Origin of the sequence: Candidatus Flexicrinis affinis (assembly GCA_016716525.1) — a bacterium.
Classification (GTDB): Bacteria; Chloroflexota; Anaerolineae; order Aggregatilineales; family Phototrophicaceae; genus Flexicrinis; species Flexicrinis affinis.
The window spans coordinates 1-461,373 of the sequence record JADJWE010000004.1 but is presented as its reverse complement, the minus strand read 5'-3'; the positions used below and the strand labels follow the sequence as shown (position 1 = coordinate 461,373).

General features: G+C 63.8%; 396 protein-coding genes, 1 tRNA gene and 7 pseudogenes (1 of these 404 only partly in view). 214 read left to right on the top strand and 190 right to left on the bottom strand.

Annotated features, from left to right (window positions below; all coding sequences use genetic code 11):
• The 6 genes from IPM16_14400 to IPM16_14375 form a co-directional block, all read left to right on the top strand.
• Positions 1 to 201, top strand: partial view of a hypothetical protein gene (locus IPM16_14400; protein MBK9124292.1) — the 3' end only. It extends 522 nt beyond the left edge of the window; the window shows 201 of its 723 coding nt (coding positions 523-723); its start codon lies off the left edge, out of view; its stop codon occupies positions 199 to 201.
• Positions 198 to 662 carry a hypothetical protein gene (locus IPM16_14395; protein MBK9124291.1) on the top strand — a complete coding sequence of 155 codons (465 nt, stop codon included), beginning with the start codon at positions 198 to 200 and terminating at the stop codon, positions 660 to 662. The genes IPM16_14400 and IPM16_14395 overlap by 4 nt, the downstream gene beginning before the upstream one ends.
• A gap of 129 nt (positions 663 to 791) precedes the next feature.
• Positions 792 to 956 carry a pilus assembly protein gene (locus IPM16_14390; protein MBK9124290.1) on the top strand — a complete coding sequence of 55 codons (165 nt, stop codon included), beginning with the start codon at positions 792 to 794 and terminating at the stop codon, positions 954 to 956.
• Positions 957 to 1,088: 132 nt separating this feature from the next.
• Positions 1,089 to 2,132: a hypothetical protein gene (locus IPM16_14385; GenBank protein MBK9124289.1), complete on the top strand. Its 1,044-nt coding sequence runs from the start codon at positions 1,089 to 1,091 to the stop codon at positions 2,130 to 2,132.
• 10 nt (positions 2,133 to 2,142) lie between these two features.
• Positions 2,143 to 3,468, top strand: a complete 1,326-nt coding sequence (locus IPM16_14380; GenBank protein ID MBK9124288.1) for a site-2 protease family protein — start codon at positions 2,143 to 2,145, stop codon at positions 3,466 to 3,468.
• A gap of 59 nt (positions 3,469 to 3,527) precedes the next feature.
• On the top strand, positions 3,528 to 4,271 hold the full coding sequence (locus IPM16_14375; GenBank protein ID MBK9124287.1) for a hypothetical protein: 744 nt from the start codon (positions 3,528 to 3,530) through the stop codon (positions 4,269 to 4,271).
• A gap of 137 nt (positions 4,272 to 4,408) precedes the next feature.
• On the opposite strand, the gene IPM16_14370 is transcribed toward IPM16_14375, so the two are convergent.
• The 4 genes from IPM16_14370 to IPM16_14355 all read right to left on the bottom strand — a co-directional run bounded on the left by IPM16_14370 (position 4,409) and on the right by IPM16_14355 (position 9,116).
• On the bottom strand, positions 4,409 to 5,380 hold the full coding sequence (locus IPM16_14370) for an ABC transporter permease (GenBank protein MBK9124286.1): 972 nt from the start codon (positions 5,378 to 5,380) through the stop codon (positions 4,409 to 4,411).
• A gap of 80 nt (positions 5,381 to 5,460) precedes the next feature.
• Positions 5,461 to 6,477: an ABC transporter permease gene (locus tag IPM16_14365; protein ID MBK9124285.1), complete on the bottom strand. Its 1,017-nt coding sequence runs from the start codon at positions 6,475 to 6,477 to the stop codon at positions 5,461 to 5,463.
• 103 nt (positions 6,478 to 6,580) lie between these two features.
• Positions 6,581 to 8,275 (bottom strand): peptide ABC transporter substrate-binding protein, encoded by a 1,695-nt coding sequence (locus IPM16_14360; protein ID MBK9124284.1) that lies wholly within the window; start codon positions 8,273 to 8,275, stop codon positions 6,581 to 6,583.
• A 364-nt stretch (positions 8,276 to 8,639) separates the two neighbouring features.
• Positions 8,640 to 9,116 carry a hypothetical protein gene (locus IPM16_14355; GenBank protein MBK9124283.1) on the bottom strand — a complete coding sequence of 159 codons (477 nt, stop codon included), beginning with the start codon at positions 9,114 to 9,116 and terminating at the stop codon, positions 8,640 to 8,642.
• A gap of 298 nt (positions 9,117 to 9,414) precedes the next feature.
• On the opposite strand from IPM16_14355, the gene IPM16_14350 reads away from it, so the two are divergent.
• From IPM16_14350 to IPM16_14330, 5 genes are all read left to right on the top strand, one after another.
• Positions 9,415 to 10,167: an SDR family oxidoreductase gene (locus tag IPM16_14350; protein ID MBK9124282.1), complete on the top strand. Its 753-nt coding sequence runs from the start codon at positions 9,415 to 9,417 to the stop codon at positions 10,165 to 10,167.
• A 91-nt stretch (positions 10,168 to 10,258) separates the two neighbouring features.
• Positions 10,259 to 10,900, top strand: a complete 642-nt coding sequence (locus IPM16_14345; protein ID MBK9124281.1) for a sigma-70 family RNA polymerase sigma factor — start codon at positions 10,259 to 10,261, stop codon at positions 10,898 to 10,900.
• Between the two features lie 5 nt (positions 10,901 to 10,905).
• Positions 10,906 to 12,561, top strand: a complete 1,656-nt coding sequence (locus IPM16_14340; protein MBK9124280.1) for a pentapeptide repeat-containing protein — start codon at positions 10,906 to 10,908, stop codon at positions 12,559 to 12,561.
• Positions 12,562 to 12,748: 187 nt separating this feature from the next.
• On the top strand, positions 12,749 to 13,777 hold the full coding sequence (locus tag IPM16_14335; GenBank protein ID MBK9124279.1) for a hypothetical protein: 1,029 nt from the start codon (positions 12,749 to 12,751) through the stop codon (positions 13,775 to 13,777).
• A gap of 94 nt (positions 13,778 to 13,871) precedes the next feature.
• Positions 13,872 to 14,756 carry a hypothetical protein gene (locus tag IPM16_14330; GenBank protein ID MBK9124278.1) on the top strand — a complete coding sequence of 295 codons (885 nt, stop codon included), beginning with the start codon at positions 13,872 to 13,874 and terminating at the stop codon, positions 14,754 to 14,756.
• A 137-nt stretch (positions 14,757 to 14,893) separates the two neighbouring features.
• Here the strand turns inward: IPM16_14330 and IPM16_14325 are convergent, their stop codons facing one another.
• Positions 14,894 to 16,471 carry a hypothetical protein gene (locus tag IPM16_14325; GenBank protein ID MBK9124277.1) on the bottom strand — a complete coding sequence of 526 codons (1,578 nt, stop codon included), beginning with the start codon at positions 16,469 to 16,471 and terminating at the stop codon, positions 14,894 to 14,896.
• Positions 16,472 to 16,618: 147 nt separating this feature from the next.
• On the opposite strand from IPM16_14325, the gene IPM16_14320 reads away from it, so the two are divergent.
• The 4 genes from IPM16_14320 to IPM16_14305 all read left to right on the top strand — a co-directional run bounded on the left by IPM16_14320 (position 16,619) and on the right by IPM16_14305 (position 23,255).
• Positions 16,619 to 17,506, top strand: coding sequence for a hypothetical protein (locus IPM16_14320; protein MBK9124276.1), 888 nt, complete (start codon positions 16,619 to 16,621; stop codon positions 17,504 to 17,506).
• A gap of 177 nt (positions 17,507 to 17,683) precedes the next feature.
• Positions 17,684 to 19,276, top strand: coding sequence for an ester cyclase (locus IPM16_14315; GenBank protein ID MBK9124275.1), 1,593 nt, complete (start codon positions 17,684 to 17,686; stop codon positions 19,274 to 19,276).
• 201 nt (positions 19,277 to 19,477) lie between these two features.
• Positions 19,478 to 20,647: an IS4 family transposase gene (locus IPM16_14310; GenBank protein MBK9124274.1), complete on the top strand. Its 1,170-nt coding sequence runs from the start codon at positions 19,478 to 19,480 to the stop codon at positions 20,645 to 20,647.
• Positions 20,648 to 21,383: 736 nt separating this feature from the next.
• Entirely contained in the window at positions 21,384 to 23,255 is a 1,872-nt protein-coding gene (locus IPM16_14305; GenBank protein MBK9124273.1) for a hypothetical protein, read from the top strand.
• 27 nt (positions 23,256 to 23,282) lie between these two features.
• Here the strand turns inward: IPM16_14305 and IPM16_14300 are convergent, their stop codons facing one another.
• From IPM16_14300 to IPM16_14275, 6 genes are all read right to left on the bottom strand, one after another.
• Positions 23,283 to 23,525 carry a toxin-antitoxin system HicB family antitoxin gene (locus IPM16_14300; GenBank protein ID MBK9124272.1) on the bottom strand — a complete coding sequence of 81 codons (243 nt, stop codon included), beginning with the start codon at positions 23,523 to 23,525 and terminating at the stop codon, positions 23,283 to 23,285.
• Entirely contained in the window at positions 23,522 to 23,947 is a 426-nt protein-coding gene (locus tag IPM16_14295) for a putative toxin-antitoxin system toxin component, PIN family (GenBank protein MBK9124271.1), read from the bottom strand. Before IPM16_14295 ends, IPM16_14300 begins: the two co-directional genes overlap by 4 nt.
• A 56-nt stretch (positions 23,948 to 24,003) precedes the next feature.
• Positions 24,004 to 24,396, bottom strand: coding sequence for a hypothetical protein (locus IPM16_14290; protein MBK9124270.1), 393 nt, complete (start codon positions 24,394 to 24,396; stop codon positions 24,004 to 24,006).
• A gap of 42 nt (positions 24,397 to 24,438) precedes the next feature.
• Positions 24,439 to 25,539 (bottom strand): threonylcarbamoyl-AMP synthase, encoded by a 1,101-nt coding sequence (locus tag IPM16_14285; GenBank protein MBK9124269.1) that lies wholly within the window; start codon positions 25,537 to 25,539, stop codon positions 24,439 to 24,441.
• Between the two features lie 14 nt (positions 25,540 to 25,553).
• The gene (locus tag IPM16_14280; GenBank protein ID MBK9124268.1) at positions 25,554 to 25,868 is read right to left on the bottom strand and encodes a hypothetical protein; all 315 of its coding nucleotides are present in this window, start codon (positions 25,866 to 25,868) and stop codon (positions 25,554 to 25,556) included.
• 133 nt (positions 25,869 to 26,001) lie between these two features.
• On the bottom strand, positions 26,002 to 26,256 hold the full coding sequence (locus tag IPM16_14275; GenBank protein ID MBK9124267.1) for a hypothetical protein: 255 nt from the start codon (positions 26,254 to 26,256) through the stop codon (positions 26,002 to 26,004).
• Between the two features lie 174 nt (positions 26,257 to 26,430).
• On the opposite strand from IPM16_14275, the gene IPM16_14270 reads away from it, so the two are divergent.
• Positions 26,431 to 27,951 (top strand): hypothetical protein, encoded by a 1,521-nt coding sequence (locus tag IPM16_14270; protein MBK9124266.1) that lies wholly within the window; start codon positions 26,431 to 26,433, stop codon positions 27,949 to 27,951.
• A 23-nt stretch (positions 27,952 to 27,974) separates the two neighbouring features.
• Positions 27,975 to 28,220, top strand: coding sequence for a hypothetical protein (locus tag IPM16_14265; protein MBK9124265.1), 246 nt, complete (start codon positions 27,975 to 27,977; stop codon positions 28,218 to 28,220).
• On the opposite strand, the gene IPM16_14260 is transcribed toward IPM16_14265, so the two are convergent.
• Positions 28,217 to 28,459, bottom strand: a complete 243-nt coding sequence (locus tag IPM16_14260; GenBank protein ID MBK9124264.1) for a hypothetical protein — start codon at positions 28,457 to 28,459, stop codon at positions 28,217 to 28,219. The two genes, IPM16_14265 and IPM16_14260, sit on opposite strands and share 4 nt — an antisense overlap.
• A 450-nt stretch (positions 28,460 to 28,909) precedes the next feature.
• A complete protein-coding gene (locus IPM16_14255; GenBank protein ID MBK9124263.1) occupies positions 28,910 to 29,158 on the bottom strand; it encodes a hypothetical protein in 249 nt (82 codons plus the stop codon).
• A 139-nt stretch (positions 29,159 to 29,297) separates the two neighbouring features.
• On the opposite strand from IPM16_14255, the gene IPM16_14250 reads away from it, so the two are divergent.
• The 8 genes from IPM16_14250 to IPM16_14215 all read left to right on the top strand — a co-directional run bounded on the left by IPM16_14250 (position 29,298) and on the right by IPM16_14215 (position 38,606).
• A complete protein-coding gene (locus IPM16_14250) occupies positions 29,298 to 29,549 on the top strand; it encodes a hypothetical protein (protein MBK9124262.1) in 252 nt (83 codons plus the stop codon).
• A gap of 210 nt (positions 29,550 to 29,759) precedes the next feature.
• Positions 29,760 to 31,604: a S9 family peptidase gene (locus IPM16_14245; protein ID MBK9124261.1), complete on the top strand. Its 1,845-nt coding sequence runs from the start codon at positions 29,760 to 29,762 to the stop codon at positions 31,602 to 31,604.
• A gap of 578 nt (positions 31,605 to 32,182) precedes the next feature.
• The gene (locus IPM16_14240) at positions 32,183 to 33,097 is read left to right on the top strand and encodes a PD40 domain-containing protein (GenBank protein MBK9124260.1); all 915 of its coding nucleotides are present in this window, start codon (positions 32,183 to 32,185) and stop codon (positions 33,095 to 33,097) included.
• Between the two features lie 164 nt (positions 33,098 to 33,261).
• The gene (locus IPM16_14235; protein ID MBK9124259.1) at positions 33,262 to 34,404 is read left to right on the top strand and encodes a multidrug effflux MFS transporter; all 1,143 of its coding nucleotides are present in this window, start codon (positions 33,262 to 33,264) and stop codon (positions 34,402 to 34,404) included.
• Positions 34,405 to 34,534: 130 nt separating this feature from the next.
• Entirely contained in the window at positions 34,535 to 35,596 is a 1,062-nt protein-coding gene (locus tag IPM16_14230) for a hypothetical protein (GenBank protein MBK9124258.1), read from the top strand.
• A 72-nt stretch (positions 35,597 to 35,668) separates the two neighbouring features.
• Entirely contained in the window at positions 35,669 to 36,514 is an 846-nt protein-coding gene (locus tag IPM16_14225) for a GNAT family N-acetyltransferase (GenBank protein ID MBK9124257.1), read from the top strand.
• A gap of 99 nt (positions 36,515 to 36,613) precedes the next feature.
• Complete coding sequence (locus IPM16_14220) at positions 36,614 to 37,135, top strand: hypothetical protein (GenBank protein MBK9124256.1); 522 nt, start codon at positions 36,614 to 36,616, stop codon at positions 37,133 to 37,135.
• A 37-nt stretch (positions 37,136 to 37,172) separates the two neighbouring features.
• Complete coding sequence (locus IPM16_14215; GenBank protein MBK9124255.1) at positions 37,173 to 38,606, top strand: DUF4139 domain-containing protein; 1,434 nt, start codon at positions 37,173 to 37,175, stop codon at positions 38,604 to 38,606.
• A gap of 78 nt (positions 38,607 to 38,684) precedes the next feature.
• Here IPM16_14215 and IPM16_14210 read toward each other — a convergent pair whose 3' ends face one another.
• The 4 genes from IPM16_14210 to IPM16_14195 form a co-directional block, all read right to left on the bottom strand.
• Positions 38,685 to 38,948 carry a cupin gene (locus tag IPM16_14210; protein MBK9124254.1) on the bottom strand — a complete coding sequence of 88 codons (264 nt, stop codon included), beginning with the start codon at positions 38,946 to 38,948 and terminating at the stop codon, positions 38,685 to 38,687.
• A gap of 129 nt (positions 38,949 to 39,077) precedes the next feature.
• Positions 39,078 to 39,638 carry a GNAT family N-acetyltransferase gene (locus tag IPM16_14205; protein MBK9124253.1) on the bottom strand — a complete coding sequence of 187 codons (561 nt, stop codon included), beginning with the start codon at positions 39,636 to 39,638 and terminating at the stop codon, positions 39,078 to 39,080.
• Positions 39,625 to 40,929: a CCA tRNA nucleotidyltransferase gene (locus tag IPM16_14200; protein ID MBK9124252.1), complete on the bottom strand. Its 1,305-nt coding sequence runs from the start codon at positions 40,927 to 40,929 to the stop codon at positions 39,625 to 39,627. The genes IPM16_14205 and IPM16_14200 overlap by 14 nt, the downstream gene beginning before the upstream one ends.
• A 152-nt stretch (positions 40,930 to 41,081) precedes the next feature.
• The gene (locus IPM16_14195; protein ID MBK9124251.1) at positions 41,082 to 41,471 is read right to left on the bottom strand and encodes a hypothetical protein; all 390 of its coding nucleotides are present in this window, start codon (positions 41,469 to 41,471) and stop codon (positions 41,082 to 41,084) included.
• A 172-nt stretch (positions 41,472 to 41,643) separates the two neighbouring features.
• Between IPM16_14195 and IPM16_14190 the strand changes: the two genes are divergently transcribed.
• Positions 41,644 to 42,519, top strand: coding sequence for an alpha/beta hydrolase (locus IPM16_14190; protein MBK9124250.1), 876 nt, complete (start codon positions 41,644 to 41,646; stop codon positions 42,517 to 42,519).
• Between the two features lie 173 nt (positions 42,520 to 42,692).
• Positions 42,693 to 44,378 (top strand): hypothetical protein, encoded by a 1,686-nt coding sequence (locus IPM16_14185; protein MBK9124249.1) that lies wholly within the window; start codon positions 42,693 to 42,695, stop codon positions 44,376 to 44,378.
• A gap of 156 nt (positions 44,379 to 44,534) precedes the next feature.
• Here the strand turns inward: IPM16_14185 and IPM16_14180 are convergent, their stop codons facing one another.
• The 7 genes from IPM16_14180 to IPM16_14150 all read right to left on the bottom strand — a co-directional run bounded on the left by IPM16_14180 (position 44,535) and on the right by IPM16_14150 (position 54,767).
• A complete protein-coding gene (locus tag IPM16_14180) occupies positions 44,535 to 45,914 on the bottom strand; it encodes a putative DNA binding domain-containing protein (protein MBK9124248.1) in 1,380 nt (459 codons plus the stop codon).
• A gap of 422 nt (positions 45,915 to 46,336) precedes the next feature.
• On the bottom strand, positions 46,337 to 47,506 hold the full coding sequence (locus IPM16_14175; GenBank protein ID MBK9124247.1) for a transposase: 1,170 nt from the start codon (positions 47,504 to 47,506) through the stop codon (positions 46,337 to 46,339).
• A gap of 205 nt (positions 47,507 to 47,711) precedes the next feature.
• Positions 47,712 to 48,044, bottom strand: coding sequence for a transposase (locus tag IPM16_14170; protein MBK9124246.1), 333 nt, complete (start codon positions 48,042 to 48,044; stop codon positions 47,712 to 47,714).
• A gap of 421 nt (positions 48,045 to 48,465) precedes the next feature.
• Positions 48,466 to 49,848, bottom strand: a complete 1,383-nt coding sequence (radA, locus tag IPM16_14165) for a DNA repair protein RadA (GenBank protein ID MBK9124245.1) — start codon at positions 49,846 to 49,848, stop codon at positions 48,466 to 48,468.
• Between the two features lie 209 nt (positions 49,849 to 50,057).
• The gene (locus tag IPM16_14160) at positions 50,058 to 50,870 is read right to left on the bottom strand and encodes an AAC(3) family N-acetyltransferase (GenBank protein MBK9124244.1); all 813 of its coding nucleotides are present in this window, start codon (positions 50,868 to 50,870) and stop codon (positions 50,058 to 50,060) included.
• Between the two features lie 113 nt (positions 50,871 to 50,983).
• Positions 50,984 to 52,129, bottom strand: a complete 1,146-nt coding sequence (locus IPM16_14155) for a sigma-70 family RNA polymerase sigma factor (protein MBK9124243.1) — start codon at positions 52,127 to 52,129, stop codon at positions 50,984 to 50,986.
• A 361-nt stretch (positions 52,130 to 52,490) separates the two neighbouring features.
• Complete coding sequence (locus IPM16_14150; protein ID MBK9124242.1) at positions 52,491 to 54,767, bottom strand: O-antigen ligase family protein; 2,277 nt, start codon at positions 54,765 to 54,767, stop codon at positions 52,491 to 52,493.
• 363 nt (positions 54,768 to 55,130) lie between these two features.
• On the opposite strand from IPM16_14150, the gene IPM16_14145 reads away from it, so the two are divergent.
• From IPM16_14145 to IPM16_14130, 4 genes and pseudogenes are all read left to right on the top strand, one after another.
• Positions 55,131 to 58,070 carry a transglycosylase domain-containing protein gene (locus IPM16_14145; protein MBK9124241.1) on the top strand — a complete coding sequence of 980 codons (2,940 nt, stop codon included), beginning with the start codon at positions 55,131 to 55,133 and terminating at the stop codon, positions 58,068 to 58,070.
• The gene (locus tag IPM16_14140) at positions 58,070 to 58,429 is read left to right on the top strand and encodes a nucleotidyltransferase domain-containing protein (protein MBK9124240.1); all 360 of its coding nucleotides are present in this window, start codon (positions 58,070 to 58,072) and stop codon (positions 58,427 to 58,429) included. The genes IPM16_14145 and IPM16_14140 overlap by 1 nt, the downstream gene beginning before the upstream one ends.
• Positions 58,413 to 58,751 carry a DUF86 domain-containing protein gene (locus IPM16_14135; protein MBK9124239.1) on the top strand — a complete coding sequence of 113 codons (339 nt, stop codon included), beginning with the start codon at positions 58,413 to 58,415 and terminating at the stop codon, positions 58,749 to 58,751. The genes IPM16_14140 and IPM16_14135 overlap by 17 nt, the downstream gene beginning before the upstream one ends.
• Before the next feature lie 29 nt (positions 58,752 to 58,780).
• A pseudogene (locus IPM16_14130) lies at positions 58,781 to 60,722 on the top strand (hydantoinase/oxoprolinase family protein).
• A 16-nt stretch (positions 60,723 to 60,738) separates the two neighbouring features.
• Here the strand turns inward: IPM16_14130 and IPM16_14125 are convergent.
• The 3 genes from IPM16_14125 to IPM16_14115 all read right to left on the bottom strand — a co-directional run bounded on the left by IPM16_14125 (position 60,739) and on the right by IPM16_14115 (position 63,905).
• Positions 60,739 to 61,233: a WD40 repeat domain-containing protein gene (locus tag IPM16_14125; protein MBK9124238.1), complete on the bottom strand. Its 495-nt coding sequence runs from the start codon at positions 61,231 to 61,233 to the stop codon at positions 60,739 to 60,741.
• A gap of 1,308 nt (positions 61,234 to 62,541) precedes the next feature.
• Positions 62,542 to 63,363 (bottom strand): sugar phosphate isomerase/epimerase, encoded by an 822-nt coding sequence (locus tag IPM16_14120; GenBank protein ID MBK9124237.1) that lies wholly within the window; start codon positions 63,361 to 63,363, stop codon positions 62,542 to 62,544.
• Between the two features lie 98 nt (positions 63,364 to 63,461).
• The gene (locus tag IPM16_14115) at positions 63,462 to 63,905 is read right to left on the bottom strand and encodes a hypothetical protein (protein MBK9124236.1); all 444 of its coding nucleotides are present in this window, start codon (positions 63,903 to 63,905) and stop codon (positions 63,462 to 63,464) included.
• Between the two features lie 134 nt (positions 63,906 to 64,039).
• Between IPM16_14115 and IPM16_14110 the strand changes: the two genes are divergently transcribed.
• Entirely contained in the window at positions 64,040 to 64,999 is a 960-nt protein-coding gene (locus tag IPM16_14110; protein ID MBK9124235.1) for a glycosyltransferase family 2 protein, read from the top strand.
• The gene (locus tag IPM16_14105) at positions 64,996 to 66,495 is read left to right on the top strand and encodes an undecaprenyl-phosphate glucose phosphotransferase (protein MBK9124234.1); all 1,500 of its coding nucleotides are present in this window, start codon (positions 64,996 to 64,998) and stop codon (positions 66,493 to 66,495) included. The genes IPM16_14110 and IPM16_14105 overlap by 4 nt, the downstream gene beginning before the upstream one ends.
• 191 nt (positions 66,496 to 66,686) lie before the next feature.
• On the opposite strand, the gene IPM16_14100 is transcribed toward IPM16_14105, so the two are convergent.
• Together IPM16_14100 and IPM16_14095 are read right to left on the bottom strand one after the other, a co-directional pair.
• A complete protein-coding gene (locus IPM16_14100) occupies positions 66,687 to 67,157 on the bottom strand; it encodes a cytochrome c (GenBank protein ID MBK9124233.1) in 471 nt (156 codons plus the stop codon).
• Positions 67,147 to 67,617 carry a disulfide bond formation protein B gene (locus IPM16_14095; GenBank protein ID MBK9124232.1) on the bottom strand — a complete coding sequence of 157 codons (471 nt, stop codon included), beginning with the start codon at positions 67,615 to 67,617 and terminating at the stop codon, positions 67,147 to 67,149. The genes IPM16_14100 and IPM16_14095 overlap by 11 nt, the downstream gene beginning before the upstream one ends.
• A gap of 187 nt (positions 67,618 to 67,804) precedes the next feature.
• Between IPM16_14095 and IPM16_14090 the strand changes: the two genes are divergently transcribed.
• The 8 genes from IPM16_14090 to IPM16_14055 all read left to right on the top strand — a co-directional run bounded on the left by IPM16_14090 (position 67,805) and on the right by IPM16_14055 (position 77,030).
• Positions 67,805 to 68,785, top strand: coding sequence for an AAA family ATPase (locus IPM16_14090; GenBank protein MBK9124231.1), 981 nt, complete (start codon positions 67,805 to 67,807; stop codon positions 68,783 to 68,785).
• 123 nt (positions 68,786 to 68,908) lie between these two features.
• Complete coding sequence (locus IPM16_14085; GenBank protein ID MBK9124230.1) at positions 68,909 to 70,312, top strand: hypothetical protein; 1,404 nt, start codon at positions 68,909 to 68,911, stop codon at positions 70,310 to 70,312.
• 52 nt (positions 70,313 to 70,364) lie between these two features.
• A complete protein-coding gene (locus IPM16_14080; GenBank protein ID MBK9124229.1) occupies positions 70,365 to 71,558 on the top strand; it encodes an AAA family ATPase in 1,194 nt (397 codons plus the stop codon).
• A complete protein-coding gene (locus tag IPM16_14075) occupies positions 71,467 to 72,888 on the top strand; it encodes a hypothetical protein (GenBank protein MBK9124228.1) in 1,422 nt (473 codons plus the stop codon). Before IPM16_14080 ends, IPM16_14075 begins: the two co-directional genes overlap by 92 nt.
• Before the next feature lie 67 nt (positions 72,889 to 72,955).
• On the top strand, positions 72,956 to 73,240 hold the full coding sequence (locus IPM16_14070) for a hypothetical protein (GenBank protein MBK9124227.1): 285 nt from the start codon (positions 72,956 to 72,958) through the stop codon (positions 73,238 to 73,240).
• Between the two features lie 111 nt (positions 73,241 to 73,351).
• A complete protein-coding gene (locus IPM16_14065) occupies positions 73,352 to 73,978 on the top strand; it encodes an ester cyclase (protein MBK9124226.1) in 627 nt (208 codons plus the stop codon).
• Positions 73,979 to 74,141: 163 nt separating this feature from the next.
• Positions 74,142 to 76,676, top strand: a complete 2,535-nt coding sequence (locus IPM16_14060) for a hypothetical protein (protein ID MBK9124225.1) — start codon at positions 74,142 to 74,144, stop codon at positions 76,674 to 76,676.
• A 57-nt stretch (positions 76,677 to 76,733) separates the two neighbouring features.
• Positions 76,734 to 77,030, top strand: coding sequence for a nucleotide pyrophosphohydrolase (locus IPM16_14055; protein ID MBK9124224.1), 297 nt, complete (start codon positions 76,734 to 76,736; stop codon positions 77,028 to 77,030).
• A gap of 11 nt (positions 77,031 to 77,041) precedes the next feature.
• On the opposite strand, the gene IPM16_14050 is transcribed toward IPM16_14055, so the two are convergent.
• A complete protein-coding gene (locus tag IPM16_14050; protein ID MBK9124223.1) occupies positions 77,042 to 78,442 on the bottom strand; it encodes a hypothetical protein in 1,401 nt (466 codons plus the stop codon).
• Between the two features lie 13 nt (positions 78,443 to 78,455).
• Positions 78,456 to 78,950: a hypothetical protein gene (locus IPM16_14045; protein ID MBK9124222.1), complete on the bottom strand. Its 495-nt coding sequence runs from the start codon at positions 78,948 to 78,950 to the stop codon at positions 78,456 to 78,458.
• Positions 78,951 to 79,042: 92 nt separating this feature from the next.
• On the opposite strand from IPM16_14045, the gene gyrA reads away from it, so the two are divergent.
• Together gyrA and IPM16_14035 are read left to right on the top strand one after the other, a co-directional pair.
• Positions 79,043 to 81,658, top strand: a complete 2,616-nt coding sequence (gyrA, locus tag IPM16_14040) for a DNA gyrase subunit A (GenBank protein MBK9124221.1) — start codon at positions 79,043 to 79,045, stop codon at positions 81,656 to 81,658.
• Positions 81,659 to 82,040: 382 nt separating this feature from the next.
• Entirely contained in the window at positions 82,041 to 82,514 is a 474-nt protein-coding gene (locus IPM16_14035; protein MBK9124220.1) for a DUF1905 domain-containing protein, read from the top strand.
• A 584-nt stretch (positions 82,515 to 83,098) separates the two neighbouring features.
• Here the strand turns inward: IPM16_14035 and IPM16_14030 are convergent.
• The gene (locus IPM16_14030; GenBank protein MBK9124219.1) at positions 83,099 to 84,214 is read right to left on the bottom strand and encodes an LLM class flavin-dependent oxidoreductase; all 1,116 of its coding nucleotides are present in this window, start codon (positions 84,212 to 84,214) and stop codon (positions 83,099 to 83,101) included.
• A gap of 142 nt (positions 84,215 to 84,356) precedes the next feature.
• Between IPM16_14030 and IPM16_14025 the strand changes: the two genes are divergently transcribed.
• Positions 84,357 to 85,607, top strand: a complete 1,251-nt coding sequence (locus tag IPM16_14025) for an MFS transporter (protein ID MBK9124218.1) — start codon at positions 84,357 to 84,359, stop codon at positions 85,605 to 85,607.
• Here IPM16_14025 and IPM16_14020 read toward each other — a convergent pair.
• Positions 85,576 to 86,373 (bottom strand): ZIP family metal transporter, encoded by a 798-nt coding sequence (locus IPM16_14020; protein ID MBK9124217.1) that lies wholly within the window; start codon positions 86,371 to 86,373, stop codon positions 85,576 to 85,578. The two genes, IPM16_14025 and IPM16_14020, sit on opposite strands and share 32 nt — an antisense overlap.
• A 297-nt stretch (positions 86,374 to 86,670) precedes the next feature.
• Here IPM16_14020 and IPM16_14015 point away from each other — a divergent pair, with 297 nt between their 5' ends.
• The gene (locus tag IPM16_14015; GenBank protein MBK9124216.1) at positions 86,671 to 87,819 is read left to right on the top strand and encodes a citrate/2-methylcitrate synthase; all 1,149 of its coding nucleotides are present in this window, start codon (positions 86,671 to 86,673) and stop codon (positions 87,817 to 87,819) included.
• A 655-nt stretch (positions 87,820 to 88,474) separates the two neighbouring features.
• Here the strand turns inward: IPM16_14015 and IPM16_14010 are convergent.
• From IPM16_14010 to IPM16_13990, 5 genes are all read right to left on the bottom strand, one after another.
• On the bottom strand, positions 88,475 to 89,140 hold the full coding sequence (locus tag IPM16_14010) for a hypothetical protein (protein MBK9124215.1): 666 nt from the start codon (positions 89,138 to 89,140) through the stop codon (positions 88,475 to 88,477).
• Between the two features lie 321 nt (positions 89,141 to 89,461).
• Positions 89,462 to 90,760 carry a hypothetical protein gene (locus IPM16_14005; protein MBK9124214.1) on the bottom strand — a complete coding sequence of 433 codons (1,299 nt, stop codon included), beginning with the start codon at positions 90,758 to 90,760 and terminating at the stop codon, positions 89,462 to 89,464.
• A 90-nt stretch (positions 90,761 to 90,850) separates the two neighbouring features.
• The gene (locus tag IPM16_14000; GenBank protein MBK9124213.1) at positions 90,851 to 91,627 is read right to left on the bottom strand and encodes a class I SAM-dependent methyltransferase; all 777 of its coding nucleotides are present in this window, start codon (positions 91,625 to 91,627) and stop codon (positions 90,851 to 90,853) included.
• 4 nt (positions 91,628 to 91,631) lie between these two features.
• Complete coding sequence (locus IPM16_13995; protein ID MBK9124212.1) at positions 91,632 to 92,006, bottom strand: DUF5615 family PIN-like protein; 375 nt, start codon at positions 92,004 to 92,006, stop codon at positions 91,632 to 91,634.
• The gene (locus IPM16_13990) at positions 91,969 to 92,256 is read right to left on the bottom strand and encodes a DUF433 domain-containing protein (GenBank protein ID MBK9124211.1); all 288 of its coding nucleotides are present in this window, start codon (positions 92,254 to 92,256) and stop codon (positions 91,969 to 91,971) included. The genes IPM16_13995 and IPM16_13990 overlap by 38 nt, the downstream gene beginning before the upstream one ends.
• Before the next feature lie 155 nt (positions 92,257 to 92,411).
• Here IPM16_13990 and sat point away from each other — a divergent pair, with 155 nt between their 5' ends.
• A complete protein-coding gene (gene sat, locus IPM16_13985; protein ID MBK9124210.1) occupies positions 92,412 to 93,587 on the top strand; it encodes a sulfate adenylyltransferase in 1,176 nt (391 codons plus the stop codon).
• A 110-nt stretch (positions 93,588 to 93,697) separates the two neighbouring features.
• Here sat and IPM16_13980 read toward each other — a convergent pair whose 3' ends face one another.
• Both IPM16_13980 and IPM16_13975 read right to left on the bottom strand, forming a co-directional pair.
• Positions 93,698 to 94,816, bottom strand: a complete 1,119-nt coding sequence (locus IPM16_13980) for a GNAT family N-acetyltransferase (protein MBK9124209.1) — start codon at positions 94,814 to 94,816, stop codon at positions 93,698 to 93,700.
• Between the two features lie 249 nt (positions 94,817 to 95,065).
• A complete protein-coding gene (locus IPM16_13975) occupies positions 95,066 to 95,359 on the bottom strand; it encodes a hypothetical protein (protein MBK9124208.1) in 294 nt (97 codons plus the stop codon).
• Between the two features lie 155 nt (positions 95,360 to 95,514).
• Between IPM16_13975 and IPM16_13970 the strand changes: the two genes are divergently transcribed.
• Complete coding sequence (locus IPM16_13970) at positions 95,515 to 95,784, top strand: hypothetical protein (protein MBK9124207.1); 270 nt, start codon at positions 95,515 to 95,517, stop codon at positions 95,782 to 95,784.
• 41 nt (positions 95,785 to 95,825) lie between these two features.
• Here the strand turns inward: IPM16_13970 and IPM16_13965 are convergent, their stop codons facing one another.
• Positions 95,826 to 96,482 (bottom strand): hypothetical protein, encoded by a 657-nt coding sequence (locus tag IPM16_13965; GenBank protein MBK9124206.1) that lies wholly within the window; start codon positions 96,480 to 96,482, stop codon positions 95,826 to 95,828.
• Positions 96,483 to 96,601: 119 nt separating this feature from the next.
• Positions 96,602 to 101,098 carry a TIR domain-containing protein gene (locus IPM16_13960; protein ID MBK9124205.1) on the bottom strand — a complete coding sequence of 1,499 codons (4,497 nt, stop codon included), beginning with the start codon at positions 101,096 to 101,098 and terminating at the stop codon, positions 96,602 to 96,604.
• Positions 101,099 to 101,334: 236 nt separating this feature from the next.
• On the opposite strand from IPM16_13960, the gene IPM16_13955 reads away from it, so the two are divergent.
• Positions 101,335 to 101,955, top strand: a complete 621-nt coding sequence (locus IPM16_13955) for a hypothetical protein (GenBank protein MBK9124204.1) — start codon at positions 101,335 to 101,337, stop codon at positions 101,953 to 101,955.
• A gap of 65 nt (positions 101,956 to 102,020) precedes the next feature.
• The gene (locus IPM16_13950) at positions 102,021 to 102,647 is read left to right on the top strand and encodes a hypothetical protein (protein ID MBK9124203.1); all 627 of its coding nucleotides are present in this window, start codon (positions 102,021 to 102,023) and stop codon (positions 102,645 to 102,647) included.
• Between the two features lie 22 nt (positions 102,648 to 102,669).
• Here the strand turns inward: IPM16_13950 and IPM16_13945 are convergent, their stop codons facing one another.
• Both IPM16_13945 and IPM16_13940 read right to left on the bottom strand, forming a co-directional pair.
• On the bottom strand, positions 102,670 to 103,476 hold the full coding sequence (locus IPM16_13945) for a M48 family metalloprotease (GenBank protein ID MBK9124202.1): 807 nt from the start codon (positions 103,474 to 103,476) through the stop codon (positions 102,670 to 102,672).
• Between the two features lie 14 nt (positions 103,477 to 103,490).
• Positions 103,491 to 103,967 carry a hypothetical protein gene (locus IPM16_13940; GenBank protein MBK9124201.1) on the bottom strand — a complete coding sequence of 159 codons (477 nt, stop codon included), beginning with the start codon at positions 103,965 to 103,967 and terminating at the stop codon, positions 103,491 to 103,493.
• 248 nt (positions 103,968 to 104,215) lie between these two features.
• On the opposite strand from IPM16_13940, the gene IPM16_13935 reads away from it, so the two are divergent.
• On the top strand, positions 104,216 to 105,604 hold the full coding sequence (locus IPM16_13935) for an FAD-dependent oxidoreductase (GenBank protein MBK9124200.1): 1,389 nt from the start codon (positions 104,216 to 104,218) through the stop codon (positions 105,602 to 105,604).
• A gap of 146 nt (positions 105,605 to 105,750) precedes the next feature.
• Positions 105,751 to 106,119, top strand: a complete 369-nt coding sequence (locus tag IPM16_13930; protein MBK9124199.1) for a response regulator — start codon at positions 105,751 to 105,753, stop codon at positions 106,117 to 106,119.
• A gap of 167 nt (positions 106,120 to 106,286) precedes the next feature.
• Here the strand turns inward: IPM16_13930 and mutY are convergent, their stop codons facing one another.
• Positions 106,287 to 107,372, bottom strand: coding sequence for an A/G-specific adenine glycosylase (gene mutY / locus IPM16_13925; protein ID MBK9124198.1), 1,086 nt, complete (start codon positions 107,370 to 107,372; stop codon positions 106,287 to 106,289).
• A 94-nt stretch (positions 107,373 to 107,466) separates the two neighbouring features.
• On the opposite strand from mutY, the gene IPM16_13920 reads away from it, so the two are divergent.
• The 4 genes from IPM16_13920 (at position 107,467) to rffA (ending at position 111,482) form a co-directional block, all read left to right on the top strand.
• On the top strand, positions 107,467 to 108,315 hold the full coding sequence (locus IPM16_13920) for a hypothetical protein (GenBank protein ID MBK9124197.1): 849 nt from the start codon (positions 107,467 to 107,469) through the stop codon (positions 108,313 to 108,315).
• 109 nt (positions 108,316 to 108,424) lie between these two features.
• Positions 108,425 to 109,558 (top strand): DNA polymerase III subunit beta, encoded by a 1,134-nt coding sequence (gene dnaN / locus IPM16_13915; GenBank protein ID MBK9124196.1) that lies wholly within the window; start codon positions 108,425 to 108,427, stop codon positions 109,556 to 109,558.
• Between the two features lie 110 nt (positions 109,559 to 109,668).
• Positions 109,669 to 110,334, top strand: coding sequence for a metallophosphoesterase family protein (locus IPM16_13910; protein MBK9124195.1), 666 nt, complete (start codon positions 109,669 to 109,671; stop codon positions 110,332 to 110,334).
• On the top strand, positions 110,334 to 111,482 hold the full coding sequence (rffA, locus tag IPM16_13905; protein ID MBK9124194.1) for a dTDP-4-amino-4,6-dideoxygalactose transaminase: 1,149 nt from the start codon (positions 110,334 to 110,336) through the stop codon (positions 111,480 to 111,482). The genes IPM16_13910 and rffA overlap by 1 nt, the downstream gene beginning before the upstream one ends.
• 75 nt (positions 111,483 to 111,557) lie before the next feature.
• On the opposite strand, the gene IPM16_13900 is transcribed toward rffA, so the two are convergent.
• Positions 111,558 to 112,586: a hypothetical protein gene (locus IPM16_13900; protein MBK9124193.1), complete on the bottom strand. Its 1,029-nt coding sequence runs from the start codon at positions 112,584 to 112,586 to the stop codon at positions 111,558 to 111,560.
• A gap of 357 nt (positions 112,587 to 112,943) precedes the next feature.
• On the opposite strand from IPM16_13900, the gene IPM16_13895 reads away from it, so the two are divergent.
• From IPM16_13895 to IPM16_13885, 3 genes are all read left to right on the top strand, one after another.
• Positions 112,944 to 113,885, top strand: coding sequence for a CHAD domain-containing protein (locus IPM16_13895; GenBank protein MBK9124192.1), 942 nt, complete (start codon positions 112,944 to 112,946; stop codon positions 113,883 to 113,885).
• A 4-nt stretch (positions 113,886 to 113,889) separates the two neighbouring features.
• Positions 113,890 to 114,537: a hypothetical protein gene (locus IPM16_13890; GenBank protein MBK9124191.1), complete on the top strand. Its 648-nt coding sequence runs from the start codon at positions 113,890 to 113,892 to the stop codon at positions 114,535 to 114,537.
• A gap of 207 nt (positions 114,538 to 114,744) precedes the next feature.
• Complete coding sequence (locus IPM16_13885; protein ID MBK9124190.1) at positions 114,745 to 116,019, top strand: alkaline phosphatase family protein; 1,275 nt, start codon at positions 114,745 to 114,747, stop codon at positions 116,017 to 116,019.
• A gap of 326 nt (positions 116,020 to 116,345) precedes the next feature.
• On the opposite strand, the gene IPM16_13880 is transcribed toward IPM16_13885, so the two are convergent.
• Complete coding sequence (locus IPM16_13880) at positions 116,346 to 117,452, bottom strand: IS481 family transposase (protein MBK9124189.1); 1,107 nt, start codon at positions 117,450 to 117,452, stop codon at positions 116,346 to 116,348.
• A 141-nt stretch (positions 117,453 to 117,593) separates the two neighbouring features.
• Positions 117,594 to 118,149, bottom strand: a pseudogene (msrA, locus tag IPM16_13875) (peptide-methionine (S)-S-oxide reductase MsrA).
• A gap of 194 nt (positions 118,150 to 118,343) precedes the next feature.
• Between msrA and IPM16_13870 the strand changes: the two are divergent.
• The 10 genes from IPM16_13870 to IPM16_13825 all read left to right on the top strand — a co-directional run bounded on the left by IPM16_13870 (position 118,344) and on the right by IPM16_13825 (position 126,746).
• Positions 118,344 to 118,697, top strand: a complete 354-nt coding sequence (locus IPM16_13870) for a YciI family protein (protein MBK9124188.1) — start codon at positions 118,344 to 118,346, stop codon at positions 118,695 to 118,697.
• Positions 118,698 to 118,806: 109 nt separating this feature from the next.
• Positions 118,807 to 119,058, top strand: coding sequence for a hypothetical protein (locus IPM16_13865; protein ID MBK9124187.1), 252 nt, complete (start codon positions 118,807 to 118,809; stop codon positions 119,056 to 119,058).
• Positions 119,055 to 119,495: an HNH endonuclease gene (locus IPM16_13860; GenBank protein ID MBK9124186.1), complete on the top strand. Its 441-nt coding sequence runs from the start codon at positions 119,055 to 119,057 to the stop codon at positions 119,493 to 119,495. The genes IPM16_13865 and IPM16_13860 overlap by 4 nt, the downstream gene beginning before the upstream one ends.
• 232 nt (positions 119,496 to 119,727) lie before the next feature.
• The gene (locus IPM16_13855) at positions 119,728 to 121,098 is read left to right on the top strand and encodes a VWA domain-containing protein (protein MBK9124185.1); all 1,371 of its coding nucleotides are present in this window, start codon (positions 119,728 to 119,730) and stop codon (positions 121,096 to 121,098) included.
• 197 nt (positions 121,099 to 121,295) lie between these two features.
• Entirely contained in the window at positions 121,296 to 122,075 is a 780-nt protein-coding gene (locus IPM16_13850) for an alpha/beta hydrolase (GenBank protein MBK9124184.1), read from the top strand.
• On the top strand, positions 122,072 to 122,638 hold the full coding sequence (locus IPM16_13845; protein MBK9124183.1) for a GNAT family N-acetyltransferase: 567 nt from the start codon (positions 122,072 to 122,074) through the stop codon (positions 122,636 to 122,638). Before IPM16_13850 ends, IPM16_13845 begins: the two co-directional genes overlap by 4 nt.
• Positions 122,639 to 122,784: 146 nt before the next feature.
• The gene (locus tag IPM16_13840; GenBank protein MBK9124182.1) at positions 122,785 to 124,359 is read left to right on the top strand and encodes an amidase; all 1,575 of its coding nucleotides are present in this window, start codon (positions 122,785 to 122,787) and stop codon (positions 124,357 to 124,359) included.
• Complete coding sequence (locus IPM16_13835) at positions 124,356 to 124,841, top strand: hypothetical protein (protein MBK9124181.1); 486 nt, start codon at positions 124,356 to 124,358, stop codon at positions 124,839 to 124,841. The genes IPM16_13840 and IPM16_13835 overlap by 4 nt, the downstream gene beginning before the upstream one ends.
• Positions 124,842 to 124,931: 90 nt before the next feature.
• Positions 124,932 to 125,417 (top strand): hypothetical protein, encoded by a 486-nt coding sequence (locus tag IPM16_13830; GenBank protein MBK9124180.1) that lies wholly within the window; start codon positions 124,932 to 124,934, stop codon positions 125,415 to 125,417.
• A 138-nt stretch (positions 125,418 to 125,555) separates the two neighbouring features.
• Entirely contained in the window at positions 125,556 to 126,746 is a 1,191-nt protein-coding gene (locus IPM16_13825) for an aminotransferase class I/II-fold pyridoxal phosphate-dependent enzyme (GenBank protein MBK9124179.1), read from the top strand.
• On the opposite strand, the gene IPM16_13820 is transcribed toward IPM16_13825, so the two are convergent.
• Positions 126,743 to 127,081, bottom strand: a complete 339-nt coding sequence (locus IPM16_13820; protein MBK9124178.1) for a stage V sporulation protein S — start codon at positions 127,079 to 127,081, stop codon at positions 126,743 to 126,745. The genes IPM16_13825 and IPM16_13820 overlap by 4 nt on opposite strands.
• 767 nt (positions 127,082 to 127,848) lie before the next feature.
• On the opposite strand from IPM16_13820, the gene dnaA reads away from it, so the two are divergent.
• Positions 127,849 to 129,285 (top strand): chromosomal replication initiator protein DnaA, encoded by a 1,437-nt coding sequence (dnaA, locus tag IPM16_13815; protein ID MBK9124177.1) that lies wholly within the window; start codon positions 127,849 to 127,851, stop codon positions 129,283 to 129,285.
• A 76-nt stretch (positions 129,286 to 129,361) separates the two neighbouring features.
• Here dnaA and trxA read toward each other — a convergent pair whose 3' ends face one another.
• A complete protein-coding gene (gene trxA, locus IPM16_13810) occupies positions 129,362 to 130,150 on the bottom strand; it encodes a thioredoxin (GenBank protein MBK9124176.1) in 789 nt (262 codons plus the stop codon).
• Positions 130,151 to 130,344: 194 nt separating this feature from the next.
• Here trxA and IPM16_13805 point away from each other — a divergent pair, with 194 nt between their 5' ends.
• Positions 130,345 to 131,061: a response regulator transcription factor gene (locus tag IPM16_13805; GenBank protein ID MBK9124175.1), complete on the top strand. Its 717-nt coding sequence runs from the start codon at positions 130,345 to 130,347 to the stop codon at positions 131,059 to 131,061.
• Here IPM16_13805 and IPM16_13800 read toward each other — a convergent pair whose 3' ends face one another.
• Genes IPM16_13800 through sixA form a run of 3 tightly spaced genes read right to left on the bottom strand, consistent with a single transcriptional unit; the run spans position 131,062 to position 132,477 of the window.
• The gene (locus tag IPM16_13800; protein ID MBK9124174.1) at positions 131,062 to 131,466 is read right to left on the bottom strand and encodes a hypothetical protein; all 405 of its coding nucleotides are present in this window, start codon (positions 131,464 to 131,466) and stop codon (positions 131,062 to 131,064) included.
• A 16-nt stretch (positions 131,467 to 131,482) separates the two neighbouring features.
• Positions 131,483 to 131,995: a hypothetical protein gene (locus IPM16_13795; protein MBK9124173.1), complete on the bottom strand. Its 513-nt coding sequence runs from the start codon at positions 131,993 to 131,995 to the stop codon at positions 131,483 to 131,485.
• A gap of 5 nt (positions 131,996 to 132,000) precedes the next feature.
• Positions 132,001 to 132,477: a phosphohistidine phosphatase SixA gene (sixA, locus tag IPM16_13790; GenBank protein MBK9124172.1), complete on the bottom strand. Its 477-nt coding sequence runs from the start codon at positions 132,475 to 132,477 to the stop codon at positions 132,001 to 132,003.
• A gap of 177 nt (positions 132,478 to 132,654) precedes the next feature.
• Between sixA and IPM16_13785 the strand changes: the two genes are divergently transcribed.
• The 4 genes from IPM16_13785 to IPM16_13770 all read left to right on the top strand — a co-directional run bounded on the left by IPM16_13785 (position 132,655) and on the right by IPM16_13770 (position 137,236).
• Positions 132,655 to 133,239: a sigma-70 family RNA polymerase sigma factor gene (locus tag IPM16_13785; protein MBK9124171.1), complete on the top strand. Its 585-nt coding sequence runs from the start codon at positions 132,655 to 132,657 to the stop codon at positions 133,237 to 133,239.
• Positions 133,240 to 133,242: 3 nt separating this feature from the next.
• Positions 133,243 to 133,794, top strand: coding sequence for a hypothetical protein (locus IPM16_13780; protein ID MBK9124170.1), 552 nt, complete (start codon positions 133,243 to 133,245; stop codon positions 133,792 to 133,794).
• A gap of 149 nt (positions 133,795 to 133,943) precedes the next feature.
• Positions 133,944 to 136,475, top strand: a complete 2,532-nt coding sequence (gene lon / locus IPM16_13775) for an endopeptidase La (GenBank protein MBK9124169.1) — start codon at positions 133,944 to 133,946, stop codon at positions 136,473 to 136,475.
• A gap of 458 nt (positions 136,476 to 136,933) precedes the next feature.
• Entirely contained in the window at positions 136,934 to 137,236 is a 303-nt protein-coding gene (locus tag IPM16_13770; GenBank protein MBK9124168.1) for an acylphosphatase, read from the top strand.
• A gap of 192 nt (positions 137,237 to 137,428) precedes the next feature.
• On the opposite strand, the gene IPM16_13765 is transcribed toward IPM16_13770, so the two are convergent.
• Entirely contained in the window at positions 137,429 to 139,318 is a 1,890-nt protein-coding gene (locus tag IPM16_13765; GenBank protein ID MBK9124167.1) for a WD40 repeat domain-containing protein, read from the bottom strand.
• Positions 139,319 to 139,516: 198 nt separating this feature from the next.
• Between IPM16_13765 and IPM16_13760 the strand changes: the two genes are divergently transcribed.
• Positions 139,517 to 140,464, top strand: coding sequence for a hypothetical protein (locus tag IPM16_13760; GenBank protein MBK9124166.1), 948 nt, complete (start codon positions 139,517 to 139,519; stop codon positions 140,462 to 140,464).
• Between the two features lie 61 nt (positions 140,465 to 140,525).
• On the opposite strand, the gene IPM16_13755 is transcribed toward IPM16_13760, so the two are convergent.
• Together IPM16_13755 and IPM16_13750 are read right to left on the bottom strand one after the other, a co-directional pair.
• Positions 140,526 to 141,149: an NADPH-dependent F420 reductase gene (locus IPM16_13755; protein MBK9124165.1), complete on the bottom strand. Its 624-nt coding sequence runs from the start codon at positions 141,147 to 141,149 to the stop codon at positions 140,526 to 140,528.
• 223 nt (positions 141,150 to 141,372) lie between these two features.
• Entirely contained in the window at positions 141,373 to 142,011 is a 639-nt protein-coding gene (locus tag IPM16_13750) for a hypothetical protein (protein MBK9124164.1), read from the bottom strand.
• A gap of 114 nt (positions 142,012 to 142,125) precedes the next feature.
• Between IPM16_13750 and IPM16_13745 the strand changes: the two genes are divergently transcribed.
• Genes IPM16_13745 through IPM16_13735 form a run of 3 tightly spaced genes read left to right on the top strand, consistent with a single transcriptional unit; the run spans position 142,126 to position 144,824 of the window.
• Positions 142,126 to 142,677: a hypothetical protein gene (locus IPM16_13745; GenBank protein MBK9124163.1), complete on the top strand. Its 552-nt coding sequence runs from the start codon at positions 142,126 to 142,128 to the stop codon at positions 142,675 to 142,677.
• 16 nt (positions 142,678 to 142,693) lie between these two features.
• Complete coding sequence (locus IPM16_13740; GenBank protein MBK9124162.1) at positions 142,694 to 143,746, top strand: M20/M25/M40 family metallo-hydrolase; 1,053 nt, start codon at positions 142,694 to 142,696, stop codon at positions 143,744 to 143,746.
• Positions 143,747 to 143,762: 16 nt separating this feature from the next.
• Positions 143,763 to 144,824 (top strand): M42 family metallopeptidase, encoded by a 1,062-nt coding sequence (locus IPM16_13735; protein ID MBK9124161.1) that lies wholly within the window; start codon positions 143,763 to 143,765, stop codon positions 144,822 to 144,824.
• Between the two features lie 384 nt (positions 144,825 to 145,208).
• Here IPM16_13735 and IPM16_13730 read toward each other — a convergent pair whose 3' ends face one another.
• The 3 genes from IPM16_13730 to IPM16_13720 all read right to left on the bottom strand — a co-directional run bounded on the left by IPM16_13730 (position 145,209) and on the right by IPM16_13720 (position 148,564).
• On the bottom strand, positions 145,209 to 145,760 hold the full coding sequence (locus IPM16_13730; GenBank protein MBK9124160.1) for a hypothetical protein: 552 nt from the start codon (positions 145,758 to 145,760) through the stop codon (positions 145,209 to 145,211).
• A 249-nt stretch (positions 145,761 to 146,009) separates the two neighbouring features.
• Positions 146,010 to 147,338: an MFS transporter gene (locus IPM16_13725; protein ID MBK9124159.1), complete on the bottom strand. Its 1,329-nt coding sequence runs from the start codon at positions 147,336 to 147,338 to the stop codon at positions 146,010 to 146,012.
• Between the two features lie 149 nt (positions 147,339 to 147,487).
• Complete coding sequence (locus tag IPM16_13720; GenBank protein ID MBK9124158.1) at positions 147,488 to 148,564, bottom strand: hypothetical protein; 1,077 nt, start codon at positions 148,562 to 148,564, stop codon at positions 147,488 to 147,490.
• A gap of 193 nt (positions 148,565 to 148,757) precedes the next feature.
• On the opposite strand from IPM16_13720, the gene lexA reads away from it, so the two are divergent.
• From lexA to IPM16_13695, 5 genes are all read left to right on the top strand, one after another.
• On the top strand, positions 148,758 to 149,426 hold the full coding sequence (gene lexA / locus IPM16_13715) for a repressor LexA (protein MBK9124157.1): 669 nt from the start codon (positions 148,758 to 148,760) through the stop codon (positions 149,424 to 149,426).
• A gap of 329 nt (positions 149,427 to 149,755) precedes the next feature.
• The gene (locus IPM16_13710) at positions 149,756 to 151,036 is read left to right on the top strand and encodes a PQQ-dependent sugar dehydrogenase (GenBank protein MBK9124156.1); all 1,281 of its coding nucleotides are present in this window, start codon (positions 149,756 to 149,758) and stop codon (positions 151,034 to 151,036) included.
• 111 nt (positions 151,037 to 151,147) lie between these two features.
• Complete coding sequence (locus IPM16_13705) at positions 151,148 to 152,431, top strand: MFS transporter (GenBank protein MBK9124155.1); 1,284 nt, start codon at positions 151,148 to 151,150, stop codon at positions 152,429 to 152,431.
• Between the two features lie 48 nt (positions 152,432 to 152,479).
• Entirely contained in the window at positions 152,480 to 152,998 is a 519-nt protein-coding gene (locus IPM16_13700; protein ID MBK9124154.1) for a hypothetical protein, read from the top strand.
• A gap of 277 nt (positions 152,999 to 153,275) precedes the next feature.
• Complete coding sequence (locus IPM16_13695) at positions 153,276 to 154,439, top strand: homogentisate 1,2-dioxygenase (protein MBK9124153.1); 1,164 nt, start codon at positions 153,276 to 153,278, stop codon at positions 154,437 to 154,439.
• A gap of 212 nt (positions 154,440 to 154,651) precedes the next feature.
• On the opposite strand, the gene IPM16_13690 is transcribed toward IPM16_13695, so the two are convergent.
• The 9 genes from IPM16_13690 to IPM16_13650 form a co-directional block, all read right to left on the bottom strand.
• Positions 154,652 to 155,281: a flavin reductase family protein gene (locus tag IPM16_13690; protein ID MBK9124152.1), complete on the bottom strand. Its 630-nt coding sequence runs from the start codon at positions 155,279 to 155,281 to the stop codon at positions 154,652 to 154,654.
• 3 nt (positions 155,282 to 155,284) lie between these two features.
• Positions 155,285 to 156,253: a D-glycerate dehydrogenase gene (locus IPM16_13685; GenBank protein ID MBK9124151.1), complete on the bottom strand. Its 969-nt coding sequence runs from the start codon at positions 156,251 to 156,253 to the stop codon at positions 155,285 to 155,287.
• The gene (locus IPM16_13680; protein MBK9124150.1) at positions 156,250 to 157,035 is read right to left on the bottom strand and encodes a glutaminyl-peptide cyclotransferase; all 786 of its coding nucleotides are present in this window, start codon (positions 157,033 to 157,035) and stop codon (positions 156,250 to 156,252) included. The genes IPM16_13685 and IPM16_13680 overlap by 4 nt, the downstream gene beginning before the upstream one ends.
• 45 nt (positions 157,036 to 157,080) lie before the next feature.
• Positions 157,081 to 157,818: a dienelactone hydrolase family protein gene (locus IPM16_13675; GenBank protein MBK9124149.1), complete on the bottom strand. Its 738-nt coding sequence runs from the start codon at positions 157,816 to 157,818 to the stop codon at positions 157,081 to 157,083.
• Between the two features lie 36 nt (positions 157,819 to 157,854).
• Complete coding sequence (locus tag IPM16_13670; GenBank protein ID MBK9124148.1) at positions 157,855 to 158,493, bottom strand: hypothetical protein; 639 nt, start codon at positions 158,491 to 158,493, stop codon at positions 157,855 to 157,857.
• A complete protein-coding gene (locus IPM16_13665) occupies positions 158,490 to 160,118 on the bottom strand; it encodes an rRNA pseudouridine synthase (GenBank protein MBK9124147.1) in 1,629 nt (542 codons plus the stop codon). Before IPM16_13665 ends, IPM16_13670 begins: the two co-directional genes overlap by 4 nt.
• 123 nt (positions 160,119 to 160,241) lie before the next feature.
• Positions 160,242 to 161,819: a glycosyltransferase family 2 protein gene (locus IPM16_13660; protein ID MBK9124146.1), complete on the bottom strand. Its 1,578-nt coding sequence runs from the start codon at positions 161,817 to 161,819 to the stop codon at positions 160,242 to 160,244.
• A gap of 147 nt (positions 161,820 to 161,966) precedes the next feature.
• Positions 161,967 to 162,185 carry a cold shock domain-containing protein gene (locus IPM16_13655; GenBank protein MBK9124145.1) on the bottom strand — a complete coding sequence of 73 codons (219 nt, stop codon included), beginning with the start codon at positions 162,183 to 162,185 and terminating at the stop codon, positions 161,967 to 161,969.
• 102 nt (positions 162,186 to 162,287) lie between these two features.
• The gene (locus tag IPM16_13650; protein MBK9124144.1) at positions 162,288 to 163,226 is read right to left on the bottom strand and encodes a threonine/serine dehydratase; all 939 of its coding nucleotides are present in this window, start codon (positions 163,224 to 163,226) and stop codon (positions 162,288 to 162,290) included.
• A gap of 151 nt (positions 163,227 to 163,377) precedes the next feature.
• Between IPM16_13650 and IPM16_13645 the strand changes: the two genes are divergently transcribed.
• The 4 genes from IPM16_13645 (at position 163,378) to IPM16_13630 (ending at position 166,389) form a co-directional block, all read left to right on the top strand.
• Positions 163,378 to 164,007: an MSMEG_4193 family putative phosphomutase gene (locus IPM16_13645; GenBank protein ID MBK9124143.1), complete on the top strand. Its 630-nt coding sequence runs from the start codon at positions 163,378 to 163,380 to the stop codon at positions 164,005 to 164,007.
• Positions 164,008 to 164,015: 8 nt separating this feature from the next.
• Complete coding sequence (locus IPM16_13640; protein ID MBK9124142.1) at positions 164,016 to 164,603, top strand: DUF3090 family protein; 588 nt, start codon at positions 164,016 to 164,018, stop codon at positions 164,601 to 164,603.
• 131 nt (positions 164,604 to 164,734) lie between these two features.
• Positions 164,735 to 165,394, top strand: coding sequence for an SCO1664 family protein (locus tag IPM16_13635; protein MBK9124141.1), 660 nt, complete (start codon positions 164,735 to 164,737; stop codon positions 165,392 to 165,394).
• Between the two features lie 230 nt (positions 165,395 to 165,624).
• Positions 165,625 to 166,389, top strand: coding sequence for a hypothetical protein (locus IPM16_13630; protein ID MBK9124140.1), 765 nt, complete (start codon positions 165,625 to 165,627; stop codon positions 166,387 to 166,389).
• Positions 166,390 to 166,648: 259 nt separating this feature from the next.
• Here the strand turns inward: IPM16_13630 and IPM16_13625 are convergent, their stop codons facing one another.
• Together IPM16_13625 and IPM16_13620 are read right to left on the bottom strand one after the other, a co-directional pair.
• Entirely contained in the window at positions 166,649 to 167,557 is a 909-nt protein-coding gene (locus IPM16_13625) for a sugar phosphate isomerase/epimerase (protein MBK9124139.1), read from the bottom strand.
• A 165-nt stretch (positions 167,558 to 167,722) separates the two neighbouring features.
• A complete protein-coding gene (locus IPM16_13620) occupies positions 167,723 to 168,868 on the bottom strand; it encodes a Gfo/Idh/MocA family oxidoreductase (protein MBK9124138.1) in 1,146 nt (381 codons plus the stop codon).
• Between the two features lie 137 nt (positions 168,869 to 169,005).
• Between IPM16_13620 and IPM16_13615 the strand changes: the two genes are divergently transcribed.
• From IPM16_13615 to IPM16_13595, 5 genes are all read left to right on the top strand, one after another.
• The gene (locus IPM16_13615) at positions 169,006 to 170,034 is read left to right on the top strand and encodes a zinc-binding dehydrogenase (protein ID MBK9124137.1); all 1,029 of its coding nucleotides are present in this window, start codon (positions 169,006 to 169,008) and stop codon (positions 170,032 to 170,034) included.
• A gap of 102 nt (positions 170,035 to 170,136) precedes the next feature.
• Positions 170,137 to 170,352: a hypothetical protein gene (locus tag IPM16_13610; protein ID MBK9124136.1), complete on the top strand. Its 216-nt coding sequence runs from the start codon at positions 170,137 to 170,139 to the stop codon at positions 170,350 to 170,352.
• Positions 170,349 to 170,876: a PIN domain-containing protein gene (locus IPM16_13605; protein ID MBK9124135.1), complete on the top strand. Its 528-nt coding sequence runs from the start codon at positions 170,349 to 170,351 to the stop codon at positions 170,874 to 170,876. The genes IPM16_13610 and IPM16_13605 overlap by 4 nt, the downstream gene beginning before the upstream one ends.
• Before the next feature lie 90 nt (positions 170,877 to 170,966).
• The gene (locus IPM16_13600; GenBank protein ID MBK9124134.1) at positions 170,967 to 171,755 is read left to right on the top strand and encodes an SDR family oxidoreductase; all 789 of its coding nucleotides are present in this window, start codon (positions 170,967 to 170,969) and stop codon (positions 171,753 to 171,755) included.
• Positions 171,756 to 171,765: 10 nt separating this feature from the next.
• Positions 171,766 to 172,479 carry an SDR family oxidoreductase gene (locus tag IPM16_13595; GenBank protein ID MBK9124133.1) on the top strand — a complete coding sequence of 238 codons (714 nt, stop codon included), beginning with the start codon at positions 171,766 to 171,768 and terminating at the stop codon, positions 172,477 to 172,479.
• A 206-nt stretch (positions 172,480 to 172,685) separates the two neighbouring features.
• On the opposite strand, the gene IPM16_13590 is transcribed toward IPM16_13595, so the two are convergent.
• The gene (locus IPM16_13590) at positions 172,686 to 173,399 is read right to left on the bottom strand and encodes an SIMPL domain-containing protein (protein ID MBK9124132.1); all 714 of its coding nucleotides are present in this window, start codon (positions 173,397 to 173,399) and stop codon (positions 172,686 to 172,688) included.
• A 222-nt stretch (positions 173,400 to 173,621) separates the two neighbouring features.
• Here IPM16_13590 and IPM16_13585 point away from each other — a divergent pair, with 222 nt between their 5' ends.
• Together IPM16_13585 and IPM16_13580 are read left to right on the top strand one after the other, a co-directional pair.
• Positions 173,622 to 173,972, top strand: coding sequence for an EthD family reductase (locus tag IPM16_13585; protein ID MBK9124131.1), 351 nt, complete (start codon positions 173,622 to 173,624; stop codon positions 173,970 to 173,972).
• Entirely contained in the window at positions 173,959 to 174,534 is a 576-nt protein-coding gene (locus tag IPM16_13580) for a xanthine phosphoribosyltransferase (GenBank protein MBK9124130.1), read from the top strand. The genes IPM16_13585 and IPM16_13580 overlap by 14 nt, the downstream gene beginning before the upstream one ends.
• Before the next feature lie 293 nt (positions 174,535 to 174,827).
• Here the strand turns inward: IPM16_13580 and IPM16_13575 are convergent, their stop codons facing one another.
• From IPM16_13575 to IPM16_13545, 7 genes and pseudogenes are all read right to left on the bottom strand, one after another.
• Positions 174,828 to 175,067 carry a DUF2249 domain-containing protein gene (locus IPM16_13575; protein ID MBK9124129.1) on the bottom strand — a complete coding sequence of 80 codons (240 nt, stop codon included), beginning with the start codon at positions 175,065 to 175,067 and terminating at the stop codon, positions 174,828 to 174,830.
• 75 nt (positions 175,068 to 175,142) lie between these two features.
• Positions 175,143 to 175,358 (bottom strand): annotated as a pseudogene (locus IPM16_13570) (DUF2249 domain-containing protein).
• A 21-nt stretch (positions 175,359 to 175,379) separates the two neighbouring features.
• Positions 175,380 to 175,811, bottom strand: a complete 432-nt coding sequence (locus IPM16_13565) for a nuclear transport factor 2 family protein (GenBank protein MBK9124128.1) — start codon at positions 175,809 to 175,811, stop codon at positions 175,380 to 175,382.
• Between the two features lie 123 nt (positions 175,812 to 175,934).
• Entirely contained in the window at positions 175,935 to 177,806 is a 1,872-nt protein-coding gene (locus IPM16_13560) for a WD40 repeat domain-containing protein (protein MBK9124127.1), read from the bottom strand.
• Positions 177,807 to 177,946: 140 nt separating this feature from the next.
• On the bottom strand, positions 177,947 to 178,603 hold the full coding sequence (locus tag IPM16_13555) for a YfcE family phosphodiesterase (protein MBK9124126.1): 657 nt from the start codon (positions 178,601 to 178,603) through the stop codon (positions 177,947 to 177,949).
• Positions 178,603 to 178,944 carry a hypothetical protein gene (locus tag IPM16_13550; GenBank protein MBK9124125.1) on the bottom strand — a complete coding sequence of 114 codons (342 nt, stop codon included), beginning with the start codon at positions 178,942 to 178,944 and terminating at the stop codon, positions 178,603 to 178,605. Before IPM16_13550 ends, IPM16_13555 begins: the two co-directional genes overlap by 1 nt.
• 7 nt (positions 178,945 to 178,951) lie before the next feature.
• The gene (locus IPM16_13545; GenBank protein ID MBK9124124.1) at positions 178,952 to 180,079 is read right to left on the bottom strand and encodes a hypothetical protein; all 1,128 of its coding nucleotides are present in this window, start codon (positions 180,077 to 180,079) and stop codon (positions 178,952 to 178,954) included.
• Between the two features lie 213 nt (positions 180,080 to 180,292).
• On the opposite strand from IPM16_13545, the gene IPM16_13540 reads away from it, so the two are divergent.
• Positions 180,293 to 181,546, top strand: a complete 1,254-nt coding sequence (locus IPM16_13540) for a hypothetical protein (GenBank protein ID MBK9124123.1) — start codon at positions 180,293 to 180,295, stop codon at positions 181,544 to 181,546.
• A gap of 62 nt (positions 181,547 to 181,608) precedes the next feature.
• Complete coding sequence (locus tag IPM16_13535) at positions 181,609 to 182,520, top strand: GNAT family N-acetyltransferase (GenBank protein ID MBK9124122.1); 912 nt, start codon at positions 181,609 to 181,611, stop codon at positions 182,518 to 182,520.
• A 267-nt stretch (positions 182,521 to 182,787) separates the two neighbouring features.
• On the opposite strand, the gene IPM16_13530 is transcribed toward IPM16_13535, so the two are convergent.
• The 3 genes from IPM16_13530 to IPM16_13520 are packed head-to-tail and all read right to left on the bottom strand — an operon-like array spanning position 182,788 to position 186,706.
• Positions 182,788 to 184,113, bottom strand: coding sequence for a tetratricopeptide repeat protein (locus tag IPM16_13530; protein MBK9124121.1), 1,326 nt, complete (start codon positions 184,111 to 184,113; stop codon positions 182,788 to 182,790).
• Positions 184,114 to 184,115: 2 nt separating this feature from the next.
• Positions 184,116 to 185,420, bottom strand: coding sequence for a tetratricopeptide repeat protein (locus IPM16_13525; GenBank protein ID MBK9124120.1), 1,305 nt, complete (start codon positions 185,418 to 185,420; stop codon positions 184,116 to 184,118).
• A 32-nt stretch (positions 185,421 to 185,452) separates the two neighbouring features.
• Positions 185,453 to 186,706 carry a tetratricopeptide repeat protein gene (locus IPM16_13520; protein MBK9124119.1) on the bottom strand — a complete coding sequence of 418 codons (1,254 nt, stop codon included), beginning with the start codon at positions 186,704 to 186,706 and terminating at the stop codon, positions 185,453 to 185,455.
• A 175-nt stretch (positions 186,707 to 186,881) separates the two neighbouring features.
• Between IPM16_13520 and IPM16_13515 the strand changes: the two genes are divergently transcribed.
• A complete protein-coding gene (locus IPM16_13515) occupies positions 186,882 to 187,760 on the top strand; it encodes a rhomboid family intramembrane serine protease (GenBank protein MBK9124118.1) in 879 nt (292 codons plus the stop codon).
• A 248-nt stretch (positions 187,761 to 188,008) separates the two neighbouring features.
• On the opposite strand, the gene IPM16_13510 is transcribed toward IPM16_13515, so the two are convergent.
• Positions 188,009 to 189,661, bottom strand: coding sequence for a molybdopterin-dependent oxidoreductase (locus IPM16_13510; protein MBK9124117.1), 1,653 nt, complete (start codon positions 189,659 to 189,661; stop codon positions 188,009 to 188,011).
• 159 nt (positions 189,662 to 189,820) lie between these two features.
• Here IPM16_13510 and IPM16_13505 point away from each other — a divergent pair, with 159 nt between their 5' ends.
• A complete protein-coding gene (locus tag IPM16_13505) occupies positions 189,821 to 190,885 on the top strand; it encodes a membrane dipeptidase (GenBank protein MBK9124116.1) in 1,065 nt (354 codons plus the stop codon).
• Between the two features lie 211 nt (positions 190,886 to 191,096).
• Complete coding sequence (locus IPM16_13500) at positions 191,097 to 191,882, top strand: RNA methyltransferase (protein MBK9124115.1); 786 nt, start codon at positions 191,097 to 191,099, stop codon at positions 191,880 to 191,882.
• Positions 191,883 to 191,941: 59 nt separating this feature from the next.
• On the opposite strand, the gene IPM16_13495 is transcribed toward IPM16_13500, so the two are convergent.
• The 3 genes from IPM16_13495 to IPM16_13485 all read right to left on the bottom strand — a co-directional run bounded on the left by IPM16_13495 (position 191,942) and on the right by IPM16_13485 (position 195,380).
• Entirely contained in the window at positions 191,942 to 193,006 is a 1,065-nt protein-coding gene (locus IPM16_13495) for a DMT family transporter (GenBank protein ID MBK9124114.1), read from the bottom strand.
• A gap of 292 nt (positions 193,007 to 193,298) precedes the next feature.
• Positions 193,299 to 194,420 (bottom strand): hypothetical protein, encoded by a 1,122-nt coding sequence (locus IPM16_13490; protein MBK9124113.1) that lies wholly within the window; start codon positions 194,418 to 194,420, stop codon positions 193,299 to 193,301.
• Between the two features lie 24 nt (positions 194,421 to 194,444).
• A complete protein-coding gene (locus tag IPM16_13485) occupies positions 194,445 to 195,380 on the bottom strand; it encodes a hypothetical protein (protein MBK9124112.1) in 936 nt (311 codons plus the stop codon).
• A 77-nt stretch (positions 195,381 to 195,457) separates the two neighbouring features.
• On the opposite strand from IPM16_13485, the gene IPM16_13480 reads away from it, so the two are divergent.
• Entirely contained in the window at positions 195,458 to 196,180 is a 723-nt protein-coding gene (locus IPM16_13480; GenBank protein MBK9124111.1) for an alpha/beta fold hydrolase, read from the top strand.
• Positions 196,181 to 196,193: 13 nt separating this feature from the next.
• On the opposite strand, the gene IPM16_13475 is transcribed toward IPM16_13480, so the two are convergent.
• Genes IPM16_13475 through IPM16_13450 form a run of 6 tightly spaced genes read right to left on the bottom strand, consistent with a single transcriptional unit; the run spans position 196,194 to position 202,038 of the window.
• Complete coding sequence (locus IPM16_13475) at positions 196,194 to 196,520, bottom strand: monovalent cation/H(+) antiporter subunit G (GenBank protein MBK9124110.1); 327 nt, start codon at positions 196,518 to 196,520, stop codon at positions 196,194 to 196,196.
• Complete coding sequence (locus IPM16_13470) at positions 196,520 to 196,792, bottom strand: hypothetical protein (GenBank protein MBK9124109.1); 273 nt, start codon at positions 196,790 to 196,792, stop codon at positions 196,520 to 196,522. Before IPM16_13470 ends, IPM16_13475 begins: the two co-directional genes overlap by 1 nt.
• Positions 196,785 to 197,300, bottom strand: coding sequence for a Na+/H+ antiporter subunit E (locus IPM16_13465; protein ID MBK9124108.1), 516 nt, complete (start codon positions 197,298 to 197,300; stop codon positions 196,785 to 196,787). Before IPM16_13465 ends, IPM16_13470 begins: the two co-directional genes overlap by 8 nt.
• A gap of 21 nt (positions 197,301 to 197,321) precedes the next feature.
• The gene (locus IPM16_13460; GenBank protein MBK9124107.1) at positions 197,322 to 198,839 is read right to left on the bottom strand and encodes a hypothetical protein; all 1,518 of its coding nucleotides are present in this window, start codon (positions 198,837 to 198,839) and stop codon (positions 197,322 to 197,324) included.
• A gap of 2 nt (positions 198,840 to 198,841) precedes the next feature.
• Positions 198,842 to 199,207: an NADH-quinone oxidoreductase subunit K gene (locus IPM16_13455; protein ID MBK9124106.1), complete on the bottom strand. Its 366-nt coding sequence runs from the start codon at positions 199,205 to 199,207 to the stop codon at positions 198,842 to 198,844.
• Complete coding sequence (locus tag IPM16_13450; protein ID MBK9124105.1) at positions 199,204 to 202,038, bottom strand: DUF4040 domain-containing protein; 2,835 nt, start codon at positions 202,036 to 202,038, stop codon at positions 199,204 to 199,206. The genes IPM16_13455 and IPM16_13450 overlap by 4 nt, the downstream gene beginning before the upstream one ends.
• Before the next feature lie 383 nt (positions 202,039 to 202,421).
• Here IPM16_13450 and IPM16_13445 point away from each other — a divergent pair, with 383 nt between their 5' ends.
• The 6 genes from IPM16_13445 to IPM16_13420 all read left to right on the top strand — a co-directional run bounded on the left by IPM16_13445 (position 202,422) and on the right by IPM16_13420 (position 210,219).
• Positions 202,422 to 203,555, top strand: coding sequence for a peptidoglycan bridge formation glycyltransferase FemA/FemB family protein (locus IPM16_13445; protein MBK9124104.1), 1,134 nt, complete (start codon positions 202,422 to 202,424; stop codon positions 203,553 to 203,555).
• A gap of 196 nt (positions 203,556 to 203,751) precedes the next feature.
• The gene (locus IPM16_13440; protein ID MBK9124103.1) at positions 203,752 to 204,666 is read left to right on the top strand and encodes a hypothetical protein; all 915 of its coding nucleotides are present in this window, start codon (positions 203,752 to 203,754) and stop codon (positions 204,664 to 204,666) included.
• Between the two features lie 160 nt (positions 204,667 to 204,826).
• Entirely contained in the window at positions 204,827 to 206,248 is a 1,422-nt protein-coding gene (locus IPM16_13435; GenBank protein ID MBK9124102.1) for a hypothetical protein, read from the top strand.
• Positions 206,249 to 206,341: 93 nt separating this feature from the next.
• On the top strand, positions 206,342 to 207,190 hold the full coding sequence (locus IPM16_13430) for a SurA N-terminal domain-containing protein (GenBank protein ID MBK9124101.1): 849 nt from the start codon (positions 206,342 to 206,344) through the stop codon (positions 207,188 to 207,190).
• A 71-nt stretch (positions 207,191 to 207,261) separates the two neighbouring features.
• Positions 207,262 to 207,798 (top strand): tetratricopeptide repeat protein, encoded by a 537-nt coding sequence (locus tag IPM16_13425; protein MBK9124100.1) that lies wholly within the window; start codon positions 207,262 to 207,264, stop codon positions 207,796 to 207,798.
• 3 nt (positions 207,799 to 207,801) lie between these two features.
• The gene (locus IPM16_13420) at positions 207,802 to 210,219 is read left to right on the top strand and encodes a hypothetical protein (protein ID MBK9124099.1); all 2,418 of its coding nucleotides are present in this window, start codon (positions 207,802 to 207,804) and stop codon (positions 210,217 to 210,219) included.
• Positions 210,220 to 210,238: 19 nt separating this feature from the next.
• Here IPM16_13420 and IPM16_13415 read toward each other — a convergent pair whose 3' ends face one another.
• Both IPM16_13415 and IPM16_13410 read right to left on the bottom strand, forming a co-directional pair.
• On the bottom strand, positions 210,239 to 211,177 hold the full coding sequence (locus IPM16_13415; protein MBK9124098.1) for a DMT family transporter: 939 nt from the start codon (positions 211,175 to 211,177) through the stop codon (positions 210,239 to 210,241).
• 93 nt (positions 211,178 to 211,270) lie between these two features.
• Positions 211,271 to 211,729, bottom strand: coding sequence for an NUDIX hydrolase (locus IPM16_13410; GenBank protein MBK9124097.1), 459 nt, complete (start codon positions 211,727 to 211,729; stop codon positions 211,271 to 211,273).
• 126 nt (positions 211,730 to 211,855) lie between these two features.
• Between IPM16_13410 and IPM16_13405 the strand changes: the two genes are divergently transcribed.
• The 3 genes from IPM16_13405 (at position 211,856) to IPM16_13395 (ending at position 213,958) form a co-directional block, all read left to right on the top strand.
• A complete protein-coding gene (locus tag IPM16_13405; GenBank protein MBK9124096.1) occupies positions 211,856 to 212,482 on the top strand; it encodes a hypothetical protein in 627 nt (208 codons plus the stop codon).
• Between the two features lie 199 nt (positions 212,483 to 212,681).
• Positions 212,682 to 213,272 (top strand): dihydrofolate reductase family protein, encoded by a 591-nt coding sequence (locus tag IPM16_13400; GenBank protein MBK9124095.1) that lies wholly within the window; start codon positions 212,682 to 212,684, stop codon positions 213,270 to 213,272.
• Positions 213,273 to 213,313: 41 nt separating this feature from the next.
• A complete protein-coding gene (locus tag IPM16_13395) occupies positions 213,314 to 213,958 on the top strand; it encodes an alpha/beta fold hydrolase (GenBank protein ID MBK9124094.1) in 645 nt (214 codons plus the stop codon).
• Positions 213,959 to 213,969: 11 nt separating this feature from the next.
• Here IPM16_13395 and IPM16_13390 read toward each other — a convergent pair whose 3' ends face one another.
• Positions 213,970 to 214,536 carry a TetR family transcriptional regulator gene (locus IPM16_13390; GenBank protein ID MBK9124093.1) on the bottom strand — a complete coding sequence of 189 codons (567 nt, stop codon included), beginning with the start codon at positions 214,534 to 214,536 and terminating at the stop codon, positions 213,970 to 213,972.
• A gap of 596 nt (positions 214,537 to 215,132) precedes the next feature.
• On the opposite strand from IPM16_13390, the gene IPM16_13385 reads away from it, so the two are divergent.
• A complete protein-coding gene (locus tag IPM16_13385) occupies positions 215,133 to 216,500 on the top strand; it encodes a hypothetical protein (protein ID MBK9124092.1) in 1,368 nt (455 codons plus the stop codon).
• A gap of 60 nt (positions 216,501 to 216,560) precedes the next feature.
• Here IPM16_13385 and IPM16_13380 read toward each other — a convergent pair whose 3' ends face one another.
• The 5 genes from IPM16_13380 to IPM16_13360 form a co-directional block, all read right to left on the bottom strand.
• Positions 216,561 to 218,033, bottom strand: a complete 1,473-nt coding sequence (locus tag IPM16_13380; GenBank protein ID MBK9124091.1) for an SDR family oxidoreductase — start codon at positions 218,031 to 218,033, stop codon at positions 216,561 to 216,563.
• 81 nt (positions 218,034 to 218,114) lie between these two features.
• Positions 218,115 to 218,345 carry a hypothetical protein gene (locus tag IPM16_13375; GenBank protein ID MBK9124090.1) on the bottom strand — a complete coding sequence of 77 codons (231 nt, stop codon included), beginning with the start codon at positions 218,343 to 218,345 and terminating at the stop codon, positions 218,115 to 218,117.
• Positions 218,346 to 219,701: 1,356 nt separating this feature from the next.
• The gene (locus tag IPM16_13370) at positions 219,702 to 220,058 is read right to left on the bottom strand and encodes a hypothetical protein (protein ID MBK9124089.1); all 357 of its coding nucleotides are present in this window, start codon (positions 220,056 to 220,058) and stop codon (positions 219,702 to 219,704) included.
• A complete protein-coding gene (locus IPM16_13365; GenBank protein MBK9124088.1) occupies positions 220,055 to 220,276 on the bottom strand; it encodes a type II toxin-antitoxin system HicB family antitoxin in 222 nt (73 codons plus the stop codon). The genes IPM16_13370 and IPM16_13365 overlap by 4 nt, the downstream gene beginning before the upstream one ends.
• Entirely contained in the window at positions 220,273 to 220,530 is a 258-nt protein-coding gene (locus IPM16_13360; GenBank protein MBK9124087.1) for a type II toxin-antitoxin system HicA family toxin, read from the bottom strand. Before IPM16_13360 ends, IPM16_13365 begins: the two co-directional genes overlap by 4 nt.
• A 104-nt stretch (positions 220,531 to 220,634) precedes the next feature.
• Between IPM16_13360 and IPM16_13355 the strand changes: the two genes are divergently transcribed.
• Complete coding sequence (locus IPM16_13355; GenBank protein ID MBK9124086.1) at positions 220,635 to 222,662, top strand: 4Fe-4S dicluster domain-containing protein; 2,028 nt, start codon at positions 220,635 to 220,637, stop codon at positions 222,660 to 222,662.
• Positions 222,663 to 222,809: 147 nt separating this feature from the next.
• Here IPM16_13355 and IPM16_13350 read toward each other — a convergent pair whose 3' ends face one another.
• The 6 genes from IPM16_13350 to IPM16_13325 all read right to left on the bottom strand — a co-directional run bounded on the left by IPM16_13350 (position 222,810) and on the right by IPM16_13325 (position 231,106).
• Complete coding sequence (locus tag IPM16_13350) at positions 222,810 to 223,097, bottom strand: MoaD/ThiS family protein (GenBank protein ID MBK9124085.1); 288 nt, start codon at positions 223,095 to 223,097, stop codon at positions 222,810 to 222,812.
• Positions 223,079 to 225,355, bottom strand: coding sequence for a xanthine dehydrogenase family protein molybdopterin-binding subunit (locus IPM16_13345; protein ID MBK9124084.1), 2,277 nt, complete (start codon positions 225,353 to 225,355; stop codon positions 223,079 to 223,081). Before IPM16_13345 ends, IPM16_13350 begins: the two co-directional genes overlap by 19 nt.
• Positions 225,352 to 225,834, bottom strand: coding sequence for a (2Fe-2S)-binding protein (locus tag IPM16_13340; GenBank protein ID MBK9124083.1), 483 nt, complete (start codon positions 225,832 to 225,834; stop codon positions 225,352 to 225,354). Before IPM16_13340 ends, IPM16_13345 begins: the two co-directional genes overlap by 4 nt.
• A 2-nt stretch (positions 225,835 to 225,836) precedes the next feature.
• The gene (locus IPM16_13335; protein MBK9124082.1) at positions 225,837 to 226,724 is read right to left on the bottom strand and encodes a xanthine dehydrogenase family protein subunit M; all 888 of its coding nucleotides are present in this window, start codon (positions 226,722 to 226,724) and stop codon (positions 225,837 to 225,839) included.
• Between the two features lie 129 nt (positions 226,725 to 226,853).
• Positions 226,854 to 227,600 (bottom strand): lysoplasmalogenase, encoded by a 747-nt coding sequence (locus IPM16_13330; protein MBK9124081.1) that lies wholly within the window; start codon positions 227,598 to 227,600, stop codon positions 226,854 to 226,856.
• 353 nt (positions 227,601 to 227,953) lie between these two features.
• Positions 227,954 to 231,106: a class I SAM-dependent DNA methyltransferase gene (locus IPM16_13325; GenBank protein ID MBK9124080.1), complete on the bottom strand. Its 3,153-nt coding sequence runs from the start codon at positions 231,104 to 231,106 to the stop codon at positions 227,954 to 227,956.
• Between the two features lie 2,007 nt (positions 231,107 to 233,113).
• Here IPM16_13325 and IPM16_13320 point away from each other — a divergent pair.
• The 21 genes from IPM16_13320 (at position 233,114) to IPM16_13220 (ending at position 265,091) form a co-directional block, all read left to right on the top strand.
• On the top strand, positions 233,114 to 233,926 hold the full coding sequence (locus tag IPM16_13320; GenBank protein ID MBK9124079.1) for a phage tail sheath family protein: 813 nt from the start codon (positions 233,114 to 233,116) through the stop codon (positions 233,924 to 233,926).
• A 14-nt stretch (positions 233,927 to 233,940) separates the two neighbouring features.
• Positions 233,941 to 234,441: a phage tail protein gene (locus tag IPM16_13315; protein ID MBK9124078.1), complete on the top strand. Its 501-nt coding sequence runs from the start codon at positions 233,941 to 233,943 to the stop codon at positions 234,439 to 234,441.
• 28 nt (positions 234,442 to 234,469) lie between these two features.
• Positions 234,470 to 235,249, top strand: a complete 780-nt coding sequence (locus tag IPM16_13310) for a hypothetical protein (protein ID MBK9124077.1) — start codon at positions 234,470 to 234,472, stop codon at positions 235,247 to 235,249.
• Entirely contained in the window at positions 235,246 to 236,040 is a 795-nt protein-coding gene (locus IPM16_13305) for a hypothetical protein (protein MBK9124076.1), read from the top strand. Before IPM16_13310 ends, IPM16_13305 begins: the two co-directional genes overlap by 4 nt.
• A gap of 13 nt (positions 236,041 to 236,053) precedes the next feature.
• Positions 236,054 to 237,328: a DUF4255 domain-containing protein gene (locus IPM16_13300; GenBank protein ID MBK9124075.1), complete on the top strand. Its 1,275-nt coding sequence runs from the start codon at positions 236,054 to 236,056 to the stop codon at positions 237,326 to 237,328.
• On the top strand, positions 237,325 to 239,391 hold the full coding sequence (locus IPM16_13295) for an AAA family ATPase (GenBank protein ID MBK9124074.1): 2,067 nt from the start codon (positions 237,325 to 237,327) through the stop codon (positions 239,389 to 239,391). The genes IPM16_13300 and IPM16_13295 overlap by 4 nt, the downstream gene beginning before the upstream one ends.
• Positions 239,392 to 239,401: 10 nt before the next feature.
• Positions 239,402 to 239,635, top strand: coding sequence for a hypothetical protein (locus tag IPM16_13290; protein ID MBK9124073.1), 234 nt, complete (start codon positions 239,402 to 239,404; stop codon positions 239,633 to 239,635).
• Positions 239,632 to 246,201, top strand: coding sequence for a DUF4157 domain-containing protein (locus IPM16_13285; GenBank protein ID MBK9124072.1), 6,570 nt, complete (start codon positions 239,632 to 239,634; stop codon positions 246,199 to 246,201). Before IPM16_13290 ends, IPM16_13285 begins: the two co-directional genes overlap by 4 nt.
• 18 nt (positions 246,202 to 246,219) lie before the next feature.
• A complete protein-coding gene (locus tag IPM16_13280; protein MBK9124071.1) occupies positions 246,220 to 247,032 on the top strand; it encodes a hypothetical protein in 813 nt (270 codons plus the stop codon).
• Positions 247,033 to 247,047: 15 nt separating this feature from the next.
• Positions 247,048 to 247,326, top strand: a complete 279-nt coding sequence (locus IPM16_13275) for a hypothetical protein (protein ID MBK9124070.1) — start codon at positions 247,048 to 247,050, stop codon at positions 247,324 to 247,326.
• 4 nt (positions 247,327 to 247,330) lie between these two features.
• Positions 247,331 to 248,392, top strand: coding sequence for a hypothetical protein (locus tag IPM16_13270; GenBank protein MBK9124069.1), 1,062 nt, complete (start codon positions 247,331 to 247,333; stop codon positions 248,390 to 248,392).
• 214 nt (positions 248,393 to 248,606) lie between these two features.
• Positions 248,607 to 249,140, top strand: coding sequence for a baseplate assembly protein (locus tag IPM16_13265; protein MBK9124068.1), 534 nt, complete (start codon positions 248,607 to 248,609; stop codon positions 249,138 to 249,140).
• A 2-nt stretch (positions 249,141 to 249,142) separates the two neighbouring features.
• Positions 249,143 to 249,490, top strand: coding sequence for a hypothetical protein (locus tag IPM16_13260; GenBank protein MBK9124067.1), 348 nt, complete (start codon positions 249,143 to 249,145; stop codon positions 249,488 to 249,490).
• Positions 249,491 to 249,506: 16 nt separating this feature from the next.
• Positions 249,507 to 249,884 carry a GPW/gp25 family protein gene (locus IPM16_13255; GenBank protein ID MBK9124066.1) on the top strand — a complete coding sequence of 126 codons (378 nt, stop codon included), beginning with the start codon at positions 249,507 to 249,509 and terminating at the stop codon, positions 249,882 to 249,884.
• A complete protein-coding gene (locus tag IPM16_13250; protein MBK9124065.1) occupies positions 249,881 to 252,262 on the top strand; it encodes a hypothetical protein in 2,382 nt (793 codons plus the stop codon). Before IPM16_13255 ends, IPM16_13250 begins: the two co-directional genes overlap by 4 nt.
• The gene (locus IPM16_13245) at positions 252,259 to 254,649 is read left to right on the top strand and encodes a baseplate J/gp47 family protein (protein ID MBK9124064.1); all 2,391 of its coding nucleotides are present in this window, start codon (positions 252,259 to 252,261) and stop codon (positions 254,647 to 254,649) included. The genes IPM16_13250 and IPM16_13245 overlap by 4 nt, the downstream gene beginning before the upstream one ends.
• Before the next feature lie 16 nt (positions 254,650 to 254,665).
• Positions 254,666 to 256,888, top strand: a complete 2,223-nt coding sequence (locus tag IPM16_13240) for a hypothetical protein (GenBank protein MBK9124063.1) — start codon at positions 254,666 to 254,668, stop codon at positions 256,886 to 256,888.
• Between the two features lie 48 nt (positions 256,889 to 256,936).
• The gene (locus tag IPM16_13235; protein ID MBK9124062.1) at positions 256,937 to 261,016 is read left to right on the top strand and encodes a right-handed parallel beta-helix repeat-containing protein; all 4,080 of its coding nucleotides are present in this window, start codon (positions 256,937 to 256,939) and stop codon (positions 261,014 to 261,016) included.
• Between the two features lie 212 nt (positions 261,017 to 261,228).
• Positions 261,229 to 262,116 carry a hypothetical protein gene (locus tag IPM16_13230; protein ID MBK9124061.1) on the top strand — a complete coding sequence of 296 codons (888 nt, stop codon included), beginning with the start codon at positions 261,229 to 261,231 and terminating at the stop codon, positions 262,114 to 262,116.
• A 387-nt stretch (positions 262,117 to 262,503) separates the two neighbouring features.
• Entirely contained in the window at positions 262,504 to 263,895 is a 1,392-nt protein-coding gene (locus IPM16_13225; protein MBK9124060.1) for a hypothetical protein, read from the top strand.
• Between the two features lie 233 nt (positions 263,896 to 264,128).
• Entirely contained in the window at positions 264,129 to 265,091 is a 963-nt protein-coding gene (locus tag IPM16_13220; protein ID MBK9124059.1) for an ROK family protein, read from the top strand.
• Positions 265,092 to 266,041: 950 nt separating this feature from the next.
• Here the strand turns inward: IPM16_13220 and IPM16_13215 are convergent.
• The 3 genes from IPM16_13215 to IPM16_13205 form a co-directional block, all read right to left on the bottom strand.
• Entirely contained in the window at positions 266,042 to 267,931 is a 1,890-nt protein-coding gene (locus tag IPM16_13215) for a family 20 glycosylhydrolase (GenBank protein ID MBK9124058.1), read from the bottom strand.
• Between the two features lie 162 nt (positions 267,932 to 268,093).
• The gene (locus IPM16_13210; protein MBK9124057.1) at positions 268,094 to 268,324 is read right to left on the bottom strand and encodes a DUF4926 domain-containing protein; all 231 of its coding nucleotides are present in this window, start codon (positions 268,322 to 268,324) and stop codon (positions 268,094 to 268,096) included.
• A gap of 405 nt (positions 268,325 to 268,729) precedes the next feature.
• A complete protein-coding gene (locus IPM16_13205; protein ID MBK9124056.1) occupies positions 268,730 to 269,656 on the bottom strand; it encodes a DUF1016 family protein in 927 nt (308 codons plus the stop codon).
• Between the two features lie 414 nt (positions 269,657 to 270,070).
• On the opposite strand from IPM16_13205, the pseudogene IPM16_13200 reads away from it, so the two are divergent.
• Positions 270,071 to 270,480, top strand: a pseudogene (locus IPM16_13200) (DUF559 domain-containing protein).
• A 180-nt stretch (positions 270,481 to 270,660) separates the two neighbouring features.
• Here the strand turns inward: IPM16_13200 and IPM16_13195 are convergent.
• The 3 genes from IPM16_13195 to IPM16_13185 are packed head-to-tail and all read right to left on the bottom strand — an operon-like array spanning position 270,661 to position 274,672.
• Positions 270,661 to 271,674 carry a c-type cytochrome gene (locus IPM16_13195; GenBank protein ID MBK9124055.1) on the bottom strand — a complete coding sequence of 338 codons (1,014 nt, stop codon included), beginning with the start codon at positions 271,672 to 271,674 and terminating at the stop codon, positions 270,661 to 270,663.
• A gap of 1 nt (position 271,675) precedes the next feature.
• Positions 271,676 to 272,812, bottom strand: a complete 1,137-nt coding sequence (locus tag IPM16_13190) for a cytochrome c3 family protein (protein MBK9124054.1) — start codon at positions 272,810 to 272,812, stop codon at positions 271,676 to 271,678.
• A 3-nt stretch (positions 272,813 to 272,815) separates the two neighbouring features.
• On the bottom strand, positions 272,816 to 274,672 hold the full coding sequence (locus tag IPM16_13185) for an ammonia-forming cytochrome c nitrite reductase subunit c552 (protein MBK9124053.1): 1,857 nt from the start codon (positions 274,670 to 274,672) through the stop codon (positions 272,816 to 272,818).
• A gap of 242 nt (positions 274,673 to 274,914) precedes the next feature.
• Here IPM16_13185 and IPM16_13180 point away from each other — a divergent pair, with 242 nt between their 5' ends.
• Positions 274,915 to 276,570, top strand: coding sequence for a NapC/NirT family cytochrome c (locus tag IPM16_13180; protein MBK9124052.1), 1,656 nt, complete (start codon positions 274,915 to 274,917; stop codon positions 276,568 to 276,570).
• A gap of 364 nt (positions 276,571 to 276,934) precedes the next feature.
• Here IPM16_13180 and IPM16_13175 read toward each other — a convergent pair whose 3' ends face one another.
• The 6 genes from IPM16_13175 to IPM16_13150 all read right to left on the bottom strand — a co-directional run bounded on the left by IPM16_13175 (position 276,935) and on the right by IPM16_13150 (position 282,304).
• Complete coding sequence (locus IPM16_13175) at positions 276,935 to 278,041, bottom strand: hypothetical protein (GenBank protein MBK9124051.1); 1,107 nt, start codon at positions 278,039 to 278,041, stop codon at positions 276,935 to 276,937.
• On the bottom strand, positions 278,034 to 278,603 hold the full coding sequence (locus tag IPM16_13170; GenBank protein ID MBK9124050.1) for a sigma-70 family RNA polymerase sigma factor: 570 nt from the start codon (positions 278,601 to 278,603) through the stop codon (positions 278,034 to 278,036). The genes IPM16_13175 and IPM16_13170 overlap by 8 nt, the downstream gene beginning before the upstream one ends.
• A gap of 180 nt (positions 278,604 to 278,783) precedes the next feature.
• Positions 278,784 to 279,395: a DoxX family membrane protein gene (locus IPM16_13165; GenBank protein ID MBK9124049.1), complete on the bottom strand. Its 612-nt coding sequence runs from the start codon at positions 279,393 to 279,395 to the stop codon at positions 278,784 to 278,786.
• 123 nt (positions 279,396 to 279,518) lie between these two features.
• Positions 279,519 to 280,169, bottom strand: a complete 651-nt coding sequence (locus IPM16_13160; GenBank protein MBK9124048.1) for a response regulator transcription factor — start codon at positions 280,167 to 280,169, stop codon at positions 279,519 to 279,521.
• Positions 280,169 to 281,614, bottom strand: coding sequence for a HAMP domain-containing protein (locus IPM16_13155; protein ID MBK9124047.1), 1,446 nt, complete (start codon positions 281,612 to 281,614; stop codon positions 280,169 to 280,171). Before IPM16_13155 ends, IPM16_13160 begins: the two co-directional genes overlap by 1 nt.
• Positions 281,615 to 281,899: 285 nt before the next feature.
• Positions 281,900 to 282,304, bottom strand: coding sequence for a hypothetical protein (locus IPM16_13150; protein MBK9124046.1), 405 nt, complete (start codon positions 282,302 to 282,304; stop codon positions 281,900 to 281,902).
• Between the two features lie 353 nt (positions 282,305 to 282,657).
• On the opposite strand from IPM16_13150, the gene IPM16_13145 reads away from it, so the two are divergent.
• The 7 genes from IPM16_13145 (at position 282,658) to IPM16_13115 (ending at position 288,883) form a co-directional block, all read left to right on the top strand.
• Entirely contained in the window at positions 282,658 to 283,608 is a 951-nt protein-coding gene (locus IPM16_13145) for a substrate-binding domain-containing protein (protein MBK9124045.1), read from the top strand.
• Between the two features lie 121 nt (positions 283,609 to 283,729).
• Positions 283,730 to 284,764, top strand: coding sequence for an ABC transporter permease (locus IPM16_13140; GenBank protein MBK9124044.1), 1,035 nt, complete (start codon positions 283,730 to 283,732; stop codon positions 284,762 to 284,764).
• Between the two features lies 1 nt (position 284,765).
• The gene (locus IPM16_13135) at positions 284,766 to 285,542 is read left to right on the top strand and encodes a sugar ABC transporter ATP-binding protein (GenBank protein MBK9124043.1); all 777 of its coding nucleotides are present in this window, start codon (positions 284,766 to 284,768) and stop codon (positions 285,540 to 285,542) included.
• 52 nt (positions 285,543 to 285,594) lie between these two features.
• On the top strand, positions 285,595 to 286,512 hold the full coding sequence (locus IPM16_13130; protein MBK9124042.1) for a GNAT family N-acetyltransferase: 918 nt from the start codon (positions 285,595 to 285,597) through the stop codon (positions 286,510 to 286,512).
• Positions 286,513 to 286,615: 103 nt separating this feature from the next.
• Positions 286,616 to 287,080 carry a pyridoxamine 5'-phosphate oxidase family protein gene (locus tag IPM16_13125; protein MBK9124041.1) on the top strand — a complete coding sequence of 155 codons (465 nt, stop codon included), beginning with the start codon at positions 286,616 to 286,618 and terminating at the stop codon, positions 287,078 to 287,080.
• Positions 287,081 to 287,147: 67 nt separating this feature from the next.
• On the top strand, positions 287,148 to 287,873 hold the full coding sequence (locus IPM16_13120) for a hypothetical protein (GenBank protein ID MBK9124040.1): 726 nt from the start codon (positions 287,148 to 287,150) through the stop codon (positions 287,871 to 287,873).
• 113 nt (positions 287,874 to 287,986) lie between these two features.
• Positions 287,987 to 288,883 (top strand): SDR family oxidoreductase, encoded by an 897-nt coding sequence (locus IPM16_13115; GenBank protein ID MBK9124039.1) that lies wholly within the window; start codon positions 287,987 to 287,989, stop codon positions 288,881 to 288,883.
• 154 nt (positions 288,884 to 289,037) lie between these two features.
• On the opposite strand, the gene IPM16_13110 is transcribed toward IPM16_13115, so the two are convergent.
• On the bottom strand, positions 289,038 to 290,477 hold the full coding sequence (locus IPM16_13110; GenBank protein ID MBK9124038.1) for an aminotransferase class V-fold PLP-dependent enzyme: 1,440 nt from the start codon (positions 290,475 to 290,477) through the stop codon (positions 289,038 to 289,040).
• 165 nt (positions 290,478 to 290,642) lie between these two features.
• On the opposite strand from IPM16_13110, the gene IPM16_13105 reads away from it, so the two are divergent.
• Positions 290,643 to 291,500 (top strand): aldo/keto reductase, encoded by an 858-nt coding sequence (locus tag IPM16_13105; GenBank protein MBK9124037.1) that lies wholly within the window; start codon positions 290,643 to 290,645, stop codon positions 291,498 to 291,500.
• Positions 291,501 to 291,730: 230 nt separating this feature from the next.
• Entirely contained in the window at positions 291,731 to 292,150 is a 420-nt protein-coding gene (locus IPM16_13100; protein ID MBK9124036.1) for a DUF1801 domain-containing protein, read from the top strand.
• 171 nt (positions 292,151 to 292,321) lie between these two features.
• Here the strand turns inward: IPM16_13100 and IPM16_13095 are convergent, their stop codons facing one another.
• From IPM16_13095 to IPM16_13085, 3 genes are all read right to left on the bottom strand, one after another.
• Positions 292,322 to 295,381, bottom strand: a complete 3,060-nt coding sequence (locus IPM16_13095) for a hypothetical protein (GenBank protein MBK9124035.1) — start codon at positions 295,379 to 295,381, stop codon at positions 292,322 to 292,324.
• Positions 295,382 to 295,678: 297 nt separating this feature from the next.
• Complete coding sequence (locus IPM16_13090) at positions 295,679 to 296,032, bottom strand: hypothetical protein (protein MBK9124034.1); 354 nt, start codon at positions 296,030 to 296,032, stop codon at positions 295,679 to 295,681.
• 20 nt (positions 296,033 to 296,052) lie between these two features.
• Positions 296,053 to 298,692, bottom strand: coding sequence for a GMC family oxidoreductase N-terminal domain-containing protein (locus IPM16_13085; GenBank protein ID MBK9124033.1), 2,640 nt, complete (start codon positions 298,690 to 298,692; stop codon positions 296,053 to 296,055).
• A 183-nt stretch (positions 298,693 to 298,875) separates the two neighbouring features.
• Between IPM16_13085 and IPM16_13080 the strand changes: the two genes are divergently transcribed.
• Together IPM16_13080 and IPM16_13075 are read left to right on the top strand one after the other, a co-directional pair.
• Positions 298,876 to 299,403: a hypothetical protein gene (locus IPM16_13080; protein MBK9124032.1), complete on the top strand. Its 528-nt coding sequence runs from the start codon at positions 298,876 to 298,878 to the stop codon at positions 299,401 to 299,403.
• Positions 299,404 to 299,565: 162 nt separating this feature from the next.
• Positions 299,566 to 302,289, top strand: coding sequence for a hypothetical protein (locus tag IPM16_13075; protein MBK9124031.1), 2,724 nt, complete (start codon positions 299,566 to 299,568; stop codon positions 302,287 to 302,289).
• A gap of 73 nt (positions 302,290 to 302,362) precedes the next feature.
• Here the strand turns inward: IPM16_13075 and IPM16_13070 are convergent, their stop codons facing one another.
• From IPM16_13070 to IPM16_13045, 6 genes are all read right to left on the bottom strand, one after another.
• A complete protein-coding gene (locus IPM16_13070) occupies positions 302,363 to 303,334 on the bottom strand; it encodes an NAD(P)-dependent alcohol dehydrogenase (GenBank protein ID MBK9124030.1) in 972 nt (323 codons plus the stop codon).
• A 49-nt stretch (positions 303,335 to 303,383) separates the two neighbouring features.
• Positions 303,384 to 304,379 carry an NAD(P)-dependent alcohol dehydrogenase gene (locus IPM16_13065; protein MBK9124029.1) on the bottom strand — a complete coding sequence of 332 codons (996 nt, stop codon included), beginning with the start codon at positions 304,377 to 304,379 and terminating at the stop codon, positions 303,384 to 303,386.
• A gap of 19 nt (positions 304,380 to 304,398) precedes the next feature.
• On the bottom strand, positions 304,399 to 304,659 hold the full coding sequence (locus IPM16_13060; GenBank protein ID MBK9124028.1) for a hypothetical protein: 261 nt from the start codon (positions 304,657 to 304,659) through the stop codon (positions 304,399 to 304,401).
• A gap of 277 nt (positions 304,660 to 304,936) precedes the next feature.
• Entirely contained in the window at positions 304,937 to 307,663 is a 2,727-nt protein-coding gene (locus IPM16_13055) for an AAA family ATPase (GenBank protein MBK9124027.1), read from the bottom strand.
• 209 nt (positions 307,664 to 307,872) lie between these two features.
• A complete protein-coding gene (locus IPM16_13050; protein MBK9124026.1) occupies positions 307,873 to 308,151 on the bottom strand; it encodes a hypothetical protein in 279 nt (92 codons plus the stop codon).
• Positions 308,152 to 308,425: 274 nt separating this feature from the next.
• Positions 308,426 to 309,553 carry a hypothetical protein gene (locus IPM16_13045; GenBank protein MBK9124025.1) on the bottom strand — a complete coding sequence of 376 codons (1,128 nt, stop codon included), beginning with the start codon at positions 309,551 to 309,553 and terminating at the stop codon, positions 308,426 to 308,428.
• Between the two features lie 193 nt (positions 309,554 to 309,746).
• Here IPM16_13045 and IPM16_13040 point away from each other — a divergent pair, with 193 nt between their 5' ends.
• From IPM16_13040 to IPM16_13030, 3 genes are all read left to right on the top strand, one after another.
• Complete coding sequence (locus IPM16_13040; GenBank protein MBK9124024.1) at positions 309,747 to 311,033, top strand: DUF2029 domain-containing protein; 1,287 nt, start codon at positions 309,747 to 309,749, stop codon at positions 311,031 to 311,033.
• A gap of 150 nt (positions 311,034 to 311,183) precedes the next feature.
• Entirely contained in the window at positions 311,184 to 312,419 is a 1,236-nt protein-coding gene (locus tag IPM16_13035) for a M24 family peptidase (GenBank protein ID MBK9124023.1), read from the top strand.
• Positions 312,420 to 312,488: 69 nt separating this feature from the next.
• Complete coding sequence (locus IPM16_13030; protein MBK9124022.1) at positions 312,489 to 313,436, top strand: DUF1385 domain-containing protein; 948 nt, start codon at positions 312,489 to 312,491, stop codon at positions 313,434 to 313,436.
• Between the two features lie 94 nt (positions 313,437 to 313,530).
• Here the strand turns inward: IPM16_13030 and IPM16_13025 are convergent, their stop codons facing one another.
• Both IPM16_13025 and IPM16_13020 read right to left on the bottom strand, forming a co-directional pair.
• A complete protein-coding gene (locus IPM16_13025) occupies positions 313,531 to 313,881 on the bottom strand; it encodes a DUF5615 family PIN-like protein (protein MBK9124021.1) in 351 nt (116 codons plus the stop codon).
• Positions 313,878 to 314,219, bottom strand: coding sequence for a DUF433 domain-containing protein (locus IPM16_13020; protein ID MBK9124020.1), 342 nt, complete (start codon positions 314,217 to 314,219; stop codon positions 313,878 to 313,880). The genes IPM16_13025 and IPM16_13020 overlap by 4 nt, the downstream gene beginning before the upstream one ends.
• Positions 314,220 to 314,326: 107 nt before the next feature.
• Between IPM16_13020 and IPM16_13015 the strand changes: the two genes are divergently transcribed.
• The 6 genes from IPM16_13015 (at position 314,327) to IPM16_12990 (ending at position 322,923) form a co-directional block, all read left to right on the top strand.
• Positions 314,327 to 314,680: a type II toxin-antitoxin system PemK/MazF family toxin gene (locus tag IPM16_13015; GenBank protein ID MBK9124019.1), complete on the top strand. Its 354-nt coding sequence runs from the start codon at positions 314,327 to 314,329 to the stop codon at positions 314,678 to 314,680.
• A 361-nt stretch (positions 314,681 to 315,041) separates the two neighbouring features.
• Positions 315,042 to 316,052 (top strand): permease, encoded by a 1,011-nt coding sequence (locus IPM16_13010; protein ID MBK9124018.1) that lies wholly within the window; start codon positions 315,042 to 315,044, stop codon positions 316,050 to 316,052.
• Between the two features lie 6 nt (positions 316,053 to 316,058).
• The gene (locus IPM16_13005) at positions 316,059 to 316,817 is read left to right on the top strand and encodes a TIGR03943 family protein (protein MBK9124017.1); all 759 of its coding nucleotides are present in this window, start codon (positions 316,059 to 316,061) and stop codon (positions 316,815 to 316,817) included.
• A 10-nt stretch (positions 316,818 to 316,827) separates the two neighbouring features.
• Positions 316,828 to 317,958, top strand: a complete 1,131-nt coding sequence (locus IPM16_13000) for a hypothetical protein (protein MBK9124016.1) — start codon at positions 316,828 to 316,830, stop codon at positions 317,956 to 317,958.
• A 570-nt stretch (positions 317,959 to 318,528) separates the two neighbouring features.
• The gene (locus IPM16_12995) at positions 318,529 to 319,902 is read left to right on the top strand and encodes a S1 RNA-binding domain-containing protein (protein MBK9124015.1); all 1,374 of its coding nucleotides are present in this window, start codon (positions 318,529 to 318,531) and stop codon (positions 319,900 to 319,902) included.
• 138 nt (positions 319,903 to 320,040) lie between these two features.
• Positions 320,041 to 322,923: a hypothetical protein gene (locus IPM16_12990; protein ID MBK9124014.1), complete on the top strand. Its 2,883-nt coding sequence runs from the start codon at positions 320,041 to 320,043 to the stop codon at positions 322,921 to 322,923.
• Between the two features lie 185 nt (positions 322,924 to 323,108).
• Here IPM16_12990 and IPM16_12985 read toward each other — a convergent pair whose 3' ends face one another.
• The 5 genes from IPM16_12985 to IPM16_12965 all read right to left on the bottom strand — a co-directional run bounded on the left by IPM16_12985 (position 323,109) and on the right by IPM16_12965 (position 330,267).
• The gene (locus tag IPM16_12985) at positions 323,109 to 325,106 is read right to left on the bottom strand and encodes an ABC transporter ATP-binding protein (protein ID MBK9124013.1); all 1,998 of its coding nucleotides are present in this window, start codon (positions 325,104 to 325,106) and stop codon (positions 323,109 to 323,111) included.
• Between the two features lie 125 nt (positions 325,107 to 325,231).
• Entirely contained in the window at positions 325,232 to 327,148 is a 1,917-nt protein-coding gene (locus tag IPM16_12980; GenBank protein ID MBK9124012.1) for an ABC transporter ATP-binding protein, read from the bottom strand.
• Between the two features lie 35 nt (positions 327,149 to 327,183).
• Positions 327,184 to 327,711, bottom strand: a complete 528-nt coding sequence (locus IPM16_12975; protein MBK9124011.1) for a MarR family transcriptional regulator — start codon at positions 327,709 to 327,711, stop codon at positions 327,184 to 327,186.
• A 161-nt stretch (positions 327,712 to 327,872) separates the two neighbouring features.
• Positions 327,873 to 328,496, bottom strand: coding sequence for a GNAT family N-acetyltransferase (locus tag IPM16_12970; GenBank protein ID MBK9124010.1), 624 nt, complete (start codon positions 328,494 to 328,496; stop codon positions 327,873 to 327,875).
• Between the two features lie 388 nt (positions 328,497 to 328,884).
• Complete coding sequence (locus IPM16_12965) at positions 328,885 to 330,267, bottom strand: FAD-binding oxidoreductase (GenBank protein ID MBK9124009.1); 1,383 nt, start codon at positions 330,265 to 330,267, stop codon at positions 328,885 to 328,887.
• Between the two features lie 175 nt (positions 330,268 to 330,442).
• Between IPM16_12965 and IPM16_12960 the strand changes: the two genes are divergently transcribed.
• Positions 330,443 to 331,093: a response regulator transcription factor gene (locus IPM16_12960; GenBank protein ID MBK9124008.1), complete on the top strand. Its 651-nt coding sequence runs from the start codon at positions 330,443 to 330,445 to the stop codon at positions 331,091 to 331,093.
• 144 nt (positions 331,094 to 331,237) lie between these two features.
• Here the strand turns inward: IPM16_12960 and IPM16_12955 are convergent, their stop codons facing one another.
• The 3 genes from IPM16_12955 to IPM16_12945 all read right to left on the bottom strand — a co-directional run bounded on the left by IPM16_12955 (position 331,238) and on the right by IPM16_12945 (position 336,149).
• Positions 331,238 to 332,968: a hypothetical protein gene (locus tag IPM16_12955; protein ID MBK9124007.1), complete on the bottom strand. Its 1,731-nt coding sequence runs from the start codon at positions 332,966 to 332,968 to the stop codon at positions 331,238 to 331,240.
• A gap of 351 nt (positions 332,969 to 333,319) precedes the next feature.
• Entirely contained in the window at positions 333,320 to 335,173 is a 1,854-nt protein-coding gene (locus IPM16_12950) for a glycosyltransferase family 39 protein (protein MBK9124006.1), read from the bottom strand.
• Positions 335,151 to 336,149, bottom strand: a complete 999-nt coding sequence (locus IPM16_12945; protein ID MBK9124005.1) for an SGNH/GDSL hydrolase family protein — start codon at positions 336,147 to 336,149, stop codon at positions 335,151 to 335,153. The genes IPM16_12950 and IPM16_12945 overlap by 23 nt, the downstream gene beginning before the upstream one ends.
• Before the next feature lie 391 nt (positions 336,150 to 336,540).
• On the opposite strand from IPM16_12945, the gene IPM16_12940 reads away from it, so the two are divergent.
• On the top strand, positions 336,541 to 337,059 hold the full coding sequence (locus IPM16_12940) for a redoxin domain-containing protein (protein ID MBK9124004.1): 519 nt from the start codon (positions 336,541 to 336,543) through the stop codon (positions 337,057 to 337,059).
• Positions 337,060 to 337,136: 77 nt separating this feature from the next.
• Here the strand turns inward: IPM16_12940 and IPM16_12935 are convergent, their stop codons facing one another.
• Both IPM16_12935 and IPM16_12930 read right to left on the bottom strand, forming a co-directional pair.
• Positions 337,137 to 337,694, bottom strand: a complete 558-nt coding sequence (locus tag IPM16_12935; protein ID MBK9124003.1) for a DinB family protein — start codon at positions 337,692 to 337,694, stop codon at positions 337,137 to 337,139.
• Entirely contained in the window at positions 337,694 to 337,852 is a 159-nt protein-coding gene (locus IPM16_12930; protein MBK9124002.1) for a hypothetical protein, read from the bottom strand. The genes IPM16_12935 and IPM16_12930 overlap by 1 nt, the downstream gene beginning before the upstream one ends.
• A gap of 224 nt (positions 337,853 to 338,076) precedes the next feature.
• Here IPM16_12930 and IPM16_12925 point away from each other — a divergent pair, with 224 nt between their 5' ends.
• From IPM16_12925 to IPM16_12910, 4 genes are all read left to right on the top strand, one after another.
• Entirely contained in the window at positions 338,077 to 338,232 is a 156-nt protein-coding gene (locus IPM16_12925; GenBank protein MBK9124001.1) for a hypothetical protein, read from the top strand.
• Between the two features lie 41 nt (positions 338,233 to 338,273).
• On the top strand, positions 338,274 to 339,860 hold the full coding sequence (locus tag IPM16_12920; protein ID MBK9124000.1) for an aldehyde dehydrogenase (NADP(+)): 1,587 nt from the start codon (positions 338,274 to 338,276) through the stop codon (positions 339,858 to 339,860).
• 42 nt (positions 339,861 to 339,902) lie between these two features.
• Complete coding sequence (locus tag IPM16_12915) at positions 339,903 to 340,796, top strand: fumarylacetoacetate hydrolase family protein (protein ID MBK9123999.1); 894 nt, start codon at positions 339,903 to 339,905, stop codon at positions 340,794 to 340,796.
• A 192-nt stretch (positions 340,797 to 340,988) separates the two neighbouring features.
• On the top strand, positions 340,989 to 341,390 hold the full coding sequence (locus IPM16_12910; protein ID MBK9123998.1) for a GNAT family N-acetyltransferase: 402 nt from the start codon (positions 340,989 to 340,991) through the stop codon (positions 341,388 to 341,390).
• Between the two features lie 47 nt (positions 341,391 to 341,437).
• Here the strand turns inward: IPM16_12910 and IPM16_12905 are convergent, their stop codons facing one another.
• A complete protein-coding gene (locus IPM16_12905; GenBank protein MBK9123997.1) occupies positions 341,438 to 342,088 on the bottom strand; it encodes an ROK family protein in 651 nt (216 codons plus the stop codon).
• Positions 342,089 to 342,292: 204 nt separating this feature from the next.
• Here IPM16_12905 and IPM16_12900 point away from each other — a divergent pair, with 204 nt between their 5' ends.
• Positions 342,293 to 351,304 carry a carboxypeptidase regulatory-like domain-containing protein gene (locus IPM16_12900; protein ID MBK9123996.1) on the top strand — a complete coding sequence of 3,004 codons (9,012 nt, stop codon included), beginning with the start codon at positions 342,293 to 342,295 and terminating at the stop codon, positions 351,302 to 351,304.
• A gap of 130 nt (positions 351,305 to 351,434) precedes the next feature.
• Here the strand turns inward: IPM16_12900 and IPM16_12895 are convergent, their stop codons facing one another.
• The 9 genes from IPM16_12895 to IPM16_12855 form a co-directional block, all read right to left on the bottom strand.
• Positions 351,435 to 354,212: an FtsX-like permease family protein gene (locus IPM16_12895; protein ID MBK9123995.1), complete on the bottom strand. Its 2,778-nt coding sequence runs from the start codon at positions 354,210 to 354,212 to the stop codon at positions 351,435 to 351,437.
• Positions 354,213 to 354,214: 2 nt separating this feature from the next.
• A complete protein-coding gene (locus tag IPM16_12890) occupies positions 354,215 to 355,000 on the bottom strand; it encodes an ABC transporter ATP-binding protein (GenBank protein ID MBK9123994.1) in 786 nt (261 codons plus the stop codon).
• 360 nt (positions 355,001 to 355,360) lie between these two features.
• The gene (gene pgmB / locus IPM16_12885; protein ID MBK9123993.1) at positions 355,361 to 356,005 is read right to left on the bottom strand and encodes a beta-phosphoglucomutase; all 645 of its coding nucleotides are present in this window, start codon (positions 356,003 to 356,005) and stop codon (positions 355,361 to 355,363) included.
• Positions 356,005 to 358,221, bottom strand: coding sequence for a glycoside hydrolase family 65 protein (locus IPM16_12880; GenBank protein MBK9123992.1), 2,217 nt, complete (start codon positions 358,219 to 358,221; stop codon positions 356,005 to 356,007). Before IPM16_12880 ends, pgmB begins: the two co-directional genes overlap by 1 nt.
• A gap of 138 nt (positions 358,222 to 358,359) precedes the next feature.
• Positions 358,360 to 359,355, bottom strand: coding sequence for a LacI family DNA-binding transcriptional regulator (locus IPM16_12875; protein MBK9123991.1), 996 nt, complete (start codon positions 359,353 to 359,355; stop codon positions 358,360 to 358,362).
• Positions 359,339 to 359,974: a DUF624 domain-containing protein gene (locus IPM16_12870; protein MBK9123990.1), complete on the bottom strand. Its 636-nt coding sequence runs from the start codon at positions 359,972 to 359,974 to the stop codon at positions 359,339 to 359,341. The genes IPM16_12875 and IPM16_12870 overlap by 17 nt, the downstream gene beginning before the upstream one ends.
• 31 nt (positions 359,975 to 360,005) lie before the next feature.
• Entirely contained in the window at positions 360,006 to 360,977 is a 972-nt protein-coding gene (locus IPM16_12865) for a carbohydrate ABC transporter permease (protein MBK9123989.1), read from the bottom strand.
• 12 nt (positions 360,978 to 360,989) lie between these two features.
• Positions 360,990 to 362,357, bottom strand: a complete 1,368-nt coding sequence (locus tag IPM16_12860) for an ABC transporter permease subunit (GenBank protein MBK9123988.1) — start codon at positions 362,355 to 362,357, stop codon at positions 360,990 to 360,992.
• A 178-nt stretch (positions 362,358 to 362,535) separates the two neighbouring features.
• Positions 362,536 to 363,792 carry an ABC transporter substrate-binding protein gene (locus tag IPM16_12855; GenBank protein MBK9123987.1) on the bottom strand — a complete coding sequence of 419 codons (1,257 nt, stop codon included), beginning with the start codon at positions 363,790 to 363,792 and terminating at the stop codon, positions 362,536 to 362,538.
• A gap of 541 nt (positions 363,793 to 364,333) precedes the next feature.
• Between IPM16_12855 and IPM16_12850 the strand changes: the two genes are divergently transcribed.
• The 8 genes from IPM16_12850 to IPM16_12815 all read left to right on the top strand — a co-directional run bounded on the left by IPM16_12850 (position 364,334) and on the right by IPM16_12815 (position 378,758).
• On the top strand, positions 364,334 to 365,677 hold the full coding sequence (locus IPM16_12850) for a sugar ABC transporter substrate-binding protein (GenBank protein MBK9123986.1): 1,344 nt from the start codon (positions 364,334 to 364,336) through the stop codon (positions 365,675 to 365,677).
• Positions 365,678 to 365,887: 210 nt separating this feature from the next.
• The gene (locus IPM16_12845) at positions 365,888 to 366,811 is read left to right on the top strand and encodes a sugar ABC transporter permease (protein MBK9123985.1); all 924 of its coding nucleotides are present in this window, start codon (positions 365,888 to 365,890) and stop codon (positions 366,809 to 366,811) included.
• A complete protein-coding gene (locus IPM16_12840) occupies positions 366,808 to 368,763 on the top strand; it encodes an ABC transporter permease subunit (GenBank protein ID MBK9123984.1) in 1,956 nt (651 codons plus the stop codon). Before IPM16_12845 ends, IPM16_12840 begins: the two co-directional genes overlap by 4 nt.
• Before the next feature lies 1 nt (position 368,764).
• A complete protein-coding gene (locus IPM16_12835) occupies positions 368,765 to 371,113 on the top strand; it encodes a hypothetical protein (GenBank protein MBK9123983.1) in 2,349 nt (782 codons plus the stop codon).
• Entirely contained in the window at positions 371,110 to 372,447 is a 1,338-nt protein-coding gene (locus tag IPM16_12830) for a right-handed parallel beta-helix repeat-containing protein (protein ID MBK9123982.1), read from the top strand. Before IPM16_12835 ends, IPM16_12830 begins: the two co-directional genes overlap by 4 nt.
• 9 nt (positions 372,448 to 372,456) lie before the next feature.
• Positions 372,457 to 375,117: a hypothetical protein gene (locus tag IPM16_12825; GenBank protein ID MBK9123981.1), complete on the top strand. Its 2,661-nt coding sequence runs from the start codon at positions 372,457 to 372,459 to the stop codon at positions 375,115 to 375,117.
• 45 nt (positions 375,118 to 375,162) lie between these two features.
• Positions 375,163 to 377,640, top strand: a complete 2,478-nt coding sequence (locus tag IPM16_12820) for a hypothetical protein (protein MBK9123980.1) — start codon at positions 375,163 to 375,165, stop codon at positions 377,638 to 377,640.
• Positions 377,637 to 378,758: a Gfo/Idh/MocA family oxidoreductase gene (locus IPM16_12815; GenBank protein ID MBK9123979.1), complete on the top strand. Its 1,122-nt coding sequence runs from the start codon at positions 377,637 to 377,639 to the stop codon at positions 378,756 to 378,758. The genes IPM16_12820 and IPM16_12815 overlap by 4 nt, the downstream gene beginning before the upstream one ends.
• 150 nt (positions 378,759 to 378,908) lie before the next feature.
• Here IPM16_12815 and IPM16_12810 read toward each other — a convergent pair whose 3' ends face one another.
• Together IPM16_12810 and IPM16_12805 are read right to left on the bottom strand one after the other, a co-directional pair.
• Positions 378,909 to 379,988, bottom strand: coding sequence for a DUF2961 domain-containing protein (locus tag IPM16_12810; GenBank protein ID MBK9123978.1), 1,080 nt, complete (start codon positions 379,986 to 379,988; stop codon positions 378,909 to 378,911).
• A gap of 217 nt (positions 379,989 to 380,205) precedes the next feature.
• Positions 380,206 to 380,655, bottom strand: coding sequence for a GNAT family N-acetyltransferase (locus IPM16_12805; protein ID MBK9123977.1), 450 nt, complete (start codon positions 380,653 to 380,655; stop codon positions 380,206 to 380,208).
• A 331-nt stretch (positions 380,656 to 380,986) separates the two neighbouring features.
• On the opposite strand from IPM16_12805, the gene IPM16_12800 reads away from it, so the two are divergent.
• The 5 genes from IPM16_12800 (at position 380,987) to IPM16_12780 (ending at position 387,163) form a co-directional block, all read left to right on the top strand.
• Positions 380,987 to 381,517 carry a dihydrofolate reductase family protein gene (locus tag IPM16_12800; GenBank protein MBK9123976.1) on the top strand — a complete coding sequence of 177 codons (531 nt, stop codon included), beginning with the start codon at positions 380,987 to 380,989 and terminating at the stop codon, positions 381,515 to 381,517.
• 790 nt (positions 381,518 to 382,307) lie between these two features.
• Positions 382,308 to 383,129 (top strand): MerR family transcriptional regulator, encoded by an 822-nt coding sequence (locus tag IPM16_12795; GenBank protein MBK9123975.1) that lies wholly within the window; start codon positions 382,308 to 382,310, stop codon positions 383,127 to 383,129.
• 546 nt (positions 383,130 to 383,675) lie between these two features.
• Positions 383,676 to 384,500, top strand: coding sequence for a ParA family protein (locus IPM16_12790; GenBank protein MBK9123974.1), 825 nt, complete (start codon positions 383,676 to 383,678; stop codon positions 384,498 to 384,500).
• Positions 384,497 to 385,690, top strand: a complete 1,194-nt coding sequence (locus tag IPM16_12785; protein MBK9123973.1) for a ParB N-terminal domain-containing protein — start codon at positions 384,497 to 384,499, stop codon at positions 385,688 to 385,690. The genes IPM16_12790 and IPM16_12785 overlap by 4 nt, the downstream gene beginning before the upstream one ends.
• Before the next feature lie 372 nt (positions 385,691 to 386,062).
• Entirely contained in the window at positions 386,063 to 387,163 is a 1,101-nt protein-coding gene (locus IPM16_12780; protein MBK9123972.1) for a DnaD domain protein, read from the top strand.
• A gap of 371 nt (positions 387,164 to 387,534) precedes the next feature.
• Here the strand turns inward: IPM16_12780 and IPM16_12775 are convergent, their stop codons facing one another.
• On the bottom strand, positions 387,535 to 388,272 hold the full coding sequence (locus IPM16_12775) for an NAD(P)H-hydrate epimerase (GenBank protein MBK9123971.1): 738 nt from the start codon (positions 388,270 to 388,272) through the stop codon (positions 387,535 to 387,537).
• 354 nt (positions 388,273 to 388,626) lie between these two features.
• On the opposite strand from IPM16_12775, the gene IPM16_12770 reads away from it, so the two are divergent.
• The 7 genes from IPM16_12770 to IPM16_12740 all read left to right on the top strand — a co-directional run bounded on the left by IPM16_12770 (position 388,627) and on the right by IPM16_12740 (position 393,367).
• A complete protein-coding gene (locus tag IPM16_12770) occupies positions 388,627 to 389,055 on the top strand; it encodes a sulfite exporter TauE/SafE family protein (protein MBK9123970.1) in 429 nt (142 codons plus the stop codon).
• Complete coding sequence (locus tag IPM16_12765) at positions 389,052 to 389,483, top strand: sulfite exporter TauE/SafE family protein (protein MBK9123969.1); 432 nt, start codon at positions 389,052 to 389,054, stop codon at positions 389,481 to 389,483. The genes IPM16_12770 and IPM16_12765 overlap by 4 nt, the downstream gene beginning before the upstream one ends.
• Before the next feature lie 2 nt (positions 389,484 to 389,485).
• On the top strand, positions 389,486 to 389,899 hold the full coding sequence (locus tag IPM16_12760; protein ID MBK9123968.1) for a hypothetical protein: 414 nt from the start codon (positions 389,486 to 389,488) through the stop codon (positions 389,897 to 389,899).
• 38 nt (positions 389,900 to 389,937) lie between these two features.
• Positions 389,938 to 390,399 carry a hypothetical protein gene (locus IPM16_12755; protein MBK9123967.1) on the top strand — a complete coding sequence of 154 codons (462 nt, stop codon included), beginning with the start codon at positions 389,938 to 389,940 and terminating at the stop codon, positions 390,397 to 390,399.
• Between the two features lie 91 nt (positions 390,400 to 390,490).
• Positions 390,491 to 391,180, top strand: coding sequence for a Crp/Fnr family transcriptional regulator (locus tag IPM16_12750; protein ID MBK9123966.1), 690 nt, complete (start codon positions 390,491 to 390,493; stop codon positions 391,178 to 391,180).
• Positions 391,181 to 391,257: 77 nt separating this feature from the next.
• Positions 391,258 to 392,685: a mercuric reductase gene (locus IPM16_12745; GenBank protein ID MBK9123965.1), complete on the top strand. Its 1,428-nt coding sequence runs from the start codon at positions 391,258 to 391,260 to the stop codon at positions 392,683 to 392,685.
• A 64-nt stretch (positions 392,686 to 392,749) separates the two neighbouring features.
• A complete protein-coding gene (locus tag IPM16_12740; protein ID MBK9123964.1) occupies positions 392,750 to 393,367 on the top strand; it encodes a DUF1684 domain-containing protein in 618 nt (205 codons plus the stop codon).
• On the opposite strand, the gene IPM16_12735 is transcribed toward IPM16_12740, so the two are convergent.
• Both IPM16_12735 and IPM16_12730 read right to left on the bottom strand, forming a co-directional pair.
• Positions 393,361 to 395,997, bottom strand: a complete 2,637-nt coding sequence (locus IPM16_12735) for a glucosidase (GenBank protein MBK9123963.1) — start codon at positions 395,995 to 395,997, stop codon at positions 393,361 to 393,363. The genes IPM16_12740 and IPM16_12735 overlap by 7 nt on opposite strands.
• 108 nt (positions 395,998 to 396,105) lie before the next feature.
• Complete coding sequence (locus IPM16_12730; GenBank protein ID MBK9123962.1) at positions 396,106 to 396,441, bottom strand: isoamylase early set domain-containing protein; 336 nt, start codon at positions 396,439 to 396,441, stop codon at positions 396,106 to 396,108.
• A 161-nt stretch (positions 396,442 to 396,602) separates the two neighbouring features.
• On the opposite strand from IPM16_12730, the gene IPM16_12725 reads away from it, so the two are divergent.
• The 8 genes from IPM16_12725 to IPM16_12690 all read left to right on the top strand — a co-directional run bounded on the left by IPM16_12725 (position 396,603) and on the right by IPM16_12690 (position 405,930).
• A complete protein-coding gene (locus IPM16_12725) occupies positions 396,603 to 396,863 on the top strand; it encodes a hypothetical protein (GenBank protein ID MBK9123961.1) in 261 nt (86 codons plus the stop codon).
• Between the two features lie 635 nt (positions 396,864 to 397,498).
• Complete coding sequence (locus IPM16_12720) at positions 397,499 to 398,314, top strand: class I SAM-dependent methyltransferase (GenBank protein MBK9123960.1); 816 nt, start codon at positions 397,499 to 397,501, stop codon at positions 398,312 to 398,314.
• A gap of 60 nt (positions 398,315 to 398,374) precedes the next feature.
• Complete coding sequence (locus IPM16_12715; GenBank protein ID MBK9123959.1) at positions 398,375 to 398,779, top strand: sulfurtransferase; 405 nt, start codon at positions 398,375 to 398,377, stop codon at positions 398,777 to 398,779.
• Between the two features lie 11 nt (positions 398,780 to 398,790).
• Positions 398,791 to 399,654, top strand: coding sequence for a sulfurtransferase (locus tag IPM16_12710; GenBank protein ID MBK9123958.1), 864 nt, complete (start codon positions 398,791 to 398,793; stop codon positions 399,652 to 399,654).
• 325 nt (positions 399,655 to 399,979) lie between these two features.
• A complete protein-coding gene (locus tag IPM16_12705) occupies positions 399,980 to 401,392 on the top strand; it encodes a cobalamin-dependent protein (protein MBK9123957.1) in 1,413 nt (470 codons plus the stop codon).
• A gap of 50 nt (positions 401,393 to 401,442) precedes the next feature.
• Complete coding sequence (locus tag IPM16_12700) at positions 401,443 to 402,690, top strand: saccharopine dehydrogenase NADP-binding domain-containing protein (GenBank protein ID MBK9123956.1); 1,248 nt, start codon at positions 401,443 to 401,445, stop codon at positions 402,688 to 402,690.
• A gap of 5 nt (positions 402,691 to 402,695) precedes the next feature.
• The gene (locus IPM16_12695; protein MBK9123955.1) at positions 402,696 to 403,517 is read left to right on the top strand and encodes an MBL fold metallo-hydrolase; all 822 of its coding nucleotides are present in this window, start codon (positions 402,696 to 402,698) and stop codon (positions 403,515 to 403,517) included.
• A 145-nt stretch (positions 403,518 to 403,662) separates the two neighbouring features.
• Positions 403,663 to 405,930: a hypothetical protein gene (locus IPM16_12690; GenBank protein MBK9123954.1), complete on the top strand. Its 2,268-nt coding sequence runs from the start codon at positions 403,663 to 403,665 to the stop codon at positions 405,928 to 405,930.
• Positions 405,931 to 406,432: 502 nt separating this feature from the next.
• Here IPM16_12690 and IPM16_12685 read toward each other — a convergent pair.
• The 3 genes from IPM16_12685 to IPM16_12675 are packed head-to-tail and all read right to left on the bottom strand — an operon-like array spanning position 406,433 to position 408,589.
• Complete coding sequence (locus tag IPM16_12685) at positions 406,433 to 407,656, bottom strand: hypothetical protein (GenBank protein ID MBK9123953.1); 1,224 nt, start codon at positions 407,654 to 407,656, stop codon at positions 406,433 to 406,435.
• Positions 407,657 to 407,707: 51 nt separating this feature from the next.
• Positions 407,708 to 407,953, bottom strand: a complete 246-nt coding sequence (locus IPM16_12680; protein ID MBK9123952.1) for a DUF2892 domain-containing protein — start codon at positions 407,951 to 407,953, stop codon at positions 407,708 to 407,710.
• Between the two features lie 45 nt (positions 407,954 to 407,998).
• Complete coding sequence (locus IPM16_12675; GenBank protein ID MBK9123951.1) at positions 407,999 to 408,589, bottom strand: 4Fe-4S binding protein; 591 nt, start codon at positions 408,587 to 408,589, stop codon at positions 407,999 to 408,001.
• 193 nt (positions 408,590 to 408,782) lie between these two features.
• Between IPM16_12675 and IPM16_12670 the strand changes: the two genes are divergently transcribed.
• The gene (locus IPM16_12670) at positions 408,783 to 409,478 is read left to right on the top strand and encodes a Crp/Fnr family transcriptional regulator (GenBank protein ID MBK9123950.1); all 696 of its coding nucleotides are present in this window, start codon (positions 408,783 to 408,785) and stop codon (positions 409,476 to 409,478) included.
• 722 nt (positions 409,479 to 410,200) lie between these two features.
• Here IPM16_12670 and IPM16_12665 read toward each other — a convergent pair.
• The 3 genes from IPM16_12665 to IPM16_12655 form a co-directional block, all read right to left on the bottom strand.
• The gene (locus IPM16_12665) at positions 410,201 to 411,703 is read right to left on the bottom strand and encodes a hypothetical protein (GenBank protein ID MBK9123949.1); all 1,503 of its coding nucleotides are present in this window, start codon (positions 411,701 to 411,703) and stop codon (positions 410,201 to 410,203) included.
• Positions 411,700 to 414,876, bottom strand: coding sequence for a protein kinase (locus IPM16_12660; GenBank protein MBK9123948.1), 3,177 nt, complete (start codon positions 414,874 to 414,876; stop codon positions 411,700 to 411,702). Before IPM16_12660 ends, IPM16_12665 begins: the two co-directional genes overlap by 4 nt.
• 155 nt (positions 414,877 to 415,031) lie before the next feature.
• Entirely contained in the window at positions 415,032 to 419,372 is a 4,341-nt protein-coding gene (locus IPM16_12655) for a hypothetical protein (protein ID MBK9123947.1), read from the bottom strand.
• 351 nt (positions 419,373 to 419,723) lie between these two features.
• Between IPM16_12655 and IPM16_12650 the strand changes: the two genes are divergently transcribed.
• From IPM16_12650 to IPM16_12640, 3 genes are read left to right on the top strand one after another with little or no spacing between them, the layout of a single operon-like run.
• Entirely contained in the window at positions 419,724 to 422,453 is a 2,730-nt protein-coding gene (locus tag IPM16_12650; GenBank protein ID MBK9123946.1) for a hypothetical protein, read from the top strand.
• On the top strand, positions 422,395 to 423,009 hold the full coding sequence (locus IPM16_12645; GenBank protein ID MBK9123945.1) for a carboxypeptidase regulatory-like domain-containing protein: 615 nt from the start codon (positions 422,395 to 422,397) through the stop codon (positions 423,007 to 423,009). The genes IPM16_12650 and IPM16_12645 overlap by 59 nt, the downstream gene beginning before the upstream one ends.
• Positions 423,010 to 423,013: 4 nt before the next feature.
• Positions 423,014 to 424,222 (top strand): hypothetical protein, encoded by a 1,209-nt coding sequence (locus IPM16_12640; GenBank protein MBK9123944.1) that lies wholly within the window; start codon positions 423,014 to 423,016, stop codon positions 424,220 to 424,222.
• Positions 424,223 to 424,250: 28 nt separating this feature from the next.
• Here IPM16_12640 and IPM16_12635 read toward each other — a convergent pair whose 3' ends face one another.
• Together IPM16_12635 and IPM16_12630 are read right to left on the bottom strand one after the other, a co-directional pair.
• Complete coding sequence (locus tag IPM16_12635; GenBank protein ID MBK9123943.1) at positions 424,251 to 424,691, bottom strand: hypothetical protein; 441 nt, start codon at positions 424,689 to 424,691, stop codon at positions 424,251 to 424,253.
• A 73-nt stretch (positions 424,692 to 424,764) separates the two neighbouring features.
• Positions 424,765 to 425,844, bottom strand: a complete 1,080-nt coding sequence (locus IPM16_12630; GenBank protein MBK9123942.1) for a hypothetical protein — start codon at positions 425,842 to 425,844, stop codon at positions 424,765 to 424,767.
• A gap of 509 nt (positions 425,845 to 426,353) precedes the next feature.
• Here IPM16_12630 and IPM16_12625 point away from each other — a divergent pair.
• Positions 426,354 to 426,506 carry a transposase gene (locus IPM16_12625; GenBank protein ID MBK9123941.1) on the top strand — a complete coding sequence of 51 codons (153 nt, stop codon included), beginning with the start codon at positions 426,354 to 426,356 and terminating at the stop codon, positions 426,504 to 426,506.
• 134 nt (positions 426,507 to 426,640) lie between these two features.
• On the opposite strand, the gene IPM16_12620 is transcribed toward IPM16_12625, so the two are convergent.
• Together IPM16_12620 and IPM16_12615 are read right to left on the bottom strand one after the other, a co-directional pair.
• A tRNA-Asn gene (locus tag IPM16_12620) sits at positions 426,641 to 426,712 on the bottom strand.
• 79 nt (positions 426,713 to 426,791) lie between these two features.
• Positions 426,792 to 427,199 (bottom strand): OsmC family protein, encoded by a 408-nt coding sequence (locus IPM16_12615; GenBank protein MBK9123940.1) that lies wholly within the window; start codon positions 427,197 to 427,199, stop codon positions 426,792 to 426,794.
• 170 nt (positions 427,200 to 427,369) lie between these two features.
• On the opposite strand from IPM16_12615, the gene IPM16_12610 reads away from it, so the two are divergent.
• The 4 genes from IPM16_12610 to IPM16_12595 all read left to right on the top strand — a co-directional run bounded on the left by IPM16_12610 (position 427,370) and on the right by IPM16_12595 (position 430,163).
• Positions 427,370 to 427,561 (top strand): hypothetical protein, encoded by a 192-nt coding sequence (locus tag IPM16_12610; protein ID MBK9123939.1) that lies wholly within the window; start codon positions 427,370 to 427,372, stop codon positions 427,559 to 427,561.
• 130 nt (positions 427,562 to 427,691) lie between these two features.
• Positions 427,692 to 428,618, top strand: coding sequence for a hypothetical protein (locus IPM16_12605; GenBank protein ID MBK9123938.1), 927 nt, complete (start codon positions 427,692 to 427,694; stop codon positions 428,616 to 428,618).
• 403 nt (positions 428,619 to 429,021) lie between these two features.
• Positions 429,022 to 429,582 carry a ferric reductase-like transmembrane domain-containing protein gene (locus IPM16_12600; protein MBK9123937.1) on the top strand — a complete coding sequence of 187 codons (561 nt, stop codon included), beginning with the start codon at positions 429,022 to 429,024 and terminating at the stop codon, positions 429,580 to 429,582.
• An 83-nt stretch (positions 429,583 to 429,665) separates the two neighbouring features.
• Positions 429,666 to 430,163 carry a sigma-70 family RNA polymerase sigma factor gene (locus IPM16_12595; GenBank protein ID MBK9123936.1) on the top strand — a complete coding sequence of 166 codons (498 nt, stop codon included), beginning with the start codon at positions 429,666 to 429,668 and terminating at the stop codon, positions 430,161 to 430,163.
• A gap of 43 nt (positions 430,164 to 430,206) precedes the next feature.
• Here the strand turns inward: IPM16_12595 and IPM16_12590 are convergent, their stop codons facing one another.
• Positions 430,207 to 430,416 carry a hypothetical protein gene (locus IPM16_12590; GenBank protein MBK9123935.1) on the bottom strand — a complete coding sequence of 70 codons (210 nt, stop codon included), beginning with the start codon at positions 430,414 to 430,416 and terminating at the stop codon, positions 430,207 to 430,209.
• Positions 430,417 to 430,436: 20 nt separating this feature from the next.
• Between IPM16_12590 and IPM16_12585 the strand changes: the two genes are divergently transcribed.
• From IPM16_12585 to IPM16_12570, 4 genes are all read left to right on the top strand, one after another.
• Positions 430,437 to 430,835 carry a hypothetical protein gene (locus IPM16_12585; protein ID MBK9123934.1) on the top strand — a complete coding sequence of 133 codons (399 nt, stop codon included), beginning with the start codon at positions 430,437 to 430,439 and terminating at the stop codon, positions 430,833 to 430,835.
• 41 nt (positions 430,836 to 430,876) lie between these two features.
• Positions 430,877 to 431,506, top strand: a complete 630-nt coding sequence (locus tag IPM16_12580) for a methyltransferase domain-containing protein (protein ID MBK9123933.1) — start codon at positions 430,877 to 430,879, stop codon at positions 431,504 to 431,506.
• Positions 431,475 to 432,131: a hypothetical protein gene (locus tag IPM16_12575; GenBank protein ID MBK9123932.1), complete on the top strand. Its 657-nt coding sequence runs from the start codon at positions 431,475 to 431,477 to the stop codon at positions 432,129 to 432,131. Before IPM16_12580 ends, IPM16_12575 begins: the two co-directional genes overlap by 32 nt.
• Positions 432,132 to 432,340: 209 nt before the next feature.
• A complete protein-coding gene (locus IPM16_12570; protein MBK9123931.1) occupies positions 432,341 to 432,967 on the top strand; it encodes a hypothetical protein in 627 nt (208 codons plus the stop codon).
• Positions 432,968 to 433,709: 742 nt separating this feature from the next.
• Here IPM16_12570 and IPM16_12565 read toward each other — a convergent pair.
• The 7 genes and pseudogenes from IPM16_12565 to argF form a co-directional block, all read right to left on the bottom strand.
• Positions 433,710 to 434,939, bottom strand: coding sequence for a hypothetical protein (locus IPM16_12565; GenBank protein ID MBK9123930.1), 1,230 nt, complete (start codon positions 434,937 to 434,939; stop codon positions 433,710 to 433,712).
• Complete coding sequence (locus IPM16_12560) at positions 434,936 to 435,799, bottom strand: TIGR00159 family protein (GenBank protein MBK9123929.1); 864 nt, start codon at positions 435,797 to 435,799, stop codon at positions 434,936 to 434,938. The genes IPM16_12565 and IPM16_12560 overlap by 4 nt, the downstream gene beginning before the upstream one ends.
• Positions 435,800 to 435,807: 8 nt before the next feature.
• Positions 435,808 to 435,993, bottom strand: a complete 186-nt coding sequence (locus IPM16_12555) for a hypothetical protein (protein MBK9123928.1) — start codon at positions 435,991 to 435,993, stop codon at positions 435,808 to 435,810.
• A gap of 22 nt (positions 435,994 to 436,015) precedes the next feature.
• Entirely contained in the window at positions 436,016 to 436,528 is a 513-nt protein-coding gene (locus IPM16_12550; protein ID MBK9123927.1) for a tetratricopeptide repeat protein, read from the bottom strand.
• The gene (locus IPM16_12545; protein MBK9123926.1) at positions 436,438 to 437,664 is read right to left on the bottom strand and encodes a hypothetical protein; all 1,227 of its coding nucleotides are present in this window, start codon (positions 437,662 to 437,664) and stop codon (positions 436,438 to 436,440) included. Before IPM16_12545 ends, IPM16_12550 begins: the two co-directional genes overlap by 91 nt.
• 17 nt (positions 437,665 to 437,681) lie before the next feature.
• Positions 437,682 to 438,056 (bottom strand): tetratricopeptide repeat protein, encoded by a 375-nt coding sequence (locus tag IPM16_12540; GenBank protein ID MBK9123925.1) that lies wholly within the window; start codon positions 438,054 to 438,056, stop codon positions 437,682 to 437,684.
• Between the two features lie 61 nt (positions 438,057 to 438,117).
• Positions 438,118 to 439,039: pseudogene (argF, locus tag IPM16_12535) on the bottom strand (ornithine carbamoyltransferase).
• Between the two features lie 310 nt (positions 439,040 to 439,349).
• Between argF and IPM16_12530 the strand changes: the two are divergent.
• Together IPM16_12530 and cysC are read left to right on the top strand one after the other, a co-directional pair.
• On the top strand, positions 439,350 to 439,649 hold the full coding sequence (locus tag IPM16_12530; GenBank protein MBK9123924.1) for a 4a-hydroxytetrahydrobiopterin dehydratase: 300 nt from the start codon (positions 439,350 to 439,352) through the stop codon (positions 439,647 to 439,649).
• 80 nt (positions 439,650 to 439,729) lie between these two features.
• Positions 439,730 to 440,279: pseudogene (cysC, locus tag IPM16_12525) on the top strand (adenylyl-sulfate kinase).
• Here the strand turns inward: cysC and IPM16_12520 are convergent.
• A complete protein-coding gene (locus tag IPM16_12520) occupies positions 440,269 to 441,876 on the bottom strand; it encodes a hypothetical protein (GenBank protein ID MBK9123923.1) in 1,608 nt (535 codons plus the stop codon). The pseudogene cysC and the gene IPM16_12520 overlap by 11 nt on opposite strands.
• Before the next feature lie 90 nt (positions 441,877 to 441,966).
• Positions 441,967 to 442,881 (bottom strand): UDP-N-acetylmuramate dehydrogenase, encoded by a 915-nt coding sequence (gene murB / locus IPM16_12515; protein ID MBK9123922.1) that lies wholly within the window; start codon positions 442,879 to 442,881, stop codon positions 441,967 to 441,969.
• Positions 442,882 to 443,271: 390 nt separating this feature from the next.
• Here murB and IPM16_12510 point away from each other — a divergent pair, with 390 nt between their 5' ends.
• On the top strand, positions 443,272 to 444,156 hold the full coding sequence (locus IPM16_12510; protein ID MBK9123921.1) for a GNAT family N-acetyltransferase: 885 nt from the start codon (positions 443,272 to 443,274) through the stop codon (positions 444,154 to 444,156).
• A 44-nt stretch (positions 444,157 to 444,200) separates the two neighbouring features.
• Here IPM16_12510 and IPM16_12505 read toward each other — a convergent pair whose 3' ends face one another.
• Positions 444,201 to 444,902 (bottom strand): hypothetical protein, encoded by a 702-nt coding sequence (locus IPM16_12505; GenBank protein MBK9123920.1) that lies wholly within the window; start codon positions 444,900 to 444,902, stop codon positions 444,201 to 444,203.
• Positions 444,903 to 445,198: 296 nt separating this feature from the next.
• Between IPM16_12505 and IPM16_12500 the strand changes: the two genes are divergently transcribed.
• Together IPM16_12500 and IPM16_12495 are read left to right on the top strand one after the other, a co-directional pair.
• Positions 445,199 to 445,561, top strand: coding sequence for a hypothetical protein (locus tag IPM16_12500; protein ID MBK9123919.1), 363 nt, complete (start codon positions 445,199 to 445,201; stop codon positions 445,559 to 445,561).
• 17 nt (positions 445,562 to 445,578) lie between these two features.
• Positions 445,579 to 446,418: a DUF2236 domain-containing protein gene (locus tag IPM16_12495; protein MBK9123918.1), complete on the top strand. Its 840-nt coding sequence runs from the start codon at positions 445,579 to 445,581 to the stop codon at positions 446,416 to 446,418.
• A 192-nt stretch (positions 446,419 to 446,610) separates the two neighbouring features.
• Here the strand turns inward: IPM16_12495 and IPM16_12490 are convergent, their stop codons facing one another.
• Positions 446,611 to 447,144, bottom strand: coding sequence for a dihydrofolate reductase (locus tag IPM16_12490; GenBank protein ID MBK9123917.1), 534 nt, complete (start codon positions 447,142 to 447,144; stop codon positions 446,611 to 446,613).
• 233 nt (positions 447,145 to 447,377) lie between these two features.
• On the opposite strand from IPM16_12490, the gene IPM16_12485 reads away from it, so the two are divergent.
• Positions 447,378 to 447,560: a hypothetical protein gene (locus IPM16_12485; GenBank protein ID MBK9123916.1), complete on the top strand. Its 183-nt coding sequence runs from the start codon at positions 447,378 to 447,380 to the stop codon at positions 447,558 to 447,560.
• On the top strand, positions 447,541 to 448,725 hold the full coding sequence (locus tag IPM16_12480) for a glycosyltransferase family 39 protein (protein ID MBK9123915.1): 1,185 nt from the start codon (positions 447,541 to 447,543) through the stop codon (positions 448,723 to 448,725). The genes IPM16_12485 and IPM16_12480 overlap by 20 nt, the downstream gene beginning before the upstream one ends.
• 33 nt (positions 448,726 to 448,758) lie before the next feature.
• Here IPM16_12480 and IPM16_12475 read toward each other — a convergent pair whose 3' ends face one another.
• From IPM16_12475 to IPM16_12440, 8 genes and pseudogenes are all read right to left on the bottom strand, one after another.
• Positions 448,759 to 449,445: an S-adenosylmethionine-binding protein gene (locus tag IPM16_12475; GenBank protein ID MBK9123914.1), complete on the bottom strand. Its 687-nt coding sequence runs from the start codon at positions 449,443 to 449,445 to the stop codon at positions 448,759 to 448,761.
• A 2-nt stretch (positions 449,446 to 449,447) separates the two neighbouring features.
• Positions 449,448 to 450,040: pseudogene (locus IPM16_12470) on the bottom strand (restriction endonuclease).
• Between the two features lie 76 nt (positions 450,041 to 450,116).
• Positions 450,117 to 450,338, bottom strand: coding sequence for a DUF4926 domain-containing protein (locus IPM16_12465; GenBank protein MBK9123913.1), 222 nt, complete (start codon positions 450,336 to 450,338; stop codon positions 450,117 to 450,119).
• Positions 450,339 to 450,356: 18 nt separating this feature from the next.
• Complete coding sequence (locus IPM16_12460; GenBank protein ID MBK9123912.1) at positions 450,357 to 451,856, bottom strand: LCP family protein; 1,500 nt, start codon at positions 451,854 to 451,856, stop codon at positions 450,357 to 450,359.
• Between the two features lie 40 nt (positions 451,857 to 451,896).
• Entirely contained in the window at positions 451,897 to 452,298 is a 402-nt protein-coding gene (locus tag IPM16_12455) for a phosphotransferase (protein ID MBK9123911.1), read from the bottom strand.
• Positions 452,189 to 452,878, bottom strand: coding sequence for a phosphotransferase (locus tag IPM16_12450; protein ID MBK9123910.1), 690 nt, complete (start codon positions 452,876 to 452,878; stop codon positions 452,189 to 452,191). The genes IPM16_12455 and IPM16_12450 overlap by 110 nt, the downstream gene beginning before the upstream one ends.
• A gap of 136 nt (positions 452,879 to 453,014) precedes the next feature.
• The gene (locus IPM16_12445; protein ID MBK9123909.1) at positions 453,015 to 453,425 is read right to left on the bottom strand and encodes a L,D-transpeptidase; all 411 of its coding nucleotides are present in this window, start codon (positions 453,423 to 453,425) and stop codon (positions 453,015 to 453,017) included.
• Positions 453,412 to 454,113 carry a hypothetical protein gene (locus IPM16_12440; protein MBK9123908.1) on the bottom strand — a complete coding sequence of 234 codons (702 nt, stop codon included), beginning with the start codon at positions 454,111 to 454,113 and terminating at the stop codon, positions 453,412 to 453,414. Before IPM16_12440 ends, IPM16_12445 begins: the two co-directional genes overlap by 14 nt.
• A gap of 117 nt (positions 454,114 to 454,230) precedes the next feature.
• Here IPM16_12440 and rsmI point away from each other — a divergent pair, with 117 nt between their 5' ends.
• Positions 454,231 to 455,043, top strand: coding sequence for a 16S rRNA (cytidine(1402)-2'-O)-methyltransferase (gene rsmI, locus IPM16_12435; GenBank protein MBK9123907.1), 813 nt, complete (start codon positions 454,231 to 454,233; stop codon positions 455,041 to 455,043).
• A 147-nt stretch (positions 455,044 to 455,190) separates the two neighbouring features.
• Here rsmI and IPM16_12430 read toward each other — a convergent pair whose 3' ends face one another.
• On the bottom strand, positions 455,191 to 456,021 hold the full coding sequence (locus IPM16_12430) for an SDR family oxidoreductase (protein ID MBK9123906.1): 831 nt from the start codon (positions 456,019 to 456,021) through the stop codon (positions 455,191 to 455,193).
• Between the two features lie 70 nt (positions 456,022 to 456,091).
• On the bottom strand, positions 456,092 to 457,153 hold the full coding sequence (locus IPM16_12425; GenBank protein MBK9123905.1) for a hypothetical protein: 1,062 nt from the start codon (positions 457,151 to 457,153) through the stop codon (positions 456,092 to 456,094).
• On the opposite strand from IPM16_12425, the gene IPM16_12420 reads away from it, so the two are divergent.
• Entirely contained in the window at positions 457,146 to 457,388 is a 243-nt protein-coding gene (locus tag IPM16_12420; GenBank protein ID MBK9123904.1) for a hypothetical protein, read from the top strand. The genes IPM16_12425 and IPM16_12420 overlap by 8 nt on opposite strands.
• Positions 457,389 to 457,503: 115 nt before the next feature.
• Here IPM16_12420 and IPM16_12415 read toward each other — a convergent pair whose 3' ends face one another.
• Positions 457,504 to 457,911, bottom strand: a complete 408-nt coding sequence (locus tag IPM16_12415; protein ID MBK9123903.1) for a hypothetical protein — start codon at positions 457,909 to 457,911, stop codon at positions 457,504 to 457,506.
• Between the two features lie 244 nt (positions 457,912 to 458,155).
• Between IPM16_12415 and IPM16_12410 the strand changes: the two genes are divergently transcribed.
• The 3 genes from IPM16_12410 to IPM16_12400 all read left to right on the top strand — a co-directional run bounded on the left by IPM16_12410 (position 458,156) and on the right by IPM16_12400 (position 459,245).
• Positions 458,156 to 458,329: a hypothetical protein gene (locus IPM16_12410; protein MBK9123902.1), complete on the top strand. Its 174-nt coding sequence runs from the start codon at positions 458,156 to 458,158 to the stop codon at positions 458,327 to 458,329.
• Between the two features lie 490 nt (positions 458,330 to 458,819).
• A complete protein-coding gene (locus IPM16_12405; GenBank protein ID MBK9123901.1) occupies positions 458,820 to 459,089 on the top strand; it encodes a hypothetical protein in 270 nt (89 codons plus the stop codon).
• Positions 459,090 to 459,101: 12 nt separating this feature from the next.
• A complete protein-coding gene (locus tag IPM16_12400; protein ID MBK9123900.1) occupies positions 459,102 to 459,245 on the top strand; it encodes a hypothetical protein in 144 nt (47 codons plus the stop codon).
• On the opposite strand, the gene IPM16_12395 is transcribed toward IPM16_12400, so the two are convergent.
• The 3 genes from IPM16_12395 to IPM16_12385 form a co-directional block, all read right to left on the bottom strand.
• Positions 459,223 to 459,735, bottom strand: a complete 513-nt coding sequence (locus IPM16_12395) for a methyltransferase (GenBank protein ID MBK9123899.1) — start codon at positions 459,733 to 459,735, stop codon at positions 459,223 to 459,225. The two genes, IPM16_12400 and IPM16_12395, sit on opposite strands and share 23 nt — an antisense overlap.
• Complete coding sequence (locus IPM16_12390) at positions 459,732 to 459,872, bottom strand: hypothetical protein (GenBank protein ID MBK9123898.1); 141 nt, start codon at positions 459,870 to 459,872, stop codon at positions 459,732 to 459,734. The genes IPM16_12395 and IPM16_12390 overlap by 4 nt, the downstream gene beginning before the upstream one ends.
• A 205-nt stretch (positions 459,873 to 460,077) precedes the next feature.
• Positions 460,078 to 460,920, bottom strand: a complete 843-nt coding sequence (locus IPM16_12385) for a hypothetical protein (protein MBK9123897.1) — start codon at positions 460,918 to 460,920, stop codon at positions 460,078 to 460,080.
• Between the last annotated feature and the right edge of the window lie 453 nt (positions 460,921 to 461,373).

Genomic DNA, 461,373 nt, shown 5'->3' with positions numbered 1-461,373 from the left:
GGCAGCAACTCGTTTTACGGCGAACGGACGGGCTGGGAGGTTCAAACAGCCGTGCGTGCGCGGGATGAGATCGTCTACGCCCGTCTTGAGAACGACGCCGGCACACCGCAGTCGCCAGACGTGTTGGTGCAGTTTCCCGGCACGTGCGAACAGAACCTCGCTGAAGTGGTGTTCACGGTCAATACGGCGCTCCAGCCATGAACGCGATTTGGCGCGTCGTCCGCGCGTTCTTCGAGGCACTCCGGCTCACCATCACGGGTCAGCGGGCAAAGCCATCGCCATTGGTCACGCTGCGGGCGTGGGCGGCGACATCAGCGGAGTTGGCGCGCAAGGCGCTAGAAGCAGGCGACGCTTCCGGCTTTGATGGCAAAGCGCGGACCGCGCTCACCCTCTCGGTTGAAGGACGGCGCGTGTCGATCGAGACCGTGCTGCAGACCGTGCGCTTCCACGCCGAACAGGAGTATCCGCATATCCTCGACTTGAACAATCGCGACGACCTGGCGGCGATCTACGCGGCCAACGTCAACGATCGTTTCTTGACAAGTCGGGCGTTCGACGCGCTAGAAGCGGGCGCTTTTCGCGAAGCCGTCGGCCAATTGTTCTCTCACCTTGAGAATATTCCCGCGCTCGAAGCACAAGACAAAAGCATTGAGAATTCTTGACAATATCCATACAGCGTTAATGCTTCATCTCAATTGACAGTTCTGCCGTTGTGATGCTACATTGATGACAAGTCGCATGAAGCGACAGACCGATATGGTCGCAGGTTTATCCGCTGAGGAGAAATCATCATGATGTACAACCCCCGTGAAGAGGGCCAGGGCCTGGTAGAGTACGCACTCATCCTCGTGCTGGTCGCCGTAGTCGTGATCGTCGTTCTGGCCGTCCTTGGGCCGTTGGTCGCCAACGTGTTCGCGCAGATCAACACTGCGCTCGTCAACGCGAACGCCGGCTAGTTTCCGATCCGAACCTCAGCAAACGCAGCGACCCCGCCCCAGTGGCGGGGTCGTTGTTTTTCCGGACATGACCGACCGGCCGCGCCGTGCTAGAATCGCCGGGTTGCTCCGACCACGAAGGGCCATGTCAGGGTGAAGACCGCCGCGGGACTGCTGAGGACATTGACAGTTGGTGCACTGCTGTTGGCCGGCCTCGCCGCGTGCGAGCCTGCCGCCGCTCCGGTCATCCCGACCGACCGGCCCAGCCCAACCCCGACGATCGAACCTTCAGCCACACACACGCCCGATGCATCGCCCACCGCCACCGAAACACCGACTGCGGCTGTCACCGGCGGGCCAACGCCCACGTCCCTGCTCGGGCCGACGCGCACACCCGACCCGCTCGGCCAGCTTCAGGTCACGCGGCCGGCCAACCCCAACGCGCCCTACATCGAGTTCTTCCGCGCCTCGCCGCAGGTCGCCAACCCGGGCGGGGACTTCACGCTGTTTTGGTCGACGCGCAACGTGCCCCAAGCCGTCATCTACCGTCTCGACAGCACCGGCCAGCGCACGCTCGTCTACAACGTCGAGCCGTTCGGCCGCCAGACAATCACACTGAGCGCGCGCGAACGTGTGCAGGTCGACTACGAGCTGGTGATCGGCGAGGGCGCGCAAGCCGTATCACAGCGCCTGACAATCCCGCTGGCCTGCCCGATCGCGTGGTTCTTCACCCCCGCGCCCGACAGTTGCCCGATCTCCGACGCCGACCCGACCGTGGTCGTCGAACAGCTTTTCGAGCGAGGCCGGATGATCTACGTCGAGTCCGAGAACCGCATCTACGTGTTGTTCAACGACGGCACCACCCCGGCATGGTCGAGCTACGAGAACACCTACCGGCCCGGCATCGACGCCGAACGCGACGAGAACTTCGACCGCGCATTTGCCGGCACCAACTTCGTGCAGCCCGTTGGACGGCTTGGGTTGGTGTGGCGGCGTGTGGACAGTGTCCGCAACCGGCTCGGGAGCGGTACCGTCCCTGAGCGCAGCTTCGACGGCTTCTATCAAGAAGCCCCGACCCGCCTCGCTGAACAGGCAGGGCGCAGCGACTTCTTCGTCACTGCTGGCGACGGCACCGTCCTACAACTGCTCCCGGGCGGCGGCCAGTGGCAAATCTTGACCCCATCAAGCGGGTCGTAACGGAGCCTTCATGCTGAACGAACCCGCGTCGAGCATCCACGATCGCCGGCCGCAGCCCGCGGCTGATGAGTCGCTGGCTCACATCATCGGCGGCAACCCGGAGCTGGACGCTGTCCGCGTCGCAGTCATGCAGGTCATGGCAATCGAGGCGGAACGGACGCCTGAATCCCTGCGGCCGGGAGAGGCCGGCGGCGGCACGATCGTCCTGATGATGCCCGAGCCTAAGCTGCTCGTCCGCTTCGACGGCCGATTGACAGTCGAGAGCGAGGCCGCCTACGCGATGCTTGACGCGACCTGCAAGCCGTTGGAGATGACTCCAGTCATGCGCGAGGTTGGCGGGCGGCAGCACGTCTACATCGTTAGCGGACGCACCAAGCCCGAACCGCGCGGCGTGACCTGGAACGTCGTCCTGTTCATCGCCACGCTGATCAGCGTGCTCTATGTCGGCACGCTGATGGCGATCAACGAGATCGGCTTCGAGAACCCGTTCCGTGCGTTGGTGCTGGCTCAAGACCCGTGGAGCGAGATCTTGCGCGGTATCCCGTACGCGGCGAGCATCCTGCTCATCCTTGGCGCGCATGAACTCGGCCACTACTTCGCCGCACGACGGCGGCACGTCGCGGTGACGCTGCCGTACTTCCTGCCGTTCCCGTGGGGCATGTTCGGCACGTTCGGGGCGTTCATCCAACTGCGCGAGCCGATGCGCAACCGCAAGGTGCTGTTCGAGATCGGCGCGGCGGGTCCGTTGGCGGGCCTAGTTTTCGCCATCCCGATCCTGCTGATCGGCCTCGCAACGTCGCCGACCGGGCCGATCGCACCGGGCCTGATCGAAGGCAATTCGCTGGTGTATGCCATCTCCAAACGCCTGATCTTCGGCGAATGGCTGCCGAGCGCACGCATCGACGTTTATCTCAATTCACTGGCATGGGCGGGATGGACGGGGCTGTTCGTCACCGGCCTGAACCTCATGCCGATCGGTCAGCTTGACGGCGGACACGTGCTGTATTCGCTGATCGGCGAGCGTGCCAAGCAGTTCTATCTGCCGGTGATCGCCCTGCTGGCAGCCCTGACCATCTTTACCAACGGTGGCATGCTGCTGATCCTCGTGCTGCTCGTGCTGTTCGGGCGCGCGCACGCCGTCCCGCTTGACAATGTGACGCAGCTCGACCCGCGCCGTCGATTATTCGCCATTGCGACGCTGGTGATCTTTGCGCTGGTATTCGTGCCGGTGCCGCTGACCGTGCGCGAGTCGGCCGGCCTGTTCGACTTCTCGCCGTCGGCGTGGTCGGGCGCGGTGGCTGTCGGGTTGGTGCTGCTCCGCCGCTTGCGCCGATAATTCCAAATCGCTGTACACTGGTCAATAGCATCTGACTGACACTCGAATACGGGGGAAACATGCGGGATTTGACCGACTCCGCCGCGGCTATTTATACGCCTCGCAAGCGCCGGACAGGCGCGGGCCTGCTGGGCTGTGTGATCGTGCTGGTAGTCGCAGCGGCGATCATCATACCAGTCGGCTTGTTCGTGGTCGCGCCGCTGCTCGGGGTAAACGTGTTTGGTGAAGATACGCGCGAAGTCCCCGGCGATGCGTCCAACTTTGACCCGATCGCCACTTACGGTGAGCTGGCGGCCTATGCGCAGGGCGATGCCGAAACAGTCGGGTTGATCGAGATCGAAGCCTACTACGTCCGGCGCGACGGCACGCTCGACTTGACCGCCGAGAACTACATGCCGCGCGTAGACCTGGAGTTCGTAATTCCGGTACCGCGCCCAGCAGATGCGCCACCGGTCGGCGCGGGAGGCTCGGCCGACGATCGCTACGAACAACGGGTGACAATCGCGGCGTGGCGTCCCGGCCAGATTCGCTCCGTCACGCGAACAGGTGGCGGTGTATCGACCAGCTACACGTACAAGCACCTCGGCCTCGAACGCGACGTGGACGACCCGCGCAAAGCGACGGCCGAGACGATCCCGGCCCCGACATGTACCTTCAAACAGTTGTGGGACGTGGCTGTCGAGCGCGGCGCGCCGGCCGAGGCCGTTGCGATCATCACGTATGACGAGGACGGCTACGAGTTCAACATCAGCGACGTCGGCGTGTTCCTACGCTTCGATACCGACTGTCGCGAACGGCAGTAGAACGCAAGGTAATGACTGTCCCCCCTCGCGAAATGCGCCGCGAACCACAGTACGAGCGGGCAACCTACTGGCCTGCGGCGCAGGCGATCTGAAAGTTCCCCTCTCCCTGAGGGAGAGGACCAAGGGGTGAGGGTTGATTACTTCTCCGATCCACGCATGCGCGGGTCGAGCGCGTCGCGCAGGCCGTCACCGAGGAAGTTGAACGCGAAGATGAAGAAGAACAGGAACACCGCCGGGAAGACCGCCTGACTCGGATAGGTCGAGATCACGGCGGAACCTTCGCTGATCATCGAGCCCCAGCTCGGCGTCGGCGGGTTGACGCCCAGACCGATGAAGCTGAGAAACGCTTCAGTCGATACATACGCCGGGATGGTCAGCGTCTCCGCCACAATGATCGGGCCAAGGATGTTGGGCAGCACATGGCGCAGCATGATCGCGCGATCCTTCACGCCCAACGCGCGCGCTGCCACGACGTATTCCTGCTCGCGCACGCTCAACACCTGACCGCGCGTCAGGCGCGCCATCTGCGTCCAGCTCGTGATGCCGATACCGACGAAGATGAAGAACATGCCGCCGGTACTGGCGTCGAACCGGTTGAGCGAATAGGCGAACGTCCCCGGCTCGAGCTGACCGGTACTAGGCCGGAAAAACGCCATCAGCAGGATGATGAACAACAGCGTGGGGAACGCATACATGATGTCGGTCAGGCGCATAATGACGTTGTCGACCCTGCCACCGACATAGCCGGAGATCAGGCCTAGCGTCAGGCCCACGCTGAGCGCGACGATCGGCCCGACAATCGCCACCAGCAGCGACACCCGAGAGCCGTAAATCAGCCGGCTCAAGATGTCGCGCCCCAGATGATCAGCACCCAGTGGATAGTCCTCGTTGACCTTGACGAACCCACGCTCCTCCCCGACCGGAACCATACTTGGGAAGACGCGCGTCACCCACAGCGGGGCAGAGTTGGCCGCGGTCAAGGTCTGCTTTGCGTAGTCATGCGGGGCGATGAAATCAGCGAACAGGGCCACCAACAGAAACAGGATAATCAGGATCAACCCCAAGACCGCCATTCGGTTTTGCGCCAAGCGGCGCAGCGACGAGCGCATCAGGCTTTCGCCCTGGGCGCGCTCACCCAACCGAATCACGTTGCCTTCGCTGGTCTGAGTTTGGCGAGCCATGATTGCTCCTAGTCGTAGCGGATGCGCGGGTCGAGGGCGGCGTACGCGATATCGACCAGCAGGTTGCCGATCACCACGAACGACGCATACAACAGCACCGTGCCCATAATCAGCGGATAGTCGCGGTTGCCGATCGACGCGACAAACGAGCGCCCGAGGCCGGGAATGCCGAAAATTGTCTCAACAACGAACGTCCCGGTCAGCAGCGCGGCGGCCAACGGGCCGATCACGGTCACAACCGGAATCAACGAGTTCTTGAGCGCGTGGATGCTGATCACGACCCGCTCGCTCAGGCCCTTGGCGCGGGCCGTGCGAATGTAATCCTCACGCAGCACTTGCAGCAAGCTGGCGCGCGTTAGCCGCGCAATCAGCGCGGACTGGATAAAGCCGAGCGCAAACGCCGGCAGGATGACGTATTCGATCCCGCCCCACCCATTCGGCGGCAGCACTTTGAGCTGCACGGCAAAGATATATTTGAGAATCGGCGCTGAAATAATCGACGGGATCGACACCCCGGTGACGGCGATCGCCATGCTCATATAGTCGACGACGGTGTTTTGCCGCAGCGCCGCGATCGTCCCGACCGGAATGCCGATGATCAACGCGATAAGCAGCGCCGCCACCCCGAGCTGGAATGAAATAGGCAAGCTGTCTTCGATGATTGACGTCACGGTACGGTTCGGCGAATTGAGCGACGGGCCAAAGTTCATCCAGCGGATGGCCGTCCCTTCACCGAATAGCGGCGTCTCAATGTTGATTAAGTAGTGTTCCTGCTGCGACTGCTTCCACTCGCCATCGGTCATGCGCGGGAAGATCAGCCCGCCCATATAGTCGGCATACTGCTCGACGATCGGGGCGTCCATGTTGTAGCGGCGCTCAAGGTTGCGCTTAACGGCCTCGGGAATGCCGCGTTCGGTGTTGAATGGGCCGCCCGGGACGAGACGCATCAAGGCAAATGTCACCACAGAGATCGCAAATAAGACGACGATCATCCAAAGTAGCCGTCTGACGATAAAGCGTCCCATGAGACCGTTCCTTCCTGAATACGACAGCGTAGGTTGACGCTGTAAGGGAAGGAGAGCCGCGTTGGCGGCTCTCCCCGTTGTAAATCGGTTGCGATCAGCCGTTCTAGCCGGCCAGATCCCACTTCTCGTAGTACTCGCGGCCGATCACGCTGTTGGTGCGTTCGACACCGTCAGCCGTGATGTCGTCGGTCACATAGTAGTAGATCGGGATGATCGACGCCGCCGTGTTGGTCAGAATGGCATCAGCCTGCGCGTACAGCGCTGTGCGCTCCTCAACCGTCTCCGCGACACCCGCCGCTTCAACCAACGCGTCGTACTCGGCGTTGCTGAAGTGGTTGTCGGGATCCACCGAGCTGTGGAAGACATCGAAGTACCAGTTGTTGGAATCCGGATAGTCGAAGCACCAGCCAGCGCGGTACACGTCCGCGTCACGGCGCTGATCGAGGTAGACACCGAACTCCTGCGCGCTGATCTGGATGTTGACGCCGAGGGTCTCGGACCACATCTGCTGAGCAACCTGCGCGATCGAGGCGTGCAGCGCGCTGGTGTTGTGCAGCAGCGTGCCGGTGATGTCGGCCGCCGTGATGCCCTTCTCGTCAAGGTATTCTTGCAGTTGGGCCTTGGCGTAGTCGGGATCGTAGGTCACGAGCTGATCCGGATAGTCTTCCTGCTTCGGCGCAGCGGTCATGCTGGGCAGCACAAACATGTACGCCGGGAGCTCGCCGGCCTGAGTCACGGCGTCGATGATCGCCTGGCGGTCGATCGAGGCGCTGAGGGCGCGCACGACGCGTGGGTCGTTGAACGGCTCGCGGGTCTGGTTCACACCGTAGTAGTACGTGCACGTACCCGGCGCCACGTTGTAACGTGAGGCCAAGTCCGGGTCGGCCAGAATGCGCGGGATAACCGTACCGTCGACCTCGGAGACCTGCAGCGTGCCCGCCTGGAAGGCGTCGAACTGCGGGGCCGTGTCAAGAATCTGGAAGACAACCTCGTCAAGGTTGGCCGCCGGGATGGCGCCCACGCCGGCGAAGAACGGGTTCTTGATCAGGGTCAGGTCGGCGCCGTGATTCCACGACTTCACCGCAAACGGCCCGTAGCTGACGATGTTTTCCGGCTCGATCCACACGTCGCCGAGTTCGTCGATCAGCCAGCCCGGGGTCGCGGTGGTGATCCACATCGCGAAAACGGATTCGATCGCGGCCGATGCCTTGGTGACGGTGACTTCGAGGGTGTACTCATCGACAACGTTGATGCCGAGTGCATCGATCGCGGCTTGACGATCGGCTTCGTACGTCTCACCTTCGCTGTCGAGACCGTTCAATTCGGAACCGCCGACCACCCACGGGGCCAGCACGTAGCCGTAGTCCGAGGCCACGTTCGGGTCCAGCGTGCGGACCATCGTATAGGCAAAGTCCTGAGCCTGCACATAGCGCGGCGCGCCGTCGACCATGACCTGCTCGACCGCACCGCTGTCGGCGTTGTACTTTACCCACGGCACTTCCGGTTGGATGTTGAACGTATAGACGAGACCATCGTCACTGACGGTCCACGTCGCCAAACCCGGTTCGGTGATCACCGTCTCTTCGTTGAGCCGGATGAGTTCCGGAAAGATCTCAACGATGATCTGAACCGATGGCACGTCCGATGCCTGTGACGGGTCGAGGGTCGGGATATCGCTCGGCCCCATCTGACGGCCGGTGTACAGGATTTTACCTTCCTGCGCCGCGACCGCACCCAGCGACACCATAAGGGCCGCAAGGGTCAGTAAAAGGACAAAGAAACGCATGTTGACTCGCATACAACTGCTCCCTGTTGAAAGGCGAACATCGTGCGCGCACGCCGAGAGCCCGCGGAACTTGACGCAGGCTCAACGTGACGCATGCGTGAGCATAACACCGGAGTCGGAAATACGGCAAAGGATGGTCCTAAAACCAAACGAGAGTCTAACATGACATGAATCCGGGATGAGTTCCCCGTGTCGGTCTGACCCTCCCGGCCCCTCTCAGCATTGGCGAGTGGGAGCGTGCGACGCTCGCACAGAAGCCCCTGAACCCCGGCGGGGAGACGGGTTTGGGGTCAGGTCTACCAACCGCGAATCACAACGGGCGACCAATCTGGCCGCCCGCTCTGACACCTGAAGACTGACTACTGGTTACTGATTACTATCTACTTCCGAAAGCGCTCACCTGCCGCCGCCAGCGGCGCTCGCGCACGGCGCGCACGCGCCAATCTGCTGCGCTCAACGCCGCGCCGATCACCAGATACACGAGGCCGCCGATCCACGCCGCGACACGCAGCTGATTCGAATCGATGGTGGCGATCTCCTCGGCGCGTTTGGGGTCCGAACGCCGGTCCGGATCGTAGATGACGGGGATGGTCGCACCGGTTGCGATCCGCTCGTAGTCGTCGGCGGTGAGGTCGAAGCGGAACGGTTGATCGACGGTGCCGCCCGAAAGCGTCTCGGCGGGGAAGGTGCCGGTCACCCAGTAGCCGGGCAATCCGCCGCCCAAACGCGCCATACCCTTGTCCGTCACGATACCCGGGGTAGTGACGCCGCTTTCGCGCATACGCTCGACGTAACGCGCCTCGGCTTCGGCCGTGACGATCACCAGCACGGCGATCAGCGCGCTGACGATCATATATGCCGCGATCCGGGTATAAGGACGCTGCGGGCTGCGGTGGATGGAATAACGCTGTGACTGAACAGAACTATACGGCGCGGCCATAATTGCAGATGCCCTCGTAGAACCTGCAAAACAAACCTTGCGATGAAGTATACGGTCTTTTGTGCCACTTCAACATAAATTGAAGCCGTCTTTATGTGAGTTGTCAACAACAACTGACAATCTGTGCAGCATAGGCGGGCCACCCCGCGCGCCACAGACACGATACAATCAGCGCCTTCCATGGGGTATGCCGGACGCGGAAGGTCAGACCATGCTGGAGAACAGAGTTATCCTGATTACCGGGGCCGCGGCCGGGTTGGGCCGCGCGACCGCGCTCGCCGCCGCGGGTTACGGCGCCAAACTCGCCCTGTGCGACCTCAACCACGCCGGCGTCGACGAGACCGCCGAGATGGTGCGCGCGCTGGGATCCGAGGCGATCAGCGCGCCGGTCGATGTCGCGGCGGCCCACGAGGTCGAGGCGTTTGTGAAGCACACGGCGGATACCTTCGGCATGCTCGACGGCGCACTGAACAACGCCGGTGTCGGCGGGACGCTCTCGCGCACGCACATGCTGACCGAGGAGCAGTGGGATCAGACGATGGCCGTCAACCTCAAGGGCGTGTGGCTGTGTATGAAGTACGAGTACCCGTACATGCGGCGCGAAGGCGGCGGCGCAATCGTCAACATGGCGTCGGTCGCCGGCTTGATCGGCTTCCCGATGAATTCGGTGTATGCGGCCAGCAAGCACGGCGTGATCGGCCTGACCAAGTCGGCCGCGGCGGAATACGCGCGCTACAACATCCGGGTCAACGCCGTCTGCCCCGGCTACACCGACACGCAGATGGTCGCGGCCATCGAGGATATCCGGCCCGGCATGGTTGATAAGACGCTCGAATCGGTGCCGATGCGCCGCCTCGGCAAGCCGGAAGAAGTGGCCGAGACGGTGTGCTTCCTGCTCAGCGACCGCGCCCAATTCCTCACCGGGCAGGCGATCGCCATCGACGGCGGGCTGATCAACGTGTAACGCGTCGGCCGGCGCGCGGATTTTGAACCGTTGGGCGCCGCCGTGCGTATCACCCATCAGACCCGGTTGAACAGGGGTGGATGGAAACAGCGTGGACTTGTCGCCAGAGCAAACCGAACTTCTGATGGCCGCCCAAGCGGGCGACCCGCAGGCCTTCGAGTCGCTGTATCTGGCGCTTGAGCCCGACGTCAGCCGCTTCGTGCGTCGCCTTCTGCGCGACGATCCGATCTGCGACGACGTCGTGCAAGAGACGATGTTGGCGCTGTACATCCATCTGGGCGAGATCGATCCGCCGGCCAAGCTGCGGCCCTACGTCTTCCGCGTGGCGCGCAACGCGTGCTACGACGTGATGCGGCAGTGGGGACGCCGGCCCGGCGTATCGATCGACGACGACGGGGCCGCCGAGCGGGTCGCGTATGAACTGCGCGACGACGGCAGCGGCCCAGAGGAGATCGCCCATTGGCTGCTGCTCGGGCTGGAAGTTCGCGAAGCGATCGACCGCCTGCCCGAACTGCAGCGCCAGACCCTGATCCTGTTCTGCGAGGAAGAGATGAGCCAAGGGGAGATTGCCGAGATCATGCAGACCAGCGTCGGAACCGTGAAGTCGCGTTTGTTCCACGCCAAGCGCAGCTTGCGCGGCATGGTCCGGCCGGACGTGCTGCTCGCCCTCTCCGCCGACTCGCAACCTCAACCGGTTGATGAACACCTAGAGCCGATGCTCGCAGGAGGATAACCGCCATGGAACCCGCCCAGACCCAACAACTTGCCCAACTGCTGCAAGCCGTCCGCGCCTTGCAGCGCTCCACCGAACGCGCGATCCAGACCAGCTCGTATGAGGGGGTCGCCGCCATGACCGTCAGTCAATATCAGGCGCTGCACGGGCGCATCAGTGAACTGCTGCCTGACGACTTCTTCATCCAAACCCTCAAAATCAACCCGAATACCGAGGGCGAGGGCGCAGAGCGCAAGGCCGTCACGATCGTCGGGACTGCCGCCACACAGCTTGAGTCGTATCTCGAGTCGATGCTTCCCTTCCCGCAGCGCCCGCAGCGTAGTTCGGTCCCGCACGTCCCGCCTGTGCCTCCCGTGCCCCCACGTCCCGCTCGCCCGCCACGCCCGCCGCGCCCGCCACGGCCCGCTCGCCCGCCGCGCCCGCACGGCTTCAGCATTCGCGTCGAACGGCCCGACGAAGTCGAAGACGATAACGGCAGCGCGGAGACGACCGAGATCAAGCGCCGTCTCGACGCCCGCTTCGCCGAGGAGCGCGCCAAGCGCAAAGGCGACGATGGTGGTGAAGCCGGTGACGATTTCGAGTTCAGCTTCGATTTCGACCGCGAAGAATGGGCCGCCGCGACTGAGGAGTTCCGCCGCGAGATGCGCGAACGGGCGCGCGAGCTGCGCTCGATGGGCCGCGACCTGCAAGAGCAGATCATGAACATGACGCGCTCAACCCTCCACCGCGCGTTGAGTTCGATCGACTTCGGTCAGATGCGCGAGGCCCGCATGCGCGGCGCCGACCTGTCCGGTCAGGAAATGGCTAACGCCAACTTCGAGGACGCCGACCTGAGCGGCGCGAACCTGTCCGATGTCGACGCCAACCATGGCAACTTCCGCGACGCCAAGCTGCGCGGGGCGGTCCTGCAAAACGCCAACTTGAGCTACGCCGTCTTCAGCGATGCCGTGCTCGACAGCGCCAACATGCACGGCGCAAACATCAGCCGCGCCAGCTTCGACAGCGCGGTCATGCACAGCGTCAACGCCGGTGACGTCGACGCCGAATACGCCAGCTTCGAGGATGCTACGCTGGACAACGCCAACTTCGGCAACGCAGTGCTCAACGGCGCAATCTTCACCGACGCGGCGCTGCGCAGTGCCAACTTCGGCGCGGTGCGGGCCGGCAACTCGAACTTCGAAGATGCCGATGCGACCGCGGTCAACTTCGGCGGCGCCGATCTGTCGAACAGCATCTTCCAGAACGCCAAACTGCGCAGCGCCAACCTGTCCGGCGCGAATCTCGTCAACACGTCGTTTGAAGACGCCGAGGCGACCGGCGCCAATTTCAAAGGCGCGCAGCTTTCCAACGCCGTGTTCCAAAGTGCATCCCTCAGCGGCGCGAACTTTCAGGGCGCGTCGATGGATGGAAGTTCGTTCGAGGACGCGAACGCCACTGGCGCCAACTTCGCCAATGCCGGACTGGAGCGCGCGGTGTTCCTTAACGCCGACCTGCGCGACACCAACCTTACCGACGCCGACCTGCGCAGCGCGACGTTCGAGGACGCCAACCTGCGCGGCACGGTCCTGAGCGGCGCCAACGTCGACGGCGCCACCCTGCCCGACGGCGAGCGGTGCAGCAGCTTGGAAGATTTCCGCCGCTTCGGTGCCCGCGTCGGTTAGCTCACGTCAGAGGATAGAACAACGCCCCTCATCGGATGCCGATGAGGGGCGTTGTTCTTAGCGCATTCGCTCTGTCCTTGCGAAAATCCCGCCCGCCGATTCGAGTACGGGTATATAACCATACTATGCGCCGCAATCCCGCACAGCGCTGATTACGTTACAGCCAGTCCGGAAAGGAACCCAGCTCATGGCCCGGCGTTCTACTCTCGCACTCTTCCTCTCCCTGCTGCTTACACTCGCCTCCGCCCCTGCCGTACAGGCGCAGTCCGCGCCGTCTTATGACAACTTCAATTCGGCCCTGCCGATTGCGCTCAATGCGAAGTACACCACCCCCGATGTGCATCTGGCAACCACGCAGACGCAAGACCAGACGATCTGCGGTCTGCCCAGCTACCACAGCGTGTGGTTCTCATTTGTATCGCCACTGACCGGCACCATCGCCATCTCGACATCCGGCAGCACGATCAATGTCCGCCCTTATCTTTCAGGGCCAAATACGGCCCTGTCCATCCATACCGGAACGCTCGCGAGCTTAGTGGACGTTGCGTGCGCGCCGTCCACGATGGGGAACGCGACCATCACAGGGGCGTCCATAACCGCCGGCACAACGTATTTCATCCGCGTCGCGTCGGAGTTCAATAACATTCTCCCCGGCTCGGTCTACAAGATGAAGACCCAGGTCATTGCCGCTAGCTCTTACGATCCAGGCATCGTTGATGGCAGCTTCGAGGCGGGTTCATCGGCCTGGGTCGTCAAGAACGGGCTCAACGGCGACGCGCGGGTTTGCGGCACTGGCGAAGCGGTGGCCGGAAACTGCCTCTTCAAGTTCTTCGGAGGTCCCGCCGAATCTACCAAGCTCCAGCAAACCCTCAATTGGCCCACCACCTCGCTGCTTGGCCACAAGGGCCACACGATCTTTCTCAACGCCAACTTCAAGACAACCGGCACCAGCTTCAACTTCAAAGCGACGTTGAAAGTCAGCTACTCCGACGGTACGCCAACGTCCAAAGCGTCACGAACGGTGGGTGAGCTTATTGGTACCTATACCAATCTGAACGTGCCTGTCGAGATGGCAAGTGCCAACGTCTCGAAAGTGAAAGTGCAGTTCAAGAACGGAGCGGCCGATGGCACTGTCCTTCTCGACCTTGTCGGGGTGTATTACGTGGGCGGCCTTACGCGAGACGCGCCGCTGGCCATGCCGCTGCCCGCGCAGTAGGTCGGTGCATTCCCCATCCGCTGGGGGTTGAGCCTCACGTTACGTCAGGCTGTAGCGTTGGACGTATCGACACGACACCCAGCGGAGGGGACTCATGAACATCACCATCCTCGACATCGAAACGACCTATCGACAGCTGTTCGACGCACCCGACGCCGAAACGCGTGCCGCGATCTTCGAGCGCGAAATCGCCGCCCCGTTCGCCGGCCTTGCGCAGAGGTTCGGCGGGGCCGGAGTGTTCGCCCAGTGGGGCATGTCGCCGGAGCAGTTCGCCGGCGGCGATGCCGCGCTGCAAGCGAAACCGTTCGCGACGTTGGTTGAGTACGACGCGTGGCGCAAGGCGGCGCAGGCGGTCGAGGACGCCCGTGCCGCCTTCGAGAAGTACACCGACCTGAGCGCCGTCGGCGACATCACGTTCGCGCTGCTGCTCACACAGCCGTTCAGTTACGGCGGGATCGACATCGGATATTCCGGCTTCGGCGCGATCCCCGGCTCGGTGATGGTCACGTACAGTGCGCCGACGCCCGAGAACGTCAGGGCCGTGCAGGCCGCGACAGCCCACGAGATGCACCACCAGTTCGTGGGCTGGCTGTCCGGTCAAGGCGCGATCATCTCGTCGCTGGCGTCGTATATGATCAACGAGGGGCTGGCCGAGTCGTTCGGCGCGGAGCTGTACGGCGCGGACAAGGTCGGCCCGTGGGTCACGGCGTTCGACATGAGCCGTCTGGACGAGACGAAAGCGCGCTTCCGCGATGCCTTCGACCTCAGCGATTTCAACACCGTGCGCCAATACATCTTCGGCGACCCGATCAGCGGCGGCTTCAGCGGCACCGATCCGATCGGCATTCCGGCCTACGCCGGTTATGCGCTCGGCTACCACACCGTGCAGGCGTACATGAAGCGCACCGGCAAATCGGTGGTGGAAGCGACGCTCGTCCCGCCGCTGGAGATCATCGCGGAGTCGCACTTCTTCGCGTAGAGAATCGCCCCCTCAGCTCCTGCCCCTCTCTAGCCGGCATGCCCCTCCGGGCACCAGCTAGAGTCGAAACCTCGAACCTCCGGTTTCCCCTCTCCCCTCGTACGAGGGAGAGGGGTCAGGGGTGAGGGGTTATTCAGCTACCGCCAACCTGCGCTCGGCGCTGCCGGTACCGGCAGCACATCCGCGCCGCCCGGAGCCGACCACGCATCGGGGAGTTCGAGCTTGAGGCCGGACAGCACCGGCGTGAAGCGGCCGACGAATTCGCCAACACGCACGGTACCGGCAGCAAAGCTGTCCAGCCGAACCGTATCGCCAAAGTCCGTGTCGTTGTTCTTGAATTTGACGACTGCCTTCACCGGTTTTAGAGAGGCCGTTGCAAACGCTGTGTACTGGACGAAGTCCGTGACGTCGGTGTCATAATCGGTACCGAACTTGAGTTTGGCTCCGCTTGCATCGACCAATTTCACCGATATGGCGAGGTCTGGATCGCCGACAAGCTCGACAGAGGCGTTCATCGTCAAAATGTCGCCCTTCTTGATTTTGTTGTCAACGAGGTTGAGCTTGGACTTCAACTGCGTTGACTCCAGCGCGCCGCTGCTGGTAAAGACAAAGTAGCAGTTGTACGGCGCGATCGGGTCGCACACAGCCGTCTCTCCGACATCACCGTTCTTGACCGACCACCCGTTCAGATCGGCTACCGGTAGTCCGGATGTATTGGTGTTCTCGTAGCGGTCCACGCTGAACTCGAAATTGTTCGGCATCAGGTACCCAAGCGTAATGAACGACTCCGTGAGAGACACAATACCTTCAGGTTCGGAGGTCTGACCGACACGCAGATAGTAGGTTCCGGGCGAGAGAAATGCAGCCACGTAGCCGTCAGACTGATCGAGGTCTGGCGCGATCGCGAGCCCGGCACCCGTATCCGTGTAGATCGAAAACCACAGGGTTGGCGCGCCAGTCGCGGAGTTGAGCTGCTGGAACACGGTCGGGGATTCGTCCACTTTCGTGAACGTGAACCACACGGTGTTGTACAACGGATCTGCCAGCGCGGGATCGGCAGGCTCGTTCAAGTCGACCGTGGCAAAGCCCATGTTCGACAGCGAGACATTCGCCGGGAATTTGATCGACTTGGCACCGCCCGGCTCGTTGTTCGACGCCGGGTCGTCCGGCACATGCGTTACGACAAGATTGACTTGCGAGGCCGCAGTGACCGTGATGGCAGTGCTTGCGGAGACCTGAATCAGGTAGTTCCCGTTCACCGGGATCGGCACGTTGGTCAGGACAGCGGCCCCGCTCCCGTTGTCGTTGCACGCGACTGGCACTAAATTGCCAAACGTTGTGAAGTTGCTGCCGAAGTAGATCGACATCACCGAGTCGGGCGAGTTGCCGCCGCCGGTGCCATAGCTGGTGCCGGCCGTGCTGAGCGTGACCAGCCCTTCGACCAGAAACACCTCGAACCAGACCGACTTGCTGCCCGCAGAGGCGGCGGGCAGGCAAGAGTGCTGCGATTCACCCCCCTCTATGGTCGCGTTCTCAACGCCCGTCACAGTCATCTCGGCATTGGGGCTGAATTGGAAGGCGGACGACTTGTTGTTGTTGGCCGCGTTTAGGATGACTTGAACGGCCCGTGGCGCGGACTGGGCCGCGGCGGGCAGTAGACTGATTGCCCCCAATAGGCATACGATCAATACCCATACTCGTCGATTGGATGTCATTAAGTTCTTCTCCATGTGACCCTCGGTAGTTGAACTCTATCACAACTTGTTACATTGCGCTGACAGCAAGCATGTCGGTGTTCGCGACCCGATCCGGTCGCCGCGCTATAATCCGAACCCGATCTGATAGAGGAAGGACACCGCCGCATGGAACTCGATCGCGATCAACTGCAGAAGGACATCATCGCGCTGTACACCCGCGAGCACGCCGAACTGGGCGTGGCCGGCACGCTCGACCATCTGGAACGCGGAAGGCAGTGGGACCTCTCCGGCACACTGCGCGACGGGGGTGTATTGGTCTTCCCACACGCGGGCGTGAAGGACTGCGGCTATCAGATCGCAGCGTGCGTCCATGCGGTGCTCGACAGCGGCGCGGACAAGGTCGTCGTGATCAGCGTGCTGCACGCCTTTACGGCCGACATGGAAGCAGCCCGCCGCGCCGTGGCCGCCGGCGGAAAGCCATCGGACTGGCCGTACTGGGGTATTCAGGGGACGGGCATCGACGGCCCGCGGCAGGAGTGGCGCGGCGACCACGCGTTGATGAGCTGGCGGCATTTCTGGAACGCCGAGGTCAAGCGGCGCGGTCTGCCGCCGGAGCGGACGCCGCAGATGATCGAACGCTACCCCTACCTCGCTGGCGGCAAACCTGAGGAACTACCGGGCATCGACGCGCTGGCGGATCTGGTCAAGGACGCCGTGATCGTCTCGACCGCCGACCCGTTCCACCACGGCATCGGCTACGGCGACACGCCTGAGAACTCGTTCGACCACGACGAGGCCGGTCTCAAGCGCGCGCAAACGGTCATCGAGGAGGGCATCCGCATCCTCGGTGAAGGCGACTATTGGGGTTACAACCAGCACTGCGTCACCGCCAAGTCCGATCACCGCGACGCCGGGCAGGTGTTCCGCTATCTACGGGGGCCGATGACCGGGCGCGTGGTCGACATGACGTACAGCGTGGCCGATGAGCTGTACAAGGCCCCGCCGCCGACGTGGGTCGCCGCCCCGCTGGTGGAGTGGACGCTGGTGCGGTAGGGGCAGACACGAGTCAGGCTTACATTGTCAGGCTTCTGGTACGGGAGGACAGTGCAGTCCTCCCGTTGTTGTATGTCCCACCCATAAACACCATCCTTTTTCCATCCTTCAAGAAGGGTGACTCGTTGAAATCAGTGGGTGTAACGTTGCGGTGTCCGCAGCTAGAGGAGGCCCACAATGGTACGCCATGCAGTCCGTTCCGCTTTCTTCTGTGCACTCTTGATCCTCACCTTGATGCCGCTGGTTGTCTCCGCACAATCCGAGAATCCGCTGCCAGCCCCAACCGGGCCGTACGATGTCGGAGTCGTATGGCGACACTGGGTCGACGAGTCGCGCGACGAGCCTTATGTCCACGACACCGACGACAAGCGAGAGGTGATCGTCCAGTTTTTGTACCCGGCAGTGGTCGAGGCCGGCGCTGTACCCCAGCCTTACTTCGACAATGCCGACCTATTCATGCCGGTGTTTACAGGTCTCCTCGCGCCGGCTGTTAATCTCACGATGCAGACTCAGGCCGGTGACCTCAGCGTATTCCAGTCACATGCCTATCCTGATGCACCGCTGTCCGACGCGCTCGAACAGTATCCCGTGCTGATCTTCTCGCACGGGGGCGGCGCCGACGTGCGCATGTATACGGCACAGATCGAAGAAATGGCAAGCCATGGATACGTGGTGGCAGCAATCAACCATGTTTACGGCGCATCGTATACGACCCTGCTCGACGGTCGCCCGGCTATCCCGACCTACGAAGGGGGCTTCGAACCGGCGGCCAACCACTGGTCGGCCGATCAGATCTTCGTGATGGACCAACTCGAGCGGTTGAACGAAAACGATCCAGACGGCGTGTTCACCGGCCGGCTCGACCTCGACCGTCTTGGCGTGTTCGGTCAATCACTCGGCGGAACGACAACAACGATCACGTGCTTCGTCGACCCGCGCTGCAAGGCGGGCGCAGCCGGTGATGGCCCGGTTTACGGCGGGGTCATCGAACAAGGGCTTGATCAGCCATTCATGTACCTGTTGAGCGAAGACCGGCTGTTTTCGGACCCGGCATTCTACGGCGAGTCGCGTGGGCCGCATTTCGATGTTGCCGTCGAAGGTTACGAGCACCTCGACTACGGCGACTTCACACTTTGGCCAAATATCGAAACGGTGATTGAAGCACGGTGGCTTGGCGGGGTTGACGGCCAAAGGGCTGTTGAGATTACCCGTGCCGCGCTCGTGGCATTCTTCGACACCTATGTCAAAGGCGATCCGGCGGCGTCGATGGATGTGTTGGGGCAGTATCCCGAAGTCACCGTTTCGGCGCGCAACGTTGACGGCATGAGTGAGGCAGCGGATCCCAGCGGACTGACGGCCGAGCTGGCGGAAGAGTTCGTCGGCCGTTTCGACGCCGTCATCAACGAAGACACCGCGCTGGCCCGCGAGCTGTTCCACGAGGACTTCGAGGCCCACCTGCCCTTCGCACAACAGATGGACCGCGAGGGCTGGATCGCCTACGCCGATATGTTCAAAGCGTCGTTCCCGGACATCGTCCAGACGACCAACTTCATGTTCCATCAGGGCGATAAGCTGGTTATCCACGTCACGTACCACGCGACGTTCAGCGGCGTACCGTTCTTCGGCGCCGAGCCGAACGGACAGCCGATCGTGATGAACGGCATCGGCATCTTCCGCTACGAAGACGGCAAACCGATCGAGAACTCCGCCGTGCTGGACGTCGGCGAGCTGTTCGTCCAGATCGGACTCGTTACGCCGCCGGGTCCGTAATCGCTCTTCGCAGTTCATGGGTTGGGATGGACGGGCACGCCGTCCATCCCATATGCACCAAGATAAGGAAAAAGGGTAATCTTTTCGCCTCTCACCGCAGAAAAGAGACCCTTCTTCCATGACAACCATAACGGAACTGAGCGAAACGCTGCAAGGTCTGTTGAGTACAACAGCCAATGAGTTGGCAAAAAAACGGGATTCATCCGTCGGCAGCGAAAAGTCACGGGAGCAGGGTTTGCCCAGACGCTGGTGCTTGGCGGGCTGATGGCCCCGGCAGCGACGCGGCGCGAACAGCAGCACCATGCTGTGCAGGTTGGAATGCCGATCAGTACGCAAGGACTGGAACAGCGTTTCACAGCGACCGCGGTGACGTTCATGCGGCAGTTACTCGAGGAAGGGCTGCGGCAGACCATTCGAAGCGAGCAGCAAGGGACGGTGTTGCCGTCATTCAACGGCGTCTACATCAGCGACTGCAGTCGGGTCGAGTGGTTGGCAACGGGCGTGAAACTGGCGGTACGCTGGGAGTTACAGCGCGGGCAGTTGGAGATTCAACTGCGGGAACTACGAGAGAACGACCAGAAGAGCGCGGTGGTAGACGCGGCGCTGCCCGAAGGTGCGCTGCATCTGAACGATCTGGGTTTCTTCAAGCTGACCCGCTTCCAGCGCTGGAATGAGCAGGGTGTGTTCTGGCTCACCCGCTTCAAAGTCGGCACGACCGTGTTCACCACAGAGGGAGAACCGCTCGATCTGCTGCAGCATTTGAAACAACTGCCCGGACCGCAGTGTCTGCCTGTTCAAGTCGGGAACCAAGCGCGTCTGTCTGCTTACTTGATAGCGGCCCCCATCCCGCGCCAAGCGCTGCAAACGCGGATGGCGCGGCTAAAAGAACAAGCACGGCTGGACCAACGCCCGACCTCCCCCCGTCAAACCGCCTTCGCGCGCTGGACGATCTATCTGACCAACATCCCCGACTTGACCTTCGACCAAGCTCACACCCTCGCGCGCACGCGCTGGCAAATTGAGCTGCTGTTCAAGCTCTGGAAGTCTCATGGTCAGATCTTGCGCTCACGCACGGCCGATCCCTGTCGACAACTCTGTCAGGGCTACGCCAAGCTCTTGGCGGTTTTGGTCGCCCACTGGATGCTGTTGGTCGCTGGCTGGTCCCTTGACAACCTCGGCTCTCTCGATGCGCTTCGCCTCGTCCGCACGCATACACCTCTGCTCATGCGCGCCTTCACATGCCCACCCCTCTGGCGTGTCCTCTGGCTCTGGCTCACCGCCGATCTGCGTCTCGCCGCACGCCGTTCCAAACGGGCCAAAGTCCCTCTCGCTTTCCAACTCTGGCAGGTTTTCGACTTCTCATGGTCTTAACTTGGTGCATATGGGACGCGATACATCGCGTCCAGACTGCCGGGTGCTACCACGGACGCCATGGTTGTCGTCCCTACCACACCGCCGCGATGACTGACGGTAGATGTGCGGAACAAACGTGTCTGGTAGGGATGCGATATATTGCGTCCGGAATTCTGGTCCACTGGGATGACCGACGGCGCAATTGGGAGGACGTCGGATGTTGAACAGCGAAATATCCTGAGGAGCTGCAGCGGGAGGGGGTATCACATGATCTATCAGGCAGTCATGGGCACCTTCGTGCTTCTGTTCGGATTCTTATGCGTCTTGATGGCATCGTGGACGGTGGTCCGAGCGCCCCGAACAGGACGTTACATGATGCGGGAAGGCAAGTGGCCGGCCGGGGAGCGTTTCTTCTGGCTCGTCGATTACAGTAAGAGGGCGGAGCTTGTCGAGATCGACTACTCAAGATACTTCAAACTATACGGAGCATTCTTGCTTTTTCTCGGATGGTACACTCGCATTTTCCTTGGGATCGTCGCGGTAGTCGGGATATGCGCTGTGCTGATTCGGCTTACTGTTCCTTCCATATTCTGAGGACAGCATACATCGCGCCTCGGACAGCAGGCGGCGTCACCCCGCGTATCGCGTCGAAATCGGTGGGCGCATATAATCCGGTCATGTCAACCACCCACGGACACCCCGCCCCCTGACCACCCGACCCGCAATCACGCCTGAGTCTCGCGCTGCCCGCCTCGTGCCGGCCGTGCTGATCGCGATTCTGGCCGTCGCGGCGGTGCTGCGGTTCGCCGATTTGCCTGCCGCGCGCCTCAACATCGACCACGCCTATCCGGTCGCGCAGGCGCTCGACACGCTCGACCACGGCGCGCTCCCGCTGATCGGCCAGCCCACGTCGGTGTTTGCCGCCAATCCGCCGCTGACCGGCTACCTGTTCGTGCCGGTGCTGGCGCTCACGCGGTCGGTGCTGGCGGTGTACGTGTTCGTCGTGCTGCTCAACACGGCCGCGGTGTATTTCTGCTACCGCGCCACAGCCGTTCTGCTCGACAACCCGTGGCTGGGGCTGGCGGCGGCGTGGCTGATGGCGGTCAACCCGTGGATGATCGAGTTCAGCCGGACGACGTGGGTGCAGTGCCTGCTGCCATTCCAGACGACCGTGATCCTTTGGCTGTTGATCCCCGTGCTGCGCGGGCGGGCGGCCCGGCCCGTCCTCCGGCTTGGCGCGGCGCTGATCGCGCTCACGCTGTCGTCGCTGACGTTCCTGTTGACGTTCTTCCTCGCGCTGCCGGTGGCGCTGCTGCTCGTGATCTTCCGCCGGCATGTCCCGAAGCGCGGCCTGCTGATCGGCGGGGCGGTATTGGTCGCGGCGACTGGCGCGTTCGTACTGGCGCTGCTGGCGAACCCTGAGGCCGGGTTCGCGCGTATCGGCAACTTCGCGTCCGAACCGGCACGCGTCAAGCCGGAGGCGGCGCTGCACGCGATCCGACTGGTGACCGGCGATCAGTACGGCGTGTCCCGCGCGCCTGATTTGCCCGACGCGGCGGCGTGGCAGTCGGCCGAGGCGTCGGCGCATTTCGCGCTGCAAATCGTGCTGGGCGTCGGCATTGCGGCGGCCATCGGCGCGCTGCGGCGCCCCGGTGGGCGGCGTCCCGCGGCGATCGTCGCGCTGGTGTGGTTCGCGCTGCCGGTCGCGGCCATGAGCTACAACGGCAGTCCGGTGCATCCGCATTATCTGCTGCTGTCGCTGCCGGCAGGATTCGCGCTGGCGGCATGGGGCGCGGGAGTCGTCGCGCGGCCCCCGCTGGCGCGCGTGCTGGTCGTCGGCGGGCTGGCTGCCGCGGGGCTGGTGTCGGCAGGCAGCAGCGTGCGCCTCGCACAGGAGACCCGTCTCGGCCTCAACGCCGGCCTCGATAGCATCCCGCTGTACGACGGCGAACGCATAGGCGCGGCGATCAACGCAGCCGTGCCTGACGGCGGGTTGGTGTATGCCAACACCCTGCCGTGGATTCTGAGCAGTTTCGCGGGGCGCTCGCTGAACGTCGTGAACGAAGTGCGCATGGCCGGTGTCACCATCATTCCGGTGTCTGGCGGACTGGTCGTAACGCTAAGTGCCGAACCGATCGATCCGCCGCCGCTTGCATCCGATTCGCAGGTTATCCCGATCACCGGCGGGATGGCATCGATAAGTAGGTTTGTGCCGGGCGGCATCGACCTTGATGCGTTGCCCAACGCGATGAACGTCCCGACGGCGCAGGGGCTGTCGCTGCGCGGCTACGACCTGACATCCAACCGGCGCGGTACCCGCTGGACGCTCACGACGTACTGGCACGTGGTCATGGCAAATCCCGACGCAAGCCGTGACGCCTTTGGCTCGTTCACGCACGTCTACGATGCGGACGGTGCGCAGATTCTCAACGTCGATGGGCATATCGTGCCGGGGTATCTGTGGAACACGGGTGACCTGCACGTGCATCAGCAGCGCTTCGAGCTGGCGCCGGATATCCCGTTCACGGTCGGAATCGGTCAGTACGACGCGGACGCGGGGCAAAATCTCGCGTTCATCCTCCCCACCGGCGAGTGGGTGGTAGAGGTTGTCATCACGCCGGAGTAAGTCGCCCGGCGTGACGGACGGTGGGCGCTAGTCGTCGATCTTATCCCATTCCTCAGGCTCGACATCCGGAACCTTTGCCAAGACAGCCTCGAACTTGGCGCGGTCGGCTCTGGCAGCGCGGGACTTGAGGTAGTCCTCTGTTTTTAGTGCAGCGACTTTCTCGGCCACGGCCTGTGAAATGAGCTGATTTATCGATATCCCTTCTTCCGCGGCAAGTGCCCTTACAGCCGCGTGCAAGGATTTTGGCAGTCTTACATTCACTGCACTCATGGCTGCACCTCCAGCAGCTTCAGGAACTCTTTCGGTGTGATCGACTGAATCCCGAACCTCTCGACTCCGCGAAAGTCGCGTATGTTGTGAGTGACGATGAAGTCGCAGCGCGCATTGACAGCCAGTTCCAGAATCATGTCGTCGTTGGCATCACGAAGAAAAGGCCGCCACAGAAAGTCAATGACGTGCGGCACGCCTACCTTACACATGTAGTCCACGAGGCCTTCAATATCATCTCTTGATACCGAATGGGTCGATCCAACAAGTCGCATTGCCACTGCCTCATACTCGATCACGACCGGAACTGACAAGCACGTTACAAACTCATCAGAGTCCAAACGCGACATGACGGCGAACGACGCGCCGTTTCGCGAACGTAGCGCGGCCACGACGACATTAGTGTCCAACACGATGCGATGCATGATACCAGATATGATACCACGGCAAGGACGATTTCGCTTGTCTCAACTGCTGATTGCTAGCGATTGCCCGCCCGTTCGCGACGGATCAACTCGCGCGCCTTGTCGATTGTCGAGGCGGTGTGGACACGCCCGCCGATCTTGGGCTCGATCCGGCGCGCGGCGGCCAGCAGCATCCCGGCCAGCGGCGGCACGACCAGCACGATTAGGCCGACGTTGTCGGGCAGACCGGCCAGTGCCGACAAGGCACGCTGCACCGCGCTTAGGCCATGCGTCTCTGCCGACGCCTTGCCGAGGTTGGCGATGATGTCGCAGCGGTGCGATTGGGCCGCGACCAAGTCACTCACATGCGCGACGCCGGCGTCAAACTCTGGCCACGTGTAGTCGCGCTGAACGTCAAGCCGGACGACTGTCTGCGACTCGTCGTCCCATGTCACAACAAGCGGTGTCACCGCAGACTCTCCTGATTCGGTTCTGGATGGGGTATGGCGCGGCTACGCCTCGTGCGGCGCGGGGTGTTCGTCGGGCTGACCGACGTGGAACACCTTGCCCTCGGCCGCGCGCAGCAGCCGGTCGCGGATCGCCGCTCCAAGCCCTTCGGCATCAAGTAGCGGCGCAAGGATGACGTCGACGCCCTGCCCGTCGAGCGCACGCAAGGCGCCGAACAGCACGCGGCCGATAGCGGCGTGATCGTGCTGCTCGCCGAGCGCGATGATCCGCGCGCCGAGCTGTGTATAGTGCGCGGCATCCTCGTTGACAGTCAGGATACCCACACGCCGACCATTGGCGATATAGCGCGCGGCCGTATCGCTGATCGCCGTGCGCACGGCGGTGGCCGGCCCTTCGTACAGCATCAACCGCGCACGCGGCGCGTAATGGCGCAGCAGCTGCCCCGGCGACGGCGATGCTTCGTCCTCATCGCCGAGATATTGCGAGACGACACGGATTTCGGGGATCAGCCGGCGCAGGTCTTCGATCACGACGCCGCCCGGGCGCAGCACCACCGGCGGGTCCTGCGTGAGGTCCAGCACCGTCGACTCGAGGCCGAGCGTCGTCGGGCCGCCGTCGATCACCACGTCGACACGACCGTACAGGTCTTCGAGGACGTGCGCGGCGGTGGTGGCGCTGGGGCGGGTGAAGGTGTTGGCGCTCGGGGCCGCGATCGGCGTTTTCGACGCTTCGATCAGCGCCCGTGCGACAGGATGGATCGGCATGCGTACTGCGACGGTCGGTAAGCCTGCCGCGAGGTTAGCGGGCACGTGGCCAGCTCGCCTGAGGACCAGCGTCAGCGGCCCGGGCCAGAAGGCCTGCACAAGCGGCTCGACCCACGCCGGAATGTGCTCGGCGAGCCGGTACAAGTCGGTCGGTTGTGCGATGTGCGTGATAAGCGGGTCGTTGGCCGGGCGCCGTTTGGCCCGGTAAATACGCTCAACGGCCTCGGGGTCGAGTGCGTTCGCCCCAAGGCCGTAAACGGTTTCGGTCGGGAAGGCGACCAGCCTTCCAGCGCGGATGTACTCGGCGGCTTTGGCGATCACATCCGGCTCTGGCGCGGCCGGATCGACGTGCAAGATGATGGTCTTCGCCGAGTAGTCCATGGTGTGCGGGAGGGTTACTCCACCTGTACTTTGACTTTGGTCGTGCCGGTCGTGCTCGGCGGGCTGTCATTCCCGCTCGACTCACCGTCGGCCTGCTGGTGTTTCTCTGCAGCCTTCTTGACTTCTTCGACGGCGGCTTCCATCAGCACGCGCAGTCCCTTGGTGAACTCACGCGTGGCCTGTGCGCCGTGCTCGCGGAAACCCTCAGGCAGCAGCGCCTCAAGCGCCTTGCCGGTCTCTTCCAGCGCGCGCCGCTGGTGGTAAAGGAACGACTCGAACGGGCTGCGCGGGTTGCTCTCGTCCGTGTTGGGCGTTGTGTTCTCGGTCATCTCGATACTCCTTCTCTGGTTCCTGCCCCTTAGCCTTGACCTGCTGCTCAATCGTGCAGGGGTGCGTTGCGGGGTTGACTTACTGTAATGTACGCACGCGCCGGGCTAAAGTTTCGCGGCGGCCACCTGACGCCTACTCTACGGGCGGAGGCGGCGGAACCGGCAGGTCGGCAACCGGCGTATCACGCCAGCGCTGGCCTTCCTTGATAATGAGGTACGGGATGCCGTTGTGAATCGGGTACTTGTTGCCGCTGTCCGCACAGGCCAGCCAATGCGGGTTGACCAGTTCGAGCCGGCCCGGGTCGTCCCCTTTGTCCTTGAAATGCACGGCCTCGGGACAGCGCAGAAACTCAAGATGCTCAGCCTGAAACGTGGGGGCGTCGGACATGCCGTAAAGATCCTCTATCAGTGGGGATATCCAGCAGTATACCACAGGCACCGCAGCGACAGAATACAACCCCTTCTAGGAACGCATGTGCACATGGTTGAAAGCGGGCGATGGTCCACCTACGCAGCAGGGCTTGGCGGTACAATAGAATTATTGACTGTTGAGGAGTACCGTATGGCCCCCGCCGCACCACCGCGCATCCCTGCCGACGTCGAATCCCCCGCCAAGCTCCTCGATACAATGCTCGCCCTACGCGGCCAGGTCGTCGAGGAGGCGCGCACGATCTACGACTCGTGGCGGCCGCGCATCACACGCCGGCGCTTCATGATCAGTGGGACAAATTTCGCGCATTATCTGGCGCTGCGCCGGCGCGACCTGCGTGACGTGCAGGCCAGCCTGTCACCGTGGGGGTTGTCGTCGCTGGGGCGGATCGAAGCCCATGTACTGCCCAACATCGACGCCGTGATCGCCTCGCTGGCCGCCATCTCACGCGCGTCATCCAACAACATTCCGCGCCGGCCGCGCGCCGGCCAGTTCGCACGCGGCGACCGCCTGTTGGGGCTGAACACCGAGGAGGTGTTCGGGCCGCCGGTGGATGGCCGGCGGGTGCGCATCATGGTCACGCTGCCGAGCGAGGCGGCGGTGAGCTATCGCTTTGTCAAGGATTTGGTCGACCACGGCATGAGCTGTGCGCGGATCAACTGTGCCCACGACACCTACGACGACTGGGAGTCGATGATCGCGCATGTGCGGCGCGCAGGCCGTGATGTCGGCCGGCCAGTCAAAGTGGCGATGGACCTCGGCGGACCGAAATCGCGCACGGCCGATCTGCGCAAACCGGATGCCGGCATCGTGTTCCGCGGCGATACGATCCTGCTCACCCGCGAAGCCCCGCCCAAGAAGCACGGCTGTACTGCCGCGGTGCGCTGCACATTGGAAGGTGCACTCGACCAGCTCAAGATCGGCGAGTCGGTGTTCTTCGACGATGGGCGTATCGGCACGCTGGTCGAGCACATCCGCCCCGAAGGCATCGTTGTCCGCGTGATCCGCGCGCGCGACGGCGGCGAGAAGCTCAAGAACGACAAGGGTGTCAATTTCCCTGACACCGACCTGCATCTTAATCCGCTGACCGAGAAGGACCTCGAAGACCTCGATTTTGTGGCCACGCATGCCGACATCGTCAGCTACAGTTTCGTGCAGAGCAGCGACGACATGGCGCGCTTGCAGTCCGAACTCGATGCACGTTCGGAGATGCGCCTCAAGGAAGGGCTGCCGCGCACGGTGGTGATCGCCAAGATCGAGACGGCGGCGGCGGTGCGCAACCTGCCGGAGATCATCGTCGAGGCTGCCGGCAAGCGCCCACTGGGCGTGATGATCGCGCGTGGCGATCTGGCCGTGGAGATCGGCTGGGATCGGCTCGCGGAGATCCAAGAGGAAATCCTGTGGTTGTGCGAAGCGGCCCACGTGCCGGTCGTGTGGGCCACTCAGGTGTTGGAGAGTCTCGCCAAGCACGGGCTGCCGTCGCGTGCGGAAATCTCGGACGCCGCGATGGCCGAACGTGCCGAGTGCGTGATGCTCAATAAGGGGCCGTACATCCTCGATGCGCTCGATATCCTCGACGGCGTACTGCGCCGCATGCAGGCGCATCAATCGAAGAAGTCGCCGCAGCTGCGCGCTCTCACGTCGTGGCGCTAGCGGCAAAGACGAAGGAGACCACCATGCCTGCCAAGAAATCGCCCGCCAAGAACGCGCGCCTGACCGTTCCTGCCGATGTCGCTGACCGCCTGCGCGCCGAGGCCGAGCGTCAGGATATCGATCTCAAGACGCTGCTGACCGATGTCATCGAGTCGTATCTCGAACAGGTCGGGCGGCGTGAATGGCCGGACCTGTCAGGCAGCATGGCCGATGCGCTGGCCTCGGTCGGCAGCAACGATCCGCGCCCGCGCGTCGTGCCCAAGCGTTAGGTGGACGCCGGTTCGTCCAAGTATCTGAGCTGCCGTATACGGACGTCTCCGCAAGCGGGGCAGCGAATCACCGTACGCTTGTCGCCGGTGGCCTTCCAGCGAATGCCGCCGATGTCCCAGAACGAGCTCTGGGTGTCGCAGTTTTCGCAGGTGAAGACCCACCGCTTTGATTCCGTTTCCATGTTCGCGGCCCACTTGGCCGGCAGAATACGCTTGAAAAACCGTTGAATGGCGGACATACGGACCTCCTCGCGTCTTCGCGGACTACCGTTCGGTCAAACTATTGGATCATAAAACAGGTTGCAGGGCACCATGTCGAATTGTCATGTCGACGAGCCGACATATCATGAGTCGCCTAGAGACAACTCCAATGGACGATATGTGAAATGATCGACCTCGTCGACTCACCCCGGCTATCTCGGGCACTTGACTGCTCCGGGCCCGCACCACCGCGCGGCTGAACACCCGCACATTCTCCCGAAGATGCCGGATGACGCCCTCCCACTCCATGCTTATCGTGCCGACCCCCTGATAGAGTCTCCGTAGGTTCATCTGGTTCTGCCTCTTGGTCCGACAACCGAAAGCATTTCAGATGAACCTCTTCCTTCTCTAGTGTCGCCCCCTCAGGCTCCAGACTGGCGAGGGGGTTGGGGGTGAGATTCGAGTCGGGGTTCCGGGCAGCGCCCCGGCTAAGTCTCCCCGGGCGGCGGTGATTCGAGGTGCGTGAGCGTCCGCATGCCGATTTCGCCGCAGGCCGGGCAGCGCGTCATGGCGCGCTTATTGCCCGTGGCCTTCCAGCGGATGCCCCCGATGTCCCAGATCGAGCTTTGCGTGCCGCAGTTGTCGCACGTGAACACCCACCGCTTTGAATCGGATTCCATGTGTGCGGCCCATTTGGCCGGCAGAATGCGCTTGAATAACCGTTGAATGGCGGACATACGGACCTCCCCGCGGTACCGCGGCCTACCTTTCGGTCACACTATTGGACCATAGATGATGGATTCATGGCCAACACACGGCTAACTCGTTGTCCACGCGGTATAATTCGACGTGATGAGTGGGCGAGGCCATTGGATCGTGAACGCGATTCTCACCACGACATTTCGGAGTTTGATGGAGTATCTCGCCAAGCGAGCTACCCCTCAGCATGTCCTCGCGTACGATTCTTCCCCTGAGCAGCAGATGCAGTTGGGCGACATGCTCGATCGAAATGCCGACGCCACCCTGAGCGCCGTGGAACGCTTGGAACTTGCGCAGATCGTTTTCTGCAACGATGCACTGACTCAACCCAAGGAACGGGCACAGGCGTCGCTCTATCGCAGGTATTGACTGCGGATTCTCACATTCACCGCTGAGACGACACCCTGACGCTGACCGTCGTGTGACTCGCGCCGGAGCCTGAATCTTCCGGCCGGGTCCTGACCCATTCAACGCGTTTATCAGCCAGTCGGACAGCCCCAGCAGCGGGCTGATTCTCGCCTTGGGCGTTTGCCTTAGGCCGCGTGATACCAATGACTCGTCAACACTAGGAACAATCTCGTGAGCAACCCTAACCTTCTCGACGCATTGATTAACCTGCCCCGCATTTGGGGATCGCAAGTCTCGCCAGACGGCAAATGGGTGGCGTGGAGTTGGATCGGCGTTGGCCCGGCCATCGATGTGTGGGCCGCGCCGACCGACGCCAGTCAGCCGCCGATGCAGCTCACCGACAACCATGAGGAGACCGTGCTGGTTAGTTGGCTGCCTGATTCGTCCGGCATGATCGTGGCGCAGGACACCGGCGGCGACGAACGCAAAGGGCTGTATCGCGTGCGGCTGGATCAGCCGTGCGTGATGATCCCGCTGACCGATCCGCAGCCGAACTACTTCGTGCGCGGGGGCGAGGTCACGCCCGACGGGCGGTACCTCAAATACGCGGCAAACCTCGACATCACCACCGGCGAGGAGATTGAGCAGATCGCCCTGATCCGGCACGATCTCGAGACCGACGAGCAGGTCGAACTGGCGCGCACGGTCCGCAACGCCTACGTCATCCCGCAGCTCAGCCCCGACGGCCAGCTGATTCTGTACAACCGCAAGGATCGTCACGCGGCCGGGACGCAGCTTTGGGTGTGCGCGTCGGATGGCAGCAGCGACCGCGAGGTCATCAATGTGGGCGACGACAAGAAGGCGTGGGGCGGATGGCTGCCGGACAGCCACCGTATCCTGATCACCGCTGAGGCGGGTGCCCACGTGCGTGTCGGGGTGTACGACACCGTGACCGGCAGCTTGCGCTGGCTGATCGACGATCCCGAGCGCAGTATCGCGACGGCGTTTATCCACGACGTGCCGGGGGCGAAATACGCGACCGTCATCGAGGATCACGGCGCGCGCTCGATTCCCTCGCTGCTCGACCTCGATACCGGGGCCGAACTGCGCCTGCCGTCCGTGCCCGGCGCGTTGATCCCGCAGGCGCCGGTCGGCGAGGGGTTGTGGCTGGCGACCTACTACAGCAGCTCCCAGCCCACCGACCTCGTGCTGTGCGATCCGTTCCATCCCGACCCGGACGCGTTCATCAGCGTGGCGCGGGTGTGGGACAAGGTGCAGCTCACGCGCGACGACCTGACGCCGGCCGAGGACTTCCGCTGGACGAGCGTCGATGGCCTCGAGATTCAGGGTTGGTTGTACCGGACCCCTACAGCACCGGCGCGTGGCACGATCCTGTACGTTCACGGCGGACCGACCGCGCACGCCACCGACATCGTGATGGCCGAGGTGCAGTTCTACGCCTCGCAAGGATTCAACGTGCTGGTGCCGAACTATCGCGGCAGCACCGGGTTCACGCTGAAGTACCGCGAGTCGATCAAAGAGGATGGCTGGGGCGGGCGCGAGCAGGACGACATCGCCTATGGCGCGAAGGCATTGATCGAAGCCGGCATCGCCGAGCCGGGCAAGATCGGCGTGACCGGCACGAGCTACGGCGGCTACTCGGCGTGGCATCAGATCGTGCACACGCCGGTCGAGTGGATCGCCGCGTCGGCGCCGGTGTGCGGTATGACCGATCTGGTCGTGGACTACGAGACGACGCGCCCCGACCTGCGCCCCTACAGCGAGGAGATGATGGGCGGCCGGCCCGATCAGGTGCCGGAGAAGTACCACAAGGCGTCGCCGGCCAACTTCGTACAGAACATCAAGGGACGGCTTCTCATCGTACAGGGGCTGAACGACCCGAACGTGACGCCCGACAACGTCCACGCCGTGCGGGTGGCGCTGGATCAGCACGGGATCGAATACGGTGTGCTGGCGTTCGACGACGAGGGCCACGGCATCCTGCGCCCGCACAACCTCAAGCGGTTGTATCCGGCGTTGGCGGACTTCTTCGCCGGGGCGTTCGGCGGGGTGTAGGTGGAGCGATGCTGGGGCGGACTTGGGTACGTACGGTACTGTGCGTCGCGACCTTCGCATTCGGTCTTGCGGGTTCGAGTCTTGCTATCGGTTCGCCGCCGTCGCCTCTCGTAACGACGGTAGGACGGCTCGTATACAGCCGTATGCCTCCGTCGGGAGCGATCACCGTCGTCGTTCAGACACCTTATGCCCAGTATGAGCAGCAGTTCCCCTCAGCATGTTTTGAAGTCTCGCCATCCGGGAGATATGTTGCAACAAATCCTGCTGATCGAATCCGGGTCAATCGGCTGTCGACCGGAGCGCTGCTAAGGGAATATGAGCGACAGGACGGGTGGGCCGATTGTAGTTTGCATTGGCGTTCAGATTCGGTTGTACGGATCGCAAAAGTTTACGAGGAAGGTGAACCCCAAGTATTCGTATACCTTGATGTGAGTTCCGGCACGATTACGGAAGAGGTCTATGTCAATCCAACTCCGCCGGACTACCCACTTTTGACGGACCGTACACAGAACCAACCGGTACTTCCGGCACCGGATCCCACTATTGTCTTGTACGAACGGTGTCTCGGAACGGACACAGTGACCACAGAAGCCGGCGAAGTCCTGTGTCGGTCAGGCACGGACTGGGTGGTTTATGATGTAGATACTCAGCAGATCGTTGTCACCGGTATAGAACCGGGACACGTCTATCTCGACGCTGCACCTTACCGCAGTGACAGGTACGCATTCTTTGAAGGAGTATCATGGTCACCGGACAGCCGCTACCTCGCCGTAGTTGCAAGATTTCGGGACGACTTCCCACTCGAGCTCATCGATTTATCAACCGGGCAAGTGGATCGCCTCAGATTCGTTGTGGTTGACGTGGAAGTAAGAAAGAATCGTCTTTCCTGGTCGCCTGATAGTCGTCGGCTTGCGTTCTGGGTTACGGGGAGTCTAAATGAGGAAGTTCAAGGGAAGGCGCTTGTCTTTTACGACACCGCAACGGATGAGTTCACGGTAATCGATCAGACGATCAATCCATTGGGCACGGTTGGGAATGGATATTGGTCTCCCGATGGGACAAGATTCGCCTTCATCGACGAAACGCGCCGGCTCGTGCTCGTTGACGCGACGACGGGCGCATTTACGATCCTGGATTCGGACGTCGTGGCCGTCGATGCGTGGGCCAGCATCGTTCCACCTGACGCCGATGCAGGTACGGACAAAATGCTTACAGACGGTGACGGCGACGGGTCGGAGATTGTGTTGTTGGATGCATCTGCGAGTGTCGATCCGGATGGCGTGATCCTCTCGTACAAATGGGATTCCGATGGTATTGAAATTGGGTCTGGAGCCACTGTAGAGGTCAACTTATCGGTGGGCACACATCTAGTGGAACTTACTGTCACAGACGACGACGGCGGTATGGATACCGATGTGCTTACGGTGACGATAATGCCACTGACGCCCAAGTTACCCGCGCCTGATCCTACGTTAACCGAGGGCAGCGGATAGAGCGCACGCGGGGGGTGGCAACTTGCCGCTACTCGTCCGCACCCCACTTTTCGCATTCGGCGGACGATTGCCGTTACCATCAGCCCTGCACACAGGGAGCCAATGTGGACGCTGCAAAAAGCAGGGCGTCGTCGTCCTTCATAGAGTTCGTCGTCGTCATCTCGATGATGATGGCGCTGACCGCGCTGTCGATCGACGCCATGCTGCCGGCGCTTCCGGAGATTGGCAGCGACCTCGGCGTAGCCAACCCCAACGACCGGCAGCAGATCATCGTGGTCATTTTGGCCGGTCAGGCCATCGGACAGTTGTTCTTCGGGCCGCTCTCCGACAAGCTGGGGCGCAAACGTGCGATCTTCGGCGGGTATGCGCTGTTTCTCGCCGGCTCGCTGGTGTCGGCGCTGTCGGTGAACTTCCCGATGATGCTGCTCGGGCGCGCCATGCAAGGGGTTGGCACGGCCGCGCCGCGGGCGATTTCGATGGCGATCGTGCGCGACCGGTTCGAGGGCCAGCGCATGGCCCGCGTGATGTCGTTCACGATGGCGGTCTTCATCCTGGTGCCGATGATCGCGCCGTCGCTGGGTCAGGTGCTGCTCTCGATTGCGGGATGGCGCAGCATCTTCGGCTTCTTCCTCGCCTTCGCGCTGTTCACCGTGCTGTGGTTCGCCATGCGCATTCCTGAGACGCTGGCCGTCGAACGCCGCAAGCCCATGTCTATCCGGCGCATTGGCGAGTCCGTGGTTGAAATCGTCAAGATTCGCCCCGCGATCGGGTTCACGCTCACCGCCGGCATGACGTACGGCATCCTGGTCTCTTACCTCAACTCCTCGCAGCAGATCTTTCAGGAGCAGTACGGGCTCGGGGAAGCCTTTCCGCTGTACTTCGCGGCCATCTCGCTGTCGATCGGGTTTGCGGCGCTCGTCAATGCGCGGCTGGTCATGCGCTTCGGGATGACCACGCTGGTGACGTGGGCGCTGGCGCTCATTTTTGGGCTGGCGACGACGTTTCTAGTGATCGCCGCTGCGTCCAACGGTCAGCCGCCGCTGTGGTCGCTGATGGCGTTCATGATGCTGGCGTTCTTCTGCATCGGCATTCTGTTCGGCAACCTCAACACGCTCGCGATGAGTCCGTTGGGACACATGGCCGGGGTTGGCGCGGCGGTCGTCGGTTCGATGACCACGCTCGTCTCGATGATGCTCGGCGCGGTGATCGGGGGAGCCTACAACGGGACGGTGCTGCCGCTGGTGATCGGTATGGTGGTGCTGTCTGGCGGCGCGAGCGTTGTTGCGCGCTGGGCGCGGGCAGGGTGATCGCGCGCGCATCAGGGCGACAGATAGTCTATTGGTCCTAGTCGCGTCCGCGGATGCCAGCGGACGATTCGAATTGGTTGTATAACGCCTCTTATTCACGAATTCGGTGGCTTAGGGAGGACGACGGCCCATGATTCGCAATCGATGGCCAGCTCTGGCACTTCTCGTTTTCACCGCAATCTCTGTAATGTCCACGGCGGCACAGCCGGTTCCTCGTGCCGCGCCACCGAACGACTTTTTCAGTCTCGCCCAATCGATCGCGCTCAACACCAAGGTCAAGATCACCGATGTCGAGCAAGCCACGCTCGAACTCAACGAAAGCGTGTCATGTGCGCTGAATTCGGACTTCAGCGTTTGGTTCACGTTCACTGCGCCGTTCGATGCGACTATCAGTATTTCGACGGTTGGCAGCCAAACGATTTTGAACTCTCAAATCACGAACCCCGACACGGTGCTCAGCGTTCACACCGGTAACGCCGCCGCACTCGTCGAGGAGGCGTGCAACATCCAGCCCGCTGCCGTGATCGGCGCGCAGCTGCCCGCTTTCAATATCGACTCGGGGGTAACCTACTACGTGCGGGTCGCGTCGGTATCCAACCCGATCAGCGCCGGCTCGTTCTACAAGCTGACCACCCGCGTCATCGTCGTCAATGACGACTACAACCCGGGCCTGATCGACGGCGGGTTCGAAGACGGCGATCCGGCGTGGGTGCTCAAGAACCCGTCGTTTGGGGACAGCCGGGTGTGCGGCACGGCCGAGGCGCAGTTCGGCCTATGCGCGTACAAATTGATCGGCGGGCCGGGCGAGGTATCGAAGCTGCAGCAAACGGTCGATTGGCCGGTATCCGACCTGCTCGGATTGGTCGATCAGCCGCTGCGCACGAGCGCATTCATCAGCCGCAGTACCGTCGACGTCGTGCTGAAGTACTCGCTCAAGATCGCCTATTCGGACGGCACGCCGTCCAGCAAGGGCAAAGTGACCCTGTCCGGATCATGCGGCGGCATCTGCGGTGGGTACGGACTGGTCGCGTATTTGACGATGTTCGAGTCGCCCAATGTCGAGTCGGTCAAGATCACGTTCAAGCACACCTCGCCAAGCGGATCGGCCCTGATCGACGGTGTGACGCTCGAGTATTGGGGAGGCGTGACGCGCAGTCTATCCGGGTTGCTGCCTGTGCCGGCCGGAGGTTAACCACGACCGAGCAGATGCTCAGGTGGTACACTTGCGGCAGTTGCGCAGGGCATCCCCGGAGGCTAACCCGCCATGCTCACGCTGTCGTCCGCGTCCAATTTCTCGCTCACCGATCTGGCCGAACTTGTCAACCGCGCGTTCAAGGGCTACATCGGCGGAGAGGTGCATTTCAGCGAGGCGCTGATGGCCTCTATGCTCGTCTCCGCGGGTGTCGACCTCGCGCTCAGTCAGGTCGCATCGTTCGATGACGAACCGGTGGCCGTCGCGCTGATTTCGCGCCGTGCGACGGCGTACCGGCTCGCGCTCATGGGCGTAGCCGGTGGGTCGCAGGAGCGCGGGTTCGGCTCGCAGTTCATGAACGAACTGATCGATCAGGCCCGCGCGGCCGGCGTGCAGACCTACGAACTCGAAGTGATCATCGGCAACCTGCGCGGCGAACGGCTGTACAAACGCTGCGGGTTCCAGATCGTGCAGCGCCTCGCCAGCTTCAAGAGCAGCGAGGGGACGGTAGCCGTGCAAGGCGATCCGTCGCGCCTTGAGCATGTGCCGCTGATGGACGTCGCGCGGCTGATGGTCGCCAACGCCGACGCGGACTCGCCGTGGCAGGTCGACGGGTGGGGCCTGCCGCATGCGCACCCGATCGCCGGGCTATCGGTGCGGTATCGGGACGACGACGGCGACGCTTACATCGCCGCGGGTCTCACCGACGCCACGCCGATCCCGATCCGCGCGCTGGTCGTGACCGGCAAACGCCGCGCCGGGCTGGCGACTCGCGCCGTCGCGTCTCTCATGGCCACGTATCCGGGCAAACAGTGGGGCGTGCCGGCCATCTGCCCGGAGAAGTACGCGCCGATCTTCAATGCGTGCGGCATGACCGAAGGCGCTATCGCGCAGTTCCAGATGCGGTTGGCGCTGTAGCAGACGTGTGACAGCTGGCCCAACGCGCGCATTGGAACAAACACGGGTACGATAACGTCATAGCTATTGACCGCACCGTTCACTTCCGGGAGCGCAACGATGACTTTTGATCCCAGCCAATCCAGCCCGTTCGGATGCGTCATTATGTTGGCGATGGTCTTCCTCTTTGGCTTCTTCGGCATCGCGGCCGTCGAGCAGGGGCCGGCCGCGATGCCGCTTCCGGAGACGTCCGGCGTGCCAGCGCAGGCCCAACCTGAGGTGGCTAAGCCGACGATTCCTGATGTCAGCAAAGGTCCGCTGCCTGAAGGCGCGACGCTGCTCGGCGTCGAATCGGCAGTGCTGGAAGTTCGCGAGCCGGGGCAGGTTGTCGTGCAGGTCAGCGGCACGTGGCCCGATGGCTGCGATTACCCGGTCGAGGTCAGCACCATCGTCACCCCCGAACTGGTCAGCGTGGTGGTGTATCGCGTTGTGCCGCCGGGGGTGTTCTGCACGATGATGCTGCAACCCTACAGCGGCGAGATCGACATCACTCCGGCGTATGCGTCTGCCGGCAGTGCGATCGAACCCGCCCGCGTGCCGGTCACCGTGAACGGTGTGACGGCCAATCCTTTGACGAAATGACATGGAGTAACGACTGATGATTAGGGGAGCAAGGCTCATGTTTGGCGCGATGCTGCTAGCCGGTCTGGCGTTCGGGAGCGTTCAGGCGCAAGACACACCGCCTGAGCCGACCGCCGACGGCGTGAGCATCACCGTTTACAATCAAGGCACCGCGCTGGTGCGCGACCGCCGCACGTTCACCTTGACGCAAGGCGATTCGGTGCTGAACTTCACCGACGTCGCTGCCACCATCGACGCCACGTCGGTCAACATCAAGTCGCTGACCGATCCCGACGGCACGCGTGTGCTGGAGCAGAATTACGTGTTCGATCTGGTCGACACGTCGGCGCTGCTTAAGCGCTACATCGACCAGCAGATTCAAGTCACGATGTCGGACGGCACGACCTATTCGGGCATCCTGCTCAGCGGCGCGTACGGCGACATCATCCTGCGCGAGGACAGCGGGCAGGTCGTCGTGCTGCACTCGGCCGAGGCGCGTGACGTGCGCTTCCCCGCGCTGCCCGATGGCTTGATCACGCGGCCGACGCTGCGCTGGTTCCTCGAAAGCGCGTTGGGCGGCGAGCAGCAGATGGAGTTGACGTACCTCGCCGGCGGCATGACGTGGACGGCCGATTACAACCTCGTCGTAGCGCGCGACAACAGCAGCCTCGACGCGACGGGATGGGTGACCGTCACCAATACCAGCGGCGCGACCTATCCCGACGCCCAGCTCAAGCTGGTCGCCGGCGACGTCAACCGCATCGTCGAGCAGGTCATGTACGACGACGTCATGATGGAAACGCGTGCGATGGCCGTGCCGACACAGGCGGTCGAACAGCGCGAGTTCTTCGAGTACCAGCTATATGAAGTTGCGCGCCGCGTGACACTGGGCGCAAACGAGACCAAGCAGGTCGAGTTCATCGCCAAGACCGGTGTGCCCGCGTCGACCTTCTACGTCTATGACGGAAGTACGCCGTTTTACGGCTACGGCAGCCCGATCTACGATCAGGGATATGGCAGCACCGGCGTAACCACCGTCGGCACGTACCTGACGTTCACCACGGCCGAGGACGGCGGGTTGGGCGCCGACCTGCCAGCGGGCCGCGTGCGCGTGTATCAACTCGATACCGACGGCGCGGCGCTACTTATCGGCGAGAACCGAGTCAATCACACGCCAGAGGGCGAAGACGTCGAGCTGTACCTGGGCAACGCGTTCGATCTGGTGGGCGAGCGCAAACAGACCGAATACAACCAGCTCACTCGCGACGTGGTGCAGGAGACTTACGAGATTCGGCTGCGTAACCGCAAGGACAGCGAGACGGTCGAGATCCGCGTGCCGGAGCGGCTATTCCGCTGGCGCAACTGGCAGGTCTTGAACAGCTCGCATCCGTACGAGCAGCTGGACTCGGCGACGATCGAGTTCCGCGTCGAGGTGCCGCCTCAGGGCGAGACGGTCATCACCTACACCGTGCAATACGCGTTCAATCAGTAACGCGGCGCGGGTATCGAAACAAAAACAGGGCGGTCCAATCGGGCCGCCCTGCGTGTGTCGGTATGCGTTTGTGGGCGCCTAGCGCCGCGCGAGCTTGCCGCTTTGGCTGGCTTCGTAGCAAGTTACCCCAGCTTGGCTGACCTTGATGCCGTGCCGGACCCCGGCGGGGATATCGGCGCGGTCGCCCGAACGAAGGACGTACACACGGTTTTCATCGGGTACGCTCAGTTCCAACGTGCCCGAGACCACCCACAGCACCTTGTCGTAGCCATGGCTGCGGACGTTAAACACACGATTCGGATTGTTCTGCCACGTGAACGGCCGCATCCCTTCGTCCGCCATAAGCCGGTTGATACTGGAGGCGGAGGGAGGAGAGGGGTAGGTCCAGCGCCGAACATGGATCGTACGATTTTGAAGGGGCATAACACTCAATCAGTGCGGACAGGATAACCTTGTAACAGCATACACACCTTAAAGGGATGGTGCAAGCCGTTTTTCCATAACAAATGTCGGGTCGTTCACGTGGCGCTCCATACCATTGTGATCAACAAAGGACCATTGTCCGGGGTCCTCATCAATCACTAAGTAGCCCTCGCGGTGGTACAACCGCCGCGCCGCTTCGTTGCGTTTGCTGACCTGAAGCACGGCGTAGCGGAACCCGCGCCGCGCCAATTCGATCTCGGCGGTGCGCAGCAGGCGCGTGCCGATCCCCAGCCCTTGCAGATGCCCGATGACGCGGAACGAGTAAATGTAGCCGCGCGCTTTGCCATCGGCGTGCTGCTTGTTCTTGCTGTCGAACTGCACGTAGATTTGCCCGATGGGAAACCCGTTGAGGTCGGCCACCAGCATGAGCTGCCGGCCCTTGGTCATGTCGACGTAGGCGCGCTCGATATACCGCCGCGTGTGGCTGTGCGACCCGTACCACTCCAGCTTGCGCACGTCACTGCGGACGGCGGCGCGAATGCAGTACTGAACCGCCAGCGGAAATTGGGGCGGGGTGTTCTCCGTGGCTGGCCGTTCACGCAGGATCATCGGCGGGCAATCGATCGATCAGAATTTGAAGCAGAACTGCTTCGTCTGAGGGGGTACGGATGTGACCATCCAATCGGGCATCGAGCAGATGCTGAAGGATGTATTTATACCGCGGGCCCGGGGGAATTCCAAGCTCCTTGAGCGTTTGGCCGGTCGTCACGGTGCGCGTCCGGCGCCATTCGTTGAGGTACGCCTCTGAGTTTTCGTACGCTCGGCCGCCCAGGACACGTCCAGCGGTTGCAATGGCAATGTCGGGCAGGCCATGGAAGCGGCGGTACGCGACGCTCGGGGTATCGCTGTGGGCGGCTTCGCTGTCGCGCACCAGCGCGGCCGTTGCGTTGACAGCTCCGGCCATCGACGCGCTGAACGCCAGCCGCACGGCAATTTGCTTGAGGTCGTCGGGCTCAAGCCGGCACAGCCACGCGCACCACGCCGCCGTCTCGAGGTCGGCAGGGGGATCGTCGTGGACGGCCAGCAGGTCGTCGTCCAGCGTACGCGTTACGCCAAGCGCCGGATGAATGGCGGACAATGCGCCGAGTTCGTCCAGCAGGGTCAGCGCATCCGGCGCCGACGACTCGACCAGTATGAGGCGCAGTTCGGTACGCAGGCGCTCGCCGCTGACGTAGTCGATCACCGGCAGTGCCGCGGGGATCAACACTTCTGTTTCCGGCGCGAACGTAAATCCGAGCCGCGCCGACAGCCGCGCGCCGCGGTAGATGCGCGTCGGGTCGTCATTGAAGCTGGCCGGATGCATCACGCGCAAAATGCTAGCGTCGAGGTCGAGCAGGCCGTCGTGGCGGTCGATCACGATGCCGTATTCAGGGCGCGGCGCCAACATCAACGCCAGCGCATTGACGGCGTAGTCGCGCCGGCGCAGGTCGTCCTCGAGCGTGGTTGCCGCCGGGATCGGCAGCGCACCGGGGCGTTCGTAGTGTTCGGCGCGGGCGGACGCGAAGTCGAAGTGTTCCGGCACGAGCCCGTCGTCGATGAAGAACGCGTCCGGGGCCGTCCACGTCGCCGTGCCGAAGGCTTCATGCGCCTTGACCACGCCGCCAAACTGCGTCCGCAGCGCGCCGGCCAGCTCTGCCGCTGCCGAGAGGCCCATGTCGCCGCCGTCGACCAGAAAGTCGTAGTCGGTGGTCGGCATGCCCAGCATCACGTCGCGCACCACGCCGCCGACCAACGCGAATCGCACACCGATCGTCTCAGCGACTTCGGCGATGCGATGGACGTGCTCGGCGGATTGTTCCCCCAGCACGCTCGCAAGCTGTGCATACGTGATGCGAACCATCGTGCTCCGTTCCTACCTCACCCCCTAGCCCCCTCTCCATGGCCATGGAGAGGGGGAGTCGAGCGCATCGAGGCGGGGGTGAGGTTGTGTAGTCCCACCATCACATACCGAACTTTCAAACACGCTCTCAGTACTCATCACCCGGCATTTCTTTACACCCACGGCCCGATGATCTGGCGTTGGGCCATGCTCAGCGACACGCCGGCGTTGAAGAACGCCAACATGGCAAACGCCAGTGCCGCGCTGCGGTCGTCGCGCCCGCGCAGCATGCTGAACAGCCCCGGCATGATGACGACCAGCCACGCCATGTACAGGAAGTACAGTTCCAAGCGGCCATCGACCGGGCGCGCGCCGGTGGCGGTGAGGATCACGCCGAACACGACGATGATCCCGGCGAGGACCGACTGCACGATCACCGCGCCCCAATAGCCGCCGGGGACGGGCTGACTGCGCCCGGCGATCACCGCCGCCCACACCCCCAGTGCAAACGAGAACAGAATGTGCGCGTTGAACAGGATTCCGTGAATGTCACTGAGCGGCATGAGTCGGCCTCTGGCAGCGCCAGTCAAGCGAACACAACCCTCGAATTATAGGCCAGATGAGCGCAGAGTACAGCACCAGCCCATGCCGCGGTACGGCGCTGCGGTCTACGCGCATGCTGGATCGGCGTTTAGAATAGCCAGAGCGAAGCACAACGAGAGCGAGCAGGAGCCGATGTCGACTCACCTGCCTGTCACGATCCCCGGCGATTCACCTGAACTGCGGCGGACCCTCGAGCAGATTCACTGGGGGCTGGAACATGAGCCGGCGACAGCCGCGCAGATCGCCGCCGATCTGTTCTGCACCGTCAACCGATCGAGCCCCGGCGGGCGCGAACAGACTGTCCTGCGCGAAGCAGACACGATCGCGCTCGAGACCTGGCGCGGCAAGCCGATCGTCGTGCATCAATGGGGCGATGCCGGTCCGCTGGTCGTGATGATGCACGGTTGGGAGATGCAAGCCGGGCGCTGGTCGGCGTTCGTCGGCCCGCTGGTCGAGGCGGGATACCGCGTCGCAGCGATTGACGCTGTCGCGCACGGTCAATCTCCCGGCGAGCGCGCCGCCATGGTCGATTTCATGGAGTCGATCAAAGCGACCGTCGATCACCTCGGCGCGCCGCACGCGCTGGTCGGGCACTCGCTTGGCGGCGCAGCCGTTTACTACGGCATGGCGACGCTCGGCATCCCGACCACGCGCGCCGTCCTGATGAGCACCTTCGACCGCGTCGTTTACATCATGGAGGTGTGGGTCGACGCGATGGGCCTGCCGCGCGAGATGCTTTCGCTGATGTATACCCATTTCGAGAAGACGTACGGCGTGTGGTCGCCGGATTACGTCGCAGACTCCGCCGTACCAAAGGTCGCGCACATCCCCGCGCTGATCGTGCACGACCGCGACGACGAAGTGATCCCGTACGCGCTGGGCGAGCGGGTCGCGCAGTTGTGGACGAACGCGCGCTTCATGACGACCGAGCGTCTGCGCCACTTCATGCCGCTGCGCAGCCCGGAGGTCGTGAGCGCGGTGGTGGACTTCATCACTGAGGGGCAGTGACGAGAGGGCAGTTGTCAGGCATCAGTTGTCAGGAGCCAGTCATCAGGATCGCGGGACGTGTTGCGTTCGCTTGCCTTGGTGCCAATACCATCGTGCTGTCGTAGGGATGGCATAGATGCGTATGGTGGAGGTTGTGGCGTAGACTGGACAGTAGGTTGAACCGGACTACTGCCATGCCGCTACTACGATTGACAGCGTGGTCGATCTTGATTGTCTCACTTGCGGTCATCGCCCAGCCGGCCGCAGCGTGCACCGGGCCATACCCCTTTACGGTCAACCAACTCTCACAGGCCGACGTGATCGTCAGTGCGACCGTTATCGATGCAGATGAACGGGGACACAGCGCGATCCTGCTCGTGGACGCATATTTCAAGGGAATGGGTGCGCCCTATCTGGCCGTCGTGCGTGTGCCTGTCGCGATGCACATCGCCACCATGAAGCGGAACTATGATGTCGGTTGCGCCGAGACCGGCGCAGGTGTGCTGCTCAAACCCGGGATGACCGGATACTTTGCACTGGCCAATAATGGTGATGGGACTTACACCGACAAGCCTGTAGCGAACACGACGACTGCGACTTTTAGCGTCGAGGCGGGACACGTCGAATTCTCCGAGCAGTTGGACGGCATGACCCGCGTTCGCGCGGTTGATACGGTGCAGTTCGAGGAGCTTCTGCTAGAAGCCGGCGGTCGGCTAGAATCTGTGGCGCCGGACTTCTCGGATGCACGCATGCCGCTGCCGCGCTTCTTGCTTGTTACATCAGAGTCGGGGCAGCAGTATCGGGTCAATCCGGATCGGACAGTGACCCGGATGACCGAGCATGACCCGATCGCGATTTCGCCCGACGGAATCCATGTCGCATTCCGCGTCGATGGACAGCATGTCGGGCTTCAGTATGTGTTTCTCGATCCAGCTCCTGAGGAGTCGGTGGTCAATCCGCTGATCCGGGTTCCCGGGCATGGCGTCTTATTCTCGCCCGATAGTGACTTTGCGGCAGTATTCGAACCTACACGCCTCACGGTCTATCTGCTGGAGAACCGTGAGGTATCGCTTCGCGGGCAGCGCCTCACGCTGCAGAAAGTCGCAGAGACTGCACTTGAATCGGAGTCGGCGGCTCCGCTCGTCATGTGGAGCGCCGACAGCAGTACGATCGCGTTTCAGGATGCGCGTGGGGTTTGGGTGTGGGACCTTTTCGATTCGGGTGCTCCGACAGCCCTGGTGGTTACGGGTGACGGCGAACAAGCGTTGTCGGACATTTCACGCACAGGGCGCTTCGTCCGTGTGGGAGGCGCAGATTCGTGGCGACTCTACGACATCTCGGCCGGCACGCACTATGAAAGGGCCGTCGCGACGCCGGATGAGAACAACATCGTCTACGTCGTACCCGGTGACCCGTCGGCCGATCGGTTCGCCGATCCTCAGCGTGCGTGCACGGCCCCGCTCGCCGAGACATGCCCGATCTTCATTGAGACGTTCGACAATCCGCTGATCTTTCCGTATCGCAATGACCATTTCGGCGTTGTGAGCTGTTCCGATTCGCAATGCTGGGCATCGAGCCATTCATGGAAGTTGGGCCGGGGGCATGAACCGAGTGTCGGTGGCGTGCTCAACATGCCGGTGCTGCCCGTCCGCGCACTGGCCTACGACCGGTGGAACGAACGCGCGGCATTAGCTACAGGCGAATATCGAGTAGAGCTCGGGTTCTTCCCAGCATGGTATGACCGGGCAGACTCAGCCCTGCTGCCCGACGTCCTTGACCTCGTCGATCTCTCACCGGTCCTCGACAGCCCGATTGCGACACTGGAGTGGGGACAGCCGATCTTCTACGACGACTGGATTCTGTTGCCGGATCCCCGATAGCACAACGTCGTGTATGTGGCATCCACGGTTACAGTGGCCGCGCATCACAGGCCGGACGCGGCATTTGCCGTGTCCCTACGAATTTCGGGTTGAGGGATGCTGCCAACTGACGACTGACAATTGGTTCCTTAACCCGTTTCCCCTTAATCTCTCCCCTTATTTCCCCACCTTCAGGATGTAGTGGGTGCCTTTCTTACTGCCGATCTTGAGCAGGATGCCCTTCTCGACAAGGTCGGCAAGATCAAGGCGCAGGGTCTCGGCGCTCACGCCGGGGCACAGGTCGCGGAACTCGCGGTTGGTGATCTGCTCGTGCTCTTTGATGTACTGGAGCGCGCGCGCCTGCCGGTAGTTGGTGTTGCGCGACCATTCCGGGGGCTGCTGCTTGACGCGCTCGTTGTACAGCGTCACGGCGAAGCTGTAGGGGCGGGCGTCGAAATCGGGCGGTTTGCGGCCGTTCTGCTCCATGACCTCGATCATGCGGTCGATGCCGAGGCCGAGCTCTTCGATGTAACCCCACTGGAACAGCCCGTTGACGATGCGCGGGTTGCGGCTGAAGTGCTCATCCTTGATGTTCTCGATGGTGATGAATCCCGGCAGTCCGCCCGGCGAGATGACCTCCAACCGGTCGCTGTACATGCGGATCTCGATGCGGCGGCCCTTGAGCCGGTAGTCGCGGTGGCACACGGCGTTGACGATCGCCTCGCGGACAGCGAACTGGGGGTACTCGAGCGTGTCCTCGCGCTCCAAGCCCTTGACGACGCCGCCGACGGCCATCTCGCTCCACACGATATTCCACGCGCTTTCGATCAGGCGCGGCAGCGGGCCGTTGAGCTCCTCGCGGCGGATATACCCGGCGAGGCCGTTCTCGCCGCGCGGGGTGCGGCCGAGGAACTTGATGAAGACGACGCTGGCTTGCGGCAGCCACTCTTGCGGATAGTCGGTAAACAACATCAGTCCCGCGACGGTCGGCTTGCCGGTTTGGTCGACTGCGCCGATCTCCTTTAGCAGGTCGTCCTGTGTGCCGGTGAACGGGCGCTTGGTGCGCTCCGCGCGCTTGGCCATGTATTCGTCGAGGATCTTCTTGCTGAAGTCGTCTTTGGTCGCGCCGGTGAGCGAGGTCGCCTCGAAGTCGCCGGTGGTCTTGGCGCTGGCAAGTCGCAGCAGTTCTTGACCGCCGACAGGACGATTCTGTGCATCGCCTCGGATCAGCACGCGCCCGTCGATCAGCGAGTGGAGTTCGATCGAGCGCGGCACGCGCAGGCTGTACGCCCTGCTGCCGTCGATCATCAACTCTTCCCAACTGCCGGTGACGACGGTGGGACTGCACAGCGCATCTGCGGCTTTGAGCGCGTCTTCGAGCGCCTCGGATTCGAGCGTCCCTTCGATCGGCTTGCCGTCGTCCGAGACCCCAACCACCAGTAGGCCGCCCTCGGCATTGGCGAATGCGACCAGCGTCTCTGCGATGTTCTGCGCGTTGGCGCCTTCGATCATGGCGAGGCGCGGGCCGGGGCCTTGCTTGAGTAAATCAGGGTTCATGGCGGCTGCGATAAATGCGATATATCCCAAACTGTGCGCGATTGTAACAAGTCTGTCGCGCAATTTGGGATATCGGGAATCGGTTGGGATAAGCAATCCCCGCCAAACCGGACGTGTTACGGCGGGATTTTAATCGAAACTTAACATAAAGCCTCCGGTGTTAAACAACACAGGGTGCGCGAATTTGCGATATTTTGGGATAAGGTGGTATATCCCAACCTTGTCGCAACTTCTGCTTGATTCTCAATACTCGAGGGGACGCGGCACCCTGTCAGATCGGGATATCCCAAATCGTGCGATCAGAATTCCGCGGCCGAAATCCGGCTGCCAACTGAAACCTGATTCCTGGGCGCCGGCGGCGTCACCGCTGATCCGTTGTAGGAGGTTGGGATGGACGGCGTGCCCGTCCCATATGCACCAAGTTAAGACCATGAGAAGTCGAAAACCTGCCAGAGTTGGAAAGCGAGAGGGACTTTGGCCCGTTTGGAACGGCGTGCGGCGAGACGCAGATCGGCGGTGAGCCAGAGCCAGAGGACACGCCAGAGGGGTGGGCATGTGAAGGCGCGCATGAGCAGAGGTGTATGCGTGCGGACGAGGCGAAGCGCATCGAGAGAGCCGAGGTTGTCAAGGGACCAGCCAGCGACCAACAGCATCCAGTGGGCGACCAAAACCGCCAAGAGCTTGGCGTAGCCCTGACAGAGTTGTCGACAGGGATCGGCCGTGCGTGAGCGCAAGATCTGACCATGAGACTTCCAGAGCTTGAACAGCAGCTCAATTTGCCAGCGCGTGCGCGCGAGGGTGTGAGCTTGGTCGAAGGTCAAGTCGGGGATGTTGGTCAGATAGATCGTCCAGCGCGCGAAGGCGGTTTGACGGGGGAGGTCGGGCGTTGGTCCAGCCGTGCTTGTTCTTTTAGCCGCGCCATCCGCGTTTGCAGCGCTTGGCGCGGGATGGGGGGCCGCTATCAAGTAAGCAGACAGACGCGCTTGGTTCCCGACTTGAACAGGCAGACACTGCGGTCCGGGCAGTTGTTTCAAATGCTGCAGCAGATCGAGCGGTTCTCCCTCTGTGGTGAACACGGTCGTGCCGACTTTGAAGCGGGTGAGCCAGAACACACCCTGCTCATTCCAGCGCTGGAAGCGGGTCAGCTTGAAGAAACCCAGATCGTTCAGATGCAGCGCACCTTCGGGCAGCGCCGCGTCTACCACCGCGCTCTTCTGGTCGTTCTCTCGTAGTTCCCGCAGTTGAATCTCCAACTGCCCGCGCTGTAACTCCCAGCGTACCGCCAGTTTCACGCCCGTTGCCAACCACTCGACCCGACTGCAGTCGCTGATGTAGACGCCGTTGAATGACGGCAACACCGTCCCTTGCTGCTCGCTTCGAATGGTCTGCCGCAGCCCTTCCTCGAGTAACTGCCGCATGAACGTCACCGCGGTCGCTGTGAAACGCTGTTCCAGTCCTTGCGTACTGATCGGCATTCCAACCTGCACAGCATGGTGCTGCTGTTCGCGCCGCGTCGCTGCCGGGGCCATCAGCCCGCCAAGCACCAGCGTCTGGGCAAACCCTGCTCCCGTGACTTTTCGCTGCCGACGGATGAATCCCGTTTTTTTGCCAACTCATTGGCTGTTGTACTCAACAGACCTTGCAGCGTTTCGCTCAGTTCCGTTATGGTTGTCATGGAAGAAGGGTCTCTTTTCTGCGGTGAGAGGCGAAAAGATTACCCTTTTTCCTTATCTTGGTGCATATGGGACGCGATACATCGCGTCCCTACTAGTGGCGCATTTCTCGCCGGCCGCGACGTCATGTGTAGTCGACAAAGAACGTATCATCTTGCCAGTTTACCGGGTTGAAACGGATATAGGCGCGAATTCGTTCGAGTTCGTCGGGTGAACGCACGATGTGATCGTGATAACGGGATTGCCAGATCCTGCCGAAAGCGGAATCGATCCGGTTCACCTCGCGCGTTACCTGTGCCTTGAACGTCCCAATGACGACGCCAAGCGGGGCGACATTGGCATCAGGTCTTTCATAAAGCGAGAGAAGCAAATGGATGTGGTTCGGCATCACGATATGGCAATCCAGCGCCACGTGGTTATAGTGGTCAGGGATTGATTTGGCGGCTGTGTCGACCACTGCCCCTGCGGTAGATAGGCTCACATGCATGTCGTAGACGGAACCGAATATCAGTTCGCGCTGGTGCGTACACACTGTTACGAAGTAGGTTGCGGTTCGGCTGTAACCATGCCCTCTCAAGCGAGGCGACCGGCGATTTCGTGACATCCTTCCTCCGGCGTACAAGCACGAACGATTTTACGTCTACAATTGACCGCAATTCTAGCTCCGCTCAGTCATCGCCGCGGCGTGGTAGGGACGGCAACCATGACGTCCCGGCGTCATTCATCAGCGTTCTGGGCGCGGTACATCGCGTCCCTACCAGACACGTTTGTTCCGCGCATCCACCGTCAGTCATCGCCGCGGCGTGGTAGGGACGGCAACTATGGCGTCCCGTTTTCGGCGCGATGCGCGGCGTCCCTCTCCCCGTTCCCCTTACACCCTACCCCTTCACCCCCGACGCCTTGAGCGCGTCGCCGAGCGAGCGGACGGGCAGCAGTTCGAGGCCCTTGGGCAGTCCGTCCACGGCGCGGCGCATCTTCGGCACGACCGCCTTGCGGAAGCCGATCTTGGCCGCCTCGTTCAAGCGCACGCCGAGCTGGCTCACCGCGCGCACCTCGCCGCTCAGGCCGATCTCGCCCATGATCACCATATCGGCCGGCACCGGCACGTCGAAGTAGCTCGACGCCATCGATACCGCCATCGCCAGATCGGAGGCCGGTTCGCTGATCTTCATGCCGCCGACGACGTTGACGAAGATGTCCTGCTCGTGCAGGCGCAGCCCGTAGCGTTTGCTCAACACGGCGCTGATCAGCAGCAGGCGGTTGATGTCGACCCCGTTGGGCGTCCGGCGCGGATTGCCGAAGCTGGTCGGGCTGGTCAGCGCCTGCATCTCGACCAACAGCGGGCGCGTGCCTTCCAGCGTCACGGCGATGCACGACCCCGGCGCATTCACGACGCGCTCGGCCAGAAACGCCTCGGACGGATTAGGTACCTCGACCATCCCCGCGCCCTGCATCTCGAACACACCGACTTCACTGGTCGCGCCAAAGCGGTTCTTCACGCTGCGCAGCAGGCGGAACGCCTGAAACGGGTCGCCTTCCAGATACAGCACGGTATCGACGATGTGCTCCAGCACGCGCGGCCCGGCGATCTGGCCCTCTTTGGTGACGTGCCCGACGAGGAACACGCTCACGCCAGACGATTTCGCCAGTCCTTGCAGTCGGCTCGCGCACTCGCGCACCTGCCCGACCAGCCCCGGCGAGCCTTCAAGTGACTCGGTATACGTGGTTTGAATCGAGTCGATCACCAGCACGGCAGGGTTGAGCCGGGCGACATGCTCGAAGATGTTCTCCAGCACGGTCTCGGTCAGCAGGTACAGGCTGTCGGACGTGACGTTCAGGCGCTCGGCGCGCATCTTGATCTGTTGCGCCGACTCCTCACCGCTGACGTACAGCACCGTGCCGATCGTATCGGCAAGGAGGCCGGCAAGATTCGTGAGCAGGGTCGACTTTCCAATCCCCGGTTCCCCGCCGATCAGGGTTATGCTCCCCGGCACGAGGCCTCCGCCAAGCACACGGTTGACTTCGCCCATGGGCACAAAATAGCGTTCGCCCTGATCGCCGCTGATCTGCCGCAAGGTCTGTGGTTCGGCGCGCATCGCCCCCGGTGCTTTGCGCTGCGGCGCGTTGGCGGCCTGCTTGCGCACTTCTTCGACCACTTCCTGATAGGTGTTGAATTCCCCGCACTGCGGGCAGCGGCCAAGATACGCGGCGCTCTTGCGGCCGCAGTTGGTGCATACGTAGGACGTGCGTGACTTTGCCATGATCCCTGCGCTGTGTATGTGAAGTCAAATGACCTCCAAAGGGCTTACGCCCTCTGGACTCCCCGATCTGCGGATGGATGCCGCATGCGGCATCCATCCGCGAGAAGCGAGGTGCAGGAGTGCAAACTCCTGCCGGGGCTTGGGGCAGCGCCCCGAACCACTCCCGACTATGGAACATCCGTGCGACGATTATAGCATATCTGGACGGGTCAGCGGCGGTGTTGTTCCATCCATGTCACGGCAAAGTCGACCAGCGGCCGCTGCCGGGTGAAGTGCGCCTCGCCGCGCCCAACTCGTCCCGGCACGATCGCATGCGCCGCTTCGTAGTCTGCGCCGAGCTGGGAAAAGTCGCTGTCGTCCAGATTGAAGAAATCGTAGGAAACCCACTGACGCACGCCGTCCACGTACATCGCCACGCCCTCTTTGCGAAACTTGTGCGGGAGGTCCGCGCGATATTCCGCCATATGCAGCGACGTGTTCTTGCTGTGATCGAGCCCAAGCATTAGGACATGACCATCGAGTTCGTACAGCCGTGCGGGCGGAGACTCCGAGTCGAAAATGTACGTCAGCGACGGCTTGCCCCCCAGCAGATACGCCGCGTTCGGACCGACTGCCGCGAACGACGCCTCAGGATGCGCGCTTCGCAATGTCCCCGGCCAGCGCCTGAACAACTCGGCAACGATACCCACGTTGAAGGTCGGCGTGATGGCCGGATCGAATGCCGGGGTGTGCTGCCGGATGATCGGCACCCAATGCGGCGGAACCGGCGGGTTGACCCAGTTGGCCGGCTCGGTCGTGTCCGGCGAGAAGGCTGGCATCATCAACGTGCCAGACGGTCCGAGTACGCGCAGCAGCGCCTGTATGACGGCCACCGGCCCGCCTGCAATCCACCCGAGCGCGCTCATGCGAGTATGCACCAGTACCGTCTGTCCGGCCGATAGCCCGCTCGCGGCAAGCTGTTCGGTGAGCGAGTCCACAGTGAGCGGAAGGCTGTTCGGGTCGATCGTATCGGCTTCGGACATTGCGGCCTCAGGGATGGCGCCAATCTGAGCGCAGTGTAGCACGCATCCGTCTTTCGGTTTGCGAATCAAAAGCCCCGCGCGGAGGCGGGGCTTGGGGTGAATAGATCCGGTGTCTAGCCGAGATAATCGCGCAGGGCGACCGAGAGGCGCGGCGACTTCAAGCGGCGCAGCGCTTCCTTCTCGAGCTGACGGATACGTTCCCGGCTCAGGCCGAACTTGTTGGCGATCTCCTCGAGCGTGTGCGGTTCCCCGCCGCCGAGGCCGAAACGCAAGCGCAAGATGCTGCTCTGGCGGTTCGTCAGTTCGCCGAGCACCTGCTCGATCGTCTCCTCCAGCAAGTGCTGGATGGCGGCGTCGACCGGGCTGAGCGTGTCCTGATCTTCGATGAAGTCGCCAAATTCGGTGTCGCCGTCGTCGCCGACCGGGCGTTCGAGCGCGACCGCGTGCTGGCTGGCGTCCATCATGCCGCGGATCGTCTCAAGCGGGACGTCCATCTCGGCGGCGATTTCCTCGGCCGTCGGGCGGCGGCCCAGCACCTGCTCCAGCTGCTGCGCCGTGCGGTACATCTGGCGGATGCGCTCGGTCATGTGCAGCGGGATGCGGATCGTGCGGGTCTTCTGTGCCAGCGCGCGGGTGATCGCCTGACGGATCCACCATGTCGCGTACGTGCTGAAGCGGTTGCCGCGCTTGTAATCGTACTTATCGACCGCGCGCATCAGGCCGACGTTGCCTTCCTGAATCAAATCGGGGAAGGGAAGCCCCTGCGACATATAGCGCTTCGCGATGCTGACGACGAGGCGGGTGTTGGCACGTCCCAAATGCTCACGGGCGGCCTGCCCTTCGAGCACGAGTGCCTCATAGCGGGCGATACGCTCGGCGTCGAGCGTGTGACCGCGGCGAGCCATCACTTCGGCGGCGATTTTTCCGTATTCGATTCGTTTGGCGAGGTCTACTTCGTCTGCGGCGCTGAGGAGAGGTTCTTGCGCCATTTGGCGGAAATACAGGCCAACCGGGTCGTCGGCGCTGACGGCGTTGATGTCGCCCAACATCGGGTCGGGCGCGGTTTCGTCGAGATCGTAGTCTGTTTCTGTATCGTCCAGCACCGACATGCCGACCAGTTCGCTTTCGTGTCGGTATTCGATGCCTAACTCGTCTAACTCATAAAGAACCGTGTCTAAATTTAGATCTTCTCCCTCATCCTCCAGCAGTTCGAGGATGTCATCATATGTCACGTACCCGCGCTGTTCTGCACGTGCCATGAGTTCTTGGATCACGGTTTCACCTCTGCTGATCGCCCGCGCAGTGTGCGCCGGCCCTCTTCCGATAGTTTAAGGCGCGTCATATCCGTGGCTGGAATGGACGTCTTGCGGAGTTGGGGACCTCCTTGCCGTTGGATGAAGGGAACCGAAGTCAATGATGCATTGACCTACAGCATTATCTGCACAATTTCGCGAATTTGTAAACCGGATATCCCAATATTTCCCAAGACCCGGCCATATTCACTGTGCACATAACGCCTCGCATTTCATCATATCAGAAGATTGGGCGTGATGGGACAGCGAATTGTTTGTGCGTCATGCACAATCCTTAAAGATACCTAAACACGGAAAACGCTCCCCTTCATGGGCGTTCTAACAGGGCATCGATCAGTGCCGCGATCGACAGCTCGCGGTTGTCGTACTCGAACTGCGGCGCAATCATGCGCGCAAAGGTCGGCCGGAAGAAGTGCATGGTGGCGATCATGCTGCTCGACGGTTCGTTGCGCACATCGAGCCGAGACGGGTCGCGGACGCCCGCCCACCCGTCGATCGGCTTGTCGGCGACGATGTCGCGCGCGACCAAAATCCACGTCACGTCATCGCCTGTGGCTGCGCCGTCTTCCGCTGCGCGCATGAACGGGGATGGATCGATACCGGTGAACTTCGCGGCGATCGCCCGCATCGCGTTGGCACGCCCCGTGTTCCACTCCGGATGCGCTTCCAGTTCAGCCAATGCGCCCGCCGCGTCGCCGTCGAGCAGCGCGGGCAGCGCGGCCAAGTCGTCAGGCAGCGGCAGCATCGCCAGCGTCCGCGCGCCTTCCGACAGCGCCACCCGGCGGTCGAGCGGCAGGCCATACTCCTCGACTCGCTCGTCTTCGAGCAGGCTTGCCCACGCGGCCCGCGCGATCTCCGGCAGTCCCCACGCCTCCGCGCGATCTGCCACGCTGATGCGCATCGGCACCGAGTCGGGCGCGAATCGCATCACGGCATTAAGGTGCTCCGCCGCCGCGTCAAGGTCGCCGTACTGAGCCGCCATAGCCGCCATGTTGGCATGTGACGCGGCACTTTCCATCCCGCGTGCAGCGGCCTCGCCGAACGCATCGTAGGCCATGCGCGCCAGCGCCGGATCCTGATTCTGATAGGCCGTCATCGCCCACAGCATCGCTGGCGTCCAGTAATACACGGGTTGCTGCGGGTCGATCGCCCGCAGATCTTCAAACGCATCGGCCGCAGCCAGCCATTGACCATTGGTTTCTGCTTGGCTCAGGATGTCCAGATTGCGCGTGGCGTACTGGTTCATCCACAATGCGCCACCCAGCACGCCCACGATCACCACGCCGATGACGACGCTCTGCACGCGTGCGACAACGGGCCGGCGCGGCACCGGCACGGGAGCCGCTGTCATTACGATAAGCGCGATCACGCCGTGCATGGCGACGAACGGCGTCCACGCGGCGAGGTCGAACAGCAGATGCACGCCGAACCCGACCACTGCTGCCCATCCGCCAGCGATGAGATGGCGGTCACGTGCAGTCAGCGCGCCGCGCCACGCTTGAACACCTGCTCGTACGAACAGCACCATCGCCAGTGCCATCGCCGCGCCGCCCAACACGCCAAACTCCGACAGCACTTGCAGCGGGTAGTTATGCGCGTGCGTCTGGGCAGTGCGCGGTGGAACTGAGGCGCGGTCCAACAGCATGCCCGGCGTCGAATAAGCGCCCGATCCGAAGACCGGGTTCTCGGTGAAGTTTTGCCAAGCGGCTTCCCAAAGGTACGTGCGCAGGTCGGTGTCGCGGCCCGGATCGTCGAGGCTGTCCACAACGATCAGGACGCCGGCCATGCCCGCAATCACGATCGCAATAAGCACGGTGACGACGAGTCCCTTCTGCCACGCTTTCGCGCGCTTCCACGCATCGAACAGCTTGGCCGGCGATGTCCAACCCTTGTCGACCAGCCACAGCAGAATCAGCATGCCGACGACCGCCGCCGCCGCGATCCAACCTCCGCGCGAGTAGGTCAGGACCATGGTGCCCAGTGCGATGACCGTGAATGCGGCCATGATCACGCGAACCGGGCCACGCGCCGACCACGCCCGTCCCGCCGCCAAGCCGATTGTCGGCACGAGGATGGCAGATAGCAGGTTTGGGTTGCCGGTCAGGCCGTCGATGCGCGGGAGTCCAAAGAATCCGGTCGACAGCAGGGTCGGCTGGGAGATTTCCAGCATCGCTGTGAACGTGAACGTAATGCCGGTGATGAGGACCATGTCGGAAACCTGACCACGCGTCAACGCGCCGTTGAACAGCGCATCGTGCAGCACATACCAGCCGACCGTGAGCATCATCAGGTACGGCACGACGATCAGCGCGCGGCGGGCTTCGTCGGCGTTGACAATCGTCACCACCGCGATCACCGCGACCCAAACGATCACCGCTGAATCGACCGCGGTCGCGTGCCACGTCCACTGGCCCCTGAACCGAGCCAGCGCCCACGCCCCGAATGCCATCCCCAACAGCACGACGTTGAGCAGTTGCAGCGCCGGATAGAGAATGACGTTGAGCGTGCCGCCCAACAGCATCATGTAGGGGACGACGACCATCAACAGGATGCGGGGCAGAGACGAGCGAAGGACTGTCGACATGCGATTCTCCTCGGTGGCCTTTTGCATTGTAGCGCAACAGGACGGTTATCAGTGTTCAGTTGTCAGAGGGCAGTTATCAGGAGAAAGTGGTCAGCAATCAGTTGTCAGAATTCAGTGGTAAGTTATCAGGAGTCAGTCGACAGAGCTTAGGGGACGGTCAGCAGGAATCCGTTCTCAGTGAGTTCATATATGCAGTCCTCTTCGATCTAGCACGCCTATGGACGTCTGAATCCTGACTACTGCCTTCTGATCACTGACTCCTGACAACTGGCAACTGCTCTCTGACAACTCAAAGGCGTTATACTAGCGTCGCTGCCGGCGTCCCGAGCCGGCGCGCGTCATGACCGAATAGAACGAGCGGCAATGGCCTCGGCAACTCAAATCATCCTACGGCGGCGGGCGCGCAAAGCCCGACGCGCCGCACAATCGACACGCACGCGCATTTGGGCCAGCATCTGGTTGACGGTTGCGCTGGTCGTCGTGGTCGTGCCGCTGGCGATCGTCATCGGCGGCGCCGCCTACGTGTACTTCAACGCCATCGACGGCCTGCCGTCGCCGGTCGAGACGACGTTTCTCGAAAGCGACGGCATCACCCGCCTGACCGACAGCACCGGGCGCACCACATTGTTCACCGTCAGCGACCCGCTGGGCAGCGCGCGAGAGTGGACCCGCCTCGATTCGCTGCCGCCGTTTGTGTTGGACGCGACGCTGATCGTCGAAGACCCGGCCTTTCTCGAAACGCCGCAGTTCAGCCTCGCCGGAACCGTGGGTCTGCTGTGGCGCAACATCATGGACGGCCCGATCGAGCTTTCGACATCGCTCACGTCGCGCCTTGTCCGCAACGTCATCGCGCCGCTGCCCGAACAGCCCAGCGCCGCCGACGTCAGCCGCGAGATCGCGCTGGTCGCCGAGATCAACCGGCGTTACACCCCGCGCGAGGTGCTGGAGTGGCACCTGAACACCAACTATTACGGCAACGAAGCCTACGGTATCGAAGCCGCATCGCAGGTGTACCTCGGCAAGCCGGCGTCTACGCTGTCGCTTGACGAGGCGGCACTGCTGGCAAGCGTTGCCACGGCGCCGCAGTTCAACCCGTTCGACGACGAACAGGCCGCGCGCGGCCGACAGGCCGACACGCTGCGCCGTATGCTCACGTCCGGCCTCATTACGCAGGCAGAGTTCGACGCGGCCAGCCGGTTAGTCACGCCGCTGCGCCCCGGCGCCAGCCAAGCCCCCGACTACGCGCCGGAGTACAGCCTTTACGCACGCCGCCAAACCGAGCAGATCCTCAACGCGCTGGGGCTGGATGGCGGGCGTATGGTGTCGCGCGGCGGGCTGAGCGTCACGACGGCGCTTGACCTCGACCTTCAGCGGCAAGCGGACTGCGCGTTGAACAACCACCTTGCCTTGCTGCGCGGCGAAACGCCGATCTGGCGCGCGGCGGACGGATCGCCGTGCGAAGTCGAATCGGCGCTGGCGCGTATCGCTCTGCTCGAAGGAGACGTGCCGGATACCGGCGCAATCGCGATTATCGACGTCGAGACCGGGCGGCTGTTGGCGATGAGCGGGCAGGCCGCGCGCGCCAACGCCCAGCCCGGCCAGACGCTTGCCCCGTTCGTGGTGTTCGAAGGCTTCCGCGAACGCCAGCAGAACACGCAGTACACGCCGGCCACCATGCTGCTCGACATCCCGCGCCGATTCCCCGGCGCCAGCGAAGGGTTGATTTATCAACCGGCCAACGCCGACGGCACGTTCTCCGGGCCGATCAGCCTGCGCGACGCGGCCGCCACCAACCGCCTGCCGCCGCTGGTTCAGATTGCGGACAACCACGGCATGTCCGCCATCCTGCGCACGGCGCGCCGGCTGGGCATCAACACGCTCGGCGACGACCTCTACGACTTGACTCTTCTGGAACGCGGCGGGCAGGTCGCGCCGTTGGACGTGGCCTACGCGTACAGTGTATTGAGCGCGCTCGGCGATATGTACGGCGTGCCGGTCACGCCGCGCTCGACCGGCGCGCGCAACCGCGACCCGGTCGCCGTTACGCGGATCGTGGACGCCGAAGGCCGCGTGCTGTGGGACTATGAGGCCGATGCGTGGCGGGTCAACATCTTCAGCGATGCGCCGGAACTGGGTTATCTCGTCACCAGCGTGTTCAGCGACCCGATCGCCAAAGCGCAAAAGTACGGCACGCAGAGCCTGCTCGCGCCGGCACGCCCGACCGCGCTTGTAAACACCATCACTAGCGACTTGCGCGACGACTGGACAGTCGGTGCGACGCCGCAGTACAGCATCGCCGTGCATTTGGCCCGCAGCGACGGCTCGCCAATGGGCTTCGAGGCGGACTCCACCGACGGATCGGTGGCGCTCTACCGGGCGATCAGCGACCTTGTGCACGCCGGTCGGCCTGCCGCCGACTGGGAACGTCCGGCCAATATCGTACAACTGGCGGTGTGTCAGCGCAGCGGCCTGCTGCCCAATGGCACCTGCCCGACCCGCTCCGAAATCTTCATCGCCGGCATTCAGCCGTTCACGCAGGACACGTTCTGGCAGGCGATCGAACTCAACAGCCAGACCTTGCAGCGCGCCACGGCCAATACGCCGGCAGGCCGCCGCATCACCGAGACGTATTTCATCCCGCCCGACGAGGCGCTCGACTGGTGGCGCGCCAACCGCCAGCCCCTGCCCCCTGACGATTACGACACGCTCAGCCGCGCGGCCGATTCGCCGTTCACCGCGACGACCATCTCGCGCCCGGAGGCGCTGGCGTGGCTGCGCGGACTGGTCGACGTGCGCGGCGCGGTGCCGGCCGACCTGCGCTCGTATCAGCTCGCGTTCGGCGAAGGCATCAACCCGGTGGAATGGGTGAGCATCGGCGGCCTGCAGACTGAACCGCCGCCAGAAGGCACGCTGGCACGTTGGGACACAACCGGCCTCGACGGGGTCTATACGCTTGAACTCACCGCCGTGCGCACCGACGGCACCCGCGAACGCAGCGTCGTGCAGGTACGCGTCGACAACATCCCGCCGACGGTCGTGCTGAACGCCGGCGAACCGGGCAAGGTGTACCGGTTCCCGAGCGAAGAGGCGATCCCGATCAGCGTGATCGTGGCCGACAATCTGGCGCTCGACCGCGTGGAAATCTATAACGAGGGCCGCCTTGTGGCGACCTTGCGCGAAGGGCCGTTCGCGTACAATCACCCGATTACGGCGGTCGGAACCGAGACGTTCGAAGCGGTCGCGTTCGATGCCGCCGGGAACTCGAACGCCAGCACCGTGCTCACTGTGGAGGTCGCGCGCTGATGGCCCGCCGACGCCGCCACTATCAACGCTCACCGCACGTATTCGCCTCTCGCTCGGCGATCACGCGCTTCTGCCATCGCTGGGGAATCACCAAGCTGCAAATGTTCGGGTCGGCCCTGCGTGACGACTTCCGCGAGGACAGCGACATCGACATGGTCGCTACGTTTGAGCCGGACACGCAGCATACCTTGCTCGATCTGGTGCACATGGAGCGCGAGCTGAGCAACCTGTACGGCCGCCGCCCGGTCGATCTGGGCGACTACGACGCGGTGCAAAACGACCATAATGACGTGCGCCGCGAGTCGATCCTCAAAACACTCGAGACGATCTATGAAGAACGACGTGGTGAATTTGATTGACATGAAGTTCGCGTGCGAACGCATTCGGACGTTTGTCGACGGCGTGGACATCGACGAATTCGCGCTGGACGAGCAGACGAGCCACGCGGTTTCGTTCGAGCTGTTGGCGCTGGGCGAGGCGTCCAAGCACGTCTACAGCAGCACGCGCCGCGATCTGGACGACATCCCGTGGCAGGACCTGCGCCTCATGCGTAACATGCTGGCGCACGAGCATTACACGATCAACCCGCGCACGCTGTATCGCACCGCCACCAACGACGTCCCCGAAATTGAGAAGGTGCTTGACGGCTATCTCAGCCGCTATCGCTTCGACAAGGCTTAGCGCGTGCGCTGCACATACGGACACGCCCCATGCACATCGGCGTAGACATCGGCGGGACGTTCACCGACATCGTCGTCCTCGAAGACGGCGCACTGCGGATTCACAAGCTGAGCAGCACGCCTGACGATCCTTCGCGCGGCATGCTGCACGGCATCGCCGACGTCACCGGCGGCGACCTGAGCGGTGTTGAAAGCGTCGCCCACGGATCGACCGTCGCCACCAACGCCATCCTCGAACGCAAGGGCGCCAGGGTCGCATTCCTTGTGACGGCTGGCTTCCGTGACCTGCTTGAAATCGGGCGGCAGGAACGGCCCGACCTGTACGCGCTGCATCCGGTCATCCCGCCGCCGCTCGTTCCGCGCGCGCGGGCGTTCGAGGTCGTCGAACGGCTTGACTACACCGGGGCCGTGCTGACGCCGCTCGACGTCGATGCGCTGGACCGCGTGATCGCGCAGCTCGCGGCGCTCAAGGTCGAGGCTGTTGCCGTCTGCCTGCTGCACAGCTTCGTCAACCCGGCGCACGAGCAGGCCGTCGGCGAGCGCCTGCGCGCCGCGTTCGGCGAGTCGTTCCCGGTCGCCCTCTCGTGCGAGGTGCTGCCGGAATTCCGCGAGTACGAACGAGCCAGCACGACGGTGATGGAGGCGTATGTCCGCCCTGTGATGTCGCGCTACGTCAAGGCGCTGGCGAACGCCATCCCCGCCCCGCTGCGCGTGATGCGCTCCGACGGCGGCGTGATGCGCGCGGCGCGCGTCTCGACCGAAGCCGTGCAGACCGCGCTCAGCGGCCCGGCTGCCGGCGTGATCGGGGCGCTGCATCTGGCGAAACTGCGCCACATCGCCAACATCATCACGCTTGACATGGGCGGCACGTCGACCGACGTGGCGCTGGTTCCGGGCGACGTGCAGCTTCGGCGTGACGCCCAGATCGACGGCCTGCCGCTGCAAATCCCGATGCTCGACATCGAGACAGTCGGCGCGGGCGGCGGTTCGATCGCGCGACTGGACGCGGGCGGCGCGCTGCGCGTCGGGCCGGAATCGGCAGGGGCACAGCCCGGGCCGGTGTGCTATGGGCGTGGGGGCACGCTGCCGACCGTCACCGACGCCAACGTCGTGCTGGGCCGCATCGATCCGGCGCGCTTCCTCGGCGGGCAGATGCGTATCGACGCGGACGCCGCGCGACAGGTGCTGACCGACCTCGGCGCGCAGTTCGGGCGAACGGCGGAAGAGGCCGCGCAGGGCGTGATCGAGGTCGCTAACGCCAACATCGAGCGCGCGGTACGGCGGGTGAGCGTGGCGCGCGGGCATGATCCACGCCGGTTCGCGCTTATGGCGTTCGGCGGGGCCGGCGGCCTGCACGCCTGCGAGATCGCCGAACGTCTGGGCATTCGCCGCGTGATTATCCCGCCCAGCCCCGGCGTGCTGTGCGCGCTGGGACTGCTGCTGGCCCGCATCGAGGTCACCCGTGCGCGCTCGGTCATGCAGCCGATCGAACCCGGCGCAGTCCTATCCCGACCTGCAAGCCGAAGCCGATACGTTGACGTCCGACTGCGTGGCCGAACTGACGCTCGAGCGCATCGCGCCGCAGCGCCAGACGCTGACCGTCACCGCCGAAATGCACTACATCGGACAGGCGTATGAGCTGAGCGTGCCGTTTACGTCCGACGGGGCGGCGCTGGCGGAGCGCTTTCACGAGGCGCATCGGGCGGCCTACGGGCACGCCTTCCCGAACCGCGCGTGCCAGATCGTGACCCTGCGGGCGCGCGGTATCGGGGCGATCGACGCACCGAAATTCGCGTGGGAAGAGCCGGTCCCGCGCGACCTCGAAGGCGGCGTGTACGAGCGTGCCGACCTCACACCCGGCATACGCTTCGACGGCCCGGCGCTGGTCGCGCAGCTTGACGCCACGACGTACGTCCCTGCCGGTTGGCGGGCGTATGTGGACGGATACGGCCTGCTGTTCCTCGAACGGTGAATTTGGGCGGTTACGCTCACTGCCCCGCGGGAGTCGGTGTGCTCGGCGGTGGCACGGACAGCCCCGACACCGGCACAGACTCCAACTCTGCGTCCATCGTGACGTACAAAATCTCCGACCCGTCCGCCGACCATACGATCTGGTTGGTCGACGCATCCGGCGGCAGCGTCGTCTCTGCGTATTGCTGGCCGGTGTTCGGGTCCCAGAACCGCAGCTTGAAGTCTTCGCTCAGGCTGGCGACGACCGCATCGTCATGCCGCCACGCAATCGCCTGCACGTCCACTTCACCGTATCCCTCGAAGACGGTTGAGTTCGGTTCCGCCCAGAAGTCGTCCTCGACGCCTGCGCTGCTTTCAATGTCCCAGATGTAGACTCGATTGGCGTACCGTTCCGCAACCGCGTAGCGCGTGCGCGAATTGGAGAGCGCAGTACTGGTCGTAGTCGGACCATACACGCTCACTGGATCTGGCTGGAACAGGCGTGCAACGTGTTCGTCCTCGAGTGAGTACACAACCGTTATGCCACTTTTCGAAGAAGAGAAAATGATACGTGAAGTGTCAGGCCAGGAAAGATCGCTTAGGGACCCCCGTAGTCGACTTCCTGAAGTGGCGTTAAGTAAGCTCCATTCAGAATATGGGTAAGATACTGCCCTGATACACTCCACACAAAGATTAGGCTGCCGATTGAAGCTGCGACACGGTCTCCCTCGGGGCTCCAAGCTACTCTACCAATGCTATATATTTGGCTTTCACCCATTGCTTGTTCAGCTACACTATCTAAGAGGCCATTTGAAAAGGTCAGGGTGAGGCGGCATTCAGACATAGGTGCTGCTGGACAAGAAGTACTGTAATCCTTGCTGAGACGGCGGCTGTTGCCGAGCCAGCTGAACGTTGTTCCACCCCCAGGCCGCGCAAGTCGAAGCCCGTGTCCGGACGCAGCACGATGTCGACCGTCACGCCCCCCCCCCCCTCTCCCCCGGGGACCCACCCCCCCCGATATCCTCCGTCTGCCCACAGCCAGTCAGCCGTGGAAAGCGAGCGATGTTCTGCATCAACAGGTGCTTGCCGCATCGCGGTCCCGCACATCCGCCTCCAAGACCATCGCCTCTCAGCGCCGCCCCTCGTGTCCACCAGAAGATGCCGCTTGCGACCACCCCCCCCCGCGCCTGCCGCCGGGGCGTTCGCCGGATCGCCGGATTCAGCAATGGACTGGTGCCCCCCGCACGCCCCCCCCCCCCCCCCCCCCACGCCCCCAAAAAACCGCCCCCCCCCCCCCCTTGGCTGTCAGGTGCCCAGGCGGCAACTCCAACGTAGCCAATCTCCTCGGCTTGAGCAAGAACCCAACCGGTTGCGGCTTCGACAATTCGTAACGTTGAGAATCCAGAGGCCGTCTGTTCAACGACGATGATCTTCGAACCATCGGGGCTAGCAACGAGTAAAGGCTCACGTAGGAACTGGGACTCGGGACCCCCCGACCAGGAGCAGAATTTTCCTCTCGAACAGTGACATCCCTACGGTGTTCTTGCTCATCATTGGAATCCTATCCTGCAATGTCGCAGAACCAATGGCTGTCAGGTGCGTAGTTGTCATTTACCTGATACGTAAGTGTCGTCCAGAACCAGCGCCGTCCATCCTTGTATGCGTGCTTGTCGATCACGTGTGAAAAGCCCACCATGCAATCGGACGGCGAGTAGCTCTGTGGCCCATACCCCGGGCAGCAGGCCCTGCCGCCTGCACCTCGCTAACGCGCCAGCACGCCGCTGACGGCGTGCTGGCGCAGCTACGGGAGTGCAGAGGGCGAAAGCCCTTTGCAGAGTTCCTTACTGAGCCGCGTCCCAGCAGGCCCGCAGGTGCTTGACGGTGGCCGGCAGGACCTCGTTGAGCTTGCCGGTCACGCCGCATTCGAGCGCGAACCAACCGTCGTAGTTGGCAGACCGCAGCGCCTTGAAGCACGCCGTGAAGTCGGTGTGGCCCTGCCCCGGCAGTTGACGGTTGCTATCGGCCAGATGCACGTGCCCGATCAGCGCGGCGTTGTCGGCCAGCGCGGCGGGCAGGTCTTTCTCCTCGAGCACCATGTGGAACAGGTCGGCCATGATCTTCACGCGCGGGCTGCCGACCGCTTTACAGATGGCCGCCGCGTGCGCCAGCGTCTTGAGGTACGGAGTCTCGTACCGGTTCAGCGGTTCGAGCAGAATCAACGATTTGGCGTCTGGCGTTTGACGAATCGCTTCCTTGAGCGCGTGGACGAGAAGCTGTTCGGAAAGCTGCTGCGCGTCGCCGATGGGCGACAGGTCAGGCACGGGGAACTGCTTGCGCAGCGGCAGCGCGATCACGCCGGCCGCGCCAAGCGTGTCGGCATAGTGCAGCGCGTTCACCAACCCGTCGAGACGGCTCGCCCGCTCGGCGGGGTCGGCGTGGACAAGGTCGTCCTTCGCCATGCTGCACAGGCTGGAGACCGGCAGGTGCGAGACGCGAATCGCCGCGCTGACCGCATGGGTGTGATCGCTGAACGTGCCGAACTCGACAAACGGCAGGCCCCATGCGGTGAGTTCGACGCCGTCGAACCCGAACTCTGCGGCGTGCTGGAACTGTTCGGTCAATGACGAGCCGGGAAGCAAGTGGTGCTGAATGGCAATCTTCATCGGTGATCTAACCTCTTTAGCCGTAAGTAAGACATGCATCCATTATACCCGTCGGCCGTATGACGTCAGCCGACACAGGACACAAACAGCGGGTGAGGTTAGTCAGGTTTGGCGAGCGCCTCGACGATCGATGCCGCCCATCGTTCGACGTTTTCGATAAAGTCGCCGATGCCGCCGGCCACCACGTCCCCGGCGGACATCGTCCACGGCGGGCGAGTCGCATACGCGCCGACATTGCCGGGCCGCGCCGTAATCGGGTAATTGCGGTTGCCCGATGCCACATCGTCGCGCATCGTGCGCCGCACGTCTGACGGTGCCTCGCCGTCGATCACGAACCGCCGCAGCAGATCGTGCATCGCCGCCAACCCCTCGCGTGAGAGTAAGCTCGGATGCTGTGCGTGATAGCTGGCGACCAGCAGGTGATGGGCTTGCCCTAAGCCGTACATCTGCTCCCACGCCAGCATCTGATGGAAGTGATCGGCGCAGGCCACGCCCTCGGCAAGGATCGTGCCGCACTCTGCGCAGCGGGTTGTCTCGGTCATGTCGGGATGCTCCGATTGAGGTAGGGCGTCATTCCAATACCGTAACATCGAGCCGTAGGGCGGGCGTCACTTGCAGGGCACGCTAAGGCGCTGTGCTATAATTTCGCACACACGGCCGCCATCTGCACGCGTTTATGACCGACCTCGGTATCGTCATCGTCAATTACAACACCGTCGACCAACTGCGGCGGGCGCTGCACACTCTGTTCGAAAACACCGGCGACTTGTCGATCCGCGTCGTCGTGGTCGACAACGCCTCGCCGGACGACAGTGTCGGCATGGTCCAGCGCGAATTCCCGCAGGCGCACGTCATCGCCAGCGACACCAACGGCGGGTTCAGCATCGCCAACAACCACGGTTTGCGCTGGTTGGGCTTCCGCGAGGATGGCGTATCGGCCGACGCGCCGCGTTACGTGCTGCTGCTCAATCCGGACACCGAAACGCCACCCGGCACGCTGCCGGCGATGGTGCAGTTCATGGACGCCAACCCGGATGTCGGAATCAGCGGGCCGCGCCTGCTGCAAGCCGACGGGTCGCTCGATCTGGCGTGCCGGCGCAGCTTTCCGACACCGTGGGTCGCCTTTACCCACTTCAGCGGCCTCGCCAAGCGCTTTCCCGACAGCCCGCGGTTCGCGCGCTATAACCTCACGTTCAAAGACCCGCTCGGGACGTATGACGTCGACTCGGTCGTCGGCGCGTTCACGCTCGTCCGGCGCGAGTGCCTGACACAGATCGGCCTGATGGACGAGACATTCTTCATGTACGGCGAAGACCTCGACTGGTGCTTCCGCGCCAAGCAGGCTGGCTGGCGCGTGATGTACGTTGGCGCGCATCATCTGCTGCACCTCAAGGGTACCGTGGGCCGGCGCAGCGCGAAGGCCAAATTCGAGTTCTACCGTGCGATGCTGATCTTCTACCGCAAACACTTCCGGCGGCAGACCGCGCTGCCGGTGCATCTGCTCGTGTTGGCGGCGGTGGCTGCCAAAGGCGGGTCACCGCTCTTGCGCGAAGTTCGCACACCGTCGCCGCTGGTCCCGACGCCGCACCCCCTGCCAGCCATTTCACCCGAACCGGAACCGGAGGCGCTGCGATGAGCGCGCCCGCCCCGATCTTCAAGCCGCCTTCGCTCCCGCGCTGGCCCAACGGTGGTACGCCGCGCGTCGTCAACACGCAGCAGTCGGCGCGCATCAAACGAGTCCTGTCGGCGCTGCTGGTCGTTCTGGACGGCGCAGCGCTGTCGATCGGCTTCCTGCTCGGCTATGAAACGCGCCGGCTCACACTCGATACGAACCCCGACCTGTTCCCGACGTTCGACCGCTACCTGCCGATACTCGCGCTCAACTTGATCGTGATCCTGCTGATGTTCTACAGCGTGCGGCTGTATCATCAACGGCGAACGTTCAGCCGCTTCGACATGGCGCGCAACGTGGTCGGCGTCGTCACGCTCGGCACGGTTCTGGTCAGCGGCATCCAAGACCTGTTCTTGCGAAACACGCTGCTGGAAGTCGATTATCCGCGCACGATGTTCCTCTACGTGTGGCTGTACAGTCTGGTCCTCGTTGTGGTCGGGCGCGAACTCCACCGGCAGGTCATCAACCGGCTGCGCCGCGCGAAGATCACCGCCGACAACCTGCTCGTCGTGGGAAGCAGCAAGACGGCTGGCGACCTGATGCACAGTATCCACCACCGGCCCGAGCTGGGGTATAACCTGGTCGGCGCGGTCGACCGCGAAGCCGACCCGCGCGAAAAGACGCCCGGCGTCCCGTTCCTCGGTACCTACGACGACCTTCCCACGATCATCGACAAGTACCAGATTGAGCAGGTCATCATCGCGCTGCCGGATGGACGGCGGCAGGAAGTGCCCGATCTCGTCGTCCGGTGCCAGCGCGGGCGCGTCGACATCAAGGTACTGCCGGACATCTTCGCGTACATGGCCGGCGATCTGAACGTCGACGACCTCGGCGGTACGCCGCTGCTGACCGTGCGCGACATCGCCATGCGTGGTTGGAAGTTGAGCGCAAAGCGTGCGATGGACATCGTTGGGGCGGTTGCGGGCTTGATCCTGCTGTCGCCGTTCTTGCTGCTGACCGCGTTTCTGATCAAACGCGACTCGAAGGGCGACGTGTTCTACACACAACCCCGCATGGGTCTCGATGGCCGCCCATTCCCGATGATCAAGTTCCGCTCGATGCGCATCGACGCCGAGGCCAGCGGCCCGGGCTGGACTGTAGAGAACGACCCGCGCGTGACCAACATCGGCCGTTTCATGCGGCGCACCAACTGGGACGAAATGCCGCAGCTCATCAACATTCTGCTCGGCCACATGAGCATCGTCGGCCCGCGCCCCGAACGCCCCGAGTGGGTCATGAAGTTCCGCGAGCAAATCCCGCGTTATATGGAACGTCACCGCGAGAAGGCCGGCCTCACCGGATGGGCGCAGGTCAACGGCTTGCGCGGCGACACGTCGATCAGCGACCGCACCGCTTACGACCTGTGGTACGTCGAGAACTGGTCGCTGTGGCTGGACACCAAGATCATCATCCGCACGGCATGGCAGACCATTACCCGCAGCAGCCCCAACGCGTACTGAGGGAAGTGCACAGTTTCCAGACGTCAGTCGTCAGGAAAAGTCGCGGCACGTCCGTGCCAAATGATTGAACCGTAGAGGGCACTGAGCACACAGAAAGCCATGTAGGGGCGACCCGCTGGGTTGCCCGCAGCCTGTCCTCTCACCGCCACCCCGTCGGCCTCAACGACCGTCACTGAGGCTAAATCGGCCGCCTACTGAATCGACAGGATGTACGTGATGATGTCGTTGAGCTGTTCGTCGGTGAAGATCTCGCCGAAATTGGTCGGCATCAGATCGCCCCGGTACGGCTCCAAAATGAACGCGTTGGTATCGACAATCGCGTGTCGCAGCAGCTCGCGGATGTCCGCGTCGGGCTCACGCGCCTGAATCCGCTCGACCATGCCGACTGCCGACGGGCCGTTGGGGTTCTCGCTGCCGTCAACGGTATGACAGCTCAGGCACGCGCCCTGCCCGCGAAACAGGATTTCGCCACGCTGTTCGGGCGGGATCGGCACGTCGGTCGGCGGGATGGGCGTGGGCGTGCGCGGCCCGGGCGTGAAGCGCGGTGTCCGTGTCGGCGCGGCGGTCTCCGTCTGGTGAATTTCTGCGAGGGAGGGCCGGCAGCCTACGAGCGATGCTGTCACGGCCAACCCGATGGCGAAGATGACGAGCTTACGCCTCATCCGCAGCAACCGCCGGCTGATACAGGAACAGTGACAGGGTGATCACGGCGAAGGCGACAAACGCCAGCAGCGGAATCTCGATGAAGCCGAGCCAGTTCAGCCAACCGATGGTGCAGCTCGTCGACTCGACCGCCGAGCACGCGGTCGCCGGAATCAGACCGTACTGCATGGCCGAGTGGAACAGCGAAATGCCCATCCCAATGATGCTCAGCGGCAGCGCGTACCACTTCACTTTGGGGTCGCGGCGCAAAATGCCAACGCCGAGGATCGCCACCAGCGGGTACATGGCGATGCGCTGATACCAGCACAAGCTGCACGGCACATAGCGGGCGATCTCGCTGAAATACAAGCTGCCGGCCATCGCGACCGCGGCCTGCACCCACGCAAGATGCAAAAAGGTGAAGCGGGCGAATACGGCACGGAGGCCGGTAGGGGCTGTCGGGGCGGTGATGTCGCTCATGGGGTTTCGTCCTGCACTCTACCAAAAATGGGCGTTGACGCGCCTATGATACGTGGACGCATGGGCCTTGCCAAGTGATACGCGTCACAATCGGATGCGACACGTGGCACATGATGCTGGAATCCGCAGCAGGTTGTAAACCCACCTCATTTGGCGACAATATGTAGTAGGTGCGGAGGATGACTCTATGACCGCCGCCGATATGCGCACGCCGATTGAGCCGCTTCACCCACGCGAGCTAGAGATCCTGTCGCTGCTGGAACAGGACCTCTCCGACCGCGAGATTGCGGCGCGTCTTCACCTGAGTCCCACCACCGTCAAGTGGTACAACCGGCAGATCTTCCAAAAGCTCGGCGTCGAAAGTCGCAAACAGGCGGCCGAGCGCGCCAGTGCGCTCGGCTTGCTCGAGGCGCCGCCCGATCACGACGCTTCGCCCCACAACCTGCCGACCGCGTTAACTCCATTCATTGGTCGCGTCGACGAACTGGACTGGCTTGGCCGATGGACCACCGATCCATCCAACCGCTTACTCACTGTCACCGCACCCGGTGGCATGGGCAAGTCGCGCCTTGCCATTGCGGCGGCACAACGGGCACTGACCCGTTTCCCTGACGGCGTGTTCTTCGTCCCAATGGCCCCCATCACGAAACCGGATGATGTCGTCGGCGCAGTCGCAGCGCAAGTTGGCGTACCACGAATTGCGAGCGAGCGATCCGTATTGCAGCAAATCTGCGATTATCTCTCCAACAAGCGCCTCCTGCTCGTGCTAGACAACTTCGAGCATCTGCTCGATGCGGCAGACCTCGTGACGGCGATGCTTCAAGCCGGGCCCGCCCTCAAGGTGCTGGTCACGTCGCGCGAACGCCTCAACCTCAGCGTCGAGACTGTCTATCCCATCAGCGGCCTGCAATACCCTACGACCGGCACCGAGAGCGACCTCGGCGAATACGGCGCGGTGCAGTTGTTCGTGCAGTCGGCCCAGCGCGCAGACCCGCACTTTGCAGGCCACGATGAAGACATCGCGTACATCTGCCGTCTGGTACAGGGCATGCCGCTGGCGATCGAGCTAGCCGCCGCGTGGGTCAGCGTGATGACGCCGGCCGAAATTGCGGCGGAAATCGAACGCAGCGCCGATGTCCTCTATACCGACGCCCGCGACATACCGTAGCGCATGCGCAGTATTCGTGCCGTATTCGAGTCGACGTGGGCGCGGCTGACCGAACCGGAGCGCAGTGCGTTCGCCGCGATGTCGGTCTTTCGCGGCGGGTGTACACAGGAGGCCGCGCTTCAGGTGACCGGCGTAGGCCGGCCTGTTATCGCGTCGCTGGTCGGCAAGGCGCTGCTCTGGCGCGACGCGCAGACTGGCCGACTGAGTATCCATGAGTTGCTGCGCCAGTACGCGGAGGAGGCGCTGGAATCCAGCGGTCAGGCGGCGAGTGTCCGCGATGCCCATCGTATCCACTTTGCCGCATACACCGACAAATGGTCGCTGGCTCTGCGCGACGACCAACTCAACGCGCTAAACCACCTCGACCAAGAGTACGACAACATCGTGCGTGCGTTCGAAGCGGCAACCGACATCGCGACGCCCGAGGCGATTCTGCCGTTTACGGGGTTTTGTAAGTACTTCGCGATCCGAAGCCGTCTTCATGATGGTGCACGTTTACTTGACGCTGTGATCACGGCAATGGATGGGCGCGACAGCATCGCTCTCGGAAGGTTGCTTTACGGCCGCGCGGCGCTTGCCTACTATCTTTATGACTCCGACACCCATAGAGTTCACGCTACGCGGGCAATTGCAGTGCTTCGTGCTATCGACGAGACGTGCGAGCTTCCCGCGGCACTGGCCGAGTTCGGCAAGACAATGCGAGGCAATGCCGCTGGACAGCTCGAAGTGACGCTTGAAGCCGTGCGTATTGCGGAAAGTTGCGGTGACATATTTGAAGTGGCTTATTCATCCCAGATTGTCGGATTCAGATTGCGCGACCTCAATCGAATCGATGAGGCCAGAGAGTGGACAGCGCAATCACATAGGTTGGCACAGCAGTTACGGAATCCATGGCTTCAATGTCATGCCGCCTATGCGTTAAGTCATCAGGCGCTTGCCGAAGCGAATCTGGTTGCGGCACGCCGGTTCTTCGAGGAGACGGTTGGACTCGCAACCCACATCGGCTTCCGTCACTTTGTTTTCTGGTCTCTCTACCGGCTGTATGAGATGTCGCTGCGTTCCAACGATGGGGCGAGCGCAAAACGATATGCGCTGGATTTCCTTAAGAATGCGCGCTCGGTTGGAGCGCCCGATCTGGTGTGTGCGTGTCTCCTCGCGGTCGCTGATGCCTGTGGCGAACTCGGCGCGTTCGAAGAGGCTGCGGAGTACATGCGTGAAGCAGCCAATGCACGCTACGACAGCACGTTGAGTATGGTCACCCGATTGCAGTCCGGCGGCGTGCTGATTGCGCTTGCCGGTTTCGCGCGTGAGGCGACTGGAATACTGTCCGTTGTACGGAACCAGCCAGAATACGCACAGCTGACCGCGCTAGATCATAGTCGCGTCAGCGCCGGGCTTGAGACATGCCGCAACCAGCTCGGTGATGCGCGATACGAGGAAATCGCCACAGCCGCAAGCAAGAAGTCGCTCGAACAACTGCACGCCGAACTGTACGCGATTCTGAACTCACCGCCGTTCGTGCAGTAGTTGCACGATTCGGTAGATTCGACATAATGAGAAAGACAGCCGAGGGAGGTCGATGCCAACAGGTCGCACTTCCAACGTATTCGATTCGCTGAACGACCGCGAACGGGAAATCCTCGCGCTTCTCGGCGAAGACCTCTCCGACCGCGAGATTGCTGCACGCCTTCACCTCAGTCCCACCACCGTCAAGTGGTACAACCGGCAAATCTTCCAGAAGCTCGGCGTCGAGAATCGCAAACAGGCGGCCGAGCGCGCCAGTGCGCTTGGACTGTTCGAGGCGCCGCTCGATCACGACACTCCGCCCCACAACCTGCCGACCGCGTTAACTCCATTCATCGGCCGCATCGGAGATCTGGAAACGCTCAGTCACTGGATGTCCGATCCCGACAGTCGGCTGCTCACGGTCGCTGCTCCGGGCGGTATGGGCAAGTCGCGGCTTGCGCTTGCCGTCGCACAGCACGCGTTGAGGGTGTTTCGGGACGGCGTGTACTTCGTCACGCTGGCCCCCGTCTCGGCCGCCGATTCCGTACTCACGCACATCATAGCGGCTGTGCGCTGCCCTGCGATGCAGGATGGACGCACGCCGCTGCAGCAGTTGTGCGACTTCCTCTCCAATAAGCACCTCATGCTCGTGCTGGACAATTTCGAACACGTGCTCGATGCGGCCGACTCGGTGGTCGAGCTGCTGAAGGCCGCGCCCGCCCTCAAGGTGCTGGTGACATCGCGCGAACGGCTCAACCTGAGCGCCGAGACGGTCTATCCGCTCGGCGGTCTCGATTTTCCAGAGGCCGCGGGCGACCACGAACAAAGAGAATACGGCGCGATGCAGCTGTTCGTGCAGTCGGCACAGCGCGCCGACGCGCGTTTCGCTGCACCGCCCGAAGAAATCGCGCGCGTCTGCCGCCTCGTGCAGGGTATGCCGCTGGCGATCGAACTAGCCGCCGCGTGGGTCAGCGTGATGACGCCGGCCGAAATTGCGGCGGAAATCGAACGCAGCGCCGATGTCCTCTATACCGACGCCCGCGACATACCGGAGCGCATGCGCAGTATTCGTGCCGTATTCGAGTCGACGTGGGCGCGGCTGACCGAACCGGAGCGCAGTGCGTTCGCCGCGATGTCGGTCTTTCGCGGCGGGTGTACACAGGAGGCCGCGCTGGGTGACCGGCGTAGGCCGGCCTGTTATCGCGTCGCTGGTCGGCAAGGCGCTGCTCTGGCGCGACGCGCAGACTGGCCGACTGAGTATCCATGAGTTGCTGCGCCAGTACGCGGAGGAGGCGCTGGAATCCAGCGGTCAGGCGGCGAGTGTCCGCGATGCCCATCGTATCCACTTTGCCGCATACACCGACAGGTGGTCGCATGCGCTGCGGGACGACCAGCTAAACGCGCTCGACCACCTCGACCACGAGTACGACAACATGGTGCGTGCGTTCGAGGCGGCGATAAAGATCGCGACGCCGGAGGCGATCCGACCGTTTACCGAGGTGTGGAACTACTTCACCATCCGGGGATACTTGGAAGACGGCGCGAGGCTGTTGGATGCGTCCATTGAGGCCTTAGGAGGCGCGGACAGCGTCGAACTCGCTCGGGTTCTAACTGCGCGTGCCGAGATCTACGGCTACAGCTATGACCGGACCAATCAGGCGCATGCCGCACTCCGCGCGATTGAGATGTTTCGCCGCCTTGCTGCCGAGCAGTATGCGCCTCTCGCGCTTATTAACTACCTGAACTCTGCTCTGCGGGGCGATCTCGAGGCAGAGTGTGCCGTGTGCGAAGAGGCGTACGAACTCGCCGAACGTGCGGCCGACACGTGGATGATGACGATCATTGCTAACCGCTATTCGCACACCCTGTACGCACTTGGCCGCCAAGACGAAGCACGGTCGTGGATCAATCGCGCGAGGCGACTGGGTCATCCGAACGACTTGTTCACGTTGTCGCATACGTACAACCATATTGCCCACTTGGCGCAAGCAGACGGTGATGTCGAGGTTGCACGGCATTGGTTTGAGATGGCGCTCGATGCGTCGCAGCGGATAGGTATCCGAGAGCGCGTCATCTGGAGCGAATATGGGTTGTTCGTCCTTGCGCTGCAGACCGGGCATATCGACAGCGCGAAGCATTATGCTGCTGAAATGCTGAGAACTTCGCGCTACATGGGTATGCTGCCGCTTGAGCTCACGTCACTCGCTGCCTCTGCCATGGCATACACTGCGGATGGAGACCTTGCGAAGGCAGCCGACTACCTCAACCTTGCGCGCCCCTTCGACATCGATGGGCATATCGACAAGCACGTTCGGCTTCGTGCCGGCGGTGCATTTTTGCTGCGTGCGGAGCTGCCGGAACAGGCTGCACGACTGCTGACGATTGTTCGCATAGAACCTATCTTCAACCAGTTGCTCTTAGTGGAGCAGCGAATGATCGACAGTGAACTCGACCAGTGTCGGCATCTGCTCGGCGACGCGCGATACGAAGAAATCGCCGAGGCCGCTCGCCGAAAATCCCTCGACGAACTCGAGGCTGAACTGCACGCCATCCTCGACTCTCCCTCCTTCCACCCTCCTTCTACCCTCCCTGACTGACGGTGACTCCCCTCCCTCCTCGCCGGTATCGTGTGGTTATCGCACGCAGCAACCCGGGGAGGGCGAAATGCACACCCAAACGAACCACCACCGCGCAAACAACAACCTGTTCATCGTCGTCATGTTGATCCTGCTGATCATCGGCGGGCTGCTGGTTCAGTTCGGGCCGCAGTTTGCGACCAACATGACCGTGGTCGAGGACACGGCCGCCGCAGATGCCGCCGCTCAGCCCGACGATCAAGGGTCGGCCAACACGTCCGCCGAGAATTCGCTGGTCAATGGGAACGTCGCAACAACCCACGCCGGCTCCGAAGGTAACCATCTGGTGCCGGGGTTTGCACGCGAACCCTAGCCTCGTCACGGCCATCCGAAAGCCTATACATCCGTTGTTCTGAGCTACGACTCGCACCATCCCGACGCAGACCACCTGACCGCCTTGCCTTCACTCAAAGGGAGAGAGACCATGAACGCGCACCGCAAGCCCGTTTCCATTGCCGTACTTACGATCGCTTTCGCCGCCGTTCTGGCCTTCGGTGTGGGTACATACGCACAGCAGCCGCCGGCCTTCAGCGCCGGCCTGACCGACGATATGGCATCCGATTTCGTCCAATCGCTCGACGCCATATTCAATACGCCCGACCTCAGCTTGGCCGATAACCTGTTTGCCGACGATTTCGTGGCGCACATGCCACTGTCGCCCGACCTCGACCGCGAGGGCTGGAAGGACTACTTCGACTCGCTGTACGGCTCGTTCCCGGACCTGCGTCAGACCACGAATAAGTTCATGGTCGCCGGCGATCACCTCATCATGATGGTCACCTATAGCGGCCGGCATCAGGACACGTTCTTTGGCGTGGACGCCACATGTAACGCGTCGCAGATGGACGGCATCGGCGTCTTCCGCTTCGAGGGCGGCCGACCGGTCGAGGCGTGGGTGGAGATGGACCTCGCGGGGCTGATCTTCCAGACCCGCGCCAACGATCCGCGGCGGGGGATCAAGCTGACGGACGACTCGTGCTACGACCCGGAAATCGGTATGCGAGGGGGTATCGAGGCTGACAGCCAGCCCGCGTTTGCACAATATCCCTAGGGCACTGCCTCGAACAGGGCAGAACAGGGCGGCGTGGTGCGCGACACGCCGCCCTGTTTGTGTGCGCCACCGTCTGGACATCCAAATCGAACAGAATACGCGCCAGACTACTTGCGCGCTTTTGCAGTTTCAACATAATGAGATAAACAGTCGAGGGAGGTCGATGGTCACCGACTCCATGTCCTCCATGTTCGAACCGCTAACCGGTCGCGAACGACAAATCCTCGCGCTGATCGCCGAGGGCTTGAGCGACCAAGAGATTTCAGCACGCCTCCATCTCGCCGTCTCCACCGTCAAGACATACAACCGGCAAATCTACCAGAAGTTCGGCGTCAAGAACCGCAGGCAAGCGGTCGCCCGTGCGAAATCGCTCGGATGGCTTGAAAACCCCGAAAGCACGAAGATACCGCCCCACAACCTGCCAACTCAACTCACCCCGTTTGTCGGGCGTATCGGCGAACTCGAAGCCCTCAGTCGATGGTTGGTCGACGCCAACAACCGCCTCCTGACGGTGACCGCGCCGGGCGGGATGGGCAAGACGCGGCTTGTGCTCGATGCCGCGCAAAGCGCGCTTGCCCTCTTCCCTGATGGAGTCTTCTTTGTCCCGTTGGCGCAGGTCGACAAACCGGACGACGTGATCGAAGCAGTCGTTAGCTACGCCGGCGTGCCGCGCATGCAGGATGGCCGCTTACCGTTCCAACAGGCATGCGCGTTCTTCGCCAATAAGCACGTTCTGCTCGTACTCGACAATTTCGAGCACGTTCTCGACGCAGGCGGCATGTTGACCGCCCTGCTGCAGGCCGCACCGAAACTCAAGGCGCTGGTGACCTCACGCGAGCGGCTTGACTTGACCGCCGAGACTGTATTTCCCATCAACGGCCTTCACTATCCCTCGGCCAAGGCCGAGCGCGATCTCCGCGAATACGGCGCGGTGGAGTTGTTCGTGCAGTCTGCGCTTCACGCTGATCCGCGCTTCATCGTGTCCGAGCGCGAAATCGCCGCGATCTGTAGGCTGGCTCAAGGCATGCCGCTGGCGATCGAGTTGGCCGCCGCTTGGGTCAGTTCGATGTCACTCACCGAAATCATCGGCGAAATCGAACGCAGCGCCGACTTTCTGAGTACGGAGCTCCGTGATGTGCCTGATCGCCTGCGCAGCATTCGCGCGGTATTCGAAACGACGTGGGCGCATCTCTCGGAGCAGGAGCGCAGGACGTTCGCAGCCCTGTCGGTGTTCCGCGGCGGCTTCACTTCCGACGCCGCAAAACATGTCGCCGGCGCGGCGCCACGGGACATCAACGCTCTGGTTGGCAAGGCGCTGCTTTGGAAGGACCCGGAAACCGGCCGTCTGAGCATCCACGAACTCCTGCGTCAGTACGCGGCCGATGCGTTGGATCGAGCGGGGGAGACGGCCCGTGTGCGCGACGCACATCGCACCTACTTCGCCGCGTACACCGAAACATGGACGACTGCGCTCCGGACAGACGAGATCAACGCGCTGGCCCACCTCCACGCGGAATACGACAACATTGCCGTCGCTTTCGAGAACGCCATCGTGGTCGCAACGCCGGAAGCCCTTCTGCCTTTCACCGATATCTGGAACTACTACACCATTCGTGGATTGCTCTACGAAGGGGCGCGTGTTCTGGACGCGGCGATTGCGGCCATTGACGGGCCGGATAGTCTCGCCCTCGGTAAACTGCTGGGGGCACGTTCCGAGTTGGCCATGTATCTGGGACAGAATTCTCGGGAAGATGAGACGGCCACGCGCTGCCTTAACATGATCAAGCGGCTAGGCGCCCGTGACGTGCTCCCATTCGCTCATGCGATCTACGGCAACGGAGTCCTCCGCGATGACCCCGCGCGACGCTATGTCAACCATGTTGAGGGCTACAATATCGCGGACGAACTCGGCGACGATTGGGGAATGTGCGTCCATGCCTATTTGGCTGGATGGTCCCTTCTTGACATGCACCGACCGAATGATGCGCGACCGTGGTTCGATACGTCGCACGCAAAGGCGCTTCGGATCAACAGCAGGTGGGCGCTTGCCCATACGTACTTCGCGCTGGCCGGTCTCGAATTCGAGTTGGGTAATTACAGCGCTGCCCGTTCGATGTACCAAGAATCGCTTCTGGCATCCGAACGGCTCAACTATGCGATGCGCATGGTATGGGCATACATTGGGATCAGCAACTGTGCGATGATGACCGGAAACATTGAGTCGGCGAGGCACTACGCCATCGAGGGCCTACGCGTGGCGCAATATACGGGCGCACCCTATGAGAATACCGTCACGCACATGAGAGTTGCGGAGTGTTGTTGTGACCTTGGCGAAATCGCGCGGGCGATCGACTACCTTCGACAGTCTGCTGCATACCCCGTCGACAGAGATCAAACGAAGTCTGAGCGGATGGGCATCGGGGCCTCCATTTTGCTCCGTGCCGGGTTGTACCACGAGAGCTTGCTGCTCTTGTCATGCATCACCGAGTGGTCAGGGTATGACACGTTGTTCAAGATGGACACGCTCCGCATCGAAGCCAATCTCCGCGCGCTCAGTGAGAGGCTCGGTGGGGCCGCGCTCGAACGCGCAAGAGCCGAGGTCGCCGGAAAATCGATCGATGACATGCATGCCATGATGTACGCCCTGCTCGAGCGAGGCCGTGCCGGCGAGCCGCCTGCCGTTGTGGCTACTGGCTAGCCCGTCACACCCTCCGTGCTATCATCGTCCCGTGCCCACCGTGCAGGACGACCGCGCATGACCCTCGCCGAACTGACCGCCGCCATGCTCGCCTTTGTCGAGTCGAAAGGCTGGCTGACTCCCGACTCGCCTCACCCGCAAACGCCCAAGAACCTCGCTGTCTCGCTGGCGCTGGAGGCGTCCGAGGTGCTGGAGCATTTTCAGTGGACGGACGAGGCCGCCGATCCGGATGCGCTGGCGTCGGAACTCGCCGACGTGCTACTGTATCTGATGCAGCTCGCGCACGTCCACGGCATCGACCTCGCTGACGCCGTGATGCGCAAGCTGGACGTTAACGATAGTCGCGAGTGGTAGGGCAGGGCGGGTTATCGGGTGAGAAACACCTGATCATATAGCCCCATGAAACGCTGAATAACCTGCTGAATCTTTCCCTCAGGAATCTCAATAGTCTGAAGTAGCCCAACGCAAATCAGGACTCTAAGACGCATAATGAGCAGTAGCCAATCGCGTGAGCTGTGTGGCATGTTTGACGGAGCTCGACCGCCATGGGCCAAGTAGTTTCGAGTCTCGACAACTTGAGCGACAAATTTACCTGTATCTCCGAGGACTTTTTGGAGTTCGAGATCATAGGATGCAAACGCTGTTTTCAAGAGACGCTTGAGACGAGTTCGAAATGAGAACTCATTGCCGTACTCCAGCGTTGAAGTCAGACGAGATCGCAAATCGCTGGGAGTGTTCGCAGGAATCGCAGCAACAAGGCTTTCCCTGACATTGCCGTAGCTATCGGCGTCTATATAGGTGCTGTCCGAATCGAGTATGCGACATAGGATTTCGGTGGCTTGCGCAAGCCGAAAGAACCTATCTTCAGCAGGTACACGCTCCGCGAACATGTACGAACCGTAGCCGAGAATGACCGGCAGCAGCTCATCAAAGCGTTCCATCCAGAGCGACAGATGTTGCTGGATCGACGGAGTATCCACAAGCTTCAGTAAGGGCCTGTAGTTCTTTCGTTCGACGACTTTTGCAAACGACTCAACGAAGTAGACGTCGAAGATCGGCCATTCGAGTTGTTCTGGGACACGATCTAGTTTGCCGAACACTCGCGTGGTGGTCGTGGAAATATCCGTACATAACGTCAGGAAGAAACGAAGCTTGCGGCTCTCATGGATGAAATCCTCAAATGAACGTGAAGTCTCAAACTCAATATCCACGACAGGCGTGTCCATCATTTCAACTCGGCCAATCGTTCCTTCCTGTTCGAATGCTGTGCGAAAGGTCATCGAAACGCCAGCGCAGTTGACTATCAACTCGTCAACCGGGTCATAGATCGCGTGATGACGCAGCTTACCTGTGTCATCAGTCTCAGAGTGGCTGTTTACTCCGGTCTTGAAGTACCAGTCCATGAGGTGTGAGTAACTGAACGCAAGTGAACTGAACTGAAGTTCGGCTTCAGAGGCGAAGTAGGCGCCAACGAAAGCGAAGTTGGCGGTGATGGTCTTGTCGTGACCCGGAAACGATGGCACGAAGCATTGGTAGAGCGTCACTGCTCTACGATGTTTGCCAACTAGGCACTCACCATGAATAATGACGGTTTTGGTATTGTCGTCGTTGAGTATCCGACGATCTGTGGCGATCGGCAGCCATTCGTTTCCAAGTGTTTGTAGCCTTACCCCATCAAGCAGATTGAAGCTGACGGTTCCGTAGATGCGATTCTCGGGTTGACTTGGCAACCACCAGAATCCCTGATAGCTGAAGCTTTGCATCATGTCCTCCTCACCACTACGGACTCGCCGCGGCGCTGAGCTGCTCGATATAGCCGCGCGCCTCGTCGCCGAAGCGCCCGCCCGGATCGAGCGCAACGGTCGCCGCGAAATCGTTGAGTGCCAGTTCGTACTGTTGTAGGGTTGCAAAGTACGCCCCGCGCAGAAAATACGCCTCGGGATAGGCCGGCGCCAGTTCGACCGCACGGGTATAATCGTCGAGCGCGAACTGCAGTTCGCTCACCAACTGCCACGCCTGTCCGCGCAGCAAGTGGAACTTGGCGATGTAGTCGTCGGGATAGCCGCCGTTCTTGACTATCGTCAGCGCGTCTTCGGCCAATTGCAGCGCCTTTTCGTAGTCGCCGGCCAGCACCGCGGCCCGCGCATCCGCCGCCATCGTCTCCGGATCGGCCGGTGGACGGTACGAAATCGCAATCGCCGCGACTCCGACGATTACGACCGCGAGAACGGCTTTGAGTCCGTTTCCGGCTATCCCCCTACGCTGAGTTGCCATAAACGCCTTCTAACTCGCTTTTCGGGCCAATTTGTGATAAACTTGGGATATTCTGGCACAGCTTTGACCAGAACGGGAGCCCTCGGATTCACATGGCAGACGAGTACAACGACGACGTCAATTCTGGCGGCGGTGATGAGGGGGATTCGCCCCTTTCGCAGCCTTCTGGCACCATTCGCACCATCAACATCAACGAAGAAATGCGGGGGAGCTACCTCGATTACGCCATGAGCGTGATCGTCGCGCGCGCCCTGCCTGATGCCCGCGACGGCCTCAAGCCGGTGCACCGGCGCATCCTGTACGCGATGTACGACATGGGCATTCGCCCCGGCACCGCCTACAAGAAGTCCGCCCGTATCGTCGGCGAAGTGCTGGGCAAGTATCACCCGCATGGCGACTCGGCGGTGTATGACGCGATGGCGCGCATGGCGCAAGACTTCAGCCTGCGCTACCTGCTCGTTGACGGGCAGGGCAACTTCGGCAGCCTTGACGGCGACAGCCCCGCGGCCATGCGTTACACGGAAGCGCGAATGTCGCGCATCGGCGACGAGCTGATGACCGACATCAACATGGAAACGGTCGACTTCGGCGACAACTACGACGGCACGCAGCAAGAGCCGATCGTGCTGCCGGCGCGCGTCCCGAACCTGCTGGCCAATGGCGTCAGCGGTATTGCCGTCGGTATGGCGACCAACATCCCGCCGCACAACTTGCGCGAGCTGGCCGCCGCGATCACCTACATGATCGACAACTTCGACGTCATCGAGGACATCACCGTCGACGACCTGATCCAGTTCGTCAAGGGGCCGGACTTCCCGACCGGCGGCCTCGTCATCGCCAACGACGAACTGAAGGAAGCCTACGCCACCGGCAAGGGCCGCGTCGTCATGCGCGCCACGTGCGACACCGAGGAGGGGCGCGACGGTCACCTGCGCCTCGTCTACAACAGCTTCCCGTATCAGGTCAGCAAGATCGGCATCATCGAGAAGATCGTGCAGCTCGTCCGCGAGGGCCGGCTCAACGGCATCCGCGACCTGCGCGACGAATCCGACCGTGACGGCCAGCGCCTCGTGGTCGAGCTTAAGAAGGGCGCGACGCCGGAACTGGTGCGCAACCAGCTCTACAAGTTCACGCCGCTGCAGTCGACGTTCAGCATCCAGATGCTGGCACTGGCCGGCGGCGAACCGCGTACGCTCAGCCTGAAGCGCGCGCTGCAAATCTTCATCGACCACCGCTACGAGGTCATCACCCGCCGCAGCGAGTTCGAGCTGAAGAAGAAGCAGGCGCGGGCGCACATCCTCGAAGGCTTGCTTAAGGCGCTCAGCAGCATCGACGCGATCATCCGCGTGATCCGCAGCGCCGAGGACGCCGAGCAGGCACGCAGCACGCTCATGGAGCAGTTCGGCTTGAGTGAATTGCAGGCCGATGCGATCCTCGAGATGCAGCTTCGCCGCCTCGCGGCGCTCGAGCGCCAGAAGATCACCGACGAGTTCAACGAGGTCATGGCGCGTATCGCCTACCTCGAAGACCTGCTGCAAAGCCCGGCCAAGATTCGCAGCCTGATCCGCGACGACATTAACGAGATTGCTGAGACTTTCGGTGACGTACGCCGTACCGAGATCGACTACGACGACGCCGATTTCGACGAAGACCAGCTTCACCGCGAAGAAGAGGTCGTCATCACGCTGTCGGTCAACGGGTACATCAAGCGCGTGCCAGCCCGCGAGTACCGCGCGCAGCGGCGCGGCGGCAAGGGCGTCACCGGCATGTCGTTCAAATCGGAAGACGATGTGCTGATGGACGCGTTCGCGTGCAGCAGCCTCGACAGCCTGCTGTTCTTCAGCAACCTCGGCCGCGTGTACAGCAAGAAGGCGTACAAAGTGCCGGAAAGCGCGCGCGCGTCGAAGGGCACGCTGATCCACGCCATTCTGCCGCTGGAAAGCGAGGAGTGGATCACTGCCGTGGTCAACGTCGAGACATTCGACCGGCCCGACGGTGAATCGGCGTACTTCGTGATGGCGACGCGCGGCGGCAAGATCAAGCGTGTGACGCTGAACGAATTCCGCAGCGTACGCCCGTCCGGCCTTGTGGCGATCAACCTGCTCGAAGGCGACACGCTCGGGTGGGTCAAGTACACGGACGGCGATCAGGAGATCATGCTGGCGACCGAAAGTGGCAAGAGCATTCGGTTCCACGAGGGGAGCGTACGCGTCATGGGCCGCGCCGCGATCGGCGTCAACTCGATCCGCTTGGACGAGGCTGACAGCGTCGTCGGCATGGACGTCGTTAAACCGGAGCACACCCACCTGCTGGTGATCACGCGTAACGGCTACGGCAAGCGCACCAACCTCGACGAGTACCGCGCGCAGGGCCGCTACGGCATGGGCATCCGCACGCTGGCGCGCAACGAGAAGACCGGCCCGGTGGTCGCCATGCGTTGCATCACGGCCGAGGACGAGATTGTCGTGCTGACGCGGCAGGGAATCGTGCTGCGCACGTCGCAAAGCTCGATCCGCGATGCCGGACGCAATACGCAGGGCGTGCGCGTGATCCGCCTTGCCGAAGAGGACGACGTAGTAGCAATGGCGATCTTGACCGAGAGCGAGGACGAGGAAGTCGTCGCGCCGAACGGCAACGGCGCCGAGGACGGCGTCGCCATCGACGACTTGCCCGAGGCCGAAGCGCCAGACGCACCCAGCAGCAACTAGGGACCGGCTCGGGGCGCCGCCTGCAACCCTCACCCCCGGCCCCTCTCCCTCAGGGCGAGGGGAGAACGACACGTGCCGGGTTCAGAAGCCCCTCTCGTAGACTTCCAGCGTTCCGGCTAGTCATAGGAGGGGCTACAGGGTGAGTTTGATATACGCCGAAGTCGGGCCGAGACCGCGTGCTGCTATTTGCTCTGGCTACTGACAACTGACTCCTGAAGACTCCCGATTTCCCAAATCTCGCCGGCGCGATATTTGCCAAATCCCCCTGCCCTCACCTTTGGGATATCGTAACCTCCCCTACTTGCGATATTCGATCATTTGTTCTATTCTGGATTCACGCTGTTCGTTTCGAGTCGACTCGTCCGCGAGTCAGGAGGTCGTCATGCCGGCGCACGAATTCGACGCGGTGCTGCTCAAAGATCGCGACACGCCCAACGCATGGACGTATATTACGGTGCCTTTCAGCGTGTTTGACACGTATGGAGAGAGGGGGCAGCTTCGCGTCGCCGGCACCGTCGACGGTGTCCCATACGATGCCACACTGTCTCCGTATGGCGGGCATCACACGATGGTCGTGCGCCGCGCGACGCTGGATGCGATCGGCAAAGGCCCCGGCGACTCGATCCACGTCATCATCGCGCCTGACACCGCGCCGCGCGTGCTCGTCGTGCCAGACGACTTTGCCGAAGCGCTGGCCGAGCACGACATCGCCGGCCCGGCGTGGGAGAAACTCGCCTACAGCCATCGCAAGGAGTACGTCGACTGGATCGTGGACGCGAAAAAGCGCGAGACGCGCGACCGGCGCATCGTCAAGGCGCTCGACATGATCGCTGAGGGACAGGTTCGCAAGCGGTGATGTGATTGCGGAAGAAACGCGGGCGTAGCATGCTGCGCCCCTACCGAGGTAGACGACGCGAACGGAACCGGGCGATCCGGCGGATCGCCCCTACACCACCTCTGTGTTCTCCACGGCCTCGGTGGTTCGAGCCCGTTCCCGCGGACACGGCAGTGCCGTGTCCCTACGAACATGCGTCGATTGCGCGGGTCTCGTAGTCGAAGTTGACGTTTCCCCTCTCCCTGAGGGAGAGGGGCCAGGGGTGAGGGTTCACCTGGGAGCGACACGGCGTGCCGCCCCAACGATCCCGTCCGTGTTCTCCACCGCCTCGGTGGTTCGATCCCGTTCCCGCGGACACGGCAGTGCCGTGTCCCTACGAACATGCGTCGATTGCGCGGGTCTCGTAGTCGAAGTTGACGTTTCCCCTCTCCCTCAGGGAGAGGGGCCAGGGTGAGGGTTCACGGGGGCGAGCGCGTGCCGCCCCAACGATCCCGTCCGTGTTCTCCACGGCCTCGGTGGTTCGAGCCTGTTCCCTGGCGGCGGGGCCCCCCCCCCCCAGACCCATTGCGTCGCCTTTAACCCCTGACAACTGACGTCTGGCAACTCTATTGCCATTCCAAGGTGTCTTTGCGGTACGTGACGGCGTTCTTGTCCGGATCCCACCACGAGCACAGCGGCAGCACGGTCTCGGCCACGCGGTAGCACTCCTCGAGGTGCGGATAGCTGCTCAGGATGAACTTGGTCGCGCCGAGGTCGACGTACTCCTGCAAGCGCTCGGCGACGATCTCCGGCGTGCCGACGATGGCCGTGCCAAGCCCCTTGTTGACGACGCTGAAGCCGGCCCACAGGTTCGGCGAGACCTCCAGCGCGTCGCGGCCGTTGGACGAGGCCGACGAGAGCTGCATCATGCGCCCCTGCCCGACCGAGTCGAAGCGCGCCATGCGCTCGCGATGCGCGGCGATGGCCTCCGGCGTGACGTGCTTGAGGATGCTGTTGGCGGCGGTCCACGCCTCTTCCAGCGTGTCGCGCGCGATGATGTGCGAGCGGATGCCGATGCCGATCTCGCGGCCTTCGCGGGCGGCCGCCTCGCGCGCCTTGTCGATCTTCGGCTTGATCATCTCCGGCGGCTCGATCAGGCTCAGGTACACGTCGATGTGCTTGGCGGCGACCGCGATCCCGGCATCGGACGACCCGCCGAAGTACAGCGGCGGATACGGCTTCTGCACCGGCGGGAAGTTGATGCGCGCGCCCTCGACATGCTCGTACTTGCCTTCGAAGTTGAGCGTCTCGCCCTGCATTACGGCGCGGAAGATGGTCAGGAATTCGTCGGTGATGGCATAGCGCTCGTCGTGGCTCTCGAACGTGCCGTCGCCTTTCAGCTCGACCGGATCGCCGCCGGTGATGATGTTGAGCAGCAGTCGTCCGTTGCTCATGCGGTCCATCGTGGCCGCCATGCGTGCGGCCAGCGTCGGCGACAGGCTCCCGGGGCGGAAGGCGATCAGGAATTTCATGCGCTGCGTGAGGGGGATCAGCGAGGACGCGATCACCCAACTGTCCTCACAGCCAAAGCCGGTCGGGATCAGCGCGCCGTAATAGCCCAGCGAGTCGATCGCCCGCGCGACGCTCGAAAGATAGGCGTGGCTCGGCGCACGCTTGTTGATGTCCGTCCCCAGATACGGGCCGTCACCGTGCCCCGGTATGAACCACAGTACGTCGACCATCGTTTCCTCTCGTAGGCCGTATTGGCATTATATGGACAGCCAGCATTCCCGCGATTATAGCCCGAATCCAGTACAATGCGTGAAAGGGCGTGTGCGGTCGTGCACGCGCTTTCTGTGCCCACCGTAGATCATCCGCGACCCCGTGAATTTCGACCGCCGTTCCATCCAGAATACGCTCGTCGCCCGCTATCAATGGGTGATCGTAATCGCGCTGTCGCTGACTACGACGGTCTCGTTCGGCGTGCTGTTCTACAGCTTCACCGTGTTCGTCGAACCGATGGAGGCCGATCTCGGCTGGAGCAAGGCGGAGATTACCGGCGCATACACCATCACCATGCTGGTGGCGGCGCTGTCCGCCGCGGCCGTCGGCCGGATGATCGACCGGATCGGCGCCAAACGGCTGATGACCGTTGGCTCGATCGCGGCGTGTGCGCTGACGTTCGGCTGGGCGGTGGTCGACAGTGTTCCGGCCTTTTACCTGCTGTGGTTCGGCCTCGGCATCGTCTCTGGCGCGGTGTTCTATGAGCCGGCGTTCGCACTGATCTTTCGCTGGTTCCCACTGCACCGCAGCCGGGCGCTGACGGTCATTACGTTCATCGCCGGGTTCGCCAGCGTCATCTTCATCCCGCTCTCGGGGGCGCTGGTCGACGCGCTGGGTTGGCGTGCTGCCCTCTTCGCATTGGCCGTCATCATAGCGGTCGTCACCATCCCGATTCATGCGTTCGTCCTGCGCGACCGCGCGATGGAAGACCCACAGACCGACACCGCCACACCTGTTCCTGCCCGCCTCACCCCGGCCGAGGCTTACCGCCGGCCGGATTTCTGGTGGCTGGCCGCCGGATTCACACTGTCGCTGTTCGTCGTCACCGGCATGAGCGTGCACCTTGTGCCGTATCTCATCGGCGCCGGGTACACGCCGGCGGTCGCGGCCGGCTTCGGCGGCGCCATCGGCACCGTCGCGCTGCCCGGACGCATCATCTTCACGCCGCTCGGCGCGCGCATCTCGCGCCACGTGATCCTCGCTCTGCTGGTCGGCCTGCAGGGGCTGGGGCTGCTCGCACTCGTCGTCGTTGGCGGTGACGTTGGCGTCTGGCTGTTCGTGCTGATGTTCGGCATAGGCTTCGGCTCAATCGCGCCGACTCGTGCGCAGCTCATCGCGGAGACGTTCGGCTCGGCGCATTTCGGGGCGATCAGCGGGCGCATGAGCCAGATTGGCGTGCTGCGCGCGCTCGGGCCGGTCGCCGTCAGCGTTGTGCTGGGCGCAACCGGCAGCTACGCGATTCCGGTCTTCATCCTCGCCGTGATGTCGGGGCTTGGCGCGGGGTGCGTTCTACTGGCGAGCCGGTCGGCGCTCTCCTACCCTAGCCCAGCGCAACATCCAGCAGCATCATAACGGCGAAGCCGATCATCGCGCCGGTGGTGGCGATGTCGGTGTGCTTGCCGCTCTGCGACTCTGGGATCACCTCCTCGACCACCACGAAGATCATCGCTCCGGCGGCGAACGCCAGCGCATACGGCAGCAGAGGCCGGACGAGCAGAACAGCCGCTGCACCGATCACGCCGGCAACCGGCTCGACCACGGCCGACAACTGCCCGTAGAAGAAGCTCTTGCGGCGCGACATGCCCTCACGGCGCAGCGGCACGGCGACCGCCATGCCCTCCGGAAAGTTCTGCAGCCCGATACCGACCGCCAGCGCGATTGCGCCGGCCAGCGTCGCCTCGGGCAGTCCGCTGGCGACCGCGCCGAACGCCACGCCCACCGCCAACCCCTCGGGGATGTTGTGCATGGTGATGGCGATTACCATCAGGATCGACTTGTGCCAGCTCGTCTTGATGCCCTCGGCCTGATCGCGGCGCGCCCACAGATGCAGGTGCGGAACCGTCCAGTCGATCACGCGTAGAAACACGCCGCCCAGCAGGAAGCCAATCACGGCCGGGAGCCACGCCGGACCGCCGCTGGCCTCGGCCATATCGATGGCCGGCGCCAGCAGCGACCAGAAGCTCGCCGCGATCATCACGCCCGCGGTGAAGCCGAGCATGCCATCCAGCATACGCCGGCTGACTTCGCGGGCGGTGAACACCCACGCCGCGCCAAGCGCCGTCACGCCCCATGTGAACAACGTCGCCAACAGCGCTTGAACGATCGGGGACTCCAACATGGTACGCACCTGTCGGGGGGTGATTTTTAGACAAACCTAAAAACAGTGTATCACGGGCCACCGAACCCGCAATACACAGAGCGACAACTCGTGACGTCCTGCATGCTCCCAATATGACGCCCGGCGCCTGCGGCTTCATCGACCCCTTACAAGCGGCGGGATTGTCACGTTCGCCCAGCGGGACTAGAATGCGACTTAACAATCCGCCCGCGCCGGTGCCGTGCGCGCCGGAGAGCACCCCTCCGAGGGCGTCGTTTCACCCAACTGATTATCGTAGTAAGCATTGGAGCATTTGACATGACGACACCTGCCCCGACTCAACAGGGCTTGCGCAACATCAGCGTCGCCGACAGCAACACCAGTCTCGTCAACGGCGTCGAAGGCAAGCTGACCTACACCGGCTACAGCATCGAAGACCTCGCCGCCAACGCGCTGTTCGAGGAGGTGGTGTATTTGCTGTGGAACGGCCGCCTGCCCAACGCCGCCGAGCTGGAAGCCTTGCGCGCCGAGATCGCGACCCATGCCGCCCTGCCCGCGCCGGTCGTCGCGTTTATGGAGGGCTTGCCGCAGGACAGCAACGGCATGGCCGTCCTGCGCACGGTCGTCTCGCTGCTGTCGATCTACGACCCCGAGGGCGAAGACCAAACGCTGGACGCCGTGAAGCGCAAGGCGGTCCGCCTCGTCGGGCAGATCGCGACGGCGTGCGCCGCGTGGATCCGGCTGAGCAAGGGTAACGCAATCATTGCCCCGCGCGCCGACCTGAACATCGCTGAGAACTTCGTTTACATGATCAGCGGCGGCACCGACCGAACCGCCGTCGACGCGATCAACGTGTATCTGGTGCTGTTGGCCGAGCACGGCATGAACGCGTCGACCTTCACCAGCCGCGTCGTGACTGCCACCGGATCCGACTTGCACAGCGCCATCGTCGCGGCGATCGGCGCGCTCAAGGGGCCGTCGCACGGCGGCGCCAACAGCGAGGCGATGCGCCAGTTCATCGAGATCGGCGACCCGGCCAACGTCGAGGCGTGGTTCAACGCCAACATCAAGTCGGGCAACCGCAAGATCATGGGCATCGGCCACGCCATCTACAAGGCGCTCGATCCCCGCTCGCAGGTGCTGAAGGACAAGGCCCGCGCGCTGGCCCAAAGCAGCGGCAACGGAAAATGGTTCGAAATCGCCGAGAAGCTCGACGCACTCGCCCGCAGCGACCAGTACTTCATCGACCGCAACCTGTACGCCAACGTCGACTACTACAGCGCGATCGTGCTGTACACGCTCGACATCGACATCGACAGTTTCACGCCGCTGTTCGCCATGTCGCGCATTGCCGGGTGGAGTGCGCACGTCATCGAACAGGTGCAGAACAACAAGCTGATCCGCCCCGACCTGAATTACGTCGGGCCGATGGGCCTGCCGTGGACGCCGGTCGAGGCGCGTGGGTAACACACGATCGATTGAATCGCAGACATCACAGAGAACTGAAAAGGGCGAGCCGGTCGTGGCTCGCCCTTCATCGCACAAATCGCTATTTCAATCATCGTCGCCCGGAGGCGGAGGAACCGGCAGGGTTCCCGCAGTCGTACAGCCAAGCCCTATTCCCTTCCACCGGTCTTTGGTCGATTGGCTGACATACAGTTCTGTGTAGAAGACACCCGGCGGTGTAACACCACCGGGTAGTGGAAGCGGTGGTTCCTTAAAGGTCTGGTCATCAATCAACTTGTGTTGAGAAATGCTGTATCCTGGTGATCCTGCTATGTTATTTGGCACGTAACCAGCTTGGCTACAGTTCACGCAGGTGGCATTGACTGAACTACTCACGTAATTTGGGCATGTCGATGGTTTTGTCCACGCCCGCACCTGTAGTTTCACTTTGTCAAAGGTTGGTACTATTGGCTCGTCCAGCGCGTAAACTCGTGTAATGGAAAGCGTATAGCTGGGATCAGTGCGGGTCGTCTCACCGAACACAGTATAGCGCAACCAACCCCGGTAGTACGGACCGTAGACATATCCGTCGGCGCTTAGGACACTAAACACTGCGAGTGCGAATACTGCGAGAATGACAAACCGAACGCGCCTCATGATTGGGGTAACCTTCCAGCTAGTTGCCACGTTGCTTAGTCTGATCTGGGGCCATACCGTACTCGTACGTCACCTCCATCAGTTTGCTTGTGAACCGAACAAGCCAATCTGAGCCGTCATAGATAGGCTCGAACGAGAAGCCTTGGTAGAGCGTGATGGATTCGCTAAATGTCGGCGTCGAGTTGTCACTCAAGCCACAGGTCTCGGTCGCAAGAGGATCGACACTATCCCGCAATTCTGCACTGCGCGGTACCGCTGACTTGCCATCTGCAGATGGAACACTGTACGAGTAGAAGAAGATCCAAACGTTGTGCGGGAAGCGCCGCTCAATGCCGCGGTTGATGTCATCGACACAGAGATCGCCGGTGAGGGTCACCATGTCGTCGAAACCGAGATCGATGCCAATATAGATGATCCCCTCGCGGTATGTGGCGTTCGTCCACGTCAAATCGACTGACTCCAGTACGGACTGATCGACAACGATGATGTCGGGCACGTCTTCACTCAGCGTATAAGCGAATGCCTCCCAAGAGCTATATTGACGCGCGCCCATGTCGCGCCAGACTGGTTCGAGCGACGCGTAGTCGGGCCGGTCCGCGATCGATGATGGATCCGCCAACAGGACGATGTCATAGTCAAGCGGGGAACGACTCGCAATCTCGGTCGCGCGTTCTTCAAACGACACAATTTCAATCGAAGTTAGCTGCGGGCTTATGACCGCTTGGCCTGCAGCGGGAACGGACGTAGGGGCAGCATCCTGCGCGTACGTGGGCAGTGCGAGTAAGCCTGCTGCGGCAAATAGACTCGATAAACAACGAATGACACACTTTCTCATAGTTCACTCCTATGCCATTTACTACAAGTAGTTTAGCCCCCCCCCCGATCACCTTGTCAACCGGCACATTCGTACTGGCAGTTCTTACGATTCGGGCAGTAGACATGGTCATACACAGCGAAATGCAAAGGGCGAGCCGGTCGTGGCTCGCCCTTCTGCATCGTAGTCGCGTTACGGGGAGACGGTCGGTAGGTTGGCGCAGTTACCGCTGCGGCTGACCGTCTGGCCAATGGCAGACGCGGGCAGCCATGTGTTGGCGTAGTTCACACGGTACCAGTTGCCGTCGGCGGTGCGCCCGTTGGGGATCAGTTCGCCGCTCTGCACCTGATCGTACAGGTAGTCCACCTGTGCAATCGTCGTGGTGTACACGAAGGTCGGCGCGGTCAGCGTAAACAGGCACGGGCCGCTCGGGGTCGGCGGAACCGGAACCGGCGTGTTGGTCGGCAGCGGTGTCGCCGTCGGCGGCTGAATAGCTGTGGGCGGCTGAATGGTCGGCAGGTTCGAACAGTCGCCGTTGGCCGTCACCACCGCCGAAGCGACCCAACCGAAGATCGTGCTGAACTCGATATTGAACCATGCGCTGTCCGGCGAGATGCCCATCACGTTCGCGTTTTGGCCGGTGGGCAGTGCCCCGACGATGATCGAATTGGTGGTGGCGGACTGGCGGATGTTCACACCGCCACCGCTGGACGGCGTCACGGTACACGCGGCCGGCGTGGGCGCGCTCGTCACAATCTCGATGGTCGGCAGCGGCGACACGGAGCCCGAACAACTGTCTACGCTCACCGGAACCCAGCATACGGTGAACGGCGTATCCGTCTCAATCCCGGCGCTTCCGACCTGCATCTGATAGACAGCCGTGCCCGGCGCGAACTGGTAACGTGCGCCGAGAATGGCCGCCGTGCTCCCGGCGGCGGGGGTCAGTGTGGACAGGTCGACGATCTGCACAGCCGCGCCCCGGTCAGGCAGCAGCGTGTCGACGTACAGGTAGGCACTTTCAGTCAGTTGAGCGAACTCGAACACAACGACCGGTGAGTCACCGGTCAGCGTGCCCGTCGCGGAGACGCCGGGTGTCAACGGTGTGACCGGGAGCGGCGTCTGGCTTTGCACCGACAGGATGACGAGGCCGCTCGAATTATTCGCGCCGGCGACCTCGATGACGTAGCTGCCGCCGCCCAACACGGTGTCCAGTTCGACCGTGAACGCACCCTCCACGTTGGGTTGCGCCGCGACCTCGACGCCGTTCTGCTGGATGCTCACGGTCGGTTGTGCCGTCCCGCTGATGGCTTGCAGCACGACCCGGCTGGCCTGCTCCACGGTGTAATCGAAGAGAAAGATGTCCCCGGACACCATCTGCATGCTGGCGGGCTGCGCCAGCGTGAGGGTGCCGTTGGTGTCCTGCGCGCCGACGCTCAACGAGAGCAGCAGCGCGGCGATGAGTACGATAACGAGGCGTGTACGTCCCAGCATCCATGGATCCTTTGCGATGAGAATTTCACACCTGAGATTGTAGTCGGATTCCCGCTTTGTGCACGGCAGACCCACGCCAACACACGACGATCACGCCCCGATCTTGCCCCAATACACCTGCGTGACGTAGTCCATCGTCACGGTGCCGTCGACCTGATGACGGTCGAATACGGCGCGCAGGTCGGCGATGAACGCGTCATGGTCGGGGTGACCGGGGAGCGGCACGTACGACGCCGACAACGCTCGCCCGCGCAAACCGTCCCAGTCATACACGACCGGATTAGGGATCTCCGCCTTCTCGAACCCCGCAGAGCCAAAGAACGCGGCAATATCGTCGTCGGTCTGGAGCATCCCTTTGGCGCGGGGCGAGGCGGCTTTGTCCGTGTCGTACTTCTCCAGCGCCGCGTTGAAGTGGTCGATAAACGACGACGTGCCGTCCTTGCGGTAGCTCCACATCAGCACGACCGACCCGCCGGGGCGCAGGATGCGCTCAAACTCGACCCGCGCCGCCCGGTGATCAAACCAGTGGAACGCCTGCCCCGCCACGACAAAGTCGACGCTGTCGGCGGGCAGCGTGGTCGCCTCGGCAGTGCCGTTGAGGACGGTGCAGTTCGGCAGGGCATCGTAGTAGTGCTCGGCCACCGCGCGCATGTCGGGGTTGGGTTCGATGGCGTAAACCGTCGCGCCGTAATTGAGGAACAACTCGGACGAGATGCCGGTCCCCGCGCCGACATCCGCGATCACCGACTGCGGCGTCAGGCCGAAGCCCTCCATCACACGCAGCACGCCCTGCGGGTAGCGCGGCCGGTATTGATGGTAGTACGGCGTGCGGACACTGAATCGGGTGGTGTGGTCATTCGGGGCCAAGTTGTTATCCTCTGGGCACAAACCGGACGACATTTCGCATCGCTTCAGGGGACACCTGCGCGGAAATGGCGTCAATAAACCGAACCCAGTCTCCTATCAATGTTGATGTGCTGATTCCGACAATGATTCCGCAGTGCTCAATACCACCGGCAGCCATGGCAACGAAATCGTAGTCATATGTACAGAGAACACGCGATGTAGCTACGGCCCGAGCCAAATGGTCGGCGTCCTGTTCCCCGAGACCTCCAGCTTCGCGAGCGGTCAGCACGTCGACGCCACGCCTCCGAAGCTGCTCGGCCACTACGATTTCAACGTTCTCGTCGAGGTAAAAACGGAGAGGGTCAACCACCAGCAACCCCGCGTGCTGTTTCGATCGCATGTCGCTCAGCTTCAAGGTCGGCGTCAACCTTCGAACGATTGGCAAAGTAGTACGCCAGCGCGGTGTGGACTTGCGCGAGCGACAAGCCGTAGTCGGACGCGATATCGTCGGGTGTGCGCGCTTTGAAGCGATAGAGCGCAACAATATCCATCACGCGAATGGTTGTCCCTTCGACTATCGGCCGCCCAGACCGAACACTGGGGTTCGTCACTATGCCGAAGATAGGGATGTTCACGTCGTTCATCGCCATGCTTTCCTCGTCGGTTTGTGATCATTGTACGCCAATTCTGGCGCTCGCCCCGGACACACGCAACCAGCCACGGGCCACCGTCCATAGCGTGAAAACCTTATGATACAATGCTCCGTCGTTATCCGACCGCACCCCGTTCCGAGGATTTACCCGTCATGGACGTGACCCTACCCACCGTGCGCCAGATCGCGCCGCACGGCGGCACCCTGATCGACCGGCTGGTGACCGGCGTCGATGCCGCACCGTATATCGACCGCGCGAATGCCGCACCGCGTGTGACGCTCGGCGAAGTCGCCCTGAGCGACCTTGAACTGATCGCCACCGGTGTCGCCAGTCCGCTGACCGGCTTTATGGACAGCACGACGTATCACTCCGTCGTCAAGACGATGCACCTGCCCAACGGCCTGCCGTGGACGATCCCCATCACCCTGCCCGTCAGCGCCGAACAGGCCGCCAACCTGCGCGTGGATTCCGACGTGGCGCTCGTCAACCAACGCGGCGAGATCGTCGGCCTGCTCGAATTGAGCGAAAAGTTCACCTACGACAAGCAAGTCGAAGTCGCGAACGTCTACCGCACGACCGAGGAAGCGCATCCGGGTGTGGCGCGGGTTTACGGCTGGGGCGATACCTACCTCGCGGGCGACGTGTGGATGCTGACCGAGCCGACGCCGGATTTCCCGCACATCTACAAGACACCGCGCGAAACGCGCACCTTGTTCGCCGCGCATGGCTGGCGGCGGGTTGTGGCATTCCAAACGCGCAACCCGGTGCACCGCGCGCACGAGTACCTGATGAAGTGTGCGCTGGAGATTTGTGACGGGCTGATGCTGCATCCGCTCGTCGGCCAGACCAAGAGCGACGACATCCCCGCACCCGTGCGCGTCAAGGCGTACGAGGTGCTGCTGGACAACTACTTCCCCAAGCAGCGCACGATTCTCAACAGCTTCCCGGCGGCGATGCGCTATGCAGGCCCGCGCGAGGCGATCTTCCACGCCATTTGCCGCAAGAATTACGGCTGCACGCACTTCATCGTCGGGCGCGATCATGCCGGCGTCGGCAAGTACTACGGCACCTACGACGCGCAGCTCATCTTCGACGAATTCGACCCGGCGCTCATCGGGATCACGCCGCTGATGTTCGAGCACGCCTTTTACAGCAAGGCGCAGGGGCAGATCGTCACGCCCAAGACCGCGCTCTACAACAGCGACGACTGGCTCACCCTCAGCGGCACGCAGGTGCGTGAAATGCTGCGCGCCGGCCAACCGCTGCCGGAAGAGTTCACCCGGCCAGAGGTCAGCGCGGTGCTGATCGAAGGTCTGCGCGAGAGCTAGCACGCGCCATCTCTGGACATCCGACAAAAAGAGCCGGCGTACCGGCTCTTTTTGTACTCAATCTGCGTCATGCCGGCGTTCTCATGGCGCACTTGTGGGCTTCAAGCGGCTCACGCGCCGGATGTCGCATTCTCGCGCACAGCAGCGAGCAAGCTGGGCCAATCGGCGTGTTCGCAGAGAAGCGCGAAGTCCTGTTCGACTTCACCGACCGAATCCCATCCTGCCGCGGCTGCCTGCTGAAGCGCCTCGAATGCTTGCGCAGACTGATTTGTCTCCAACAGACTACGCGCGAGAACATAGTGAAAATGTGGGTGCGCCTCCATTGGCGCGGCGCCGATATGCTGACGGCAGATCGCCATCGCGTCTGCATAGCGCCCAGCATCGAAATGCAACCACGCGCGGTTGACCTCATGCAATGTAGCGTTGAGGTGCAGCACGTACATGGTATGCTCGCCCTCAAGCGTCAACCCGAGTTTCTGCGCGGTGCGAATCGACCCGCTGTTGAAGGCCTCGCAATCCCAGTGCACGATATCGACACCGTGCGCCAGCGCATACTCGATGACCGCCGCGGACGTAACGAAAGCGAGGCCGCGACGCCGGAACCCGGCATCGGTGTACAGACCGATGTCACCGCCGCCGTTGACGATGCCATTGATGACGGAATACGCCACGACGTGTCGCTCGTGTAAGGCGACGTAGCCGACAGCGGCCTGATTTGGGGCTGCCGACGCGCGGCGCAGTTCAAGCGTTTCAGCAGCCGCGCCGTGCACCTCGATCCCGTCTTCCGCGAGCGAATCATCGACAAACCGGATGTCAATACCCGCAGGAATCTCCGATCGCCAGTCGATGGCCAACGGTTCTGTACAGACGTAGCGCAAGCGGCGTGTGGCGATCGGGATGCGCGGCGCGAAGAGCACCGGAACATACGCGTCCCAGGCCGGCGTATCGCACACCAGCATGCCGCCCCATCCGCGCTCGCCAGTGATCGTGCGATCGAACATCGCCCGGTGCAGGGCCGCGTTGAAGACCCGGTTGGCTGGTGATCCAGCCAGGAACCACCACATTCCGTCCTTGACCGCAAACGCTGTCCGTGGTCGTACCGCGTCGTCAACATACACACGTCCCGCGTAGAGGCCGTCAATCACGCCGGTGCAGAACACCTGATGCGCCATTACCGGTGCAAAAAGCTCGCGCACCTTTTCGTAGGCACGTTCATCCAGTTCGATCATATCTGTCCCCCGCTGCTGTGGCGCGCCAGCAGGCGTCACCCAGTTGAGGTGACGTACTCTAACGGCACGGCCCAATTCTGAAAGCGCCAAAAAGTGGTGCGATGGCGTTTCACGTACGCTCGCCCCTGTGAACTGCGACAAGAGCCGGCGTACCGGCTCTTTTTGTTTCGTCTCGGGGCGCACTGCCCCATCCCAAATCCTCTGGTACGCGCGTGGAGGCGAAGCCCCGGCACACCAGTCAAACGACGGCTAGCTGATGACAACCGCGGCGGGGCGGATCGTGACGTTCAGCTTGTCGACATAGGCGCTGCCGGACGGGCTGACATTCTTGATCATCGCCTTGACCTTGATCAGGTTGGAAAACTGAGGTAGGAAGTGTTCGCCTACCGGGCCCTCAACCCACCAGCCGTCGAGGGACGGCCCCGGCGCTTCGCCGGACGCGCTGTCCGTCAGCTTCGCCTTGACGACCTGCCCGAGGTTCGGATCGTAGTACTTGACCACCAGCTTGTTGATTAAGCGCGTCTCTTCGGCCTGAGTCGTCATCCAGTACTCGAAGCCGATGTAGCCGCCGGCGAGCGAGAGGATTGACTCGTAAGCGTCGAGCTGCCCTTCGTTCAGGGTCTGCGAGTTTGGATGCCTCGTTCGCGCTACCCTTGAAGCGGAACACGCAGTAGCCGTCAGGAACGGTAAGCGGCGCCTTGTCTTCGCAGACGATCTTGTCGCCCGACTTGTTCTTGACCACCCACGGCGCCATGATCGGGTCGGACGGGTCGCCATTCTCGAAGCCGGCGTTGGTGAGGATCTGGGTCGTATGGGGCGGTACGGCCATGACCGTGCCGGCTGCGGAGATCGCCAAGGCGCTGAACGCGGCGGCAATGACAACGATGCGGCGGAACGAACGGAACGTGTTCATGTGGACTTTTCCTTTTGATTTTGGTCGATTGTTTGCGGAAGCGCCCGGCGGGTGACCGGGCGCTTCGGGTTTTCAGGGTTGTGTGGAGCGTCCGTACTAGCTGTTGGGGGTCAGGACCACGCTCACGTTGTCGATAAAGGCCTTGCCCGACAGGCTCTTGTTGGTGATTGCCGCCTTGAACTTGGTCAGATTGGCGCCGGCTGGGATCGCGGCGGTCGTTGCGGGGCCTTCATCGACCCACACGGCAAGGCTAGGGATCGAGGTGGCGCCGGTTGAAGTGTCGGTCAGCTTGACCTTCTGCGGCAGGATGAAGCCCGGCGCAGTGTACTTCACGACAACCTTGGCCGAGAGCGACGAGGCGATGTAGACGGACGAGTAATCGTAGCCGAAGCTGATCTGTGCGCCAGCCAGCATCTGCGCGTCGAAGCCGTCAAGTTGTGCCTCGTTCATCTTCTGCATGAGCTTGGCTGCTTCGCCGATGCTGCCCTTGAACTGGAACGAGCAGTCACCGGTGGTGCCAACGGGCGTCTTGCTCAGGCAGACGATCTTGTCACCCGTCTTGTTTTTGATGGTCCACGGATTAAGGTCGGGGACGATGGGAGTGCCTGCCTCGAACCCGCCGTTCACGATCATCTGGAACGCCAGTGGAATTCCCGCGGACGCCGGGGCAACCAGCAGGGCGGACATGACGCCGAGGACGGCGCCAACGATGATCATGCGGCGGATACGACGGATGCTGCGGATGGTATTCATGTTGGTTACTCCTAGATTGGATGTGTTTTCGAACGACATCCACAGTCTAGGATGAGCCGCAGATCAGGTCACCACACTTTAGGGTGGACTTTGCAAATCGGCGTGTTTCTCCCCGTGAATCAGGCCCCGGCCAACGCCGACACCGGTACCAACGACTGGATGTTCTCGTCCGGAATGTACTCCGCCACCCAGCCTGTGATGCCAGTCTCGGTTTCGACCTCCCACCACCAGAAGCCCGCCGACAGCACCGGCCCGGATTGGAGTATGACCAACGTTCCATCGTCCACCAGCGTGCTTGCGCTGTTGTCGAAATTGCCCGGCGCGGGCCGCACGAACTGGCGGGTGCCGTTGGTGGTGTTGATGACCGCATGCCCGCCGATTTCGAGCGCGATCACGCTTTGCGGGGGCGGTTTCAACGGTGGCAGCGGCGGCAGGTTTTGCGCCGGCGGCTGACCGTTGTCATCACAAAGTTCGAGCTGGAACTGCTCACGGATCGTGCAGTCGACCAGCGGCGTGACGACTCGGTTAATGACCGTCCACGCCAGCAGGCTCTCTAATGTCGGGTACAGCCGCCAGATGCGCAGCCGTCCGTCGCTGAGCGCCGTCAGCACGACTTGGCCATCGTCGCTGATGTCCGCTGCTTGGATCGTCACGCCCGGCTCATCGTTGGTGTCGAACCGGCGCACCTCGAACCCGCTGGTGATGTCCCATACGCGCAGCGTCCCGTCGAACGAGGTCGACAGCACGCGCGTGCCGTCTGGCGTGTACTCGGCCGTGATGATCGCACGGCTGTGCCCGGTCAGGCGGCCGGTCGAACCGCCGTCGGTGTTCCACAGCGTCAGGCTCCCGTTCACCGAGCCGACGACAAAGTGCGCGCCATCAGGGTGGAAGCCCAGCGCGCGTACTGCACGGTCTTCGATCGTCACCGTCTCCAACAGATCGCCGCTCGCGACATCCCACAGACGCACGATCGACTCGTCGCCGCCGGTCAGCAGCAGGCGGCCATCGGCGCTCAATGCCAGCGCCTGCACCGAGGTAATGTCCCCAGCCGGGTCGACGAACTGCCGGATCAGACCCTCGCCGCTGGCGTGCCACATCATAATTTGCCCGCCGCGGCTGACCGCGATCACGGCGTCGCCGTCGGGCGTGAAGCGTACCCCGATCACCTGATTGGTATGCTGCCCGACCTGAATTCCCGTCCCAGCGGCGATGTCCCACACCCGAACGGTGTTGTCAAACGACCCGCTGACGGCAAATTGCCCGTCCGGGCTGACGTCCACCGCGCCGACGAGGTTGGTGTGTCCGGTCAACTGCTGCACGGTCCGCCCGGTGGCGACATCGAACAGGCGCAGGCTGTTGCCCTGCTGGTCGTCGTCGGGGTTCTCCGGGTCGTCGTCCCGGCCGCCGCTGAGCACGGTGCGCCCGTCAGGCCGGAACACAGCGACGGCCCGCCCGGTATGCCCCGGCATGTCGATCACGATCGCCGCACTGGTGACGTCCCACAAGCGCAGGAATGCCGCGCCGGTGCTCGCACCACCGCTCAGGGCTTGATCTCCGTCGGCGCTGACCATGAGAGACGTGAACTCTCCGGTTCCCGGCACGGTGAAGCTGCGCAGGAGCGCCGTGGTCGCGGTATCCCACACCAGAAGCTGGCCGTCGGCCCCAGCGCTGACGACCAACCGGCCATCGTCCGCATAGGCAACGGCAGCCGAAGACGTCGTGGTGGTGTGACCGGTGTAGGTCGCCACGCTCAGCGGGATGACCGTTTGCGCGGTCTGCTGCTGAGCCTGCGCGAGATCGAGGTTGAGCGGCCACGTCTGCACCCGCCCGCCGTCGCCGCCGGTAAGCGCCTCCAACCCGTCCGGCCGCAGGTCGAGGCTGAGATGCACCATGTCGGTGCTCAACGTGCGAATGGCGGCGTTGGCGACGATGTCATAGGCAATGATGGCGCTGTCCCGCCCCGCAGAAACGACGATCCGGTCATCCTGCGGCCAGAAGCGCGCACCGGTGACCGTGCCTCGGTGCAGCGTGTGCTGTGTGATCGGGCTGCCATTGGCGACATCCCACACCACGACCCGGTTGTCGCTGCCCGCACTCACCAGTTTGGCGCGATCGCTGCTGTAGCTCAAGCTGTTGACGGCGCGGTCGTGCACACGCACGAACTCGAAAACCGACGCACCGGTGGCGGCGTCCCAAATGGCGATTGCCCCGCTTTCGCTGCCAGTGACGATCCGCGTGCCGTCCGGGCTGATCGCGAGCGCCGATATTCCGCTCGACGACGTCAGGGCCAGCGACGTGACAACCTCGCCCGACGACGCATCGAAGACCGTGACACCCTCCGAGCCGGCGGCGACCACAAGCCGCTCGTCGGCGCTCAGCGCCACCGCGTTGACGGTCGTGCCTTGACTGGCGTATACGCGGCGAACACCCGGCGCGAAGGCGACCTCGGCCAGCGTGAGGCTCGACTGCGGCGGCGGCGGGCTGGCAACAAGGTTCGCCTCTACACCGAGCGAGACGGCCAACTGGCTGTCGCCGTCACCCAGTGCACGGTTCGCCAGCGCCGACAGCGCGAAGCTGTTGGCCTGTGCGAGGTTGGCCTCCGCGCGCTGAGCGTTGGCCTCCGCGGCAGCGGCATTGGCCGCTGCAAGGCGGGCGTTGCCGTCGGCGCGGTCGCGCTCGCTGAACGCGAACAGCACCAGCCCCGCCGTCACCACCAACGCCAGCATCAGGACGCCGACAAACATCCGCAACCGCTGGGCCGACCGGCGCTGCAGTACCAGTTCGCGCTCGGCCTGCTCGCGTTCGGTCTCCTCGGTCTGTTCCCGCAGCTCAACGCTGGCGCGGATGAACGCGCGCTGTAACGCGTTGGCGTCGCCGCCGGAATCGAGCCAGTCCTCAGCCCGCGCAAGGCGGGTGCCGGTCAGCAGGTACGCCGGATCGCGATTCGTCGACTCCCAGTCGGTCGCGGACTTGAGCAGTTCAGCGCCCAGCCGCAGATTCTCCAGATCGTCCTCGACCCAGCCTTGAAAACGCGCCCACTCGCGGATTAGCGCCTCGTGGCCGACCTCGACCCATACGGTCGTGCTGGCCGTCTGGTTGGCATGCGTACGAATCTCGCGGCTGGTTACCAGCAGACGACTGTCCGACGCCGTGAGGCGATCGACGATCTCCTGCACCGCCTCGTTACTTACGCCGACGAACGAGAGATCGCCTCGCGCGACGCGCCGGCGCGTGGGAATCGAGTCGTCGCCAATCTCGATCAGCCGCAGCAAGATACGCTTCACGATATCCTGCTGGCCGACGCCGAGACTGACGTACAGCTCCTCGGCATGGCGAGCCAGCGCCTGCTCGACACCCCCGATGGCGTCGTACGCGGCGTTGGTGAGCTTGCGCCCTTCGCGGCGCTTGTACAGCTCGGTCAGCGCGTACTGCAACAGTGGCAGCGACCCGGGCTGGCGGCGCACGTCCTCCAGAATCCGGTCGGCGAGGCCGTCCTCATACATCAGGCTGACGGCTTCGGCGGGGCCGGTGATCGCGCGCAGCAGGTTCGACTGTGTCATCTCGGTGACGATCAGCAGTTGATCGGCCTCGAACAGTTCGGCAAAGTCCGGGTAGCGGCCCAATCGATCGAAGAAATCCGCTCGCATCGTCAGCACGACGATACAGCGCCCGTTGGGCACGGTCGCCGCGTGTTCAAGCAGACCAATGAAGGACCGCGCCGCCGACTCCGGCGCGCGTGTAAACGTCTCCTCGAACTGATCGACGATCAGCATCAGCATCGCGGTCGGCGGCGCGTCGATGAGCAGGCGCTGGGCCACGGTGCTCAGGCCGTCCATGCCGGTCGAGAGGGCTTTCTGCACGGCGTCGGCGTCGACATCCTCCGGCAGCATGGGCGCGATACGGGTCGCCAGCGCGCGCGTCGGCTGGTCGCCGGGCGTAAAGATTGCTACGCGCCACTGGTCGCTGCCGGGGAGCGCCCCGCTGCGCACCTGCGGGATTACGCCCGCGCGCACGAGCGAGGATTTTCCGCTGCCGCTTGCCCCGACGACCGCCAAGAAGCGGCGCGCCCGGCCCGGCTTGAGGGCGGCCAGCGCCTTCTTGATCAGTCCCTCGCGCCCGAAGAAGAAGGCGGCGTCGGTCTGCTGGAAGGCTTCGAGTCCCTTGAACGGATTAGGGATCTTGCTGCTGTCGATGGTGTCGAACACACCGACCTTGCGCTTCCCCGGCAAGGCCTTAAGCAGTTCGGGAAAGCCCTGCTCGTAGCGGGCCTCGAACATGATGAAGTGCACGTCGAGCAGCCATGCCAGTGATTCGCTGGCGCGCAGCTCGGCATAGCAGTCGACCGCCATGATCGGCAGCAGCACCTTGTTCTTTTCGCGGCCGTAGTTGATCTCGAACTGCACCCACTCGCTGACGACCGAATCGGGCGACAGCACGATCACGATCACCTCGCTGCGTTCGACCCCACGGCGAATCTCGTCCTTCCACCGCTCGCCGGCGTGGATCTGACGAAAGTCGATCCACACCTCGACGCCGGCGTCGTTCAGATCGCGGGCGAGGCGCTCGGCAAAGTTGGTGTTTCGACGCGAATAGGAGATGAAGCAGCGGCTCATCATGGCCCCCGATACTGCGCTAACGGTGTGCGGCCTATCTCTCTATCATACCGAAACTTAACCTTTTCGCTTTCGCCCTGCCCTACGACTCAAATGCGCGGATTCAAAAACCCCATATAATGCAGTTGCGCGCAATGCGAAGGTCCCACTGCGGTAGCGCATCGTGAGCGGCCATCGTTTGTTTCGTAAGAGCCGCGTTACAGTCCGGCATTCGTCTATGCTACAAGGGAGATTTACCGGTGCAGCGTTCTCGTTCTACTATCGTTTTCGCCCTACTCGTCGGGTTGGTCGCGCTCAGCGGGTTCACTGCTGTCGCAGGAGGCAGCGGCACCATCCCGCTGATCCTGAACGACAGCTTCACAGAAATAGTGTTCACATGGAAACTCCAGAACGGCAGCAGTGATGCGCCTAAGTGCGCGCCGAAGGTTCCTCCCGGCACCTCGGGCGACTGCGCCTTCAAGTTCAAGGGCAGTCCCAACGAGGCAGCGAAGCTCAGCCAAAAGTCCAGCCCCAGCACACTTTCAGACGTCAATGCACTTCTCAGTTCGTCTGGAGGGTTGGTCAACCTCAGCTATGACTACTACAGCACGTCCGAGGCGACAAAAATCGACGCAAAGATCGTGGTCGTATGGACGCCCGATGGCGGGATCGAAACCAAGAGCAAGATGGTTGATCCGGCCAGCGGCAGCACGCTCAGCGGCATCGACTACATCTGGGCGACTGAAGGGCCAATCTCGACGATCACAGTCGATCAAGACGCCACGGTTTCGAAAATAAAGGTACAGTTCAAGAACAGCAGCACCAGTGGCAAGGCCTACATCGACAACATTTTGGCGACGATGACTGGGCCAAGCTCCTAGACACTACGGTCAACTACGGCACGTCGGGATGGCCGCCGTGTCACGAGTGAGGGGGAGGGTTCAACATGAGTCGGTATCGCGCAGCACTAGGGTTGTTCGTCGTCGTGATTTCGCTGGTCCTTGTCGGTTCGTTCGCTGCCGCCGGGGCCGAGGACAGCGTCCCGCTCATCCACAACGGCGGGTTTGACGTGACTGTCGACCGGGATCTGGATCCGTGGGTCGTGGTCAACGGCACCAAGGACAAGGTCGTGTGCGGGTCGAAAGCGCCGCCCAACACCAGCGGCGGATGCGCCTTCCGCTTCAAAGGCAGCGCGAATGAGAGCGCGAAGCTCGTCCAACTCGCCGACGCCGGCATTCTCAGCGCAGCCAACGGACTGCTGGTGACCAAGTCGGGCCAAGTCTCGTTCAGCTACAGTGTCTGGAGCGATCTCATCATCAGCAGTTTGAAGGCGAAGCTCGTCATCGTTTACACGCCGTTAGGCGGCGTAGAGACCAAGGAAAAGCTGACCGACACCTTCACCGGCACGACTGACGCGGGCCGCGACGTGATCTGGGCCGCAGAAGGGCCGGCCGAAATGCTCGACATCCCCAAGGACGCGACACTCAGCAAGGTCAAGGTGTTGTTCGCCAACAAAAGCCCGTTCGGCAAGCTGCACGTCGACGGCATCATCGCCATTCTGATCGGACTCTAGCCGCGTCCGTCCCGCGCCGCCGCTAGAACGGGCAGTCGGTGGCGGCGCGGTCGATCGCCTCTTGAATGCGTCCGATCCGGTTGTCTGGGCTGGGGTGTGTGCTCAAGAACTCCGGTTGCCGGGCCCCGCCCGACGCGGATTCCAGCACCCGCATCACGGCAATCATGGCCTGCGGATCGTAGCCGGCGTTGATCATCAGGCACACGCCCAACGTGTCGGACTCGATCTCGGCGTCGCGACCGTAGCTCATGTTGACCAACTGTCCGATCATGGCGGCGGTCTGCGATGCGCCGGCATCGCCGGACGCCACACCGACCGCGCCGATGAGGCCGTTGGTGAGTTCGGACTTGGCGATCGCCTGTGCGCTGTGCCGGGCGAGTACGTGCACGATTTCGTGGGCCAGCACGCCGGCCACCATATCCTCGGTCTCCAAGCGGCTGAGCAAACCGGTCGTGATAAAGATCGGCCCGCCCGGGAGCGCAAACGCGTTGACCGTGCTGCTGTTATTGAGCACGGTGAACTCGAACTGCCACGGCACCTGCCCCGCCACACTGCCGTTGACGAGGTCGGCGCCGATCTGGTCGATCACAGCCTGCACCTGCTGATCCGGGTAGACGCCGCCGTACTCGCGCACCATCTCCGGCACCGACTGCAAACCCAGCGCGATCTCCTGCTGCGCCGTCAGGCTGACGTACTGATTCTGGCCGGTGACCGGATTGTACTCTTGTGAGCCAAGGAATGAGATGACGGCAAACACCGCGACGACAAGCCCGATAATGAGCTGAACACCGCCGAACCCGCTGCGACCGCGGCTGTATCCCCGAGACATGCGAATCATCGCCGTTACTCCTGTGCCAATCCGGCGTCGAACCGGTCGAAGTGCTCGTACACGCCGCCGACCACCGCGCCGTACACAACATGGCAGATCAGCAGCAGGATGCTGTTGATGGCGAAGAACCACGGGAAGATCGCGGTCAGCGTATAAACGTTGATGCCGTACAACCCGAGGCCCATCAGACCGCCGAGGATCACGCCCACGATCATGCCCCAGCGGTGGACGACGAGCGAGATGATCAGCGCGAACACCAGCGACAGAACGTAGTGCACCGCCAGCCCCGCGGCGACCAGCCCTGCGTCACCCTGCACGAGTGTGTCAGGCCCGAGCAGCAAGCTGCCGAAATAGCGCAGCACGACCGCCGGCGAGAGGCCGAGCACGCCGCTGCTGAAGATCAATAGGATGACGAGATACGTGGTACCGCCTGCCAGTCCGGCCAGCGGGATCGCGCGCCACTCGACGTTTCGGCGAAGCGCAGCAAGCATGATGTCGCATCCTTGTTAGCTCCCGATAGAGTGTGCAGAGTATAGCGCGTAGCACGCTGTCCGCATGGGTAGAGTGACCCAATGCGGCGGCGTCAAAACGTCACACACTCGCGCTGCAAGATGTCACGATTCTCGGCCGGCGGTCCCGTCGGCCCATGGCTCGACATCTGCGGACTACATAGCAAAGCGAATCTCGGGTGTATACTTTGGAGCGGCAAATCAGCCTCAGTTTGAGGAGACGACATCCTATGTCACCACTCGGAACGCCTGAAAACCCGTTGGTTGTCGCGGTCGTCGGCAGCGGCCCTTCGGGATTCTATGCAGCGGAGCACTTGTTCAAGCAGTTGGGCTCCGGCGTTAGGGTGGTGATGATCGAGCGGCTTCCGACGCCGTTCGGACTGGTGCGGGGCGGCGTTGCCCCTGACCACCAGAAGATCAAGTCGGTCACCAAGGTCTACGACAAGATCGCCCAACGCGAGGGCTTCAGCTTCCTCGGCAATGTCGAGTTCGGCACCACACTCCCCCTCGACATGCTGCGGCAGTTCGCACATGCTGTGATCTTCGCCACCGGTGCGCAAACGGATCGCTCGCTCGGCATCGAGGGTGAGGATTTGCCCGGCAGTTATGCCGCGACCGACTTCGTGGCGTGGTACAACGGGCATCCTGACTACCGCCATCTGTCGTTCGACCTGACCGCCGAGCGCGCGATCGTGGTCGGCATCGGCAACGTCGCCATGGACGTCGCCCGCATCCTCGGCCGGACATGCGCCGAGCTAAGCCAGACCGACATCGCAGACTATGCGCTGGATGCACTCGACCAGAGTCGGGTAAAAGAGATCATCGTCATCGGCCGGCGCGGCCCCGCCCAAGCCGCCTTTACCCCGCCCGAGCTCAAAGAACTGAGCGAGATGCCGGATACCGACTTGATCATCGCGCCTGAAGACGCGGTGCTCGACCCGTTGTCCGAAGCATGGCTGAAAACCAGCGGCGATCGCGACGCGGCCAAGAACGTTGCCCTGCTGCAAGAGTACAGTCAGCGCGCTCCGCAAGGCAAAAGCCGCCGAATCGTCATGCGTTTCCTAACCTCTCCGCTGGCGATTCATGGCGGCGGCAAAGTCGAGGCCGTCACGCTGGGCCGCAACCAGCTCGTCGAACGCGACCACGGTTACCTCAGCGCCGAACCCACAGGCGAAACCGAGATCGTGAGCGCGGGGCTGGTGTTCCGGTCGGTCGGGTATCGCGGCGTCGCCCTGCCGGGCGTCCCGTTCGACGCCAAACGCGGCGTGATCCCCAACAGCGCCGGCCGTGTGCTGAATGCCCCCGGCGGCGAACCGGTTCCGGGGCTGTATGCCGTTGGCTGGATCAAGCGCGGTCCGTCCGGGATCATCGGGACCAACAAGCCGGATTCGATCGCCACCGTCGACAGCCTGCTCGCTGACCTTCAGACAGGCGCGCTTGGCGAAACGCCAGCGGGCGGCGATCTCGAATCGGTGCTGCGCGCCGCAGGCGTGCGCGTTGTGAGCTACGGCGACTGGCAGCGGCTAGACACGCTCGAGACGCACGCCGGCGAACGACTCGGCCGGCCGCGGGTCAAGCTCACCGACGTCGCTCAGATGCTTGCCGCGCTGGACGAATAAGCGCACACCGGCCCCATCGGCACAAACGACCGCGTGCATTAAGCCATCGTTTGGTTTCTGTTACACCGTCCGGCCCGCGCCGCATGATAGACTGAGTCATCCGGCTGACGTCAGCCGATTCGTGCTCGAAAGGTGCTCAATCTCCCATGGGTCAGATTCTCGTCGTTGACGACGACCGCGCGCTGCTATTGATCATGCAGCTCACACTCGAACGCGGCGGATTCAGTGTGACGACGGCCGAGACTGGCGATCAGGCCCTCAAACTGGCCTACCAGTACCGTTACGACCTGATCATTCTCGACGACATGATGCCGGGGATGAGCGGGGGCCAAACCTGCCGCCTGCTCAAGAGCGACCCGCGCACCTCCAATATTCCCGTCATGCTTTACAGCGCTCGCAGCGACGCCGTCGAGACCGACTACATGACCGACGTCCTCGCCGACGCCGCCCTGCGCAAGCCCTCCAGCCCGACCAAAGTGCTGGAGATGGTCAACAATCTCGTCGCCCGCGCCTGACGAACAACTCAGACCCTTCAGAGGCTTCGCCTCCGAACCTCCACCAGAGGACTTGCGCCCTCTGGACTCCCTTTTCTGCGATTAGATGCCGCTAGCGGCATCTAATCGCGAGTAACAAGGTGCAGGAGTGCAAACTCCTGCCGGGGTTTGGGGCAGCGCCCCAACGTCTACAGAAGCCTGTTCGGTTTGTCACGCAAGGCCGCGATAACGCCGCGATCGGCCTTCCCGAAGCTGTAACGATCTAGCTCCTCGTCATGCACCCAGGCCCACGCATGCGCACCCAGCGCTTGCGGTTCCCGCCCATCGTCGATATAGGCACACTCGAACGCGTGCAGCGTGATCGAGAAATGGGTGAAACCGTGATCGACCGCCACGAGCTGCTCGCCCACGGTCACGCCGATATCGAGCTCCTCGCGCAGTTCGCGCACCAGGCAGGCTTCGAGCGACTCGCCGGGTTCTTGTTTGCCGCCGGGAAACTCCCAGAGGCCGCCGAGCAGCCCGTCCAGTGGGCGCTGTGCAATCAGCAAACGCCCATCGGCCCGACGGATCACACCGGCGGCGACGTGGTAGTGCGGGCGCGGTGCGGGCTTCTTCTTGACTGGACGGATCGCTTGCGTGCCGCGTTCAGCCGCGAGGCACGTCGACCGCAGTGGACAGTCCGGGCAGCGCGGCGATTTCGGCGTGCAGATCGTCCGCCCTAATTCCATCAACGCCTGATTGAAATCGCCGGGACGGTCGTGCGGCAGGCACGCCTCGGTCCAATGCCACATCTTCGATTGCGCCGTGCTGGTCGTCACGTCGCCATCGAAGTCCATCAGCCGCGCGAATACGCGAATGACGTTGCCGTCGACCAACGGCGCGCGCCGCCCGAACGCGATCGACGCGATCGCGCCGGCGGTGTACTTGCCGATGCCGGGCAGCTCGAGCAGGCCTTCGACAGTGTCGGGGAAGACGCCGCCGAGATCGTTCGCCACCTGCTGCGCAGCGCGGTGCAAGTTGCGGGCCCGTGCGTAGTAGCCCAAGCCTTCCCAGAGTTTGAGCACGTCGGCGAGCGGCGCGGCGGCGAGGTCGGTGACCGAGGGATAGGACGCGAGAAAACGCTCAAAATACGGGATCACCGTGTCGACCTGCGTTTGCTGCAGCATGATCTCCGAAAGCCACACGCGATAGGGCGTGGGATCAGTGCGCCACGGCAGGGGTGCGGCCGCGCGGTCGTACCACGCCAGCAGCAGTCCGGCGATCGATTCGAGCATGTCTTTTTTGTCCTCAGCATAAACCTGCACGATAATAACAGGCAGTTGTCGCGCGCGGTGGGGAGACCCGCCGCCGAAACCGCCGAGGCCCGCCATGTTGGATATCCCCCTCATTGTCGCGCTGGCCCTGATCCTCACCGCTATCGGCATCGTTGCCTACGAGTGGGATCAGCGGCGCCGTACGCCGGGGCACATCGGATTCAACTCACCGTTCATCGTGCACTTCGCCAACGGCCAGCGGTCGCGCGCGGTGTACGTGCCGCACGGTGTCGACCCGCACTACGTCCAACTTCAACTCAAGCTTCCTCGCGGACAGCGTACCATTTTCGCCATTGGTGGCGCGGGCGGCATGTCCGACGAGGATATCCGGCGCTGTCAAACGCTGATCGACGGCGTATGCATGTTCGCCAGCGCACGCGATATGGTGGTCATCACCGGCGGCACCGAAGGCGGCATCATGCAGATGTTCGGCGATTCGCGCCAGCGGCTTCGGCTCAAGCTTAGGCTTGTCGGGATCGCCCCGCTGTCCCGCGTGCGGTTCCCGGGCCGCGAAAACCCGAACGCCGATGCCGACCTCGAAGACAGCCACTCCGATTTCGTGCTGGTCGAGGGGCCGATGTGGGGCGCAGAAAGCGAACTGCTGCAAGAACTGGCGCTGTGTGTCGCCGGGTATGACAAGCATAAAGTCGCCGGTATTCTGATCAACGGCGGAAGTATCGCCCTTAACGAGGTCGCCATGGCGGCGGAGCGCGGGTTGACCATGTTCGTCGTCGAGGGCAGCGGGCGCGCTGCCGACGCGGTCGCCACCGCCATTCGCACCAAGACCGCCGAGCAGGCGATGATGAAGATCGTGGTCGAGGGCGGGCGGGTCGAGTTTATCCAGACCACCGAAAGCATCGAGACCGCACAGGCCAAGCTGGCTTCCCTGTTCGATGCGCGCTGATCGCAGCCTAACGGCAATCACCTGCAATTGATGCGAATCCTGCGCTATACTTGGCGCTCTTATTTGGCTTTGTGATTTCACGCTCTTCGCGGTTAAGGAGCGCATACTCATGCGTTTGTCGGTTCTCCAGTCCAATCTTGCGCGCGGTCTCAGCATCGTGAGCCGCGCGGTCGAGTCGCGTCCCTCGATGCCCGTGCTCAGCAACGTGCTGCTCAAGACCGAAGAATCGCGCCTCAAGCTGGCGGCGGTCAACATGAGCCTCGGGCTTGGTATCACGGTCTGGATCGGCGCGAACGTGGAGGTCGACGGATCGGTGACGCTTCCCGCCAAGGTATTCGTCGATCTGGTCAACAACCTGAGCAACGATCGCGTCGACCTGTCGCTGGACACCGCCACCCAGACCGTCCACCTGCGCTGCGGCGGCAACAAGGGCAACATCAAGGGCATCGACGCGCACGAGTTCCCGCCGCTCAACGAAGGCAGCGGCTCGGACCTCACGGTCGAGGGCGGCTTGTTCAAGAACATGATCAATCAGGTCGCCTTTTCGGCCGCCACCGACGATCACCGCCCGGCCCTGACCGGCATCTTCATGCAGCTCAACGGCAGCACCATCACGATGGCCGCGGCCGACGGCTACCGCCTCGCCGTGCACACTGGCGGCCTTGAGCAGAAGTTTGACAAGGCGCTCAACCTGTTGATCCCGGCGCGCTCGCTGCAAGAAGTCGCCAAGGTCATCACCGAAGACGACGAGCCGGTCTACATCAGCTTGCCGGGCGAGCGCGACATCGTCGTGTTTACGGTCGGTCAGGTCGAGATTTCGGCCCAGCTTCTGGACGCCAAGTTCCCGCCGTTCGAGTCGGTCATCCCGAAGGATTACAGCACCAGCACGGTGATGTACCGCACCGACCTGTTGGCCGCCTGCCAGCGCGCCGAGATCTTCGCCCGCGACTCGGCGTTCAGCGGCAGGCTGTACGTCAAGCCGCCGCGCCGCAGTGGCGACCCCGGCGAGGTCACGATCGTCGGCAAGAGTCAGGAGCGCGGCGACAACGAAGGCTTGCTCGACGCCGCCGTCGAAGGCGAGCCGGTCGATATTTCGTTCAACATCAAGTACTTGATCGACGTGCTGCGCGTGCTGCCCGACGAAGAGGTCGTGCTGCAAAGCAAAGGCGCGGCCAATCCGGGTGTGATTCGCCCGGTCGGGCGCGACAACTACCTGTACGTCATCATGCCGATGGCGCGCTAGGTTGCGCCGCAGCACGCTGCGATAGGCCTGCACCTGTTTGATCCGCCTGATCGGCCGGCGTTTTGCGGGCATGATCAGGCGGTTTTCGTTGTCGGACGCCTCAAACGCCCATGCGCCTTGCCATCCTCAGCGACATCCACAGCAACCTAACCGCGCTCGACGTCCTCGCGCCGGACATCGCACGCGCGGATCGCGTCGTGTGCCTCGGCGACGTGACCGGCTACTACTGTCAACCCAACGCGGCGATCGATCGCATGCGCGAACTCGACGCGCTGTGCGTGCTGGGCAACCACGACCACTTCGCGCTCGTCGGGTGCCCGTCAGGCGCGCCGGAGGCCGTGCAGTGGGGAGTCGCGTTTGCGCAATCGCACCTCTCGCCTGAGAATAAGGCGTGGCTGTCCCGTCTGCCACTGACGTGGGAGGGCAAGATTGGCGGGATTCACGCGCTACTGGTGCACGGCGCGCCGTGGGACCCGCTCGGCGCATACCTGTACGCCGACAACCCCCGCCTGAGCGAACTTGACGGCTACGACGCCGACCTGATCGCGTTCGGCCAGACGCATCGCGCGCTCCTGCGTGACGGCACGCGACCGATCCTGCTCAACCCGGGCGCGGTCGGCCAATCGCGCGATGCCATAGCGCAGGCGTGCATGGCGCTGGTCGACACCGACACGCGCGCCGTCGAATTGATCCGTCGTCCGTACGACCCGGCGCCGGTGATCGAGCTGGCGCGGTCGCACGGCGCCGGCGACTGGATTCTCAAACACTTGGTGTGATGCCCATGCCCGAAATTCTGATCCCGTTCAACAAGCCCTACGCCACCGGCGCCGAGTTTGCCTACATGCAGCAGGCGGTCGCCAACAGCCACCTCAGCGGCGACGGGCCGTTCACAAAGCGCTGCCATACGTTCCTGCAGGAGTCGCTGGGCGTGCCGAAAGCGCTGCTCACGACAAGCTGCACGCACGCGCTGGAGATGTCTGCCCTGCTGCTCGACATCCAGCCCGGCGACGAAGTGATCTGCCCGTCGTTCACGTTCGTGACCAGCATCGGCGCGTTCGTGCTGCGCGGCGCGGTGCCGGTGTTCGCCGACATCCGCCCCGACACGCTCAACATCGACGAGGCGACGCTCGAAGCGCACATCACCCCGCGCACAAAGGCAGTCGTGGTCGTGCATTACGCCGGCGTCGCGTGCGAGATGGACGCGATCATGGCGATTGCGGGCAAGCACGGCGTGCCGGTGGTGGAGGACAACGCCCACGCGCTGTTCAGCCGCTACAAGGGGCGCTTCACCGGCACGTTCGGGGCGATGGCGACGCAGAGCTTCCACGAGACCAAGAACTTCACCTGCGGCGAGGGTGGCGCGCTGCTCCTCAACGATGCGCGCCTGTTCGAGCGCGCCGAGATCATCCGCGAGAAAGGCACCAATCGCAGCCGTTTCTTTCGCGGACAGGTCGACAAATACACGTGGGTTGACCTCGGCTCGTCATACCTGCCGAGCGATCTGCTCGCTGCTTATTTGTCGGCGCAGTTCGAGGCTGCCGACGACATCCAGCACCGCCGCAAGACGATCTGGGATCGCTATGACGCGCATGTGCCGGATTGGGCCGCGCAGCACGGTGTCCAGTTGATGACTCTGCCCGACGACCGCGAGCAGTCCTATCACATGTACTGGATGCTGCTGCCGTCGCTGGCATCGCGCACGGCGCTGATCGCGTACCTGCGCGAGTTGGGCATCTACGCGCCGTTCCACTATCTGCCGCTGCATCTCAGCGACATGGGCCGCAAGTTCGGCGGCGTCGAAGGCGACTGCCCGGTCACCGAGGACGTCAGCGACCGGCTGATCCGCCTGCCGCTGTACAACGCCATGACCGAGGACGAGCAAATGCGCGTGATCGCCGCGCTGTTCGCCTTCGAGGGTTGGTAAGACAAGCGTCAAACGGTATCCGTATTGCGCGTCTTTTTCAGTCCGGCGACGGCGCCCGGCACGAATTAGCCGTGCTCAGAACAGCGGAACGGGTAACACGCCGCGCGGGCCGCTCCCTGCATAGGCCTCGGCTTCGACCGACAGGACGCTGAACACGTCGTCCACATCCGGGCTCGAAATACTGAACGTCATCCGCTGAACCTTCCCGGCGACTTCGGCTATGATCGGGCCGATGTCCTGTGCGGTGTTGGTGCTCGTGTTGATGAAAAGGCGCGTGGCTTTGACTTTCGTTGACGGCGTGCCGTCGCTGTAGTCGATCCGGATCGAAAGCTTGACGTGCGAGCCTTCGGGCGGCGTCATGAAGACAAAGCTTGTCATGGACACGATGTCACCCGGCTTGAACTGCAGGACAGACGAATCGAAATCGACCTTTTGAAAGACTTTGGCTCCGGCCGCGCCGTCGAATCTGATGTAACAGCCGTTGGGGCACAGGCGTACGACTTTCGGCGGGTTGCCGGCCTTCTTCACCTGCCAATTCACGCCGAGGGGCTGGGTCGCGATGAACGGGTCCTGCGGGATGCTGAGCGTCTCGCGCACGCGCAGACTCAATCGGTAGCGCGACGGGCCGGTCGGCTCGTGCTGGCTGATGTTAGCGATACGGACGTAATAGACGCCATCCGCCGAGAGGAGCTGGTTCGCGAGACGCGCGTTGGTGCCGATCGCGCAACCCTGATGGAGCAAAGCACCCTGAAGCCTGTAATAGGACAGCACCACGTTTGCGTACGCCCCGGAGTCGGTCTGGATGAGAGCGCCTGACGCATCGATGTCGACCAGCATGGTTATCGGCACCTCGAAGCGAAACCAGACGCTGTGATCCGATAAATCGCTGACATCGCACGACGTTTCTTCGACAAGCGCCGACTCCATGGTCGCGTTCTCGATGTGCTTTACTGTTTTCGATGTGTTCAGCGCGATATTGATTGGCGCGCTCTGGTTGTCGCCCTTGGTCGGCGTTTGTGCATGCGCGACGGGTAACGTGAAGACGGGTAGAACGGCGAAGATCAGCAACACTCCAAATAGGCGAGATAGTCCCGGAAGACGCACGTCCGTGTCCTCATCTTGTGTATGCATATAGTATGAGGATTCAGAACGAGCGCAAGCAGATCGCCGGACTTGGGCAATCCAGCCGGCGGTTTGACGATGGCGACCGTCGTATGGTGGGAGAGACCGCCGCCGAGTCGTCGCAACCGGGGAGAGAGGAGCACAACATTGTACGAAGCAACGGACGTGTGAGAGAGGGATAGACAACGAGCAATCGGGGTTAGGTCAACACGCAAAGATCAGCGTGGAAGGTCGTCCAAGTCCCCTCGCACTGTTAAGACTGGTTGCGGATCGGCCGAAAGTGTGTTATGTTAAGCGTTCTTAACACACGCACAAACCATCCTTAACATTTGAGGTGCTATGAGTGACGACTGGGTCGCTGATGCGCTGGAGGCCTTGTCTGCCTCGCTGACCCCCATCCTGCCGACAGATACCATCACCCAAGCCGGCCGTAAGATCGTGCAGGCTGATACAATCCGCTTGCTGGCGCTGGAGGACGGCGTGCGCCTGAGCGACGACATCGAGTTTGTCCACGACATGCGTGTCGCCACGCGCCGGATGCGCTCTGCCCTGCGCTTGCTCGCGCCATACTACCGGGGCAAGAAGGTGAAGCGATTGCTCAAATCGCTGCGCTGGTTGGCACGGTTACTCGGTGACGTACGCGACCTTGACGTGCTCCTCCATGAACTGCAGAAGCGCGATCCGATCGGACTGCAGCACCCGATTACCATGGCAAACCTCGCCCGCGAGCGCGCCCATCGCCGCCTCAGCGCCGGCCTCGACAACGAGAAGTTTCACAAGCTCGTCGACCAATTGACGGCGTTCGCGCTCGATTCGAAAGACGCACTTGTGGGGAGTGCGCCGCTGCCGGTCGAAGTGCGTCACGTCGTGCCGGTGCTGATCCATCAGGCGCTTTCGAACGTACGCGCGTTCGATCCGCTGCTCGACGACGAGACAATCCCCGGCTTCGAGGCGCTCCACGCGCTGCGAATCTCGTTCAAGGGGCTGCGCTACATCACGGCTTACTTCAAAGACGTGCTGGGCAATACGGCGGATGCGTTCATCAGCGAGTTGAAGGCGGTACAGGATCACCTTGGCACGATGAACGATGCGGTGGTCTTTGCGGACAAGCTCGCCGCACACGCCGCTGAAAACCCCTCCGAAGACGCGGTAGCGGACGTCATCGTCACGCTGCGCGCCGAAGCAGATACGCTCGCACGCACTTTCTTGCCGGTGTGGCAGCGCTTTAATTCGCGCGCGGTTCAGCGCAATCTGGCCGACGCGCTGCTGGTCCTACGCTGACCGGATGTGCGCTGCATGCGTCATCCGGCGCATCGCGCTGGCGCTCGCTGTCCTCATGCTGATCACGGGGTGCAACGGTCGGCCAACGCGCGAGGTTACCGTCGGTGACCAGCTCGCCGCAGACGACTTCGACAGCGCGGGCCGTTGGGATCAAATGACCCTGCCGGACATCGTGCTGGATGTGCGCGACGGTGTCATGCACATCGAAGCGGACACGCGGATCTACGCCGCCACGCTCGACTATATGCCGCAGACCGACGTCGTGATCGACGTGGACGCACGCTTGCTCAGCGAGGACGACAGCAACGGCTTCGGCATCATGTGCCGCGCGGCATCCGCCTCTACAGGCTATTACTTCCTCATCGGCGGCGACGGCAGCGGGACGATCCGGCGCGGGGGAAGCCGCGGTGTCGAGGCGCTGGCCGCGTGGACGAAGACCGATGCGGTCGTGGCGGGATCGGCACGCAACCGCATCCGCGCGGTATGCGTCGGGGATTACCTCGCGCTGTACGTCAACGACCGGTTCGTCGCCGAGGCGCGCGACACGTTGTACAGCCGGGGGTACACCGGCCTGGTCGCCGTCACGACACGGCCTGACCAGCGCGTCGAGGTCGACTTCGACCTGCTGCGAATCTATGCGGCGGGCGATTGAAGCGCCAGACACAAACGATTCGTCTACTTCTTCCCTCGGACACGGCGGTGCCGTGTCCCTACGAATGTGGCGTGTGGTGTGTACTCCGGGTCTGCGTTGAAGCTGACACCTGACGACTGATAACTGACAACTGCCCCCTGACGACTGACGACTCCGCCACCACTGTGGTCTAATGGACACCATTCGCAACCAACACCGGAGCGCACCGTGCAGAATCCGACCGCACAGACCACCGTCGAAGCCGCCCGCCTCCACGCGCAGCATCAGCGCCCGCTGTACAACACGTACGGCTTTTCGCAGATTCCGCAGACGATCCTCCACGCACTGACCGGCGCGGGTCATGCCGGCCTGCCCAACGACGTGTGGGGCGAGCTGCCCCGCCGCTGGGACAAGTTGGTCGTCATCCTCATCGACGCCTTCGGCTGGCATCAGGTCGAGCGCTATGCCGAGCAGTACGCCTTCCTGCGCCGCTTCTTCGACAAGGGCGTCGTCTCGCTGCTCACCACGCAGTTTCCGTCAACCACCACCGCGCACATCACGACGATGTACACCGGCCTGCCGGTCGGCCAGCACGGGCTGTACGAGTGGTTCACCTACGAGCCGGTGTTGGGACGGGTCGTCATCCCGCTGCTGACCTCCGAGGCGGAACACGACGCGCCGCGCAACGGACTGATGCAAAGCGGGCTCAAGCCGCAGCAGTTGTATCCGCTGCCGTCGTTCAGCCAGTCGTTGGCCGATCGCGGGGCGACCTCGTACGTGCTGATGCCGCGCGAGTTCCTTACGTCGGCGTATAACGAATCGCTGTGTCAGGGCGCCAAGATCATCCCGCGCATCACGCTCAGTCAGGGTCTGCGCACCATGGCCGACCTAGTCGCACAGGTCAAGGGGCCGGCGTCGTTCTACTTCTATCTGTCAGAGATCGACACGCTGGCGCACCGCTACGGGCCGGCCTCGCGCGAGGTCGACGCCGAGGTCGACACGCTGTTCACGGCGTTGGAGCGCCTCTTGTTCACGCCGCTGGCGGGCCGGTCCGACACCGCGATCCTCCTCACCGCCGATCACGGGCAGGTGCGCACCAATCCGGATGGACTCACGATGCTCGACGCCGACCTGCCTCAGCTCCATCGCATGATCAAGCTGGCGCCGGACGGACGGCCGATTGCGCCGGCGGGTTCGCCGCGCGACGTATTCCTGCACATCAAGCCGGAGGCGATTGACGACGCCTATGGCCTGCTCAACGACAGCGTCGGGGCAGAGGGGATCGCCGAGGTGTACCGCACGCGCAACCTGATCGAGCAGGGGTATTTCGGCGAGGTCGGCCCGCGCTTCCTCGAGCGAGTCGGCGACGTGGCCGCGCTGGCACTCGACGATCACGTGATGTGGTTCGGCGACGGCCGCGACATCCCGCATTACTTCGGCATGCACGGCAGCCTGCACCCCGACGAGATGCTCACGCATTTCAGCGTTATGCCGCTCGCTTGAGAGAAGTGATGAGTTGGAAGGGGTCAGTTTTCAGGAATCAGTTGTCAGGATGGTGACAGTGCGGGACACGGAGCGTGTGCTGTCGCGGTGTGGTAGGGCCATGACATGCCGTGGCCGGCGTCACGCCCCGGACGCGACGTATCGCATCCCTACCATGCGCTGGATGTTCGCCGCGCCGTGGCCGCAATGAGGGCGACCGGATCGGTCGCCCCTACCGCGAAAACCTCCGGCAATCCCTGACTGGTCTCCCCTGCTCCCCTCGAGGGAGAAGGGTGTACAGACCGGAGAGATGGGTAACAGAGTGTTCGGAGACATAGGTTACAGAATCAGTGTACTCGGACATCGACAGTATGCACACAGATGGAGCCGAAGTAGAGACGGAAACGACCATCGGTCAAGGGATCGGCGACCAGGGCGAGATGGGAGCCGGCGAAGGCTTTGCCAACGCGGAAGTTTTGAGCGCGGATCGAGACCTGACCGGAAGACGAGACTTTGCGCAGCGGCGCGCCGTCGGGATAGTGCAGGGGTGGCAGGGTCTCGGGGAAGGGACGCGGACTGGGCTGGAAGCGCGAGGCGGGAACGTCGAGGTCGAGTGCCTCATGCGGGCGCAGCTGGTTGTAGGTGGAGACCCAGCGGTCGAAGTGGTGCTGCCAGTCGGCCAGCGAGGTGCCATGGACGCGCGTGAGCAGTTCGTCATCCAGCGTGCGGTGGACGCGCTCGACCTTGCCTTGGGTCTCGGGATGGTAGGGTTTGCCGTGGCTGACGGCGATGCCCAGTCGCAGCAACCAGACGGTCAAACCGGTGTATCGCCCTTTCGGCCACGCGCCCCACGGCGTGCCGTTGTCCATCAGCATCCGCTCGGGCAGACCGTAGCGCCGAAACACCGCCGTGAGCTGCTGTTGCACGCTGGCACGCCGCATGTCGCCACACGCGTGCAGACCGACCACGTAACGCGAATGGTCGTCAATCAGCGTCAGCGGGTAACACGTCTGCTGCCCCATCGCCAACGGGCTCTTGAAGTCCATCTGCCACAGCGCGTTGGAATGCGCCATCTCAAACCGCTGGAACGGCCGATGCCGCGCACTCTCCTCGGCATCCAACAGGGCGTGCCGACGCAGGATGGCGGTAATGGTGCTGGCCGCTGGCACGCCGCTCAGCCCGCTGTCCTCCAACCGCCGCTTGAGTTTCCGCCCGCCCCAACACGCGTGCTGCTGGCGCAACCCCACCACCGCCGCCTCGATTTCCGGCGCGGTCTGACGCGGCCTATGCTGCGGTCGCCGCGACCGGTCACTCAAGCCCGCCTCACCTTCCGCTCGGTAGCGTGCCAGCCACTTGTAGACCGTCTTGCGACTCACCCCGAACCTCCGGCTGATCTCGGTCACCGACGCCCCCTCCCGTACATACGCCACGATGGCGTGCTTCCGCTCCGACATGGTCGTCACCTCTTTCCACGGCATCGCGGTTTCTCCTGCTGCTCCGCTTTGCCAAAAAGTGTTACCCATGTCTCCGAACGTTGTGTTACCTATGTCCCCGGTCTATACAAAGGGGCCGGGGGATGAGGGGGTGATGTCCGCCTACGCCTTCAGCCGATCCATGTACTGCTTGCGGAACTTGGCGACCTTCGGCGCGACGACAAACTGGCAGTAGCCAGCGTACGGATTGCGCTTGAAGTACTCCTGATGGTAGTCCTCGGCGATGTAGAACGCGTCGAACGGCGCGACCTCGGTGACGATCGGGTTCGGCCATACGCCCTGCGCGCCGATCTCCTTGGATCACCGCCTCGGCGGTCGCCTTCTGCTCCGGCGAGTGATAGTAGATCGCCGAGCGATACTGTGTGCCGACGTCGTTACCCTGCCGGTTGAGCGTGGTCGGGTCGTGGACGGTGAAGAACACGTTGAGCAGGTCGCGGTAGCTGACCACGCCCGGGTCGAACGTGATCTGGACGACCTCGGCGTGGCCGGTCGTGCCGTCGCACACGGCCTGATAGCTCGGATTCTTGACATGTCCGCCGCTGTAGCCGCTCTCGACCGAGATCACGCCGCGCAGATCGTCATACACCGCCTCAAGGCACCAGAAACAGCCGCCCGCCAGCGTGGCGACTTCGGTGCGCGGCGCAGGGTTAGAAGACATTCGGATTTGCCTTTCGCAAGTCGGGGATCCCCGCACATTCAGACGGACCGATGCGATCCATCTTACATCAATACGACGCCAAACATGAGCAAGAGATGAGAAGCGCCGGAAACTGTCGATTCGGTGCTGTCGCGTTCGTCGTTTGTGTAGAACGGCGGAAAGGGCCGCCGAACGATACCCTGAGGAGGGTCACCATGCAGTTCATCGCCTTGATCTACACCGACGAATCGCTCGACACCAGCGCCACGCCCGAACAGACGAACGCCGTCATGGCTGAGTACTTCGCGTTCACAGCAGCCGCCCGCGAGGCCGGCGTGCTGGTCGCCGGTGAGGCGTTCCACCCGACCGTGACCGCCAAGACCGTGAGTGTGAACAATGGCACCAAGCACGTCGCCGACGGGCCGGCGGTGCGCACGCCGGATGTCCAGCTTGGCGGCATGTACATCCTGCAGAGCGACACCATCGAGCAGGCCGTCGACTGGGCCGCGAAGATCCCCGGCGCGAAGCACGGTAAGGTCGAGGTGCGTCCGCTGGTGGACTTCAGCTAACCGCCACGCACCACCGCGCCCGTCTCGCAGGGGTGACTCGTGAGTCGCCCCTACCCGTTGTGGGAATCGCGGTATAGTAATTTGAAGGTTCGACGAAAGCGGCACGACGATGACATTTCCTGCAATTGATGATCGATTTGAAGCGGTATACGAGTTTCTCGCATCGGGCCCATCGGCAGCGGAAATCCTTGCGTATCGGCCCACCGCCGAGCTTCAGCAGCGACTGGATGATCTGCTTGCGAGGAATGCGGCCGGTGCGCTTACGGAAGCGGAGCGCGACGAGCTCGACGAATTCCTGCGATTTGACCGCTTCATCAGCAGCCTGAAGCGTCATGCGCGAGCACGTATCGACGTGCCGTGAGCTACATCCCTCTGGATCTTCGTCACTTCATCGTTCAGCGGGCGCGTAACTGCTGCGAATATTGCCTCATGCCGCAGGCGGAGAAATTCTTCACGTTTCCTATTGATCACGTCATCGCCATCAAGCACGGCGGTGAAACGTCTCAAGACAACCTGTGCCTCTCATGTCCTGACTGCAACGTGTACAAAGGGAGCGACATCTCGTCCCTTGACCCCGTGTCCGGACAGATTTCACGCCTGTTCAACCCGCGCCGCGACACATGGATAGTGCACTTCGAGTTGCAAGGTGCTCATATCGTTCCGCTCACAATCATAGGGCGCACCACTGAAACGCTTCTTCGCCTCAACCATCCGCAGCGCGTACTCGAACGCATGGAGCTCATTGCGGTCGGCCGTTATCCTTCGGCATCCACATCTCCAGATATTGACCCGCGCTGACGTGGCATAACAACCGAACCGGCACGAGATCGCAGCGACCCACGAATCACTCCGATACGCTGCATTCATCCCGTGGTAACGGCAGTGCCGCGTCCCGCCCTTCCCCTTGCCCCGTTCCCCTCTCCCCTCCCTTGCCCTCCCCATTCGGTAGATGCTCACACGCCGATTCTCCGGTACACTGTTTCGTACCGACCGCCGCAAAGTGGAAAGTGGTACCGGCATGGATAAGCGGATGGTGGATTTCATCCGAGCCCTGCGCGCCGCTGGCGTGCGCATATCGCTGGCCGAAAGCCAGGACGCGATGAAGGGCGCGGACGTGATGGGCGTGACCGCGCTCGACCCGTTCAAGGCGGCGATGAAGACGACGCTTGTCAAGGAACGGCGCGATCACTACCTGTTCGACTACTTCTTCCCGCTGTTCTTCAGCAGCAACGTCCCGCCGATGCAGAACATCCCGGAGAACTTGTCGCAGCAGGAACAGCAGATGCTGCAGCAGGCGCTCCAGTCGCTCGCCGGCCAGATGCAGGCGCTCAAAGACCTCATGCGCCAGCTGCTCGAGGGCAAGCCTTTCGACAACGATCAGCTTGGCGAGATGGGCGACAAGGCCGGCCTGAACGACGCGCAGGACATGCGCCAGCGCAGTTGGTTCGAGCGCCGCATGCGCAATCAAGCCCAGCTCAACCAGCTTCAGGACATGATCGACCAGCTCATCGAGACGCTCAAAGAGATGGGCATGTCGGACGAGCGGGCCGAGTTCCTGCGCGAGATGATGCAGGAAAACCTGCAGGGCATGAACGACCAGCTCGAGGCGCACGTCGGGCAGAACATCGCCGAGAACATGGCCGAGCGCGAGCCTGATCCCAAGCCCGACCTGATCGACGTGCCGTTCAACCGCCTCGGCGAGGACGACATTGACCAGATCCGCAAGGAAATTCGGCGGCTTGCCGCGAAACTGCGCAGCCGGGCCGCTTTGCGCCAGCGCCGCGCCAAAGACGGTCAGATCGACGTGCGCCGCACCATGCGCGCCAACATGAAGTATCAGGGCGTGCCGATCGAACTGCGCCGGCGCAAACGTCACGTCAAGCCGTACCTCGTGCTGATCTGTGACGTGTCGACGTCGGTGCGCTACTGCGCCGAGTTCCTGCTCACGCTGGTTTACGAGCTGCAGGACCAAGTCGCGCGCACCAACAGCTTCATCTTCATCAACGACCTGACCGACATCAGCATGGCGTTCAAGGAGCTGGAGCCGCAGGAAGCGGTCACCAAGGTACTGAGCGACAACCCGCCGGGCTACTACAACACCGACCTCGGCAACAGCCTGAACACCTTCCGGCAGGAGCAAATGGGGCTGGTGACCGGCCGCACCACCGTGATCATCCTCGGCGACGGGCGCAACAACTACAACGATCCACGCACCGACATCGCCAGCGAGGTGCAGCGCAAGGGCCGCCGGCTGATCTGGTTCAACCCGGAGCATCCGAGCCAGTGGGGCACGGGCGACAGCGACATGCCGCGCTATATGCCCGCCAGCGACGGCGTGTACTACGTCGCCACCCTTCGCGACCTCGCCAACGCCGTCGATCAGGTGCTGGCCGACGGATAACCGCCACCAAAGGGCTTGCGCCCTCTGGACTCCCATTCCCGCGAATTGACCACGCCAGCGTGGTCAATTCGCAGAATGCGGGTGCAGGGATGCAAATTCCTGCCGGGTCTTGAGGCAGCGCCCCACCGTCAATGGGATGGGGTCGGTTACAATGGTGCCGATCTTGCTGACCCGGAACCACGCCCAAGGGGTGGACCGTGTTTATCACCGTCGACAACGCCACGCTGTTTGCTGCTGCCTTTGGCCCTAAGATGTCGGTGCCGATCCTCGCGCTTGGCGGTTGGATCGGCAGTTGGGAGGACTGGCTCGAACCGCTGTCGATCCTGAGCGAGTCGCAGCGGGTGATCGCGTTCGACCATCGGGGCTGTGGGATCTCGCTCGCGCCAGTTGAATCGATCACGTTCGATAGGCTGGTCGATGACGTATTCGCTGTGCTGGACGCTTACGATGCACAACGCTGCGTGCTCGCCGCGATGTCGATGGGCGCAGCGGTCGCGTTGGGCGCGGCCCTGAAACATCCCGACCGGATCGCCGCGCTGGTGCTGGTCAATCCGCTGGACCTTTCCGCTCAGCCTGCGGGGGACGCCGACCCGTTCCTTCGGGCGCTGACCTACGACTATCCGCGCGCACTGCAAGGCTTCATCGAGGCGTGCATCGTCGAGCCGGACTCGGCGCATCTCAAACATTGGGGCTGGCACATTCTGAACCGGGCTTCGCAGGACGCGGCGATTGCGCTGTACCGGATGTCGCAGTCCATCTCGTTCGGCAGCGCGCTGGCCCGCGTGACCCAACCGACATTGATCATCCACGGCGAGTCCGACGGACTCGTCCCGCTTGAGTCGGCGCGATGGCTTGCCGAGACTCTTCCCGATGCTCGCCTTGAGGTGATCGAGGGCGCCGGTCACGTGCCAGTGTTGACGCGGCCCGTCGAGGTCGCGCGGGAAATCGCATGGTTCATCAACGAGATCGACGAATGACGACATTTGACTTCACGGTATTCCCAGCACTCGCCACGCCGCGTCTGCGCTTGCGCCAAATGACGCACGACGATGCCGACGGGATTATCGCGCTGTTCGGCAATCCGGAGATGATGCGTTTCCTCAACGCGCCGCTGGTGACGAATCGCGAGCAGGCGGTCGGGATGATCGACTGGTTCGCCGGCAACTACCGCGAGCAGATCGCCGTCGACTGGGCGGTGACGCTGGCAGACAGCGGCGAGATGATCGGCATGTGCGGCATGTATAAATGGAACCGCGAGTATCGCAGCGTCGAATTGGGCTACAACATCGCCGTGCCGTACTGGGGCCACGGCTACGCGACCGAGGCCGCGCACGGCATCATTCAATGGGCCTTCGACGCCCTAGACCTGCACCGCATTCAGGCCGACTGCACCAACGGCAACCTCGCGTCGGAGCGAGTGCTGCTCAAACTCGGCTTCAAGGTCGAGGGGCTCTTCCGCGAGAGCTGCTGGGAACACGGCCGGTTCGTGGACATCAAATACTTCGGCCTGCTGCGCCGGGAGTATGCCGGGCCGGGGTGACGCGGCGCGGGGCACGCGCTGCCCGACCAAACCACCCTGATTCCCGGCGTTTTCGTAGGAACAACATCGACGCTCAGTATTCGCCCCGACCACCCCACGACGCGTTACAATCTGGCCTTGCTGCGCGATACCGCGAGGACCGACCCATGACGCGTTCCGACGACTACGTCGACATGCAGGCAAAGGCACAGGCCGAAAACGCCGACAGCCCGCTCAAGCAACCGTTGGATTTCACGCCGTTTGACGCGGCCATCGGCGCGCTGACGCCGGGGCGCATCGGCGTGCTGGACGCGCACATTCAAGGCGCCAGCGTCGTGCATATTCAAGCCGCGCTGTCCAGACGTGAAACGACCTCGGCCGAACTCGTCGCGTATTACGTCGAACGCATCCGCCGGATCGACCACGGCCGGCACAACGCGATTCTCGAACTGAACCCGGACGCGCTGTACATCGCCGCGCAGTTGGACGCCGAGCGATCGGAAGGGCGCGTACGCGGGCCGCTGCATGGCATCCCAGTCACGCTCAAGGCGAACATCGGCACCAGCGATGCGATGCACACGTCGGCCGGGGCGGCGGCGCTGGCGAACTTGATCACCGACCGCGATGCATACCTCGTCTCGCTGCTGCGGGAGGCCGGCGCTGTTATCCTCGCCAAGAACAACCTGTCCGAATGGGCAAACTTCTACACGCAGGGGTCGATCAACGGGTTTAGCGTGTTGGGTGGACACACCCGCAGCCCCTTCGGCCAGTTCGATGTCGGCGGCAGCAGCAGCGGATCGTGCGCCGCGGTAGCGCTCGGTCTCACGCCCCTGAGCATCGGCAGTGAGACGACCGGAAGCATCGTCTACCCGGCGTCGCAGAACGGCATCGTTGGCCTCAAGCCGTCGGTCGGGCTGGTCAGCCGCGACCGGATCGTGCCGATCACCGATGCGTTCGACACGGCCGGACCGCTTGCACGTACCGTCGCCGACGCGGCCGCGCTGATGACCGTCATGGCCGGCGACCGTGACGAATCCGATCCTGCATCGGTGGAGGCCATCGGCGGGTTCGGCCTCGACTACACGGTCGGTCTTCAGCCCGACGGTCTGCGCGGCGTGCGTGTCGGATTGGTCGCGCGCGACGAGGATGTCCGCACCGGCGATTCAGCCATCCGCGAACAGATCGCGCATTGGCTGACAAATGCGGGCGCAACGGTCGTGCACATTCCGCCGCTGGCCGAATTCGTCGGCACAGAGACCGACGAACGACTCGCCAGCGACAGCTTCCAGATTCTGCTGATGGGCTACCGGCTCGGCGTCGAGGCGTTCCTTCAGGCGCAGGGCGAGCGCGTGCCGGTTCGCACGCTGGCGGAGTTGGTGGCCTACAATGCTGAGCAGGCCGAGGCGCGCGTCCCGTATGGCCAGACGTACATCGAACAGGCGGCTGGCCTGAGCGACGAGGCATTAGCCCTCTACGCCGACCTCGTCCACGCAACGGTGAGCGCCTACCGTGAAGCGGTCGACAGCGCGCTGCGTGAACATGATGTCGCGTTCATCGCCGACTTCGCTAACTACGCTTCGCCATATCACTCGCGAGCCGGATATCCCGCGCTCACACTGCCGGCCGGCCGTCGCGACTCGGGCGAACCGCTGGGCGTCACGTTCTTCAGCGGGTGGCTGCGCGACGCCGACTTGCTGCGCTGGGGCTTTGCCTACGAGATCGCACGGTCGGAGGCAGAATGAGCGAGACAACCGGTTGGCGAATCATCAACTGGGGCTGGCTGGGCTGGATCGAGACGGCGCTCAAAGCTGTGGCGATTGTCGCGTCGTTCGTCGCCGTGACGCGCATTCCGGCCGGCGCAGCGATCGAACTCGGCGGGCATCCTCGCCTTGTCGCGCTGATCGTGCTCGGTCTGCTCACGGTGACCGATATCGCGCAGGTGGTACTGCGCCTGCGGCTCAAAGACATCATCTCGATGGTGTTCGCTGTGTTTTATCTGGCGGCTCACGCGGCGATGTGGGTCGCGTTGGCTGCGGCACCGGCAGTCGCTCAACCTTTCGCCGTCGTATTCTGTGCCTTCATCCTGCTCGGCGACGCGGTGAAGCTGCGGTTCGTAACGCAGACCGGTTACACAGAAGCGGGCGCCTCCAACGAGACCGTGCGTAACCTCGTGCTGTTCATGCTGACGGTGTACACCGTGCTGCTGCTGGCCGTGCTGCTCTGATCAACTCGCATCGTCTGCTCATTCGGTGCTCGTCGCGCGCCTATATCGTCGTGGTGGAATCGCAGTGGGTGATTGTGATGGAGGAGAGCGATGACGGCAAGCAAACTGCAGGGCTGGCATGTCGCCAATTGGGGCCTGTACGGCTGGATCGAGACGGCACTCAAGGGAATCGCGCTGATAATCGGCCTCGCGGCGGCGTTGAGCACGCCCGACGCGCCGCTCATGCTCGACGGACATCCGCGCCTGCTGGCCGTGCTGCTGCTGATCGGGCTGTCGCTCGGCACGCTGGTCCAAGTAACGTTCCGCGTCATCCAGCGCGAAGTCATCTCAATTCTGTTCGCCGTGCTGAACACGGGCGGCCATTTCGGCTTGGTGTTGGCGCTGCTGCGTGATCCCGCGCTCCAGATCGCGCCGCTGCTGTTCTGCGGGTTCTACCTGCTCGGGGAACTCGCCAAGCAGCGTTTCTTGCGCACCACCGGCTATGTTGAAGGCGGCCTAGACAGCGCAGCGATCATTCGGACGTCACTGTTCCTCGCATTGGTATACGTCGCGCTGATCCTGTTGTTTGTTGTGTAGCGCCGCGCTTTCGTACACTTTGTAGGAAAGCGGCAGTCCAATTTGCGCCTCCCCGCCTCATGACACGGTTGGAAAGTGCGCGTATGATACGTCACAGTGTTTTGAGCTTATCCCTATGACAGGTAGAAACCGGCCTCCATGCGCACCTTCGTCAGCAAAAACGTCCAGCAGCTTCGCCCTTCAGGAATCCGCCGCTACTTCGACATCGCCGCCACCATGACCGACGTGATCACGCTCGGGATCGGCGAGCCGGACTTCGCCACCCCCCAGCACATCGCGCAGGTCGGCGCGGACTGTGTGCTGACCGGGCATACGGCGTACACCAGCAACAGCGGGGCGATCGAACTGCGCAGTTCGATCAGCGCGCACATGCGCCGCCTGTATGGACTGGAGTACAGCGCGACGGACGAGATTCTGGTTACGGTTGGCGTGAGCGAGGCGCTGTTTCTCGCGCTCAAGGCGATCTGCGACCCCGGCGACGAGGTGCTGGTGGTCGAGCCGTGCTTCGTCGCCAACGCCGCCGCGGTCGAGATGGCTGGCGGTATCCCTGTCCCGGTGCCGACGTACGTCGAGCACGGGTTTCAGGTGACCGGCGCAGAACTCGAAGCCCGTATCACCCCGCGCACGAAGGCGATCCTGATCAGCTATCCGAGCAACCCGACCGGCGCCGTCCTGACCGCCGAGCACATGGCCGAACTGGTCGATGTCGCCGTGCGCCATGACCTGCTGGTCATCAGCGATGAAATCTACGAACGGCTCGTGTACGGAGTCGAGCATACCAACGTCGCCAGCCTGCCCGGTATGCGCGAGCGCACGATTGTGCTGAGCGGCATGAGCAAGTCGTACGCCATGACCGGATGGCGCATCGGCTATGCGCTGGCGCCGGCGCCGATCATGGACGCAATGCGCAAGCTGCATCAGTATCTCATCATGTCAGCTCCGACCATGGGGCAAGCCGCGGCGGTTGAGGCACTTGAACGCGGCGAGGACGATGTCGAGGCGATGCGCTGCGACTACGACCGCCGCCGCCGCCTGATCGTGGACGGGTTCAACCGGATCGGTCTGCCCTGCTTCGAGCCGCGCGGCGCGTTCTACGCGTTCCCGGACATTCGGCCGACCGGCCTGACGGACGAGGAATTCTGCGAGACGCTGCTGCGGGAAGAACGGGTTGCGGTGGTGCCCGGCAGCGCGTTCGGCTCAAGCGGGGCCGGGTTCGTCCGCGCCAGCTACACCGCCAGCTACGCCAATATCGAACGCGCGCTGGAACGCATCGAGCGGTTCGTCGCCCGGCACGGTTTGATTGTGCCCGTCGAGGCGCTGTCGGCCTAATCCGGAACCCGGCGCACGCTGAACCGCATCGCGTTACGCGCGCTGCCGTTGATGTGCACCGTGAGGAAGTCGATGTCGGCGACGACGCGAATGTCGTCGCCGGCGAGGAAATGCTTGGCAAGCGCCACGGCTTTGGCGGTCTGGTTCACCGATTCGGCGCCCACGGCATGAAGTTCGGCACAGCCGGAGTCGCGCACCATTCCGGCGATCGCGCCGGCCACCTTGCGCGGGACGGACTGGGCGGCCACTCGCATCGGCTTCAGGCCGTTGCACCCGGCATCCAGCGGCGCGTTAGGGCGATTGGTAGTGAGCTGTTCGTGGTTGTCTCGAATCATTGTGAGGTTGTATTAGTAAGCCATCGAGAGCGAATACACGTGTTATTCGTGGAATACTGTGATTGACATTGTAGACCGAATACTCGATTTCAGGACATTAAGCATTCTTGCGAGAGGATAGTACCCGGGTCATACATGCGCTGCGATCGCGTTTCCGCTCAAATCCGGGCTCGACACGCCGACGAATCGGCCAAGTCCGGGCCTTGGCGCAGCACGAAAATCGGCAGACTCTCATCTACCCGACAGATGCCAACGGCACGAAAACCCACACAGCGTGACATTTCTAATCTTTCTAACCTTAATTTCCGGTAGGCTCTTGAGGGAGCATTTAACCATGTTTGGTAAAAGTTATCCCAACGTAAGCTTGTGAAGACCAGAACGAACATTTGGGATATCGTAGGATTCGACCCATACGTTCTACATTCCGTGCGGACCGCAAAAGCCGACTCGCGCCTACATTTCCCAAGCTGAAGAATCCCGCACGAATCGCATATCCCAAACCTAAATTTTCGGCTGACTCCGTGGCACTTTTCTTGAGCGCCTTCCCATGTTGGGGTATACTGGCGCTCATATTCAAACCAACACGACCCCGCTAGACCACAACACCTCGGTGGGGTCGACAAGGGCGGTTTTCCGTCCTCGACACGGATTTCATCAGCAATACAGCGGCTTTTCACCCGCGACAGACAGGCGCAAGGCTCAGAGCCATTGCGGTATGACTTTGTGTTCCCTGCCGGTCGCCCCGTACACAAGGATGATGCTAGACCATGATTACCCCGCAAGATGCTTGGGACACAACTTACCATCAGCTGCAGCTGCAGCTCGACCAAGCCAAGTTCGATACGTGGGTGCGCGACGCGCGCTTCCTGCGTTTCGACGGAGACACCTTCGTTGTGGGGGTTCGCAATACCTTCGCGCGCGATATGCTGCAGCATCGGCTGTATCGCAACGTCGTGCGCGTACTGTCCGATGCGTGGGGCAAGTCGGCGACGATTCGCTTCGAGCTGCTGCCTACCGGGAACGGCAAAGCTCACGCAGAGGACGCGGAACTCCCGTTGTTCCAGATCATGGCCGAAGCGCGCATGCCTGCCCTGCCGACCTACGCCGTTGCCGAGGCGGCGCCTGCGCCCGCTCCTACTTACGCCGAACGCGTGCCCGCGCCGCTTCCCGCATCGCTGCCCGAGATGGAGCTCAACGCGCGTTATACGTTCGACCGCTTCGTCGTCGGTCCGTCCAATCACCTCGCCTACGAGGCCGTGCAGAGCGTACTGGACGCGCCCGGCCGGCACTACAACCCGCTATTCATATATGGAGGCGTCGGAGTCGGCAAGACGCACCTGCTGCAAGCCGCCGCGCACGTCAGCCGCGCCGCCGGCAAGCGCGCAATCTACGTCCCCAGCGAGGCGTTCACCAACGATCTGGTCGTCGCATTGCGCACCCGCACCACCCCGATGATGCGCGAGAAGTACCGCACTGCCGATGTATTGATTGTCGATGACGTCCAGTTCCTCGCCGGCAAGGACTCGACCGTCGAAGAGTTCTTCCATACGTTCAATGTGCTGCGCGAGTCCGGGAAGCAGATCATCCTTGCCAGCGACCGCGCCCCCGCCGACCTCGCAACGTTGGAAGACCGCCTGCGCTCGCGCTTCTCGGGCGGGCTGGTGGTCGACATTGGGCCGATGGAGCTTGAGCTGCGCATGGCGATCGTCAAGCTGTGGATGCATGAACAGAACATCCAGTTGAGCGATCCGGTCGTGCAAGTGATCGCGGAGTCAGTTGCGAGCGCGCGCGAGTTGGAGGGGGCATTCAACATGATCGCCGCGCGGGTGCGCCTGACCGCCACGCCGATTAAGCGCGACGATGCCGTGCACATTTTGCGCCGGCTTGAAGGGCCGCGCGTGCACAATCGGGCGCTCACGCTGGATGAGATCACGCAAGTCGTCTCTAGCGTGTTTGGCGTCAAAGTCGAGGAAATTCTTGGCAAAGGCCGCACCAAGGCCGTCAGCCTCGCGCGGCAAGCCGTGATGAGCCTCGCGCGCGATTTGACCGACCTGTCGCTGATTCAAATCGGCGCCGGGCTGGGCGATCGCACGCACAGCACGGTCATCAGCGGGATCAAGAAGGTCGCCGAACTGTGCGCCAGCGCGCCGGAAATCTGCGAGCAGCTTGAGGTCGCGCGTAAGCGCCTGCTCGGTCAGCGGTAAGCCCGCCACGCCACACAAAAACGCCGCGTATCGGGCCGTTCCGACACGCGGCGTTTCGTTTGGGTCTGCGTACGCGTTACTGCGCAGGCTCTTCCTCAGCCTCGGCGTCTTCAGGCGCCGGGACCTCCAGCGCGATCAACTGCTTGATCAAGTCGCGCATGGTCGTCTCAGGCAGCGCGCCGGGTTGGTTGAAGACGATCGTGCGGTTCTTGATCATCATCAAATTCGGGATGCTCATGATGCGGAACGCCTGCGCGACGCCCGGATTCTCATCCACGTTGACCTTCGCGATACGAATCTGACCGGAAAACTCGGCGGCCAGTTTCTCAAGCGCGGGCGCGATCTGACGACACGGGCCGCACCACTCCGCCCAGAAGTCAACCAGCACCGGCAGCGGATGGTCGATGACCTCGGTCTGGAAGGTCGCGTCGGTGACCTTCACCGGCCTGGTGTCGACCGGGGCTGCGACAGTCGCTGCCGCTGGAGATGGCGTGGTATCAGCCACCGGGGCATCGGGGGATGCGGCTGGGACGGGTGCCGTCGTCTTCGATTTGGCGCGCAGCTCGTCGACCAGCAGCGTCACGTCGGAGCCCCACGGGCGCAAGCGGCGGACGATTTCTTCGCCGTTCAGAAACCCGATCAACAACGGCTTGTCGGACGTGCCGAAACGGGCCGCGGCCTGCGGGTTGTCGGCCGGGTTCAGCCGCGCAAACACGATGTCTTTGGCGTCATCGGTCGCTTTCTTAAATGCCGTCGAGAAATCCCCGCGCAGTCCATCGCCGGTCGTCAACAGCAGAACCAGCGCCGCGCTGGATGCGATGTGTGACTCGTAGTCGGCATCGGTCAGAGTAATTGCGTCAGTCATGGCTTGTCTTTCCTGGCTCAAATGGGTCGAACTACTGTACTGGACGGTGACACAGGACCGACACTTACGTCGCATTGGGAAGTTCATTTGAGCTTACGGTTAATTTTGTTCGTAAGATTTTTTTGACAGACGGTCAGCCGGGCAGTATAGTCGAGCGGTATATTGCGCAACTTAACTGCGTGGGGAGGACGACGATGAAGAAGTCTCGAGTTCTGGTCGTCGAAGATGACGAAAGCATCAGCAAGCTAATTGTGGACCACCTCACCCGCGCGGGCTACGACGTATACGCCGCAGGTGACGGGTTGAGCGCGTTGGAGTACGTGAAGGAGACCGGACTGCCGCACATTGCGCTGGTCGACCTCATGCTTCCCAACAATATGCACGGATTCGAGTTCAGCAGCAAGCTCAAGGCCATGGCCGATGTGCCGATCATCTTCGTCACTGCCGTGCGTGACACCGACACTATCGTGCAAGGTTTGCGCCAGTACGCCGAAGACTTCGTGGTCAAACCGTTCGACACGCGCGAGCTGGAAGCCCGCATCAAGGTCGTGCTGGCGCGTATGCCGACCCTCGATTACGCCAACGAGCCAGTTATCAAAGTCGACGCGCACCTGCAGATCGATTTCGCGCACAATCGCATCCTGATCGACGACAAGCCCATCACCCTCACGCCCATCGAGTCGGTACTGCTGCACGTCCTGCTGCGCAGCGCGGGCCGGGTGGTCGAAAACCGGACGCTGATCACGCGTGTGTGGCCGGACGAGGACGTGAACGACGACACGCTTCGCGTGCACATGCACCGGCTGCGGCGCAAGCTCGAGGCCGACAGCCACCACCCGCACTATGTCCGCACCGAACGCGGCGTCGGCTATCTGTTTACGATTAAGCCGGAGCCGTCCGGCACGGACTAGCTAGCGCACGCTGGCGACGACAGCAGCAAGAACCTCGGCAAATCCGTCGATCTCGCCCGGCGCGGCGACCAGCACGGCGTATACCGTGCCCAGCGGACCGGCGGTCTGTGCTGTGCGCGTCACGAGGTCATCCAACGCGACGTCCTGCATCGTCGGCGGTGGATCGAGCGGGCGCACCGACAGCGCGATCAGTGCCCGATCCTCCGGCGCGACCAACTGAAACGTGTACGGGTCTTCGGCCGGACCGGCAATCACGCGCCATTCGCGCGGCGTGGTTACCGTGTAGGCGGCGGTACGCACCTCGTCTTCGGTAATGACGTAGGCCGGGCCGGGGGTAAAGTCGAGCTGCGGCGGGCTTTCACGCGGGGCGCACCCTGCGAACAGCAAGGCGACCACCAACAGCATGCCCCGACTGCGCCGCCTACGGCGCACGGTTTGGCGCATCTTGCGCGGACCGAAGCTGTTCGAGGCCGGCGTTCGGCTCGTCACAGCTTACCCACCCCGACCAGCGCGTAATCTGCCACGTTTCACCGTCGACCTTCTCAGCGCGCTGATACACGCACACGCCTGAGAAACCCTGACTGAGTGTGGCGTCAAACGTGGTGATGAGCAGGATGTCCCATGCGTCGGGGCCGTCGGGGATACTGCGCCGGTAGACCGTATCGACCGGGCTGCCCCAACTGTCAGGGAAATACTCGAACACGCACGCGCCGAGGCCGTCCGGGCAGTTGGCGTCGGCCCACGCGGTCAGCTCGGGGCCGATCAGCGCGCCTGCAGCGGCATCGTCGCGGGCCTCGAGCAGCGCATCGGTGAACGCGAGCGCTACGTCATACGCGGGACTGAGTTGTTCGGGGACGAGCACGGCGGTGAGGGCAATGATTACGATAAGAGCGACCACGAGGACGAGGCCGATCAGCACGCCAATAGGGCGCATGGGGGTTATCTCTCTACGATGGCGCGGACCAGACGCGGCGCGACCAGCCAGATCAGTTCGCCTTGCAGCGGCGTGCGTGAGATCAGATCGACGCGGGCGATACCGCACTTCTTCATCTCGACACGAGCACCGGTCAGGTCTTGCACTGCTCGGCTGAAGGTCGGCTCATGCCCGACCAGCATAACGTTCTGATCGAAGTTTAGGGGGGCAAGCAGGTCGTTGAGAAGGGTAATGTTGAAGTCAAAATTGAGTTCTTCGCGCACCTGCGGCTCAAGGTTGAAGGCCCGCCCGACAATCTCGGCAGTCTGCCGGCAGCGCAGACGCGGGCTTGTGTAGATCGCGTCCACTTGTGTGCCGAGACGCTTAAACAGCTTGGCGGTCGCTTCAGCCTGCGCATTCCCCTTGTCGTTCAGGGCGCGCTCCTCGTCGGACAGGCCGACGGCGTCTACGGCGTGGGCATGGCGGAGGAAGTACAGGATCACGGCACGGTCAAACTTTCCGTACGTTCGGCGTCAACTTTCATGACACTATACTGCGGCCATCGCAGACCGTCTAGTCCAACACGTGTGATAGAATTACCGTAACGCAACCTTTCGCACGCTCGGGGCGTATGTTTTAGCGAGCGGTCAGCACCGCACGCTGGGGGGAACGAAGCCGCTGTGAGTGATGACCCGATTCTGCTGGAATGGATTTCCGATGCAATTGCCGGCGATCAGGCGGCATTTGAGGAAATCTACTACACCTATAAGGACGACGTGTACACCGCGTGCTATCGCATGATGGGCACGGCCCAAGAGGCCGAAGACGCCACGCAGGATGTGTTCATTCGCCTGCTGCGCGTGCTGCCGCGCTACGATCACACGCGGGCCAGCTTCCGCACTTGGATGCTGACGATCACGACCAACTACTGCTACGACCTGCTGCGCCGCCGTCGTGGTAACGACGTGTCGATAGACGACGAGGACGAGCCGGTCGCGCTTACGCTGTCCAGCGACGATCCCACTCCTGAGCAGGCCACCATGGGAATCGAACTGCGCGACCGCATTCAGCAAATGCTCGACCGCCTGCCGGCGCAAGATCGGGCGATGGTCGTGCTGCGCTACTGGTTCGATCACGGGTACGAAGAAATCGCGGAAGCGACCGAGACCAGCGTGAGCGCGGTCAAAAGCCGCCTGTTCCGCGCGCGGCAGAAGCTCGCCGAGCTGCTCGGCGATGTCGCGCTGCCCAACGAAGGGGTGTACTAGGTCATGTCGGACACCAAAGCCCAACGCTTGCAGCAGGTTCAAGAGGCACTCGATATGCTGCCCAACAGTGAGGCACGGGCCGCGCTTCGGGCCAAGCTCGCCGCCGAACCCGAAACACAGGCCGAAGCCGACCGGCTCGAGCGCGTCCATCGAATGCTCAGCAGCGCCCCGCGCGAGCGCGCGCCCGAACGACTCGCATCTCGAATCATGGCGCGCATCAGTGCCATCATGCAGCAGCAAAAAGCCGCCACATGGCCCGTCCCGGATGAAGCTGTCGCTGCCGCGATGGCGCTGGCGAACGCGGCCACGCTCCCGTTGATGACCGGCGCGGCGTGGCTGTTGATCCACGCGGCGTCCGATCCGCGCTTGTTCCGCGAAGTGCTGCCGCGCATTGTCGCCGTTCACCTGCTGCTCATCGAGGTGATGGTCGAAATCCTGCGCGAGGCCGAATCATTCGCCACCGACGACCCGCAGGCCGCAGCCGCCGTTCTTGCGCTGCTGCCCGACGCCTTGCGCGCGATCGCCAAAGGGCTGGACGTTCCGCCGGCCGATTGACTGCGATTGGCCCGCATCGCCAACGTTCATCCACTTATTAGGGGCCGGCCCCCAGTTCTAACAGCAATTTTACGGGACACGGTTACCCTCAATACCGTACACTAATGTCATAGACCGCCATCGCGGCCCGGAAAGGCCTACCTAACTTCATGTCTGATTCCAACGAGAATAACGTCGACAGTGGATTGCCCGAGGGAGTCATTCCTTTCGTGATCGAGGGTGCCCCCGGCCTCCATGACAGCGACGACGATGAGGTGCGGACCATAGCGGCTTCGCTGCCCAATGAACTGCCGATCCTGCCGATGCGCGGCATGGTGATCTTCCCGAAGATGACTCTGCCGATCACGGTGGCTCAGCCGCGCAGCCTGCGCCTGCTGGAGGACATGAACGGCAGCACCAAGTACGTCGGCCTCTTCACCAGCCTCAACCCGGAAGTCGAACAACCGTCGCCCGACGAGCTGTACACGGTCGGCACGCTGGCGGAAGTCCACCGCCTGTTCCGCGCGCCGGACGGCACCGTACGCCTGCTCGTCCGCGGCTTGATGCGCATCAAGATCGACGAATTCACCGCGACCGACCCGTACCTCAAGGCGCGCGTGTCGGCGATCCCGGAGTCGGTGACGGACACGCTTGAAATCGAAGCGATGGCCCGCACCATCAGCGACCAGTTCAGCCGCCTCGCCGACCTGCTGCCGAATCTCCCCGGCGAGCTGATCCAATCGACGCTCAACGTCGAAGAGCCGCTGCACTTGACCTACGCGGTCGCCACCTACATCCGCCGTGTCGACCTCGAAGAGGCGCAGAGCCTGCTTGAAATGCCGACGCTCGAAGAGAAGATGCGCCGGTTGATCCACGTGCTGGGCAAGGAGCTGGAAGTCCTCGAACTCGGCCGCAAGATTCAGACCGAGGCGCAGGGCGAGATGGAGAAGAGCCAGCGCGAGTATTTCCTGCGCGAGCAAATGAAGGCCATCCAGCGCGAGCTGGGCGAGGCCGACGATCAGGTCGCGGACTATATCAAGTTCAACGAGATGATCGATCAGGCCAACATGCCGGAGGAAGCCCGGACCGAGGCCCGCCGGGAGTTGGATCGCCTGAACAAGATCCCGTCCGCCAGCGCCGAGTACGGCGTGATCCGCACTTACCTCGACTGGATGGTCAGCTTGCCGTGGGACAAGCGCACCGAGGACAACCTCGACATTACGCGCGCCCGCCGCGTGCTGGACGAGGATCACTACGGGCTGAAGGACGTCAAGGCGCGTATCCTCGAGTTCCTCGCCGTGCGCAAGCTGCGCCAGCAGCGCGCCGAGCAGTTGGCCGCCCACGAGACAACCGACTACGTCCGCCGCGACCGGCAGGGCGCGATCCTGTGCTTCGTCGGCCCGCCGGGCGTCGGCAAGACCTCGCTCGGCCAGTCGATCGCCCGGGCGATGGAGCGCAAGTTCATCCGCATCAGCCTCGGCGGCGTGCGCGACGAAGCCGAAATCCGCGGCTTCCGACGCACGTACATCGGTTCGATGCCAGGGCGCATCATTCAGACCATCCGTCGTGTCGAGACGCGCAACCCGATCATCCTGCTCGACGAGGTCGACAAGCTCGGCTACGACTTCCGCGGTGATCCGGCCTCGGCGCTGCTCGAGGTGCTCGACCCGGAGCAGAACAACACGTTCCGCGATCACTACCTCGACGTGGCGTTCGACCTGAGCGAAGTGCTGTTCATCACGACCGCCAACGACCTCGACAAGATCCCGGGACCGCTGCGCGACCGTATGGAGATCATCACCCTGAGCGGATATACCGAACAGGAAAAGACCGCCATCGCCGAGCAGTATCTGGTGCCGCGCCAAATCCGCGAGAACGGCCTGCTGGACGGCGAGGTCACGTTCACGACCGAGTCGCTGCACGAGATCATCCGCGGCTACACGCGCGAGGCGGGCGTCCGCACCCTGGAACGCGAGATTGGCCGCTCTGCCCGCAAAATCGTGACGCGCATCGCCGAAGGCGACGCCGAGAACGTCGTGATCGACGGGCCGATGGTCAAGGATTTGCTTGGCAATCCCAAGTTCGCCGCACAGGAGGAACTGAAGGACCGCACCGACCTACCCGGCGTGGCCACCGGCCTCGCATGGACGCCGGTGGGCGGCGAAGTGCTGTTTGTCGAAGCGTCGCAGATGCCCGGCAGCAAGGGCTTCCAGATCACCGGCAACCTCGGTGACGTCATGCAGGAATCGGCACGCATCGCGCTCAGCTTCATTCGCAGCCATGCCGACGAACTCGGCATCGACCCGGACGTGTTCGAAAAGTTTGACCTGCACGTGCACGTCCCCAGCGGCGCGATGCCCAAAGACGGCCCTTCCGCCGGCGTGACGATCTTGAGCGCACTGGCGTCGCTGCTGACCAACCGCACTGTCCGCAGCAACGTCGCCATGACCGGCGAAATCACGCTGCGCGGTCAGGTGCTGCCGGTGGGCGGCATCAAGGACAAGGTGCTGGCGGCGCACCGCATGGGCGTCGACACGATCATCCTACCCCGCAAGAACGCGCCGGACATCGACGACGTGCCGAAGGAAGCGCGCGACGAGCTGACGTTTGTGTTCGTCGAACGCATGTCGGACGTGCTGGACGCGGCCCTGCTGCCGGATGACACGCCGGAACCTGAACCCGAACCCGAGCCGGCGGGTTAGCCCTCAAGTCCCCCTCACCCACACGTGGCGAGGGGGATTTTTGTTTCGGCGGGTCGCTGGCGTGTTTGCCCCTCACCCCCGGCCCCTCTCCCTCGCAAGCGGGGAGAGGGGAGAAGGGAAATGCGGAAACATGATCGGATGCGGCATCGCGACCTTTGTCAGCGAGCGACCCGCCGGGTGGCCCCTACGAAACGCCCGGAGTCTATTGCCTGACGACTGACTCCTGCGAACTTCTCTCATCACTTCGTTCACACCCCTCACACCCGGCCTCTCTCCCTCACGGGGGACAGGAGAGATCACCGTCTCTACGCTCTTCTCCACATCGCGGGCTTAGCTGCCGTGTCCGAGAAGGAGCCGATGCCGGGCAAACAACGGTGACTGTCGGGGTGGCCGGTACCCTTTGTCCATCCCCCTTGTCATCCCTGCTAAAATGGACCCTGAGCAAAGGATCGACGAGCATGCCTGAGACGCACGAACGCCTGCATGTTAAAGTCATGGGACGGGTACAAGGCGTCAGCTTCCGCTATTACACCACGCAGCAAGCGTTGGCCTTGGGGCTGACGGGTTGGGTCATGAATCTGTCGGATGGGCGCACCGTCGAAGTGATCGCCGAAGGCCCTCGCAAGGATTTGCAGGCCCTGCTCGATTGGCTGCATCACGGCCCCAGCGGCGCGCGCGTAACCAACGTCGTCCATGAGTGGGGAGCGGCAACGGACCAGTACACGGGGTTCAGGACGCGCCACGGCATCTACGACGAGTAGATCAAAGATTGACGACGTGGGGATAGGGGTCCGAGGTGAAGGTATTCCGCGCGGCGGTCGACCCAGCGGGTCGACCCTACGGCGGACACGACAGTGCAATGTCCCTACGAACCTCGTTTCCTTTCTGACTCCTGACAACTGACCCCTGTCAACTGAATCTTAAGCCCGAAGCCCTTCTCTCATCACTTCCCTCTACCGCACGCGCCACACAGCGACTGAGCCGTCGACGCCGCCAGAGATCAAGGCTCGCGCGTCCTGGCTGAACGTCAGCGACGTCACGCGGCCATTGTGTGCGCGGAGCGTCGTGACCACCTCGCCGGTCGCCGTGTCCCACAGCCGGAGCAGGCCGATCTCGTCACCGAAGCCTTGCGACACCCCTGCGGCCAACAGGCTTCCGTCCGGCGACAGCGCCAGCGCATACGCGCGTTCGCCCGCCCCCAGCTCAATGTCGCGGAGTTGTTCGCCGGTTGCCACGTCCCACGCGCGGATCGACCCGTCCTCGGCGGCTGACCAGATGGTGCGGCCGTCAAACGCGAAGCGCACGGCGACGACATCGCGCTCGTGGCCGCTAAACGTCAGCAGCAGGTCGCCGTCGGCGGCGTCCCATAAGCGCAGTGCACCGGCGTCACCTGCGCCGGCCAGCGAACTCCCGCCCGGGCTGAAGGCCAGCGCGTTCACCCGGCGAATACCCGGGTCAAAGGTCGTGACGGCGGCCTCGCCGGCGACATCCCATACGGTAACCTCGGCGCTCTGGCCGGTGCCGACCGCCGTCGACGCAATGCGCGAGCCATCAACCGTGAATGCCAGCGCACTGATCTGCGTGTCATGACCGCCGAGGCGGCTGACCGGTGATCCAGTGAATCCATCCCAAAGGCGCAAGCGTCCCTGACTATCGCCTGTAGCGGCGACGTTCGTCAGTACAGCCAGCGCCATCGCGTATACCGTATCCTGGCTGGCATTGCGCCGCGCGACCTCGATCCCACGCAGACTGTCCCAAATCCGCAGGCTTCCGCTTTCGTCAGCAGTGACGACTCGCGTACCGTCGGTGGTGATCGCCGCGTCGCTGATCGGGCGCGAGAAGTCGTCCAGCACGGCCCGATTGGCGCCTGTGGTCGTGTCGATCACGCGGACGGCGTCGCCGAGCGCGGCAGTCGCCAACAGCGTGCCGTCGGCGTTGAACGTCATGTCGAGCGGGCCGACGGCAATGCCGCGCAGGATCGTGCGCTCGGTCCAACTGCTGGTGTTCCACAGGCGCACCGTCGTATCCTCGCTGCCGGTCGCCAATGTCGACCCGTTGGGGCTAAACGCGACCGACTGCACCCAGTTCAGGTGCGTCGTCAGGGCAGCCTGCTCGACGCCGGTCGCGGCGTCCCAAATGCGCGCCGAGTTGTCGAGCGCGGCGCTGGCCAGAACGCTTCCGTCCGGTATGTAGGCGACGTCGATCACCGGCGAGGTGTGACCGACCATGACCGTCTGCTCGACACCCGTCTCGATATCATAGACGCGTACCGTGAAGTCGGTGCCACCAGCCGCGACTTGAGCCACGGCCGGAGAGAACGCGACCGATGTCAGCGGTGAAACTGCGTTGATCGTCCGCACGAGCGTGCCGTCGGACGCGTTCCAAAGGTGTAGGTTGAGGTCGAAGCCGGTCGATGCGACCAGCGCGCCGTCCTCGCTAAAGGCCACATCGGTCACGTAATCGGTGTGCTGTGAGAAAACGAACCGCTGCGTGCCGGTTACGGTGTCGATGACGTGTACGCTGCCGACGCTGTCGCTGATGGCCAGTACGAGACCGTCGGGCGAGTAGGCTAGCGCAGTCGGCGTGTAGTCGGTGCGGATCGCGCGCGGCGACCGTTCGAAGTCGGCCGTGTCGTACAGCCACACGCCGGTATTACTGGCGACTGCCAGAGCGCGCCCGCCGGGGCTGAACGCGACATCACGCGCACCGCCCTTGCCCAAGCGCACGGCCTCAGCGAGACGGGACGCGTTGCCGACCGTGATGACATCCGACTGCGCCACGCTCACGGACGCGAACAGCACGCACAGAATCAGTGCGGCAGCGAGCATTTTGAGGGTTCGCATGGGTCTGAATCTCCACACCTGCCCCGCGCGAACGGAGCAGAGACCGTCTCAAGTGGTAGTGTAGCATAGGCCCCCGGCCGAACAGCGTTAACGCCCTGCCTGCCCACGTCTGCGCGGATTGATAAGACCCTTTCACCTTTCGTTTTCTTGAGCCGGTCGTACGGTAGACTAATAGCATGACGACAAAGGACGACGACCATGTTGGGTGACGAACTTGGTGGGTTGGTACAACAACTCCCGCGCGGCCTGATCGCGGTAACCTGCGTTGCAGGACTGCTGTGGGTTGCGCTGATGATCTTCTTCGCCGTGATCCGGCCTGCGCAGCGGCGGCGGCGCAAGGCGGCTGAAGCGATTGCCCTGACCTCGCCGGCGCCTGCGGCACTTACGTCCGACTATGCAGCCCCGTCCGCCGCCTCGCTCGACCTGCCCGACCTCGATATGTTGATGGATTCGCGCGCCGCACCTGAACCTGTTGCGGCCTCCAGAGCCACATCGACGCAAGATGTGCCGCCAATCGCCGCGATCGGTGCGCCTCGGCGGCTTGGCAGCGCCGATGTGCGCCTCAACGACGGCTCGACCACTCACGCCGAGGAGCAGATGGTCGTCCTGCGCGACCCGCGCGACGGCAAGCTGATGGTCCAGATCGGGGACGTGGCGTATAAGTCGTTCGCCGGGGCCGCCAAGGCCCGCGAGACGTTCAAGACACTGCTGCACGAGTTGGGCGTATCGCTTAACCCCAACGCGACCGGCCCGCTCCCGGCCCAGCCTGCGACCGCGACCAGAACGACACCCGCAGCCCCCCCGCCCCCGTCGCCAACCGGCGATGGATCGCTACCCGGTGACTTGCCGCGCTACAACGAACTGCGCGACGAGATCAAGTCGCGCGGCGCATTCCGGCCGCACAAGGTCGAGCTGCCGGCGATCCCCGAACTCAACATCGCCGGATCGATCGAATCGTATTTGCAGTACAAGCTGCAGTTTGTGGCGGAATTCCAGCGCCGTGGCATTCACGTGCGGCCTGCGCCCGGTGGGGGTGTGCGCATCGAGATGGACGGGCGCTTCTTCGACGCCGTGAGCGACGTCGACGACCCGGACGTGCAGGCGTTCATTCGCAGCGCCATCGAGGAGTGGCAAAGCCGGCAGTAGTATTGGGGCGCTGCCACAAACCTCTTGTGAAGGTGCTGAGGCTAAGCCTCTGCAGGGAACGTCACCCGTCGCGAGTAAGAAGCTTGAACGCGAAATTGCGGCCGAGCGGCGTGTTCATGGCAAGGCCGACCCACAGGCGCGTCATGTGATCGACGATTTCCGACATCTTGATGCCGCCGACATCGACCGGCTCGAAACCGATCTCGTCTGCCAACCCTGCCACGACCGCCTTGGCATCCGGGTCGTCTCCGCACAGCAGCAACACCGCCCGATCACCGTCAAAGACTGGCGCGTCCATAACCTCCGAGCCGATCGTGTTGAACGCCTTGACCACGCGCGCGCCGCGCGCCCAGTGGGCGACATCCTCGCTCGACGTGCCGATGCTGTCCGCCGGCGGGATGTCGCGCAGGCGGTTCACCGCGTCAATCAGGACCTTGCCGCGCCAGTCGGGCACCGAGGTCACCGTCTCACGGACGGCCGTCCACGGCACGGAAAGCAGAATCACGTCGGCAAAAGCGAGCACCTCGTCGGATGTGCCGGCGCGGGCGTTCGGCCCGGCAGATTTGACCATATCGCGCAGGCGATCCGGCGTGCGGCTTCCAAACATGACGGCGTGGCCGCGGCTTGCCCACTGCCGGCCAAGGGCCGATCCCACCCGTCCAGATCCAAGAATGCCGATGTTCATCGCTCGTCCTCCAGCACGTACCAAGATCCTATTTGAAAAGTGCATTCAGTTTGGGGCCCTGTCCCAAGCCCCGTCAGAAACGGCAGCCCAGAGGGCTCTCGCCCTCTGGTGAAGGTACGGAGACTCAGCCTCCGCACGTATCTTAAACAGCAACTAACGCACAGTGTACCGCGCCAGAGCCATTCAGTAACACATCAATATGGGTAGGGATAATGCAGTGGGTCTAGCGGCGCCGGGTGGCCTGTGCGACACCGATGGCGACCAACCCGACCGCGATCAACACCGCGACGAGCAAGACTTGGCCGCCGCTGTTACTCGGCGGTTCGGGTTCGCGGATAATGGCGGGGCGCGGGGTGGCGCTTGGCCCGGCAAAGGTCGGCGTCGGACTGGCCGGGGGTGTGGCTTCGTTAGTCGCGTCGGCCGTAGATTCTTCGGTCGGCAGGGCGGTTGCATCCGGCGTCGGCGATGCTTCGGCAGCCGCGGTGGCCGTTTGGTCGGTGCTCGACTGCGTATCGGTCGCCAATTCGCGCACGGCGTTCGCAGTGCCGGTCGCGTCGATTGTCGCGCTCGGGGCGGTGGTCGGCGTGCTGCTGGGCGGGACGCGCGTGCGAGTAGCCGTTGACGTCGCCGTGGCCGGCACGTCTGTTTCGGTCGCCGTGGGCGGCACACCAGTGGGTGTCGCTGTGGGCGGAACGGCTGTGTTCGTCGCTGTTGGCGGGCGCGGGCTGGGTGTCGCTGTGGACGGCACGTCGGTTGGCGAGGCAGCGGGGGTCGGTGTCGTGATCGCCAGCGCCGGCGAACCGCTGAGCGCGACCGCCGCCACCAGTACAAGAACTGCCCACACCATCCGCGCAGCGCGCATCGACCCGTCCTGTCTGCTTTAGTCCCGACGTGGAGACCGAAGTATAGCATACATCGCAGGCGGCGCGGGCCTATGCTACACTAGGGCTTGCTAAGTGTACGCTGTGAGACGCTCATGCTCGACCAAGCAGCGATAACGGAACGCCGCCGTCAACTTCTACGCGTGATATTGGTGGGTATCATCTTCACGACGGTGCCGTTCTACTGCCTCGGCTTCTTCTTGTGGGGTACCGCACCGCAGCGCACGGACGACGCGCTGCCCACGGCAACGACGACGTTACTGGGCGCCAGCGCCACCGCGCGCCCGACCCAGTTCCCGACCCTTCCGATCGTCAGCTCGAATTTGCCGCCGCTGCCCTCCCTGCAGCCCACTCCGATCCAAATCCTACCGCCGATCGTTAACCCGCCGACGCGCATCCTGTCGCCGACACCTTTTGTCATCCCCAGCAGCACGCTCGCGCCGACGCTAACCTTCCCGGCGACCAACACGCTGCCGCCCATTTCAGGCGATACGCCGCTGCCGCCGCCGTCCGACACGCCCGGCGCGCCGGACGAGGTCAATCCGCCGCCGCCGTTCGCCACCAATACGCAGGTGGTGATCGCACCCACCAGCACCGACGGGCCGCCCGGCGTGCTCATGCCACCGACCGATACGCCATCGCCATAAACACACTGGAGACTCTGTGTTCGATCTGAAATCTCATCTGCGTTCGCTGGTGGAAGCGCACGGCCCCAGCGGACACGAAGGGCCGATTCGTGACGTGCTGCGCGAGGCATGGACCGGCCTGGTCGACGCGACCGAAACCGACCGTCTCGGGAGCTTCATCGGAATCAAGCGCGCTACCAACCCGCTCGATCCGCCGCGTCGCATCCTGCTGGCCGCGCACATGGACGAAATCGGCATGCTGGTATCTGGCATTGTCGATGGCTTCCTGACCATCCGCCGGATTAGCGGCGTCGACCACCGCCTGATGCCCACGCAAGAGGTGATTGTGCATGGGCGCGAGCCGCTGACCGGCTTTGTCGCATCGGTGCCGCCGCACCTGCTCAGCGAGGAAGACCGCAAGCGTTACCCGGCGTGGAACGAACTGCTCGTGGATGTCGGCCTGCCGCCGCACGAGCTTGAGCAGCTCGTGCGCGTGGGCGATCTGGTGACCGTCAGCGCGCCGATGGTTGATCTGCTTAACAACCGCGTCGCCGGCAAGGCGATGGACGACCGCGCCTGCGTGGCGATCATGACCGCGACGTTGAACGAGCTCAAGACGATGCACCATCGGTGGGACGTGTTTGCCGCCGCCACCGTGCAGGAAGAAAACGGCTTGTACGGCGCGGCGACGTCGGCGGCACACGTTCAGCCGGACTTGGCGATCGCGCTCGACGTCGGGTTCGCCAAACAACCTAATGTGGACTCCGACATCGAACTGAACGGCGGGCCCCAGATCGGCATCGGCCCGAACTTCCATGATAAGCTGAACGACTGCCTGCGCGACGCCGCGGCCAAGCTGGAGATCAAGCTGCAAGACGACCCGCTGCCGGGTCACAGCGGCACCGACGCATGGGCGATCCAAATCGCCAACGAAGGCATCCCGACCGCGCTGTTCAGCCTGCCACTGCGCAGTATGCACTCGCCCAACGAGACGGCCGACGTGCGCGACATGCAGCGCACCGCCCGCCTGCTGGCACAGTTCATCGCCAGCCTCGACGACGCCACACTGACCGAACTGGCCCACGACTAATACGGACCATACACCCATGATGGAATATCTGCAGCAGCTTTCGGAAGCCATCGGCATCAGCGGCCGCGAGGAGGCCGTGCGCAAGATCGTCCTCGCCGCCATCGACGGCCACGTGGATGATGTGCACGTCGACGCACTCGGCAGCATCACCGCCATCAAGCGCGGCACCGAGGGAAACAAGCGCCCCAAGGTGATGATCGACGCGCACATGGACGAGGTCGGTTTCATGGCAACCGGCGTCGACGGCGATGGCCTGATCAAGTTCGTGCCTGTCGGCGGCATTGACGCACGCATCGTGCCGGGCATGCGTGTCAAGATCGGCGCGGCCGGCACTCAGGGCGTCGTCCTCAGCACGCCCATCCACAAGAACAAGGACACGACCGTCACACAGATTACCAGCATGCGCATCGACATCGGCGCAGCGAGCAAGGACGAGGCCAACGGCAAGGTGAAGAAAGGCGACCGGATCGCCTTCGACAGCCGCTACCGCATCCTCAACGACTCGGCCATCTGCGGCAAGAGTCTCGACGACCGCGCAGGTTGTTCGGTGCTGATCGACGTGCTGCGCGACTCCTCGTACCCGTGCGACGTGCTGGCGGCGTTCACCGTACAGGAGGAGATTGGCCTGCGCGGGGCGACGGTTGCGGCGCGCCGGCTCAAGCCGGATGTCGGGCTGGCGCTCGAATGCACGACCGCCGGCGACTTCCCGAACCCGCTGGCCGATCCCGACAGCGACGATCCCGCCGACCTCAACCCGACCTGCCGCATGGGCCACGGACCGGCGCTGTCGTTCATGGACCGCAGCATGATCGCCGATCCGCGCCTGCTGCGCTATCTGCGCCAGCTTGCTGACGTGTATGGCGTGCCGTACCAGCTCAAGACGCAGTTGGGCGGCGGCACCGACGCCGGCGCGATCCACCGCGCCAATACCGGCGTGCCATCCGCGGTAATCTCCATCCCCGGCCGCTACATCCACAGCCCGCATGCGCTGATCTCGCGCAATGACTATCTAAACGCGGTGCGTCTCGTGCAGGCGTTCCTCGAGAACCTGACCGGCGATGTCCTCAAGCCCTTGTAGAGAAGTGATGAGTGATGAGTCTTGAGTGATGAGGGGAAGGACTCGGGATTCAGGGGGCAGTCGTCAGTTGCCAGTAGACAGAAAGAGAACGTGAGAGGCGGGTGGGTTTGAACCCTCACCCCTAACCCCTCTCCCTCAGGGCGAGGGGAATATCCGCGGTGCGACGTTCACGCAACGTGCGTGATATGTACGTAGGGATACGGCGGTACCGTGCTCAGGGTGACCGACCTCATGGCGCGATTACCCCCTCACCCCCGGCCCCTCTCCCTCAAGGGGCGAGGGGAAACTCACACATCACGGTTTTCCGCGACTCGTTACGTAGGGACACGGCACCGCCGTGTCCGGCTATTTGCGTGACGACAACCCACCGCGCCGCTTGCCCCCTCACCCCAGCAGCACGCCGCCGATGACGAGCGTCAGCAGATAGAACACGAACGGCGGCAGGTCGCGGGTGATCACATACAGCACAAACGTCGCGGCCGTCGCGCCGATGAGTCCCCAGCCCAGCCACGACGGGAGAGTCGTGTTGAGCAGAGCCAATCCGAATACGATCCACGCTGTTTGAGTCAACAGCACATACCACCGGAACCACGGACGCGCCGCGCCCGGATTATTGGCGACCGATTGCGGCACGGCAGCCAACCGGAACAGGTTAATGCGCAGCCAGAAATACGTACCCACCAGCGCGGCCGCCAGCCCAAACCACAACCACCAGATGCCGAGGTCGAGCGTCAGCAGCAGCAATCCGCCCACCGTCAGCACCGCGCCGGCCATGAACAGCACGCACAACGCGCGCCACATCCACGGGCTGCGTTCGATCATCGCCGCACGCGACTCTGCGCTGCTGCTGGTGAAGAACCGCATATTGAACGGGGCAAACGCCGCGATGTTGAACACCAGCGCCCCGATGATCAACAGCCATCCTGCGCTCGACATGCATCACCTCCCGGCGTATTCCCGCCATCTCTCGCAGCGCGATTATAGGCTGTGCGAGTCAAATCGCCAGAAATCCGGGTTATGATGGAAGGGTACGGCCGATACCGAAGGAGTTCCGAGCATGTCCGAACAACGCCCGACCAACACAGGCACCCCCGTTTCGACACGCGGCACAATCAGCACCGTCATTTTGCGCGCAGTGCAGCTGTTCTTCGCGCAGTGGATCTTTAGGAAGATCCTCCGCCGCCGCTAATCGGCCGCAGCAGGTTCGACCACTGGCACGGGCCGCGCCGGCTGCCGTTTGTACGCCCATGACGGCACGAGCAGCAGCAGGCCGGCCGACGCCAGTGCGATCAGCCCGTTGACGACGAACGTGGCCTCGAGGCCGATCCCGGTCGAGGCCGCCGCGACGACCGGATCGGCCGAGAGCGCCGCCGGGCCATCAGCCAGCAACCCATAAAATGCCGAGCCTAACGCGCCGGCCACGAAGATTCCGCCCAGCCCGATACCGGTGGCGAACCCTTTGCCCGCCGGGATCAGCCGCTGCAAGAACACCACGATCAGGGCGTGGGTGCCGCTCAACACCGCGCCGGAAAATGTCGTCACGACCGCCGCTGCAAACAGCGTCTGCGTCATCGGCAGGATAATCAGCGTAGGCGAGCCGACCACCACCGCGAACAGCAGCACGCGGCGCAGGCCGAACCGGTCGGCCCAGTGGCCCCATAACACCCCGACCGTCCCCGACGCGATCCAGTACAAACCTGTGACAAACCCGTAGGCGGCAGGATCGTACCCGCGCTGTTCGAGCAGCACGGGGATGAACGCCGCCGACCCGTGCTGGGCCATGCTGCGCAGCAGGACAAAGATGCTCACGATGATCAGCGGGGCCGCGGCGTCGCGCCATGTCAATTGGCTGGCGGCACGGCGGGCGGTGCGCGCCGCCTGACCCGCCGCATGGGCCGCGCGCTGCGGAATGCCCGCCAGCATGAACGGCAGCAGCGGCACACCGATCAGGCCGACGAGGTACACCCCGATCAGCGAGGATGCGGTTTGATTGCCGGACTGCGCCGCGCTTTGCAGGAGGATGCCGCCCAACGCCGGGCCGATCGCCAGCCCGAGCTGGCCGAACAGGAAGAAGTACGATGTGTTGCGCGCCTGATTGTCTGGTTCCGCCTCGGCGGCGTGGCTGGCACCGACCGGGTGGAATGCGCCGCTCCCCAGCCCGACGGCGATGAATGGAACGACCATGAGCAAGAAGTCGCCTGTGAAGGCCAACAGCACCGAAAGCGTCTGCAGGATGATCACCCACGCCACCCCGCCCGCGCCGAGCCAGCGCCCTCCGGTGCGATCGCCGATCCCGCCGAACAACGGTTGCGACAGCGCGCCGGTGATCTGCCGGAGCGACACGGCCAGCCCGAGCTGTGCGGCGTTCATCGGCAGGATGCCGCTGCTGCTGATGAACACGAGCACGACCGGCCCCATGCTCATAAAAATGTCGTTGACCATGTGGCCGAGGCTCACGGCCCAGAAGACGCGCTGGTGCGGAAACCGCGCCTGCGCCCATGTCAGTACGCTCATGGTGCTGCTCCACCCTCGAGATGTGCTAGAAAAGTACGGCCGCTTGCCGCATGCGTCAAACCGGATTGGACTCGTTGGTTCACGCCTGTACGGGAACAGGCGCGGACAGCGCCGCGCCTGCTGATCGACTTCTCATGTGGTGCCCGGCGCTACTGCGGGATCAAGTCAAGGAACGTCCGCCCTTGGTTGAACGCGGCACGCGCGGTGATGACGGTCTGCTGGCCGAGGCTCAACCGACCGACCAGATCGCCGGCCGCGCAGCCCTCGCGCCAATACGTCCAGCCCTGCCGCAACAGTGCCAAGCCGGTATTGATCTGGTCGCGCGCGATGACCAACGACGGCTCGCGATCCTCGAAACCGGCCGGCAGCGTGACGTCTGCCGGTACGTCGGGCGGTGTGGCGGAACACAGACGGCTTCCGGCGGTCGGATCGTTGAAGATCGACTGCCAATTGATGTCGAGCTGGTCGAGCACGCCGCGGCTGGTGTCCACGACACTCAGCACACCGTACAGCTCGCGCAGCTGTTGGCGCACCATGTCCTCCGAAATGGGCGTGGGCGTCAGGGTCGGGGGCTCGGTGGGCGTGGCCGTGGGAACTGCCGTCGGCGCTTCGGTCGCGCCCGGCACCGGCGTGGAGAAAACAGTCGGGGCGAGGGTCGCTGCAACCTCACCATCGCCGCCCAACGACAATTGAATGTCCGAGAGCCGGACGGCGTCTTCAGGTGCGTTGATGTACACCACGACCAGAAACGCCAGCAAGATGGCGAGCAGGCCGCTCATGTACAATAATCCGCGCCCGCGCCGCCGGGGCGGACGATCGTTAAACGCCAAGTCCTTGATCAGCTCGACGACATCTTCATTTTCGGGGCTGACGAGCGCGTCTTCGACCGATTCACCCTCGTCGCGGACGATCGCACGGTCAAGCGCGCGGAACTTGGACAGCGCGCTGCGGGCCGCCCGTTTCACGCCGCGGGGCGTTTCATCGCTCAAATAGACTTGGATCAACGGCTTGATGGCGCGCGTGTCGGCACTGTCGCCCAGCCATTCCGCCGCCGCGGATCGCGCGCGGCCGGGTTGGGTTTTCGCTTGCAGCACGGCGATACGCCGGTTGACCTCGGCCACGAACTCGTCGTACGTACGCTTTCCACCTTGCGAACGAGGCGGTTCGTCGTCCAAATCTGAGAACGGAAAGTCGCCTGTGTCCTCAAAGAGATCGTCGTCTGCCATTCAGCCCCCTCGCGTGCGGCGACAGACCACGCCGGGTCTGCCCTGTCACGCCGCATTGTAACACGATGTCCTATCCGTCGGACAAACGAAGCCAAAACTTGACAGTCGAACAAAGGTTCGTCTACACTATGTTCTATAGAACACTTATTCGCAAGTGTTCGGCTGTGTTAGGGTAAGGAGTCGGGTCATGCCGATGCGTAAATCGAAGCAGCTGACGGCACGTCAGAAGAGTATCCTCAAATTCATCGAACAGCACGTGGCCATGAACGGTTATCCGCCGACCATCCGCGAGATCGGCGAAGCGACCGGTATCGCGTCGACGTCGGTGGTCAACTACAACCTCAACAAGCTCACCCGCCTCGGCTACATGGATCGCACGTCGACCAAGTCGCGCGGCATCAAGCTGACCGAGAAGAACGGCCGTCCGGTGCATATCAACCCGATGACCGTCGACGTGACGTTCATGGGGCAGATCGTCGCGGGTCAACCGATGCCGATCCCGGATTCGAGCGATTTCGCCAACGACGAACACAGCCGCATCGAGGTCGCGCCGTCGATGATCGGCGGGGCCGACCCGGCCGAGGTGTTCGCACTGCGCGTCAAGGGCGACTCGATGATCGACGCCATGATTCAGGACGGCGACATCGTGATCCTGCGTCAGGTCGAAGACGTTCGCAACGGCGACATGGTGGCCGTGTGGCTCGAAGACCGTGGCGAGACGACCCTCAAGTACTACTTCCGCGAGAAGGACGACACGATCCGCTTGCAGCCCGCCCACCCGACGATGGAGCCAATCTTCGTCAAGGCGGCGGTGTGCCGCGTGCAGGGGCGCGTGCTGTCCGTCCTGCGGATGATGCGATAGGGAAGTTAGCAGTCTTCAGTTGTCAGTCGTCAGTAGAACGGCGCGAGTCCATTACTCACCTACCCGATTCGTAGGGACGCGGCATGGCCGTGTCCAATTTCGGCCATTGGCAGCGATTGCATCGCCGATTCTGTAGATACCACGACACACAGCGAATACCGCCGGGGCGCGCGTGTTGAAACACCGCGCCCTGACTTATCCCCTACCCCTTTCCTCTTATCCCTGTACACGTTCGGCCGCACCCGCTACACTGTCTCGCTGTGAACACGCAGAAACCATCACCGCGACACCTACGATTCCAACCCCTTCGTTTGCTGACGTTGGGGTTCTTGTTGGGCCTGATGTGGCTGAGTGCCGCCGCCCAGCCCGTCATCCCGATTCTGACACCGACGCCGCCTAGTTCGGCAGGCGCGCCACCAGCTATCACGCCGCAAGCCGCCGTCTTGACGTTTCCGACGGGCTGGTCGTGCGACGACTTCCCGTGCGAGAACGATCTCGACGGATGGCTCGAACGTCTGCAGGTCCCGCCCGGCTTTGAGATCGCGCTGTACGGTCAGTTCCCCGGCCAGCCGCAGCAAGTCGCGTTCGGGCCGGACGGACGTCTCTATGCAACCGTGCTGGAAAACGGCACGCGCCGCGGCTCGGTCTACGCGATGGACACGTCAGGCACAGTCGAACGGATCACCGCGGCATTCGATTCGCCGGTGGGGTTGGCGTTCCTGCCCGGCACCGACATCCTGTTCGTGTCGTCGCGCACCGAAGACGGCGCGGGCGCGTTGTGGCGACGCACCCCCGACGGGTCGTTGATCCTTCTCGTTGGCGATCTGCCGTGCTGCCGCGACGGGGTGACCGGTCAGCCCGAGGGCGTCACGGCCGGCCCCGACGGGTTCATCTACCTCGGCGTCAGCAGCCTGAGCGACCGCGCCGAGCCGACCAACCCGCAGTTCGAGCGTCACGCCACACAGCAGCCCTACGAAGCGTCGATCCTGCGCGTTCAGCCGCAAAACGGGGCGATCGACATCTACGCCGAAGGCTTCCGCGAGCCGTACGATCTGGCGTTTGCGCCGGATGGCCGGCTGTACGCCACCGACAACGGCACCTACGGCGGCATCGGCGACCGCGTGCTGTCGGTCGTCCAAGGCGGTCACTACGGGTTCCCGTTCTGGCGTCCGCGTGGCTGTGAGGACTGCCCGCCGACCGACTTCTCGCTCGACATCCTGCCCGATCTTGTTCCGCTGCCGTCGCTCACCTTGCCGCGCGGCGTGACTGTCTATACCGGCACGCAGTTCCCGGCCAACTATTTTGGCTCGGTGTTCGTCACGCTGTGGAACGGGGTGCCCGAAGGCCAGCGGGTCATCCGCATCGAGCCCGACCGCGTGCCGACTGACCCCGAGCTCCTCGCCGCGTTCACGCCCGAGCCGTTCGTCACCGGCCTGATCCGCCCGACCGACGTCACCATCGCCCCCGACGGGACGCTGCTGGTCGCCGATTTCATCTACGGGTACGTATGGCAGGTACGCTGGACGGGCCGCATCCCGCCAACATCCACACCACAGCCGACAAACACCTCGCCCCCAGTGCTGTTCGCCACCAATACGCCGTCGAACTGACTCCATCGCGTCAGAGTCGACACCATTTAGTGGGTCATTATGGGTCACGGAGCTATACAGTCATCACCGATCCGCCATACAATCTCGGTGTTCAGTCAACAGTCGTAGCCCATGACAACACCGTTTCTGCGCCGAAATACCCTGCGCGTACTGCCACACGCCGATATCCCCAACATCCGTGTCAACTACCTGATGACCGCGGCCGAAAGTGCCGTGTTCATCGGCGGCAACTGGATCTTTTTCTGGCAGTTGTTCATGACGTTCGGCCAGCTCGGACTGAACGATGCGCTCGGCTTCGCCTTCGGCCTGTTCATGGAGATCCCGACCGGCGCGCTGGCCGACATCATCGGCAAGCGGTGGACCCTGCGCGCGGCCATGCTGATCAACGGGATCGGTTTCCTCGTCATGGGGTCGGCCACGGCGGCCAGCGGGCTGATCGTCGGATTCCTGATGTTTCAGGTCGGCATCGCGCTGTACAGTGGGGCGGCCGAGGCGCTGACCTACGATTCGCTCAAGGAGCGTAAGCTCGAACACGACTACGACCGAGTGGCGGCCGCCAGCAGTTCGGTCAGCCTTGTCACGTTGATGGCGTGTATCCTGATCGGCGCGTGGATGTATCAGGTCGACGTGCGCCTGCCGCATTGGGCGTGGGGTGTGGCGTTCCTGCTCGGGTTTGTCGCGGCGCTCGGCCTGACCGAACCGAAGGTCGGTGAACCGGCGCGATTCACGGTGCGCGGCTATTTCGCCCAACTGGCGACCGGCGCGCGCGAACTGGTCAAGCCACACCTGCGCATGTTCGTCCCGCTGATGTTCGGCCTGACGGGCGTGTTCTTCATCTATAGTTGGGGCATCGTGCAGCCCGCCGTCGCCATCAGCTTCGGCTTCGGGCCGGACGAGCAGGCGTTCATCTCCAGCGGCGCCTATGTGGTGATCGCCGTCATCATCCGCTTTCTGCCGTTCCTGCGGCGGCGCTTGGGCGATGTCGCCGGTCTGACGCTGGTCAATCTCGGGCTGTTCGGCGCGCTCCTGCTGATGACCGCACCGCTCGGCGCGTGGGGCGTTCTGCCGCTGCTGCTGATGCACATGGCCGGTTCGACCTCGCGCACATGGCTGAGCGTCGTCATCAACCAGCGCACGCCCAGCGCCATCCGCGCGACGACGTTGTCGACCGTGGCGCTGCTCACCAAGATTCCGTATACGCTGATGGCCGTTGTTGCGGGACTCATGATCGAAGGCGGCCAACTGAGCGTGTTCCTGATCGGCATGGCGGTCAGCTCGGTCGCGCTGCTCGGGCTATCGCACGTCATCCGCCTGCGCACGTCCCCTGCTGCCCGCGCGGCGCCTGTGTTCGCCGCAACGCCTGAGCCCGAGCCGGTGGTCGAGCCGGCGGGGTGAGGTCTGCGGCGCACGTGGCGTGTATCATCATATGAGCCGCGCACCCGAATGGCCGCACCGCCGATGACCCCACCCGACAACGCCCCTACCGCACGCCCCGACCGCCGCGCGTCACCGATGCTCGCGACCGGTATCGTTGTGTTTGTGACCGCGACGGTCGCAGTTTTTGACCCTCGCGGAATTATCGCATCGGGGTTCGTCGACAGCGAGTTTCTATATGCGGGTATGCTTTTGGCCGGCGCATTCGCTGCATTGGCTGTGTGGTACGCGGCACCGCCCCGTTGGCTTGTGATCTACGCCTTCATTTGGGCATCTCTTATTTGTATTGTCGCGCTCTTGCTCATACCGGACATATTTCAAGTCCTTGCCTTTCCTGCAATTTTTCTGGCCATACTCGCCTTTCAGATGCCGTTTGTAGTTCCTGTTGCCGGTGCGTTGGCTACCTTAGGTCTTGCACTGTGTGTTTACTGGTACCCGGACCGAATCAACGAGCGTGTCTTGCAGTTCGGGATGACGCTGTTCTGTGCTTGTGGAGCCATCTATTTGCTCAGCGTAGTGCTGCTCTAGTGATGACCGTCACAGCGCGGTTGAGCCAGAACCGCAGCCGCCGCGTTAGCCTGATCCCGGCCCTGTATCCGGTGCTTGTTCAGGGGACGGAATCACGCGCCGGTGAAGCCCCTCGCCCCTCGTGGGAGAGGGGTTTGGGGTGAGGGACTCGACGCGGGATGAGGCCCGCCCTGCAATTGTTCCTCCATCACCCCCTCTCACTGAACAGTCATAGGCACAGGCTTCCAAACTCCGATAAAATGAAGGAAACCGAGGAAAAAAGAGGAAGGTTCTTTCGATGCCGTACTATGTTCAGCGCGGCGACGTGCCGCATAAGCGCCACACGCAGTTCCGCAAGCCGGATGGCGGCCTGTTCCGCGAAGAGGTCATGGGGCTGGAAGGCTTCCACGGCTTGCAGTCGCTGCTGTATCACCACTTCCTGCCGCCGCGCGTGATGCGCACCGAGTACCTCGGCCCGGCCAAGACCGAATACACCGACTACGGGGCGGTGCGCCACCGGGCGTTCGCCACGGCCGACGTGCCGGCAGGCGGCGATCCGGTGTCGGCGCGGCGCACGCTGCTCGGCAACAAGGACGTCACGCTGGGCGTCAGCCGCCCGACCGCCGGCATGGACTACTTCTACCGCAACGCGCAGGCGTACGAGGTGTGGTTCGTCCACGAGGGCGCCGGCACGCTGCACAGCCAATTCGGTGCGCTGGCCTTCGGTCCCGGCGACTATCTGGTCATCCCGTTCGGCACGACATGGCGCATAGATATGTCCGGCGAGGCGCGCTTCTTTGTCATCGAATCGCCGTCGGAGATCGAGCCGCCCAAGCGGTACGTCAACAAGGTCGGTCAACTGCTCGAACACGCGCCGTACTGCGAGCGCGACATCCGCGCGCCGGAGTTCGTCGGCGCCAGTTCCGAAACCGGCGAGTTCGAGGTGCGCATCAAGGTGCGCGACGGGATAAGCCGGCACGTGCTCGACCATCACCCGCACGACGTTGTAGGCTGGGACGGGTGCCTGTACCCGTGGGCGTTCAACATCGCCGACTTCGAGCCAATCACCGGGCGCATCCATCAGCCGCCACCGGTGCATCAGACGTTTCAGGGCTGGAATTTCGTAGTGTGCAGCTTCGTGCCGCGTCTGTTCGACTATCACCCCGAGGGCATCCCCGCGCCGTACAACCACAGCAACGTCAACAGCGACGAGGTGATCTACTACTGCGACGGCAACTTCATGTCGCGCAAGGGGATCGACAAGTACGACATCTCGATGCACCCATCCGGCCTGCCGCACGGTCCGCAGCCCGGCGCGACCGAGGCGAGCATTGGCGCGAAGGAGACGCACGAGCTAGCCGTGATGGTCGACACGTTCAATCCGCTGCACATCGCCGTGGACGCGCTCGAACTTGAGAAGCAGGGTTATCAGGCGAGCTGGATCGACCCGAATTGGCCGTAGAAGAAGTTGCCAGTTTTCAGGAAACAGTGGTCAGAAAGAGCGGGCACCGTGGCTGTACGCATAGGTCGTAGAAAGGCGGAGCGTCGCGGTGTGGAGGGACGGGGCGGGCCCCGTCCACTCTGCGGCGGGCAAGCCGGCGGCTCGCCCCTACAGACCGCGCTGTGTGATCTCTGTTTCTCTGCGGCCTCGGTGGTTCAATCGTATCTCGCCCGCTACTCCGCCTTCGGCAAGACCGGACGCTCCAAATCGAAGAAGGTGTCGATTTTGGCGTAGGTCATCCCGGCCATGCGCCCGACAGGCTGCAGCGCGACCGGGTCGATCTTGTCGGGGCCGATCAGCAGCGAGTCCTCCACATGCAGGTGCGTCACCGTTCCGAACACCACCGTCGCACCGCCAACTGCGTCCGCATTGATCGGTACGGTGCGGTCGAGCACGCACTCGAAATGGACAGGGCTTGCGGCCACCCGCGGCGCTTTGACCGTTACGCTGGGGGCGGTTTCCAGACCGGCAAAGTCAAACTCGCTGGAGTGGGGCGGCAGGTTTGCGGCGGTCAGGTTCATCGCTTCGGCGAGCGGGTACGTCACGACGTTGACGACGAAATCGCCGGTCGCAAGCACGTTGTGCAGCGTATCCTTCACCGGCGTGTCGCCTTTTCGTGAACTCACGCAGAACAACACCGTCGGCGGGTTGCTGCATACGGCGTTGAAGAACGAGAACGGCGCGACGTTAGCGACGCCGGACGGGCTGATGGTGGAGATCCACCCGATCGGGCGCGGCACAATCGCCCCGATCATCAACTTGTACATCGACTGCTGTGGGAGGGTCGACGGGTCGAATTCCATGCGCTACAGGTAGACCTCTTGGTTGGCGGTGTGGAGCATCGGCTCGCCTTTCAGCGCGGCGATCAGGTTCTTTGCGGCCAAGATGCCCATCGCCTCGCGCGTGCGCACGCTGGCACTTCCGATGTGCGGGACGATCACGCAGTTGTCGAGCTGCAAGATTGGCTCGTCCACATGGATCGGCTCGGGGTCGGTGACGTCGAGCGCTGCCGCGAAGATCTTCTGTTCCTTCAGCGCAATGTACAACGCCTTCTGGTCGATGAGCGGCCCGCGCGCGGTGTTGACCAGCACGGCAGTCGGTTTCATCATGTCGAACTCGCGTGCGCCGATGATGTGCTGGGTGGACGGTGTAAGCGGGACATGCAGGCTGACGAAGTCGCTCTCGCGCAGCAGCGCTTCCATGCTGCGCGGTTCCACGTTGAGCTCGCGCGCCGCGTCGCTATCGCGCCCGCCGTGATACACGATCTTCATGTTGAACCCGGCAGCGCGCCGTGCAACCGCTTGCCCGATGCGCCCGAACCCGATGATGCCCAGCTTCGAGCCGTACACGTCGTGGCCGAGCAGCAAGCCCGGGCTCCACGTGCCCCAGTGCCCGCCTCGCACGTAGCGCGCGCCTTCGATTACACGGCGCGCGGTGGCCAAGATTAAGGCGAACGTGAGGTCGGCGACTGCTTCGGTGAGCACGCCGGGCGTGTGGCCGACCGGGATCTTGCGCGCCGTGCAAGCCGCCAGATCGATGTTGTCGAATCCGACGGCCATCTGGCTGACCGCGCGCAGCTTCGGGGCCGAATCGAGCAGTGCCTCGTCGATCTTGTCGGTCAGCATGCAGAGCAGACCTTCGCTCTCCATGACGGCGCGCAGCAGGTTTACACGCGGCATCGGGCGGTCTTCCTCCCAGACCTGCACCTCATGATCTTTGCGCAGGATGTTGAGGGCGCGCTCGGAAATCTGCCGAGTCACCGTAATGACACTCATGGCACTACCTCGATGAAGCGGACCTCAAACAATTTCGGCCACAGCTTTCCAGTAATATAGAATACATCACGATCGGCATCGTATGCGATTCCGTTAAGCACATCTGCCGAAGTTGCCTCAGATTCGGTGAGTAAAGCCGCGGCGTTGATCACCGCGTCGATAGTACCCGATGCCGGGTTGATGCGCACGATGAAGTTGGTCTGCCAGACGTTCGAATACACACGATCGCCCACACATTCCAGTTCGTTGAGCCGCGCCACGGGCTCGCCCTGCAAGTTGGCGTTCACGCGCCCGAGGACTTTGAACGTCTCCGGGTCGCGAAAGGTCAGCACGTCGCTGCCGTCGCTCATGATCAGCCGCGTTCCATCGTAGCACAGGCCCCAGCCCTCGCCCTCGTAGCTGAACGTGCCGGTCTGCTCGAACGTGCCGGCGTCATACACGAACGCCGTGCCTTCGCGCCACGTGATCTGAATCAACCGGTTGTCGACCCACGCCAAGCCCTCGGCAAAGAACGCTTCGTCCACGGGTGTCTCGCGCAGCACGGCACCGGTGTCGCGCTCGACTTCACGCACGTCGGATTCGCCGTATAAGCCCGTGCTTTCGTAGAACGTCGAGCCGTTCCACACCAGCCCCTGCGTGAACGCATCGGTGTCGTGCGGATACACCGCCGAGACCTCGGGCACCATCAGCAGCGGACGCTGCAACTGCTGCACGACCGGGCGGGCGAGCAGTGTTGCGGCAAGGGTTAGGATGGCGAGCAACCATTGAGGCGGAATCGGCATGGGTAGAGCGTCCTTTGAGCAGCATGCAACGTGCGGGAAGACGGATCATGCGGAGACATTCCGCACGTGGTGTTCGAGAAACGTCAGTGCGTGCGCCAACGCCCGAGCCGATGTCGCGCGGTCGTCTCCGTCGGCGTCTTCGGGGAAAAGATCGTGCCCGGCGCCGGGCATGACGACGACCCGATGCGCGTCGTGCCGGTCGGCCGCGGCCAGCTCGGTGCGCAGCGCGTCGATCATCTTCTGCGGGATCAGGTGGTCGTCACTGCCGTACACAGCGAGCACCGGCACCGGGCAGTGACGAAACTTGCCCATGTATGTTTGAGGGAAACCGCTGAATGCGATGGCCGCTTTCTCGCGGTGTGGGTATTGGATCGCCGCACGAAAGGCCAGACTCCCACCCAACCCCACGCCGACGACCGCGACTTGATGCATGGTGTGCTGATGTTGTTCGACCACCTCGAAAGCGTCCAGCACGCGCGCGAAACGCTTCTTACGCGCGATCAGTTCGACCAGCGAGGCAGCCTCGCGCGCTGTGTCGGCTGTGCGCCCGTCGAAAAGATCGGGCGCGATCACGTAGTAACCGGCCTGTGCCATCTGAACCGCGAGTGCACGCACACTGGCGGTCAAGCCCCACCAGTCGTGCAGCAGCACGATGGCGGGGAAGCGTTGGCCCAACAGGGGTTGAGCACCGAAAGCGGCGAACTGCTTTCCGTCATCGGCGATGACCGTCTGGTAGCCAGCGCGCGTTTGATATTCGACGTGGTGCGGGCGCTCTTCGCTCATAGCGAAGATTATAGCACCCGCACCCGAACATTACGTCTATTCTTCCGCGTCTTCCGGGCGCTTGCGCCGGGCTGGGCGGTCGCCGCCCTGCGGGCGGTCGCTTCGGCTGGGCCGCTTGGTGCCGCTGCTGCGCGGCGGTGGGCGACGTTCGCTGCCCCCGCTGCCTCCCGTGCGTCCACCTTCACGCCGGGGTGGACGGCCTTCGCCGCGACCTTCGCCGCCGCGCGATTCGCCATCACGCGAGCGGTAGCCACCTTCGCGCCGGGGCGGACGGCCTTCGCCGCGACCTTCGCCGCCGCGGGCTTCACCGTCACGCGAGCGGTAGCCACCCTCGCGCCGGGGCGGACGGCCTTCGCCGCGACCTTCGCCACTGCGCGACTCGCCGTCACGCGAGCGGTAGCCACCCTCGCGCCGGGGCGGACGGCCTTCGCCGCGACCTTCGCCGCCGCGGGCTTCACCGTCACGCGAGCGGTAGCCACCCTCGCGCCGGGGTGGACGGCCTTCGCCGCGACCTTCGCCGCCGCGGGCTTCACCGTCACGCGAACGGTATCCACCTTCGCGCCGGGGTGGACGGCCTTCACCGCGACCTTCGCCGCCGCGCGACTCCCCATCACGCGAGCGGTAGCCGCCTTCACGCCGGGGCGGGCGGCCTTCGCCGCGACCCCCCCCCATCACGAGCGGTAGCCGCCTTCACGCCGGGGCGGGCGGCCTTCGCCGCGACCTTCGCCGCCGCGCGACTCCCCATCACGCGAGCGGTATCCGCCTTCACGCCGGGGCGGACGGCCTTCGCCGCGACCTTCGCCGCCGCGCGATTCACCATCCCGCGAACGGTATCCACCTTCGCGCCGGGGCGGACGGCCTTCGCCGCGACCTTCGCCGCCGCGCGACTCACCATCACGCGAGCGGTATCCGCCTTCACGCCGGGGCGGACGGCCTTCGCCGCGACCTTCGCCGCCGCGCGATTCACCATCCCGCGAACGGTATCCACCTTCGCGCCGAGGCGGACGGCCTTCGCCGCGACCTTCGCCACTGCGCGACTCACCATCCCGCGAACGATAGCCGCCTTCGCGCCGGGGCCCACGACCACCACGACTTTCGCCACCGCGCGAGTCTCCCTCGCGGCGGAACACGCGCCGGGTTGGACGGTCGGCCTCGCTCAATCGCGCGCGGAAGCCTTCCGGCAGGTCCTGTTCGGCGTTCCGCGAACGGAAACCCTCGGGTATGTCGTCGCCACGATGACGGCGCGCGCCGGGCGTATTCTCGCCCGACTCGTCGATCATCAGGCGAGAGCGAAATGCCTGTGGCTTGGGCCCGACACGCCTGCCGTCTCGCGGGCCACCACGGCGGTCGCTGCTGCCGGGCCGGCGCGGACGATCGTCACGGCGGGTGCGTTCTTCGCGCTCGGCATCGCGGGCGGCATACTTCTTGCCGCGGCGCGGGGCGGGCGGAAGCCGGTTGCGCTTTGCCTCTTCGATTTGCTCCTCGCTGGCGGTCGAATGAGCCATCAGCTTCTGGCGGCGCTTCGCCGCGTTCTCCTGCCCCTTGATCTTGCGGATTTCGTCGAGTTCGGGCGCGGCAGTCTTGAGCAGCTTGACGTCGCGCTCCTTAAGCTCGACATACTCGCCGCGTGGCAGATCAGCCATGGCGTAGCGCCCGATATGGGTGCGGACAAGCCGCTTGACCGGATGGCCGAGCAAGGCGGCCACGCGCCGAATTTGCCGGTTGCGGCCTTCGGTCATCACGACCTTGAGGATCGTCACGTCGCCTTCTCGGCGCACGATGTCGACGAAGCACTGGGCGGTCTCGACCGTCGTGCCGTCCTCTTCATCGAGGGTCACGCCGCGCGCCCAACGGTCGGCAGTGCGGCCGTCCATGCTGCCGTAGACGACAACCTGATACGTCTTGGTGTGTTCGTAGCGTGGGTGGGTCAGTGCTTGCGTGAGGTCGCCATCGTTGGTGAGGACGACCAACCCTTCGCTTTCGGCGTCGAGGCGGCCAAGCAGGAAGAGGTGACCGTCGACCGGCACCATGTCGCGCACGGTCGGGCGGTCGTCGCCGGGTTGACGCTCGGTCGCGGACACGACGTTAATCGGCTTGTTGTAAGCGAGGTAGATTGGAGGGGACTTCAGGTCGACGCGCTGACCGTCGACGGTGACGACGTCTTTGTCCGGGTCGGCCTTGGAGCCGAGTTGGGCGACCTCCCCGTTGACGCGCACGCGCCCGGCGGTGATCAAGTCTTCGGCGGCACGTCGCGAACCGTAGTTGGCCTGCGCCAACAGCTTTTGTAAACGGTGTTCCATAGGGTGTGGATTCTCCTCGCACGCCTCCCGGCGTGCTGATGACAGGCGGAGGATAGTGGCCTCCGCAAACTCCGCAGACCGGATGCCGGTCGCGGGCGTAGGGGCTGGGCCCCTACAACGGCACTAGAGCTTACGCGCGACCTGATACTGCAGCGATCCGCCTAACAGGAGGCGGGTTTGAGCGTGCATGACGGGCAGCGCAACGAAGATTAGGGTCAGGATCGGCAGCAGCGGAAAACTGACCAAGGTGAGCAGGCGTTCCCTCAGGGTGATCGGCCGGGTGCGGGGCGGACGCGAGGCCACGTCTTGCGCCCAAAACACGATACCGAGGACGACGACCAACAGCGATGCGATAATCAGCACCAAGATGACCGGGTCGCGTCCGATTTCGTTCAGCGGTGGAACCAGCCCGGGATTGAACAACACCGGAAGCTGTGAGCCGACCGTCAGAATAATCCAGCCTGCGCCTGCGAGTAGTATATCATGCGCCACGCGCAATAACAGCTTCAAACTGCGCCCGGCCGGAATTTCGGGGTGTTCGAGCATGCGCGCGATGATATAGCCGACCTCTTTGCTGCCCCACGCATGACGCAGCGTCTGCTGATAACGCGCCTTGAGCACCTCCCACACCGTGTCGCCGGTGGTCGCGGTCGCCAGAAACGGCAGGAAGATCGGCTCCAGCTCCAGTTCGGCGTCGGAGCTGAAGAACGCCTTGATGAACATGTGGCTGTCTTCCGCGATGACGTCGGTGTCCCAATACCCGCTAGCGTCCATTAGCCGCAAGCTCATCGAATAGGACGAGATCGGGATCGCCTGCCACCACGGCGCGGCCAAGTACGCCAGCTCGAACGCGCCGCCGTAGGCGTTGACGAGGCGCATGGGTGGGCTGATGTCCCAGATGTTGCCGTGATAGCGGATCGGGGCCTGCCACGTCCGCGCGTGGCGGTGCGGGCTGATCGCGAACGCGTAAGTCAACGCGAAGAAGTACTTGGGATGCCAGAGCGTGTCGGCATCCATGGTCGAGATGATGATGTGGTCGATGTCGTAGCCCAGCTCGTCGACGAGGCGGCGCTTGGCCTGACGCGCCGCCCACGCCTGATTGGACGACTTGCCGCGTACCTCGCCGGGAAGCCCGCGCGGATGCACGGCGTACATCATGTGAGCGAAGCATGGCCCGAACTCGGCGATCAGACGCTCGGCTTTCGTGGGCGCGCCGGCCTCGGCGCCCTCCATCGCCAACACGACGGTCATGCGCCGCCGCGCCTCGTACTGCTTGGCGAGATGCGCCAGCGTGCGCTGCAGAATCTCGTACGGTTCGCCGTAGTTGGGGACAATGACAAGGTACTTGACGTCATCCCAAGGCAGCGCGTCGGCCCGTCCGGCAGTGTCGGTATCGTACTTGGCTTTCCAGTCGGTTTGTTCCCAGCGGCGGATCATGCGCATGCCGTTGAAGTTGGCGACCGCCGCAAGCACGAAACGCAGGGCCGTATATGCGCCGAGGAGCGCGGCCAAGGTCAGAACGATGCGCGGAAAGGCAAGGGCAGAGGCGACGCAGAATAACAGCGCCAACCACGCGATACAGCCGGGAATCCCGTCGAGCGCGCGTTCGGGGATCGGCGGAGGCGGGGATGCGCCCCACAGCGACTGCCCGACGCCCATCTGAACGTTGTTGCGCCGGCCACCGTCGGATTGATACGGCAAGAGTTGATTCTACCTGCTCATCGTCGTTACGATGGCTAGCATAGCATAGATGAACGGAGGTCGGGCAGGGCCGCGGCCCACCACCGGCCGATCGGCGGGAATCAAAAAGCCGCCAGAGCCCTTTCCCAGCGGCCTTTTACCGCACCCTTACTCGATCTTGGTGACTTGACGGGCTTCTTCGCCCTTTTGCCCTTGTGCGATCGTGAACTGAACCCGATCTCCCTCGTTCAACGTTTTGTAACCGTTGGCTTGGATCGCGGAGTAATGGACGAACACGTCGCTTTCTCGACCATCCACCGTGATGAAGCCGTAGCCTTTGACATTGTTAAACCACTTGACGACACCAGTTTGCAATGCTTCAGACATGCTGTCTTGCCTTTGCCCTAGTCGCACCCACCCCCGGGGCGCGCGACATCGGGCATATTAACGCAAGTTAAAAGAGTCCGCAAACTGTACCCGATTTTGCGCCTAACAGAGCACCTTTTGAACGGTCTCGAGATCGACATTGCCGCCGCTCACGACGCATACGGTTGGCACGTCTCCAGCACGGACTACCCCGTGCAGCACTGCTGCCGCCGCGACCGTGCCGCCGCCTTCGACCAGCCAGCCCTGCGTGCCGATGAACCAGCGCATCGTGTCGGCAATCATCGCCTCGCTGACCAGCACCGCGCGGTCGACATGCTGCTGCGTGAGGGGGATGGTGATCGACCCGTCCTCGATCTCGCCGCTGAGGGCTTCCGCCAGCGTGTCCCAAACCTGCGGGCGCTGCTCGCCGGCGAGGACGTTGTACATGGCCGGGGCGTGTTCGGCGCACACGGCGATCACTTCGACCCTCGGGTTGTGCGCCTTGATGGCGACCGCGATTCCGCTGAGCAGTCCGCCGCCGCTCGTGCATACCAGCACCCGCCCGACATCCGGCAGCTGCGCGGCGATCTCGCGCCCGATCGTGCCTGCACCGGCAACCACGTCGGGGTCGTTATAGGGCGAGACGTAGGTGCCGCCGGTTTCGCGCGCGCGCCGGATGGCCTCGGCTTCTGCTTCGTCGTAGTTGTCGCCGAACAGCACGGCCTCCCCACCCTGCCGGCGCACGCCATCGACCTTCTTGCGTGGCGTATGGCGCGGCATCAGGATCGTCGCCTTGACGTCTGTCAGGCGGGCAGCGCACGCCAGCGCCTGCGCATGATTGCCGGACGATGCGGCGATCACGCCATCCCGCGCCGCGCCGCGTTCTTGCAGGCGCAGCATGGCGTTCAGCGCACCGCGAATCTTGAAGCTGTGAGTCAGGTTGGCGTTTTCGAGCTTGAGCCACACACCGTCATGGCCGGCGGCCGGTTCGAGCGGGGTCGGCGTCAGATGCGGCGCGATGCGCGCGGCGGCAGCGGCGATGTCGTCAGCAGTCACGGTCATGGTGCTTCGGCCCTTGTGCGGCGGGGTGTGCGCAAATCCTAGCGCGCGGTCGCGCCGCGGGCAAATGCGCGCATTAACCGAACATTCAGTCCGCTGTGGGTTATTGCGCGTCTGCCCGTATGCTATGATAGCGGCCGAGGAGCCACGCCCCATGACGACGATTTTGCTCATCCGCCACGCGGTAAACGACTACGTGAAGACCGGCAAGCTAGCCGGTTGGACGCCCGGTGTCCACCTTAATGAGGACGGCGTGGCGCAGGCCAAGCTGCTCGGCGAACGACTCGCCGATGTGCCGCTTCAGGCGATCTATTCGAGCCCGCTCGAACGCGCTGTCGAGACGGCCGAAGCCGTGCGCGAGCATCACGCGCATCTGCCGTTAAACATCCTCGAAGGCGTGGGCGAAGTGCAGTTCGGGGAGTGGCAAGGGATGAGCCTGAACGACCTGCGCCGGCGCAAACTGTGGGATGTCGTGCAGCGCGCGCCTTCGCGCGCGACGTTCCCGGGCGGCGAGTCTTTTTCCGAGGCGCAGTTTCGGGCTGTCCGGGCCATCGAAGGGCTGGTGAAAGCACACCCGGCGCAGGTTGTTGCGGTGTTCAGCCATTCCGACGTCATCAAGCTAATCGTCGCCCATTATTTGGGCATGCACCTCGACAGCTTTCAGCGTATCGAGATTTCGACGGCGTCGATTAGTACAGTACAATTGGGACACAGTAGCCCGTACGTCGTCGGGGTCAACGACGTGTCCCACCTGCGACAGCCAAAGAACGAAACGAAGGGCTGAACCGCCGCATGCCGAACGTAGAGATCGACCTGAACCCGGTGGATTTTGTCACCATCGGCACTATTGGGCCGAAGGGCCAGCGGGTCTTCTATTTGCAGGCCGGACGTGAGAATCAACTGGTCTCGATGATCGTCGAGAAGGAACAGTCGTGGGCGCTGAGCGAAGCCCTGCGCGAGCTGATCGACGACGTGGACGAGCGGCGCTCCTCCGAGACGAAGGTCGACATGAGCCTGATGGACATGGACCTGCGCGAGCCGATCGAGCCGCTGTTTCGCGTGTCGCGCATGGGCCTCGGCTTCGATGAAGACAGCGACCGCATCGTGTTGATCATGCAGGAGCTGGTCGTCGGCGACGAAAACGGCGGGCTTGACATGGACGCCGATGTCGACGCCGATGACGACACCGCCGATGACGCCCTCATCGAGGACTCCTACGATCCGCTCGGAGAAGAAGACGATGCAGAACGCCCGTCGGTAGTGCGCTTGTGGTGCAGCCGCGAACAGATGCGCGCGCTCTCCATACACGCCGCCGACACGGTCAAGGCGGGCCGCGCCGACCCGCGCCTCAACGGCCGATTGGTGTATTACTGGACCTAGCTGTGGACGATTCCACAACCCCGGCAAGCTCCGACGGCGGCAATCGCGGACTCTCGCTGGTTCAGCCGGACCTCAGCAGTGCGGATGCCTTACTGCTGCTCGAGCGCGGCGAGGTTACGACCCAGCACGGCATGATCCGCAACAGCTCGAATTACACGTTCCTCGTCACGCTAACGCACGAGAAGGTCAGCGCGCTGGCGATTTACAAGCCGCGGCGCGGCGAACGCCCGCTGTGGGACTTCCCCGACAACACGCTGGCCGACCGCGAGCGCGCGTCCTTTGTGCTCAGCGAGGCGCTGGGCTGGGGTCTGGTGCCGCCGACCGCCCTGCGCGACGGGCCGCACGGCATCGGCTCGGTACAGTGGTTCATCCCGCACGACCCGTCCGAGAACTACTTCACGTTCGGCGATCGGGTGCACGCGCAGCTCAAGCGTATCGCGCTGTTCGACTGCATCACCAACAACGCCGACCGCAAGGGCGGGCACCTGCTGCTCGGCGACGACGAGCGCGTGTGGTGCATCGACAACGGCCTGACCTTCAATCAGGCGCACAAGCTGCGCACGGTGATCTGGGACTTCGAAGGCGAGGAGATCCCGGGGCCGCTGCTGGCTGACGTGCGCGACGTGCGCGACCACCTGTGTGATGAGTCCGACCCGCTGCACCGGACGATGGCCGCCCTGCTCTCCCCGGGCGAGATCAGCACCACGGTTCACCGGATCGACCGCGTGCTGAAGTCGCGCCGTTATCCGCGTCCCGGCGGCGGTGCCAACTACCCGTGGCCGCCAGTCTAGGCGGAGAGTTGGCAGGTATCAGTCGTCAGTTGTCAGACAAGGGCCGGTCTCACCCCGCTTAAGTAGGCGAGATCAGGCACGGTGAATCCGCTTGTGGACCTGAATTTGCCCGACAATAGCCCCAACTTCGGCCCTCATCCCACCTCTGGACGATTTCTGAACGATCATCGGCGACCATGCACTCAACGCGGGCGGACAATGCCGCCCCATTGAAAAGAGGAGTGCATGCCATGAACATTCGTATTCGCCGCCGTATTCGTCGTACGCTCGTTCCGCTGATGCTGCTGGCCATGATGGCTGTCGGGATCGCGCAGGCCGATCCGCTGCCGGTGCCAGAGGCTCCCGGACTGGGTGTGATTATCCTCCCTGTCGTGAATCTGCTGTCGCCGCCGGATGGTGTGACCGTGGACTACAGCAACGTGTTTACATGGTCGCGCGTGCAAACTGCTGACAGCTACGTCATCAAGATGAAGGTCGTTGAGACCGGCGCGAAGGCCAAGCAGGTCGTCAGCACCGATAACTGCTTCGAGGCCGGATTCTGCATTAAAGCGATGGAAGATACGCCGATCTTCGACCACGTGGACGATGGCGACACCGTCGAGTGGAAGGTGATCGCCAAGATCGACGACATCAAGGTCAAGAGTCAGACGTGGACGGTCGTTGTCGACACGGTCGCCGCGCCGACAACGCTGCTGCCGGCCCATGGGGCGCTACTGCTGCCGGTGCACAGCCTGTCGTGGAACAATGACGACGACGTGAACGCGCAGTACAAGGTGGTCGTCAAGGATGCCGACAGCGGGGATACCGTGTTCAAGCTGAAGCGCTTTTCCAATCAGTGCGAAGGCCCGTGCTCGGTCAACTCCGGCGTGTATGGCCCGCTGCCGCTGGCCGAGACGTTCACGTGGTTCGTGAAAGCCAAGGGCTACAACGGCGACAAGGCCAAGAGCGCGACGCAGACTCTCTACACGCCGGCGATAGGCGCGGAATTGCCCTGACGGCCGCGAACCTGACGAGACCTCACCCCGAAATCCCCTCTCCGCCTCGGAGAGGGGACTAGCCACACCAGATGATTCTCCCCTCCGAATTGGATTGGGGCCGGGGCTCAGGGCGATCCGTTAGGGGTGGTGAACGAAGGCCACGGCACTGCCGTGGCCCTACGCACGAGAGAGACGTCTCAGGTCGGGCGACACCCGCATGGGCGGCCCGCCGCGCCACCCTACCCGACAACTGGCTTCTGACTCCTGACCTCTGCCCCTAGTACATGAACTGTTCGAGGAAGCGCTTGGACTGCGTGAGCGAACGCTTGCGGTCGTCCAGCGAGCCTTCGTAGGCGCGATCCTCGACCTCGATACACACGGCGTAGTCGTAGCCGGTGTCGCTGAGCGCCGAATAGAACGCGCCCCAGTTCACGCTGCCGAGTCCGGGCAGTTTGGGCGTGTGCCATTTGAGGCCCAGAATACCGCGGTCGTACAGCCGGTCGGGGTCGATCTTCTCGTCCTTGGCGTGGACGTGCACAAAGCGCGAGCCGAACTCGTGGATGGCGCGCACGTAGTCGATGTGCTGCCAGATCAGGTGCGACGGGTCGAAGTTCAGTCCGAAGTGCCGGCTGGGGAAGCGGTCGAACATCCGCCGCCAGACGTCTGGCGAGATGGCGAGGTTCTTGCCGCCGGGCCACTCGTCGAGGCTGAACAGCATCGGGCAATTCTCGATGCCGATCTTGACGTCCTGCTGCTCGGCAAAGGCGATCAGCGGCGCCCACACTTCCTCGAACAGCGGCCACTGATCCTCGATCGAACGGGCCGGATCGCGCCCGACGAACGTATTCATGACCGGCACGTCGATCATCTTGGCCGCGGCGATCACCTTTTTGATGTGCTCGGCGTAGACGGTGCGCTCGGCCGGGTCGGCCACTAATGGATTCGGGTAGTAGCCCAGCCCGCTGATCGACACGCCGTACTTGGCCATCAGCGCCTTGACGTTGGCCGCCTCCGCCGGGCCGAAATTGGTGACGTCGATATGCGTGACGCCGGCGTAGCGCCGTTCCGCCTCGCCGACCGGCCAGCACATGACTTCGACACAGCCAAAGCCGTGATCGGCGGCGAACTTGAGCACGTCCTCGAACGACAGGTCAGGCAGAATGGCAGTGACAAATCCGAGTTTCATTTGCATTGTTCCTTTCCCGAATTCAAACCATTTTCACCAGAGGGTTTGCACCCTCTGGACTCCCGTCTCTGCGAAATCGCGTCGCTCGTGACGCGATTCCGCAGGAAGCGAGGTGCAGGAGGCCATGCCTCCTGCCAGGGTTTGGGGCAGCGCCCCAAGCCGTTTCTAAACAGATACCCACCCGCGCGTGCGGTGGCTCTCCACGATCTTGTCGCACAGTACGACCTCATAGTGCCCGTCCTCGAAAGTCGGGTATGGCTTCGGCGCGCCGAAGTCGCCGGCTTCCATGTAGCGGTAGATCGACGCGTACAACTGTTTGAAGCTGTCGTCGAAGCCTTCGGTATGCCCGCCCGGATAACTGTTGGCGGCACGTCCCGCGGGCAGCATCAACGACGGATCCTTGATCAGAATGCCGTTGGGCGCGTCGCGCCGCCCAATCCACATCTCGTTGGGATTCTCGACATCCCACGCCAGCGAGCCCTTGCTGCCGACGATCTCGAAGTGGCAGTAGTTCTTGCGTCCGCCGCTGACCTGCGAGACGAGCATCGTGCCGCGCGCGCCGTTGCTGTAGTGGAACAGCACCGCGCCCCAGTCCTCGGTATAGATATCGACCGGCTCGGTCTCGACCGCGGCGGCCTGCTCCTTGCCGACAAACGTGGCGACTGCCTGCTTGGGCTTGCGCCGGACCGGGATGAACGTGTGCAGGTCAGCCATCACTTCCGTGATCTTGAGGCCGGTGATGAAGCCAATCAAGTCCATCCAGTGCGTGCCGATGTCACCGATGGCGCGCGTCGCGCCGCCCTCCTCCGGCACGAGACGCCAGTTCCAGTCGGTCTCGTACATCAGCCAGTCTTGCAGATAGCCGCCGCGCACGCCGCGCACCTCGCCGATCTCGCCGGCAGCGACGGCCTCGCGGGCGTGCTGCACCAGCGGGTAGAAGCGCTTGTTGTAATTGACCGCCGCAACCTGATTGGGATGACTGTGCGAGAGCGCCACCAGTTCGGCCGTTTCGGTCGCGTTCATCGCCAGCGGCTTCTCGCAGATGACGTGCTTGCCGGCCATCAGCGCGCGCTTGCTGAATTCGAGGTGTGTCTGGTTGGGCGTGGTGATATGGATGGAGTCGACCTGCGGGTCGTCGAGAACGGACTGAAAATCGTCGTAAGCGACCTCAAGCCGCATCGAGTCTGCCGCCGCACGACTCTTGTCCGGCGTGACGCCCAACACCCCGCGCACGTGGACGCCGATGCGCCGGAGCGCCTCGACGTGAACCGGGCCGATAAAGCCGGTGCCAACCACAACCGCCTGAGTCATGAGTCCGCAATCCTTTGCACTCGTTCAAACAAATCTGTCGGCTGGAACGCGCGGTCATTGGCGCGCGCCCGGCAAGTATCTATACTTTAGAATGTCCGTACATTTCCCGCAAGGCGGCTGGACCTATGAAAGCGATTATGAAGGTGGCACCCGGTGTTGGGCACGTGGAACTGCGCGACATCCCCGAGCCAGCGCCGAAAGCCGGACAGGTCAAGATCGCGGTGCGCGCCGCCGGTCTGTGCGGGACCGATCTGCACATCCTGAAGGACGAGTTTCGCAGTTGGCCGCCGGTCGTGCTCGGTCACGAGGTCTCCGGCGAAATCGTCGAGGTCGGCGAAGGCGTCGAGGGCTGGCAGCCCGGCGCACGCGTGACGACCGAGACGTACTTCTCATTCTGCGGGACGTGCAAGTACTGCCGCGCCGGCCACACCAACCTGTGCCTCAACCGCCGCTCGATCGGGTCGGCGGTCAACGGCGGGTTCACGGACTACGTCATCGTGCCAGCGCGTAACCTGCACGCGATCCCCGATCACGTATCGTTCGACGCTGGCGCGCTGACCGAGCCGCTGGCGTGTGTCGTGCATGCCGTGACGACCACGCCGACCGTCAGCCCCGGAGACGTCGCGGTGATCGCCGGCCCGGGCGCCATCGGCCTGCTCACGCTGCAAGTGGTCAAGGCAGCAGGCGCAACGGTCGTCATGTTGGGCACCGACCGCGACCAGCACCGCCTTGTGCTGGCCCGCGACCTCGGCGCGGATCACACCGTCAACGTCCAGCGCGAGGATCCCGCGCCGCTGATCGCCTCGCTCACCGACGAGGGCTTGGGCGCGGACGTGGTGTACGAGTGCTCCGGCGCGGGGCCGGCGGCGGCCCAACTGCTCACGCTGGTGCGGCGGCGCGGGCGCTACGTGCAAGTCGGGCTGTTCGGCAAGCCGGTGGCGTGGGATTTGGATCAGCTGTGTTTCAAGGAAATCGTCGCGACCGGCAGCAATGCCAGCATCCCCGCGGCATGGAGCAAGGCCGTCAGCCTGATCGCCAGCGGGAAAGTCCGCACCGACGCGCTCATCACCCACCGCTTCCCGGTCACACAGTGGGAGGCGGCGTTCGCCACGTTCGAGAACGGCACAGGCGTCAAGGCGATCCTCACGCCAGTCGGTCAAGAATAGTGATGAGGGGAAGGGGTCAGGAGTCGGGGGCGAACTCGCATCGATCGAGCTTCGCGCCCGCCTAAACATAGTACAATAAAGAACAGTGAGGAGTAGAACGCCATGACAGTTGCAGACATCTTGCAGCAGGCCAAAGGTTTGAGCCTACAGGAACAGCGTGACTTGGTTCGGCTGTTGAGCGAGTCAATCCGACATGGCGAAGAGTCCCGGAAGCACAGCATTCTTGAGCTGGCAGGATTGGGCGCAGATATTTGGAAGGGAATCGACGCACAGGATTACGTCGATCAGCTGCGTCGTGAATGGGACGACCGTCCTTGAAGCTGCCGGATGCGCTTCGAGGTATCCGGCGGCTCGGTTTTGACACCGCGCCGCTCATTTATTTCATCGAGAAGCATCCGGTGTATTTCGATCGGATGTTGTACATCATGCGCAGCGTCGACAAAGGGCTGATGACTGGCGTCAGTGCGACGACGACTTTGGCGGAAGTCCTTGTCCAGCCGTTGAAGGCTGGCGATAAGGACTTGGCGCAACGCTATGAGGCCGTGTTCTTGGACAGCAATGGTTTTCACCTGGAACCACTCACTGCCGCCACCGCGCGTCTAGCGGCCGAACTTCGTGCCAACTACACGCTTCGGACACCCGATGCCATTCATATCGCGACAGCCATCGCTGCGGGTTGCGATGCCTTCTTAACGAATGACTACGGTTTCAAGCGCGTAGAAGGAATCAAGGTTCTGGTGCTGGACGAGTTGGAGCCAGAGACATCAATCGAGGCGGACGACAACGGCAACTCTGGCGAACAGGGTGTCTACGGAACAGTCTCGGACGAAGATACCCCCTAAACGGTGGTCCATCCCCTGCATTTGCCCGCAGGAGTCGCTTGGCAACTCGCACGAAGTCGACATTGAGCACCTGGGTGTAGGAGGCCGACCATGTCCACTGAGAAACGCCTGACCGGCAAGGTCGCGCTGGTGACCGGCGCGGGCGATCCGCGCAGTATCGGCCGCGGTATCGCGCGGGCGCTGGCCGACGAGGGTGCCGACGTGATCGTGAACGACATCCGCTCCGAGTGGCTGCCGAGCGCCGTGGAGGACATTCAGGCGCGCGGCGTGCGCGCGGCCGCCTACGCCGCCGACGTCTCGAAGCCGGAGCAAGTCGCCGCGCTGTTCGCTGACGCCGTGGCCACAATGGGCCGCCTCGACATCGTCGCCAGCAACGCCGGGATCATCCGCTGGGAGCACTTCCTCGACATCACGCCGGAAAACCTGCGCTCGATCGTCGACGTCAACCTCAAGGGCAACGTGTACGTGTGCCGGGCCGCCGCCCGGCAGATGATCGGGCAAGGGGACGGCGGGCGCATCATCGTCACGTCGTCGGTGCAGGCGTCGATGCACTTCCCGATCACGCCGGTCTACGGCGCGACCAAACGCGCGATGTTCCCGTTTGTGGGAACGCTTGCGCTCGAACTGGCGCCGTACAACATCACCGTCAATCACATTGGGCCGGGCTGGGTGCAGTCGGCACTGAACGATCCACAGCCGGAACTGCAGACCGAGGAGGGCATCGAAGCCACCCGCCAGTCGGTCCCGCTGAAGCGCGCCGGACTGATCGAGGAGATGGGCCGCGCGGCCGTCTACTATGCCAGTTCCGACGGCGATTACGTGACCGGCACCTATCTGCGGCTGGACGGCGGGTTGGGCATCAGCAAGTACACGTTGTAGGAGGCGCGCCATGATCGACTTGAACGGCAAACACATCGTCATTGTCGGAGGTGGCGCGACCCTCGCCGAGGAACTGGCCACCTACTTCGACGCGTACGGCGCGCATGTGCATCCGCTGCACGTACCGGCCGCCGACCCCGAGGCGATCCGCGCGGCGGTTGCCGGTCTCGACCCGTTCGATGCGCTGATCGTCGCGCCCGAGGCCGTTCGCCCCGCGCCGTTTCTCGAAACCAGCGACGCAGACTGGGACGAAGCGATTGGGCTGAACTACGAGCGCGCCGTGTGGATCATGCAGGCCGCCGCCAAGTCCATGATTGCGCACCGGCGGGCCGGGCGAATCGTGCTGCTGTCATCAGTCGCCGCCGACCTACCGCTCGCCGAGCTGTCGGCGCTGGGCACGTCGTTGGCTGCGCTGCGCGCCACCGCGCAGATGGCCGCCGTCGATCTGGGGCCGCACGGAATCACCGTGAACCTGATTGAGTTGGGCTGGACCGAATTGGACGCGGCGGCTCTGTCGAACGATCCGGCCGACCATGCACATCTGGTCGCTGGTACGCCGACCGGCCGCCTCATCGAAGCGGACGAGATCGCCGGGGCGTGCGCGTTCCTGCTGTCGAGCGCTGCGCGCAGCATCACCGGCGCGCGGCTGACGTTGGACGGCGGCTACACGCTCACCCGCGCCGCCGGCCGGACCCCACTGCCGCCGGCGGTCTCGCAGCTGTGAAGCAGAGGCTTCGCCTCCGCACCTCCACAAGGGGTTTGCACCCCTTGACCCCGCTGCTGCGAACATGAGGCGCATGCGCCTCATGTTCGCGGAATGGGAGTCCAGAGGGCGTAAGCCTTCTGGCAGGGCTTGGGGCAGCGCCCCAACGTAGAATCACACAGGGCGACCGAATGGCCGCCCTGTGTCGTGTGGGAAGTGTGTCGCGCTTACCGCACGAGTTCAAAGGTCAGAGTGACGTTGACGGTGACGCTGGTTTGACCGGGAGCGACGTAGGCGCCACCGCCGCCGCCCTGCGCGCGCTCCATGCCCGCGTAGAACACGGGCACGCTGCCGCCGAAATCCTCACGGACCGAGACGACCTCGCCGAGCTGCACGCCGAGCAAGCTGGCGAGTGCTTCGGCGCGGGCGCGGGCCTGAGCGACGGCACCTTCACGGGCGATCGTCTCGAGCGGGGCCGGATCGCTGACGCTGAAGTACAGGCCGTACAGGCTGGTCGCGCCGTTTTCGATGCCGGTGTTGATGATGTCGTCGACCAGATCGACGTTGCGGACCAGCACGCGCACGGTGTTGCTCACCTGATAGCCCTGCTGATCGCCGGTTTCGGGTGTATAGCGGGTCGTAGAGTAGACGCTTAGGTTGGCGGTCTGGATGTCCTCTTCGGCGACGCCGAGTGCGACGATCTCCGCAACGATGGTGCGGACGGTCTCGTTCGAGGCGTCGAAGGCTTCGCTGACCGAGGTGGTAAAGGTGTCCACGCCGAGTTCCAGCGTGGCCTGATCGGGCGTGCCGGCGGCCTCGGCCGAACCGAAGACCGTGATCGTGTTGGCGGGCATATCCTGCGCCGCGACCGGCGCGACAAATGCACTGACCAGCGCGATCAGCAACCCGAACAACGCAATCGACTTGATGTGACGCTGCATAGCAGTATCTCCTCCAAATGGGTAACGGGCGCAAGAACCTGCGCCTTCGTACATAGCATAGACGACAGTCGTGTCAAAAAAGTTCCACCGTCGTGTCGTCGCGGGCTACACGCCGGCAGTCCGCCGATCAGCCGGTGGAAAACGCGGTTTGGGGATGAGAACTTGGGGACGATGGCCTATAATCACGCCAATCTGCCCGCACTGCGTCAAGGTTCCGCGCCGATGATGAAACTGATCATCCTGTTCCGTCAGCCGACCGACCTCGCGCGATTCGAAGACACCTACAACAACCTGCTGGCCCTGATCGAGCGTATGCCCGACGTGACACGCCGTCAGGTCAACTCCGTCGTCGGCAGCCCCACCGGGCCGTCGCCGTTCTACCGGCTGTTGGAGGTGTATTTCGAGGATCAGGCCCGCATGAACGAGTCGCTGCGTTCGCCGCGCGGGCAAGAGGCCGGACGCGAGCTGACGTCGCTGCCTGCTGGCAGCTTTGACGTGATGTTCGCGGACGTTTACGAGGAAGCAGGGGGCGCGACCCCCACAGGAGAGACATCCGGACATGCAGGCGCTTAAAGACCGAATCGCCGCGGAGGGCCAGAATCTCGGCAGCGGCATCCTCAAAATCGACAGCATCCTCAACCACCAGATCGATCCCAAGCTGATGTTCGCGATGGGCGAGGCGCTGGCCGCGATGTTCCACGGCGTGACCATCCACCGCATCCTGACCGCCGAGATCAGCGGCATTTGCCCGGCATTGACGGCCGGCTATGCGCTGGACGTGCCGGTCGTGTACGCGCGCAAGCTCAAGCCGATCACAATGGCCGGCCCGGTCTACCTTGAAACGGCCCCCAGCCACACCAAAGGCGCGCAGGTCAACCTGCTGGTCGCCGCCGAGTTCCTGCACGCAGACGAGAACGTGCTGATCATCGACGACTTCCTCGCCAGCGGGAAGACCCTCGCGGCGCTGGCGCGCATGGTACGCAGCGCGCACGCCAATCTGGTCGGTGCGGGTGTAGTGGTCGAGAAATCGTTCGAGTCCGGCCGCGCGTACATGCAGCAGCAGGGGTTCGACATTCCGATCTATTCGCTCATCACGATCACCAGCATGGACGACGGCAAGATCGTCATGGCCTAGAGGCAGTGATGAGTGGAAAGCGCTGAGTGCTGAGGGATAGGCCGGCGCGTAACCGACCTCATATCGCGTCAGACAGCGCACGCGCTGTACTTACCACTTCGCGGGATTTCCGGATTCTGGTAGGGACACGGCAGTGCCGTGGCCGAGAGACCCCGCACAGGCGTTGAAGGGGCGACCCGGCGGGTCGACCTTCGCTCAAGCCTCGACCTACGCCGGTCAGCGCACTGTCCCTACTTCATCGCGCATATTCCCAGCTTCTGCCAGGGACTGGTTGTGTATCACGCGCGCTGACTTCAGCCGTTCTCTGGCGTCGTTTGCCGCCCAATGGCGACGCGCCAAACCATCGGCCCTTCTTCGAGGTACGCCCACGTAAACTGGCCGGTGCGCTCGTGCATGAGCTGGTAGTACAGCGGCTTGGGATCGTGGTCGTTAACCAGTTCGAGTTGCTCGTCAGGTGCCAACGAGTCGAGTGTCTGGAAGATAAGCGGGTGACGTTCACGCGGGATGATTTCGCGTACATCAACAACTTTCATGTCGTTTCCTTCTGTGCTGGCAAGAATACGAAGACTGGCATCCGGCTCGAAACGAGTCGAATCCCCTTGTGCGATGCGCCGAATCACCATACGCCATACGTCCGGCCCTTCCTCACGGTATTCCCAACTGAACTGATCGGGATACCGTTGGCAGAACTGCCTGTACAGCGGTGTGGGTCTGTGGTCGTTGACGAACTCGAATCCTTCACCAGCGGCCAATCTCTCAAACGTGGTGAAGATCAGAGTGTGGCGTTGACTACATGTAAGGTCTCGAACATCGAGTGTGTTCATTTGGCGTGTTCCTGAGTTGAACTAGACAGAAGCCGGCGCAGCATGCCACCATTCACGAAACGTCTGGCACAGCCCGTTCTCGCTGAATTCGACAGCGAACAGACAGTCCAGCGCGATGCGTTTGTTCGATTCGATGATGGTGAACTTCGCCGTCCAGCGCGCAATCCCCAGCATGCCTGTGACCGCCAGAATCTCGAACGCCGTCTCTTTGTCCTTCAAAGACCGCGCACCCCGAAGCCAATACGTATAGATGGCCTCTCGCCCTACAATCGGGTCATCGAACGGACTCTCGAAATAACGGGCATCCCGAGTAAAGAGATCTGCCGAGGCAGACGGATCGTTTTGCTCGCTGGCTCTGCCGTACGATTCCATCCAGTGGCTGAAGTGTTCGAGCGCCAGTGAGTCCATGCGATACCCGTTCAGCTTCACACATCCGGATTTGTCGACCAGCAAAGGAGGACACCGTCTCGATCGGTCGAGACGTATCCCCGGACTCTAGAATGCAGCACAGGACGAATCCATGACGTGACGCAAGTCACATCGAGAGGTCGATTTAGGCCGAAACGTCACCTTCCGCTACGGCGCTCCCCACAACCACGTGACCCCATCCTCGCCGGTGGTCGCCAGCAGACGGGCATCCGGGCTGAAGGTCGGCCGCAGCGTCGGAGCGACATGTGCCGTGCCCTCAAACAACACAACGCTGCCGTCCGCTGGGATCAAGCGCACGAGGTTGTCCTGACTGGTCACAGCCATCAGCCCGCCGTCCGGCGAGAATGCGATCCCGGTGATCGGCCCGAAGAACGACGTAAGCACGCGCGGCGGGCTTTGCAGGTTCGCTACGCTGAATACGCGCAGGGCGCTGTCGTTCGATCCGATGGCCAAAGCGCGCCCGTCCGGTGAAATGGCCAATGCCAGCGCCACCGCCTCACCGCCCAGCAGGAAGCGGTCTGGATCAGGGCGCAGGCGGCGTTCGGCGATACGCGCCACGGTCACATACCCGTCGTTTGTCCCCAGTGCCACGACGCCCGGCGCGCCGGTTATTGCCATTGCCGTAAAGGCGATTGTGTCGCGGCGTTCGCGCTCGACGCTCATGCCCCCGGCGACGTCGGTAAAGCGCAGCGTGCCGTCGATGGCCGTCGAAACGACAATGTCGCGATCGCCGTCTAGGCTGCCTAGACCGGAGACACGTGCCTCGTGGGCGGGAATGTCACGCCGATCGCCGGTAAGCGGGTTGACCACCACCAGCGTTCCGTCCTCAGCCGCGGCGACGACCTCGTCCTCACTCCGGTACAACACGAACATGACACTGCCGCGCTCCAGATCGACCGTCGAGCGCAATGTGCGCGCGGCGACATCCCAGAACTCGATCACGCCGTCGGTGCAGCCGACCGCGAGGGTCGCGCCGTCCGGGCTGAAGACCGCGGCCTCGGTCTTGTCGGGCATGCGAATCCGCCCGACGCGTGTACCGGCCGAGCTGTCCCATAAGCTGACGTCTTGCGCGCTGGCGGTGGCGTACAGCGTACCGGACACAGCGACGGCGCGCAGCGGATGACGCGGCATGTTAACGATCTCGCTCTGTAGTTCGCCGCTTAACGGGACGTGCACGCGAAGGAGCTCATCGCCGCCGACGGTCACCAGCAGGCCGTCGTCGCGCACGGCCATGTCCCAGATCGGCCGATCGTCGTTCTGATAGCCGCCCGCCTGTTCGCCTGTCTCGACGTTCCACACTTGCACCGCGCCGAACTCGCCGCCGCTGACCAGCAGACCGTTGGGCAGGAACGCGAGCGTGTCGACCGCACCTTGCGCAGGCCGGAATTCGCGCACGACCTCGCCCGTCTCGGCGTCCCACACGGTGATCGCAGGCAGGTTGCCGGCGGTGGCGATGAGTCGTCCATCGGGGCTGTAAGCCAACGCGCGGATGGCTTCGCCGCTGGCGCGAATCGTGCGCACCGGCTCAAGCGACTCGACGCTCCACACGATGACCCCGGCTTCGCCGCCGGCGGTCGCCAGCCACTGCCCGTCAAGGCTGTAGGACAGCGCGTTGACCGTTCCGCCGTGATCGTATCGCTCTGCGACCAGCTTGCCGGAGGGCAAGTCCCAGATGCGCAGCGCGAAGTCGGTCGCGCCTGCGGCGATCTGCGCGCCGTCCGGACTCATGGCGATTCGCATGGCGTAGAACGGCGCGCCTTCAAGGCGCTGCGTCGCTTCGGGCGCGCGCGTCTCGGTGTACAGCACGCCGACCGATGTGGCGACCGCCAGCAGTTTGCCATTCGGACTGAGCGCGAGGTCGTTGGCCTCGCCGTTGCCGAGCATCGCCAGCGGCTGAACGCTGCCCGCCGTCTGCGGCGTGATCGGCGGCGAGTCGCCTTGCGCCAATGCCAGCCCGGTCGTGAGCAGCAGCCCGAGTATTGCGATCCGCCAGCGCATCGTCATCTCCCGAAGTCTCATGATGTGATGTCTCTTGGGCGTATTCTAGCGCAGGTTGAACTCACGGGTGGGCTGCTGCGCTGTGGTTATTTGTTCGTACATCAGGTTCAGGCGGGCGACTGCAAATCGAATCCGACACGTCGCAGCGTGCCGCCGTCGCTTCACATCACACGCGGAAGCTCGACCCAGCGCGTCTCGAAGTCGCTGGCGTCCGTGATCGTCAGGAGGCCGACGGTGGGCACGGGGCGTTTCTCCGGCGGGGTCGCTTCCGACCGGCGCAGCCATACCGGCAGCGCGAGGCGGCGGATCAGCGGCTGAGGCGTGGTCATCTGCCACCGCAGCATGGTGGGTGTCGGGGCATACACCGCGCCGGGGTTGAACAGCAGCACGCCGTCGTGCACGCCGCTGTACGTGCGGTGCCAGTGGCCGAACACGATCGCGTCCACGGCTTCGCCGGCGAACCAGCGCAGCAAGTCCGCAAACATGCCGTTCCACGGGTCGGTCTGGATGCCGAACAGCCGCTGCACGCGGTCGCGCCGTTCGATCAGGAACGGACGCTGGCCGTGCGTCAGGCCGATTCGCTTGCCCCCAATCTCGATTACCCGGTGGCGCGGCAGGTCGAATTGGTCGTCGTCGCCGCCGACTGCCTCGACCGGCGCGATCTGCCGCAGGCGATCGAGCACGTCGGGCGTCTCGATGTCGCCGGCGTGCAAAATCAGCGAGACGCCTGCAAACGCCGCTTCGATCGCCTCGTACTGGACGGACGGGACGCGCGTCGGCCAGTGCGTGTCGCTGAGGACCCCGAGGGTCACAGGCATTACGGGCGCATCCGGACTTCCGACAGCACGAGTGCGGCGTTGCCACACGTGTCGATGCGCCACACGCGGCGCGACAACGCGCCGCCGCCGTTGGCCGTGATCGTGACGCGTACGTGGCCTGCGTTCTCCCATGCCAGTTCGGGCCGGTCTAGCGCAGGCGAGATCGGCACGCCGGCCAGCAGGCGCGGGCGGAGGTCGGAAGACAATACCCACACCTCGTAGGTGTCCGGCTCAGGCCAGCGGCTCCACGCAACCGACAGCACGCGCTCGCAGCCCATCGGAAGCGGGGCGGCGAACCACCCCGCGAGCGAGACGGCGGCGAGCGCGATCCACATCAGCATGCGAGTGCTAGTTCTGCTGCTCGCCGAGCGGCACGATCTCGCCGCATAGGTCGATCATCGAGACGACGCGCCCGCCGGGGATGTAGTTGCCGAAACGGATGTGCACCTCGTCCGCCCACTCGACCAGCGGACCGAGTCCCTGCGGCACCTCAAAAGCGTGTAGCAGCTTGGGCGCGGTGCCCGCCTCGGTTTCGGGGTCGCCGTAAGACGTCACCCACAGCTCGATCTGCTTCGGGTTACCGGGGTCGTCCCAGCGCCACTCCACGACGCGGTATCCATCGGGAGACAGCGCGGTGTTGAGCAGGAACTCGGTTTCGCCGCTGAACAGCAGCGTGCTGGACGGCTCGTCACCGAGCGTGAACTCGAACACGCGGAACGGCGCGTTGAACTGGGCGAGGTTCGAGTCGAAGTCCGGGAACAACATCGTGCGGAAGGTCGGAACCTCGGCCTCGTAGTCCCACACGATCGGGGGCTCGATCACGCCGTGACCGACGCCGATCCACGTCGTGCCGGCGAAAAGTTCGCGCGGGTTGGTCATCGCCACGTCGACCGTCCAGATCCTGTCGAAGCCGACGATCACTAGATGCTGACCGTCGGGCGAGATACTGAGCTGGCCGGCCCCGCCGTAGGGGAGCAGTTCAGTCAGTGCGCCAGTGTCGAGATCGAGCGACCACAGATCGGACGGCAGCTCGAAGTAGATGCCTTCCGCGTCAGTCAGCAGCTGCGTGTGAAACAGCACCGTGTGTGTACCGGGAACAAACTGGGGACGAAACAGGGTCACGGCGTCGCGGAAATCCTCGCTGCGCAAATCCATCAACGCAGCATTGTCGAGGACCTGCACGAGTTCGCCATCGCGGACCGTGAACACGCTAGCCGTGAAGCCGTCGCGCGCTTCGATCAACAGCGCCTCGCCGTCACCCGACCACAGCACACGGTCGGCATTCAGATTATCGAGCAGGTCGAACGCCGTTTCGATGCCGTTGACGACGACATCGCCGTTTTCGTCGATGAATGCGCGCTCCGGCGCCATCAGCGGCAGTTGATACGGCGGAAGTGGGCATTCGACCGGCGCGGGCTGTGCGAAAGTTGACGATGCCGCCATGAGCAGTAGCAAGGTTAGAGCGAGTGCGATCATAGGGTGAACCTCCTCGTTAGGCCGGGCTCGATATTGATGGGTCGATGGTGTCCACTTCAGCATACCGGGAATCAAGCGCCGTGCCTGTCCGCAGCATGACGATGTTCATACGCGAATCAACGCATTCCCGCCTGTCACTGTGCGCATGACGCATTGCGGGGTTGGGAGAATCGCGGTAGTGTGAACTCGTATGTACCTTTCAGGGAGGCCTAAATGAAGCGTGTTCTGCTTGTGCTGGTTGTGATTCTCGTCATGTTAACCCCCGCTGCCGCGCAAGATGCCGGCGAGAGCGAGCCGTCTCCGCTGCTGCGCGCGCTGAGCGCCGTACCGGTCACGCCCGAGATACTGGGCTTTGAGCTGATCGCGTCATACGCCAACTACACCGACGCGCTGATGTCCCGCACCGGCGTCGTGTTCCCGACGCACGCTGCATTCCGAACCGCCTACGACTTGGATCTGCCGGCGGCAAGTGTCGTGCCGTGGTCTTTCGCTCCGTCGGGGCCGGCGACGCTGATTCAGAGCTTCTTCACGCTCGGCGACATGCCGGAAGCCGTTGGCCTCGACTTCTTTCAGATCGCGCAGGCCATCGAGTTCAGCCAGCCGCCCGCGCAGGTGATGGCCTATTTCGGCGCGTTCGAGCCAGTTGTGATGGCTGAAAAGTTGAAAGACTTCGGGTTTGAGTTGGAGTCGGAGACCGATGCCGGCTTGCTGATTTGCAGCACCGAGGGTTGTGACACCGGCCCGCAGATGGACTTGTCGATGCGCGATCCGCTCAATCCGTTCGGCGGCGACCTCGGCCGGCGCTTCCCGGTGTTGGCGTCCGAGTCGTCCATCGTCACCTCTCCAAATCTGGACGCCTTTCAGGCCTCGGTCGATGCGCTGAACGGCGTGCGGCCGTCCGCCGCCGACCTCGAACCATTCCAAGCGATCGACTCGGTGCTGTCAGCATTCCCGTACGTGCCGGGCGCGGTCTTCCTCAGCCCGCTGGCCGGCACCGCCTTCGACCCGGCAACCATCATTCGCGCTGACAGTCCCGAGGCGATTGTCGAGGCGATCAACCAAACGCTGGCCGAAAACCCGGTCGGTCCGTTCGAGCTGGCGGCGATCGTGGCCGCCGCCGACGGCGAGACGGAATCTGGCTTGGCGCTGTTCGTCTACACCGACGAGGATGCGGCGCTGACCGCAGCGGCGTCAATCGATGCGCGGCTAAATTCCATGCGGTCGCTGGTGATGCGGGATGGCACCTATGCCGACATCATGCTCGACCGCGGCGAGCTGTTGCCGGCCGAGGTCGTGTCCGTGCCGTCGGTCAACCGACACGTGGTGGTCGTGCGCATCGACACGCCGACGCCGCCCAACGCCGAGGTCGAAGGCCGGCTGCCCCGGTCGCACCTTGGCATGCAGGTGATGATCGATATGGTGTACCGCCGCGATACCGCGTGGTTTGCGGTATCCGCGGGCGAGTAGCGCCCGAGTGAACATGATGCTGGCCGGGCGCCGTGTCCGGTCAGCACAGAAAGCGATCCCCCATGCCCGATATGGACATTCGACCGTACACGCACGCCGATCTGCCCGTTATGCTGGACTTTGTCGGGCGGTGCAACGCCGCGTATCCCGTCGGCGATACCGCCCATCCGGGCGACATCGCGCATCACTTAAGCAACGCCCTGCGCGGAGCAGACCCGGGGCCCTATCTGCTCGTCGCGACACGCGGTAGCGAGGTCGTCGGCCTGATCCAGTTCTACCCGCACAAGGGCGAAATCGAGATGCTGATGCATCCGGCGCTGCGCGGCGGCGATGACGAGCGCGCGCTGCTGCGGGTGGCTGTCGCCGCGCGCGACCGCTTGATGCAGTCGTTGGGAAAAACTGCGCCCGCCGTGATCGACCTGTTCAGCGGCGATGTGTACAGAGGCGCGCTGCTCGCCGAATTCGGCTTCGTGCCCGATCCCGCGCCGCGGATGGCGGTTACGATGCGCGATCTCGCCGCTCCTAACCCGGCGCCCGCCTTGCCGGACGGCTTCTCGATCCGCAGCGCGGCGGGCGTCCACGAGGCGGGACTGCTGGCGGCTGTGCATTCCGCGGCCTTCGGGTCCAATTGGACACCGGAGAAATACCGCCTTGTGATGGAGACGCCGGGGTTCGTTATAGATCACGAGCGCGTCGTCGTCGCGCCGGACGGGACGTTCGCGGCGTTTCTCGTCTACTGGCTCGACTCGATCAGCAAGATCGGCCTGTTCGAGCCGGTCGGCTGTGCCGAGGCGTATCAGCGTCGCGGCCTCGTCAAGGCGCTGATGTACGACACGCTGGAGCTCATGCGAACTGCCGGGATGACCCGCGCATGCGTCAAACACGAGCTCGACAACCCGGCATCGACGGCGGCGTATGCCTCGGTCGGGTTTGTGCGCGTCGCCGACTACACCACATGGACGCTCCCGGCGTAGGTGCAAGGCGTGCCGTGTCCGCCTAAAGAGACTGAACCACAAAGGTCACAGAGGACACAGAGAGGGTCTGTAGGGGCGACCCGGCGGGTCGCCCGCTGTCGCGTCCGGTTATGTGCGTAGGGCCACGGCGCCGCCGTGGCCGCCTGAAAGATTGAACCACAAAGGTCGCAGAGGACACAGAGAAAGAGGAGCACGCAGAAGGCTCCATTTTTCTCTGTGTGCTCTGTGTCTGCTTTCGGCCGTGCACTTCCAAACTATCTGGCGCGTCTACGCGTCGGCCGGCTCGGGCGTCGCGGTCGCGTTCGGATCGGGGGTGGGCGTCGCGCCGAACGACCCGCCGACACACGGGGCCATCGCCGTTTCGTAGTCCGACACCAAGACTTCGAGATTCTCGATCGAGTTGTAGGTGGTCGATCCAGCGGCCAACTCGGCTTGCAGGATCTGATAACCGGGCTGGAAGTAGCGCAGCGCCGAGCCGCAGTTGCCCAAGCCGGAAAGCTGGGTCGTGCCGGCCCACCAGTAGTGATACGGGTTCGTGCTGCCAGCCTCGATGGCGCGCTCGAACGCCTGCCGCGCCTCGTCGGTTTTGCCGAGGTTGTTGAGCGCGCGCCCAAGCTCGTAGTTGCAGAAGATGTCCTCCGGCACAGCCGACACGCACCGCCGCAGATACGCTTCGCCGGCATCGCTGTCGCCGAGGGTACGCCACGAATACGTCCCCATCTGGTAGAGGATCGGCGCGCTGTCCGGGTTGCGGTCGAGGATGTCTTGCAGCAGGGCCAGCGCGGCCTGAGTCTCGGAGTCGCTTTGGCCGGGCGTGAATAGGATCAGACGAGCAAGGTTGAGGCCGACATGGGCCGCGCCATTGGAGAGGTCGTAGGCGTCCTGCAGCTCGTTGCGCGCCGTGATGAAGTCGAAGTTGACCTCCCACTGGTACAGGCCGGAGACGTAATGCGCCTCGTAGCTTTCCGGGTTGGCCTCCAGCGCACGCTCGATCTCCTGCTGGGCGCGGGTGAACTGGCCGAGGTCGGCGTACGATTCTGCCAAGTAGGCACGGGCACGGGCGCTGTCCGGCTTGAGTTCGATCGCGCGCAGGGCGCTGACGATCGACGCGCGCAGGTCGCCAGAGCGGTTGAGCGCCAGCGCGCGTATCGCCCATGCGTCCGAGCTGAACGGGTTGGCCGTGACGGTGTTCTCGGCGGCCTCGACGGCATCGTCGATCTGCCCCTGCATGATGAGTCCGAGCGTGTAGTAGTAATGCGCGGTCACGTCGTTGGGCAGGGCGGGCAGGATCGACGCGTAAAGCCGCACCGCCTCCTGAAACTGGCCGTTCGACCACGCCGCTTCGGCGAGACGTCGGTTGTCGGTTGGGTCGGGCGTTGGCGTCGGGGTCGGCGCACCAATCGTCGCGACGGTATCGGCGGCTTGCTGCGCGACATCGTTGAATACGCGCGCGACGATCGGCCGGATGGCGTCGCGGTTCTCATATACGGCGATTAGCCCGACGATGAGCAGCGGCACCACGATCAGCACGAACACGCGGCGGATCGAGAAGCCACGACGGCGGGCGGTGCGACGGCGGGGCTTCAGATACATGCTCACGCTCCCGGCTCAGGCGTCGCGGCCAGCAGCGGGTCGACCGTCGGGGTCACCAGCAGCACCGGCGTGAGGTTGAGCGGCATCTGCGCGGCGAGGTTGCCGGGGCAGTCGCGCGCGACGTGCTCCATGCCAAGCTGAATGTCGGTGATCGTCTGCTCCAAGTTGGGCCGCCCGTCCGCCATTTGCAGCGACTGATTGAGCTTGTCCCATGCCGAGCCGCACAGCGCGGTGTCGTTGGTGGCGAGGTAGCGGTAGTAATCGGTCAGGCCCCAGCGGAACAGGCACTCGACGTTGGACGGGTCGAGCGACACACACGTCGAGAAGTTCTCGGCGGCGGTGGTGAATTCGCGGTACGGCTCGCTGTAGCGCAGCAGGCCGAGCTGAAACTGCGCCGCGACATAGGACGGGTCGGCGCGTACGGCGTTCTCGCATTGGGTGAGCGCCTCGTCGAACTGCCCGACCTTGCGATAGGCGCGACACAGGCGCAGCATGGCGCGGCTGTTGCGGGGCTGCAGCTTTAGCACGGTGTTGTACAGGTCGATGGCGTCCTCGTCACGGTTGAGGGCGAGATACTGGAATGCCAGCTCCATCGCGATGCTGACGTTGCCGGGTTCCAGCGAAAGCGCAGTTTCGAGCTCCTCGGTCGCGGCGTCGTATGCAGCGGCGTAATTGAGCGCGAAGGCCAGCGCGCGGCGGGCTTCGGCGTCGCCGGGGTCGATGGCGACACCTTCTTCGGCGCTGTCGATGCCGGCGCGCAGGTTGCCGCTCAGCGTGTAGGCGCGCCCGAGCATGGCATGCAGCGGCGCGAAACGTCCGTCGACGTTGAGGCCGCTGAGCGCGATCGGGATGGCCGCCGAGCCGTCACCTTGCCAGACGTACCCGCGCGCCTTGAGCGCATAACCACGGGGATCGAACGAGTCGATGTCGATGGCTTGTTGGCCGAGGTCGACAGCCGCCGTGTAGTTTTCGAGGTCCATCAGAAGCAGGCCGTATTCATACAGCCAGTCGATGTCGTCGGGGCGGGCCGCCAGCGCCTGCTCGTACAAAGCCGCCGCACGCGTGAGGTCGCCCTGCCCGCGCATGGCCCGCGCCTGCGCCACAATCTCGGCAGGGCCGGGGGTCGGCGTCGGGGCCATGTTCATTGCCGATAGCACGGCCATCTGCAGCGCGTCACGCTGGCTGTACGCGGCGAATCCAAGCACGACAATGAGCGCCAGCAACACGATAAACCAGCGCCGTCCAGCACCCCGGCGGCGCCGGCGTGTGCCGAAGAACGGCTGGGAGTAGTCACGGTGAATTTGCATCAGCGGTTATGCGGTATCCACACCCGGGCAGGCTACAGGCCGCCGATCGGCGTCGGCGGAATGGCAGTGGGCGGAACGGCGGTCGGCACGGCCTGCCCGCGGTAGTCCGGGCAGTTGTCAATGACGTTGTCGAGGCCGACACGCACCTGCACGATCAGGCCGTCCTCGCGGCCTCCGGCGAGCTGCTGCGCTTCGTTGAGGACGCGCCATGCGTCGTCGCATTGGCCCATCCAGTAATGCGCCAGACCACGCAGCGCCCAGCATTCGATGTCCGTGGCACCCAGCGCAACGCACGTCTCGAACGTCTCGATGGCGCCTTCGTAGTTGCGGCGGTTGTACTGCATGCGCCCCAGCTCGCGATAGGCCGAGCCGTAGTTCGGGTCGATTGACAGCGCACGGTCGCAGTTCTGCTGCGCGGCGACGAAGTCGGCCGGGTCGGCGCCGGCGTACGCCTCGCAAATGCGCAGGTACGCCTTGGCCGTGTCGGCCGCCGACATCTCTAGGTTTTCGACCATGAATTGATAGATGGCGATGGCGCGGCGCGGGTTGTTGGCACGGTTCTTGTACTCGAATGCGAGTTCGAACCACGCGCCCGGCAGGTTCGGGTTGATCTGCGTGGCGGTCTCCAGCGCCTCGATCGCTTCCTCCGAACGGCCGACGAAGATCAGCGGCGTGGAGTAGGCGCGGTAGCTGTTGGCGTCGCTCGGGTCGAGTTCAATGGCACGTTCGCCGGCGGCCAACGCCTGCGAGAAGCGGAAGATATATGTATTGGCGACAGACAGCGCGGCGTACAACGGCGCGAAGTTCGGGTCGAGCTCCTGCCCTTGCAGCGCGAAGATGATGGCGTTGGTCGGATCGCTGTAGGCAAGCGCATTGGCCTTGAGCGCGTAGCCGCGTACGTCGTTCGGGTCGGCGGCGATGGCCCGGTCGGCGATGGTGGATGCCTCGGTCGTTTGGTTCATCTCGATCAACGTCTTGCCATACTCGTAGAGATAGGCGACGTTGTTGGGCTGCATCTGCACCGCGCGGACGAACTGTGCTGCGGCGTCCTCCATGTTCCCGCGCTGATACGCCTCCGATCCGAGCACGGCATATTCGGCGGGGTACAGCGTAGGCGATGCTTTGATGCCCAGCGCGCCGGCCGCCATCGTACGCACCGTGTCGAGGTTGACCGTGACGGCCACCATGCCCAAGACGACCACTGTCGTAAACAGCAGAAGCCAGCGGACACGCTGCGCGCGCCGACGCTGACGAAAAGCGTAACGGTAATCCCTGCGGACGATCATCCGGCTAACACACCTCGATCAGGATGTCGTGTGAGATGTCAGTATACGGCGTCCAGATGTGAATCTCTATAGACGCCTGCCCGACGCGGCTCCGCCGCCACGCCCCCCAATATCTGCGGGTCTACGGGAAAGCGACGGGGCGGTATACTGGGAGACTTCAACGAATGAGGCAGTTATGACGTTATCCCCCGGCCCCAACCCGCCAGACGACCGTCCGGTACATCCGCTGGAACGCAAGCCCGTCCATCCGCTTAACCGTCCGCCTACGCCCGAACCCGGCGAGGACGGCACGCCCGGCCCGCAAATCGCCAAAGTGGAATTCGCGTACAACCGGCCCAAGCGCGCGCTCGTGACTCTGACGCTGGTCGGTCTCAACATTGCCATCTTCACGCTGGCGTTCATCGCGCCGGCGCTTAACCAAGACCTGCTGCTCAACGCCGCCAATCAACCGACGGCCGTGCTGGACGGCGGCCAGTACTGGCGCCTGTTCACATCGATGTTCCTGCACGCCGGACTCGCCCATGTGCTGCTCAACATGCTGGCGCTGTACAGCCTCGGCTCGGTGCTGGAGATCACGTTCGGTCACGCTCGCTTCGCTCTGATCTACCTGCTGGGCGGACTGGTCGGCTCGGTCCTGAGCGCCGCGCTCAACGCGCCGATAACCTTCTCGGTCGGCGCATCGGGCGCGGTGTTCGCCGTCTTTGGCGCGGAAGCCGCTCACTTGTACTCCAACTGGCGCGTGATGGGCCCGGCGGCGCGGCTTCGTCTGCGGCAGGTAATCATGTTCGCCGTGCTTAACTTCTCGATCGGCTTCTTCGGTAACCTGACCGGTGGCGGCGTCTTTCTGATCGACAACTGGGCGCACGTCGGCGGGTTCGTCGGCGGGGCGCTGCTGGCGACGCTCATCGGACCGCTGTACCGAATCGAGGTCGATCAGGTCAACACGCGGGTGATTGTGCACGACCAGCGCCCCCTGACCCGCAGTGTCCCGGTCGTGATCTACTTTGCCGCCGGCCTGCTGGCGCTGCTGGTCGGGGCGGTTGTCGTCCGTTAGCACGACTCTCCCTGCTGCATGGCACTGCCGTGTCCGGGCGAAAAGAGATTGAACCACAAAGGTCACAAAGGACACAGAGGCAGAAGAGCACACAGAGACGGGTCGTAGGGGCGACCTGGCGGGTCACCCGCCGCTTGAACCCTCACCCCTCAATCCGCGCCTTCGTGAGAGACGGGCTAGGGGTGAGGGTCGCTTGTGCGCTGTGCCTGCTTTTCCTCAGCACTCAATACTCGACACGCCGCACTACCCTACAGCACCCGCGTAACGCGGTGGATGCCGGTCGCGCCGTCGGGGCGCTGCGGAGTGACCTCGGAGCGCTGGATACCGCCGTTGCCGTCGAACGTCCGCACGCGGAAGCTGTGCGCGCCTTCAGCGAACGGCCAATCGTAACGCCACAGCACCCACGTCAGCTCGCTCAGCGGCGTTTTGAGCGTGGCCGGCACCCACTCGCCTTCGTCAATGCTGACCTCGACGCGGCTGATGCCCTTCGAGCCTGAGTAGGCGATGCCGCCAATCGGCACATAGGTCACGCCGTCCTGCTCGAACGTGTCGTCAGAGGCGACCGTGTCGACCACCGAGGTCGTCTGGACGAGGGCCGACGCCGACCATCCACGGCGCACCCAGTAGCCTTCTTCCCACTCCGGCACGAATTCCATGTTGGTGATCCACTTAGGCTGCTTCATGCCGTAGTGGTTCGGAATGTAAATGCGCACCGGGAAGCCGTGCTTTTGCAGCAGCGGGCGGTCGTCCCAGGCATAGGCGAGGATGATGCGCTCGTCCTCGCGGATCAGATCGAGGTTGACGTATTCGTCGAAGCCGTCAGCGCAGGTGATCTTGAGGTAGGTCGCTTCGGGCTGCGGGTCGGCCATGACGATCAGGTCCTGCATCTTCACGCCGGTCCATTTGGTCGTGCTGATGAGGTCGCCGCCGATGCTGTTGCTGATGCACGAGATCGTGACGATCTGGCTGACGGCGTCCATCTCGCGCAGTTGATCGAGCGTGAAGTTCTGTGGGTTGTTGACGAGGCCGACCATCGGCAGCGTCCACGTGGCCGCGTCGATCTCCGGCGGGCGGCTGACGATGTCGATGCGGTAGTGATTCTCCAGCGGCGTATATTCAGGGCGGGTGCCCGGCGCAGCGGTGAAGTCATCGCTCATGCCGACGACCTCGACCGGCCCGGTTGGCGTCGGCGTGTCGATCGTGGCGACTTCTTCGATCGGTTCGGCAGATCCTGCACTGCGCAGCAGGCTGACGACCGCGCCGGCGACTGTCAACGTCGCCGTGCTGCCACCGACTCGCACGAGGAATTGGCGTCGATTGAGCTGCTCCGCGCTGGCAGCGGCATCGCCGCTTGACTCAGGCAGGCGCGAAAGCCGGTCGTAGATCACGCCGGCGACCAAGCCCGACCCGATCAGCATGAGCATGATGTACGCGCTGTCGATCAGCAGATAGTTGGCGCGCTCGAACTGCACGAGCGGCAGGCTGGTGTACATCAGCACAAGCAGCACACCCAACACCAGTCCGACGATCAGGCCGGTGAGCGTCCCCGCGCGGGGACCCTTCTGCGAGCGGGCGATCACGAATATCGCTGCGACCGCGACGACGATCATGCCAAACAGTGTCGCCGTGCCGATGATGCCCTCGGCGATCTTCGCGACCTGATCCAATCGTCCGATGTTGAGCGCGACAAGCACGTCAGCCATGGTTTGCTTGCCGAAATTGAGCAGATCGTTGGGCAGGTTGTTGGGCAGCCAATCCATGACGTTGATCGGCAGCACGGGCAGCGCCAACAGCGCGTTGAGCGCGAAGAAGATCGCGATGACCGGCAGCGCGATCAGGATGCCGACGAGAATGCCGGTCAGAATGCCGGGTGGACGAATCTGTGCGGGTGCGGACATCATGTTTTGCTCCATCGTTGCGCGGCAGGTCGAGCGTGATTGATCCGGTCAGTCGTGATGAGTTGGCACACTCCGGATGATCCGGACTGGTGTGGTCTTTCATGAGATGGTGCAGCGTCGGTCTATAATAACGGCGCACACTTCTCAACGGGCAAACATCTCATGAGTATTGTCGTAGACGCGCACCAGGACATCGCCTACAACACCTTGAAATACGGCCGCGATTACCGGCGCAGCGCGCTGGTCGCGCGGACTCACGAACCTAAGAGTACACCCTCGGCGACGATCGGCTTGCCAGAGGCCATCGCCGGGCGAGTCGCCGTCGTGTGCGCCACGCTTTTCGTGGCCCCGGCCGAAAGCGACTGGACGCCGACCGGCAACGAGAAGACGTACTCCGACCCTCAAGAAGCATATACGTATGCGTCCGAGCAGTTGGATTATTACGAACGACTGGCTGACGAATCTGACCGCATCATCGTGGTCAAGACCGCGGCCAATCTCGATTCCGTGCTGGCAACATGGAAATCCGACACGCCGGTGCACCTCCGCAAGCAGGGCTTGGTCGTGCTGATGGAAGGGGCCGATCCGATCGTCGAGCCGCGCCAGTTCGAAGAATGGTACGCGCGCGGGGTGCGAATCGTCGGCACGGCGTGGCAGCGCACGCGCTATAGCGGCGGAACGGGCGCGCCGGGCGGATTAACGACACTGGGACGTGAACTGCTCGACGTCATGGCGTCGTTCGGGGCGCTGCTCGACCTGTCGCACATGGCGGAGAAGTCCTTCTACGAGGCATGCGACAGCTACGAGGGGCCGATCTTCGCCAGCCACAGCAACCCGCGCAAGTTCTGCGAGACCGACCGCCATCTGTCCGACGACATGATCCGCACGCTGGCCGAGCGCGGCGGTGTGATGGGCACGGTGCTGTACAACCGCTTTCTGTCGAACACGTGGAAGCGCGGCGACCCCAAAGGCGACATCACGCTTAAGGTGGTGGCCGATGTGATCGACCACGTGTGTCAGGTGACCGGGTCGGCGGCGCATGTCGGGATCGGCAGCGACTTCGACGGCGGATTCGGCAGCGAGATGATCCCGCTGGAGATGGATACCGTGGGTGATCTGCTCCTCGTCGGCAAGGTGCTGCGCGAGCGCGGCTTCAGCGACGCGGATGTGGAAGCCGTCCTCAGCGGCAACATGCTGCGCAAGATCCGCGAGGCGCTGCCCAAGTAGCAGAACGATAGGGTTCAGATGTCAGTATTCAGGAGTCCACGTGAGGGCCTTGTAACGCAGCGCGAGGGGGCGAGCCGGCGGCTCGCCCCTACACCCCGCACGGCAGTTGCAGATTCGCGCCACCGCACACCCACTGACTCCTGACAACTGACTCTTATCCCTTAGCCCTTTCCCCTTTCCCCTTTTCTCTTCCCCCGGTACACTCCCCGCCATGGACATCATCACCAGCCTACAGAACGAGCGCGTCAAGCTCACGCGCGGATTGCAGGAGCGCCCACGCACCCGGCGCAAGCACATGCGAATCGCCGTCGAAGGCGCGCGCCTCGTGCGTGATGCATGGGAACGCGGAAGCCGCCCCGACTTTGTGCTGTACACCCCCGGCGACTCCGACGAGGCGCTGGTTGCCAAAATGACCAAAGCGCGCGTGACGACACTGGCCGTCAGCGCCGAGGTCATGCAGCACGTCAGCGATACCCAGTCGCCGCAGGGGATCATCGGGGTGTTCCCGCTGCCGATGCCGCCGCTGCCGAAGCACCCGCGCCACGTGCTGATCTGCGATGCGTTGGGCGATCCGGGCAATTTGGGCGGGCTGCTGCGCTCGGCCGCTGCCGCCGGCGCCGACTTGGCGATCCTCGCGCCAGGATGCGCCGATCCGTACAACCCGAAGGCGCTGCGGGCCGGAATGGGCGCGCACTTCCGCCTGCCGGTCGTCGAGGCGACGTGGGTCGAAATCGCCGGCTACTGCGAACCGCTTACCCTGTACGCCGCCGATGCCGAAGGCGAAGCCGCTTACGATGCCGTGGACTGGCTGAAGCCATGGGGGCTGATCGTCGGGAGCGAGGCGCACGGCCTGAGCGCCGATGCCGCCAACCTCGCGGCCAAGCAAATCGCGATTCCGATGTCTGCGGCAACCGAGTCGCTCAATGCAATGGTCGCCGCGTCGATCATCCTGTTCGAGGCGGCACGGCAAACTCGAGCGAACGACAGCGCCGGATAGACTACGCGGTCGTCTGCGAACCGGCGGCTTCTCAGCACTCGGCACTTTCTACTCCGTACTTAGTGCCCGTGCCGGTGATGCAAGTCCGGCAGGTGAGGATGCTCGTGTTCGAGCCGCTCATGGGTGTGGGCGTGCGAGTGCGTTAGGCCGCGATCGGTCATGCCCGGATGATCGTGGCTATGGTGCCCGTCGTCGTGGCGGTGGCGATGGTCATGCGTGACCGACTCGTGGATATGCGCGTGGCTGTGCTTTTCGGCGACCAGCAGTGCCGCCGCGATGACCGACAGGCCCAATGCGGCGAAGAACGGCAGCGCCAGGCTCTCGCTGAAGATCACGAATGACAGGACGACACCAGCCAGCGGCGCCGTGCCGAACAGGGCGCTCGTACGTGCCGCGCCCAGCCCGCGCAGCGCCCGGATAAACAGCACGATGCTCATGCCGTAGCTCACACTGCCAAGCAGCATCGCGGACAGCACGGTCGACAGCGCCGGCAGTGAGCGTCCCAGCGCAAGCGCCAGCACCAGCGAGAATGTCCCCGCGCCCAGCCCCTTTACCATCACGATCGACAGCGGGTCCTTGCCCGACAGGCTGCGAGTCAGGTTGTTGTCGATGCCCCACAGCGCGCACGCGGCCAATACGCCCAGCGCCCCCAGCGAGATGCCCCACTCTCCGCTGCCGTCCCGTGTCAGCAGGATTGTAGCGAGCGTGACGAGGACAATCGCAACCGTCGCGCGCCGGCTGACCGACTCGCGGAAGACCAGCACGGCGATCACGCTGGTGGCGACGCCCTCGAACGCGAGCAGCAGCGATGCCGTCGCGGCAGGAGTGTTCTGCAGGCTGACGAGCAGGACGATCGGCGCGGCGACGCCGCCAGCGACCACCGAGCCGAGCAGCCACTTCCAGTCCGCGCGCTCAATTGGCGCTTCGCTGCCTGACGACCGGCGAACGAGCTTGACCGTCACCATGGCGATGCCGCTGCCGAGGTACAGAAACGCTGCCAGCGCGATCGGGTCGACCTCGCCGACGAGCAGCTTTGCCAGCGGCGTGCTGGCTCCGAACAGCGCGGCGGCCAACAGCGCCAGCGCCATTGGCACCCATTGCAGACGAATGAAGTCGGGGATCATCGCGCGCACCTTTCCATCACACGATGATAGCTTGCGCGCGTGTTCAAACCCACCACACTTCGCGTCGGCCGTGCGCCCCACCACCCCCGCGTCGCTTCGCCGCCGCTCTCCAAGAGGCGATAGGCAGAAACACGTGTGATCCGGCGGGTTGCCTCTACGCTCAAATGTGGTGAAAACAGCGGCTAGGGCAACGCGGCAGCCATCGCGCACGATAGCCAGATACCGGGCATTGCGCGTGTTGTTATCTCCCCTTCTCCCCTTGAGGGAGAAGGGGTCAGGGGATGAGGGGGTACTAATCCGCTGTCTCACACCAATCCGCGAAGCATACCGGCGCGACGTTCAGTGTCGTCACGTTCGGCAGCGCGCGGAACTGGTCGGCGGTGATGGTCGTGTTGGTATATTCGACGTAGACTTGGAAGTCCTGCCCTTCGACCAGCATCATGTTCGAGAATGCCGCGTAGCTGCGCCCGATCACGCGCACGGGCGTGTCCTTCGGCACCACGCCGACACGGATTCGCGCTGCCGAGTCCAGCCATGCTACGGCGAAGTCGGTGGTGATCCGATTCTCGCTCACCAGCGCCAGCTCCGGCGAGAAGATGCCGTCGCGTTCGTTGGCGAGCACTTCGGTCTCGACGAATCTGGTCGCGGCGATCTCGACGTTGTAGCAGAAGTTCGGGTCGTTGGGGTTGGCGTCGACGGTGAACAGCCCACCGCGCTGAAGGAGCTGCACCAGCACCTGCGTGGCGCGGTTGCACTTGAACAGCGGATCGCCGCCGTACCATCCGGCGGGGCGGGTCGTCGGGCCGTAGAACAGGTCCGCCATCAGCTCGAGGTCGTGTCGGATGTCGCGGGCGATGGCGAACGGAGTCGATCCGACCGCGCCAATCCAGTTGACGGGACGCAGTTCGGCGTCAACCAGCGCGGCGTACAGCGTCTCGAGGTCGAGCCGGGTCAGCAGCGCGAGCTGCGGGTCAAACTGGTCGTTCGCGCCGGTCCAGCCCTCGGGCCGCGCGCCACCAAGCTGTGCATCGGCCAGCAGTTCAAGGTCGGCGCGGGCACGCAGCAGAAGCTGCACGTCGTCGGTCAACTGCGGCGTCGCGGTCGGGACCGGGGTCGGCTCCGGCGTGCGCTCGGGGTCGATGGGCTGCACGGCCCCCGGCGGCAGCGGGATCGGCGTGGCTTCCGGCGGGATGGGCGTGGCGAACGTGCCGCCGGCCTGCGCAGTGACCGTGGCGAAGACGGCTGTCAATGTTCCGGGCTCGATCGTGTTCTCCTGTGCCAGCGCCGGCGCGCCGGTATCTCGGCTGAGCGCGGCGGTCACCGGCAGCGCGACGAGGACCAGCATGGTCAGGGCGCGGAGCGTAACGCGGGCGCGCAGGGTTTGCCCGCGCGTTGGAAGGTCGTTGATGGGCATAGGATCTCTTTCTAGTTCGGGTCGTCAGTCAGCGGCGAGGCTTTCGTCCGGCGTGGCGGCCAGGCCGAACCGTTCGAGCCGCCGGCGGTACTGCATCAGCACGCGGCTTCCGTGATCGTTGAAGTGGCCTTTCACCTGCGAGTCGTCGATGACAGCGGCGCTCTCGGCGGACTTGGCGGCGGCGGCAAAGCGGGCCATCTTGCGGCGGCGCTCCCACCCTTCCAGCCAGTCGCCGAGCCGTCCGCTCAACACACGCTCGACCACGGATTTCACCGCGCGCTCGGCGCGACCAAGCCGCGCCGTATCGCCAGGGTGCAGCGGGTGAAGTGCGTTCGGCAAGTGATCGAGCGTCCAGCAGTTGGCGTCGCGCAGGCGGTCGTACAGCTCGCGCCCGAACAGCGGCACGACCTGCGACACCTCATGCGCGATGTACAGGTCGCGGCGGGTTTGCGCGAGACGATCCTCCGCCAGCACGAAGTTCGGGCAAATCTCGCGCCCGCGCAGGCGCACCCAGCGCACTACGGCGACGCTCAGCAGGCGTGCAAGCCACACGCGCCCGGGCCGTGTGACGATCAAGTAGTCCAAGTCGTCATGCGGGCCGGACGGATTACGCATCGCCAGCGCGCCGGTCAGGCCGACCATGCGCACGAACGGCAAGCGGGCCAACGCCTTGCCAAACCGTTCGGCCTGCGGCCACAAGTCTCGCGCGGTGTGCTCGCGCTCGATGCGCAGGCGCGCGATGGCGGTCCGGTCAGCCAGCGTGATCCACCCGTCGCAGTGCGCCAGCGCCTCGGCCAGCACCGGCGACGTCACCAACGCGTGTTCAACCGCTGCCAATTCGACTGCGGTTGGGTGAATCAAGAAGTGATGGAGTTCACGCACCGACAGCGCGTAGTCGAAGATGTCGGCGTACAGCACGGTCCGCAGTATCGCCGCTTCGAGTGGTTGGTTCTCGCGCACAGCGTCATCCTGTCCTCGCTCTCGCGGTATTATAAACGCATTCTCGAAATCGGAGCGCACGTCGCAAGGAGGCAGTGATGGGCCGTTGGGTCATCATCGGGTTTGTGGCACTCGTCTTCGCGTGGATCACAGCGGCTCAAGCGCCGGACGAGGTGCGGGTCGAACGCGAGAGCGCCGACGGCGTGACGCTGGTGGGCGACCTGTATCTGCCGGATGCGATCGAGGAACCGGGCGCGCCGGCCGTGCTGCTGATGCACATGTTCGGGGCGCGGCGCGGCGATTGGGAGCCGCTGATTGAGCCACTGGTTGACGCCGGATATGCGGTGCTGAACGTCGATCTGCGCGGCCATGGCGACTCCGGCGGCCAGCGCGACTGGACAATGGCGACTCAAGATGTCGCGGACTGGTTTGCGTACCTCAAAGAACAGACGTCGATCGACCCGGCACGGCTGGGCGTGATCGGGGCCAGCATTGGCTCGAACCTCGCGCTGATCGGATGCGCGGCGGAGCCTGCCTGCTTGACCGCCGTCGCGCTGTCGCCGGGGCTGGATTACGCCGGCCTGATGCCGGAGGACGCGCTAGCCGAGGACATGGTCGAACGGTCCGCCCTGCTCGTCACCAGCCGCGGCGATATGGAAAGCACGGCGGCTGTCCGCCAGATGGTCACGACCGCCAACACTGAACTGGGCGTACGCATCCTGCACGGGACGGCCCACGGAACGCGCATGTTCGACCAGCGCGACTTCACCGTCGTGCCGCTGATTCTGTACTGGCTCGATGTGGAGATGGCGGCGGGGTGAGGGCTGCTATCCCTTAATCGCCCGCCTGCTGCTTGCGCGCTTCAGCCAAATCGTCGCGTTTTCCGGCCGGCAGATGCTGGTTGTGAGCGGCTTTTGCGATCGCATGGCTGACAACCGGAGATGTCAGCACCATGAAGCCGATCAGGACGGCGGCCTTGGTCCACACCGCAGGTTGCAAGACAGCCACCCCGACGAGGATCAGCACAAGGCCGAGCGTCGCAACCTTGCCCGACGCGTGGAGGCGCTCGTAGACGTTCTTGAACGTGACCATGAACCCGTATACGCCGATTACCGCGAAAACGGTCCCGGCAATGAGCAGGGCGGCGCCGACAAATTGCATCAGAACACCTTCCCTTCGCCCATGAAACGCGCGACGGCCAGCGTACCGATGAAGCTGAACGCGGCGAGCGCGATACCGAGGTCGATCAGCACGGTCGACTGCTGCGCCAGCCCGACCACGCCAATGATGGCAGTCACCAGCGTCGTGATCAGATCGGAGGCTTGCAGCCGGTCGACCGGCGTGTTCCCCCGGAATACGCGCGTGGCGACCCAAATCAGCATCGCCACCATCACGATCAGGATGATGTCGAAGAGTCCGCGCATCTCAACCATTGCCCAAAATCCTCTTGAAGAAGCGCATCCGGCGCACCTGATCCTGTTCGACCGTCCCTTCCGAGTCGGTCACGCTCAGGCAGTGGACGTAGACGTAACGTTCATCCTCGATGTGGTCGAAATCGACGACCAACTGCCCCGGCGTGATCGTGATGCCATGCGCGGTCAGCGCGGCGACTTCCTGTCGTTCGTCGCCGACCGCCACGCGGATGATACCGGAGTCCACCTTGCGGACGCCGAGGATGCGCAGCGCCACGTCGATCGACGCCACGATCACATCACGCTCGAGCACGATCAGGTAGACGATCAGCCAAGCGACGCGCTGCGGCAGGTCGAGCGGACGCACGTCGATCCCCTGCCTACCGCGCACGGCGACCAACATCGCGAAACCCAGCCCCGCGCCGATCGCCCAACCTTCCACCGAGAGCTGCGCGGTCAGGATCGCCCACAGCACGCCGATAATGGCCGCGATGAAGACGTATTGGAGGATCGTCCGGATCAGATACATGGTCGCATTCTCCTTGCGTCACTAACCGCCCAACACGGCAGAGATATACAGCGCAGGCTGCGTGATCTGCATCGCGATCGACTGCGCGGCATCGACCAGCGGGGCGGCGAACAGCCCGAGCGCCACGCACGCGCCGATCAGCAGCGCCGGCGCCAACCACGAGTCGCCCTCGCCTTCCGGTTTGAGCTTGGCCGTACGATCGTCTGGTGCCTTCTGGAATACGTTCTGCCACGTGTTGGTGACGTACAGCAGGGTCAAAACGCCGCCGGCAACAGCCAGCCCCAGCCACACCCAACTGTTCAGGTCGCCGGACTGGGCAACGTCCACACCGCTTTGCACAATCGCCAACTTACTGACGAACCCGTTCAGCGGCGGGATGCCGGCCAGCGCCAGCCCGCCGACGAAGAACAGCACGCTCACCCACGGCATGCCGTGCCCGACCCCGTGGCTCTCGGCCAGCGACGAGGTCTTGGTCGTCGTGCGGCTCGCCACAAGGCCGGCCAGCATCAGCAACGAGGACTTGATCAGCGCGTGGTTGAAGGCGTAGATCAACGCCGCCGCAAGCGCCAGCGGCGTGCCCCATCCAATCGCCAGCAGCATGAATCCAATCTGTGCCAGTGTCGAATAGGCCAGCACGCGCTTGACGTTGTGCGTCCGGAGGGCCGTCACGCCGCCGAACCCGATGCCGATCAAGCCGAGCACGATCAGCACGAGGCGCAACGTCTCGGCAGAACCGGGGAACAGCAGCGTGATCAGGCGCAGCAGGCCGTACACGCCGACCTTGACCACCACCGACGACAGCAGCGCGGACTGCGGCGCGGGCGCGGTCGTGTGAAAGTCGGGTTGCCAGAAGTGGAACGGGAACACCGCGCCTTTGAGCAAGAACGCGCACATCAGCACGACGGCCGAGGCGTTGGTCAAGTTGGTCCCGCCGGTCTCGGCCGAAAGGCGGGCGATGTCCGCCATGTTCAATGTGCCGAAGCTGCCGTAAATCATGGCGATGCCGACCAGCAGGAACAGCGTGCCGCACGCGCTGATGAGCAGGTATTTGGTCGCGGCCTCGATGCCGTCGGGGTTGTCGCTGCCGGCCACGAGGATGACCGAGGTGATCACCAGCAGTTCCATGAACACGAAGAACGTGAAGATGTCGCCGGTAAGAAACGCGCCGTTGAGGGCCGCCGCTTGCATCAACGCCAGCGGCATGTAGCTGTTGCGCTTCATGCCCTTGTCGGCGCACTGCCACGTGTAGATCATTGCGGCAAATACGACGATAGCGACCATCGTCAGGAAGAACACCGACAGCCCGTCGATTGCTAGCGCGATGCCGTATGGGGGCTGCCAGCCGCCCAAACGGTACACCTGCGGCCCGTCCTGTGCCACGGTGATCGCCAGCGCAATTGTGAACAGGACTGTCAGCGCGCCGCTGAACACGCCCAACAACCGCTGGGCGTGGTTGAACCGCCACAGAAACAGCGCGGCGAGGCCGGCCAGCATGTGCGTCAGCACCGGGGTGAGGACGAGCCAGTTGTTCTCCGCCATACCTACCTCACCAGATTGTTCATGCGGTCGGTGTTCAGCGACTTGTTGCGCTGCGCGACCACGTTCAACATGCCCAACAGCAGCGCATAACTCCCGAAGCTGATCACAATGGCGGTCAGCAGCAGCGCCTGAACCAACGGATCGCTCGGCACGCCTTGCGGCACGGCTTCGGCCAGCGTCGTCACCTTGCGCGGCACCACGTATGCGGCGGTTTCGCCGTTGTAGGCGCCAACCGCCAGAAAGAACAGATTGATGGCCGTGAACAGGATGTAGAAGCCCATCGCCACTTTGACCAGATCGCGGCGGAGCAATTGAAACACGCCCAGCCCGAACAGGATGCCGGTGACGACCGCGAAGATGACGTTCATCCTTCTTCCTCCTCGGCGACTGGATGCGCAATCGTGTCCATAATGAGGGTGATCGCCCCGAAGACGGCCAGCATGATCGCGATTTCGAACAACAGCGTCGAACTAAAGTGCAGCCCCGCCGGCGCGTCGCCAAAGTCCTGCACGCGCAGGAACGGCGCACCGTTGATGAGCATCCAGCCGACCGCATTGCCCACCGCCAGCGTCAAGCCGCCGACGATAAAGCGGCGCGGCTTGAGCCACGGGTAGGAAACACGCGTACGCTGGAACCCGCGCACGACGTACGACAGCGACACGCCGAGTCCTGCGATCACGCCTGCGGTGAACCCGTCGCCGGGACCGGTACCGCCGTACAAAAGCTGCGACATCGCCACCAGCAGCGCGAACGGAAACACCAGCCTGAGCGCAAAGGTCGTCAGCGGCGTCTCCAGCGTCGACTCAGTGCGGACGCGTTCGTCGCTGGCATTGATGCCGGGCTGCGTGAGCAGAGTGAGCACGCCAAGGCCGGCCATCGCCAGCACGGTGATCTCGAACACCGTATCCGTCCCCCGGAAGTCAGTCACGATCGCGCCTACCGTGTCGGTAATTTTGATCTCGGGATAGGTGTGCAGCAGGTGCCACTCGGCAATCGGGGGGTTGACGTCGGCGCGCTCTGGCCGGTTGATGACGGTCGTCACGGCCACCAGCGCTACGGCTCCGCCGATGATCGTCGCGATAATGACGTCGCGCAGCTTGCCGACCCATGACGTCGACCACAGGTCGCGCATGACCTCCGAGCGCATGCGGCTGTTGGTCGCGTCGAGGCGGGCAATCATGAGGATGATGAGCACGGTGCCGAGCGTCTCGACCAGAATCTGCACCAGCGCGACATCCGGCGCGGGCTCGAGCAGGAACACGCCGCCGAGCGCATATCCCGACACGCCAAGCGCCAGCGCCGCCAGCAAATGCCGCCGCGTGATAATCGAGTACGCGGTCGCGGCGGTGGACAGCGCGAGCAGCGCGATCTTCACGGCGTCCGTGCCCGGCTCGGTGAAGTTGAGCGGCACGCCCTCAAGGATCGTCATGCCATCCTGCGAGCCGACCATCAGAATGACCAGTACCGCCAGCACGCCCCACATCATATAGAGATACTGGCGCACCCGCCCGCTTTGCAGCGTGACGACCACGTCACCGACGGCGTCGACCGAGCGCGTCATCTCGCTGTATACGCGCGAACCGGTGGGCAGCCACGGAACCGCCAACCAGCGCGACCACACCGCGCGCGACGGCACGAGCACGATACCGATCGCCAGCGCCACAAGGCTCAGGATCAGCGGTTCGGGATGTTCGGGGAAGATGTGCAGATGAGTCGCCTTGCCCAACGCCGAACTGACCAGCGGATCGAGCGTTTGCGGCAGGGTGAACGGGATCAGCACCGTCGCTGCGGCCAGCACCGCCGGACCCAATGTAAGCAAGCGGTTGGTGTGCGGATGGTGCACGTCCCCGTGGTGTTTGTCGTCATGGCTGCCTGCCGGCGAGTGCGGCGCGGGCGGCTCGGTCAAGAATGCGTCGCGCAGCACGGTCAGCGCGCTGACGACCATGAGGACGCTTCCCACCATCACCGCGATCAGCGGCAGGATCGACGCCAACGGCTCGGAAAACGAGGCTTCGATCAGGCTGTCCTTCGCCATGAACCCGAGCAGCGGCGGAAGCCCCGCCATCGACAGCGACGAAATCGCCACGACGGCCAGCGCGCCGGGCATACTTCGGCGCAGTCCGCCCAGTTCGTCGAGGTCGCGGCTTCCTGTCGCGTGTTCGATCACGCCGGTCATCAAGAACAGCGCGGCCTTGTACGCGCCATGCGCCGCAACGCCGACCAGCGCGGCCTTGATCCCGATCGAGTCGGGCAAGCCGATCAGCGCGACCAGCGAGCCGAGTGCGCTGACCGTGGTATACGCAAGCAGCCCCTTCATATCGCGCTGGCGCGTGGCTATCGCCGCGCCCAGCACGAACGTGATCAGCCCAACCACGGTAATGAGACCCGTCCACAAGGGCGTATTGCCGAGCGCTGGCTGAAGGCGCAGCAGGAGAAACACGCCCGCTTTGACCATCGTCGCGGCATGCAGGTAGGCCGAAGCCGGGCTGGGCGCGGACATCGCGCCGGGCAGCCAGAAATGGAAGGGGAACTGGGCGGACTTGGTGAACGCCGCCATCGCGATCAGCGCGACGATCGCGCCGTATAGGCCGTGCCCGCGCAGGTCGGGGTTCGAGAGGATGTCGGCCAGCTCGTAGCTGCCTGATGCCGTACCCAGCAGCACGACGCCGGCAATTAGCGCCAACCCGCCAGCCCCGGTAACGATTAGCGCACGCGCGGCACCGGCACGGGCTTCTTCGGCCTTCCGCCCGCCCTTGCCGCCGTAAAAGCCGATCAGCAGGAACGAGAAGACCGACGTGCCTTCCCAGCCGACAAACGTCATCAGCAGGTTGCCGGACGTCACGACCATCAGCATCGAGCCCATGAAGGCTGCGAACAACACGCTGAACTGCTGCGCGTCGGCGTCATCATCGAAGTAGTGCGCCATGTAGAACGCGACCACCGCGCCGACACCGGTCACCAGCAGGGCGAATAGCAGCGACAGCCCATCGACGTACGTCGTCAGCGTCATGCCTAGCGACGGCAGCCACTGCACTGCTTCGATCAGCGGGCCGGCCTCCAGCGAGGGGATGCCGCCGGCATATCCGAGAAAGAGCACTGCACTAAGGCCAGCCAGCGCGTATCGGGCCGCTTTCGGCCTGCCCAACGGTGTGAGCAGCACCAGCGCGGCAGCAAATGGCAAGGCTGTCAACAGCAGCACATCAGCACCTCATCGCGTCGATTTAACCCGCAGCGGGTTCAAGAGTAGGAACAGCCATTATTGCGGAAAGGTCCGGCCTGCGCTAGAGAGATCGCGCCCGCGCAGATGAGTGTAACGCGGGTTGCAACGATCGGTGGAATGTGTGGCACGCGCCAATGGAGCCATTCGTTCTGAGGGTCGGCAATCAGGAGTCAGGAACCAGTGTTCAGGTTGTGCGGCGGACGGCCCGGCGGGTCGCCCCTACAGCCCCCTCTGTGCTCTTTGTTCTCTGTGTCCTCGGTGTCCTCTGTGGTTCAATCGTTCTTTGCCTGTACGCGGCATCGGAACCGACCACTCCATCCTGTCAACTGAAGACTGACATCTGACTCCTTCCCTTATGGTGTATGATTCGCCCATTCCCGATCCTAACCTACGATGTGCCGATGCCCCTCACCGCCGAATTGATCACCGACCGCGACCGCTGGAACGATGCCGCCGCACGGTTCCCGGACGCGCACATCCTGCAGAGCTGGGAGTGGGGGGCGTTCAAGCACGTCACGACCGGCTGGAAGCCGCTGCGCATCGGCTACTCGGACGGCACAGACCTGCGCGCGATGATCTCGATCGGCGTACGGCAGGCCGGCCCGCTCAAGGTGATGTATGCGCCGCGCGGCCCGCTGCTGAGTGACGACTCACCCGAATTGGCGGACGTGGTGCTGGCCGAACTGGAGGCCCTTGCTCGCCGCGAGCACGCCGTGACCCTCAAGATCGACCCCGATATCGCGCTTTCGACCGGCACGCCGGGCGAGGACGCCGCCGACGACTCTCACGGACTGGCGTGGCAAGACACCCTGCTCCGCCGCGGATGGCGCTACAGCCGCGAGCAGATCCAGTTCCGCAACACCATCGTGATCGACCTCACGCCGGATGAGGACGCGCTGCTGATGGCGATGAGCCAGAACACACGGCGCAAGGTGCGCGTCGCTGAACGCAGCGGCGTAACGATTCGGGCGGCGACAAGCGCCGATCTCCCAATGCTCGTGCGCCTGTATCAGGAGACGGGCCAGCGCGACGGATTCCTCACCCGCCCGCAAGCCTACTACGAGCGCGCATGGGGCGACTTCTTCGCCGCCGGCCTCGGCCACGCGCTGATCGCCGAGGTCGATGGCGAGCCTGTGGCGCATGTCGTGCTGTACCGCTTCGGCCGGACCTGCTGGTACTTCTACGGCGCGAGCCGCGATGTTCACCGTGACAAGATGCCCAACTATCTGCTGCAGTGGTCGGCGATGCGCTGGGCCAAGGCGCAGGGTTGTACGCGCTACGATCTGTGGGGCGCGCCGGACATCTTTGACGAGAGCGACCGGATGTGGGGGGTCTATCAGTTCAAGCGCGGGTTTCGCGGCACGGTTCGACAGGGAATCGGCGCGTACGACTTTGCGCCCAATACGCTGCTCTACACCGCGTTCAGCGAAATCTTGCCACGTGTACGGACTGCCGTCCGCCGCCTGCGTCACGGCCGCGCCACGCCGCCCGACTAGCCGCTAAACAGGCCTGACGCACCTCCGCTAATGTGAATCGCCATAGATCATCGAATCTTGGTGCAGTCTCGCCGTGATAAAAGCCGAAATGCAACAAATTTCGAAATTAACCGGCGTACATCTAAACGATTCGTCATACAATCGAATTCATGGTGTGCACCGGTCAGTGTGATCGGGCCGGTACTCTTAACAACTCATGGCCGCAACTTCATACACCTACGACCGCGCCTTCACCCGACTCGTCGATTCAATTCTTTGTTCACCCGGCAAAGACTTCGAAAGCATCCGTTTTCGCGAGTGGCAGCGCACACTCTTCTTCCTCGCCCGTCGTGTCGAAGATACCAGCGTCCTCTTCGAGGGCTTGTATGGTATGCGCCACTTCCTGCCGGAAGGCGGCAATCTTCACCCATGGATAAGCACCTATAACATCGCCATGACCCGGCCGCTGAAGCACTTTCACCGGCTTCGGCTTCAGGTCGCGCAGGCTTGGCACCTGATGTTGGTCGGCTCGCTCTCCGCGGCTGAGACGATTCTGTGCATGGCCAACGACATCATCAAGGACCTGCCCACGTATCGTGCCTATCCGGTGCACGTGCCGACCCGGATTCTTGAACTAGACTTGGCCGCATATAAGTTGATGCTTCGCAGCTTGCGCAGCGTCGGGACCCGAGAGATCAACGAAGCGGTCTACTACCGGAGCGAAGCGAATCGCTTCGGGCGGCCTGCACAACGCGGCCGGGCCGAGCTCGCCTTGGCGGCGGTCAAGTTCAGCGCCGGAATGATCGAGTCGGCAGAGTCGAACCTCGACAGTGCATACCGCTATTTCGAGAAGCGCAACATGAACACCGAAGCCGGATTCGCCGCGTTCGGACTCGGCCGTTTCTACTGCGATCGGGATGGAATCGATCCGCTCGAACACCCACCGGGAGACCGCGGCCGATTGTGGCTGGTAAAGGCGGCCCTGCACTTCTCGAACATCGGTCTTCCTTTCGGCCTCAAGTTGGTTACACCGTACCTGCGTCATATCGAGATCGAACTGCCCAAGTTCGAAAAGCCGGTACTGATCCCCCCATACGACATTCCGCCGACAGAGCGCTTCAACACCAATTGAGGCGGCCCGAGCTTCACCAGTAATTTTCCACCACAGTGCCGGACTAAGACATCGGCCCGTCGTAGTTACACCGTCGTCTATGCGACAGGACATCGGCAAGTTTTAGCGGTATCGTGGTATTATCTCCGCGACGATATCCGCACCGACGGGCAGTCCGCTCATGTTCAAAGCCCTCTTGCGTGCGCTGGTGCTCATCGCCCTCCTCGGCGTTCTGCTGCCAGCCGCCGCCCAAGACACGTCTCAGGCCCAGCCGTTTTACCGGATCCTCCCTTTGCGAGAAGGTGTAAGCTCCGATGGCTGCCGGTTCGACCTTGAATACCTGATCTCGAACAACGGCACGGGCAGCACTCAGCCTGTCGCTGTCGAACTGCGCGCCTTGAACCAACCCGCTACCGTTCTCGCGTCGCAGCCCGTCGCGCCGCTGGATGCCGGGCGCGGCAGCACGATCATCCTGTCCGCGCCGACGACCGGCTTCACGCCCAACACTTCGCAGACGTTCGAGGTACGCATCACACTCAACGGCGGGCTGGCCTTCGGCAGTCAACCGCGCCAGCTCACCCTGTCGATCCCGGCCACAACGGCCGACTGCAATCCGCCGCCGGCCGCGGCCAATCCGCTTTATATCGATTTTCTGAACTACACCGTCGACCTCGACAACCTCAAACGCGAAGAAATCCTGATCGGCGCGCTGGTGCTGGTCTTGGTGTTGGTGCTGCTGCTTGTGCTGATGCGGTTGTACCGGCTGATCTTCCGCCGGCCACCCGCTTTCGGCAACCACCTGCCGCCGTACGCCACCACCCCGCCGATCGACCCGTACAGCCAGTCGGGAATCCGCCAAAGCTGGCAGCCCTACGCGCAGAACAACACCATCACCCAGCCTGCCGTACGCGGGACGAGCGCGGTCGTCAAGCTGCTTCAAGGCGCGGACGGCCAGTACCTGAGCGGTTGGACGATCACCGCGCTGCGCATGAGCCAGTATGACCAGTACGGCCGCGTTGCCCGCACCTATACGCCCGGCCCGCTGTGGGTCGTGCGCCGGCTGAACCGCCTCGCCCACACCAGCAAGCCACTTGATGCCGATCAGGTCGAGCGCAAAGTGACGCCGCTGGCGCGCACGCTGACGCGTCAACTGCTGCGCCGGATCACGCAGCGCAGCGCTGTGCTGCCGGTCGCGCTCGACCTGCGCCTGCGCGGCCAGCACGGCGAGGTCAGCATCGTATTCGAGCTGTACCAGTCCGACGGCGCCAATTGGCTGCTGCTCGACCGCTGGCAGCCCGAGATGGCAGTGACCGGCAAGACAATCTGGGAGACGTATACCTACACCGTTCACGGTCAAAGCGGGGGCGAAACCTTCCGCGACTTCCGCCAGCGGCTCCCACTCGACTTGACGCGCCTGCTGTCGGAGTTGATCATGCCCCGCATGCAGCAAACGCCGCAGCGCCAGAGCGCACAGCCGTCGCCGCAGATGCCGACCCAGCCGGTCGAGCCGAGCGACGATGGGCCGACGTCGCCCGAAACGCCCGATGCGCCGTTCCGGCCGGCCAGCCCGCATAATCCACCCGGCCGCACGAGCAAGGGCTAACGTGGTCCGCCCATCCTTGCAGGCCGCGGGTGAACCTTGCATAATCAGGGGCCGATTTTCAGTACCGCGAGACCGTTCGAAGAGGATGTGCTGTTGAGCCGCTTGATTGCCGTGCTGTTGTGCGCCGCCGCCGCGGTGTTGGCCGCGTGTGCCGGTCAGGCCGCGCCGCCGATTCTCGGCGAGACGACCACCGAGAATCTTCCCGACGTCGTCGTCCGGGTGAACGGGCAAGACATCACCCGTGACGAATACGAGCGTGCGGTCGCGCGCTTGTCGCCAGCCAGTGCGATCGCGCAGCAGGTCAGCAATCAAGTGCTGGACGCGCTGATCGAACAAACGCTGATCGAACAGGCCGCAGCGGAGCTGGGCGTTACCGTCGACGCGGCGGACATCGACGCCGAGATCAACGCCCTGAAAGCCCTGACGACCGACTGGGACGCTTGGCTGACCGACAACGGCTATACCGAGGCAGATTTCCGCTCGGCGTTGTATTCGAACCTGCTGACACAACGCGTACGCGACGCCGTGCTGCTGCAAAGCGGCGAGGTCGAAGCGATCCGTACCGTCCATGCGCGCCACATCCTGTTGACGACGCAAGACGAGGCACAGGCCGTCAGCAACCGGCTCGCCAATGGCGAGATGTTCGAGGCATTGGCAGCGGAAGTGAGCCGCGATGTCACGACCAAGGACGTCGGCGGAGACCTCGGCTTTTTCGTCCGGACCGACTTGACGACACCGCAGTTGGCCGATCTGGCTTTCAGCCTCGAACCCGGCGAGATGTCCGGCCCGGTCCAGACCGCGCTGGGCTGGCATATCGTGCAGACCCTTGAATTCGGCGAGCGCCCGTTGATGTCCGGCGAGGAAGCCATCGCGCAGGAACAGCGCTTCATCAACTGGCTGATGGAACGGCGTCAAGCGGCGACCATCGAGCGCCTGTTTTAATTCTTCGGTCCACCAAACTGCGCTACGATTGGAAAGACGCCGTTGTAACGGCACCGGCAAGGAGGACGCTCATGGCCGACGACGCCAAGAAGCTGCAGGACAGCGGTATCGCCGCTTATCAGAAGAAAAATTACGAACAGGCCATTCAGCTGTTCAATCAAGCCGCCGACGCGTATCGGGCTGCCGGTCAGGAAGACAAGGCGGTCGAAATGCAGGTCAACATCGGCCTCGTCCACCGCGCATTGGGTGAAAATCAGCAGGCGCTTGACCTGATGAGCGCGGCGCTGGCAACGTTTCAAGACATGGGCGACGCCCTGCGCACGGCACAGGTGTTGGGCAACATGGGCGGCGTGTATGCCGCGCTGGGCGATCATGAGCAGGCCTACACGTGCTATGCACAGGCCGCCGACGTGTTCGAGGAGCTCGGTGAAAAACAAATGCATGCCGATACGCTCGTCGCGATGGGCACGCTGCAGGTCAAAGAGCGCAAGTTCATTCACGGCGCCGAAACGATGGAAAAAGGCCTCGACAACCTCGAGAATCTCACCCGGTCGCAGCGTATGCTCAAGTGGGTGATGAAACGGCGCAATCAGGTGCTGAAGAAGTAGCACGTGGCCGCGCGGCACGCCCCCGGCCCGGGTCTCCGTGGGCCGGCCTTTGCTGACGCCGCTCGTGCCCTGATCGTGGCGGTGCTGCTGGCATCCGTCTATCTCATTACGTATACGGGGCGGATCGAGCTGGGCGACCAGCTCGAATACTTTGACGCCGTAGGCGGCGCGGCGCGCTTTGGCCTGCCATTAGCCGACGAGGGCATGTGGCAGTCTCTGCCGCGCCGGTTCACGGACGGTCAACCGCCGCTTCATGCGACCATTGCCGACCCGCTGTTCATTCACGTCAACGCGCCGTTCTACGCCGCCGCAGAGCGCGTCACCGGCGTCGGCCTCGCGCACGCGCTGTGGCTGTTCAATGCCGGCATCAGCGCGGTGGTTGGCGCGCTCGTGTACATCGCCTGCCGCCGCTTCGGTGCTGGGCCGCGCGCGTCGCTCGTCACCGCGTTGGCGTTCGGCATCCTGACGATCTGGTGGACGTACAGCCAAACCTTCTTCCGCGAGCCGCTAATGTGCGTCTGGCTGATGCTGGCCGTGTTGGCGCTGTACGACGTGCCGCGCGCCCCGACCGTACCACGCCGCGTCCTCGCAGGCATCACCGCCACGGCCATGCTCGCCCTGTCGTATTGGACCAAGGACGTCACGCTGTTCGCGCTGCCGGGGCTGGCCTTGCTCGTGCTCCCGCCTGCCGTATGGAAACGCTCATGGATGCGCCGCGCCGCCGGGTTCCTCATCGCCGCGTTGGCCGTGCTCGTGCTTGCGCTGATCTACACCCCGCTGCCCGAACTACTGCGCGACACACTGCCCGGCGGCTATCTGCTGCGACCGTCCTTCCCGATCATTCCGGAGACGACGCGTACTGCCCTTCATACCTATGCGCTCAGCATCGGCGGCAGCGTTTGGGGGACATCACCGGTACTGCTTCTGGCTGTGCCGGGGGCATGGCTGTTGTGGCGGCGCAGCCCGGCGTTGGTCGCCTCCATCGTGCTGATCGCTTTCGGGTTTGTGCTTGGATACGGGCTGCTGCGCGGCGAGGGCGAGTTTGGCGGCAACTGGTTCGGCGGCACGATCTGGCCGCAGCGTTTCCTGCTACCGATCATTCCGCTGCTTGCGCTGCTCACGGTCGAGGTATGGCCGCGCCTCACGCGTTGGCCTCAGCGCGCTGCGGTCATTGCGCTGTGCGGTTACAGCCTGTGGTGGCAGCTATCGTCGGTCGTGTTCAATTGGGCGGCCTACGATCGCGCCGTATTTGACGCCAGCTTCGGCCTCACCTACTGGCTGCCCGGGTTCAACGACCTCGCGTACATCCGGCCGGTCGGGCTGCTGCGGGCGATCGGCGTCGAGCCGGTCAATTGGGCGTGGGCGCGGGCGGACATCCTGCCGTACGCCGCGCTGTTCGGGATCCCGGCGGCGCTGGCCGCGCTCGCCCTGCGACGGCGGCGGACTTGGCTGCTGATCGGTGTTTCGACGGTGTCGCTCGTCGTGTTGACGTTCGCCGGACTGCGCCAGCTTTACGACCGCGACCCGTTCTACCTCGCCGAGCGTCGCGACTTGTTCGACGCTGTCGAGGTTATCCGCGAGGAGGTGCCGCAGGGCGGCGCAGTGCTGATCAACAGCCCGGAGACGACCTACTTCTGGATGAACTACGGCAAAGTCGGGCGCCGTTGGATCGTCGGTCTCCCCTATCACCCCGGCGACCGGGGCAGCTTCGAACAGCCCGTTGCGGTCGTCAGCGAGGATGCACGCGAGGAGATCGCGCCCGGGCTTCAGCCGATCATCCGGCGCTGGGCGGCGTATGCGCCAAACCTGTGGCTGTTTATGGACAGCAGCCCGATACTCGCATGGTCGCGGCGCCCGTTCGAGCGCTACATGGGCGAACGATACTATCGTGTCGGCGAGCGCGAGTTCTCGCCGTATGCGCGGCTTCTGCGCTACGACACGCACCGCGCGCCAGAGTGGGACGCGCCCGCCGTGCCGCAGGTCGAAGCGCCGTACACGTTTACGCATCCAGACGGCAGCGGATCGCTCGAGCTGCTCGGCTACACGATCCCTGAAGGCGCTGTGCCGGCCGCCGGCGGCACGTTTCCAGTCAGCCTCGTCTGGCGTGCCGATCAGCCCCCGACCGACGATTACACCGTAGCCCTGTTCGTCGTGAGCGTCGACAACTCGTTCATTCGCGCGCAAGGCCGGGACAGTTGGCTGGGCGCGACGTTCAAGACGACCACCCTGCTCTCCCCCGGCGAGGCCGTATGGGATCATCGTGCCGTGCTGCTGCCAGACGACTGGCCGGATGGCCCCGTGCGGCTGTGGGTCAAGGTGTACGACTTCGACCCCGAAACCGGCACCATCACCGATCTGACGGCCGAAGGCGCAGAAATCGTCGATGGTGTCGTGGCCGTGCTGCCGGGCGAGATTCCCTAGGACGTCAGCGCGCTTTGCGCTAGGCGACGGTGGCAGGTCGGCTGCGCGGGCGCACCCACGTCGCAAGCCGCCCGCCGAGGTTAATGACAGCAATGCCGGAGAGGATTAAGCCGGCCCCGGCGACCAACGCAATATCGATCTGTTCGCGGAGCACCAGCGCGCCCAGCACGACACCGAACACCGGCACGACGTAGGTCACGTTGGTGGCCCGGAACGCGCCCAGCTCGCGGATGATATAGTAGAAGAACAGATATGCAATGAAGGTGTTGAGCAGTCCGAGCACCAACACCGATCCGATGGCTTCGCCCGACATCGGGCCGACATCCGCGGCAACCTGCACACCGAGCACCGGCTCGAGCAGCATGAGCGCCAGCGCGGCGGGGACGGACAGGATAAACGTCGATCCGGCGATGACGATCGGCTCGATGTTGTTCGACAGACGGCGGCGGGTGTAGACCGTCAGGATCGCGTAGCACAGTGACGCCCCAACGACCATCAACATCCCGCCCAGCGCGTTCTCATGACCGCTGCCGGTCTGGCGCAGGGCCAGCACTGTCACGCCGATGAAACCCATGAGCAGGCCGAGGATTTTCTGCGTGTTGACGCGCTCGTCCGCCAGCGCAAAGTGCGCGATCACGAGCGAAAACATCGGAACGGTCGATTGAATGACGCTGGCGAGCGCGCTTTCGATGGTACGTTCACCCAGGCCGATCAGCCAGTAGGGAAGCGCGGCGTTGCCGAAGCCGACGATTGCGAATGCGATCCAGACGCCGAGATCGCGCGGGTAGCGCTTGCCCCGTGCCAGCATGACGGCGTTGAGGCCGATGGCCGCGATCACACAGCGAATCACCGCGATCTGGCCGGGCGTGAAATGCTCGACTCCAACACGGATCAGCAGGAATGACGAACCCCAAATCGCCGCGACCAGCCAAAAACTGACCCACGCAAACGTCTTCATACGCGTCCTCTCTTGGGCAACTTGCGTATTGTGCGCCGATTACGGCACGGAGCCTAGTTCCAATTCAGGGTGAGCAGTCCGGCCAATTGGCGCTTACGGCTGGATTTCGGGGAGTTGAAACAGCTTGAACGCGTTGATGATCAGGAACAACTTGAGGTCGTCGGACAGGATGCGCAGCTTCTCCAACGCGGTCGGCAGCAGCGATACCCGTTCGACGATGTACTTACCACGCGCAGGGTCGTTGAACTCCGGCCCGTTGCGGTCGGCAAGGTTGATGCTTTGCAGACGGCACACGTAATACAGTTGGCGCACGCGCAGGTCGACGCCGCGCATCGCCTCGGTGATATACACAAGCCGGTGGATATGAACCGTTCCCCCCAATTCCTCGCGCATTTCACGCCGCAGCGCCGCGTGGAAATTGGCGTCGGACGGCTCGACCCCGCCACCGGGGGCGACATAGTACGGGGGCACGCCGGCCTTCTCGCGCCGGATCAGCACGAGGCGGTTGTCCGCGTCAACCAGAATCGCGCGGACACGGTTCTCCACGCGCATCTGGGACGGACTCAACTTCGCCGGGCTGGGATACGTTTGCACAACAACTACCAACGATTCAACACTGCTTAATAAGTCTATGGTATAGTACCGCCGTTTGTTGGTGAAGGTTGGAATCTGCTGTCGATGGTGAACCGCGCACTGAGCACGCTCCGCATGTATGTCGACCGCCCCGGCTTCGGTTGGGCGCGCCTTGTGAGCGATCTGTTCAGCCCGCCGGTATTATGGGGCGCGTTGGCTTTCCCGATCGCGTTTCAAGCGGCAGAAAGCCGTGAACAAGCCTTGACATGGGCGCTGATCTATGTCGGCTTGGTGTGTATCCTGCCGCTTGTATACATCGCGTGGATGGTCAAGCGCGGCAAGATTACCGACATTCACATGGCCGTGCGCCAGCAGCGCATCAAGCCGTTTCTCGTGTCGATCGTCACCACGACGGTTGCATGGTGGACGCTGCGCGCGCTCGGCGCGCCGTCGGTTGTCCCGCTGTTGGCGCTCTCAAGCCTGATTCAGCTGAGCCTGCTCGCAGCAATCACGCTTGTATGGCAGGTCAGCATGCACGCCATGAGCAGCGGCGCGGCGGTCGTCGGCGCGGTTTGGGCCTACGGGACGCCGGCCCTGTGGGTCACGCTGCCGCTGCTGGTGCTCGTCGCCGTGGCGCGCCTGCGCTTGCAACGCCACACCGTCCCGCAGGTCGTCGTCGGCGCGCTGATCGGCCTCACGATCCCGCTGCTGCTCATCGGCAGTATGGGCTAGCCGCCACTCCCCACTGCGTACAGCTCGTATTAGGGCGCTGCCCTAATCCCCACCAGAACCTCACCCCGTCTCGTGATGCTCGATTTAGGGAGTGAGGTTTCGGTGAGACCTCCGCAAACACGCGGTTTCCGCGTGCGCATTTCTGCGAATCGTGATTATAATACAAATGTTCTATATGACACGGGAGGGTTAGTGGCACATGGGTAGGGTGACAACCGAGTTCACGATGTCGTTGGACGGCTTCATCGCCGACGCCAACGACGGAATCGGCGAAATTTTCGGCTGGTACGGCTCGGGCGACACCGAGTTCGTCGCGCCGCACTCCGATCTCAAGTTCATGATCTCGGCTGCCAGCAAGGCGTGGCTGGACGAGGAGTGGTCGCAGCTCGGCGCACTGGTTACGGGCCGGCGCGATTTCGACGTCTCGAAGGCATGGGGCGGCAAGGCGTTACTGGGTGTTCCGACGTTCATCGTGACGCATAACCCGCCCGCCGAGTGGGTGTATGACGGCTCGCCGTTTCAATTCGTCACCGAAGGTGTCGAGCATGCGGTCGCGCTGGGCAAGCAGGCCGCAGGCGACAAGGTGCTCGGCATCGGCGGCACGCAGATTGTCCAGCAGGCGCTCAACCTCGGCCTGATCGACGAGATCCACCTCCACATCGTTCCCGTGGTGCTCGGCGCGGGCATTCGCCTTTTCGACCGGCTAACCGTCACGCCGCTGCACCTCGAACAGCGCAAGGTCGTTACCGGGCACGGGGTCACGCACATCAAGTACGCCGTAACGCGCTAGTTCATTCGCTTTTGTTTCGACTGAGTACCGAGGAGAGTTTCATGTCCATGTCACAGCCGCAGGGTTATCTCGCTGTTCCGTCCGCTGGCAGCGGCGCGCCGGTGCTGGTGCTCCATGCGTGGTGGGGATTGAACGACACGGTCAGAGCCATCTGCGACCGGCTCGCCGGCGAGGGTTACGTCGTGTTCGCGCCCGACCTGTATCACGGCAAGGTCGCGCACACGATTCCCGAGGCCGAAACACTCGGCGGCGAACTCGACGAACGCGTCGAGCAAGCGCGGGAGGAGATTCAGCGGGCGGTCGCGTTCCTAACTGAACGGGCCGGCGCAGGAACCGACGCAGTGAGCGTGATCGGCTTTTCGCTCGGCGCATTCTACGCGTTGGACCTCTCGGCACGGATGCCCGAGGCCGTGCGCAAGGTCGTGATCTTCTATGGCAGCGGCCCCGCCGATTTCGCCAATTCGCAGGCAGCCTACCTCGGCCATTTCGCAGCCGACGACCCGTACGAGCCGCAGTCCAACATCGATTGGGTCGCCGACGAACTCGAAGCCGCCGGCCGCCCGTTCAAGTTCTACAGCTATCCCGGCACCGGGCATTGGTTCTTCGAGCCTGACCGCACCGACGCCTTCAACGCCGAAGCGTCTGCGTTGGCATGGGAACGCACGCTGGCGTTCCTGAAGGGATAACGTCCCGCGCCTCAGTCTTCGCCGGATGCGCGGGTCATGCCGATCAGCGCGTCCAGCACGTCGCGCCGGATATCGTCGTCGACGACGTCGAGGTGAAATGCACGGGTGAACAGCAGGCCGTCGACGGCGAGCCGGATGATTGTGGCGCGCGTCGGGTCGATTCCGTCGTGAGCTGCCGCTTGCTGGCTCGTGAGCATGGCACTTCGAATACGCTCGATCGTCGCGGGCTGAGACACCACGATCGCGGCCAGAGTCGGGATCAGGTAGAAGTCGTCGTCCTGCACCGCGAGCATCATGCGAATGTAGGCGCGCATCCAATGCCCGGGCTGACCCTCTGCCTCGTTGGCCAACTCGACCTGAAGGCGACTCGCGAATCGCTCCAGCACGTCGTCGATCAGACCGTCGACCAGCGCTTCCTTCGACGGGAAGTGATGCAGCAGGCCGCCTTTCGTCACACCTGCATGCTGAGCCACCGCCTCCAGCGTGAAGGACCCTGCGCCCTGACCGACTACGATATCTGCCGCCGCCCTCAAAAGGGCACCGCGGGTCTGCAACGCCTCCTCTTTTGTCCTTCGCATCGGCACCTCCCACGTAAGCATGCATCACACAAGATGCCACATTACATTTCGATCGCGCGCTGTGGCACTTTATGATCGCTGCCGCTGCGGCGCCGTAGTCTCGCGTTCGTCTTACCGGCGCGAGAGGGACGCCCGCAAACCCTGCCTCGGTCAAAGCGTACCCGCCCATTCTATCTCAACCGGTTGCTCCGGCAGCACTGCCACGTGAACTGCCTGTAGCAGCGTCGCCAGCGGCAGTACGATCTCCATCATGGCAAGGCCGCTGCCGATGCAGATGTACAGCCTGCGGACATATCCTCCCGCGAGAGCTATCGCTGGATTGACTAACGAAGCAGTGATCAGTTGTTGCCGATATTCAGAGCACCTATGCAGAGTCCATGTTGTTGACCTGCCATTACAAGTCATGTTATAGTAATCAGCATAGTGCGTACGAATTATTACACGACCGCAACATGAGCTTGTTTATTGATCGTCGGCAGCCCGGATCCACCACCTAACGACTCCCCTTAGCGTCCGCCTAAGCACGGCCACAAAACGTGCCTGCCCACCGCCTAATGCGGACGCGCGCCCGGATCCGGTCGGGAGGCAATGCCCGTGTGAAGCACAACGCCCTGCTTGCCCTACGAAGCTCACTTATCGTCTTTGTATTCGTAGCTGTAATTCATTTCATTAGTGGCTTCGCCGCACCGGAAGGCGAGTCATGGCCGGTGCCGATCGGCTACCGGTTCCAGAGCGACAGCATGTGGTTCGTCCCCGTCGCCGCGAGCATTCTCAATGAGGGAGATGTCGACCTCGACGAATTCGCCGGCTGGATCGCGTTTCAAGACAACTACGGCGTCCGCGAGCACGACGGTCACTTCTACAACGTCTACCCGCTCGGTCCGTCGCTGTTTGCGCTGCCGTTCGTCTTGCCCGTCGATCTTGCCGCGCGCGCCATGGGCACGACTGTGACGGGCTTGATCCAGAGCCGATGGGGTGTGACGATCATGATCGAGGCGTTCGCCGCGTCGGTGTTGGTCGCCGCGTGCGCCGTGCTGTTGTATCGCATCGCGCGGCGCAGGCTGACGGTGCCGGGGGCGCTGACGCTCGTGTTCGTGTTCGCGTTCTGCACAAGCGCATGGAGCACCGCCAGCCGCGTGTTGTGGCAGCACGGCCCGACCATGCTGGTCTTACTGATCGCGCTGTTCGTGCTCGATTCCACGAGGGTGGGCCGGCGCGGTGCGCTCGTCGTGGGCATCGCCATCGGTCTGTCCTACGTCATCCGGCCGACCAACGCGATCGCCGTCATCCTGTTCACGCTGTACATACTGGCGCGTCACCGCGATGTCGCGCTGTCCTACATCCTCGGCGGACTTTCGGTCGGGATCCCGTTCGTCATACACAATCTGACCGTACACGGCGGGATCGTGTCGCCGTACAGCGCGTCGTTCCGCTGGTCGATGTCGATCTTCGAGGCGATGTTCGGCAACCTGATCAGCCCCGGGCGCGGATTGTTCCTGTTCACCCCCGTGCTGCTGCTCGGAGTAGTCTCGGCGGTGTACAAAGCTGCGACACGACGGGCGCGGTGGATCGACATCCTGCTGCTGACCAACGTCGGCCTGCACTGGATCGTGATTTCGGCGTGGGCAATCTGGTGGGCGGGTGACTCGTTCGGTCCGCGCTTCTTCACCGGCATGCTGCCGTTCTTATGCTACTTCCTGATCGACCCACTCGCCGCCGTGTTCGACCCCGCCCACCACGCGCGTCGACGCGCGCTGGTCGCCGGCGTGACCGTGCTGATCGCGGCGAGCTTCTTCATCCATCTGCGCGGCACGCTCAGCCTCGAAACGTGGCGCTGGAACGACCGGCTCAAGTTCACGCTGTGGACGTGGGACTTTGACGAGCACTCCGACGAGTACCGGGAGACGGTTGACCACCTGTGGGACTGGTCGCGCATCCAGTTCCTGTACAACGGCGACGACTAGCGGGCGGACGCCACACGGGAACGAAATCCCGCTGCTTGTCAGGCATCGGCACAGGTCGGACTACTCGGGTTGGCGCTCCGCACGCTCCGCCAATTTGCGGATCAACCCGGAGAAGATCAGGCTGTGAATCGGGTACAGGCCGTACCAGTAGATCAACCCGAACAGCCCTTTCGGCGCAAAGTACGCGGTTTGAGTGAGGCGTGTGCCGCCGTCTTCCGGCTCGGATCTGAACTGCAGCCACGCCCAGCCCGGCACCTTCATCTCAGCGCGCAGTCGCGTCATGCGATTGGCTTCGACCGCCTCGACACGCCAGAAATCGAGCGCATCGCCAATGCGCACCTCGGTCGGATGCCGCCGCCCACGCCTGAGTCCCACGCCACCGACCATCCGGTCCATGATGCCGCGTATGCGCCACGCCCAATTGAAGTACAGCCACCCGTTGGCACCGCCGAGGCTGGCGAACGCCCGAAAAACCGCTTCCGGCCCGGCCTGCACCACCTGCTGGCGCTGTTCGAGGATCATGCCTTCATGGGTGGTGAGCACAGCCGGGGTGGCCGAGGGTTGGCTGCTGACCAACGCATCGACCCAACTGGTCTCAACCTGGCTGGCCTGCAGCTTATCCAGCGCGCGGTGGACGGCCACCTCGAACGACGCCGGTTGAATGTCCGGGAACAGCGTTCGCGCGGCGTCATCGCGGACGATAACCTCGTTGCGCAGCCCTTCGATGAGGGGCCGTGCGATGTCCGCCGGCACCGGCGTGACCCAGTGGACCCAGTAGGAAGACAGGCGCGGGGTGAGCACCGGGACCGGAATCATCCACCGGCGCAGTCCGCGTGCTTTGGCGTACCCGAGCATCATATCGCGATAAGTGATCACTTCGGCGCCGCCGATCTCGACCACCTGTCCGGCGCTTTCCGGCACGCGCAAAGCACTCACCAGATACTCAAGCGTGTCGCGCACGCTGATCGGCTGAACGCGCGTATACACCCAGCGCGGGCAGACCATGACCGGCACGCGCTCGGTCAGGTAGCGGATCATCTCGAACGACAAGCTCCCCGATCCGACGATGACACCGGCGCGGAATTCCGTCACCGGTACGCTCGATTCGCGCAGGGCGTCGCCGGTTCTCTGGCGCGAGCGCAAGTGCTCCGACAGCTCGCTGGCCGAGTCGCCCAAGCCGCCCAGATAAATGATCCGTCCGACGCTCTGCCGCTGGGCGGCATGGCTGAACGAGCGGGCGGCCTGCATGTCGCGCTCGGCGAAGTCGTCCCCGCCGCGCATGCTGTGGATGAGGTAGTAGGCGACATCGATGCCGTCGAGTGCCGCGTCGAGCGTGTCCGGCTTGAGCGCATCTCCCGCCACGATATCGACGCGATCAAACCACGCTCTCCCCTCGAGCCGCCGCGGATCACGCGCCATGACGCGCACGCGCACGCCGGCGTCGAGCAGCACCGGCACCAGACGCCCTCCGATGTAGCCGGTTGCGCCGGTGACGAGGACGTACGGGCGCTCGGTGGTCGTGCTGTCGGTCATCGTGGGGCTTGCCTCGGGACGGATCGAATGGACATGCGTCCGAGTATATCAGCGCATCAAACGGGGTCGATTATCGGCCGCTCATTCTCGGCCGGGCGGGCGGACGCAGTCGGGGTCAACGCCCGGATCGTATTGGTAGAGGTCGTCATCCGGCCACGCCGCGGGATTCGACTCGACGTATACGCGCAGGCGGTTCAGGTCGCTCGCGCTGCGGAGGATGTGCTCGTAATAGTTCCGCTGCCATATCGGGCCGTGGGTGTAGGCGGTGCGCCGGTTGATCTCGCGGGTGACCGACGATTTGAATTGGCCCACAATCGCGCCCAGCGAACCGCGCCGCGGTCCGTTCGCACGGGTCGTTCCGGGGGTCTGTAGGGGCGACCGATCGGTCGCCCCATATGCACCAAGTTAAGACCATGAGAAGTCGAAAACCTGCCAGAGTTGGAAAGCGAGAGGGACTTTGGCCCGTTTGGAACGGCGTGCGGCGAGACGCAGATCGGCGGTGAGCCAGAGCCAGAGGACACGCCAGAGGGGTGGGCATGTGAAGGCGCGCATGAGCAGAGGTGTATGCGTGCGGACGAGGCGAAGCGCATCGGAGAGCCGAGGTTGTCAGGGACCAGCCAGCGACCAACAGCATCGGTGGGCGACCAAAACCGCCAAGAGCTTGGCGTAGCCCTGGGAGTTGTCGACGGGGATCGGCCGTGCGTGAGCGCAAGATCTGACCATGAGACTTCCAGGCAACAGCAGCTCAATGCCAGCGCGTGCGCGCAGGGTGTGAGCTTGGTCGAAGGTCAAGTCGGGGATGTTGGTCAGATAGATCGTCCAGCGCGCGAAGGCGGTTTGACGGGGAGGTCGGGCGTTGGTCCAGCCGTGCTTGTTCTTTTAGCCGCGCCATCCGCGTTTGCAGCGCTTGGCGCGGGATGGGGCCGCTATCAAGTAAGCAGACAGACGCGCTTGGTTCCCGACTTGAACAGGCAGACACTGCGGTCCGGGCAGTTGTTTCAAATGCTGCAGCAGATCGAGCGGTTCTCCTCTGTGGTGAACACGGTCGTGCCGACTTTGACGAAGCGGGGGGGACGACCCCCGCCCCCGCGCTGGGAAGCGGGTCAGCTAAGAAACCCAGATCGTTCAGATGCAGCGCACCTTCGGGCGCGCCGCGTCTACCACCGCGCTCTTCTGGTCGTTCTCCGTAGTTCCCGCAGTTGGATCTCCAACTGCCCGCGCTGTAACTCCCAGCGTACCGCCAGTTTCCGCCCGTTGCCAACCACTCGACCCGACTGCGGTCGCTGATGTAGACGCCGTTGAATGACGGCAACACCGTCCCTTGCTGCTCGCTTGAATGGTCTGCCGCAGCCCTTCCTCAGTAACTGCCGCATGAACGTCACCGCGGTCGCTGTGAAACGCTGTTCCAGTCCTTGCGTACTGATCGGCATTCCAACCTGCACAGCATGGTGCTGCTGTTCGCGCCGCGTCGCTGCCGGGGCCATCAGCCCGCCAAGCACCAGCGTCTGGGCAAACCCTGCTCCCGTGACTTTTCGCTGCCGACGGATGAATCCCGTTTTTTGCCAACTCATTGGCTGTTGTACTCAACAGACCTTGCAGCGTTTCGCTCAGTTCCGTTATGGTTGTCATGGAAGAAGGGTCTCTTTTCTGCGGTGAGAGGCGAAAAGATTACCCTTTTTCCTTATCTTGGTGCATATGGGGCGACCGATCGGTCGCCCCTACCACCGACGACGGTCCGACAGAATCGCCCCCGCCGTCCTTCCAATCGTCCGTGATCACCAAAATCCCGTGCACGTGGTTCGGCATCACGACGAACGCGTCCAATTCGACCGTCGGGAAATGCGTCGGGATGGCGTCCCAACACGCCTGCACGACCTCGCCAACGGGGTTCAGAGTCATCGTCCCGTCGGCAATCTCGCCGAACAGGCAGGTGCGGTCCCGTGTGCAGATCGTCACGAAATACGCGCCGGACTGTGTGTAATCGTAGCCCTGCAGGCGGATGGACCGGCGATGACGCGTAATCACCCGGCAATCTGATAGATCAACGGCTTATAGCGGGGTTCGGGAATCGCCACGCCTTCTTCACGCAAGACGGCAAGGACGCCTTCCTTCGCGAACAGCACTTCGCGCAGTGCTTCTTCCGGCGTGTCGCCGTGCGCTGTGCAGTATTTGAGGTCAGGGATATCCGCGATGTAGGCCTTGTCCTCGTCGCTGTAGAAGATGTTGATGTGATAATCGCTCATTCGTCCTCCGCGAGGGTCAAGGAGTACTCTTCGACGAGCCGAAGAAGCAGACGGATCTGATAGGGTTTGGCTTGGCCGTTCTTGTCTGGTTGCAGCGAGAGAACCTCAGACACCCGCTCGTGTCTGTAGATTCGATGACTTCCACTAATTCGCTTCAGCTCAAAACCAAACCCCTCGACCAGTACCGTGAATTCGTCAAAGCGCATGTTCCGCGACGCCATCGCTTTGACGAGCAGCTTTCGAAGCTTCAGCATATCTCACCGCGTTCAAGTCCTCTTCAAATATAGCACGCATCGCGTGCCCCGCGTTACACTACGGCGGATAGAGCGTTTCGCACCGTTACTAAGGACTCCGCTTTATGCTGACGCCGTTTGAACAGATGCTCTTCATTCTGCTCGCCCTGCTGGCTGTGGGCGCGACCTACATCGGCTTCCTCGAAATGTGGCAGGTGATCAACCGCGGTGAGGGGTCGCTGTCGCTCAACAACCTCGTCCGGCGCGCCTCCAACGCGCTGTGGATCTACCTCAGCCAGCGCACCACGCTCAAGACGCGCCGCCTCACCAGCATCATGCACGCCGCCGTGGTGTGGGGCTTCACGTTCTACTTCCTCGTCAACGCTGTGGATGCGCTGTGGGGGTTCATCCCCGGCTTCGAGGACTGGCTGAAGTCGACCGGCCTGCTCTACGACGGGTTCCGCCTGCTGGCCGACGTGCTGAGCGTGGCGGTGCTGGTCGGCGTGGCGTACCTCGTCGTTCGCCGCTTCATTCTGCCGGATCGCAGAGAGCTCAAGTTCCGCGACAACGTGCTGCTGCACCCGAAGGTCAAGGCGGGCGGCGTCACGCGCGACTCGATGATCGTCGCCGGGTTTATCCTGCTGCACGTCGGCGCGCGCTTCCTCGGCGAGGCGGTCGTCGTCCAGCAGCACGGCGCGTTCGACCCGTTCATGCCGTTCGCCTCGGCCGTTTCGGTGATCTTCGGCGGGCTGCAGGGTGACGGCCTGACCCTCATGCGCCACCTGATGTGGTGGCTCGCGCTCGGCGGAATCCTGGTGTTCCTGCCGTACTTCCCCTATACCAAGCACGCGCACCTGTTCATGGCGCCGCTGAATTACCTGACCAAGCCCGAACGCACCAGCCTCGGCGAGATGCGCAAGCTCGACCTCGAGGACGAGGACGCCGAGCAGTTCGGCGTCAAGACGCTAACCGACCTGCCCAAGACGGCCATCTTCGACGCCTACGCGTGCATTCAGTGCAACCGCTGTCAGGACGTGTGCCCGGCGTACGTCACCGGCAAAGAGCTGTCGCCCTCGGCGCTGGAGGTCAACAAGCGCTTCCTGATCAAGGACGATCAGAGCGCGCTGGCCGCCGGTGGAGACGCCCCGACATTGGTCGGATTCGCCATCAGCGAGTCGGCGGTGTGGGCGTGTACGGCGTGCGGCGCGTGCGTCGACATCTGCCCGGTCGGCAACGAGCCGATGCACGACATCCTCGGCATCCGGCAGGACCGCGTGCTGATGGAGAGCGAGTTCCCGTCCGAGCTGACCGCAGCGTTTCAGGGCATGGAGCGGCGCGGCAATCCGTGGGGCAGCACCGAGAGCCGCTTCGCGTGGGCCAAGGGGCTGGAATTCCCCGTGCCGGCCGTGGACGAAAACCCCGACTTCGACATCCTGTACTGGACGGGCTGCGCCGTCAGCTACGATCCGCGCGCGCAGTTGACCGCCCGTGCGCTGGTGAAAGTGCTGAACAAGGCCGGCGTCAACTTCGCCGTGCTGGGCGAGGCGGAGACCTGCACCGGCGACGCTGCCCGCCGCGCCGGCAACGAGGCGCTGTATCAGGAAATGGCCTCGGCAAACGTCGAGACGCTCAATGAGGTCAAGCCGCCGCGCATCGTCGTGACCTGCCCGCACTGCTACCACAACATCGGCAAGGAGTATCACCAGTTCGGCGGCGACTACGAGGTCGTGCATCACACCGAGCTGCTGGACGAGCTGATCGCCAAGGGCAAGCTGCCGGCGAGCGCAAAGAACGCGACCAAAGCGCCCAACGTGACGTTCCACGATCCGTGCTATCTGGGCCGGCACAACGACATCGTCGAGGCGCCGCGCGACGTGCTGACCGCGGTTGGCATCAAACAGCGCGAGATGCCGCGCCACGGCATGAACAGCTTCTGCTGCGGGGCCGGCGGCGCGCAGTTCTGGAAGGAAGAGGAGCACGGGACGGCATCGGTCAGCGTGACGCGCTACAAGGAGGCGCAGGCCACCGGCGCGGAGGTCGTGGCCGTGGGATGCCCGTTCTGCGCGCAGATGTTTGAATCGGCCAAGTCGGAGATCCCCGACGGGCCGGTGGTCAAGGACATCGCCGAGCTGGTGGCGGAGCGGTTGTCGTAGGTCGCCATGCGTTGAAACGCACGGCGCTCCGAGGGCAGTGATGTGTGCCAAGTGCTGAGTGATGAGGGCAAGAACTCGTGTCGTCGGTAGGGACACGGCGGTGCCGTGTCCGGGGCGAGGGCAAGCGATGCAGGAAAAGCGCTGCCCCTACCCCCCGCTCATCGACGGCAGGAAGTGCACCTCGCTCGTCGCGGACACGCGCTGGCGCATCCCCGCCCGGCTGACCGCGTTGTCCACCACCAGCGACATGCCGGGGCGCAGGCGTCCGTCCTCGGTCAGCCGCCCGCCGATGCCCGGATAACGCCGGTCCAGTTCCGCAATCACCGCGCGGATCGTATCGCCCGGCACGTCCACGCGGTTCTGCCCCGCGGTCAGGTCGCGCAGCAGCGGCGGGATGAACACGGTCGCCACGACCGTTACCCGCCCTTGGCCCACAGCGCGGCGAGCACGTTGGCCGGCGACATGGGCAGCACGGTCATGCGCACGCCCACCGCGCGGTAGATCGCGTTCGCAATCGCGGCCGGCGGCGGCGCAATCGGCACCTCGCCCACGCCGCGCACGCCGAATGGATGGTGCGGGTTCGGCACTTCCACGATCACCGTGTCGATCATCGGCACGTCAAGGCTGGTCGGCATCCGGTAGTCGAGCAGGCTGGCGTTGAGCAGTCGCCCGTCGTCGCCGTACATATACGCCTCGTTCAACGCCCAGCCGATGCCCTGCACGACGCCGCCCTGAATCTGCCCCTCGACAAAGGTCGGATGCACGGCCTTGCCCGCGTCCTGCACGGCGGTGTAGCGCAGAATCTCGACCTTGCCGGTGTCCGGATCGACCTCGACATCGACGATGTGGCACGCCACTCCCGGCCCAAGCCCGGACGGGTTGACCGTCACGCTTACGGTGATCGGGCCGCCGAGGTCGCCAAGCTGCGCGCCCAGCGTCTTGAAGTCGATCGCACTGCCGTTGGCCCGGAACACGCCCGAGTCGTAGCCGACCGCATCCGCCGTCGTCTCCCAAAGAAGGGCGGCGCGTTCCTTCATCTCAGCGATGATCTTGCGCCCGAGCATGATCGCCGCCCAGCCCGTCGCAAACGTCGTGCGGCTTCCGTAACTGCCTTCGGTATCGGCGACCGAGTTCGTGTCACCGACCTGCGGCGCGATCTCGTCGACGGAAATGCCGAGCGTCTCGGCAAGCTGCATCGCCGTGGCGGTGCGCTCGCCGCTCAAATCGATCGAGCCGATGATCAGGCTGATCGTCCCGTCGCTGTTGATGCTCGCCGACGCGCTCGACCGCCCGCCGTAATTGTCCCAATACCCGCACGCGACGCCGCGCCCGCGGTTCGGGCCGTCCAGCGGCGCCGCGTAATGCGGGTGATTGCGGGCCGCCTCCAGTGCTTCGCGCATCCCGGTCCGCGGCTGGAGCAGTCCGTCCGGACGCCGCCCGCCCTCGTCGTTGAGGTTCATCAGCCGGTATTCGATCGGATCCATGCCGAAATGCTCGGCCATCTGGTCGATCAGCACCTCGCTGGCGAAGACCGCGTTGGGCGCGCCCGGCGCGCGGTACGCGGCAACCTGCGACTTGTTCAGCACGACGTCGTAGCCGTCGATCTGCACGTTGGGGATGTCATACGCCGCGAGCAGCATCGCGGCGCCGGCCCCGACGAACGAGCCGCCCGGATACGCGCCCGCCTCGTAGGCCAGCTCTGCTTGACCGGCGACAAGCTTCCCGCGTGAGTCTGCGCCGAGCTTGACGCGAATGTACGAACCGGCCGCCTGCCCGGTCGCCATCAAGTCTTCGGCACGGTTCATGAGCACCTGCACCGGACGACACCCCGCCTTGCGCGACAGTACCGCGGCGATCGGTTCGAGGTACGTGCGGTTCTTCCCGCCGAAGCCACCGCCGATCTCGGTCGGTACCACGCGCACATCCGCGACGGGCACGTCGAGGATGTCCGCGACTTGGCCCCGGATCCCGAACGAGCCTTGCGTGCTGCACCAGATTGTGAGCTGTCCAGCGGCGTTGTAAAGCGCCGTCGCGTTGTGCGGCTCGATATAGCCCTGATGCACCGGCGCGGTGACGACCTCGCGTTCGATGACGACCGCCGCCTCGCGGAAGCCCGCCTCGACGTCGCCCAGTTCGTGGCGCAGATGCTCCGACACGTTGCTGGGATCGCTGCCGCGCTGCCCCATCTCGTCGGTGCGCATCTCGTCGTGCAGGATCGGCGCGCCGGGCTGCATCGCCTCGCGGACGTCCAGCACAAGCGGCAGGAGTACGTACTCGACGGCGATCAGCGCCAACGCCTGTTCGGCGATGCTGGCCGACGTCGCGCACACCGCCGCGACCGGGTGCCCCACGAACAGCACCTTGTCGCGGGCCATCACGTTTTCCGCCTGATAGCGCAGGTCGGCGCTGCCGCCCTCGCCTACGTCGATCAGCTTGCCGCCCACGCGTGGGAAGTCCGCCGCGGTCACGACCGCTTTCACGCCGGGAAGCGCCTCCGCGGCGCGGGTGTCGATAACGCGAATCACGGCGTGCGCGTGTGGGCTGCGCAGCACCTTGCCGTAGAGCATGTTCGGGAGGCGGACGTCCGCCCCGTACTGCGCCCGCCCGGTGACCTTGTCGGTCGCGTCGTAGCGGTCCTGCCGCGTGCCGATGACGCGGTATGTCGCCTCGGCCGGCTTGAGTTCCTCAATCATGGCGTGTCCCTCACCGCTTCGGCCGCATCGAGGACGGCCCGGACGATCTTGTCATAACCGGTGCAGCGGCACAGGTTACCCGCCAGCCACAACCGCGCTTCGTGTTCGGTCGGGTTCGGATTGCGATCCAGCAGCGCCTTGGTCGCCATAATCAGGCCCGGCGTGCAGATGCCACACTGCAGCGCCGCGTGGCTCAGGAACTTCTGCTGGATCGGGTGCAGCCCGCCCGGTCCCGACATGCCCTCGATCGTCTCGATGGTCGCGCCCTGCGCCTCGACACCAAGCACGAGACACGAATCGACCAGCACGCCGTTCAGGATGACGCTGCATGCCCCGCAGTTTCCGTTGCTGCACCCTTCCTTGGTCCCGGTGAGAACCAGGACGTCGCGCAGCACCTCCAGCAGGCTTTGCTGCGGCTCGCACAGGAAGGACACCGGGTCGCCGTTGATCTGCGCCTCTACGAACACTTTGGTCGGCATGGTTAACCCTCCGCGAGCGGTTGACGAGCGCGTGCGATGGCAGCGGTCAAGGCACGGCGTGTGAGCACAGCGGACAAATGCGTGCGCTGCTCTGCGGTACCGCGTACGTCGCTGATCGGTCGTGCGGCGGACGCAGCGATTCGGCCTGCTTCGTCGACCAACGCATCGGAGACGGGTTGACCGCTCAGGCGTTCGCCGATCTCGGGGATGTACAACGGCACCGGCGCGACCGCCGCAAGCGCCACGCGGACGCGCTCGAACCGCGACCCGTCCGGCGAGAGCCATACCGCGGCCCCGGCCCCGACCACCGCGATGTCCATTTCGTTGCGCGGGATGAACCTCTGATAGTGCGCGCCGAAGCCGGCGACCGGCGGCGGAATGCGCAGGCTGACGACGAACTCGCCTGCTTGCAGGACCGTGCGACCGGGCGCCGTACAGAACGACTCCACCGGCACGCTTCGGCGTCCGTGCGGGCCGGCGATGTCGACCACGGCCTGATGCACGATCAGCGCAGGGATCGAGTCCGCCGCCGGCGACGCGTTGACCAGATTGCCGCCGAGCGTCGCCCGGCCCTGAATTTGCGTGCCGCCGATCAGCTTAACGGCATCCACCAGACCGGGATAACGATTCTGGGCGTCGGCATCGCCGCAGATACGCAGGCACGAGACCGCCGCGCCGATGGTCAGGCCGGATGCCGGATCGTACGCCAACGTGTTCAGTTCGGGGATGTGCTTGACGTCGATCACCAGATCGAGCGCGCGCCGGTGTTCCCGCAGCTGCACCAACAAATCGGTTCCGCCTGCCAGAATACCGGCCCGCATTCCGTCGCGGTTCAACAGCGATGTCACGTCGTCGATGCTGCGCGCGACGACATAGTCGAAGGATGTCACGGCCAGCCCTCCTCTGTCGGAGCAAGCTTTGCCGGCAGACTATACCATGCGCGCGCCGGACCCTACCATGCGGGTGGCGGCTTCCGTCTCGGTTGGGAGATCGCCCTCTGCCCTGCCGACTCTCGCTGACTAGCTCGCCGCGGCGCTGGAGAGCGCCAGCCCCAACCCGTAGACGATCAGCATCTGCGCCGGGCCGTAGGTCAGCCACACCCAGTCGCTGATCCACGGAAAGTACGCCTGATTGAAAAGCTGCGCCGCGAGGATCAGATCACTCGTCAGGAACAACAGCCCGCCGATCGCAACGGGAATAAAGCGCGCATCCTGCAGCGCCAGCCCCCCAGCCAATCCGGCGGTGGTCGCCAGCAGGAGCGCATAGGGCAGTGCGGCCCAATGCAAGGCAGATGGTGACGCCGCGCCGCGCAGCACGACGACGTACCAGCACGCCGCGCCGAACGCCAGCGCCAGCCCCAGTGCCGCCCAGCGCGGGGCGGCGTCTTGCAATCCGAACTGGCTTGCGATGCCGATCAGCGCCGCGATGTAGGCCACATGCCCCAGCCCGAAGGCGCCAATCCCGCCGAACACCGACTGTTCCGAGCGGATGATCAATTTCGCCATGAACAGATCGCCGACAAAGCCGAGCGTCATGCCGGCCGCCGCCAGCAGCGCGATATCCGCGTGCGGCGTAGTTCTGAGCAGCAGGGCGAACGTCCACGCGGCCACGACCAACGTCAACGACGACCCCATCCGCATCCATGTCGGGATCCGGCCCGTGCGTTCGCTGTTCGGCGTGCCCACGATTAGCCCGCCAAACAGCAGCGCCGCCCAGACCGCCCCCAGCAGCCCGAGCAGTAGTCCCGGCATCGTTTCGGTCAACATAGCCCGTCCAGTTCAACAGTCTGCGCACACGCGTTGTGACGTAGACTGTACCGCGTTTGGCGCTGACAGGGGTTCAAACCTCACTCCGCGCCGCTGATCTTCTGCCCCCTCACCCCAAACCCCTCTCCCTCAAGGGGCGAGGGGCTTCTGTCTCCGGCGTGTGTCTTTCTCCGCTACCAACCTCACTCCGCGTCGCTGCCCCTTTCCCGACGAACCTCACCCCAAACCCCTCTCCCGGAGAGAGGGGCTTTCAAATCCGGCGTGTGTCTTTCTCCCCTCTCCTCGGGAGAGGGGCCGGGGGTGAGGTCTGTTTTGCCACCGGAGGATGAAGTCGACTGGGGCCGATGTCGCGCCTATTCCGCCGCCGCCCGGCGCTGATTCTCCGCCAGCAGGCGACGCAGCAGTTCCTCGTCACCGTCAGGGGTACGCAGTCGGCCGATGAGGTCGTCCCAGCCGTAGGCCGACAGCACCGCCGCGTCGAGCGCGTCGTGCAGTTCGATCATGCGCGGGGCAAACTTGCGCGCCGCATCGACCAGCTTGCCGAGCTTTTCCGTGCTGCCGCGTGCGGCGGCCACCGCGTTGTACAGGTTGGTGAGCGTGCGTTCCTTGATCTCCCTGCTGTCGCCGGACAGGTCGAGCGCCAGCAGGTCGGGCGGGTTGAGCCACGCGTCACGTTCCTGATGAAGTCGCGCCGCGGCGACTGCAATCGCCTGCACTTTGTCGGCCCCGTCCGAAGAAACCTCACCCCAAACCCCTCTCCCGGAGAGAGGGGCTTCCGAATCCGTCACGTGTCCGTCTCCCCTCTCCTCGGGAGAGGGGCCGGGGGTGAGGTCTGTTTCGCCGCTGGGGGTGAGGGTTTCCGGCGCCCCCGGCTCCTGTCCCGGCGGCCACGGGAACGGGTACGTCTGAAACGTTGTTGACGAGTTGTATCGCGGGTCGTTGCCAACGCCCATACGATTCCCGACCCGCAGTGACCATAACTCGTGCGGATAGCTGTGCAATACGCCAAAGAAGTAGTCGTCGTCTCGTGCGATGACATGCAGCGTATGATCTGGGATTACATCTTTCTCAACCCATACGAAAATGCGGTGTTTCGCAACCTCGGCCGTTGCGATGTAGCGTGGTAACGGATTGATCGCTCTGCGTAAACCCGGCCTCGCCTCGCCATATATCCACCAACGCTCGCGTGTGCGGCTTCTGCGGTTTTGTCTGCGGATCGGCTCGACTTTTGCCAACACATACTCAAATGGTGTCACATACGTTTTCGCTTCAGACTCAGGCATGTTGGTTCCGAAGTCGATAATCCAACTTTGCTGGGTACGCCCGGTAACGTCCTGTCCACCTACCCGTCGCTTGACGACATCCGAGTTTGGCCGTCCGCTGGGATTGACGGCCTTTAGCATTTGATTCGCTTGTAAGTCCGAGATGTCAAACGGCCCGGCTTTCATCATTCCGAGAAACGAAATGTTTGCATTTTCGGCTAGAACAGCCGCTGCTTTTGCATCAACACCCGCGGAGAGATCCGAATTGATCTGCTCAACCGATTCGCCGTCCAGTTCCGGTGAGACACCACTGTTCTCCCCAAACCCGACAATTGAAATCCGAACCGCCGCGCCAGCTAGAATCCACGGGCGATCACCATAGGCACTAAAGATTCCTATGTTTTCTTTGATGCGCTCCAGCACCACGCGATTTGCACCGTGTCGTATCCCATTTGTCGCAATCAATCCGGCGCGACGTGCGTTCCCAGCCTCAATCTTCGCGCGCGCTTTCTCAAACCAGTACGTCACCAAGTCTGCGCCACCCGGAATGCGGCCGTCGTACAGTTCCCGAAGTGTCTCTGTGTAAGTGTCCCCTAGTTCACCGCGCATGTTCTTGTCCCCCAAGAACGGTGGGTTGCCGACGATCACCTCCGCCGCCGGCCACTCGGGTTCATACGGATTTCCGGCACCGTCATAGCGCAATATCGCGTCGTCGTTCAGGATGCGCGGCGGAGCGTCGGGCGTGTCGCGGTCGTCCAGAATCGGCTTGGGCAGCGCGCGCGGGTGCGGCTGTTGGCGCGGCTTCTGCCAGTGCAAAATCCCCTCGTCCTCGTAACGCCACTGCAAGTAGCCGATCCACAGCACGACGTGCGCCAGCCGCGCCGCGAACTCGTCCTTTTCGATGCCGTAGAACTGGCGCGGCGTCACCACGTCGCGGAAGGATGCCGGCTCGACCGGCTGGAACAGCTCGCGCGCCCGCCGTTCGAGGTCTTTCATCGCCTTCAGGCTGACGTACAGGAAGTTGCCGCTGCCGCAGGCCGGGTCGAGCACGGTCACCGATCCAAGCCGGTCGTTGAACGCGTCGCGCAGATGCTTGAGCTTCGTCTCGGCCTCGGCCACGTCGCGCGGCGAGTCCGATGTGAGGAAGGTTTGCAGCAGCGGCTCGGCTTTGGTGCGGGTCGTTTCCCACTCGCGCAGCAGCGGCGCCATCAGCACCGGGTCGATGACGAGGCGGATGTCCTTCTCGGACGTGTAGTGCGCGCCCAACTGCGCCCGCTTGTTCTCGTCCAGCGCGCCTTCGAACAGGTTGCCGAAGATGGTCGGGTCGACCTTGCGCCAGTCGCGGTCGGCCACCTTTTCGAGCAGGTCGATCGCGCCCGGAATCTCGGTCAGGTCGAGCACTTCGAGGCCGTCGTTCGCGCCGGGGGCGGAGTCTTTGAACAGCCCGCCGTCGAAGTACGGCACCAGCCGCGAGACGAACTGCGGCGTCGCGCCGTTCATCGCCTCGAACAGCCGCTGAAGCTCCATCACGAACGACTCCGGTACGTGACGCACGCCTTCGACCAGATAGCGGAACACCGGCTGATCGAACGGCTCCGGCATCAGGCCGACATCCTCGGCGAACAGCGCAAACACCAGCTTGGTGAGGAAGCGGGCGATCTGCATCGACTCCCACTTGGGCGCCGCTTTGGTCGGATGCTCGCGCATCAGGCGCGCCAGTTCGGCGAACTCGTGCGCCAGCTTTTCGGTCAGGGCCTCGCTGGCGCGGCGCTGCTGTTCGAGGTACTGCCGGAACTGCTCCGGGTCGGTCAGCAGCCAGCGGATGAAGTCGCGCGTTTTCTCGTCCAGCAGGTCGCGGTTGTAGAACTTAATCGGCTGGCCGCTGAGGTTGGTGAACTGCGGGTAGATGCGGTATTCGAGCATGTCCGACACCACCAGCAGCGGCGGGTTGTCGAGGTCGCTGCGGTAGGCCAGAAGCTGCTGATAGGCCGCGTCGAGGTCTTTCAGCTTGCCCTTGTACTCCCACGCAAAGTGGCCCTTGAACCACACGTCCGCGCGGCCCGCGCCGCCGCCCTCTTTGGTCACGTGCTGCTCGAAGGTGAAGAACTCGCCCTTCGGGTCGCGCTCGGTCGGCGTCTTCTGGTTCACCAACTGGCACAGCTCGTTGAAGTGGCTCTGCGCCGCCTGCTGCTCGCGCAGCTCGGCCTTTTCCCAACGCTCGACAAAATCCTTGGGCGAAATCATGGGCGGTGCCTAACGTGCCGGTGACTCGATCAGAACGACGATTCTAGCGGATTGTGACGTCCCCTTCCACGCCCCACCCTGTTTCGCGGGTATGCGCTAAGGCGGTTACGCCGCTCACGCCCCAACTATGAGAGTGTGATGAGTGAACGCACAAACACGCGCGCGTACAGGTTGTAACTCAGGACGTTTGCCCTATTAGCGTTGGTCTGCTGCTTTCATGCCGCTCAGCGGGCCGATTCCTTCAGGTGTAGACTCGAATTATCGGGTGAGATCCCCTCACCCGAGGCAGCCTTCCGCGCACCCATGGCGTGCCAACTTCTCGCAGGTGCACTTTACGTTAAGGAGGGGACGATGGCAGTCACGCCGACCTATCCGGGCGTCTACGTTCAGGAGATTTCCAGCGGCGTCCGGACGATCGCAGGGGTCAGCACGTCGATCGGCATGTTCATCGGGCGCACCAAGAAAGGCCCGCTGAACCAAGCCGTCCGGCTGACGACCTATACCGATTTTGAGCGCACGTTTTCCAACGACACGACGCAAAGCACGCTCCCCGACCATGTCCGCCTGTTCTTCCTTAACGGCGGCACCGAATGTTATGTCATGCGCATCGCCAACGGCGCGACCTTCGCCCAAACCGCCCTCCACGCCGAGGACAACGTCACGCAATCACTGGTGCTGACCGCCCGGTACCCGGGCGCGATCGGCGAAACGGTGCGTGCCACGGTCAGCTACGGCGGCGCCAACCCCGAGTCGACCTTCAACCTCGACATCTTCCGCGAGGAGGTCGATGCCGGCGGGCGCGTCTCGATCCTCGAGACCGAGAGCTACAAGAACCTGTCGATGGATCCGGCCTCGCCGCTCTACGCGCCGACGGTCATCACGTCTAACTCGGCGCTGGTCAAGGCGGAGGCCGGCGCGGGCCTGCCCGCCACGTCCAACGGGTTCAGCATGTCGGGTCAGCCGGTGCTGTACGCCTCCGGCGCGCTGTCGAGCTTCCGCAGCCAATGGGCCGCGCGGCTCGGCACGGCGCAGCCCAACAGCCGCCTGATGATCAGCGTGGACGGTTCGCGCTTCATCCCGGTCAACCTCGGCACGATCGACGTGGGTGCGCTCCCCGCCGCCTCGGTGATCGCCGACCTTGAGACGGCCATCGCCACAACGATCAACACCGCACTGGCCGCGGCCGGCGAGCCCGGCCTGTCGGTAACGGTCGAACTGCGTCCTGCGGGCGAATTCCCGGCGGCAGGCGCGGGCGCGACTCTGGACGACGGCGTGACCGCCGCCAACGCCACGTCGGTGCTGAAGATCACGTCGAACGCGGCATCGAACACCGGCAGTGTGCTGATTCAGCCGTCCGGCACGGGCGACGTCACGGCGGCGCTCAAGCTCGGCACGGCCCAAGGTGGCTTGGAGGTCGGCGCCTACAGCGCACGCCGCCCGGCCCCAACCGGAATCGCGCTGCGCGCCAGCGATCCGGCCGTGCTGCGTCAGCTCGCCGACGTGCAGCACGGGCAGATCACGTCGATCACGCTCGACGCCTTCGACTCCAGCGGCGCGCCGACCACCGTCGCCGTGCCCGTCAACCTGCTGGCCAGCGGCGGCGCGATCGGCACCGATCCGCTGTGGCGCAATTCCGCCGGCGGCTTGCTCGAAGTCCTGTCCCGCCTTGCGGACGCGATCAACACCTACAAGAACGCCAACCCGACGACCTTCTTCTGGTCGGCCAGCGTGGCCGGCTATAGGCTCGTCCTGACGACCTCGCGCGGGTCGGCCAACACGGTCGGCACGATCGCGACGGCCGCGACCAACGTCGGCGCGCTGTTCAACCGCAACGCACGCTACTACAGCCTCGGTGCAGGCGCGCTGGCCGGTTTCCAGACACCCACCCCGGCGGTCGATACCACCGGTGCGGCGACGGCCCCGGTCACCGACGGTTCGGCGCCGCAGCTCTCCGACTACACCAACGCCTTCCCGCTGGTGGATAAGCAGGTCGACCTGTTCAACATTATGGTCTTGCCGGAGGACACCGATCCCGGTGCCGCCGCCCTCGGCCTCGTGTACGGGCCAGCCAGCGTGTTCTGCCAACAGCGGCGGGCCATACTCGTCATGGACGCGCCGACCGACTGGAAGAGCCCGTCCGAGGCGGCCAGCAAAGTCGCTGCCGCGCGCATCGGCGTGGTGAAGGACCACAGCGCCATCTACTACCCGCGCGTCGTGATTTCCGACGGCAAGAAGAAGAAGACGATCGGCGCGGCCGGAGCAGTGGCCGGCGTCTATGCTCGCACCGACAGCCGCCGCGGCGTGTGGAAGGCCCCGGCCGGTGTCGAAGCGGACATCCGCGGCATCGTCGGGCTGGAACAGCGCATCACCGACCTTGAGCACGGAATGGTCAACCCGGTCGGCGTCAACGCCCTGCGCGACTTCCCCAACGGGCTGGTCGTGTACGGCGCGCGCACCAACGACGGCGCAGACGACTTCGCCAGCGAATACAAGTACGTGCCGATCCGGCGGCTGGCGCTGTTCATCGAAGAAAGCCTGTACCGGTCCCTCAAGTGGGTCGTGTTCGAACCCAACGACGAGCCGCTTTGGGCGCAGATCCGCCTCAACGTCGGCGCGTTCATGCACGGGTTGTACCGGCGCGGCGCGTTCCAGGGCACCAAGCCCACCGACGCCTACTTCGTCAAATGCGACTCGGAGACGACCACCCAGAACGACCGCAACCTCGGCATCGTCAACATCATTGTGGGGTTCGCCCCCCTCAAGCCTGCCGAGTTCGTGATCCTGTCCTTGCAGCAGATGGCCGGACAGCTTGAGGTCTAGGAGGACGGATAACCATGGCGCAATTTACAGTCAACACTCATCGTTTCGACCCGTACAAGAACTATATGTTCCGCGTATGGTGGGACGGCCGTGCAGTCGCCGGCATCAGCAAGGTGAGCGCGCTCAAGCGCACGACCGAGGTCGTCTCGCACCGCGAGGGCGGCGACCCGAGCACGCCGCGCCATTCGCCGGCCGGCTCGCGCTATGAGGCGGTCACGCTCGAACGCGGCGTCACCCACGATCCGGAGTTCGAAAACTGGGCCAATCTGGTCTATGACGTGCAGGCCGGCGTCGTCGCGTCGCTGGAGAACTTCCGCAAGGACATCGTGATCCAGCTCATGAACGAGGCCGGGCAAGTCGTGCAAGCCTACAAGCTTTTCCGCTGCTGGGTGTCGGAGTTTCAGGCGCTGCCGGAACTCGACGCCAACGCCAACGCGGTCGCCATTCAGACGATCGTGCTGCAGCTCGAAGGATGGGAACGCGATACGGCAGTTACGGAACCGAAGGAACCTTAGGCGAAGTCGTTAGAAAGCGAACCCCCTTATGAGCGTGTGGAAGCTGCCCGGCGGGTGGGTTGAACTACGCTCGCTCAACGGGCACGATGAACGCGGGATCGACAATTCGGATTTGCCGGCGGCGCTGGGACTGATCGACCGGGTGCTGGTCGCGCGCACTGGCGCGCTGGCCGGCCCCGGCAACGCCGCGGGGCTGACCTCGCCTCTGCGCGACCGCGTGCTGGCCGGGATTTATGTGCACACCTACGGCGATCTGATCGCATCCAGCCCGCAGTGCGCCCGCTGCGACGCGCGCTACGACCTGTCGTTCGCGCTGACCGACGTGTTGGCGGCGCTGCCGATGCAGTCGATCGGGTCGGACGGCACCTTCGAGCACGACGGCACGCGCTTCCGCCTGCCCACCGGCGCCGACGAACTGGCCGTGATGGGCCTGCGGGCGGATGATGCGCGGCGCGAACTGGCCCGCCGCTGCACCGTAGACGGCGCGGCTGACGTCGACGCGGTCGAGGCCGCCATGGAAGCCGTCGCGCCGCTGATTAACGTCGATCTCGACGCGACGTGCCCGGAATGCGGCGCGGTGCAGCACATCCGCTTCGACATCGGTCAGTACCTGCTCAAACGGCTGATCGACGACCAGAAGCGCCTGCCGAACGAAGTGCATGCGCTGGCCGTCGCCTATCACTGGGGGCTGGACGAAATCCTCTCGCTGTCGCGCACTGAGCGGCGGCGCTATCTCGCCTTGATCGAACGAAGTGCCGGCAGCGGCACGCGGTCGGCGGTCGGCACACTGCGGAGGACCGGCGCATGAGTGGCTATTTCGAGCGCCTCGTCAGCCGGTTGGGAGATGCCCCGGCGGTTCAACCTGTACCAGCCCCGCCACCCGCGCCGGTGATCGACCCGTTCGCCGAGGCCGAAGCCGCCGACGCTGCGCCGTTGACGAACGTGCCCATAGCCCCATCCTCGCCACCGGTCGAGCCGCCGCTGGTGCCACCCGCGTTTGCGCCTGTGCCACAGCCGCACGACTCACTGCTCGCGGAGCAGTTCGACGCCCTCGAACCGCCGCACGCGCCACCGGCGATCACGGAGGTTGTGACGGTCGAACGGACACGTGACGTTCCGCTCGCCGCGCCGGAACCGGTCGAACTTGCACCGCCGCCTGAGCCGTCCGCGCCGGTGATCGAAACCCATGAGCGAATCGTGGAACGGGTCGAGATGCGGGACAGCACGCCGCCCGCACCCGTGCCGCTCGAACCGCCACAGAGCGAACCGACTTTGCGGTCCGCCGAGCTGAGCGATAGTGAGACGCCGATCCGTACGCTTCAGCCGCCAACGCCTGAACTGGAGGCGCACGCCGCACCGCCGGCCCTGCCGCCCGTGATAATTGAACCGCCGCGCGACGATGACTCTCCGGCCCCTGTGCCGTCACCTGCGCCCGCGCCCGAGACAACGATCTCGATCGGCGAGATCGTCGTGGAAGTGGTGCAGAAGGCCGCGCCGCCGCCGGCCCGCCCGCGACCCGCCCGTGCCGCGCGCCGTGCCTCACCCGCGCCACGCCCCGGCGTGCGCTCGAAGCGCGGCTACGGCATCGGACAAATGTAAGGACGCTGACCCTATGGCACTGCTTGACCTCTCGCTGGTGACTCAATCGCTGATCGATCTGATCAATTCGCAGATCACGAACTCGACGGCGTGGAACCCCGCGAACACACTCAGCGTCGACCCGTACCCGCCGGATCGGCTCACGGGGGACAACACGCTCGGGTTCTACCTGTATCACGTCACCGAGGACACCACCGGCAAGAACACCTACATCCCCGGCGTCAGTGACGTGCCGGTGCGCTATACGCCGATGGGCCTCAACCTGTATTACCTGCTTACAGCGCACAGCGACATCGACAACACTAACAGCGTCTACCGCGAGCAGCTGATGATGGGGCTGGCGATGAAGGCGCTGCACGACCACCCGTTGGTGGACGACACCACGCTGGTCGCCGGCAACCTCGTCATGCACCCGCTGCTGCGCGGCGCCAGCAACGCCTTCCGCGTCGCCATGCTGCCGATCAAGCAGGACGACTCGGTGGCGTATTGGACGGCCGGCAGTTCGCCGCAGCGGCTGGCCGCGTATTATCACGTCGCCGTGGTCAAGCTCGAACCGGAAGAGCCGCGTGTGCGGGCGGGCCGCGTGCTGACCTACAACGTATTCCCGCTGCCCAGCGACGCGCCGCATGCCGAAGCGACCGAGAACGTCATTTCGTTCACCATTCCGGGCGAGATGGATCCGCGCGCCCTCGACCTGCGCCCGGCGCAGGTCACCTACGACACGCCGTTCAGCGTGCTCGGCTCGGCCTTCACCGGCGACCGCGTGGCGCTGCAAGTCCGCCGCGCCGACTGGGACGCGCCGGTCGAAGTCGACGCGGCGTGGAACGTGAGCGCGACGTCGAGCCGCATTTCGGCCACCGCGCGCACCACCGTCGACGGCATCGACGTCGTGCCGGGCATCTATACCGCCTCGGTCAAGGTCGAGCGCTGGCGCATGACCTCGACCGGCACCAAGATCCTCGAGTCGTCGTCGAATGAGACGCCGTTCGCCATCGTGCCGGAGGTCACGGCGATCACGGTGCCGGACGGCACCGGGCGCTTCACGGTCACTGGCCGTATCTTCCAGCACGCGGACATCGCGCCGGAGATGGTGCAGGTGTTCGTCGGCGCTGACCGGCTGACGCAAGCCGCCGTCCCCGCCAATCTGCAGCCCGGCGAGTACGACATCCCGAACGCGACCACGCTCAACGCACGCCTGCCGGCCACAGCAGCGGCAGGTGAACGACTCGGCGTCCGCTTGATCATCAACGGCGCGGAGAACGCGCCGCAGTGGGTGACAGTGCCATGACCGATCCCACGCGCCTCCACGTTCAGCCGCCGGCCATCACCAGTGACGATGCCGCGCTTGGCGCGGTGCTGCTGCGTGTGCGCCTGCTGGCCGAACGCCGCTTGCGGTGGCTGGAGCAGCGGCGCAGCACCGTCAACGGCACGCCGGCACCGTCGGAGATCGACGCGCTGCTGAACGATCTGGATGACCCCGCGGCTGAACTGCAGTATCACGCCGCCCAGCCCGACGTGACCGCCCGGCTCGACGCCGTCGAATCCGCGCTGGATGCCGACCGCGACAGCCGCCTCGCCGCACTGATCCGCGTGTTCGGCCTCGACGCGCTGGACCGCGACGTGCTGCACGTGTGCCTCGCCGCGGCGGTCGATCCGGGATTGGCGCGCTTGTTCGCCTACCTGCATGACGACTCGGCGCGGCCGTACCCCACGCTGGGCCTGATCGCGCGGCTGTGCGGGCACGGGCGCTTCACGGCCCTGCCGGCGACGTCGCCGCTGCGGCGCTGGCGCATGATCGAGGCCGGCAGCGACCCCGCCGGCGATCAGTTCGCGCCGCTGCGCCTCGACCCGGTCATCCGCGACGCGCTGGCCGGTCAGGGCGATCTCGACCCGGCGCTAGCCGGGCATGCGCGCTTGATCGCACCGCTCGATCCGCTGCCGGAATGGGACGTCGACGGCGAGGCGGCGTTCGCCTCGCAAGCCTTGACTGATCAGCCGGGCCGAACGGTCGTGCTGCACGTGATCGCCCCCAAGCGCAGCGGCCGCAAGACGTTCGCGGCGTGTGTATCCGCCGCGGTCGGCATGCCGCTGTTGGCGATTGACGTGTCGGCCATCCCCGACGATCAATGGGAGACGGCCTTCGTCCACGCCCAACGGCACGCCTTCCTGCACCGCTGCGCGCTGGCATGGACATCGCGCGCGCCGGGGATGCTCGCCCGGGCATGGCCCAACAGCGTGCCGCACTTTCCGCTGCAATTTGTCTTACGCGAAGCGTCCGACGGCGCACCGCCGATCGACGACGCGCTCGAACACCGCATCGAACTGCCCGCGCCAGCGACCGACACGCGGCTGAAGTTGTGGCGCGCGGTCGCGCCGCAGGTCGCGGCGGTCCGCCCCGACTCGCTGATCGTGCTGGCCGAGCGCTTCAACGCCCGCCCGGGCGACATCGCCGACGCCGCCGGCGTCCCGTTCGCGTCGGCCGAGTCGATGGCGCACGCCTTGCGCGACCGGCAGCGCGATCTGTTTGGCGGGTTGGCGCAGCCGTTGGAGTGCCCGTTCGTGTGGGACGATCTGGTCGTCTCGCCTGCCTTGCGCGACGCGTTGACCGACTTCGTCCACGAGGCCGGCGACCGCGCGACGTTCTGGGAGCAGACTGGCGTGCGCCGCCTGTTTCCGCAAGGCCGCGGGTTGGCCGCGCTGTTCACCGGCAGCCCCGGCACCGGCAAGACGATGGCCGCGCAGGTGATCGCTGCCGCTCTGGGCCTCGACTTGTTCCGAGTCGATCTGTCGTCGGTCGTCAGCAAGTACGTCGGCGAGACTTCGCAGCACTTGCAGCGTATTCTGACCCGCGCGGCCGAGATGGACGCCGTGCTGTTCTTCGACGAAGCCGACGCGCTGTTCTCACGCCGCACCGAGGTCAAGGACGCACACGATCGCTTCGCCAACACCGATACCAACCACTTGCTGCAGGCGTTGGAGAACTACGACGGGATCGCTGTGCTGGCGACCAACCGCAAAGGCAACATCGATCCGGCCTTCGTGCGCCGCTTGCGCTATGTGCTCGACTTCGCCAAGCCGGACCCCGTACAGCGCCATACGTTGTGGACGCGCCTGATTCACGGCTTGGCCGGCGATCAGGCAGTGCGCGGGTTGGGTGGTCTGATCGACAAGCTGGCGGCAGAGCTGGAACTGACCGGCGCGCAGATCAAGTACGCGGTGCTGACGGCGGTGTTCGCCGCGCGGCGCGACGGCGTGCCGATCCACGCCGATCACATTTTGCGCGGCCTCGACCGCGAGATGGCGAAGGAAGGCCGCGCGTTGAGCGACCGAGAACGCTCGCGGCTGGGTTAAGGGAGGAACGGTGGAGGTTCACATCGGCGGGATTCGCGTACGGGTCGACGGGCTGACGCCGGAGCAGGGGCGCCAGTTGGGCGACCGCGTCGGCGCGCTGCTCACGCAGCGGCTGACCGAAAGCGCCTCACCGTCGCGCAGCCTGAGCGTGGTGCAGGCCCGTGTGCAGGCCGACCGTGCCGACTCACTCGACCGTGTGGCCGAACGCGTCGTGCAAGCAATTATCGACGGAGTATCCGGGTGACGCAGACGAAGGCGGTCAAGCAGCGCACGGCCCAAGCGCCCCCGCAAAAGCGGCGGACGGCGCAGACGGCCAACACGCATGAGCGTCAGGCTCGCGCGGCGTCGGTGCGCCTGCTGCACGGCGAGGCAGACGTGAGCCGCATGCTCACCCATGCGCCCGCCGCCCGCCGCGCCGACGTGCGCCACAGCCGATCCGTTCCGCTGCCGCAAGACGCCCGCGCGTGGCTCGAACGCGGCTTCGACGCCGACCTGTCGGCCGTCCGTGTCCACACGGATGCCGCCGCCGCCGAATTTGCAGCGCGCGAGGACGCGCGGGCCATCGCTGCAGGCCGGGACATTTATTTCGCCGATGGGCAGTATCAGCCGGGGACAGCCACGGGCCGGATGCTGCTGGCGCATGAGGTCGCGCACGTGCTGCAGCAGACCGCGCGCCTCGTCGACGGCCATCTGATAGCGACCGACGCTGTCGGCAGCGGCGAATTGCAGTACGACAAGCCGTGGCCCGAGACGCACGCGCACTACTCCACCGAAGCGGCGAGCCAATCAAGCGCCGTCCAGACGTCGGTGGCCGCCATGATCCGCGAGATCGAACGCGTCGTCGGGCGCGAGGCAATCCTGTCACACACGCTGGGCGCGGGGGTCGAAACCGGCGGCGTCAACAACATGACGGCGTTCGAGCAACGTGTCACCAACGGCGATTTCAACGCCTACGAGCCGCTGGCGCGCAGCCTGCTGTTCGACGTCCTCAAGCTGCTCGGCCGCTTCGACGGCGCCGCCTACTTGCTGACGCAGGACTCGACGCTGACGACCGCCGCGCCGGACGTGGCGTTCTGGGAACACGTCCGCGACAGCGAGACGCTCGGAAACGACTGGTTCTACGGGATGTTCTCACGCATCCCCGACATCAACCGGCTGTTCCCGGATCGCTATCTGGAAGCGATCTGGCGTTACCTGATGAACCCGGCGCGCAACCCAATCGCGTCCAGCGACGTGCGCACGCTAACGACCGATTTCCTCACGGCGTACCGTTCTGCCGCCGCGGCCGGCCAGACGGTGCAGAACGAGCGTGTCCTCGGCGCGTATTCGTATCTCGGCTCGCTCAACGACGACCTGCAAGCGATCCTCGGCGTGATCGACGGCCGCACTACCGGCCTGCCGGTCGCCATGGGCCGTACTGCCGCGGCTAACGAATGGCGCCGGATCGCCACCACGAGCTTCGCCAATCACGAGCGCCGGGCGTTCCGCGAGCTTGGCCCGCTGATCGTCCCGATTGCTGAGCGCGCCGCCGAATACTGGGATCGCGTCGCCGTGCTGTATCAGGACACGCTGGGCGACGCCGAAACGCAGTTCTACGGAAGCCGTGCCGTGCCGCACAGCCGCCCGCCCACGCCCGACCCGTCGGCCGCGCCGCCCACCACCCCCGGCACGCTGGCGACGACGACCGCCACGGCGGCCTCGACTGCGACGCCGCAGGCGTCCGCGGAAGCCTTGCGGGACAGCGCCTTTTCGGCCTTCGTGCGCACGGCCTCCGAACGGCTGACACAAGTCCTGCGCGTCGACAGCGACGCGATGCCCACGCCCTCCGCCTACCAAGCCGACCTGACCCGACTGCGCGAGGCGCTTTCGGCCAGCCGTTCGGCGTTGGGCGAGCGCATGTTCACGGTCTTTCGCCGGCGTGACATGGCGGACGCCAGCCACTTCGACACTGCGGTGTGGTTGGGCGTGGCGCAGGCGGTGATCGACGGCCTGCTTGGGGCGATCGGCCGCTACGACTCCCAGCGCGACATCGACTACGTGACGAACTTCGGCCGTGATGATCTGCGCATGTACAACCGCTACGAGATCGCGTGGCATGCCAACGTGCTGGCGCGCATCGCCAATAACACCGCGCTGCTGGCGACATCCGACGCCGTGCGGCAAGGCGCCGACCTCAATCGCAGTTACCTGCTGCTGATCGGCGAGTGGCGCGAGGACACGTCGCCGCCGCGCAGCGGCAGCTACCTCGGCATGGACATGTCCGGCGGCGCGGTCGTGCGCGGGTCGGGCCTGACCGCCAACCAGCTTGACCGGCTGTTCTACCTGACCAACCAGCAGGCGCTCAACGCCATCCTGTTCCAGATGCTGCGCGAGCCGGAAGGGACGACCGAGGCGAGCTACGGCACCATCCAGCGCGCACTGCGCCAGACGCGCGAACAGGCGCCAATGCCCAAACGCTGGACGATGCGCCCGTACCTGATCGTGTGGAACGACACCGACCGCGGTGTGCCTGAACGCGCCGACATGGCGGCCATGATGGAGAATCACCCGCGCTTCGACGAGCTGCTCGATATGGAGGATCACCGGCGCGCGCGGTACATCACGCCGCTGGAACGCACCACCAAGATGTACGTGTGGTTCCTGCCGGAGTTCGAGCGCGTCACCCGTTACCTGATGACCGTGCCGGGGCTGGGCGACCAGATCCGCGCCGAACTGGGCACGACGCCGACACCGGAAAACCTCCTTGAGCTGCTCAACCGGTTGTGGCAGCGGTCGGTCGCCGAAGGCCACACCGAAGGAGACCGTGAGGCGTTCACCGGCGTGCAGACCGACATCACCGACGCCATCGGGCGCGACATCACGTCGGTCGAGCAGATGCGCGATCTGCTGTTCCGGTACGCCACCACCCGCGACCGCCGCGTGACCGCCGCGCTCGTCAACCCGCTGCTGACGCGCTACGCCGGCGACGCCAGCGTGACCAACTACGTCGTCCCCAACCGCGTGATCGAATACCTGGACCGTTTCAACCAGGACATTCGGCCGGACAATCTAACCGAGCGCCGGCTGCAGATGCACGCGCTGATCCTGTCGATCGCGCCGAACCTACGCGCCGCCTTCGTGCGTCAGGGGCGCATCGACGCGGTGTTGGGCATCGAAATCCTCGAACGCCGCTTCGACATCATCTCCGGCCTGTACGGCTACGCGAAACGCGCGCTGGAGTTCGCAAGCGCCGCCGACGCCGCCGATCAGCTTCGCCCGGTGCTGCACAGCACCGAAGACGGCGCGGCGCTGGTCGCAGAGGCCAATAGAGAGCACCTGCAGGTGCTGATCAACCGTTGGGATCGCGTGATCGGCGAGGTGCAGCGCCAGACCGGGTTCAGCACGACGCCGAACCGCACGGGCATCATGCGCGTGGGTTCCCCGCGCGAGCTGGGCCTCAACAGTCCCTTCTTATTGGATGGCGAGCGGGTGCAGATCACGGCCATTCACACCGACTTTCGCTTCCACCCGTCCTACGGGCACCGCGGCGACGACTTTTATCACCCGTCGATTCTCACGCATTTGAACGGCTCGCGGCTCGCCGCCGATCAGCCGCTGCTGACCTACGAATACCTCGAGCGCGACGGCAGCGTAACCCTAACGGCCAGCACCGACGAGCAGGAACTGGCGGCGTTCTCGCACGTCGTCACGATGGAATTGATCGTGCGCGGGCTGGAGCAGTTGGCCGAATACATTCGGATTTACGTCGAGGTTGGCGTCGACGCGGCATCGCTGTTCATCCCCGGCGCGCCAGCCGCGATCACCGTGGCCCAGCTCGTCCAGTTCCTGATCATGGAACTGCCGCACATTCAGGAGGAGATCCTCAACGACCCGCTGGCGCTGGTGCGCGAGTTGGAGACGTTCATCTCGCCCGCCCTGCGCGATCAGGTCATCGAGAACATCTGGATGTGGGTGCTGCTGCGCGGCGACCTGCCCTTTGCCGAACGCCTGCAAGCGCGCACCAGCCGCGCCGCGCGCTCGACGCGGCCGACACCGCGCCCGGCGACCGGAATGCGCGGTCGGTTCCAGCGCATCGCCGCCTTCGCCCGCACGGTCATCGAGCGCATCCTGAACGCCTTCCTCAATTTGCGCCAGCGCGTGCGGATGGGCTTCACCCATGCGCGCCGGGTCGCCCTGCGCTACCCGCTGCTGCGCCGCCTGCTCAGCGCCTTGCCCGTCTATATCGAGACGGCCGAGTTCATCGCCGGGCCGGGCAGCGAGGCGTTCAGCGAGATGGTGTCCGACCTGACCGTCGACGGCGGCTTCCCGTCGATTAACACGAGTTTCCGCGAGGCGCTCGATCAGATCTTCGAAGGCTTGAACGGGCTGGAAGTCCCGTTCAACATCCTGCCGATGGACATCGTGGTCGACGTCATCCTCGAACGGTTCCTCGCCACCATTCGCGGGCCGCGCGGGTTCGTGCTGCGCCGGTTCCTCGAATTGACGCAGCTCCGCCCAATCCTGTCGGCGCACATCGCCCAGACGCTTCGCGACGAAGGTCTTGACCCCAACGTGCTGTGGCGCGAGACCATCCGCGGCGACTTGCAGCGCGTCCTCGAGGAATCGCGCACCGGACTGATCGCCGGCATCAACAACCTGCTGCGAAGCGTGCTGGGCAGTGGCCTGCAAATCCCCACAGCCGGCATGAATCCGATTACCGTCGCGGAGGACACATCGCTGCCCGATATGTCGCCCCTGCGCCGCGACCGGCTCAAGACCGGCGAGGTCGAGGAGGAAGAAGCTGCCCCCAATTCGCCGCCGCACATCCGGCCCGCCGAAGGGCGCCCGCTGCCCGATGCCGAGCGCGAGCGCTACGAGACGCTGTTCGGGCACGACTTCTCGCACGTGCGCGTGCACAGCGGGCGCGAAGCCGACCAGTTAACGCGCTACCACAATGCCTATGCGCTGACCAGCGGCAGCCACATTTTCCTCGGCCGCGACGTGCCGCCCGGCAGCGCACGGACCGAGCCGGTCATGCGCCATGAACTCGCTCACGTCTTGCAGCAAACCGGCTCACGCCCGACCAAGCTGCCCGACCACGACCGCGAGCCGTCGCTGGGCATGCCCGGGCGCGGCTTGTCGCGCGACGCCCGGCGCGAGGCCGCGGCAAACCGCATGGTCTTGCAGGCGGCGCGGCGCGGCAGCGAGGCCGTCGAGGTCGAGGAGGAAGGCGGCGCCGGACTGCTGCCGGCTGTTTCCCCGAACACCGCCAAAGCCGTGACCGGGGAGATGGGCCGCAACGACGTCATGGACAGCCTGATCCAACAGGTCCACTCGCTCGCCACCATACCCGGCGGCGGTGGACGCGGATTCCGGGCGGCCGTGACGGCGGCGGAACATCTTTGGGCGGCGATTCGCGGCTTCTTGATGCGGCGCACGCCGATCGGTACGGGCGGCGGGCGTCGCAACGCCGACCCGTTCGAAACGAGCGACGCGCTCAACGCTATCGCGCAGTTCTTCGGCGGCAGCCGCACGGTTGAAGAGAACATGCGCGCGCTAACCTATATGAGTAAGCGCGACAAGGCCGACGGCTCCGTAGAACTCGACCGGCGCAAATTCCTCAGCCTGATGAACGAATACCTGCACGCGCGCACCGGCGTCGATCTCGACATCGACCATCCGCCGCTGACGACCACCGACGATATGCCGTGGACGCCGCAGTACGCGACGGTGCGCATGATCAACCTCGGCCGGGTCCGCGGGAACGCCAACCTGTACACCAAGATGCAGCAGAACACCGATGCGTACATGGGCGCGACCAAGTTCTCCCGCGACGACTGGAAGATCATCGGCGACGAACTCGAAGGCGAGGACCTGCCGTCCGCGGTCTGGGACTCTACCGACTACCGCCTGAGTCAAGCGCTCATCGACTACATGCGCGAGCACATCCGCACACGCGGCACGGCGGATGTCGAAGTGTGGACGGATTACGTCAATCACGCCAGTACCAGCGCACCGATGGGCGGCCTGCGGGTGGCGACCCACGGCCAATTGACTGGCAGCGGCGCACGGCCGGGGCGGCAGTCGCATCATGTGCCGCAGTTCCTGCTGGTTGAGTACTTCGAGGCGGCGAGTGCGCAGCCGACTTCCCGGGTAAGCAAACGCGTCGGCGGCTCAACGATGTTCCCGCCGGGGTTCAATGTCACGGGCTCCAATGCGACGCACTTCGAAGGCGGCGGGCATCGCATCGACTTCAACACGCTCGACCCGAACAGCGGGCGCGGCGACGGCATCCCGGCGGTGTCGCTGGCGGCGAAGACGCATCAGCGCGGCCGGCTGCACCTCAACGCCGGCAGCGACTGGGGGACGATCACGCGCGCCGATGCCGCCACCACCGAGCACACCGAAAGCAGCGTCGAGTTCACCGGCACGATGGCGCAAGGCATCCGCATGGACCTGACGTTCTACCTCAGCTTCCTCAAGCCGCGTCTGGAGACGGCCGGCATGCGGCGCGGCATCACCGATCGGGACGACATCCTGACCGAGGCCAACCGGCACGCCAGCAATCCGGCCTACCTGACCGCCACCTACGAGGCGATCCGCGACACCTACCGCTGGATGTACAACGGCATGATGTCCTCGCTGCGGCTGGCGCTCAACAACGAGGCGCTGGAAGTGCTGGAATACCAGAAGTCGGCACGAAAGACTCTGAATTTGGGCGAAGATGCGTCGCTGCCCGCCAACTACACGCCGCACATCACGCACACGGCGGCGGTCGTGTCGGCGGTGGAAACCAAGAACGCACAGATCATGTCGCAGTGGCGGCGCTAACACGGCGAAGGAGAGACGATGACTAACGGATTTTCACGCAGTCCGGTTCTGCTCAAAGGGGCACTCATCCGCTTTGACGCGCCGCTGCTTATCCCGATCCCGAATATCATCATCTTCCAGTACAACCCGGAGTCGCTGTCGCGCACGCTGACGGTCTACGACCCGTCGAGCGCCAGCAGCGGTGGGTCGTCTGGCTCCAGCGAGACCACGGGGGGCAGCGAGGCTAGCAGCGCCAGTGGGCGCGCCCAGCCCACCGACCCGCAGGAATCGTTCACGCTGCGCCTGATCCTCGACGCGTCGGACGCGCTCGAGTCGCCGGCGACGCACCCGGTCGCATTTGTCAGCGGCGTGGCCGACCGCATCGCCGCGCTCGAGATGCTGCTCTACCCGATTACCGAAGGATTGCAGCTTCTCGGGTCGATCGGCGGGTCGTTGGGCGGCGCGGCCAGCGGGGCCGCCGCATCGCTCACTGGCGGTGCCAGCCCGTCCGGCAGCGAGATCCCGCCGCGCACCGTGCCGGTCACGCTGTTCGTGTGGGGGCCGGGGCGCATCGTGCCGGTGCGCGTCACCAGCTTCTCGGTCGAGGAGCAGTCGTTCTCGCCGATGCTGTATCCGGTGCGTGCGGCGGTCTCGCTTGGGCTGACGATCCTGCACCCGAGCGTGTTCCAGCGCACCACCGGCACCGGCGACGCCACGACCAACGTCCCGCTCAAGCCGGAAGAAGAATTGGCCGTCGCCGCGTACAAGTTCACCATGGTGCAAAAGCAGGTGCTGGCGACCGCCAACCTGCTCAACTCCGTCGAGTCGATCATCAATATGCTGCCGATCTAGCGAAAGGGCCGCGCGATGAACTTTGGAACGAAGAGCCGCTACGCCAAAGCCGATACGCTGATCGTGACGGATGCGCGCGGGCGTTCGGTGGCGGCGGTCATGCCGCCGGACGTGCCCGACCCGCCCGTGCTCGGCTATCACGTGCTGCGGCAAGGCGAGCGCATCGAATACCTGGCGGCGCGCTACATCGGCGATCCGGACGGATTCTGGCGCATCTGCTTCCTCAACAACGCGATGTTCGCCGAACAGTTGTCCGAAGCGGCCGAGGTCGCTATTCCGGGCAAGGGCGGGTAATCGTATGGCCTTCGGTGTCTCGATCGTGGCGGATGGCGCGCGGGCAGACGACCTGATGGACCTCGCGTTGGTCGAGGTGCACGAGCAGGTCGGACAGCCCACGACGTACTATTTGCGCTACGCGGTGCACAACGTCGACGGCGACCTTGTGCCGTTGAAGGAGTCGCGCCTCGGCCCGGGCGCCGATATCGCGGTATTCCAACGTGCGTCCGGGTTCAACGAATGCCTTGTGCGGGGGCCGGTGTTCAGCCATCAGCTCCACCTCGTGCACGGCGTCGAAGGCTCGACGCTGGAAGTCGTCGGCGCGGACAGCTCAATCAAAATGGATCGCGAGACCAAACTCACCCAGTGGGCGGACAACACGTCCGACTCCGATGCGGTCAGCGCGATCTTCGCCAATTATGGCCTCGCGCCCTTCGTCGAGGCGACCAACACGCGCCACATGGAATCGCGCCGGACGCTCGTCCAGCACGACACCGACCTCAACTTCGTGCGCATGTTGGCCCGTCGCAACGGCTACCACTTTTGGGTGCGCTGCGACGACCTGCTGATCGAGTCGGCATATTTCAAACCACCGGAGCTCAACGATCCCAACGCGCCGCTGCTGCGCATCAACGTCGACGAGCCCAACATCGACTCGTTCGACATCACATGGGACGTCGAACGCCCGACCAGCGTGGTCGCGTCGTCGTGGGATGGCGGGGCCAAGCAGGTGATCGACGGTTCGGGCGTGCCACCGCCGAGCACGTTCAGCGGTGACGTGCCGCTGACCTCGATCGCCAGCGAGACGCGCTCGACCAGCGTATTGGCGGCGGTATCCGATGCTGGCGATCTGATGGGACGGGCCAGCGGGGTGTTGATGGAGTCGAGCTGGTTCGTGCAGGCGTCCTGCAAGGTGAGTGCCCAGCGCCTCGGCCGGATCATCCGCACGCACAGCGTGGTCAACGTGGACAGCGTGGGCACGCGGTACAGCGGGTCGTATTACGTCGCCGGCGTGCAGCACGTCATCCACGAGAGCGATCACGAGATGCACCTGACGTTGGTGCGGAACGGGTGGAAACCGTGATGATGATGACCCTCACCCCTAACCCGCACGCCGACCTCACCCCTCGGCCCCCTCTCCCGGTGGAGAGGGGGAGACCACCGTCCTTGTATCATGCCCCTCTCCCTGACGACCGCAGGGAGCACCGCAGGTCGGGAGAGTGGTTAGGGGTGAGGGTTGAGTCACCCATAAACAGTAAGGACACGCCATGATCCAGAACCACGACCTCGACTCCTTGATGCACTGGGCGCGGACGCACTTCTTCGGCAAATACCGCGGCAAGGTCGTCGATACCAACGATCCGCTCGGGAAAGGCCGGCTCAAGGTGCAGGTGCCGTCCGTGTTCGGTCAGGACACGTCCGTGTGGGCGATGCCGTGCGTGCCGTACGCCGGCGATCAGGTCGGCTTCAAGTCGTTACCACCGGCCGATACCAACGTGTGGGTCGAGTTCGAGGGCGGGGACATCAGTTACCCGGTGTGGACCGGCTTCTTCTGGGGCGATGGCGAGATGCCCTCCGAGGCCGGCACCGACGACAACGTCAAGCTGTGGAAGACCGGCGCGGTCACCATCAAGATCGACGATCAGGCCGGCGAGATCGTGATTTCCACGACCGGCGGCGCGACGCTCACCATGGCCTCTGACATCAAGGGCGAGGTCGGCTCGTCCACGCTGACCATCGACACCAGCGGTGTCACCAGCGAGGCCGGCGCCAAGCTGGAGGTCACACAGGTCAGCATCAAGCTCAACAACGGCGCCATGGAGGTGATCTAGCAATGGCCGGCAAACTGCTCACGACCCAGTCGACGCTGCAATGCCCGCACGGCGGCACCGTCAGCGCGACCAGCACCAGCCAACGCGTTACCGCAGGCAGCGGCGCGCACGTCCTGACCGTCGCCGACGTGTTCACGATTTCCGGCTGTCCGTTTCAGATCCCCGCGCCGTCAGGGACGGTGCCCAGCCCATGCCTGACCGTGCAGTGGATCGTGTCCGACCTGCGCGTCACGGTCAACGGCACGCCGACTCTCAGCGAAGGGAGCGTCGGTCTGTGCTTCAGCGCCACCGGCATCCCGCAAGGCTCGGTGATCGTCGCCAACACGCAGCAGAACGCCAGCAGTCAGTAGACGGCAGGAGGGCAGCATGGCAGAACCCATCCACAGCATCCGGTATCCGGTCAGCGTCGACACGGCGCTTGGCCGCATCACCGTCGAAACCGACTACGCCGCGCATGTCGAGCAGATGATCAAGCAGGTATTGCTCACCAGCCCCGGCGAACGCGCGCACCGCCCGGATTTCGGGTGCGGGCTGCGGCGCATGGTGTTCGCGCCCAACGACCCGACCATCGCCAGCTTGACGCAGGTCACGGTCTATCAAGCGCTGACCAAGTGGCTCGGCACGGTGATCGAGGTCGGCGCGGTCGAAGTGCAGGTCTACGAGTCGACGCTCAGCGTGACGGTCAGCTACGTGCTGAAAGCCCGCCTCGAACGCCGCATCCTGAACCTTGAGGTGACGCGATGAGCGCCGAAGACCGCCTTCTCCTCCTCCTTAATCAGTCCGCGCTGACCGGCATCGACTTTGTGTACGTCTACCCGACGCAGGACAGGCTCGACGTGTTCTTCCTGCGCGCGCCGGAAACGCTCGACGTGCCGCTGCCGGGCAGCATCCCGCGCAGCGCCGTGCGCATCGAGAACGTGCGCGACGCCAACGTGCCGGACGTCGTCATCACGGCCGTGTCGTGGGCGGTGGTCGACGGGCGGACGGTCATGCGCCTCGATGTCGTGCGGCCCGCCTCGTTCGCGCCGCACCGCCTGACCATCACCGACCCGGCCGCGCCCTCGCGGATCGACCCGTTCTTCCGCAGCAAGGTCTTCAGCTTCCAGGCCAACTGCGAGACCGGCCTCGACTGCGAGCCCGACGACGCGCTGCCGCTGCCCGAGACCTATGTCGACTTCCCGGTCGACTATTCCGCGCGCGACTTCCAGACCTTCCGGCAGGCGCTGCTCGATTACGCGTCGCAGCGTTATCCGCAGTGGCTCGACCGGCTAGAGGCCGACGTCGGCGTGATGCTGGTCGAGGTCATGGCGGCGCTCGGCGACGAGTTCGCCTACAGTCAGGACGCAATTTCGCGCGAGGCGTATCTGGCGACGGCTTCGCAGCGGCGGTCGCTGCGGCAGCTTGCCCGCCTCGTGGACTACGAGCCGTTCGACGGCCAGTCGGCCAGCACCTATCTCGACATCACGTGCAACCCCGGCGAGAACGGCGTCGTTCCGACCGGCACGTCGGTGAGCGACGCCGACGACGTATTTACGTTCGAGGTGGGCACCGGCCTGTTCGACACCAGCGCGGGCTATACCGTCGACTCGGCGCGCAACCGCTTCCTGCCGTACTTCTGGGACGAGGACGATGTCGAACTGCCGGCCGGATCGACCGAACTGGTGGTCGCCGGGGCCGGCGCGGCAGCTTTCCCGCCGGTCAGCGGCGGGCGGCTGATCCTGCTGGCGACCAATCCGGCAGATGCCTCCGACCCGGCCCAACGCGTGCTCGCGCACCTGCAGAGCGCCGTGGACGACACCGACCCGCTGACCGGCGACCCGATCTGCCGGCTGACGTGGGACGAGCCGACACCTTACCGCCTCGACAAAACGGCGCTGGAAGTGCGCGGCAACATCGTCCCGGCAACCGCAGGCGCCACCCGACAGATCGCCTTCAGCATCGGCACGCCGGAAGACCCCGAAGCGCCGGCTGAACACGCCATCGTGCGGCGCGGCCCGGACGGCATCCCGATCTACCGCTTCAGCCTGCCCGGCACCGACGAGTTCGGCGTGGCGCACTTGTTCGATGCCAAAGCAGGCAGCCTGCGCGCCGAAGTGCGGCTGTACCGCGCCCAGAACGTCGGCGGGAACTGGGAGCCGATCTGGACCGAGGAGTGGGCGTGGCGGCTGTCGCTGCTGGGTACGGCATCGTCCACCCAGTTCGACCAACACTTCACCCTCGAAGACGGCACGTGGGGCCGCGTGGTCGGTTATCCGGTGCCGGGCGGAGAGTCCGTCCACGAGGATTACCTCTCGGCCGGCGGCTATACGATCCGCTTCGGCGACGGCGAGTTCGGCATGATCCCGCCCGACAACTCAGTGTTCGTCGTCATCTACCGCCTAAACACCAGCGACAACCTGCCGCGCCACGTCCTCACCCGCGCGGACAGCGCGCCGTCGTTCGTGCAGGCCGTGACCAACCCGATCGTCGCGTCCGGCGCGCTGCCGCCGGAGACCGCCGACTCGATCCGCGCCAACGCGCCCGAGGCGTTTCGCATCGCCCATCGCGCCGTCAAACCGGACGACTACGCCGAGGCCGTCGAACGCCTCGACTGGGTACAGAACGCCGGCGCATCGATGCGCTGGACGGGGAGCTGGCGCACCATTTTCGTCGCCGCCGACCCGCGCGGCGCGGTCGACCTCACTTCCGCCCAGATCGCCGACATGGACGCGCAGATCGACCGCTTCCGTCAGGCCGGTCAGGACGCGCAGCGCCGCCCGGCCCGCTACGCCGACATCGACATCGAGGTCGAGGTGTGCGCCGAGCCGTCGTCGTACGCCGGCGCGGTCAAGGAAAACGTGATCGACGCGCTCGTGGGCGACGGGGGCTTCTTCTCGCCCGATAATTTCACCTTCGGCACGCGGCTCTACCGCGGCGCGCTCGAGGCGGCGATTGCGGTCGTCCCCGGTGTGCGCGCCGTCGAATCGATCGCATACCGCCGCCGTGGCTGGTTCGACTGGCAGGAGTTCGCGCCGGCATCGACCTACTACGACCCCGGCGTCGACACCATCGTCCGGGTGCAGCATGACGTGCTCTATCCCGAGCGCGGCACGCTGCGCGTCAGCGTAAGGGGTGGAGCATGAGCGCAAACGACACCCGTCAGCCCGGCCGCCCGCAAGATCCGGCGACCCTCGACATCGCGCCGGGGCTGGACACGCTACCCCGCCAGATCGGCATCTTCCCGGCCTTTCGCGCCGGCTTGCTGGAGGAAGCCTCCGGGCAGGTCGCGCTGGCATCGGCCGGATGGCGCGGGCGCGACGTCGGCGACTTCGGCGTCATGCTGCTCGAGATGTGGGCGTACGTCTGCGACGTGCTGGCCTTCTACGACGGCTTGTATGCCGGCGAGGCCTACCTGCGCACCGCCCGACGCCTGAGCGCCGTGCGCCGCCTGACCAGCCTGATCGGTTACATTCCGCGCCCGGCGGTGGCCGCGCTGGTCGATCTGGCGCTCTCGCTCGAAGGCCGCAAGCCCGTCTCGATCCCGGCCGATAGCGCCTTCCGTTCCGGCGCGTTCGAGGGCGAAAAGCCGCAGGTCTTCACGGCCATCGACCCGGTCACCGTACACCCGCTGCGCGCCAAGTTCACGCTCACGCCGCAGCCCCGCACCACCCTGCCCGGCAGCGGCAGCGTGACGACCCAGACTCTCACGTTCAAGCGCGGCACCGTCACCGTCAAGGCCGACGACCCAGCCGTGCTGCGAAGCGGCTCGACCCATACCGCCGCGCTGGTCGAGGGCGTCGAGAACGTCGAGGATCCAGCAGGCAACGCCGTCACCGAGGTGGCGTTCAAGGACTCGCTCAAGCTCACCGGCGGCACGACCTACAGCGCGATGAGCCTGCTGCGCCCGACCGGCACCGCCTTCGTGACGTCGGTCGGTTCGGACTATTTCAGCGGCATCGGTTACCGCTACAACGAGGTCAAACTCGACGCGCTGGTCAAGTCGATCAAGACCGGCGATCTGGTGCTGCTGCGCAAAGGCGATCACCTGCGCTGGTTCAAGGCGCAGACCGTCACGACGTACAACCGCACCGTGCAGTCCGCCAAGACGATCACGTCGACGCAAGGCAGCACGACCACCACCACCACGATCCCGGCCGTTACCACGCCAGTGACCCAAATCACCTTCGACACCTATTGGGACAATACCGCCCGCCGCGCGCCGGAGGACAATTCCGACTGGGCATGGTGGACGTACGCCGACTTCACGCTGTACTACGGCATGGCCGCTGCGGGCACGCCGATCGGTGAAGCCGCCGCGACGCTCAAAGCCGACGACGTGCTCAAAGTGCGCGAGCGAGTCGAGGCGGTCGACAGCGCCTACGAGCCCGACCGCTTCCTGCTGCGCGATCTCAACGAAGACGCCATCAACGCTGACGGGACGCTTTCTGCGAACGGCACGCTGACGCTGTCCGACGGCGACGCGTGGGACGGCCCGTTCGTCCCGCCGGTCACCGCGTACGGCGCGCTCGTACGGGCTACCCGCGGCGAGGTCGTGACAGGAGAAATCCTCGGCACCGGAAACGGCAGCACACCCAATCAATCGTTCAAGCTCAAGAAGAAACCGCTGACCTACGTGACGGCCGCCAGCGCCGAGAGCGAGTCCGGCGTGCAGAGTACGCTCACGATACGCGTCGACGGCGTGCTGTGGACGGAAGTGCCGCGCTTCTACGGCCGCGAGGCCGACGAAGCCGTGTACATCATCCGGCAGGACGACGAAAGCGACTCGTGGGTGACCTTCGGCGACGGGGTGCGCGGCCAACGCCTGCCGACCGGCGCGGTCGTCACCGCCGACTACCGCTTCGGCGCGGGCAAGGCGGCCCCGCCCGCCGGCATGGTCACACAGATGGTGACGCCGGTCAAAGGCGTGACGGCGTTGGTCAACCCGCTGGCCGCGTTCGGCGGCGCGGACGCCGAGGCGGAGGACGCCATCAAGACCTACGCACCGCGCTCGGCGCTCATGCTCGGGCGGGCGGTCTCGCTGGTCGATTACCAAGCCGTCGCCGCCAACACCAGCGGCGTGACGGCCGCCAAGGCCGAATGGCGCTGGAGCGGCACGCAGCAAAGGCCGGTCGTCAAGCTGTGGTACATCGGCGATGCCAGCCTCGCCGCGTCGATCAAAGACCGGCTCGTCGCCGTGTCCGCCGAAGGCGTGCCGTTCGAGGTGGCGCCGGCGACGGCCGTCTCGGTTGCGCTGACGATCGGCATCGTGACCGACGCGCGCTACGTCGCCGACGACGTGGCCGACGATGTCGAAGCGGCGTTGAGCGACGCGCTCGCGCCGGAGGTGCTCGGCATCGGCGCGCCGCTGATCCGCAGCAAGGTGATGGCGATTGCGGCGGCGGTCGAAGGCGTGATCGCGCCGACCGTCGTCACGCTCAATGGCGCGCCGTTCGTCAGCGCGGGAATCACCGGCACCGAAGGCACGTACTTCGTGTTCACGATCACCGTCAGCGCACAGCCCGAAGGCTGAGGAAGGGAGAGACACGATGGCAGACTTGCTCGAAACCGCCCCTCCGGTCGATGACGGCTATCTGACGTATTTCACCGAGAAGATCTGGGCGATGATCCCCGAGGTCTACCGCCACGAGGACGGCATCGCCATTCAGCCCGGCGTGCTGCGCGCGCTGGTCGAGACGTGGGCGCAGCAGGCCGTCACGCTCCGGCGCGATCAGGACCGGCTGTGGGAAGACTTCTTCATCGAGATATGCAGCCTGTGGGCCGTGCCGTACATTGGCGATCTGGTCGGCACGCGCCTGCTCAGCCCGCACAACCCGCGCGGCCAACGCATCGACGTCGCCAAGACGATCTACTACCGCCGCCGCGCCGGCACCCTGCGCGTGCTGGAAGAACTGATCAGCGACATCACGGGCTGGGAAGGCGTCGTGGTCGAGGGCTTCAAGACGCTGGGCCGCACGGTCCACAACCTCGATCTGCCGCCGAAAGCACGCGGGCGTTTGACCGCCACGCCGCCGGGAGGCATCGCTGACCTGCGCCGCGCCGATGGTGCCGCGCTTGCCGGCGGGCCGTTCGATGAGTTCTACCATACGCCCGACGTGCGGCGCACGCGCCCGTACGGCATCCCCAAGCTGATGTTCCACCTGTACCGCCTCGGCGCGGTGGAGCTGACCGGCGTCGAACCGAAACCGCACGCCGCCCCGACCGGCACAGCCTATACCTTCGATCCCAGCGGGCGCGACATTCCGTTGTTCGCGCCGCGTACCCGCCCCGATCACGGCGACACGTGGCGCAGCGCGCGCGAGTACGAACTGCCCGCGCCGATCCCGTGCCGCCTGCTCTCCGACGCGCAGTTCGAGGTCAAGCTCGAACACGGCGCACAGTTGGTGAGCGACATTGGCATGACGGCTGGCGCGGCGGACGATCTGGCGACGCTGGCGGGCATCCGCTTCATGCGCGAGTCCGACCTACGCACCCGCCTATCGATGCTGCCGATGTCCGCCGAACTGCTCAGCGCCAATGTGTATCAAGGCATCCTGCGGCTCGCCGCGTTGGACGACTGCGGCAAGTCGCAGCTTCTGCCCAACGCGGTCAGCGTGACGCTCGACGGCGCGCCCAAACCGCTGCCTAACCAGGACGTGGCTGGCGCGAACCTGTCGATCTGGGAGGCGTTCCCGCTGCACAAGCGCGCATTGATCGACCCGGAGCGCGGCCGATTGCTGGTGTACGATCCCGCGCCAGAGAGCGTGCTGGTGAACTACCACACCGGCGTATACATGCCGGTCGGCGCGACCGGCTTTACGCGGCGCTTCACCACCACGCCGGACGTGCAGTTTTCCGGCGGTGGGCCGCTGGCGGGCATCCCGTCACAAGGCGTGGCGCGCATTGACGACAGCCGCACCTATTCGCCGGTCGGCAACGTCAGCGACATCACCGACCTGACGATTGCCGCGGCCGACAGCGAGCGGCCGTACCTGCGCCTCACGACGACGTGGCGGCTGACCGCTGCACCGCCCGCGCCGCCTCAGCCGGACGCGTCGCTGACACTCGAAGGGTTGTGGGTCGGCGCGCAGACCACCGCACGGTCGATCTTCCTTGAAGGCGATTACGAGACGGTGTGCCTGCGCTATTGCACGCTCGACCCGGGCGGGCTCGACGCCGACGGCGCGGAGGTTCCGCCCGTGACGCTGGTGATTCGCGGCTTTGTCGAGCGGCTGATCCTCGACTCCTGCGTGACTGGGCCGATCCGTTTGGACGGCACCGGCGCGGTCGAACAGCTCGTGATCCGCGACAGCATCGTGCAAGCCACGCGACCGGCCGACACGGCGCTGGAGATCGGCGTCGGGGTGGTCGACATGGCGCGCACAACCGTGCTGGGTAGGGTCGACGTGCTGCGCCTGTACGCCACCGACTGCCTGATCGCCGGGCCGCCGGTTGACGTCACCGATACGCAGGACGGGTGCTTCCGCTTCAGCGCCGCGCCGCCGGGAAGCCGCCTGCCCAAGCCCTACGAGTGGTTCGAGCTGGATGCCGGAACGGTCAAGGCGCTGTTCGTCTCCGACGAATATGGACAGCCCGGATACGCCATGCTGCGCGAAACCGCGCCGGACGGAGTCGCTCGCGGCGGCGAAGATGGCGCGGAAATGGGTGTGTTCAACCGGGTCGGCGCGCCGTTCAAGCGCGACGGCCTGAACGCGAAGATAGCCGAGTATATGCCGTTCGGTCTGGCGCCGGTCACGGTGATCCAGACATGAGCGGTGCCGAGCGGGATGAGCGAGACGGTTTAGTTAGGGGGAAACGCCATGGGTAGCAAAGATGTTTCGCGGTGGACGTTCGACCCGCGCAAGCATTACACCGGCACATGGATGCAGCAGGGTCGCGTCCTGACCGACTCCGACTTCAACGAGGACGAGTCGATCAACGTCGAGGAACGCCGGCGCGAGCGCGTCGACGTGATCGGGCCGTACGGCTCGCCGGACGACGGCTTCCGCGTCGAGAACGCCCGACGAACAGGCGGCAATGTCGACTTCGATATCCTCGACGGCACGCTGTACCTCGGCGGCCTGCGGCTTGAGCTGGAGAACCCGCAGACGTTCCGGCTGCAGTCCGACCGCTTGCAGGCGTCCAACGTCAGCGCGCCCGCTGCCAACACGCAGCGGCGCGATCTGGTGTTCATCGAGGCGTACGAGGCCCCCGTCACCGCCGTCGAAGACGCCGAACTGCTCGACCCGGCGCTGGGCGGCCCGGACACGACCGCGCGCAGCAGGCGCTTCCAGCGCGTACACGTCGTCCCGAACGTGTCGGCCGTCAACTGCGAACAGGCGCGCCAGTTGATGCAGAGCCGCCTCGCGGCCGACAACCTCGGCACGCTCGGCCCGGACTACCGCGTGACGGTGAACACCCGGCTCAAGGTGACCTACACCAACACCGGCGTCGATGACGACCTGTGCGAACCGCCGATCGCCGGCGGCTACCTCGGCGCCGAGAATCAGGCGATCCGCGTGCAGTTGGTCGACAGCACGCACCTGACGTGGGGTTATGACAACGCATCGCCGCTGTACCGCGTGTCGCTCTCGGCCGACCGCACGAAGGTCACGCTGATCACCCCGCCGCGCGACGCGTACAGCATGCCGGTCGTCGGACAGGTCATCGAGATTCTGCCGTGGTCGGCGGTGCTGCCCAACGGCGAAAAGACGGCGGCGCTCGCCGGCCATCTTTCGCGCATCACCGCTGTCGACCCGTCCGACGAGGCCGCCGGCGGGGCGATCACCGTCACGCTGGCCGACGCCGTACCGACTGCGACATTCGACAACTGGAAGGCGCGCGCCGACCAGGCGCAGCTCGGCGCGAATGGCACGTATTACTTCATGCACGTCTGGAACCGCGGCGGCGACATCGCTTCCCCCCCGGCGATCCCGTTCGCGACCAACACCCCGCTCACGCTGGGCACCACCGGTATTCAGGTCACCATCACCGGCAGCGACCGCGTCCCGACCGACTACTGGGTGATCGGCGCGCGGCCCGAGACGCCCAATCAGGTCTACCCGTGGCTGTTGGAGGACGGGGCGCCGCCGCATGGCGTGGCGCGCTACATGGCGCCGCTGGGCATCATCCTGTGGCGCGCGGACGGCACCGTCAGCGAGTCCGACTGCCGCCCGCCGTTCCGCCCGCTGGTCAGTCAGGACGGGTGCTGCACCTACACCGTGGGCGACGGCAGCACCAGCGACGGCGACTTCAACGACATCGAGTCGGCGCTTGAACGGCTCGGTGACGAAGCCGGCGAAATCTGCCTGCTGCCCGGCATCCACCGCGCCGACATCCGGCTGTTCAACCGCAACAACGTCAGCATCAGCGGATGCGGGCACCGATCCAAGCTGATCCCGCTTCAGTCCGATGTGCCGATCGCCGCGGCCGACTGCTCCGGCATCGGCCTCTATAACTTCGATGTGATCAGTGTGGACGGCACGGCCATTCTCGCCGAGCGAATTGGCGGCTTCACGGTCGAAAACGTGCACGTCATGGCCGGCATGGTCGGCATCGACGTGGACGACAGCGCCGGCGTCACGATCCGCCGCTGCACCGTGCGCATGCTGGACAAGGAAGGCGGCGACGTCGGCATCTACGCGCAGGGCGACAACGTCCTGATCGAAGAATGCGACGTGCAGGTGATCCCGCCCGGCACGCTGCCGGAGATCCCCGACGACCAGCAGGACCCCGACCGCGACCCGGTCGACCCGACCGACCCGTGCGCCGATCCCGAGCAGTTCTACCTTAACCTGATCTATCTGGTGTACTTCGTCAACCTGATGTGGGGCCTGTACACCTTCTTCAAGCCGCCCAAGAACCCGTACATCACGCTGGGTGGCATCCAGATCGGCAGCGGGTCGGAGACCGTCACGGCGCGGCGTAACCTGATCGTCGGCGGCGCGGGCAACGGCATCACGCTCGGCAGCGACGTCGGTGACATCGACTTGGACGGTGACGACGGCCCGCCGCAGGACGAGTTCCCGCCGGTCACCGTCAAACACGACGCCGATCAGGTGCGCGGGACGGTGCTGGGCGAAGACGATCAGAAACCGGTCGGCAGCATGACCGTCTTCTTTACCGACCCCGCCGGCAACGTGTTCGACTTCCCGGTGACGACCTCCGGCGACTTCTTCGGCAAGCTGCCCCCCGGCGAGTACACCGTGACCGTCTCCGACGACGGCTACGGTGTCACCAACATCGAACCGCTGGGCAACGGCGCATACTTCGTGTTCGTGCGCGAGCGCGCGGTCGACGGCCCGCCCCGCGGCGGCGACGACCTGCTGGCGTTCATCCACGACGTGCTGCTCGAGGAGAACCGCATCGCCAATATGGGCTTCTCCGGCATCGGCGCGCCGCGCTTCACCACCAGCGACGCCGCCCGCTTGCAGGAACTGCTCAAGGAGATGGGCGGCCGTTCCGATCTGGCGATGCTGCTGATCGTCTATCTGCTCACCGGCACGATCACCGGCTTCGTCATCAACCTCGTGATCTGCCGCAACACGATCACCCACTGCCTGCTCAACGTCGAGCTGAGCAAGGTCGATCAGTTCGCCATCGAGCGCGCGCTGGCCGGCATCTCGCTGGCACTGTGCGACGGCGTGTCGATCGTCGAGAACGCCGTCGAGGACTGCGGCAGCCAAATCGAGCTGCCCGCCTGCGGCATCTTCATCTCGTTCTCGATCGACGCGACCATCCGCGAAAATCACGTCCTCAACAACGCCGGCGACACGCGCGCGGCGCTGGTCACCTCCGACTTCGCCGCCGAGCGCGACGCGATCGGGCTGAATCAGCCGGTCTTGACCCACAAGCAGCAGACGTACAACCGCTACCGCAAAGACGTCGCGGCGGGCAGCTTCGCCCTGAACACCATCGACACCGAAGCGATCGAGTTCCAGCGTGGGCCGCGGGCCGGCATCCTACTCCCCATCTGCTTGAGCGCCAACGCCTTCGCGGGCGGCGCGCGCAAGGCGCAAGCCAGCCTTGCCGGTCAAGGGATTACCACCGCCGCCACAGGGCGCCATGCCGCGCGCATCGACGGCAACTACGTTGTCCAACCCATCGGCAAAGCGCTGTTCATCGGCGCGGCGGGATCGCTGTCGATCACCGACAACCAGCTCATCAGCGATCACGCGCTGCCGCGTGAGATCGACGCGCGCGCCGGTGGCCTGAGCGGCATGTTGGCCGCGTCGCTGGTGATCGGCGACCTCGACCTGTTCGCCTCGAACGTGATGGCGGTCAACCTCGCCCCCGGCGGCTACGCCCCCGACCTGCTGGCGATCATCCAGTCGCTCACCGACGAGAAGAACGCCCCGCTTGAGGCCATCCCCATCCCGCTCGGCTTCCCCGACGGAAACGTGTTGTTCGCCGGAAATCAGATCAAGCAGGGCGACAGCGGTGAACGACGGACCATCGTCTCGGTGTTCTCGATGGACGATGTGAATTTTGTCGATAACCAGATCGAGGTGCTGAACGGCGCGGCGATCACGTCGACGGCGGTTGTCTTTTCGATCACGGGCCGCACCGCCAACAATCGCATGAAAGAGCCGATGATCTCGGCCCTGCTGGGCGACGAGGCCGGCACGGCCAACCGCACCGGAGACCGCTTCTCGCTCGTGCAGGTCGGGTTCATGGCCGGTGGAATGTTCAACAATCAGGGGCACTACTGCTTCGCACTATGGATTGCCGACACGGCCAACGCCGCCGAGATGGGCAACTTCACGATGCTGGCGGCGTATCTCAAATGCCGCGACGGCATCATCCAGACACTACCGCCGGTCATCTCGCTCGTCATGCTGATCCTGTTGAATGTCAGCGCGAAGATGATGCTCCGGCTGAGCAAGGGGAGTGAGTCGTGATGTTACCCCTCACCCCCAGCCCCTCTCCCACCGCCGACCTCACCCCGCGTCGCTGCGCTCCGCTGCCCCTCTCCCAGAGGAGAGGGACGCGGCTCCCCGCGCGTTCTTCTCCCCTCTCCTCGGGACAGGGGCCAGGGGTGAGGTATGCCCTAGAATCCACCAGCGTTCCATATCCACGCCCGCACGGCGCTACCGAAAGGACAGGTTGAGCGATGAGTTCGAAAGACCGGAAATCCAACCCCGCCGCCGAGGCGATGGAACGGCTGATCGCGGCGCAGCGTGTCGGCCAAGCGCTATTCGAGCGCGAGGCAAAACGTCTGGCCACCAAGCACGGCCTTGACGATCCGCGCACGCAGAAGATGCTGCGCAGCGCCGGCGGCGCGCGCGACACGCTCGACGCGCTGGAGATCGCGCTAGAATCGCGCCCGCCGGAGGCCGTGGCGAGCAAGGGCGAGATCGTCGTTGCCGGGCGTGTGGCGGCGGACGACCAGCGCGGCATCACAAAGGCGACCGTCTCGCTCGAAGACGCCAACGGACGCGCGGTCAAGGCCGCCGGCACGGCTGTCACCGATGCGGCGGGGCGCTACGCCCTGCGGATTGCCCCGTCTGCGGCGGCCAAGCTGGCGGACACCGATGTCGTCATCGTGGCAACCGATGCACGCGGCAAGGAACTGCAGCGCAGCACCGCGCCGGTCAGGCTGGCATTGGAAGAGACGATCCACGCCGACCTGAATGCCGGCGCTCGTCCGCCGATCGGCACGCCGACGACCCCGCGCAAGCCGCGCCAACCCCGCGAAAACATCGCGTTCAGCGTCAGCGGCACGGTCATGGGGCCGGAGGGCAAACCAGCGGCCAACGTGCTCGTCCGCGTCTTCGACAAGGATGTCAAGTACGATGACCTGCTCGGCGCGGCGATGACAAGCCGCAAGGGGACGTTCACCGTGACGTATCGCCTGCGCGACTTCAGTGAAGGCGAGGACGCCGCCGACCTGTACTTCGTCGTTACCGACAGCGCCGGCAAGGAACGCCTGTCGACCGCCGACCGCGTGATGTTCAACGCCGAGCGCGAGGCGACCGTCGAGCTGGTGCTGCCCGAATAGCGCGCCCGGTTACACACGGCGCGTTATGGTACCAAGCCCAAAACAGCCACGGCGATACATTGCCGCGGTCCTTCGAGCCCCTTTCCAGTGCGAAAGGGGCTTTGTCTGCGGATGTGCTGCGCGTTGGGCACCTGCATCGGTGGATCGTAGGGTAAGCGCACGCACGGATCACGCCCGGTTATGCACGGGCAACACGCCTCTGGATCCGTCAATTCTTCCCTGAAATGGTGGCCTGTTACGGCCCGATCGTACTCGGGTACTGGGTCACCTGACCTATGCGCGCATAGGTCGAGTGCAAGTGGAAGGCTCGGAAGCGCTCCTTTAACGTGGACGGTGGCAGCCCGCAGCATCGGCTGCTACACGGAAAACGAAACAAAGGAGTGACCTGTGTCGACCATTTGCAGGAAACTGTTCAAGCAGCATGCAGCGATCTTCGCCGCGGTGCTCGCGCTCGTCCTTGTGGCGCTACCCGTCGCCGCACAGGCCGGCCCGCCGTCGATCGTCGCCAACGACCAGCTTTCGCTGGACGGCAACGTGGTGATTGAAAGTGTCGTCAGCGATGGCCCCGGTTTCATCGTGATCCATGCGGACAGCGGCGAAGGCACGCCCGGTCCGGTGATCGGCGTGTTGCCCGTCGTGGACGGTGAATCGCGCGATCGTTCGCTGCGCATCGACACCAGCGCCGCGACGCCCACGCTGTTCGCCATGCTGCACGTTGACGACAACGAAATCGGCGAATACGAGTTCGGCTCCGTTGAAGGCGCCGACGGGCCTGCCGTCGTGGACGGCGCAGTCGTGGTCGTGCCGTTCAACGTCGTCGTGCTGACGGCGCCGGATCAGTTCGTCGCCGACAACACCGTGACGATCTCGTCCGTAACCACGGCCGAAGCGGGCTGGGTCGTGATCCACGCGAGTCAGGATGAGGGCCCCGGCCCGGTGATCGGCTACGCGCCGGTTGAGGCCGGCACGTCGACTGGCATCACCGTGGAGCTGACCGGCGAGGCGACCGATGTCCTGTGGCCGATGCTGCACGTCGATACCGGCGCCGCCGGTGAATACGAGTTCGGCACCGTCGACGGCGCCGACGGCCCGGTGTCGATCAACGCCGACGTGGCCGTGCTGCCGATCTGGACCGTGCCGCACGTCCGGGCGTTCGATCAACCGCTACGCGCCGGCAGTGTGTTGGGCTTCAATCAGGTGCTGATCGACGCGCCGGGTTGGCTGGTGATCCATGCCGACACGGGTGGCGGCCCGGCTGAGGTAATCGGCGTGAGCGAGCCGCTGGTCGCCGGCCTGAACCGCAACGTCGTCGTCGAGGTCGATCCGTCCGCCTCCAACAGCACCGTATGGGCGATGCTGCACTATGACACCGGCGTCGCGGGCGAGTACGAGTTCGGCACCGTCGAAGGCGCCGACGGCCCAGTTATGTTCAACGGCGCGGTGGTGATGTCGGCGCTGCAGGTCGGCATGCCCGAGCCGGAGCCGATGATGGAGATGGAAGCGACCACCGTCGACGTCAGCCTCGTCGAATGGGCGATCGAGATGCCCGCCTCGCTGCCGGCCGGCCCGGTGACCTTCAACGTGACCAACAACGGCACGATGGGGCACAACTTCTCGGTTGAGGGCGACGGCGTGAGCCACGTCTTCGGTGCCAACCTCGCGCCCGGCGAAACGGCCTCGGTGACGCTCGATCTCGCCGCAGGCACGTATGTCGTGATCTGCCCGCTGCCCGGCCACGCCGATCAGGGCATGCGCGTGGAGCTGACCGTCGAGGGTTAGTCGCCCCGTAAGCGACCTGCCCGATCACAATCACGCTGCGCGGCGCCGCACGCCGATCCGCACGTACACATACAAACAACTGCGCGCCCGCTGAGCTTCAGCGGGCGCGCAGCGATTCCGTACGCCACGAGCACATTCTCCAATTCACCGGTCGCTAACGGCGTAGTTTCGGTTACACTATCTGAGGCTAGAATCATGGCGTTATGCTGCGTACTCAAGGAAGAGTGGAGTTCATGAACGTTGTCATCGGGGTCGATGTCGGCGGGACGAAGATTGCGGCGCACCTGACCGACGGTTCGGAGAAGAGCATCGAGCAGGCCAGCGTCCCCACACCCTCCGACGCGCACCCATCCGCCGTTGCCGGCCTAGCCGAAGACTCGCCTGAGTACGCGGAGGCGCTCAAGCGCGGGCGCATCGCCACTATGCAAGCCATCATCGGCGTGTGCCGCCGTCTGGCGATCGAAGCGCGCCAACAGGGTCTGACCCTGCGCGGAATCGGCGTGGGCAGCGCCGGCCAAATCGACCCGCTGCGCGGCATGGTGGTCGACGCCAACCCGAACATCATCGGTTGGCGCGGCACCCGCATCGTCGACGATCTGACGGCGGCCTTCGGCGTGCTGGTATTTGTCGACAACGACGTCCGCACGATGGCGCTGGCCGAAACGGCACACGGGGCCGGCGCAGGTTATGACAACGTGCTGTGCGTCACCGTCGGCACCGGCATCGGCGGTGCCATGGTGCAAAACGGCAAGTTGATACACGGGGCGCACTACAGCGCCGGCGAGATTGGCTACATGCTCGCGTATGGCAAACCGATCGAGGAAGTGTACGGCGGGCCGGCCATCGCGCGCCGCTACGCCGAAGAGCAGCACATGCGCGAGCGATTGACGTTGGTGGAGATCACCAAGCGCGCGCTCAAGGGCGATACCACCGCCCGGCAGGCCATCGAATCGGCGGCATACGGTTTGGGCCAGCACCTTGCGCCGGTGCTCGCCTTTCTCGATCCAGACGCGATGATTGTCGGTGGCGGTGTGGCGACCATCGGCGAGATGTGGTGGGCGCCGTTCCTGCACGCCTTCAACGAATTTCCGCTGGAGAGCGTACGCTCCGTGCCTGTCAAGCCGGCCGCACTCGGCAGCCGCGCCGGGATGATCGGTGCAGGCGTGCTGGCCGCCAGGAAGCTCGGCCTCGCGTAGCCGCCGTTACGCGGACCGCTCTGCCCCCCCCCCCCCCCCCCCCCCCCCCCCCCCCCCCCCCCCCCCCCCCCCCCCGCCCCCCCCCGCCCGCCCCCCGGGCCCCGCCGGGGGGGCGCCCCCCCCCCCCCCCGGCCCGCGGCCGCGCCCGCCCCCCGCCCCCGCCGGGCCCCGGCGGGGGGGCCGCCGCCCCCCCCCCCCCCCGCCGCCCCCCCGCCCGCCCGCCCGGCCCCCGCCGCCGGGCGGCGGGGGGGGGGGGGGGGGGGGGGGGGGGGGGCCCCCCCCGCCCCCCCGGCCGCCCCCCCCCCCCGCCCCCCGCCCCCCCCGCCCCCCCCCCCCCCCCCCGCCCCCCCCCCCCCCCCCCCCCCCCCCCCCCCCCCGCCCCCCCCCCCCGGGCGGGCGCCCCGGCGCCCCCCCGCCCCCCCCCCCCCCCCCCCCCCCCCGCCCGCCCCCCCCGCCGGCGCGCCGGGCGCCCCCCCGGGCGCGGGCGGGGCCCCGGGGCCCGAGGCCCCCGGGCCCCCCGCCCCCTCTGGTTCTCCCTCCCCCCCGGCCGGCCCGCGGCGCCGCCGGCCCCCCGGGGGAGGGCCGAGGGGGGGGGCGCCGGGCGGGGCGCCCGCGCCCCCCCCCCCCCCCCCCGGCGCCCCCCCCCCGCCCCCCGCCGGCGGGGGGGGCGGGGCCCGGGCCCCCCCCGCCGCCCGCCGCCGGCCGCGCGCGGCCCGCGCCCGCGGCCGCGCCGGCGCCGGGGCCGGGGGCCCCGCGCCCGGCGGGCCGGCCCGCGCCCGGCGGGCCCCCCCCCGCCCCCCCCCGCCCCCCCGGCGCGCCCGCGGGGGCCCGCGCGCCCGCCCCGCTGCCGCCCCGCCCCCCCCCCCCCGCCCGCGCCCCCGCCCCCCCCGGGGCCCGCGGCCCTCCCGGCGGCCGCGCGGCCCCCCCCGTCCCCCCCCCCCCACCCGGCCCTAGTCCATGCCGGCCGGCCCCAACGGATCGACCGCGCTGGACGTCTTGATCGCCGCGGCATACACCGCCCGCAGCGGCTCGAAGCGCCGGATGCTGTCGTCGAGGCCGCCGGGCCGGCTGCGCGCGAGCCAATTCTGGCGCTGCTGCAGGATGAGCGTGTCGATCTCGGCCAGCAGATCGGCCGGCGAATAGTCCGTCTCGCCTTGCAGGTACAACAACCACTTCGCGCCGTGCCGCAGCAGATGCGCCGCCGTCGTCCACTCGGCGCGGACCAGCGCGGCGTCGGGCCGGGTCATGCGGGTACGGTCGATGCGCGCGACGATCGAGTCGATCAACTGGATCACCGCACGCAGGTTGTCGGGCGAGATGTTCGCCTCGTGCCCGCCCCACCGTTCGTAGAAGGCGAGCTTGTCGCGGAAGTTTTCCGGCGTCCATTCGAGCGCGTAGGCCAGCACCTGCCCGTTGATGGTCGGCGGCCCGACCTGTAGATACACGCTGGCGAGGTCGTTGGAGATCGTGGCCATTTCGCGCGCCGGGTCGTGATACATGTGAATGTCTAGCCCCTCGTCCATCTTGGGCTGACGTGCCACATCGGCCGACCACGCCATCGCCGCCGCATAGGCCATGCCGATGTACGAGACCGGCCACGGCTGCCAGTGGCCACGGTCGCCCCAGTCGGTGACCAGCAGGCCGATCGCGCCGTGTTTCTTGCCTTCCAGTGCAGCCCGCGCGATGTTGCCCATCGCCTCGCGCGAACGTCCCACAAGGCTGTTCCAGCTCGATACGCCGGGGCACACGTAGAACGGCACACCGGCCGCCGCGTACTTGGCGCAGTTTTCCTCGAACGGATGAGTCGGCTCGTAGCCCCACTCCATCACGATCACGTCTTTGGGCAGCTCCGGCACCAACTCGGGATAGTGCAGGATGATGTCGCCCCAGAACATCATGGTGCGGCCGCGTTCGGTGACCTCCTTGTGCAGCGCGAGGATCCAGTCGAGGTACACCCGCCCGCCGCGCTCGGCGACCGCCTCCTTGCTCTTGCCGCGGCCCAGCTCCCACGGCTCGTCGCAGCCGACGTTGAACTGCGTGCTGGAATAGTACGGCAGCAGCGAGTCGTACAGGTCGCACACGAAGCCGAGGCTGTCCGGCAGCAGCGGATTGAGCGTGCTCGGCCCGCGCCATGCCCCGTCCGGCCCGTCGAACCCCTGCGGCGATTCGGCCATCCAGCGGTACGGCCCGTGCTTGAGGAACCGCTCCATGTGGCCGAGGCTGTTCTGATTCGGCACCAGCTCGACGTGGCGCTGCCTGCAGTACGCGTCGAGCCGCAGGATGTCCTCGCCGGTGAGCGGGCTGGCGTGCTGCCACGCCTCGCGGTGGCCGGGGAACTGGAACGTGTGCTCGATGTACAACTGAAGCTGGTTGTATTTCATGGCCGACAGCTCGTCGACGAGCTGATACAGCGTCTCCAGCGTGGGGACGCGGTCGCGGCTGATGTCGAGCATGTAGCCGCGGTGCTTGAAGAATGGCGCGTCCTCGATCGTCAGGATCGGCAGGCCGTCCGGCTCGCCCAGCACGAGCTGACGCAGCGTGCAGCACCCGTAGAACACGCCGGCCGCGTCCCCGCCGCGGATGACGATGTCGTCCTCGACCTTGAGCGTGTACGACTGCGGCTCGGCGCCTTTGGCATAGCCGAGGTGGATATGCGCGCCCTTCCACGCCAGTTGGATCGTGTACGACCGGCCGGTTTGCGCCAGCACGCGCTGGAGCCACTGCGCTTCGAACAGCAGCGACGGGTTCGGGATCGAGATCGCGCCTTCCAGCGGAATCGGGCGCTTGAACGTGTAGTCGACGATCTCGTAGGTGTTGGGGACGGGGATGAGGTACTGCACGGGACGCTCCTCGAAGGAAGTGCTGAGTGTTGAGTGCTGAGGTAAGGCAGCGCCGGTGATTAGAGCACGCGGGGAAAGGGTGTGCGAGGTCCAGTGGGGGAATTGCTGGGTGTCAAGTGGAAAGCGGAGCGTTCTGACCGTGGTCTCAGGACGCTGGACTACCTACGCAGTCGCGACCCGTCGCGCCGTCGCGATTTCGTCGGGTTCCAATGCGCGGATCTGCTCAGGAAACACCGATACGAGAGCGACCGTTCGCCCCGTTACGGTGACGAACTCCACGGTATAGCCGGTATGTTGGCCGTAGATATGCACGACCATGCCAATATCGCCGGCTTTCAACCCGTGCTCGGGCACGTCCACGGTCAGCGCAATACGTTCGTGTTCTTCGATCATGTTTCTTCCTCACAGTGGATATGCGGAAATCAACCGCGGTATTGTATCGCCGTCGTCAATCGACCAGATCGAGCGGACGCCGGGGTCTCGACCATCTGGGGTTACCAATGCACCTTCGACAACGTAGTGGATACCGAATTGCGGCCTACGCTCAACGTGGGCAACATCATGGTCTGCTCCGTGCCGTCGCAGGGCATCAGCCAATTCCTCCCACCGTTCTATTGTAAAGCCAAATGCCATGAAGAACCTCGCTTTGGGCGCCCCGTTCTCACTACTCAGGTCAAGTAGGTAATGTGCGATCTTGGCCCTGGTAACTACGGCTTGCTCGAAATTGGGCAGCTTCATGAGGTGGCAAATTTCCTGCCAGATATCACGCGCGGAAGGACTGGTGAGGCTCTTCGGATCTCAAGCCTTCATCAGCCTGAAGCTAATCTGATACCGGAAAAACTCCACTGAAGGTACCAACGATAGCGCACGCCTCAGTTTCAAGTCGTCTTCCAGCGCAATGATGATTCCCTTCACGACCTGCCCCGGTTCTGCGAGTTGTTCCGTAACATAACCCATATATCTGAGAATCTGTCCGACAACCGCATCGCTGGCCCGTCCTTTTTTCAGCTCAATAACAAGGAGAGTCTTTCGATCTCTGCTCACCGCCAGAATGTCAATGGGCCCGGTGTCAGTCAGGTACTGCTGCCCTACCAGTTCACCTTCGTCTTGGAAAATATCATACTTCGATCCGAGCTCCGTGCTTGACCAGTTTTCCACGAGGAAATCCTCAAGGTGCTTCTCGAGGGCGAATGATGACGGATCCTCAATTGACTGATCTGTAGCAATGAGTCGGGGAGCTTCAATTCCAGACAAGAGCTGCTCAATCTCGTCTGCATGTTTGGTGATGGTACTCACCGTTCCTGCAGAACCCGCAGAGTTCTTCAATTCCACACTCAAAGCTGAGCGGTCTACAACGGTCGGTAGCCAATCGACCGGCCTACGATGGGGTAAAACGCCCTCTGATACGTACTGGTAGTCTCCGGTCACTTTTCTAAAGCGATACCCTCCACGTCCATCCGGTGCCATTATCACATCGCCAATTTGAATCCCCTTGCCGACAGTCCACAATGCACCACATGCAAGACCGGCCGCGACCTTGGACTTATTCGGGCGAAGTTCTAGGTAGATCGGAATACACGCGCGATTGAACTCGCGCCAGTCATCAGGAAATTGGCCCGAGAGATCCTCTCTGATACCATAATCTGCCCCTATGAATCCGCCTTCAAAAGCTGCATCAGCATGCATGCTCTTCTGGCCGAGCATCAAGCGGTAGTAGTTCCTCATGTCTTGGCCCTTGGTCGTCTACGGGGCACCTAGCCGCGATCGCACGATTATACACATGGCCGCTGTATAGTAGGGACGCCATACGTGGCGTCTGCGAAGGTACCGACGCACCGCCCGCCGGACGCATTATATCGCGTCCCTACGAGTGGGCGGTCGGTACGCGAAGCGTGGCGATGCGCCCCGGCCCCAAGCAGACCTCACCCCCGGCCCCTCTCCCGAGGAGAGGGGAGAAACACACGCCGGATTCGCAAGCCCCTCTCTTCGGGAGAGGGGCAGCGGAGCGTCAGCGACGCGGGGTGAGGTTGGCAGCGCAGCGACGTGGGGTGAGGTTCCCATACGCTCCGTTTGGGGTGAGGCCTCGCGCAAGGTATAGTGCTATCTTGCGATGACAGGTAGAGGATCCAATTGGATGCCATGAAGGATGAAAAGCCGCACCGTCTCACGTCAACTCCGCATCAGTGGGAGAAGCTCAAACCACTAGCACGCACGATGCGCCATGAATCAACCCGTGCCGAGGCGTGTTGTGGGAAGCGCTGCGCAATAGACGATTGGCGGGTGCGCGTTTCCGTCGGCAGCACACGATCGACGGATTCATCGCCGATTTCGTTTGTATTGACGCGGAGTTGGTCATCGAAGTGGATGGCACCATACATGATGACACCGATCAGCGCGACTATGATGCGCAGCGTCAACGATGGATCGAGTCGCGCGGGTTCAGCGTGCTGCGATTCCGCAACCACGAAGTGGAGACTGACCTCGACAAGGTACTCGATGCTATTCGAACGTGGTTCGCCGCCCGCACGACACGTACCGGAAACTCCTAGTCGCTCTGCCGGCAAAAACAGACCTCACCCCCGGCCCCTCTCCCGAGGAGAGGGGAGAAACACGCGCCGGATTCAAAAGCCCCTCTCTTCGGGAGAGGGGCAGCGGAGCGCCAGCGACGCGGGGTGAGGTTAGCCGGAGAGGGGTTTGGGGTGAGGGTTTACCGGACGTACCGTTCGCCCCTATTCCGCTTCCCCGCCCAGATACGCCCACAGGTGCTGCACATAGGCGTCCGGCAGCTCGACGCGGCTGAAGGCCGGCATCGCGCCCTCGCCGGTGCGCACCTGCGTGTAAAACTCCTCGAACGTCAGCGCGGTGCCCATCAACGCGGGCTCGCCGTTCAGACCGCCTTGCGCCGCGTCGCCGTGACAGAACGCGCAGCGCAGCGTGCTCCACAGCGCCGCCCCAACCTGCGCGTCGCCTTCGTCCAGCACCAACTGCGGCGCGAACACCACGGCCTGCCGCCGCGGCAGCGTCTCGATGGCGGTCTGCTCGCCGGTCAGGAACGCATACAGTCCCACCAGCGCCAGTGCGCTCACGACCACGGCGATCGGCAGGAAGCGCCGGCGGCGATCGGCTACGGTGGCCGCGTCCGGCGCGGGCGTACGCTCGACAGCCGGCCTGGGCCGCCAGAAGAAGATCACCAGCGCACGCCACGCCAGCAGGAACACCAGCAGCAGGATCGCATGGTCGCTGTGCAGGCTGCGCGCCGTGGGAATCGTCTCTCCAGGCAGGATCGACGTCACCGCCAGCGGATTCCACAGCGCGAAGCCGGTCAGCGCCATCAGCACGACGCTGATCACCAGAATCAGGTATTCGATGCGCAGGGCGAAGCGCGTATCGGCGTCGGCCGCCGGCTTCAGCCCGAGATTTTCGAGCAGGCGGCCGATCAGCCGGCCGAAATCGCGCAGGCTCGCCCACCAGCGTTCGCGCTGACCGAGCACACTGCGGTCGTAGAGGGCGGTCAGCACGTGCAACCCGGCCGACAGCACCAGCACGACGGCCAGCGCCCGGTGGATGATGCGCACGCTTTCGATGCCGCCCATGATCTTGATGACGAACTGCGCGATGCTCTCCGCCGCGTACTTTTGCGGTAGACCACTGACGATCAGGCCGATCAGCGCGACGACGAATACGAGCCGCTGGAACTGCTGTACGGCCGGCCGCCGCGTCGAGACTTGCGTTTGGCCCTCCATACTACGCTCCTTTGCCGCGGCGCAGCAGCCGCCGGATCACCTCGGTCAGGCCGGCCAGCGCCAGCACGCCCAGCACGCCCGGTACCAGCAGGTTGTACGCCTGATGGCTCGCGTACAACACCGGGTGATTCTCCGGCGTCGACGGGTAGTGGCCGATCCACGCGTCGGGGAAGCTCGCACTCGCGCCCGGGTGGCACTCCGCGCACGTCTCCACGAGGTGCTCGCGGATCGACGCCTGCCCTTCCTCGTCCATCGCCTTGATGCTGTGGACACTGTGGCAGTCGTAGCACACCGGTTTGTTGGTCGCCACGGTCGGATCCTGCTGCTCGAACAGCGCAATGGTCGAGCCGTGGAAGTCGGTCAGGTAACTCTCGAACACGTGGGTGCTGATGTCGTACTTCGCCATCAGCTCGGTATCGGCATGGCACTCGGCGCACAACTGGGGCGATCGCACGCGCGCCAAATTGGTCGCCGGGTTCTGAATGTCGTGCACGCCGTGGCAGTTGGTGCAGGTCGGTACGTCGGCGTTGTCCTCGTCCAGCAGGGCCGAGCCGTGGATGCTGTTCTGATACTCCTCGAAAATCGCGCCGTGGCACCGGCCGCACGTCAGCGAGACGCGCTGGCGAGGTTCGTTGGGCGTCTGGATGTCGTGGCCGCCGTGACAGTCGACGCACGTCGCCGCCTCAAGCTGGCCGCTGCGCAGCGCCGCACCGTGGACGCTGTCCTGCGCCCGCGTGTACTGATCCTCGTGACAGGTGCGGCAGACGGCGTAACGTTCGATGCGGAAGCCGCGGATGCTCTGCGCCGTCGAGACCGGGTGCGGGAAGGTGAACCCCGGGTGGCAGTCGGCGCAGGCCAGCGCGCCGCCTTCGCTGCGGTCGCCGTGCACCGATCCGGCCAGCACGGCCGGGTCGATGGTGAGCGACAGCGTCTCGCCGCTGGGCAGCGACCACGTTTGATCGGGCGCGCTGTGACACAGCAAGCAGTAGGCGTTGGACGGCTGAGGCGGGCCTTCGGGCGTGGCCTCAGGCTCGGCGTCCTGCGCCAGCGCGGTGCCGGCCACGATGGCCGACAACCCGACCAACAGAAGCGCGATCAGCAGCACCCTGACCCACATGGTGGAAGCTCTGTGAATCATGGCCTATTCCTCCCCGTCCTGCGTGCGGCGCCGGCGCGGGCGGAAGATGTACGCACCGCCGGCCAGCACGACCACGCCGAACGTCCCCAGTATCGCAATCGTGATCGGGCGGACGCCCGTGCGTGCCTCGCGTTCCAGCGCCACCGTGATCGATTCCGGATTGGCCGGCGTCGCCGTCGGCGCCGGAGCCTCGGTCGGCGCCAAGCTGGCCCCCGGCACGCTCAATTCGCTCAGAAGACCCTCGGCTTGATCGAGCAGCGCGTCGGCGTAGGCGTAGTTGTGCACGCCTTGGCTGCCGTCGCCTTGAATGAAGTCCAGTGCCGCCACGACCTGCGCGTACCGCGCGGCGGCTTCGGCGTCCGATTCGGCGAATGACACGGCACTCGCCCGTGCGCGCGCCAGCGAAAGCCGGCCGGTCACGGATTGCTGCGTATCGCGCACCAGCGACACGAGGTCGTCGGTCGTCAGGTCGGTGTGGCACGCCTCGCACGAGGCTGGCGGAGCCTCGCCTTCGATGTCCTCGGGCAGCACCGGGTTCCACGTGTGGTTCGCCAACTCGGTCAGGCCGGCCATCACGCGCGACATGTGGCATGTCGTACAGGTCGGGCCGCCCTCCTCGGCATGATGCACGGCGGGGATACCCTCGACGCTGTCGATGATCGTCTGCCCCTCGAACATCTCCTTGACCGGATGATGCAGGGTGTCGAACAGCGGCGTGCTCTGGTGGCATGCCGTACACAGCGCGTATGGCTCGTCGGCGAGGTTGAATTCGACGTCGTCGTCCGGGTGACCGCTGTGGCACACCGTACACGTAATCCCGAACTGCGCCGTATCGAGGGTCGGCAGTTCGGGCGGGACGCCGGTCAATACTTCCTCGTCGTACGCTTCAAGCACGCGCGAGGTGAATGTGAAGTCGCCGCTGTGGCAGGTCAGGCACTCCGCCTCGGCACGATTACTGGCTTTGAGCGTATCGAGGGCGGACGCGTGCGCCGAGTTGAACCACTCGTTGAACTGCATGTTGTTCTGACGCGCGTGCCCGGTGGCCCAGAACGCCACCGGATCGTCCTCCTCGGCCAGCACGAACAGCGAGTCGTGCAGCAGGTCGGTGCCGGGCCGGTAGCCCATCGGGAACATGCGCCCGGATTCGGGGTCGGTGCCGCGGCTGTGGCACTGCGCGCAAATCTGCGCGTCCGGGCTGACTACGATCGCGCCGTGGATTTCGGCGATGTCCTCGTCGGAGGGGCGGCGTCCGGCATCGCGTGCGACTTCGATATGAAGGCTCGCGGGGCCGTGGCACGCCTCGCACCACACGCCGTCATCGACCCAGCGTTCACGGTCGATCTCGAGGCCGGTGGTGTGGCATCCCGCGCAGTTTTGCAGGAAGTCGTAGCCCGGGCCGGGCCATTCGGTGTCGAGTTCGATCCGCCGCCACGTCTGCGCGACGGTGTCCCATTCGGCGGGGAACACGGCGTATTGGCGGCGCTCGATTTCAAAGACGTAGCGCTGCGCGTACCTGCCCGCGCCGATCACGTAGGCAATGTCGTCGGCAGTGAATGCCCGCGGCGCATCCTCCTCGGGGAACTGCACAGTGCGTTCTTCTTCGCCCTGCTCGAAGTCGCCGAGGATGATGCTGTCATCGCGGCCTACCTCTTGCAGCGCCAGCGCGTGCAGCGTCTCGCCGTGCTCGCGCACGACGTTGCGGTGGCACGAGCCGCACTCGTCCGCCCCTTCATACTCGGCGTCCGACAGATCGCTTTGGGCCTGAACGGGTATGGGAACCGCAATGAAGCTGAACCACACCCCGAATAGGGTGAGGCTCAGACCGCAGATCAGCACCCCCCATACGGCGTTACGCTGCATACCCACCCCCTCTGCATGCGTATTCGATGCGCCGTTACCGCCACATCGTGGACTTTGTCCACACGTACGGCGGCATGAAATCGGATTGTAACACCTGTCACGCGGAAAGACATGCGATTGCAATGGTGTGTCTGGCAGTGTTCGTCAGGCGCGCTGGGATAGGCTATAGTTGACTGCAACACGTGGCGGAACAGAATGCGTATCCGCCTGCGTGGGCTGCATGGAAGTACGGGGGTGGTGTTATGCAGCGTATTCGTCGTTGGTTTGCCGGCCGCACCTTGCGGGACTATCTTCCCTACGCACTGTTCGGTTCGGGCTTTCTTCTCGTGCTGTTGGCTATCCCGCCGCTGTGGGAGTACAGCAACTCGCCGCAGTTCTGCGGCACGACCTGCCATACCATGCCGCCCGAATACAGCACCTATCTGGTGTCCCCGCATGCGCGCACGCTGTGCGTCGACTGCCACATCGGTCGCGATCTGATCCTTGTGCAGGCATACCGCAAGATCGGCCACATGCGCCTTGTCGTCGACACCGTGCTGGACAACTACCACTATCCGATTCGCTCGGCCGAGATGAGCCCCGCGCGAGAAACCTGCGAACAATGCCACACGCCGGAGAAGTTCTCCAACGACAGCATGCGCGTGATCAACAGCTTCGAGAACGACCGCGAGAACACGCCGTACAGCACGTACCTGCTGATGCGCACCGGCGGTGGCATCTCGCGTGAAGGCTTGGGCTTCGGAATCCACTGGCACATCGAGAACAAAGTCACGTTTATCGCGCTCGACGACCTCGAACAGGAGATCCCGTGGGTGCGCGTCGAAAACGCGGATGGCACCACGACCGACTTCAACGCCATCAACTCGCCGATCGACACCGAAAACCTCGATCAGTACGAGATGATCGAAATGGACTGCATCACGTGCCACAACCGTATCGCGCACCTTCTGAAAGACCCGGAACAAGCTTTTGACGAGGCCCTGCACCGCGGCGACGTCTCGCGCGACATCCCGTTCATCCGAACCCGCGGCGTCGAACTGCTCTCGCAGCGCTACCACTCGATCGAAGATGCCCAAGCCGCTTTCGAGACGCTGGACGACTACTACGCGGAGAACTACCCCGAGTTCTACGCCGAGGGCGCCGAGCAGGTCGAAGCCGCCATCCACGTGTTGGGTGTGCTGTATACCGACAGCAACTACCCCGAGCAGGAACTGACGTACGACACGCACCCGAACAACACCGGCCACTCGGAGTCGCCGGGGTGCTTCCGCTGCCACGACGGCCAGCACTTCAGCGAGGCGGGCGAAGCGATTCGCCTCGAGTGCAACTTGTGCCACACCATTCCAACCGTCGTGCGTCAAGGCGACATCGAGCCGCGCATCCCGATCGCAACCGGCCTCGAGCCGCAGTCCCACCTCGACTCGACGTGGATCGCCCGCCACCATCAAGCGTTCGACGCGACGTGCTCCAACTGCCACACGGTGTCAAACCCGGGCGGCACCGACGACCAGAGCTTCTGCGCCAACAGCGGGTGCCACGGCAACGAGTGGACGTACGCCGGCTTCAACGCGCCCGGTCTAGCGACGATGTTGGGCATCACACAGGTCGAGGCCGAACCGCTGCTACAGGATTTCGAAGGCGAACCGACCTACACCGTGCTTCAGCCGCTGTTCGATCAGCAGTGCGCGGCGTGTCATGGCCCGAACCCGTCAAAGGGCCTGCGCGTAACCGACTACGCCAGCATGATAGCCGGCAGCGAGACCGGTCCGGTGGTCGTCCCCGGCGACCCGGACGCGAGCGTGCTGATCACGACGCTGAAGGACGGTCACTTTGCGCGGCTCACCCGCCGCCAGCTCGACCTGCTCGTGCAGTGGGTCGCCGACGGCGCGCCGGACTAGTGCCTATGCTTGGTACGGTGTTCCGCTAGAACCCGCCCAACCTAGACCTCGCCCCCGCCTCCCTGCGCTCGACGCCCCTTCTCCAGTTTGGAGAGGGGGTCGGGGGGTGAGGTTTTTGTCGAGCCGTAAGTTCCCGTTGCAGGGCGTCCACAATCGAGGACACAACAAAACAACACGGGAGAGAATCTGCGTATTCTCTCCCGTGCTTTGCATGCGAACAGCCGGTCTGCGATTCCGATGTCCGCTGCAAGAGACGCTGACCGTAACGGCTCCGACGTCATAAAGGTGACGCCTGCGAACCGTCCGGCCGCGCGTTAACCTGTAAACCGTCAAGCCTCCACGAATGTTGCAAATTCGTTATCGGCTAATTGCCGGAATTGCCTTTGCCGCCAGAGTTTCCGGGGTTTTCGGGTCGATTCGGATTGCTTTGACCGCCGCCATTGCCGTTGCTATTGCCGTTTCCGCCGGCGTTGCCCGCACCATTCCCGGAGCCTCGACCATTTCCGCTGCTGTTGCCCGGCGCTTCCGCACCCTCGCAGCGTGCTCGCCATCCGTTGGCGTTTGCCCACGGCGGCGGCGGATTGTCGCAGTCGCCCGGATCGCGCCACAGATCGCCTTCCGGGCCCTCCTCGACCGTATTGTCAGCCTCGTCATCGTTCGCTAGAACGAACGTCTCCGCCCGGATGTTGAACAGATGCGCCCCGCGCACAAGCTCGCCCTCGATACGGATCCGGTCGTTCACGCGCAGCACCTCGAGCAGCGGATCGTCTTCGACCAATTCGATCTCAAGGCCGCTAATCGTCAGCAGGCGGCCGTCAATCGCCTCGACCACCCCCTCCAGCGTGAGGCGCGCAGCACGCTCGACGTTTAGCTCCACCGTGGGTGTGACTGATGGCGCAGCGGTCGGCTCCGGCGTGTCTGACGGCTCGACGGTCGGCGTCGAGGACGGAGGCACCGGCGTCGCGCTTGGCGGAACGGGCGTTGAAGTCAATTCGACTTGCGTCGCAGGCGGGACATCGGTGACAGCCACGATCGGTGTCGCGCTTGGCGGACGCGGCGTCGAGGTCGGCTCGTCGGTGGCGGTGGGCGCAATGTCCGTCGCCGTTCCGGTTTCGGTTACAGCGGCAACAGCGGCGGGCGTGGGTGTGGCGCCCGCGCTGTAGTTGCTCAGCGCGCTGAACAGCCCGAACAGCGCAATCGCGGTTACCGCCGCACTCGCCAGCACAAACGCAGCGTACCGGAGGATCGGACGCGGGCTGCCGCGCGCGGCCGCGGGTACGGCGGCCATGACCTGCGCCTTCATGCGCGCGCGCGCCGCCGGGTCGAGCATCGGCTTGGGGCCGGTCGCAAGGCGCGACGCGGCGCGCACCGCCGGATCGTCCGGCAAGTCAGTCGACACGCGATCGCTGGCGGGCGGCAGGTGCCGGTCGAGCGCGTCGGAAAGGCGGTCGGGGTCGAGATGGTCAGTCATCCGAGACCCCCCGCAGATAGTGCCGCCCTTTGCTTTCGCCGAGCAGTGCAGCGAGCTGAGTCAAAGCACGGTGTTGGATCGACCGTACGGCCGATGAAGACTTACCCATAATCTCCGCCACTTGCTCGTGGCTCTTCCGTTCTACGAACCGAAGCACCAGCAGCATCTGCTGTTCGTCGGTCAAGTGGTTGAGCGCGCCGCGCAAGTCGGCAAGGCGCTCTTGCTCACCCAACGCATCCTCAAGGGACGTGCCGCCGGGAACGGCAAGGTCGTCCTGCAATTCGGTGTGCGGGCGGCGGTGCGACCGCCGACGGGCATCGACGACACGCGCCGATGCGATCCGGTACAGCCATGCCTCGAACGGCACACCGGAATGACGATAAGCGGGCAATCCTTCAACCATCTTCACAAATACGTCCGCGGTGAGATCCTCCGCATCGGCACGGTCTTCGACCCGGTACGACACGTACCGAAAAATCCGCTCGACGTACATCTCGTAGAGGTCGGCAACGGCGTCCGGGTCTCCGCGCTGTGCGCGTTGGATGAGCGGCTCTGTCGCCACCGGGCAATCCTAATCTTCGTCCGTGCAGCGGTGAGCGTCTGCTAGATATACCGCATGCCCCCCGCGAATGTCGCATCTCCGATGATAAACCGGGTTGACAAGTTCCGGCGTTGACGCAAAAAGAGAGAGCGCGGAGGGGGGATCCACGCTCTCTCGTACTTGGCGCTGGGGTCGTGTGCGTTAGTCTCCTGCGGCGACGGGCACCGGTACGCCCAGCGGTTCTTCAACGGTGGTGGTGGTGCGGCTGCGGCCCCATGGGGTGCCCAGCCACTTGAGCAGGAAGAAGTCGGCGCCGATGTAACCTGCGTTCTTCCAGGCGAAGATCAGGACGAGTGCGACCACGAACAGGACCGGGTTGGTGCTCGCCGAGCCGGCCAGCATGAAGTTCATGTTCATGAAGGCACCGAAGAAGGCGGCGATACCGACGAAGGCACCGATGATCAGGGCGACGCCGACCAACAGCTCACCGTAGGCGACCAGCTTGGCGAACCACGTGTAGGCTTCGGCGTCCAACATGGTCTGAAGGAAATCGCGGTACCAGTCGAAGGAAATCGGCGGGCGGCCAGTCTCCGGGATCGCCACGGCGCGTTCCCAGTACCCCTGAAGTGCGGTGCCGTTTTCGGTCCAGCCCGGGACGCCGATCTTGCCGGTCGCCGAGTTGATCCACTGCATGCCCAGCCACACACGGACGGCCAGCCACAGCACCGACATACGCGCATCGGTGAACAGGAACTTCACGAACGGGGGGTCCTCCACAACGCGGTTCTGATTGGCCTTCAGGAACTTCAACATCTCTTGCTCTCCTCGTTTTCGACTTGCCTGCGTTCAATGACACAAGAATAAGTCCAGCCGAGGAGGGCCGGTAGCAGGCAAAACCCTGAAGTTTTGGCGAGGCGCGTCAGGATTTACCCGACACTATTCGAGGTGCTTGTGCTCCATCGCCGAGCGCACGAGCTGGGCGCGCGTCTGCAGGCCGAGCTTCTCCATGCCGCGGGCGCGGTAGGTCTCGACCGTCTTGGTGCTCAAGTACAGTTCGTCGCCGATCTCCGCATTGGTATAGCCGAGCGCCACCCGCTTGAGCACGTCGAACTCGCGTTCCGAAAGCTCGCGCCACGGGTCGCTATCGTCCGGCTGAGCCGCGGCGGACGCCGGGCGCAGCAAGTACTGCGTCATCGCCGGATGCACGTAGATTTCACCGCGCAGCACCGCTTGAATCGCCATAATCAATTCGGTGTCGACGGCCTTCTTCAGCACGTACCCCGCCACACCGGCCTGCATCGCTTGCTGGAAGTAACTGCTGTCGTCGTGCATGGTCAGCACGATGATGCGCGTGTGCGGCGAGCGTTCCATGATCGCCGGAATGACCTCCAGCCCGCTGCCGTGCGGCATGTTCAGGTCGAGCAGCAGCACGTCCGGCGTGTGCCGTTCAACCTGTTCGAGCGCTTCCTGCCCGGTGCTGGCCTCGCCAACCACCTCCCAACCGGGCTGCTTGCTCACCAGCAGATTCAAGCCCGACCGCAAGATCGCGTGATCGTCGGCCAATACGATACGCACACTGTCCGCCATTACGCGTCTTCCTCCGCCGCCTCGTTGCACGGCATTTCGATAAACAGGCTGGCCCCCTGCCCGGGCGCAGACTCGATCGTCAGCGTGCCCCCGAACAGTGCCGCCCGCTCGCGAATGCCGTGCAGGCCGAGGCTGTCACGCCGCTTGGCGACCTGTTCCGGGTCGAAGCCAACGCCGTTGTCCTCGATGATGATTTTGAGCCGTCCGCCCTTGCATGTCACGATCAGGCTGACGGCGCCGGCCTGCGCGTAGCGCGCGATGTTGGTCAATCCCTCCTGTATGATGCGATAGACCGCCGTCTCCTGCTCGAGGGCGAGACGGTGTTCCAACCCGGTGATCACCGCTTCGACTGGGATGTCATGGCGGGTCTGATAATCCTGCACGTAGTTGCGGATCGCGCTGGCAAGGCCGAGGTCGTCCAGCGCGCGCGGGCGAAGCCGCCATGAGATGTCGCGGATTTCATCGAGGGTGTTGGCGATCACGCCGCGCAGGTCGTCCACCTGCGCGCGCACACTGGCGAGGTCGTCAGTCTGCTTGACGTTTTGCAGCCCGACCAACAGCAGCGTCAGCGATTGGCTGGTGCTGTCGTGCAGTTCGCGGGCGATACGCTGGCGCTCGTTCTCCTGCGCGCCGATCACGCCGCTGATGTACTGCTCGCGCAGGCGGTCGCGGTCGATCCGTTCACGTTCGGCCTGCGCCAGCGACTCGGTCATGTGGTTGAACGCCGAGGCCAGCTCGCCGATCTCGTCGTCTGCCCACCGCTCGACGCGCGGGCTGAAGTCGCCTTTTGCGACGGCGTGCGTCGCGCTGACCAGATCGAGCACCGGGCGCGTCAGGATCCATGTCAGAAAGAAGGCCGCGGCGAAACCCACCGCCACCATGACGAGCGTAATCGCCAGCAGCTGCAGCGTGACGCGATCGACCGTCTGCATGATGATGTCGCGAGAGAGGCCAAGCCGGAGCAGGCCGTCGATTTGCGCAATGGCGCTCTGTACTTCGATGGTGTGCCCGTCGTTGACGACGTACACGGCGTGAACGCCGCCATGGTCGTGGGGAACCGCACCATCGGTCGACGCGGCCCGCCCGTCACGCGCGATTTCGTCGCCGCCCGCAGACTGCACGACGATGTAATCCACCAGCGTGTTGTGGCTCTCCGATGAGTAATGGGCACGGCGTTCGGCGAGCGTCAGCCGCAGCGCCATAGGATCGTCGGATTCCATCAGCGCGCCCACGTCTTGCGCGATGCTGTTGGCGAGCGCGATACCCTGTTCTTCTAGACTGCCGGTGAGCGTGTCATCCAAGACGCTGCGCATCTGCAGAATAACGAAGGCGCCCAGCACGAGAATGACGCCGATGACGATGCCCAGCACCTTCACGCGGATACTCACCGCGCCGATCACGTCCCAAACGCGCTGAACGACGCTCGCTTCCGTTTGTCCTGCCATCCCCGGCTGACCCTTCGCTGTCACGAGACACGAGGGTACGCAAGACAGGCCAATAGTTCAAGCGGCGGTCGGCGGGGGATGAATCAATAACAGCGGGCTGGTGCATCGACAACACAGCGCAGCAAGATGCCAATCGGGATGTACCACAAGGCGATAAACAGTCGATCCAAGTTCGGGTAACGCGCGCCCCAGAAATCGTACGGGACACGTTGTGCCATGGCCTAGTTCTCCTCATTGGGAAGCAGCGACATGGTTTGGATCCACACGGCGCGATCGACGGTCATCTTACTCGTCGGTCCTATCCTGAGTCGCACGCACCCACCCGAGGGCGATCAACATGCCGAGCGAGATCAGCAGGAACGGCAGGATGTACTCGAATCGGTTGAGGGCGACAAGAATTGCGATGCCGCCGAGGTTGATCCCAGCGCCGAGCCTGTTGCCAACATCGTACGTGAAGCGCCCCGCACGACGGTATCCGTCGTATGCGTTGTACAGCACCACACACGCCGGCACCGCAATGAAGATCGCCCACCAATTGCCGGTGAGTTCGATCCAACCGCTTTGCATAGCGAGGAATACGACACCGAGCGCGATCAGGATCAGCGCACCGGTCATACGGCGCGAGTTCGGGTCGGCATCGTGCGCGCCAAAACCGTCTTGGTCAGTCTTGACCTTCTGTTGAAACGACATGGGAGGTGTACCCTTTTCAGACTAAGCACACGGACAGGCCATCAACCTGATTCTACGCCTGTATGCAGCCCGTACATTCGGGCGCATTGTCACCCACCATTGATGACGGATGTAACTTTCGCATATCCCGATCCTATGGCTGTGATTCATTGCGGCTCACGTTGCCGCGCAGCGCTCCTCGAGTACCTGTCCACACGTATTTGACACCCCTCGTGCGTAGGGCTAGAATTCAATTGTTCGTACATTCGCACCGCCCCGCGGTAAGGAGGACGCTCCACCGAAACCATCCCGATCCCGTTTCCATTCACCAACGTAGAACCGTCTTCTTCGCTCAAAGATAAGGGAGAACCCAGATGTTCAGACGTTTCGCCCGTCCCATTTCACTGTTCTTGATCCTTCTTTTCGTCTTCGCTGTCCCGATGGCCGGGTCGGCGCAGGATGACATGGTGTTCTACTGGGTGTCGCACGGCGCGCCGACCGACCCGGTGTGGACGTACTTCCTCGAGGGCGCGGTCCAGTGGTCTGAGGACACCGGCCACGAAGTCCGCACCTCGTTCCACAGCGGTGACGTCCCCTCGCATCAGGAAGCGATCCGCGCGGCCATCGCCGCCGGCGCAACCGGCATCGTCACCAGCACCCCGGACCCGGGCAGCTTGACCGAAGTCATCGCGGAAGCGCATGCGGCAGGCATCCCGGTCATCATCATCAACACTGAAGACAAGGACAGCGGCCGTGATGCCTATGTCGGTGGCGACAACGTCGTCATCGGCCGGCGCTGGGCGCAGTATCTGGTCGACAACGGCTTCGTCACCACCGGCGACTTCGTCTGGATGCCGGTGGAAGTCCCGGGTGCGACCTATCAGGTGCTGGAGACCGAAGGTATCGCCAGTGTGTTCGATCCGCTCGGCATCGAGTACGAAATCACAGAAGCGACGCTCGATCAGGCCGAGATCATCACCCGCATGTCCGATTACCTGACCGCCAACCGTGACCGCATCAGCGCGATCATCGGCCTCGGCGACTTGGTGACCGGCAGCATCGCGCGCGTGTTCGATCAGGTCGGTGTTGCGGCCGGTGACATCCCGGTCGTCGGCTGGGGCAACTCGCCCGAGACCGCGCAAGAAGTCCTCGACGGCTACGTCAACGCCGCCATGTGGCAAGACCCGCAGGCCACCAGCTACATGGGTCTGTCGATGGCCATGATGGCCGCTGTTGGCATCCCGCCCGGCTTCGACATCATCGTCGGCACGCTCTACGAGGCGGACACCGCACAGGTCTACCTCGACATCATGACCGGCAACTAGCCTACAGGATCGGTCGGCATCGCCGGCCGTTTCACGCGGCAAAATGGAATGCTGGGGTGGCCGAAATCGGCCACCCCATGCGGTATGATCTGGCGCAACGCCACTTACAAGGGTTAAGTGCATGCAATCCTCGTCTCCGCTTCGAAGATTCCTTACCGGTCAAGCCTCGACGCCGTTCGGCCAGTTCCTGCAAGGGTTCATCGGCCGGCCGGAGTTCGGCCCCTTTGTACTGCTGATCCTCGAAATAGTCGTTTTTACAGCACGGTCTAACGCGTTCCTTTCGCCCACAAATATCAGCAATCTGCTGGCATTCACGCCTGAGCTGGGCATGATCGCGCTCGGCATGACGATGTTGATGACGTCCGGCGAGTTCGACCTGTCGGTCGGCTCGGTGTTTGGCTTCGCGCCGATCGTCATGTGGACGATCCTCAACACCGGAACCGCATCGCTCGAAGTCGGGTTCTTCGTCGCCATCGCGATTGCCGGTGTGATCGGCTTTACCAGCGGCATCTTCGTCACACGCCTGAAAATCCCGTCGTTCCTTGTCACGCTCGGCATGCTGCTGGTCGTGCGCGGCACGGCGCTTTACATCACCGACGGCTTCCCGCAGCGCACGTGGAGCGCCGAAGGCTCGTGGCTCGCCAGCCTGATCGTCGGCGAGCACACCATTGGCAGTATCAAGCTATACGCCTCGGTGATCTGGTTCATCGCCTTCGCGATCATCCTCGCCTATGTGCTCACGCAGACCAAGTTCGGTAACTGGATTCTGGCATCGGGCGGCAACGCGCAGTCGGCACGGGCGCGCGGCGTCAAGGTCGGGCGCACCAAGATCATCCTGTTCATGCTCACTGCTATCATGTCCGCCTTCGCCGGCATCGTCAGTTCGATCCGCGTATCGGCGGCCAACCCCAACAGCGGTACCGGCTACGAGCTTGAAGTGATCGCCATGGTCGTCATCGGCGGTACGGCGCTGACCGGCGGGCGCGGCACGATCATCGGCACCGTGCTCGGTGTGCTGATCCTGCGCCTGATGCGCAATGGCATCGTGCTGATCGGCGTGCCGGGGCTGGCCTACAACATCTTCATTGGCGCGATCATCCTCGGCATGATGGCGCTGCATTCGTGGCTGGAACGCCGCCACAACGCGGGGGTCTAACATGAACGACGAACTCGTACGCATGGAAAACATTTCCAAGTTCTTCGGCCGCGTGCAGGCGTTGAGCGATGTCACCTTCACCGTACGCAAAAACGAGATCGTCGGCCTGCTGGGCGATAACGGCGCCGGTAAGTCGACCCTCATCAAGATTCTGTCCGGCGCGCTTGTCGCCGACAGCGGCACGATCTACATGCACGGAAAGCCGGTCTCGATCCGCAGCACGACCGACGCCATCAAGCTCGGCATCGAGACGATCTATCAGGATTCGGCGCTGGTTACGCAGTTGTCGATCGCGCGCAACCTGTTCCTCGGCCGAGAGCCGACTCAAGGCCCACGCCTGCTCAACCGGATGGATCAGCAGGCGATGAACGCGGCAGCACAGGGCCTGCTCAAGAAAGTCGGTATTCAGAAGGACATCCCGCCCACCACGCCGATCAGTTCGCTTTCCGGCGGTGAGCGGCAGGCGGTCGCCATTGCCCGCGCCATGCACTTCGAAAGCGAACTGATCATCCTCGACGAGCCGACCAACAACCTCGGCGTCGAGGAGACTCAGAGCGTGCTGCGCTTCGTCCGCAACGCCCGCGACTCCGGTCATTCCTGCATCTTCATCGCGCATAACATCCACCACGTGTTTCAGGTGGTCGACCGGATCGTCGTGCTGCGGCGCGGCAAGAAGATCGCCGACGACATCGAGCCGCGCAAGACGACCATCGAGGCCGTCGAGCAGGTCATCATGGGGCATCTGGAAGGCTTGCTGGACGCGCCGCCGCCGGCGTGAGTTGAGCGGAATCGCGCATAGTTGAGTCGGCGTTGTGACCTGAGGGATACCCATGGCCATTCACGACCGATCGTTTGACGAAATGCGCGGCGACTTTGCGGCGATGTGGCGTCTGCTCGATGCCGACTTCGCCCATCGACGCGACGATTACGTGTGGCACGTCAGCCGCCTCGGTGACTGGAAACACGGCCTGTGGAACGAGAAGAAGCTGTTCCCGACGTTCTTCCGCGACTACACGCACCTGTGGCTCGATGCGTTCGATACGCTGCTCGGGTTCGTGCTCTCCGAAAACGCCGACGAGGTCTTCTTCATCGTCACGCGCCCCGGCTACGACTACCTCTACGCCGACATCCTCGACTGGACGATCCGGCACTGGATGCCTCGCTTCGGCAAGCTCACGACCGAAGTGCATGAGGGCCAACAGCACGCGCTGGCCGAACTGGAACGCCGCGGCTTCGGAACGTCCGGCGTGGCCGCCACGACGCGCGTCTACGATCTGAGCGCCACGTCGCCCGCCCCAGCGGAGCTACCGGAGGGCTACCAGATCGTCGACATGGCGCAGAACGGCGACTATCGCGCTAAAGCCGTGCTGAACCTCGACGGCTTTTCCAACCGCGACGACCTGACCGAATTCGATCTGCTGCGCTATGCCTATTCGCGCGAGAATCCGGCCTACGATGCGCGCCTTGACCTGTCGGTCGTCACGCCAAACGGGCTGCACGTCTCGTCATGCGTCGGTTTCGCCGACCCGGCCCACGGCGTGGTCGAAGTGGAGAAGATCGTCACGCACCGGCAGTACCGGCGGATGGGGCTGGCTGAGGCCGCCGTGCGCGAGTGCTTCCGCCGCGTCGCGCGCATGGGAATCACCCGCGCCTACATCACCGGCTACAGCGTCGAGGCCAACGGCTTGTACGAGAAACTCGGGCCGATCAAGTACAAGCGCTGGTACCACTATTCGCTCACGCCGTAACGCCGCAGCAATCGCCATATCGGACTACAATGAACTTGCGCCCTCAGCCCATGACGTAACCCCCGGCGCTTCTGTCAAGCTAGTCGCGAGGATTCAGACCGACATGGACTACGTACCCTTCACCCAACTCGCCGCCGAATTCCTCGAAATCGCGCATGGTCAAGTGTGGGCCGCAGTCGCCACGGTCGACGCGCAGAACCGCCCATGGACACGCACCCTCCACCCGATCTGGTCGCTCGACGACGGCAGTGCGGTCGGCTGGGTGCTCACCAGCAGGTACAGCCTCAAGGCCAAGCACCTCGCGTACAGCCCGTATGCCAGTGTCGCCTATGCCAAGGATCCGGTTCGTCCACTGACCATCGAGTGCCATGCCGCATGGGTGGACGACCGCGCCGAGATCAAGCGTGTGTGGGAATGGTTCAAGCGCACGCCCGAACCACTCGGCTACGATCCCGCGCTGACGTGGCCATCCAGCGACGGCCCGGAAGTCGGCCTGCTCATGTTGACGCCGTGGCGGCTGACGCTCGGTCACCTCGGCGGCCCTTGGCTCGGCTGGCGCGCGGACTGAGACGGTCACTTCACACTGCGTTATAGTCTGTTGTGACGTGCACGGACAGAAGAGGCAATCCGTCAGCGTGGAAACGACCTTCGGCTTTTACGACCTGATCGAGACGTTCGCCAAACCCGGGTGTGCCGTCTGCAATTTGCTGCAGAACGAGACGACCCGCCTGCTCGACTCGATCCTCTACGAATACACCACCGACTCCGGCATACAGGCCGACTTTCGCGACAGCCGCGGCCTGTGCGACGAACACGGCCATCAGCTTGCGCAGATGGGCAACGCCCTCGGCATCGCCGTGCTGTACGAGCACCCCCTCAACGAAGTGCTGCGGATCCTGCGCCGCACTCCGCCGGGTGGCAGCTCGCAGCAGCGGCTGATGAACCGGCTGTTTCCGCAGAACCCGAACGTCGCCATCATCGACGCGCTGACGCCGAGCAAGCCATGCGTCGCCTGCAAGATGCAGTCAGGCGCCGAAACGCGTTACGTCAAAATTCTGAGCGACTTCGTGGACGACGAACGCATGACCGGCGCATTTCGCGCGTCGGACGGGCTGTGCCTGCCGCACTTCACACAAGTGCTGCAGAATACGTACGATGCCCACCGGTCACGCCTGTTGATTACGATCCAGTCGGACATTTGGTCACGCCTGCGTGACGAACTGCGCGAGTTCATGCGGAAAAACGATTATCAGAACGCCGACGAAGCGATCACCACCGCCGAAGGCAACAGTTGGCGGCGGGCGGTGGCGCGTATGGCGGGCGAGCGCGGAGTCTTCAGCCCGCGCCGCACCACCCACTAACGAGAGGTCCATGCCGTAAGGTCCGGCTTATCACGCTGTATCTGGAAGTCATACGCGCACGTACTCATCGCGCAGCCCCACAATTTCACGCGACAGCATGAAGGAGGACCCGCATGACGGATCAGGCAGACGGTGGAGTCATCGGCATCACTGGCGCATCGGGCAAGGTTGGCCGGCGCGTCGCCGAGCGGCTTGCCAAGCGAGGCTTGCCACTGCGGCTGATCGTACGCGACGAGTCTCGAGCGCCCAAGCTGCCGACCTCGACGGTGGCCGTCGCGTCCGACTACACCGACCGTCCCGCAATGGTCGCGGCGCTCTCCGGCGTATCGACCATGCTGCTCGTGTCTGCTCACGAAGGCGGCGACCGCGTGCAGGTGCACAAGGCCGCGATCGACGCCGGGGTCGAGGCAGGCGTCCAGCGCATCGTGTACCTGTCGTTCCTTAACGCCGCGCCGGATGCGACCTTCATCCTCGCCCGCGATCACTACCACACCGAGCAGGCGGTCCGCGCGACCGGCCTCGATTTCACGTTATTACGCAACAGCCTGTATGCCGACGTGATGCCGGGGTTTTTCGGCAAGGATGGAGTCGTGCGCGGGCCAGCGGGCGATGGGCGCATCTCGGTCGTCACGCGCGACGACATCGCCGACGTCGCGGCGGTCGTCCTCGCCGATCCGTCCTATAACGGCCAGACGATCAACAACACCGGTCCCGAGGCGTTGTCCTTCACCGAGATGGCAGCGATCCTCACCGAGATCACCGAGCGCCCGTGCCGTTTCTACGACGAGACGATGGACGAAGCGCGCCAGTCGCGCTCGGTCTACGGCGCGCCTGAGAAGATCGTGGACGGGTGGATCAGCACGTACACGGCGGTCAAGGCGGGCGAACTCGACTTCGTCGGCGACGACGTGCGGCGCATCACCGGCCACGCGCCGCTGAGCTTCCGCGAATTTCTCGCCCGCTATCCCCAAAGCTACGCGCATCTCGTGGACAGCTACGAACCGCGCTGAGGTTGGGGCGCTGACCCAAACCCAGCCAGAAGGCTTTCGCCTTCTGGACTCCCATACTTGTAAAAGAGATCGCGCATGTGACCTCTTCTACAGTTACGGGGTCAAGGGGTGCAAATCTCTTGTGGAGGTTTGAAGGCGAAGCCTCTGCACGCAGCTACGCGCGCTCCAGCGCCGCGGCCTGTTCGCAGATGACGTCGATGGCGAGGTCGATAGTGTCTTTGTGGGTGTGATACGCCAGCACGGCAAGCCGGATCCAGAACACGCCGTCGATGCGCGTCGATGAGAGGAACACGCGGCCGTCGCGCTTGACCGCCTCGACCAACTGCGCGTTGAAGGCGTCAGCGTCACCGCGCGCCGGCACGTAGCGCCACAACACGACCGACAGGTCGGGTTCTGGCCCGACCTCGAAACCGTCGGCTTCCGCCATACGGGCACGGAAATAGCGGGCCAGCAGCATCTTCTCTTCGAGGGCGGCGGCGAACGGGCGCGTCCCGAATAGTTTTAATGGGAGCCACACGCGCAGTCCTCGAAAACTGCGTGTCAGCTCCGGCGACAGGTCGGCTGGCGACAACTCCTCGCCGCCTTCCACGTCCTGCAAGTAGCTCGGCGAATAGTGGTGCGAGGCCAGCATCGTGCGTCGGTCTTTGATCAGCACGGCGCCCGACCCCCACGGCAGGAACAGGCTCTTGTGCGGGTCCATGATGACCGAGTCCGACCGTTCGATCCCGCGCAGGCGTTCGCGCCCCGGCTCGCACAGCGCGAAGAACGCGCCGTATGCCCCATCGACGTGGAACCACAACCCTCGATCATGCGCGATCTGGCCGATCTCGGTCAGCGGATCGACCGCGCCGGTGTTGGTCGCGCCGGCGTTCGCCACGACCAGCCACGGATTGAGGCCGGCCTGCCGGTCGGCGTCAATCTGCGCTGCGAGCGCGTCGGGCCGCATGTGATACGCCGCGTCCATGTCAATCAGGCGCATGACGACCTCGGTAAACCCGGCGATCCGCAGCGCCTTGTCGATCGAGTGGTGGCGCTCGCCGGACAGATACACCACGCTGCGGGCGTAATCCTTCGGTTTCAGGCCGTGGGCGTCGCGCGCCGTCACGACGCTGGTCAGGTTGGCGATACTGCCGCCGGTCGTCAGGTTTCCGGCCGCGTCGGCAGGATAGCCGACCATCTCGCCCATCCAGCGCAGCAGCATGTTTTCTAGCCGCACCGCCCCGGGCGCGACGAAGAAGATGCCGGAATACAGGTTGGTCACCGCGCTCAAGTAATCGCCCAGCGCGGCCGGATACAGCCCGCCGGCGGGGATATAGGCCAGATGCCCCGGCGCGGTCGGGTTCAAGCCCGGGCTGTCGACGTGCCGGTGCAGCAGGCGCAGCGCCTCGCCGATGTCGATCGGGTCCGGCGAGATCGGCGCGTCGAGGATGCCCGCGCCCATGTCGTCGGTGTACTGATACATCGGCCGGCCCGGCGACTCGCGATAGAAGCGGTCGACGTAAGCGACGACCTCGCCGGTCAGGTGTTGGCGCTGCGCGGCGCTCAGTTCCAGCGCGCGGGCTTGAGATTCCAATTGGTCGAGACGATCAAACATCGGGTCTGCTTTCGGGTCGTTACGCACCGTGTGATGATAGTCCCTTTCACAGACACCGAACAACCGTAGAACACCGCGGATGTCGTGCCTGTCATTCCGTTCAGACCGCGATCCCAGTGGCACGCGGTACAATCGGTCGCAACTATGCGACTAGGAGTCACGATCATGGCAATTCCGAAAATTCCCTTTGGACGAACCGGCCACCTCAGCTCGCGCACGCTGTTCGGCGCGGTCGCGCTCGGCACTGTCACGCAAGACGTGGCCGACCGCACGCTCGATCTGCTGCTTGAATACGGCATCAACCACATCGACACCGCCGCCAGCTACGGCGACTCCGAGCTGCGCATCGGCCCGTGGATGGCGCAGCACCGCAAAGACTTCTTCCTCGCCACCAAGACTGGCAAGCGTACCTACGCCGAAGCCCGCGAAGAGTTCCACAAGTCGCTCGACCGCCTGCGCGTCGACTCGGTCGACCTGATCCAGATGCACTACCTCGTCGCTGAAGACGAGTGGAAGGTCGCCATGGGCCCCGGCGGCGCGCTCGAGTATCTGGTCGAGGCCCGCGATCAAGGGCTGGTCAAGCACATCGGAGTCACCGGCCACGATGTCGAAGTTACGCACAGCCACCTCAACAGCCTCGAAGCGTTCGACTTCGACTCGGTGCTGCTGCCGTACAACTACATCATGATGAAGAATCCGGCCTATGCCGCCGGCTTCAACGCGGTGCTGGCACTGGCGCAGTCGCGCGGGATCGCCGTGCAGACAATCAAGGCAATTACGCGCAGGCCGTATCACGGCGAGCACACCCACGCCGTGTGGTACGAGCCGCTCACCCGCCAAGACGCCATCGATAAGGCCGTACACTGGGTGCTGGGTCAGCCCGACATCTTCCTCAACACCGTCGGCGATGTCACCCTGCTGCCGAAGGTCTTGGACGCGGCCAATCGCTTCGTGTCGCGCCCGACCAACGCCGAGATGGACGCGATCATCACCGAATGGGCGATGGAGCCGCTGTTTACGTAGTCGGTGGTGCGCCGCACCACACCCCGCCAAACCGACACGCAGACCTCGCCCCCGGCCTCTCAAGGCTGAAGAGGGAGAACGACACGCGCCGGACACGATGATCCTTTTCCGAGGCGGAGAGGCGTTGGAGTGACGTTTTCCGAAGCGTAAAGCCGCCACAGCGGTTGCCAGAAAACGAACATTCGTGCTAAAGTCAGTTAACCGCGAGTGAGCGAGGGGACGTGTTTGTCATGGCCGAGAACAAGACCAGACCGACCGCAGAAAGCGTGCAGGCGTTTCTGGACGGCGTCGAGAACAAGCGCAGGCGCGAGGACGGTCTCGCCCTTCTGCATATGATGCAGGAAGCTACCGGCGAAGAGCCTGTCATGTGGGGGCCGTCGATCATCGGCTTCGGCAAGTACCACTACACGTACGAAAGCGGGCGCGAAGGCGACTCCCCGGTGATCGCGTTTTCCCCGCGCAAGGCGAGCCTGACGCTCTACATCGATATGGACTTCGACGGCTACGACGCCCTGATGGACAAGCTCGGCAAGCACACGACGAGCAAGGCCTGCCTGTACATTAACAAGCTGGCCGACGTCGATATGGACGTGCTGCGCAAAGTGATCCACAAGTCGGTCGAGCACACGCGCAAGACCAATCCGAGCTAAGCTCCCGAATTAGCGGGTCATAGAGGCTTCGCCTCCACAGATGCACCAAAGGGCTTACGCCCTCTGGACTCCCTTTCCCGCGGAATAATGCCGCTGGCAGCATTATTCCGCGAGTAACGAGGTAGGAGTGTAAACTCCTGACGGGGTTTGGGGCAGCGCCCCAAGGTTCGGCTAGACGCCCGGCGTCGGGTTGGAGACGGCCTCGACACGCACCGTCTGCCCGGCCTCGAACACAATCGGCACGACGGCCAAATCACCGCGCCGCTCGACCTCGGCGCGTACGTCGCCGTCAACCCGCACCGTGACGTCGCTGCCGGTGAAGCGGATGTACAGCGTTCGCTTACCGGTCACGGTCGCACGATATTCGATCACCGTGCGCGTCGGGTTGACCTCCAGCTTGAGCAGCGGCAGGTCGAGCACGAACCGTTCACGCGGGACGTGCGGCTGAATCAGCAGGCCGTCGCCTTCTGGCGCGGGTTCGATGCCGCACACGCGCAGCAGTCCCAACAAGGCCATCGCGTCCTGATTGGCGTTCATGATCGGAAAATCGGTCATCGGTGTGACGAAGCTCGACCACGTCCAGCCCGGCTGATCGGCGGCGGTGCCGTTCACGCCGTCCGGCCCCGACCACGTGTTAATCCACACATTTGGATAAGCGGTCGAGTGCGCCGCGTAAGTGTTGCGGTTGAGCGAGCGCCACGCCAGATGGTGCCGCCCTGTGCGCGAATAGCCCCACGTCGCCAATTGGGACACCGCTGGCCACACCATGCCGCCCGGCAGCAGTGCAGCGCCCACCGGCGAGGGCCGATCGAGGTGGTAATCCACGCTCTCGATCACAGCCGACAGCCGGCTTGCCTCCGCCGCATCCGCGCAGATTAGCGGCCACACCTGCGCCTCCAGCCACAAGTCGCCGATGACGACTGGCCGGTTGTGCACGTCGCGCAGCACGGCGCGGTTGTACCAGCCTTTGGCGTTCCACTGCACCCGTACGCCTGCACGCATGCGTTCAAGCCGGCCGTCGGCGTCGATCACCTCGCGGATGCCCGGGTCGCGTTCATTCAGAATTTCGCTTAGCAGCGGCAGCACATACAGCGCCATGTGCGTATTGGGCACCGATTCGCCGCTCTCCTTCGAGTTACCGTAGGTCGCGCCGAACGGCCCCGGCCCGTCGCGGATGGCGCTTTCCAGCACGATCGAATCCGACCAATCGCCAGAGCCGACCTTGACCAGATCGTGCTCGCCGATGCCGTTGACCTCGAACAGGTGGTGCAGCGCCCTATGCACGTGGTCGAGCACCGTCGCGCCGGGTGGCGATTGGCTGGGCGGATAGAACGGCACCGCCTCGTCGAGAAACGCCATGTCCCCGGTTGCGCTCAGGTATTCGCACAGCGCCAGCAGGAAGAACAGATCGAGGTCGGACGGCTTGGTGTGCAGGTCAAGTCCGTTGGAGACGGCGCCGTGCCCGTTGAACGAGTACATGATCTGGCCGGTCTGCGCGTCAGTCACGCGCATGATCAGGCGCAGCATGTCGCGAGCCAGCGCAGGATCGAGATAAGCCGCCGGCAGCGCGAACAAGGCTTGGTCGCGCGGGGCGCCGTCCGCGCCGTGCAAGTACAGATAGGCCGATCCCTGCGGCACGATGAATACGTTGTGGAACGCGAGATACACCGTCGATGACAGCATGTAATAGGCGTGCCACGCCATCTCGCGGTGCAGCACCGGGTCTTGACCGGTATCGAAATACGCGAGGTTGTCCTTCCACGCCGCACGCGTCTCGTCCAGCACGTCGGCGGGCTGCTTGAGCGCCGTCAGCATGTCGAGCGATTCATCGGGGCGCGCCATGCCGTATGCAAAGCGCATCTTCACGCGCTCGCCGGGCTGCACGGTGAGGTCGCGCCGAATGACGAAGCAGTACGGCATCGGGTCGTTGCGATTGTCGCGCGGAAGCGTGTCCCCGGGTCTGCGCTGTACGACCGCATCGGGCTGGCGAGCGCCGCCTTTGCCGAAAAACGTCATCTTGTTGACGTACACCGCCGCCTGCGCCCCGTCGAGATCGGCGAGGAACACGTTGGCCGGATCCCAGTCGATCTCGCTCGGCTGATCGGGCGACGGCGCGCTTTGCGGGCGTGGCTGGCGAATCTGCTGCCGGAAGCGCAGGGCCGAAGCGTCTTCGTCCCACTCCACTGACGGGATGAAGAAGCGGTTGAGGCCACGGCGCACCGAATCGCTTGATGGAGCAAACGCGCCGCTGCGCAGCCATTGGAGCTGAAGCTGCTGGATATTGACGTCCCAGTACTCGTAGTACTGCAGCTCGACCGGCGACCCGCCGAGATTTTCGATTTCGACATCAGCGATCAGCGCGGGTATATCGCCGTACGGCGCGATGACGTGCCGGTTGACGCGTATATCGCGGTAGGTCGTCTCGTGCTCGAAGTAACCCATCCCGAACACGCGGCGGGTTTCCGCGCCGGGCGGACGGAAGCGGAACGCCGTCGCCCATGTCTCGGTGCCGTCGTTGATGTAGCCGAACCCGCCGGCGTACGCATGGCGTTCATCGGCCTGCTGCCCCTGCGCCGTCGCGTCGATTTCGCCCGACGGCACGTCCGGCACGGGGCTGGGTTGTCCGGCCTGTGCAGCGCCCCCGGGCGGGACGACCCCGCGCGGCGGCGCATTGGTGCTCGTATCGACCCCCTGCGCCGACGCCGAAAACGGCCGGAACGCAGGCGGAATACGCCGGAACGAGCGTGTCACGAACAGCAGGATCGCGCGAACAATGCGATACAGGAACACCCGCAGCGAGAACATCGGCGGCAGTACGTCCTCGGCCTCGTAGCGGTTGACGATCACACCGCCGCGATCGCACGCATATACCTGCACCGTGCCGTCGTTGGACGCCATCGCGGTGATGCGCCGGTTGCCGACCTGATGCCAGTGATCGCGCCGTTCGTCACCTGCGGTGGTGCGATACACCGCGCGCGGATCGTTGAATTGATCCATTTCGTACTGATACGCGGGCAGGCCGGCGTTGTCCACGATCCAGCGGCCAAAGCTGCCGCTGCCCTCCTCGGTCGGGACAAACGCGCGCGGGTCGTCCGCCTGCGCGCTGAGCGGCACGGCGGTATCGAGCGGGCGCTGCTGCAACAGCCAGCGCTCGAGCTGTCGCACGCGGCCCGGTGGCCGGCATTCTGCTGCTTCCTGAAACGCTGTGCGTTGATTGTCGGTTATAGGCATGTTGATCCCAATAATCGTATTCGTTCCAAAGGTGAGGCAGATTATGGGTGCCCGATTCGCGTAGGGACACGGCACTGCCGTGTCCAAGAAGGGCGACCCGGCGGGTCGCCCCTACATACCGTCCTGATCCTTCCGTCTGCCAACGTGTTACCCATGTCTCCGAACGTTGTGTCCTCCCACACTATGTCCCCCGTCTACCTGCCGCGGGTTGGGGTGGAAGCCTTGTCCTGCCCCTCCCGCCAATGATGTCCACCCCGTCACTGGCAACTGACATCTGACTCCTGAAAACTTCCCTTGTCATTGCACGAACTGCGCGGCGTAATGCGCCATCGTCATCACCGTCAACTGCGGGTTGACCGTCGTGGAGGTCGGGAACACGCTGGCGTCGCACACGTACAGGTTACTGTACCCGAACACCTTGAAGTCCGGGCCGATCACGCTGTCCGTCGGGGACGATCCGATCGCGTTGCCGCCCTGCGGGTGCCCCGTCCCGAGCAGGATGTCATAATCGTGCTTGACGAGATCCCGCAGCGCGTCGACCTGACTTTGCGCGCGCAGCACGGCGCTCTCGTTGACGTACGGCTGATAACGGCGGGTCGTGGCGTACACCTCCAACGCGCCGCCGGTGAAGAAGATGTTGCCCAACATCACCAGCGCATCGACCAGTTTGGTCAGATCGCCTTGCGTCGGTTGAACACGACATCCGGACCGCCGCTGATCAGCGCGGGGACGATATGCGCGTTCGACTCCGTCCCGACCAGCACGCCCACCGCCGCGATCCGGTCGTAGTTCTGCATGTTGCGGAAGTGCGTGTCGAGCCAACCGGGCATCGTGAGCGCCTGCGCCACCGGCGGGTTGTACCACGTCTCGTACACGAAGCCGGGGTGATCGTGCACCTTCAGGTAGTGTGCGATCTGCACGCCGTCGTACGCGTTGACCTTCTGATTGAACAACGCGTGCAGGGGGCTCCCCATGTTGAACGACAATCCCTTGCCGACCGGCAGCTTGGCCGCCTTGCCGATCCCGCTTTGCATCAACAGCCAGCTCGAGTGGATCGTGCCGCCGCTGACGACGACCGTCTTCGGGTTGCGCACGAGCAGCTTGCGCTTGCCGGCAACCTCGGCATGCACCTCGGTGATCTTGCCGCTGCTCTCGGTCAGCTTGGTGACGTTGGCTTCCGAAATGATGCGCATGTTCTCCGCGCCGTGTTTGTGCTGTGCGGCGGGCAGAACCTCGTCCAGCATCGACAGCTTGCGACCGTACTTGCAGCCGATGTTGCAGTAGCCACAGCCGAGGCAGTCCACGATGTTCGCTTCGACCACGTCGTACTCGTAGGCGTCTTCGCGGCCGGCGAAGTACTGCTTCACAGCCGAGGTGATCAGGCTGTCGCCGTGGTTGAGCACCGCGTCGAGCGGCTTGCGCGTCCCCTCGGCGATCTTCTTGATGCGCATACGCGCACGCACCTTCTGCTGCGAGTCGAAGTACGACGCGTCGTCGATCACCTTACCGTTATTGCTGCGCGCGTTCCACGTGTCGATCACGCGCTGCGGCGTGTCGAAGCACACAGCGTTGTTGACGACCGATGTCCCGCCCACGGCGCTGCCTTGCAGGATCGTGAAGCGCAGCGACTGCGAGATTTGCAGCGCGCCGTCGCTGTACAGCCGGCTGATCATGTCGACTTCGTCTTCGTTGAAGTCGTCGGGGTGCACGTACAACCCCTTCTCGAGGATCAACACGCGCCGGCCCTTCTCCAGAAGCTGCTCGGCGAGGATCGCCCCTCCCGGCCCCGACCCGACAATCACCACGTCGGCGTCGTCGATTACGTCGATGCCTTCCTGATCGAGCACCTCCGGCGTCATCACCTTCAACGGCGGATGCGCACGGATCGGCTTGACCTCGAAGTCTTTCTCGCGCTGAGAGAACGGCGTGTAGCCGATCCCGCTGCCGTCTTCGCGTTTCGGCCACACCTCGGGATTGTTGTAGTAGCCCAGATACGTGAGCTGCATATTGAAGCGCATCATCGCTTCCAGCAGGCCGGTGAAGCTCAGCGCGGCGTCCAACTCGCTGCCCGACCGCCCAGTGAAGCGCAGCAGCACCTTGTTAACGTTGCGCATCAACCCATCGAAGAAGCGGTACAGCGCCGACCTGTCCACGATTTGCTGCTTGAAACGGAAATCGACGAACCGCGCGCGTGCCGCCGGATGCATGTACGTGATCGGCGGGCTGAGCCACGCCAGCGGCGAAAGCTGCAAACCCATCATCGCCAGCTTCGCCAACCCGAGCCGGTTGGAGCGGAACGAGCGCATGTAGCTGTCCGTGCGCAGCACGATCTCGTGCGGCGGCACGCGCTCGTGCGTCTTACCCGCGACCAGCGTCTCAGCGATCGCCTCCAGCGCGCGGAACTGCGTCGGGTTCAGGAAGCCGATGTGATCCAGCAGCGCGAGGTTGATGCGCCGGTTGAAATACAGAAACGCGATGATGATCACCACGTCCAACAGCCACGCGCCGAACATGATCACGCCGAGGCCGGCGGTCGCGCCGCCTACCGTCAGACTGTAATCGCCGAACGGCACATAGCCGGACAGCGCGACAATCGATATGGCGATGATCGACCCGGCATGACCGACCACCAGCGCGATGATCATCTGCGCGTGCTGCGAGAACCGGCGCGGATCGTACGCGGCATACAGCGAACACAACCCCAGCACGCCGATCTTGATGGTCGAGCCGACGATCATGAACGGGTTGACGAGCAGATCGGTCATCAGCGCGACATTGAGATACGACGCCAGCACGCTTCCCGCCGCGGCGAACAGGGACGCCAACCCGAACAGTCCGAACACGACGCGGGCAAACGTCTCGGCGCCAGTCATCGGCTTGTCGGTGATCCACGGCAGCCACGGCGGCGCGGGCATCTGCGCCTTGCGCACGAACCACGCCAAGCCTAACACGGCCGCCCCGCAGAACCCGAAACCGAGCAGCAGCGGCGCGTCCTGCATTGGCGGACCCGTGCGCACCGACAGCGCCACGAACGACGCCGCACCGATCAGCAACCCGCCGAACACGACCACGATCATCGCGCGGTAACGGCGCACGTCGGCGGCGGAGCACCATGACAGATACGCCATCAGCCACATGCCGGCGATGGTGTTGGTGACGAAGAACGGCGGCGCGACGAAGAACGGCGCGTCGCGCAGCGCGTAGGGCAGGATCAGCACGGCGAGGCCGAATACGACGAACAGCGCGGCCAGCACGTTCAAATAGGTGGCGAGATTGCGCTCGTCATGGGTGTAGTCGATATCGTTGCTCATCAGACGATCCCCCTCGGCTCGAACTCGACAACGGTCGACAGAATCAAGCATACAACGCTATCGCACGGACCGCTTGCCATCAGAGGACAGTCTGGTTACGCAGTGTTTTGACAACGCGGCAGAATAGACCGATGATGATTGTCAGCGCACCTGCGCGATCGAGGGATAACGGGGGACACCGTCATGGACGCAATTCTGGGAACTGGCAACACCCTGTTCGGATACGCCTTCGTCCTGCTGATCTATCTCGGGTTATGGATCGCCATGCGCCAGTCCGGCCAGAAGTTCGAGCCGGGCTTTCGTCGCACGTTCATCGTGCTATACGTGGCGTGGGCGGTCGGTATCTTCGTCGGCAATTATCTATTCCATTTGCTCGGGATCATGAGCTTCTACCCGTGGTTGAACAACTTCATCCACTCGTTTCTGTGGATCGGCCTCGGACTTGGGTTCCTGTACGCCATCTCGTACAAGCGTCCGCTGTGGGAGCAAATGGTGCTGTTCGCCATCTACAGCCTCGTCGTCAAGTTCGCCGAGCAGCGCATTTTGGGGACGTGGGAGTTCGACCGCTTCTTCTTCATCGAGGGCAACCTCGCCTACATCATCGGCTGGAGCCTGGTCGACGCGGCCTATCCGATCCTGTCCGCGCTGGGGCTGCGGTTCGGCAAACGCTTCATCTCCGGGCTGGTCGAACCGCCGATGAACTTGACGTAACGCGCACGCGTTAATACACCACCACAGTGGCGACCTGCACGGGCCGACGAGCGGACGGCTTCGCCGTGCCACGCCGGTTCCTCGACCGATTTCGAGGGGAACCGCCCAAAAACCGTGCGATAATGCAAGTCCCCAATCATCCGAAGTTCCGGAGGCAAGCCAATGACTCCCCGACGGATGCACCATCGACGTATCGTGGTCTTGGGGTTCGCGCTGGCGCTGATGATGAGTTCATCTGCCGCCCAGACCCCGACACCGACGCCCGGACCCACCGAAACCCCGTTCCCTCCAACATCCACGCCGCTCCCCGGCGCTCCAGACGAATTCTCACTCACGGCGGTCTACCGCTACACCGGGATCACCTTGACCGGCACGCCCGGCAATGCTACCGAGTGCCAGAATCCGCAGATCGTCGCCAGCCCCGGCCAGCCTGAGATCGATCGGGTCGAACTGTATCACGTCCCTTCGAACGTCAGTACGGCAAGCAGTTATGGGCACATCGTCGCAGTCTATACCACAGTACCGTTTGCCGAGTGGAGCAGCGGATCGGAGTTCGCGGCGATCACCGTCCGCGCGCTCACCGTCAACGGGCAGACCGAACACCGCCTGTATCAGGTGCGGAATGGCGAGTCGACATCCGGTGCCTCGGACAACGGCAACCGGATCGCTGACGGCACCAGTGACCTCGCCGCCGTCAGCCCGGACGGCGCATACCTGCTGTTCGCCTTGCCCGAGGAGACATCACAAATCGCCGTGCGCCTGTTTTACGGCGCGGGTGATGGCGCGGCGACGATCTGCGACGCGGTGCCGGACAGCGGCCCCGCTTCACTCCCGGCACGCTGGCTCGCACCCAGCAACCTGCCCTCGCTTGTCTCGATCACCGACGCGCCGGACGATGTGGTGCAGTGCGGCGTCGGCGGCAGCATCACATCGCCTGAGGCGGACATCACAGCGGTTGCAGTACATCCCGCGCCGGACACATCGCCCTTCCCGAACGGTTACCTCGTGGAGATACAGACCGCCGCTGACCCGACCGCGATGATCCAATCCGCCGCGAGCTATACGGCCTACCTGAACCTCACCCGCGAAGGCGGGTTGGAGGAGAACTGGCTCTACAGCGCCGTGAACGGCACGTTCTCCTCGCGCGTGCTGGCCGCCGACAATACGCCGGTCAACGAGACTTCGCGTTGGGGCGATTTCACGGGTACGTCGATGGCCGACCCGAACCTGTCCAACCGATTCGTGTTCAACATCCCCGGCGACGTCACCGCGATCACGGCGCGCACGGCACTTACCGTCGCGCAAGGCGATCCGCAGGCGTGCGATCAAGCCCCCGGCGGCGGCACACGTCTGCCGCTGCCGCCGGTGTGGGTCGTGTCCGGCGACACGCCGGTGGTCGGCAGCTTCGACGATCCCGCGGGCGACGTGGTGGAAGTCGACACCGGAAATTCGGTCGCCGCGCCCGCAATCGACCTGACCACGGTTGACATCATCGAGGCGTCGGCGCTGGGCGAACCGCGAACGGTACGGGTCAAGCTAGGCCCGCCCGGCGACACCATCGACCGGCGTGTGCGACTGACTTACGAGAGTGATGCCGGTGGTATTGTCATCAGCGAGGTCACCGAGACTGGAGCGATCGTGACCACCGGAGACGGTTTTCCGGTGCTTACACCCAACGAACGTCCCGCCTATCTGGATGCAGCGACCGAGACCGCTGTTTTCACGATCTCCCCGAATGCAGCGAATCTGACTGTTGAGACGACAGCGAACACGGCCGAAGGAATCACCGCACGGGACATCATACCGAATACCACGGTAATTGTGGTGCCGCAGGCGGAACCCACACTTCCGGAATTGCCCTTCGGCGTTGTTCTATGTCCGCCGCTCGATCGCCTTCCTCCCCGCAGCGCGTTGTGGACCGATATCAATGAGGCAGCAGACAACTGGGATCTTGCCCGCCGGCGCGCGCTCTATGGCGACGTTGACCTCGGCACTCCACCAGAAACGTACATTTTCGACTCCAGTCAGCGGTTCCTTCAACTCACCGACCCCAACCAACCGTTCCACCCGTACCGCAATCCGCTGATCTTCCGCGATCACTGCGTCGATCCGATCCCCGTCAGCGAATCCACGCCGACACCGCCTCCACCTGCGCGCGCGCCCGAGTCCGCCGAAATTTCCGACCCGATGAACGATCTCGTGCTGTGCCAGTCGCCCAACCCGGCTGAAGGCACGCATCCGTCCGACATCCTGCGCGTCACGGTTGGGCGCATACCGGGTGTGTCGAGCGCGACCTACGGATATGTCGTCGGCGTATATACAGCCACGCCGTTCGAGAGCCTAATGGATGATGCGTACAGCGCGGCGGTCTCCGTGCGGGGCGTGACAGCCAGCGGGACCCGCGCCAACCGTCTCATCGAGGTCCATGACGGCAACCTGCGGCTCGGGGCGACGGACGACAACGGCAACCTGATCGGCGGCACGAGTAATCTCGTCGATTACGGGGCCGACGGCGCGGCGCTGGTCTACTTGCCGGAAACGACGATGCAGATTCAGGTCAGGACGTTCTACACCGACGAAGCCGGTCAGCCCACCTTGTGCGACGATCTCGAGACCGTAGACCTGCGCGACCTAATGGAAAGCGAGACCCTCGGCGATCTGCTCGATCGGCTAGGCGTCTACGTCTGCCCGCCGCTCGATCAAGTCCTCGACCGGTCGACACCGCTGAGCAGTCAGGACGCGGTGGTCGCGGCGGTGCGCGCGCTTACGGCAGGGGGCTACACGCCGGGCTTGGGCAACGCCCTGAGGCTGGCAAACCCAAACCGGCCGTTCCATCCGCTGTTCAACCCGCTGATGCTGTTCGATTCGTGTGCTGGCGATGTGTGAGCGCATGCTTGGATGAATCGAAACGCGGCCCGGATCGTCAGTGGATCCGGGCCGCGCTGCGTCTCGTTGTGGCTTACGCGACCGTTATGACCACGTTGCCGCGCTTGTTCCCGCTGTCGACGTAGCGGTGCGCTTCGGCGGTCTGTTCGAGCGGGTAGCTTCGATCGATCACCGGCTTTACCTTGCCCGCCTCGATCAACTGCTTGAGTGCCTCAAGATCGGCCGCGGATTGCTCCGGCGTCGACGCGAACACGTGCTTGCTGCCGGTCATGGTCGTCACGAGACCGCGCAGCTTCTGAATCAGGCCGGATGTCGCCAGCAGGTAGTGGCCATTCGGGTTGATCCGCCGCAGCGTGCCCGTAAACGGCGTCTTGCCCATCACATCGAGGACGACATCGTACGTTTCAGGCAGACGCGTGAAGTCCTGTTGGGTGTAGTCGATGACGTGGTCGGCACCGGCAGCCTGCATCGTGTCGAACTTGGCTGCGACGTCGATGCCGGTGACCTCTGCGCCGCGCGCCTTGGCGATCTGAATAGCGAACGTCCCGATGCTGCCCCCTGCGCCGACGATCAGCACCTTCTGTCCCGGCTGAATGTTCGCATGGCTCAGGAAGTGCAGCGCCTCGATTCCGGCTGTCGGCACAGTCGCGGCTTCTTCGAATGTGATCCCATCCGGCTTGAGCGCGACCGCGCCGTTTTCCGGCACGCGGGCGTACTCGGCGTATCCGCCAAAGCCGATCCCCGTGGCGGCGAATACCGCGTCCCCTACTTTGAAGCGCGTTACGGCGCTCCCGACTTCCTCGACCACGCCGGCCAGTTCCTGACCGAGGACGATGTTCCGCGGCCGCAGCAGCCCCATGTACAGGCGCATCGGCAGCACCAGCCACGGCGAGATCTTCGCCTGCCGGATTTCGCTGTCTCCGGCGGTCACCGTCGCGGCGTGGACGCGCACCAGAATCTCGTTGTCTTTAGGCTGTGGCTTCGCGATGTCCGTGAGGCGCAGGCCGTCCGGCGATCCGTATTGCGTCCAAACGATGGCTTTCATGAGGCTTCCTCCCCAGTACGACGCGTGGCGGTGCGGGTGTGCGTGGCGGCTAGGCCACGGCGAGGACGACGCTGCCCGTGCGATCACCGGACTCGACGTAGCGGTGCGCGGCGGCAGCCTGCTCGAGCGGGAAGCTGCGATCAACGGCCGACTTGAGCGCGCCGGCTTCGATCAGCTCCTTGATGACGTCCAAATCCCCCGGCTTGTCGAACGCCAGCGCGCAAATCACCTGCTTGCCGCCGGTGAAGCGGGTGCGCAGCATCTGAAACACCTGCTTCATCTTGAAGCTCGCCAGCATGTAGATCCCGTTCGGTGTCAGCGCACGCTTGGCCTTCTCAAACGAGCTTTTGCGGATCACGTCGAGGATCAAGTCGTACTGCTCGCCGCGGGCCGTGAAGTCCTCACGAGTGTAGTCGATCGTCTTGTCCGCGCCCAACGCTTCCAGCATCGGGATGCGCTTGCTACCGGCCACACCCGTGACCTCTGCGCCGTAGTGCTTGGCGAGCTGCATCGCTGCCGAACCAATGCTACCGGATGCGCCGTTGATCAGCACCTTTTGCCCGGGCTGAATGTTGGCCTTCTTGAGCAGGTTCAGCGCCGTGATCGCGCCGTACGGGATGCTCGCCGCTTCCTCGAACGTCATATTGGACGGCATCGGCGCGATCGGGCTGTCCTCTGGCGCGGTGATGTATTCGGCGTAGGTGCCCATCGTCTGCCCGCGGTAGCCGAACACCTTATCGCCCGCCTTGAAGCGTGTCACGTCCTTGCCGACGCCCTCGATCACACCGGCATATTCGCTGCCGAGGATCGACTTCGTCGGCCGGCGCAGACCGAACGCGAAGCGCGTCGGAACGTAGAAGAGGAACGGCATCGTGAACCGTGCCGGCGACCACGCCGACATATTACGCGCGATCAGGTCGCCAAAATTGACCGTGGTGGCGTGAACGCGCACCAGCACTTCGTTATCCTTCGGCGTCGGCTTCTCGACACCACTCACATGCAGCACGTCCGGCGATCCGAACTCGGTGTACACAACAGCTTTCATGGGGTTCCCTCTCTTCGGGCTATTCGGCATCGTTCGTTTTCGACTCTACGCGGGTCACAGACAGGAGTTTCAGGCCGGAGTCGCGCACCTTGCGCAGCAGGCCGAACAGTGTCGCTTGATCGGCCACACGCCCGGTCAGCAGCGTTTCGCCGCCTTCCTCCAGCGTGATGCTCAGCCCCTCGAACCAGTCGCTCCAGTTGTCGGTCAGATGGCCGTCAAGCCGGATCTGATAGACCGTGTCGCGGTCGGTGTCGTACTGCGGGGTGTGCGTGGGTACCATGTCCTCGTGTCCGTGTCGGCGGGTCGAACCCTCGATGCCATCTCCTTGCTATACCTACAGCGTACCGGCGCTGAGGTGTTGTCGAATAGACACCGAAGTGTCGTTTGAAGTGTTGTTGTGGCGCGGCCCCAAACCCCGGCAGGAGTTTGCACTCCTGCACCTCGTTACCCACGGTTCGATGCTGGGAACGGCATCGAACCGCAGAAACGGGAGTCCAGAGGGCGCAAGCCGTTTGGGCCAGACAGGCGTGGAGGCGAAGCCTCCGCAGATGACGGAACTAGATTAAGCCGAGTTCGCGGGCGCGGGCTATGGCCTCGGTACGGCGCTGCACACCCAGCTTGCCGAAGATACGGCGGTTGTGCCCCTTGACGGTGTCGAGCGCCAGAAACAGCCGTTCGGCGATCTCGGCGTTGGAGAGGCCGGCGGCGACGAGCTCCAGCACTTCCATCTCGCGGTCGCTGAGCGGCTCGATCAGCCCCTGCGCTGCGGACGGTGGCGTGTGGGCTATGCCGCGGTCGAAGGCGCCCAGCAGGCGACGCGTGTAAGTCGGCGTGATCCCATGCCGGTCGGCCTCGGTCAACAGGCGCACCATCGGCGGTCCTTCGTCGACGAACATCTGCACGAAGCCGGCGCGTTCGGCCAGTTCGAGGGCCTGCCGGAACGGCTTCAGCGCAGCGGCGGCGCCGTCATGGTCGGCAGTCGCCAGCGCACGCAGCATGAGGCATTCGGCCGCGGTGCCAGCGCGAGCGCCGTCCTCGGCCGCGCACAGCACGCGATCCAGCAGCTCGAGCGCGGTGTCGAGCGTCCCGTTGCGCGGATCGACGCGGTGCTGCGCGATCAACAACCGCGCCAGCGTGAGGGCCTCGAACTCGCGCAAATACGTGATATCCATGTCCGCCGCTATACCATACGTGCGCGCCCAATCGGCAGCCTCGGTGAGCTTGCCCTGCCGAGTCCATACCCGCGCTTTGAGTGCCGCGACCGGTCGCACGTTCGGCAGCGGCGACGGTTTGTACTCGTGTTCGGCATCCTCCAGATGCTCGAGCGCCCCGTCGAGGTCGCCGGTCACCTCGCACATGCGCGCCTGCGTAACCGCCAACCGGTACGGCCAGTCGTTGAGCGTATTGACGGTCACAAGCGTCTCGGCGGTGTGTAGGTTGGTCACCGCCTCGTCCAATTCGCCCCGTTCGATGTGCAGCGCCGCCAAACCGCGGTAGATGTCCTGCGTGCTCAACGGCGGCGGATCGCCCAACTGGCGCGCGATGGCGAGCGCCTCGTCGAACGATTTGAGCGCCTCCGTCAAGCGGCCAAGGGCAATCCGAATATCGTAGAGGATGAACGCGATGCCGACCGCGTCATGGATCACGCCGGCGTCCAGCATCGTTGTGCGGAACTCTTCCAGCGCGCGATCGGCCATCTCCAAATCGCCGTTGGCCCAATACGCGACCCCCGTCAGCGCCACCGCTTGCCGGTAGCTCGGATCGTCCACTCGCGCCGAAAGCTCGCGCGCACGCTTCGCGTGGATGAGCGCCGCTGCAGTATCGCCCATGGTCAGCGCACGGTAGGCGCGTGCGCCGGCAATCGCCCCGGGCAGGCCGCGGAACAGCTTCTCGTCCACGACCACTACGTCGGCCGGAAGTTCATCCGGATCGCGCCCGTCCAGCCATTTCTCCGCATCGATTAAGTGGGCCTCGGCTGCGTCCACATCGCCCATATTGAGCAGCGCCCAGCCATAGCCGAGGCTGAGGACCGGTCGCGCCTGTATCACCTCGTCCGGCAGCGCCCGCACCCAGCGAATCCATGTGTTCGACTGATACATCTCGTCCATCTGCGGCCAAACGCGCTCGATCAAGTCGGCCGAGCGATCCATGTCGCCGGACGCAAGCGCATGCCGAATCGCGTCGGCGTCTTCGCCCTGCTGCTCATACCACACCGAGGCGCGCGCATGCAGCGCCGGCAACTCGGCGGCCTGCGCTTTGGTCGACCGCACGCGCAGGAGTTCGGCGAACAGGTGGTGATAGCGGTACCAGCGCCGCTCGCCGTCGAGCGGGATCAAGAACAGGTTGGCGCGTTCGAGCCGTTCCAGCCTCGCCTGCCCGTCGCCGGGCAAATCGCCGACGACGGCGTCGCACAGCGGCCCACACAAGCGGTCCAGTATCGACGTGCGCAGCAGGAACGTCTGGTCCTGTGCGGATTGGCGGTTCAGCACTTCTTCGACCAGATAGTCCAGCACGAAATGATGGCTGCCTGAAAACGACCGGATGAATCGGGCGGCGTCTTGCCCGCGCTCCGTCACGGCGCCCTGCAGCGCGAGCGCCGCCAACTGCAGCCCGGCGACCCAACCCTCGGTGCGGCTCTCCAGCGCCCTGATGTCCTCCGGCGAGAGCGACAGCCCCATGACGTTCGTCAGGAATCCCGCCGCCTCGTCGGCTGTGAAACGCAGGTCGGCGACCCGCAGTTCTGTCAACTGACCGCGTGCGCGCAGGCGGGCCAGCGGAAGCTGCGGGTCTTCCCGCGTGGCGATGACGAGGTGAAGCTTCGGAGGGAGGTGATCGACGAGAAACGCAAGCGCCTCGTCGACCGGCTGCGAATCGACGCTGTGGTAATCGTCCAACACCAGCACGCACGGGGCAGGCAGCGCAGCGATAGCGTTCAGCAGCAGGGTAAGCAGTGACTCGATGGGCGGAGGCTGCGGCGATTGCAGGGCCTCGAGCACGTCTGCACCGAGGCCGGCGTGAACGGTTTGCAGCGCGGCCACGATATAGGCGAGAAAGCGGGCAGGATCGGCGTCGCCTTCGTCGAGCGACACCCATGCAGCAGGGCGCCCACACCCGGCGGCCCACGCGCTGACCAGCGTCGTCTTGCCGAAACCGGCAGGCGCGGAGATCAACGTCATTTTGCGGTGCAGGCCGGCGTTCAGCTGAACGATCAAGCGGGCGCGGTCAACCGCAGTGGGCCGCGGCGGGGGAATGTACAGCTTCGCGGCCAGAAGTGGCGTAGACATGAGTTGATTATAGGACGCTGGCCGGCTGCCCGCCACCAAGACCTTGTGATGCGAAGGGTGATCAGGAATCAGAGGTCAGTCGCCAGCCCTCCACGACAGGCATTGACGCAGCCCAAGCACGCCTCAAACGCCGCCCCGCTTTCGGGGGACCGTCAACATCACCGCTCGTCCAGAAAGCGACTGGCGGTGCGAATACACCGACCCTGTCACTACTTCGGGTCGTCGGCGTTGTCGCGGAACATCGGCACTGCAAAGTTCAAGAACTTCGCCCACCCCTCGCCGGCCATCAACTTGCGCTGCTCATCGGTCAGTTTTAAGCGAATGTCGCGTTCGCCGGTGTGCAGGTCGATGGTCAGCAGCGGACTGCCGTCGTCCCGGATTTCTTCGAAGCACTGGCGTTCGTAACCCATCGGATTGGCAAGAAACTTTCCCAAACATTGTTCGCAGACGGCGAGTTGGTGGTCGCAAAAATTGCGGTTGATTTTCACGTACATCGTGACACCTCCAAGCCAAGGCTTAGTATTGATGATAGAGACTTCGGCCCTGTTTGTCATTCGGACGCAGCATGACCCGACGCGCTTTTCCACACGGGAGCGCGTGCCATCGGAGCGCGTGTTTTCAGAGAAGCGCAGGACCCCGAACCGCACGCGCACAGGATTGTGGCCGCGTTCAAGTTATGACAATGCGCGCTGAAAATCAGGCCGGACGTCCTACCGGGCAGTGACGCGCGATGTGGCTGGGGCGTCGCTCTGCCCACGCATACTAGTCGTCCGGCGCGATCGCCGGCTCGGCCTCCGACAGCAGAGGCTCGCCCACGAACCGGTCACGGTATCGCTGCAGCATCAGCAGAATGAAGAACGTGAAGATGCTGTTGTACAGCACCGAAAACTGGTTGAAGTAGAACGACAGCGTGTTCGAGAAGGCGAGCGTCACCACCAGCGCGATCATGCCCAGCGCGGATGCCAGCACGTCGCGCCGAATAAGAAACGCCACCATCGCGACCAGCAGCAGCGCGCCGGTGACCAGATCGAGGCCAATCAGGATCAGGTACCAACTGAGGCTGTTGGCGCTGTTGATGTTGGCCGCATCCATGACGATCACCCGCAGCACGTCGGGCAGCGATCCGCCCTCGCCGCCGAGCACTGTCGCCAACACGTACAGCATGAACAGAGACAGCAGGCCGCTCAGCGCAAACAGCACGACCAGCACGGCGCGTGCGATTGGGCGCGGCAGGAACCGCTTCTCGAAACGCGTAATCGCCGCGACGATGCGCGCGGATGGTGTCATGCGGTCGGGCGACAGGTCGATCGAGTCCGCCTGCAGGTACTGCATGATGTGGCGCGCGAGATTGGCGACGTCAGGTCGGGTCGTCCCGTCGGTGATCCGCTGCAATCGGGCCACGAGGTGGTCGCGCTCGCTCACCGACAGGTCGTCCTCCAGCACTTCTTCCAGCTCGCCAAGCACGTAATACATATCGGCATGAACGTCGGTCGACAACTGACGCCGCCGAACGACGAGATAGATCAGCAAGATCGCCAGAAACGCAACGTAAATGATCGGGGCGGCGAGCGGAAAGAAGTAGTCGTTCTGCTGCGTAATGAACTTTCCGATCTCGTCGATGAACAGGCCGGCGCCGACGCCGGCAAGCACTGCCGACACGTCGCGCATCCAGCGGTTCACACACAACAGGGGCAGCAGTACGGCGAAAAGCTGCAGCAAGCCGCCCCACAGCGCATGGGCGAAATGATACGTTTCGTTTCCGAGTTGTGGATAACCCGCGAGTTCGAGATAGACGCGCGTCACGACGACGCACAGCGCGAACGCCAGCGTGAGAATCAGCACATACCGTGCGGCATCCGCCCGCAGCACCGGTTTACGAATCGCCAACATCGCCCCCACCTTTCAACGCCGTGCTCCATGTGCGACGCTGCATCGAACCTAACGCGCAGCGGGCAGAAGCGCAATGGATGTCGGCCGCCACAGCCATCGTGTCTGCACGAAGCGCGGGTCGAATCCGACGCGTCGCGTACGGCTGTTCGCCGCGCCACGCCGGTACTATTGTCCGGCGGTATAATGTTGCGCCATGCAGCCACCGACATCACCGCCCCACACCTCGACCGCGCCCAGCATCACGATCCACGCGCTGCTCACCGACATCCGCGTGCTGCTGCTGCTGTTCGTGTTTCTACGCGTCGGCCTGATGATGGCCTATCCGCCGGTCGGGACGTTCGGTACCGGCGGCCTGACCACCGGCAGCGACCGCGCCTATCACTTCGCGCTGGCGGCGCTCAGCGCCGCCGGCGACTTACCTTTCCGCGATTGGTGGAGCGAGTTCCCGCCGGTGTGGGCGTGGCTGAGCGTGCTGGTCTATCAAGCCCTGCCCAACGTCAACTTCCCGGTGTGGACGGCCGTCATCAGCGCGATCATGCTGGCGTTCGACTGCGCCAACCTGCTGCTGGTGCGCTCGATCGGCTCGCGGCTGTACGGCCGGCCGACCGGTGTGGCGGTGGCGTGGGTCTATGCCATGCTCGCCCTGCCGCTGATTCAACTGTTCTGGAATTTCGAAACACTGGTGGCGTTTTGGCTGCTGCTCGGCTTGCGCCTGCTGCTGACGAATCGCGACCGCGCGGCGGGTGTGGCAGCCGCGATCGGGGCGCTTGTCAAGTTCACGCCGGCGCTGCTGGTGGCGTCCGCGCTGCGCTTTCGCCCGCCTTGGCGCGCCGCGCAGATGATCGTGCTGACGGCGATACTGTTCGCCGGAGCGTATGGCGTCTTGCTGATCGAAAACCCGAACCCGCAGGTTACGCTGACCTCGCTGACGGCCCAATTCCGCAAGGCGAGCTACGGCAGCGTGTGGGCGCTAATCGACGGCAACCTGTCGGCCGGCGACTTTGCCTTCCCCGGCGACGATCCGGTGCTGCTGCACTATGACCTCGCCGCCGCCGACCGGCTGTATGGCCGTCCGCCGGTCGTGCCGGGGGTCGTGCGCATCGCGCTTGGCCTGAGCGTCGGACTAATCTGTTTCCTGCGCACGCGCCGCCGTGACAACCGCGGGCTGGTCGCGTTCACGCTGCTCGCGCTGCTGGTGTTCTTGCTGCAAGCGCAGGGATGGTCGCCGCATTGGCTCGTGCAAGTTCTGCCGCTCACCCTGTTGTGCTTCCCCAATCGCGCCGGCGTGTTGACGTGCCTCGCCCTGACCGCGCTCTCGCTGCTGGAAGTGCCAGTGCTGTATTCACGCATCGCCACGCCATCTGCGCTGGTGATCGACTTTGGCCTGCTGTCGATCTACGCATTCTCGATCATCGCGCGCACCGCCATCCTGATCGGCCTTTGCGTTGCGCTCTACCGCGTCCTGCGCGTAGTCCGTTGACCAATTCGACCCTCGTCAAAACGCCCTCGACACGCCAAACTTATGGGCCGTAGACCTCACTCCCACCGCGCGATGCGCGACTCCCACTCTCTGTTGGAAGAAGGGGTTGGGGGGTTAGGTTGCGAGTACCGTTTATAAGGTTACGACCACATGAAACTCGACATTGATCGCTTGATGCAAGACCGCGGGCTGGATGCACTGATGGTGTTCGCCGCCCATGACCACAGCCCGGCGCTGGATTATTTGACCGGCGGCGTTCGCATCACCGGCGGCGTGGCGATCAAACTCGCCGGCCACAGCCCGGTGCTGGTCGTCAACGGCATGGAAACCGCCGAAGCTGCCGCGTCCGGCCTCGAAGTCTACGACTATCACGCGATGGGCATGGAGGCGGCTCGCGAGAAGGCCAACGGCGACACCGCCCTGACTCAGGTGCTGTTCTACGGCGGGTGCCTTGACAAGCTCGGCATGACCGACGGCCGCATCGGCGTGTACGGCACCAACGACGTCAACGTCGTGCTGGCGCTGATCGACGGCCTGCGCCAGCGGTTCCCGCAGTACACGTTCGTCGGTGAACTCAATCCCACCCTGTTCGACGCCGCCTACACGACCAAGGATGACGTCGAGATCACGCGCATTCGCTCTGTCGCTCAGCGCACGAGCGCGGTCGTCAAGGCGACGTGGGACTTCATCAGCCGGCATCGCGCCGACGACAGCGAAACGGTCGTCAAGGACGACGGCACGCCGCTGACGATCGGCGACGTCAAGCGGTTCGTCCGGCGCGCGCTGCTCGACCGCGACCTCGAAGACACGGCGATGATCTTCGCTCAGGGGCGTGACGGCGGCTTCCCGCACAGCCGCGGCGACGAGCGTCAGGCGCTGAAGCTCGGCCAGCCGATCGTGTTCGATCTCTTCCCGCGCGAAATCGGCGGCGGCTACCATCATGACATGACGCGTACGTGGTGCATCGGCTACGCGCCCGATCACGTGCGCGAGGCGTACCAGCAGGTGATGAACGCGTTCGACATCGCGCTCGAACAGTTCGGCGTCGACAAGCCGACTCACCTGATGCAGGAAGCCGTGCAGGACTACTTCGAGGGCCTCGGCCATCCGACCTCGCGCAGCAAGCCCGGCACCAACGTCGGCTACGTCCACAGCCTCGGCCACGGCGTCGGCCTCAACGTGCACGAAAGCCCGCGCATCAGCCACCAGTCGAAGGATGATCGTTTTGCACCCGGCAACGTCATCACCATCGAACCGGGGTTATACTATCCGGATCAGGGGTTCGGCGTGCGCGTCGAGGACATGCTGATCGTCACCCAACGCGGCGAGCTGGTCAGCTTGACCGATGTGCCCAAGGACTTGATTCTCCCCCTGCGCGGAAGCTGAACCCGCGCCAGCACGTAGATCGTTCAGCCCATCGACGAAGGCAGTTCCATGAACGAAGTCAAACGAGAGATGAAATTCAGCTACGGCGGTCAGGCCGTGCTGGAAGGCGTGATGATGCGCGGCCAGCATATTTTCGCCGTGGCTGTGCGCGACCCGAAAGGCAAGATCGCCGTGCACCGCGCGTCGATCCCGGCGGCATTGTACCGGAGCAAGATCACCAAGACGCCGTTTGTGCGCGGGGTGGTCGGGCTGTGGGATGCGCTCGGCCTCGGCGTGCGCGCCCTGATGTGGTCGGCCGATGTGGCGCTGGGCGAGGAAGAGGTCAACTTCAACGGCCCGCTCGGCTGGGGCACGGTCGCGTTTTCGATGCTGTTTGCCGTCGGGCTATTCTTCCTGCTGCCGACGACCGCCGCCACCGGCATCAGCCATGTGCTCGGTCTCGAAGAAGCGCCGTTCCTCGTCAACCTGATCGAGGGCGTGATCCAGCTTGTGATCCTCGTCGGGTATATCAGCATCGTCGGCCTGCTGCCGGACATGAAGCGCGTCTTCAGCTATCACGGCGCCGAGCACAAGACGATCAACGCCTACGAGGCCGGCGCCGAGCTGACGCCCGAGGTCGTGCAGACCTACCCGATCGAGCATCCGCGCTGCGGCACGGCGTTCCTGCTGCTGGTCGTGTTCGTCAGCGTGCTGGTGTTCAGCGTGTTGGGACGCCCGCCGTTCCTGCTGCTGATCCTCTCGCGCGTGCTGCTGATCCCGGTAATCGCCGGCATCGCCTACGAGGTGCTGCGCTGGACGGCACGCAATCTGCACCGTCCGTGGGTGCGCGTGATCGTCAAGCCGAACCTCGCGCTGCAGCATCTGACCACCCGTCAGCCGTCGCTGGACATGCTGGAAGTCGCCATTGCAGCCTTCAAGCACGTGCTCGTCAGCGAAGGTGAATTGGACGAGAGCGAAGTCGCTCATCTGCCGATCTGGACCAAGGAACCCAAGCCCGAGCCTGTCGCTGGGGACTAGGGTGAAGCGCCGAGTACCGCATTAGCCGGCACTGAGCACGAAGAGGAGTTTTCAGGGCGAGTCAATGGCTCGCCCTGACCGTTTTTTTGCGTTGTCAGTCAAACGGCACGTAGGTCGCAACGCCTAGCCACTCCGCCGCATCGCTGGCGGAGAGTATGAGTTCAAGCGCATCGATTACCTTCGCCACAGGCGTATGTTTGTGGACGAGAAACAGCCCCGGCAGGGGTTCGCCGGACCGCATTCGTCGGTAGAAATGTCCACGCATCGTGTTTACGTCATGCGTGAGGACAATATATCCGCGCTCGGCGGCGTATTCCAACACACCATCATCATTGGCGCCCGCAATCTCAGTGTCTTGGACACGGATGAAAACGGCACTTGGGATCCGCCGCCAGACGCCGCGTAGAATATCGTTGTTGAAGTTCTCGTCAGCGAGGAACTTCATTCCGCATTCGCGCGCTTCGCGTGGAGGCGTGCTTCGAGCTCGGCCCGCGTGAGGGGCGGATGCTGTGCTTCCCACTCCTGCCGGAGCTGTTCGGCTTCCGTTTCCATGCGCTTAATGTACTCGTCGACGGCCTCGCGGTGGCGCAGGTAATAGCCGATCGCCAAGTACACCTGATCAAGCGACAGCGTGGTGTACATCTGGACAATGTGTTCGGGGGTCTCACCCTGATGATAGGCGTGTACGATGAGGTCGAGCAGTACGCGCGTGCCGCTTACACGCATTCGACCGTCGTCATCGGTATAGATCGGGATGGCTTCGGTGATCGGGGCGTCGGTCACGGCGAGTCCATTTCTACACGACTGATTCAGTGTTGAGCACGATGATACCAGCACGATTGTATACCATTCTTCCGGTGGGATAGACGCTAAGGCACAGAGCAGCGACCATGCCGATTCATCGAGGCGACGTGTACTGGGTGCAGTTGAATGACGCGGGCAGCGTGCCGCATCCGTACGTCATCGTACAGGACGACGTGTTCAACCACAGCCGAATTGAGACAGTTATAGCCGTCGCGCTGACCACCAACCTGCAGCGCGTATCGCTGCCGGGGAACGTACTGCTGGAGGCCGGCGAGGCGGACCTGCCGCGGCAAAGTGTGGTCGAGGTCGCCAAGGTCACGACGCTGCGCAAAGCGGATTTGGGTGCATTCATCGGTACGGTGTCGGTGGCGCGGGTCGAGCAGATTCTCGCTGGCCTGCGGTTCGTGCAGTCGTCGTATCAGGGCGGCGAGGAGGCATGACAGCGGCCTCTCGTACTGACCCTCACCCCCGGCCCCGCCCTCCCCCCCGCTCCTTCTCTTGAGGCCCCCCCCCCCCGCCCCCCCCCCCGGGGTTGGGGTGAGGTTCGTCTCTCTGTGCCCGTCTTTCGTTCCCGGACACGGCGGTGCCGTGTCCCTACCATCGCGTGACGTTGTGCCGCGGGCGACCCGGCGGATCGCCCCGATATCCCCTCTGCGTGCTCCTGCTTCTCTGTGTACTCTGTGCCCTTTGTGGTTAAAAGCTCTGTTGTGCAAGTCCATGCCCGCCGTCGGGCAAGCGGCACTGGAGCGCCGGATACCGCCGTGCTATAGTCCGCGGGATGACGGATAGAGAAGGCATGACATGACGTCGTCTGCTGCAACTCCGCCCGCTCGCCGTTGGCTCGGCCCCGCGTTTACGGCGACCTTCCTGATCGCGATCGCAGCGCTGCTGCTCACGCGCGGCGACCCGGCCGTGACGTTCGGTGTGTTCGCCACCCGCTTCCTCGGCATCTTTATCGAAGCCGCCCCGTTCCTGCTGCTCGGCACGGCCGTCTCCGGCCTGCTGGAAGTGTTCGTCAGCCGCGAGGACATCGTGCGTTGGCTGCCGCGCAACCGCTTTGCCGCGCCGTTCGTCGGGGCGTTTATGGGCTTCGCGTTCCCGGTGTGCGAGTGCGGCGTCGTGCCGGTCACGCGGCGGCTGTTCACCAAAGGGCTGCCGATGTCGGTTGGCATCGCGTTCCTGCTGGCCGCGCCGGTGATGAACCCGATCGTGCTCGTCAGCACGTATATCGCGTTCGGACCCGGCCCGCTGTTGATCGCCCGCTTTGCGATCACGGCCGTCGTGGCGATCGCGGTCGGGTTGGTTTTCGCCCTAACAGCCCGGCCCGAAGAAGTCTTGCTGCCCGCTTCGCTCGCGCCGGTCACCGGCGGCAGTGGGCCGAAGGTGGTCGACCGCCCGCGCCTCGTCCCCGGCCTGATCCGCGCCGCGCAGTTCAGCGTGGACGAGACGTTCGACATGGGCCGCTATCTGGTGATCGGCTCGCTGCTGGCCGCGCTGATGCAGATGTTCGTCGGGCAGGAGCAGTTGATCGGTATCGGCAGCGGGCCGGTCATCTCGGTGATCGTCATGCAGTTGATCGCGTTTGTGCTGTCGGTGTGCAGCACGGTCGATGCGTTTATCGCGCTGGCGTTCACAGGGACGTTCACCACCGGTTCGATCGCCGCGTTCCTGACCTTCGGCCCGATGGTCGACATCAAGAGCACGCTGATGTTCCTCGGCGTGTTCCGGCGCCGCACCGTCGCCTATTTGATCCTGATCCCGTTCCTGCTGACGCTGCTGATCGGCGTCTGGATGAATCTGTTGATGAGGTAAGCCCCGATGCAGACGAACCTCCTTATTTCGACCTCCACGCCCGCCCCAAACCGCGGCGCTGTCGCGATCAAGGCCGCGCTGTTGTTCGGGCTGGCGGCGTATTTCGCCTACAACATCCTCAGCGGCAACCTGACCAACTACATCAACGCGCGCTTCGCGTGGCTGAGCTACGTGGCGGTGGTGCTGTTCGCGGTCGGCGGAGCGGCGGCGCTGGCCGAACTGCGCGGCGGAGTCCGCAGCGGCGCGTTCAGCCATTCGCGCACGAGCCTGTCGATGATGCTGATGCTGGCGGTGCCGCTGGTGCTGGGGACGCTGATCCCGTCGCGCCCGCTGGGGGCCGAGGCCATCAACGGGTCGATCCGCGTCGGCGCGGCCAGTTACAGCGCCGCCGAGGTCGCGCTGGTCAGCAAGGCGCCGCTCGACCGCGACATCCTCGACTGGTCGCGCGCGTTCGTCACCGAGCAGTCGCCCTCGGCGTTTAACGGGCAGCAGGCCAACGTGCTCGGCTTCGTCTATACCGAGCCGGGCTATCCCGAGAACACCTTCATGGTCGCGCGCTTCACGTTGAGCTGCTGTGTTGCGGACGCCTCGGCGTTGGGCCTGCCAGCGTACTACGCGGGCGCCGACGCGCCCGAGGCCGGCGCATGGGTCGAGGTCTCCGGCGAATTCCAAGCAGGCGAATTCCTCGGCCAGCAGGTGCCGGTGCTGCAGGCCGCGCAGCTCACGCCCGTCGAAGAGCCGGAACACCCGTACCTGTACCCGTAAGCGACATCCGATGCGCCTCTCGCGCTTTGACCTCACGATCCTGATTGCCGCGCTGATCATCGTCGCGCTGATTGCGCTGTCGGTGCTGCTGCTGCGCCCGCCCGATCAACCGCTGCGCGTCGCGTATCTGGCGCCGGCGAACAGCGGCCCGCAAAACGTGTGGACGGTCGTGCCCGGCGACCCGGACAGCGCGGCCCAGATCACCCGCAGCGCCGGCGGGGTGTTCGACTACGCCGCCTCGCCCGACGGCCGGCGGATCGCGTATGCCGAGCGTGACGTGACGACCGGCCGCGTCAACCTGGTGCTGGTCGACCTGTACGACGGCACGACCCGCACGCTGGTCGACTGCGTGGCGCTCAACGCCGACTGCACGACGCCGGCGTGGAAGCCGGACAGCTCTGCAATCGCCTATATGCGCCGGACATACGATCCAAACTTCGGCACCGGCTCAGGCGCGCCGAAGATTTTCATCGTCGATGGCCTGAACACGGGTCAGCCGCGCGACTATCCGCTGTTCAACGACAACCAGACGACCGGCAGCCAGCCGATCTGGAGCGCAAACGGACGGCGGCTCGCGTTCTACGAGTCGACCGCGGGCGGTGTGCTGGTGTTCGACTTCAACCCGGCCGAGGAAGCCGACCGGATCAAGTTCGTGCCGGCCGACAACGGCATGACCGGCGCGCTCTCGCCCGATGGCGAAACGTTGATCACGTCGACGTTGGTGATGGGCGGCGAGGTCACCGTGCGCTCGCAGTTGATCGTCGCCGAGCTGGTGGACAACAACTTGCGCGACCTGTTCCCCGACGGGCAGACCAACGACGGCGTCTCGGCGGCGTGGCACCCGGACGGGCGGCGCGTGGCCGTGCTGCGTCAATACGCCGACGACGAGCGCGGCACGCGCGGGCAGCAGGTTTATCTGTACGACCTTGAATCGGAAGCGCTGACGCCGTTGATCGTGGACGACGCGTTCAATCATGGGGCGCTGGCGTTCAGCCCGGACGGGTTGATGCTGCTGGTACAGCGCTTCGAATACGGCGGCAGCTTGCCCGGCATCTGGGTCTACGAGATGGCGACCGGCGCGCTGTACGAGGTCGCGCCGAACGCGTACCTGCCGGGGTGGGTCCCCGCGCCGGGTGGGTAGGAAAAGCGGGCACAGAGGCCACGGAGCAAGAGAGAGCACACCGAGGGGGTCGCCCCCAAGGTTGAAATCCCGGGCTAGACGCGTCGGTCCGCCTACCCGCTTCGGCGGGTCTGTTCATTAGCCGGGGCTTGAGCCTCCGGCGCGGCCCGGGCGGCCCGCCGGGCCGCCCTTACGGCACGTCTCTGTGGTCTCTGTGCCGGCCTTTTCTCTCCCGGACACGGCACATGTCCCTACGCACAAGACCCGCCATCTGTGAAAGCCCCTCTCTTCGGGAGAGGGGTCTGGGGTGAGGTTCAATTCGCTAGGCTTCAATCGTTTTCTGCGCCGCGGGTACCACCGCCTGCATAACGAATTGCCTTACATCCCGCCTCAACGTGTGAACTATCTCAATCTCGAATTAATGTTCTCAGAGTGCGGGCAAATCCCCCGATTCTTTTCTGATATACTGCTATCGAGGGTAAGTGGGCAAAACACCATTGCGTCTACTCTGCGCGCCGCCGGTTCACTAACAGCCCGGGGAGAACCGGACGGAGCGTCGACCCTGTTGCCCCGGGCTTGAGCGTGCTGCAGATGATTGATAACGGATTTGACTTTGAGAGCCTCATGCAGGATGAGGCGACGTTCGCCCCGCTGGCCTTGCGCCGTGGGGAGATCCGCAACGCCATAATCCTCGAGGTCCGCGAGCGTGAGATCATTGTCGATCTCAACGCCAAGCAAGATGGTATTGTGAAGTCGGAAGACTTGGAACGGCTCGATCCCGAGTTTCGTTCCCAGCTCAAGTCCGGCGAAGAAGTCCCGGTCTACATCCTGAACCCGATGGATCAGGACGGCAATCTGGTCGTCTCGATCAACATGGGGCTTCAGCGGTATGACTGGGAGAAGGCGCGCCAGTTGATGGAGCGCGAAGAGGTCGACACGGTCCGCGTGATCGGCAGCAACCGCGGCGGCGTGCTAGTGCGTTGGAAGCGTCTGGAAGGGTTCATCCCGTCCTCGCATCTGACCAGCGTCAGCCTGTCCGGCGACCGGCGCGAAGCCGTCAACGAACTGAATGGCAGGGACCTGACCGTCAAGGTCATCGAGGTCGAGCAGGACCGCCGCCGGCTGATCTTCAGCGAGCGCGAAGCGCAGAAGGAATGGCGTGCGCAGCAGAAGGCCCGCCTGTTGGCCGAACTCAAGGAAGGCGATGTCGTTACCGGCACCGTCACCGGCCTGCGCGATTTTGGCGCGTTCGTCAACCTCGGCGGCGCCGACGGCCTGATCCATGTCAGCGAGCTGGCGTGGCACCGCGTCGATCATCCGCGCGACGTGCTGAAGGTCGGTCAGGAGATCGAGGTGTTCGTGCTGTCGCTCGACCGCTCGACCAACCGTATCGCCCTGAGCCGCAAGCGCCTGCTGCCCGATCCGTGGTCGGACGCATCCGAGCGTTACCACGAGGGTCAGCTTGTCGAAGGCACGGTCACCAACGTGGTCGACTTCGGCGCGTTCGTCGCGCTCGACAACGGCCTCGAAGGGCTGCTGCACCTGAGCGAGATGGGCGACGGCAGTCTGAAGGAACCGCACAGCTATGTGCAGAAGGGCGACCGCCTGACCCTGCGTATCAGCCACCTCGAGCCGGAAAAGCGGCGCGTGGGCTTCACGCAGCGTTGGGGCGCGGATGCTGGCCTGCCGGGCGAAGTCCCGCCGGCGGTCGAGGTTGTCGAAGCGCCGCCCGCCTCCGAACTGGAGGCCGAAGATGTGCCGCCCGCGTCTGAGATGGTGGCTGAGGAAGCCAGCGCCGAAGCCGAGCCTGTGGTCGCCGCGGAAGCCAACGCCGAGGACGAATCCGAAGCTGCGGAGGACAGCAGCGCCGGCGATGACAGCTCTGCCGGGGATCTCGACAGCGATGATGGCGACAGCAGCGACGGTGGCGAAGACAGCGACGACGGCGAGTCGAAGGCCGACTAGGCGTCGCCACAACGGCAACACCGCGGGGCGGATCGTGATGATCCGCCCCGTTTTGATTCTGGGCGGTAGATTAAACACGATTGCCTCGCGTCTGCGTTATACTCGGGGAAGCCGATGACCCCGGGGGACTAAAGCACCATGTCGGAATTCAGAACACACCGCATGCCGCTTGCGCGGCTTCTTTTGCTGTCGATCACAGCCGCCATCTTGAGTCTCAGCCTGTCATCGGCCGCGTTCGCGCAAATCACGCCGCGCCTGACGTTCTATGTCAACAACACTGGTGACGGACGAGACTTTGCGCTGGACGGCTTCTGTGATGTCGATCCCGGCCCCGGTGTGGCATGTTCGCTGCGCGCCGCGTTGCAAGAGGCGCAGTTTGCAGGCGCCGCGACGATCATGATTCCGGCGGCAACCATCCTCACTGCGCCGGAGACGATCGATCAGTTCGTCACCGGCGACTTCGACATCTTCGGTGGCAACATCGTGCTGCAAGGCGCGGGTCAAGGCAGCACCATCATCAGTGGTGACAACATCAACCGGGTGTTCGAAATCTTCAGCGGCGCAGTCATCATGCGCGACCTGACCGTCACAGGAGGCGCATCGGTCGCAGACGGTGGTGGAATCTACGCCCGCAACAACGTCTATTTGCGGTTGGAACGGGTGACCGTCACCGGCAACACCGCACTCGGCTGGGGCGGCGGCGTCACGCAGGGGCCGAACTCGACAGTCGAGGTGTACGACTCCCGGATCACGTCCAATACAGCCGACCAGATCGGCGGCATCGGCCCGATCTTTGGTGACCCCGGCACGACGCTCACCATCGTGAACACCGAGATCGCGCAGAATAGCACGATAAACGGCAGTGTCGGCGGCGTGTATTCGGGTGTCGACACGTTCTCGATTGCGAACTCGACCATCAGCACCAACGGGGCACCCAACGGTAACAGCGCGGGTATCGAGATCGGAACTACTGCGGGCGGCACCGCGACCGTCAGGCACGTCACGATTACGAACAACACGGCCGCTGGCCTCGGCGGTGGCTTGACCGTGACAGGCAATGTGTCGCCACAAGTGAGCAACACCACTATTGCCGGGAACGTGGCGGTGTTTGGTCCCGACTGTTTTACTTTCAGCGCCAATGTCTTCGTTCTAGGGGTTGTCAACTTCGGCACCACCAGCTTCTGCGGCATTACCAATAGCGGCTCGGTGATTGTCGCGCCGCCGCAGTTGGGCCCGCTCGGGTTCAACGGCGCTGCGACACGGCATCATGTGCCGCAGATCGGCAGCCCGGTGGTAAACGGCGCGGCCGGCATCTTGGGAACATTCTGGTGCCTGCCTACGGATCAACTCGGAACGACCCGTCCGCGCGGCGCCGCCTGCGACCTCGGCGCAATCGAGCGCGCGGTCGGTGTCGACGCGACCATCGTCGCCAGCAGCGCGACCGTGGTAGCCGGCGGGCCAAACCCGCTCAATCAGTTCACCCTTACGGTCACTGATCCGGATCAACCGGCGGGACCGAGCGTCACGGTCAACTACAGCAGCCCTAACGGTTCGCCCGAGACGGGATCGCTTACGCTGCCGTCGGTCGGCGGTGGAGTGTACAGCGCCACAATAACGGTCAACGCCGGGCCGATCACGCCGGGCAACGGCATCGTTGAGGCTGTCCCGGGCGATATTCTGCGCTTCAGTTACACCGACATCTTCGGTGACAGCGCCGGCCCCGAAACGTTCAGCGTCGATGTCTCGGCCATTCCGCTGGGCGTCGCCGGGCAGATCAGCGTGAACCGCCCGACCGTCGTGCCGAAATCGGACGCGCCTTACTTCGCGCAGAACCAGATCGACGTGACGTACGTGGACCCGGACCTCGCCGGTTCAGGCTCGATCGGTGTGACGATCACCGACTTGCAGGACGGCACGTCGGTCACGAGCACGCTGGGCGAACTGCCCAGCGGCGGAACCTTCGTGCGGACGTTCAGCTTCCGCACCGACGTCACGCTCGGTATCGGCGGCACGGTGATCCGTGCCGTGCCCGGGCACATCGTCGAGTTCAGCGTACTCGACAGCCCCGACGGCATGGCCGGGGCGACCGATCGCGCGGCAACGGTCACCGTAATCGACGAGGGTGTCACCGGCATTCTGACGTCCGCGCCCGACGAAATCCAGCCCGGCGATCCGGTGACGATCACGTACGTCGATCCTGACACCAACGACGCAAGCTACCCGGTCACGCTGACCACACCCGCCGGCGACAGCGAGACGTTCAACCTGCCAAGCACCGGCCTCGGGCAGTACTCGCTGCAAGTCAACACCGCTGCGGGCCTCCCAGCGCCGAACGACGGCACGATTCAGGTCTCGATCCGCGACATACTGACGTTCCAAGCCGTCGACTTCAAGGACGCCAGCGGCGGCGTGTCGATCGTCACGGCAGAGACAGTCGTGGCCTTCAGCCTGCTGGTCAACGGCAGCTTCGAGAACGACTTTGGAGACTGCCTGCTCGATCCGTGGATTACCACCAGCAGCCGAGACACCGTCGTCGCCAAGAATCCGTTCGAAGGCAACTGTTCATTCCGGTTCAAGGGCGAGGAGGGCCGCTATCTCGAGCCGTCACGTCTGCGTCAGCCGATCGTCGAGCCAGCCGGCGGCTACCAGTCCGGTGACGTCTTCACCCTCAGCGTTTGGCTGGATACTCGGACACCGACCAATGGCAACGTCAAGCTCGTCATCAAGTACAGCGACGACAAGAAGCAGTTGTTCAAGGCGATTCCGATCAAGTACGACGATAACAAGGTGTACAACCAGATCAGCGCGCAGACGATCCTCGACCTGACCGGCGGGCGCACCGTGACCAAGTTCCAAGTGCGTTTCAACGATTTGTCGCCGTCGGGCAAGTGGTTTGTAGACGGTGTCGAACTGCTGTTGAGCCACCCAACCAACACGCCGGTGCCCCCGCGTGCCGAGCCGGTGCCGGATGGCGTCCTGCCGCCGCCGGCTGCCCCGTCCGGGTTCCGCGGCGGGAACTGATCTCAGCCCACCCCCAGCCCCTCTCCCAACCTTCGGTGCACCCGTTGGTCGTCAGGGAGAGGGGCTGGGGGTGAGAGTCAATCGGACACGGCGGTGCCGTGTCCGACAAGTCGCGCATGTCACGAGCGGGTGCTGTAGGCGACGAAACCCCCTCAGCACTCATCACTTCCCACTCAGCACTTCCCTCAGTCAGCGGCGGCGGGTTCGTCGGCCTCGTGGCGGAACTGGCTCATGTACAGGTCGTAGTACGCCCCGCGCTGTTCGAGCAGGCTGTCGTGCGTGCCGCGCTCGACGATCTCGCCGTCCTTCAGCACCAGCAAAAGATCGGCGTTGCGTACCGTGCTCAGCCGGTGGGCAATCACGAAGCTCGTGCGCCCCGAGAGCAGCTGCTCGAACGCGCGCTGGATGATGCGCTCGGTGCGCGTGTCCACGCTCGAGGTCGCCTCGTCGAGGATCAGCAGACGCGGGTTCATCAGCGCCACGCGCGCTATGGCGATCAACTGGCGCTGTCCCTGACTCAGGCCGCTGCCGCGCTCGCCCAAGACCGTCTGGTATCCGTCCGACAGCTTTTCGATGAACGTATCCGCGGCAACCAGCTTGGCGGCTTCGATGACCTCCGCGTCGGTCGCGTCCAACCGGCCGTAGCGGATGTTGTTCATCACGGTATCGCTGAACAGGAACGTATCCTGCAGCACGATGCCGATCTGCGAGCGCAGGCTGGCGATCGTGACATCGCGCACGTCGTGACCGTCGATCAGGACCGATCCGCCGGTCGTGTCATAGAAGCGTGGCAGCAGGTTGATGATGGTCGTCTTGCCTGCGCCGGTCGGCCCGACGATGGCAACCATCTGCCCCGGCTGTGCGCCGAAGCTGACATTTTTGAGCACCGGCACGCCGCGCTCGTACTCGGCGCTGACGTCTTCAAACGCGACCTTGCCCTCGATCGGCGGCAGGTCCCGTGCGCCGGGCTTGTCGGTGATGTCCGCCTTCTCGTCCAGCAAACCGAAGATGCGCTCGCCGCCGGCGATGGCGTTCTGGATGTTGGTCCACAGCAGCGCAATCTGCTGGATGGGCTGGGTCAGGCGCTGGATGTACTGGATGTAGGTAATGATCAGGCCCAGCGTGACCACCCCGCCGATCCCGAGCAGCGGCGTGTTCTGCAGCATCGACAGGCCACCGGCCACGACCACGATCGTCAGCGCCAGATAGCCGAGCGCCTCGAGCATCGGCGTCATCGCGGTGGTGAAGGTCGCGGCGCGGATGTTGGCGTCGCGGTTGGCGGCGTTCGACTCTTGAAACTCGAGGATCGTCTCGTCCTCACGGTTGAAAGCCTGCACCTCGCGCGCGCCGGCGATGCTCTCCTGCAAATCGGCGTTGACGTTGCCGAGCTGTTCGCGTGCGCGCCGGTAGGCCTTGCGCGCCTGCCCGCTGAAGTAGATCGTCGTCCACACCATGACGGGCACAACGGTCAGGCTGATCAACGCGTAGATCAAGTTCGTCTGCAGCATGCGTAGGGCGATCCACGACATCAGCAGCACACTGCTGAACACTTGCAGCAGGGAATTGCTGAAGACTTGCTGGATGGTGTCGGTGTCGTTGGTGATGCGGCTCATGACATTGCCGGCCTCGTTGCGGACGTAGTAGCCCAACGACAGCCGGTGAATCTGGCGGAACAGCGCCTTGCGGATGTCGCGCAGCACGTTTTGGCCGCTCCACGCCATTGCGTAGAACGACATGCCGGTCAGCACTGCGCCGAGCAGATACAGGCCGATCAGCGTCAGCACCACGCCGCCCACGCCGGCCAGCTTGGCGGCGTTGATCGCGCCCGGCTTGTCGGCTTCCGCGATGGATGCGTCGGCGTTGATGCGCGCGGCGATCGCCGCGCCGTCATCGTCTGTCCACCAGCACGTGTCGGTCGCGGCGGCCGCGGCCACGTCCTCGCCCATCACGGTGGCAGCCAGTCCAGCCGCGGCCTGCGGCTGATACAGGTAGCAGTCGACGGCCTGCCCAATCAGCTCCGGCGTCGTCACCTGTGCCCACGTCGCAACAAGGATAAACACCAGCACCAGCAGCAGGCCGGGCCAGTACCTGCGGAAGTATCCGGCGAAGCGCGACAGCGTCACGCCGACGTTCTGCGGTTTGGTGATTTCTTGCTCCAGCATCCTGCGCTGCATATCGAGCATGTCGGTCGTTCCTCCCTAGTTGCCAGTGGTCAGTTGTCAGAAGTCAGTTTTCAGTCGACAGTCGGTGCGATAGTGAACGTTCTTCGCTGATGACCGTTTCCTGAAACCAGATTCCTGTCTACTGACTACTGCTCGTTGGGGACCACGTCCCCGATAAGCTGCGAATTGTAGATTTCGGCGTAGATGGCGCTGTTCTCCATCAGGTCGGCGTGCCTACCGATCGCCGCGATCTTGCCCTTGTCCAACACGATGATTTGGTCGGCGTTCAACACGGTCGTGATGCGCTGGGCGATCACGAAGCTGGTTCGGCCGTTCATCAGGTTGTCGAGCGCGCGCTGAATGTGCGCCTCGGTCTGCAGGTCGACCGCGCTGGTCGAGTCGTCGAGGATCAGCAGGCGCGGGTTGAGCAGCAGGGCACGCGCGATGGCGATGCGCTGTTTCTGCCCGCCGCTCAGCGACGAGCCGCGCTCGCCCACCGGCGTATCATAGCCCTGTGCAAAGCCGGTGATGAAATCATGCGCGGCGGCGGCTTTGGCCGCTTCGATCACGTCTTCCAACGGCGCGTCGGGCCGGCCGAAAGCGATGTTGTCGCGAATCGTGCCGCCGAACAGGTTGGTCTCTTGCAGGACGATGCCGATCTGGCTGCGCAGACTGTCGAGCGTGACGTCGCGCACGTCGTGCCCGTCGATCAGCACCGCGCCTTCGCTGGCATCGTAGAAACGCGGGATCAGGTTGATGATCGAGGACTTGCCGCTGCCCGTCGCGCCCAATAGCGCGATCGTCTGGCCGGGTTCGGCGGTGAAGCTGACGGTATCGAGCACGGGCTCGCTGCTGCCGAAGTAGCGGAACGTGACGTCGCGGAACTCGACATGCCCGCTTACCGCCGGCAGGTCCACGGCATCCGGCTTGTTGGTTACATCGCTCTTGGCGTCGAGGATCTCAAAGATGCGGTTAGACGATGCGGATGCCTGCGCCATCAACGAGATGATGAAGCCAAGCTGGCCGATCGGGAAGAACACGTACAGCAGGTACAGCGAGAACTGCTGATACTCGCCTAGCGTCAAGGCGCCGTCGATGATCTGCCCGCTGCCGAAGTACAGGATGAGGGCTTGCCCGAGCTGCGCCATCAGGAAGATGACCGGGAACAGGAATGCGAACGTGCGCGTCACCTTGAGCGACTGCGCGAACACACTGTCGGCTGCGCCGTCGAAATGCTTCTGCTCGTGCGGCTCGCGCACGAACGCCTTCACCACGCGGATGCCGGCAAGGTTTTCTTGCAGGATCGTGTTCAGCCGCGACAGGCGCTTCTGCACCTCGGCGAACAGCGGCTGAGCCACCGCGCCGAACACCATGAACAGCACCAGCGCGAACGGTAGAATCGGGATGATGACCAGTGTCAGGCGCCAATTCGTAAGCAGCAGGATGATCAACGTAACCGACAGCAGCAGGAGCGCCTGCACCGCCAGCACCAACCCCTGCGCGATGAACAGACGCACCTTCTCGACATCGTCGGTCGCGCGGATCATGAGCTGGCCGGTCTGGTTGCGGTCGTAGTAGCTGAACGACAGGCGCTGCAGCTTGGCGAAGATTTCGTTGCGGAAGTCGAACGCCAATCCCTGTGAGGTCGCCTCGGCCATATACGCCGACGCGAAACTGAACCCCGCGCGCACAATCGTGAACAGCAGAATGATGACCGCCGCGCCGATCAGCCACGACTCGGCGTTGAGGTTGAACGCTTCGAGGCGCTCCGGCGTCGTGCCCAGCCCTTCCTGAACCGCCAGCGTCGCAAGCCCGCGCGTGACCGGGTTCTCGATGCTCAGCACCGTGCGGGCCACTGCGCCTTGCGTCACCGTGTCGATCATGTTTTGTGTCAGCAGCGGCACGGCGAGCTGGGCCAGCGTCGCCACGATCAGCGCGCTGTAGGCGATCGTCGCGGTGCGGCGCTGCTTGCCCAAGTAGCGAATGGCGCGCCCGAGGGTGTTGGGCCCGGATGCCCGACGCGCACGGCGCCGCCCCCGTTCCACAGATTGAACAGCTTGCATGGATATGTCCTCTCTCGGCGAGAATGGGTGCGGCGCTAGTCGCCGCGTGTGGTCGCCTCTTGTGCGAGGCGCTCGTGCAGTTCCACCCGGTCACGGACTTCGCACAGGGTGGTTTCTCCATCGGGCAAATGCGAAATCAGCTCCGTCATGAGGCCGAGCAGCGCACGGGTCTTCTTCTCGCCCATCTCGCGCAGCCCGTCGGCCAACGGATCGTTCTGCGGCGTGTGCGGAATCCCCGACAGCGCATCCCGCGCCAGCTGGGTCAACTGGAGCGGCATACGGCGCCGGTCGTTCGGGTCACGCTCGCGCTCGACAAGCCCGCGTTTCTCCAGCGCGTTCACTGTAGGTACGAGTGTCGAGGGGTCTAAGTTGAACTTTCGGCTCAAATCGCTCAACGTCAAAGGTTCGGCGCTGAGCGTGCGCAGCAGGCCGTACTGCAGCGGCGACAGCCCCCGGCCGTGACTCGCCAGATGCGCCCCCAACGTCTGCATCCACGTCTTGTGGACGACGGAGAACAACATCATGATTTCACGTACGGAGAGCTTCAGACTGTCTTCGGTCATTGGCACCCCAATCGTTGGTATACCAATAATTGGCATGCCAAACACTACGCCCGTTTCCGAATCCTGTCAAGGAGCCAATTCTGCATGGGGGCCAACCCGTACCCCGGCAGGGGTTTGCACTCCCTCACCTCACAACGGCGACAGGCTAGCGCGACGTCTCATCAGAGCGGCTGCTCGGGATCGCGCAGCATTACCCACACGTGTGGTCCGCCGTCAGGAATGTCCGCTTCCACGACCGTGCGATAGCCCAAACGCTGATAGAACGTGAGGTTGCGTTCGTTGGTCGACTCAAGGTAGCACGGGATACCGTCCGCGGCTGCACGCACAAGGATTGGCTCGAGCAGTTTGCGGCCAATACCCCGACCCTGCAATTCAGGCCGAATCGCAACGAACATCAAGGCCCAGCGCGGGCCGGAGATCGCCTGCTTCTCGAGCGGAAGTATGGTGTTGGCCGACTTCATGAACCTCGAAAACGGCCGAAAACCCGTGCGAAGGATGGCCGTGAAGAATCCACTTCGCAGCATCTGTCCAAACGAAAAGTCGGTATTTCCCGGTTTGATCCAGATCGCTACGCCGTCCAATTCAGAAGTCGTATGCACTTCGCCATACAACGTGCCCATCCGCAGGGCGGCGCGGTAGAACGGCAGTGAGCGTTCACGCATGTTGGGCACACCCGCATATAGATACTGCATCATCGGATCGTGTTGAAACACGTCTGCAAGCAGTGTGGCCGCCTCGTTGACCTGCGAATCATCGAGCAGCACGGTACCTTCCATCGTATGCATGTGAACTTCTCCATTGGGTTTGCCGGCGGCACTGCTGCGCCACGGCAGCGAATGGGGCGGGAGTCGATACCGTCACACGCCAGACGCTGACGCCGGCAGATAGTTCGGGTCGACTGATTTGAGGAATGCGCTACGATTTGGGGCTACTGCAAGGACACTCGTAACACGTGGAATGACTACCGCCGGGCTTAACCGCAGTAGCCGGGTACGTCCGGAGTGCGCCAAGACGATGACTCGCGGCGGGATAACACACCATACGTTGAAATGACGATCCATGTCAACCAGCCTTGAAACGGCGAACGGACGGCAGTCAGCCGTCCGTTCGCATGTTCGAGGCGCAGGAGTGCAACCTCCTGCAGGGGTATGGGGTGGAACCCCGATTCCGCGCTTACGCGCCGAACTTGTAGCCGAAGCGCAGCAGGTTATTGGGATCGTACTGCGCCTTGAGGCGGGCGAGGCGCAGACGCGTGTCGTCGTGGAAGCCCTCTGGGGACTTCTCGTGCGCCTCCTCGCCGTCGAGGAAGTTGAGGTACTCGCCAGCCTTGTGCTCGCGCAGTTCGCGCTTGAGCTTGGCATTGGTCTCGATCACCGTCTGCTTGCCATCGGGCGTGAAGGCCATGCCGACGGTCTGAAGCAGATACGTCCGGTCGCGGTGGCTGTAGGCGGCACCGCTGCGCGGGTTGGACGCAATCGCACCACCGGCAAAGCGGATGTCAACCTTGACGAAGAACGGGTGTCCTTCGGCGGGCGCGGCGTAAGCCAGCACCTTGTCGATCGCATCTTCGTTGAGATCGCGAAGCCACATGCCGCTGCTCACACCGGGCAGCGGATCGACCGGATCGTTGCTGATGGTCGCCACCTGCGTGAACGGCATCTGATGGAAGGTATTCATCACCGGCGCCCGCCACTGCGTCCACGCCGAGAGCGCATCCTCGCCATCGGCCTGTGACCCGACGAAGCACCCGTTGACCATCACGAACGACTTGCCGCGGATCGCATCCGGCATGGTCGGCATCGGCGGGAAATGCATGATCGTGATCGACGCCGTCCACGCGTCGGGCAGGGTCTGCGTCCACTCGCGGAAGAACGTCAGCGCCGGCTTGGCCTCGCTCAGCGGGTAGAACAGTGAACCGCCGAAGACCTCGCGGACCGGGTACAGGTGGATCAGCATGCCAGTAACGATCACCAAGCCCTTGCCGCCGCCGCGCAGGCCCCAGAACAATTCCGGGTTCTGCTCTTCGCTGGCGGTGACGATCTCGCCCGCAGGCGTCACGACTTCGAACTCAATCACACTGTCGACGGCCATGCCGTACTTGCGCGCCAGCCAACCCATGCCGCCGCCGAGTGTGTAGCCAACCGCGCCCACCGTGGGCGACGATCCGAGCAGCGGCGCGAGGCCGAATTCCTGCGCCTTCTCGAGTACGGCGGCCCACTTCACGCCGGCCTGAACCCACGCCGTGCGGGTGATCGGATCGACCGCGACGCCGTTTAGGCGCGAGGTGACAATCAGGAGCGCGCCATCGGGCGGCAGAATCACGCCGTGGCCCGTGCTTTGAACGGCGACACCGAGGTCATTGGCGGCAGCGTAGCGCATGCCCGCGGCGATGTCCTCGACCGTCTCTGCGATCAGGATCAAGGCCGGGCGCTGCTCTGCGCTCAGATTCCAAGCATGGCGCGCGCTGTCGTAGTCAGCATCGTTGGGTGTGACAACCTTGCCGGTCACCCAGTTCTGAAGCGAGCTGCCGGCGAGAGTGGTATCCTTCGAGTACATCGTGGCATCCTTTTCATGGTGTACAGCGATTGAAACGACGTCCTCCATTCAAGCACCGTATGCGGCGGACGTCATGCGGCATGGGTTGCAGCGCAATCTCAGACCTTTGACGGATGCGCCGCTGCCGATTTTGTGGATAACTGATTCAACTTCGGACGTGTACGGGAGTCGGCCTATGATCCGCATCGTCATCGTGGACGACCACAGCGTGGTGCGGCAGGGTTTGCGGATGTTCCTGCGCAGCGAACCCGACTTCGAGATTGTCGGCGAGGCCTCCAACGGCCACGAGGCAGTCGCGCTGGTGCGCGAGCTGCACCCGGATGTCGTGCTCATGGACCTGTTGATGCCGAAGATGGGCGGCGTCGAGGCAATCGCGACCATTCGCCGCGAGATGCCGGACACCGAGGTCATCGCGCTGACCAGCGTGCTCGAGGACCAAGCGGTGATCGGGGCGATGCGCGCCGGCGCGATCGGTTATCTGCTCAAAGACACCGACGGTCCCGAGCTGATCCGTGCCATTCGCGCCGCGTCGGAGGGACAGGTCCAGCTATCGCCGCAAGCGGCGGCGCGGCTCGTGCGCGAAATCCGCGCGCCGGAGTCGCCGGAGAAGCTCACCGAGCGCGAGACCGACGTGCTGCGCTTGCTAGCACGTGGCCTCGCGAACAAGGAGATTGCGCGGGAGCTCCACGTCGCTGAAAAGACCGTCAAGACACACGTCAGCAGCATCTTCAGCAAACTCGGCGTGGTGAGCCGCACCCAGGCCGCGCTGTATGCGGCCAACATCGGCCTCGTCGACATCCAGCACGACACCCGCTTCGAGTCGTAGAACGCACTTTCACGAGGGGTTTACACCCCTCGACCCCATCTCTGCAAACGAGGCCGCGTGCGGCCTCGTTTGCATGAAAGGGAGTCCAGAGGGCGTAAGCCTTCTGGTGGGTTTAGTGCAGCGCCCCACGCCGTGTGTGTTTTCTCAGTTATCGCACGGCAGCGTGACGCACACGTGCGTGCCGTGTTCGGGCGCGCTGTCGATGTGCAGCGACCCGCCCAGTGCTGCCACGCGCTCGCGGATCGACGCCAGCCCCAAGTGCCCCGGGAACGTCTGCCGGGCGTCGAAGCCCGTCCCGTTATCGATAACATCCAGCGTCAGTACGCCGCCGGCTGAACAAATGCGCAGCGTGATGTGCGACGCGTTGGCGTGCTTGATGACGTTGTGCAGCGTCTCGCGCGCGATGCGGTACAGATGTTCCTTGTGTGCGATCGACAGCTGCGGTTCGGCGCACAGGTCGGCGTCGACACGAATGCCATGACGCGCCTGAATCGACGCGCACTGTTTGGCGAGGGCGGTCATCAGCCCTTCCGTCTCGAGCGTCTCGGGCCGCAGTTCGAAGATCAGCGCGCGCATCTCGGTAAGGCCGGCTTCTACGAGCATCAGCACGTAGTCCAGCGACTCGCGCAAGGCGTGCGAATCCTCGCGGTCGAGCGCGCGTTGGGCGGATTGCGCACCGAGGCCGATGCCGTACAGTGCCTGCGAGACGGAGTCGTGCAGTTCGCGGGCAAGGCGGGTGCGTTCCTCGAGGGCCGCCAGCCGCTGGATCTGCTCGTTGAGCCGGCGTGTCTCGTCCAGCGCGGCGACGGTCTCCATCTGCGAGCGCACGCGCTCGAGCGCCGCCATCGCCAAGCTGCTGATGCCCAACGCGATGCGCCGGTCACGCTCCGAGAAGGTGTGCGGCTTGGTGTAATTGAAGAACAGATATCCGATGTTACGGCCGCCTTTGAGGAACATCAGCCACAACAGGGCGCGCGTGCCGATCTCGTCCCAGTTCTGGCGCGACAGGGGGTCGACCATCGGGTCGGTCGCAACGTCTTCGATGACCGTCATCGGCTCGCGGAAGATCCGGTTCTCGATCGGCCACGCCGCGACGTACATCTTCTGGCCGAGCAGGAACTCGAGGCGCTTGGGCACATTCGAGCCGGCGAGAATTTCGGAATACGTCGAGGATTCGAAGTCGTGATGCTCCCACATGTTCAGAAACACGCCGTCGCAATCGGGCATGAGCTGCGCGACGGCATCGGTGATTCCCTGAAACGTGTTGGCGGCGTTGATGTTGGCCGCCAGCGTGTACATGAACGTCGCTTCTTCGGTGACGAGCGCGGTCTCCTGCTGGGCGAGGATGCGATTGCTGGCCGACATCACCAGCTCGCCGATGCCCAACGCCAACCGCTTCTCGTCTTCAGTGAAGGCGCGCGGCTGAGCGTAGTTGAACATCATCAAGCCCCACAGCGTGCTGTTGCTCGACAGCGGCACGGCGATCAGCGCCTGCGTGGGCAGGTCCTCGTAGATTTCCCGCGTGACCGGATCGACAGTGGAGTGGCCGGTGATTCCTTGGATGTCCTCGATCCACCACAGCGGGTACTCGCGCAGGCGGTCGATGATCGGCAGAACGGGGATGCGTTGGCGCAGCAGCGGCGCGATGTGCGCGGGGACAGCAGCGGTGGCGATGATCTCGATATACGTCGCGCCGTCGAAGTTCATGTTCTCGAACGCGTTCATCATCACGCCGTCACAGTCGGGCATCAGCTTGGCGGCGGCCTCGACCACGTCTTGCAGCGTCTTGGCCGCGTTAATGTCCTGCGCGAGCTGGTACATGAGCAGGGCTTCCGCCCGAAGTTCCTGCGTCGCTCTCGGGTCAGCGTTGTTCATGGCGTGTCATGCTTTCGGTGTGCGGCACGGCCCGATCGGGGCTTCCGGTGCTGCGCCGATTGTACCGTGTTCGATAGACACGGACTGATTGCACCACGGAGCACAACAGAGACGATTTGTCGGGGCGGACTGCAAACCCTCACCCCCGACCCCTTTCACAGAGCACAACAGAGAGCATTTGTAGGGGCGACCCGCTGGGTCGCCCGCCCGATCTCACCCCACGCCACTGGACACCGGCGCAACGTGTGCGAATGGATGCGGCGCTGCCGTATCCAAGGAGAGGCCTCTGTGGTAATTCTTCCTTCGAACACATGATGACGCAACGTCCGAACGGGTACCGAAACGCCGCGCCTACGGCTCGACCACTTCAAACGTGCCGATCACAAGGTTCGGCTCGCCCTCGACCTCAAGCGGCTCATCGACCGTCTCGTAGTAGTAGACGACGGCCAGCAGGAAATACGTCCCAGGCGCCAGATCGGCTGGGAGGTCGATGCTGTGCCGGTCGAAGATCATCTCCCCGGTCGGCCACTGCGATGTCGGATTTTCGGGCGGCGGACCAAAGTGCTCCGCGCGGGTAAGCCCTTCCGCGTCCAACACGAACAGGCCGACGGTGTAATCGCGGTCGGGCGGGTCGAGCACCTGCCATACGAGATCGACATGCAGGGTTTCGCCCGCCGGAAGCTGTGCGGGTATGATGGCGTCCCGCAGCGCGAACAGGTCGCCAAATACCCGCGGGACGCGCCCAATCCGCTCGCGTGTGAACAGCGACACTTCAATCTCCGGATAGTACTGATACAGCGGATCGTTGATCCCAACCGGCACACGTTCGGTGTGCTGCAGCGAGAAGAAGCGATCCTGAAGCAGTTCCGCGAGGCGCGGCGGGACGTTCCAATATACGAGCCATACACGCTGCTCGTAAGGCAGCGCCGCCTCGAGATCGGCCAACATGGCGGAATCGTCGGGATAGTCGTACTCATAAAACGTCGGAAAAATGCGCCGGTCGAGGTCGGGCAGGACTGTTTCGAGTTCGTAGGCGAAGGCCATGTCGTCGAAGCCGGTTTCGAGCAGCACGAAATCACCGGGGCTCCACCCCGCCGCGACCGTCTCCGCGACGAGGTCGCTGTTCAGGCGCGGGATGACGTTCTGCGGCGTGAGGACCGCCCACGCGACCAGCGCGGCGATCAGCACGTTACGCCCACGCTCGGACAGCACCTGCGCCCCGACGGCAAAACACAGCGCGAGCGCCGGCACGGCGACCGAAAGGGTCCGTTCGCTCACAATGCCGATGCGCAGGTTGACGAGCAGCATCACCACAACCGTCCCGACTCCCGCCGCCAGCACGATCCTCGCGGACAGCGTCTCGAAGCGCGATCGCCCCCGCCACGCGAACCCGAGCGCCAGCGCCAACAGGCCCAACCCGAGCGCCGGCTGGCCCGCTGTGAGCAGATCGGCGGTTTGTGTGATGCCCGCGGGTGTGGTTGGAATGCTGTTGATATAGCCGGTGATCGCGCCCGCGTCGATCTTGTTTAGCACGCCCGGCAGCGCATAGATGAGCCACGGTGCAAACGCCAGCACCGCCGCCGCATACGCCGCGATGGGCCGCGCCTTCAGCCGCAGCGGTACGCGCCAAAACGCCAGCACGGCGAGGCCCTGCAGCGCTACCGCGATCAGCCCAACATACAGCGAATAGGCGAGGAAGGCGACCGCGCCGGCATAGCCGGCCCAGCGGCCCCAAGTCGGCCGCTTCAGTGCGCGCACAAGAGCCCACAGCGTGAGCGCCTCACCCAGCAGCAGCCATGTGTAATGGCGCACGCTTTGGCCGTAGTACACGGGCTGTTCGAAGACGGCGAACAGCACCGCCGCGGCAATCCCCACCCCATAACCAAAGGCGTCCGCGCCGGCGCGGTAGATCACAGCCGTGGCAAGCACGCCGGCCGCGATACTGAGAAAGCGCAGCGCCAGCTTGCCGTCGCCGGCGATCTGCTGCCAACCTTGCAGGGCCAGAAAATACGCCGGGGGGTGGTGGTTCGCGGCAAGGCGTTCGAGCATGAGCGCGGTACCGTCCCGCGTCACCCAGATGTTCCACGCCTCGTCCGACCAGAACGGCATGTGGTCAGCGCCGAGGATGCGCATCGCGGCGGCCAACAGCACGACCGCGACGGCCGCGGCGATCAGCCGGAGGTTACGGGGAGAAGAACTGAGCATACAGCATATCGCCGATACGCCGGTTGAAGGCGACCGACGCGTGCGAATCGAAAGGAGAGACAATGCGCTCCTCCAACGTCCACGCCGCAGCCTCGTCGGTCAGCTTGAGGATGTCGGTGACACCGCGCGCTTCGAACACCTGCGCCGCGCGATCGACGTACGGCACGCTGCCGACCGGGTCGAGAAGATGCGGGAAGATCAGGACGATCAATCGCGCGCCGCGCGCTTCCACCGCGTCGATGAGGCGCTCGATCTCCTGCCGGTGGATGTCGAAGATGTACGCGTTGTCGTAGGCTGCGTGGTAGAACTCCCATTCTGTGCGGCCGTCGTGGACATTGCGGAACAGGCGCTCGTAGTTGGCTCGCCAGTACAGGAAGCTGGCCAGATACGACCTGTCGGCGATCGGTGGCGCGGGCGGCACCTCGAAGTCCCACTGCATGCCGTTCGACTTGGCGGCGATGTCGATGTCGTTGATGAAGTACTGCAGGATCACCACGTCAGGCGACTGGTACGGGTGGGATTCGAGGAATTCGAGCTCGTTGATGGTGGACTGGCCCGCGCGTGCCAGCGTGACCACCGCGTAGTCGTCGCCGAGGTGGCGCTGGAGCACGGCGGTGTAGCGGTCGGCGGGGTTGTTGATGCCCCAGCCCTCGGTGAACGAGTCGCCCAGCACGAAAACGGTCGTACGCGCTTCAAGTTCCTCGACCGTCCACTCGCGGTCGCGGAAGCCGAGGCTGTTGCGTTCGATGTACTTGTCGGCCCAGTTGGCGCCGTGCAAGCCGAACTCCATGCGCGAGTCGGCATAGATATAGCGCACGTAGACCTCGCCTGCGGCCAGTGCCAACACGATCACCACATAGCTGACGAGCAGGCCGCGCGCGATGCTCTGCGCCCGCCGGCTTCGCTTCTGCATCGCCAGCGCGATCAGCAGCGCGCCTACGGCAAACAGGCCGATCAGGACACCCGCGAGGGTCATAGCAGCTCCACACTGACCGAGAAGTTGGAAGTGGTGCGTGATGCGTGATGAGGAAGTGCCAAGCTTTTCCCTCACGAAGCGCTGTGAAGTCGGACGTCGGATCGATGTCCGATTGCTTGCTGTCGTGGAGGCATGGAGGCGAAGCCTCCGCACGCACCCCAGACTGCCCCTGCTAACGTAGGCCAGTATACGTCGGGCCGAACGCAGCGGCTAGGGGACGCCGCGGCAGCGGAGGACCGGCGCAGATCGAACGGCATGGTATGACGAATGACACCATTGGCCCCGTACGCCGGTACCGACGCAAGCCGCCGTTGAGAGACGGACGACATTACAAAACTCTCAGGGTGTGTGCATTGACAAAGTATTTACATACGATTGAGAATCAACGTGTATGACAACGAATGAAGGCGATCATCACATGGTCGACGTATTGGAGTGGGGCCCGGTGCTCAACCACGTGGTTGCAGACATCGTCCTCGCCGATCAATCGCAGCGGACGCACAGCATCGCCACCTTGACCGGCTCGCGCGGTCTGCTGTTGGTATGTCTGAGCGAACTGTGGCAGCCCGTCAACGTACGGCGTGTGCTGTGGCTTCAACGCCACGCAGCGAATCTCGCACTAATGGGCGTTCCACCCGCGGCGATTGTCCAAGCGACGCCGAGCGCGGTGCAGACGTTCAGCCACACCATGCCCTTCCCATTGACGTTTTCGGTGCTGGCCGATCCGCTGTCCAGCGCCGCCTTGCAGTACAACCTTGCCCACCGCGGTTGCATCATGCTGATCGATCCGCACGGCGTGCTGCGCAGCAAATGGGTGCTTCCGGACACGATCGCATGGCCGAAGATGTCGGAAATCCTGCATGCCGTTCAGACGGTTGAAGGATGCGGCGGCACCGCGCGGCCGATCTAAGAGCTCCCCCCCCGGAGGCTTCCCCCCCAGCCCCTTTTCCGGATCTCCTGCAAACCTCCCCTCACTTCTCAAACGGCTTAACCGGCGCGACCGGATAGGCGCTTGAGCTTGCGAATGTAGCCATCGGCGTCCGGCACGTGCACCGGCAGATGCCGGTACGGCGGGCGCGGGGGCGCGACCAGAATGACCTCGACCGCCCCGCCGAGATCTAGCCCCGGCTCGGTCGGGAAGGGCGCATGCCACGCCTCGTCGGTCGTGTCGCGAATCGCCTGCATGAGGGCATTGCGCGTGTTTTCCGCCTCTTCGAGCACCTGTGGCAGCGGATGATCGCGCCGCTCGGCGATGCCGCCGTAGTGGATGCGCACGCTCTCGCGATAGTCGCGCATGGCGTCGATGCCCGGATGTTTGATGCCGCGCGCCCACGCCTCCATCATCGCCACGGTCATCGCCTCGTAGGTGATGAGATGCGCCAGCAGGTCTTTGAACGACAGGTGCTGATCGCTGTACAGGCCATATTCGACCGTATCAGGCAGCAGCATTTCCTCAGGCGTGAGGGCGTCGGTCAACGTACGCACGGCCGCGTGCTCGACGGCCAGTTCACTTAGCGCGGTAGAACGCGGTACGGTGGCGCGCATTAGCGATAGTGCTCTTCTTCGGGGGCAGTGATGCCGTTGATCTGCTTCCAGTGGTGCTCGCCATAGCGGCGCGTGTATCCGCTGCCCCACTTGGCCAGCGCGATCTGACCGACGACCATGATGATGGTCAGGCCGATCAACACAAGTACGAACTCCATGATTCCCTCCATACGCGCAGTGCGTATCTGATAATTGTATTACGTTTCACGCGCGCGCCCGGTCCTCCCCCAAACTTTGGGGGCAGGGCAGAACACGACGCAATCTGTCTAGTTTCACCCGGGACTTGCGCCGTGTGCCGGTTACGGGTTCTACTCCGCCCTTTTGGCGCCGGACCTACCGCGAAGTCTCGCCATACTGACCAACGACGATATCCACAGTCGCGGTGGACGGCATCCATGTCGACAGCCAATTCGCGCTCGACGGCAAGCAGATCGGCAGCAGCGTCGAGATGATTCTCGGCGCAGGCACGTGCCATATCCGTTATAGTTATACGCAGTCCGACTCAGCCAACCGCACAGGGACGCAGCAGCACGACTGACGTCCGTCTGCGTCGCAAACCGACGAAACGAGGTGAAGCGCATGACTTTGACAGGCGCACACTACATCGCCGGCACGAACAGCCGCGAAGGCTCCGCTGTGTTCACCAGCGTCAACCCGCGCACGGGCGAACGCAGCTTTGAGTTCGTCAATGCCACTGCCGCCGAAATCGACCGCGCCGTGCAAGCTGCACGCGACGCCTTTGAAGCGCTGCGACACTACCCATCCGAACGGCTTGCCGGCCTGCTTGACGCCATCGCCGCCGAAATCGAAGCGCTGGGCGACGACCTGCTGACTCTCGCATCGGATGAGACCGGTCTGGACCTCGGGCGGCTCACCGGCGAGCGCGGCCGGACGACCGGACAACTCCGAAAGTTCGCCGCGCTGCTGCGTGAAGGCTCGTACGTCGACGCGATCATCGACACCGCCCTGCCCGACCGTCAGCCCGCGCCGCGCCCGTCGATCCGCCGTATGCTGGTACCGATTGGCCCGGTCGCCGTGTTCGCGGCCAGCAATTTTCCGTTCGCGTTCAGCGTGGCTGGCGGCGACACGGCCTCGGCCCTCGCCGCCGGATGCCCGGTCGTCGTCAAGGCGCATCCAGGCCATCCCGGCACCAGCGAGCTCGTCGCGCAAGCCGTGACGCGGGCAGTCGCGACTAGCGAGTTCCCGGCCGGGACGTTCTCGCTGGTGCAAGGCGACCGCATCGACGTCGGTCACGCGCTGGTACAGCACCCGGGCATCGCCGCCGTCGGGTTCACTGGATCGCTGCGGGCCGGACGCGCCTTGTTCGATGCCGCCGCCGCGCGCCCCGTGCCGATCCCGGTGTATGCCGAGATGGGCAGCGTCAACCCGGTCGTGCTGCTTCCGGGCGCGATCGCCACCCGCTTCGAGTCGCTGGCCGACGGATTGGTCGGCTCGGTCACGCTCGGCACCGGCCAATTCTGCACCAACCCCGGGCTGGTATTCGTGATCGACGGGGAGGACAGCCGCGGCTTTATCCAACGCGTTACCGAGAAGATGCAAGCGGCGCAGCCCGGCGTGCTGCTGAACGACAAGATTCAGGCTGGCCTAGTGCAGGCCGTCGCGGGGACGGCGGCGCATCCGAGCGTGACCGTGCTCACCGGCGGCGAGGCGCTGCCGGGCCCGGCGTGTGGCTACGCACACACCGTCCTGCTCACCGACTCCGAGGCATTCCGCGCCGACGACGCATTGCAAGCCGAACACTTCGGCCCGGTGACGCTGTTCGTCGCATGCCGCTCGCACGACGACCTGCTGGCGACGCTCGCCGCGCTCGAGGGCAACCTGACCGCGACGGTTCATGCGGCCGACGACGAGGCGCATGCCGCCGCTCGGGTATATGCGGTACTGCGCGAAAAGGTCGGCCGGCTGATCTGGAACGGCTTCCCGACCGGCGTCGAGGTCGTCTACGCGATGCAGCACGGCGGCCCCTACCCCGCCACCACGGCCCCGGCCACGACCTCGGTCGGCATGACGGCCATTCGACGGTTCATGCGCCCGCTGGCGTTCCAGAACCTGCCCGACGCCCTGCTGCCCGATGCGCTCAAGGACGCCAATCCGCTTGGAATCTGGCGCGTCGTGGACGAAAAGCTGACGAAAGACGCCTTGTAGATATCGTTCGTGTGAAGTCGCATCGAAGGGGTTGTGAAAGCCATGATTGCACTGCTTCGCTACTACGAACCCGGTCACGGCCCGCGGGTCGGCGTGCGTCTGGACGACACCGTCTTTGATGTGTCCGCGCACATCCCGACCGTTGCGCAGTGGCTGAACCACAGCGCCGGCCGCGTCGAGGACGCAATAGACGACCTCCGTTCGGCAGCAGGCACCGCCGAACGGCGCTACCCGTTCGAGTCGCTGTGCGTGGCGCCGGACCCGCACGTGCGCCATCTGCTGCCACCGATCGACACGCAAGACGTGTGGGCGGCAGGCGTGACCTACGAGCGCAGCCGCGAGGCCCGGCAGGAAGAATCGCAGGACGGCGGCGATGTGTATGCGCGCGTCTACGCCGCCGAACGGCCCGAGCTGTTTTTCAAGGCGCGCGGCCCGTGGGTCGTCGGCCCACTGGGCGAGATCGGCATCCGGCGCGATTCGGCGTGGAACGTCCCCGAGCCGGAGCTGACGCTGGTCGTCAACCCGGCGCTGGAAGTCGTCGGCTACACCGCCGGCAACGACGTCAGCAGCCGCGACATCGAAGGCGAGAATCCGTTGTATCTGCCGCAGGCGAAGGTGTACACGGCGTCGTGCGCGCTCGGCCCGCAGATCGCGCTGGTCCGGCTGACCGAATGGCCTTCGCTGATGATTAGCGTGCGCATCGAACGCGGTGGCGCAGCGGTGTTCGAGGGGTCGATCGGCACCGACCGCATCCACCGCCGCAGTGACGAACTCGTCACGTGGCTGGGGCGCAGCATGCAGTATCCCGACGGCGTGCTGTTGATGACCGGCACCGGCATCGTCCCCGGCGGCGATTTCACGCTGTCGCCGGACGACGCCGTCCACGTCACGATCCCCGGCGCCGGCACGTTGACCAATCGGGTGAAGGTGGTCTAGCTACTCCAGCGGCGACGCGCGCCATATAATCTCAGCAGCGTGGGTGTCGTGGCGGGATAGAACAGTGATTGTTGACGTATTGAAACGCGATCAGTTCACACCGGAGCAGGAAGCCGCCCTGCTTACGCTGTCCCGGGCCGTGTATCCCCCAGCGAGCCGAACGATGCGGCGGCCATCTCATGGGCGCCAACCGTGTGGCGTGTACTGGTATGGGACGAGGCAGGGCGGCTTGTATCGCACGTCGGTGTGCTGGTGCGCGATGCCACCTACAACGGTCAGCCGGTGCGCCTCGGCGGAATCGGCGGGGTCCAGACCCATCCGGACGCACGCGGCAAGGGCTATGCCAGCGCCGCGCTGTCGAGGGCGGCACAGGTGCTGCGCGACACGTTGGAGGTCGACTTCTCGCAGTTGGTGTGCCGCCCCGCACTCCTGTCGTACTATGCGCGCTTGGGCTGGCAGCTCTTCGGCGGCGATGTCTACGTTGACCAGCCAACCGGCCGCCAGATATTCACGTTCAATCGGACCATGCTGCTGAGCGGGCGCATCCCTGCCCCACAGGATGGCGTGTTGGATCTGTGCGGCCTGCCGTGGTAAACGGTGTCAGATCGTGCTAGTGTTCCGCACTCCACCGCGCCGGCGGGCTACCGGTATTCGTGCGACAGATAGGCCGCGCCCTCAAGCAGATCGCCGGTGAAGTCGAAGAGCGTCGCGTTGTCCCAATGCGCCCCCTGCCCCCAACGCGTCGAGCATCCGGTCGAGACCCACGCCGGTTCCCAGTACACCGCCCCCAGCGCGCCGTTGCTGATCAGCGCCTGCATCAAGTCGATCAGAAAGCGGCGCTGTCCGTCCGGGCTGAACGGATAGCCGGGGATGCTCTGACTTAGGACGTTGTTCGCCATCTCGTCGACTGCGTCGCGCGTCCAGCCGTAGGCCGTTTCCAGCACCATCACGTCCTTGCCAAATCGCTGCCGCAGGTGCCCAACTTGTGCGCCCACCTCGGCGATCGAGAACGTGCTCCACTGCGGATAGTACGAGACTCCGATGACGTCGTAATCGGTGACTCCGGCGACCACGGCCGGATCGGCGGCGAGGTCTTCCAGCGCCTGCGGCGTTCCCGCACCGGTCAGGATGATGTGATGGCCCAGCTCGCCGGCACCGCCGTGCGCGCTCTCATACACCTGCCCGTTGACGACCATGCCCATGCCGATACCGCGCCCGATCGTCACCACCACGAAATCGCTGCGGTTGTGGCCGGCGCCGAAAAGCTGCTCGGTAGCAATCTTGTCAAGCAATTGGTCGATTGAAACCGGGTGCACCCGAAAATCGGTATAGGACAAAAGTCATAGAAGTGGCATGACAAACGTCCCAGCGCGTTAAATTTCAGGGGAGACCATCGTCACTGGACTCAACCGACTTCATGCTTCGTTCCTCCCATTCTCATATACTCACAGAAGAGGGATTTCGCTTTCTGCACCACAGGCGGAGGCCTATATATTATGCTCGTTTCCAGTCGAACTCGTTCACTCATCGCACTTGCCGCCGCGGCGGCCCTACTTCTCCTCTTATCCACCACCACCTTCGCACAACCCCCCAATCCCGCTGCGCCACTTATCAATCCGTCAGACGCCAGCGTTCGCAGTGCCAGCGTCTACGTCGGTGGCTTGACCGGGCTGCGCGGGATTGTCGTGGATACGGCCGACAACCTCTACTACTCGGAAGGGTATTCAGGAGAGGTGACTCAGGTCACCCCGGCCCAAGCGACATCCGTGTTTGCGACCGGACTTGCAGGGATGAGCGATCTCGCGCTAGACAACAACGATGTACTAGCAGTACTGGTTGGAGACGTCTCGAAAGTGCCGGCGTCAAACACGATCGTGCCGTTTGCGTCCGGACTACCAGCCTCATCACAAAGAATCGCGTTCGACAGCGGCGGCAACATGTACGTCGTCGGTGCCTATGACGCGATCGCGAAATTCGATTCAGCCGGAACGCTGATCACATCGACCCTTTCAAGCGGCTTCGGCAGCATTGCTGGACTGGTGGTTGACCCTATCAGTGGCGATCTGCTCGTCTCCCAGCCTGACGGTCATATCTGGCGCGTCGACAGCATCACCGGAGACGCATCGCTGTATCTCAACATAGGTCAGTACACGGACAGCGGCTTAGCACTCAGCCCGTCCGGCGACCTGTACTATGGCGACTCGATGAACGGTCGTGTATTGAAGATTGAGGCCGGCACCAAGTTTGTCACGTCGTGCGTTTCGGGTGTCGGGTATGTACGCGATCTAGCGCTCGACAGCCTTGGCCGGCTCTACATCGCCGACGATTACACCACCGTCTATCGTGCCGATGCGTGCGACCCGCCAGCCCACGGCGCGGTCAGCGGCAAGGTGACGACCACCGACGGCGTCACGCCGGTGCCGGATGCCACCGTGTGCGTCGGCCCGTACGACGAATCGTTCTACTGGACATGCCTCGGCGTGCAGCCTGACGGGACGTATGTCATCCCGCTGCTCGACCCGTACAGCTACCGTGTGGAGGCGCGCGCGCCCAACCGCGAAAACGAGCTGTACTTCGACACGCCCTTCTACAATCAGGCGCTTCCGGTGCTGGTCACCAGTGGAAGCACGACTCCCAACATCGACTTCACGCTCGGTGCCGGCGGTTCCATCCAGGGCACGATTACCCTCACCGACGCCGGCAGTGTCAGCAACGGCTGGGTGTGCGTCGACGAATATGACACCGGCAATCATATCCGCTGCCGGACTGGCGACGTGATCGACTTCGGTGCGCTGACGTATTCGTTCGACCACCTGCCCAGCGGCACCTTCCGGGTGCGCATGTGGATGCAAGGGTATGGTCAGAAGTACTGGGACGACACGTTCCTGTATGACGAAGCCGACCCAGTCACCGTGCTGGCCCCAACCCCAACCACCGGCATCAACTTCACGTTCGATCCGGGCGGGTCGATCAGCGGTACGGTCTACGAGTTGGACGGCACCACCCCGGTGCTCAACGCCGAGGTCTGCCTTGAGTCTATGGACAACGGTTTCGGCTTCGGCTGCCAGTGGGTCAACCCGGCCGACGGCACGTACACCTTCGACGGCGTCCAATCCGGCAACTACCGCGTTGACGCCCGTGCGGACGGCCTCGAACAGGAATACTGGGAGGAGACGCCGTACTGGGATCTGACCACACCCGTTGTCGTCACGGCGCCAGACCCGGTCACCGGCATCGATTTCACGCTCGGGCCGGCCGGCGCCATCAGCGGCACGATCAGCCTGAACGACGCCGGCGATCTTGCACTGGCCAACCCGTCCGTCTGTATCAACGAGTACGTCACAAACTACCACATCCGCTGCCACGGAAGCGACATCATCAACATCGCGACCGGCGCGTATGTGTTCGACAACCTACCTGCCGGGACGTACCGTGTGTCCGCCTACGCGTTCCCGTATCTCGATGAGACCTATCAGGAACGCCGTTACTACCACGAGGGCGACCCGGTCGTCGTCACCGTGCCGGACATCACGCCGAACATCGACTTCACACTCGATCCGGCTGGCACCATCAGCGGGACGGTGCGCGATGCGGTCACCAACGATCCGCTGGGCGGCATCCCCGTCGACCTCGACAACGGCGGCTACGGCACCTGCACCAACCCGAACGGCACCTACACCATTGAGCGCGTTCCGCTCGATGAGCCGCACACCGTGCAGGCCGGTGGGCCGGGATGGGACACCTGCCCCGGCGACAACCACACACGCGAATGGTGGCAGGAAGAGTCCGACCGCAACAACGCCGACCCGATCACCCTGACCTACGGCGCCAACCAGTTCGAGACCGGCATCGACTTCACGCTTGACGTGGGCGGGTCGTTCAGCGGGCGCGTCACTGAGGCCGACGGCATCACGCCGGTAACTGACGCGCAGGTGTGCGCACACGTGCATCCGTTTGGCGAGGGTGTGGGTTGCTTCAATGTCAATCCTGACGGCACGTATACGTTCGACGCCTTGCCGGCTGGGCTGTACAATGCCGAAGTCCGGGCGTCCGGCTTCGCGACCGAGATGTACGACAGTGTAACTTACTACGGAGACCACGGTCTTGCGACGCCGATACCGGTAACCATAGGCGTGAACACGCCCAACATCAACTTCACGCTCGAACCGGGCGGATCGATCAGCGGCACGATCTTCGCATCCGATGGCGTGACTCCGCTGCCCAGCGTGCCGTTCGGTGTGTTCTGGGGCGGCTTCAACAACTGCGCGGATGGCAGCGGCACGTACACGATCTCCGGCTTGCCGCTCAATGTGCCGATCACGCTCTACGCCGGCGGTCCAGCCGAGTCGTGGATGCAGGGCTGTGACGGCGGTTTCATCCGCGAGTGGTGGCAGGAAAAGCAGTACGACTACCAAGCCGATCCGATCACCCTGACGCTCGGCGTAGACCAGAACGTCACCGGCAAGAACTTTACGCTCGACGTCGGAGGCTCGTTCAGTGGGCGCGTCACGGAAGAAGACGGCACCACGCCGATCCCGAATGCACAAGTCTGCGCGCAGATTCACCCGTTCGGCGCCAACTCCGGCTGTGTGAACGCCGACAATCAGGGCTACTACACCTTCAGCGGGTTGGGCACGGCCAGCTACGCGGTCAATGCGCGTGCCGATGGCTTCGCGCAGGAGCTGTTCAACAACGTGCCGTGGTATGGCGACCGGTCGCTGGCGACTCCCGTCAACGTGACGGCCGGCGCGGACACCCCGAACATCCACTTCGCGCTCGGCCCTGCCGGCACGATCAGCGGCATCGTCTATGACGAGGACGGGGTCACGCCGCTGGGCGGCATCCCGATCGACCTCGAATTTGGCGGCTTTGGCAACTGCACGAATCCCGACGGGACGTACACCATCTACAACGTTCCCCTTGGCCTCCCGGTTGTGATCCGTGCCGGCGGTCAGGGATGGCCGGGCTGTCCGGGCGACTTCCACCTGCGCGAGTACTGGCAGGAAGCCGAAAACTTCGACCAAGCCGACCCGATCACGTTGGGGCCGGGGCCGAACCAGCACTTGGGCGGCATCGACTTCACACTCTCGCTCGGCGGTGCCATCAGCGGTACCGTCACCGAAGCCGACGGCACCACGCCGATCTATCAGGCGAACATCTGTCTAGGTAGTATCAACACCCCCAGTTGGTACGGCTGTCAGCAGACAAACCCGGACGGGACTTACCTGTTCGGCGGTCTGCCGGACGGGCAATATCGCGTGGAAGCAACCAAGGACGGCTACGCGGCTGAACTCTGGGAGAACAAGTACATCTACGGCAACTTCGCCAATCCGACACCGGTCGACGTCAGCGCCGGTGCAACGACGCCCGACATCAACTTCACGCTCGATCCGGGCGGCACGATCAGCGGGACGGTGCGCGCCGCAGACGGCGTGACGTTCCTGCCGCTCATCCCGGTCGGCACCGACGGGCTGTGGTTCGACGACTGCTCGTCCAACAGCGACGGCACGTATACGATCCGCGGCCTGCCGCTCAACGTGCCGATCTATATGTCGGCGGGCGGCCCGCGGCGTTGGCTCGGCTTCTGCGACGACTCGTATCTCATGGAGTGGTGGCAGGAAGAGGCGGACTTCGCCAACGCCGACCCGATCACTCTGACCCCGGGTGGTGGTGAACACGCCACCGGCATCGACTTCACGCTCGACCTCGGCGGCAGCATCAGCGGCACGATCTACGAGGCCGACGGCGTCACGCCAATCGCATCTACGGCGTGGGTGTGCGTGGCCGAATATCCCTTCGGTCAGGGCATGGGCTGCCTCGATGCCAATACGGTCGTCAACGGCGTCTACACGTTCTCCGGCCTGCCGACAGGCAACTACCGCGTCGAAGCGTATGCGGAGAACCACGTCGGCGAGCTTTACGACGACATCCCGGTCTATTTGGACTGGGGGCTGGCGACACCCGTCGCGGTAACTGCTGGCTCGACGACAGCCAATATCGACTTCGCGCTTGAGCCGGGTGGCAACATCACTGGCGTCGTCTACGCTGCCGACGGCATTACGCCGCTGGCGAACGTGCCGGTTGACCTCGAGCAGGGCGGTTTCGGCCGCTGCACCGGGCCAGACGGCACGTACTACATCGACGGCGTGCCGGTTGGCACCCCCCTGCTCGTGCGCGCGGGCGGAAACGGCTGGGACGGTTGTCCCGGCGGCTCGCACTTGCACGAGTGGTGGGAGGAAGCCGACACCGTCGGCGACGCCGACCCGATCACGCTCACTCTAGCGGGCGAGGTGGCCGGTGACATCAACTTCACGCTAGATCCGGCTGGCTCGATCAGCGGCAAGGTCACCGAACCGGACGGCACAACGCCGATCACCGACAGCAGTTGGGCCGTGTGGGTGTGCCTCACCGACCATACGACCGAAGAAGGCATTGGATGCCAACAGGCGAATGCGAACGGTACCTACGCGTTCGGCGGCTTGCCGACCGCGTCGTATCGAGTCGCCGTCTACGCCGAGAACCGCGTCTTTGAGATATACGACAATGTCCCGCAGTACATGGGTATAGCGGGAATCACCCCGGTCGGTGTCACTGCGGGTGCGGATACGCCGAACATCAATTTCGCGCTCGATCCGGGTGGCACGATCACCGGCACCGTATTCGACGCCGGCGGCACATCGCGCCTGACCGACATCGCGATCCGGATTGACATCGGCGGCTGGAGCGTCTGCTCGCGTACGCCGGACGGCACCTATCTCTTCGATGGTCTGCCGCTCGGCGTGCCGATCGCAATCTCGGCCGGTGGTCTTGAAGACGCGGGCTGCGGCGACACCCAGCACCTGCGCGAATGGTGGCAGGAGTCGTCCGACGAAGCAGGCGCCGACCCGATCACGCTGACCGCCGGCGCGGGCCAGAACGTCACCGCCAAGGACTTCACGCTAGAAGTCGCGCCGCGCATCACCGGCAAGCTGACTGCGGCGGATGGCGTCACCGTGCTGCCCAACAGTCAGGTGTGCATCAACGACTACGCGACCGATGCCGGCATGGGCTGTGTCCCGGTGGCGGGCGACGGCACGTACGTGTCGATGCCGCTCGAGCCGGGCAGCTACCGTGTCTTCGGACGGGCTGACGGTCACATTACCGAAATGTGGGACAACATCCCGATCACCAGCGATCCGGCTCTCGCAACACCGGTTGTGCTGACGGCGGGTAACGACGCGACCGACATCGACTTCGCGCTCGACCCGGCCGGCACGATCAGCGGGCACGTCTACGCCACCGATGGCGTCACGCCACTGGGCAACATCCCGGTCGACATCGAGGGCGGCGGCTTCGGCCGCTGCACGGAACCGGACGGCAGCTATCAGATCACCGATCTGCCGCTCGGGACGTACACCGTTCACGCCGGCGGCGTGGGCTGGCCGGAATGCCCGGGCGACCTGCACCTGCCGGAATGGTGGGAAGAATCCAGCACGGCCGGCACGGCCGACCCGATCACGCTGGCCGTCGGCCCGACGCAGAATGCCAGCGGCATCGACTTTACGCTCGCGCTGGGCGGCACGCTCAGCGGCACGATGACCGAAACCGACGGCACCACGCCGCTGGCCGGTGACGTGTGTGTCGAGACGTTCGCTGGCGCGGTCGAGGTCGGCTGCTACGGCGTCGACCCGGGAACGGGTGCGTACACCACCGCTGCGCTGCCTGCTGGCAGCTATCGCGTGACCGGCCACGCGCTCGATCACATCTCGCAGTTCTACGACGGCCTGAACCACCCGGCCGACCCCGCAGCGGCGACCCCGGTCGTCGTCACCGCCGGTGCAGACCAGCCCGGCATCGACTTCGCACTCGACCTCGCCGGCAGCATCAGCGGCACAGTCTTCGCCGCCGACGGCACGACGCCGCTCGGCAGCATCCCGGTCGACCTCGAAGGCGGCGGTTACGGCCGCTGCACCGAGCCGGACGGCACCTACACCATCGACGGCTTGCCGCTCGGCGTCGGGCACATCGTCCACGCGGGCGGCGCAGGCTGGCCGGAATGTCCGGGCGGTACGCACCTGCCCGAATGGTGGCAGGAGGCCGCCGCGCTGGTCGACGCCGATCCGATCACACTGACGGCAGGCGCAGAGCAGCACCAGACCGGCAAGAACTTCACGCTCGACCCGGCCGGATCGATCAGCGGTACCGTGCGTGACGCCGTGTCCAACGACCCGCTGGGCGGTATCCCGGTCGATGTCGAGGGCGGCGGTTACGGCACGTGTACGCTGCCTGACGGCTCGTACATCCTGCGCGACCTGCCGGTTGGCGTCGGAATCATCATCCACGCCGGCGGGCCGGGCTGGCCGGAATGCCCGGGAGACAGCCATTTGATCGAATGGTGGCAGGAAGCCGACACGCTCGGCGATGCCGACCCGATCACGCTGACGCTGGGCGCCGGTCAGAACGTCACCGGCAAGGACTTCACGCTTTCGGAGGCGCTGGCCGCGCCGGGCGGGCTGACCGCTACAGTCATCACCAACAACCAGATCGACCTGAGTTGGAACGACAACTCGATCGACGAGACGGCGTTCCACATCGAACGCTCGCCGGATGGCGCCGCTTGGGCCGAGATCGACACAGTCGCGGCGGATGTCGAATCCTACTCCGACACGACGACCTTCTGCGGCAGCACGTACCACTACCGCGTGCGCGCGTTCCGCGCCGGCGACGGGTTGTTCTCGTCGTACAGCGCGCCGGCGATCGCCACGACCGACGTGTGCCCGTCCGGCATCGAACTGCTGACGCCGCCCAATGGCGACGTTACGCGCAACCGTACCCCCGCGTTCACGTGGACGGATACGGACGGCACCGCCACCAAGTTCCGCATCCAGATCGCTACCGACGACGCGTTTGCGGCGGTGATCGTCGACGAGCAGCCCACGCTTCCGTCGTTCACGCCGGCTAGCAACCTGCCGAAGGATACGCAGTTCTGGTGGCGTGTCGCGGCGAAGGATGCCGGTGGATGGCGCGCGTGGTCGTATGTCTGGACGTTTACCGTCGACCGCACCGCGCCGGCCATCCCGACGCTGTTGTCCCCGGCTAACGGCCTGACGATCAATGCGCTGCAGGACTTCTGCTGGAACGCGGCGACCGACGCCGTTTCGTACGAGATCGAAGTCTCGTCCGACCCGGCATTCGGCAGCTTCGCGGCCACCGCGACCGAGACCGACCTGTGCTTCACCAGCCCCGCGCTTGACGACGGCATGTGGTTCTGGCACGTCCGGGCCTACGACCTCGCCGGCAACAAGAGCGACTGGAGCAGCACATGGGCCGTGCAGGTCGACATCGTGCCGGCCGTCTCGCCGACCCTGCTGCTCCCCGCCGACCTCACCGTCACCCGCGAACGTCAGCCGGAGTTCGGTTGGACTGCTGTGACCGACGCGCAGAAATACCGCATCGAGATCGCGTCCGACGCCGGCTTCGTGTCGATCGTTCAGACGGCCGATACTACCGGAACGGCCTTCACGCCGGCTGACAAGCTGGCCGAGGGCACGTACTTCTGGCACGTATCGGCAAAGGCTCCGGATGGGCTGTGGAGCGCGTTCAGCAGCGCGTGGTCGTTCACCATTGACCGCACGCCGCCGGACGTCCCGGCTCTGCTGTCGCCGGCTAATGGCCTGACGATCACCGCGCTGCAGGACTTCTGCTGGAATGCGGCGACGGGTGCAGCAACGTACGAGATCGAACTCTCGGACGACCCGACCTTCACCAACTTCCCCGCCACCGCAGTCCAGCCCGCGCTGTGCTATATGAGCCCAGCGCTCGACGATGGCATGTGGTTCTGGCGCGTTCGGGCCTACGACGCCGTCGGCAACAAGAGCGACTGGAGCAGTACGTGGGCCGTTCAGGTCGACCTCGTGCCGGCGCTGCCGCCAGTGCTGCTCTCGCCCGACGACGCGTACGTCACGCGTGACAAGACGCCGGACTTCGCGTGGCTTCCGGCCCCGGACGCCAAGAAGTACCGCATTGAAGTCGCGCAAGATTTCGCGTTTGTCAGCATCGTCATCAGCGACAAGACGAAGGTCGAGCTGTATGCCGCGCCTGAGAAACTCTCAGCCGGCACGTACTACTGGCACGTCCAGACACAGGGCAGCGACGGATTGTGGAGCGCGTTCAGCCCGACGTGGTCGTTCACCATCGACCGCACTGCGCCGGCCGCGCCGATCCTGATCAGCCCGGCCCACAAGGAGGTCGTCATGACGCTCACGCCGACCTTCGACTGGGAGGACAACCTCGAAGCCGACTTTGACGAGTACATCATCGAGCTCGACAACAACAAGGACTTCTCCTCGCCGATCCTTGACGAGGAAGTAGACGTGTCGACGTACACGCCAGCCGCCGCGCTGCCGGGCAGCAAGGTGTTCTGGCGTGTCCGCGCCGTCGACGAAGTCGGCAACAAGAGCGACTGGTCGGAAACGCGCAAGCTCGAGATGACCGTGCTCAAGTCGGTCCCCGGCTTCAGGGGGTGGTAACGAAGTCGATCTAGCGAGGGTCGCGGTCCCTCCATATAGGTAATCCCCTCCGCGATTGCAGCGGCCCTCCCGGCAGTTCGGGAGGGCCGCTCGTATTCGCGTGGGTGTTGAATAGTGCCCGGCGTTGGGTTTATTCGTAACGAAGGACGTTCAGCGGCTTTTCGCCAGAGGCACCCCAAGCAGACGTCAGCGCGGCAATCAGCGCGACGACAACACACAGCAGCATGAGGAGCATAGCCGAACCGACCGGAATCGCTGTGCTCGGTGCGCCCGTGGTTCCGATCAGGAGGATGAGAGCCAAGAGCCCAATTCCGACGCCGATCAGACCACCGATCAGTCCGAGCACCCCGTTCTCGAGCAAGATCATGAACAGTACCCGTTCGCGCTGCAGGCCAACCGACTTCATCACAGCGATCTCGCGCCTGCGTTCCATCGTGGTCAGCGCGACCGAATTGGCGATCACAACCCCACCCACAATCAAACCGAGCGCCGCCACCATCGTCGGGAAGGCGGTAAACGTGCCAAGCAGGCCGCTGACCAGTCGCGTCAGCACGGCGTTGTCGAGCACGAACGACCCCGGCACGGTCGCGAGCTGCTGCCGCAGTGAGGCGATCTGCTCTTTGTCGACCTGCGCTGTAATCGTGTTCGAAGTCGGGGGGATATCCGCAGGGAATGCGTCGATCGGTACATAGTTCTGTGCCTCGAACCCGCCAAAACTGCTTTGCGCGATTCCGATGAGTTCGAACGTCAGTGCCGGTGCCTCGCCTTCAGCGTCACTGCCGAGGTCATAGGTCAGCAGGTCGCCGACGCGAAGTCCGGCAGCCTCAAGCAGCGGGCTGGTGGTCAGGACAATGACGCGCGCCCCGGAATCACTCGGCGCCAATTGACGGCCCGTGACCATGCTGCGCTCCGCGACGGAGCTGACGTCCGACGCGCTCACACTGCTGATCGACGCCGCGAAGACCTCATACGCGTCGGCTTCAGCGCCCTCGCCGCCGAATCCGAAGAAATCGGGCATGGCCTCGAGGCGCGCACGCAGGTCGCCGGGCGACAGCACGATGTCGCCTTGCTGGATCGAGAGCAGGCGCATGGTGTACCCGCGTTGGACACGATACTGCTCGACATACGGCAAATCGTCGAGTACACGTTCGATCGCCGGAAGTTGGGCTGGGGAAGCCGCGCTAATCGTGACATTTCCACCGCTCGCCTCCTGCAGCGAGAACTCAAGCAGGTTGTTGATTGAGTCGGCCAGCAGCGTGATGGTGCTCAGCGAGAACACGCCGACCACGAGTGCGAGCAACGTCATCGAGGCGCGCCCGCGCGCGGCCAGCATTTGGCGCAGCGAGATTTTGAGGTCGATCAGCCCGAACGCTGGGAAGAAGCGCCCTACCAGCCAGATCAGCAGCGAGACGATCAGGTAAAGCACGCCAGCGGCGACAAATACGCCGACAATCAACTGCAGTGCTGAACTGAAGGTTCCCGTGATGCCCTGAGCAATCAGGCTCAACACCATAATCACGAGCCCGAGCACCAACAACGTCTGAACGCGTCCCGTCCGCGGAATGACAACGTCTGTGGGCCGCAGTACGATGCCCGGACGCACTTGACCGGCGGTGAGTGTCGGAAGAAAGCCGAAAACGGTGGTGATGATGACGCCGATGAGTATGCCTGTCACGGCAGGCTGAGGCGTGAGCACAAACGGAAGATCGGTCGCCAGCAGGCGCTCGGCCACGCCGCGGATCAGGAACGTCGCGCCCCAGCCCAGAACGACGCCCGCAACGCTGCCGATGACGCCCATCAGCATCGCCTGAACCAGGAACAGCGTCGTGATCTCGTTCGCCTGCAAACCGAGCGTCTTGAGAACGGCCACTTCGACCGTGCGGCGCCGGACGATGACCTGCATGGTGTTGACAATGCCTATGCTGCCGATCAGCATCGACAGCAGGCCCATCACCGTCACCAGCGTATTGATGTTGTCCGAAAGCAGTGTGTAGTTCTCGCGCAGGTCTTCGGTGGTCGTGGTCTGAACAAACGGAAACTCCGCCTGCAACGCCGAGTCAATGTCAACCACGGCGGAAGGGTCGCTCAATTTGATGAACGCGAGGTCCGCCTGAGCAGGAACATCCTCGAAGAGTTCGATCGCCGATTGATCGAGATAGTAGAATCCAAACAGCGAAATCAACATGTCCGACGCGGGGTTCTTGATCTCCTGCCCGGTATCGACAACGCCGCGTACCGTGAACTCGGCATCCGCCCCGCTGATCTGAAGCGTATCGCCGGTCTCAGCGCCGAGCACCTGAGCGACCTGATCGCTGATGACGATATCCGTTGGCGCGTTAATCAAAGCGGACAGCGGCTCGCCGGTCGTCGCAACGACCTCTCCGTAGAAGGGGTATACGTCGGGGTCGATCAGTAAGGGTACAACCTGACTGGCGTCGGCTCCCGTTGCCGGCAGGACCAGCGCCGTCCCGTCACCGCTGCCGAGGAACAAACTGATCGGGTCCGCCAGCGGCTGACGATAGGTGAGTTCTGCAGCGCCGGGATACGATTCGTCCAGCCACGCGCTGATGGCGTCGATCCCGCCTTGGCTGAGCAGATAGGTGGTTTGCCGCTGGCCGAAGAACGACACGGTCTGTTCCACGATCAGCCCGTCCGCGATTGCCTGCGCAAGAACCTCATCCGAGGCGTCTGCGCTGAATCCGGCGTCGAGCTGGAATTGGATGTCGCCGCGGTTGCTCTCCTGTAGGCCGCCGGTCAACGATCCGCCGATCATCACCGCAAGCGTCTGCAGCGAGACGATCGCGGCAACACCCGCGGCAATGCACAGCAGCGAGAAGAACGTGCGCTGGCCGTTGATCCACAGGTCGTTGAGCGAGTGCCTCAGAAAAAAGCGAATGTTGTCCAGCATGGCTATTCCCCCCGAAACTGCTTGAGTTCGCCGGTGGCGCGCTTGTCCTTCAGGACGGCCACCGCGGCCTGCTGCGCTGTCGAGAGCGGATCCGTATCGGAGGCGATGTGCCCATCGACCAACGTCACCAGTCGATCCAACTGGGAGGCGATGTTCGGATCATGGGTGACGATGATGACCGTGGTGTGCATCTCCTGCTGAACGCCGCGCAGCGCGCTCATGACGGTGTCGCTGGACTCGCTGTCGAGGCTGCCGGTCGGTTCGTCGCAGAGGATTAAGGCAGGATCGTTGGCCAGTGCACGTGCGATAGCCACGCGCTGCTGCTGCCCGCCAGAGAGCTGCGTGGGACGGTGATGGAAACGATCACCCAACCCAAGCATGTCGAGCAGTTCTTTTGCCCGCTTGCCGGGATCGGCGCGCCGTTTCCGCGAGAACTGAATTGGGAGCGACACATTCTCAAGCGCGGTCAGCGTAGGAATCAGGTTAAAGAACTGGAATACGAAGCCGATTTTCTCGTTACGGATGCGCGTCAGGGCGCGTTCGTTCATCGAGGTGATGTCGGTACCGTCGATGAAGACCTTGCCGCTCGTAGGGTTGTCCAACCCGCCGATCAACCCCAGCAACGTTGACTTGCCACTTCCGGAGGGGCCGATGATCCCCATGAATTCGCCGCGTGCAACATTGAGCGTGACCCCCCGCAGCGCCTGAACCGTAACCTCGCCAAGCTGCAGATCCTTCCGCAGGTCTTGAACGTTCAGGACTGCCTGATGATGGTTTTCTTGTGCCATTCCCGCCTCGTTTCCGTGTCAATGTGCACCCGTGACAAAACGTCCGGCTGCGCTCAAGCAGCGGCGGACGAGAACTGATTTGGATGGGCCCCGGCCTATCCGGCCCGACTGCCATGACTAATCGTCTTCTTTTGGATCGTCGGGACTCATCTGACTACGAAACGCCGTCGTTTCCAGTTGCACGCAGGCGATAGCCGTTCCTTTGGACGCTACTCCTAGTGCGAGTTGGTGTCAATCCTGTACACGATGCAACCGGCCCGGAGTGAACGCTCCGGGCCGGTTTTGTGGTCGAATGGAAGGGTTGCCGATTTTCGCGTGCATTCGGCGGCAGCGCTTGCGCGTGGCTTTACCACCCGTCCATCACAACGGCGGCAGGCAGTCGCGCGCCTTCACCGCGTGCAGGCCGTCGACGATGCGGTCCGCGTGACCCACTCGCCCCTCCGGCCCGATACCGATCGTCCAGAATCCGCCCGCCTTTGCCGCGTCGATTCCGGCCTCCGCGTCTTCGAACACCACGCAGCGGTCGGGCGGCAGGTCGAGCCGGCCCGCAACCCAGACGAACAGGTCCGGCGCGGGCTTCTGATTGACGACGCTGTGCCCGTCGCCGATCGCGCTGAACAGGTCGGTGATCTGAAGCCGGTCCAGCACGTCGCGGGCGTTCTTGGACGCCGACCCGAGGCCAAGCACCACGCCCATCGCGCGCGCCTCGTCCAAGAAGTCGCCCACGCCGGGCAGCAGGTCGGACGGCGTGATATCGTGCAGAAAGTCGCGGTAGTACGCGTTCTTGCGCTCCATCAGCCGCTGCATCTCATCTTCCGGCAGTTCGCGCCCATTGAGGACCAGTTCGAGGCTGCGCCGGCGCGGTACGCCGCGTAGGGCTTCGTTGTCGTGCCGGTCGAACGGGATATCCAACTCCTGCGCGAGCCGCTGCCACGAGCGAAAGTGGTATTCCGCCGTGTCGGTAATCACGCCGTCGAGGTCGAAGATGAAACCGGTTGTATCGATCACTGCTGCTCCTTCGCGGTCTCGGTTTGGCCAGCGCGCGCTTCCAAATGAACCGGACGGCCATGCCACTGCACGGTCACGCTGACGCGGTGCCAATGCGGCGGCAGCGCCGGGTCGATCTGCGGCCCGGACTCGGTCAGTTTGAGGCCCAAGAAGCCGAACACGACCGCCTGCCACAGTCCGCCCGCGCTGGCGGCGTGAATACCGTCGCGCACGTTGCCTTTGCGGTCTTCGAGATCGATGGCAGCGGCGTACATGAACAGCTCGTAGGCCGTCTCGATCAGCCCGAGACGTGACGCAACCCACGCGTGGATCGACGGGCTGAGCGACGAGCCGTGGTCGACCACCGGGTAGTACGTCTCCCAGTTGCGCATCAGGAATTCGCGGTCGCCCAGTTGATCGCCCAGCAGCGCCATCATCATCACGACATCGGCCTGCTTGATGACGCGCGACGACTGCGTCTTGGCATGGCCGAGCAGCCAATCCATGTTGGCCGTGCGTGGGCTGAAATCGTGCAGCGGGATCGGCTTAAGCCGGTCGAAGAACCCTTCGAACTGCTCGAAGACCACGCCATCGCCTTGATCGCTGGTCGGGATCCACATCTTGGCGACGATGTCGCTCCACTTCCCGAGCCGCGTTTCGTCGATCTTGAGCGCCGCTCCGAGCCGCCGCGCCACATCGGCATGATGGGTCGTCAGCCATTCCCACACGTGCAGGGCTTGCTCGAGGTGCCACGCCGTCATGCGGTTAGTGAACACGCTGTTGTCGACGTTCTCATGGTACTCGTCCGGGCCGATCTGCATCGACAGCTCGTAGCGGCCGGCGTCCGCGTTCCACTCGGCGCGGCTCCCGTAGAAGACCGCCGTATCGAGCACCATTTCCACGCCGTAGTCGAGGAACCACCGTTCGTCCCCCGTCCAGCGCCAGTACTGCAAGATGGCGTAGGTGATGTCGGTGCTGATGTGTTGTTCGTTGTCGCCGGTCCAAATCCGGATGCGTTCGCCCTGCGCGTTCAACTCGTTGGCCCACCGTGGTGTGGTTTCGAGGCCGGTGTCGGTGCTTTCCCACGGATACATCGCGCCTTCGAAGCCGGCCTCGCGCGCCTTTTCGCGCGCCCCGTGCAGGTTGTGATAGCGGTACATCAGCAGCGATCGCGCCCGTTCCGGATAGCACAGCGTAAGCGGCGGCACCATAAACAGCTCGGTGTCCCAGAACACGTGCCCCTTGTAGCCGAAACCGCTGAGGGTCTTGGCGCCGATGCTCACGCGTTCGTCCTGCGTCGGCACGGCGATCATAATGTGGTACGTGCTGAAGCGCACCGCGAGCTGGGCCAGTTCGTCGCCCTCGATGACAACGTCCATGCGCCGCCACACATCCGACCACGCGGCATCGTGCGCCGCCTTAAGCGCGTCGTATCCGGCCGCCACTGCGGCTTGGAGCGTACGCTCCGCCGCGGCCGCGGGATCGTCGGTGTCGCGCGTGGTATGCAGCGCGACAATCTTGGTGAATGTCACCTTGTCGTATTGAGCGACCTGCACGGTCGCCTTATGCGCCGCCATCCGGACTGCCGGGTCATCGCTCCACGACACATCGACATCTGTCGACGTGTGCGCGTGCATCGCCACCCGATACCCGCTCTGCGACGTCGTCCCGTCGAAGCGCAGCGTGGCACCATCCACGCTCAGCGCCCGCTCGGACCAGTGATCGACGTTCATCGGGTTATTGCCGGTGGCGTCCAGCGCGTCGATAACTTCCAGCGTGTGGTCGCCGTCGCTCATGACTTGCGCCATCACGCGCAGCGCCATGACATGCGGGTTGTCGAGGCTGGCGAAGCGCTCGAACAGCACGCGCAGCGTGACACGATTCGGGCTTAGCCACAACACGCCGCGCCTGAGCGTGGCCGTCTTCAGGTCCAGCACGCGTTCGAAGCCGATGACCCGCCCGGCGTGCATGACGAACGTCTCGCCGTCAACCCGGACGCGAAACGACAGCCAATTGGGCAGGACCGGAAGCTCCGGCACCAGTTGGCCCTGCGCGTGGTTGAACACGCCGGCGGCAAGCACCGTCGCCGACTCGCCCGGATAGCCTTCTTCGAACGCCCCGCGCACGCCTACCAGCCCATTGCCGATGGTGTAAATCGTCTCGGTATGGGCGATGTCGTTAGCCCTGAAAGGCGCTTCCTTGACCTGCCATAGACGCTGCTCGTAAAGGTTCATCGCACGTCCCCTCTCTCTCGTCCTTCCGGGTCTTTCGCTGTTGTCATGCGGGCGAAGCATATCCCTACGCCCGAATAAGGTCATTGCTGCCGTACCGCCGGGCGATCCAGACTGTCCCTAACGCCCACCCATCAAACGCTATATCGTGCTGCTCCCGCGGATCACCAGCTCAGGCTGGATCAGGACCTGCCGCGAGCTGATGGGCTGCCCGTCCAACTGCGCCACAAGCATCTCGATCAGGATTTCCGCGGCCCGGCTCACGGGCTGGCGCAGCGACGTCAGTGACGGATGCATGAATTCGGCGATTGGCGTGTCGTCGAAACCGGTGACCGCGATCTGCACGCCTGCCGCCGCGAACGCTCGCATCACGCCAGCGGCCAGCACGTCGCTGACGCACACCACAGCCGTCGGCGCGGTTTCAAGATCGAGCAAGCGCCGACCGGCTTCGTACCCTTCGCGCACATGATTCGTAACGCGCACGTCCAATGCGGCCGGCGGTTCAACACCGCACTCGCGCATGGCGCGCATGTACCCCAACCAACGGCTGTCGCCGGACACCGAGCCGACCGGCCACCCGACGAACCCGATCCGTTGATGGCCGTGCCTGATGAGGTGTTCGGTGGCGGCGTGCGTCCCGCTTTGCCCGTCCACGTCGACCCAGAACACCTCGTCGTCCAGCGGCGTGTTGCTGCGCCCGAACGCGACGAACGGAACACCGGCCTCGTGCAGGTACACAAACCGCGGATCGTCCTGCACGGTATGGCTCAAAACGAACCCGTCGACCCGCTTGGTCGCCGCCAGTTCGCGGTAAATGGCGACATCGGTGCTGTCCTCGGCGCTGAACACCAGTACGTTGCGGCCGTGGGCTTCCGCGTTGCGCAGGATGGCGTACAGAAAGCTGTCGAGCACCGGGTTGAACTCGCTGCGCTGCTTGTCCCACGCATAGCCGATGACGCGGCTCTGGTTGTCGCGCAGGCTGCGCGCGCGCGAACTGCGGATGTACCCGAGCCGATCGACAACCTCGAGCACCCGCTGCCGCGTTTCCGGGCTGATCGCCCCTTTTTCGTTCAGGACAAGCGAGACAGTCGCAACCGATACACCGGCCTCTTCGGCCACATCACGAATTGAAGGCATTCTCCCTCCGCACGCTGCGGACGGCCGCCACGCGGTCAATCACCGCGGCGCTTCCAATCGCGCCAACGGCGCCCCATGTCAGCACGAGCCACGCTGCGATCAGCACGGTGCTGATCACCGACAGCAGCGCGACGCATGCAATGATCGTCAGTGAAAAGAACGGATTGCGCAGCACCATCACGATCGCGTTGCGCGACGCACCCCATACGTCAGGTTCGGCCATCTCGAGATACAGCGGCCAAGTGTACAGCAGCAGCCCCATCCAGACGACGGCCCCGAGCATCCACCCGACCCGCAGGATCTGGATCACAGGCCCGGTGAAGGCCGCATAGCTGATCAGGTTGCTGGCGACCACGACGCCGAACACGGCCATCGCCAGCCCCCATGGCAGCGCCTTCCAGATGTGCGCCTTGAACGTCTCCCAGAACAAGTCCATGTCGGCGCCGCGCGCTTCGGTCTGCGCGCGATGGCTGACCGTGAACAGGGCCACCAGCGCCGCCGGCATCGTCACGACCGGCAGGCTGAGCACGATAAAGGCGAGGTTCGCCCAGATGTACACGTACCCCTGCCGGCGCACGTCGTTGAGCGCCCGCAGCACCACGCGCAGCCCTTCGATCATCGGACACCTCCACCGCACACGCTCGCCATCATTATCCCTTGAGGCCCGAGTAGCTCACGCCTTCGACGAAGTAGCGCTGGAAGACAAAGAACAGGATCGCCATCGGAATGGTGGTAAACACCGCCCCGGCGAGGAACGTGTTCCACTCCAACGTCTCCCCGAACTGCCCCCTGAGCTGCGCCATGCCCAACGGCAGGTTCCACAAGTCCGCCTTGCCGCCGACGATGATCAGCGCGTCCATGAAGTTGTTCCACGTCCCCTGAAAGCTGAAGATCGTCAGCGCGGTAAGGGCGGGCGTGGCCATCGGCAGCACGATGCGGAAGAACATCGTAAAGCGGTTCGCGCCGTCCACCTGTGCCGCCTCCTCGATCTCGGTCGGGATCGACTCGAAGAACTGTTTCATCAGAAACACGCCGAACGCATCGGCCGCCAGCGCGAAGATCAGCCCCTGATACGTGTTCAGGATGCCGATCTCGCGCAGGATGATGAAGCGCGGAATGATCAGCACGACCGCCGGGATCATCAGCGTGCCGAGCACGACGAAGAACATGATGCGCCTGCCCGGGAAGTCCATGCGCGCCAGCGCGTACCCCGCCAACGAGTCGAACGCCAGCCGCAGCACCGTCACGAACACGGCGTAGATCACCGTGTTGGCGAACCACGACGGGAACGGATAGGTGCCCAGCACTTCGTCGTAGCCTTCCATCGACGGCTTGAAGGTCAGCCCGCTGACCGAGTCCTCAAGCGGGATCGACGCGCCGGACGCCGTGCGGCAGTCGATGAAGTTGAGCTGCGACGGAATGAACGCTTCCGGTGCTTGGCGCGTCCCCGGCAAGCACTTGAACGAGTTGGAGATCGTCAATACGAACGGGACGGTCTGGATCAGCGCGAACAGGATCAGGAAGCTCAGCCCGAAGATCGTGAGCAGGCGCCGCCCGAGGCCGCCACCCCCGCCGCCCGCTGTCTCCGCCGGGGCGGATCGAGTCATTGCAGTTGTCGCCATGTCGCCGCCTCCTTAGTACGCATCGACCGATTCGCGGGTAATGCGCCGCTGAATCAGGGTGAACGAGAAGATGATCGCAAACAGGATCAGCGCGGTCGCCGCCGCCAAGCCCATCTGCGAATTGTTGAAGCCGTTCGAGTACACGATATACGCGATCGTTAGCGTGGTCTTGGCCGGCCCGCCGCTGGTCATGACGGCGATCTGGTCGAAGACCTGAAACGTGCCGATCAAGCCAAGCGTCACCACGAAGAAGGTCGTCGGGGCTAGCAGCGGCACGGTGATGCGCCGGAACGTCTGCCAAGTGGTCGCGCCGTCGATGGCCGCCGCCTCGTAGACCTGCGGCGGAATGCCTTGCAGCGCGGCGAGGTAGATGATCATCAGTGTGCCGATGGTCGTCCACGTATTCAGGATCATGATGGTAAACAGCGTTACGCTTGGCCCGCTGATCCAGTCCCACAGCGTCAAGCCGGCAACCCGCGAGCTAGCCCAGTCGCCGACCGTGTCGCGCGTCACGCCCACCAATCCGAGGGCATTGTGGATCACCCCGTTCGGGTCGTTCAACCATGTCACCCCGTCGTAGTTCGGAAACAGCGCGCCGATCAGCACGTTGACCACGCCGCCGCGGGTGAACAGCCACATGAAGATGATCGAGATCACGACCGACGACGTGATCGACGGAAAGTAGAACGCTGTGCGGAAGAACCCTTTTCCCTTGAGCCACTTCTGATTCACGATGACGGCCAAGACCAGCGCCAGCACGGTCTGCGCCGGCACCACGCCGAGCACGAAATAGACCGTGTTCTTGAGCGAGAGGAAGAAATCGCGCTGCCGGATGCCCTGTTCGAACAGTAGATCCTGATAGTTCTCGAGCCCGACGAACTCATAGGCGTTGTCTTGCCCGCCCGCCAGCGCTGAAGGGTTGGTCACGCTCACGGTTTCGGCGAGGTCGCCCTCGATCACCGTGATGCTGTCCCGGCGGGTGTTTCCGTCCGACCCGGCGAACTCGTCAAGCGCGACGATCGTTCCCTCGGCGGTTGCTTCGGCCCCCGACGCGAGCGTGACGTCGGCGGTCAGCTCGTAGCGTACGGGGTTGTTGCCTTCGGTCGTGACGATCGTGCCGGCTGGGATCGTGACCGGATCGGCGGTCAGGTTCGTGAACTGCACGGCGCCCGTCGTCTGCGATTGAGTCTGACCCAGCGGCGTGATGCCGTTCCAGTTCGTAAAACTAACAAACAGCGCGAACGCGATCGGAATAAAGAGGAATATCATGAAGATGACCATCATCGGGGACATGAAGAGATATCCGGCGATGGTCTCCTCGCGGCGCTTGTCCGCCATCGTCGCTGCGGCGGGCGGCTGAGTGCTTGTCATGCTTGCCATATCGGGTGCCCCAGTTCTGCGGATGAAGCCGGACCGGCGAAGGCCAATGACGTAGGCGCGGCTAACCGCTGATCGGTGGTGCCGGGAGACGGGTTCGCGGCACGTCCGAGCGCGCCACTATATAAACGGGCGCGGCGGTATGCGAAATCATACGCCGCGCCCGCCTTGCATCACGGAGCTAGCCGCCCTGAATCTCTTCAGCGACGAGCGTGACCTCGAAGATCATGTCATCCACCGTGATCGACCCGGTGAACGCCTGCTCGAGGCCGGCGTTGAACGCGTCAACGAACGGGCCGTAGCCGACCGGAAGCTGCCAGCGGTGCGAGTATTCGCTGCCGGCGATGAAGGCGTTGAAGTCCTGTGCATCGACGTTCGCGCCCTCGGTGCGGCTTTCCCAGCTCTCGATGTAGGCCTCAGCCGCAGAGATACGGGTCGGCATCGGGCCGAAGCTGCTCTCGGCAACCGACAGCGCGCCTTCGTCATTGGTCAGGAAGTTCACGACATCCCACGCGGCTTCCGCCTCGGCGCCCTCGATATTGGCCGCAACGCCGTAGCACACGGTGAACGCCATGGTCGCTTCGCCCGCCTCACCAGCCGGCAGTTCCGTGACGCCCCAGTTCAGGTCGGGGTAGTTGTCGAGCAGGAACTGGATTACCCAGTTGCCTTCCATCGCCATCGCGGCGCGGCCGAGACCGAACGCCTCGCCGCCCCAGCCCGAGTCAACCGACGATGGAGTTCCGCCGATGCCATCGGTCGAGAAGCCGACGTAGAACTCGAGCGCCGCGCGACCCGCATCGCTGTCAAGCGCCAGATTGCCGTCCTCATCGAACAGATCACCGCCGGCCTGATACAGGAACGGCAGCCAACGCTCGAAGTTCGGCGGGGTGACCAGACCGATTACGCCGGCATCGGCGTCGGTCAGGGCTTCGGCCGCAGCGCGCAGATCGTCCCACGTCCAGTCGGCGTTCGGATACTCGAGGCCGGCCGCGTCGAACAGATCCTTGTTGTACTGCAGCGCCATGGTCGAGAAGTCCTTGGCCGGGCAGTAGGTCACGCCATCGAGCGTGAAGATGTCGAGCAGGTCGGGATACAACCCTTCAGGGTTCTCGATCTCGTCCTCGCCGACGGCGACAACACCCGCCTCAACCCAGTCGGGCAGGCGCGAGCTGTCGACGTAGAAGACCTGCGGATACTCGCCGGAGGCGAACGCGGTCTGCATCGTCACGGTGTGGTCGCTGGACGGCACGAAAGCGACCGAGACGTTCGGGTTCTCGGCCATGAACGCGTCGAGGCGCGCCTGCAACGCGGCGTCTTCCGCGGGGTTGGACGACCAGCCCGCGACGGTAATGCTGATCTGATCCTGCGCCGCAACGCCGAACGCCGCCATGCACAGGACCACGATAAGAAGGATGGAATTCAATGTCTTGCTGCGCATCGCTTCAGTACCTCCGAATTCTGTTCAACAATTCGCTGATCGAAATCAGCACGGACCGTAGAAACCGATCTGATCTGACGTGGAAGCTGGCCGATAGGACACTCCTTTTCGGTATGCCGAGCGCCCGCGGCACGCCAAGCGCGCACACGGGGATCAACAGCCGAACAGCCGTCATAAAACGATTTACTAAATCGTTTAACTAACTTTATCACGGGAGATGAACTTGTCAATTTCGCTCATTTGATTCTCAGAATGTGCCGGCCCGCCAGAGTACCCGAGTACCCGATTTCGACATCTTGTGCGCAGATTCCAATGAAACGCCGGTGCGGACCGACCGCGAAGTCAGCACGTATCCCCTGCCCCACTGAATTGGGCAGAAACGGGCAGTTCTTGCTACTCTATATGTACGGGAGCGTTACGAAGGGAGGTCTATTGGGGTACGCGTCGCTCATCCCCGGCGATATTGACGACGATCCGTCGCCAACGTACGCAGGGGGCACCACACTACAACAGCACCGTTTTTTCTAAGGGGGACAACAATATGTATCGCCGCAAGTGGACCGGAACGTTTCTATCGATACTCGTCGTAGCAAGCCTTTTCATGGCGATGATCGGATTTGCATCGCTTAACCGCACGTTCGCCCAAGACCGGACCCTCGTCACGCTCGGCTCGTGGGATGACGATAACGGCAACCAGCGCCATTTGGCCGCCATCGCCGATTTCGAAGCTCAGAATCCCGATATTGACGTAGAAATTCAGCCCAACCCGGGCGGTGACTGGCACACCCGCATCCTCACCCTGATCGCCTCGGGCGAACTCCCCGACGTCTACATGGTTGACTCCAGCTACATCCCGCTCTACGTCGAATCGGGCGGTCTGGCCAACCTGCGTCCCTACATCGAGGGCGAAAACGGCTTCGATCCGTCCGAGGTGTTCTATCAGGGCGTCTACGAGAACGGCTTCTATCAGGGCGATCCGTACGTGCTGGCTAAGGACTACAGCACGGTCGCGATCTATGCCAACCAGTCGCTGCTGGATGCTGCCGGCATCACGATCCCCGAAGACTGGACGTATGATGACCTGCTCGACGTCGCTATGCAGCTCACAGTCGACGCCAATGGCAACAACGCGGCCAGCCCGGATTTCGACCCCGAGAACGTGGTTCAGTGGGGTATGGATCATCGGGGTGACTGGTGGCGCGGTTTCCAGACTGCGATCTACTCGTTCGGCTCGCACACCATCAGCGATGACGGGACAACGCTGGACGGCTACTTCAACAGCGAAGGCGTGATCTCGGCCCTCGAGTGGATGCGCGACGCGGTTCACGTGTATCACGTAGCACCGACTAGCAACTACATCAGTTCGCTGCCGAACGGTGTGATGCCGGAATTCCTCAGTGGCAAGATCGCGATGGTGTTCGGTATGGGCCCGTGGTTCCTCGGCATGCTCGAAGGACAGCCCGGCTTCGAATACGCAATCCTGCCGATGCCGAGCGGCCCAGGCGGTCACCACGGCGCGGTCTGCTGGGCGGGCTTCGGCCTTGCTCCGACCAGCGAGAACCCGGATGCCGCATGGCTTCTGCTGAAGGCGCTCGGGACCGAGATCGGCCAGCGCCAGTACGGCGAACATGCGCTGTCGTCGATGCCGATCATCATGGAAGACAAGCTTGACCACCCGTTCTGGGGCACGTTCCTCAACGAGGTCGAGTACCTCGATTCGCTGGACGACCTGAAGAATCCCTACTACCTGCAGTGCGTGGGAACACCGGCAGGCAGCGAGATCACCGCGGTGCTCTTCGGGGAGAACGGCGCGGACGTCGACGTGGCAGAACTGGTGAACGAACGCATGCCGGAGTATCAGGCCTGCATGGATCAGCAAGGGTAAACACGCGTTTAGCCCGATTGGGTTCAGCGGCTCGCTTCGACGGGCCGCTGAACCCGTCGCGCCGGTTGTTCTTGAGAAGGCGCTGCCCGTACTGTCATCGTGTCCGTTGGGTTCCTGACTCGTCGGCAGCGCACGCAATCACTGAAGCATCTCTGGTGTGCAGTTGCAACCAGAGACCGAGGCTTGGGCCGAGATTGCGCCGGGGGAGAAATGGTTTTATTTCGACGTCCATTTGCAAATATGAGTCCTGCTGCCCGCCGCGAGGCCATCACCTTCTATATCTTGATCTCGCCGTGGCTGCTGGGCTTCATCCTGTTTATCGCCTATCCGATGGGCCGCTCGCTGTATCTGGCGCTGACACAGTACCAGATCGGCCGCGAGCCTGTATTCATCGGACTCGACAATTTCACGCGGTTGGCCAACGACAGCGACTTCTGGCGTTCGCTGAAGGTGACGGGGCTGTACGTGCTGGGGAGCGTTCCCGGCAGCACGGTCATCGCCATCGGAATCGCGATGCTGCTTGCACAGAAGATTCGCGGCATCAGCATCTGGCGAACGGTCTACTTCCTGCCATCCGTGGTCGCGCCGATCGCGGTCGCCGTGCTGTGGTTCTACGTGTTCAACCCGCAGTACGGGCTGATCAACACCTTGCTCGGGTATATCGGGGTCAAGGGGCCGGGCTGGATCACAAGCGAGGACTGGGCGCTGCCGTCGCTGGTCTTCATGAGTTGGTGGACAGTCGGTGGGCAGGTCATCATCTACCTCGCCGGACTGAAGAACATCCCGCGAGAGTACTACGAGGTGGCAGAGGTCGACGGCGCAGGGCCGTGGGCGCGGTTCTGGAACATCACGATCCCCATGCTCAGCCCCACCATCTTCTTCAACGTCGTCCTCGGCTTCATCGGCGCGACGCAGATCTTTGAGGGACCGCTGGTGCTCACCAACGGCGGGCCGAACAAAGCCACGCTGACCTACATGCTGAACCTGTATCAGGAGGCCTTCCAGATGGGCAGCCTCGGGTACGCGTCGGCGCTGGCGTGGGTGCTGTTCGTCGTCATCATGGCACTTACACTCCTGATTATTCGCTCATCGAGCCTTTGGGTTTACTACGAAACGGAGAGAGAGAAAGCATGACGGACGCTGCGCACTCCTCACCGTTAACCACGTTCGAACACGTCGAATCGGTCCGGCGCGCCGGATCGCCCGTGACCCGCAGCATGGGCCGGGCGTTCACCTACTTGGTCCTGTTCATCGGCGGCACGATCATGCTGTTCCCGCTGTTCTGGATGTTCACGTCCAGTTTCAAGCCGGAGTGGCAGATTCTGGCCCAGCCCCCGATCTGGATCCCCTCGATGTGGATTCACGAGGCGGCTGGCAGCACCACGCAGGAATTCCCGCTGTGGTGGGTGACCAACCCGGCCGGCGAGGACGAGCAGGTCATCAAAGTCGGGGTGCGGCGCTTCACTACGGTGGTCGACGCCAACCAACTGCCTGAACTGCTGTCCGTCCCTGCCGATCAGTTGAGCGCGCCGCAGTCCCTACAAGTTGACGGCGCCGTACTCAACGTGCGGACGTGGACCGCCGAAGACGGCACGACGCAAGACGTGGTGGCGATCTCCCGCGATGGCAGCAATCTCGTGATCGCCACGGTCGACGCGCTGCGTTCGATCGCGTCGATCCGGCCGCTCGACGAAGTCAACGCCGGCGGGCGCGCGACGCTCGAGGCCAGCGGTTTCCGGCTTCAGGGCCGCGAGCTTGAGGAAGAAGGAGTCACACTGCTGGCGCTCGGCCCCGAGTCCGAACTCACGGTGGTCGCTCCGAAAGACGTCGCCGCTTCGGCGGAGCTCGTACCGGCAGGGAACATCGAAGGCGCAGGCATGGGCCAGTTCGGTAGCACTGAACTGCCGATCTACACGCGCACCGGCTTCCCTGAGGACGAGAAGTACGTGCTGTTGAGCGCCGAGTCGTGGCAGCCGATCATCGACCTCGGCGTCGCCCGAGAATCGGGGTTCGCCGTACCCAACAGCGCGCTGTCCGATGTCGAGACGCGCCAAATCAACGACACGCCGGATATGCGCGTTGCGACGGCTGCGCTAGAGGACGGCACCCAGCGCGAGGTGGTGGTGCTGGTGGCGACCAGTACCCAATCTTTTGTGATCCCGACCGACGAGGTGACGTCGCTGCGGCTCGCTCCACTCGGCAAGTTGGCACAACCGTTCGTCGCCAATCTCGACGGCGTATCGGTGAGCTACCGCGACGACTATGTCGAGTTTGAGGAGCGCATCCCCGTCGCAATCGTCAGCCAGCGGCGAGACATGGACCTGATCGTCAAGCAGTCGGCCATCACGAGCGCGTTCGACGTGCCGAGCCAGTCGCCTTCGCCTGTGCTGCAGACGAACTTCAGCCTGCAGAACTACATCGACGCGCTCTCGAAGGATTTGGGCGGCGCATCGTTCGTCACGTTCTTCCGCAACTCGATCATCCTTGTTGTGCTCAACCTCATCGGTCACTTTCTTTCTGTCACGGTCGTAGCCTATGCCTTCGCGCGGCTGCGTGCCCCGGGCAAGAACACGCTGTTCATGATCCTCCTTTCGACGATGATGCTGCCGGCGCCGGTGATGCTCATCCCCACGTTCGAAATCTTCCAGAAACTCGGCATGGTGAACACGCTGTGGCCGCTGTTCGTGCGGGCGTTCTTCGGCAACGCGTTCTTGATCTTCCTGCTGCGCCAGTTCTTCATGTCGATTCCGATGGAACTGGAAGAGGCCGCACGCATCGATGGCGCATCGACCCTTCAGGTTCTGCGCAAGATCATCATTCCGCTGAGCCTGCCCGCGCTCGCCACCGTCGGGATCTTCACGTTCTGGTGGACGTGGAATTCGTTCTTCGAGCCGTATGTGTACCTGAGCAGTCCGCAGCAGTACACCGTATCGCTCGGGCTGGCGTTCTTCAAAGGGCAGTACAACACGTCGTTCCACTTGCTGATGGCCGCGTCGATGGTGGTCATCTTGCCGATCATCGTGATCTTCTTTTTTGCCCAGCGGTACTTCATCGAGGGCATCCAACTCACGGGTCTAAAGGGTTAGGTTGAAAATCGAGTCGAGTTCAAACGCAATTACTGGACAGCTTCGCGCCGGACTTGCGGCGATTTTCCTATTCGCCGGCGCCGGCCTCGCCTATGAAATCGCGCTGACACGCGTGTTCTCGGTCATTCTCCAGTATCAGTCGGTGTTTCTGGTCGTATCGGTGTCGATTCTGGGCTTGAGCGCGGGCGCTGCCTTCGCCACCTTGCGCAGACGCGACAAGACACGGACAAACGAGTGGGCCGAGCTCACCGCGGCCGCCGGTGTAACGGCGGTGCTGTTGGTGGTGGCCGCCGCCGCCATCGGGTGGCTGCGCTCCGCCGACGGCACGATCGTCGCATTTGTGGCGGCGATGCTGCCGTTTGCCGGGATCGGCTTCGTGAATGCGCGCCTGTTTTCGGCGTTCGCCCGTTCGGGGGGCACGCTGTACGCCGCCGACCTGCTCGGCGCGACTGTCGGTTTGCTGGCGGCGTTCGCGGCGATCAGTTGGCTCGGCGGGTTCGATCTCATTCTGGCGCTGGCGGTGTTGGCGGCCGTCGGGGGCGTGATCCTCGCGTGGCTGAGTGCGTCGCGTACGCTGCGCGTCCGGTCGTTGATCTTCGCCGGTCTGCTCGCGCTGGGATTCGTGCTCAACCGCGGTGTGGGACTGATCGAATTCTCGCCCGGAGCCATCGCCAACGCCCCGCCCGACAAGACGCTGATCCACTTGATGCAAGCCGGCGAAGTCGCCGTGCTCGAAACCCGCTGGGATCCGTTCGCACGGCTGGACATGGCGACCTTCGGCGACGATTCGATTCGCTACGTCTTCACGGACGCCGGCGCCGGCAGCTTGATGATCCGCTACGAAGGCAGCGACGACGAGATCGGTTGGATGCGGCGGGAGATCGAGTACCTCCCGTTCGCCACGGCGCCAAACGCCGATCGCAGCGTGCTCATCATCGGGGCGGGCGCGGGGCGCGACGTGCTGATGGCAAAGCTGGCCGGGGCCGGGTCGATCACGGCGGTCGAAATCAACCCCGCGCTGGTCGACTTGACCCGCGACACGGCAGACTTCAACGGCGGCGTGCTGGACCTCCCCGGCGTGCAGACCGTGGTCGCGGACGGGCGCAACTTCGTCGAGCGAACCGATCAGGCCTACGACCTGATTTACGGCAACGTCGTCTACAGCCAAGCCGCTGCGCCCGGTCACTCGGCGCTCTCGGAAAGTTACGTCTTCACGCGCGAGGCGCTTCACGCCTATTGGACGCACTTGAGCGACACAGGCGAAATCGCCTTTGTGACGCATCAGGGTATCGAGGGGATCAAGCTAATCGTCGCGGCGCTGGACATGCTGCAAGGCGAAGGCATGACGATCCAAGAGGCGTTGGATCGCGTGGCGCTCGCAACCCGCAGGTCGGGCGATGTCCAGTCGCGCACGGCGCTGGTCACCATCCGGCGGCAGGCATGGACTCCAGAGGAGACCAGCGCGTATGTCGAGGCCGCGCGCGCGATGGACGTCGGCCTGCTATACCTCCCCGGTTTTCAGGAAATCGGCTTGGAGGGGCTGGCGACCGGCGCCGTCACGATTGAAGGGTATGTCGCCGCTAATGCCGACCTGTTCGACTACAGCCCGACCACCGACGACAGCCCGTTCTTCTACCAACTAGTTCCGGGGCTGCCATCCGGCCTGAGCGATCTGCTGCTGGTCAGCCTTGCTGCGGCGTTCGTGTATCTGTCGTGGGCCGTCTTCTTCTTCGTGCGAAACGACGGCATGCACTGGAAGCGCGCCGTGCTGACGCCATTCTTTGCGCTGTTGGGCGCGGCCTACCTGCTGGTCGAGATTCCGCTGATCCAACGTTTCAGCCTGCTGCTCGGTCAGCCGTCGCTGGCGCTGGTGGTGGTGATCGGCTCGATGCTGCTGGGCAGCGGGCTTGGCAGCCTGTTCAGCAGCCGGTTCGCGCTGACCGCGCTGCCGCGCCGCGTCACCATCATCGCCGCGCTTGTCGCCGTGGTCGTCGCGCTGACGCTGCCTGTCTACTCCGCGCTGATCGGGTGGGCGCTGCCATTCGGCCTCGAAGTGCGCATCGTCGTGACCGTGGTCGCCATTCTGCCACTTGGCTTCGTGATGGGCATGCCTTTCCCCAGCGGCTTGCGCGTCGCGCATGAAGCCGATGCGCGCGGAATCGCGGCGTTTTGGGGCGCAAACGCCGTGACATCGGTCGTCGGCTCCGTGCTGGCGATGGCTCTGGCGGTCGAGATCGGGTTCTCGGCGGCGCTGATGGCCGGCGCGGCCTTGTATGCGGCCACTGCCGGGCTGGTCCGGCTCACGTGGCACCGTGTGTTGCAGTTACCCGCAGCGGGAGGCGCACAGTGAAAGTGAACGTTGTTCCTGAAAACGGCATGGTCGTCACCGAGTCCACGCGCCTCGCGCCCGGCGTATACGTCCTGCCAAACGGGTTGTCGATCGGCGCAGACGGTGTGACGCTTGAAGGCGAGGACACACAGATCATCAGCGGGGCAAAAACCGGCGCGGGAATCAGCGTGCAAGGGCACAGCAACGTCACGGTTCGCGGCCTGTACCTCTCCGGCTATTACCACGCCGTGCGCGCCGACGCGTGCCGCGACCTCGTCATCGAAAACGTCACCGTGCGCAACACCGCCGAAGTCGACGGCATCACGACCTTCGTTTACCTGTGGAAGACGCTTGACTGGCTGGAGGTCGAGAAGGCGTACGGCGGCGCGATCCTGCTTAACAACGTTCAGGGCGGTGCGGTACGTGGCTGCGATCTGCAGCACCAGATGAACGGCCTCATGATGTACCGATGCTCCGGGCTGATGGTCGAGGACAACAACGCCTCGTTTAACAGCGGCTGGGGCGTTTACCTGCACGATTCCAGCGACAATGTGGTGCAGGACAACCAGATTGACTTCTGCAACCGCGTCTACCGCCGCCCCGAAGACGGCTCGGTCCGCGTCGAAGCGGACGCCGCGGCCATCGTCCTCGTCATCAACTCGTCGCGCAACAAGGTGCTCCGCAACAGCTGCCTATGCGGCGGCGACGGCATCTTCGTGGCCGGCTACTACCATCCCGGCGGCGTGACCCCGTGCAACGACAACCTGTTCGAGGACAACGACTGCCGGCTCAGCCCGAACAACGCCATCGAGTCGACGTTCTCCAAAGGCAACGTCTTCCGGCGCAACAATTGCAGCCGGTCGAATTACGGCTTCTGGATGGGTTACTCGTGGGACAACGTGCTCGAAGACAACATCATCGAGTTCAACCGCTTCGTTGGCATCGCCGCCGAGCACGCCTACGACTTCACGATTCGCAATAACAGTATCCGGCTGAACGGCGAAGGCATCCGCTTGTGGACGCGCGGCGGCGAGGTGCTGCCGCACTGGCCCGGCCACGAAGTCCCCTACAACTTCGACATCGAAGACAACATGATCGAATCGAACGGGCTGGGTTTCGACGGCACCACCGGCGACGAGTCGCCCGATGCGCAGTCGCACAACTTCCGCCTGAGAGGCAATACGTTCCGCGATAACCGGGTGGGCGCCCGCTTCGGCCGCGCACGCGATTGCACGGTCGAAGGCAACACCTTCGCAGCCAACGTCGAGGCCGCGCTGCTGCTGGTCGGCGATCCCGGCGTCGCAGTCGGCCAGAACACATTCGACGACAACGCCAGAGACATAGAGAAACGTTAGGGCTTGTCCATGCCGCCAGAATCGATGTCGCTAGATGGTGAGTGGCAGTTCAGCGTGGGGGATCATACCGGCACGATTCAGGTGCCCGGCGTGTGGGAGGTTCAGGGCTACCCGGCCGACGTGTACGGCCCTGCCGTGTATCGTCGCGCGGTCGAGATTCCGGCGTCGTGGGAAGGCGCGCGGGTCGTGCTGCGCTTCGGCGCAGTGAGCTATTTCACCGAGGTCTATGTCAACGGCGCGCTCGCCGGCACACACGAGGGGCTGTGGACGGCGTTTGAGATCGACGTGACTGAACATGCCTTGGCCGGCCGCCCGAACCAGATCGAGCTGCGGGTGATCAAGCCGGGCAAGGGCGACGCGCAGTTCCACTTCCGGGACGTACTGGTCGGGTTCATCCCGTATGTATCGCTCACGTTCGGCGGGCCGTGGCAGAGCATCGAATTGATTGCGCGGCGCGCGCCTCACGTGAGTTCGCTGCACATCGAACCGGACATGCAGACCGGCTGCGTCGCGATCGAGGCGGCGCTGGACACGCTGCCGGCTGATGCACAGGACTGGTTCGTCTCCGCACAGATTACCGATCCGGCTGGAAACGTCGTCGCCAGCGAACAAGCACCTGCTGCGGGATCGTTCCAGACGACACTGCACGTACCGAACGCGCAAGCATGGGCGCCGCAGTCCCCGGCGCTGTATCGCCTCGTCCTGACGCTGCGGCACGGCGCCGACATCGCCGATACGACCGAGCGAAGTTTCGGTTTCCGCCAGCTCAGCGCAGACGGCGAACAGCTTCTGTTCAACGGTACGCCTATTCACCTGCGCGGCGTGCTGAGCTGGGGCTGGGACCCGGCGACTCTGGCCCCGACCCTCAGCGAAGCGTCGATCCGTGACGAGTTTCGGCGTGTGCGCGAACTGGGGTTCAACCTCGTCAAGCTCTGTCTGTTCGTCCCGCCGGACATCCTGTTTCAGATCGCCGACGAAGAAGGCATGCTCCTCTGGCTCGAACTGCCCCTGTGGTACCAGCGCATGAACGACCACTTGCGACAGCAGGCGGTGATCGAATACGCGGACATCTTCGCCGCCGTCCATCATCACCCATCGGTCGTCATCTACAGCTTGGGCTGTGAACTCGGTAGCGACATGGCGGACGCGGTGCTGCTGGACAACCTGAACACACAGGCCCGCACAGCGACGACCGGCGCGATGATTTGCGACAACAGCGGATCGGGCGAGGCGTACAGCGGCCTGAGCTTCGACTTCGCCGACTTCAACGACTATCACTTCTACTGCGACCTGCACTACTTCGGCCCGCTGGTCGACCACTTCAGCCGCGATTGGCGCCGTCCGAGGCCGTGGATCTTTGGCGAGTTCTGCGACTCCGACGATTTTCGTGACGTGAACGAGATCACGCAGGCCAACGGCGGCACACGACCGTACTGGCGCGATCTGCTGGGCATCGACGGCGGGCTGCATCGCTGGAGCTATGCGATTCAGGAAACGCGCATGGCGGAGTTGGGTCTGCCGTTCAGTGCGCAGCAGTTGGTACACATCTCGCGCAGAGAGTCGCTCATGGTGCGCAAGTTCATTCTGGAGCACGTGCGCTCACGCGCTGGCATGGGCGGCTATGTGGTGACGGGCCTGCGCGACACGCCGATGACGACATCCGGAGTCTTTGACGACCTCCACCGCCCGAAATTCGCCGCGACCGAGTTTCGCCAGTTCAACGCCGACGCCGTCCTCGCGCTGGAACACGGGCGGGCCCGCGTGTGGCGTCACGGCGGTGACCGGCCCGCCCCGCGCGATCGGTTCAATCACGTGGCTGGCGCATTGGCCGAATTCCGCGTCGTGCTGTCTAACGCAGGCGCGCCGCTCGACGCGCGTGCGCTGCGCTGGCGGTTGGTCGGCAGCGGCGAACACGTCATCGACAGCGGAGAAATCGTGCTCGATACCACTCTGCCGGCAGGGCGGCCGCAGGAGGTCGCCGGTTTCGGCCTGCGCCTGCCGGAAGAATCTGAGCCGGCGCAGTACCGGCTTGAGGTCGAACTCGATGCAGGCCAGACGATTCGCAACCAGTGGCCATTGTGGGCGTATCCGAGCGTCCAGCAGTGGCCGCCGGTCTGCGTCTACGATCCGTCCGGGAGCTTGGCCGCGCTTGACGACCTCGTCAGGGAGGCGACGCCCGTGCAGCACCCGGCGGACGCCGACCGCGTGCTGGTTACGAGCGCTGCCACACCTGAAGTGATCCAATTCGTGCGTGATGGCGGCCGTGCACTGGTGATCCAACCCGGCGCGGGCGCATTTCCGTCGACGGACTGCCCGTTCTGGCGCGAATCGATCAAGCTGCTGTACGACCACCCGATCCTGCGCGCGTTCCCGCACGACGGGTACGCCGACTTGCAGTTCTACAGCTTTGCCCCGGACTACGCGCTGGATTCCGCCGCGTTCAAGGCGCAGGTGGGCGGCGACTGCACCGTCGTGCCGATCGTCCAGCGCCTCGACGCCCGCCAATTCTTCCTGCTCGACTACCTGCTCGAAGCCCGGCTTGGCAGCGGGGCGATGCTGGCGACCAGCCTGAATTTCGCAGGGGGCGCCGGCGATCAGATCAGTGTGTTCGCCGACCACGCCGCGGGGCGGCATCTTCTCCACGAGTCGATCAAATACCTGTCGGACTAAACAAGCAGCGAAATTCACGCCATTCTTTCAACCAGAGAGTTCAATATGACCACGACCAGCCGCATTCCCCTCTACTACACGTTTGGCAATCACATGCATTGGGTGGACATGGAGTGGCTGTGGGGCTACCACGTCATGCCCAATTCCACGCGCGATATGCTGCACTTCTGCAACGAGACCGGCGCCAAAGGCAACGTCAACTTTGAGGGCATCGGCTACGAGAAGCTCGCGGTCGAGGCGCCGGACGCGCTGAACGACCTGCGCGACGCCATCCACCGCGGCCAGATCGAAGTCGTCGGCTCGTCGTACGGGCAGCCCTACGGGCTGTTTCACGGCGGCGAATCGAACGTGCGCCAGCGCATCTACGGCGTGCGCACCGCGATCAGGCTGCTCGGTGTGCGCCCGCGAACATTCTGGGAGGAAGAGTTCGACTTCTTCCCGCAGCTTCCGCAGCTTCTGAACGGCGTCGGCTTCCACTACGCCTCGCTGTTCTTCCAGTGGACGTGGCACACGCCCGAAGTGCCGCGCGAAAACCTGCCGGCGATCTGGTGGGAAGGCGTCGACGGCAGCATGCTGCTGGCCGCGCCGCGCAGTCCCCTCAACCTGCACCAGTGGCCCGAGGATTTCGCCGGCTTGCTCGACAGCTCGCTGCTGCGCGAGATGCCAACGCCGGGCATCGTCCAGTGGCTTGAGCTCATGCCGTCGCCCGACTGGATGTGCCGCTCCGAACTGCTGCTTCCGCAGCTCAAGGCGCTCATGGCCGACCCACGCTTCGACCTGCGCTTCGCGACCCTGTCGGAGTACCTCGAAGTGGCGCGCGAGCACGCTCAGACGCGGCGCTACACCATGGACGACGTGTTTCACGGCATGAGCCTCGGCAAGAACGGCGACGTGTTCCGCAGGCTCAGCCGCAGCGCCGAGGACACGCTGTTGTCTGCCGAGTCGCTTTCCGCGCTGATGGGGTTGTTTGGCCGTCCGTACCCGCATTGGGACGTGTATCCGACGTGGGAACTCGAAGAAGCGTGGCGCGAACTGCTGAGCGCCCAGCATCACGACAACGACGAGTGTGAAGGGTTGTGCGGCCACGTCGGCAAGTTCTCGTACGAACGCAGCCTGTCGCTTTCGCGCGAGGTGCTGAACCGCGCACTGGCGCTGCTGGCAAAGCGCGTCAACGCACCGGCGGGGCGCATCGTCGCCTACAACCCGCTTGGGTGGACGCGCACGGCCGCGGTCACGACGCCGGGCGGGGCCGTCGTGCTGGCCGAACTGCCTGCGTGCGGTTATGCCGTGGTGGACAGCGAGGCACAGGACGCAGCCCCCGTCGTCGCCGACCTCACGCCCGACACCGCCAGCTTGAGCCGGGGGCCGCTGCGCGTCACGGTGGACCGCAAGCGCGGCGTGATCACGCAGATCGTCAGCACCGACTTCCCGCAAGGCGTGCTTGCAGACGGCTTGACGTTGTGCGACCTTCAGATGACGCACGGCGGCGCGGTCGACACGTTCGACGGCGTCGAGGTGATAGTCTCCGGTGAACGCATCACGATCGTGCGCACAGGGCGCGGCGGCGCTGCCGTGACGATCGAGCTTTCGCTCGCGCCGGAGATCGACGCTGTCGATGTGCGCTACTCGGCCAACGGCTTGCCGAGGCCCGATCCGTGGCTGCGTGCCGGCCTTCAGACCCGCGTGGCGACAGGACAGACAGGGACCCGCCTCATTCACGATCAGCCGTATGCCGTGAGCGAAATCCGGGCCGAGGGCAAGTACCTGCGCAAGTACCCGACCGGCGAGTGGATGACATCGCCGCAGGTGTTCGAGGACATCATCAACCCGTTCACGTCCTACAGCCTGCTAGACATCGCCGACGACAACCGCGGCTTGTTGTATCTTCACGATGGCAGTCAGGCCATGCAGCGGGTCGACGGCGATGGTCTCGCGGTCACCAATATCCTGACCATGTACGACGCGTGGGACGAGGATTACTTCATCGACTCGCTGGACGCGCGCTTCCGTCTGGTGCCGCATGGCCGGCTCAATCACAGCGACCGGTGGAAGCTCGCGCAGGAGTTTCGCCGGCCCGCCCTGACCGCAGTTGCCGAAGGCGACAGCAGCGATCTTCCGCAGCGGTTCGCCCCGCTGGCGATCAATCGGGACGGCGTGGCAGTGACCGCGCTGTACCGCGAGACCGAGGAGAACGCGCGCGGTCTGGACGATTACGCGGGAACCAGCATGGGCTTCCCGTTCGTGATCCGCCTTGTCGAGCTCAACGGCAGCAGCGCGGACGTCGAACTCAGACTACCCGGGCGCGTCGGGTCGCTCTACAAGACAAACCTACTGGGCGAGACAGCCGAACAGATCGACGTATCGGCCGGCGATTCGCCATACAGCACGGCGCGCGTTTCGCTTCGCCCGCGCGAAATCGCGACGCTCTATGCCGACATCGAGATGGGACGGAAGATGCCGCGCAATCTGGACGAGTTCCGCTTCGTGTGGGCGACCGTGCATCGCGTGGAGGGCCACGAATGAGCGAGTCTGTACGGCTGGGCGTCGGCGTGATCGGCCTGCACGAGGGCCGGACGCTGCTGGTCGCGCTCAACCACGTCATCCCGCCAACCGTGGGGCTGGTAACAGGCGACGCAACCCGTGCGCCGCACGCCCGCGCGGTGGCCGGCTGCGACCTCAACGTCGACAAGATCGAAGCCGCCCGCCGCGACTGCCCCGACCTGTTCTACACGGCGGACTATGCCGAAATGTTGGCCCGGCCCGATGTCGACATCGTGGCGATCTACACGCCCGACCACGTCCACGCCGACCACATCGTGCAGGCGTTCGAGGCTGGCAAGCACGTGATCTGTACGAAACCGGTAGTCAACTCGGTCGAGGCGGCGCGGCGGGTACTGGAGGCCGGGCGGCGCACCGGTCGCAAGCTGTTGGTCGGGCAAAGCACGCGCTTCTTCGAGTCGTTCCAGCGTCAGCGCCGTGCGTTCAACGCCGGTGAACTCGGCACGCTCGAATGCCTTGACGCGCATTACATTCACCGCATGGATTGGTACTACGAGAAAAGCCCGTGGGTCGCGGACAGCACGGACTGGGTGTACCTCGGCCTGAGCCATCCGCTCGACCTCGCACGCTGGTACCTCGGCCGGATCGATGAGGTGAGCGCCTACGGCAGCCAATCGGCGCTAGCGCGCGAGTTCGGTGTGCGTTCGCACGACATCTATGTGGTGAACGTCAAGTCGGCCGATGGCCGTATCGGTCGCGTCATGGGGCATTACGGGCTGCGCGAACTCCCCTCGGTCCGCAATGCGATCGAGCTGGTGCTGTTCGGCGCCGAAGGCACAAGCCGCGCGCAGTATCACGATATGCAGTACGCCTATACACGGCCGGACGGCACCGAAGTCACCGAAGATATGCTTTACAGCAAGCGCGGGGTCTACTTCAATAACGAGGTCCACGGCATGCACTACGGCGAGTTTGCGAATTACACCGAGTACTTCGCGCAGGCGCTGCTGTCGGGTGACGACTATTCGCCCGGGCTTGAAGAAGGCCTCGAGACGTTCTGTGTGATGGAGGCGGTCAAACGGTCGGCTCGTACCGGCGCGCCGGTCAAGATCGCCCCGCTGCTGCACGAGATCGGCCTGTGAGCCGGCAGAGATATTGGACCAAAGGGCTTACGCCCTCTGGACTCCCTTATCTGCGGATTTGAGCCGCGTACGGCTCAAATCCGCGAGTAAGGCGGTGCAGGAGTGCCAACTCCTGCCGGGGTATGGGGCGGCGCCTCACCCGGAAACTGCCTAGATCACTTCGAGGCCGTTGATATCCGGTAGGGCCGGATAGGGAACGTGCGGTTCGGTCTGGTACCAGAACGCCGTGGAGGCAATGTCGTCCTGAAGCGGGAGATAGCGTCCGCCGCTGCGCCATCCGAGCGCCTGTATCGTCACCTTGAGGCGTTCGCGGAAGCGGATGGGGTCGGTGATGTGCCAGCGGTACATGCCGAACCGCTGCTGGCTCCGGTACAGCCCGTCCGGCGCGGTGACCTGCGGCATGCCCGAGTACGGCGACGAGAACACGCCGTACTGCCCCTTCGGAAACTCGAAGTTCCATGCCCCGCCGAAGTAGTCCTCGGTGCCGGTCCCGCAAATGGTCGGGAATTCGTCATCGTCGTCGATGAAGAACTTGATCTCGCCCTCGCCCCACCAGCCGCTGTTGTTGACGCCCCACGCGATATACGTCCCGACGTAATGCCCCTGCCCGCGGACGTCATCGAGCAACGTGTGGACAGTCTGGTACGGCAGCGGATTGCTGCGCGTCCACCGCGCATGCAGGTAGGCGGCGTCATCGGGAACGTCGGTCAGCGTGTAGGTGATCTGATAGAAGAAGCCCCGGATCTCCTCACCCGACAGGTTCTCGATGGTGATGCGCGCATGGGAACGAAACGGCATCTCCCAGTACGCGTTGAAGCCGCCGGCGGGATTGACGGCCACAGCCAGCGAGGTTACGTTGCAGCGTTCGCACCAGCCGTTGCAGAAGAAGTCGCCCAGCGGCACTTCGATCGACGGCGCATCTTCGTTGTCCCAGTAGAACCGGATGATCAGCTTACGCCACGCCTCGGGCGCGACGGTGATCCAGATGTGTTGGATCGCACCCGGCCCGGCGATGTCGGCAAGCACGGTGGTCTGGGCCGGTTGCAGATGAATGCTGGGCGACACCTTCCACCCTTGCCCGAGTTCACGGGAGTTGTGCGCTCCGGTGCCGTCCGTCGCCATGCCGCCCTTGCCCGGTTCGCCGGTGAAGTTCTCCGCACTTATGGATCGCGTAACCGCGTTCGACAAGCGAGACAAGTTCCCTAAGTGCATGCCCAGTCCGTTAAACATCGCCTATCGCTCCTGAGGGGTTCGTCGCACGACGAGTATATCCATCGCAGGAGCAGTCTGAACACCGCGGCAGCGTCAGACTCCGTTCCTGCGGCTATCGGTGCCCTGCGGAGATTGCGCAACCACCCCTAAGCCAATGGTCGGATGTCGAGAGACTGATTTGTTGTCACCTCGGGGGCTCGTGAGAAACTGTTGTCAGCATCTCAACACTCATCACCTATTGCCTAAACCAAGCGTAATGCAGAAATCCGTCCTCATCCGGTTGAGGTGAAACGAGTTGAAATCCCGTCTTGTGCACGAGTCGCACGCTCGCCCCGTTGTCAGGGTGAACAAAGGCGTGAAACTGCTCGACGTCAGCCAGTTCCGTCTGGCGTAGAAGGTGGTGCAGCAAATGCGTCGCATATCCTCGATTGCGGCGATCCGGCGCGACGGCACAAGCGATGCTCGCCTGACGGGAGTCGTCATTGTAGTGACCGACTTGAGCCTGCCCGATCGGTACGTTCCCGTCGTAGATCATCCACGCAAACGTCTGCGGATCAGTCGTGACGAACTCGAACCAGCGGAGATCCGGCGTGCTCAACCAATGGCGTGTTGCCTCATCCTCGAACCAGCTCTGAAACACTGGCAGATGTTCCGCCCCAAAGCGGACGAAGCGCAAAGCGTTCATGAGTTCCCCGAGTTCAATCAAACCCCTTTCATATTCACGGGGATATCCGGGTCGATGTCAACTCGCACGGCGAATCTATCCGACAGGTGTTAGACCGTGCGCTGCGTGGCTGGGTGATCTGGCGGCCAAACGGATCGCTGGCAGCGTGGATACCCGAAGGCTTCAGCAGGGCAACGTCGCGCGGCCGCCGGACGTCGGCCCGGTGGCCGTTGAGGTCTGTAGACACTAGACCGAAAACGGCACGAGCGCGAAGCGAAGCGTTTTGCGCTTGCTGCCGACGCGTCGTACACTGAGGATCTCGCAGGTGCGCGGTTTCGAAAAGGACGCAGGCATGGCGAAGATCGTGTTCGGTATGAATCAGTCTCTTGACGGCTACGTAGACCACACGGCGTTCGGGCCAAGCCCGAAGCTGTTTCGCCATTTCATCGAACAGGCGAAGGGACAGGCGGGCAGTCTGTACGGCCGCACCCTCTATGAGCTCATGTCATATTGGGACGAAGATCGCGCGGAATGGGATGCAGACGAACATGCCTTTGCGGCGGCGTGGCGGAGCCATCCGAAATGGGTCGTGTCGCGCTCGTTGAAGTCGGTTGGCCCCAACGCCACGATTGTCGGCGGTGATCTGGCGAGCGTGGTCCGCACGTTGAAGGCCGAGCACACCGGCGAGATCGAAGTCGCTGGGCCACAGTTGGCGCAGAGCCTCACCGAATTGGGCCTGATCGACGAGTATCGCATCTACCTGCACCCCGTCGTGCTTGGCAGCGGCACACCGTATTTCGCCGGCCCCCGCCCGCCGCTTCGCCTCCTGAGTTATGACCAGATGGACGACGATGTACTCCGGCTAGCCTACGTCCGTGCTTGATCTCATCCTTGGAGGTACGGGCGGTGTCGGTAGCGAAAACAGCGCGCCGTTTCGCCGCTTCGAGGAATTCCTTGCTCCAGGTGTAGTACTGATTGGAATGGATGCCTTCGCGGCGGCACAGATCCGTGATACTGCCCTCGCCGCGCAACCCGTCCAACACGATGCGGATCTTCTCGTCCGCGCTGAATTTGCGCCGGTTCTAACGGCGAATGGCACGGACCACTTGCTCGCACGGCACTCTTTTCTCGTTCTCAGCCATGAGGAATCTCCTTCAGTGACATGGCTCATCCGGTCTGAAAGTGTCTCTAGGTTTGGTTCCTCACGTTGTCCGGCAGGCGCTGGCGCGGGACAGTGCGATCGTGTCTGCCGCCACCTGCAACCATCAGTCGTGGGAGGCAGCCCTGAACTCGATACCAGCGCGAGTCGAGTATTGGCATGAGACGGATGTGGCTCGATTACTGATCTGGTTCGATACGCGGACAGCACTTACGTAGCCAAAAGGGTGATAGGAAACATCCCGGCACTGATTCTGGCCGGATCGTCCGGTTTCCACATCCAAGAGCGAATTCGGACTGCAAGTCACTGGCTGGGCAGGGATACAGTCCGCGCGTGCTGGCCGGCCGGATCGACCTGCTCACCTTCGATCTCGACGTCGATGCGTGGACTCGACTGATCGCAGGCGGACGGGAGCAGGGCGTGATCCAATTGCCGTGAATCGGCGTTTGGTGCTTGACTTTCAGGTTACCTGAGACTGTAAGCTGTCATCATCTTCGCGCGGAGATACACCATCATGATCAGAATCGGCGACTTTGCACGGCTAGGGCAGGTATCGGTCGTCACGCTGCGTCACTACGACGACATCGGCCTGCTGAAGCCGAGCAGCATCGATCGTGCTTCGGGCTACCGTTACTACTCGGTTGCACAACTGCCACGTCTCAATCGTATTCTGGCACTCAAGGATTTGGGCTTTTCACTCGAGCAGATCGGGCACGTGCTGAATGACCGCTTATCGCTCGATCAGCTGAAAGGAATGCTCATGCTGAAACATGCCGAGACAGAGCAGCTTGTGAATGAGGAGCAGGCACGGTTGGCGCGAATAGCCGCGCGTCTCAAACAGATCGAACTGGAGGAAAGCATGTCCCCTTACGATGTGGTTCTCAAGACCGTTCCGGCGATGACCGTGGTATCACGTCGGGTCACGATCCCGACCAATGATCAGGTTCCTGAATATCTCAATCCTGCTTTCATGGAAGTGGCGTCTTACATCAAAGACGCAAAATGCACCATCACGGGTCCGCACTTTGCGGTTTGGCATCAGGCGGCTGAGGTGATCACCGATGAAGTCGCAGAAGCCGCAGTCCCCGTCAACTGCGCATCAACCGGCACGGAGCGCATTCAGGTGTACAAACTGCCGGAAACACAGGTCGCATCGGCGGTACATCACGGGAACTTCGAAGACTTCACCCAACTTCACACGGCAATCCTGCAATGGATCGAGGCGAACCGCTATCAGATCGTTGGCGCGTACCGTGAGGTATACATCAAACACAATCCCGACGATTACAGCGACTCGACGACTGAGGTGCAGTATCCGGTGCAGCCGACGGGGTGAAGCGAAGCTGACGAACACGCTGTTGTTACGCTGAACCATCCCTTCGGTAACTGACCGCAAAGCATCTGTAGCTGCAAAGCGCAGATGCTTTTTGATTCCAGGAGACAACCCACATGGCACGTCCGGAAAGCAAGATGATTATGGGCTATCTGCCCGTGAGAAACCGCGCATTGAGAAAACGGTGAAGCGTGGGCGAAAGGCAACAAAAAACGCCGGAGAGTTGTTCTCCGGCGTTTCCCCCGAACAATGTTCGAGTCACGTCCACTCTGTCTCCACAGCCTGGAGTCAGTCCGAGCGCAACACGCGTCTGAGCCTTGCTCAATTCCTCGCCTCAATTGCCTACTATAAGCGTCAACAACCACTCTCCTGTCTGCCCTAACGAAAATCGGCTTTAGCGGTGAGCGGAGGAGATGCCCCTCCCCCGCCCGCCTTGAAGCTCGCTGCTCGCGTCAGCAAGGCTTCCGGATGCCACTCTACCACAGGTCCGATAAGCACTCGCCAGCCGCAGCGAAATCGACAGGATGTTGGGTTCGAGAGGTATGGCACATGACTCGCGTTTTCGTATTTACCAACCACAAGGGTGGCACGTCTAAGACGACATCATCCACCAATGCTGCGTATGGCATCGTCTCGATGCTACGACACACCGGCGCTGCCAACCCGCGCGTGCTGCTGATTGACACGGATAGTCAGGCGCACGCCACGCTCGTCACCACCGGTTCGAAGGATTACGGCGCGCACAACAGCCTGTACACCGTCCTGATGGCCGATCGGCAGAACGCGGCACAGACGCTTCTGCGGTCGATCGTGCCCTCGACGTGGGACGAGAATCTGCACGTCCTGCCGGCCTCGTCGATGCTGGAAGGCGCCGAGCGCGAACTGAACGGGCTGGCCGGCGCACCGTACCGCCTCGCCGATCCGCTCAACCAGGTCGCGCAGCACTACGCCGCCGTCGTGATCGACACACGGCCGTCGTTTTCGCTCATGACCGAGATGGCGTTGATCGCTGCCACCGACGCGATCGTGCCGGTCGAGCCGCGCTACCTCGAAACGGTCGGGCTGATGAGCGTAATCGGCAAGATCAACGAGATCCGCGATGGCTGGCGTCAACCGAACCTGCGCGTCAGCGGCATCCTCGTCACCAAGATGAACACGCGGGTGCGCGGACATCGGTATCTGCTTGACGAGCTCAAGGCGCACAATGTGCTCGGGCCGCTGCTGCTTGGCGTCGTGCCGGTCAACGAGGCGGTCTCGTACGCGCATCAGTGCCACCAGAGCATCTTCACCTACGATCCGAACGCTCCAGCCAGCAAAGCGTACATGAGTGTCATCGTCCGGCTCATGCAGATCATGGCAGGCGGTGCGGCATGAAACGACAGAACCATCGCATTGACGAACTCCTTGACAGCGTTACCGCCGACATGCTGGCGGGCGGACAACCGCAGTTCACCGATTCGGGCCTTCGCGTCGAGCGATTGCTGCTCGAGATGGTGCGACCGGATCCCATTCAGCCACGGCGGGTGCTGCCCGAGCATCTGCACTTCGACTTCCACGCCGGCCGGATGACGCCGACGCAAGCCCTGCGCGGACTGGTCCAGCTCGTACAAGTCTCGGCGCGGCAGCGCGGACGTCCGTTCAGCAACGTGCTCGAACTGCTGCCAAATCCCGATGACGACGCCCCTGACGCTCCTGACGTTCAGCTGTCGCCGGAAGAGCAGCTATTGCACGATCTGGTCAACCTCGCGGTCACGATCCGTGACGACGGACAGGTCAACCCGTTGACTGTGGTCGATGTGTCCCGCGGCGTCGTGCAGCAGTTCCGGATCGAGACTGGCGAACGACGTTACTGGGCGTCATGGCTGCTGCGCGACTTCATCCCGAACTACACCGGAGACGGCATGATCCCATGCATCGTGATCCCGACCGAGAGGTCATCGGTGTTCCGGCAAGCACGGGAGAACACGGCGCGCAGCGGGTTGTCGGCAGTGGCGATGGCCCGACAGGCTGCCCTCCTGCTGCTCACGGTGCACGGCTACGACATCCCGGACGGCGCCGTCACCAACGACTTCTACCGACAGGCGCTCGACCTCGATCTACGCGGCAAGCGCGAATACACCGAAGCGATCCTCAGCGCGATGGGCGGCATGAAGAAGACGTACTTCAGCGAACTCAAGGCATTGCTTCGACTATCGGATGAGGCGCTTGAACTTGCCGACCGTCACGGCATTGAGCAGTACAAGCTTCGGTATGTGCTTCCCCTTCCGGTGGAGTATCACGCAGAAGTGGTTCGGCAGATCGTCGACTTGGGCCTTTCAAGCAAACAAGTCAAGGAACTTTGTGAAGGAAGCGAGATGGAAGAAGACAACATCAGCATGGTCGACAGACCGCCGGCCGCAGCGATGAAAGTGGCCAGGATGACGCAGACAGTCGCGTCGCTGTCGCCTGCAGACATCGCGAAAGCATTGATCAGACAGGAAGGCGACGCAGACATCGCGTATGCACGTTTGCAGGCCTTACAGCGAGTGCTATCTGAGGTCTTGGCTCAGCTGGCGGCGAAGTAAAAAGGTTCGGGCACCCGAACCTTTTGGAGATGACGACGTGAAACGAGTACGCGATCCGCCCTGAACAAACAAAAGGCCCACATGCAGGAAGGCAGGTGGGCAGGGAAACACTGTGCTACAGATGTGACATCGACAATCACACTGTAGCACAGCCCCCGCCCTCCTGCAACTGACATCCGAATTCGCGCTGCGTTTTTCGACGCGGCCTCTATTCCACATTGCCTGCTGCTGGAGGGACCTCATGCTTCCCGATCCTGTACTGCCCCACGCCTGTACGCCACGTGCCCGCCCGATCGTGCCGAGCAGGACGAATCACGAAACGAAGCCTTGCCACAATCGATCTGAGAACGCCGCCCCGATAGGCAGTGCGTCATGAGTGCGACCGCTATTCCGTTCACGCGCATCCCCGATGCCGTCCTGCTCGATCCGCGGCTGACCGCCGTCCAGCTGCGCATCTATGCGGTCATCGCACGCCGCTTCGGCAGCGATACCGCATCCGCATTCCCAAGCTACGCCACAATTGCTCGCGACGCCAGCACCAGTCGCACCTCGGCGATCAGTGCCGTGAAGGCGCTCATCGATCTCGGCTATCTGTGCAAGCAGGCGCAGCCGAGCGGTCAGGGTGATCTGACCAGCAACCGCTACTCGATCTGCGGCGAGGGAAGTCAAATCTTTGCACCACGTGGTGCACATCCTGTACCACCCGTGGTGCGCGGTTTGGACCACGGTGGTACAAATCCCGCACTACCGGTGGTGCAAATTCTGAACCACGGTGGTGCAGATTTTGGACCCGAATCAGAATCAAAGAATCAGACTCAGAGTAATAAGACTCAAGAGATCCAGAACGCGCGCGAGCCCGCGCCTGCATCCGCCGCTGCCGATCCGGAGCTTCAATCGGTGCTGAATGACTATCAGGAAAACATCGGCGCGCTCACCGCGATGGCCATGCAGGTCATCACGGACTTGGTCAAAGACTGCGGTTCCGGATGGGTCCGCGACGCGATCCAGGAGGCGGTCATCTACGAGAAGCGCAGCCTCGCCTATGTGCGCCGGATCCTGCGGGCGTGGAAGCAGACCGGTCGCGCCGGCGAACGAAAGATCATGTCCCTGAAGATCGAACCGATTCCTGTCCCGCAATACGAGACTGTCGACACGGCAGCGGACCTCGTCTGGCCGCCGCCGAGTCTCGCCCGCGATGCTGGCGCAGCGCCGGTTAGGTCGGATCCGGCGGCGGTCGCGTGGCGGGCGATCTGCGATCGACTGCCACAGCTCGGGCGACTGAGCCGGATGGCGACGGCAGTCAGTCTCGAGGACGGCGTACTGACGATCGAGGTCGCGGATCCGCGCACGTATTCGGTGCTCACGAACACGCAGCGGCATCTCGTGGCCTTCGCGAGTCGCGAAGTTCTTGGCAGCGAGGGATCGGTCGCGGTGACGATGGTTGAGCGGGGGCTGGGGGCGGCAGGTTGTTAGGCGAATCGCGGGCGCACTACGGTACAGCGCATCGGCCTCCCTAGACTCCGCCTTTGACGGGGAGCAAAGATGGGCTCTTGCTCCCATTGTGTGCTCACGGGGAGTAGAGGATCCTCAAGCGCACGAGATCAGGTTTGGCAGGACCGTATAGCTTGCAATCAAGCATCGAGCTTTGTCCGTCCGATTGACTTATGCATCTCGAGAGAAGCTCCAACAGTGGCACTGCCCTTGCGCAGGGGGCTTGCTTACCTAGTGTGCAAGACGCCGTCTATGCTACCAGTCAGGGTGATGTCTCGCGTGGCCGATGCGGCATTCTGAGCAGGTCGTGCTGAGGTCGTCCTCAATGCCAACGTTGTCGGCGTTCGGCCGTCTCACCACAGCTGGACGACATCGCTCTGCGCGAACACCGGTCCGATGTGAATACCAAGCGACGGTTCGGCATACAGCGCCGGCGGAACGCTGATGTTCGCGACGTACAGCGTGCCGACAACGGAACGTGCCGAATCGGCCAGCAGCCCCGATTTCGGAAGCGCCAGCGTCAGCGTCGCATTGGCGTGGATGGTCGGGTCTTCTACTTCGCCGGTCGTCGCGTCTAGCCCTGACGGGACGTCGAGAGCGAGAATCGGACTACCTGCCGCGTTCGCCCAGCGGATCATGTCCGCCGCCCTGCCACGGGGCGCACCCGCAAGGCTGTAGCCGAGCACGCCATCCACAATGAGACTCGCAGGGACCGAAAGCTCGGGGGCATCCAACGTCAGAATCGGTACGCCAATGCGCTCGAGAATTAGAAGCTGGTGGGCAGGCACCGGGGCGAACTTATCCCGGTCGGCCGCGATCACCGCGACGACATCCGCGCCCGCGTTGGCGAGCCAGCGGCCGGCGACCAGCGCTCCACCGCCATTTCCCCCTTTTCCCACCAGCACGACAACGCGTTTGCCCAGCGGATTGCCACTCAGGAACCGTTCGCGTGCGACGCGCGCCAAGTTGCGCCCGGCGTGTTCCATCATCTGGATCAGATCAATGTGGTAGGCCTCGATCATGAGGCGGTCGACTTCGCGCATCTGCGCGGCGGTCACTGCCGGGATTGTTGTGCGTGCCAGTGGAATCATTGGGAATCAGCGTCCTGTTGAGCAAGCTCGCGCTGTTTAGACGGGCAGACTTCAGTGCCGTGCGAACAGAATACACAACAGTCGCCCGCTAATGGCCGGAGTACGCTGTCGCAATGCGGGCACTGAAACAGGAACTGGCACGTGTCTTCCGGCATGGTTTCGGTGGTGGATAGTCCGCACACCGACAGGTGATCGTAGAGGTGAGAATGATGTCTATGCCGTTTCAGCTCCCATTCTGAATGCATGTTGAGTATATCCAGCGCAATGTCGTTTGAATGTCGGCAATCCGACAGACATGCACGAATAAGCACGGTACAACCGGGGAGAAGTGAATTCGCCGCACAGAGGATTGCCGTGATTAGCCTTGAGTACTGGTTCATGCTGCCGGTGTCGATCGGTGTCGCAACAACGGCGATGGCGTCCGGCATCGAGGGTGCGACGTTCTTCACGCCGATTTTTCTCCTGCTGCTCGGCTTGCCGCCGGAGGTGGCAATCGGCACGGGCCTGATCACGGAGGTGTTCGGCTTCGCCAGCGGCCTTTATGCGTATTCGAAGAAGCGGTTGATCGATTTTCGGCTCGGCTTGACGCTGCTCTCGGCCACCATTCCTGCAGCCCTCGCCGGGACGGCACTCACAGCAGTCGTCGCCCCCGAGTATCTGCGGGCGGCGCTCGGTCTCGGGCTGGCGGCGCTGGCGTCTATTTCGTGCGGAGCGTTACCGTACACGATCAGCCCATCGAAGCGGAATACCTCCCAGTTGACGTGGACGGCGCGCGCGTCTTGACCACGAGCAGTGGAGAGCTTATCGCGTTTCAGCCGCCAGACAGACTAGAAGGACGGCTGTGGTCGGGTTTGGGAGCGCTGTTCATGGGAATGGTCGCCACCGGCCTCGGCGAGATGAACAGCTTCTTCCTCCTCAAACGCGCACGGATCCCGGCGCGTGTAGCCGTCGCGACAAGTGTATTCGTCGTCGCGGTGACCGCCATGGCGGCCTCGGGCGGGCACATCGTCCGTTTAGCGCAGAGTAGCCCTGAGGCGTTAGGGGCCGTGGGGAGTCTCGTGCTGTTCACAATTCCCGGCGTGGTGATTGGTGGCCAAATCGGACCCGCCATCGCCAGTCACATTCCGCAGCGAGCCCTCGAACGCGGCCTTGGTCTGCTGTTCGTGGGTATTGGTCTTGTCTTGTTAGTGCAAGTCGTGTGTGGAGGATAGCCATGCCAGACACATTGATCGTATTCGGACATTCCTCGTGCCCAATTGTCCCTGTCATCCGCGCCGTACTCGAAGCCTCCAAGGTGGAGTACGAGTACATCGACATCCGGTCGAATCCGGCCGCACGCGACCAAGTAAAGGTCATCAATGACGGCTGCGAGAGCGTGCCTACGCTGCTCTTTCCGGATGGTACCCACCTCACTGAACCCTCAACCATTGATCTTCGGGCCAAACTACGCGAATGGGGCCGAACCGTTGTTCAGCCGGATCGCCAACAGTTGCTCACGATGCTGCTGTATGGCTGGACGCTTTGGTCGCGGTCGCGCGACGCCGACAACGGTACCGGGTCTGTCCAAACCGATTCCCGACATTCGACTGTCGGAATTCCGACAGACGCTGCCGCCAAGGAAGCATAGACTGTCACGTAACGTCAAATGTGACTGAGGACTGAACGATGGAGATCAACGTAGTGGTCGCACTGTTTGGCGGTGTAATCGCGACGGTTGCGATGACAGCCCTGATGGCGGCAGCGCCCATGATGGGCCTGCCCAAGATGGATATGCCCGGACTGCTGGGCAGTATGTTCGGCGCCCCCGGAAGCCGGTTGATGGGGCTGGCGATGCACTTCATGATGGGCGCAGTATTCGGGGTTGTCTATGCGGTGCTGTTCAACCTCGTGGTCGGCGCGAACCCGCTGCCGCTTGGGGCTCTCTTCGGCACGGTGCATTGGATTGTCGCTGGAACGATGGTCGGCATGATGCCAGCCATGCACGCAGGCATCAAGTCTGGACGCGTTCAGGCCCCCGGCTTCTTCATGATGAACTTCGGCGGGGCCATGGGCTTCATGGGCGGGTTGCTCGGGCACGTGGTGTTCGGCATTGTGTTCGCCTTAGCCTATCAGGTTCTCGTTGGCTGAGCACAACTCACGTCGTTTGCAAAGTCCGCGGCGGCTCGGCCACACCGCCGCGGACTTTGCCTGTACTTTGAGAGGATGCAATGGACCCAGCTTGAGTCTGCGCGGGATCGATTTGTTCGAGGGTCTTGACGACATACAGCAGTCCGAGCTGATGTCCCTCATGCCGGTTGAGCGCTACCGCAAGAATGCCTACATCTTTGAGACCGGTGATGACGCGGACAGTTTGTACCTGGTGCAGGACGGTGTCGTGAAACTAGCCTACATCAACTTGAACGGTGAAGAGAAAGTCCTCGGCATTCTGCAGAAGGGCGACACGTTTGGAGACCTGTTTCTCGGTCGCTTCCGGTCGCGGATCGGATCGGCGCAGTCCCTCAGCGCGGTTACAGTGTGTCGCCTGCGAGAGACGGATTTTCTGGCGATCCTGCATCGGTTTCCACGTATCGCACTGAACTTCATCCGGCGGCAGGCCAACGAGCATCGGCAGACCGTCGCCCGGATGCAGGCGTTGATGGGCATGAGCGCGCGCGAGCGCCTGCTTGGCACGCTGCTCACGCTCGCGCGCCGGTACTGCTGCGAGTTTGAGGACTGGTTCACGCTCCACGAGACGCTCACGCAGGAGGATCTCGCCAACATGACGGGCCTCAACCGGACGACGGTCAGCGAGATCATCAACGACTTGCGACGTGAAGGCATACTCGGTGGATCCGGTCGAATCATCACCGTGAACCGGAAGGCAGTACTGTCCTCCCTCGAAGAGTCTGGGGTGGAAATCCTCGAGTAATCGGCTCGAATACCCACAGGGGGTGCTTGAGGCGACAATCGGTTCACGCTCAGTGGGCCGGCATAATAATCGAACTGCTGAAACGAACATACACACAAGGAGTAAGCGTTGTGAAGTTGTACGATGCCATCGTAATCGGGACCGGGCAGGCTGGCCCATCACTTGGGAACCAGCTTGTGAAGCAGGGCAAGTCCGTCGCCATCGCCGAGGGTTATCGGTTCGGCGGATCCTGCGTCAATTACGGTTGTCGCCCGACCAAGACCCTGATCGCCAGTGCCCGCGTGGCGCACTATGCGCGGCGCGGCGCCGATTTCGGCGTCGATGTCGGGCCGTTCACGGTGGATTGGTCCAAAGTCCGGGAACGTGTTGTAGGGATCATCGAAAGCACCAGCCACGGGACTGAGAGCTGGCTGCGCGGCATGGACGGGATGGATGTGTATCACGCGTATGCGCGCTTCGAGGGCAAGGCGGACAATCGCTACGTCGTGCGGGTCGGGGACGCCGTGATCGCGGCGCCGCAGGTGTTCATTAACACAGGAACCCGCGCTCGTATCCCCGCTGTCGATGGGATTGAGCGCGTCGAGTGGTTGGACAGCGAAAAGCTGCTGCGTCTGGATCGTTTGCCCGAACATCTCGTGATCCTCGGCGGGAGCTACATTGGTCTGGAGATGGCTCAGGCCTTCCGCCGCCTCGGCAGTCAAGTCACGATCATCGAAACGGCAGAATGTCTGATCAACCGCGAGGATGACGATATCAAAGCGGAGATTCATCGGGTGTTCACCCGTGAAGGGATTGTGGTGCACACGCAGAGCAAGCTGCAGCGCGTTGAACCGGCCGAAAACGGTCGGGTGCGCCTGTTTGTCCACGACGGCAACAAGGGCAAGGACGTCGCAATTATCGGGACCCATTGGTTGAACGCCGTCGGCCGCACGCCGAACTCGGATAACCTCAACCTTGAGTCCGTCGGCATTCGCACGGGCGCGGCCGGGTACATCGACGTGAATCCCTATCTCGAAACGACGGCCCCGGGCATATACGCGCTGGGCGACGTCAATGGGAAAGGCGCGTTCACCCACACCTCGTATCAGGACTACGAGATCGTACGAGACAATCTGTTCTACGGGCGCGATCGCAAGTGGACGGATCGGACGATGGCCTACGCCCTTTTCACCGATCCACCGCTTGGCCGGGTTGGCATGTCGGAAAAAGAAGCGCGCGAATCGGGCCGCAACGTCCTGATCGCCACCAAACCGATGAGTCATATCGGTCGCGCGATCGAGCAATCGGAGACCGACGGGCTGATCAAGCTGCTTGTCGACGCCGACAGCGGCGAGTTCCTTGGGGCTGCAGTGCTCGGTCTCCACGGCGACGAAGTCATTCAGGCGATCAGCTACTTCATGGCGACCGGCACGCACTACCGGGTCATGATGGAGGCGCTCCCCGTGCATCCGACCGTCGCCGAATTCCTGCCCACGATCCTCAGCGAGCTGCATCCGTTGCAATAGCCGCATGTCCGGCGCGGGCTTGACACCCGCGCCGGATTTGACTCAACCCACGAAAGCGGGCGCCATGTTCGAACTACTCGACTACCGCCGACAGATCGCCGATCTGTATGCCACGATCCGCCAGACCGACGACCCGTACACCGCGTGGTCCCACTTTCGGCGCGTACGCGACAGCCTGCTGCGCGACCACCCTCAGTCCCCGCTCGACGCCGCCGCACGCGCTGGTTTCGACGGGCTCGCCTATTATGACTATGATCCCGCCTATCGTGTGCGGGGCGTCATGTCGCACGATGTGGAGCCGGTCGAGATCGAATACGACCTCGGCGACGACGGTGGCTTTCGGTGCATGCGGATCGGCCGGGTGAAGTTTGTGCTGGGCAACGCGCCCTGTCAGTTCGACTTGTACTGGATCACCGGTTATGGGGGCGGCCTGTTCTTGCCGTTCGCTGACGCGACCAAAGGAGCGACCACGTATGGCGGCGGACGCTACCTGATCGACTCCATCAAAGGCGCAGACCCCGGTTTTTCAGAGGCAAGCGCCGTGCTGGACTTCAATTTTGCCTACAATCCATCCTGCGCGTACAGCCCGCGCTGGATATGCCCGCTCGCCCCCGCCGGAAACCGTCTGTCTGTTCCAGTCGCGGCCGGCGAGCAGCGTTGGCCCGGCCAAGCCGATCAGTAGCATTGGCTCAGGAGTGTGGCCACGAGGCCGGTCCAGCCTGTTTGGTGGCTCGCGCCGAGTCCGGCCCCGTTTTCGCCATGGAAATACTCATGGAACAGGATACTGTCGCGCCAGTGCGGGTCGGTCTGGAAACGCTGCTGGCCGCCGTAGACAGGGCGCACGTCGTGGTCGTTGCGAAGGAAAATCGCGACGAGGCGCCGGCCGAGATCGTCTGCAATCTGGTCCAATGTCAGGTACACGCCGCTGCCCGTAGGGCATTCCAACTTGAACCCGTCTCCGTAGAATCGCGCGTGCTTGCGAAGGGCTTCGATCAGCAGGTAATTGATCGGAAACCAGATCGGACCGCGCCAGTTGGAATTGCCTCCGAAGAGATTGCTGGACGACTCTGCTGGCTCGTAGCGGATACTGAAGCGTTGGCCGCCGGTTTCCATTTCGTATGGGGTATCGTGGGATTTTGACAGCGAACGGATGCCATATGGCGACAGGAACTCGCGTTCGTCGAGCAGGATACTCAGAACGCGGCGCAGTTGATCTTCGCTGACCATCGCAAAGAGGTGTGTGCTTTCCTTGCCAAGCCTTTCCGTGCTGGCAAGGTTGCGGGCTAGGTCTGGTCGATGCTCGCACAACCAGCGGATGCTGGTCGCGAACGCAGGAAACCGATCGAGCGTCTTCTGGCTGACGGTCTCCACTGCGATGAGGGGCATCAGCCCGACCAGAGAGCGCACGCGCAAGGGCTGTGGCCGGTGGCCGGGGATCTTGAGGACATCGTAGTAGAAGCCGTCTTCGGCATCCCACAACCCTACGCCGTCGCGAGTATCACCCCCGATAGCCAGAGCGATCCACAGGAAGTGCTCATAGAACTTGATCGCCATGTCTTCATATGGCGGGTCGGACTTCGCCAGTTCGAGGGCGATCTTCATCATCTCCAGGCAGTAGAAGCCCATCCACGCGGTACCATCGCTCTGATCGATATGGCCGCCCAGCGGAAGTGCGCTGCTCCGGTCGAACAAGCTGATGTTGTCCAGCCCCAAGAAGCCGCCTTGAAAGATGTTGCGCCCCTCAGCATCTTTGCGATTCACCCACCACGTGAAGTTGAGCAGCATCTTGTTGAAGACTCGCTTCAGGAAGACCGTGTCGCGCCGTCCATCCAGGCGATAGATGTGCAGCGCGGCCCAGGCGTGCACGGGTGGGTTGACGTCGCCAAATGCCCATTCGTATGCTGGCAACTGTCCGTTGGGATGCATGTACCATTCGCGCGTTAGCAGCAGGATTTGTGCCTTGGCGAACTCGGCGTCGACCATGGCGAGCGGAATACAGTGGAAGGCCAGGTCCCACCCGGCATACCACGGGTACTCCCACTTGTCCGGCATCGACAAGATGTCGAAATTGTTGAGATGAGTCCACTGACTGCTTCGGCCTGACTTGCGCTGCTGAGGCGGCTCGGCGATCGGATCGCCGGCCAACCACTGCTCGACGTCGTAATAGTAGAGCTGTTTGTTCCACAGCATGCCGGCCAGCGCTTGGCGTTGGATCTGGCGCGCGTCTGTCGACAACGTGGGGCGGTGCAGGGCGTCATAAAACGCGTTCGCTTCCGCGATTCGGTCACGAAACACTTGGCCGAACGCCTCAAATGGATGATCAAGCGCCGTCGATGTTAACCGAAGTTGGAGCGTTGCCGTCTCGCCAGCGCCGATCGCCAGCGCATAGCGAGCGGCAGCCTTGGTTCCCGTCCGATCCGGGTTGATGGCGGAAAGATCGCCATCGATCACATAGCGATGAAAGCTGTCTTTGACGTGCGGAGTCGGGTTGTCGAGCCCGTAAAGGCGTTGGGCGTTAGTTTCGTTCTCTGTGAAGATGAGCTCAGGAAGGCCGTCTGCGTAGAGGTACATTGGGCCGAGGACGGGATGGTCGGCGCGAATCGTCGACATCTCGCTAGCCGTGAGGCTCGGCTTGCCCGGGACATCCTTCATGGGCCCTGTGTCATATCCCCAAGACCATGTGTTTCGGAACCAGAGCGTTGGCAGCAGCATCAATGACGCGCGATCGCTGCCGCGATTGACAGCCGAAATTCGAATCAGAATGTCGCTGGGTGAATGCTTTGCATACTCTACGGTGACATCGAAATATGCGTTTTCATCGAAAACACCCGTATCCAGCAGCTCGAATTCAAACGCATTCAGGCCTCGCCGGCGGTTCTCCTCGACGAGCTGAGTATACGGGAATTCTGCATGAGGATACTTGTAAAGCATCTTCATGTAACTGTGGGTTGGCGTACCATCGAGGTAGAAGTAGTACTCCTTGACGTCCTCGCCGTGATTACCCTCACCGCCGCCAAGACCGAACAGCCTTTCCTTGAGGATCGGGTCCCGTCCGTTCCATAGCGCCAGTGCGAAGCATAGGTATTGGCGGTCATCACTGATCCCGCCGATCCCGTCTTCGCCCCAGCGGTATGCCTTGCTGCGCGCATGATCGTGCGGCAGGTGGGACCAAGCCGTCCCGTCGGGGCTGTAATCCTCGCGTACAGTTCCCCACGCACGATCGCTAACGTATGGTCCCCACTGCATCCATCGGGCTCTGCCATGGTGTGCGTCGGACAGTCGGGCGGACTCTGCAGCAGAACCATTAGACATGGCGCGTACCTTCACATCGTTCGTTCGGTTGTGCACAGATTGTATAGGTAAATGCGTGATGCTGACTGCGGGTACGAAACGCTGTCATCATCACGCGTCTTTCGGATGCTAAGCGGGTGGTTGATGCTCGTCTGCGGCCGAGACCGCGCGGATCTCAACGATCGAGTCGTCTTCGCCGTAGACGTTCGGGGCATAGCGATCCGCCTGCCAGTCGTTCTCCCATCGTTCGCCATCCAGCACGTATCGGAAACGATACGCCCGATCGCAGTCCAGTGTGAGTGATGTCTCAAAGCTCCCGTCCGGTTTGCACGTCATGACGCATACGGTCTCGTCCCAGTCATTGAAGTCGCCAGCAAGACACGCGGTATCCGCGTTGACATCGGGCGGAAGGGTGAACGTAACGATGCACGATGTTCCGTCTGCGGTGTATGCCTTGCTGAGCATGATGTCCTCTGGTCGACCGTATAGACGCACGCTGGCGATGACACAATACTGCCATCCACTGGCGATCGGGTCTGTCGACTTGCCGACACTGTGCGCCAGCGTGCGGCGTCAGCCTGGACCTGCACGCCGACATCATCCATCTCGAGTTCGCCAATCGCGGCATGTGGCAGACCGATCTGTTCGCCAAACACGCACGGGCCGATCAGTACCTCGCGGCAGGCGTGATCGACGTCAAGGCCGGCGCGGTCGCGAAGCCGGAGATCGTCGCCGAGCGTATCCGCGATGTCCTCAAGTTCAACGATCCGAAGAACGTCTGGATCAGCGCGGATTGCGGCTTCAGCATGACGGCGCGCTGGGTTGCCCGCGAAAAACTCAAGGCGATGCTGGCCGGGACGAAGATCGTCCGGGCCGAACTGGCGTAGCCATCCCGTCATTGCTACCAATGAAGATCGGAGTCTAGGGCGGCAAGTGCGGCGGATCAGCCTGAGCGATAAGCCATGCCTCGCCCCGCAATCACGACCCAGGAGACCGCCGAGAGTCCGGCGGCGAGGCTGGAGATGGGAAGATGCAGGACCCGTATCGGACTTGCAGACACATTTTGTGCAATAATCGAGCGGTCCCCTAGCAATGATGTTGGCGATTCGCCGATAATGGATTTCGCAGGATGTGACATGAGTCACAACTCCGCGCGCGTGAGTTGTATACGATTGAATCGGTGTGACAAGCGTTGTTGACGGAAGGGAGATACTCAGGGACGCGAAATCCAATCGAGTTTGTGTTTCACGCGCTTTTACTCGTTCGCTGCTCGCCTAGCACGCCGGAATTCGTCGCTGTCGTAGCCTCCTCGTTACGAGAGCATCGTCGGGCACCTCTGTCTGGCCGAACCGCGGTCGACTCACCGCGGAAGGCCGCTCTACTTCCCCCATTCAAATAGCGCGCCGCGCGTTGCAGTACGCGCGATATCGAAACTGCCACCACTGACATTCTTGTGAAACGAACATCGTTCGATTGCTTCGGCTGACGATTGCGAAGCAGTGCCCATAACGAGATTCGTGCCATGAGCGACACAGTGAAGTGGAATGCGATCGGCAACTTGCCAGAGATATACGAGCATATCTTCGTGCCCGCCGTGATGAACGTCTGGGCGCACAAGGTGGTTAATCAGCTTTCACCCCGTCAGGGCCATCGAATACTCGATATGGCCTGCGGGACCGGTGCTGTCACAATTGAGTTTGCCCACCGTCTGGGCAAGGAATCCCGCATTGTCGGATACGACATCAGCCCGGAGATGCTGGAGGTTGCACGGAGGAAGTGGTCCTTCACCGGTATCGATTGGCAGTTGGGAGACGTCTCCCAACTACCATTCCAGGATGGTTCATTCGACATAGTGACGTGCCACTTTGCCCTGATGTTCTTTCCGGACCGGGTTGGCGCCCTCAAGGAAATGTATCGTGTTCTTGCGCCGGGCGGGCAACTGTTGGCACTGGTCTGGGGTGCGATCGAACGCAACCCGGGTTTCCACGCCGTTGCCGAAGGATTCGGACATCACTTCAGCGCGGACGCACGCGAAGGTATTCGGGGATCGTTCGTACTGGGAGACCGCGAGAAGGTGCGCGCCTTGGCCGCTGCTGCAGGTTTCACCGACGCCCATGTCTATGAACTGAACGCACAAGCGTACTTTCCGTCCGTTGAAAGCCTCGTTCACGGTTACGGCGCCTTGCTTCAGGCGGCCATCGACTGGGCGACGTATACCCGCTTGATGGACAGCGTGACCGCCGATTTGCGCTCGTATGTCACCAGCGGGGTGCTGATTCATCCTATCGAAGCGATTGCGATGTCGGTCACCAAACACGTCGTGGATATGAATGTCTAGGGAAGTATAAGCAGCCTCTCCCAAGCGTTCTCGCACACTTTTAGCTAAAGGAAGGATGAAATGGCAACGACATTTGGTCTCATGGTCGCTGAGGCGCTGGCTCACGTGCCTGCCATCAGCCCTACAGAGGCTCGGCAACGCCTAGCAAACGAACCTAACACCCTCGTTATCGACGTGCGTGACGCGGCCGAGATTGCCGCAACAGGCACTATCCCGGGCGCGCTGAACATCTCGCTCGGGAGCCTGACCTACAAAGCCGATAACGAGGTCCCGGAGGACTGGCGCGACCCGGCGCTGAACGATCGGTCCAGACCCATCATAACAACCTGTATTCTCGGCCCGTTGGGCGCGCTGGGGGGCAAGTTGCTCCACGACCTGGGTTTCACGAACGTCTCGATCCTGAACGGTGGGGTTCAAGCGTGGATGGAAGCGGGCTTCCCAACCGCGCCCGCTGCCAGCTCATAAGAGAGGTAGCCATGTACGCGCATCCGGAAATGCTTGTCAGTACCCAATGGGCAGCAGATCATCTGAGTCACCCCGACGTGCGTTTTATCGAGGTCGGCTTCAATTCCCAAGCGTACGACTCCGGTCACGTCCCGGGAGCGGTCTTCTGGGCGTGGGGAAGCAACGTGCTGCGGGCGGGCAGCCGCGACATTCTGTCCAAGACGGAACTGGAAACGCAGATGTCACGCGCCGGGATCGCCAGAGACACGACGGTCGTTATCTACGATGGCTCCAGCAATCTGCTCGCGGCAATGGCGTTGTGGCTGCTCGAGATCTACGGCCACCGACACGTGTGTTTGCTGGACGGCAATCGGGAGAAGTGGGCGAGCGAGAACCGACCCCTGACCACGGATATTCCCGAAAACCGGGCCACGGCCTACCAAGCTTCAGCGCCCGATTTGACACTGCGGGCGCACCGCGAGTATGTACAGGAAAGTGTCGGACGTTCCGACCGCGTGCTGATAGATACCCGGACCACGTCAATGTATGCCGGCGACGATGCGATGGGCGGGACCGTGGGCGGGCATATCCCCGGTGCAGTGAACGTTCCTGCGAAGATGGAAATGGATAACGGACAGTTCCGCCGTTGGGCCTTACCCACAACACACGCGGATGGAACCTTCAGATCTTCCGATGAACTGCGTGCTTTGTTCGAAGGTCACGGTATTTCGCCTGACAAATCCGTCATCACCTACTGCGTTCGCGGAGGGCTATCGACACATATGTGGTTTGTCCTGAAGTATCTGCTCGGGTATCCCGATGTACGCGAGTACGACGGTTCATGGGCGGAATGGGGGAACCTTATTGGCGTTCCGGTGGAACGCGTGGCGACCTAGGTACGCCCACGTAAATGGTAAGGGATGTAGAGTGAGGGCAGGAGGAAGCGATGAAATCGATCCAACTGCCCCACAAACACTTGGACAACTTGAAACGCTCGAAGAGTGATATCGCAGCGTGAAAAGTGGCCTTCCTGTCCCGCCGGCAGGGGGCACTGTCCCAAAGCGCCGCATCTGCGGCACAGGTGAACGTTAACACCTGACGTGACGGTGTGACGTGAGTCACATCTTATCGGGCGCGTTCGCGACACAGTAGAGATGTAATTGGCGAGATTTCTCGCATTGCTGCATTTCTATTGCGCGGCTTCAACGAGCGACGTGACCCATGAAGATCCTCTTGGTTAACCCACCCAGTGGAAGCCTCACTGTTGGCCTGAAGCACCTGGCAAAGATCGAGCCATTGGGACTGGAAATCATCGGGGCGTCTGTCCCGGGTCACGACGTCGAACTCCTCGACATGGAGCTCGATACCGACTTGGAAGGCACACTTCAGCGCTATCGACCAGACATCGTCGGGGTCAGCGCACAGGTTGTGCAGACCTACACATCCAGACGTGTCCTAAGGACGGCGAAGGAATCCAACCCAAACACGCTGACCATCGTCGGCGGGCATCATGCGACCCTTTGCCCCCACGAATTCGACGCGCCTTTTATTGATGTCGTCGTGATTGGTGAAGGCGTATCGGCATTCCGTGAGCTGGTTGCGCGTTGGGACGAGAAGCGGGAGGTCGACTTCGACGATATCCGCGGGCTTGCGCTGCGACGTGCGGGCGAATTCTATCTGACCGATCCCCGTCCGCTGCCCACCAGTCTCGATCACATGCCCCAGCCCGATCGTACCCTCACTCAGAAGTACCGCGCGCGCTATTTCTATCTGTTCGAAAACTCTGTCGCCTCAATTCAGACCTCGCTGGGATGCACTTTCCCGTGCAACTTCTGTTCCTGCCAGCACTTCACCCGGCGTCACTTCATCGCGCGCTCGCCCGAACTGATCGTTGAGGACCTCAAGACGATCAAAGAGGATTTCATCATGTTCTGTGATGATCACAGCTTCATAGATGTCAAGCGCATGGAGCGTCTTTACGAACTGATCAAGGCGGCGGGGATCCGCAAACGCTACTTTGCCTATACGCGCGCCGATTGCGTCGTGAACAATCCGGATATTTTCGCCAAGTGGGCAAGTATCGGACTGGTCATGGTGATGACCGGGCTCGAGGCCATCGACGATTCGCGCATCAATCAGGTCAATAAGAGAACCAGCGTCCAGATCAACGAGACGGCGATCGAAATCCTAGCCCGTAACGGCATCGTGTTGAGCGCAGGCTTCTTGATCATGCCGGACTACACCGAAGAGGACTTCCGGCGAATCGACGCCTATGCGCGGCGTCACCCCAATATCGCGCTGACCGAGCTTACGCCGCTTACGCCGCTGCCCGGAACCGGATTCCACGAGGAAGTGAAGGCCCAGATCACAACGCATAATCGTGAAGTCTACGATCTGGCTCACTTCGTACTTCCGACTACAAACCTTCCTCCAGCCAAGATGTATCGGTTGATCCAGAAATACTACTTCCGCATCGTACTGCGGGCGATATGGCGGCTCAAGCTCTACCGTCCGAGATATCTTTTCAAGCCGCATATTCCGAGACTGGTCTTTGGCGCGATTCGCGTGGCGTCGATGATGTATCGCACGCATAGGGATGCTCACAACCTTCCCTTGTCGGCTGCCGAGCCGTGACGCATGAACGTATTCGTTAACGGCTTTCTCGTATGGAAGGATGATTTGCTGTGGGGAGTTTTCGCTACGCCGTAGTTGGCGCGGGACGGCAAGGGGCTGCAGCGGCTTACGACATGGCCGTCCATGGAGACGCGGCCGACGTGCTGGTGCTCGACGCGAATCCAGAGCGAGCGGCGGACGTCGCTGGCCGCGTGTCACGATTGACCGGCCACCCGTCAGTCGGGTCCGGCGCGCTCGATGCGCGCGATGGGGAGGCTTTGGTCAAGGCACTTGAACCGATTGACGTCTTCCTATGCGCCACGCCGTTCAGCCTGATCCTCGACTGCACGCGCGCGGCAATCGCATCACGAACCTCCATGGTAGACCTTGGCGGCCACACCGAAACCGTCCTTGCCCAGTGGGGAATGCGCGAAGAAGTGCGTGAGGCGGGAATCTCGGTTGTTCCCGATTGTGGTATGGGTCCGGGCCTGAACAACACGCTCGGGGTCTATGCCATCGAGCAACTGCTTGCGCGGAGGATTCGCCCGTTCGGCGTGCAGCTCTGGGACGGCGGTCTTCCGCAGGAACCGACCCCGCCATGGGGCTACAGCTGTTCGTTTCACATCAACGGGCTGACCAACGAGTACGATGGTCAGGCGCTGGTTTTGCGCAATGGCGCGGTGACCAAAGTCGACGCGCTGACCGAACCGGAGACGCTCACACTCGACGGACACGGTGAATTCGAGGCGTTCGTCACGTCCGGTGGAACCTCCACCGTACCGTATACGTTCGAAGGGATCTTGGAATTCTACGAGAACAAGACCCTTCGTTATCCTGGACACTACCGCCAGTTCAAGGCGTTCAAGGATCTCGGCCTGTTCAACGAAGAGCCGCTGACAATCGCGGCCGGGTGTTCCGTGTCTCCGCGCCAGTTGTATCACTCGTTACTTGGGCCGCAGCTCGAGAACGGCCGTTTCAAGGACATTTGTCTGATGCGGGCGCAAGGAACCGGTGGCGTTGAGGGTCGGCGCGTGTCGGTGATCGTCGAGCTGATCGACCGCTATGACGAAGTGACGGACTTCACGGCGATGGAACGCCTGACGGGCTGGCATGCGGCAATCATGGCGCAGTTTATCGCCCGCGGAGAAGTAGACGCTGGTGTCCAGCCACTTGAGACGGCGATTTCAGCAACACAATTCGTAGACGAGGTGCGTCGGCGCGGGATCGCGGTCACCGAGCGCTGGGAGGAATCGGACTCTGCGGGCTTGTACAAACAGCCGATGGCAGTGCCAGATGACGGCAGCACGAGAAAAGGATAGTGACAATGCAGATACAGTATTTCGGTTGGTCGGCAATTACGCTCCAACACGGAGGCGTGGTCATCGGCTTCGACCTGTACGGTGATGATGTGCATTGGACCGCTCTAGACGGTGGGATGCCAAAGCTGTTCTGTCTCACTCACGGCCACCCCGAACACGCGGGTTCGCTGCAAGCGTTTCTCGAGTCCCCCGATTCGCGCCCGCATTTGCCGGGTGTGCACCTGATCTCGTCGGCCGAGGTCATCCGCCACATCAACCGGAACGGAATTCTGCCGCCGGACAATGTGCACCGGGTCGATGACGCTGACAGCGTGACGGTCGCCGGTGTTACCGTATCGACCTTCCGGTGGGTCCACATGCCACTGTTGCCGCCGGGCCTGCGTGAAAAGATGGAGTACATCTTTCAGCTTCTGACCCACCCAGTCGACCTGTTCCGCATTGGCACCCTCGGACTGAGCCTACCGATGAATGCGCCTCAGCTTGGTTTTCACATCGCTTACCCGGACGGCACGACGGTACTGAACTACTCGGAAGGCGTGCATCGGCTGACTCACGCGGAAGAGGTCAAGCAGGTCGCTAAGAAACTGCCGGCGGATGTGCTGCTGTTCGCGGTTGAACCGGACGATGCCGAAGCCATACCACAGTGGGTTGAGATGTTGGACCCCAAGGACGTCTACATCTATGAAGCGCATCGCCCGTGGCGAGACCTGTTCCATCTGCCGTTTATCGATCTCGAAGACTATGCACGGCAGTTGTCGAATCGGTTTCCAGCAAAGACGTTCAGCCCGTTGGTACGGGTCGGCGTATTGACCGACTCGCCTGTATGACGCGTGCTAGAATGCCAAGTTACGGACGGCGGGGTGCTGGCGAAAACGACGGTCTCATGCCATGCTGGCGAGCCGACGCGTGTCGATTGACCGATCGTCACCGGCCGACCGGAACCTACTTGTCGACCCTGGAAAACGGCGGTCGATGAACGCCCCAGCCGGGTCACGCCAGTGTCGCCTACTCGGAGACTGGGAGGTCTACCCCGTACCCCTAGACAACACGGTGCTATGGCCAGAGCCGCCGTCAGGCAGCACGATCACCGTTCCTGACGCATCGCACCTCCAACCGGTTCTGTATCCCGAAAATCCATACTGGGGCGATCGCGTACGCGCTGTGAACGAGAGTGCGTGGATGTATCGACGTGGGTTCACCGTCGCGCCAGAACCGTATCGCAGGGCAAGACTGCGCTTCGGTGGCGTCGACTACTTCGCGTCGGTCTGGTTCAACGGGCAGTATCTCGGGGGTCACGAAGGACATTTCACGACGTTTGAGTTCGACGTGACGCACGCGCTGCTTCACGACGAGGAAAACCTGCTGCACGTGCGTGTGAGTGCACCCTGGGATGCACCGAATCCCGGCGGAACCTTTCCGTCGGACCATGTCCTGCGCGGCCTCGTAAAAGGGAATTACGAGCATGGCGAAGGTCTAATCCCGCCGGCGGTCAACCCCATCGGGATCTGGCGTCCGGTCTACTTGATCTTCGATCACGGTGTCAGCATTGACCGCCTGCGCATCCGGACGCACACGGACGGTGCCGTCTCCGTTCGCGCGACACTGACAAACGCGACACACGAACCGTGGTTCGGCAGACTGGTACTCGATGCTCAACCGGAGAATCATCACGGCGCAGGTACACAGGTTCACGTCTCGTTACGGCTCCCCGTCGGCACGCACCAAGCAGACGTGGCGTTTCATATTCCGGACCCACAGCTCTGGTGGCCGTGGGACCACGGCGAGCCCAACCTGTATCGTGTGACTTGTCAACTGATCGATTCGTCGGAACACGTCATCGCCGATCATACGGAGACGTTTGGACTCCGGACGGTGCGGCTCGAACGAACGCGTCAACGCTTCACGTACGAGATTAACGGCCAACCGGTTTACATCCGCGGCACATCGTACATGCCAGATCTGTATTTATCCCGCTGCACGCATGAGACACTTGAGCGCGATCTTCAGCTCACACAAGATGCCAACCTCAACCTCGTGCGAGTCCATGTGCATCGGTCACCCGACGAGCTATACGACATCTGCGACCGGGCAGGTATGCTGATCTGGCAGGACTTTGAACTGAACTGGATACACGCGAGCACGCACGATTTTGAGGCCCGTGCGAGACGCTTACAGAATGAAATGATCGCGTCGCTGTACAACCATCCCGCGATCATCACGTGGAGCTGTCACAACGAGCCGACTATGGTCTTCACACGGCGCGAGAACTTGGAGCGTCAGCCGGACCCGACCCTTTATGCCGACGCCAAGCAGCAGGATCCAACCCGACCCGTCTTCATCTGCTCCGGTCAAATGGAGCATGACTGGCTGAGAGCCGGCGACGTTCACACGTATTACGGGGCGATCTGGACGGACACCTATACGGACGTGTACCGGCACAAGGCGCGCCTCAATACCGAGTTCGGGTTCGAGGCCCCCGCACATGCCGACACCCTACGCAGTCACCCAGATTGCTGGGAACGATTGCAGCATCTGACAGCGCAGATTGACGACCTGTGGACGTATCAGGCGGAACTCGTCCGGTTCCACGTGGAACACTATCGCAGGCTCAGGGCACAGGGATGTGCGGGATACATCCATTTCTGGCTCGCCGATCTGGTACCACAAGTGGGCTGCGGTGTACTCGACAGCGATCGTCGGCCCAAAGGGGGATATGCGGCGCTCCGTGATGCGTCACAGCCTGTGCATGTTGCGCTTGAGCACAACGGCCGTCGACCGTTCGCCGTGTGGGTGTTCAATGACACGAACACGAGTTACGAAGTGGCGCGTGTCCGTTGGCGCGTATGCACTGCGCAGGGCAGTATCGCGTACGAGGGGACCGCGCAAACGGCCGTTCCAGCTAACGCGGTGGTGCAGGTACTGGCGCCACGCTGGAACCCAAAGAAATGCGACACGGTCGAGCTTGTACTGGAGGACCCAAATGGGGGCGTCATGGCAAGCAGCAGCTATGTACGGCCATTTAAGTCAATGCGGCGGCCCGTAGGATACCCCTGGAAGTTCGATCCGTATTTGGGCTGCAAAGTGTTTGACCGATCCGGCGCGCCAAGCCTCGCCGATCAGAGTACGCACTGGTTCGTTAGCTCCGTCCCGCTGGTGATTCGCGAGCGTGTGGCGGAATGGGCGCTGCGACAGCGCGTTCCAGCGTGGGTCATGCGCGCTGTCGCGCAGATAATTGGATGAATGGCGGCTAGCCTACGGTGAAAGCGCCCCCCCCCCCCCCCCCCCCCCCCCCCCCCCCCCCCCCCCCCCCCCCCCCCCCCCCCCCCCCCCCCCCCCCCCCCCCCCCCCCCCCCCCCCCCCCCCCCCCCCCCCCCCCCCCCCCCCCCCCCCCCCCCCCCCCCCCCCCCCCCCCCCCCCCCCCCCCCCCCCCCCCCCCCCCCCCCCCCCCCCCCCCCCCCCCCCCCCCCCCCCCCCCCCCCCCCCCCCCCCCCCCCCCCCCCCCCCCCCCCCCCCCCCCCGAAGCCCCCCCCCCCCCCCCCCCCCCCCCCACCCCCCCCCCCCCCCCCCCCCCCCCCCCCCCCCCCCCCCCCCCCCCCCCCCCCCCGGAGGCCCCCCCCCCCCCGGAGCCGGCCGCCCCCCCCCCCCGAAGCCCCCCCCCCCCCCCCCCACCGTTGGAACCCCCCCCCCCCCCCCCGACAAGCTGTCACAATCACCACGCGTGACGATAACCATTAGTATCGCGCTAGTCGCTGCCGTCAGGGGCGAGCGCTGCGAGACGATCCTCGGCGCGGTGGATGCCCCCTCGAACGATCTGCCACAATTCGTAGGCGATCGGGACGAGGGATATAAACCACATCCCGTAGGCGAGACCGTGCAGAACGGGCTGGCTGTCCGTGACAAAGATGCCCGCCCACAGGAGAATACCTCCCAAATGCACCGTGATCAGGCTGAACCAGTTGCCACCAAGCCGGTCGGGCGTGTTGGCGACGAACACACGCCGGAACAGAAGCGGCAGAATCGCATAACCGAACTGGAGTACCCAACCATAGATCAATGCCTGTGGAGCATTCTGCTCAATACCAGCACCGGGGAAACCCGGAACTTCCAGAATGATCAGCGGCGCGATCATGACCGGAGCGAGAATCCAGGCGTAGGCGGTAATGAGATGCAACATCCCCGGTGTCCGCAGCTTTACGTCTCCCATCAATGGCTTGATGATGCTCGCCAGCAGCCAGAGGGTTGCGCTGAGATGAAGGATTAGCCCTGGCACAGAGAACAGGTTCGACTGGAACCACGGCCCCAGTACCAATCCCAGCGCTCCCAGTGTCATCATCCAGAAGATCGGGGTCACCGCACGCGGCCACGCCAGCGAACGCCCTGCAAAGTGGGGATACAGGTCCACCAAAAGCCCCGCAAACAGCAGCGACATGAAGCCCCAGTTATTGGCATGGATATGGACTTCGAGCGGTACGCGGATATGCAGCCATGTGCTCCATCCCTGCCACAAGCCGGTGCCAACAAGAATGCCCAACAGCAGATAGGCCAAACTCATGATGTAGAACTTGCGTCCCGAAGCGGGCGCTGCCCGGATAGTTTTAGAGCGCATCGCACCCAACTGCACGATCAACAGGGTTGCGGCAATGAAAACCAGCGTACCGCCCGTGGTAATCAGGACCATGTTGATCGGTGGGATGCCGATCAGGAGGATGAGCAGACCAAGGTTAAGCAGCAGCCAGATATCCCATCGGGTTTTGGGTCGTGGAAGTCCTGATCGCGCAGCAACCAGCAGCGGCAAAAAGCCAAATGCGATCTCGGTCAGCGCGCCCAAGGTGATGAAGTGCACCCGCATCCAGCGCAGCCCGGCGAAGAATGGCAGGACTCCAAAATTGACCAACGACGCATCCAGTGCGCCCAGCACAGCCAGCGCGACATATAGGAAAGCGACAAGAAAATAGGGATTGAACACGTGGCAACTCCTATGATGAGGATCTCATGCTCGTTGGAATAAACGGACGGATCAACGGGATTGGCGTTCCCGCGCCAGTTGTTCACGGGCAGCGGTTCCGCGGAAGGGATACCCAAGTACTGCGCCTATGACGCAGAAATCGAGTGCGCCGCCCGCGATTGGGATCAGCGCGACCACGGACATTACCGTCCCCAGCGTATCCTTAACGACCAACAGTCCAATCGTCATGAGGACGATTCCGACTATGATCCGCAGCAGGCGACCAGTATTTCCAGTCATGAATGTCACGAATGCCATGAGCGTACTCCTTCTTGTTGGGTACAGTAGGAATCGAGAAGTCGGTTAAGCGATGCGAGCGGCAAGGAAGACCAGACGGGTTTCGGCTTCAACGCCGCGCGCCGCTCCTTCTGGTGTGATGATGATGGCGCCGCTGTGGACGGAATAGCGATGATCATCAACGGTCATCCAGCCCGAACCTTCAAGGAAGTGATAGACAGCCAACGCCTCTGGATGTGGTGGGATCACCTGTCCAGCCTCAAGACTGCCAATGATGACTTTGAGCTTGTCGCTGTGCAGCAGCACCTGTGGGTGCGGGCCATCGGGCGAAAAGACTGTCTGGTCGCGCCAGTCTGCTACGAATACCGTTTGCATCAACTTCTTCTCCTTGGCTAAATACACGATCTGAAACCGGCGGTTGATTGCCTGCGTCGGGCAGATACGTTCACAATGCCCGGCATAGTTGCATGCGGATGGGGCAGTGACCACTACACAACCTGCGATTACCCCCAGGGCATGATTTGGGCACACACGGACGCATAATCCGCACCCGGTACAGCGCTCAAAATCGATGATCGGAACTGGAAGGGTTCTACTCGGTCCGTGATGTCCGTTCCTTCCCGCGCTTCGCTTCGCAGAATGTGTGCCATCGTTCACGTCAGATGGATCAGTTCGTCGTAACAGCGCGGACTAGGTTGAGTGTTGCGACATTTGCAGCCATTCAACACACCCCTGAACGGCTAGATGGTTTTCAGTGTGCGCCAGAACCCGCCACACGTCTTTGACTTTTGTCGTACTTCATGGGACAGTCAGATTACTTTCTCGCACTGCAGGCTGATTTGAGGTTTCCATGATGCTCGATGAGGGTGGGCTTGGGAAAGCAAAAGCAGCACTGGCACAGGTTACCTATTTCGCCAACCTCGATGCTGATCTTGCCGAAGTGATCAGCCGACAGATGCAGTATCGCCAGTATGCTGCCGGGCAGATTGTCTTCCTCGAAGGGGAAGAAGATGTCGCGCTTTACATCGTTGATACGGGCTGGCTTAAGGCGGTGAAGACCTCGCCCGACGGGCGCGAACAGGTGCTGCACTTCATCGGGTCAGGCGACATCTTCAATGCGATTGGTGTGTTTGTCGCAGACTCTAACCCAGCCACGGTAATTGCCCTGGAAGCCTCGTCCGTTTGGGTGATCGAGCAGAAAAATGTACTCGATCTGTTCGATCAACATCCGGAACTTGGAAGATTTGTCATTCGCGAATTAGCGGGACGCGTGCAGCAGCTCATTCAGATAGTCGAGGATCTTTCGCTGCGAAGTATTGAAGCGCGACTGGCGCGGTATCTGGTTGAACAGTCGAATCAGGCACTCCTGGCCCGCCCTCGCTGGGCGACGCAGGCAGAGCTAGCCAACCGCCTCGGCACCGTCCCGGACGTACTCAACCGCGCACTTCGCAGTCTGGTGCGCGAGAACCTGATCCGAGTTGAACGACATCAGATTCAGATTCTCGATCAGGCTGGACTGAAATCGAAAGCTGGACTGGATCGGTAAGGACTGAAAGTGCGGCAATGCGTGAACGGTCGCCCGTCTGATCGGTCAGCCAGTCGAGAAGATAGGTGATGCCCAGTGGATCGGGCACATCCTGAAGCGACTGCACCCGATTGATGAAGTGGGGGCCAAAGCGCGGCATGGACGGTATCGCTTACGCCGGCGCTCATGGTAACCACCCCGTCTTCGCTACCGGTCAAACGTGGAGTCTAGGCTGGCCGATGCGACGTACTGAGCAAGGGATGGGTAACCACCCCCGAAAAGGCTCTTGCTCACTTTGTGCTCAAGGGGAGTAGAGGATCCTTAGACTCAAGACATCAAGGTTGGCGCGACCGTACAGATGGCATCCAAGCAATCAACTTTGTCCCTCCGACAGGCCCGTGCGTAGCAACATCTCGAAGGCCGCGCCATAACAGCTGCGTTGACCTGGCGCGAGGTTCGTGCACACAAAGTGAGCAAGAGCCCAAAGACGGGGTGGTTACCCAGCCAGGAAATGACGGAGTTCACGACGAGAATCGAAACAGGTGACACCCGTGCCACCTGTTCGAGAGATGTCCTATGTCACTGTTCGAAAGTCGAGAGAATCGGTCTTCTACTTCGCAGCCTAGATCGAGCGACGGTGTCTGGCGTTTCCTCAGCACTCAGCACTTTCAACTTCTCGTTCAACTGAGCAAGGCGGCCAGCCGCCGGACCATCCACCTGCCGCTTCGGATCGGTCCGCTCCGCTAACCCGCTGGCTGCTGCGCGACCCGGATCGCCGCCTCGCGGCTGGAAACGTTCAACTTGCGAAACAGGTTGTTGACGTGCTTCTTGACGGTGCTGACCTCGATCGTCAGCACATCCGCGATCTGCGCGTTGCTCAGGCCCTCCGCCATCAGGCGCAAGATGTCGGCCTCTCGATCGGTCAACGCGTGATAGGCCGGAGTCGGCGTCTTCTGCAGCGATTCGCGCACGACCCGCGCATGCTCGGCGAGCACGATGGCATGCGCACCGCGCGCCAGCGTTTCAACCGCTTCGAGCAGGGCGACGCCATCAGCGACCTGATGCGCCTGCCGGCAGAAGTCCGCCAGCGGCGCGAGCAGCGGGTCAAGCGCCGCCAGTTCGCGCCCCCAGACGAGCCACTTGACCGCCGCACGAACGTCTTCGAACGCGTCCGCGACGGTCGCTACGGCGGTCGGGTCGCCTGCGCTCAACGCCGGGCCGTGATCGCGCAGCAGACGCGCATAGGCCCGCGCATGGGCGGTGTAGGTGGGAAACGACATGGTGGCCTCGTCGAGTTTCTCGGCGCCAAACTGTCGCAGCAGCGGATGAATCTGATAGCGGCCGTCCGGTAGACGCAGCAGCAGCGCGCAGTCAACCAGCTCGGCCAGCGACGTCAGCGACGCGCCGGTAACGTCGGCGGCGAGCGTATCGCGGAAGGCGCCGCGAAACACCGAAACGCCGCACAGCGTCCGCTGCGCATCCTGTGACAGCAGCGACCAAGAGTACTCGAACACGGCGCGCAGGCTGCGTTGGCGCTCCGGCCGGTCCGGCTGCGCCGTGGCGAGGAACCCCGCGTCGGCGCGCAGGCGCCCGAGAATCTCGCCCGGGCTGAGCAGACGCGCCCACGTGGCCGCCAGTTCGATCGCCAGCGGCATGCCGTCAAGCGCCTCGCACAACGCGCGTACGTCGTCGCTGTGCCTCGCGCCGTTGAACTTTGCGTTAACGCGCGCCGCATGCCGGACGAACAACGCGGCCGCGCCGTCCTGCGGGTCGGTGACATCCATGCCGCCTACCGGATATACCCACTCCTCCATCAGGTTGAGCGGTGCCCGCGATGTGACGAGCAGCGTCGCGTTCGGCGCGTTGGCCAGCAGTGAACCGATGAGCGGAGCGGCGCCGGCAATATGTTCGAAGTTGTCCAGCACGATCAGCCGGTCCTGATCGGCCTGCCGGTAGATCTCGCCCGTAAGATCGTGGACAGCATCTCCGATCCCTAGCGCGTAGGCGAGGGCGGCCGGCAAGTCGTCGGCGCTGATCAGGCTGGCAAGCGGGACGAACACCACGCCACCGTCGAACGCATCCACCAGATCGTGCGCGGCGCGCAGCGCGAGCTGCGTTTTGCCTGCCCCGCCCAACCCTGTCAACGTGAGCAGCCGACACGAAGGATCGGTCAGCCGCTCGCGGATTTCGCTCAGTTCGCGTGTACGCCCCATGAAGAACGGTGTCGGCGCTTGAAGGCGCGTCATGCCGGAAAGCCCTCGTCAAATGCAGCCCTGATGGCGTCCAGTATATCGCCGTTCGGGGGCGCGACGTTGCGCCGCTGCGCAGGATCGTCGTGCGCCAACAGCGCGTCGATCGATCTGCGAACCATCGCGAGGTAGTACCCGCCGACCTTGGCGCCGTTCTCCAGAGCGTCGAGCCACGCCCGCGCAAAGCCGGTCTGTCCAAGCGATGCGGCGAGCAGCGCGCCAGCGTACACAATGACGTCGGACGCTTCACGGTCTCCGATCGACCGGGCGTCGTCAAGCATCGCCATGAGCTGAACGCGCGCTGCGTCAAAGTCGCCCATCGCGCATAGAGCGTGGCTCATCTCGACTCGCGTGTGGATCACTTCGACCGGCGAGCCCATCGCATCGAACGCGTCGATCGCGCGCAGGTACAGCGGACACGCCTGCGCGTAATCGCCGCGCAGTTCCGACAGAATGGCCCGCGTGCGCAGCCCGTAGGCGCTGAGGAACCGCTCACCGATTCGCTCGATCAAGCCGTCGAACATGTCGATCGTGCGCTCGGCCTCGTCGAACTCGCCGATGTAGCACAGTCCCAACGTCAAGTTGACGAGCGCACTGGCTTCTGCGAGGCCATTTCCTTCCTGAACCGCAAGCTCGCGGGCGGCCCGGGCGGCTTGAATGCCCGCCTCCGAGCGACCGTTCATGAGGTACAGATACGACAGGTTCCCGCGCGTGAGCAGCAGTCCTTCGTTGTTGTCCGCAGCGAGGCAGAGTTGTTCCGCCTCTCGATAGAACGGCTCGGCCCGGGCAAAGTCGAGGCTTGCGACGTAGTAGCCTCCCATGAAGTTCAGTGCCCTCGCGCGGCTGAGCACGTCCGCGTCGTCGGCTTCCAACACCCGCTCAAAGAGCGCAAAGGCCGCATTGATATCGCCCGTACGCCATTCGATGTACGCGAGGCCGAGCGGCCCCCGCACCAGACCGCGCGTGATACCGTGCTCGGCGGCTACGGCCATCCCGCGCTCGTACGCGCGGCGCGCGTCGGCAAACTCGCCCAGTTCGACATGCCGTTCGCCAAGCGCAAGATACAGCGGCACGCTGTATGCGGCGTCCCGTGAATCGTCCATGCGCGCCAGCACCGAACGGAGCATATGCTGGGCGGCCTTGTGGGCGCTGGTGCGGCGGTGGTAGATGTCCGACCGCTGCGCCGCCGAGGATGCGCGTTCCGGGTCGCTGGCCTCCGCCCAGTGCCGTGCCGTTACGCCCGCATACGCCGGGTCTTCGCCGTACACCGCCTCCAGCGCAGCGGCAACCCGGCGATTCTGTGCGGCCAGTTCGCGATCGTCGATCTCGGCCAGCAGCGCTTCGCGGATTTTGTCGTGCGCGAAACGCCAGCCGGTCTCGACCACGTCAAAGAGCGCGGCGTCGGCGCAGGCGGCAAGCCAGTGCTCGAGGCGGACGTCGTCCCCGGCCAGAACGTCGAGGACGCGCAGATCGAGCGACCGCCCTGCGACCGCCGCGGTGTTGAGCAGCGGCCGCGCCCACACCGGCGCGCGGTTGAGCCGCCGGCGCATGATGTGGCGCATGCCGCCGGTCATGATCGGCGCGGCCGGCGCCCCGCGGATCTGATCGAGGCTGCCGGCGTCCTCCGCCAGCGCGCGCATCACTTCCACCACGAAGAACGCGTTGCCTTCGGTCTGCCGCGCGATGTCGTCAAGCAGATCGCCGGAGACGCCGTCCGGCCCGAGAATCGCGCGCGACAGGTCGGCCAAGGCCGGAGCAGGCAGACGCCCGAGTACGATGGCCTCCGCCCCCGGCAGGCTGTCGACCAGCCCGGCCATCTCGTCGCTGCGGTAGGTCGCAACCACGAGGACGGGGCGTTCGGCAAGGAGCGGAGTCAGGTCGCGCAGGACGTCGACGCTGTCGGCGGCCCACTGCAAGTCTTCAAGGACGATGAGGGTCGGCTCTTGCAGGCTAACGAGCAGGGTCGTTAACGCGCCCGGAAAGCGCTTGGCCGCGTCCACCGGCTCATTAGCGGTGTGGGCGTGCGCCGTAAGCGCGCCAACCTGTGGCACAACGGCCCGCAAGATGGCCGCCATCTCCGGCGGCACGTGCGCATCGAGCAGCAGCGGCGGCAGCACGTCACGCCAGATCTGGTAGGTCAGGCCGCCGTCCATCACGGCTTGGCCGCGTGTCACGCGCAGCCCGTCGCACAATGCCGCGGTGCGCATCTCGTCGACGAGGCGCGACTTGCCTACCCCACTCTCTCCGCCGACGAGCAGTACGCCGCCACAGCCTTGACGGACGGAGTCCAGCCGCCGCTGGAGCGCCGTCATTTCAGGCTGTCGGCCGACAAAGCGCGCCGCCTGCAAGAAGCTCTCACGCAGATCGGCCGTCTCGGCCGGCGCCGGCATCCCGTGCGCCTCGGCCAATGCCAGCACCGCCTCCCGCGCGCTGCCGTAGCGTGCCTCCGGCGTCTTGGCCAGCAGGCGGGCGAGGAACGGAGCCCAGCGGCCCGGAATGTGCGCGAAGTCGGGTTCCTCGTACAAGATGCGCGGGACAAGCGCGAACGCGTCGCTGCCTTCGAACGGGTGACGGCCAGCCAACAGCTGGTAGGCGAGCACGCCCACGCTGTAGAGGTCGGACGCCGGGCTGACGCTGCCGCCGGACACCAGCTCCGGGGCGAGGTAGCGCATCGTAAACGTCCCCTGCCCCGTCGTCTGCGACTCGGACGCGATGCCGAAGTCGATCAGCCGCACCTGTCCGTCCACTTCAACCATGACGTTCGACGGTTTGAGATCGCAGTGGATAACGCCGCGGCGGTGCAGGTAGATCAGCGCCTGCAGAATCTGGCGGACTGCGGATTCGACCGGGATGCCGGCGTGTCGCAGCGCCGCGGCGGTCAGCGGCGTGCTGTCGCGCAGCAGGGGCATCACCAGAAACGGATTTCCCTCGTCGAACCCGTAATCGAGGACGCTGATGATGTGGGGATGGCGCAGCGTGCTCAGGGTCTGAAACTCGCGGGCCAGCGCCAAGCGGGGCGCGTCCCCGGTGATCTCGCGCCGAACCTGCTTGACGGCGACTTCACTCTGGTTCAGCCGGTCGACCGCCTTCCAGACCGCGCCCATGCCCCCGGCTCCGAGCAGTTCCATCCCCCGGTAGCGGCCTTTTCCCCACTGCGGCGTCGGACTCACCGATCGACTTCCGGTCTGCTCACTCCTGACAAGGTGTTTCCATTGTAGCGGATTGCCGGGGCCGAAGAATTGAAGTGTGTCTCGAGTACATACACACAGGCCGGAGTACGACGCACTCCGGCCTGTGTGGCGATCAAGGGTGTGGCGGTTCGGGGCTAGCTGCCGTTCCCCCGGAACCCGGCGGGCGACTGCGGCACTGGCAGCGCCTCCAGCGACCGCGGCGATCCTGCCGGTTGGTCGAGGTACAGCGATACGACGTCAACCGTGAGCTTGCCGGACGTGCTCTTGTGCTTAATGAAGACGTTGTACTTCTTCACCGCCCCGCTGGTCAAGAGGTCGAAGGTCACGAAGTCGGCGAACCCGGCATTGGCTGCCACAAGGTTGGCCTGTATCTTCTGGGTCGCGGTACCGTCGCTGTATTTCACCTTGACGCCAGCCGTGGCGTCCACAACAGACCCGGACTTGTACAGCATCCAGAACACCAATGGACTGCCTGTCGCCTCGCTGCCGGCCGGCGCGATGGCCTGCTTCAACTGGCTGTTCTCCGACGTGCCGCCCTTGAAGACGAAGGCGCAGTTGCGCTCGGCGCTGTAGAACTTATTCTTCGCCGGCTTGTTGCACTTGACCTTGTCGTCCGCGCGTGACGCCGGACCGCTGACAATGGACCAGTCCGTGCCGTTGACCGGGGTTTCGAAACCGCCGTTTTGAAGCAGGTAGGTGATCGTCGCCGAATTCGCGTTGGGGTCGTCGTTCGCGATGTCCATATTGCCGGTGCCATCGACGATCGTGACGGCCGGGTCGCTCACGCCGGTCACGACGATCTGCACGCTCTCGTCCGGCTCAACCACCTCGTCGCACAGGATGATCACTGGCACCTCGACGAACGGCTGCGCCGGCGTGAGCGTGACGCTGCCCGACGCGTCTACGTAGTCCTCGCCGGCGGTTGCGGACGTCGACGACAACTCCCAGTCCACCGTGACACTGCCTGAGGCGAGGTTGAACACCGAAATGATCGGTTTGGTGACGTAGAAGGGCATGGGGCTGCATTCATAGCCGCCGGCATCGGTGACCGATACGATCGGCGACGGCAGCGGATCGTCGTCGTCCATGATCGTGCCGATGCCTACACCGTCGCTGATCGTTCCGCCGTTCATGCTGACCAGCTCGACCGCAAACGTCTCGTTCGGTTCGTCGGTCGCGTCGCACAGGACGATGACGGTGATCGGCTGATACAGCTGGCCGATGGCGAACGTCACGGTGCCGCTCTTGGCCAGATAGTCCGAACCGGCTGTCGCTGTCAAGTCGGACGTTTCATAGTCGAAGCTGACCGGCCCCGTCGCGGCTTGGTCGAGATTGACCGGGAAGGTGATTGACGTGGACCCGGCGCCGGAGCATTCGGTGGTGATCGAGTCGCCCACGGTCGCGGCTGGCACGACCGGCGCGCTGTCGTCGTCCTCAAGCGTGACGGTGGCCGAGGAGTCCGCGATCGTACTGAACGTCGACGCAGTCAGGTTGACGGCAAACGTCTCGTCCGGCTCGACCGTGTTGTCGCACACGATGTCGATGCCGATCGTCTTGGACGTCTCAAGGATGCCGAAGGTCACGGTGCCGGTTTTTGCCACGTAGTCCGACCCGGCCAGCGCCGTGATGTCCGCCGTCTCGAAGTCCACGTCCACGTCCATCGTCAGGCCGAACGATAGGTTGACGGTCACGTTGGCGGTAAAGGTGCCCCCGCCGCTGCACTCGGACGCTGTCAGGTCGGAGATGGAGACTGCCGGGCCGGTGTCCGTATCGAGGAGCGTGCCCACACCCGTGCCGTCCGCAACGGTCAGGCTATTCGGCGACGTGAGGCTGACGTTGAACGTTTCGTTCGCTTCGGGGATGTCGTCACAATAGGTGTAGACGACAAACGGCCGAGTCGTTTCTCCGGTACTGAACCATACCGTCGTCTGGTGATATTCGTAGTCGTCGATCGCGAGGGCCGTACCCGGTATCGTGGTAGCAATGACACTCGCGGGCCCCGGCGCGGGCTCGGACAGCGAAAGCGTGAAGGTCATCGTCGTATTGCCAGTCGGGCCGTCGCATTCGGTGATGCTCTGGTCGCTTACGCTGACGGCCGGCACGCTGGCAGAGTCGTCGTTCAGGATCGTCACCGGGTAGTCGAGATAGGCGGCGTCGCCGGGCAGATAGAAGTTCGCCTCGTCCGCGGCCGGCGAGATACGGATCGCGAACGTCTCGTCGGACTCGACCGTTGTGTCGCCGAACACGGTCAGGTCAAAGCTCATCGAGCCGGTGCTGGCGGGGATCGTCAGCGGCGAGAATGTCGACAGCGCCTGATAGTCGGACCCGGCGACCGCCGTGCTGTCGACTGTGCTCACCATGAACGCGCCGTCCAGCTCCGTCGGGGACGCGAACGCCACCGTCACCGTGAACGTCGTATTGCCGCTGTCGCCCTCAGTCTGCGTCGGGGTCGTGACGGTAATCGACGGCTTCGGGTCGTCGTTGATAATCTCGCCAAAGCCGCCGCCGTCGGCGATCGTCGCATTCACCGGGTCGGACAAGCTGACCGAGAAGGATTCGCTGCCCTCGAAGAGGTCGTCGCAGCGCATCTCGACCATGAACACGCCCTGCGAATTGCCCGGCGGGATGTTCAACGTGCCGCTGCTGTAGTCGTAGTCCACGTTCTCGACCGCCGTATCGGGGAACGTCTCCCAGTCGACCGAGACGGTGTTGCTGGCAATGCTGGACAGCGTGACCACAAACGGCAGATCGCGGCTGTAGCCGTCCGTGCACTCGTACCCGGCCGGGTCGTTGATGGTCAACGACGGCACGATTTCGTCGTCGTCGATGATGTAGAACGAGACCTCACGACCGTTGAGGAAGTTCTCGGTGTAGTTCGGGTCGGTGCTGGTGTAGTTGTTGCTGATCGTGCAGGCGTGGAAGCCTTCGGCTGCCGTATCCTGTACGACGGTCGCAAGCACAGCCTGCTCGCTGGCGTAGTTGGTCGGCGTGAAGGTGAGCGTGTCGCTGAAATTGTCGCACTGGCCGACGGTGCTTCCGCCAAACGGCTGGGACGGCGTGAGCGTCACGTTGGCGGTTGGCCGGCGCGTCAGGCGCACAGTGTAGAAGATCGAGTCGCCTTCCTCCAGCGGCTGGCTGACGGTGCTGGTGTTGATGCCGAGGCCGTACTCGTCAATGATCAGTGCGTAGCCGGTGAAGCCCGCGCCGTTCCCAATCCCACCGACGTTCATCGTGTAATTGTCGATCGCAAGGTCAAAGCCGAACGTATTGCCGGCAGTACTCGAATACGGAAGTTGGGCGGCGGCGAAAAACGGCTGACCGCTGCCGGTCCCGGTGCGTTCCAGCACCGTCACCTTGTCGAGCCCCGGCGACGCGACGACGGCGCGCAGCGTATCCTGCCGGTCGATGGCGACGACGGCGCCGAATGCACTGCCGAACGATCCGCTCAGGTCGCCCAACGTGTTGATCAGCTGGAAGCCGTTCGCGGTCGTCTCGGCAAACATGAACGCCTTGCCGAGCCCGAAAGTCGTCGGCATGCCCACGAAGAACAGATCTTCGAACACGCCGTCGTAGACATCAACACTGAGCCCGAAGACGTTGCTGGCGGCGACTTCGGGGGCTTCGATGGCCTGATCGAAGGCGAACGTTCCGCCCCCGCCCTTGCGATAGATCCACGCCCGTCCCGTATCGCTCGGGGCCGTGTCCGATTCACGCCAATTCGGCTGGCCCACCAGCAGGATATCGCCGTCAAGCGCCAGTCCGAAGCCGAAGCTGGTGCCCGACAAGGCCACCCCTTCGGGCTGAGTGAACGTCTGCACTTCGGACCACGTAGTGCCGCCAAACGAGTAAATCTTCACCATACCACGGTAGTCGTCGTAGGCCGGATCGCTGGCGACCGCATAGTTGCCGTCGAGTGCGACGTCCGCGCCGAATTCTCCGTCAAGCACGGTGAAGAAGCTACGGAAGATCCACGTGCCGCCAACGTATTCGTAGAAGAAGATGGCCCCTTGCTCCGGGCTGTTGATGACCCTGCGCGGCGCACCGACGACGAGCTTTGTCCCGTCAATGGCGACGCTCACGCCGAACTGCTGGTTATCGATGTCGCCGGTGAACCCGGTTGGCGTCGGCGACGCGAGCGTCAGCGTCTGCTCCAACGTCCACACCGGCCCGGGCGTAAACGTGCGCCGGTAGATGTAGACAGCGCCGGAGAACGGCTCGTTATTCACATACGTTAGCGGTGCGCCGACGACCGCCACGTCACCGTCGATATCGACGCTGTAGCCGACGAACGCGCCAAGATCGAGGTTGGGCACGAGTTCCTGTGTGAACACGAAGTCGCTGGCGATCGGGTTGCGTGGTCCAGCGAGGGGGACCGGAAGCGGATCGCCGCCCTGAGCGGGCGGACCGTGCGAGGCGCCGTTCATCGTGGACAGCGCCGTCAAGAGGAGGACCAGAATTAGGAATCGACGCAGCATGTTCGCTCTCCGAACTGAGAATGGCTTCAGTCCGCATGGTAGGGCCGGTCGAACCGCCATGTCGATTCACCCGCGGGTGTAGATTCGGGTGTAGATTGCGCTCTACACCGGCCCAACGATACAGGTCGGCCCATCCTCGACGTCCATATGACGGATGTCACGTCCTGCGTATGACAATCGGCGCTTAGGCACGCGAACCGGTCGGCGTACGCTCAAGGTAGGGCGCATAGGCACCCGCACCGGGGAAGTGGGACCCGCCGCGGTCGGGTCAACGAGATATGGATGTCGCACACGGGTGGTGCCTCGATCGACGCGGGCAGCACCCGTGTGTCGAATCCAAAGGAGCCCCCCATGCGCAACCCATCATCTCGGTGGACGATTGGCGCCCTGACCGTGACGGCACTCGTCTTCTTAACACTCCATACCGCGGGCCAGGCACCACGCTTGCGCGAACCGTTCGATATCCCCGATCCGCCGGGGTGGGTACTGCACGACGGCGCGATGGTCGAAGGCGGCATCCTGTACGTTCCCTCCGACGCGTTCGCGGCGTGGCAGATCGACCTCGCGGACGGTGCGCTTGCCATCCGCCTGCGCCTGCTTGGCGACGGTGAGCTGGTGGTCGGGTACGCGGTGAGCGAGGCAGGCCGCTACACGCTGGCCTTGCACCGCGAATTCCTGACCCTGCAGCGCGAGGCGGACGGCGTGGTGCGGGAGCTTGCCGGTGGCCCGCCGGGGATCATGACTAAGCAATGGACAGAGCTCGTCATCCATGTGCAAGGCGGCACGCATGCGGTCGCCATCGACGGCCAGTCTCGCCTGACCGCGCTCGACCCAACACCACTGCCCGCAGGCGGAGTAACTTTGCAAGCGCGCGGGGGCGCGGCTGGCGAGTTCGATGACGTGCTGCAGCAGACCGTGGATGCGGGCGCTCCGGGCATCCCGACGCCCCCACAGACGCCGGCCGACGCGCCGGCCTACGAGTCCACGACATGGGTTCGGCTGGGCGGCCCCCCGGGCGGGCTGGGCTATGACATCCGCATGCGCCCCGATCGGCCGGACGAGATGTACGTCACGGACGCGCGCGCCGGGATCTTCAAGAGTACCGACGGCGGGATGACCTGGTACGCCACCAACAGCAGCACTATGGCGTTCGGCCCGGAGGAGATGATCCCGATCTTCTGCGCGACGATCGATCCACACGACTACAACGTCGTGTGGGTCGGGACGCAGGTGAGCGGCCATCTCTACCGTACGCCTGACGGCGGCGAACACTGGGAAGCGCGCGATACCGGGATCCCGCATGACGGACGCTCTTTGCGCGGAATCACCATCGACCCCAATGACCCGCATGTCGTCTACGTCGGCCTCGAAGTCGACGTCGGCGTATGGCAGCGCGAACACCCGGAAGCCAGTGCAGAAGTAGCAGGCGGCGAGGTCTACAAGTCGACCGACACCGGCCTCACGTGGACGCGCATCTGGCAGGGGCCCAACGTGGCACGGTACGTCTGGATCGACCCGCGCAACTCGAACCGGGTGTACGTATCGACCGGCATTTTCGACCGCATCCCGGCCAACTCGGACTTCGCGGCGGGGGATCGCGGCGGGGTCGGTGTGCTGCGCAGCGATGACGGCGGGCAGACGTGGACGGCGCTCGACGAACGCAATGGGCTTGGCGGGCGAGTCATCCCCAGCCTGTACATGCACCCGACCGATCCGGACACGCTCATCGCGGCCGTGTACGGGGCGAATGAAGGGAGTGGTGTCTTCGCGACATACGACGGCGGAGACACGTGGCAGCAAATGTTGGTCTATACGACCGGCATGCACAATGTGGAGATCGCTGAGAGCAACCCGGACATCTGGTATGCCGCGACCGAGGATAGGGCGTTTCGCAGCGACGATGCCGGCCGGACATGGCAGCAATACGTCCTCGCCACCCCGGATCACGGTGCCGGTATGCCGATCGACTTGCAAGTGGACCCGCGCGATCCGTATCGGGTGTTCGTCAACAACTACGGGGGCTCGAACTTCGTGAGCACCGACGGCGGCGCAACGTGGGTTGATGCCAGCAGCGGTTACACCGGGGCGTCGATCGGCGTGTTCGTGCTGCCAGACGATGCCGTGTTGGCGGAGGCCAATACCGGGGTCTTCCGCAGCACCGACGGCGGGGAAACGTGGCTCGGCCTGACGGTCACAGAGACCCCGCCGCCGCCACGCGAACCGGCGCAGCATCTCGTGTTGGGAGCAGCCGGTGACGTGCTGCACAGCACCGACGGGGGTGTGACCTGGAGTCGCATCCGCTTCATCAATCTGCTGGCCGAGGTCGAGGCGGGCCGGATCGGCAACGACGTATTGGCGTCGCGCATCGCCGTCGCCCCATCCGACCCTCAGACGATGTACCTGACCTTCCACGATGGCCTGTGTGCCACCGCTTCCGACGAGGCCTGTCTGATCGCGATGCCCGGATTCTTCCGTTCGACAGACGGCGGATACACGTGGGAAAAGCGGGTCGGGGGCCCATTCGAGCGCGTTTCGACTCGGCGTATCGTAGTGCATCCGCACGATGCGCGGCGGTTGTTCGCCGCGACGGGCGAGGGTCTGTATCGAAGCGACGACGGCGGGGACAGCTGGCAGCTTGTCTCAGCCCTGTCGGACGCCGCGGCGCAGATCACGATCTGGGATACCGACAGCTACCTGTCGCGCTCGGACGCGGTGATCGCAACCGAGGTCGCCTTCGACCCGGCGAACCCCGATATTCTGTATGCTGCTATCCTGCAGAAAGGCGTGTTTCGCAGCGACGACGGCGGCGCGACGTGGCGCACTGCGGCCTACGGCATGGACCCCAACGAGCCGATCATGGCGCTCGTCGCCGATCCAGATCGACCGGGCGTGCTGTATGCGGCCTCCAAATGGTCGGGCGTGTTCGTGTCGATGGACCATGCGCAGACGTGGCAGCTGATCGACGACGGGTTTGACAACACGCCGATTAGTCTGGCGCTCTCGACCGACGGCTCAACCTTGTATGCCGGATCGTTTAGCGGCGGCACGTGGCGGCTTGGCCCGGGCGTACCAGCCCGCTAGCCGGTTGATTCTGCGCGGCGCGCTGTCCGGCCTGTCGTCATCGCGGCGGCTCCGCGGGGACAACCCGCCTGCCGTAGACCGCGGTGGAGCCTTGGAGAACCCGATGTCCAATCTGCTGCCTCTGCTGATTCGCGTGATGTGCGCTGTGGCGCTCGCCGCGCTGCTGGTGGGTCCCGCCTACACGCAGTCCAGCGCTCCCATCACCGGCATAGTGGTGGACAGCCGCGGGCCGGTTGCCGGCGCAACGGTGCGTGTGCAAACCACGTCGAACGCCGCGACCACGGACGCGTCCGGCCGCTTTGTGCTGTCCGTAGACGGCACAGACCCGTACACGCTCACCGCATGGGCAGAAGGGTACTTCTGTGCTGGCCCGGTCGAGGCGTTCGCCGGAGACCACGATGTCGAGCTCCGGCTGATCGCTCACAACACGACGGACAACCCAGACTACGAATGGCTGCCGTCGCTCAACGCCCCGGGCGCCGGTGAACACCAAGGCTGCGCCGCATGCCACAGCGCGGTGGGGACCGCCTTCGCCGTACACGCTGCCGGCGGATGAGTGGGTGCTGGATGCGCATTCGCAGAGCGCCATCAATCCGCGATTCCTCACCATGTACGCCGGCGCTGACGTTGACGGAAACCAGAGCCCGATCACGCGCTACGTCTCCGCCAAGGACTACGGCACACGTCCGCTCGGCCCCGACCCCAACCTGCCCTACTACGGCCCGGGCTACAAGCTCGATTTCCCAGGCACGGCAGGCAACTGCGCAGCGTGCCACACCCCAATGGCGGCGGCTAACGCGCCTTACGGCGTCGATCCGCGGCAGGTCGCGGGTGTCGATGCGGAAGGAATCGGGTGCGACTTCTGTCACAAGGTCTGGTCGGTGTCGCTCGACGCGCGCACCGGCCTGCCCTATGCGAACATGCCGGGCGTGCTGTCCTACGCGTTCCGCCGGCCGGACGAAGGCCACCAGTTCTTCGCCGGGCCGTTCGACGATGTCGCCCCCGGTGAGGACACGTACTCGGCCGTGCAGACGGAGAGCGCCTTCTGCGCGCCGTGTCACTACGGCGTGTTCTGGGATACGGTGGTCTACGATTCGTTCGGCGAGTGGCTCGCCAGCCCGTACAGCGACCCGATCACCGGACAGACGTGTCAGGACTGCCACATGCCACGGCTGGGCGTGCCGACGTTCGCGCTGCCGGAACAAGGCGGGCTGGTCCGCGACTCGCAGACAATATACAGCCATCGCATGCCCGGCGCGCCGGATACGGCGCTGCTGGAAGCCACGTTGGAGCTTGCGGTTGTCGCCCGGCGCGACGGCGAGCAGTTGTACGTGCACGTGGACGTCGCCAATGCCGGAGCGGGCCACCATGTCCCGACCGATTCGCCGCTGCGCCAGGTGCTGCTGACCGTTTCAGTCGCAGACCCCGACATGATGCCCGTCGATCTCCTCTCGGGGCCGGTACTCCCGTCGTGGTCGGGCGATCTGGCTGGACATCCCGGCCTGTACTTCGCCAAGATCCTGCAGGAACGCTGGACAGAACTCTATCCGAGCGGCGCGTACTGGATGCCGACGCGCATCCGTGAGGACACACGCCTTCCCGCGCTGGGCAGCACCACGGCGGATTTTGTCTTCGGGACGACGGGCGACGGGCCCGTACACGTCGAGGTTCGGGCTGTGCTGCGGCGCGCGTTCTACGACCTTATGCAGCAGAAGGGATGGACTCAGCCCGACATTGAAATGGAGCGCGTGATGCTTCGGGTGCCGTAGGCAGCTTCGCGCCGGTGACCGCTGTGTATCACTCCGGCTGATCGGCCTCGGATCTGACCTTCTTCGCGACCTTTTGCGCCACCAGCGCGAATCCCGCCGCTGGATTGGCGATCGTCGCAACGACCACCTCGAAGACGTCCGAGAGAGTCGCCCGGATCGCTTGCAGGCGCTTCGCCAGCACGGCTTCCTCGGCGTTCTCGCCTTTGGCTGTTTCGGCCTTCAGCCCTTCCACCGACACCGATGCCAGTTTCCGCTCATAGTCGTCGGACAGCGCCGCCACACGCTCGTCAAGCAAGGCAAACAGGGCGTCCGCACTCTGCAAGGACTCGGAGGCCGACGCGTCCTGACGGATATCGACCCGGGCACGCGCGCGGTTGTGCTCCCCCTGCTGGGCGACGCCTATCACATTTCCGCTCCCCGAGATGTTGAGGTGATGCGAATCCTTTTGGTTCTTGTTTTCGTCGGTCATAGTCCCCTCCGATCTGAAGCTGACTCGGCGCTTTCCAGTCGATTCCGGGCAGCGCGGTGCCGTGCGAAGTCCATTACTTCGACACGACGTCTTGCGGCTCGTCGATGCTCTCCAGCACATGCATATCCACGGATTCGGGATCCGCAGGCCGCGGTGGCGCAGCGCGTGGTACCGGCGCACCTGCCGGCAGACTGACGCTACCGGTCGTCGTATTGGCGGTCCCCTGCGCGATGGCGCCGATAATGTTGCCCGAACCGAGGATGTTGCTGACGTAGTTGGACTGAACGAAGTTGATCGGGTTATTGCGATAGGCGCTCACATCGATACCGAGATCCTCGAGCGCGTCGAGCAGTGCGGCGAAGAACTGGTTCTGGTAGATGTCAAGCCACGCGTTGATGTCAAACTGGTCGTACGTGAAGTCGATCATCGCGGCAATCCGCGCGCGAACGCTGTGCGCGCCGCGTGCCCAACGGATCCACCAATCAAATATCGTGAGCGGCGCGCTCAGCACGAACACGACCGCATCACCTAGACGAACCTTCCCGCGCAGCATGATCCACCACACAAGATGCTGGCTCATGTAGTGACGGGAGACGTGGAAAATCGTCGAGATCGTCGTTTCAAGCGTCGTGGTGTACTGCGCCACGAGAAACTGCTTGTCGTATTTCGCTGCGGGATCGACATCGCTGATTGTGACCCGATCGGAGCCGAGCTGGAATCGATCTTTCAACAGCCGGGCGATCAGGTCAAGAACCTTGCTCTCGTCCATGTCATTTCGGCTGTCGAGCCCGTCGGTGCTGAAGACAAGTTGGGCGCCTTTGCCCTCCAGCTGAATGCCATAGGCGTGAAAGGGCCCGTTCCGGGTAAAACGATACAGGCTGCGTTCGCGCGTCTCACGGCGCAGGGCGAACAGCGCATAACCCGAGCAAAACACCAGCCAGATCAGCGTGACGGAGCTGCCGAATAGACTGAGCAGCACGAAGACAATGTATACGCCGAGTGCCGCGGTCCCCACCCCGCCCGAGATGGCGATGCGAAGCCAACTCGACCGCGTCACACTCTGAATCATGCTCAACAGCGCTGCGATGATCAGGGCCAAAAGGGCACCGCCCAAGAGAATCGAAAGTATGTAATCCAGTCCAAAGCCTTCCATAAGTCTCACCTGCCTGATTGCGCGATGACCCGACGCGTGAGGTCGCGCCAAGATGTACCGCATCCGTCCTATACACGATTCCTGCCCGGATTGGCTCCGTGCTGCGCACAGCCGACTATGTGGAGATGCCGGTCGACGACTGGGAAGCACAGGCACAACGTAACACAGGGGCATCTGCACGCGGCAAGGCACAGACTCGCCGGCGGAACGTACGCGCTGGTTGGCCTGTCAACGAGGTTTTGCGAGGGAGACTACCAGCAGGAGATGAGCTTGGGGTGCACGGCGCGCTGTCCGTCATCGGGGGTCTGACCTCGCGGGTGTTTGATCTCATTGTATACCCGTTTTCTGACGCGCCGCCTTCCCGATGATGTGTGGCAGGGCCGCGGAATCAAAAGTCCGGCGTTCAGTGCCTCGGGTAGGGGGTCAATCCGCCGCGTCCCCCTTAACACGCTGCCCACCACCACGACATCGAGTGCTCCAACCGGACCTAACGCAAAGAAGTGCTGGTTATGCATTTGTTTCGCTCGCTCAAGGAGGTGCGCCAATGGATTGACGGATGGATCGCCCTTTACATTCATGACCGGCCACACGACGCACTCGGTGGGCTACCCCCTGCTGAGTACGCCGCATTGGCCACGTTAGGCACCACTTCTGACTTGTAGCAACGTTCGCGTATCTGAAGGAATTGTCAGATAAGGCGAAGCGCGGGCAGCGAGTGCCCCCTCAGAAATGCGAACATCCAGCACCTCTGAGGATGCTGGATGTTCGGACTGGCTCCAATCTGTCTCCACACTGTCTCCACAGCCTGGATTCGAACCAGGAACCCATCGGTTAACAGCCGATTGCTCTGCCGTTGAGCTACTGTGGAATAGCACTCGGTAGAGTATCAAAGCCCCGGGAGGCTGTCAAGATAAAACCACCGTCGCTGGGGGCCGTCCCCGCACGCCTTACTCAGCGACGAGGATTTCCTCGAGAAACGTCATCGGGTTGGTCACCGCGCGCCGCACCGGGCAGCGCCGCATGATCTCTTGTATGCGCGTGCGCTGATCTTCGGTCAAATCGCCGATCAGCTCGATCTTCTCGACGACCTCGTGTGCAAACTGCGACTCTTCGGTCGGCTTGCGCTCCATCTCCAGCGAAATGGCGACGTCCTCCAGCGGCCATCCCTTGCGTGCCGCGTACATCTTCGCCGTGATCGCCGCGCATGCACCCAGCGCGCCCAGCAGCAATTCCTCGGGCGTCGCGCCCTTGTCGGTGCCACCCTCGTCCACCGATGAATCGGCGTACCACGTATGTTCTCCTGCCGTAATCGTCGTAAGGTGCCCGCCGTGGGTGCGGACCTTGGTGCTGTACATGAATATCTCCTTTAGAGCGCTAACGCCCCGCTTGTGAAACATATCTCAAGTCTATAGACAAAGGCGGACGGCCGCCCCTTACATCTCAGTCCAATTCCCTCACCGACTTCGCATTATCCCTCGCTGACGACTACAATCGTCCACTCACGCACCATACACGGGGAGCGCCCATGTTCAATACGGCAATCCTTGAACTGCTGATCGGTCTGGTCTTCATCTACAGCCTGACGGCCATTCTCGTCACGCAGATCAACACCCTACTCACCAACGCCCGCAACCTGCGCGCTCAGAACCTCAAAGAGGGCCTGATCGAGATGGTGGGCGACCGCACGCTGCAAGCGGAGATCCTGTCCATCCCCTGATCAAACTGGTCGACTCGTCCAAGCTGGCGATGATGTCGCTGGAGTGCCGACGTCGACACCACCGACCAACCCTCGACGCGCCGCTGACCCGCGTCGCCGACATCGCGCCGGAGACGTTTGTCGAGGCGCTGTGAGCATCCTCACCGTGCGCGCCTTCGGCCCGGTCGAGCAAGCGGCCCGCGCGCTGCCGCATTCCGAAGCCAAGCGCCGCATCCTCGGCTTGCTCGGCGACCTGCAGGCCGATCCGTCCGATGAGCGACTGGCCGCCCTGCGTCAGGCCGTCAACGCCATGCCCGAACTGCCCGGTGCTCCGACCTTGCTGCGCCAGCGCTTCGACGCGCTGCAAGGCGCCTATGCCGAAGTCCGCAGCCGAAACGCACAGATGATCCCGCTGCTGATCGGCATGTCGCGTATCGAAACACCGCCCTTCCGCGAGGCGATGCAGGTCGTCCTGTACTCCGCCAATTCGCTGGAGGCCGCCTTCGACAAGCTGCGCGCGTGGTTCAACGACGGCATGCAGCGCTCGTCTAACTTGTTCCGCGAGAAGCTGCAGCGCATGTCGCTGATCGTAGGCTGCGCGCTGGTCGTGCTGCTCAACGTCGACACACTGGCGATCACGCAAGATTTGTGGGACGACCCGGGCCTGCGCGCGTCGGTGGCCGCAGCGGCGCGTGCCGCCGCCAACAGCGACCTCGCCGACGATGCCGACGCGGCATCGACATCGACATCGACATCGCCGGGCGTGATCGACACCGTGCTGGACGCGCAGCGTACCGCCCAGCAGCTGCTGCGGCTGGAAATTCCGCTGGGCTGGAGCTTTCTGCCGCTGACGCCGGACATGGCCGACGAAGCCGCCGCGCTCGGCCTGCGCGACCCGCACGACGACCCCGGCAACCTGTGGAACCTGTGGCCCCCCAACGGCAACCCGCGATGGTTCTCGCTGCTCATGCTCAAGCTGATCGGGCTGGCGGTCTCGGCCATCGCCGCGGCACAGGGCGCGCCGTTCTGGTTCGACCTGCTGCGCAAGATCACCTCTCGCAGTTCGTCGAGCGCATAGCGCGCTAAGAGACAGTTTGATAAGGGGCTTTCAGGTTGGGACGCTGTCCCAAACCCTGCCGGAAGGCTTTCGCCCTCCGGCCTCCCGTACTCGCGGATTGTCCTCGCGTGCGAGGACAATCCGCAGAGATGGGGTCAAGGGGTGCAAACCCCTTGTGGAGGTGGAGGCAACGCCTGCACTACTTCTCAATCGGCTTCAGCCGTGTCCATGGAACCTCTACGTGCCGGCCGGTGTATACCGGGTGACGATACGCTTCGAGGAGAAGGAACCATGGCGTGGATCCGGGAACACTGGCGCTGGGCGCTGTTGAACGTAGCGGCGCTGACTATCTTCGTCGTTCTGCTCGTACGCGCGGCGACGGCCACCGGCAGCAGCGGGCTGCTTCGGCCCGCACGCCCAGGAGATGCTCGACGCGGGCAAATGGGCGATCCGCTTCTTGCTCGTCTCGCTGGCGATCACGCCGGTGTACCGTATGCTCGGCTGGCGAAGCGCCATCCCGCTGCGCAAATCGGCCGGGCTGTGGGCGTTCGGCTTCGGCGCGCTGCACTTCACCATGTACTTGACTGAACGCAACGTGTTCAACTGCGTCGGCTGCCCGGAGTGGTGGCGGCCCTTCCTGAGCACCAATTACCTGCTCACCGGCGCGATCGTGCTGGCGATCCTGTCGGTCATGGCGCTCACGTCCAACCGGCTTGCGATGCGCACGCTCGGCAAGAACTGGAAGCGCCTACACCGTCTGGTGTACGCCGCCGGCATCATCGCCGTCGTACACGGCGTGCTGGCCGCGCAGTTCAGCAAGAAGGTGCTGGTGCTCGACCCGAACGCGCAGTTCGAACTGATCGTGTACGGCGTAATCCTCGCGGTCCTGCTGCTGCTGCGCGTGCCGGCCGTGCGCAACGCCATCGGCTTGACCGGCCGCACGGGCGGATCGAAGCGACGCGGCCTCGCACAAGCAGGCGATTGAGGCATGCCCGAGGCGGATCTGACGGCGGACTCTGCGCTGATCGCGCGCGTCAGGCAGGCGACGCGGCCGCGCGCAACCGGCTGGTGGAGCAGCATCGTGAGGCGGTCTTTCGGCTGGCCTACCTGCTGCTCGGCAGCGCCGACGACGCCGAGGACGTCGCGCAGGAGACGTTCATCCGCGCCTTCGCCCGGCTCGACCGCCTCGACCCGGCCCGGCCCGCGCGCCCGTGGTTCCTGCGCATCGCTGCCAATCTGGCGCGCAACCGCTACCGCGCGTGGTGGCGCTACCGCCGCCGCACCGATCAGTTCACGGCCGAGGCCGGGGAGCGTATCAGCAGCCCGGAAGCAGAGACGCATCAGCAGATGCAGGCGAGGGAGTTATGGCACGCCGTACAGCGCTTGCCGCGCAAGCAGCAGGAGGTCGTCTACCTGCGTTATTTCCTCGACCTTTCGGTGCAGGAGACCGCCGAGGCGCTGAGCGTCCCGGAAGGCACGGTCAAGTCGCGCCAGCACCGCGCGCTGATCGCCCTGCGCGACCTGATCGAAGCCGACTATCCCGGACTGGTGGAGGGTATGGCATGACCGACTTTGAACAACAGCTCCGCGAACGCGCCGCGTCATTCGCCTATCCGCCGACGCCGGCGATCCGCTGGTCGCGCCGGCAGACGATTGCGTTCCAGCGCCAGCGCACGCTGCGGTGGGCGCTCGCCGGCGCGCTGCTGCTGATGCTCGTGCCGCTGTACGTCGCGCTCGAACAGATCCGCGTCGGCATGGTGCATATCGCCGTCGACGCCGACGCCACGCTGACCGCGCCGCCCCTCGCGTTGGCGGACATCCCCGGCGCGACCACGCTCGATGCCGCCCGCGCGCCTTCCGGTCCCGATCCGCCTGCCCGCCGCACTGCCCGCGCCCGATGCCGTGTTCATGCAAGCCGAAGACCGGGTCGTGATCGCGGCGTGGCTGTCCGACGACCGTACTGCGATCGAGTGGTTGCTGTATGTCATCGCCACCGGCGACGGTTATGGTATAAAGTGGTACCGGAGATTCTCCGAGACGACGGTGGGCGACCTGTCCGCGGTCTGGACGACTCAGTCGCACGTCGTGATGTTCGGCCTCGACGCCGCCTTGCTGCCCGATCTGTCGTACGAGACGTTGAGCGGCGTGCTGGTGTGGGAAGACGGCGCGATCACGTACCGCCTCGAAACCAGCGCCGACCTCGAAACCGCGCGTGCCGTCGCCGAGTCGCTCCGGTAACTCGCCTGCCCGACGGGACCGCCCGTGCCTGTACCTGTGTGATGGATTCTGCCGATTTCGCGTTTCTCACCTCGCCTGACGGCATCGCCGCGCTGGCCGACCTCGCTGACGAGGACGTGTCGGAGTCGGCGGCGCTGGCCCTGATCACGCGCCTGCGCAAGTCGTATAGCCGCGAGCAGGCCGCCGCGCTGGTGGACCAGATGCGCCTGCGCCGCGCCGCGATCGACAAGTTCGGCTCAACCGCCGACCGGATGCTCTTCACCCGCGACGCGCTGGAACAGGCGTCCGATCCGGCAGTGCGCAGTTACCGTGCCGCGTCGGTGGCCGAGACGGGCGCCCACTCGATCATCGACGCGTGCTGCGGAATCGGCAGCGATTCGCTGGCGTTCGCGCAGGCCGGGCTGGACGTGCTCGGCGTCGACCTCGACCCGGTGCGCATCGAGCTCGCGCGCCACAACGCGGCCGTGCTGGGCCTGCCCAACGCCCGCTTCGCTGTCCACGACGTCACGCGTGGACTGCCCGAACCCGCCGATCTCGTCTTTTTCGATCCGGCACGCCGTGCGGACGGGAAGCGTATCTACCACGTCGAGGGTATCAGCCGCCGCTGTCGACCGTGCGCGACTGGGACGCGCGCTCGGTGTGGGCCAAGCTCTCGCCCGGCGTCGACCTGAGCGAGACCGCCCCGTATGGCGGCACCGTGGAATTCATCTCGGCGGACGGCGCGCTGAAAGAGGCGCTGCTCAAGACCGGCCCGCTGCCGCAAACGACCTCGGCCGTACTCCTCACCGACGGGGACGTCCTGCGCTGGGGTCACGCGCCGCGCGACGCCGGCCTCCTGTCACCGAACCGCAAGCGTGGCTGATCGAACCCGACCCGGCGATCATCCGCGCCGGCCTCGTCCAGCCGCTCGGCGAGGCACTCGGCGCGGCGCTGCTCGACCCGGAGATCGCCTATCTCACCAGCGCGGCCCGCCCCGACTCGCCGTGGGCGCGCGCGTGGCAGATCGTCGACTGGATGCCGTTCAATCTCAAGGCGCTCAAGCAGTACGTTCGGACACACAACATCGGCCGCATCACGGTCAAGAAGCGCGGTCACGCCATGACGCCGGAAGCCCTGCTCGCCGCGCCTCAAGCAGGGCTGTCCGCCCCGGCGTGTCGGCCCTACATCCCCTCTGTGTGCTCGCTCTTCCTCTGTGGTCTCTGTGCCCTCTGTTTTGCCGGACACGGCGGTGCCGTGTCACTCCGGGACGATGGTCCTGACCCTATTGACAATACTCGCGGGGGGGGGGTAAGCTAATGTAATGATATAGTGGTTATACATGCTGTTTAGAGACAAGCGTGTGAACCACTTGTTCTGGAGGTGTACGATGAATGCACGCCGAGTTATCACGGTTTCCGCGCTGATGCTGGTTCTCCCTGGTCGTCCTTCCACTGTCAGCCCAGCCACTGCCGCCGGAACCCTTTCCCGAACCCTCGCTGGCTGAGTCCATCGCCGAAATTCAACCGATGGCGATCAAGTACCGGATCGCGATGATCGCCGACCCGGACTCCGTCGCGATCGATCTGGAGGCGCGCAATCTGGCGCCGGACTTTCTGCAATCGACCTTCGGCATCGACACGTACGACTCGATTTCCGCGTTCGTCTCTGGCGAAGTCGAGCGCCCCGACGGCCTGATCCTCATCGGCGATATCTGGAGAGGCTTCAATACAGATAATGTGGCGTGGCTGCGTGATGCCTATTACCGAGGCACCGTGCTGGGAATCGTGAACGTGACGTCGGACGACGTCCGCGCTCTGATGGGATTGAACTGCCGGGACATCCGGTTGGTCGAGTACAAGTATCCCGACGAAGATCACTATGCCGTAATGACATTCTCTGCTCACACGGTGCTTGAAAGCGACCGGCAGCGCGTGATCGAGGCGTATCAACAGTGCAAGGATGAAGACGCTGCTGATCTGGTTGGCCCGCTCAGCCTCGGCTTAGGAAGCGGGGCAAACACGTTGATGCACACACTGGCTGGTGTTGAATTGGTCGGCTCAGTGGTAGGTCAGATTGCCTCAAACCAGGAAGGACAATTCAGCGAGGAAGAACGTCAGTCCGTTCTCGATTGGCTCGGCATTGACGGCGAGTAGTCAACAGTAAGGAGGAATATGATGTCTCGCAGATATCTAGCCTGGATTGCAGCTGTTGTTGCCGGTGTGGGAGTCGTATCGAGCCTCATGTTCTCTACGGGCATGGTAACGACGGCATACCCATTCCTAACTCCGCTGCCGACCCGTCCGTACGAACATGATTACAATGACACTCTCGTGATGTACCCCGGCAATAACGACTACTTCTCTGGCGTGATCAACGGGGCTTCGCAATTTCCGCAATATCTTTACTCACATAGTACGCTGTTATGGCCAGGTCTGTATTGGTACCCAACTTACGTGATGGATGTCATCAAGAGCGACTTTCGGGCGATCGACGTAACTGATCCTGACAACAAGTGCAAGACGTGGTTGCGAAAGGTCTGTAAGTGGTCGAACGGCGATCTCTGCCAGCGAACCCACGAAACTCAATCGGTTCGCTATTCCGGGAAGCGGAGGTGTCTACTACGTGACCAAGCATAAGTTCAAGACATTCGAGACAGACGACATTCCCCCGTTCCCCGCGTTTACTGGCGTCCATTACGCCGTCTGGCCCTCGATGTACTATGACAGCATTATCAACATGTATGTTCCACTGACTCGAGAGGAAATTACGTTCAAGGGCCAAGTGGGTAACCGAGAGAATCTGGGACCACTTAACTGCGCAGGTCCCTACTAGCGGAAACCGAGTTGCGATTGACCGCTCCACCGACTCGTGCCTCAGGTTCCCGGCATAACACACCTACGGCTCGACGGCGCTGATGATCACGCCGACTGTGCTGGGGATCACGCGGATTTCGTCCGGCTCGTCGGTGCCGAAGCTGACCGTGACGACAGGCTGAAGGTCGTAGGTGCCGGGGGCGAGTTGTGTCACGTCGACTGTGACCACGATCTCATCCGCGGTCAGGGTGTCGATCAGCGGTTGGGGACCGGTCACCAGCACGGTCACGAGGCTCGGGATCACACGCACGGAACCGACCGTCCCGGTCACAGTGACTTCGATGTCATCGAGCTGGACCTGCGAGATCCGCGCCTCGATGACGATGTCGACCGTGATCGTCTGACCTTCTAGCAGCGTGACCTCGCCGTTGGCGAGCGCATCCGGCAGACGTACCGGCACGTTGATCGTGAAGCTTTCGGTGCGGTCGGTCAGATCGATGGTCGCGGTATCGAGCAGGTCGGGCAGCAGCGCCAACGCCGCGGCCGAACCGCGCAGAGTCGCCGTCTGCGGCGTGTACGTCTCCAGCCGCACCACGTACCCGTCAGCCAAGCTTTCGAAGTCGATCTGCGGGCGGATCGGCAGCGCCACGACATCTTCGCGCTGGCGGATCTCGATGGTGACCTCCACCGTATCGGCGCCGAGCACAACGTCGCTGAGGATCGTGCCGTTCGCGTTAACCGCCGACACGCCCACCAACCGGCTGAACGTCGTCCGCTCTTCGCTGAGGTCGACGGTCGCGCGGATGCGGTCGACGCGGTCGACCTGCGCCAGCGTGCCGGTCACCAGCACTTGTGTTTGGCCGAGCTGCGGTTCGCCGCGCTGATAGCCCGGCGGTGGCTCGCCGATAATCTCGACCACGACCGGCTTTTGGCGGGCCTGCCGCTGTTCGAGCGTCACGGTGAGCTGCGCAGGGCGCGTGTCCACGGTGGCCTGCCGTGCCGTCGACACCTGCAGCGGGACCGCGTGCGTCCCGGCATTGTAATTGCTCAGGTCGGCGCGCACCGTCAGGTCTTCGGGCGTCATGCGCTCGATGGTGGACTGGCGCGCGCGCACCTCCACCGCAACCATCCGCCGCAAAGACGTGCGGTTGGTGATGATCATCGCGTCGTTCTCGATCAACTGGATCGGAACATTGTTGAACACCGTCACACGGATCGGGTCGACTTGCAGCGTAGCGACGACCCACACCATAAAGGCGAGCGCCAGCGAAGCGATGAACCACGGCACGTTGCCGCGAATGCGTCGAATCATGCGGCTGCCTTCGGCGGCTTGCGGCGCAGGGCCGAACTTACGCGCAGTCGCAGGCGGCTCAGCGCGCCGATCGAGCCGACCGTCTGCGGGCTGTAGAAACTCTCGAGCAGGGAACGCAGGCGGTCGATCTCAAGGCGCAGCACGATACGTCCGCCCTGCGTCAGCGCGATGCGTCCCGTCTCCTCGCTGACCAGCACGCAGATCGCGTCGCTGACCTCGCTGATCCCGAGCGCGGCGCGGTGGCGCGTGCCCATCTTGCGGTTCGGCAGGTTGCGGCTTGCGGTCAGCGGCAGCACGGCGCCCGCCGCTGCCACCCGGCCGTCGCGGCTGATGATGACCGCGCCGTCATGCAGTTCGGTTTTCGGCCAGAACACGGTGAGCAGAAGCTGCGACGTGACCTGCGCGTTAAGTGGGATGCCGGTGCGCACGAAGTCGCCGAGCGTGCTCTCGCGTTCAAGCACGATCAGCGCGCCGTGCCGCCGCTCCGACAGCTTGTCGACCGCCTGACAGATTTCCTCGATGATCTCGGCGTGCAGGCTTTCGGTGCGCTGCTGAGTGGTGTTGAAGATCGACCCGCGCCCGATCTGTTCAAGGGCGCGCCGCAGCTCCGGCTGAAAAATCACCGGGATCGCCACCGCCACGACGGTGAGCAGGTTGGAGATGACCCAACCCAGCGCCTGAAGCTGAAACAGCGACGACAGCACGACCAGCACGACGATCAGCAGCAGCGTGCCGCGCAGCAGCGCGACCGCCTGAGTACCCCGGAACAGCAAGCTGGCGCCGAAGAACAGGAATGCGACGATCAGAATATCGATGATCGAGCGCAGGTCGAAGTTTTCGAGCGCCCACAGCAGTTCCACGGCAGTCCCTAACGTTCAAGCTGCCGCAGAAGCTGCAGGTATTGGTTGGCGTTCTCCGGCCCCAGTTTGACAAGCTGCTTAATGGTGACGACCGCCTCTTGCGTCATGCCGGCCTTGAGCTGCAGTTCGCCCAGCGCGTCAAGCTGCGTGATCGCCTCCGAGTTGCGCCCGGTCTGGCGGTACAGGCCGGCCAACCGCGAGCGCAGCGCGATCTCGTCAGGGTACAGGCGAACGAGTTCCTCGAGCGTGCGGACGATCGGCCCGACCTGCTTTTCGCGCGCGTACTGCGACAGCAGTTCGTCGAGTCGCTTGACGCCTTCGTTGCTGTTCCCCTGCCCGGAAGTGAATGTCGATCAACTGGCGGCGGGCGCGCTCGTCGTGCGGCCTAATTTCCAGGATTTCCTCGAACGTGCGCTGCGCGCGGCGCAGGTCGAAGCGGGTCATGTCGATGTCGGCGATCTGATGTTTGATCGCCACAAGCTGTTCGGCATCGTCGGTGAACCGCTTACACAGCGCATGGGCCATCGACAGCGCCTCACGTGCGCCGTCGACATTGCCAAGCTGGCGAAATGTCCTGCCGAGGTGGAGGTAGTGCGGCATCGCTTCCGGCTGACGGCCCTGCTGCTCGAGCAAGCCGATCAGCTCGGTGCGGATGGTGGTGTCGAGCGGCGCCATCTCCAGCACTTCGTTGAGGATCGAAGCGGCGCGGTCGAAGTCGTCGCGCACCATGTAGCTCTGCGCAACCATCTGGTACTTGTTGATCGCCTGCCGCAAACGCCCTTCGCGCACCATGATCTCGGCCATACGCACGTGGACAGGCAGGTAGTACGGCGCTTCCTCGACGGCTTGATGCGCCTCGTCCATCGCCAGCAGAAGGCGTTCCTCGCGGATGTACCGGTCGATGCGCTGGACCGCCTCGGCCAGCTCGTCGCCGCCGCCGCTGCCCAAGAAGTCGCGGACGCCGCCTGCGCCCGCCGTGCGCAGCATTTCATCCAAGTGCTGCCGCAGGTCTCCACCCGCTGCGGCCACTCCTTGCCGGAAAGCGTGCGCAGGAAGCGTTGATTGATGGCGACCAGAATCCCGTCGTTGGCCTCTTCCAGCGCGTCGACCAGCCCGCGGTACACACGCTCGACCTCGGCGCGCGGTGCCTTGTTGCGGTCGGTCTCGATCGACTGCAAACACTGAACGAGGAAGCGGGCCGCATGCTGCTGTTTGCCAAGCCGGGCATTCGCCATCCCGAGCGCGTGCAGCGCGCCGATGCGAAGCTGCGGGACGTTCAGGACCTCGCCGAGATGCGCCACCGATTCTTGCGGGCGGTCGGCCTGCAGAAGCAGCACGCCGAGGTTCATCTTGAGCGCCGGGTGATTCAGTCTGGGCAGCGCCCGCAGATACGCATCGATCGCTTCCGTGCGCGCATCCTGCCTCTGCAGTTCCATCGCTTTGAGGGCATCGGCGCCGGTCGCGTCAAGCATGCCGGTTTCCAGCACGTGCGCGGCCAACATACTCAGGGCCTGATTGAGCGACTCGCCGATCGGGCCGCGCGGGTCGCCCTCGGACATCGCCTTGTCGTCCTCGTCGACCGACTCGAAATCGGCGTCCAAACGTGCCGCCGAGTGCCGGACCACGTGCGGCGCGACATCGGCGTCTTCCGGCGGCATGACCAGTTCGCCGCCGGCGCGCAGCGCGTTCAGGCCGTTGAGCGCGAACGAGTTGCGCGGGTCGATCTTGAGCGCCCGCTCGACCGCGCGGATCGCGCGCTCGTTGTCGTTGTCGCGGCGGAAATAGTAGGCGAGAATCAGGAACTGCCGCAGCGAGCGTTTGCGGTCGTTGATGCGCTCGTAGGCCTGCGCCAGCTTGGCGTGCACGCTCGTGAGTCCGGGCGTCAGGCTGGCGGCGCGCTCCCAGTTGAAGATCGCCTTGTCGATGTCGCGCAGCGCAAGTACGCCTCGGCCACCTGCACATACTTCTGCGCGGCCTCGCGGTTGCGCCCCATGCGCTCGAGCGCCTCGGCGGCGTTTTCGGCCGCAGACGGGTCGTCGGGCGTAAGCTGATGGGCGCGTTCCAACACGCGCAGCGCCTCGCTGAGCCGGTCGGCGCGCAGCAGGCTCAGCCCCAAGTGCAGCTGGGCATCGCCGTCGTCCTCGAACTCTTTGACGGCCCGGCCATAATGGTCAATGGCCGCCTCCCAGTTCTGGTCCCACGCCGCGTCGTGCCCGGCGTTCATGTATTCAGTGTAGGCGTCGCGGTTTCCGGCCATCCCGGACCTCTCCATCACTACTCGGTCGCCCGATTCTCTCCGTAAGCGACGATGGCCGCCCTCAGCCTGCCAACAGGCGGGCGAGGATTGCCTTTTGCGCGTGCAGGCGGTTGTGCGCCTGCTGGAAGATCACCGCGCGCGGGCCATCCATCATCTCGTCGGTGATCTCTTTGCCGCGGTAAGCCGGCAGGTCGTGCATGACGACCGCGTCCGGCTTGGCCTGATCGAGCAGCGCGGCGTTGATCTGATACCCGGCGAACGCTGAAATCCGCTCGGCCGCTTCGTCTTCCTGACCCATGCTGATCCACGTGTCAGTGTAGAGAACGTCGGCGCCGGTGGCGGCGTCTTCGGGCCGTTCGACCTGCGTGAACTCGATCTCGCTGCGCTGTACGACCGGCATGGCCGCGTCGATTACCGCTTGCGGAATGGCATACCCCCGTGGCGCCGCGATGCTGAAGTCGATCCCGAAATGGGCGCACATAAACAGCAGCGACGACGCAACGTTGTTGCCATCCCCAATATATGCCAGTTTAAGGCCATCAGTGCGCCCGAAGTGTTCACGAATCGTCAAAACATCCGCCATGACCTGACAGGGGTGGTGATCGTCGCTCAAACCGTTGATCACCGGCACGCCGGACCACTTCGCCAGCTCGACGACGTGGTTGTGGTCGAACACACGCGCCATGATGCCGTTGACCATCCCCGACAGCACGCGCGCAATATCGCTGATCGCTTCGCGCTTCCCCAACCCGATCTCGTTCTGGCCGAGCATAATCGCGCTGCCGCCAAGGTGCTGCATGCCGACGTCAAAGCTTACGCGCGTGCGCAGCGAGGGGCTTCTGGAAGATCATCGCCAGCACCTTGCCTTTGAGGATCGGCCGATTGCCGCCGGCCATGTACTCGGCCTTGAGCGCAATCGCTTCGTCAATCAACGCGCGCAGGTCGGCCGTACTCCAGTCGTCAAGAGAGAGGAAATGCCGCATCGTAATCCTTCCGGCATGGCAGCGCAGGGAGCAGTTTGGAATGGACTGGAGTATATCACACGGCGGCGCGGAGGCGGTAAACGCCGGGGGAGGATTCTGCGGAGACGCCGCCTCCACAAGGGGTTTGCACCCCTTGACCCCATTTCTGCAACCGAGGCCGCGTGCGGCCTCGGTTGCGTGAACGGGAGTCCAGAGGGCGAAAGCCTTCTGGCAGGGCTTGGGACGGCGTCCCAACCTGAAGTCCCTTCTCATTCCAACGTCATCTGCGTACGCTACACTGCATGGACCGCAAACCGAGGGAGGACTGACCATGGCTTCCGTTCCGTTGACCGACACCGAAATCGCCAACGCGTTGAGCGGCCTGCCCGGCTGGGAGCGCGACGGCGACACCCTGACTCGCACCGTCAAATTCGACGCGTATCTGGCCGGTACGGCGTTCGCTTCGGCTGTCGGCGTGATCGCCGAGGGACTTGACCACCACCCCGACCTGCACATCGGCTACAAGAAAGTCACCGTGCGCTTCAATACCCACGACGCCGGCGGCAAGATCACCGCCAAGGATGTCGCCGCGGCACGCGCCGTCAACGCACTCGGGTATCCCAAGTCGTAAACTCAGAACTGACAAGCGCGCCGACACCCCGTACAATAGGCCGCCGTTTGACCGACCGATTGTGTTGAGGAACCCGATCCATGATGATTGAACACCCCGGCTTCGTGCTGTGGATGACCGGCTTGTCCGGCGCAGGCAAAACCACGCTTGCGCTGGCGATCGAAAAACAGCTTCGCGCGCGCGGCGTGCGCCTTGAGGCGCCTCGACGGCGACACCGTCCGCGAAGGCTTGACCCGCGACCTCGGCTTCAGCAAGGAAGACCGCGACAAGAACATCGAGCGCGTCTCGTTCGTCGCCAAGCTGCTCAGCCGCAACAACGTCGCCGTGATCGCATCGTTCATCTCGCCGTATGCCGCCATGCGCGAGCACGTCCGCAACGAGACGACCAACTTCCTCGAAGTGTACGTGGACGCGCCGCTGGAGGAGTGCGAACGCCGCGACGTGAAGGGCTGGTACGCCAAGGCCCGCGCGGGTGAGGTGAAGAACTTCACCGGCATCGACGACCCGTACGAAGCCCCGGAGAACGCCGAAATTCACGTCCGCACCGACCTGTACAGCGTCGACGAATGCGTCGCTCAGGTGCTCGAAGCGCTCGAGGAACGCCAGTTCATCCCCGCAGTTACGGCGTAGCCGGCACGCGGTACACCTCGACATCCCCATATCTGGCAATAAACGCGAGCGGGTCTAGGCAGACATTGCTCTGTCCGATGGCCCGCTCGTACGGTCCCACCAGCACATAGTCCACCTGATAGCGTCCCGCCACCGATCCAGCCCCGTGCAGCACGGGCAAGCAGTCGCCGGGGGCGTCCGCCGTGAAGAAGGCCGCCACTGCATCGGCCTTGCGGGCAGCGTTGAGCGTCAAGGCCGGGCCGGCGGACACGACTTGTTGACCGGCCCATACGGGCAGCCACACACTCACCTGCGGCGAAGCCAGAACGACATGACGGCTCGTGCTGCGGATCAACTGGAAAGCGCGCAGGTACTCGGCGGGCAGGGTCACGCGCTGCTGCGAAAGCTCCAGCGGCGCCAGCATCACGACCGCATGACTGGCCGCCACCAACGGCAGCATCACGGCGACTACACGATACCGCCAACGCCGGTTCTGCAAGCGTGGAAACCACACGTCCTCGGTCGCACGCGCTGCGAAATAGGCGACCGGCACCATCAGCCCGGTCAGGAACCCCCCACGCACGAACGGCAGCGTAAAGGCCATCCCCAGCATCGCCGCCAGCCAAACGAGCATGAAGGCCGAACCGTCCGGCTCGAACCGGCGAATCCCGCGCCACAGGCCCGGCAGCGCGATCAAACCGGGAAGGCCAATCCCGACCAGCAGCGGGCCGATGGCAGGTACGGTGTCCTGCCCGTGCAGTTCCCACAGCATCGAGATCAGCGGGTAGCCGGTGGTGAGGATCAGATTGTAGGCGAGGATCGGCAGCGTCGGCACCACCATCCACGCGAACCACAGCACATTACGGCGCAGACGCTTCTGGCGTACACCGTCGACCGCCAGCAGCACGCCGAACGTAATGGTCACCGGGCCGAGCGCCTGCGGATAAATGAGCGCCAGCACGATTGAGAACACGATCAGTGTCAGGCCGCTGTTGGTCACTTTGGGGACATCGGTCGTTTCCGGCGCCAGCGCGTCGAGGATCGCCGCCGACAGGAATGCTAGGCACGCAATCGCCAGCGGAAGGTGCACGTTGAGCAGCGCCGCCTGAAACGGGTACAGTCCCGAGCCGGCGGTGTCGGCTGCGCCCGATGGGATCAGCCAGCCAAAGCCCGCCCCGACCGACGCGATCGACCAGAACACGCGCCGAATCGTCAGCCGTGTCCAGATGGCCGCGCCAAGCACGTACAACGCGTGGAACATGAACAGCGCTGCGAGCGCCCGCGCGACGTGGAACAACGTGATCCCGTCGAGGCCGGTTATCCGCGCGAGTTGCCCCACTACGATGTACAACGGATCGGCAAGGAGGCCGGGCTGGGTTTCGCCCGTGTGCAGCGTGCGCCACAACCACTCGCTGTCCTGACCGATGCGCATGGTGCTCAGAACCTGCGCCGCATCCTCCGGCGTGTGCAGGGCGCCCATGAACGCCCGCGCCGGGTCGGTCAAACGCATGGGGAGGAGGATCATCGGGAGCAGGATGAACAGCGCCAGAATCGTGGCGCCTGTCATCACCCACCGCCACTCGGCGGCAGTCACCTGACCGGTGTAGCGCGTCTGCATGCTGCGTCCTTCGGCGTGGATCGTTGGTGGCACCCACCTACCGTGATTGTATCCGAACTTCAGTTAGGCGCCTTAAGGCAAACACAATGCTCACGATGCGTCGAACCGGCCCAGCAGTTCGATTTCCGGCTCAAGCCGCACGCCGAACCGCCCTTCGACAGCGGCCTGCACGTGCCGGATCAGCGCGTAATAGTCCGCCGCCGTCGCGTTGCCACCGGCGTTGATGAAGAAGTTGGCGTGCACCGGCGAGACCTGTGCCCCCCCGATCGCGTAGCCCTTCAGCCCGCACGCTTCGATCAGTCGCCCGGCGTAGTCGCCCGGCGGATTCTTGAACACGCTGCCGAGGCTCGCCCCCGGCGGCTGAGTGCGCTTGCGATACGCGTTGTGCTCGTTCATGCGCGCGCTGATGTCGGCCGGGCTGTCCGAGCTAAATCGCAGCGTGGCGCCGGTCACCAGAAAGCGCCGATCGACACGCGCTTTGAGCGCCGAATGCCGGTATGCATAACCAAGATCGGCCAGCGTCCATTCACGCGCGCCTGTGGGCTCGACCACACGGGCCGACACCACACAGTCAGCCATCGACGCGCCATGCGCTCCTGCATTGTTGACCACCGCGCCGCCGACCGTGCCGGGGACGGCCACCGCCCACTCGAACCCGCGCAGGCCAAGTGTTGCGCACGTACGCGACAGATGAGTCAGGGTCGTTCCCGCGCTTACGCGCAAGGTGTTCGCGTCCCGCGGCACGATCTCGGCTGTGCGATTGTTGATGACGATCAATCCATCCACGCCGGCATCGCTGATCAGCACGTTGGCCCCGCCGCCCAGCACGCGCACCGGCACGTTCGCTGCCCACGCCGCCGTAACGATCGTTTCGAGATCTTCGGTGTCGCGCGCGACGATGAGCGCCTCGGCGGGCCCGCCGAGGCGCGCGGCAGTGTAGCGGGCGAGGCCGGGATCGTCGGCGAACCGAGAGGTCAGCGCAGCGGGCAGATCGTGGATGTTCATGGCGCAGAGTGTACGCCGGCACGCATGAATCCGGTAGGGAGGGATCAGATCGAGAAGAATTAAGGAACAATTGATTTATTGACGTCAATAGTTGTGATACATTGGGTGTGTCGCATCGGCCGTCCAGCCCTGCGAGTAACACTAATCAAACTTTCCATCGCCCTGAGGTTACGACTCACTAACGCAAGTTAACATAGCAGCCGAACACAAGTTGACGCAACGTCCGAGTTAGACCGGGTACGGCACAAGGAGCATCCGCTTTCGCCGTACAGAGCCGATATTTACCGCCCGCAGCCGCCATCGACGTTTACCTTATCCGCCACCAGCAGACAGCAGCAGCAGCACAGTACGAAACGCCCGAAGCCGCAGCTGCATTACGAAAGTACTGTCATGTTACAGCCCAACAATCTGCTCCGACTTGTCCCGTACACGCATTTGATCCCCGCGAGCGAATTCGGCTGGGACGAACTGGCTCGCCTGTACAACGTCACGCGCGCTGACTACATCGTGCCAATGCCGATGGACGGGCCGCGCTTGCAGGAGCATGCTCACATCTATGACATTGCCCTCGACAAATCGGTCGTGGCGATTGATGGCTGGGGCGAACCGATCGGGCTGGGTATGCTGGGCGTGCGGGAATGGCAGGCGTGGATGACACGGTTGGGCATCGTCCCGGGTCACCGCGGTCAGGGCATCGGTACGTCGATCGTCAACGCCCTGCTCGACGCCGCATGGACGACGTCCGCCCGCAGTGTATCGCTCGAGATCATCTGCGGCAACGATGCCGCGCGAGCGCTGTACGATCGCGCGGGCTTTGGCACCAGGCGCGAGCTGCTCGTCCTGCGCCGTCCCCCGCTGGCGCCGAATGACTTCATGATGCGCGATGTGCACGTGACGACACTGCTCCCGCATGAAATCGAGTGGTTGTTGCAGCGTCGCACCGATCAGCCGACGTGGGTCAACGCGACGGCCTCGCTGTGCAACGTCGGCAAGCTGACCGGCTTGCGCGCCCGCACACTGGACGGCGAAGAGAGCTGGATCATCTTCCACCGCGACCCGTATATGCTGTCGCACTTCGTATTCGGCCCATGGGTCAGCGCCGATGTCGCCCTGGCGCTGCTGGCATCCATGCATCAGGTCTACGTCAAGTTCGACACCAAGATCGAAGACCTCCCCGACGGCAGTCCGTACTGGCCCATCCTCAAGCAGTTGGGCTACGTGCTGGCGTTCCGCCGCTGCGAACTGGCGATTGACCGGCCCGCCCCCGTGGCCTGATCGATCCACTCCTCCACGAACTCGATACCCCGCAGGGCATAGCGCTAGTGAGCCGCTAGCCGTTCGATCATGCGCGACAGGTCTCCGGGCATCACATGACGCGCCAAAGGGTTGGGCCACACCGCCAACGCACCGCCTTCCCGCACCACGACGGCGCTGACGTGCCGGTAGTGCCGGATGAACTCCGCAGCACTCCTGAACCCGCGCCTCGCGAAGAACGTCTCCTCCTTGCCTTCGGCGCGCCCGCGCAGCGAAGCCGCTGCACCGGCCACGTCGTCAACCGAGACACCCGCATCGCCGGCAAGCCACAACACGTTGACGATCCCCGCCGGCATCTGGCCGGCCTTGTCGCACAGGATGCCGGTCAGCTTGGCTTGCCGTGCTTCAGGGTCGAGGTTCTGCCATTCCACGCTGCGCACGCGCCGCACCTCCACATTGAAGCGCGTGTGTGCCTTCCACGTCGCCGAGAAATCCGGCCCGCGTTTGCCGGTCGCCGCATACGTCTCGTACTCGAGCGCAATCTTCGGCTCGTGGAGCAAAAGCGCGGCGGCCTGCAATTCGGCGTATAGATCGCTCACCGCATCGGCGTCACGCGCGGCCCGCAGCTTCGAACGAATCTTGGTCTGGTACGTTTCGGCAAACGCACGGTACCGGCGCGACCCGCGCACCCATGCCTCGAACTCGGTGTAGAAGCCGGGCCGGCGGTGCTCAAAGATGGCGCCAAGCAGGGTGTCGATCGGGGACACGGTCTCCGGCTTCCTCAACAGTCAGGCAGGCACAGCGCGGAGGCTTCGCCTCCACACCTCGACCAAAGGGCTTACGCCCTCTGGACTCCCTTATCTGCGGAATTGAGCCGCAGTCGGCTCAATTCCGCAAGTAAGGAGGTGCAGGAGTGCAAGCTCCTGCTGGGGCTTGGGGCAGCGCCCCAAATCCCATAGGAATTCTCAGATCACAACACCGAAAAACCGAAAAAACGTCACAAATCTACAAAAACATGATACACTGCGGGGCGTGTCCAGCCATAAATGCGGAATCACCCGACATGCAGATCACGAGCACCCCTCCCGACAGCGCCATTGAGCCTATTGTTGCGGCGCCCACGTTACCGGCGCAGCGCGCCGCCGAGAACACGTTCATGGCGTCGATGTTGTTCGCCGGGGTGCGCTGCATTCTCGAATATGTCGTCCTGCCGTTCATGCTGCCGCTGCTCAACCTGAGCAACTCGATCGCCGTGCCGCTCGTGATGGGCGTCAACATCGTGGCGTTCGTCGCGCTGGTGGCCAGCGTGCGCAAGTTCTACGCCATCAATTATAGGCACAAGCACGTGTACTTGGCAATCGCGATCGTCGGCGGCGTACTGCTGACGGTGTTCCTGATCGGCAACGTGCGCAGCCTGATCGGCTAGCCAGCGCCACGTCTCCAGTGAGCCGCTATGCCCGCCGCGACGAAATCGCTGCGCTCGATCCGTCGACGGATTACGAGCGGATCGTCTATCTCGTCGGCGCGTACGAATTCCCATTTGCAACCCAGCGGTCGCTCGAGTTCGCGCTGTTCAAGACCTTCGCCGTGCCGAGCATTTCCAAGCTGCTCGCGCAGACCGGCGAATTCACGACGCGCGGGCAGAAGCGCTACGACGACACCGCGCTGATCGTCTCCGAGATTGCCGAGCACGGCATCGACAGCGAACGCGGGCACGCGGCCATCCGTCAGATGAACCGCATGCACCGCCGGTTCGACATCGCCAACGACGACTATCTCTACGTGCTCGGCTCGTTCATCTTCGAACCGATTCGCTGGAACCCGGTATTGGCATGGCGGCCTTCAACCGAGGCCGAACGCCTCGCCAACTTCTACTTCTGGCGCGAGGTCGGCACGCGCATGGGCATCAAGGACATCCCCGCCACCTACGCCGAGATGGAATCCTTCTACGACGCCTACGAGGCCGCGCACTTCCGTTATTCGCCGGAGAACGCGCAGATCGCCGAAGCGGCCATCCACGTATTCATGAACTGGTTTCCGCGCCCGCTGCACCCGTTGATCCGGTCGGGTATCGTCGCCTTGCTCGACGACCGGATGCGGGCGGCGTTCGGGTTTCGCACGCCGCCGGCATGGTGGCGATGGACGGTGCGGCGCGGGCTGCGCCTAAACGCGGCAATCACCCGCCTGCTGCCGGTGCGCAAGCGACCGTACCACTTCACCGGGCAGCGCAGCCGCACCTACCCGAACGGTTATCAGATCGATCAGCTCGGCAGCGCGCCTTAGAGGTCGTTCGAAAACGAGATTTCAGGTTGGGACGCTGTCCCAAACCCTGCCGGAAGGCTGTCGCCCTCCGGCCTCCCTTTCTCGCGAATTGTCCTCGCGTGCGAGGACAATCCGGAGAGATGGGGTCAAGGGGTGTAAACCCCTTGTGGAGGTGTGGAGGCAATGCCTACACATTGCTTCTCAAACGGCGCCTTAGCGCCTGACCGCATACGTCAGCATCAGCACGCCGTCGGGAAACACGGTGTGTGACGCGAGAGTCAGATGCAACTGACCGTCAAACGCGGCAAACAGCGGCGTTCCACGCCCGAGTAGAATCGGCATAATCGCAAGCTGAATCTCGTCCAGCGCGCCGGCCTGTACCGCCTGCGCGGCGAGATCGCCGCCGCCGACGATCCAGATATCCTTGTCGGTGCGCGCTTTGAGATCGGCGATCACTGCGCCGATATCCCCCTGCGCGAAGCTCAGCCGGTCGGCCTCGGGAAAACGCGGCAGCTCACGCCGGGTCATCACGACCGCGTCGACGCCGGGATACACCCACCCGACCCCGAACCCGAAGATGTCCATGTACGTCTTGCTGCCCATCACGACTGCGCCGAGCGAGGCATAGAACGCCTCATAACCATAGTCGACGTTGCTGCCGAAATTCTCCAGCCACTCGACCTTGCCGTCACCGTCGGCGATGAAATTGTCCACGCTCGCGGCGACGTAATACACGACCTTCGACATGCGGCGCTCCTATCGCGTTGTGTGTCATTGCGGAATGATCACGATACACCAAACTCGCGACCCGTGACTGTACCAGAAATTGAGGAAAGCGCGCCCGCGGCCCGTCACCCGATTCGCAATGATGCGAAACAAACGCCATACTCTGCGCGCAACCCGGGCTGTCCAATCCCCTCGATCACACCCCAAGTCCGACGTGCTTACTCAATCGGGAGTTTCCGGGGGAGGGTCGACTCATGTCCGACAGCGCGGAAGTCCGCACCCACGCCAATGGAAGTCCAGTCCGGCAATGGCTTGCATGGTCCATGGTGATCCTCGCCGTGGGTTTGATGCTGCGGCTCGCGCCAATCCTGCTCAACCCCGAGCCTGTCCTTGTGGCCGACATGATCCGCTACGATCGTGAAGCGCGTGCTTCTTGAGACGGGACAGTTCTCCAGCGGGCATTGGCCGGCGTACCCGGTCACGCTGGCGGCGGGTTACGGATTGTGGCCAGATGGACTGCTCGGGGGCCGACTGCTGCAAGCCGTGTACGGACTCACGCCAGTGGCAGTCGCGCTGTTCGTCGGGCGCGCGGCGTTCGGCCCGCGCGCGGGCCTGATCGCCGGCGGGTTGTGCGCAGGACTCCCGCTGCTGTTGATCTACAACGACTATCTGCTGACTGAAACGCTGTACGCTGCTGTCTTGTCTGCTGCGTTTGCGGCTGCACAGGTCGGTATGCGCCGATTGAACGCCTCTCGCGGCATCGGATGGGGCGTGCTGCTCGGCGTCCTGTTCGGCGCAGCGGCGCTTACGCGCGGGACGCTCGGAGCGGCCCTGCTGCCCGTGATGCTCGTCTACATCGTATGGCGGTACAAGGCGCGCGCCGTCGTGTATGCAGTGGCCGCGCTGGTCGCGTTGGTCGTCACGATCAGTCCGTGGCTGATCTACAACGCGCAGACGTACGGCTGGGCGACACTGTCAACCCGAACCGGCCGCGACCTGTACGCAGGCAACAATCCATGGGCGGACGGCTCGTGGGGCAGCGGAGTCGCATATCTCGACGACCCTGCAAGTCCGCTCTACGGCCTGACGCCGATCGAACAGGCACAGCGTGGGACGCAAGAGGCGGTCGCGTGGATCGTGCGTAATCCGGTTCCGTTTGCCGGAAAAGGCGTACAGGCCGTGCGCTACTTGTACGAACTACCGCGCCAGTACGCCTACAGCTATCGTGAAGGGTATTACGGCCAATCGCCGATTGCGCGTTTGGGCTGGCTTATGCCGACGGCCGTCATCGGCGTCAGTTTCGCCGCGGTGATGGTTCTGTTCGTGATCGGCAGCGTGGCGCATCGGGCCAAACCCGCAGTCCAGCTATGCGCGGTGCTGCTGCTTGCGATAACCGGCAGCGCGTTCCTGACCTACGGCGACAATCGATTCTTGGTGCCGTTCGTGCCGCTGATATGCGTTCCCGCGGCCGCAGTGATTGCTCACCCTCGAAAAACGTTCGCGCTGATCGGGCCGCGGGCACGCGCGGTCACGGCACTGCTTATAGTTCTGCTGTGCGTCAATTGGGCGGTGCTGGCGATCGCGGAACTCTCGGCCACGTAGCGCTTGCCCCGTGCCTATGGTGCGGGGGTCGGATCAGTCGCCATCGTCGGAGTCCCACAGTTTCAATTGAGAATTGACCTTCCCGTTTCGCGGCATAGAGAGTGTCTGACTGTTGTTCTTGTATGTGTCCCACGAAATGAGGTAGTCGTCGGCCTGATTTCCCCAAACGAGCCACCCCGGACGTGAACCACGGGCAAACATCTCGAGATACGGACCGGGACTGCACGCTTCGACAATGTCGTACAGCTCATCCGGTTTACGAGAATGCTCACGCTTCTGCGTCTTGATGATGTTGACCTGCGTTCTTCCCTGCTGGAGCGTGCGCAGTTTTCCCCGGACGCCGAATAGTACGAGTTCGGTCGTATTGCGGAAGTAGAACCCGACACCCCGCCCGTCCGGCTCGCCATCCTTGCGGACCTTATGCCACACGAGATTCGTCTTGTATTCAAACCCCCATGCAGCAAGTACATCCAGACCCTCGCGCAGCAAAGCGTTCGGAACCCAGAGGTACAAGTGGCTTTGATCGGCAGCGGCGTCACACACGGGAAGCGTCATGATGTCGTCGAGCGATAGGGTCGGATAGCGCGACAAGCGTTGGTGTTCAGGTGCAACCTTGCCTGTGCGGTTCTGAAACTGCCATGGGGGATCAGCCAAAATCGTACCGAATTTCTGCCCATTCACGAATGCGGCGAAGTCGTATGCGGCTTGAGAATCGGTCATCCCTAACAATCCTCCGCATACAACGCCGCCTTGATCCCAAACACTAACAAAGGACAGCCGGCTGCACCACCGCCGGAAACCTTTGGAAGCAGCTTACTCATGTGGGTCGTAGAGGCTCCGTACGATGAACCCCGGCCGAGTCGGTTGAATATCGCTTGCAGTTCATCCGAGCGCGTGAGAATGATTCCTACACTAATGACTCGGAGGTCAAAGAGTAGGCGAAAGTTGTTCAAGTCTCGATCGAAGAAAGGATCCTTGTTGTTCCACTCGACCTCAAGCGCAATTCGATTCTTGGAAACAATCGACGCTGTGTGTGGGTGAGTCTGGTCGTCTGATCGTTGACACGAATGGCCGTGTCGAAACTGCGCTCGATCCATCCCCGCGCGCCCAGCGTCCGGTCGACATGCCGTGCAACCTCACTCTTGTTGCCACCACCGCGTTCGATCCAGCTTCGACACAACCGGAACTCAGTAAGAAGCGCGATGATGTCCTTCCATTCTTCCGGAAAGTCTGCGTGAAGTATGCTAGAAGCGTGACGCCACTCATGAATCTCGAAATGTTCACGAATTGATGCGGGAAAGAGGGAGACAGGCACGCGGTTCACTCGTTTGGGCGTCTAGATCTTAGCTAATTGTACCATGTGCCTGCGGCTAGACATCCGCCGAGACAAACTACATCGCCCGCGCGTGAAGAATTTCGTGTTCGCTGACCGGGCGTACCTGTTCTACATCCACTGTGACAACATCCAGCGTGTCGCCGGTGAGGGTAAAGAACTCGACCTCATAACCCGCGTGGTCGCCGTGAATCATGACGACAACGCCGATGTCTCCGGCGCGGAACCGGCCATCAGGCAAGTCCGTGGTCAGCACAATACGGTCATGTTCGCGAATCATATCTCTCACCAAGAGCGCCTATGGTGCGGGGGTAGCCGGTTCGCCGGCCAACAGCGGCTGAATGTCCCCGCCTGCCACGACAAGGACGTCGGCTGACACCAGCCCGTCCACGCCGGCCTCGATGCGATCCTCGGGGATGCCCATCAGCGCCGCCAGATAGCGTGCCGTCCAGCGCTTGCCGGTGTAATCGCGGATGCGGGTCGGGCCGTTGTCGGGTGTCGGCAGGTTGCCCACCGACGGCTCGACACGCACCTGCCGGCTAATCAGCCAGTCGCGCGTTTGGCCGGCCAGCCCGGCGATATCGGTACCGTTGTAGACGCTGATTGTCGCGCCTTCATTCTCGGCCAGCGTGCGCAGCTCGGCCAGCGTGCGGGAGGGCTGCGGGTTGAACACGTCTTGGATCAGGCCGCGCACCGCGCCGATGTTCGGCACCAGCACGTCCGCGCCGGTCGGATCTTTGGCGAAGCTGACGTAGCGATTGTCGATCACGCCGGTCGTGATGTTCTCGCGCGGGATCTCACCGGCGAGGCGGGCGAGCGCCAGCAGTTCGTCCAGCGACAGGTCGGTCTTGATGCTGTCGATCAACGCGTGGTACAGCGGCACGGCCTGCGTGACAAAGTTGGCGATTCCGCCGAGGCTCAGGAACTCGGCCTGCGCCGCCTTCAGCACTTCCTGCTGGCGGCGTGCGCGGTCGAAGTCGCCGCCTTGGGTGGCGCGCGTGCGGGCATACTGCAGCAGGCGTTCGGCGTTCAAGCGCTGACAGCCGGGGTCGAAATGCACTGTGATCGTGCCATATCCGGCATCGGGGTACTTGGGATCGTCGATCGCTTCGGTCGGGCACACTTCGATGCCCTGCGGTGCGAGCGAATCCACGACGGTCTCGAACACGTCGAAGTTGATGCGGATGTAGTTGTCGACACGGATGCCGAACGTCTGGCGGATCGTCTCTGCGGCCAGCGCGGGACCGCCACCGCCCGGATAATTGCTCAGGTCGCCGACATAGTTGGCGGTGTTGATGCGCTGATTCTGCGCCTGCCCGGGGATGCTGACGTACATGTCACGCGGGATGCTCAGCACGCCCACGCGCTTGCGTGCCGGGTCGACGTTGATCAGGATGATCGTGTCGCTGCGATAGGCGCGCTCGGTGTCGAAGCCGGAACGCTCGTCGATGCCAAGCAGCAGGATCGTCTTGCGGGTCGGGTCGTCAAGCTCCGGGATGCCGGCTAGCGGATCGGGGGTCGGCTCCTCGGTGGGCGGCGCCGGCGTAAACGTCACGCCCGGTTCCGGCGTACTGGTCGGTTCCGGCGTCGGCGTGACGGTGGGGGTCAGTGTCGGCGTCTGCGTCGGGAGCTGTTCACGGAACACGTCGAACGAGATGGCCGCCGTGTCGATGCCGCGCTCGCCCGCGTCGACGGCGAACTGCTGTGCCGCGCCGTATGCCACGACCGAGCACAAGGCCGTCGCGCCGACCAGCGCCAGCACGCTCAAGATGAACATCCAACCGGGGACACCGCGCATGTCACGAGCCTACATCGTTACGTCAAACGGCCGCATTGTATCATAGGGCGCCGCGCTCGATATACCGGCGCAATTCCGACGCTCTCCCCGCGAGGATGCCCGGCACCTTGCCGCGGTACGACGGGTGATCGTGATGCACAGCCACCCACCGGCAGGAGGTCGCGTAGCGCGCCGCGGCCAGTGTTTCGAGGTCGGCGCCGGTCGTGTTGTCCAGCGCGCTGCCGGCGAAACTCTCCCACAGCGCCGCCTTGATCGCGCCGTACTCCGGATTGGTGCGCAGGAACAGCAGCATCGGCGCGAGATCGTACAGCGGCCAACCCCACGCGCAGTCGTCAAAATCGAGGAAGCCGACCCGGCCGGCATCGAACAGCAGGTTGTCGGGCTTGAGGTCGGCGTGGATGAGCTGCTTCGCCGCGCCCGCTGCGCGTTGCCGGTCGAACACCGCTTGTGTGCGTTCGATCACGGCGTCGAGCACGTCTTGGATCGGCTCGAGCAGCGCCTGTCCGGCCGCGTCCGGCTGATACGGCGAGTTCGCGCCGAACAGCCCGGCGATGTCGAGCGTGGGACGGTCGAAGCCGGCGGGTGGATCGAACGAGCGCGCCGCGGCGTGCAGCGCGGCGATGGCCGATCCCGCCGCCGCAGCGTGTTCGGGGCATGAACTGATCGACCGGCACTGTCTCGCCGTCCTGCCACGCGACCAGCGTGCAGATCGCCGGCGTGTGCTCAGTAAGTGAAACGCGCACGGACGCTGCCAGCGGTCGAGGCGCGTTGATTCCCAACCCACCGAGATGCGCCAATAGCGCCAGTTCGGAGTCGATTCGCGCCTGCGACTTGCGACCCGGCCAATGCACGCGCACGACCGCCTGCTGCCCGCCACGCTCTACGCGATACACGGCGTTGCTGCGCAGGCTGAGCAGGCTTGCATTCGCGTCTCGCCAGCCCCACGCCGCCAGCGCGGATCGTGCGGCGTTGAGCATGGCCTCCGCGCGCTGCGAGTCATTGAGATGTTCGAAATCGGACATTGTTCTCCCAAAGGGTGGATTCCCTCTGGACTCCCTTCTATGCGAAATCATGCCGCATGCGGCATGATTTCGCGAGCAAGGAGGTGCAGGAGTGGAAACTCCTGCCGGGGCTTGGGGCAGCGCCCCGGCGTGCGGTCTACTTCGTGGCGGCGCCGGTGGCGCGATACTCTCCGCTGCTCCACACCAGAACGTAGATGCCGGGCGTCTCGCGGCTCGTGCGGTCGATACCCTGCTGGCGGTAACCTTCCTGCGACCACTCGAACACCCAGCGTGCATCGCTGATGCTCAGGTTGACGCACCCGCGGCTGCGGCGGTAGCCGAAGTTGTCGTGCCAGTACGTGCCGTGCAGGCTGATCGAGTCGTCGAAGTACATCACCCACGGCACGCCGCTGAGGTCGTAAGCGTTGGGCGCGCCGGCGAACCCGCTCATGCGGTCCTGCGGCAGATCGGCCCACACGCGGAACAGACCCTCGTTGGTGTCGGTGCCGGGCAGGCCGGACGCGATCAACGTGGCGAACACGGGCGTATCGCCGTCATAGGCGACCATCGCCTGCTCGTAGAGGTCGACGGAGACCCACCGGCCTTCGACGCCTTCCGGGCGCTCGGTCTTCAGCGGCTTGCTGATGACGCGCTGCTCGACCCACTGATCGGGGCCGACCATGTACCAGCGCCACCCCTTCTTCGTCGTAGGCTTCGGCGAAAAGCGTGATCGTGTCGTAGCGATACAGCAAGCGTCCGCTGTCGGCGTTCTGCGGGCCGCCGGGATAGTCCGACGTGTACATCGTGTCGAGCGCCCACGCGAACTGGTTCTGCAAGCCGTCCAGCACCTGCACGCCCCGGAACTCCGACGCCGGCGTGTACTTGAGCGACGCCGCCGTCATCCAACCGCCGCCTTCGATTTGCACCCAGCCTTCGACGCTGGTCCAGTCGAGCGACTGCACCGCGTGGAAGCCGGATGGGATCTCGCGGATAACGCTGCCGCCGGGCGCGTCGAACACCGGCGCGCCGGCCGAGTCGACCTTCCAGAAGCTGTAGTTGTTGATGGTGTAGCCGTCGCGCCGCACTTGCGCCAGCGTCGGGCTTGGGAACGCCCGCATGTAGTCGAGGCAAGCGCTCGGCACGCCGACGGACAGGTCGATGCCGGCACAGGCGGCAGAGTCGAGGTTGGCGGACGCCGGGGCGGCGGTCAGCACGACCGCGAACACAACGCCAAGGAGGATCAGCACTCGGGACATAGGGTATGGTTCAGCCTGCTCTCAATGATTGCCCGTATAATAGCACAGCGGCCGGCGGGCGTTTAGATGCATGCACGCCGCCTGACCCACTGTTAACATGCGACTGATGGACGCACCATGACCGGCACCCTTTACCTTGTCCCTACGCCCATCGGCAATCTCGAGGACATCACCCTTCGCGCGCTGCGAATTCTGAAGTCCGCCGCGCTGATTGCCTGTGAGGATACGCGCACAAGCCGTGTCCTGCTTAATCACTTCGAAATCGACACGCCGCTGACCAGCTATCACGAGCACAACAAGCTGGTCAAACTCGACGCCATCCTCGATGTCCTCGATACCGGCGATGTCGCGCTGATCAGCGACGCCGGCACGCCCGGACTCAGCGATCCGGGCTTCGAGCTGGTGCGCGCCGCCGTCGAGCGCGGCTATCCGGTCGTGCCGCTACCCGGCGCCAGCGCGGTCATTACAGCGCTGGTCGGCTCGGGCCTGCCAACCGACTCGTTCGTGTACCTCGGATTTCTACCGCGCAAGCACCTGAGCGACTACTTCGCTGGCCTCAGAGATGAGCGCCGCACGATGATCTGCTATGAAAGCCCGCACCGTCTGACCGACGCGTTGGACGCGATTGTCGCCGGGATCGGACCCGATCGGCCGGTCGTGGTGGCGCGCGAGCTGTCAAAGAAGTTCGAGGAGTTTGTGCGCGGCACCGCGGCCGAAGTTCGCGAACACATGCGCCAGCAGCCCCCACGCGGGGAGATCACACTCCTGATCGGCGGCGCGCCGGCCGAGGCGCTGCATTGGGACGCCGATCAGGTACGCGCGGCGTTCAAGGCGCGCCTCGACGCCGGCGACAGCCGGTCGGCCGCAGCCAAGCAGGTCGCCGCCGAAAGCGGCTGGAAGAAGAACGACGTCTATGCACTCGACGTTTAAGGGAGAGACAAGGGGCAAGGCGACCCGACGGGTCGCCCCTACAAACCGTCTCTGTGTGCTCCCTTTTCTCTGTGTCCTCTGTGTCCTTTGTGGTTAGTTTTCCTTCGCCGCAGTGTCCGCCACCCGTCGCCTAAGCGAACCTCGCCCCTAGATCCCGCTGAACGCGTTGACCCCGCCGTCCACGATCAGCACGGTGCCGGTGACGAATCGACTGGCCGGCCCCGCGAGATACAACAGCGCGCCGAGCAGGTCTTCGGGTTCGCCAAAACGCCCCGCTGGTGTATGCGCGATGATCGTCCCGCCGCGTGCCGTGAGCGTGCCGTCCTCGTTAAGCAGCAGGCGCCGGTTCTGTTCGCCCACGAAGAAGCCGGGCGCGATGGCGTTGACACGCAGCCCCGCGCCGACCTTCTGCGCCAGCTCGACCGCCAGCCATCGGGTGAAGTTCTCGACGGCGGCTTTGGCCGCGCCGTATGCCACGACGCGAGTCAGCGCGCGGTGCGCCGCCATCGACGAGATGTTGACGATGCTGCCGCTGCCACGTCCGGCCATCACCGCACCGAACACCTGCGAGGGCAGCAGCGTGCCGGTTAGGTTCAGGTCAAGCGCGCTGCGGAAGGCGTCCGCCGGCACGTCGAAGAACGAGCCATCCGGCCCAACGGTCGCCGCGGGGACGTTGCCGCCGGCCCCGTTGACAAGGATGTCGATGCCGCCCCACGCTTGAACGATGGCCTCGCGGGCCGCTTCCAGCGAGGCGCGGTCGAGCACGTCGGCCGGCGTGGCGAGGGCCGTGCCGCCCGCCGCTTCGATCTGAGTCACGACCGCGTCGGCAGCTTCACGGCGGCGGCCCAAAACGGCGACCTTCGCCCCCGTCTGTGCCAGTCCGCGCGCCATCGCCCCGCCCAACACGCCGGTCCCGCCGGTGACGACCGCCACTTGCCCGGTCAGATCGAACAGCGATTTCAGGAATGAGTCGGTCATGGTGGGTGCGGCCTTCCGTATGCAGCGTGTGAAATCACGACACTAGCCTAACGTCTCGGGCGCAGCCTCGCTACCCGGCTTCGCCCGCGTCCACCGGCAGCCCTTCGAGGCGCATGATGGTGAGCGCGTTGGTCGTCGGGCTGGGGCCGGGGCGCAGCACGTAGTCGAACGCCATCCGCCCGTCGGTGATCGTCTCGCGAAAGTGCAGGTTGCGGACGTGTGGCACGGCGTCCGATAGCGCGGTCAGTTCGAGGTCGTGCGTGGCGACGATCCCGAGCGCCTGCCGTTCGGCCAGCGCGCGGATATACGACCGCCCGCCGATCAGCCGTTCGCGGTTGTTGGTGCCGCGGAAGATCTCGTCGATCAAGTAGAACAGTGTCAAGCCGTCGGGCGTGTCGAGCGCATCGAGCAGCGCGCGCAGGCGGCGCACTTCGGCGTAGAAGTAGCTCAGTCCTTCGACCACCGAGTCGCTCACGCGGATGCACGTGAACAGCCGGAAACGGCCGAGGCGCATCGCATCGGCGTCGACCACACTGCCGGCATACGCCAGCGCGATGTTGAGGCCGACCGCGCGCAGCAGCGAGCTCTTGCCGGACATATTCGAGCCGGTCAGCAGTGTGACGGCCGAGTCGGCGTCGGCGTGGAACGGATTGCGCACCTTGCGCTCGGCGGGGATCAGCGGGTGGCCGATCGACTCGGCGTGCAGCTCGGGCGCGTCGATCAGCGCGGGAAACGCGTACTCGGGATGCAGGTCGGCGAACGTCGCCAGCGCCGACAGCGCCTCGACCTCATGCCACGCATCGAGCCAGCGCGGGAGCGCCGCGGCCAGCGCATGTTTGCTGCGCGCCAGCAGCGATGCCGTGATGAGATCCCACGGTGTGAGCAGGTTGAGCACCAGCCATGCAATGAAATTGGCGCGCACGCTGGCCGCTCCGGCGATCAGGCTGATCCGGCGAAGCAGCGACGATGGACGCGCGGCAGGGTCGCGGAACGGGGCCAGCAGCAGGTCGAGCTGTGGACGACCCGGCGTGCGTCGACGCTCCAATACCCGGAACGCCGCGGCCAACCGGCCGACTTCGTACGAGACCGTGAGCGCGTCTTCGCTGACTTTCGCCACGGCGCGGATGAACACGGCGCTCAGGCCGACGTACAGCACCAGCGTAAGCGGCAGCAGAGCCTGCCTCCGCGCCGGACAGATAGGCGACTACCTGCACGACGTTGATGACCGCCAGCATGGCAAGGCCGACGAGCGCGGCCAGCGGCACGGGCGGCGCGCTGTGCGGATCGTCGAGCCACGCTTGCAGCGCGCCTTCGTCGCTGGCCGGGTGACGCGCGCTCATCGAAAGCCGGTCGCGGAAGGCGCCTAGCGGGCGCAGTTCAGCCAACAATGTCTGCCGGCGGGCGATGGCTTCGGCGTCTGGCGTGCCGGCCAACAGCCAATCGCGCAGGCGGCCGCCCCCGCCGTCGAGGTCGTCGTGTCGATCAGGCGCAGCAGGCCGCGCGGCCCGGTGATGTCGAGGTCGCTGGCATACGGGTGATGGGGTCGGCGCTCGTATGGCGCGCAGGCGGAAGACCGTCCCACGCCAACAGCATCCGCGCCAAGTGTGCCTGCTTGATCGCGTCCAACTGGCGTGTCGTCTGCGCGGCCTCGCGCACCCGTCGATGCACCACGACCGCCGCCGCGAACGCGCCGATCCACAGCACCGCCGCCGGCAGCGCCAGCCCGCCCGGCGCGCCGAGGAACGTCAGCGCGCCGCCGGCCAGGAACGCGCCAAGCCGCACGAGGCTGAGCTGGTCTTCGCGCTGCGCCAGCGCATCGCTGCGCCGGTCAAGCCGTTCAAGGTGGCGCTGCAGGGCGGTCACCAGCCGCAGGCGCGGGATATCGGTCATTGGGCCTTTCCTTACCGGCTCTTCTGAGAACTGCTTTTCCGACGGACGTTCGCCTTCTGGTCGCCCGTTTCTAATACTCGGGAGGTGCACGCGCCGACTCCTGCCGGGGCGTGGGGCCGCGGCCCACCTCGAATTCTCGGTCATGCGGTGGGAACCGTCCAGTGTGAGCTGACCGCGAGTCAAGGCGTAGTCGTTTGACACACTTTCGCGGTATAGTGTATGTGCGATGGAAAGGACGGCCGCTATGGAGCGCAAATTCGAGATTACGTCCGCGACACGCGGCGCAGCCTTTACGGTTCGGGTCATGACGCGTTCCGATTACACGGGCATGGCCGGCCTGATGGAAGACGACAGCACGCTTCGCGTCAAGCTCGTCGCCGAAGAGGCGGCGGCAGCGCCGCCGCCAACGAAGAGCTGATCCAGTTCTTTGCCGAACTGCTCGAGGTCGACCCGAAGCGAATCGAAATCGTGGTCGGGGCACAACGGCCGCGACAAGCTGCTGTCAGTCATGGACCTCAACAAGACCGACCTCCTCGCCAAGCTGGGGCTGTAGCGACTCATGCGCCGCTTCGCCCGCACGGCGGACTGATCGGCGCGGCGCTCGCCGGGCTGGCGGCCTGCACCGGCGGGCCTGCCGAACCGTCTGCCACACCCCTCCGACCCAAGCCCTTAACCCCGCACCGCCGACGGCTACCCCGGCGATTGTCGAGCCGACGCCGACCGTCACGCTGCCGCCGTCTGCGTTCGACGTCGCTCTCACACTGACTGCCGAGGCCCCGACACCCGATCCGACCGGAAATCGCGCGGGAGGCGCGCGCAGCGCAGGCGCTCGACGCCGCTGCGGCCGAAAGCGGCCGGCCCGCCGCCCAGTTGGACGTCATCGCCGCGACTGGCGTGCGCGCGGGCGCATGATCGACGGATGCGGGCGCGCCGTCTCGGGCCAGACGCTGGTCAGCATTCTCGACGGCGAGTCGGTCATCGAGGTGCTGGTCGGGCTGGAGGACGCGCAGGTGTGCGGCACGGTCAACCTGTATGACGACCGCCCCGACCTGTTCATCCAGCGCGATCCGATTGCCGAGGGGGTTGGTGTTGATCGCCCGCACGGCGTGCGGCTCGCACGGCCGAGGTCGAAGAAGCGGATGTCGTGCTGGTCAGCGCGCGGCCCTCAACTGGCCTGACGCCACGCTGGGATGCACGGCCGAAGGCGCGCCTGCGCCCACGCCGGATCTGCATCCGCGGGCGTCGCCGGCTACCGCATCGTGGTCGAGGCCGGCGGCGACGCGTACATCTATCACACCGACTTCGACCGCATCATCCCGTGCGTGGAACCCTAACCGCGCGGACGATCCGATCCAAGCCCGCCAAATCTTTCACGACATCGACCTGCGCGTCAGGCAGGGCGGCACGCGCCAGATCACCTCGCCCGCTCCCTGATCTGCGCCGATCTCCAGCAGCACGAGCGCGTCCGGCGCCAGCACGTGTGGCGCTTGTGCCAGTAACCGGCGCACCACGTCCAACCCGTCCGACCGCCATCGAGCGCCAGCGCCGGTTCATGGCGGCTGACGTCCAACGCCGGCAGCAGCCGCTGTCGATGTACGGCAGGTTCGCCAGCAGCACGTCGACCTGCAGCCCGGCGTCGTGGATCGGCGCGAGCAAATCGCCGTGGTGAAACGTGAGCGTAACCCCGTGTTGAGGGTCGCGTTGCCGCGCGCCACGTCGAGCGCGGCGGCGCTGATGTCGACGGGCGTGCACGTCGGCCTGCGGGCAGTGAGCGGCGACTGTAATCGCAACCGCGCCGCTGCCTGGGCCGATGTCGACGATCACCGCGCCGGCGCGCCAGCCTGCGGCGCAGTGATCGCCAGCTCGACCAGCGTTTCGGTCTCGGGACGTGGGATAAGGACGGCCGGCGTCACGTTGAAGGCCCGGTCGAAGAACGCCCGTTGGCCGAGGATGTAGGCCATCGGTTCGCCCGCAGCACGGCGTCTTCGACCAACGCGGCGAACCGCGCTTCTTGTGCAGAAGTCAGCTCGCGCCCGGATGCGCGATGACATGCGCGCGGCTCTCATTGAGCATATGCGCTATTAACAGCTGCGCGTCCAGCCCGGGCGAGGTGCTGTGGTCGGTGAAGCGTGTACGGGCGGCGGTTGCGCAGCGGGCCGAGCGCGGTCATTCCGCCTCGGCGGGCGGCACGGCGTCAAGCGAATCGTAGCGCGGGAGTGCCGCCAACATGCGCGCCGAGAACGCGCCTTCCGGGCCAACCAGTACGTCGATCACCGCGACCGGCGACGCATCAGTGGCGCTCGCGTAGGCCAGCACCATCAACGGCTCGGCCACGTCCAGCCACTTGACCGTCTTCATTTCGTCGGCGCCGTCGCTGCTGGTAGCCGTAGACCTCGGTGCGGGGATACGTTGCTGCGTTTGACGACGAAATCGAGCGCGTCTTCCGGTGAACATCTCGCCGCGTTCCAGCGCAATCAGTCCGGGGACAAGCGAGAGAAAGTGCTTTTCGAGATAGCGCACGCCGTAACGAATCACGACGCTGCGCGCAAGAGCCTCGCCGTCGGGCGAGGGGGCGGCAAGCAAGAGGAACCGGCCGCCGTGACGTATGACAGCGCCGGGGAGTCTTCCCGTACGGGTCGCGCGCGGGGATGGTCGAGCGTGACACGGGGTCCAGTGATGGGCGGGCGCGGCGGTTTGGCCGTGCTTCGTCGGCGACCTCGTCGGCGTGGTCGTCATGCGCGCCGTGGTCGCCGTCGACCGGACGTCGATGTTGTCGAAGTTCTCGAACGGGCGCGTCGCGGCGATCCACGCGCCAATGCCGCCCGCCATCATCAGCAGGCCGAGCACAAACCAGATCCCGACGTCTCCGCCGGTAATCACGCCCACGCCGGCGGCCACCAGCATCAGGGTCAGTCCCGTCCCCGCCAAGCCGGCCAGCCACCACGTCAGCGGCGTCATGCCGAACTCGTGGACCATGCCGGACACTTGTTCTTCTTCGTGGTGAGCCATGCCGACTCCCTTTGTATCGGTTAAACACGCCTAATCGAATGATTCTGCCGTCTCGCGGCGGCGGCGGAGTCAAGGCGATATGACCGCGCGCCGGCAATCGCCTCCCGGACTGCGATGCGTTGAGGTTTCGGCCGAGCATTGAGGCGCATACGCGGCCGATTTTTCCCTCGCTGCGCCTCACAACCGCACGCCGAATCGCGTGTCAAGTGACCGTCACCTGTCAAGAATTGACACACAATTGTCGGGGTTGTGTAAAACCATTGTCGCAGCCCGTTGACAGGATTCTAACTTTCGCATACATAATGGACATAGTCGCTCATTCCTCAACGGATGGGTCTGTGAAGGCTGTAACCACGACCACCACCCACTACGACGACCCCATGATGCGCGTGCTCTTGGATAATCCTGCCGAGCTGTGCGGTCGCGTTGTTCGACTCCAACCTGCGGATTGTG

Coding starts and splice junctions, on each gene's coding strand:
- rsmI (MBK9123907.1), top strand. CDS start 454,231: ATGACCGGCACCCTTTACCTTGTCCCTACGCCCATCGGCAATCTCGAG.
- IPM16_12695 (MBK9123955.1), top strand. CDS start 402,696: ATGCAGATACAGTATTTCGGTTGGTCGGCAATTACGCTCCAACACGGA.
- IPM16_13770 (MBK9124168.1), top strand. CDS start 136,934: ATGCCTGAGACGCACGAACGCCTGCATGTTAAAGTCATGGGACGGGTA.
- murB (MBK9123922.1), bottom strand. CDS start 442,881: ATGAACATCCACGATCTGCCCGCTGCGCTGACCTCTCGGTTCGCCGAC.
- IPM16_13650 (MBK9124144.1), bottom strand. CDS start 163,226: ATGACCGTGACTGCTGACGACATCGCCGCTGCCGCCGCGCGCATCGCG.
- IPM16_13040 (MBK9124024.1), top strand. CDS start 309,747: ATGCAGCCACCGACATCACCGCCCCACACCTCGACCGCGCCCAGCATC.
- IPM16_13500 (MBK9124115.1), top strand. CDS start 191,097: ATGGACATCATCACCAGCCTACAGAACGAGCGCGTCAAGCTCACGCGC.
- IPM16_14270 (MBK9124266.1), top strand. CDS start 26,431: ATGGCCCCCGCCGCACCACCGCGCATCCCTGCCGACGTCGAATCCCCC.
- IPM16_13630 (MBK9124140.1), top strand. CDS start 165,625: ATGAACATTCGTATTCGCCGCCGTATTCGTCGTACGCTCGTTCCGCTG.
- IPM16_14215 (MBK9124255.1), top strand. CDS start 37,173: ATGTTTGGCGCGATGCTGCTAGCCGGTCTGGCGTTCGGGAGCGTTCAG.
- IPM16_12735 (MBK9123963.1), bottom strand. CDS start 395,997: ATGTCTAATGGTTCTGCTGCAGAGTCCGCCCGACTGTCCGACGCACAC.
- mutY (MBK9124198.1), bottom strand. CDS start 107,372: ATGCTCGAATCGATCGCCGGACTGCTGCTGGCGTGGTACGACCGCGCG.
- IPM16_13355 (MBK9124086.1), top strand. CDS start 220,635: ATGCTGACGCCGTTTGAACAGATGCTCTTCATTCTGCTCGCCCTGCTG.
- IPM16_13750 (MBK9124164.1), bottom strand. CDS start 142,011: ATGCGCGCTGCGCGGATGGTGTGGGCAGTTCTTGTACTGGTGGCGGCG.
- IPM16_13455 (MBK9124106.1), bottom strand. CDS start 199,207: ATGAACGTCATCTTCGCGGTCGTCACCGGCATCCTGTTCGGGCTGGGC.
- IPM16_12510 (MBK9123921.1), top strand. CDS start 443,272: ATGTTACAGCCCAACAATCTGCTCCGACTTGTCCCGTACACGCATTTG.
- radA (MBK9124245.1), bottom strand. CDS start 49,848: ATGGCAAAGTCACGCACGTCCTACGTATGCACCAACTGCGGCCGCAAG.
- IPM16_12385 (MBK9123897.1), bottom strand. CDS start 460,920: ATGGCTCACCACGAAGAAGAACAAGTGTCCGGCATGGTCCACGAGTTC.
- IPM16_14065 (MBK9124226.1), top strand. CDS start 73,352: ATGAACGCGCACCGCAAGCCCGTTTCCATTGCCGTACTTACGATCGCT.
- IPM16_12665 (MBK9123949.1), bottom strand. CDS start 411,703: ATGACGCGCCTTCAAGCGCCGACACCGTTCTTCATGGGGCGTACACGC.
- IPM16_13690 (MBK9124152.1), bottom strand. CDS start 155,281: ATGGAATTCGACCCGTCGACCCTCCCACAGCAGTCGATGTACAAGTTG.
- IPM16_13795 (MBK9124173.1), bottom strand. CDS start 131,995: ATGCGCCCTATTGGCGTGCTGATCGGCCTCGTCCTCGTGGTCGCTCTT.
- IPM16_13465 (MBK9124108.1), bottom strand. CDS start 197,300: ATGTATCTGATCCGGACGATCCTCCAATACGTCTTCATCGCGGCCATT.
- IPM16_13045 (MBK9124025.1), bottom strand. CDS start 309,553: ATGTTGGCGATTCGTAAACCGGTGCTGCGGGCGGATGCCGCACGGTAT.
- IPM16_13275 (MBK9124070.1), top strand. CDS start 247,048: ATGAACTTTGGAACGAAGAGCCGCTACGCCAAAGCCGATACGCTGATC.
- IPM16_12390 (MBK9123898.1), bottom strand. CDS start 459,872: ATGGCCTACATCCTCGGCCAACGGGCGTTCTTCGACCGGGCCTTCAAC.
- IPM16_12915 (MBK9123999.1), top strand. CDS start 339,903: ATGATTGCACTGCTTCGCTACTACGAACCCGGTCACGGCCCGCGGGTC.
- IPM16_12590 (MBK9123935.1), bottom strand. CDS start 430,416: ATGTCCGCCAACGCGAGGGGCGGCGCGGTCAGCGTGGCGTCGGCGTCG.
- IPM16_12990 (MBK9124014.1), top strand. CDS start 320,041: ATGTCGGAATTCAGAACACACCGCATGCCGCTTGCGCGGCTTCTTTTG.
- IPM16_13445 (MBK9124104.1), top strand. CDS start 202,422: ATGATTCGCCCATTCCCGATCCTAACCTACGATGTGCCGATGCCCCTC.
- IPM16_13840 (MBK9124182.1), top strand. CDS start 122,785: ATGACGCGTTCCGACGACTACGTCGACATGCAGGCAAAGGCACAGGCC.
- IPM16_13175 (MBK9124051.1), bottom strand. CDS start 278,041: ATGACTGACCATCTCGACCCCGACCGCCTTTCCGACGCGCTCGACCGG.
- IPM16_13805 (MBK9124175.1), top strand. CDS start 130,345: ATGAAGAAGTCTCGAGTTCTGGTCGTCGAAGATGACGAAAGCATCAGC.
- IPM16_12490 (MBK9123917.1), bottom strand. CDS start 447,144: ATGTCGAAGGTCGTGTATTACGTCGCCGCGAGCGTGGACAATTTCATC.
- IPM16_13470 (MBK9124109.1), bottom strand. CDS start 196,792: ATGGTTGAGATGCGCGGACTCTTCGACATCATCCTGATCGTGATGGTG.
- IPM16_12710 (MBK9123958.1), top strand. CDS start 398,791: ATGTACGCGCATCCGGAAATGCTTGTCAGTACCCAATGGGCAGCAGAT.
- IPM16_13680 (MBK9124150.1), bottom strand. CDS start 157,035: ATGCCGATTCCGCCTCAATGGTTGCTCGCCATCCTAACCCTTGCCGCA.
- IPM16_12630 (MBK9123942.1), bottom strand. CDS start 425,844: ATGGAAGGCTTTGGACTGGATTACATACTTTCGATTCTCTTGGGCGGT.
- IPM16_13365 (MBK9124088.1), bottom strand. CDS start 220,276: ATGAGCGATTATCACATCAACATCTTCTACAGCGACGAGGACAAGGCC.
- IPM16_13400 (MBK9124095.1), top strand. CDS start 212,682: ATGGGTAGGGTGACAACCGAGTTCACGATGTCGTTGGACGGCTTCATC.
- IPM16_12790 (MBK9123974.1), top strand. CDS start 383,676: ATGACTCGCGTTTTCGTATTTACCAACCACAAGGGTGGCACGTCTAAG.
- IPM16_13140 (MBK9124044.1), top strand. CDS start 283,730: ATGCAATCCTCGTCTCCGCTTCGAAGATTCCTTACCGGTCAAGCCTCG.
- IPM16_13250 (MBK9124065.1), top strand. CDS start 249,881: ATGAGCGCCGAAGACCGCCTTCTCCTCCTCCTTAATCAGTCCGCGCTG.
- IPM16_14005 (MBK9124214.1), bottom strand. CDS start 90,760: ATGCTGGGACGTACACGCCTCGTTATCGTACTCATCGCCGCGCTGCTG.
- IPM16_12890 (MBK9123994.1), bottom strand. CDS start 355,000: ATGGCACAAGAAAACCATCATCAGGCAGTCCTGAACGTTCAAGACCTG.
- IPM16_14050 (MBK9124223.1), bottom strand. CDS start 78,442: ATGATGCAAAGCTTCAGCTATCAGGGATTCTGGTGGTTGCCAAGTCAA.
- IPM16_13590 (MBK9124132.1), bottom strand. CDS start 173,399: ATGCAGCGTCACATCAAGTCGATTGCGTTGTTCGGGTTGCTGATCGCG.
- IPM16_14100 (MBK9124233.1), bottom strand. CDS start 67,157: ATGAGGCGTAAGCTCGTCATCTTCGCCATCGGGTTGGCCGTGACAGCA.
- IPM16_13980 (MBK9124209.1), bottom strand. CDS start 94,816: ATGATCGAACTGGATGAACGTGCCTACGAAAAGGTGCGCGAGCTTTTT.
- IPM16_14325 (MBK9124277.1), bottom strand. CDS start 16,471: ATGACATCCAATCGACGAGTATGGGTATTGATCGTATGCCTATTGGGG.
- IPM16_14230 (MBK9124258.1), top strand. CDS start 34,535: ATGATTCGCAATCGATGGCCAGCTCTGGCACTTCTCGTTTTCACCGCA.
- IPM16_13230 (MBK9124061.1), top strand. CDS start 261,229: ATGAGTTCGAAAGACCGGAAATCCAACCCCGCCGCCGAGGCGATGGAA.
- IPM16_13745 (MBK9124163.1), top strand. CDS start 142,126: ATGCTCGACCAAGCAGCGATAACGGAACGCCGCCGTCAACTTCTACGC.
- IPM16_14105 (MBK9124234.1), top strand. CDS start 64,996: ATGAGCGCGCCCGCCCCGATCTTCAAGCCGCCTTCGCTCCCGCGCTGG.
- IPM16_12860 (MBK9123988.1), bottom strand. CDS start 362,357: ATGGCAAGCATGACAAGCACTCAGCCGCCCGCCGCAGCGACGATGGCG.
- IPM16_14045 (MBK9124222.1), bottom strand. CDS start 78,950: ATGGCAACTCAGCGTAGGGGGATAGCCGGAAACGGACTCAAAGCCGTT.
- IPM16_13700 (MBK9124154.1), top strand. CDS start 152,480: ATGGCCGCACCGCCGATGACCCCACCCGACAACGCCCCTACCGCACGC.
- IPM16_14225 (MBK9124257.1), top strand. CDS start 35,669: ATGCTCACGCTGTCGTCCGCGTCCAATTTCTCGCTCACCGATCTGGCC.
- IPM16_13890 (MBK9124191.1), top strand. CDS start 113,890: ATGTGCGCTGCATGCGTCATCCGGCGCATCGCGCTGGCGCTCGCTGTC.
- IPM16_12720 (MBK9123960.1), top strand. CDS start 397,499: ATGAGCGACACAGTGAAGTGGAATGCGATCGGCAACTTGCCAGAGATA.
- IPM16_14285 (MBK9124269.1), bottom strand. CDS start 25,539: ATGGACTACTCGGCGAAGACCATCATCTTGCACGTCGATCCGGCCGCG.
- IPM16_13185 (MBK9124053.1), bottom strand. CDS start 274,672: ATGCAGCGTAACGCCGTATGGGGGGTGCTGATCTGCGGTCTGAGCCTC.
- IPM16_13555 (MBK9124126.1), bottom strand. CDS start 178,603: ATGCCTGTGACCCTCGGGGTCCTCAGCGACACGCACTGGCCGACGCGC.
- IPM16_14110 (MBK9124235.1), top strand. CDS start 64,040: ATGACCGACCTCGGTATCGTCATCGTCAATTACAACACCGTCGACCAA.
- IPM16_14020 (MBK9124217.1), bottom strand. CDS start 86,373: ATGTTGGAGTCCCCGATCGTTCAAGCGCTGTTGGCGACGTTGTTCACA.
- IPM16_13330 (MBK9124081.1), bottom strand. CDS start 227,600: ATGTTGACCGAAACGATGCCGGGACTACTGCTCGGGCTGCTGGGGGCG.
- IPM16_14335 (MBK9124279.1), top strand. CDS start 12,749: ATGGCCCGGCGTTCTACTCTCGCACTCTTCCTCTCCCTGCTGCTTACA.
- IPM16_13870 (MBK9124188.1), top strand. CDS start 118,344: ATGCAGTTCATCGCCTTGATCTACACCGACGAATCGCTCGACACCAGC.
- IPM16_13320 (MBK9124079.1), top strand. CDS start 233,114: ATGGTCTTGCCGGAGGACACCGATCCCGGTGCCGCCGCCCTCGGCCTC.
- IPM16_13440 (MBK9124103.1), top strand. CDS start 203,752: ATGGCCGCAACTTCATACACCTACGACCGCGCCTTCACCCGACTCGTC.
- IPM16_13035 (MBK9124023.1), top strand. CDS start 311,184: ATGAAACTCGACATTGATCGCTTGATGCAAGACCGCGGGCTGGATGCA.
- IPM16_13410 (MBK9124097.1), bottom strand. CDS start 211,729: ATGCGCGTGGAGAACCGTGTCCGCGCGATTCTGGTTGACGCGGACAAC.
- IPM16_13390 (MBK9124093.1), bottom strand. CDS start 214,536: ATGCGAAGGACAAAAGAGGAGGCGTTGCAGACCCGCGGTGCCCTTTTG.
- IPM16_13415 (MBK9124098.1), bottom strand. CDS start 211,177: ATGAAGACGTTTGCGTGGGTCAGTTTTTGGCTGGTCGCGGCGATTTGG.
- IPM16_12810 (MBK9123978.1), bottom strand. CDS start 379,988: ATGTTTAACGGACTGGGCATGCACTTAGGGAACTTGTCTCGCTTGTCG.
- IPM16_14150 (MBK9124242.1), bottom strand. CDS start 54,767: ATGTCGACAGTCCTTCGCTCGTCTCTGCCCCGCATCCTGTTGATGGTC.
- IPM16_14220 (MBK9124256.1), top strand. CDS start 36,614: ATGACTTTTGATCCCAGCCAATCCAGCCCGTTCGGATGCGTCATTATG.
- IPM16_13150 (MBK9124046.1), bottom strand. CDS start 282,304: ATGTCGTTTCAACAGAAGGTCAAGACTGACCAAGACGGTTTTGGCGCG.
- IPM16_13280 (MBK9124071.1), top strand. CDS start 246,220: ATGACTAACGGATTTTCACGCAGTCCGGTTCTGCTCAAAGGGGCACTC.
- IPM16_14275 (MBK9124267.1), bottom strand. CDS start 26,256: ATGTCCGACGCCCCCACGTTTCAGGCTGAGCATCTTGAGTTTCTGCGC.
- IPM16_14155 (MBK9124243.1), bottom strand. CDS start 52,129: ATGGCACGTGCAGAACAGCGCGGGTACGTGACATATGATGACATCCTC.
- IPM16_13515 (MBK9124118.1), top strand. CDS start 186,882: ATGACGTTATCCCCCGGCCCCAACCCGCCAGACGACCGTCCGGTACAT.
- IPM16_12875 (MBK9123991.1), bottom strand. CDS start 359,355: ATGCCTTCAATTCGTGATGTGGCCGAAGAGGCCGGTGTATCGGTTGCG.
- IPM16_13490 (MBK9124113.1), bottom strand. CDS start 194,420: ATGCCCATCAACGACCTTCCAACGCGCGGGCAAACCCTGCGCGCCCGC.
- IPM16_12610 (MBK9123939.1), top strand. CDS start 427,370: ATGTTCAATACGGCAATCCTTGAACTGCTGATCGGTCTGGTCTTCATC.
- IPM16_12485 (MBK9123916.1), top strand. CDS start 447,378: ATGTCCGACAGCGCGGAAGTCCGCACCCACGCCAATGGAAGTCCAGTC.
- IPM16_13195 (MBK9124055.1), bottom strand. CDS start 271,674: ATGGAGGGCCAAACGCAAGTCTCGACGCGGCGGCCGGCCGTACAGCAG.
- IPM16_13315 (MBK9124078.1), top strand. CDS start 233,941: ATGGCGCAATTTACAGTCAACACTCATCGTTTCGACCCGTACAAGAAC.
- IPM16_13550 (MBK9124125.1), bottom strand. CDS start 178,944: ATGCTGATGTGGATCGCGCTCGCCGCCGTCTCGCTCGCGGGGTGGTTC.
- IPM16_13460 (MBK9124107.1), bottom strand. CDS start 198,839: ATGGCGGAGAACAACTGGCTCGTCCTCACCCCGGTGCTGACGCACATG.
- IPM16_13055 (MBK9124027.1), bottom strand. CDS start 307,663: ATGTCTACGCCACTTCTGGCCGCGAAGCTGTACATTCCCCCGCCGCGG.
- IPM16_12530 (MBK9123924.1), top strand. CDS start 439,350: ATGGCTTCCGTTCCGTTGACCGACACCGAAATCGCCAACGCGTTGAGC.
- IPM16_14370 (MBK9124286.1), bottom strand. CDS start 5,380: ATGCGCTCGTCGCTGCGCCGCTTGGCGCAAAACCGAATGGCGGTCTTG.
- IPM16_12805 (MBK9123977.1), bottom strand. CDS start 380,655: ATGAACGCTTTGCGCTTCGTCCGCTTTGGGGCGGAACATCTGCCAGTG.
- IPM16_12420 (MBK9123904.1), top strand. CDS start 457,146: ATGAACACGGCGCTCAGGCCGACGTACAGCACCAGCGTAAGCGGCAGC.
- IPM16_12785 (MBK9123973.1), top strand. CDS start 384,497: ATGAAACGACAGAACCATCGCATTGACGAACTCCTTGACAGCGTTACC.
- IPM16_13730 (MBK9124160.1), bottom strand. CDS start 145,760: ATGTCGAGCGCAGGATGGCTGTTGATCATCGGGGCGCTGGTGTTCAAC.
- IPM16_12450 (MBK9123910.1), bottom strand. CDS start 452,878: ATGTCCGATTTCGAACATCTCAATGACTCGCAGCGCGCGGAGGCCATG.
- lexA (MBK9124157.1), top strand. CDS start 148,758: ATGCGTAAATCGAAGCAGCTGACGGCACGTCAGAAGAGTATCCTCAAA.
- IPM16_14015 (MBK9124216.1), top strand. CDS start 86,671: ATGACGACACCTGCCCCGACTCAACAGGGCTTGCGCAACATCAGCGTC.
- IPM16_13600 (MBK9124134.1), top strand. CDS start 170,967: ATGTCCACTGAGAAACGCCTGACCGGCAAGGTCGCGCTGGTGACCGGC.
- IPM16_13930 (MBK9124199.1), top strand. CDS start 105,751: ATGGGTCAGATTCTCGTCGTTGACGACGACCGCGCGCTGCTATTGATC.
- IPM16_13010 (MBK9124018.1), top strand. CDS start 315,042: ATGACGTCGTCTGCTGCAACTCCGCCCGCTCGCCGTTGGCTCGGCCCC.
- IPM16_12960 (MBK9124008.1), top strand. CDS start 330,443: ATGATCCGCATCGTCATCGTGGACGACCACAGCGTGGTGCGGCAGGGT.
- IPM16_13920 (MBK9124197.1), top strand. CDS start 107,467: ATGTTGGATATCCCCCTCATTGTCGCGCTGGCCCTGATCCTCACCGCT.
- IPM16_14055 (MBK9124224.1), top strand. CDS start 76,734: ATGACCCTCGCCGAACTGACCGCCGCCATGCTCGCCTTTGTCGAGTCG.
- IPM16_13855 (MBK9124185.1), top strand. CDS start 119,728: ATGGTGGATTTCATCCGAGCCCTGCGCGCCGCTGGCGTGCGCATATCG.
- IPM16_12825 (MBK9123981.1), top strand. CDS start 372,457: ATGCCGCCAGAATCGATGTCGCTAGATGGTGAGTGGCAGTTCAGCGTG.
- IPM16_13030 (MBK9124022.1), top strand. CDS start 312,489: ATGAAATTCAGCTACGGCGGTCAGGCCGTGCTGGAAGGCGTGATGATG.
- IPM16_14260 (MBK9124264.1), bottom strand. CDS start 28,459: ATGTCCGCCATTCAACGGTTTTTCAAGCGTATTCTGCCGGCCAAGTGG.
- IPM16_14095 (MBK9124232.1), bottom strand. CDS start 67,617: ATGAGCGACATCACCGCCCCGACAGCCCCTACCGGCCTCCGTGCCGTA.
- IPM16_14195 (MBK9124251.1), bottom strand. CDS start 41,471: ATGCCGCTCAGTGACATTCACGGAATCCTGTTCAACGCGCACATTCTG.
- IPM16_12615 (MBK9123940.1), bottom strand. CDS start 427,199: ATGTACAGCACCAAGGTCCGCACCCACGGCGGGCACCTTACGACGATT.
- IPM16_13535 (MBK9124122.1), top strand. CDS start 181,609: ATGCCCGATATGGACATTCGACCGTACACGCACGCCGATCTGCCCGTT.
- IPM16_14390 (MBK9124290.1), top strand. CDS start 792: ATGATGTACAACCCCCGTGAAGAGGGCCAGGGCCTGGTAGAGTACGCA.
- IPM16_13990 (MBK9124211.1), bottom strand. CDS start 92,256: ATGGCGATGAACGACGTGAACATCCCTATCTTCGGCATAGTGACGAAC.
- IPM16_14070 (MBK9124227.1), top strand. CDS start 72,956: ATGCACACCCAAACGAACCACCACCGCGCAAACAACAACCTGTTCATC.
- IPM16_13060 (MBK9124028.1), bottom strand. CDS start 304,659: ATGGTACCCACGCACACCCCGCAGTACGACACCGACCGCGACACGGTC.
- IPM16_13610 (MBK9124136.1), top strand. CDS start 170,137: ATGACAGTTGCAGACATCTTGCAGCAGGCCAAAGGTTTGAGCCTACAG.
- IPM16_12840 (MBK9123984.1), top strand. CDS start 366,808: ATGACGGACGCTGCGCACTCCTCACCGTTAACCACGTTCGAACACGTC.
- IPM16_13720 (MBK9124158.1), bottom strand. CDS start 148,564: ATGGCAGACGACGATCTCTTTGAGGACACAGGCGACTTTCCGTTCTCA.
- IPM16_12440 (MBK9123908.1), bottom strand. CDS start 454,113: ATGTCCCGAGTGCTGATCCTCCTTGGCGTTGTGTTCGCGGTCGTGCTG.
- IPM16_13685 (MBK9124151.1), bottom strand. CDS start 156,253: ATGAGTGTCATTACGGTGACTCGGCAGATTTCCGAGCGCGCCCTCAAC.
- IPM16_14255 (MBK9124263.1), bottom strand. CDS start 29,158: ATGTCCGCCATTCAACGGTTATTCAAGCGCATTCTGCCGGCCAAATGG.
- IPM16_12880 (MBK9123992.1), bottom strand. CDS start 358,221: ATGAACCTTTACGAGCAGCGTCTATGGCAGGTCAAGGAAGCGCCTTTC.
- IPM16_13300 (MBK9124075.1), top strand. CDS start 236,054: ATGGCACTGCTTGACCTCTCGCTGGTGACTCAATCGCTGATCGATCTG.
- IPM16_13135 (MBK9124043.1), top strand. CDS start 284,766: ATGAACGACGAACTCGTACGCATGGAAAACATTTCCAAGTTCTTCGGC.
- IPM16_13950 (MBK9124203.1), top strand. CDS start 102,021: ATGAGTCGGTATCGCGCAGCACTAGGGTTGTTCGTCGTCGTGATTTCG.
- IPM16_13165 (MBK9124049.1), bottom strand. CDS start 279,395: ATGTTGAAGTTCCTGAAGGCCAATCAGAACCGCGTTGTGGAGGACCCC.
- IPM16_13845 (MBK9124183.1), top strand. CDS start 122,072: ATGACGACATTTGACTTCACGGTATTCCCAGCACTCGCCACGCCGCGT.
- IPM16_13075 (MBK9124031.1), top strand. CDS start 299,566: ATGACTCCCCGACGGATGCACCATCGACGTATCGTGGTCTTGGGGTTC.
- IPM16_13130 (MBK9124042.1), top strand. CDS start 285,595: ATGGCCATTCACGACCGATCGTTTGACGAAATGCGCGGCGACTTTGCG.
- trxA (MBK9124176.1), bottom strand. CDS start 130,150: ATGACTGACGCAATTACTCTGACCGATGCCGACTACGAGTCACACATC.
- IPM16_12520 (MBK9123923.1), bottom strand. CDS start 441,876: ATGCAGACGCGCTACACCGGTCAGGTGACTGCCGCCGAGTGGCGGTGG.
- IPM16_13425 (MBK9124100.1), top strand. CDS start 207,262: ATGGCCGACGACGCCAAGAAGCTGCAGGACAGCGGTATCGCCGCTTAT.
- IPM16_12705 (MBK9123957.1), top strand. CDS start 399,980: ATGAAGATCCTCTTGGTTAACCCACCCAGTGGAAGCCTCACTGTTGGC.
- IPM16_12920 (MBK9124000.1), top strand. CDS start 338,274: ATGACTTTGACAGGCGCACACTACATCGCCGGCACGAACAGCCGCGAA.
- dnaA (MBK9124177.1), top strand. CDS start 127,849: ATGATTACCCCGCAAGATGCTTGGGACACAACTTACCATCAGCTGCAG.
- IPM16_13545 (MBK9124124.1), bottom strand. CDS start 180,079: ATGATCGCACTCGCTCTAACCTTGCTACTGCTCATGGCGGCATCGTCA.
- IPM16_13735 (MBK9124161.1), top strand. CDS start 143,763: ATGATGGAATATCTGCAGCAGCTTTCGGAAGCCATCGGCATCAGCGGC.
- IPM16_13220 (MBK9124059.1), top strand. CDS start 264,129: ATGAACGTTGTCATCGGGGTCGATGTCGGCGGGACGAAGATTGCGGCG.
- IPM16_12895 (MBK9123995.1), bottom strand. CDS start 354,212: ATGCTGGACAACATTCGCTTTTTTCTGAGGCACTCGCTCAACGACCTG.
- IPM16_14355 (MBK9124283.1), bottom strand. CDS start 9,116: ATGATCGTCAGCGCGCTGATCGCCGTGCTGGTGATCGTCACGGCCGAA.
- IPM16_12945 (MBK9124005.1), bottom strand. CDS start 336,149: ATGACCCTCGCGGGTGTCCTGATCGGCCTGTTTGCCGTAGGCGCGCTG.
- IPM16_13935 (MBK9124200.1), top strand. CDS start 104,216: ATGTCACCACTCGGAACGCCTGAAAACCCGTTGGTTGTCGCGGTCGTC.
- IPM16_13000 (MBK9124016.1), top strand. CDS start 316,828: ATGCGCCTCTCGCGCTTTGACCTCACGATCCTGATTGCCGCGCTGATC.
- IPM16_12445 (MBK9123909.1), bottom strand. CDS start 453,425: ATGGTCGCCTATGACGGCGATACGCCCGTGTTCGCCACGTTGATCGCG.
- IPM16_13265 (MBK9124068.1), top strand. CDS start 248,607: ATGCACTGGGCGCGGACGCACTTCTTCGGCAAATACCGCGGCAAGGTC.
- IPM16_12415 (MBK9123903.1), bottom strand. CDS start 457,911: ATGACCGATATCCCGCGCCTGCGGCTGGTGACCGCCCTGCAGCGCCAC.
- IPM16_13580 (MBK9124130.1), top strand. CDS start 173,959: ATGCAGGCGCTTAAAGACCGAATCGCCGCGGAGGGCCAGAATCTCGGC.
- IPM16_14030 (MBK9124219.1), bottom strand. CDS start 84,214: ATGGTCGACGTACTGTGGTTCATACCGGGGCACGGTGACGGCCCGTAT.
- IPM16_13435 (MBK9124102.1), top strand. CDS start 204,827: ATGTTCAAAGCCCTCTTGCGTGCGCTGGTGCTCATCGCCCTCCTCGGC.
- IPM16_14115 (MBK9124236.1), bottom strand. CDS start 63,905: ATGACCGAGACAACCCGCTGCGCAGAGTGCGGCACGATCCTTGCCGAG.
- IPM16_13115 (MBK9124039.1), top strand. CDS start 287,987: ATGACGGATCAGGCAGACGGTGGAGTCATCGGCATCACTGGCGCATCG.
- IPM16_13105 (MBK9124037.1), top strand. CDS start 290,643: ATGGCAATTCCGAAAATTCCCTTTGGACGAACCGGCCACCTCAGCTCG.
- IPM16_13865 (MBK9124187.1), top strand. CDS start 118,807: ATGACATTTCCTGCAATTGATGATCGATTTGAAGCGGTATACGAGTTT.
- IPM16_14295 (MBK9124271.1), bottom strand. CDS start 23,947: ATGCATCGCATCGTGTTGGACACTAATGTCGTCGTGGCCGCGCTACGT.
- IPM16_14210 (MBK9124254.1), bottom strand. CDS start 38,948: ATGGCGGACGAAGGGATGCGGCCGTTCACGTGGCAGAACAATCCGAAT.
- IPM16_13765 (MBK9124167.1), bottom strand. CDS start 139,318: ATGCGAACCCTCAAAATGCTCGCTGCCGCACTGATTCTGTGCGTGCTG.
- IPM16_13210 (MBK9124057.1), bottom strand. CDS start 268,324: ATGATCGAAGAACACGAACGTATTGCGCTGACCGTGGACGTGCCCGAG.
- IPM16_13665 (MBK9124147.1), bottom strand. CDS start 160,118: ATGGAACACCGTTTACAAAAGCTGTTGGCGCAGGCCAACTACGGTTCG.
- IPM16_13480 (MBK9124111.1), top strand. CDS start 195,458: ATGGGCCGTTGGGTCATCATCGGGTTTGTGGCACTCGTCTTCGCGTGG.
- IPM16_12995 (MBK9124015.1), top strand. CDS start 318,529: ATGATTGATAACGGATTTGACTTTGAGAGCCTCATGCAGGATGAGGCG.
- IPM16_13760 (MBK9124166.1), top strand. CDS start 139,517: ATGTTGGGTGACGAACTTGGTGGGTTGGTACAACAACTCCCGCGCGGC.
- IPM16_12600 (MBK9123937.1), top strand. CDS start 429,022: ATGCTCGACGCGGGCAAATGGGCGATCCGCTTCTTGCTCGTCTCGCTG.
- IPM16_13780 (MBK9124170.1), top strand. CDS start 133,243: ATGTCGGACACCAAAGCCCAACGCTTGCAGCAGGTTCAAGAGGCACTC.
- IPM16_12855 (MBK9123987.1), bottom strand. CDS start 363,792: ATGCGCAGCAAGACATTGAATTCCATCCTTCTTATCGTGGTCCTGTGC.
- IPM16_12975 (MBK9124011.1), bottom strand. CDS start 327,711: ATGACCGAAGACAGTCTGAAGCTCTCCGTACGTGAAATCATGATGTTG.
- IPM16_13310 (MBK9124077.1), top strand. CDS start 234,470: ATGAGCGTGTGGAAGCTGCCCGGCGGGTGGGTTGAACTACGCTCGCTC.
- IPM16_13800 (MBK9124174.1), bottom strand. CDS start 131,466: ATGCTGTTGGTGGTCGCCTTGCTGTTCGCAGGGTGCGCCCCGCGTGAA.
- IPM16_13295 (MBK9124074.1), top strand. CDS start 237,325: ATGACCGATCCCACGCGCCTCCACGTTCAGCCGCCGGCCATCACCAGT.
- IPM16_13505 (MBK9124116.1), top strand. CDS start 189,821: ATGAGTATTGTCGTAGACGCGCACCAGGACATCGCCTACAACACCTTG.
- IPM16_12730 (MBK9123962.1), bottom strand. CDS start 396,441: ATGCTCAGCAAGGCATACACCGCAGACGGAACATCGTGCATCGTTACG.
- IPM16_13575 (MBK9124129.1), bottom strand. CDS start 175,067: ATGAAAGTTGTTGATGTACGCGAAATCATCCCGCGTGAACGTCACCCG.
- IPM16_13615 (MBK9124137.1), top strand. CDS start 169,006: ATGAAGGTGGCACCCGGTGTTGGGCACGTGGAACTGCGCGACATCCCC.
- IPM16_13145 (MBK9124045.1), top strand. CDS start 282,658: ATGTTCAGACGTTTCGCCCGTCCCATTTCACTGTTCTTGATCCTTCTT.
- IPM16_14350 (MBK9124282.1), top strand. CDS start 9,415: ATGCTGGAGAACAGAGTTATCCTGATTACCGGGGCCGCGGCCGGGTTG.
- IPM16_13125 (MBK9124041.1), top strand. CDS start 286,616: ATGGACTACGTACCCTTCACCCAACTCGCCGCCGAATTCCTCGAAATC.
- IPM16_12475 (MBK9123914.1), bottom strand. CDS start 449,445: ATGACCGATTCTCAAGCCGCATACGACTTCGCCGCATTCGTGAATGGG.
- IPM16_14090 (MBK9124231.1), top strand. CDS start 67,805: ATGACCGCCGCCGATATGCGCACGCCGATTGAGCCGCTTCACCCACGC.
- IPM16_13625 (MBK9124139.1), bottom strand. CDS start 167,557: ATGAAACTCGGATTTGTCACTGCCATTCTGCCTGACCTGTCGTTCGAG.
- IPM16_13520 (MBK9124119.1), bottom strand. CDS start 186,706: ATGATCGTCCGCAGGGATTACCGTTACGCTTTTCGTCAGCGTCGGCGC.
- IPM16_14375 (MBK9124287.1), top strand. CDS start 3,528: ATGCGGGATTTGACCGACTCCGCCGCGGCTATTTATACGCCTCGCAAG.
- IPM16_13080 (MBK9124032.1), top strand. CDS start 298,876: ATGGACGCAATTCTGGGAACTGGCAACACCCTGTTCGGATACGCCTTC.
- IPM16_14330 (MBK9124278.1), top strand. CDS start 13,872: ATGAACATCACCATCCTCGACATCGAAACGACCTATCGACAGCTGTTC.
- IPM16_13895 (MBK9124192.1), top strand. CDS start 112,944: ATGAGTGACGACTGGGTCGCTGATGCGCTGGAGGCCTTGTCTGCCTCG.
- IPM16_12625 (MBK9123941.1), top strand. CDS start 426,354: ATGCATTTGTTTCGCTCGCTCAAGGAGGTGCGCCAATGGATTGACGGA.
- IPM16_13240 (MBK9124063.1), top strand. CDS start 254,666: ATGGCAGACTTGCTCGAAACCGCCCCTCCGGTCGATGACGGCTATCTG.
- IPM16_12950 (MBK9124006.1), bottom strand. CDS start 335,173: ATGCTCAGTTCTTCTCCCCGTAACCTCCGGCTGATCGCCGCGGCCGTC.
- IPM16_13005 (MBK9124017.1), top strand. CDS start 316,059: ATGCAGACGAACCTCCTTATTTCGACCTCCACGCCCGCCCCAAACCGC.
- IPM16_12500 (MBK9123919.1), top strand. CDS start 445,199: ATGCAGATCACGAGCACCCCTCCCGACAGCGCCATTGAGCCTATTGTT.
- gyrA (MBK9124221.1), top strand. CDS start 79,043: ATGGCAGACGAGTACAACGACGACGTCAATTCTGGCGGCGGTGATGAG.
- IPM16_13820 (MBK9124178.1), bottom strand. CDS start 127,081: ATGATTCGAGACAACCACGAACAGCTCACTACCAATCGCCCTAACGCG.
- IPM16_12965 (MBK9124009.1), bottom strand. CDS start 330,267: ATGTACTCGAAGGATACCACTCTCGCCGGCAGCTCGCTTCAGAACTGG.
- IPM16_12460 (MBK9123912.1), bottom strand. CDS start 451,856: ATGCGCGGTGTCCCCGGTTGGATGTTCATCTTGAGCGTGCTGGCGCTG.
- IPM16_13655 (MBK9124145.1), bottom strand. CDS start 162,185: ATGTCTGAAGCATTGCAAACTGGTGTCGTCAAGTGGTTTAACAATGTC.
- IPM16_13380 (MBK9124091.1), bottom strand. CDS start 218,033: ATGACCGACAGCACGACCACCGAGCGCCCGTACGTCCTCGTCACCGGC.
- IPM16_14190 (MBK9124250.1), top strand. CDS start 41,644: ATGTCGACTCACCTGCCTGTCACGATCCCCGGCGATTCACCTGAACTG.
- IPM16_13095 (MBK9124035.1), bottom strand. CDS start 295,381: ATGCCTATAACCGACAATCAACGCACAGCGTTTCAGGAAGCAGCAGAA.
- IPM16_12930 (MBK9124002.1), bottom strand. CDS start 337,852: ATGGAGTTCGTACTTGTGTTGATCGGCCTGACCATCATCATGGTCGTC.
- IPM16_13945 (MBK9124202.1), bottom strand. CDS start 103,476: ATGTCTCGGGGATACAGCCGCGGTCGCAGCGGGTTCGGCGGTGTTCAG.
- IPM16_14300 (MBK9124272.1), bottom strand. CDS start 23,525: ATGAGTGCAGTGAATGTAAGACTGCCAAAATCCTTGCACGCGGCTGTA.
- IPM16_13705 (MBK9124155.1), top strand. CDS start 151,148: ATGACAACACCGTTTCTGCGCCGAAATACCCTGCGCGTACTGCCACAC.
- IPM16_14380 (MBK9124288.1), top strand. CDS start 2,143: ATGCTGAACGAACCCGCGTCGAGCATCCACGATCGCCGGCCGCAGCCC.
- IPM16_12955 (MBK9124007.1), bottom strand. CDS start 332,968: ATGAACAACGCTGACCCGAGAGCGACGCAGGAACTTCGGGCGGAAGCC.
- IPM16_14180 (MBK9124248.1), bottom strand. CDS start 45,914: ATGAACCCTGATTTACTCAAGCAAGGCCCCGGCCCGCGCCTCGCCATG.
- IPM16_14280 (MBK9124268.1), bottom strand. CDS start 25,868: ATGACCGAGAACACAACGCCCAACACGGACGAGAGCAACCCGCGCAGC.
- IPM16_13255 (MBK9124066.1), top strand. CDS start 249,507: ATGGCAGAACCCATCCACAGCATCCGGTATCCGGTCAGCGTCGACACG.
- IPM16_12740 (MBK9123964.1), top strand. CDS start 392,750: ATGTTCGAACTACTCGACTACCGCCGACAGATCGCCGATCTGTATGCC.
- IPM16_14235 (MBK9124259.1), top strand. CDS start 33,262: ATGATGATGGCGCTGACCGCGCTGTCGATCGACGCCATGCTGCCGGCG.
- IPM16_14205 (MBK9124253.1), bottom strand. CDS start 39,638: ATGATCCTGCGTGAACGGCCAGCCACGGAGAACACCCCGCCCCAATTT.
- IPM16_13270 (MBK9124069.1), top strand. CDS start 247,331: ATGGCCTTCGGTGTCTCGATCGTGGCGGATGGCGCGCGGGCAGACGAC.
- IPM16_13155 (MBK9124047.1), bottom strand. CDS start 281,614: ATGGCAGGACAAACGGAAGCGAGCGTCGTTCAGCGCGTTTGGGACGTG.
- lon (MBK9124169.1), top strand. CDS start 133,944: ATGTCTGATTCCAACGAGAATAACGTCGACAGTGGATTGCCCGAGGGA.
- IPM16_12935 (MBK9124003.1), bottom strand. CDS start 337,694: ATGCGCGCCACCGTACCGCGTTCTACCGCGCTAAGTGAACTGGCCGTC.
- IPM16_12655 (MBK9123947.1), bottom strand. CDS start 419,372: ATGCTGCGTCGATTCCTAATTCTGGTCCTCCTCTTGACGGCGCTGTCC.
- IPM16_13620 (MBK9124138.1), bottom strand. CDS start 168,868: ATGACTCAGGCGGTTGTGGTTGGCACCGGCTTTATCGGCCCGGTTCAC.
- IPM16_13640 (MBK9124142.1), top strand. CDS start 164,016: ATGCCGAACGTAGAGATCGACCTGAACCCGGTGGATTTTGTCACCATC.
- IPM16_13830 (MBK9124180.1), top strand. CDS start 124,932: ATGACGGCAAGCAAACTGCAGGGCTGGCATGTCGCCAATTGGGGCCTG.
- IPM16_14320 (MBK9124276.1), top strand. CDS start 16,619: ATGGAACTCGATCGCGATCAACTGCAGAAGGACATCATCGCGCTGTAC.
- IPM16_12430 (MBK9123906.1), bottom strand. CDS start 456,021: ATGACCGACTCATTCCTGAAATCGCTGTTCGATCTGACCGGGCAAGTG.
- IPM16_12645 (MBK9123945.1), top strand. CDS start 422,395: ATGCCGGATCGTTTAGCGGCGGCACGTGGCGGCTTGGCCCGGGCGTAC.
- IPM16_13305 (MBK9124076.1), top strand. CDS start 235,246: ATGAGTGGCTATTTCGAGCGCCTCGTCAGCCGGTTGGGAGATGCCCCG.
- IPM16_14340 (MBK9124280.1), top strand. CDS start 10,906: ATGGAACCCGCCCAGACCCAACAACTTGCCCAACTGCTGCAAGCCGTC.
- IPM16_14315 (MBK9124275.1), top strand. CDS start 17,684: ATGGTACGCCATGCAGTCCGTTCCGCTTTCTTCTGTGCACTCTTGATC.
- IPM16_12760 (MBK9123968.1), top strand. CDS start 389,486: ATGCCAGACACATTGATCGTATTCGGACATTCCTCGTGCCCAATTGTC.
- IPM16_13100 (MBK9124036.1), top strand. CDS start 291,731: ATGGCCGAGAACAAGACCAGACCGACCGCAGAAAGCGTGCAGGCGTTT.
- IPM16_12725 (MBK9123961.1), top strand. CDS start 396,603: ATGTGGCAGACCGATCTGTTCGCCAAACACGCACGGGCCGATCAGTAC.
- IPM16_13595 (MBK9124133.1), top strand. CDS start 171,766: ATGATCGACTTGAACGGCAAACACATCGTCATTGTCGGAGGTGGCGCG.
- IPM16_13085 (MBK9124033.1), bottom strand. CDS start 298,692: ATGAGCAACGATATCGACTACACCCATGACGAGCGCAATCTCGCCACC.
- IPM16_13360 (MBK9124087.1), bottom strand. CDS start 220,530: ATGCTGAAGCTTCGAAAGCTGCTCGTCAAAGCGATGGCGTCGCGGAAC.
- dnaN (MBK9124196.1), top strand. CDS start 108,425: ATGCGTTTGTCGGTTCTCCAGTCCAATCTTGCGCGCGGTCTCAGCATC.
- IPM16_13160 (MBK9124048.1), bottom strand. CDS start 280,169: ATGGCGGACAGTGTGCGTATCGTATTGGCCGACGATCACGCGATCTTG.
- IPM16_13960 (MBK9124205.1), bottom strand. CDS start 101,098: ATGATGAGCCGCTGCTTCATCTCCTATTCGCGTCGAAACACCAACTTT.
- IPM16_13340 (MBK9124083.1), bottom strand. CDS start 225,834: ATGCCGACCAAAGTGTTCGTAGAGGCGCAGATCAACGGCGACCCGGTG.
- IPM16_12775 (MBK9123971.1), bottom strand. CDS start 388,272: ATGATTCCACTGGCACGCACAACAATCCCGGCAGTGACCGCCGCGCAG.
- IPM16_12650 (MBK9123946.1), top strand. CDS start 419,724: ATGCGCAACCCATCATCTCGGTGGACGATTGGCGCCCTGACCGTGACG.
- IPM16_13825 (MBK9124179.1), top strand. CDS start 125,556: ATGCGCACCTTCGTCAGCAAAAACGTCCAGCAGCTTCGCCCTTCAGGA.
- IPM16_12980 (MBK9124012.1), bottom strand. CDS start 327,148: ATGCAAGCTGTTCAATCTGTGGAACGGGGGCGGCGCCGTGCGCGTCGG.
- IPM16_12865 (MBK9123989.1), bottom strand. CDS start 360,977: ATGGCGACAACTGCAATGACTCGATCCGCCCCGGCGGAGACAGCGGGC.
- IPM16_12850 (MBK9123986.1), top strand. CDS start 364,334: ATGTATCGCCGCAAGTGGACCGGAACGTTTCTATCGATACTCGTCGTA.
- IPM16_13190 (MBK9124054.1), bottom strand. CDS start 272,812: ATGATTCACAGAGCTTCCACCATGTGGGTCAGGGTGCTGCTGATCGCG.
- IPM16_14060 (MBK9124225.1), top strand. CDS start 74,142: ATGGTCACCGACTCCATGTCCTCCATGTTCGAACCGCTAACCGGTCGC.
- IPM16_13525 (MBK9124120.1), bottom strand. CDS start 185,420: ATGCAAATTCACCGTGACTACTCCCAGCCGTTCTTCGGCACACGCCGG.
- IPM16_12870 (MBK9123990.1), bottom strand. CDS start 359,974: ATGATCGAAGGGCTGCGCGTGGTGCTGCGGGCGCTCAACGACGTGCGC.
- IPM16_14200 (MBK9124252.1), bottom strand. CDS start 40,929: ATGGTTCGCATCACGTATGCACAGCTTGCGAGCGTGCTGGGGGAACAA.
- IPM16_14080 (MBK9124229.1), top strand. CDS start 70,365: ATGCCAACAGGTCGCACTTCCAACGTATTCGATTCGCTGAACGACCGC.
- IPM16_12690 (MBK9123954.1), top strand. CDS start 403,663: ATGAACGCCCCAGCCGGGTCACGCCAGTGTCGCCTACTCGGAGACTGG.
- IPM16_13065 (MBK9124029.1), bottom strand. CDS start 304,379: ATGAAAGCTGTTGTGTACACCGAGTTCGGATCGCCGGACGTGCTGCAT.
- IPM16_12985 (MBK9124013.1), bottom strand. CDS start 325,106: ATGCTCGATATGCAGCGCAGGATGCTGGAGCAAGAAATCACCAAACCG.
- IPM16_14395 (MBK9124291.1), top strand. CDS start 198: ATGAACGCGATTTGGCGCGTCGTCCGCGCGTTCTTCGAGGCACTCCGG.
- IPM16_13880 (MBK9124189.1), bottom strand. CDS start 117,452: ATGTCGGAGCGGAAGCACGCCATCGTGGCGTATGTACGGGAGGGGGCG.
- IPM16_13645 (MBK9124143.1), top strand. CDS start 163,378: ATGACGACGATTTTGCTCATCCGCCACGCGGTAAACGACTACGTGAAG.
- IPM16_12465 (MBK9123913.1), bottom strand. CDS start 450,338: ATGATTCGCGAACATGACCGTATTGTGCTGACCACGGACTTGCCTGAT.
- IPM16_12900 (MBK9123996.1), top strand. CDS start 342,293: ATGCTCGTTTCCAGTCGAACTCGTTCACTCATCGCACTTGCCGCCGCG.
- IPM16_12405 (MBK9123901.1), top strand. CDS start 458,820: ATGATCGACGGATGCGGGCGCGCCGTCTCGGGCCAGACGCTGGTCAGC.
- IPM16_12585 (MBK9123934.1), top strand. CDS start 430,437: ATGCCGCCCGCGCGCCTTCCGGTCCCGATCCGCCTGCCCGCCGCACTG.
- IPM16_13345 (MBK9124084.1), bottom strand. CDS start 225,355: ATGATTGAGGAACTCAAGCCGGCCGAGGCGACATACCGCGTCATCGGC.
- IPM16_12580 (MBK9123933.1), top strand. CDS start 430,877: ATGGATTCTGCCGATTTCGCGTTTCTCACCTCGCCTGACGGCATCGCC.
- IPM16_12540 (MBK9123925.1), bottom strand. CDS start 438,056: ATGGCCGGAAACCGCGACGCCTACACTGAATACATGAACGCCGGGCAC.
- IPM16_13695 (MBK9124153.1), top strand. CDS start 153,276: ATGCCGTACTATGTTCAGCGCGGCGACGTGCCGCATAAGCGCCACACG.
- IPM16_13495 (MBK9124114.1), bottom strand. CDS start 193,006: ATGATCCCCGACTTCATTCGTCTGCAATGGGTGCCAATGGCGCTGGCG.
- IPM16_13110 (MBK9124038.1), bottom strand. CDS start 290,477: ATGTTTGATCGTCTCGACCAATTGGAATCTCAAGCCCGCGCGCTGGAA.
- IPM16_14265 (MBK9124265.1), top strand. CDS start 27,975: ATGCCTGCCAAGAAATCGCCCGCCAAGAACGCGCGCCTGACCGTTCCT.
- sat (MBK9124210.1), top strand. CDS start 92,412: ATGGACGTGACCCTACCCACCGTGCGCCAGATCGCGCCGCACGGCGGC.
- IPM16_13395 (MBK9124094.1), top strand. CDS start 213,314: ATGTCCATGTCACAGCCGCAGGGTTATCTCGCTGTTCCGTCCGCTGGC.
- IPM16_12635 (MBK9123943.1), bottom strand. CDS start 424,691: ATGACCGACGAAAACAAGAACCAAAAGGATTCGCATCACCTCAACATC.
- IPM16_12795 (MBK9123975.1), top strand. CDS start 382,308: ATGATCAGAATCGGCGACTTTGCACGGCTAGGGCAGGTATCGGTCGTC.
- IPM16_14145 (MBK9124241.1), top strand. CDS start 55,131: ATGGCCTCGGCAACTCAAATCATCCTACGGCGGCGGGCGCGCAAAGCC.
- IPM16_13940 (MBK9124201.1), bottom strand. CDS start 103,967: ATGCTTGCTGCGCTTCGCCGAAACGTCGAGTGGCGCGCGATCCCGCTG.
- IPM16_13585 (MBK9124131.1), top strand. CDS start 173,622: ATGATGAAACTGATCATCCTGTTCCGTCAGCCGACCGACCTCGCGCGA.
- IPM16_13540 (MBK9124123.1), top strand. CDS start 180,293: ATGAAGCGTGTTCTGCTTGTGCTGGTTGTGATTCTCGTCATGTTAACC.
- IPM16_12570 (MBK9123931.1), top strand. CDS start 432,341: ATGGCGATCAAGTACCGGATCGCGATGATCGCCGACCCGGACTCCGTC.
- IPM16_13235 (MBK9124062.1), top strand. CDS start 256,937: ATGGGTAGCAAAGATGTTTCGCGGTGGACGTTCGACCCGCGCAAGCAT.
- IPM16_13180 (MBK9124052.1), top strand. CDS start 274,915: ATGCAGCGTATTCGTCGTTGGTTTGCCGGCCGCACCTTGCGGGACTAT.
- IPM16_13325 (MBK9124080.1), bottom strand. CDS start 231,106: ATGATTTCGCCCAAGGATTTTGTCGAGCGTTGGGAAAAGGCCGAGCTG.
- IPM16_12410 (MBK9123902.1), top strand. CDS start 458,156: ATGGAGCGCAAATTCGAGATTACGTCCGCGACACGCGGCGCAGCCTTT.
- rffA (MBK9124194.1), top strand. CDS start 110,334: ATGCCCATGCCCGAAATTCTGATCCCGTTCAACAAGCCCTACGCCACC.
- IPM16_13245 (MBK9124064.1), top strand. CDS start 252,259: ATGAGCGCAAACGACACCCGTCAGCCCGGCCGCCCGCAAGATCCGGCG.
- IPM16_12780 (MBK9123972.1), top strand. CDS start 386,063: ATGAGTGCGACCGCTATTCCGTTCACGCGCATCCCCGATGCCGTCCTG.
- IPM16_13025 (MBK9124021.1), bottom strand. CDS start 313,881: ATGAAGTTCCTCGCTGACGAGAACTTCAACAACGATATTCTACGCGGC.
- IPM16_14160 (MBK9124244.1), bottom strand. CDS start 50,870: ATGTCCGAAGCCGATACGATCGACCCGAACAGCCTTCCGCTCACTGTG.
- IPM16_13755 (MBK9124165.1), bottom strand. CDS start 141,149: ATGAACATCGGCATTCTTGGATCTGGACGGGTGGGATCGGCCCTTGGC.
- IPM16_14140 (MBK9124240.1), top strand. CDS start 58,070: ATGGCCCGCCGACGCCGCCACTATCAACGCTCACCGCACGTATTCGCC.
- IPM16_13015 (MBK9124019.1), top strand. CDS start 314,327: ATGCCGATTCATCGAGGCGACGTGTACTGGGTGCAGTTGAATGACGCG.
- IPM16_13910 (MBK9124195.1), top strand. CDS start 109,669: ATGCGCCTTGCCATCCTCAGCGACATCCACAGCAACCTAACCGCGCTC.
- IPM16_12550 (MBK9123927.1), bottom strand. CDS start 436,528: ATGGTGCGCGACGACTTCGACCGCGCCGCTTCGATCCTCAACGAAGTG.
- IPM16_13260 (MBK9124067.1), top strand. CDS start 249,143: ATGGCCGGCAAACTGCTCACGACCCAGTCGACGCTGCAATGCCCGCAC.
- IPM16_12715 (MBK9123959.1), top strand. CDS start 398,375: ATGGCAACGACATTTGGTCTCATGGTCGCTGAGGCGCTGGCTCACGTG.
- IPM16_13530 (MBK9124121.1), bottom strand. CDS start 184,113: ATGTATCTGAAGCCCCGCCGTCGCACCGCCCGCCGTCGTGGCTTCTCG.
- IPM16_14365 (MBK9124285.1), bottom strand. CDS start 6,477: ATGGGACGCTTTATCGTCAGACGGCTACTTTGGATGATCGTCGTCTTA.
- IPM16_14185 (MBK9124249.1), top strand. CDS start 42,693: ATGCCGCTACTACGATTGACAGCGTGGTCGATCTTGATTGTCTCACTT.
- IPM16_13675 (MBK9124149.1), bottom strand. CDS start 157,818: ATGAGCGAAGAGCGCCCGCACCACGTCGAATATCAAACGCGCGCTGGC.
- IPM16_12845 (MBK9123985.1), top strand. CDS start 365,888: ATGGTTTTATTTCGACGTCCATTTGCAAATATGAGTCCTGCTGCCCGC.
- IPM16_12565 (MBK9123930.1), bottom strand. CDS start 434,939: ATGATTCGACGCATTCGCGGCAACGTGCCGTGGTTCATCGCTTCGCTG.
- IPM16_12970 (MBK9124010.1), bottom strand. CDS start 328,496: ATGCATACGATGGAAGGTACCGTGCTGCTCGATGATTCGCAGGTCAAC.
- IPM16_12800 (MBK9123976.1), top strand. CDS start 380,987: ATGGCGAAGATCGTGTTCGGTATGAATCAGTCTCTTGACGGCTACGTA.
- IPM16_13975 (MBK9124208.1), bottom strand. CDS start 95,359: ATGACGACTCAGGCCGAAGAGACGCGCTTAATCAACAAGCTGGTGGTC.
- IPM16_12670 (MBK9123950.1), top strand. CDS start 408,783: ATGATGCTCGATGAGGGTGGGCTTGGGAAAGCAAAAGCAGCACTGGCA.
- IPM16_13965 (MBK9124206.1), bottom strand. CDS start 96,482: ATGAATACCATCCGCAGCATCCGTCGTATCCGCCGCATGATCATCGTT.
- IPM16_13405 (MBK9124096.1), top strand. CDS start 211,856: ATGGTGAACCGCGCACTGAGCACGCTCCGCATGTATGTCGACCGCCCC.
- IPM16_14120 (MBK9124237.1), bottom strand. CDS start 63,363: ATGAAGATTGCCATTCAGCACCACTTGCTTCCCGGCTCGTCATTGACC.
- IPM16_13205 (MBK9124056.1), bottom strand. CDS start 269,656: ATGAGGAACTACTACCGCTTGATGCTCGGCCAGAAGAGCATGCATGCT.
- IPM16_12400 (MBK9123900.1), top strand. CDS start 459,102: ATGCACGGCCGAAGGCGCGCCTGCGCCCACGCCGGATCTGCATCCGCG.
- IPM16_13725 (MBK9124159.1), bottom strand. CDS start 147,338: ATGAGCGTACTGACATGGGCGCAGGCGCGGTTTCCGCACCAGCGCGTC.
- IPM16_13070 (MBK9124030.1), bottom strand. CDS start 303,334: ATGAAAGCCATCGTTTGGACGCAATACGGATCGCCGGACGGCCTGCGC.
- IPM16_13475 (MBK9124110.1), bottom strand. CDS start 196,520: ATGCAATTTGTCGGCGCCGCCCTGCTCATTGCCGGGACCGTTTTCGCG.
- IPM16_13635 (MBK9124141.1), top strand. CDS start 164,735: ATGATCCGCAACAGCTCGAATTACACGTTCCTCGTCACGCTAACGCAC.
- IPM16_13835 (MBK9124181.1), top strand. CDS start 124,356: ATGAGCGAGACAACCGGTTGGCGAATCATCAACTGGGGCTGGCTGGGC.
- IPM16_14035 (MBK9124220.1), top strand. CDS start 82,041: ATGCCGGCGCACGAATTCGACGCGGTGCTGCTCAAAGATCGCGACACG.
- IPM16_12680 (MBK9123952.1), bottom strand. CDS start 407,953: ATGGCATTCGTGACATTCATGACTGGAAATACTGGTCGCCTGCTGCGG.
- IPM16_12940 (MBK9124004.1), top strand. CDS start 336,541: ATGACAACGAATGAAGGCGATCATCACATGGTCGACGTATTGGAGTGG.
- IPM16_13510 (MBK9124117.1), bottom strand. CDS start 189,661: ATGATGTCCGCACCCGCACAGATTCGTCCACCCGGCATTCTGACCGGC.
- IPM16_12820 (MBK9123980.1), top strand. CDS start 375,163: ATGACCACGACCAGCCGCATTCCCCTCTACTACACGTTTGGCAATCAC.
- IPM16_13995 (MBK9124212.1), bottom strand. CDS start 92,006: ATGCGATCGAAACAGCACGCGGGGTTGCTGGTGGTTGACCCTCTCCGT.
- IPM16_12815 (MBK9123979.1), top strand. CDS start 377,637: ATGAGCGAGTCTGTACGGCTGGGCGTCGGCGTGATCGGCCTGCACGAG.
- IPM16_12755 (MBK9123967.1), top strand. CDS start 389,938: ATGGAGATCAACGTAGTGGTCGCACTGTTTGGCGGTGTAATCGCGACG.
- IPM16_14360 (MBK9124284.1), bottom strand. CDS start 8,275: ATGCGAGTCAACATGCGTTTCTTTGTCCTTTTACTGACCCTTGCGGCC.
- IPM16_13560 (MBK9124127.1), bottom strand. CDS start 177,806: ATGAGACTTCGGGAGATGACGATGCGCTGGCGGATCGCAATACTCGGG.